Genomic DNA, 347,606 nt, shown 5'->3' with positions numbered 1-347,606 from the left:
CGCCGCCATCCTGCCATGATACAGCTCCTCGTTTCGCCGACCGCAAACGAGGAATCCGCCAACAACCCGTCCGTTCCATCAATCCAGCCTGCTGCAGCACGCGGGTTTCATGGAATCGGTCGTCTAGTTCGGTCCAAGCACAGCGTCAGCCTGACGACTGTCCTTCTTGACGATGATGATCGTGCTGTTTTTGATCGCAAATCTCGCCCCGAGCAATCTGGGCACCTTCTCCGTGACAGGAGATGGGATGGGGATAGTCGGCCCGGTGACAGGATCACCGACACTGATGGGGGCTGTGGAAGAGCCTACGACGGGCGCCGGCTTGATATAGTCGCGAATGAGCTGAATCTCTTCGCGAGAGAGAAGAAGCGGTGCTTCTTCAGCACGATTTTCTCGCGGCGACTGATTTTTTTGATCGCTCACCTTGTCCAATGTTTCCCTGCTCTTTTCGATCTGATCTAGCATGGCCACTCTCAGCTTGAGCGGAAGCAGTTCGCGTTGCAGGGCGGTTAGTTCTGATTTCAAGGATTTGACTTGTATGAGGGCAGCGGCCGCGCCAGCGCAGCTCACGATTACGAGCAGGCTTAGCAGTGCGAACAGTCCGCGTTCCATATTTGCGCCTGAACGACGGGTCTCTTTCGGTGGCTGATCCTGCTGGAGATGGCGGCGCCAGATGTCGATCCCCTGCCGCACGCGCCGCGTTAGCTTACTCAAAGGATTGGAGCTTGCAGATGCACCTCGCAGCTCAGAGCCGAATCTGCGAATCAGGAAAGCATCATTGCTTCCAGCAGGCACTCGGGGATAGTCGGGCCGAGAAGTCCCTGATGGAGCTTCCAGGCCGGTTGTCTCATCACGAGGCGGGATGTGATCTGCGCTCAGGTCAATTGACCGAGACTCGCGATCAAAAATCCTCACGCGCGCTTCGGTACCGATTAGATCATCGATCAAATTCAGCGAGTGCGAGGGCGAGACGAAATCGCGATCAGGCCACTCTTGCGCCGAGATCCCCAGCGCATGGAGAAGTGACCAGCCATTCTCGGTGATCCACAAACTGTCGCCCTCGGACGCCACGAGCCCGGACTGAAAAATGTCGACATGATCGAGTGCAGAGAGCTGTTCGCTATTTCCGATCTTTTCATCTGTCGCTGCAATGAGCCGCGCGACTTCATCTGCGAGCTCATCGAGCGTCGCTCGCCCCTCGGGGCGTCTTGCCAAAGTAATCAGAACCGCCAATTTGTTCCGCACGATGGTCCAACCAAATCGCAAATCGCGCCTTGATGGTATGGGCATCCACAGCGAACTGGCAACCGGTCTCTCTGCTTAAACCTGCGAAAGACCAATGGCGCGCAGAGAAGGCAGCACCCTTGGAAACGAACTACTGCGCTTCGAGGACTGGTCACCCGGGTTCGGCTGGTGGCGCGAGAAGCGGATCAGGACCTCCAGGGCTTTGCCACGCCCACCGGTGTCGTTACGCGCCAGCCGTGATTCCCACTTCGGACATAGCAGTGAAAACGCTGAACAAAGCCGTGGTCTTAGCCAGGCCGATGATCGGCAAACGAGAACGGACCGAGGCTTGGCAAGACTTTAAAAAAGTGAATCGACGCAAGGCAGCGGTGTTACGCATCATCCGGTGTCGCTCGTTTTCGTCAGTATTTTCAGTCGCTTGTCGCCGGCTCCATTCCGGTTGCGTGCCCTCCCACCCCAACCAATTGATATTGCTTGTCTATTCGCTGTTTCTGGTGGCTTCATTTTGAATGGCGCGATTCCGCCGCCCGTTGTAGAGAGATGTCGCCATTTCGCTCGCCACCTGTTTGTTGCCGGTGCAAGTGACGCAGTCATCGGTGCATCGACGGGAGGAGTGGATCTCCAATCTCTCATAAGCTACCTCATGCGAAAGACGGGTTGAGACATTGCAGGTTCGGTTGGGGACCGGGGCATCCCTGCGTGACGGTCACGCGGAGGCTCGGACCGATGCGCGACAACGGGTGTTGTCGACCGAGAGGTTTATGCGGGAATGGCCGCTGCTGGCACGTCCAGCACGCGCAATGGCACCTGCAATAATTTGCATTGTCATGGCTGTGGTCACTAGGTTCGAAGCGGAGATTTGGGCGGTGGTTCAATCAAAGGAAAGCGCAGGTGAGTAGAAGCCAGGCTTGGAACATACGCCGAGCTGCTCCTTGCGTTTTGGGTCTCGATAGGTTTTAAGCCCGGTGACTTCATGACCATAGGCATGAACGAGAAGCGAGCTGCGTGGCTTTTGCTGCGCTTTAAACAGTGTGACGCACTCCGCGTAGCTCATGCGCATTGAATTGTTCTGAGCCTCCACAAAGGAATCCATCATGGCCAAGATGACCAAGAATCAGTTGATTGATGCAATTGCAGAAGGAACGCAGGTTTCCAAGGGAGACGTAAAGGCCGTCATCGAGCAGATGGCGATTGTAGGCTATAAGGAGCTGAATGAATCCGGCGAGTTCGTCATTCCTGGCTTCGTCAAAATGTCGGTCGTGAACAAGCCTGCTACTGAAGCCCGCAGCGGCGTGAATCCTTTCACGAAAGAGCCTATGGAGTTCGCGGCCAAGCCAGCCAGCAAGTCGGTCAAGGCGTCACCCCTGAAGGTTGCTAAAGACGCTGTTTGAAGCGAGTTGGTTGAGGTGTGTTCGTCCGTCTAACCTGTGGGTAATTCCATCACCACCTGGACAGGCGCCTCGACCCGCGCACTCTTCGCCCCGAGGCGGAAACTCTTGGGGGCCTAGGGAACAGTCTCGCAAAGGCCATGCGGTGTAATGCCCGCGTGGCCTTTTGTTTTTTGTTTATTTACTATTGTCTGACCGCAAAAATACGGGCTCTGTTCGTTCTCCGTGAACAGATGCGGACGCTCAGACCTTTGTTTCGGTCAGCAAGCCAATGTTAGCGATTGGCGCCAAGTTGGCGGGCCATGCGCGCGTTCGAGCAAGCGCTCAACCGGGAATGCTCTGCCCGATTTCGTGCCGGCGCGACCCTGCAGGCGCAATCACCCTTGACCTGGATCAAACGATCAATCGCAACAAGGCACAGTTTTGCGCTTTCGAAAGCGCGGCGCGCGGCGCCGGCGCGGGCCGATACAAGCTCACGTGACCGCAAGCACTCCAGGCCAGCGCCATTGACTGTGTCCGAAGGCGATGAGGCGTCCATGAATCCATTGCTCAAGGAAATCCGGCACAATCCTCTGCTATGGCTGCTGGCGTTCGTGCCGGTGCTGTTCGTCGCGCAAAACGTCAAGCCGGACGCGCACACGCTGCTCTTCGTGCTGTCAGTCCTGGCAATCGTGCCGCTCGCCGGCCTGCTAAGTCACGCCACGGAATCTGTGGCAGCCAAGACGGGCGACACTGTTGGAGGCCTGCTCAACGCCACGCTCGGAAACCTGACGGAGCTCGTCATCGCGCTAACCGCGCTGCACGCCGGGCAATATACTTTGGTGAAGGCATCGGTCGCAGGCGCGATCGTCACCAACACATTGTTCATGCTCGGCATGTCATTTCTACTCGGCGGACTGAGGCACCATGTGCAGGAATACGACAGGGGCAGCGCCCGGCTGCAGGCGAGCCTGCTTTTCCTGGCGACGATCGGGATCCTGATCCCCTCGGTCTCTGAAGCCGATTCCGCGGCCGGATCGGAGTTCACCGCGAAGTTGAGCGTGGGCCTGTCCGTGTTGCTTATCGTGGCCTATGGCCTGGGCCTGCTGTTCTCGCTCAAAACCCATCGCGAATTGTTTGGCGGGGCGGGGCACGCGGAGGCCGGCGAAGCACCATGGCCAATGGCGCTGGCCCTGGCCACGCTGGCTGGCGTCACCATCCTGGTCGCGCTGGTCAGCGAGGTCTTCGTCGAGTCGGTGCAGGAGGCCGCAGTGACCTTCGGGATGACGCCGGCCTTTGTCGGCTTCATTGTCGTTGCACTGGTGGGCGGTGCTGCGGAAATGGCCTCGGCCTTTTCCGGCGCACGCAAGAACCGGCTGGATCTGAGCGTGGGCATCGCGCTGGGGAGTGCATCCCAGATCGCGCTCTTTGTCGCGCCGGTGCTGGTGCTGCTGAGTTACGTCATCGGGCCGGAGCCGATGAGCCTGCAATTCTGGCCGGGCGCGGTGGTCATGATGCTGATCGCGACCATGACCGCGTCGCTGGTGACCAATAGTGGCCGCTCGGCATGGTTTGTCGGCGTGCTCGTGCTGATGGTGTATCTGATTTTTGCCATGACGCTTTACCTGTTGCCGCCGCGGACAAAAGGCGAAAGCAAACATGCGTCGATCACAGCAACGGCTCTGATCGAACATCGGTTGCCGTATCTGCGCGTTTGACGGGTCCGACAGGTGACCAGTTGAACGAAAACAGCGCCGCAAACGCAAATGCGGAAGCGGCGAGGTCACTTGCCTGTTGGGACAATGACCATTGGGGCAATAGTCCGGGCAGGGCGCTTGTCGTAAACCCGTGGCAATAATTTAACCCTCGGCAGGGGGGCCAATGACTGGTCAGCTGGAATTTAACCTACGCGCGACGCTGTGCAGACAGCTCGCCCAGCGTGAACCGGAACACCGGATTTTCTGGATGGCCGAGGCGGAGAGCTGGTCTCGCCTGTCGAGAGAGGTAAGCCGTGGCCCCACAGAAGAAAAAGCCAGCTCCGGCATCACGGCGAGTTTGCGCGAGCAGTCGGCTCGAGCTTTCTTAATCCTGGCGTAGTCGGGAAATCGCGAACAGGGATCCGGACGTTGCCGTCCGGTATCGTACGCCAGTACCATTGCGCAGATCTATCGGCGCACGCTGGACCGAACGCTACCCGACTGAAGCACTCAGCAGCTACGCATCCTCCGAATAACCTCGCTGGCGCGCCGGCATCTCGCGGAATGTCATCAACAATGTCTTTGAGTTCTTCGATGTCGCGATGCGAAGACAGCAGTATTGACTGTGCCGTATTAGGTCAGCGAAGCTTATTGACCTGGATCAACCGCGCTGATCTCGGAGGGCTTTCGATGGCCTCATCAGCAGAGGAGATCGATATGAAGAAAATCAGCATCAGGCGGGCGCTTTTGGCTACCGCGGTTTTCGCGTTCGGGACTCTTGGATCGGTAACGTGGTCACCCAGCAATGGTCTTGCACTGTCGATTGAGAGCGCGGAGGCGAGGGTAGGACGGCCGGCGACCCCTGGGAGCGTTGCGGGCGTTGCACGACGACAAACCCGCCGCGCGGTGGTCGGCGGAGCGGCCGTTGGCGCAGCCGCTGCGGGCACAGCCTGTGTCCGCGTGCTGGTCAACGGGGCGTATGTCTGCCGCTGAATTGTAACGCTGCGCGCGCAGGATAATCTCTGGTACTTGTGTGCGACGTCGCCTGACTCGCGAAGCCGCGCGCGATCGTTTGTCGTGACAATCGGGCGGCGCGGGACGTCTTTTGACGGACTTCCGCGCCCTTCGCCTATGCCGCCGACACCTATGCCGCGACACCTATGCAGCGGACAAAGGCGGTTGTTTTTCGATTGAACTGCTGCGATCATTTCGTTGGTCAAACGCAGGCAGTTTGTCGATGCGAAGGTTCCGGCTCTGGGGTACGGGTGTGATAGCCGCTTCGATCATTGCCTATGGCGTCGCCGGCGCCTTTGCGAATCCGCTCACGCCGTTCCGATATGAAGCACAGGCGCAACGACATTGCCGCGCCGATGTGGTCGTCTGGCTCGATCTCGGCAAGGGAATCTACTACTCGAATCGGCAACGACGGTATGGCCGCGGCTTTACCGGAAGTTTTGTGTGCCGGGAGGAAGCACGTAGCAACGGCTATCGCCGCTCGCTGCTGGGGCTGCGGTAGCGTCGAGCGAGATCCGGCACGAATCTCCGCGCTCAAGGCAGTTGCAGCGTCAGGTGGACCACCTGCGGCGATCCTTTCGAGTCGGGCCGGAAGCCGAACTTCTTGAACAGTTTCAGCATGGCGGTGTTCTCGGGCAACACCTCCGCGACCAGTTCCTCGAGGCCTGCGTCGCGCGCCAGGACCGCGAGATGCCGCATCAGGATCGTCCCGATACCCTGGCCCTGGTAGGCGTCGACCACGACGAAAGCGATCTCCGCCTGGCCCGATTGGACAACGATATAGCGTCCGCCGCCGGTGATGACCGGGTGGCCATCCTCAGCGATTTCCGCGACGATTGCGACGTGTGATTCAAAGTCGATGTTGAGGAAGAAGGCCATTTCGCTCTCGGAAAAACCCTTCTTCGGCACGAAGAAGCGCCGCTGCAGCGATTGCATGCTGGTCCGCCCGATAGCCGCGAGCATCTCAGCCCGGTCATCAGGACGAAGCGCACGGATCGTGATTGGACGATCGTCGCGAAGATACTCGCGGACCGAATATTCGGCGGCTTCAGGCATGACGAGAGGCTCCCCGGCTCCGGCAGTGCACTTGACCAGCCAGAACGACCTTTGCGTGCTGCCGATTGATCTGGATCAAGCGCGCGCCTGGGCAGGCGCCGATAGGCTCCTGATGTTCAGGTGAAGTTCAATCGGGATGCATCCGGTCCGCTGCGGGGTCGTTGCGCGCGTCAACGAGGTCGAAACGATGGCCGAGAGGGTAGTTCGACAGACGATATCCGGAGGAGAAATCCTCCAGCTGGCGCTCCGCCTGGGTCTGCTGGCCTTCCTCGTTTACTGGTCGTTCGTTCTTGTTCGTCCCTTCATCCCGATGCTCGCCTGGAGCATGGTTCTGACCGTGGCCCTGTACCCGCCGTACAACTGGCTATCGGTGCATCTCGGCGATCGGCCGAAGCTGGCAGCCGCGATCATCACGGTCATCAATCTTGCGATCGTCATTGGACCGGTGACATGGCTTGGATACGGCGTGATCGATGGCTTGCAAGAGTTTGCTCGCCAGCTTGGCGGCGGCACCCTGGTCATTCCGTCACCTCCTGAAGGCGTCAAGGAGTGGCCGGTCGTCGGCGCCGAGATTCACGAACTCTGGAACTATGCTTTCACAAATCTCGGGGCCGCGCTTAAAGAAGTCGCCCCGCACCTGAAGCCATTGGCTGGTCCGGTGCTTGCCTTTGCCGGCAGCGCGGGCCTGGGAACGCTCAAGTTCGTCGCGTCGGTGGTGCTGTCGGGCTTCCTGTTCCATTACGGTCCAGGTCTCGTGGCGGCAGTAAAAAGGATTCAGGCGCGCTTGGTTACCCAGCGCAGCCAGGATTTTGTTGCACTTGCCGGTTTGACGATACGCACGATAGCTCAGGGAGTCATCGGTGTAGCCGTCCTTCAATCACTGCTGGTCGGAATCGGATTGAAGCTTGCAGGCGTGCCTCATGCGGGCGTGTTGGCTTTCCTTGTGCTGATTCTTGCCATCCTGCAGATCGGATCTGCAATCGTCCTTGTTCCCGTCATCATATGGATCTGGGCGACCAAGGACTTTGCGCTGGCGCTTCCGTTGACGGTCTATCTCCTGGTCGTGGGGTTGGCCGACAATGTCCTCAAACCGATACTCATGGGACGTGGGCTGAATACGCCGATGCTTGTCATCTTCATCGGTGTTTTGGGCGGAATGCTTGCGCATGGCATCCTCGGGCTGTTTGTCGGGCCCATCATTCTGGCGGTGACCTGGGAATTGATGATGGCCTGGATCCGCGAAGAGCGGGCCGATGCCGCCGCTACTGGTGTCGAACAGAGCACCGAAGAAGTCGCCACGATGCCTGGCGTTTAGGCGCATCTTGAAGTGGCTGCACGCGCCGAACGGGCGTTATTCCCTTGACCTATATCAATGGTCCCTGCCGCCCGGGCGCAATCCTGATGCAGGGCTGCAAGCAGTGAGAGAATCGAGCATGTCTACCAACAAGCCGGCCTTCTCGGGCGAAGCGCTTCGGGGGCTCTTTGCATCCGGCCTCGAATATCTGGTCGATACCGGGCAACGCAGTGTTCTGTTCCTCGATGTCATGCGCCAGCGCGGACTGCAATACCGCGAACACATCGCTGAAACCGCGCCTCATGTCCTCAACTACGAAGTTGAATTGATCGTCGACGGCAGAACCCTTCCGCGCCCCGTCAACTATGCGCTGGTAAGCGTTGCTCCGCCGAGCGGCGTGGCGATTGATAACAAGCGCCGCCCGTTCGTGGTGGTTGATCCTCGTGCGGGTCACGGGCCGGGAATCGGCGGTTTCAAGGCCGACAGCGAGATCGGCGTGGCGATGAAAGCCGGCCATCCCTGCTACTTCATCGGCTTCCTGCCCGAGCCGATGCCCGGTCAGACCATCGAGGACATCGCGAGAGCCGAGGCCGTCTTTATCGAGAAGGTTATCGCCCTGCATCCGGAAGCCGACGGTAAGCCATGCGTGATCGGCAACTGCCAGGCCGGCTGGGCAGTCATGATTCTGGCCTCGCTGCGGCCGGAGTTGTTCGGCCCGCTGATTATCGCCGGCGCGCCATTGTCCTACTGGGCCGGCGTCCGCGGCAAGAACCCGATGCGCTACTCAGGCGGGCTACTGGGCGGAAGCTGGCTGACCGCGCTCACCAGCGACCTTGGCGGCGGCAAGTTCGACGGGGCGTGGCTTGTTCAGAATTTTGAGAACATGAACCCCTCGAACACGCTCTGGACCAAGCAATACAACGTCTATTCGAAGGTCGACAGCGAGGCGGATCGTTACCTCGAGTTCGAGCGCTGGTGGGGCGGGCACGTCAATTTGAATGCGGAGGAGATCCAGTTCATTGTCGACGAGCTGTTCGTCGGCAATAACCTCGCCGCCGGGCGCATCAAAACATCGGACGGCCAGACCGTTGATCTTCGGAATATCAGTTCCCCGATCGTGGTGTTCTGTTCAAAGGGCGACAACATCACGCCGCCGCAGCAGGCGCTGGGCTGGATTCTGGATCTCTACAGCGATGTCGACGAGATCCGGGCGTATGGGCAGACCATCGTCTACACCGTTCACGAGACGGTCGGGCATCTCGGCATCTTCGTCTCCGGCGGCGTCGCCAAGAAGGAGCACAGCGAATTCTCGAGCAATATCGACCTGATCGACGTGCTGCCGCCCGGACTGTACGAGGCAACGTTCGAAGCCAAATCCGCCGACACAATCAATGCGGAGCTTGCCGGTGGAAAGTGGATCATGCGGTGCGAGCGGCGCACGCTGGACGATATCAGGGCGATGGGCGGCAACACGGCCGAAGATGAACGGCGGTTTGCGACCGCCGCCCGCGTATCCGAAATCAACCTTTCGAATTACCGGAAGTTTGTGCAGCCGTGGGTCCGCGCGGCAGTTACGCCCCAAATGGCGGAGTTGACGCGCCAATGGCATCCGCTACGCGTCTCTTACGAGGCCTTTGGAGGCGATACCACCGCCATGAAGGGCGTCGCGAGGGCCGCTGACAAGATTCGCGAGCAGCGCAAGCCGGCGGCAGAGGACAATCCGTTCGTCAAGTTCCAGGAGACCGTCTCGAAGAACATCGTCGACGTCCTCGACAAGTGGCGCGACACGCAGGAAGCATTTAGCGAAGCGCTCTTTCTCGGCATCTATGGATCGCCCGTGGTGCAGGCCGCCGTCGGCATCACGCCGGATGCCGAAGTTTCGCCAAAGCTGCGGATGTCACCCGAACACCGCAAGCGTCTGGAGGCGCGTATCGCCGAGCTCAGATCGCAGATCGGCAGCGGCGGTCTCAGAGAATGCGTCATTCGCGGCCTGCTCTATGTCGGAAGTTCGCGAGGAATGGTCGACGAGCGGAGTTTGGAGGCATTGCGGCGCGCTCGCGCCAACGACGCAGGTTCGCGTCTCACGCTCGCGCAGTTCAAGAAGGTCGTGCGCGAGCAATTCTTCATGCTGCTGCTTGAGCCGGCGGCGAGCCTCGCCGCCATCCCCAAATTGCTTCCGCCCGACGAAGACGAGCGGCGTGCCGGCCTGGAGGCAATTCGGGGCGTGCTGTCCGCGAGCGCGGAAATATCCGGCGAAGCCGCCAAGCGGCTCGATCGCGTGACGGAACTGTTCGGTCTCGCCGGAAAATCGCGGGCGAAGGCGTCATAAGCGTTGGTGGGTTGATCGGAGAGTTGGATATGGGCATTGCATCCATCGAAGCGGGCGAAGCCAGACCCGGCGCGAAATACGATCGTCTCATTGCAGCGGCTAAAGCGATCCCGCCGGCGACAACCATCGTCGTGCATCCATGCGATGAAAGTTCGCTGCGCGGCTCAGCCGATGCCGCCGAGGCGGGCATCATCAAGCCCGTACTTGTCGGACCATCGGCGAAGATCAGGGCGGTTGCATTCAAGCACGGTATCGACATCAGCGCATTTGAGCTGGTCGATGCGCCTCACAGCGAGGCTGCCGCAGCAAAGGCGGTCGAGCTGATTCACGCGGCCAAGGGCGAGATGCTGATGAAAGGCAGCCTGCACACCGACGAACTGATGCGAAGCGTGACCGCGAAGGCGACCGGGCTGCGCACGGAGAGGCGGATCAGTCACGTCTTCATCATGGATGTTCCGACTTATAGCGAGACCGTGTTTATCACCGATGCCGCGATCAATATTTTTCCGGACCTCGATGTCAAGCGTGACATCGTACAGAATGCGATTGACCTCTATATCCAGATTGGAATCGGCACGTCTCCCCGAGTCGCTATTCTCTCGGCGGTCGAGACCATTACATCCAAGATACCGTCGACCATCGAGGCCGCCGCGCTCTGCAAGATGGCGGACCGCGGGCAGATCACGGGCGGGCTGCTGGATGGGCCGCTCGCATTTGACAACGCAGTCGACCCGGAAGCGGCGCGGATCAAGGGCATAAAGTCGGAAGTTGCAGGACGAGGGCAGATCCTGGTGGTGCCGGATCTCGAGGCCGGCAACATGTTGGCCAAGAACCTGGCGTACTTCGCGAAGGCGGATAGTGCCGGGATCGTATTGGGTGCTCGCGTTCCGATCGTGTTGACGTCGCGCGCCGATTCACCGAGAGCGCGCATGGCATCTTGCGCGGTCGCGACGCTCTATGCCGATGCGCGACGGCGCCGCGCCCAGACAATTGCAGCGTGATGGCCATGGATACCATCCTTGTCGTCAATGGAGGCTCCTCAAGCGTCAAGTTCCAGGTGTTTGCCGTGGATGGCAACGGTGGGCTGCATCGGCAGATCAAAGGGCAGATGGACGGGATCGGCAGCCGCCCACGGCTGCGCGCAACCGGCGCGGCAGGAGAGGCGTTGGCGGATCGAGTCTATCCGATCGAGAACGTACCTGATGTCCCGACCGCCTTGATGCTCGCCAGCACCTGGCTACGGGACGAACATCAATTGAGGCCGCTCGCCGTCGGCCATCGCGTTGTCCATGGCGGTCCCGACTACGATCGCCCCGTATTGATCGACCATGGCGTGATAGCGCGTCTTGAGCGGTTGACGGCACTTGCGCCGTTGCATCAGCCTCACAACCTGGCGCCGATCCGAATCCTGCTTGCCAAATTTCCTGCGCTGCCCCAGGTCGCCTGCTTCGACACGGCTTTTCACCGCGACCACGACGAGGTCGCCGACCACTACGCCATACCCATTAGGCTGCACGAGGAGGGAGTCCGCCGTTACGGATTTCATGGTCTTTCCTATGAGTACATCGCAAAGACGCTGCCGGACGTCGCACCCGAAATCGCCAGGGCCCGGGTGATCGTGGCGCATCTCGGAAGCGGCGCCTCCATGTGCGCCATACACGGCGGACGGAGCGTGGAGAGCACGATGGGATTCACCGCGCTCGATGGGCTCCCGATGGGAACGCGCACCGGCCAGATCGATCCCGGAGTCATTCTGTACCTGATGACGGCAAAGGGCATGTCAGCAGCCGAGGTGCAGGATTTTCTCTACCGCGATTGCGGGCTGAAGGGACTTTCCGGCGTCAGCAACGACATGCGGGAGCTTCAGAACAGCAGCGATCCCCATGCGGTGTTTGCCGTCGACTATTTCGTCCACAGGGTCGCGCTGCAGGCCGGAATGCTGGCTGCGGCCCTGCAAGGTCTCGATGGCTTCGTCTTCACCGCAGGGATCGGTGAAAATTCCGTCGGCATTCGGGCACGGATTGCGGAGCGGCTCGAATGGCTCGGGGTGTCTCTCGACCCGGTCGAGAACGCTCGCCACAGCTCTCGGATATCGCGCGGGGACAGCAAAATTCCGGTCTACATCGTGCCGACCGACGAAGAACTCATGATTGCACAGCACACATTGTCGTTGCTGTGGAATCGACACTCATCCTCCAGTCTGAAACGCGAGAGAGCGTCATGACCATTCCGGTATTTCCAGAAACCAAGATTGCGCTGAAGGGACGGAAGGGGCTGATCGTCGGTATCGCCAACGATCAGTCGATCGCATGGGGATGCGCCAAGGCGTTTCGGGCCCTGGGCGCGGAACTCGCGGTCACCTACCTGAACGAGCGGGCCAGGAAGCACGTCGAGCCGCTGGCAAAGGATCTCGAGGCGCAGATCTTCATGCCGCTCGATGTGAATATCGAAGGACAGACCGAACAGGTGTTCGAGCGGATCGGGAAGGAGTGGGGGCAGCTCGATTTCCTGCTGCACTCGATCGCCTTCTCTCCGAAGGAGGCGCTGCATGGGCGCGTCATCGATGTCGAGCGCGACGGCTTCCTCAAGACGATGGACGTTTCCTGCTGGTCGTTCATGCGGATGGCGCATCTGGCCGAGCCGCTGATGAAGAACGGCGGAACGCTGTTCACCATGACCTATTACGGCAGCCAGATGGTCGTCAAAAACTACAACGTCATGGGAGTTGCGAAGGCGGGCCTCGAAGCCGCCGTCCGCTATATCGCAGCCGAACTTGGCCCCAAGGGGATCCGGGTGCACGCGATTTCGCCGGGACCGCTGGCGACGCGCGCAGCTTCGGGAATTCCCGAATTCGACGAGCTGATGGACAAGGCGCAAACTACCGCGCCTGCACGGAGTCTCGTGAGCATCGACGACGTCGGTGCGGCGACGGCATTCCTGGCGCTCGACGGCGCGAAGCTGATTACAGGCGGCGTCATGTATATCGATGGTGGATATCACATCATCGATTAAGACGCAGAGTCATGGCGCAAACATTTCCCGGCGTCGTGATTGCGGTCCCGGCAGGGCGCTCCATCTCCGGAGGGAAGTTGATGTTGCGTCAGTTTCTCGTTGGCGTCGCCGCAAGCGGTTGCAACATTGCCATCCATGCTCTGGTGATGGTGGCCGTCATAAGGGTGGCGCGCCGCGCGGATGAACTGGCAACGGCATATCAGACGCTTCGATTGATCGCGATCATGATTGCCACCGTGACGGTCCTGATGATCGCGCACCTCGCCGAGGTACTGGTCTGGTCATTGATTTACGCGGCAGTCGACGTCGCGCCGGAAGGCGCAGATCTCGTGTATTTCGCCTTTGTGAATTACACGACACTCGGCTACGGCGACGTGACGCCGGTCAAACGTTGGTCTCTGCTTGGACCGATGACCGCGATGAACGGGGTCCTGTTGTTCGGCTGGTCGACGGCGGTGATCTTTGAGGTGTTGCGCACGACGCTGCTGGCGAGCGGCGAGGAGGGAGCTCAAGCGAAGCGAGGATGGCCCAAGTAGCCTCTACGCATGGCACTCGCGCCCTTGATCTGTATCAAGCCGGCAGAGGGGGCCGTGGTCAGCCTTCCAATGGCGCGCCGGATTGGCCTTGAGAGGGCTGCATCGAAGGTGCCGTGCGTTCCTGGATCATCTGGAGCCTCTGACTTAAGGGAGAACAACATGAAACTCTCGATCGCGTTATCGGCACTGCTGATTGCCGGCTTCATGACCGTAACGACGGAACCGGCGAGCGCCGTCGTGTACTGCCAATATGTCGACTATCCCGTGGGCTGCACCGTAAGGGCAGGCGTCGTGCTGCGACCGCGGCCGGTCGCGCGTGCGGTGGCGGCGCCCGGCGTCGGCCGTGTCGGCACGCCCACGAACCGCGGTGGCCCGGTGGATCGCGTCGGTCGGCGCTGACCGGACCTTTCTTGCCGCCATAGCACCTCGTTGATGTCTCGGATTGCTCGACGTCGAGGTGAAGGCGGCTCTCGCCAAGACACGACCGTACCCGGGTTCGACCTCGAAGCGGGTGCGGCACCGCGGCGGAGTAGCGCATGCCCCTGGCGCGATATTTCCTTTATGTCGGCGGAATACTGCTCACTCTGGTGTTCCTTCTGGACGCATGCCTGACCGGACTTCCGGTCATTGAGAGATCGCACGCCAATTCGCCCGTCATCCGCATTCACTCCGATCGAAAATGGCCGGAGCGCATCGTTTTCGATACCACCCTTCCGATGATCGTTCCGGCACCGACCGCGATCGTGGAGGGCCCTGCGACGGCCTCCGGCGTTTCCATAAAGGAGAGGGAACGCGAAGCATTTGCGTTGATGCAACCATCCGACGGGAAGCGGCTGGAGCTGTCCAACCCGGGAAGACGAGAATTGAAGCCGCAACGGCCACGCAAAATCGTGAAGCGGCACGTGACGCCACATCCGGTCCTGGTCGCGCGGCAGCCGCAGTTCGGCTGGTTTGGCAACACCATCTGGTGATGGCATCCTGGCAATCCTGCCGCCAACCAATTGTACAACGGCAATCGCCTTTTTTCACTTCGGGATGCAGAGCGGCCTAAGCGTCTCGTCAGAGCTGCGGGCCTTGTCCATCGGACCGCGGTTTTGCTCCGCGCTGTCTTCAGACCCCACCTCGCGATGACGCCCTTGCGCTTCGCTAACCTTCGCCGTCGTCAGGCTGGATAGAGGACTTCCACCTCCAAGCTGTCGTTCATACTCGGCACACACAAAAAAACCCCGGCACTGTGCCGGGGCCAAGGCTCGACTTGCTGGAGACAAACCCTTGATCAGTAGCGAGCCGCGACAGGCGCCCCGAAACCGCCGAAGCGGTAGTTGATGCGAGCGGTGACGATATCGACGTCCTGAGTGATGCGGTCGTTGCCGACGAAGGCGCCGGTCGGGTCGACGAAGGTGTGGGTGCGGTCCTGCATGAACAGGTGATTGTACTCGACGCCGACCGACCAGTTGGGAGCGAAGCCGAATTCGATGCCCGCGCCGACCACGGCACCCCAACGGGTGTCGTCGCCAGTGGTGGCTACTACGAGGCCCGTGGGAATATCAAAGACGCGGAAACGATCCGCCGTAACGGCCGCACCGCCCTTGACGTAGAACAGAACGTTGTTGGCGGCGTAACCGACCTGGCCCGTGATCAGGCCGAACGCATCGATGCGCGATTCGTTGCGGAGGCCGGGGAAAAACAGGCTCTCATTGCTGCCCTGGAAGTCGGCCCAGTTGCCCTGGCCTTCAATGCCGAACACCCAGGTGCCGGCCTGCCAGCGATAGCCGAGCTGACCGCCGACGGTGCCGCCGTCTGCGTCATGGCAACCCTCGGCCGTGACGAACGTGCCGGCCGGCGTCACGAAGTCCCAGCACTTGCGGCTCGTACCCCAGCCGCCGTTGGCGCCGATGTAGAAGCCGGTCCAGTCGTAGATCGGAGCTACGACCGGCGCGGGTGGCCGTGCCTTGACTGCCATGTCCGCAGCGGATGCGGGGGCGGCGATGCCGACCAATGCTACAAGACCAACGGTAGCCAGCAGAAAACTTTTCATTTTTTCCTCTCCATTTCCGTTGGCTTTAAATTGTCCCCACCAACGGGTGTTGCAGGCGTTGCATTGATTCCAACTTGCAACTGAATCCTACGTACTTTAGACAAAATGCTCGTGCCAAAATGGCAACACCCAAGAGCAATTGGTGAGCACTCATATTGCTTTGTTGATTATCGTGCATATGGCGGGCACGGCTATGCGCCGCAAGAGTTCCGCGCGTACTTTGAGGCTGCGGTTTATTCGATCTTCCTAGACTGCGGGTCAGCGCTTTCCGCCGCGTTGCCGCTGTCTTGTTGCTGTCCTTCGTCAAGCCATGACGGAATGTTTCCCGATGGGATCGCGCGTCTCGGCAAATGAGGAATGATTGTTCCGGCGGTCACGACCAATCCCTCGTCGAATTTCGCACGTGCAAAATTCCTCGCTTCCATTTCGGTTTCAAACGTTTGGGTCGACCGGGAGCGCCGGCTGCGGACCGCTGTGCCTCGCCATGGGAGTTCGAAGGTCACATACCAAGTGTGCTTCTTCATCCGATGATTCCGATGGATCTGCCAGCCGGAGCGTCTCCGGCATCGCGTTCAGCGGTGGTGGAGCGCGATCAACTCGGCGACGCACGCAGGACGCTGGCCGCCTTCGATTTCGATCACCATGTGGTAGTTGACCCTCAAGCCATCGGGCGGGACGTCTTCCACTTCGGCGATGCTGGTGCGGCCTCTGATCCGTGAGCCGGCCGGGACAGGGGAGAGATAGCGGATCCGGTCCGCGCCATAGTTCAACGTGTTGCGCAGTCCTTTGAGCCCCATCACGGAACGAATGAACATCGGGGCAAGGCTGAGCGACAGCAGGCCGTGGGCGATGGTGACGCCGCCCGGAAGCTCCTTACTTGCCCGCTCCCGGTCGACATGGATCCATTGATCGTCGCAGGTCGCCTGCGCAAAGAGATTGATGCGTTCCTGGGTTACGTCAATCCATTCGCTGGCTCCGACCTCGGTGCCGACCGCCGCCTTGAACTCGCTGAAGTCGCTGAAGATGCGCATTGCTGGTCCTCGTGCCTAAGCTTGTCGGATCAGATTTTCATTTGGGGAACGTTGGCAGGGATGAACAAGTCCGCTTCCGTTACCGCCATGACCTCGGCGATGGTGACGCCCGGCGCGGTCTCCTGAAGCGTTATCCGTCCGGCAGTGAAGCCGATCACCGCCATATCGGTGACGACCAGGTCGACCGGCCGGGAAGAAGTCAGCGGCAGTGCGCATTTCTGCACGATCTTCGATTTTCCTTTGGCGGCGTGCTGCATGGCGACGATGACGCGCTTTGCCCCGGTCACCAGATCCATCGCGCCGCCCATCCCCGGCACCATCTTGCCGGGGATCATCCAGTTGGCGAGGTGTCCTTCGGCGTCGACCTGCAGGCCGCCGAGGACCGTTATATCCACGTGACCACCACGGATCAATCCGAACGACATCGCGCTGTCGAAGACGCAGGCGCCGGGCAGGGCGGTGATCGGCCGTCCGCCGGCATCGGTAAGGTGGGGGTGAGCCATGCCTTGCTCCGGCATGGGTCCTGTGCCGATCAATCCGTTTTCCGACTGAAAAAATACCTTGAGTTCGGACGGAACGAAGTTTGCGACCAGTGTCGGAATTCCGATGCCGAGATTGACGAGGTTACCTGCTCGGAGTTCGCGTGCCACCCGTCGCGCGATGATCGATTGAGCATCCATGGGTCACCCGTTGGCGATCAGGTAATCGACGAGCGGCGCGGGCGTTACGACATGGTCGGGCGCGATGACGCCGACGGGAACGATGTTCTCCGCGGTGACGATGACGGTATCGGCCGCCATTGCCATGACAGGATTGAAGTTCCGTGCGGTCAACGCGTAGGCGAGGTTGCCAAGGTAATCCGCCAGAAATGCATGGATCAGCGCAAAGTCCGAGCGGAGCGCCGTCTCGAGCAGGAAGCTCTTGCCGTCGACCTCGATCCTTCGTTTGCCTTCCTCGACCATGGTGCCGACGCCCGTCGGCGTCAGCACGCCTCCCAGGCCGCAGCCGCCGGCCCGAATGCGCTCGACGAAGGTGCCCTGAGGCACCAGGTTGACGGCGACCTGGTTGGCCATCATCTGCTTTTGTACGTTCGGATTGAGCCCAATGTGGCTTGTGGTCAGCGTCGAGACCAGCGCCGCATCGAACAGTTTCCCGACGCCCTTGCCGGGGAACGCGGCGTCATTGCTGATGATGGAGAGTTCGGATTTCCTTTGCCTGACCAGTTCGTCCAGCAGACGCTCCGGCGTTCCGACCCCCATGAACCCACCGACCATCACGGTTGAGCCGTTGGGGATCCTGGCGACCGCTTCTTCCACGGAGACGGCTTTCATCGGAGACTCCGAATCGCTTGCGCTTGCAGGCGCGTGCCCGAAGGTGGAACGAAGCCGGCATGAAGCTTTGATCTGTATCAAGGCTTCCGCTTCTGGAATCGATGCCATTGCCGGGATCGCCGTCTATCGGTCCTTGCGGCGTTCTATGCTAATCGAGGACAGCATATCGTCCCATAGCTTGCGTACCGCTCGTGGCGGCTCTCGATGGCCGTGCTCACTTCGTTGCGAAGCGGCAGCAGGTCGGAGTCAACTCGCCTGTTGCCATCGACCGTCTGGTCAATGGCCCTTCAAGCGAGACCACTGTCGGTGTTGCGCCAACGCCGACCGCCGGCCTGAACAAGTAGGCCGCGCGCATGTTGCTCAAGCAGCCCGAACGCTTTGGCAGGGTGTTCGCGCTGGATCCGGTTACGCCGCTGGGCATGGCCTTCAATGCCGAGTAGACCGATCTGTTTCGCAAGATGATGAGGAGCCGGGAGCTGACGCGTGCGGTCATGGCCACCGCCGCGGCCTCGCTGTTCGTCCCCGAGAGCCTTGCGCCAAATACCGTGCCGCGCTTTCGCGAGGGCCTCGCTGAGATCCAGGCGTTCTACGAACGCATCCTGGAGCAGACATTCGGTGTGTCCGAGGGCGTCTGGCTCGGGACGCCGTTCAACCTCAATCTGGAGCGGGAGAGCGGTGACCTGGAACGGCGCATGGCGGAGATCTGGCATCCGCACCTGGTGCTGTGGGGCGAGAAGGATGGCTGGATAGCTCCTGCCGATCTCAAGACCATGGCAGCAGCCATGCCGGATTGCCGGCTAATCACGGTGCCGGGCATTGGACATTCGATGAATCTCGAATCGCCCGCTCTCTACGCCGGATACTTTGGCGCATGGTTCGGCGGGCTTCCCGGAAGCGAAGTCGCGATCCAGCTCCGCGCTATAGGTCCAGCTCCGCCAGCCGTCCCCGGTCCAGCAGTACGATTTGCCGCTGGGTCTGGCCGAGAAAGCCGAGAATGCCCATGCCGTGAAGATGTGACAGCGCCCGGGACACCGTTTCGAGCGTCAGGCCGAGATAGTCGGCGATATCGCGACGGGACATGGGAAGGGCCATCACGCCGGCGGCCGTCAAGCGGAGGTCCATCTCGCGCAGGAATGCGGCGACGCGTTCCAGCGACGTCTTGCGCCCCAAGAGCAGCATATGGTCCTCTGCATGCCGGAGATTGCTCGTGGTCATATTCAGGAGATCGAGCGCCACCATCGCGTCTGTTTCCGCAACGTGCTCCAGGCTGCATCGTTTCATCAGCCGTACTGTCGTATCGACGATCGCTTCCGCGGTAAATCGATGGGTTAAACCGTTCTCCAGCCCAAAAATGTCGCCGGCGAGGTGGAACGCGCCGATCTGGCGGCGGCCGTCGGAGAGAAGCTTGTGGGTGCGAACCGCACCGTCTGCGACCTGGTAGATATAATCGGCAGGTTCCGCCTCTCCAAAGATTTCTGTGCCCTTGTTGTACTTGAATTCGCTGAGGATTACCCTTGCCCGTGAAAGCTCGCCGAGTTGTCCCAGAGTCCTCGGCCTGCTTCCGGGATGAGCATTGACGTTGACAAACATGGATCTCTCCCTGTTTGAGACAATTTGTTCGCATCCCGGAGGGGCCTGCGTTGCCAAGTGTCTATGCGTGGCTGGCCGCTCCCGGAATTGTGTTAAACCAGAGCGTGCAGGGAAGGCTATTGTATCGAGGGTCATTGGCCTCTGGGACAATGACCGGAAGGCCAATATTACAGTAGAACAGTAAGAAATTTTTATAGGACGTACCAGCTGTCCCGGCCAACGTCTCAATTTTTTGTTTCATTGGCGATGGTGGGGAAAATCTTCATCGCCTAACCTCGGTTCTGATGCCATGGGCGACTGGATCAGTGCGTTGTTGATGAGCGTAGCTGTCGTCCTCACCCCTCTCCCGGTGACGGCGCAGGAGTTGCGTTCGCGATCGATACTTGTTCTGGACCAATCCCAATCTACGGGGCCGTTTTTCCTTCAGGTATTCTCCGGGCTCCGCGCCGGGATCGACGGCGGTGCCAGCGCTCACACCACGCTGTTCTCCGAAAGTCTCGATCTCAGCCGTTTTGATGGCGATGCCTACGACGAAAGTCTGCGCCGTCACTTCAGCGAGAAATATCGAGACAAGGATATCGGCGTTATCGTCACGATGGGCGCCGGGGCCCTGGAGCTTGTGCAGCGCTGGAGGGATGAATTATGGCCGGGAATTCCTGTCGTGTTTGGGATGGTCGATGAGATCGACTACGCCCGGCTGAAATTACCGAACGATATAACGGGCAGCACTCTCAAGACACGACTCGCCGATTCAATCGGGGTCGCGCGAGCGGTGGTGCCTGATCTCGAAACCGTCGTCTTCGTTGGCGATCATTGGGACCGCCAGAACATATTCGGGAGCTGGGGCCTTGAGATACCCAAGGCCACCGCTGGATTGAATGTCATTGATCTCGTGGGCGCGACGATGGCGGAAGTGCGCAGGAGGGTCGAAGCGCTCCCCGCGCGCAGCGCCATCATCTATTCCGCAATGTATTCCGATGGTGAGGGTACCTACTATTCGCCTGCCAAAGCGTTTGAGCTGGTTGCGGAGAAGGCGAATCGGCCAATTATCGTTGCGGCGGAACCGCTTGTTGCACTGGGCAGCATCGGGGGCTCTGTCGTCGTTCCCGGTCTGGTTGGCGCTGACGCCGCAAAGCTGGCGTCGCGGATTTTGCACGGAGAACCGGCGTCGAGTATTCCTGTAACGATGTCGCAAGCGGTGAAGCCGATCTTCAATTGGCTGCAGATGCAGCGATGGGGGGTCAGCGGGTCTGATTTGCCTCCCGGAAGCGAAATTCGTTTTCGCGAGCCAAATGTGTGGGAGAAGTATCGCTGGCAGTCCCTTTCTGTTGCGGCTGCGCTGTTGATACAGGCCGGGCTGATTTCGATTTTGCTGCACGAGCGGCATGGGCGAGCCATTGCTGAACGCGAATCCCGGAATCGCCTGGCCGAGCTGGCCCACGCGAATCGTCAGGCGACAGCCGGGGAGCTGACTTCCACGATCGCGCACGAGCTGAATCAGCCCCTCGGTACAATTTTGACCAATGCCGAGACGGCAGAACTGATATTGAGTTCTCCGGCGCCGAACTTAAGCGAGGTCAAGGAAATCCTTGCCGACATCAGGCGGGATGATATTCGCGCCAGCGAGGTCATTCATCGCATGCGCAGCTTCTTGAGAAGGACGCCGTTCGAGGACAAGGCTGTCGACCTCAACGATACCGTGCGCAAGGTATTCGATTTCCTGTCGGTTCAGGCATCGGTGCGAAAAGTTGCGCTGTATTTCGAGCCCTCGAGAGAGCCGCTTCAGGTGAAGGGCGATCAGGTTCAGCTTCAGCAGGTCATCATGAACCTGGTTGTGAACAGCATGGATGCGATGGCTGCGATACCAAATGGGCGGACCGTGATTGGGCGGACCGAGATGAACGGTGGGTCGTCCGCAGTTGTTTCGATTTCGGATTCCGGTCCCGGGATTCCGACCGAGAAGTTGAACGAGGTCTTTGATCCATTCTTCACCACCAAGCAGCAAGGAATGGGAATTGGCCTGTCGATCTCGCGCACCATCGTACAGGCGCATAACGGGCGGATCTGGGCGGAAAATCAGAAGGAAGGTGGCGCGGTGTTTCGTTTGTCTCTGCCGTTAGCCTTATCATAGGGGGATCCATTGCCGGGGTATGTGCATATTGTTGACGATGACGCGTCCTTCCGGACGGCTATCGAACGTCGTTTGAAGAAGGCCGGTTACGAGGTCGCGACTTATCCGTCGGCCCAGCATTTGCTCGACAGTCTGCCGAGCGAAAATGAATTGGCCTGCATTTTGCTCGACGTGCGAATACCGGGATTGAGCGGTCCGGAGCTGCAGGGGCGTTTGAGCGAAATCGGCTCGATCTTGCCGATCGTGTTTCTCACGGGCTATGCGGATGTCCAGACCACGGTGCGGGCCATCAAGGCGGGCGCAGAAGATGTTCTCACCAAGCCGGTATCGTCGGAGGAACTTCTTGCCGCAGTTGAGCGGGCCCTGGCTCACCACGAGGTAATGCGCGGCCAGAGAACCCAGCTCGACGTCGTGCGCGCTCATATTGCGAAGTTGACACCGCGCGAACGCGAAGTCTTCGAACTCGTCATTCGCGGCAAGACCAACAAGCAGGTCGCCAACGTATTGGGCACGACCGAACGCACGATCAAGGCGCATCGCCACAGAGTGATGGAGAAGCTGCAAGTGCAGTCTCTTGCCGAATTGGTCTCCCTTGCCGAGCGGGCCGGAATTTTGAGAGATCTGTCGGGCAACGGACAGACCAATTGAGAAGTCGTCAACAGGATTTGAGTTCGCATTGTCCCATGGGACAATAGTAAATGCGGGACTCGGGGCTTACCAAAATAGTGTGGTGAGTCGGGGAAACCACGACCTGATCGGCTTCGGCGGACGCTGACAGGTTTCAGATCGTCTCCTGGAAGGACGTTCAAGGCGCGATCAGGGATAGCGATCTTGGGAAATCGGAATGTCGTCTTTGTCGTCGATGATGACCCTGGAATGCTCAAAGGGCTAAAGCGGCTGCTACGCGAACACGGTTACGACAGCGTCGCGTTTTCGTCCGCCGAGGAGTTCCAGAATCACGACGATTTCGAGGCGGCATGTTGCGTGGTTCTCGACATCGATCTGAACAACGAATCTGGAATTGAACTGAGGTACCGTCTCAGAGCGGCGGGGATTTCACTGCCGGTTATTTACATTACCGCCAACGACAGTCCCACGGTCCGCACGGCCGCAATCGACTCCGGCTGCATTGCCTATCTTACAAAGCCATTCCGGGCGAAGTCGCTGATCGAGCCGATCGAAAAATTAGCGGCCAGGGCAGCGTAGATTGTCGCCGTCGCGAACACTACGCCTCATGCCGAGATCCAGCAGCATCAGGACCGACGGTGCTGCCTGACGGAACCCCGTGCCGTTGATCTGGATCAATGGAGCCCGCGGGTCACGGCCTCATCTGGTATGGGCGCGTCTCACGATGACGGAGCCTGAGGGCCGTCAGGAGCACTAGCCAAGTCGCCAATGTCGGGTCCGGGGCACAACCGCCCGGACTTAAATTCCCTCCATGAGTGAATAATGATGATGTTGCATCACAGGCGATCGGTAGTGGTGGCGCTGTTAGGATTGCTGACTTCGGCGGTCGTTGCGACGCCGGCATCGGCGGAAATCGGAACGGTGAGGGTGGTCTTCACCAAAGGCGGGTTCATCATCGGCGTCGGCGGTGGCGAGGGTGTGCTGACATTCCGCGGCAAAAACTATCCATTTACGGTTTCGGGAGCCAGCATCGGCTTCACCGTTGGCGCATCGACCACCAAGCTGGTCGGCAGGGCATTGAACCTGAGGGGTCCCGGTGACATTGCCGGGTCATACGCCGTGGTCGGCGCCGGTGGCGCGCTTGCGGCCGGAGCCGGCGGCGTGCAGTTGCGGAATGCCAACGGCGTCATCCTGCAGCTCAGCGGTCCAAAGGTTGGCGTGGAATTGTCGGCCGCCATGGGCGGGGTGACGATCGCCATGCGATGAGTTTGCGAAAATGAACTCGCGTCGAGGCGCCTGTCGAGCGCCTCGGCTCGCCGGATCGCGATTACTCGCCCCAGGCGATCGTAATGCTGATGTCGCCCGGCACACCTCCGGGAAAATCGACGATCTGATAGCGGATGCGGTAGCCGCGCGGTTTCAGATAGTCGGACCAGAGCTGAAAGATTTCCTGCGCTATTCCCGTTAGCGTCTTTTCCCAGCCCGGCTCCTGTTGATTGATGGCGCGGCCGTTGTCGGTGCAAAGCGTGTGGGGGAACCGATAGACCTGAACCTCGCTCAGCCCATTTCGTACCGCGCGCTGGATGACGGTCGAGGCAAGCTTGACCTTTTCGTCTTCGGTCAGGCCCGACGGCTTGCTCAGTTTTTCGATCAGCTTGTGCTTTTCAGATTCGGCCGCGGCAGTTCGGCGGGCATATTGTTCGGCCCGTTCAGCTTCCTGGAGGGCGGCTTGCTTCTGGATTTCCCTTGCCGTGGGCAGCAGTTCGTCGATTTTCTCGGGCATGGCTGATCCTTCCTCAATGACCGTCGCGCCTGAGCCGATAGCTAGCGTCAGCGCCGAGACCGCCCCTTTGATCCAAATCAAGCGTTTGCGACGCCGCGCGACTTCAATTTTCGGCAGCGCCCGGCCGAGCGAGGAGATGGCATGAAGCGGTTACTTCAGTTCGCGGTCGCCGCCGCAATGGTTGCGGGTCTGAATGGTCCGAGGCAGGCCGGCGCCGTCGATCTCTCCGGGGCATGGGCCAGCAGTGCGGACGAATGCTCCAACGTGTTCGTCAGGAGGGGACGCGCGAAGCAGATCGAGTTTACCGCACTGTCGGATCAGCACGGAGGCGGCTTCATCGTGGAAGCCGATCGTCTCAGGGGCAAATTTGCCCGCTGCAAGATCAAGAGCAGGAAGGAGGATGGCGACACCGTGAACATCATCGCGGGCTGCACGACCGACATCATGCTTTCCAACGTCCAGTTCAGCCTCAAGATGCTCGAGCCGAACAAGATATCGCGGATCTTTCCGGGCATCGAGGACATGGCGATCAGCTACCACCGTTGTCCGATCTGATCATTATTGCCGTCGACGGGCAGGCCGGGCGCCGGGGCGGATTGATTCATATCAAGGGTCGGGCGCGGCTGCCGATCAGTGTTGGTGGAACCTGAGAAGACGTGGAGGAACATTTGAGCGATCAGCTTCATCCACTGGCCCCGCACCATTTGCCCGGTTTCATCACGGCGCCTGGCGAGACGGACGTCTGGATGGTCGTGATGGGTGTCTTCCTGATTGTCGCCGTCCTGTCGGCTGGCAACCTCTATCTGCAACTGCACTCGCTGCCCGAGCGGATGGCGCACAAGTCGCAGAAGTTGCAGTTCGAGATCGTCGCTGTCCTGGGGCTCCTGGCGCTGTTCACCCATGTGCACCTGTTCTGGATCGGAGCCCTGTTGCTTGCGATGATCGACCTGCCGGACTTCAGCACGCCATTGCGCAGCATCGCAGGCTCGGTCGAGAAGATCGCGGGCACTTCGTCGGACGATGTTGTCGCTGGCGAAGCGGGCCACGCTCCGGCGCCCGCGGCGAAGGAAGAGCCGAAACCACGCGCGCCGAAGAAGGAGGTGCACGGCCATGCTTGAGCTGATCATCTGCTCCATGCTCACCATCCTGCCGGACTACCTGTATCGCCGCTATGTCCAGGGCAAGCGTATCGGCAAGGAGATTACCTTCTTTTCCGTCTGGTTCGAACTGAGATACGGCATCGTCGCTTGCCTGATGGTCGTCACCGGCGTTATCGCGGCAGGTCAGTTCCGTGGCGGAGAGCAGCTGATTGAAGCGCAGAATATCGCAAGACCGGGCACGATCCTCGTGTTCCTGGAGCCGCTCCACAAGGGCGGGCTCGAGGGCGTGACGGCGGGAAGCAGTTGCATTGTCAACGCCTACACCAGCAATCACGAGCTGATCTCGTCCGGCAAACTGAGCACGGCTAAGAGTTTCGGCTTGCACGCGGTCGATGCGGTTGGCCTCGTTCACGCGCTGTTACTGCGAATCCAGGCTCTGCTGCTGCCGATCAAGACGCTGGTGCTGAGCGGCCACTGACAGATGCCGTGAACAGTGAGGCCGTATGGATTCGATCAGAATGCCGTCATGGCTTCGGATGGCCCTTGTCGCAGGCGTCGTCGTTCTGGCGGCGGGGGCAGGTCTGTTCGCTTACCGTTGGTATGTTCGCCCGACGACGCTGACCGTAGCTGTCGGATCGCTCGACGGCGAGGCCACGAAGCTGATGTCGGCGCTGGCAAGCCGGCTCACTGCCGCGAATGCGCCGGTACGCCTCAAGCTGGTGGAGACGACCAGCGCGCTTGAGGCGGCCGACATGTTTTCGTCGAACAAAACCGATCTCGCCGTCGTGCGCGGCGATGTCGGCGACCTGTCGCGGGCGCAGGCCATTATTGTCCTTGCACGCGCGGTCGTATTGCTTGTTGCACCCCCGGGATCCCAAATAACAGACATCGCCGGCTTGAAGCGCGTCACCGTCGGTGTGGTCGGGGGTGAAATGAACCGGAAGGTCGTCAGTGCCCTGACGGAGGAGTACGATCTTGGCCGCGCCAATGTATCGTTCCGCAACCTCGCGCCCGCGGAGACGCGACGCGTTCTCGAAGCCAAGGAGGTGCGCGCACTTCTGATTGTCGTTCCCCTGGCTGAGAAATACGTCGCACTGCTGCGAGGCTTCTTTCTGCAAAACCCGAAGACCGCGCCGGTTCTGATCCCTATCGATGCGGCCGGCGCCATTGCCGAGAAACACCGCGCCTATGAAAGCTTCGATGTTCCGAAAGGAACACTGCGGGGCTCGCCTCCGATTCCCAGTGACGATCTGACCACGCTCAGGGTTTCGTTCTATGTGGTTGCCGGCAAGCAGCTCGACAACGATCAGGCCGGCGCATTGGCGGAAGCATTGATGAAGGCGCGCAGGGACCTGCTCGGCGAATTGCCGATGCTGGCGCAGATCACCGCGCCCAGTACCGATCCCGATGCTTATCTGCCGGTCCATCCCGGTGCTGCCGCCTTCTACAACGGCACGCAGGAGAGTTTTCTGGACCAATGGGGAAACGCCATCTTTCTGGCCCCGATGATATTCGGCGCACTGATCTCGGTGGCGGCGGCGGCGTGGAAGTTTCTCCGCGACGGCGAACCCCGAAAGCGCGAACACGCGCTGGATTCACTCTATGCCCTCGGCCGCCGCATCAGATCGGCAGAGGCCGAGCCGGAGCTGTCGGAAATCGAGCGTGAGATTGACAGGGTCCTTCAGATGCAGCGCGTGAAGGCAGCGGAAGGGGACGAAAACGCGCTTGATGTCACGACCCTCAACGTCGCCGCGCACCGCCTTCAGAGCCTCGTCCATGATCGGCGGACGCTGCTGGCCGCGCGGCCCGGCGACAAGGCGATGGCTTGATCAGGCACGGCCGCCCCGAACCCGCTCACGCAATTCGCGTCGAACCCGGACCTTTGATCTTGATCAAAGGTCCGGTGCCGTTTCGGCCGTTCGCTTGCCCCGTTTGGCAATGGAGAAGACCATGCTGCGTTGCAGGAAATTGCTGCTGGTATTAGCCATCATGATCGCTTGGCCCGGCATTGCGACGGCGCAGACGAGCGATAGCAAACCGCCGGAGCCTGAGCAGACCTTGCTGAAACCCGAGCAGCTCGATGCGCTGGTCGCGCCGATCGCGCTTTACCCCGATGAACTGCTCGCCAATGTGCTGGCGGCCTCGACCTATCCCCTGGAGGCCGTGCAGGCCGACCGCTGGGTGAAAGCCAACAAGAACCTGAAAGGCGATGCGCTCAAGGCAGCGGTCGACAAGCAGGCATGGGACGACAGCGTCAAGGCGCTGGCCGCTACACCCGATGTCCTCGCGACGATGAGCGACAAGATCGACTGGACCAAGAATCTCGGCGATGCCGTGTTGGCGCAGCAGGCCGACGTGATGGACGCCGTACAGCGGCTGCGCGCAAAGGCGCAGGCGCGCAACAAGCTCGTCACCAACAAGCAGCAGAAGGTCAGCGTTCAGCAGCAGGAGAACAAGGAGGTGATCGTCATCGAGCAAGCCCAGGCCGATACGGTCTACGTTCCCTACTACGATCCCGCGACGGTTTATGGTGACTGGCCCTATGCAGAATATCCGCCGTATTATTTCGGCTATCCATCCTACATAGGTGCCGGCGTGGTTGCCGCAGGGCTGGCATTTGGTGCCGGCTGGGCGATCGGACGCTGGGGCAATTACTGGGGCGGCGGCTTCAACTGGGGTAACCGCAACCTCTACGTCAATCACTACAACAGGACGACCAACATTGGAAACAACTGGCAGCACAATCCGGCGCACCGCCAGGGAGTCCGATACAACAACGCCGGCGTTGCGCAGAAATTCGGCAACAACAACCTGCGGGCCGGCGCCGCCGATCGGATGGATTTTCGCGGCCGCGACGGCCAGAAAGTGCTCGACGCCGGAAAGGATCGCCCCGGCGCGGGTGATCGTGCCGGCGATCGCGCAGGCGCCGATCGGCCGGGGGCGGTTGATCGCGCCAAAGGAGGTGATCGCGCCAAGGCGGGTGATCGTGCAAAAGGCGGTGATCGCGCCAGGACAGCCGATCGCAGCCGTGCTGCCGGCGCAGGAAACAGAGGCGGGCGCGATACGGCGATCAGGAACGTATCGTCGGGCAGGGCGGCCAATGTTCAGTCGGCACGTGGCCAGGCAAGTTTTGCCAGCGCGGGCATGTCGCGTGCAAGCATGGGCGGTGGTGGCTTCCGCGGTGGCGGCGGCGCGGCGTTTGCCGGCGGTGGACGCGGCGGCGGAGGGTTTGGCGGCGGTGGAGGCCGCGGCGGTGGTGGTGGCCGGCGTTCCGATATCGCGGTCAAACACGACGTCGTGCTGCTCGGGCATCTGGACAACGGCCTCGGCTATTACCGCTTCAGCTATCTCGGCAGCGACAAGGCCTATGTCGGCGTCATGGCGCAGGAGGTGCAGACCGTCATGCCGGGCGCGGTGACGCGCGGCGGCGATGGTTATCTCCGGGTTCACTACGACAGGCTCGGGCTCAAGTTCCTCACCTACAAGGATTGGCTTGCAGCCGGCGGGCAGATCCGCCTACGCGCGAGGATGTGACGATGACGAAGCTTCGTTTGGCACAAAGCTGTCGGAAAGGTGCCGTCATGCTCCTGGCGGCAGCCACTCTGTTGCTTGGTTTTTCTTTCGCCAATGCCCAGCAAGCCTTCAAGACACCGGAGGAGGCCGCCACAGCACTCGCGACCGCCATCAAATCCGGCACGCCGAAAGATATCCTCAAGGTGCTCGGCCGGGATGGCGTGGAGATCGTGTTCTCCGGCGATGAAGTAGCGGACCGCGAAGCCCGGGAACGGTTCGTGGGAGCCTACGACGCCAAGCACAATGTGACCGTCGAAGGTGACAAGGCTTTTCTGGTGGTGGGAGCCGACGACTTCCCGCTCCCGATTCCGCTCATCCGTCAGGAATCCAGCTGGAAGTTCGATACGGCCGCCGGCCGGCTTGAAGTCCTGTACCGGCGCATTGGGCGCAACGAACTCGACGCGATTCAGACCTGCCTCGCTTATGTCGATGCGCAGAACGAATATGCGGCGAAGGACCGCACCGGTGCGGGTCCCGGCGTCTATGCGCGGCGGATCGTCAGTTCCTCCGGCAAGAAGGACGGCCTCTATTGGCCGGCGTCGGATGGTGATGCGAGCCCGCTTGGCGCGCTCGTCGCCCAGGCCTCTGAAGAGGGTTATAGAGCGGGGGCGAGACGTGCGCCGTACCACGGCTACTATTATCGCATTCTGACGCGGCAAGGGCCGAACGCCCCCGGCGGAGTGCTCAATTACGTCGTCAAGGGCAAGATGATCGGGGGATTTGCGCTGCTCGCCTATCCCGCGGAGTACGGCAATTCAGGCGTGATGACCTTCCTCGTGAATCATTCCGGCACCGTCTATCAGAAGGATCTGGGAAACTACACGCCGTCGCTGGCCGGGCTCATGACGTGGTTCGATCCCGATCAGACGTGGAAGAAGGTCGATGCATCTCGTCCTTGATGCATTTTGTTTTCGGCCTGCCGGTTACGGCAAGAGACGGGAGCGCTTCGGTTGGATTATTCCGCGGCGACGTGATCAGCCCGGCTGCGACGGTCCTCGTCTTGTGCGACAAAGAGATGACCGGCGTGCTTGATGACGTTTTTGGTCGTCTCGCGGATGTGGCGCTCGATGAGTTCCTGAGCCTTTGCCGTATTCCGCGCGATCGCCGAATCCATGATCATCTTGTGTTCGACATCCTTGGCGCGCCACTTTGGCCGGAACTGCGACGACATGCGCCGGTAGCGGTGCGCGCGTTCGAACAGCTTCTGGCGGATCTCCAGCAGGTTGGGCGAGCCGCAGGCGACGACGAGCGCAAAATGAAAGTCGCCGTGAAGTTTATCCCACTCGCCGGAAAGATAGTAGTTGGGGCCGAGGCGGTTCTGGAGGCGGTCCATCCGGTGGAAAGCGCCGATGATATCGGCTTCCCAATCGTCGTTACCATGCTTGACGGCAAGCCCGATGCATTCACGCTCGACGAGCACGCGGACGTAGGTGAGGTCATTCAGGTCGTCAATCGAGACCGGCGCGACCACAAAGCCGCGCTGGTCCTCCGCGACCACGAGGCCTTCGGCCACGAGACGCGAGAGTGCCTCCCGCAGCGTAGAGAAGCTGACGGCGTACATCTCGCGCAGCGCTTCGAACCGAAGCTTGGCGCCGGGCTTCAGCGTGCAGCTGATGATGTCAGTGCGCATCCGGTGCAGCACGTCCGCCGCGCGCGTTTCTCCTGCTGGCTTGAGCCTGTCGCGCATCCGCGTCGTCCTGGGTCGCTGTCCGCAACACGTCATGGGTTGCAGTCCGCACACTAGGGCCGATTTTCGAAAAAATCAAACAACGTCCGATGATTGGAGGCCGATCAGGCCGGGTGAGGGAGCCCGAGGAATCCGGGGCCACGCCGGCGGCCTCGGCTCCGAAACCGGCAATTTCTCGGACTGCCGGACCTCGAGGTCAATGGGATGTGGCGTCCGGGCCGAGCGCTTTGGAAAGAAAGTCGCTTGCGAAGTCGACGATTGCCTGCGCCGAGGTGAGCGTGCAGCGCGCTCGCCCGACAGGACCCACCTGAGCCTGCCCGAGTTGCATGAACTGCTCGCCGATGAGCGGAAAATATCTGTTCAAGTCATCGCCCACATCCGGTGCGGAAACCCATGCTCGCTCGCTGCCGGCATCCACCGGTATCTTCCGCATCTTCCTCCGCCCGTGCGGTAGGCGGGATTCGGCAAAGTGAAGCAGTGTGGCCCGATTGAAGCCCACTCCGAGCAGCAGCAATTTGGCATCGAGTTCATACAGACGTGCGAACGGCGACCCCGCACCTTGCCCCCATGACAGTTCATGCGGGCTCACAATGAACCTGGCCAGCGGCCCGCGCGCGGTGACCGAGACTTGCGGATGCTCGCTGCGCATGACACCGGGCCAGGTTCGAAACGTCTCCGCGATGGCGCCCATGCTTGTCGGCGTGATCGCAGGATCAAAGGCAGGCACGTGCCGTCGCACGAATTCGATAACGTCTTCCCCAAAGTGATGATCGTTCCAGGTTGCCGGATCTGACACCTCAGGGCTGAATGCCGGCATCACCAATGTGCCCTGCGGTCCCAGGACGTCCATCAACGCGCGAACCACCGTCGGTGCGCCACCCAGCACATGGCCAATAGCGCTGAGAGACGAATGCACCATAAGTACCTGCCCGGTACTCACTCCCAGCCGCCGAAGGTCCGAGGCAATTCCGGTCTTGGTGTGCGGCGCCTCGCTGATTCCTGTGTTTGAATCAGCGCCCATGCAAATCCATCGTGCGTCTCGGCATTCGACTGCTCGAAATCCACCGCGGCCATTGAACCGCCTGCGCGCATCAAACCCAGCAGGCTTTTTCAATTAGCAGTGCCATTTATGCCGGTAAATGGCCTGTCCCATGATTTTGTCTGAGCCGGGGCTTCAATTGTGCCCGTCAGGGAGTTTCGGCGGACAGCGTGCTGGATCGGCAAGCTGACCTTGCGTCAAGATTTTCGATGCTTCGCGTTCACCGCGATCGCAGCCGCCGCGGTGCGGTTCTCGACGCCGAGTTTCGAGTAGATCTGCTCGAGGTGCTTGTCGACGGTGCGCGGGCTCAAGCCCAGAATTTGCGCGATGTCGCGGTTGGTCTTGCCCTTCGACAGCCACGACAGCACTTCGCCCTCGCGCGTCGTCAGGCCAAGCTCGCTGGAGAATTCCGCCGGTGCGTCGGCGCCGGAATCTTTTGCAAGCCGCAGCAGGAATTCGTTGGTGCCGAGTCTGCCCATATATTGCAGCCGGAGCTGTTCGTCGCCGGGAAGCGCGGTCATGATCGCGGCTTTCGACCCGGCCTTGCCCTTGCGGGCCTGGTCCAGCCATTGCGGGATCGGGTCGGGCAGCACGACATCGTCGTCGCTGTCAGGGCTAAGCGCATCCGACAGCAGTTTCTGCGCCTGGGGCGTCGCCCACATGATCTTGCCGACGCCGTTGACGGCGAGCAGATAGCGGCCGGAGACATCGAGGGCGGCACGCGCGCTCTGGGTCAGCCGCGCATTGGCGAGGTGGACGCGGATGCGCGCCAGCATCTCCTCGACCGCAATCGGTTTTGTCACATAGTCGACGCCGCCGGCTTCCAGCCCGCGAACGATGTGTTCGGTTTCGGCCAGCCCCGTCATGAAGATGATAGGCACATGGTCGAGGCCGGCGTCGCGCTTCAGCCGCCTGCAGGTCTCGAACCCGTCCAACCCGGGCATGACAGCGTCGAGCAGCACGATGTCGGGCGTGATCTGGTCGACGATCCGCATCGCCGCCGCGCCGTCGAGCGCGACCATGACCGTCATGCCGGCGCCGTCGAGCGCGTCGGTCAGCAGCCGCAGGGTCTCCGGCGAATCATCGACGATGAGGGCGACGTCGCGCTTTTTTGATTCAGTGATCATAGCTGTGCAGTGTTTTCAGGGCCGCCATGTACTGATCAAGATCGAAGCGGTCGATCAAGGTACGCATTTGCGATACGAAGTCGGCATGCTCAGGATAGTCGTGGCCGATCTCGTCCAGCTTGACCTGGATCGCGCGGATGTAGCCGAGTTGCCCGAGACCGATCAGTTCCTCGACATATTTCACCGGCGGACGCGATCCCGTCTCCGGTTTCCAGCGCGGCTGGGCTATCTGCTCGGCCTCGTACTGCCATTCGATCTTGAGCAATTGCCGGATCGTCTCCACCAGCTTGGGGATGTCTATCGGCTTCATCAGATAGCCGTCGTGAAACGGCTGCGCCAGCGGCGCGCCATGCGCTTCAAGCGCGCTCGCCGACACCATCAGGATGCGGGCCTGGTGATGGCCGCTGGCGCGCAACGTTTCCGCCACCGTCCAGCCGTCCATGCCCGCCATCGAGATATCAAGCAGAAACAAATCAGGCCGGCAGTGCTGCGCCAGCGCGAGGCAGCCGGGTCCGTCCGGTGCGCTCAAGAGAATAAAGCCGAGCGGCGCCAGCACCTCGCGCAAGAGGTCGCGATGGGTCGGATCGTCATCGGTAATGAGGATCGTCTTGCGCGGTCCGTGATAGCCGAAGATCGGCGCCTCGATCGGCGCAATCCGCGTCGGATTGGTGACTTCCGACAGCAGGATCTTGACGCGGAAAATGCTGCCGGTGCCGACCTCGCTCGTCACCCTGATATCGCCGCCCATTACGCCGGCGAGCAGCCGGCTGATGGTCAGCCCGAGTCCGGTGCCGGTCTGCGGCTGCGATACGCCGAGCGCACCGCGCTCGAAGGGTGCGAAGATGCGTTCGAGATCGCTTGCCTGGATTCCGGGGCCGGTATCGATCACCTCGAACTCCGCGACCGGGCTGCGGTAATGCACGACGAATTGCACGCTGCCGGTCTGCGTGAATTTCAGCGCATTCGACAGCAGGTTGATCAGAACCTGGCGCAGGCGTTTTTCGTCGGCATAGACGACGAGGGGCAGTACCGAAGGCCGCTTGAAAACGAAGTCGATACCCTTGGCGGCGGCCTGAACACGAAACATCCCGACGAGCTGGTCGAGGAATTCGCTGAACCGCACCTCGTCGCGCGACAGATAGAGCCGGCCGGCCTCGATCTTGGAAATGTCCAGAATGCCGTCGATCAGCCCCGACAGATGATCGGCGCTGCGGCGGACCACGCGCACCTGGTCGCGCGGCTTGGTGGCGAGGCTGGAATCCTGCTCCAGCAACTGGGCATAGCCACTGATGGCGTTCAGCGGCGAGCGCAGTTCGTGGCTCAGGCCGACCACATAGCGGCTCTTGGCGAGGTTGGCCGATTCCGCCACTTCCTTGGCGCGCTGCAGCTCGGCATCGGTGCGCTTGTGCGCGTCGATTTCCTGGATCAAAAGCGCGGTCTGCCGCCGCGTTTCAGCTTCGGCCGCGCGGCGACTTTGTTGCGCCAGCACGAACAGCCACGCCACCACGCCGATGATGATGGTGAGCGCGAAGAACACCTTCCACAGCACGTCGGACAGAAGGAAATTGTCCACCGCAACCGTCGCCGACGTCTGCAGGTAAATCAGCCCGAGCGTCAGCCCGACGAGCCCGGCGGATATCGCGAACACGCCGAGATAATGCCCGAACTGGGAATTGATCCGGGCGTAGATCGGCTCCGGCAGCATCTTGCCCAGCGTCTCCGACACCTGCGCGCCGATCCGCGCGTGCGGCTTGCAGAGATCGTGACAGCGCGCGTCGAGCGAACAGCACAGCGAACAGATCGGGCCGGCATAGGCGGGGCAGGAGGCCATGTCCTCCGGCTCGAACGAATGCTCGCAGATACAGCACTGGATCGCCTCGAGATTCTGCCAGCTACGCTTCGGCTTGCGCGCGATGTAGTATTTGCCGTCGGTGGCCCAGGCGATCAAGGGCGCGGTGACGAAGGCGACGGCGAGCGCCACGAAAGCGGACAGCGCCTTGGCCGTCGGCCCGAACAGGCCGTAGAACGCGCTGATCGAGACGATGGTCGCGATCGTCATCGCGCCGACGCCGACCGGATTGATGTCGTAGAGATGCGCGCGCTTGAACTCGATGTGCTGCGGGCGCAAGCCCAGCGGCTTGTTGATGACGAGATCGGCGACCAGCGCGCCGACCCAGGCAATCGCAACGTTGGAGTAGAGCGCCAACGTCTGCTCCAGCGCCTTGTAGACGCCGATTTCCATCAAGAGCAGCGCGACCATGACGTTGAACACCAGCCAGACCACGCGGCCGGGATGGCTGTGGGTCAGGCGCGAGAAGAAGTTCGACCACGCGATCGAGCCGGCATAGGCGTTGGTGACGTTGATCTTGATCTGCGAGAGAATGACGAAGGTGCCGGTCAGCGCCAGCACCAGATCGGGTTGCGACAGCACGTAACGAAACGCTTCGAGATACATATGCGCGGGCTCGGCGGCGTGCTCGCTGGAGACGCCGTGGCTGAGCGCGAAGTAGGCGAGGAACGAGCCCAACAATAATTTGAGTGCGCCAAAGATGATCCAGCCGGGGCCGGCGCTGAGCAATGCGATCCACCATGAGGTGCGAGAGGTTCGGCGGTCGCGCGGCAGAAACCGCAGGAAGTCGACCTGCTCGCCGATCTGCGCCACCAGCGAAAACACCACCGACGCGGCGGTGCCGAACAGCAGCAGATCGAGATGGCCGCTGGCATCGCCATGCTCGCCGGCGAATTTCCGCCACTCCGTAAACGAGTGCGGGTTGGCGTAGGCGATCGCCACGAAGGGGAGGATGTGCAGGACGATCCAGAGCGGCTGTGTCCACAGTTGAAAGCGGCTGATCAGGGTGATGCCGTAGGTCACCAGCGGAATGATGACGACGGCGCTGATGAGATAGCCGATCGGACGCGGGATGCCGAAGCACATCTCCAGCGCGGCGGCCATGATGACCGCTTCGAGCGCGAAGAAGATGAAGGTGAAGGAGGCGTAGATCAGCGACGTGATGGTCGAGCCGATATAGCCGAAGCCGGCGCCGCGGGTCAGCAGGTCGATATCGATGCCGCATTTTGCGGCATGGTAGGCAATCGGCAGGCCGCAAAAGAAGATGATGACACTGACGACCAGGATGGCGGCGGTGGCATTGGCTGCGCCGTAATTCAGCGTAATCGTGCCGCCGATCGCTTCCAGCGCCAGAAAAGAGATCGCGCCAAGGGCGGTGTTGGCGACGCGGGCGGCCGACCATCGCCGGGCGCTCTTGGCGGTGAAGCGCAGCGCATAGTCTTCCAGGGTTTGGTTCGCAACCCACTGATTATATTGGCGTCTGACGCGGTCAATCCGCTGCCGCCCTGCCACTGTGATGCTCCTGACTAGTTCAACCGACCCCTACGTAGCCAGCAAACTCCGTACCAAAATCTACGTCGCTATTTTGCGGTGCAATATACGCAATCCCACGTATCTGTGCAGTGCACAAATCCGAGCCATCCTCGCCTGACCAATCAGCGTTCTCGAACAAAAAATGGGGTGCTCATGTCAGACGAACCAAACAAGGGCCTGCAGTCGCCGCTTCGCCGCAAACTGCTGATGGGCGCGGCGGCACTGCCGTTCATTTCGATGCTTCCCCGGCCGTCATTCGGGGCCGGCCCCGCAACCTCCGTGGTCAACACCACGGGCCTCGCGGTCACCGATACGGAAGTCACCGTCGGCATCCTGCACTCCGCCACCGGAACGATGGCGATTTCGGAAACCGGTTCGATCCAGGCCGAAAAGCTCGCCATCGAGCAGATCAACGCCGCCGGCGGCGTGCTCGGGCGCAAGATCAAGTTCATCCAGGAAGACGGCGCCAGCGACTGGCCGACATTTGCGGAAAAGGCCAAGAAGCTTCTTGTCAACGACAAGGTCGCGGCGATCATGGGCTGCTGGACCTCGGCATCGCGCAAGGCGGTGCTGCCGGTCGTCGAGCAGTACAACGGCATGCTCTATTATCCGACCTTCTATGAAGGTCTCGAGCAGTCCAAGAACGTCATCTACACCGGCCAGGAAGCCACCCAGCAGATTCTCGCAGGCCTGAACTGGATCGCCAAGGAGAAGGGCGCCAAATCGTTCTTCTTCATCGGCTCGGACTACATCTGGCCGCGCACCTCGAACAAGATCGCGCGCAAGCACGTCGAGAATGTGCTGAAGGGCAAAGTCGTCGGCGAGGAATATTACGCGCTCGGCTCTACCCAGTTCAATTCGGTGATCAACAAGATCAAGCTGACCAAGCCCGACGTGATCTTCACCGACGTGGTCGGCGGTTCGAACGTCGCGTTCTACAAGCAGCTCAAGGCGGCCGGCGTCGACCTTTCGAAACAGGCGCTGCTGACGATCTCGGTGACCGAAGACGAAATCGACGGCATCGGCGGCGAAAACATCGCGGGCGCCTATGCCTGCATGAAGTACTTCCAGTCGCTCGACAATGCCAACAACAAGGCGTTCGTTCCCGCCTTCAAGAAGATGTGGGGCGAGAAGACCGTGATTGGCGACGTGACGCAGGCGGGCTATCTCGGCCCGTGGCTGTGGAAACTGACCTGCGAGAAGGCCGGCAGCTTCGACGTCGACAAGATCGCGGCCGCCTCGCCAGGCATCGAATTCAAGGAAGCGCCCGAAGGCTACGTGCGCATCCATGAAAACCATCACCTCTGGTCCAAGACTCGCGTCGGCAAGGCCAAGCTCGATGGTCAGTTCGAGCTGATCTTCGAGACCGCCGATCTGATCGAGCCCGATCCGTTCCCGAAGGGCTACCAGTAAGCGCAGCGGAGCTCTCCGCAAGCCTCTCCCGAGCAACCAGCTCCCTGGCGTGGACCGTCAATCCGCGCTTGACGACCCCGCGTCGCGAATTCTCTCGCGACGCGGGCACCTTTCCTCGACGGAGAAACATCGATGTTCGGCGAATATTCGATTGGCGATCTGGGCTCCATCTTCGTCATGCAGGGCTTCGCGGGCCTGATCCTGTTTTCCGTCTACGTGCTGATGGCGCTCGGCCTTGCGATCATCTTCGGCCAGATGGGCGTCATCAACATGGCGCATGGCGAGTTCATGATCCTGGGGGCCTACGTCACCTGGATGACGTCGAACCTGTTCCAGTCCTATCTGCCATCGCTGTTCTCAGGATATTTTTTCCTGGCGATGGCCTTGGCCTTTATTGCCTCCGGCGCATTGGGGATGCTGGTCGAATGGGCGCTGATCCGCCATCTCTACAAGCGCCCGCTCGATACGCTGCTCGCGACCTGGGGCCTCAGCCTGATCCTCCAGCAGACCTATCGTTCGGTATTCGGCGCCCGCGAAGTCGGCGTCGACCTGCCGCAATGGATGCTGGGCTCGCTCAAGGTCACTGACAGCATCGAGGTCCCGATCAACGGCGTGTTCGTGATGGGCCTGACCGTGCTGATCACCGTCGTGGTCGCCTATGTCTTGTACAAGTCGCGCTGGGGCCGCCAGGTCCGCGCCGTGGTGCAGAACCGTATCATGGCCGGCGCGGTCGGCATCAATACCGAGAAGGTCGACCGCTACACCTTCGGACTTGGCTGCGGCATCGCCGGCGTCGCCGGCAGCGCGTTCACCATGATCGGCTCGACCGGACCGACGTCGGGCCAGCTCTACATCGTCGACACCTTCCTGGTGGTCGTGTTCGGCGGCGCCGCCAGCCTGCTCGGCACCATCGCTTCCGCCTTCTCGATCTCGCAGACCCAGTCGACGCTGGAGTTCTTCATGTCGGGCTCGATGGCCAAGGTGCTCACGCTTCTCGCCGTCGTCGGAATTCTGATGCTGCGGCCGCAGGGGCTGTTCGCCCTCAAGGTCCGAAAATAACGAAAGCAGGCACGGTCATGATCAACTCACGCTTCTTCAATCGATCCGAGCTCATTGGTTTCGTTGCACTGGGCTTGGTCCTGTTCGTGATCCTGCCGCTGTCGCTGGATGTGTTCCGTCTCAACCTGGTCGCGAAATATCTCACTTACGCCTTTGTCGCTATCGGCCTCGTGTTGTGCTGGGGATATGGCGGCATCCTGAGCCTGGGGCAGGGCGTGTTCTTCGGCCTCGGCGGCTACTGCATGGCGATGTTCCTCAAGCTGGAAGCCTCCAGCGTCGCGAACACCAAGATCCAGTCGACGCCCGGCATTCCGGATTTCATGGACTGGAATCAGATCACCGCGCTGCCGCTGTTCTGGCAGCCGTTCCACAGTCTCACCTTCACCGTTCTCGCCATCATCCTGGTCCCCGGCCTGTTCGCCCTGATCATTGGCACTGCGATGTTCAAGCGCCGTGTCGGCGGCACCTATTTTGCGATCATCACCCAGGCCGTCGCCGCCATCCTGACCATTTTGATCGTGGGCCAGCAGGGCTACACCGGCGGCATCAACGGCATGACCGACCTGCGCACGCTGAAGGGATGGGACATCAGGCCGGACCACGCCAAGGTCATCCTCTACTTCTTTGAAGTGTTCCTGCTGTTCGGTTGCATCCTCATCGCGCAGTTTATCCGGCTGACAAAGCTTGGGCGCATCCTGGTGGCGATGCGCGAACAGGAAGATCGCGTCCGCTTCTCCGGCTACAGCGTCGCCAACTTCAAGATTTTTGCCTTCTGCATGGCTGCGATTTTCGCCGCGATAGGGGGCGCCATGTTTGCGCTCAATGTCGGTTTCATGTCGCCGTCCTTTGTCGGGATCGTGCCGTCGATCGAAATGGTGATCTACACTGCGGTCGGCGGACGGATGTCGATCTTCGGCGCGGTGTGGGGTTCGCTGCTGGTCAATTTTGCCAAGACCAGCCTTTCGGAATCCTTCCCGCAGCTCTGGCTGTTCGGCCTCGGCGCGCTGTTTATCGCGGTGGTGCTGGCCTTCCCGAACGGCCTGTCGGGAATTTGGGCTGATTACGTTCAGCCGCGTATCGACCGGCTGCTGGCATCGCGCAAATCGAAGCCGGGCGCGTGGACCGGCAATTCCGTCGCCGACGGCGCACCGGCAGAGTGAGGAGACAGACATGCTCATCGGTCACCTCGGTTGCCGATGCCCCACTAGCGGAATGAGGAGATAGATCATGCTCATCGGTCACCAGCCCAAACCCTTCCTGCTCGCGGTCGAGGCGCTCACGGTGTCATTCGACGGCTTCAAGGCCGTGAACAATCTGTCCTTCTATGTCGAGGAGAACGAAATCCGCGTCATCATCGGCCCCAACGGCGCCGGCAAGACTACCGTACTCGATCTGATCTGCGGAAAGACCAAGGCGACCTCGGGCTCGATCCAGTTTCGCGGCAAGGAGCTGACGAAGCTGAAGGAGAACCAGATCGTGCAGACCGGCGTCGGGCGCAAGTTTCAGACGCCGTCGGTGTTCGAGGACCTGACCGTGTTCGAGAATCTGGAGATTTCCTATCCGCGCGGCCGCACCGTGTTCGGCTCGCTCGCCTTCCGGCGCGACGATGCCGTGAAGCAGCGTGTCGAGGAAGTCGCCGACATGATTTTTCTGAAGGATCGCCTCGATACCTATGCCGATCAGCTCAGCCACGGCCAGAAGCAATGGCTCGAGATCGGCATGCTGCTGATCCAGGACCCGGAGCTCTTGATGCTCGACGAGCCGGTCGCCGGCATGAGCGTCAGCGAACGCGCCAAGACCGCCGAACTCCTGAACCGCATCATCAAGGACCGCTCGGTGCTGGTGATCGAGCACGACATGAAGTTCGTCGAGGACATCGCCCACAAGGTGACGGTGCTGCATCAGGGCCAGATCCTGTCGGAAGGTACGATGGAGAAGGTGAAGAACGATCCGAAGGTCATTGAAGTTTACCTCGGACACTGACACCAGGGAGCGCGTTTCATGCTGGCAATTTCCGATCTTCACGTCGCCTACGGCCAGAGCGAGGTGCTGCACGGCCTCAACGTCTCGGTCGCGCCCAACGAGATAGTCGCGATCATGGGTCGCAACGGCATGGGCAAGACGACGCTGATGAAGTCATTGATGGGCATCCTGCCGACCAAGAGCGGCTCGGTGAGTATGGAGGGCGCCGAGCTCAGCGCGCTGCCGAGCTACGAGCGCGTCGCCAAGGGCCTCGCCTACGTGCCGCAGGGCCGCATGATCTTCTCGACCATGACGGTGAAGGAAAACATCGAGACTGGCCTCGTGGTGTCAGGTGGGTCGGAAGTGCCCGAAGACATCTACGAACTGTTTCCGGTGTTGCTGGAAATGAAGAACCGCCGCGGCGGCAATTTGTCGGGCGGGCAGCAGCAGCAGCTCGCCATCGCCCGCGCGCTCGCGACCAAGCCGAAGGTGCTGCTGCTGGATGAGCCGACCGAAGGTATCCAGCCCTCGATCATCAAGGACATGGCGCGCACGCTGAAACGTATTCGCGACGAGCGCGGCCTGTCGATCGTGGTGTCTGAACAGGTGCTGAGCTTCGCGCTCGACATCGCCGACCGCGTGCTGGTGATCGAGAACGGCGAGATCGTTCGCGACGACCCGCGCGACAGCGTCGATGCCGCGCAAGTTTCGAAATTCCTGTCCGTCTGAAAACCCAACCTGTGCTGTTAAAAAGGGGAGCTATCGATGCCAGAGACACTGATCAAGGTCGATCTTTCGAAGTCGGCCTACGACAACGACATGATCCACAATCGGTGGCATCCCGACATCCCGATGGTTTCGTGGGTCAACCCGGGCGACGATTTCATCATCGAGACCTATGACTGGACCGGCGGTTTCATCAAGAACAACGATTCCGCCGACGACGTGCGCGACATCGATCTGTCGATCGTGCATTTCCTGTCCGGCCCGATCGGCGTCAAGGGCGCTGAACCCGGCGATCTCCTGGTGGTCGACCTGCTCGACGTCGGTCCGCTGAAGGAAAGCCTCTGGGGCTTTAACGGCTTCTTCTCCAAGCAAAATGGCGGCGGCTTCCTGACCGATCATTTTCCGTTGGCGCAGAAGTCGATCTGGGACATCAAGGGCCTCTATACGTCGTCGCGCCACATTCCCGGCGTGAACTTTGCCGGCCTGATCCATCCCGGCCTGATCGGCTGTCTGCCCGATCCGAAATTGCTCGCGACCTGGAACGAGCGCGAAACCGCGCTGATCGCGACCAATCCGACGCGTGTCCCGGGCCTCGCCAATCCACCGTTCGCCGCGACCGCTCATGCCGGCCGCGCCAAGGGCGATGCCAAGGCCAAGGTCGGCGCCGAAGGCGCGCGCACCGTGCCGCCGCGCGAGCATGGCGGCAATTGCGACATCAAGGATCTGTCGCGCGGCTCAAAAATCTTCTTCCCGGTCTATGTGCCGGGCGGTGGCCTCTCGATGGGCGATCTGCATTTCAGCCAGGGCGACGGCGAGATCACCTTCTGCGGCGCCATCGAAATGGCGGGCTGGCTGCATCTCAAGGTCGATATCATCAAGGACGGGGTGGCGAAGTACGGCATCAAGAACCCCGTGTTCAAGCCGTCACCGATCACGCCGAACTACAAGGACTATCTGATCTTCGAGGGCATCTCGGTCGACGAGGCCGGCAAGCAGCATTACCTCGACGTCCACATCGCCTACCGCCAGGCCTGCTTGAACGCGATCGAATATCTGAAGAAGTTCGGCTACTCGGGCGCACAGGCCTATTCGATCCTCGGCACCGCGCCGTGCCAGGGCCACATCTCCGGCGTCGTCGACGTGCCAAACGCCTGCGCGACACTGTGGCTGCCGACGGAGATTTTCGACTTCGACATCATGCCGTCCTCGGCGGGACCAATCAAACACATCACGGGCGACATCCAGATGCCGATCTCGCCGGACAAGTGATCCCCGCGCGAGAAGGATGCGGGACGGCTCAAGCGTGCCGGCCGCCCCGCATCCGCTGTTGTGACCTTCCAAATCATAGCGCGAGGAAACGCAATGCCCGTCTACGAATATCTCTGCAACGATTGCGGCCCGTTCACGGACATGCGGCCGATGGCCGAATGCGACGACCCGCAGGATTGTCCGCGCTGTGAGACTGAATCGCCGCGCGTGATCCTGACCGCGCCGGCGTTCTTCTGCATGCCATCGGACAAGCGGAAAGCGATGGCCACCAACGAGCGCAGCGCCCACGCGCCGAAGACAGTCGCCGAATACAAGGCCGCGCACGGCCCCGGCTGCGGCTGCTGTTCAACCGGAAAGAAGAAACCGGCCCGGCTGATGACCAAGACGCGCAGCGGCGCCAAGGGTTTTCCGACCGCACGCCCATGGATGATCAGCCACTGAAGCGCGATCCTTCAAACCCAAACCAGAACAAGAGGCGATCCAATGCTCCACGGTGACATTTCCTCCAGCAAAGACACGGTCGGCGTCGCAGTCGTCAATTACAAAATGCCGCGCCTGCACACCAAGGCCGAGGTGCTCGACAACGCCCGCAAGATCGCCGACATGATCGTCGGCATGAAACTCGGCCTGCCGGGCATGGATCTCGTGATCTTCCCGGAATATTCCACCCACGGCATCATGTACGACTCGAAGGAGATGTACGAGACCGCCTCGCAGATCCCCGGCGCCGAGACGGAAATCTTTGCCGAAGCCTGCCGCAAGGCAAAAGTCTGGGGCGTATTCTCGCTCACCGGCGAGCGCCACGAGGAGCATCCGCACAAGGCGCCGTACAACACCCTGATCCTGATGAACGACAAGGGCGAGATCGTCCAGAAGTACCGCAAGATCATGCCATGGGTGCCGATCGAAGGCTGGTATCCCGGCAATTGCACCTATGTGTCCGAAGGCCCGAAGGGCCTGAAGGTCAGCCTGATCATCTGCGACGACGGCAACTTTCCGGAGATCTGGCGCGACTGCGCGATGAAGGGCGCCGAGCTGATCGTGCGCTGCCAGGGTTACATGTATCCGGCCAAGGAACAGCAGATCCTGATTTCCAAGGCGATGGCCTGGGCCAACAATGTCTATGTCGCGGTCGCCAATGCCGCCGGCTTCGACGGCGTCTATTCGTACTTCGGTCACTCCGCGATCATCGGCTTCGACGGCCGCACGCTAGGCGAGACCGGCGAGGAAGAATACGGCATCCAGTACGCAGGCTTGTCGAAGAGCCTGATCCGCGATGCTCGCCGCCATGGCCAGTCGCAGAACCATCTCTTCAAGCTGCTGCATCGCGGCTATACCGGCATGATCAATTCCGGCGAAGGCGCTCAAGGCGTCGCGTCCTGCCCCTATGACTTCTACAAGAAGTGGATCGACGATCCCGAAGGCACGCGCGAAATGGTCGAGGCAATGACGCGGCCTACGGTTGGCACTGACGAATGCCCGATCGACGGCATTCCGAACGAGTTGACGGGGAGCAATTACTAGAGCGCTGAGCCAGCGCGTGCCTCCCGGGCGACCGGCCGGGCGGCTGCATTGGGCTGCCCGGGATTGCCGTCATTCGGCCGGCGTCAGGTCGGCAGCGCCGTCGATCGCCGGCTTCGGCTTGCCGAACAGCCAGGTCTGCAGCCTGTCGAGGTAGATGTAGACCACCGGCGTCGTGTACAGCGTGAGGAGCTGCGACACGGCGAGACCTCCGACGATGGCGTAGCCGAGCGGCTGGCGTATCTCGGAGCCGGCGCCGGTGCCGAGCATCATCGGAACGCCGGCAAGCATGGCCGCCATCGTGGTCATGAGGATCGGGCGGAAACGCATGATGCAGGCGCGATAGATCGCTTGCTCCGCCGTCAATCCCTCCTGTTTGCCGACATGCAGGGCGAAATCGACCAGCATGATGCCGTTCTTCTTGACGATGCCGATCAGGAGGATGATGCCGACAATCGCGATCACGCTGAGATCGAGGTGAGCCGCCATCAGCAGCAACAATGCTCCCAGCCCCGCCGACGGCAGCGTCGAGATGATGGTGATGGGATGGATCAGGCTCTCATACAAGATGCCGAGGATGAGGTAGATCACGAACAGCGCGGCGGCGATCAGGATCGGCGTGGTCGACAGCGAATCCCCGAAGGCCTGCGCGTTGCCCTGGAAGCTCGTCTGCAGCGACAGCGGCTTGCCGAGTTGCTGTTCGATATGCTGGATGGCCGTTGTCGCTTCGCCGATCGCCGTGCCCGGCAGCAGGTTGAAGGAGATCGTCACCGACGGGAACTGGCCCTGATGGTTGACCACGAGCGGGGCGACCTTGACCACGCTGTCGACCAGCGTCGATAGCGGCACTTCCTGGCCGGCTGAGGATTTGACATAGATGCCGGTCAATGCCTCCGGCGAGTACTGGAACTTCGGGTTGACCTCCATGACGACGTGGTACTGGTTCAGGGCCGTGTACATGGTCGAGACGATGCGCTGGCCAAAGGCGTCATCGAGCGTGTTGTCGATGGTGAAGGGCAGGATGCCGTAGCTCGACGCCACCTCGCGCTTGATGGCGATGTCGAGCAGGGGACCGGAATTGAGCTGGTCCGTCGCGACGTCGGTGATGCCGGGGACCTTCTTGATCCTGTCGAGGAACAGTGCCGCCCAGTGGTTCAGCTCGCCGGGATCGGCGTCGCCCAGCGTGTACTGATACTGGGTTTTCGAGACCCGGCCGCCGATGGTGATATCCTGCGCGGCCTGCATATAGAGCGTGATGCCCTGGATCTTGGCCAGATTGGTCCGCAAGCGCGCGAGCACCGTTTCCATGCTGTCGCGTTGCTTGTAGGGCTTGAGCGCAATGTAGATGCGGCCGTTGTTGACGGTGGTGTTGCCGCCGCCGGCGCCGATCGCCGAGCCGATGGATGCGACGGCCGGATCCCTCATGATGGCATTGAGCAGGGCCTGCTGGCGCTCGGTCATCGCCTGATAGGAAATATCCTGTGCGGCTTCGGACAGGCCGATGATCAGCCCGGTGTCCTGCTGTGGAAAGAAGCCTTTGGGAATGACCACGTAGAGATAGCCGGTCAGTGCGATGGTCGCAAACATCGTGAGTAGCGTGATGAAGCGGTGACGCAGCACGATTCTGAGCCCCGCCTCGTAGGCGCCGAGCAAGGCATTGAAGCCGCCTTCAGAGAGGCGGAACAGCCGCCCATGCGTCCTGCTTTCTGGCTTGAGCAGCCGCGCGCACATCATGGGCGTCAAGGTCAGCGAGATCACCAGCGACAGCAGCAGCGCCACGCTGACGGTGACGGCAAATTCGCGGAACAGCAGCCCGACATATCCGCCCATCAGGAACAGTGGAATGAACACCGCGATTAGCGACAGCGTGATCGACATGATGGTGAAGCCGATTTCGCCGGCGCCCTTCAGCGCCGCTTCGTAGGGCGTGGCGCCTCCCTCCATGTGCCGCACGATGTTCTCGATCACGACGACGGCGTCATCGACCACGAAGCCCACGGCGATCGACAGTGCCATCAGCGATAAATTGTCGAGGCTGTAGCCGAGTTCGTAGAGGACCGCGAAGGTGCCGATCAGCGACAGCGGAACGGTGACCGCCGGGATAACCGTCGCCCAGAAATTTCTCAGGAAGACGAATATCACCATCACGACAAGCGCAACCGTCAGTATCAGCGTGAACTGAACGTCGTGGATGGATGCGCGGACCGTATCGGTGCGGTCGGAGATGACGTTGACCTTGACGGCGGGTGGGATCGATGCCTGCAGCACCGGCATCATCGCCTTGATCCGCTCGACAGTGTCGATGACGTTGGCGCCGGGCTGGCGCTGGATCGCCATGATGACCGCGCGCTGGTTGTTGTACCAGCCGGCGATCAGGTCGTTTTCCGGCGCGCTGACGGCGCGGCCGACGTCACGGATGCGGACCGGCGAGCCATTTCGGTAAGCGATCACCAGATTGGCGTAATCGTCCGCGTTCAGCAGCTGATCGTTGGTGTTCAGCGTATAGGTCTGGCGCGGGCTGTTGAGCGTGCCTTTCGGCAGGTCGACATTGGCCTGGCCGAGCGCCGTGCGGACGTCCTCCAGATTGATGCCGCGCGCGGCAAGCGCCTGCGGATCGAGCTGCACCCGCACGGCGGGCTTTTGCTGGCCGCCGAGGCCGACGAGGCCGACGCCCGGTATCTGCGAAATCTTCTGCAGCAGGATGTTTTCCGCATAGGCGTCCACCGTGGTCAGCGGCAGGCTGTCCGAGGTCAGGCCGAGTACGAGGATCGGCGTATCGGCCGGATTGACCTTGCGGATCGTCGGCGGGTAGGGAATGCCAGACGGCAGAAACGGACTAGCGGCGTTGATTGCCGACAGCGTATCGCTGACCGTTCCGTCGATCTGGCGGTTCAGATCGAACTGCAGCGTGATCTGGGTGTAGCCAAGTGCGCTCGCCGACGTCATCTGGGTGAGACCCGGAATCTGGCCGAACTGGAGTTCGAGCGGCGTCGCGACCGACGCCGCCATGGTCTGAGGATCGGCACCCGGCAACTGCGCCGTGACCTGAAGCGTCGGATAGTTGACGTTCGGCAGCGCTGCGATCGGCAGCAGCGGATAGGCGACCAGGCCGCCGACCAGAAGGCCGACCATCAGGAGCGCGGTCGCGATCGGCCGCTGGATGAAGGGTGCGGATATGTTCATGGGATGATCGCCTGTTGTGCTTGCTGTGCCGCTGCTTCCTCGGCCGCTTCGCCGTGCAGAATCGTGACATGGGTGCCCGGCAGCAGCCGGTACTGTCCGTCAATCACGACCTGCTCGCCAGCCTTCAGCCCGGAATCGATCAGCGCTTCGCCGTCGGCGATTTGAGCGACCTTGAGCGGACGGATCGCGACCGTGCTGTCGGGTTTGATGACATACGCATAGGCGCCGTTCGGACCTTGCTGCACGACGGAGGCAGGGACGGTCAGGCCGTTGTGCCGGGTCGTAACGAGCAGCCGCGCATTGACCAGTTCACCCGGCCACAGCTCGCGCGACTTGTTGGGAAAGGTTGCCTTGAGCTGGATCGAGCCGGTGGTCTGCAGGATCTCGTTGTTGACCAGCGCGAGTTGGCCCTTACCCAGCTCGAGCGTATCGTCCTGGTTATAGGCGAGGACCGGAAGCGGTGTTTTGGTCGCCTGCTCCTGCCTGAGGATCTGCGGCAGCACCCCTTCCGGCAGGGTGAAGATCAGCGAGATGGGATCGAGCTGCGTCACGACGACGAGGCCGTTGGGCGTCGTCGGGCTGATGATGTTGCCGACGTCGATCTGGCGAATCCCGACCACGCCGTCGATCGGCGAGGTCAGCCGGGTGTAGCTGAGCTGCACCTTGGCGGCTTCGATCAGCGCCTGGTCGGTCTTGATCGCGGCCTCGAGCTGGCCGACCTGCGCGTTCTGGGTCTCGATCAGCTGCGGCGTGGCCCAGCCCTTGTCGCCGAGCTGGGTGTAACGCGTGAGATTGGCACGGGCATTGGTGAGTTGGGCCTGGTCGCGCTCCAGATTTCCCTCGAACTGGTCGATCTGGGCCTGGTAGGGGCGCGGATCGATTTGCGCGAGCAGGTCGCCGGCATGGACGGTCTGTCCTTCGGTGAAGTTGATGCTGATGAGCTGGCCCTGGATCTGGGCCCGCACGACGTCGGTGTTGTAGGCAATCACGGTGCCGACGCCGTTCTGGTAGATCGGCACGTCATGCTGGCTGACCACGCCGGCCACGACCGGGACCGGAGCCGGCGGCGCGGCTGCGACGGCGGCCTTGAATAAATGGGCATGCGTCAGGAAGAGGAGGCCGCCCGCGGCGGCGACGCCGAACACGACGGCAGGTATTGCGACTTTCATTTTCATGGCTGCTTCTCGCACGTGGGTTTTCGCTCAACGCAACATCGTGGCGGCGGCTGACAGGCCCGGTATCGTGTTCGGTGCCCCTGTGATGTTCGGTATCCCCGTGATGGGATCGGTCAGCGCGCCGACAGCTGTCGTGTTCGCGGCCGGCAGCGTGACGGCGGGCACTGTCGGGATCGTTGGCGCGATGGTGCTGATGGTGGGTCCGACGGTGATGGTGGGCACCATCGCGGCGGAGCTGACCCCGAGATTGCCGATCTCGGTCGACCCCATCGGAATGCCGGTGCGCGGCACGCCGCCCGGCGTCATGGGAGACGTCGGCATCGATGACGCGGCAAGATTTCCCGAGCCGGCGCCGCACATGCTTTGGGTACCCGAAGTATCGATCAGGGCCGATGTCGGCGAAATACCCGATGACGACATTGCTGATGTCGACATTCCCGGCATCGTGGACATCGTGCTCTGCGGTGTGACGGTCCCGACGTCCACGCCGCCGCCGTCAAAGGTGGTCGCCGATCCGAACATCGTTGATGGTGCCGTACCGATGGTCGAGCACACGGTGCTGCCAATGGTCGACGAGATCGGCGCCGGACTTACGCCGGGGGAGGCGATTTCCGTTGCGCCAAACGGGATGCCGGTGCCGCCGACCGGCGCGCTTGGCACCATGCCGAGCGGCGACGTGGTCGAAAGCGAAGGCGTCGGCATTACCGCGGCCTGCTGCGCAAAGGCCTGGCCGCACAGCAGGGCCAAGGCTGTCGTGATCATCAGGAAGCGTTTCATGGTGCTCTCCGGTGCCGGTCAGGCGGCGACGAACATGAAGGGAGGCGATCGGTCAGGGGGCATCGAGAAAGTGCTTTCCGGTCCGACAGCCTGCGAGGCGGGATTTGCGCGAGGGTCTCAGCTGCAGCTCAGCGGCAAGGGCTGGTCGGGATGCAACTCGTACCAGTCGTAGCAATCGGGATAACCGTAGTAGCCGTATCCCGGTCCGTATCCGCCGAAGCGATGCAGGGCGTGCTGGTGCAGTCCGAAACCATACGCGCCGATGCGGCCGCCGCCGCCGACACCAACGCCCCCCATGTGTTCGCCGCCGCCTATGCCGCCGAAGTGGCCTCCGCCGCCAAAACCGCCGCCCATATGGCCGCCGCCACCGAAGCCGCCGCCGTGACCGCCACCGCCGCCGCCACCGCGGGCATCGGCCGCGCCCGCCATCAGGCTCGAAGCGAGAAGCGCTGTTGCCAATATCGTGATCATCCGTTTCATCATGACACTCCTTTTCAGTCAGATTGCTCGGCGCCGTGACGTGCGAACTTCAACGAGCCACGCGAACGAAACGTCGGATGACTGACAGGTAGGTGCGATGCACAAAGCCTCCATTAAATTCGCCGTTAGTCGCGTTCACGAACCGGAGCAGCAGCAAACGTGCGTCAAACGGCGAACTGCCCGGGCGCGCGCCAAAAGAAGACGGGCTGGCGGGATATCCCGCCAGCCCGTCTTGTTTCGTCGCTCCCTCGCAGTGCGAGCGGGTCAGTAACCCGTGTTGGGCTCGCAAGGCGGCGCGGTCCACGGTTCGGAGGCGTAGGCGCCGACGCGCGGAGCGCGGATGCAGCTATCGCCTTCGCCGCGATGCATCGTCGACATCACGCGGCCGTCGCTATCGGTGACGACATGCCGCGAGGTGGCAGCCAGCACCGGAGTGGCAAAGGTGGCTGCGGTGAGTAACACAGCCGACAGAAGTTTCACTTTGTGCATTGGTGTTCTCCATAGGTGAGGGGAAGCCAGGCTGGCTTCTCCCTGTGACGTGCGGCCGGCCCGCCATCGTCCAAAGGGCACATCGCTTCACGTGCTTTCAACTCGGCGTGAGAATGATGCGGGGCCCGATCTGTTGCCTGGCCCGGCCCGAAATCGCCCGCAGGACCTGACGATGCCGGCCTGTCGATTCATTAAATCGCTATTTATTGGCGCCGCGCGCCGACGCGCGTTACCTGTTTCGAGCGGGCTCGCTGTGCTCGTACCGAGGCAGCGGAAATGGCGGCCGGGCGGATGGCGTACGCCGGAGCCCAAAGGGATGGCGGCGCTGTCCGGCTCTCCTGAACCCGTGAGAGACTTGCGTCGTCACCATGGCTTTATCGGCCGGCCGGCGTATCATTGCGACCGAGCCGTGCCATGCGGCGGGAGGGGATCTTGATGGCAGTCGGAATGATCTCATGACGAAGGTTCTGCTCATAGAAGATGACGACGAGACGGCTGGAGAAATCGCCGCCGAGCTGGCCGATCGCGGCTTCGATGTGGAATGGTCGTCCAACGGACTGGATGGTCTCGCCAAGGCGCGCGACTTGCGGCCGGATGCCATGATCGTCGACCGCTTGTTGCCGGGAATGGACGGCCTTACCGTCATCGAGTCCCTGCGGAAGGATCAGGTGCGCACGCCGGTCCTGGTGCTGAGCGCGCTTGGGGCGGTCGATGACCGCGTGCGCGGATTGCGGATGGGTGGCGACGACTACCTCACCAAGCCGTTCGCGGTCGTCGAACTCGTCGCGCGAATAGAGGCGCTGCTGCGCCGCCCGCCGGAAACGCGGGAAACCACCCTGCGGGTGGGACAGCTCGAACTCGACCTGATCGAGCGCACGGCGAAACGCGGCGAACGCGAGATCGATCTCTTGCCGCGTGAGTTTCGCCTGCTCGAATACATGATGCGGCGGAGCGACCAGCTGCTCACGCGGGCCATGCTGCTCGAGGAAGTCTGGAACTACAAGTTTGTCCCGGCAACCAACCTGGTCGACGTGCATATGGGCCGCGTGCGGCACAAGGTCGACGGTCCGGGCGACACCCCGATGATTCAAAATGTCCGCGGCGCGGGGTTCATTCTGCGCGCGGTGTCCTAGGTTAATTCCCGGGTTGTTTTTGACGAGCGCGCCCGCGTCGTCGGAGCCGGCGAGGTAATCGGGCGGCAGGATTCGAAGCATCAGATGCAGTTCATACGCTCGAACACGTTTCACTGGGCCGCCGCACTGGCAGCCCTGTTCGCGGCTTTCGTCACGATCCTGTTCGGCTTCATCTACTTCAAGATCGATGGTTACCTGATCGCGCGTTCCGATCGCATGGTTACGACGCAGGTCAATTTCTTTGCCGCGCTGCCGCCCAGTCGCTTGATCAGCGCGCTCGACGATCATCTTGGGCAGGATTCCCGCGGTGTCCAGTTCGCCGGCATCTTCGATGCAAAGGGAAGTCGCCTTGCCGGCAATGTCGCACGCCTGCCGGACGATCTCGGGACCGGCGCGCCGGTGAAGAGTGTGCGGATGGCGCGGGCCGATGACAAGGAGGCCGGCGCTCCATTGGTCAGGGCCGTCGCGCGGAGCCTTGATGATGGCAATGTCCTGGTGATTGGACGCAACGTCGACGAGACCCAGGAAATCTCCAGGGTTGTCGGAGCAGCGCTCGCGCTTGGCCTGTTGCCCGCGTTCTGCTTCTGGCTGCTGGCGGGCGCGTGGCTGAGCGTTCGCGCGCAAAAGCGCGTCGAGGAGGTCAACATGCGGGTTCGGCGCATCATTGCCGGAGATCTGCGCGAGCGGCTGCCGCACCGGAATATCGATGAACCGTTCTCGCGGCTCGCTGCCATCGTCAACGGTATGCTCGATGAACTGGAGACCACCATCAACGCGCTGGCCGGTGTCGGCAACGACATCGCCCACGATCTGCGAACGCCGCTGACGCGCGCACGGCTGACGCTGGAGCGCGGCCGCACCAACGCGACGACCCTGGAGCAGCTCCAGCAGGCCGCCGACAAGGCCATCGCCGGCATCGACCAGTCGCTGTCGATCGTCACGGCGCTGCTGCGCCTGGCCGAGATCGAGAACAGCCGCCGGTCAGCCGCATTCGGCGACGTTGCGCTCGGCGAAATGCTGCGCGAGGTCTGCGACATGTATGAGCCGATCGCCGAAGACAAGCAGATCGCGCTGAGCGCGAGTACGTCAGGCACGCTTCACGTGCGCGGCGATCGAGACCTGCTGCTGGAGGCGGTTGCCAACCTTGTCGACAATGCCATCAAGTTCACGCCCCGGAACGGCAGCGTCAAGCTGGAGCTGCTGCGCGGCGAGGGAGAAGCCATCCTGCGTGTGACGGATACGGGTCCGGGGATCAGCGACAAGGAACATGAGGCCGTGCTGCGCCGGTTCTATCGCTCGGACAAGATCCGCAGCACGCCGGGCATAGGCCTCGGACTCAACCTGGTTTCGGCCATCGTAAAACTGCACGGATTTCGCCTGATCATCCACTCCGGCCCGGGAGGCCGGGTGGAGATCATTTGTCCCGATGAGCCCATCGGCCAGGCATAGAATCGGTGAGCTGCGAAGGCGACGTCATCCATGCGGGTGGCCGTCATGCTCGGCGTGAGAGGCGCGGTGGACTCTGCCATGATACCAGACGGTGGGGCTGACCATGCCGCTTTGCCTTTCGTTATAGGATTGCATCACCGAAGGCGGCATCCCTTCCATCCTGTAGGCCGGCGTCGGGGCGCCGCCGTTCAGGACGTCCAGATTCGGATAAGAGAATGCAAAGGCGCCCGGCTCCTGAATGGCTTCCTGAGCGAAGGCGGGCGCCGCTGCCATCAGCGACAGCAATCCTGCGACAGCGATTGTCTTGATCGATTTCATTGTCTTTCTCCATATCGTCGATGCGGGAGTTCGCCGGACGCGAAAGCGCGATCACAGCACCGTAACGGGCCGTGTATTTCCGAATGCGAACTGCTCGCTTGAAGCTGCATCCGGGACAGCGGATGCATGATGGAGATGTAGGGCGGGGGCGCCGTCGCCCCACTAAATTGCCTTTCACGAAGCTCAACTAATCTTGAGCCGTCTTGAGAAGCGTTTGTGTAGGAAGCGAGATCACGCGAGCGTGCGCGGCGGCTCACCGTTCGATCTTTCACAAATTTGTTCGGAACGAAATCGTGCGATTTTTAAATCAAGACGATAGTTGCGCAAATTCCTAACAGCGAATTTACGTTCCTCAATTCCAATTTAATGGCTGTATCGTGGTGCCTTCTCCTAGGGTCTGCCTGCCGGACCCTATGGATTGGAGCCACCCATGAACGCTCACTGCACAACACTAATGTCGGACAGACGCGAGATATTGACCGAAGGCAGATCGCGCGCGCTCGTCGATGAGTACGCCTCCCTCATCAAGCGATACGTTCTGCTTGAACCGACGCGGGAGCAGCAGCTCGCACGGCGCTGGCAGGAGCATCGCGACCGCAGCGCGACCGATGCGCTCGTCACCAGCCATCTCCGGTTGGCGGCAAAGGTCGCGCGCCGCTACCAGCGATACGACCTTCCGCTTGCCGATCTGATCGGTGAAGCCAATCTCGGCCTCGTGATCGCGGCTTCGCACTTTGAGCCCGGCCGCGGCGCCCGGTTTTCCACCTACGCGCTGTGGTGGATCAAGGCCGCGATTCACGATTACATCCTGCGGTCGCGGTCGCTGGTCAAGATCGGGACGACGGCGGCGCAGCGGAAGCTGTTCTTCGGCTTCAGGCGCGCCATGAACAAGTTCGGCGGCGACAGGGCAGGGCTGACGCAGGAGGTGGCCGAGGCCGTCGCGCGTGAGCTCGTGGTCCCGCTTCGCGAAGTGATCGAGATGAGCAGCCGTCTGACGGGGGACGTCTCCCTGAATGCGCCGGTCAGCGATGACGGACCGACCGAATGGGAGGCTATGCTGGTCGATCATTCGCCGAACGCCGAGGCGATCGTTGCCGAGCAGGACGAAAGCGCGCAAAAGGCGAAAGCGCTGCGTTCGGCCCTTGATGTGCTGACTGCGCGGGAGCGGCGTGTGTTCGAGGCGCGGCGGCTCAGCGAGGATCCGCCGAGCCTGGAGGATCTCGGACGCGAGCTGTCCATTTCCGGCGAGCGCGTGCGGCAAATCGAAACGCTGGCCTTTGAAAAGGTCAGGCGCGCTGCCACCAGGAATTTGAGACCTGCTCTCCTCCCGGCGTGAGAGGCGGCCGGCCGGCAAGAGAGCGGCAAGCGCTACCGTTCGCGCCGGCCGCTTTCTTAATGCCCATTGAAGCCGTTGAATAACCTAGCGGATTTTGATTTCGCCATTCGGAGGTTCGATCCCTCCCGGCCCGGCCAGGCTTTTCGTCGAACCTGGCCTTCAACTATTCGGCACCGGAACAATGCACTGTTGGAAAAACGGTGCTATTCAGATGTCTTCACTGCGTCGTCGAACGGAATGCATCACCATCCAGGCTCCCATGACCCCGTTCTCGTCGCGCTGTCGGTCCTGATCGCCGCGCTTTCTTCCTATACGGCACTGGACCTCGCGACTCGCATGCGGGCCGCTTCAGGTTCCGCCAGCCTGGGCTGGCTCGGGGCTGCGGCAGTCGCGATGGGCGGCGGCATCTGGTCCATGCATTTCGTGGCCATGCTGGCCTTCAGCCTGCCCGGCGTGGATATTTCCTACGATCCGCTCCTCACGCTCCTCTCGCTTGCCATTCCCATCCTGGTCGCGGCAGCCGCGTTTGTCGTCGTAAGTCGGCGGTCGAACGCGCTCGTCGTTTCCGGCATTGCAATGGGGCTCGCGATTTCCGGCATGCACTACACCGGCATGAGCGCGATGGAGATGGCGGCTTCGATCCACTACGATCCCGTCTGGGTCGTGCTTTCCATCGCCATTGCGATCGGAGCGTCCATCATAGCGCTGCGCCTTGCTTTTCACATGACGAGCGTGCTCGAGCGCATATTGGCGGGCGCCGTCATGGGCGTAGCGATTTCCGGGATGCACTACGCAGCCATGCAGGGCTCTTCCTTCGTTCCCGCGGATGCCGTCCTTGGCCGCGCAGCACCCGGCGCGGTGGGACAAGCGCCCCTCGCGTTCCTGATCGCCGGCACGACGATTGTCGTCCTTGTCATGGGGCTTGCTGCGGCCGTGTACGACCGGTTCTCGGCAGAACGAGCTGGTCGCGAAGCCGAGGCGCTCAGGCGAAGCGAGGAGAGATTCCGGCTGCTGGTGGAGGGTGTGGCCGATCACGCCATCTTCATGCTCGACCCCGAGGGACGGGTGGCGAACTGGAATCTCGGCGCGCGCCGGCTGATCGGCTACAGCGACGAGATCGTCGGGACGCACTACGCCATCCTTCACACGGACGAGGAGCGCTATTCCGGAATTCCGGATGCCATGCTTCTGGAGGCAAAACGGGAAGGCAAGTCGACAGGCGAAGGCTGGCGCGTTCGCAAGGACGGCAGCCGCTTCTGGGCCGAGACGACTATACGCGTGGTGCGAAACGAGCGGGGCGAGCCCATAGGCTTCGCCAAGATCGTTCGGGACGTGACGGAACGCCGCCGAGCCCAGGAAGCGCTGGAGCGCACGCGCGACGCGCTCGTGATATCGCAGAAGATGGAGACTGTCGGACAGCTTACCGGCGGCGTGGCCCACGACTTCAACAACCTGCTCGCCGTGATCCTGGGCAGCCTCGAACTCGCGAAGAAGCGCCTCCAGCCCGAAGATCCCAGGATTCACCGGCTCCTCGACAACGCGATCCAGGGTGCCCTCCGGGGGGCCTCGCTGACCCAGCGCATGCTTGCATTCGCGCGCAAGCAGGACCTCAAGCCCGTCGTCGTGGATGTCCCGGAACTGGTGCGCGGAATGGCAGCTCTCTTGAAGTTTGATCCGGGCATCCGGGTCGAGACCCGTTTTCCGATCGAACTCGCAAATGTGAAGGTCGATGCCAACCAGCTGGAGCTCGCGATCCTCAACCTCGCCGTCAATGCGCGGGATTCGATAAGGGCGGGCGGCGGGGTGATCAGCATCTCCGCACGCGAAGAGCATGCCATCGACGGCCTTGCGGAGGGACGATACGTCGCGCTCGCGGTGAGCGACACCGGATGCGGCATGGACGAGAAGACGCTGAAGCATGCGCAGGAGCCGTTCTTTACGACCAAGGGTATTGGCAAGGGAACCGGTCTCGGCCTCTCGATGGTAAAAGGGTTAGCCGAACAGTCCGGAGGCGTGCTGCTGCTGAAGAGCCACATCGGCGAAGGGACCACGGCCGAGATCTGGCTGCCCGCCTGTCAGGACGAAAAGGTGCCGGTGCCACATGCGGCTGAGCCGCCGCGCTCCGCATCCCGCGGCAGTCGACCCATCTCCGTGTTGGTCGTCGATGATGACCTTCTTGTTCTCGACAGCATCGCTGCGATGCTCGATGATCTCGGCCACGCCGTGATCGAAGCGCGCTCTGGCGAGGAGGCAGTCCGGCTGCTGCCCCGAATGCCGAAGATCGACATCGTGGTGACCGATTACGCCATGCCGGGAATGAACGGGCTTCAGCTGGCCGAGGCCGTGGCCGCCGAGCGTCCCGGCACGCCCGTAGTGCTCTGCACGGGATATGCCGAGCTTCCAGGCTCAACGGAGCCTCACCTGCCTCGCATTTCCAAACCGTTCGACCAGACGGCGCTGGTGGCCGCCATCGAGGAGGCAATGCGTGTACAGGCCGAGATGCGCTCGGTTTTGACCTTGCACCCGAAGAGAGCCTAGCACGGAGACGCCGCGGCCATTTTTTCTGTGGCCCTGGCGCCGAGCGACACCGTTCATGCCGCCCGCATGTCGTTCAGTCGCCCGGTCAGCGAACGGCGCGCTCGACCGCGATGGCGGTAGCTTCGCCGCCGCCGATGCACAAAGCGGCGACGCCGCGTCTCAGGTTCCGCGCTTCCAGCGCATGCAGCAGCGTCACGATCAATCGCGCGCCGGTGGCGCCGATCGGATGGCCGAGTGCGCAGGCGCCGCCATTGACGTTGAGTTTTTCTCTGGCGATGCCGAGATCCTTCTGCGCCGCCATCGCCACCACTGCGAACGCTTCGTTGATCTCGAACAGGTCGACGTCGGAGACAGCCCAGCCGACCTTGTCGAGCAGCTTGCGGATGGCCGGGATCGGCGCGGTGGTGAACCACTGCGGCTCCTGGCTGTGGGTGGCGTGGCCCTTGATCTCGGCGAGCACCGGCAGGCCGTCGCGATCGGCGAGCGAACGCCTGGCCAGAATGAGCGCCGCGGCGCCATCGGCATTGGCGACGACGCGCGGGCCGGCCTTCGGTGAGCGTGACTGGCGCGATCTCGGCCCTGAACGCGCCACCCTCGACCGCCTTGCGGGCGAGGGTCAGCGTCTCCATCGCATAGGTATCCTGGTCCTTGCGGGTGAACTGATAGGCCTCGGCGGTGGCCTCGCCGAAATCGCCCATCGAGCGGCCGGTCTCGTAGGCGTCTTCCAGCCCGTCCATCATCATGTGATCGATGATCCGGTCATGGCCGGCGCGATAGCCGCCGCGCGCCGCCCGGCGCATCCTCGCGGGGCCGATCGAGCGCGCCATCGGCCGCGGGAAAGGGCCGCCCGGGGCCCGGCTTTTCCTTCAGAAGCGTGTCCCTGCCGCGAATCCCGGCTGGAGCGGAGGACCGGAGAACGAGGGGGGTGCGAAAGCCTCCGCGGTACTCGTTCTTTCGTGAATCGCTATGTCGGAAGGATTAGTACCAATGAACCCTGTGTCTTCTCCAACGCGCGCATTGTAGAACCGATTGGGTACTGATTCATTTCCGCAAGGATGGCGCAATGGCACTTGGGACGCGGTGCCGAAAATTCATCGCTAGTGAGAGATCGACGGCTTGACCGCCATGGATAAATCCGCGGAAACCAGTTCGACTGCGTTGTTCGAGCAGACATGCGCCGCGGCGATCGCGACCTGGGTCCGGTTGCTTACGCCCAGCTTGCGCATGATTTCGCGGACATGGACTTTCACGGTTGTTTCGGTCATGCCGAGCTTGCGACCGATGACCTTGTTGGGGTCGCCCTGGCAGAGGCAAACCAGAACGGCGTACTGCCGCTCGGTAAACTCGGGCGCGGGCCGTACGCCGTTGAAGCTATGGCGCGGCACGCTAGGTACCCTGTCGTCGAAAAGGGGGACTTGCGGCTCGTAAAGGCCGTCCCCCGGTCCGAGAGGCGGCGCCTGCGTCTGTTGTTCAGGCCCCGGAAGCGATTGCTCCTGGGAAAGTTCAGGCAGCCTGTATTCGATGGGCGTCGGTGTGCTGAAGGTCTGGCTGGCCAGGATGGCGGTCGGCGGAAAATAAGTGCCGCCGTGGAGGACGAACGAAAGGGCCTGCAACGCAAGTTCGGGCGCCATGGAATTGCTGAAGTAACCCTGAGCCCCGCAACGCATCGCAGCGAGGACGGTGGCGGGGTTTTCGTCGTCGGAGACGATCGCGAGCGCCGCGTCACGGCGAAGCGTATGCAATACCTGTATCTCGGTGAAGACCTCGTGGGGAGAGGGCGCGCCGACGCTGTAAATCAGCATGTCGCATACGGCGCGCTCGACGAGTCTCGTGTGGGCTTCGTCAGGATCGAGCGAAATCAGTTCGACGCTTTCGTTCCGTGCCCACGGGTTTAGGAAGCTCTCTGCGCGAGCTCGTCTGAAGGCCATCGCGTCGACAAGGAAAACCGTCTTCTTGAACGGGACCGACATAACGCGCCCCTATATTAATTACGTCCAATGACTATCGATGATTACATCCTATGACTATCGATAGAGTGCTTCCGCCCCTTCTGGACCGCTGTGAAGCAGATCACTTAGCATCTTAATTGTGCATAAAAGTTTACGCTTGTTCCAACGGAATGCCAAGTGGAGCCCGAGTGTGACAAGAAGTCGTCGGAAAAAAGGGAACTGCAGCAAGATCGCAGCGGGAAGGCGACATTTTTGAGTATAATGGTTGTATGAGAATGCAGACCCAACCTCTGCTACTATATCTTTCGATATGTACTGCCTTGGCGACGAAGCCGTTACGATCAAATGAGCGAATATGTCGGCCTGCATCCGCGGACCCATTGCCATGTTTGTCAGCAAACTGCCTCCAAAGCCGGACTTCGACATGCTCGCCGCGGCCGCGCCAGCCTCGGCAGACCGCCGTACATTCGTTCTCGCCCTGATGGGAAACCTGATCTGCAGCTGGTCGAACAACGAAAGCCTTTTCATCTACGTGCTGATGATTTTGCTGCGCACCGACGAGGCTTCCGCCGCGGTGGTGTTCGCGACTTTGAACACGACCCGCGCGAGACTCGATCTGATCCAGCGGCTGGCCAAGATCAGGGTTAGCGACAAGGTCCTGTCGAAAAATCTGACGGCGCTCATCGAACGGTTCTCGGAGTCCACCAAGGTCCGCAATGAATTGAATCACTGCATGTTCATCTTCGATTCCTCGGGCGCCATCACCCATACACAGTCGATGCGATTGATGGAAACAAGGTCGAGCCTGAGGTTCGGAGAGATAAAGGCGCTGGACGAAGGCCGTCTGCAGGAGATGCTGCGGACGACCCACGAGATGACGAAAATCAACCGCGAGATCTGGGATCTGCTGCCACGCCTTGAAGCGCATGTCTGCGGCGCGCGGCCACAAAGCGTGTCCGTTGATGCGGCTTGAAACAGGCCGCGCATGACGAGCAATCCTGCCTCGTCCCGCTTCTGTTCACTCAAAAACTGACTCTGTCGAAGCAACAACGGCGTCGATGGTTGATATCGCAAGATACAGCGCTGCATCTAATGCGTGCATGTTGTTTGCGAAGATGTGTCGGCAAACTGACATTGCTGACACCCGCAATAAGGCGAGGTGCCGGCAGTCGGAAGGACCGACGCAAAGAGCACCGCCGCGCTTCGAAGACCGCAGACTCAGAAGATCAGCGATCTCGTTCCGCCCGCGATGCTCCAACCTCAGGAGCCCGTCATGGGTAGCCCAAAGAAGAAGTACGACCCCAAGAACAACCAGGACCAGGATCAAGACCAGGACCAGAAGCAAGACCAGTTGCAGGCGCAGGCCAATCTCCAGGCTCAGCTCCAGGGTCAAGGTCAGGGCCAAGGTCAGGGTCAGGGCCAGTTGCAGTTCGCCGTTCAGTCGCTGGATTCCAAGAGCGAGAACGAGAACGAGAACGACAACGAGAACGACAATGACAACAAGAATGAGAATGAGAACAAGAACGAAAATACCGTCGACAACAAGCTCGACAACAAGGTAGATAACGATCTCGACAACACGGTCGACAACAAGATCGACAACGACATCGAAAACAAGATCGAAAACACCGTCGAGAGCAAGGTGGACGTTGATGTCGATGTGGATGTCGACGTGGACACGAGCGGGCTGAGCAGCCCGGTCATCGATCTCTACAACTTCACTACGGCCGGGTCTATTGTCATGCCCGACGTGGTCGACCAGAAGATGAACGACGGCAACCAGTTCAATATTGATCAGGTCAACAACCTGGTCGATCAAGACAGCAACAGCTCGTCTGCCACCTACTATGGCGGCAACGGTGGATCGTGGTGTGAGCCGGGTGCCAGCTTCAGCATGGACGCCAAGATCGAGGGCGGGACGTCCAGGATCGACGCCGGCGATATTGGCGATCGTGCAAACGTCGCGTCCAGCGCCGATGCAGTTCTCAACCAGTCTGCCTTCGATCAGAACATCACGCAGGGTGCGAACATCCAGTTCAACAGCATCACCATTCAGGCTGCGGGTGACAATCTGACTGATAACGACATAGGCTAGTTTTAGCGTTCGATCCGCGCGGCGCCAGCCGCGCGGGTCTTTTTTCATTCATTCATTTCGTCGCTGCAGTTGCCGAAGGACTGAGGACCGTACCGCGGCTTCATAGTCTACGGCGACGGGGAGGTTCCCATGGCGTCAGCGAGCTTCGTTGAAATAATTTCGCACTTCGCAGGATATCTGCAGATCTTCCACGATATCGCCCGCGACCGCGTCCAGTATGACGAGAGTCTCGCGCCCCGTCCTCCCGGCGATTACACCACGCTGCGGCCGAATTACGATTATCGCGTCGTGCCTGAAGATATGGAGGCCGCGGCCGGCCCGGTGCCGGAGCTGATGCCGGACGATCCGATCCATTTCGTCCGAGGCCGCCCGCTCAAGCTGCTTCGGAATCCCGAGGACGACGATTCAGATTTCTTTCCGCGTTCGCCGGCGCCGAACGTGCCGCTGCTGAAACCGCCGGGCGGCGGTGGTGGAGGAGGCAGCGTCGAACATCACGTCACAGTAAAATACCAGGATGGTGGCCCGGAGACCCAACTGACGGCTCATCAATACAACTTCATGCATGATGACGACGTCAATCTGCCGGCGGATGCCCTGGCCGTAGTTGCGCCTCTGATCGAACGCCTCAACAGCGATGCGATGACCATTATCGAGGAGTTGGCGGCCGATGCGAACGCCGCAATTCCTGTCAACTGGCAGATGCCGCAGACCGATGGCGGCGCTACGGATTTCCTGAGCACTCACGATGCCGACTGGGCCGACCGTGGGGGCACGCCGGATGCACACTCGGTGACCCCTGGCTACTATGTCAACGGCGAGCTGCAGGAGCGGCCGTCGGAAGAGACGCCGCCGGCCGAGGCGCCGGAACTGCCCGACACCGGGCATGGTATCGGCCAGTGGGCTTCGTTGGGCAATAACTTCAGCATCAACGCGGCACTGATCGTCGATATCGGCGAATCCGCCCGCACCATGGTGGTGATGGGAGATTACTTCAAGACCGATGCCATCTTCCAGACCAACACCATTATGGACGATGATCGGGTCCGCATATCGGGTGGGGACCGCGAGCCATCATCTACCAGCGATCAGGACGTCGCGACCAATATCGCCGATTTTGTCCAGAATCCCAGCATCTACACCGGCTTCTCGGCCCAATTTGCCGGCCCGAACTGGATCGTCGACGTGGTCGACGGCGACTTCTACAGCGTTCATGCAGTCGCGCAGGTCAACCTTCTCTCCGATAACGATGTAGCAACACAGGTCAGCAGCAGCAGCCATTATAACCTCGTCAGTGGTTACAATACCCAGGGTAATCTGGCCCAGATTATCGACGGCAGCGTTGAATACGACCTGATCATCATCAAGGGCAGCTATCACGGCCTGAATGTGATCTTTCAAAACAACATCCTGTTGGACAATGACAAGATCAAGATGGCGGCCGACGGAGCCGATCCGTCTCAATCAGCGAGTTCAGACAACAACAACCTGTTGAACGACGCCACGATTGCGAATTATGGCGGCGATACTTTCGATGGACTGCCCGGGAACCTCGAGCTGATCCAAAGCCTGCTTGACGCCGGCATGACATCGCTCGATCCCGAACTGGCCGGCGCCCTTATCGGTCATGGTGGCCCGCTGAAAGTGCTCTACATCACCGGAGACTATTACGACATCAACGCGGCTTGGCAGACCAACATCACCTCCGACGTCGACGTGATGTATCAGCTCCAGAACCAGCCCGTGGCCGATCTGCTGGCGCTTGATCCGGACGGAGCCGTGACGCAGTCTGTCACCACAGGCGGCAACGAACTGGTCAACGACGCTGCGATCGTGGACGTCAATCCTGATGCAACTTACGTCGGGGGCCAGATCTACACCGATTCCATTTTGGTGCAGGCCGATCTGGTGCCGACAGCTTCGGACAGCGCCGTCAACGGCGATACCCACGCGCTGGTGACTGAACTCATTGCTTTCGTCGATGACCACCCCCAGGACACGGCGAGCCCGCCGCCATCAGCGATTGCCAATTCGGTTCAGTCAGACCCGATGGCAAGCATGCTGCACTAGCGGCAAGGGCGGTTGTTTTGTTTATTGCAATTGCAGGAGAGTTTTCAAATGTGGGGCTGGGATAATCGTCCAGGCAGCGCCGCGAGCGGACGCCTAATTCAGCATGACGAAGCAACGTCGAACACGGCGAAGATAATTCCGCTTCGTCCGTGGTTTGATGCGCTGCCTTCGCGCGCCGAAGATCCGGCTGAAGATCCGCCCGTCAAATTTGCCGATGAGAACGATGCCCGGGCCGGGGCCAAGATCGTCGAGCTGCCGTCGGTCAAGCCATCTCCGCGGGAAGAAGCCAGGACGGAGGCCAAGACTCAAGCCAAAACGGAAGCCAAGACGGAAGCCAAGACGGAAGCCAAGAGCCCGCCGCCGGGATCCACCGTCGTGATCGAGCAAGCGGTTCCAGCCCCGCCGCTGCGCACCGGAGGCGACAAGGACGGCAGCGGCTCTTCAGGCGGCAACGGTGGTGGAGGAGGTGGTGGCGGTAACTCCCCACCGATGCATAAGCGTTCCAGCGACAATGAATTCAGGGACGTGCTCGGCAGCGGTCTGGCGAACGCCCGCCGCAACCTGGTGACCGTGGGATTTTTCTCGGTTGCGGTCAACCTGCTGGTGCTCGCCATCCCGATCTACCTGTTCAACATGTCCGATCGCGTGCTGACCAGCCGCAGCACGGACACGCTGGTGATGCTGACCATCATCGTGATCATCGCGATCGCGGCGCATGTGCTGATGGACATGATGCGGCGCCTCATCCTGATGCGGGTTGCGGTCGAAACCGAAGCCAAATTGGGCGGACCCGTGCTGAGCGCCGCCGCCAAATCCGCGCAGAGCGGATCCAGTCGCGAATTCCAGACGCTGGCCGACCTGCAGCATCTCCGCGCGTTCATTACCGGTCCGGTATTGCTGACGATGTTCGATACGCCGATGGCGCCGGTCTATTTCGCCGTGGTGTTCCTGATCCATCCGCATCTCGGATTCATCGTGCTGGGCTCGGGAGTTGCGCTGGTCATCGTGGCGCTGTTGAACCAGCGCGTCACCGCGGTCCCGTTCAACCAGGCCAACAATTACGGCGCCAGGGCAAACCTGACGGCGGAGTCGATGGCCCGCAATGCCCAGGTCATCAATGCGATGGGCATGATTCCGGAAGGCGTCCAGGTATGGGGCCGCGAGACCGTGGAGTCCTTGAAGGCCCAGGTGATCGGACAGGATCGCAACATCCTGATGACGGGGGTGTCGAAGTTCCTGCGGCTGTGCACCCAAATCGCCATCCTGGGTTGGGGCGCATGGCTGGCGCTGGACGCTCAGATCACCAGCGGCATGGTCATCGCCGCCTCGATCGTGGCGAGCCGCGCGCTGGCGCCGCTGGAGGGCACCATCGAAGGCTGGCGTAGCTTCGTGCAGGCGCGTTCGGCCTATGCCCGCATCAAGTCGCTGTTGCTGAACTCGCCGCTCAACCTGGAGCGGCTCCGCCTGCCGCGTCCGGCCGGCTATCTCAATGTCGAGCGCATTCTCTACGTGCCGCCGCCGAACAAGAAGGTGATCCTGAACGGAATCAGCTTTCAATTGAAGCCCGGGGAATCGCTCGCCATTGTGGGAGATTCCGGCACCGGGAAAACCATGCTGGCCCGCATGCTGGTCGGATCCATCATCCCGACCGCCGGCAGCGTCAGGCTCGACATGATGGACCTGCGCAACTGGGATCCGCGCCAGTTCGGCGAGAGCGTCGGCTACCTGCCGCAGGACGTGCAACTGTTCCCGGCATCCATCAAGGCCAACATCGGCCGCATGCGCGACGACGCACGTGATGAGGACGTGTTCGACGCCGCCGAGACCGCCGACGTGCATGAGATGATTTCGAGTTTTGCCCAGGGCTACGAGACCATCGTCGGCATGGACGGCAGCCCGCTGTCGGGCGGCCAGCGGCAGCGGATCGGGCTGGCGCGCGCATTCTACGGCAACCCGCGCCTGATCGTGCTCGATGAGCCGAATTCGAATCTGGACGCCAACGGCGAGCGGGCACTGGCCAAGGCGTTGGTGCGCGCCAAGGAAAAACAGATCACGGTGGTGACGATCACCCAGCGCGCGGCACTGCTGATGAGCGTCGACAAGATCATGATCCTGCATCAGGGCTCGGTGCAGGCTTTCGGCGGCCGCGACGAGATCATTCCGATGATCACCGGACGCAAGCCGAACAATGTCCCGACAGGGCCGGGCGATCCGCCTTCGTTGAATTGATCGAAGGCGCCGGCCCGGTTTGACAGCAACGAGGTTACGCGATGGCCAACAGGAAAATTGCGGTCCGCACCGCGGAATCGGAAGGCACCTGGTACGATTCGCTGCCGCGATCGACCAAGCTGCCAACCGTTGCCGGTGCGCTGATCATGGCGGTGGTGCTGATGGGCTTCGGCGTCTGGGGCAACATGGCGCCGATCGCCGGCGCCGTGGTCGCCTCGGGCGTGTTCGTCGTTACCGGACAGAACAAGATCGTCCAGCATCTCGAGGGCGGAATGATCCGCGAAATCTACGTTCGCGAAGGCGACACGGTGGAAGCCGGACAAATGCTGCTCGAACTCGACGACACCGCGGCGCGCGCGGAGCTGCAGCGGCTGTTCCTGCGGCGCATCCGCCTGACGGCCATCGATGCGAGGCTGCAGGCCGAGATGAAGGAGGAAAAAGAGATCACCTTGCCGCCCGAGATCGTCCAATGGCTGCCCAGCTCGCCCGAGGCGAGGGAAATCGTCGACAGCCAGCAGATGACATTCACGGCGCGCCGCAACAACCTCAACAGCGACGTCAAGAGCATCCAGGAGAGCATCAACGCGCTGGAGGAGCGAATCCGGGGATCGCGGGTGCAGCTCGATGCGGCCCACCGTCAGATCGTTCTGCTCGACGAGGAAATCGTGACCAAGGACAAGCTGGTGCAAGCCGGGCTGGTGCGCAAGCCGGAACTCATGGTGCTGCAGCGGCAGAAGGCCAATCTGGAAGGCGAGGTCGGCCGCATCATGGGCGACATCGGCGATGCCAAGGAACGCATCGCCCGCGCGGTCGAGCAGATCAATGGCGTGCGCAAGACCGCGATCAAGACCGCGGTCGAACAGATGCACGAGATCCGCGGCGAACTGGCCGACGTCCGCGAGCGGATGCTGAGCGCCAAGGGCATCCTCGATCGGGTCCGCGTCACGGCGCCGGTGAGCGGCGTGGTGGTGAAGCTGCGCTATCATACGCGGGGCGGGGTGGTCGAGGCCGGCAAGAACATCATGGAGTTGCTGCCGCTCAAGGACGAGCTGATCATCGAGGCGCGGTTGCGGCCGCAGGATATCGACAGCGTGAAGCACGGACAGATAGCGATGGTGAGGCTGACGGCGCTGAATCAGCGCATTACGCCGATGGTTTCCGGCGACGTCATCTATCTCTCGGCCGATACGCTGGCGGACGAAAAGAAGTCCCAGCAGGTGGGACCGACCGACATCTATATCGTGCGCGTCAAGCTCAACAGCGAGGAGAGCAGGAATGTGCCGAACTTCAGCCCGACGCCCGGCATGCCGGCCGAGGTCTACATCAAGACGTCGGAGCGGACGTTCTTCCAGTACATCGTCAGGCCGATCCACGACAGCATGATGCGCGCATTCCGAGAGCGCTAGACGATCAATGAGCAGTCAACACGCAGCTTTGGAAAGGCGTCCGCCGTGCATATCGACATCATCGAAACCCTGCCGTCCCTGGCCAAGCTCGAGGACAACTGGAACGGCGTCTACGACGCGGACGACGAAGCGCAGATATTCCTGTCGTGGCAATGGCTCAACGGCTGGCTGTCCCACCTCCAGCGGCCGTGGTTCATCCTGGCGGCAAAAGCCGGAGAGTCCGCCGATCTGCCTTATGTTGCGTTCCTTCCCTTGCGGCTGCAGAACAGGATCGAGAAATCAGACGTCATCAGCGACCTGAGGATGGCCGGCAATTTTGCAGCCGACTACACTGGCATCATTTGCAGACCCGAGGCGGAGAACAAGGTCATTCCAGCCTTTGCCCGCTGCATCAGGCAGATGAATTGGGCGCGCCTCAATCTTGAAAATGTGCGGATGTCGGAGCGGCGCTCGCGGTTGCTTCTGGCCTGCTTTCCGAAAGCCAGTTTCAACTATACGGAGGTCGGCAGGGTCAACAAGGTCGACGGTATCGATAACAGTCTCTGCCCGTATCTCACGCTACCCAAGGACTGGAATAGCTATCTGGAATCGCTGAGCGCCAATACCAGGCAAAAAATCCGGCGCCTCCTCAAGCAGGTCGATACGCCCGGCGAATATCGAATAACCGTTTCGACGCCCGAGACGTTCGCGCAGGACCTCAAGACCTTGCTGGGCTTCTGGGAGACGAAATGGCGCCCTCGCAAGGGTGACAGGATCGAAAGCCTGGTCGCCTCGAACGGCGCCATGCTGACGCGCAGTTTTCAATCCGGCATGCTGTACCTGCCGACTTTCTGGCATCGCGACCGGCCCGTCGCGGCGCTGGCCACGCTGGTGGATCCGCGCAGGCGGGCGTTTTTGTTCTACATGACCGGACGTGACGAGACGTTCGACGGGCCGCCGTCAGGAGTGATCCTGCACGCCTTCAGCATTCGCCACGCGATCGCGAACGGCTTTTCCGAATACGACTTTCTGCGCGGAAACGAGCCATACAAATATTCGTTCGGCTGCGCGGAGCGCAAGATCCGCTGCACCGTTCTGGAGACCAGGAACGGCAGGAATCTAGGCGGCGGGATCGACCCCCGCAGTATTCCCGAGGTCCTGCAACTGGCGACCGAACTGCACCGGAAGGGAAAGTCGACTGACGCGGAAATCGGCTACCGGCGGATCCTGGAGGTTCAGCCGAAGCACGCCGACGCGTTGCACCGGCTCGGCCAATTGCTGGCGGCGAAGGGTGACTTTGCCGCGGCCAAACGGCAGTTCCGGATTCTCACGACGGTTCGGCCCGACGCCGCCAAGGCGTGGCAATGTCTGGGCCAGGTCTGCGAAAGCCTCGGTCAGCACGAGGAAGCATTGCGCCAGCACCTCGAATTCATGCGGCTGCAACCGGATCAGCCGGATGGTTTCGTCGCGGTTGCCAGGTGCATGGCCAAGCTCGGGCGGATGGCCGAAGTCAACGCCGCGGTGCTGGCCGCGATCGAACCGGCGAGCGCCCCGTCGGTCCGGAAGTGGCGCGATTGGCGGCCCACGCCGGACCGGCAGACCGCCAGCGAACACTCGGTCTCGGCGTGACGCGGGTTTGCCGGCACGGCCCTGCCGGCCATGGCGGGGAAGGAGCGGGCACGATGGTCACGATGAACGGAAACGACAGGCATCGGTGTTCTGGAGGTGCGCCCGGCAAGGACGCCGCCGGCGTTCGTCAATCGCATGGTGCGTTGGTGGATTTCCCGCCAAGCCTTCGACGCCGAACGCTTTTCATCGCCGGGTGAATAGATGAGTCCCGCAATGGCTCTCGGTTCGTCGCGATCGCCTGCAGAACCGCCCGGAGAACGGCCCGGGCTGTCTCCACGGACCCGCATCAGGATGACCGCACTCGGCGCGGCGCGATGCCCAAATCTCGCCGGCAGGGAAGGGGTCGTCATCGGCATGGGCCGCTATCGCAGCACGGTCCGCGTGATGTTCGACGGCTTCAGGTCGGCAACCTCGTTGCACAGCACCTACATCGAGCCGGTGGCCGGGGAAGACGGCCCTTCCAGCCAGGACCGCCGCTAGACTGGATTTCCCGAGCAGTTGCGGAGCGCAAAACCGTTCCGGGTGCAGGAACGGTCTTGCCTGCCAAACGTTTGTTCACAGCGGGCCTGCGCGCGTAGTCCCGCGCTCACACGCCATGTTTTGCCGAGGTGCCGCCTGCTGCAAAGCTCATCCATCCTCATCCCGGGCGACACCATCTGGAGAAGGTGCAAGGCAGGGCGGCTGGCAATCCTCAATGACGCAGCCGCATATTTCGCTGCGTTGCGGGAAGCGCTGCTGCTCGCGACGAGCCAAGTCTACATCATCGGCTGGGACATCCACAGCCTGACCCGGCTCGTCGGGCCTTCCGGGCAGGCCGATGACGGTTATCCGGAAGAGCTCGGCGCGTTTCTGAAAGCGCTCCTGAAGGCGAAGCCCGAGCTGCGGATCAACATCCTGAGCTGGAAATTCCCGGCCCTCTACGCGGCGGAGCGGGAGTGGAATTCAGCCGCCAAATTCACCTCGGAAACGGCGGACCGGCTTTGTTTCTGTTTCGACTCCAGCCTTCCTCTGGGGTCGTCGCAGCACCAGAAGATCGTCGTCATTGACGGCGCGCTTGCGTTCGTCGGCGGTCTCGACCTCACGATAAGGCGCTGGGACACCAGCGCGCATGAAGCCCATCATCCGCTGCGGACCGATCCCGACGGCAAGCCCTATCCGCCGTTTCACGACGTGCAATGCATGGTGGATGGGAAAGCCGCGGTCAGCCTGACGGAGTTGGCGGAGAACAGGTGGCGCGCCGCCGGCTGCACGGTCGAAACAACCGTATCCGTCAAGGGCGAGCGCTGGCCGGCCTCGGTGCCGGTGCAATGCCGGGAAATGACGGTGGGCATCGCGCGGACCGAGATCGCCACCGCGAGTGAAGCCGGCGTGAACGAGGTCGCGCTTCTGTTCAAGGCGTCCATCAATGCGGCCGATCGCTTCATCTATATCGAGAACCAGTTCACCAGCGCCACCGACATCGCGCGCCTCTTGGCGCAGCGGATGCTGGATGTGCCACAGCTTCGCGTTCTGATCGTCACGCCGAAGATGCATTCGTCCTGGTTCGAATCGCAGGCCATGCAGAGCGGCCGCGGCGGATTCATCGCCCAGTTCGTAGCAGCAGGCGTCATGGACCGGATTCGCTTTCTCTATCCATCGACAAGGGATGCGGACCAGGCTGCCGTCGTCATGGTGCACAGCAAGGTGATGATCGTCGACGACCGCATCCTGCGCGTGGGTTCGGCCAACCTCAACAATCGCTCGATGGGCGCCGACACCGAATGCGATCTCGCCTTCGAGGCGACGTCCGGCGCGCATCGGGACTATATCGCCCGGCTTCGCCGCGGCCTGATCGGGCATTTCTGCGGCGTCGAAGAGCGGGAGATCGAAAGCAACGAAGCCGATCTGTTTGGATTTCTCGACCGCCTGCCGGACGCGGGCGGCGCGAAATTATTGCGGCCGATCGACCCGGCCGCGACGGCCGGCAGCGTGGCAACTATGGTGCAGCCCGTCGCCGATCCCCGAGAGCCGCTTCACCTCGATCGCGCCGCCAATCGGATGTGGACGGCAAGAACCATTTTGGCCGTGTCGGGGTTGGCCGCGGCGCTCGCCGGCCTGGCGCTAGCCTGGCAGTACACGTCGTTACGCGATTTCGCTGACGTCGGCTTCGTCTCCTCGGCCATTTCGCAATCCGCGCGGACGCAATTCGCGCCGCTGTTCGCGATTGCCGCTTTCGTCGTCGGCGGGCTGGTAGTGTTTCCGGTGCTGGTGTTGATCGCGGCGACGTCGGCGGCGCTGGGGCCGTGGATGGGTTTCTTCAGCGCCGGCGCCGGCGTGCTGCTCAGCGCACTCACGCTGTTTTCGATCGGCCGCGTGCTGGGCCAGGCGCGGCTGCAGCGGCTGCTCGGGCGCCGGGCCGCGCGGGTTCAGAGCCGCATCATCGGCAAGGGGGTCGTCGCGGTCGCGATGATCCGGATGGTGCCGATCGCCCCGTTCTCGATCGTGAACCTGGTGGCGGGCGCCAGCAAGCTCAGCCTGCGCGATTTTCTGCTCGGCACCGTGCTCGGCATGGCGCCGGGGATCGCGGTCATGGCCGCGCTCGGCGCGCAGATCGCGGATCTCGCCAGAAACGCCTCGTGGACGAATGCGGTGCTGCTGGCGCTGGCGATCATAGCCTGGATCGCGCTGTGTCTTGGCGTGCAGTTCCTGGTGACGTGGATGGCGGGACGAAGAACGTGACGCCCGCCATGCGCATCATGACGTGGAACGTGCACGGCATCTTCCACCTCAATCCGGGTTTCCATCTGGACGGCGTCTGCTCGGTCATCCGGCACTGGTCGCCCGACGTTGTCGCGCTGCAGGAGGTCGATTCGCGCGGACGTACCGATGATCCCTTTGCCCGGTTGGCTGAAGCGGTCGGAGACCACAGCATCGATGCCCGTTCGATCATCACACAGGACGGCGATTATGGACAGGTGCTGCTGAGCAAGTGGCCCTTCGCCGAGGCGCCGAAAATCGTCGACGTCTCGTATCAGGAACGAGAGCCGCGCCGGGCTATTTCGGCGCGCATACAATCGAGTGCGGGCGAGATGACGGTCGTTGCCACTCATCTCGGTTTGAGTATCCATGAAAGGCACGCTCAGGCCCATGCCCTGGTTGATCTAGTGCAGCCGAAGCGAACGCTCGTGCTCGGCGATTTCAACGACTGGCTCTGGGTGAGGTCAGTGCGCGGGGTACTGGCCCAAGCCTGCCCGGTTCGGACACGGTTGCGGACATTCCCCTCGCGTTTTCCGCTGCTGCGGCTGGATCGGATTTACGTCACGCGCGACGGGCTGATCCGCTCGGCCTGGACCGACCGCAAGGCCCGGACATGCTCGGACCATCTGCCCGTCATCGCCGATGTCGCCTTCTCGGATTAGGGGTTCTCACCGTCAGGCCGGTTTTGCCGGGTGCTGTGTCCTGGGATGACGCTCATGCAGTAGGCAGGCAAGGTCGTGGCGCAAATCCTCCCGCTCGCGCATCGCGGTTTCGAACAGCGCTTCCTGGATGTCGCGCGGCATATCTCCCCAAACGACCATGGCCGCCTCGCCAAGCAGCAATGCAAAGGTCTGTTGTTCGGTCATGTCGATCCTCCGCAATTTTTATGTTTGACCGAAACGAAGGTTCCGTTTCCGTGCGCTTTTGCATCTAGCCGTGATGAAGACGTTATTACCGCCCCCAGCGCAACACGACGGGATCGAGCTGGCGGGCGATTTCAATGAGACCCGCGCGCGCCGCCGGATGAACCCGTTGCAAGGGATGACGAACCGCGTCCGAGCCGATCACGCCGCCTTCCTGCATCAGGATCTTGGCGGCCTGCAAGCCGCATTGCCGGTTTTCGTAATTGATCAGCGGCAGCCAGCGCCCATAGGCCGCCATCGCTTCTTCCCGGCGCCCCGCAAGATACGGATCGACGATTTGCCTGATGCCGTCAGGGTATCCGCCACCCGTCATGGCGCCGGTCGCGCCGGCATCGAGATCGGCCATCAGCGTGATGGCTTCCTCGCCGTCCCAGGGCCCTTCGATGCTGTCGCCGCCGGCCGCAATGAGATCGCGAAGCTTCGCCGCCGCCATCGGCACCTCGATCTTGAAATAGCGGATGTTCGGAATTTCCCGCGCCATGCGGGCCAGCAGGTCGACCGAAAGCGGCGTCCCGGCAACGGGCGCATCCTGGATCATGATGGGGATGTCGATGGCGTCAGACACGGTGCGATAGAAGTCGAAAATTCCCTTTTCCGGCACGCGGAAAGTGGCGCCGTGATAGGGCGGCATGATCATCACCATGGCAGCCCCCGCGTCCTGGGCCTGGCGGCTGCGCTCGGCGCAGATGCGCGAGCCGAAATGCGTCGTCGTCACGATCACGGGAACGCGGCCGGCGACATGCTCGAGCACCGCGTGCATCACCTGTTCGCGCTCGGCATCGGTCAGGACGAACTGCTCGGAGAAGTTGGCCAGAATGCACAGGCCATTGGAGCCGGCGTCGATCATGAAATCGATACAGCGGCGTTGCCCCGCGAGATCGAGCTCCCCACGGTCGTCGAAGATGGTCGGAGCAACGGGGAAAACACCGCGATAGGGCCGTTGTGCAGTCAAGGTCATTCTGGATGTTCCATTCGAACAGGATCAGTGATTGTATGGTTGTCCTATGCATTCATCAACATGATAGAAGGCTCGGCGCAATCGCGCAGCAAGAACAAGGGAAAGATTGATGGGGGGAGTTCTGGAGGGCGTTCGCGTCCTCGATTTCGGGCGGTATATCGCGGGGCCGTATTGCGCGACCTTGCTGGCCGAATTCGGTGCGGAAGTCATTCGCGTGGAGAAACGCGACGGCAGCGAGGATCGTTTCGTGGCGCCCGTGGGCGAAGGCGGCGAGGGCGCGCTGTTCCTGCAGGTCAATCGCAACAAGAAATGCATCACGCTCGATCCGATGAAACCGGAGGGGCAGGAGGTGATGCGCCGGCTGGTCGCCACCGCTGACGTCGTCGTTGCCAATTTGCCGCCGCAGACGCTGCGCGCGATGAAGCTCGATTATGAATCGCTGAAGGCGATCAAACCGGACATCATCTTGACCACGGCAACCGCGTTCGGCGGGCCCGGGCCGTGGTCCGACCGCGTCGGTTTTGACGGCGTCGGGCAGGTGATGTCGGGCGCAGTGTACATGACGGGCAAGGGCGATCCGCCGTACCGCGCCGCGGTGAACTGGGTCGATTTCGGCACCGCGCTGCATTGCGCGTTCGGCACGCTCGCCGCCTTGATCGAGCGCGGCAAATCCGGGCGCGGGCAGATCGTCGAGGGCGCATTGCTGGCGACTGCGCTCTCCTTCACCAACGCCACACTGATCGAGCAGGCAGTGATATCAGCCAATCGTGTGCCGACCGGCAATCTCGGCCAGACCGCGGCGCCCGCCGACATCTACCGCACCAAAGACGGCTGGGTGCTGTGCCAGGTCACCGGCCATCCGCTGTTCATCCGCTGGGCCAGATTGATGGGCGAGGAGGATCACTGGCTGAACGATCCGCGCTTCGCCGACGACCTCAAGCGCGGCGACAACGGTCCTGTCATCAGCGAGCGGATGGCGCGCTGGTGCGCCGAGCGCACCACGCAGGAAGCGGTCGATACGCTGGGCAAAGCGATGATTCCGGCCGGACCGGTGCTGAGCCCGCAACAGGCGCTCGAGCATCCGCACATCCGCGCCACCGGCTTCATGCAGGATGTCGACTATCCGGGCCTGCCGAAGCCCGCGCCGACGGTACGCGCCGCCGTGCGATTGTCGAAGACGCCGGGCGAGATCACGACGCGCCCGCCGACGCTCGGCGAGCACACCGATCGCGTGCTGGCCGATATCGGCTACGACGCGGATGCGATCGCCGCGCTTCGCAACAACGGGATCATCTAGATGCCGCGGCCGACGACCTGGCGTCTTGTTCGTTGCCGTCAGGTGGTCTTTCGCCAAACCGCAGCCTGGACATCAGCGCCATGACGCTGCTGTCGATACCGGCCAATCCTGTTCCGGAGGGTGCGTTTGCCGGAACGATTGGGACGCCGGATGGCGCCACGTTGCGCTTTGCGCGCTGGGCGGCGCTGGCTGGCGGCAGGGGGACCGTCTGCGTCTTCACCGGGCGCGGCGAGTGCATCGAGAAATATTTCGAAACGGTGCGCGATCTGCGGGAGCGCGGTTATGCGGTGGCAATGATCGACTGGCGGGGACAGGGGCATTCCTCGCGCCGGCTGGATAATCCGTTCAAGGGCCATGTCCAGAATTTTTCAGAGTACGAGATCGACGTGGCGGCCTTCGTCAAGCAGGTGGTGCTGCCGGATTGTCCGCCGCCCTATTTTGCGCTGGCCCATTCGATGGGCGGCGCGATCATGCTGCGCGTCGCGCATGCCGGCTTTGAGATGTTCGAACGCCTCGTGCTCTGCGCGCCGATGATCGACCTGCCGCGTCTGCGCACTTCGCTGCCGATGCGCGGCCTGATGCGCATGCTGCGCGCGGGTGGAATGGGCGAGCGGTTTATTCCAGGCGGCAATGCCGACCTGATCAAGTCAACGCACTTCTCCGGCAATCCCCTGACCTCGGACCCGCGCCGCTATGCCCGCAACGCTTCTATCCTGGGGGCCGATCCGACGCTCGGGATCGCGTCGCCGACGGTAGCGTGGCTCGACGCGGCCTTTGCCGCGATGGTCGAGTTTCGTTCGCGCGAGTTTGCCGGCCGGGTTCACCAGCCGGTCCTGATGCTAGCGGCAGGTGACGACACCATCGTATCGACCCCGGCCATTGCAGCGTTTGCCCGGCATCTGCCGGCGGGATCGCATCGCGTGATTGCGGGTGCGAAGCACGAAATCCTGCAGGAAGACGACCGCCATCGCGAGCAGCTCTGGGCCGCATTCAATGCCTTCATGCCGGGCTAGTGTCGGCAACCGACACACCTGCGGGTCTCCGGAACTTTGGGGCGATTCCGGGAGTTATGGATCAGGCCCTATTGCGCGATTTCGCTTTCGGCTCAACACACATATGCCGTCTGTCGGTCGCAAACGGCGGCATCGCAGGAGGCTCTCATGAGTATCAAGCGAATTCTGGTTCCACTTCCCGGCTCAGCCAGTCACACCGGCCAAATTGAGACGGCCCTGTCTGCCGCGAAGGCATTGGGGGCTCACGTCCAGGCACTGTTCATCAGTCAGCCGCCGCCGGTCACACGTAGCGGTGTCACGCGTAGCGGCCTAACTGCCACGGAAATGGGACGAGCGGTGACCGCCGCATCGGTAAATTGGTACGCCGAGGAACGGGAGCGAACTACGCGGGAAGCGCGTGAGGTTTTCGCGCAGGCCTGCGCGGTAGTTGGCATCCCGATGCTATCGGCGAACGACGAGCCCGGCAGCCCGCTCGCAGCATCCTGGCGCGAAGCCGAGGGATCGTATGTGGAAATCGCGGCGCAACGGGCCGCTGCCTTCGACCTAATGGTCGCCGCAAGCGCCACCGTGATGGAGTCGTTCATGGCCATTACCGAGCAATCGCTGCTGCAGACCCGTCGCCCCGTGCTGTTGGCGCCGGCTCACCTGCAGAGTGATCTGACCGACAGCGTGATGATCGCCTGGGACGAGAGCGCGGAATGCTGGCACGCGGTCTCGGCTGCCATACCGTTCATGCAACTCGCCAAATCAGTGCGGGTCATAAGCGTTGATCGGGACGCCAGCAATCGCCAAGCCTCGCAGGCGGAGGTGCTTGCCTATTTGCGCTGTCATGGCATCGCTGCGACCGCGCAGGTGGTTGCACCGGAATTGCGCTCGGTGGGCGATACGCTGCTCGCGGCGGGGGCAGAGCATGAAGCCGGCCTGCTGATCATGGGCGCCTATTCCCATAGCCGCCTGCGCGAGATGCTTCTGGGCGGGGCTACGCGCCACATCCTTAAGAACGCTTCGGCACGCCCCGTTCTCTTGGCGCATTAGCCTCGTCCGAGCGCAACCCCAGCGCAGGTTGCCGCCGACGCGAACGCTATGGCGGGCTTGCTCCCTCGCCGAAGGCGGGTGGGGGCGGCGCGATTAACGCACCGACGCTGCCAAACGCATCACCCTCCTCCCCTGGGGTAGGACGGCTTGAGCGTCGGGCGGACTGAAGCCAAGTTCCCCCACACCCGAGGAGTAACAACATGACCCCACACATCCCCGAGGAATTTTTGACCAGGTTGATCGACAGGAGTCCCTTCGTGATCATGGGCAACACGATGCCGCCCCGAGATCCTAATGAAGACGACGAGGACGAGGACGAAGAGGACGAAGAGGACAGCGGCGACGAGCCGCCGGTCGTGCGCGAGCCGGACGAAGACTAGACCATATGCTTTTGCTGTCCAGGGCATAGCGGACATCGATCAAGCAGCGCCGATCAAGCTCGATTTAAGAGTACGCACCCTGGTTCGAACGAACGTCGTCGATATCGCGGTTGCGAACATGCCGGCCGATCGCCCGAAATCGGCCGGTCTCGAGGCTCGGAGCGCTTGTCACAATGGAGTTCCAGACCGTATCGTGACGCAGCGGAGCGGCGACGCACGGCGTCGCGGGTGAGGCGGGATCGGGGTTTGCATGGGGTCGCAGGTAAGCTTGCCGCTCTGGGTCGTCGTCCTGATGGCGATCCTCGCGATCCTGGCGGCGCTGGATCGCATCCTGATTCCCAGCGTGCGCTGGGCGCTGCGTCGCCGCGCCAATCGCGCCATCGAGGAGCTCAACACCAAACTCAAGCTTCGCATTCAGCCCTTCAAGCTGACCAAGCGTCAGGTGCTGACCGATCGTCTGGTGTTCGACCCGGAAGTGCTGCGGGCGGCGGAAGAATATTCGACCGAGACCGGCGTGCCGAACGAAGTCGCAATGGAAAAGGTGCGGCGCTACGCCCGCGAGATCGTTCCGGCGTTCAGCGCTTATGCGTATTTTCACGTCGGGACGCGGATCGCACGCGCCGTCTCCCATATGCTGTACCGGGTTCGGATCGGCGTCCGCAACGACGAGGCGCTGGCCGCCGTCGATCCCACCGCGTCGGTGATCTTCGTCATCAACCATCGCTCGAACATGGATTACGTGCTGGTGACCTATGTCGCCGCTACCTCGTCGGCGCTGAGCTACGCCGTTGGCGAATGGGCCAAGGTCTGGGGCCTCAGCAATTTGATCCGCTCGATGGGGGCCTATTTCATCGCGCGCGATTCCGGCGAAGGGCTCTATCGCAAAGTGCTTTCGCGCTATGTTCACATGGCTACCGCAGCGGGTGTCACGCAGGCGATTTTCCCGGAGGGCGGGCTCAGCCGCGACGGAAAGCTGCGTCCGCCGAAATTCGGGCTGTTGAGTTACATGGTGGCGGGCTTCGATCCGCTCGGTCCGCGCGACGTGGTGTTCATCCCGGTCGCCGTCAACTACGACCGCGTGCTGGAGGACCGCATGTTGACTTCGGTAGCCAGTGCCGAGCCGGGAAAGAAGCCGGTGTTCGGCTTCAACGTGGCGACCTTTGCACGCCATTTCTTCCGCCATCTCTGGCTGGCAATGCGCGGCGAGTGGCATCGCTTCGGATATACCTGCGTGAGTTTTGGCGTGCCGGTGTCGCTGCGAAATTATGTCGAGGCAAGGAAGATCGATTTCCGCGTTCTCGCGCCGGAGCCGCGCCGCATCGAGGTTGAAAGGCTCGGCAACGAATTGATGGAGGCCGTTGGCCGCGTGGTGCCGGCGCTGCCGGTCTCGCTGGTCTCGACCGCCATGCTGGAGGCAGGTGACCAGCCGTTGACGTTGTTCGAAATCAAGGGCCGCGTTTCAACCTTGATCGACGACCTCGAACGGCTCGGAAGCTATGTTCACATCCCGCGCGCCGACCGCGACTACGCCATCTCCGTCGGCCTGCGGATGCTGACGCTGCGCCATCTGGTGATCGAGACCGACGACACCTACCGCGCCAACCCGAAAGAGCTCGTGCTGTTGCAATACTACGCGAACGCGATCGTCCATCTGTTCAAGGGCCGGGAAACGCGGACGGAGTGAGCTGCCCGGTGAAATCCCATCGCGGCAGCATCGCGAAATCATATCCGCGTCATCGCGAGCGAAGCGAAGCAATCCACTTCTCCGCAAGCCGCGCTATGGATTGCTTCGCTTCGCTCGCAATGACGATGTGGAGGCAATGGGTGCGACAAAAGCCACTAGTCAGGCAAATCACTTCTGATTTTCCGAAATCGTGTCAACCCCAGTAATCAAAAATATTCCGCTTTCGTTGTCGCCCAAATCAACTGCATAACTCCGCCCGTCTCACCCAATTGAGGGGCGCTCGCGATCGTCACGAACGTGCGGTGAGATGCGATGGACGCAAAGGGCGCGCTAGACGTACGCGCCGGACGCGTACGGCGAAGTCGTGTGGTTCGGGCGCCGCGGTGCTGGCGTTAAGTCCTTAAGAAGCGACGCTTCTGGGGGCGACGGAGGCAAAAGAGCCGTTCTCCGGGAAGAGCACGAAGTAAACCGTAAAGCCATTGCGCAGGGAAGGCCGGAATGCTCCCGCTGCCCTGTATGCTCGTGTGCAGTTTTGTTTGCGCAAATCGCACGCGAGACCGCGGGTGCAGCAAGCACCCGGTCTTCCCTGCGCCCTCTGATTGGAGAGGGCAGGAGTTCTCCAGTAAACCTCGGGCGCAATGCGTCGCGAGATCGCGAAACTATATCCACGTCATTGCGAGCGCAGCGAAGCAATCCATCTCTCCGCTTGCCGCGCTATGGATTGCTTCGCTACGCTCGCAATGACGGGGAGGGGAACGGTGCCCAATCCGAGCTACCGGACCGCCGCAACCATGCTCGCCCGCTTCCTTGCAAAAGCTTGAAGTTTAAAATATATGCTGAACCCTCATCCAGGAGGCTTGACCGATGTCCCCATTGTCGCGTTCCTCCCATGCGCTCGTCACCGGCGGCGGGCGCGGCATTGGGCTGGCGATATCGGCGGCGCTGTCGAAAGCGGGCGTGACGGTAACGGTGCTCGGCCGCAACCGCGCGACGCTGGACGAAGCCGTGGCATCCGGCGCGGCGCAGTTCGCAGCCGTGGCCGACGTCGCCGATCAGGCGTCGGTCAAATCGGCCATAGCGGAGGCCACCGCGCGGCAACCGATCGACATCCTCGTTGCCAATGCGGGCGCGGCGGAATCTTCGCCGTTCGGCCGCTCCGATGCGGCATTGTTCCAGCGGATGATGGACGTCAATTTCATGGGTGTGGTCCACGCCACGCAGGCGGTATTGCCTGGAATGACGGAGCGCCGCCACGGGCGGATCGTTGCCGTTGCTTCCACCGCCGGCCTCAAGGGCTATGCCTATGTCTCGGCCTACAGCGCGGCCAAGCACGCGGTGATTGGCCTCGTCCGTTCGCTGGCGCTGGAGACGGCGAAGAGCGGCATCACCGTCAACGCCGTCTGCCCCGGCTTCACCGAAACCGATCTGCTGGAAGGCTCGATCGACAACATCATCAAGAAGACCGGCCGCAGCCGCGAGCAAGCCATTGCGGAACTGTCGAAACATAATCCGCAAGGGCGCCTTGTTGCCCCATCGGAGGTAGCCGACGCCGTGCTGTGGCTCTGCGGCGAGGGCGCCGGCGCCATCACTGGACAGGCCATTGCGGTGGCGGGCGGCGAAGTCTGATCGGCCGCCACATCGATAACGATTAAATTCAGGGAGAGATCATGAGCAAGCCCGCCAACCCCGTCACGCTGCCGCTGGCCGATTATTCGCCGAAGCATTTTCTGCTGGCCGTCGTCGATCGCGTCGCCACGGTGACGCTCAACCGTCCCGAGCGAAAGAATCCGCTGACCTTCGAAAGCTATCGCGAACTCACCGATTTCTTCCGCGCCTGCGCGATGGATGACGAGGTCAAGACCATCGTCGTGTCAGGCGCGGGCGGCAACTTCTCGTCCGGTGGCGACGTGTTCGAGATCATCGGTCCCTTGATTCAGATGGATACCAAGGGGCTGACCGCCTTTACCCGCATGACCGGCGATCTCGTCAAGGCGATGCGTGCGTGCCCGCAGCCGATCGTGGCTGCCGTCGAGGGCATCTGCGCCGGCGCGGGCGCGATCGTCGCGATGGCCTCGGATCTGCGCCTGGCCGCCACCGGCGCCAAGGTCGCATTCCTGTTCAACAAGGTCGGCCTCGCCGGCTGCGACATGGGCGCCTGCGCGATCCTGCCGCGCATCATCGGGCAGTCGCGGGCCTCCGAACTGCTCTACACCGGCCGCTTCATGACCGCGGAGGAGGGCGAGCGCTGGGGTTTTTTCAGCCGTATTGTCACGCCGGATGCAGTGCTGCCGCAGGCGCAGCTTCTGGCCAAGCAGATTTCGGACGGGCCGACTTTTGCCAACACCATGACCAAGCGCATGCTGGCGATGGAATGGGCGATGTCGGTGGAGGAGGCGATCGAGGCCGAAGCGGTTGCGCAAGCGCTCTGCATGACCACGGAAGATTTCGCCCGCGCCTTCGAGGCGTTTTCGAACAAGCGGACCCCGGTATTCCAGGGGAATTGATGGGACCGTAGCCCGGGTGAAGCGCAGCGAAACCCGGGATTCCGTCCGATGGCGCGAGAATCCCGGATTACGCGGAGCCTGTCATCGGGCGCGCGTTCGCGCGACCCGTTGGCTCCATCCGGGCTACGGACCGACCAAGCCCCCTTGCCCCAAAATTATTTTAGGCTTAAAGTAATTCCGAACTTGCCCGACAGCCTGTTTCGGAGGCGGTAGATGAAGATCGCGATTATCGGCGGCGGACCGGCCGGTCTCTACGCCGCGATCCTCTTGAAGAAACAGCGGCCCCAGGCCGAGATCACGGTCTATGAGCGCAACCGCACCGACGACACGTTCGGCTTCGGGGTGGTGTTCTCGGACGCGACGCTGGACAATTTCGAGAAATACGATCCGCCGAGCTACCGCCGCATCACCCAGGAATTCGCCTATTGGGACGATATCGCCGTGCATTTCCGCGGCACCGTCCACCGCGTCGGCGGCAACGGTTTTTGCGGCTGCTCGCGGCGGACGCTGCTGCTGATCCTGCAGGAACGCGCCCGCGAACTCGGCGTGACGCTGCTGTTCGAAACCGATATCGACGACGAAGCGCGATTTGCCGATGCCGACCTGATCGTGCTGGCCGACGGCATCAACAGCCGCTTCCGCGACAAATACATTGAACACTTCCAGCCCCAGATCGACCTGCGCTCCAACAAGTTCGCCTGGATGGGCTCGACCAAACCGCTCGATGCCTTCACCTTCATCTTCCAGGAGACGGAGTGGGGTCCGTTCATCGCGCACGCATATCAATACGAGACGGGACGCTCGACCTGGATTTTCGAGACCGATGCCGAAACCTTCCAGCGCGCCGGGCTCGAAGGCTTGAGCGAGCAGCAATCCGCCGACCGCATGGCCGAGATTTTCGGCTGGTTCCTCGACGGTCATCCGCTGCTGATCAACCGCTCGATGTGGCGCAATTTCCCGATGATCCGCAGCCAGCGCTGGGTCAAGGACAACATGGTGCTGCTTGGCGACGCCAAGGCCACGGCGCATTTCTCGATCGGCTCCGGCACCAAGCTCGCGATGGAGGACGCGATCGCGCTTGCCGATGCGATGGCGCAGGCGCCGACGGTCGAGGGCGCATTGCAGACCTATGAGCATGGCCGGCGCGAGGAGGTCGAGAAGACCCAGCACGCCGCCGACGTGTCGTTGGTCTGGTTCGAACATGTCGACCGCTTCTGGGATTTCGATCCCGTGCAGTTCGCCTTCGGCGTCATGACCCGCGCCAAGGCGATCACTTACGATAACCTCACGCTGCGCGCGCCGGAATTCGTCCGCGAGGTCGACAAGGCTTTTGCAAAACAGGTGCGCGCCAAGGGCTTCGATGTCGATATCGACAAGCCGGTGGCGCCGATGTTCCAGCCGTTCAAGCTGCGCGAGATGCAAGTTGCGAATCGCGCGGTGGTGTCGCCGATGTGCATGTACTCGGCGAAGGAGGGCGTGCCCGGTGATTTCCATCTGGTGCATTATGGCTCGCGCGCCATCGGCGGCGCCGGGCTGATCTTCACCGAGATGACCTGCGTCGGCCGCGACGCCCGCATCACGCCGGGCTGTACTGGCTTGTGGAACGACGAGCAGCAGGCCGCGTGGACGCGCATCGTTGATTTCGTCCACGCCAATTCCGCCGCCAAAATCTGCCTGCAGCTTGGCCATGCCGGCCGCAAGGGCGCGACCAAGCTGATGTGGGAGGGCATGGACCGGCCGCTGGAGCAGGGCGGCTGGGACACGATCTCGGCGTCGCCATTGCCTTACTTCCCCGACAGCCAGGTGCCGCGCGAAATGGATCGCGCCGCGATGGACCGCGTCAAGCAGGAGTTCGTCGCTGCTAGCCTGCGCGGCGAGGCCTGCGGCTTCGACATGCTGGAGCTGCATTGCGCGCACGGCTATTTGCTGGCGAGTTTCATCTCGCCGCTGACCAATCAGCGCGCCGACGAATATGGCGGCACGCTCGCCAACCGGCTGCGCTATCCGCTGGAGGTGTTCGAGGCGATGCGCGCGGCATGGCCGGCGCACAAGCCGATGTCGGTTCGCATCTCCGCCACCGACTGGGCCGCGGGCGGCATCACCGGCGACGACGCAGTCGCGGTCGCGCGCGCGTTCGCCGAGGCCGGCGTCGATCTGGTCGATGTCTCCACGGGCCAGACCGTGCGCGACGCGCAGCCGATCTACGGCCGGATGTTCCAGACGCCGTTCTCCGATCAGGTCCGAAACGAGGCCCGGGTCGCGACCATGTGCGTCGGGAACATCACGACGGCGGATCAGGTCAACACCATCCTCGCCGCGGGACGAGCCGACCTCGTCGCGCTGGCCCGGCCGCATCTGGTCGATCCGTCGTTCACGATGCGGGCGGCGGCCTGGTATGGCGCCGATATCGCCTGTCCGCCGCAATATCTGCCGGGCAAGGAACAAATCTTCCGCAACAGCGTCCGCGACCGGCAGGATTTCGAAGACCTCAAAATTAAGGGTAAGCCGAAAACCCGCGCCGAACTGAAAGCCGAGGCGACAAAGCCGCTTGCAGCCGAATAGGCCGGATGGCAGGCTCTCTCGATCCCTCCCTCTCCCCGCAAGCGGGGCGAGGTTGAAGAAGAGAGTGGAGTTACGCGCATGAAGGCGATCATCGTCGGAGGCGGCATCGGAGGCCTCACCACCGCGCTGATGTTGCGGGCGCGTGGCATCGACTGCGAATTGTTCGAGCAGTCCGAAAGCATCCGCGAGCTTGGCGTCGGCATCAACACGTTGCCGCATGCGATCAGGGAATTGACCGGCCTCGGGCTGCTGGACCGGCTGGATGCCGCCGCTGTTCGCACCGATCAACTGTATTATCTCAGCCGACACGGCCAGGAAGTCTGGCGCGAGCCGCGCGGGCTCGACGCCGGCCACGACGTGCCGCAATTCTCGGTTCATCGCGGCCGCCTGCAGAGCGTGATCCATCGCGCCGTCGAGGAACGGCTCGGCCCTGAGGCCATCCACACCGGCTGCCGTCTCGGCGCGTTCGCCCAGCACGAGGGCGGCGTGGTTGCGCATTTTTTCGACCGCACCGGCGCCCATGTCAAAACCGCGCGCGGCGATATCCTGATCGGCGCCGACGGCATTCATTCGCGGGTACGCGAGATGCTGTTTCCGGACGAGGGACCGCCGTGCTGGAACGGGTTGATGCTGTGGCGCGGCGCGCGCGACTGGCCGGCCTTCCTGACCGGCCGCTCGATGATCGTGGCCGGCGGGCTGAACGCCAAGGTCGTGATTTATCCGATCGCGGAAGGATCGAGCCCGTCGAGCCGCCTGACCAACTGGGCGGTGATGGTGAAGATCGGCGACGGCAATGTGCCGCCGCCCCGCCGCGAGGACTGGTCGCGGCCGGGCAAGCGCGAGGAACTGATGCCGCATGTCGAGCGCTTCAAGGTGCCGTATGTCGATGTGCGCAGCCTGATCTCGGCGACGTCGGAATTTTACGAGTACCCCTGCTGCGACCGCGACCCGCTGCCGTACTGGACCTGGGGCCGGGTGACGCTGCTCGGCGACGCCGCGCACCCGATGTATCCGGTTGGCTCCAACGGCGCCTCGCAGGCGATCCTCGATGCCCGCGCGCTGGCCGACGAACTGGCGCGCGCCGAGCATCCGCGCCAGGCGCTGGTGGCCTATGAGAAGAAGCGGCTGCCGATGACGGCGGAGATCGTGCGCGCCAACCGCCGCGGCGGCCCCGAGGGCGTGATCGACGCGGTCGAGCAACTGGCGCCCGATGGATTTACTGATATCGAGAAGGTGCTGAGCCACGCCCAGCGCGAGGCGATCGTGCGGGGCTATGCGTCCAAGGCCGGCTTTGCGCCGCCACCGTTGGGATTGGCGGCGGTGCGGTAAAAGTCCCGTAGCCCGGATGGAGCCAACGGGTCGCGCGAAATGCGCGCCCGATGACAGGCTCCGCGCAATCCGGGACGGTGGCGGCCGTATTCCGCAGGCCCCGAATTGCGCTGCGCTCTATCGGGGCTACGAAGATAATCTCACGCCCCCGGAGGTGGCGGCAGGAAGTGGATGTTGTGCTCGGCGGCCAGCGCCACCACCGCGTCCGGCGTCTGCTCCTTCATGTTGTGGATCGCCCAGAACAAATCGTAGAGCCGCCGCGTCGGCGACACCCAGAACAGCGTCTTCGCGGTGCGGCCGGACTTGTTGAAGATGCCGTGCGGCTTGCCCATCGGCAGCCGCACCAGATCGCCGGGCGTCGCCTGCGTCTCGGCGCCGTCGAGGAAAAAGTCGAGCTGGCCCTCCAGGAGGTACAGATATTCGTCCTGGTCCGGATGAATATGCGGCGGCACGAAGGTCTCTGGCGGAAACGTCGCATGCCATGAGAAGGAATGCTCGGAGACGTTTTTCGGCACATAGGTCTGGCCGAGGATGCTCCAGGAGATTCCCTGGATGCCTTCATTGGCGCGCGTGATGCCGGCGATTTCGGTCTTCATTGGCTGTTCCCTTCCAAAATTACTTCGCGGTGCAATCCTTGGCGTAACGGTCGCCATAGTTGGAAAATACCTTCTCGACGATCTCGGTCTGGAATTTTCCGTCCGGACGCTTGGCGACCTTGGTCAGATAAAAATTCTGGATCGGGTAGCCGTTGACGTTGAACTTGAAGTCGCCGCGCAGCGAAGTGAACTCGGCCTTCCGAAGCGCGGCCGATACCGCCTCCTTGTTTTTGAGGTCGCCCTTCACCGCCTTCACCGCGCTGTCGATCAGCATCGCCGTATCATAGCCCTGCATGGCGTAGGTGCCGGGCACGCTGTTGTAGGCGGCCTCGTAGGCGGCGACGAACTTCTTGTTCTGGGGATTATCCATGTTCGGCGCCCAGTTGGCGCCGCCGAACATGCCGACGGCGGCGTCCTGCTGCGCGGGCAGGGTGGATTCATCGACCGTGAAGGCCGACAGCACCGGGATCTTGTCGGCGAGGCCGGCCTGCCGGTATTGCTTGACGAGGCCGACGCCCATGCCGCCCGGCATGAAGGTGAACAGCGCATCGACCTTGGAAGAAGCGATCTTGGTCAGTTCGACCTGGAAATCCAGCGTACCCAGCGGCGTGTAGCTTTCCTCTGATATCTCGCCCTTGTAGTCGAGTTTGAATCCGGCCACCGAATCCTTTCCGGCCTGATAGTTCGGCACCAGCACATACACGCGCTTGTAGCCGCGATCTTGCGCGACCTTGCCGAGGATCTCGTGAACCTGGTCGTTCTGGTAGGAAGTCACGTAGAAGAACGGGCTGCACTCCTTGCCGGCATAGCTCGACGGCCCCGCGTTCGGACTGATCAGGAACGTCTTGTTCTCGGTCACCGGCCGGTGAATGGCCTGCAGGATGTTGGAGAAGATCGGCCCGACCACAAAATCGACCTTCTCGCGTTCGAGCAGGCCCTTGGCCTTGGTCACGGCGCCATCGGGCTTGAGTTCGTCGTCGACGACGACGACCTCGACATCCTTTCCCGCCATCTTGCCGCCGAGGTCCTTGATTCCGAGTTGCAGGCCGTCGCGCGATTGCTGGCCGAGGACGGCCGCCGGGCCGGACAAGGTCGTGATCACGCCGATTTTGATTTTCTCCTGGGCTGCGACTGGCTCCGCGGCAACACCCAGCAAAACGGCAAGTCCGGTCAGCTTCAACGACTGCTTCATGATTATTCCTCCGTTCGGCCTCTGCAGCCGAAACCCACGTCGCACCAAATGCTCGGGATGCAGCTTATTCTGACGGTGACGGCACCTGCAAGCAGAACGCATCTATGCAAGCCATGCGCCAATTACTTGAAACCTAAAGAAATCTGGGCAATGATCCGCAAGCTGCGCGCTGTTCGGATCGCCGAACGCCCAAGCCGGACAAGATTTGCATCATGATCCTCGATTCAGAGACCAAGGCCGTCGAACTCCCGGAACATCATGGCGACGAACTCAGGCTGTGGCTTCGTCTCCTGACCTGCACGACCCTGATCGAGGGCGAGGTGCGCAGCCGCTTGCGCGAACGCTTTGACGTCACGCTGCCGCGGTTCGATCTGATGGCGCAGCTCGACAAGGTGCCGGAGGGCATGACGCTATCAGATGTCTCCAAGCGGATGATGGTCTCGAACGGCAATGTTACGGGATTGGTCGAGCGCCTCGTCGAATCCGGCCATCTCGACCGCCGCACGTCGGACGCCGACCGCCGCGTGCAGGTAATCCGCCTGACCAAGGCGGGGCGGGCCGAATTCCGCAAGATGGCGGCGGAGCACGAATTGTGGATTGCCGATGTCTTCGGGGACCTGACGCCAAAGGACGTCCGCGAACTGATGCGTTTGCTGGCCAAGACCAAGGCGTCGGCGCAGAAGTCAGCGAAGGCGCGAGCGGGCTGAGGCAACGCTGCGGCTGAAGCAGCTGGCCGGACGCTAATTCATCCCGCGCAGGGTCGCCGAGGGAGTTTCGCCGAACTTGGCCCGGTAGGCGCTTGCCATCCGGCTCAGATGCGCAAACCCAAGTTCGAATGCGATATCGGTGATGCTTTCGTCAGGGGAGGCGGCGGCCAATCTGACATTGAGATGCGCGAGCCTGATATCACGCAGCATCTCAGAGATCGACGTTTCGAAATGCCGCTGAAAGCCGAGCTGCAGCGCACGGATACCCGTGCCTGCGGCGGCGGCAAGCTGCGCGAGATCGAGCGGCTCTTCCGCATGCGTATAGAGGAATTCGCGCGCCCGCCGTAGCGACTGCGGCAGCGCTTCGGCCCGGCCGCCAAATCGCTCGATCGCGTCGCTGGCGCTGTGGCGCTGACCGTGAAGCAAGGTACCCAACAGTGTCTCGCGCAGATTGGCCGCCGCCATCGGCGAAAGCGGCCGTTGCGGTCCGAGCCGTTCGGCGAGATCGACGAACTCCAGAATTTGCGACTGAAGCGCCCGGCCGCCTCTCGAGGAGAGATCGACCGCGGGCTCGAACTCGACCGCGACCGCTGGCCGGCCCGACAGCGCCGCAGCCCGTTGCTCCAACAGGCGGCGCTCGACCAGCAGAATGAGCTGGGCGCAATTGCCCTGCCAGGTCATTCGGGTGGGAATCGTCGGCGACAATAGCGACGCGCTGGCGCCGGGAGCGGCTGCGATGTCGCGCGCCGCCGTTTGGATCCGCGCCGAACCGTGCACGGGAATTTGCAGCAGGAAGAAGCGCTCGAGACAGCCGGGATCGATCGACACCGACCCGCCATAGGCGACGTAGTTGACGGAGAATCCGCCAAAGACCGCGCTGTTATGCAGTGCAAAAAAGTCGGGTGATGATCGCGCGGTGGGCTTCAGTTCGTGCGGGCAGAATATCCGCCCGACCGCGTCGGCGGCAGCGTCGACCCTATCGGTCGAAACACGGTTGAACGCCGCCAGCCGGATGGCGGGGTCATGCTGGGGAATGCTGGTAGCTCTCGCCACGGCCCGACCCTTTGCATTTATTTGAAGCCTATAATATCGGCGCAGGTCCCTATTGGAAAGGCGATTTGTTGGCGTTTGCCTGCCCGATCCGGAGGCAAGAGCCGTCTTTCCGCGCCGCAGCAATCAGAAAAATTTCTATCCGCGGACGACGGATTCGTTTTCTGGCTAGACGGTCGGGCCGCTGGGCCGCAGCCTGCGCGAACGAGTTCGACACCAAGAACCAACCGCGACACAGGAGATGGCGACATGGCAACACTCGAAAAGGGCATCACCGCCAATGGCACGGGCTACGGCGGCAAGACCTGGAACATCCTGGGTCAGGTCTACTTCCCCAAAGCCGTGACCGATTCAACCTTTGCCTTCGAAACCAACAGCGAACCCGGCCAGTTCGTGCCGGTGCACGTCCACCCGACGCAGGATGAATTCATCCTGGTGCAGGAGGGCACCCTCGATCTCAAGCTCGACGGCGTCTGGGTGCAGGCAAAAGTCGGTGATCTGGTGCGGCTGCCGCGCGGCATTCCGCATGGCTACTTCAACAAGTCCGACAAGCCGGCGCGCGCGCTGTTCTGGGTGTCGCCGATGCAGAAGCTCGAAGCGCTGTTCAACCAGCTCCACAATCTGACGGATCCCGAAGAGGTGGTTCGGATATCCGCGCAGCATGAAGTGAACTTCCTGCCGCCCGAAGCCAACGAATAGCTCAGCAACCGCCGGGCAACTGCGCCGGAGTCGCAACGCGTTGAGCCCTCAGTTCTGGGGCCGATCACTGCTGGAGAATTGTCATGATCACGCAGAAACATGTTTGTATCGTCGGCGCGGGCGTATCGGGACTGGCTGCCGCAAAAGCCTTCGCCGCGCGCGGACATCAGATCACGATCGTCGAACGCAGCGGCGACCTCGGTGGCGTCTGGGAACCAGCGCGATCCTATCCCGAGGTGCAAACGCAAAGCCCGAAGGATCTCTATCGTTACACCGACAAGGCGATGCCGGATTCCTATCCGGAATGGCCGAAGGGCCCGCAGGTCCACGCCTATCTGACCGAGTACGCCAAGGACAACGATCTTCTCGGTGCCATCAGCTTCAACACGGCCGTGGTGCAGATGGATCGCCGGCCCGATTCCGCGCCCGGCTGGCGGCTCGAGCTGCGGGGTCTGGAGGGCGGTGTCCGCCACGAGGATTTCGATTTTGTCGCTGTCTGCACGGGGCAGTTCAACGAGCCCCAGACGCTCAGCCTGCCCGGCGAAGAATCGTTCAAGGCGCAGGGCGGGCGCATCCTGCACTCCTCGGAGTACAACGATCCTGTCATCGCCAAGGGCCGGAGGATCGTCGTGCTCGGCGGTTCGAAGTCGGCGACAGACATTGCGGTCAACGCCGTCAATTCGGGCGCTGCCGAAGTGACGCTGGTGTACCGCGAGCCGGTATGGCGGATTCCCTATTTCATCGGCGGCCTGGTCAATTTCAAACGCATTCTCTACATCCGCGCGCAGGAGGAGATGTTCAGGAGCTGGGGCATCGGCGCGATGTCGCGGTTCGCGCACGCGATTGCAAAACCGCTCGTCTGGGCCAACTGGCGTGGACTGGAGAGCCTGCTGAAAGTTCAACTCAAGCTCGGCAAATGCGACATGGTGCCGAAGGAGCGGATCGAGGATGGCGTCAATTGCGCGGTGCCGATCGCCACGCCAGGATTCTTTCCGATGGTCGCCGACGGCCGCATCAAGGCCATCCGCGGCAGCTTTGAGCGTTACGACGGCAATTCGATCGTGACGACCGGCGGGCAGCGCGTCCAGGCCGACGTCGCCGTGCTCGCGATCGGCTACAAACTGGGCGTGCCGTTCCTGCCGCAGGCGTACTGCGAGAAGCTGGTCGATGCCGACGGGCAATACCGGCTCTATCGGCTGATCGCCAATCCGGACCTGCCCGAGATGGGATTCGTCGGCTTCAATTCCAGCTTCTGCACGGTGCTGTGCGCGGATCTCGCGGCGAACTGGCTGGTGCGCTACGCCGATGGCCAGCTCGCCCGTCAGCCGACGCCGAAGGAGATGCGGGACAACATCGAGATGATGCTGCATTTCAAGCGCGTCGAGCGGCCGGCGGCCGGCGTCTATGGCGGCCTGTGCGTGGCGCCCTATCACTTCAAGCATTTTGACGAGTTGCTTGCCGATATCGGCGTGTCCGGACGCCGGGCCAATCCGCTGGTGGAGAAATTTACCCCGCCCGATGCCGCGGCCTATGGCCGCTTCCTGGCCGCGGCGCCGGCCTACCGCGCAGCCTGACGGGTTCCCATGGCGCTGCCGCCGTCAGGCCGGTCTCGGCGGCGGGGAGGCGATTCCACCAGTGATTCCACGCTTGCGAAAAATTGTTTTAAGCCTAAAATGATTGCGAGACGGCTTGCCGGGCGTCCTCGATATTGATCTCGAGCCTTTCATTGATGGAAGCGAGGGGAGATGAAAATGTCACCCAGCCGGACCCTTGGTCAGTCTCTTGGCCCATCGGGCCATATCGATGACTTTGCGCGGCGAAATCTGCCGCCGTCCGACCAATGGCCGGACCTGCTGCTCGACCGGCCCGAGTTTCAGTATCCGGAATATCTCAATGCCGCGGTCGAACTGACTGACCGCATTGTCGAGAAAGGCTGGGGCGACCGGATCGCGCTGATCGGCAACGGTCGCCAGCGCACTTACAAGGAACTGGCCGATTGGTCCAACCGCCTCGCGCATGCGCTGGTGGAGAACTACGGCGTCAAGCCCGGCAACCGCGTCCTGATCCGTTCGGGCAACAATCCCGCGCTGGTCGCGGCATGGCTTGCGGCCACCAAGGCCGGCGCGGTCGTCGTCAACACCATGCCGATGCTGCGCGCCGGCGAATTGAGCAAGATCATCGACAAGGCCGAGATTGCGCTGGCGCTGACCGACAGCCGCATTGCCGATGAACTGGTTGCGTGCGCGAAGACCAGCCGTTTTCTCAAGCAGGTGGTGAATTTCGACGGCACGTCCAACCATGACGCCGAACTCGACCGGGTAGCGCTGAACAAGCCGGTGCGGTTCGAAGCCGTGAAAACGGGACGCGACGATGTAGCCCTGCTTGGATTTACGTCGGGCACCACGGGCGAACCCAAAGCGACGATGCATTTCCATCGCGACCTCATGATCGTGGCGGATGGCTATGCCAGGGAAGTCCTTGACGTCACCGAGGACGATGTCTTCGTCGGCTCGCCGCCGCTGGCCTTTACGTTCGGGCTCGGGGGACTGGCGATCTTCCCATTGCGGTTCGGCGCGACCGCAACGCTGTTGGAAAACGCGGCGCCGCCCGAAATGGTCAGGATCATCGAGACCTACAAGGCGACGATCTGCTTCACCTCGCCGACGGCGTATCGTGCGATGATGGCCGCGATGGACAACGGCGCCGATCTGTCGTCGCTGCGGATCGCGGTTTCGGCCGGCGAAACCTTGCCCGCGCCGGTGTTCGAAAACTGGACCCGCAAGACCGGCAAGACCATCCTCGACGGCATCGGCTCGACGGAACTGCTGCACATCTTCATCACCAACCGCGTCGGCGACGCCGTCGCGGGAACGACGGGACTCCCGGTTGCGGGTTACGAGGCAAAAATCGTCGATGACAACATGAACGAATTGCCGGCGGGCACCGTCGGCAAGCTTGCAGTGCGCGGGCCGACCGGATGCCGCTATCTCGCCGACAAGAGGCAGTCGAACTATGTGCGCGACGGCTGGAACCTGACGGGCGACTCCTTTGTCCGCGACGCTAATGGACGGCTGTCGTTTGTCGCCCGTTCGGACGACATGATCGTCTCCTCCGGCTACAACATCGCAGGCCCCGAGGTCGAAGCCGCGTTGCTGTCGCATCCTGCCGTCGCCGAATGCGGCGTGGTCGGCGCGCCCGACGAGGCGCGCGGCATGATCGTCAAGGCCTATGTGGTCCTGGCGGGTGGCGCCATGGGCGACGCCGCGCTGACGCAGGCGTTGCAGGATCATGTCAAGCAGACCATTGCGCCGTACAAATATCCGCGTGCGATCGAATATGTCGCGCAACTGCCGAAGACCGAGACCGGCAAGCTGAGGCGCTTTGCGCTGAGGCAGATGGCTGCGGCCGGAACTGCGTCATCGCCTGATGTCGCCGCGGAGTGAATGCTTTGAATTGCACGAAGGAGAACAGCCGGTGACCGCGCCTAAAGGCCCCACCTTGACGGTGGTGCCTCACCCCAAAACTCCTGACGTGGAGACCGACACCCCGTCGTCCGGCCCGCAAGTGCTGCAGCCGAGCGGCTGGCCGATGCCAAAGGGCTATGCCAACGGCATGGCCGCCGATGGCCGTCTTGTGGTGACCGGCGGCGTGATCGGTTGGGATACGCAAGGGCATCTGGCGCCGGACTTCGTCGCGCAGGTGCGTCAGACGCTCTCCAACATTTCCGAAATTCTTGCCGAGGGCGGCGCCAGGCCCGAACATCTGGTGCGTTTGACCTGGTATGTCGTTGACATCGAGGAATATCTCGTCAGCCTGAAAGAACTCGGCCGCGCCTATCGCGAGATTTTTGGTGCGCATTATCCGGCGATGGCGCTGGTTCAGGTAGTGCGTCTGGTCGAGAAAGCCGCCCGCGTCGAGATCGAAGCTACCGCAGTGGTGCCGCGCTAAAACCCGCTTGTCGGGTGTCGTCTTAGGCTGCTGACGGCGGCGTTGGCGGGCAGGCGAGTCGGCCTCGGACGCGCTCGCTGACATTGGTCACGCTTCGCCCTTTGTCTTCGTATTGCGCTCAGCTGAGTTCCTGGGCTAGTCCGATGAGAAGCCCCTCAGGCCCACGGATGTAGCAAAGCCGATACGCGTCTTTATACTGGACTACTTCGCCTACGAGCTGCGCACCGCGCGTGCGGAGCCTTACAAGCGTCTCGTCGATGTCGTCCACGGCGAACATGACGCGGAGGTAGCCCAGAGCGTTGACCGGGGCGTTCCGGTGATCTGCGACGACAGGCGGCGTGAGGAAGCGGGAGAGCTCGAGCCGGCTGTGGCCGTCCGGCGTGCGCATCATGGCAATCTCGACACGCTGATCGCCCAGTCCAGTGACACGTCCGGCCCATTCTCCTTCGATCGTGGTCCGCCCTTCGAGCTCGAGGCCGAGTTCGCGAAAGAAATCAATCGTCCCTCCGAGGTCTTCGACGACGATTCCTACGTTGTCCATCCGCTTGAGCGCCATGTTTCCAATCTCCAAGGTGTCGCCGTAGTCTAACTACGGACGCTTGAGGTGCCCCCAACACCGGCGGCCATCCGGGCCCGATTCGCTGCTGTCCACATCAGAAAGCTTGAATCATGGGCCGCCTCAAACCTCCACCCCGTTTTCAAACGGTCTCTTAGAGCTCTGTTCTCAGCTTCCAGAGTTCCGGAAAAAGTTCGACCTCGAGCATCTTGCGCAAGTAGGAGACGCCCGACGTGCCACCGGTTCCGCGCTTCAGGCCGATGATGCGCTCGACCGTCGTGACGTGGTTGAAGCGCCAGCGGCGGAAATAGTCCTCGAAATCGACCAGCTTTTCCGCAAGCTCGTAGAGCATCCAGTGTTTCGCCGGCGACGCATAGACGGTCTTCCAGGCCTCCAAAACCTCGTCGTTTGGCGTGCGCTTGACGCGCCAGTCGGTTCGGTGTGCGTCTTCGCCGATGTCAAAACCATTGCGCGCCAGTAACAGCACCGCCTCGTCATAGAGGCCCGGCTCCGCGAGAATTTCCTCGAGCTTTGCCATGATGTCGGCGCGGTGGGCGTGCGGGCCAAGCAGCGCTAAATTGCGATTGCCGGCTAGGAACTCGATCGCGCGGTACTGGTACGACTGGAAACCCGAGGACTGCCCGAGCTGATCGCGAAACTCGGTGTATTCGCTGGGTGTCATCGTCCGCAACACGTCCCAGGCGGTATTGAGCTGCTCGAAGATCCGGGCGACGCGCGACAGCATCTTGAAGGCGGGCTGCAACTGGTCGTGGCGGATCGCCTTGATGGCGGAACGGATTTCGTGGATGGCGAGCTTCATCCAGAGTTCGGAGGTCTGGTGCTGGATGATGAACAGCAGTTCGTCATGCGCCCCCGAGAGCGGCTCTTGCGCGTCCAGCAAGCGTTCCAGATGCAGATAATCGCTGTAGGACATGCGCCCTTCGAATGATATCTGGGCTCCCTCACGCGAGGAGTCGTCGGGCTTGCCAGTCATGTCACGAGCGCCTTTTTGCGGTAATCCGCGGTATCCCAGCGGCGATTGGTCAAGACGTCGGCGATGATTTCGATTGCGGCGCGAACCTCGGCTTCTCCGATGTAGAGCGGCGTAAAGCCGAAGCGCATCATGTCCGGCGCGCGGAAGTCGCCGATCACGTCGCGCGCGATCAGCGCCTGCATGATCGCGTAGCCATCCGGGTGACGAAACGAAACCTGGCTGCCGCGCAGCTTTCCGTCCCGCGGCGAAGCCAGCGTCAGCTCGGGACAACGTGCTTCGATTTCGCGGATGAACAGGTCGGCGAGCGCGATCGATGCATGGCGCACGTCGGTCATGCTGACGCCGTCCCAGACGTCGAGGGCGGCGTCGAGCGCGGCCATCGCAATGATCGGGGGCGTACCAACCCGCATGCGCTCAATGCCCGGCCCGGCCCGATAGTCGAGGTCAAAGGCAAAGGGCGCGTGATGACCCATCCATCCGGAAAGCGCCGGCCGCGCCGTATCGGCGTGCTTCGGCGCTACATAGATGAAGGCTGGCGCGCCAGGGCCAGCATTGAGATATTTGTAGGTGCAGCCGACTGCGAAATCGGCTTCGGCACCTTCCAACTCGACCGGAATAGCGCCGGCGGAATGCGCCAGATCCCAGACTGTCAACGCACCGGCGGCATGCGCCCTGCGCGTCAGTGCGCGCATGTCGTGCAACCGGCCGGTGCGATAGTCGACCTCGGTCAGCATCAGCACCGCGATCGTCTCGTCGATGGCGGCTTCGACGTCTTCGGGGGCCACGACCTTCAACTCGTAGCCACGGTCGAGCGATTCAAGCAGACCGCTGGCGATGTAGAGATCGGAAGGAAAGTTGCCGGTGTCCGACAAGATCACGCGCCGCGACGGATTGAGTTCGAGCGCGGAGGCCAGCGCCTGGTAGACCTTGATGGACAGCGTATCGCCCACCACCACCGTTCCTTCGGCAGCGCCGATCAATCGGCCGATGCGGTCGCCGATACGCCGCGGCTGCGTCATCCACCCGGCGACGTTCCAGCCCTTGATGAGGTGCTTGCCCCATTCCTCCGATATCATGCGGCCGACGCGATCGGCGGCTGCAACGGGCAGGGGACCGAGCGAATTGCCGTCCAGATAGATCACGCCATCCGGGATGGCGAACCGGGATTTTGTTCGCGTGAAATCGGTCATGTCTTTCCCTGGTCGCGCCCCCTGGAATTATTCGCATGGACATCGATTATTTCAAGCTTGAAATTTATGGGCGCAGGGCGCGCTTCTCGGTATAGACTGGCTGCCTGCGGGCATTGACCGGACATCGCCCGGCCCAAAGAATCGAACGGAAGCCGAACCGCGTGATTTTTCATCAGATTTCCGACTGGAGCGACGCCTATGCGAATGCTCCGAACATTCCGAGCGGCGAACGCTGGCCGGCCGCGTGGGTGCAGCCCGCGCAGGCCTATCGCGATGCACTCCAGGGCAGCGGCCGCGCGACGCTCGACGTCTGTTATGGCGAGCGGGCACGAAACCGCTTCGATCTTTTTAGCCCGGAAGGCCGGCCAAAGGGCCTGGTCGTCTTCGTCCATGGCGGATTTTGGAAGGCGCTCGACAAGAGCTTTTGGTCGCATCTCGCGCGCGGATCGGTTGAAAGCGGCTATGCGGTGGCGATGCCCTCCTACACACTGTGCCCGGCCGTGCGCATCGCCGAAATCACGTGCGAAATTGCCGCGGCCGTCGCGCGCGCCGCCGCGATGGTCGAGGGCCCGCTTTTTCTGACCGGGCATTCCGCCGGCGGGCATCTGGTGACACGCATGATTTCGGCGACGTCGCCGCTCCCGGACGATGTCCGGGCGCGCATCAGCCACACCGTCTCCATTTCCGGCGTTCATGACCTTCGTCCGCTGATGAAGGCCGCCATGAATACGGACCTCCGGATCGACGAGGCCGAGGCGCGCGTGGAAAGCCCCGCATTGCTCGAGCCGATGCAGAATGCACGCGTGACGTGCTGGGTCGGCAGCGCCGAGCGCCCGGAATTCGTCCGCCAGAACGCGCTCCTCGCCAACATCTGGACCGGGCTCGGCGCGAAAACCTGCGTGATCGAAGAACCCGGCCGGCATCATTTCGATGTCATCGACGGGCTCGCCGATCCCGATCACCAACTCACCAGGACGTTGTTGTCTCCGTAGCCTGCTGAATTTCCGAAATGAACGGCGGTCGCGGGGCCTTGCCACCAGGTGGTTCTGACCTACCAGTCATGCTGGCTGAAACGTCTGCACCGTCTGTCGTGCACCCAGGGCATAGAGTTTTGAGAGCGCCTCGGTGACGGCGTTGCGCATGCGAGGATCGCTGCCGAGGTTGCCGAAAATAGAGTTCACCTCAAGCAGCGCGGGCGCAAGGCGCTCCGCGAACGGGCCGGCGCGCTCGGCGATATCAGCCAGTTCCCTGGCGAGCGGATCGCGCACGTCGATGGCGCGTCCCTGTTCGTCCTTTGCGGTGACGTAACGCATCCAGCCCGCTACCGCGAGCGCATGCGTGTCGATCGAAAGGCCCAGCCGCAACCGGTCCTGCATGGTGGCGAGCAGCCGCTGCGGCAGTTTCTGCGAGCCGTCCATCGCGATCTGCCAGGTACGGTGATGCAGGGCGGCATTGGAAAAGCGCTTCAGCAGCGACGCACTATAGGCGGCGAGGTCTGTGCCTTCAGGCATCGTAAGCGTCGGCGCAGCGTCCTGCATTACTTGTCGAGCAAGCGCCGCAAAGCGAAGATCGGTCACGGCCGCGGCGATGGTCTCATAGCCGGCGAGATAGCCGAGATAGGCCAGCGCCGAGTGACTGGCATTTAGCAGCCGTAGTTTCATGTGCTCGAACGGCGTCACATCCGAGACCATTTGCACGCCTGCGGCCGCGAAATCCGGCCGTCCGGCTGGAAAGCGATCTTCAACGATCCATTGCGTGAATGGCTCCGTCACCACCGGCCACGCGTCGGTCATGCCGAGCGCGGAGGAAACCTCTGATCGGTCGAGGTCGGTGGTCTCCGGCACGATCCGGTCCACCATTGTCGAAGGGAAGGCGACCTCGGTCTCAATCCATTTGGCGAGGTTGCGCGACCGCAAGGCGGCGAACTGCGTCACGATCCGCCCCACCGTATGGCCGTTGGCGGAGAGATTGTCGCACGACAGAACGGTGAAGGGGGCTGCGCCTGCAATCCGCCGGCGCGCCAGCGCAGCCACCAGGAATCCGATGGCCGAGCGCGGCGTGCCCGGATTCTGCAGGTCATGAACGATGTCGGGATGATTTTCGTCGAGGTCGCCGGTTTGCGGCGTGTGGCAGTAGCCCTTCTCGGTGACCGTCAGCGAGACGATGCGCGTGGCCGGGTGAGCGAGGCGCGCGATCAGAGGGGCGGGTCTCTCCTTGGCGACTTCGCATGCGAGGACCGAGCCGATGATCCGGTGATCGGTGCCCGCGCCGGAGCGAACGGCGAGGGTGTAGAGGCAATCCTGCGGGGCGAGGGCATCGCGCGTTTCCGAACTGCGCAGGCTGGCCCCGACGATTCCCCAGTCCGTCGCGCCACCTGCAAGGAGGTCGTCGATCACCACCGCCTGGTGTGCCCGGTGGAATGCGCCGATTCCGAGATGGACGATGCCCGGCGTGACGCGCGAGCGGTCATAGACCGGCCGCCGGACATGGCCGGGAAGCCGATGAAGGTTGGCATCCGAGAGGCGGAAATCGCCGTCTTTTGGGCCGGAAACCGGGATTTTTGCCGGATCGCTTGACATGAAAGGCTCGATCTATCAATCTTTGGTCAATTGGTAAGGCCAATTTGCCGATTTATCGGCCTTGGCCCGATCAAAGCAAGAAAAATCGATTCGCCCAGGGATCGTCAGGGAGAGCCGAGCGTGCCGCTCGAAGCCGTGGAAGCGCGACGCCTTTATCGCCAGGTTGCCGATCAGCTACGCGCCTTGATCGACAGCGGCGAATACTGCGTGGGCAGCCGGCTTCCCACTGAACGCGATCTTGCCGAGCAGTTGAAGGTGTCGCGGCCGACGGTGCGCGAAGCGCTGATCGCGCTCGAAGTCGAGGGCCGGGTCCGGATCCGCGTCGGCTCCGGAATTTATGTCAGCGAACCGGCGGCGCTTGCGCCGCCCTTGCCGGCGGCGGCCGAGATCGAAGGCCCGTTCGAACTGCTGCGCGCGCGCGAATTCCTCGAAGGCGCCATAGCCGAACAGGCCGCGCGGGTGGCGACGCCTGAGGATATCGCGCGCATCGACGCTTCGCTGGAAGCGATGGCCACCGTGCAGCATCCCGGCGAAGCTTCGATGATCCATGACCGGGCGTTTCATGTAGCGGTGGCCGGATGTCTCGACAACGCCGTGCTGGTCCGTGTGGTCGGCGAGTTGTTCGACCAGCGGCTCAACCCCTACTTCGCCAAGCTCGCGCATTATTTCGAGAATCCGGAATCCTGGAATGCGGCGCTGGCCGAGCACCACGCGATCCGCGATGCCATCGCCGCGCATGATGCCGACGGGGCCCGCGTGACGATGCGCGAACACCTGGCGCGTTCGCAGGCCCGCTTTGCGCAAAATTTCGGGACCGAAGCCTCGTCCGCGTCAAGCGTCCGCGCAAGGAGCGGCTGAGCAAGCAAGAATTCGAACGGTTCGGCGAAATGCCGGGCCGATTGGGTAACAAAAGCAAATTTAGCAAGGGAGGAATTCACGTGTTCAAGAAATTGACGATTGCATTCGCGGCGTCTGCTGCGCTGTTGGCCGCGACCACGTCGGGCATGGCGCAGACCAAGCTCAAATGGGCCCATGTTTACGAAACGTCGGAGCCGTTCCACACTGCTTCAGTCTGGGCCGCGGGCGAAATCAACAAGCGCACCAATGGGCGTTACCAGATCGACGTCTATCCGGCCTCGCAGCTCGGCAAGGAAACCGACATCAACCAGGGCCTCGCGCTGGGCTCGGTTGATATGATCATTTCCGGCTCGAGCTTCGCGGCCAAGAGCTTTCCGCCGATCGGCGTGACCTACTATCCCTACACCTTCCGCGACGCGGATCATCTGCTGGCCTATACCAAGAGCGACGTCTTCAAGGAGCTTACGAAGGGCTACGAGGACAAGAGCGGCCATCGCATCGTGGCGGTGACTTACTACGGTGTGCGTCACACCTCGTCGAACAAGCCGATCAAGACCTGCGCCGACATGAAGGGCCTCAAGATTCGCGTGCCTGACGTGCCGGCCTATCTCGCGATGCCGCGCGCCTGCGGCGCCAATACCGCACCGATCGCGTTTGCCGAGGTCTATCTCGCCCTGCAGAACGGCACCGTGGAAGCCCAGGAAAATCCGCTCACGACCATAGAGGCCAAGAAATTCTACGAAGTGCAGAAGCACATCGTGCTGACCGGCCACATCGTCGATCATCTCAACACCGTGGTCTCCGGCGCGCTCTGGAAAAAGTTGTCTGAGGAAGACCGCAAGATCTTCACCGACGTCGCACAGGAGGCGGCCGCGAAGGCGACCGCCGAGATCAAGACCAACGAAGCCAAGCTGGTCGATTTCTTCAAGCAGAAGGGCCTGACGGTAACCGAGGTCAACAAGTCCGAGTTCCGCGACACCGTCCTCAAGACCACGAGCTTCGAGAGCTTCGACTACCGCAAGGCCGACTGGGAACGCATCCAGGCGGTGAAGTAAACGGCTAGAGCTTTCGTCCGTGCCTGTGGCGATTTTTGCGGCGGGCACGGGCGTAGCTTCTCAGACGCCAGTTCGGGAGGGCGCATGTCGACGGTTGAAGTGCACAAGCAGATCACGGCGGACGAGATCGCCCATACGTTTGAGGACGAAGTCCCCAAGGGCGCTGATCTCCGCGGATACGCGCCCGAGGACTGGCTGGCGCTCGCGATCTTCTGGGTCATGGCGCTGTCGGTGTTCCTGCAGTTCTTCACCCGCTATGTCCTCAATGACAGCTACGCCTGGACCGAGGAAATTGCGACATATTGCCTGATCGGCGTGGTCTTCATCGGCTCGGCGATGTGCGTGCGGCTGTCGCGGCACATCCAGGTCGATCTTCTGTTCCGTTACTTGCCGCATTTGCCGGCGCGCGCGCTGTCGACCGTGATCGACCTGATCCGGATCGCGTTCTTCGGCTATGCGATCAAGCTGGTCTGGCAATTCATCCAGATCATCGGCGACGAGCGGATGACCACGATCAAGTTTCAAAAGGGTTTTGTGTATTACGCCGTGCTGCTCGGCTTCGCGCTGATGTTTGCGCGCTCGGTCCAGATCGCGGTCGAGAACTGGCGGCGCGGCTACTCGATCCTGGAGCGCCCGGGCGCCTTCGACGGAACGGAAGGTTAGGGCGATGCTACTGCTGCTTGGGGGATTTTTGCTGCTGATGCTGATCGGCCTGCCGGTCGCGCTGGCCATGGCGGTGTCGTCGCTGGTCTATATTCTCGTCACCGGCATTACGCCTGACGTGACGCTGGCGCAGCGCATGATCGCCGGCGTCGAGAGCTTTCCGCTGCTGGCCGTGCCGTTTTTCATCCTGGCCGGCAATCTCATGAACATCGCGGGCGTCACGGGGCGCATCTACAAATTCGCGGTCGCACTGGTGGGCTGGATGCGCGGCGGCCTCGGCCACGTCAATATCGTTGGCTCCGTGATCTTCTCGGGCATGTCCGGCACTGCGATCGCGGACGCCGCTGGGCTCGGCACCATCGAGATCAAGGCGATGAAGGATCATGGCTACTCCACCGAGTTCGCCGTCGGCGTCACCGCGGCGTCCGCCACGCTCGGGCCGATCATCCCGCCGTCATTGCCGTTCGTGATCTACGGCATGATGGCGAACGTCTCGATCGGCGCGCTGTTCCTCGGCGGCGTCATTCCCGGCGTCGTCATGACGTTGGCGATGATGGCGACGGTGGCCTATTTCGCCCACAAGAACGGCTGGGGCAGCGATACCCCGTTCTCCTGGCCGCAGATCGGGTCGGCCGCCCTCGAAATCTTCATCGTCCTGGCATTCCCGCTGGTGGTCTGGCTCTTGGTCGTCGGCGGGATGTCGGTGAATATGGCGGTTGGCATCGGTCTCGTGGCGCTGCTGGCGCTCGACTGGTATTTCGACTTCTCCGCCGTGATGGCGCTGATGGCCCCCGTCATCCTGATCGGCGGCATGACGCTCGGCTGGTTCACGCCGACGGAGGCCGCGGTTGCCGCGGTGATCTGGTCGCTGTTCCTCGGTCTCGTGCGTTACCGCTCGATGACGCTGCAAACGGTGGCGAAAGCGACGTTCGACACCATCGAGACCACCGCGTCGGTGCTGTTCATCGTCACCGCCGCTTCGATCTTCGCGTGGCTGCTGACCGTGTCGCAGGCGGCGCAGACGCTGACGGATGCGATACTCGGGATCACCCAGAACAAATGGGTGTTCCTGCTGCTGGCCAACATCCTGATCCTGTTCGTCGGCTGCTTCATCGACACCATTGCCGCGATCACCATTCTGGTTCCGATCCTGCTGCCGATCGTTCTGAAACTGGGCATCGACCCCATTCATTTCGGCCTGATCATGACGCTGAACCTGATGATCGGCCTCTTACACCCGCCGCTCGGCATGGTGCTGTTCGTGCTTGCGCGCGTGGCGAAACTGTCCGTCGAGCGCACGACCATGGCGATCCTGCCGTGGCTGGTGCCGCTGCTATTGGCGCTCGTCGCCATCACCTACATCCCGGAGCTGACGCTCTGGCTACCGAAATATATGGGACTCTCAAAATGACATCGATGGCTTTGGCCGCAACGCTGTTCGGCCCGGAAGATCTGCGCATGGTCGAGCGGCCGCTCGATCCCCTGGCGTCCGGCATGGTGCGGATTCGTTTCGGCGCCGGCGGCATTTGCGGCTCCGACATGCATTACTATCGCCATGCCCGCACTGGTGATTTCGTGGTGACCTCACCGCTGGTGCTCGGCCACGAGATCGCGGGCGAAGTCGTGGAGATCGCGGGCTCCGCTCCCGATGTGAAGGTCGGCGACCGGGTCGCCCTCAATCCGTCGCGCTGGTGCGGCCACTGCAAGCCGTGCCGCGAGAACCGGCCCAATCTCTGTGAGAACATCTTCTTCATGGGATCGGCCTCGAAGACCCCGCATATGCAAGGCGGCTTTGCGTCCTACTTCGACGCCATCCCGGCGCAATGCGTGAAGATTCCCGATCACGTGACGTATCAGGCGGCCGCCTTGGCCGAACCGCTCGCGGTGTGCCTGCATGCGGTCGCCCGCGCTGGCGATGTTACCGGTAAGCGCGCGGTACTGTTCGGCGCTGGCCCCATCGGTCTCTTGACCATGCTGGCGGCGCAGCGCGCAGGGATCGCGGAGGCCACCGTCGTCGACATCGCGGCGGCGCCGCTGGCCTTCGCGACAAGGCTTGGCGCCAACCATGTCGTCGATATCTCCGGCGGCGAGGAGGCGCTGAAGGCGGAAGCCGCGACGCGTCCGTTCGATGTCGCGTTTGAAGTTTCGGGAACGGCCGCGGGCCTTGCCAGCGCCATCGGCGCCGTTAGGCGCGGCGGCGTCGTGGTCCAGATCGGCAATCTGCCGGGCGGGCAGATCCCGGTGCCGGCGAATGCGGTGATGGCCAAGGAGATCGACCTCCGCGGCTCGTTCCGCTTCGGGATGGAATTCTTCACCGCGGTCGAGCTGATCGCCGATGGCAGCGTCGACGTGCTTTCGCTGGTGACGGCGGAGCGCCCGCTTTCAGTGGCACCCGACGCGGTTCGGCTAGCGCTCGACCGTTCGCAAAGCGTCAAGGTCGTGCTGACGGCGTGATTGCAATTTTCGTTTCAGGAGATCGCCCATGATGCTGCAGGGATGGCGGTGGTACGGGCCCAACGATCCAGTGTCGCTCGACGATATCCGCCAGGCCGGCGCGACCGACGTGGTGACGGCGCTGCATCAGGTGCCGATCGGCGAGGCCTGGACGCGCGCAGCGGTCGAAGAGCGCAAAAACCTGATCGAGAACTCGCAGCCCGGGCGTTCGCCGCTGGCCTGGTCGGTAGTGGAGTCGATCCCGATCCCCGATGACGTCAAGCGGCTCGGGGGTAGCGCGACCCGATCCATCGAGGCCTGGATCGCGAGCCTCGAGGCGGTGGCTTCCGCCGGCATCAAGATCATCTGCTACAACTTCATGCCGGTCGTCGACTGGTGCCGCACCGATCTTGAATGGGAACTGCCGAACGGCGCCAAGGCCATGCGCTTCGACCAGGAACGGTTCGCGGCGTTCGATCTGCATATCCTGGAGCGGCCGGAAGCGCCGGCGGAATATTCCGAGGCTGCGCGGCGTCGTGCCAAAGAGGTCTATTCGCGGATGACGCAGGCCGATATCGATATCCTCGTCACCAACATTGCGAGTGCGCTGCCGGGCTCCACCACTGATCCGCTGACGATCCCGCAATTCCGCGACCGCTTGCAGCAGTATCGCGGCATCGATTCCACGGTGCTGCGCCGGCACCTCAGCGAATTCCTCGCGCGCGTGACGCCGGTCGCCGAGCAGCTTGGGGTGATGCTGACGCTGCATCCGGATGATCCGCCGCGGCCGCTGTTCGGCCTGCCGCGCATCGCCTCGTCGGCGGAAGATTACCAGGCGCTGTTCGATGCCGTGCCCTCGAAGGCCAACGGCATCTGCTTCTGCACCGGCTCGCTCGGCGTGCGCGCGGAAAACGATCTTCCGGCGATGGCCAAACGCTTTGCGCCGCGGATCGGCTTTGCGCATCTGCGCGCGACCAGGCGGGAAGGCGACGGCCTGTCGTTTTTCGAGTCCGATCATCTCGACGGCGACGTCGATATGATCGCGGTGCTCAAGGCGTTGCTGGCGGAGAACCGAAAGCGTTCGGCGGAAAATCAGATCGTGTTCCGGCCCGATCATGGCCACCGCATGCTCGACGATCTCGCGGCAACCAAGCGCACCAATCCCGGCTACACCGCGATCGGCCGGCTGCGCGGCCTAGCTGAGCTGCGTGGTGCTATCCGCGCTATCGAGCACGCCGGCTGACTGAAGCGAGCGTTTCTCGGCGCGGCTGGTTACCTGTCAGCGGTGGAATACATCGCGCCGAGGCCGCGACCGCGCAACCTGCATCGCCGGATCGACCAGCGCTCGAGGCTGTTTTGCATCACCTCGGCAAGCGCCGGGCGCGCGTTCAACTGCTTCTCCGGCACGCATGCAATGATTGCATTTCGATCCTGGACGCCCTGCTCGTCGATAATCCACGTTGCCAACCGGTCGCCGGCGAGCCGCGCGGCGATGCGATCGGGCACCGGGTCGATGTCGTTCGCGACCAATACGTTCATGACGATGCGGCCGCCGGGCGTCAGCCGCGCGCGGATGGCGTCGCAGGTCTCGACGTCGAATTCATTGTCAAAGTGAAAATCCGGACCTCCGACATCAATGGCGATCCCGTCGTAGAGGAGATCGTCGTCGAGAATGAATTTCCGGAAATCGGACACGATCAGCGGCAAGCCATCCGGCAGCCCAAAATATCTCTGAGCGATCACGAAGCTGATCGGATTGTTGTCGACGATCGTCAGCTCTTTTCCGAGACGCGCCAGCCTGGTGGCAAGATTCCCGCCGCCGCATCCCAGGACGAGAACGTTCGTCGCGCGATGCAGGAGCTCGTCCATGAGCCTGACATAGCTGAAGACGCTCTCGCCGTCGGGCGTGGCCTGGCTCTGCCTAACGCCTTCCTCGAAATAGATCCGCGTTCCATCCGCGGAGCATTCGACGATTTCGATTGCGCCGTTCCTGCCCCGATAGCGCCCCAGCAACCGCACCTGACGTCACCATGCATTAAATGGGATGTTTGATACATCGTTTATCATGTCATGAATCGGATGCCAATCTGGCAAAGACATTTGCGGCCGTCCTCTTTGATATACTGAACCTCTAAATTGATGCTTGAGACGGTAATTTAGATGGGATAGATATATCCGCTTCCGAACCGGAGAACTGCCCCCATGATTACCGCCAATCAACTCAGGGCCGCGCGCGCGCTTCTGAGCATCGATCAGCGGCAAATGGCCGAGCTGGCCGATCTTTCGGTGCCGACCATCCAGCGCATGGAAGCTAGCGACGGCGTGATCCGCGCCAACGTCGATTCCCTGATGAAACTGGTTTCCGCGCTCGAGGGCGCCGGGATCGAGCTGATCAATCCGGGCGCCGCGAGCGCGACCGGCGGACGAGGGGTGCGCCTTCGCGAACATCTCACAAATCCCAAAACAAAGAGCAAGACCGCCCGCCAACCGAAGAGGGTGCTGGAGCGGGTTCGATAGCGTTCCTCACGACGTAACGGCGTCCGCGTCCGTGCGTTCGAGCAGCGCCAGCAATCCTTGCAGCATGACTGTGGGGGTTGGCGGGCAGCCGGGAATGTGCAGGTCGACCGGGACGACCTCGGAGACGCCGCCGACGACCGCGTAGCTGCCGGCAAAACATCCTCCGTTCCGCGCGCAATCTCCGACCGCGACGACCCATTTCGGGTTCGGCGTCGCGTGATAGGTGCGTTCGAGCGCCTCGCGCATGTTTTTCGTCACCGGTCCCGTCACCATCAGGACGTCGGCATGGCGCGGCGAGGCGACGAACCGCAGGCCGAACCGTTCGACGTCGTAATAGGCGTTGTTGAGCGCGTGAATTTCCAGCTCGCATCCGTTGCAGGATCCGGCATCGACTTCGCGGATCGACAGGCTCCGGCCGAGCCGTCGCCGCGCGGCTTTCCCGAGCGCGGTGGCGAGTTCCGCCACGGCGGCGTCATCGGGCAAAGGCGCCCGCTCGGTGAGCGGCCGGCGGAACACGCTTTCGAACAGCAGCTTGCGCATTGCGCGACTTCCTTACAGATCGTGGCCCGAATAGGAACAGTTGAACGACTTGTTGCAGAGCGGAAAGTCCGCGACGATGTTGTTCTCGATCACAGCCTCGAGCAGCGGCCATTGAAACCAGGACGGGTCGCGCATGTGACATCGTTCGATCAGGCCATTGCGCAAGCGTAGCCAGACCAGGACGTCACCGCGGAATCCCTCCACCACCGCCATGCCCTCGCGCACTGCCCCTCCAAGCGGCACTTCCGTGCGCGCCGGGCCTTTGGGAAGCCGGCTCAGGATCTGGTCGATCAGCGAAAGGCTTTGCTCGACCTCGCGTACCCTGATCCAGACCCGCGCATTGACGTCGCCCTCATGGAGCGTGGGAACGTCGAAGCGCAGACGATCATAAGGCGGATAGGCCAGCGCCCGGCGCGCGTCGAACGAGCGGCCTGAGGCGCGGCCGATATAGCCGCCCGCGGCATACTGCCTGGCCAGCGGCGGTTTGAGCACGCCGGTATCGACGGTGCGATCCTGCAGCGAAGCGGTGTTGTCATAGAGTTCGATCAGAGCCGGAAAGCGCAGCCGGATATTGTCCAGCGCGGCCCGGATGGCTTGCACGCCGTCGGCGCCGATGTCGCGGCTGACGCCGCCGGGCACGATGACGTCGCGCATCAGGCGATGGCCGAAGGCGGCGCCGGCGGCGCGCAGCACGCTCTCGCGCAGCACGCCGCAATGCGCGTGCATCAATGCAAAGGAGGCATCGTTGCAGATCGCACCGATGTCGCCGAGATGGTTGGCGAGCCGCTCCAGCTCGGCGAGCAATGCCCGCAGCAACACGGCTCGGTCAGGCACGGCGAGGTCCAGCGCTGCTTCGGCCGCGCGCGAAAACGCGTAGGCGTAAGCGACGGTGCTGTCGCCCGACGTGCGCCCGGCGAGATGGACTCCGCGTTCCAGGCTGGCGCCGCTCATCAGGCCGTCGATACCCTTGTGGACATATCCAAGCCGCTGTTCCAACCTGACCACGGTCTCGCCGCTGGCGGTAAAGCGGAAATGTCCGGGCTCGATGATGCCTGCATGTACCGGGCCGACCGGGATCTGGTGCAGGCCGTCGCCTTCGGCCGCCAGGAAACCGTAGGGCGCCGCCTTCGGCAACGCGTCGATGCGGTCTCCCAACGGGAATCGCACACCCCAGCGATTGTGATCGAGCCAGGGCCGCGCATCGGGCGAGCCTTCGGCGGACAATCCGAACAGGTCGTTGATGGTGCGCTCCAGCCGCCGTGCCGGCGGATGATGCCTGCCGACGGAAGGAAAGGTCCGGTTGGGACAATCCAGGCTGATGACCGCGATCTCCGTGGTCTGTCCATCCATGATCGCCATATGCGCTGCTGCGGGTTCGCCCCACAGGCCGAGCAGGCTCCAGCGACCATGCGCCAGTTCGGCCGCGGCGAATGTCCAGACCGAAGCATCGACTACAATGCGCGGCCACGGGCGGTGTTGCCCGACTTTGCGGCCTTCCAGCGTCAAATCGATCAGCGATGGCATGTCACGTCGTTCCTATCCAAGCAATTGGGCCACATGCTGAAACCAGACCACCAGCGGAGCGGGAAGATAGACTCCCGCGCCCAAGACCAGTGCGAGATGAGTGAACATCGGAATGTAGGAAGCCTCGGCCGACGCCGTGCTGCCGCGCGGCTCGCCGAAGGCGACGCTGGTCAGGCGCAACATCAAGGCGCCGAAGGCCAGCAGTAACCCGAACACCAGCACGATCGCGAGCAGCGGCTGCCTGGCAAAGGTCGAACTCACGACGAGAAATTCGCTCATGAAGATGCCGAGCGGCGGCAGGCCTGCGATCGCGACGACGCCCACCACCAGCCCCCAGCCGAGCGCCGGATGGGTCACCGTCAAGCCGCGGATCCGCGAGATCCGTTGGGTACCCTTGATTTGCGAAATATGTCCGACGGCGTAGAAGATCGCCGACTTGGTCAGGCTATGCATCACCATGTGCAGCAGCCCGGCAAAATTGGCGAGCGGACCGCCCATGCCAAACGCAAACACGATGATGCCCATGTGTTCGATCGAGGAATAGGCGAACAGGCGTTTGATGTCGCGCCGCCGGTACAACATGAAGGCCGCGAAGATCAGCGAGACCAGGCCCATCGTCACCATCAGGGGACCGGGGGCGATCGAAGCGGGGTTGGCCGCGAGCAATATCTTGAAGCGCAGCAACGCATAGAGCGCGACGTTCAGCAAGAGGCCCGACAACACCGCCGATATCGGCGTCGGACCTTCGGCATGCGCATCCGGCAACCAGGCATGCAGCGGCGCGAGGCCGACCTTGGTGCCGTAGCCGAGAAACAGGAATACGAATGCGACGTTGAGCAGGGCCGCGTCGAAGTTCGCGGCGCGCTCGACCAGCAGCGTCCAGACCATGCCGTCCTGGCCTTCGCCCATCACCGGGCGCGCCGCCATGTAGACCAGAATCGTGCCGAACAAGGCGAGCGCAATTCCGACGCTTCCCAGGATGAAATACTTCCAGGCGGCTTCGAGCGCCGCATGGGTGCGATAGATGCCGACCATCAGCACCGTCGTCAGCGTCGCGAGCTCGACCGCCACCCACATCAGGCCGATATTGTTCGACACGAACGCGAGATTCATGCCGAACATCATGGTCTGATACATGGCGTGATAGAAGCGCAGGTAAGCCGGCGTCAGCCGGCCGGAATCGAGCTCATGCGCGATATAGCTGGCGCTGAAGATGCTGGTGGTGAATCCCACGAAGGTATTGAGCACGATGAAGACGATGTTCAGGTCGTCGATCAGCACGTAAGGCCCGGGGGAGGGACGTTCGACGACGAACAGGGAGAGCGCGGACAGCAATGTCGCCAGACTGGCAACGACGTTCAGCCGTGCCGTCAGCCGGTAGCCGGGCAGAGCGGCCAGCAGCGCCGCCGAGCAGATCGGGATCAGCAGGACCGCTGTGACGGGATCGAAGAAAGACAGCGTCATCGGCGTTCGCCCCTGAAATCGTCGAGGGCGGAGACGTCCACCGAATCGAAACGCTCGCGGATTCGGAACAGGAAGATGCCGATGACGATGAACGCGATCAGGATCGAGAAGGCGACGCTGATCTCGACCACCAGCGGCATGCCCTTGGCGCCGGTTGCGGCCAGCACCAGTCCGTTTTCGAGCGACATGAAGCCGACAACCTGGCTGACCGCATTGCGGCGCGTCACCATGACCAGAAGTCCGAGCAGCACCACCGATAGCGCAAAGGCGAGATCCTCGCGCGCCAGCGGGTCGGCGTCGCTCGTCACCCGCAGCATGAGAACCAGCGAGAGGGCGACGAGCCCCATTCCGGCCAGCATGGTCGGACCGATTCCGACCGCGGATTCGATGTCGCGGTGAATTCCGAGCTGCTTGACGATGCGGTGCAGCGCCACCGGAATGACGATCGCCTTGAACACCAGGGCGATGATCGCGGTGACGTAGAGATGGGGCGCATCCTGGATGAAAGCCTGCCAGGCAACCGATAGCGACAGCACCAGGGCGTGGAGCGCGAATACGTTGAGCAGCGAATAGAGACGGTCCTGATACAGCATCATCAGGCTGATCAGCACCAGTCCGCCGGCCAGCGTGTGCGAAACATCGAAGGCAAGGCTGTGCATCTGCATCAGAAGCTCCTAGAGACGAACAGCAGGAGGGTGCCGAGCAAGCCCAGCATGAGCGCCGCGCCGAGGAACTGCGGAACGCGAAACACCCGCATCTTCGCCGTGGCGGTCTCGAACAGCGCGAGCAGGAAGCCGGCAAGCGCGAGTTTGGCGATGTAGGCGCCGGCGCCGATCGTGTAGGATAACGCGCCGCTGCCGTAGAGCGCGATCTGCCACGGGAGAAACACGCAGGCGATCAGCGAGACGTAGAGCAGCAGCTTCAGGAAAGCGCCGAGTTCGATCATTGCGAGGTGTCGTCCCGAATATTCCAGGATCATCGCCTCATGCACCATGGTGAGTTCGAGGTGCGTCGCCGGATTGTCGACCGGGATGCGCGCGTTCTCTGCGATCGCCACCATGAACAGCGCGACCAACGCCATTCCGAGCGACACCCGCAAGCCCACATAGGACGACGCCAGGAAGTGCGAGACGGTCGAGAGTTGCGTCGAGCCGGCGACCAGCGCCAGACAGAATACGATCAGCAGCATCGCGGGCTCGGCAAGCGCTGCGATCATGACCTCGCGGCTGGAGCCGATGCCGCCGAAACTGGTGCCGACGTCCATCCCCGCGAGTGCGAGGAAGAAGCGCGCGCTTCCGAGCAGCGCGACGATGGCAATGAGATCGGCGGTCCAGTTGAACAGCAGCCCGGTCGCGAAAGTCGGCACCAGGGCGGCCGCGACCCAGATCGCGGCGAAGGTGATGTAAGGTGTCACGCGGAACAGCCATGAGGCGTTGTCGGCCAGCACCACTTCCTTGCGCATCAGGCGCAGCAGGTCGCGATAGGGCTGAAAGATGGAAGGCCCCTGTCGGCGTAGCAGCCGGGCCTTGATCTTGCGCACGTAGCCGGTCAGCAGCGGGGCGAGCAGCAGCACGAGCAGCATCTGCACGCCTTGCACGATGATATCAGAGATCACGACCATATCGCGAGCACCAGCAGCAGCGTGACGAGGGTGGCAAAGACCAGGCTGAGATATCGCCGTATGGTCAGGAACTGCAGGCGATTGAGTCGCATCGACAAGAAGCCGACGGCATCCGCGATCGGCGCATATATTCCGCTCCAGACCAGGTCGTGCAATTCGATCCGGAGCCGTGCTGGCCGGAGGTCTCCCGGCGGCGGCATCGTGACGTGATCGCGGGCGTGAAATACTAGCGTGCCGAATACGCGGCGGATCGGTTGCGCAAAGCTGATGGCAGAATATTGCGCTGCGGGCGTCGCGTCGGAGAAACCACATCCCCAGGCCGGCCCCCGTCGCAGCGCGTGAGAGGCGAAGCGATGGATAAAATAAACCGCCAACGACGCGGCTGCCGTGATGAACACCATCACCAGCAATCCATTGTAGGAGCTGCGGCTCTCCGCAATCGGCACGATCGAAAGCCAGGGTTGACCGGTCTGGGCCGGCATGCGGCTGCCGAGAATCTGGGTCGCGACCGGCGCTAGCGCGTCGATCGCCAGTCCCGGCAGGATTCCGGCCAGCAGGCAGAGCGCTGCGAGAATGAACATGGCCGCGAGCGAGAAGCGATCGACTTCACCAGCGGTTTCTGCCGCCGTCCCGCGCGGCCGCCCGAGAAACGTCACGCCGTAGGTCTTGACGAAGCAGGCCGCCGCCAGCGCAGCGGCCAAAGCGAGCATAGCGCCGACCGCGGGTACCATGATCTTCAGCGCCCATTGCGGCAGTTCCGGACTCTGCAGCACGGCCTGGAAGATCAGCCACTCCGAAACGAAGCCGTTGAATGGCGGCAGCGCCGAGATCGCGACGCAGCCGACGAGGACGACGAAGCTCGTGAACGGCATGCGGTGGATGAGGCCGCCGAGCTTGTCCATGTCGCGCTCGCCCGTCGCCGTGAGAACGGCGCCGGCTCCGAAGAACAGCAGGCTCTTGAAGAAGGAGTGGTTAAGCGCATGAAACAAGGCGGCGGTGAAGGCGAGCGCCGCCGCCGCCTTCAGTCCATTGGCCTGGAACGCCATGGCGAGGCCGAGGCTGACGAACACGATGCCGATATTTTCGATGGTAGAGTAGGCCAGCAGGCGCTTCAGATCCTTTTCCATCATGGCGTAAAGAATCCCCATGACGGCGGTGATGCTGCCGAGGAACAACACGACCACGCTTGCCGGCCAGCTCGGCTGTCCCAGCAGATCGAACATGACGCGAATGAAGCCGTAGATCGCGACCTTGGTCATGACGCCGCTCATCAGCGCGGACACGTGGCTCGGCGCGGCCGGATGGGCGAGCGGCAGCCACACATGCAGCGGCACCAGGCCGGCCTTCGAGCCGGCGCCGAGCAGCATCAGGATCAGCACCAGCGTCGCCGCGTATGGCGTGTGCTGCGCGGCGCGAATGGCGGCAAAGCCGTAATCTCCCGCCGGTCCCGCCAGCAGGCCGAACGCGAGCAGCAAGGCGAGCGTGCCGAAGCTTGCCATCACCAGATAGACATAGCCGGCCTTGGCGTTGCCCCGTTCGCGATGATGGGCCATGACCAGCGCCCACGATGCCAGCGACATGAATTCCCAGCACAGCAGATAGGAGAAGGCGTCGTCCGCCAGCACCACGAGGTTCATGCCGGCGAGAAAGGCGGGGAAGAAGGGCAGCACGCGATGCGGCGCGGGGTCATGATGGCCGTAGCCGAGGCCATAGAGACTTGCCGACGCCCCACCCAGATTGATCACAACGAGGAAGAACGAGGCCAATGCGTCGAGGCGAAAGTGCGCGCCGAGCCACGGCAATCCGACCGGCAGGGTGAGCGCGGTGGCATCGGCGCCGCCGAGCAGGCTGCGCAACGCGCCGGCCAATGCAATCGCCGATACGGCAAGCGTCGCCCCGTAGATGACGGCTGTGGAGATCTTCGACCGGCCCAGAACGATCGCCAGCACAGCCAATCCGAGCAATCCGGCGACACAGACCATTTGCAGGGCGACGGCCGACATTATTTGCGCGTCCTCGCCCCGCTCGATGTCTTGCCTTCGCGATCTCCGGAAGCGGCCTTGAGCCGCACGCCGCGCCCGCCACTGTCGCTGTTCGCCCCATCGTCGATCAATTCGATGCCGGCATCGTCGAGCGCGGTGATCAGTTTCACCAGCGAATCGACATTGCCCCGAACCATGGTCTCACTCGCTTCCATGCGTTGAATGGTCGGCACCGAAAGCCCCGATAGTTCCGCGAGCCGCCGCTGATCGATGCCGAGAAGCACCCTGGCAGCCCGCAATTGAGCTGCTGTGATCATCAGTCTGTCTCGCCGGCGAGGCCCGGGCCGATTTTGGACATCATTTCTGCATCCTAAGTATTGATGTTAATGTGTCAATAAGTGATATCTCAGATATCTATTCTGAGGGGTGCTTTCCAGGGTTTCCGGGCGTCGCATGGGCGCCAAAGGGCGCCGCGCCGTGGCGCTCGACAGCATCGACGTTACCGTTCGAATTTGCGCGCTGCAGGCCACGTCCAATTTTTTGACGGTAGCCACATGATGAGCAGCGCCGAGATCATTGCGGGACTACGCGGCGGGCTGGCAAAACGAGTGCAGCGATGCAGCCGATTTGATCGGGCACTTGCATCTTGCGAATTAGCTGTTGCCTTGAGGTTTGGCCGGGTTTTGTCGTCCTTGCCCGTCGTGGCCTGAACAAGGCGGCGAGCACAATACCGACACCGTCAAGACGACTGCGCTTGGCGGCGTCGGCACATTGCAGCCGGTCCGAGACGGCTGCGGCCGAAGCGGTTCGCTCCAGAACCTCAATATTCGAAAGCGACGCCCGCAGCTTCGAGCTTCAGAGATCGATGCTGACCGCGATGTTACGGCCTCTCAATTCGGCAAAGGTGGTCGTGTGCGCCAACAGCTTCGCGAATGCTTCGTCCTTTGCCAGTGCTTCCTGTACCTTTCCGTACACTTCCCAGCTGGAATAGCGCGTAGAGATGAGAAACTCCCCGGCCCACATACCGGTGTGAAACCGGGAAAGCCGAAGAAATTCAGCGCCGTGCTTTTCGAAGATTGCCTTGGCCTGCTTGGCGGTCTTGACCATTTCCTCAGGCTTGTCGCTCTTGAAGCGCGTAAATTGTACAATAGCCATGACCTAATCCCTCCGCTGAGGCCCCTTAGGTTAAGTCTAGGGGTGGCCGCCGAGGTTCACAGGGATCCGATCAGCGATAGCCTCGTGAAGGCGAACACACGCGATAGCTGATCGCGCCAAGCCGCTCTTTGGTGCTCCTAATCCTTTTCCGCCGGCCTGGTCGCGAACTGCGGGAACATCGCGGCGACGACCGGGCCGTCGGTGCGCCAGGAATGGCAGCCGCCGATGAAGAATGGGCGCTCGCCGGAGTTCTGCTGGTTCTCCAGCGTATCGCGGCCTTGCGGCTTCTTGCCGTAGGATATGGTCTGGTACAGCGTGGTCACGGCGGGGCCGAGCAATTCCATCAGATGCGTGCAGGTCTCGAGCCGGCCGATCTTGCGCCGCACCGTTTCGCGCCAGCCCGGACCGATGCGCTCGCCGATCAGTCGCTCAAGGATCGGCTCGACCTCTATACAGGTCGGGTAGGGCGTCGCGCGCATCATCGCTTGCGCCTCGCGGATGGTCATGCCGTCGTCGATCGCGAGCCGCAGGCCGATATCGTGCACGGGATCGCCCGGCTTCAGTTCGCCGCGAAAGCGGTCGGCTCGCTGGATGAAGGGTTTTGTGTCGCGTAGCCACGCCTCGACTTCCCAGAGCCCGTCGTCGCGCAGAAAGCCTTCGCATTCGACCGACCGCGTGTGCATGAGACGGCGGCGGGTTTCATGACCGTCATTTGCTGAAGGCATCAGCTTGTCCTGTTTCGACGCCGGCGCTTCAGCCGAATTTGACGATCATCTTCCCGAGCGCCGATCGCGATTGCATGGTCTTGAACGCCTCGCGGAAATTCTCGAACGGCACGACCTTGCCGACCACGGGCTGCAATTTGCCCGAGGCCAGCCAGTCGAACAATTGCGCCATCAGGCGGGCGTGGGTTTCCGGCTCGCGCTTCTGGATCTGGGCGAGATCGACGCCGAGCAGTGCGCCGCCCTTGAGCAGCGGCAGGTTGAAGGCCAGCGCCGGAATCGTGCCCGAGGCGAAGCCTACGACCAGATGTCGCCCGCGCCAGGCGATCGAGCGAAACGCCTGCAGCGCCACTTCGCCGCCGACGGGGTCGAAGATCACGTCCGGCCCATGCCCGCCTGTCAATTCCTTGAGCGTATCCCGCCAATCCGGCCGGGTGTAGTCGATGGTCTGATCGGCGCCGAACTGCACCGCGAAGGCGCGCTTCTCCGCCGTCGAGGCGGCGGCGATCACCCGCGCGCCCATCAGCTTGCCGATCTGGACGGCGGCGATGCCGACGCCGCCCGCCGCGCCCAGCACCAGCAATATCTCGCCGTCGCGCAGCGATGCACGGGCATCCAGCGCGTAAAGCCCGGTCAGATAGTTGGCCTGAAACGATGCCCCGGCCTCGAAGGGAACCTGCGGCGGCAGGTGCTTGAGCGCCGCAGATGGCACCGAGATATATTCCGCTAGCGCGCCGGAATGGGTCATGCCGATCACCGGCATGCCCGGATTGAACGCCGTGACATCGTCGGCCACGGCGTCGACGATGCCGGCAAATTCCGTTCCCGGCACGAACGGCAGCGGGTCCTTGGTCTGGTAAAGTCCCTGCACCTTCAGTCCGTCGACGAAGCCGATCGCCGCGGCGCCGACCTTGACGCGGACGCAGCCTTTGGAAACGCCGGGCGTATCGATCTGCTTGATCGAGATGCCGTCGATCGAATCATAGTTCTCGACAACCACGGCCTTCATGCGATTTCTTTCATGCGTTTTCTTCTTGGGCTCCAATGTATTACGCCGGCATCTTGAGATCCCTGCAAATTCTTCGGGTGAGGTCTACTCGGCCGCTTCGGCCTGCTGATCGATCTCCAGCGCGCCCACCTTGATGAGTGGAATGAGGTCGCGGCCGATTGCCACCGTGTCGTGCGGGTTCTCGAAACCACGCAACAGGAAGGAATGAATGCCGAGCCGGTAATACTCCAACACCGCCGCCGCGATCTGTTCGGGCGTTCCGACCAGGCACGACGTATTGCCCGGCGCGCCGGTGGCGCGCGCGATACCCATCCACAGCCGCTCGTCATGCACGTCGCCGCGCGCGGCGTAGCCGAGCAGGCGTTCGGCGGAAGTGTTGGTCGGCTGCGGCGCGGCGCCGGTCTTGCGCTCGACGTCCGCCAGCAGGGCGTTGGCCTTGTCCCACGCCGCGCCCTCGGTTGCCGCCATGATCGGCCGCAGCGACATGTTGAAGCCGACGCTGCGTCCAAAGGCTGCGGCGCGGCGGCGGAAATCCTGCACCCGCTCCCGCGTCTCCTTGAGCGGCTCGCCGAAGATCGCGAACACGTCGCAATGCCGCGCGCCCATCTCCAGCGCGCCTTCCGATGAACCGCCGAAGAACAACTGGGGGCAGGGCTGCTGAAACGGCTTGATGTCGGAATAGCCGCCCTCGACCCGGTAGAACTCGCCGTGGTGGTTGATCGGGCTGTCGCTGCTCCAGAGCTTCCGCATCACGTCAAGATACTCGCCGGCGCGGCGGTAGCGGTCGTTCTTGGGCAGGAAGTCGCCCTCGCTGGCCTGGTCCGCGTCGCTGGTGCCGGCGATGATATGCAGCGCCATCCGCCCTTGCGTGAGCTGGTCGAAGGTCGCGACCTGCCGTGCGGCAAGCGCCGGCGCCACCGAGCCCGGGCGGTGCGCGATCAGGAACTTGATCCGCTCGGTGTGGTCGGCGGCATAAAGCGCAATCGCAAAACCTTCGGCGGCGGACGCGTAATATCCAACGAGAACAGAATCATAGTTCCACTGCTCGTGCAGCCGGGTGAAGTCGATCACCCACTCCCGCGATATCTGTCCCTTGATCAGGTGAACCGCGACGCCTTCCTGCTGGGTGCCGATCATTCCGATGATTCTTGCGGGCATGGGTGTTTCCTGAGGTCGCTTCTATTGGAAACGATGAAACGCGGAACAAGGCGGGAAAGCAAGCAAACCCATCGAGTTGCGGAATGCGCTCAGGTATTGCTGCGCTGCATCAGACACGGGACCCATCCGCCGCAGCCCGCGTTAGCGGCGGATCGTGTGCTACGCAGCGGGAATTTGCATGGACGATATTCTGTCATGGTTCGAACAGATGTTTGGCTTTGTGCCGCAATGGCTGGTGGGGCTCTGCCTCGTCGTCGGTGCCATCGTCGTGGCGCTTTTCGTGCATGGTATCGCAGCGCGCATCATCAAGCGGGCGGTCGGGACGCGCTGGCCGGCCGTGACGTTGCTGCTGCAAAGGGTCGCCGGCCCGGCCCGGCTGGCGCTCTGTCTCGTGGCCGTGGCGCTGGTGCTGCCGCTGGCGCCGTTGAACGACGTGCTTCGCGAGCAGCTCAGGCACTTTTTCATTGTCGCCGTCATCGCGCTGATCGGATGGATCACGGTGCGCGCCGTGGACATGGGGGCTGCGCGCTATCTGCAGCGCTTTCGCCTTGATACCGACGAGAACTTTCTCGCCCGCAAGCACGTCACCCAGGTGCGTGTCTTCAAGCGCGTGATCGATACGTTGATCATCATCATTGCGGTCTCGACGGCGCTGATGACCTTCGAATCCGTCAAGCAATATGGCGTCAGCCTGTTTGCCTCCGCCGGCGCAGCCGGCCTGATCCTCGGCCTTGCCGCCCGGCCGCTGCTCTCAAACCTGATCGCCGGCGTTCAGATCGCGATCACCCAGCCGATCCGGATCGAGGACGCCGTCATCATCGAGAATGAATGGGGCTGGGTCGAGGACATCGCCTCGACCTATGTCGTGATCCGGTTGTGGGACTGGCGCAGGATGGTGGTCCCGCTGTCCTATTTCATCGAGCGTCCGTTCCAGAACTGGACCCGCGACACCCAGTCGCTGATCGGCGCCATCGCCTTTCATGTCGATTACTGCACCGATGTCTCGCGGATCAGGCAGCGGTTAGAGGAGGCCGTGCGCGAGTCCAGATTATGGGATGGGGCGGTGGTCAATCTCCAGGTGATCGAGGCCAGCCCGCGGGCGATCGAGATTCGGGCGCTGGTCAGCGCCAGATCTGCGCCGCAATCCTGGGATCTCCGCTGCGAGATCAGGGAAAAGCTGCTCGCGTTCATTCGCGAAGAGATGCCCGAAGCGTTCCCGCGCGAACGCGCGATGGTATCGCCCCCGATCGCCGGCTTTGGCAGCGCGTTCGAGCATGGCGATGGGCCGCCCCGTCCGGGCGGCGATGCGCCGTCCCGGCCGGTCCCGGCGCGGGCCCATAGCTGAGGCCCGCGGGGACAGATTCCTGTTCCAAACGCTCCGCGTCGAAACCTTCCGCGAGACTGGAATCGTCCTTGCTTCCATCAATCCCGGCTGTAATGGATACCGCTGAACCACTTCCTCAAATACATCCAGAAGAAGAGATCGATGAGCCAACTGATTGTGCGTGCCGGTGAATTCACCTTCGAGGCCCGTTTCGAGGAGCAACTGGCGCCCAAGACGGTGGCCGCCTTCCGCAAGGCGATGCCGTTCGAGAGCCAGGCGATCCACGTCCGCTGGAGCGGTGAGGGTGTCTGGATGCCGCTCGGCAATCTCGATTTCGGGGTCTCCTACGAGAACCACACCAGCTATCCCGCGCCCGGCCAGATCATCCTTTATCCCGGCGGCATCAGCGAGACCGAGATCCTGCTGGCCTATGGCGGCGTGCATTTTGCGAGCAAGATGGGCCAGCTCGCCGGCAACCATTTCATCACCCTGACCTCGGGGCTGGAGAACCTGACCGCGTTCGGCAAGGCCGTGCTGTGGAAGGGCGCGCAAAAGATCCGCTTCGAGGAAGTGTGAGCATGGCTGCGCCCGCCTATCCGCGCGACTTCCGCGGCTACGGGCGCAACCCGCCCGATCCCCGATGGCCCGGCAATGCGCGGGTCGCGGTGCAGTTCGTGGTGAATTTCGAGGAAGGCGGCGAGAACAATGTTCTCGACGGCGATCGCGCCTCGGAAGCCTTCCTGTCCGACGTGCTGGGCGCGCAGCCCTGGCCCGACCAGCGCCACGCCAATATCGAATCGATGTTCGAATATGGCTCGCGCGCCGGCTTCTGGCGGCTGTGGCGGATGTTCACCGAACGCAATTTGCCGGTGACCGTGTTCGGCGTCGCGATGGCGTTGAAGCGAAACCCTGATGTGGTCGCCGCCATGAAGGAGGCTGGCTGGGACATCGCCAGCCACAGCCTGAAATGGATCGAGCACAAGGACATGTCGGAGTCCGAGGAGCGCGTCGAGATCGCGGCGGCGATCCGTATCCACACCGAGGCGACCGGCGCACCCCCGCTCGGCTGGTACACCGGGCGATCCTCGATCAATACGCTCAGGCTTCTGATGGAAACCGGCGGATTACTTTATCTCTGCGACTCCTATGCCGACGACCTGCCATACTGGATCAGGGCGCGCGGGTCGAAGCCGCATCTGGTCATTCCCTACACGCTCGACGCCAACGACATGCGTTTTGTGAACGCGCAGGGCTTTGGCGGCGGCGACGAATTCTTCAATTATCTCAAGGACAGTTTTGACGTCCTTTACAGGGAAGGCGAAACCGCGCCGAAGATGATGTCGGTCGGCCTGCATTGCCGGGTCGTCGGCCGTCCCGGCCGCGCGGCGGCGCTGATGCGGTTTCTCGACTACATCGGACGGCACGAGCGGGTCTGGGTGCCGACGCGGCTTGAGATCGCGCAGCACTGGCACGCCAATCTGGCGCATCTTGCCGACGATGCTTTCGATATCGGATGAGGTCGAAAGCGATGTTGAACAAGCTTTCCGATCTCAACATTTGCAGCCAGGACCACTTTGTAACCGCGCTGGCAAATGTCTTTGAGTATTCGCCATGGATCGCCGAACAGGCAGTCGCGCTGCGGCCGTTCGCAGGTGTCAACGAGCTGTTTGCCGCGATGAAGTCGGCGGTCGATCGCGCGCCTGAGGAATTGCGTCTGGCGCTGATCAGGGCGCATCCCGATCTCGCCAGCAAGACCCAGCGCGCCGCGGGCCTCACCGCGGAATCGGACGCCGAACAGAACAGCGCCGGTCTGGACCGGCTTTCGGATGCTGAATTTGTTGCGTTCGAGCGCGTCAACGACGCCTACCGCGCCAAATTCGGCTTTCCCTATGTCGTCTGCGTTCGGCGCCACACCCGCGATTCCATCCTGCGCGATTTCGAGCGCCGGCTGCCGAACGATGCAAAGGCCGAGGCGCAAACCTCGATCGGGGAAATCTGCCGGATCGCGGCGCTGCGTCTCGACCAGCTCGTCGCGTCCGAGGACAAGCTTCCGGTGCACGGCCGCCTGTCGACCCATGTGCTGGATACCCACAGCGGCAGGCCTGCGGCGGGGATAGCGGTGGAACTGACCGAGCTGTCCGAACTTGGCGAGGCCCGCGTGGTGGCGCGCGCGGTCACCAACAGCGACGGCCGCACCGATCAGCCGCTGATCGGCGGCCGGCCGGTGCCGATCGGTCGCTACGAACTGGCATTTCACGTCGGCGCCTATTTTACCGATCGCGGCGTGCCGATGTCCGATCCTCCGTTTCTGGATCGCATTCCGCTGCACTTCTCGGTGAGCGACCCGGAAGCCCATCTCCACGTGCCGTTGTTGGTCACGCCCTGGAGCTATGCGACCTACCGCGGAAGCTGATCGCCGAATCGTAGGTGGAGTGGGCAAAGCGCAGCGTGCCCACCATTCCAGGCGATGCCGTTGATCGATGGTGGGCACGGCGCAAGTGCGCCTTTGCCCATCCTACGGCTCGAAATATGAGGCTCTGAACCTAGTGCGTCGCCGCTGCCGTAGCCGCTGCGGCATCGGCTTCCGCTGTCTTGCCGCTGACGCCATTGAGGAAGGCGTTCAGCGCCACCGCAACCAGCGCGCTGAGCAGAATGCCGGACTCCAGCAACGGATGCAGGCCGTGCGGCAAGTTCTTGAAGAAGTTGGGCGAAACCAGCGGGATCATGCCGAAGCCGACCGATATCGCGACCACGAACAAATTGTAACGGTTGTTCTTGAAGTCGACCGCGGTGAGGATGCGCGCGCCGGTGGCCGCCACCATGCCGAACATCACGAGGCCGGCGCCGCCGAGCACCACCAACGGCACGGCCTCGACCAGCGCCGCCATCTTTGGCAGCAGCCCGAGTAGCAGCAGGATGCCGCCGCCGGCGATCGTGACCCAGCGCGAGCGCACGCCGGTGACGCCGACCAGGCCGACATTCTGCGAGAACGACGTGTAGGGAAAGGTATTGAACAGCCCGCCCAGAAATGTGCCGACGCCGTCGGCCCGCAAGCCACGGGTCAGCGCATCGCGGCTGACCGCCTTGCCGGTGATCTCGCCAAGCGCCAGGAACATGCCGAGCGATTCGATCATGACCACGATCATCACGATGCACATGGTGATGATGGGGACGAGCTGAAACTTCGGTGGCCCGAAATGCAGCGGCAGCACGATCGCGGCCCACGGCGCCGCGGCGACTTTCTCGAAATGCATCATGCCGAGCACGGCGGCAAGAACGGCGCCCGCGACGATGCCGAGCAGCACGGCGACATTGGCGACGAAGCCGGAGCCCCATTTGATCAGGCCGAGGATCACCAGCAGCACGAACAGCGCAATGCCAAGGCCCTGCAACTGGCCGTAGGCGGGATTTGGGAAAGCGTGCGGCACGCCATCGATCATTTTGGTCAGGGTCGGCAAGCCGCCGCCGGCCCAGTTGATGCCGACCCGCATCAGGGAAATGCCGATCACCAGGATGATGGTGCCGGTGACGACGGGCGGAAATAGCGGCAGCAACCGGCTGATGAAGGGTGCGGCAACAATGGCAAATAGCCCGGCCGCTATCACCGAGCCGTAGATGCCGAGCAGGCCGATATCAGGCGCGGTCGCCATCGACAGCATCGGCCCGACGGAGGCAAACGTCACACCCATCATCACTGGCAACCGGATACCGACGCCGGGGAAGCCGATACATTGCACCAGCGTGGCGATGCCGCAGGCGAACAAGTCGGCGCTGATCAGGAAGGCCACGTCTTCCGGCGGCAATTTCAGTGCGCGGCCGATGATCAACGGCACGGCAACTGCGCCGGCATACATCACCAAGACATGCTGCAGGCCGAGCGCCAGCAATCGCGGCGTCGGCAGGATCTGGTCGACTGGATGGACTTCGCCGCTCATGTTCGGACTCCCCCCTGGATGCAGGCCATCGGGCCTGTTTGAACTGATACAAGGCTCGTGCCAGAAGCTTGTCCCCCAAGGACCTTGTGCCCCCAAGATCTTGCCCTGTGGCACGAAGGTTGCTCAATATTGAACCATAGCGGGTGGATCCCCGCAAATTGCAGGTTGAACGGGAGGCGTTCGGATGCCGCTGATCAGGAACAGATATGGTAAGGGCCGCGTCCGGGTTATGCGGATTCACCGGAACGGCGACCAGCACGAAGTCAGCCAGCTCAGCGTCAAGGCAATGATCGAGGGCGACTTTGCCCGCGCCTATACCCACGCCGACAATTCCACCTCGGTTGCGACAGATACGATCAAGAACATCGTCAATGTCGTCGCCCGCGAGAACACAGGCCTGAGCACCGAAGATTTCTGCCAGGTGCTGGCGAAGCGATATCTCGACACCTATCCGCAGATTGCCTCGGTTGCGATCACCGCGCACGAGACCAAATGGAGCCGCCTGAGTTTCGGCGGCAAGCCGCATCCCCACAGCTTCGTGCTCGACAGCAACGGCAAGCCGTTCGTCGAAGCCTCAATGGCGCGCGGCGGGCAAATAGCATTGACGTCCGGTATCGACGGCTTTGCCTTCATGAAGTCGACGCAGTCCGGCTGGGAGAATTATCCCCGGGATCGCTACACCACGCTGCCGGAGACCGCCGACCGGATGTGCGCCACCAGCATGCTGGCGTCCTGGAAGTGGTCGGGGGGACCTGCGAATTATCCGGCGGCCAATGCGCGGATTCTCGGCACCTTGCTCGAAGTGTTCAGCACGACCTACAGCATGAGCGTGCAGGACAGCCTGTACCGGATGGGAGAGGCGGCGCTGGCAGCCGTGCCGGAAATCTCGGAAATCAGCATGGCCTGCCCGAACATGCACTTCATTCCGATGAACCTGTCGGCATTCGGGCTGGATAACAATAATGACGTTTTCCTGCCGACCGACGAGCCCCACGGCCAGATTGAGTGCACGGTGGGAAGGGGTTAAAAGGCACGCCCACCCATCGAGCAGCGCCGATCGAAGCGCGCTACCTGGAACGGCATGAGCGAGACGAAGGCGGTCACCAGCGCGACCACAGGATTACGGCTCGGCGACGAAATCGTCAGCCGGATCAATCAGCTCGGGGCGATTTCCGAGACAGCTGAGCATCTGGCTCGGATCTTCCTTTCGCCTGAACATCGCACAGCGGCCGATCTCCTCATGTCGTGGATGAAAGATGCCGGAATGGCCGCGCATCTTGACGCCATCGGCAATGTCTGCGGCCGCTACGAGGGCGAACGTCCCGGCTTGCCCTGCCTAATGCTGGGTTCGCATTACGACACCGTGCGCGACGCCGGCAAATGGGACGGCCCGCTCGGCGTGATTACGGCGGTCGCCTGCATCGCCGACCTGAACCGGCGCGGCGTGCAATTGCCGTTTGCGATCGAAGTCGTCGGTTTCGCCGACGAGGAAGGCGTGCGGTTTGCCTCCACGCTGCTCGGCAGCCGGGCGGTCGCCGGCACCTTCGACGAAAGCGTGCTCAATGCGCGCGATGCGAACGGCCTCACCATGCGCGAGGCGATGGCGCAGTTCGGGCTCGATCCCGATCACATCGGCGCGGCGGCGCGCACCCGCCGCGAGCTGCATGCCTATGTCGAGCTGCACATCGAGCAGGGGCCGGTGCTGGAGCAACAGAACCTGCCCGTCGGCGTGGTGACGGCAATAGCAGGCGCCACACGGCTGGCGGCGAACCTGACCGGCATGGCCGGGCACGCCGGAACCGTGCCGATGGCGATGCGGCGTGACGCGCTGGCCGGCGCCGCCGAATGCATCGTGGCGGTCGAGGAGTTCTGCAAGGCCGATAGTGCCGGACTGGTCGGCACCGTCGGCGCCATCACCGCGCTTCCGGGCGCCACCAACGTGATCCCGGGCAAGGTGTCGTTCACGCTGGACATTCGTGCGCCGACGGATGCGCACCGCAAGCTTGCGGTGGCCGATATCGTCCGCCGCATCGAAGCGATCGCGAAGCGGCGTGAACTCTTACTGCAGATCGACGTCACCCACGAAAACCGCACCGTGCCCTGTGCACCGTGGCTGAAAGCGCAGGTAGCGGAAGCGGTTGCGGCGGAAGGCTATGGCATGTTCGAACTGCCGAGCGGGGCGGGGCATGACGGCATGGCGATGATCGATATCGCCGATGTCGCCATGCTGTTCGTGCGCTGCCGCGGCGGCATCAGCCATAACCCGGCCGAGCACGTCGAACCCGCCGACGCCGATGCCGGCGCGCGTGTGCTGCTGCGGCTGATCGAGAATTTCCGGCCAAGGGAAGCGGGCGGCACCACCTGATCGCAGGACCTCCCAGCTTTGGTCAAGGGGGCTGAGCGTCCTTGGATGGACGAGCATAGCGCTGTGCTCGCCGCCGTCCAGGACGCTTCGCGCCGGCTACGCCGGTGCCGATGGCATCCTGGATATCGCCTGCGCGCGGCGCTGTCGGGTTCGGTAGGTCGGAACGAAGGAATGGTCGCAAGCGGCCGAACAAAGGAATGAGGCTTACGGTTTCGCGGGCTGTGTACTCCTGAGGTTTGCGTCATACAGCGTCTGGCTGTTGAGCGTCGAGCACAAGGCGGAGAGCAAGCGATCGCCGACGCCGCGCAAGGCGCGCGCATGGCCTTGGCCATGTCGTGAAGCTGGCCGGTGTCGTTGCCGTCATTGACAACATCACTCGTCACGATCAGCTTGTGTTTGTCATCGACGGCGATCTGGACGTTGTAGCCCGCCACGACCTGACCGTTCTTCGACAACAGCCGGGCATCCGGATCGGTTCGCGACAACTGTGTCTCGCCGCTCTCCTCCAGCTGCGTCAGATCGGCCTGTAGCTTCGCGCGCCTTGCCATCAACGCCGCGACTTCTTCCGCGATATCGCCGCCGTCGCGCCCATCGCCATCCCGTCCCGCTGGCGGGGATGCCGCCTCCGCACAGTCGTTGGCCTTGATCGCGGCACCATGCGCTTGCAGGATCGGTCTTTTTCATCCGAAGCCCAATTTCTGCGATTCATTCGTGGTTAATGGAAGCTTTCTCTCAAAATTGCGGCTCTGTGGCTGATGCGAGTCTGACATTGGTATCCTTGCTAATGAAACGACAATAAACTAAAAAGGGTCAAGTGGACTCTTTGGTGACAATTCCTCATGTCGATCTTGCCCCAACAATCGCGCGGCGCTCGCGGCCTGTTAGACTGGACTCAGGCCGATCTGGCCGAAGCCGCTACACTCGGCCTATCAACGATCAAAAATTTTGAGAGCAACCGACGGGAAACGACGGCAGCCAATCTCAATGCCATCCGCAGCGCGCTCGAGGGGGCTGGAGCCGAGTTTATCCCAGCAAGGAATGGTAAGGGCGTCGGGGTGCGGCTACGAGAAGGCTAGAAGGCCCTGGCACTCTTGAGAAAGCGCCTTAGAATTTTCATTTTGGTCAGCGCATTTCGGGGATGGCCAGCCATGAGTTTTCCCAACTGAAGGATGAACGCCTTGGCATTTTGCGAAAACGTCGGACGACTTTGCAGGCGATGGCGTCCGCCTACGCAAACAAGCTTCGCGAGGAAATGGACCGGCGACAGCTTAGGCTTACGCCGATCAACTGGCCCGAGAGTCCCTAATTCGCGAACGATTCTTCTCGCCAAACTCATTCAGAATTAACGCCGCGTCGGTACCAATAGCGGATGCCCGATAACATTCACAGATTTCGCCAAACGAAGTGGACTGTTCCGAAGCGGTTCAAGGTTGCCGACTTCAAACCGAAGCGCCATGGTTCGCGTTACTTTTCTGGCTTCGTGGTGCTGTGCGTACTTATTGGCGTGGTGGCCGTTCAGGCATGGCCAAAGTTATCTTCTCAACTTAAACCTGAACTGGCCAAGTCGTCTCCAGCGTCTATTTCGGTACGCGTGCTCGATGGCGACACAATAAGCCTAGAGGACGGAAAGCCGAACGTTCGTCTGGTCGGGTTCAACGCGCCAGAAACAGGAAGTCGAGCCCGATGCGACGCAGAGCGCCAGAAGGGCGAAGCTGCCAAACAGCGTCTTCGCGAACTCGTTAGCAACGGCCAATCAGACTTTCATCAAGTCGCCTGTTCCTGTCCGCGGGGTGCGGAGGGCACGGATGCTTGCAACTTCGGTCGTCGCTGCGGCACTCTCCGAGTCAAGGGCGTGGATGTAGGGTCAACTTTGATCAATGAAGGCTTGGCCGTTCGTTTTGTCTGCGGCGCAACAAGCTGTCCGACGCTCCCACGCCCGTGGTGTTGAGGCGATTCAACTCAAAGTGCTGTCAATAGGCGCGAGCGGACTCGCTTGGAGATTCCTCAAGAGTCCGTCGCCGCCCCCCTGACTTAATTTCGGAAAATCAGAAATTTCGCTTGCGCTGTCGGGCAAATCAGTGGCTTATGAGACACCTGGTTGTTTCCCAGGAGGTTCCTCTCAATGTCCGACCAATCTTCGGAGCTTGTCGAGATATCCAAGCTCAACGGCGACTTCAGAAAAAATTACGGTAAGCTAGTCGGCGCCTATCTTTATCTGCGATCCATCAGCGCGGCGCGGGGCCGTTCAATCCTTTGGCAGATGTTTGCGGTTGCCATAGCTTTCCTGGTCTATTGGCTGCGAACACGTGGTTGGCATCTGCCGACATAGATCTTCCACCCAATCTGCTGCTCTAAATACGGCTGCTTCGAGCGATCTGCTTTGTCGCGGTTCTTGTCCTCCGATGGAGACTCTGGGTCAGTGCCTCGGCAGTCTCAAAGCAATCGAATGCAAGGCGTTCACGTGCCTGAATGGTGAATGTGAAGTGGCTCGCGTGATACCTTTCAGTCAACGTGTGGGTTGGTATCGTGAGATAATCGAGGACAGACTGGTTGTCATCGGCGAGCCTGATCACAACGATCCAGCGATCAGGCCTCTTTGGCCGGTAAACTCGCCATTGTGTTAGGCATCCCTCCTTTGCTTTTTGAGCACGGGCAATGCGGAACGAAACGCCAACCTTTGCGTCAATACGAAGCTGATCATCGGAGGGGCCTATTACGATTCGGCGGCCCAATTCGTCGAGTCTCGCTGCTACCTCACGCACAAGGCTGGCCCTCACGTCAGCCCAAGCCTGCTTGGTATCAAGGAAGGAATAATCTCTCTCTGTAGAAATATAACCGATCAAACTGTAGGCATTTCGAAGAGAGCCGAAGTGGTGGTAGAACGTTTCTACGTGGGGGAGGCCACTTGTGTTATTGATAATGGCCATGCTTAGGCGACCTCTCTTGAAAAGTGTCCGGCGCAATCGCGATAGCATTTCACCTTCAGAGATTTCAATTCGCCTGTCCTGGAGGATGCGTTGGACGCGCTGGAAAACGTTGGGATCGACTATTGGTTCGATACATCGCTCGGCACGAACCCACTTGTCGGGCGAATTCGATACCTTGCGAGTCCCCAATTTGTGTGACTGGCGATTATACACAACGTTGCCGATGTAGTTCTCATTTCGAAGTATCCGGCAGACAAGACCTCGATTCCACGGGCGGCCAATCCAGGTTGGTATCGCTTGCCGATTGAGTTCCCGAGCAATCTCCTCGTCGGACTTTTTCTTCAAGCATTGTTGAAATATCCACCTCACGACGGCGACTTCGTCTGCCGCACCTTGCCGAATCCTCACTCGGTCAGTTTGCAGAGATTTGGCCTCGCCCTTTTTGAGCAGGCCTTTTGAGTTCCGATTTTCGTCAACCAATTCCCGACGGAGTCCATAGCTAAGTGGGCCGCCATGACGAAATCCAAGGCGGACAATGCGGGATTGGCCGGCATGAACTTTTGTCGACAGCTCACGACTGTACTCAGCGGCCATCACTCTTTTGAGGTTCTTCACGATGCTGGAAAGCATGCTTCCGTCGTTTTCGAACTGCTCGGCGCAATATTCGACCTTGATGCCCGCTTGTTTGCAGATGAATTCGTAATGCGCGCTTTCGTCGGTGTCCTGAAAGCGCCCCCATCGGCTGACGTCGTAGACCAGAATGTGATCGAAGTCGGCACGGTCGGATTGAACGTCGTCTAGCAATTGAAGCAGGCCAGCCCGGTTCCGAAGCTTTAACCCGCTTTCGCCCTCGTCGCGATACGTACGGACGATGGCGAGATCGTGGGCCTGAGCGTATGCCCCGATCGCTACGGCTTGATTCTCGATGGAGTACCGCTGATGGTCAGTTGACATGCGGACATACTGTGCCGCGCGAAGCGCCCTCTGAGCTTTTGCCAGTTGCGTATTGGGGCGGATGACGAGCGCATTGACCATGGATCAACGCTCCGGAATGCCGCAGCGAAGACCAGCAGCTTCGCTGCTTGGCGACTGGTATATATCCAAATCCCGGAGTATGGAGAATGCAAGATCTGAATTAGCTGCTTGCTCCGCAATGGAGGGATGATGGACGTAAGACCTCTTCATAATGAACAGGATTACGACTGGGCGATCCGGGAGGTAGCGTGTTATTTCGAGAAGATGCTGCGCGACAGCTTTGCCGAGACGAACGGAAGAGCAGGAAGCGGTCGGCGATGACGGCTATCGCCGCATCCGCACCGACATCGTGTTCGGCCGGCTCCGCCCGGGACAGAAGCTCCGGCTGGAAGGCCTCAAGGAGGATTACGGCGTCAGCGTCTCGACGCTGCGCGAAATCCTCAGCCGGCTGGCCGCGGAGGGCTTTGTGCTGGCCGAGGGCAGGCGCGGCTTCGAGGTGGCGCCGATCTCGGCCGGAAACTTGCGGGAGCTTGCGGAGCTTCGGCTGCTGCTGGAGCAGCATGCAATGGGCGTGTCGTTCGCCAATGCCGATGTCGAGTGGGAAGGGCGCGTGGTCTCCGCCCATCACAAGCTGGCGTCAACCGAGCGGCTGATGGAAACCGGCCTCGGCGAGCTGGAACAGTGGAAGCGCTATGACGGCGAATTCCATCAGGCGCTGATCTCCAATTGCGGCTCGCGCATGCTGATGGAGACGCATGCCTTGGTGTTCGACAAATATTTCCGCTACCAGATCATCGCGTTCAGCTATCGCGGCAGCGAGCCCGCCGCCCAGCACAAGGCGCTGCTCGAGGCCGCGTTGAAGCGAGATGCGGCCGCTGCCGCTGAAACGCTGCGCGCCCATGTGAACAATTGCGTCGAGCACGCGCTCGCGACGGCGGCGCTGAAGTGAGCTCGTAGGTGGGGTAACGCGCCGACCTAGCCGCGGTCGCCGCTCGCTCGCTACGGCGCTATGTGGTGGCGCGCTCGCTCGCGGCTTGCTATCCTAGGCAGATGGGCGGTCGTCGCTCAGATTGATGGTGTTGAACGGAGTCGGGCAAGCCCGCTCCAAGCATCATTGAGGAACGACCATGAACCAGTATGCCGGAATCGACGTGTCATTGGAATACTCAAGCGTGTGTTGTTGACGCCAACGGCAAGATTTTGCGCGAGGTCAAGCTGGCCAGCGAAGCGGAGGCGTTGATCGCCTGGTTCCGTTCGCCCGGCCTTCACATCTGGGAAATCAAGTCGAGCGGGCCTTCATGGCGCGCTCTCTGTCGATCGATACCGAATCCAACGCATGCGGCTCAGTCGGTTTCTGAAATCTCTTTGGCTGGGCTTTCCCAGCCCTTACCGCTTCTTTGGCGATGTTCTCAGCGAGCAGATCACCATACTCGATGACCGCGAGCCTGAAGGCATGGCGGATCGACCGCAGCCGCCGCTTTACTATGTCAATCATATCCCCAGCCCCTGAAATCGGAGTGTTTGGCATGGCATGGCGCGGAGCCCTATGGCGTCGGCCAGGGCAACGAGTCCCGAAACGCGCGCCAGTCGGGGCTGGTCGTTTCAAAATTTCTGATGCAAAACTGACAGCTACTCCGATGGCAAGACCTGTCCAGAACATGCGTGGATTCTGGCGCCCCTACGGGGCGGTTTCGCGTCAGGCAGCTGGCGGTTTCAAGTCAGGCTGGCGGCGGTTTTCTAAACAGGAAACCACGAGGCGAAAACCCCGCCCTTGGAGGGCGTGCTTTCAGAGCATTCGTCTTATCCGACTCCCAAAAGGTTCAAGGAAAACTTCGGCGACCGCATTTCGGCATGCCGCTAGATTACACCGCATGCGACACAGTGACGGGCTGCCAAATCATATCATCAAGGTCGGGCACGATTGATGGGGCTAGTTCTCGGTCCTGATCAGCAAGTCGGTCGGTAAATTGGCCGCATAGTCGCCTACAGCTTCACCCGGAGGATCTGCTTTACCCGCCAGGAGATAAGCGCCATGATTGCGACGATGAGTACAATCGTCGCGAGCGTGAAGCTGAGTGGTTGATTGTCAAGCAATGAAGCCCGCCCGGTGGCGCCGAGAAATGTGAACAAAAATATCTGGGGGCTTGTGAATATAAACGTCGAGATTGCAAACGTCGGTAGGTCTATCCTTGTAAGGCCGAAAAGGTAATTTTGTAGCGAGCCAGGCACTGAAACGCCTAAGCGCATCAATGCGATAATGCGCCAGCCGTCATCATCGACAGCTCGAGCAATAGCAATCAGCTCCGGCTTTCGTTCCAGCTTCCGCCTTACCCAGTTGGAAGCGACATAGCGCGACAGTAAGAACGCCAGAACGCATCCCGCCGTCCCTCCCACGAGAATGATGGGCGCCGCCCAAAGTCCGAACGTGGCGCCGGCGGTGACAATGAACACGGTCCGCGGAAAAACGATGAACGCGGCCATAGCAAAAAACAGCCCAAGCGCTAAGGCCGAGCTGGGCGACAGGTGCCCCCACGTTTGGAACAGTTCAACGAAATAGTTCGTCATGAAAAGTGCCCGATCCCGGGAAGATGTAACTTCAGGCCCGCCATAATGCATCAAGTTTCGACGTCCCGTGTCACGCTTCCCCCGGCGCTGCCACGAGAAAGCAACAGTTAGTGGTTTGGCTTCTCATGTCGGAACCTCGGCTGGCGACTATGGCTCGGACCAAACCAGCCGGGATTCCATCGGGCAATAGGCAGCCTCAGCGCAGCAGCCCCGCGCTGAGGCTGTTGGCTTTACTGGCCTACTTCCGACCTCCCGAACACCTTGAGATGGTCAGGGTCGCCAACCTACTTGCCCGTATCGACGTAGATCCAAACTGTCACGTCAGTTCGGAGAAACGATTAGGATCATTCCCATCAGAATGGCGCCTGCAGTCGCACACAGGATCAAGCCGGGGATAGCCATGAGCCAGTAGGACTTCATAGGTCCCTCTTGAGCTTTCTCCGCCCCGGTGATGTTCTTCCCGCGAGGGATTAAACTCCCGAACCTGCCCGCGGTTCAATGCTCGCATCACGCCGATTCGAGCGGACATCTTTGGTCCACGCTGTTCGACCACCAGCATTAGCGCCTCGATCGCGGCTTGCCATTCCGGCAAAGCGGCTTCCTTCTTTAGCAGGCCGGTTATGTGGTTCGTCGCGTCGCGCAAGGTCGCAAGCTTTCTGCCGGCCGCCAGCACGATCGGCTCGTCAAACTCACGGCTCCAGCCTGATTTGCGCTCTGACGTCTCCCCGCCCGGGGAACTCCAACTGGAGGCAAGCGCGAGACGCAAAGATGGAAAACGGCCCCAGCGCTGTCGTGCTGGGGCCGCCTATTGCCCGATGGAATCCCGGCTGGTTTGGCCCGACTCATAGTCGCACCCGAGATTCCAGCGCGCGCGGAGGTAAGATCCTAATTGTCGCGTTCTTGTGGCGCTGCAAAGGACTGGCCTATCTCGACTTGATTGTTGCGGCCTCTTCGGAGCGCTTCTTTTGCCACGCGTCATATTCCGGAGTCCCCGGTCGGGGCGGCACCCCCTTCGGCATTCCCCCTAACCACGTCGGCACGCTGTCCGCGACCGCCCCGCTAACCGCTGGTCGCGGATCGGATGCGCACGCTGGCAGCACCATGAAAGCCATCGTCGCTAATGCGGGCTTGGTTATCATGATTATCACTAGCCGCTTCACTCAGCGTTCTGTCCGCATGAATTCGCTATGCTCAGATATTAATCGCAAGTCAGGATCGGCACTCAAGGATTGGGACGCTTCCCTCCAGACCGGGCTCTGAGGGTGCTCCGCTACGAGAATCCAGGCGATCATGCCAAAAGCGAATAGAGCTGCAGCTACCATCCAAGGATCCCGCACCATGGCGTCCTCCTCTGGTCGTCCAATGGCGAGGGTAGCACCGGCGCGCGGCGCCCCAATTCACGATTGCGAGTGTCTGAGAACTACCGGATTGACCGAGAAGTTGGTTCGCGGCACAACAAGCCCTACGGCGTCGGCCAGGGCAACGAGTCCCGAAACGCGCGCCAGTCGGGGATGGCTGTTTCAAAATCTCTGAAGGCTTCGCACTGCATAAGCGAAAGGTTGGCTATAATTCCAACCGCTGGCGCCACTCAGCAACTCCGTACCGATTGCCCGACTCAAGCTGGCGCGGTTTCGAAATGGTCCCGACAAGTGTTGTGCGAGGTCGTCAAAACGACCCGCTCGATTTCCTCGGGGGATGCGATGAACGCGCGCCGTCCGATCAGAAGAAGTAAGACCGCCAGGCCCTCCGAAACAGTGAAATACTTTTAGCCTTTTGGATCCGCGCAGGCTGTTCTCCACGTCGCGAAGCTTCGATTGCACCAACTTGCGGGCCGTCAGTGTCGCCCGCGTCTCTTCGCTCAACGACTTGCAATGCACCGGTCGGAACCAGCCCAGCCGCATCAGCTGCGCAATCCCGCGCGCATCGTTGCGATCGGACCATCTACGAAACTTCGAATCACACCACCTTGCGCTGGCGTAACTCGGCAATCTCATCCTTGCCGAAACCGAACTCGGCCAGCACTTCCTCAGTCTGCTCGCCGAACTCCGGCGGACGCGCGGCCATGCTGCTAGGCGTGCGCGACAGCGTCACCGGCTGGCCGACGAGCTGGATGTGTCGGTTCTCGTCGTTCGGCACGTGCTGGGCGATGCCGAGGTGCTTGACCTGGGCGTCGTCGAACATCTGGTCGATCGAATAGATCGGGCCGCAGGGCACGCCAGCCTCATTCAATTCCCTGACCCAGGTTTCCGTCGATTTCCTTTCGGTGAGCCTGCCGATCGCTTCGTTCAGCGCGTCGCGGTTCTTCGAGCGCGCGGGCGCGGTGGCGTAATCGGGGTTGGTGACGAGTTCGGGCGCGCCGATCGCCTGCGCGCAGCGTTCCCAGATCCGCCCGCCTGTCGTGGCGATGTTGATGTAGCCGTCGGAGGTCTTGAACACGCCGGTCGGAATCGAGGTCGGATGATTGTTGCCGGCCTGCTTGGCCACGTCCTGTTCCATCAGCCAGCGCGAGGCCTGGAAATCCAGCATGAAGATCTGCGCCTGCAACAGCGAGGTCTGCACCCACTGGCCCTCGCCGGAAACGTCGCGCTCCAGCAGCGCGGTGAGGATGCCAAGCGCGCAGAACAGCCCGGCAGTGAGATCTGCGACGGGGATGCCGACTCGCATCGGACCCTCACCGGGCGCGCCGGTGATCGACATCAGCCCGCCCATGCCCTGCGCGATCTGATCGAAGCCCGGCCGCTTGTGATAGGGGCCATCCTGGCCGAAGCCGGAGATGCTGCCATAGACGATGCGCGGGTTGATCTGGCGCAGGCTCTCATAGTCGATGCCGAGTTTGGCCTTCACGTCGGGGCGAAAATTTTCGACCACGACGTCGGCCTGTTCCGCGAGGCGCTTGAACACTTCGAGGCCCTTGGGGTCCTTCAGGTTCAGCGTCATGGCCCGCTTGTTGCGGTGCAAATTCTGGAAATCCGAGCCCCGGCGCGGGCCGCCCGGCTGCTCGCCGCCGCCGTCTTCCAGCAGCGCATCGATCTTGATGACGTTGGCGCCCCAGTCCGCCAGTTGCCGCACACAGGTGGGCCCGGAGCGAACGCGGGTCAGATCGAGCACGGTGAAGCGGGAAAGGGCCTGCGAAGCGCGGGGGAAAGGCATTGAGAAACCTTGTTTTTCTGGATTTTCGCATGGGAGGGCAGACCGGTCTGACTAAAACAATAACGATCTGGCGCCGATTTCCAACTCCTTGTTCAATGCCCACAGGGCCGCGGACCTATGAAGCGGGGCTGATAAGGCTACCACCAAGCCACCTACACCGTTTCCGCGCGGGAACCGAATGCGCCGCGCCTGCAGTTAATTTCTGTAATTTCAAGTTCGCCGCGCGTGGAGGGCTTTACCTCTTGTAAAATTTGATGACGCGTTGTCCGCTTTAAAGCTGACGAGCCGCATATTTCTGAGCATGGTTCAAGGTCTGCACAGCAGGAACCCGCGAGGATTTCAATTGCACTCATTGCGGCGCGGTTTACGCGATCTGCGCGCGCGTGATAGCGGTGGGGCAACTTGCGCCGAATACGGGAAGGTTATAGCCAGTTGGAGCAGTACCGCTATCCCCAGTTTCACCTTGATGCTGACGGGTCGTCCGCATGACGCACCTAACGCCCTAAGGACCCCACCAGCTGACCGCGATCCTACGCCAGAGGAAGAGGGCAAAGACCCGGCTGCGGTGGCTTTAACTAAGAGAGGGCGTAGCCGGAGATCGAAAGCCAGCTCGCGCGATCAGTGATCGGCAAGTCTGCTGACCTTGATCCATCCTCCCGTTAACCTCAATATTTCAACGATTTACGCCAATCGCATTGCGGCATTCCGGCAGCTCCTGTAGTTAGGCTGGGGAGGGGCAAATCAATGATTTCGCAACTGCCTCGGTCCGTTCGGCGGGCTGCCTTACACCTGTGCTTCTCGTCCTCGGCCGTATGACATGTTCCCCGGGAGCTCATTGGCTCTCGGACGGTTGCGCCGATGGGCTGATCCGTGTCGCGCTGCCTCGGGAGGTTCTGCGCGCAGGCTCGGTCTGATGAGATGCGCGATCCAAGCAAGAGTGCGATGGCCTGATGGCTGATACGGCGTCAAGAAAAGGTTCGGCCGATGTGCTGGGTAATTCCGCCTGGAACGCGGTCGCCTTTGCGGTCGCCGTGGCGCTCAACCTCCTGGTCCTGCCGTTCGTGGTCTTTCGCCTCGGTGTCGCGGCATTCGGCGTCGCAGGTCTCGTTACCGCATGCGTTGCGCCCGCTCTGGCGTTCAGCAACACGCTGGCATTGTCGACGACGCGGGAACTCGCCCTGCGGCTGGAGCCATCCAAGCGCGACGATGCGCGCCGCCTGTTCGCCACCGCGGCGATGCTGGCATTGGCAGCGGGGGGCTTGATCGTGATCCTTTTCGCGTTGGCCGGGGCACCGCTTGCGCGGCTTGGATTTCATTTGAGCGGGCCGTCCGCGGATGATCTGGGACTTGCATTTGTGCTGGCCAGCGCCGGATGGCTGTGCCAGTGCCTGTCCGCCATCTTCCTGGCCTTGTTTACGGCGCGCCAGGACTATCGAAGGGTTGCTTCGATCAGCATCATCAGTACCGTGGTTGCAACAGGTTCGATGCTGCTGCTCATTCCGCGCTGGCCGCACGCCTCGACGTTTCTCGGCTGTCAGGCGCTAGGTTTTGCGACGACCCTGCTTCTGGCCTTCGGATGGTCCCGGCACGTCATAGGCGATTGGATGGCGCGCCCGGCGATCGATCGCGGCGCGCTCGGTAATCTGGTCAAGCTGGGTAGCTGGCAACTGGCCGCACAGGGCGGTGCGCTCATAGCGGTACAAGCGGATCGTTATTTGCTCGGAGCTTTACTGCCGCCGCAGTTCGTGGGTTTTTACACGATTGCGCAGCGGCTGGAAGAAGCCGTGTATATCGGCGTGCTGAAGGTCAGCGAAATCCTCTTCCCGTTCTTTAGCGCGCTACAAAAAGAGACTGACGATCGCAAGGCCGATCTCCTGTTCCGCTCTTCCTGGATCCTCAACGTGCTCGCCGCGAGTGCACTTGGCGGCCTGATCCCCGTAGCCGGCCCGTTGCTTCATATGTGGACCGGCGCCGAAGTGGCTGCCGAGGCCCAGCGTGTGCTGGTGATATTGTCGATCGCCGGCATCCTTGGATCGAGTTCGAACGTCTTTGCTTTCTATCTTCTGGCGCAAGGGCGATCGAGTTCGAATGCCTTGATCGCGCTGCTCACGGGAGTGTTCACGCTGGCGACGAGCGCGATCGCCTTGCCTTATTTCGGATGGCAGGCGGCGGGATGGAGCGGCTGCATCGGCATGCTCGCCCAAATGGTCACCGTCGTGATCCTGCTGCGCCGGCATTTCAGCCTCACTGGCATGTGGTTGCGTCTGATCCACTTCGTACTGATGCCGATCGGGATCGGCATCGCAACCGCACTGGCGTTGCGATATGGCTTCCGCAGCGCGCAAATCGACCAGGCGCTTGGCTGGTGGTACGTGGGGGGCCTCTATGTGCTGGTGGCCGGTATCATCTTCGTCGTCGCGGTCGCGGCTTCGCAGACCGGCCCCTACGGCGCGGCCTGCTGGCGGGATCTCCGCGTCATCGCCGGTCGCTTCCTGCCCATCAAGGCGATCTGACGAATGTGCGGAATTGCAGGCATCGTGAACCTCCGCGGCAACGCGGTCGAACCGGCGGAAATCTCGCGACTGACGAACCTGGTCGCGCATCGCGGGCCGTTTGGCGAGGGAAGCTGGTTCAGCGCGAACCGTAATCTGGCATTCGGCCACCGTCGGCTGGCAATCATCGACCCCGGCGAAGGGGGCTATCAGCCGATGATTTCCGGCGACGGCCGCCATGTGATCGTGTTCAACGGCGAGATCTACAATTTCCTCGAACTGCGGCGCGAGCTCGAGGCGCAGGGGACAATTTTCCGCAGCCAGTCCGACACGGAGGTCATCCTGGCCGCTTGGCAGGCGTGGCAGGAAGGCATGCTGACGCGCTTCAACGGAATGTGGGCGCTGGCGATCTTCGACACCAAGACCGAAGAATTGTTTCTGGCGCGCGACCGCTTCGGCATCAAGCCGCTATTATATGCGCTAACATCGGAGCGCTTTGTCTTTGCATCAGAACAGCGCGCATTGGTGCGAAGCGGCCTGATCAATGCTTCGCTGGACATCGACGTGGCGCGACGGCTCATGCTCGATGCCTTTGGCGTCGAGGGCAGCGAACGGACGCTTTGCCAGGAGGTGCGCCGGCTGCAGGGCGGTCACTGCATGTGGTTGCGCCGAGGGAGGTTGGAAATCCGGCGCTGGTGGCGGACGGTGGATCATCTGCCGGCGATACCAGCCACCGAAGCCGAACGCGTGGAACGCTTTCGCGAGATTTTCCAGGATGCCGTTGCGCTGCGAATGCGCAGCGACGTTCCGATCGGGACCTGCCTGTCGGGAGGGTTCGATTCGTCGGCCGTGATCTGCACCATGGCGGCGCACGAAAAAGCCGGTATGGGCCCGCGGGACAGCACCTTGTGGCGCCATGCCTTCGTTGCGACATTTCCCGGCGCCTCGAACGACGAGCGGCCGATGGCCGAGGAGGCCGCGGCCTGGGCGGATGTCGTGCCTGCATTCCTCGAGATCGGGAAGGCCGACGCGCGGAACGAACTCGATCGAATTCTCGACGACAATGATGACGTCTATATCGGACTTCCAAGCGCGGCCTGGTTGATCTATCGGGAACTCAGGCGTCACGACGTAACGGTGTCGCTGGACGGCCATGGCGCGGACGAACTGATGGGGGCTTATCTTCAGGAGGGACAATCGGGCATGTTCCGGATGCGAAACCTGCTCGCAGGACTTAGCGCAGGTTCGACGCTGGCTGGACGAGGCGCCGATCTGCTGCGGACGCTGATGATCAAGCGCCGGGGACACTATTTCCTGCGCGGCGGTCTGCGCGACGTTCCGGCCCAGCTTCCGCTGGTCGCCGCCGACGATGTGCTGCCGCGCGACTGGGGTTCATTGAACCGGCGGCTCTACGGGATGTTTCACAGCACTGTGCTGCCTACCATCCTGCGAAACTTCGACCGCCTGTCGATGGCGCACGGCATCGAGGTCCGGATGCCGTTCATGGATTGGCGCCTGGTGACGTACACCATGGCGTTGCCGGAGACGTGCAAATTCTCCGACGGCTATTCCAAAGCGATTGCGCGGCAGGCGATGGCCAACCTGATGCCGGAATCCATTCGCATGGGACGCCGGAAGGTGGGCTTCAATTCGCCGATGCCGGAATGGTTGAATGGGCCGCTAGCCGGATGGACCGCCAGCCTGCTCGATCGGAAGGTGCCGGCGTTCGCCGAGCTGGTCGACGAGGAAGGCTTGCGACGGACGGTCAGCCGCCTGACCTCCTCGAAGCAATGGGACTGGGAGACGGCCAGCCGAATATGGCCGTATCTGAATATGAAATGGATGCTGGCAAGGTCCTGACATGCGACTCATCCTGATAGGCGTGATCGACGCCATCCTAGGCTGGAAGAGCCGGCTTTCCGGGGCGGTGAAGATCGGACGTGGATCCACGATCGCGTGGCGTCGCATCAGGCGAGCGGCCGGCAACGCACTGTCAGTTGGAGAAAATTCAATCGTCCACGCTGATATCAGCTTCGAGGAATCCGGAGGCAAAATTCAGATCGGAAATCGCACATTTATCGGACGAAGCCATCTGGTCTGCTATCGAAGCCTCGCCATCGGCGACGATGTCATCATGTCGTGGGGCGTTACGATCGTGGACCACGATTCCCACAGCATCGATTGGACGGATCGCCGGAACGATGTTCTCGAATGGCGCGCGGGCCGGAAAGATTGGAAGAAGATCACGCATGCGCCGGTCGTGGTGGGCGATAGGGCCTGGATCGGATTCAATGTGAGTGTGCTGAAGGGGGTCACGATTGGAGAGGGTGCCGTGATCGGAGCGTGTTCGGTTGTAACCCGCGACATTCCGCCGTACACGTTGGCAGTTGGGAATCCGGCCCGAGTAATCCGCTCGTTAAGCCCCCCGCCAGATGCAAATCCCGCGGGTTGATTGCATGCGCATTTTCCAGAACAACGGCTTGTCACGCGGATACCGTGTCCATCGCCGCCAGTCGCCCTATCAAAGCTTTGCCGCCGGACGAGCGCAATTTCTGGAGACGAGATTCACTGCGTCCCATATCCTTCTACCCGTGTTCGCCAACAGTCCGGACGCGTTCTACACCAATGGAGACGATGAACGCCTGCAGATGCAGTGGGCAAAAGAGAATGGGTTGCGAACAAAAAACCTGGAACAAATTCTGCTCGCGCAGATCGAGCAGCATCGCACCGAAGTATTCTATAATCTTGACCCGATCCGTTACGGTAGCGAGTTTGTTGCGAAGTTGCCGGGTTGCGTGAGGAAGTCGATTGGCTGGCGAGCGGCACCATCCGGAAGCGCAGACCTGACGAAATACGACCTGATCGTATGCAATTTTCCGTCAATCCTCGATAGCTGGCGCCAGAAAGGCTGTCGGGTGGCGTATTTTTTTCCGGCGCACGATCCTGTGATGGATGCCTATGCCGCAGCCCGAACCGATGAACTTGACCTCATCTTCATCGGAGGATTCTCGCGGCACCACGTCAAACGCAGCCAAGCTCTCCGCGCTGCCGCTTCGACGCCCGGTATCCGGGCGCGCCTTTACCTCGAAGATTCACGCCTCACCCGATTGGCAAATTTTCTTCCTCCTGTGCCGGCGCTTCGCTCATACCGTCATCCGGACGAAATTCGCGAGATTCGCGCCGATCCGCTGTATGGCCTGGATGCGTATGCCGCGATCGCCAAAAGCCGGATCGTATTCAACGGTGCGGTGGACATGGCCGGAGAGGATCGCGGCAATATGAGATGCTTTGAGGCAACGGGCTGCGGAGCGGTCCTTTTGACGGATGCAGGGCGCTATCCGGAGGGTTTCGTTGATGGGGAAACCATGCTGGAATACTCCTCGCCCGAGCAAATACCCGAGTTGATCAACAGGCTCATGAGAGACGAAACTTTGGCCAGATCCGTCGCTCAGGCGGGTTGCGCCATGGTAAGAGAGCGCTATAGCAAACAACTGCAATGGACGAAATTTCAGGATCTGATCTGACCGGCGCGCCGGGCCAGCAAGTGCGGGTTTGCATGTTGGACGAAAAGCCTCTCACGACATGGGAAGATGCCGTGGTCTGGCTGCGCAACCAGCCGGACAAGCGTCAACTCGTGCTCGACGCATTCTATGACGACCCTCTGATCGCTGCCGCCGAGCGCTATTTTGCCAGTGCCGAATGGCAGGCGGTTTCGAAGTTTTTGGCACACCGGACCGGCAAGGCGCTCGACGTCGGCGCCGGGCGCGGAATTGCGAGCTATGCGCTGGCGCGGAGCGGATTTACGGTCACCGCGCTCGAGCCTGATCCCAGTGCCGTGGTTGGGACGGCCGCGATCCGCCGCCTCGCGGCCGAGGCCCGGCTGGCGATCGAGGTGGTCGAAGAATTCTCCGAGCGCCTTCCGTTCGCTGATGGCACGTTCGATGTCGTGTTCGCGCGGGCCGTGCTGCACCATATGCGCGATCTAGACGGTGCCTGCCGGGAAATGTCCCGGGTGCTTCGCCCCGGCGGGATACTCATCGCCGCGCGCGAACACGTGATCAGCAAGGAAGCCGACCTGGGCGCATTCCTCGATCGGCATCCCCTGCATCACCTCTATGGCGGCGAGCACGCGTATCTTCTCGATCGGTATGTCGGCGCACTAGGGGCTGCGGGATTTGCCGCGATCGAGGTACTTGCGCCGCTGAAGAGCCCGATCAATCTGTTTCCCTATACAATCGAGACGCTGCGGGTGGCCGTCGTGGAAAGGCTGGCCCGGACGGTTCCGATCAAGCCGGTTTGGCGCACCGCGCTCGCTTCCAGGAGCGTTTTCATGTCCCTGCTTTCGATGGCAGAGCGCTTTGACCACCGGCCCGGCCGGCTCTACTCATTCATCTGTTACAAGGCACCGGCATGAACATGTGGGTTACCGGCGCGAGTGGCTTCATCGGTCGGCATCTCGTCCGGGTGCTGGCTGATCGGGGCCATCGGGTTCATGGCATCGGCCATGGCGCGATCGGGGAGACCGAGAGACATCGCCTCGGCCTTGAGCATTGGTTGAACGGCGAGATCGATGCAGCCAATCTCAATGCGCTGGCGGAGCACTCCGGATTGCCGTCGACGATTTTCCATCTGGCCGGCGGCTCGTCAGTTGGGCTGTCGATCGCGCAGCCGTTTGAGGACTTTTCGCGCACTGTTGCAAGCACGGCCAGATTGCTGGAGTGGCTGCGCAGCGCCGCAAGGGATTGTCGCTTGATTGTCGTATCGAGCGCGGCGGTCTATGGCGCCGATCACGAGGGGCCGATTGGAGTGGATGCAGCAACGCTTCCGATGTCGCCCTACGGGCAGCACAAGCTGATGATGGAGCAGCTTTGCCGAAGCTACGCTGTCACCTTTGGCTTGCACAGCACGGTGGCGCGGCTGTTCTCGGTCTACGGGCCGAATTTGCGCAAGCAATTGCCCTGGGACATCTGCTCTCGCCTGCAGGCCGGTGAGCGAAAACTGGTGCTGGGAGGCACAGGCACGGAGGTGCGGGACTGGACCGATGTCCGTGACGTCGCCCGGCTGTTGGCCGAGATTAACGCAAGGCTGCAGCCAGAGAGCTTTCAGGTGATCAACGCTGGATCCGGTCTTGGAACGACAGTTGCGAAAGTCGCCGCAATGATCACCGAAAGTTGGGGCGCGGGCATCTCGACAAGCTATTCCGGAGTCGTTCGGGCCGGTGACCCGCCGAGCCTGCTGGCAGACGACGTAGCTGTGCGTGAGCTACACTTTGACTGGAAAATTCCGGTTGAACAAGGCCTCGCTGACTATGTCTCGTGGTTCAAGGGTCAAGCCAGGTGACCGGGCGTACGCCGCTCCGTATCGCATTCGCGCATATTCCCCGTCAGGTCTGGGCTGGTGGTTATAATTATCTGAGCAATTTGTTCTCTGCGCTGGCTCGATTCCGCGAGGGCGAGTTTGCTCCCGTCGTGTTTGCCGGCGACCGTGACGACGAGAGTGATCTTGCCGCGCTCATCGCGATACCGGGCGTGGAAATCGTGCGATCGGCAGCGTTCGAAGGCCGTGCTGGTCTGGCGTCTGCTATTGCGTTGGGGGTTGATGGCGGGGCGGCGAGAGAGTTCCGGGCGCAGCGGGTCGACCTTGTCTTCGAAAACGCCCGTTTCTTTGGCTGGCGTCTGGCCTTTCCGGCGGTGGCTTGGTTCCCCGATTTTCAGCATCGCAAGCTGCCTCAACTCTTCCCGTTTGCCACTCGTTGGAGGCGCGAGGTCGGCTTCCGCTTTCAAATCGCATCGGGGCGGACCATCATGGTCAGTAGCGAAAGCTCGCTCCGTGACTTCAGGAAATACTATCCAGGAGCGACGAACGAGGTCCGCGTGGTTCGCTTCGCGACTCGGCCATCGCCGGCGCTCCTAACCGCCAATCCAGTCGAGATCGTTGCGCAATACCAGTTACCCGCAAAATACTTTTACCTGCCAAATCAGTTTTACACGCACAAGAACCATCAGGTGGTCGTCGATGCGCTGACAATCCTGGCGCAGCGCAGCTTCGATGTGGTCGTGTGCGCGTCGGGCAGCACCGAAGATCCGCGTGAGCGCGGCTATTTCGCCCAAGTCATGGGGCAGGTGAAAAATCGCGGACTTGAAAAGCGCTTCATTCATCTGGGAATGATTCCGCTTTCGCATGTGTATGCGTTGCTGCGTGCCTGCACCGCGCTGATAAATCCGTCCCGATCCGAGGGATGGAGCACGACTGTTGAGGAGTCGAAGTCGTTCGGGGTTCCGATGATATTGTCCGACCTCGATGTCCACCGCGAGCAGGCCGCTGGTTCGGCGAGCTATTTCGGAACGGATGACCCCGCAACTCTGGCGGATCACATTATGCGGCTCTCGCAGGATGCTGGTGCACCATCAGTTCGAAGTTTTGTTCCTGCTCACGATGACCGCGTCGCTACCTTTGCCGACGGCTTTGTTGGACTTATTCAAAATGCACTGAAATCGTCGCAACATCGGGAATGAATTTCGGTTAAGTCGTGCTTGCTGCGGTTTGAGAAGCCGCTTGGCTTTTCCCGTCGAAGATCGTGCGTGGCGTAACGAACCAAAGGAAGAACAGGATCGCGGCGCCGTTGCTCAACAAATTAGTCGAAAGTGGCACGTTTAGAAGAACCTGCGGAAGCATCCCGCCTGACAACAAGACAAATCTCCAGGGCAATCCGGAAGACAGGCGGTTGGCAATTGCGATCACAAGGCCGCAACCGAATGCAGAAAGCGGCGCCAGCTTAAGGCCGACAGAAGCGATGCCTTCTGTCGCGAAGAGCGACGCGTTGTATGCGCCTTGTGCATAGACCTTCATGAGAATCGATAGCTCTTCGTTGTACGGACAGTCGATGACAAACTTCACGACGTTGATCTGGCAGAAGTGCGTCAACGGATGTGTCGAAAAGAAATTGTTGTACACTTCGAGCGCGACCGATGGCACGGCGACCATCCTGGTATTGACTATGCCGAAATACGGCGCTGCCCATTTAAAGGGAACTACCTCCGCGTTGTGGAGAAATAGCATTGCTACGCCGACCGATATCGGTAACAACAACGACAAAATGACTGCGCTCTTCGCTTCAACTATTCTGCACAAGAAGGTTAGAAACAGTAGCCAGAGCGGCGCAAAGAGCGTTAATTTGGTTAACGTCACGGGATAGAGCAGCAGCATCAGGATAAGTGCGATTCCTGCCCGCAAAATACTTCCACGCAGGATGAGGCCGGCAAATGCAAACGGCAACAGCGCGTTCGACGTGGTTCCGATGGCATATCTCACTGCCGCGGGAAACGCGAGTTCTTCGCGAAATCGGTAGATTTCCGAAAGGCCGGCAATTCTGAAATTGTAAAATGCGGCGGCCGCGACAAGAATCGCAGCGAAAATCAAAATAGCAGAGAGCAGCAGGTCAAATCCTCTTGCCGACAAGTCCAACCGCGCCCTAACCGGTGAAGTGATAAATAGCGCGGGCGCAAGGAATGCCAGTGCGGACGTGAGGATGGAGACTGTCGCCAACGAGTGATTGTAAGGAAGGAGTGAAAACTCGATCAACCAAAGATAGCCGAGGATCATCGTGTAGAAGTAAAATCCGACGAAATAACCAAAACTGAATCGGCTGACTATGAAAACGGCGGATAGGGCGGCGAAGGGTAGCGTTCGCAGCATGGCCATCATGACGTTTGCTTTGTCAAACTCCACGATGCCAGGAAAGGCGGCCGCGGCGTAGGAGAACGAGACGCAGGATGCTGCGATATGCAAGCAAAGGAGCAAGCCCAGCCTGCGCCGGGATTGCGGGCATGCGGATATCGTGGTGAGATGGGTTGTCGCCGGGTCGGTCATGATGCCTTATCTGACGCCCGTGTGACGATGAGAACTGTCGGGCAGAGCTTCTGATGGGAATTGTTGGCGCGCCGGGCCCCGAATAGACAGGTTGAAATACCCATACAAATCCCGCTGAAGCTTAAGCTACTCGTTGTCACAACGCTAGGGTGTCTTAACGAGATTGTACTAGGATAGCCTCCGCCAGTTCGACCGAAACAATGATGCGGTCGAAAATAGCATTGCGCGGCGGCAAGATTACTTGGAAGGCCGCTCATAAGATGGTTGCAGGTGGCCTCGCTCAGGTCGGCTGCCAGCCGAGCGCGAGCAGCTTTGTGGGCCTCGCAATGAGCGGTTTGCCGATTCGGTGCCAGATTTCGTTCGATCCGAGGGCCGCAAGGAACAGCTTGATCCAGCTCTCCGGGATTGGCACAAGCCAGGGCGAATGGCCCATTGCGGCGCGGCGTCGGGAAATGAGATCAGAAACAGTGAGTGGCATGGGATCGGACACGATGAACATCTCTCCGCGCGCGCGGGGCTCGGTCAACACCATCACGACGGCCGAGCTAAAATTATCGACCGACAGCACGGATCGTCGGGCCGTTAATGCTCCGAATGGCAGCGGTATAGGCAGCCTTGATATCTTGTGTATGATTGAAAAGTTGCCCTTTTCGCCTTGAAAGTTGCCCTTTTCGCCTTGTCCGTACATCACGACAGGACGCAGGATTGTAAAACTAACTCCTGACGCGCGGACGGATTGCTCAGCTGCCAATTTGGACCGTCCATAGGAATTGGTCGGTTTGGGGGGGGCTTCCTCCGTTAATTCCTGCTCCGAGAATGATCCGCTCTGTGCGGCAATCGACGAAACGAAAACCAGATGTTTCTGCTGGCGACAAGCAGCTTTCGCCAACGCGTCGGTGGCGCGGTGATTGACCAGATCGTATTGCTCTTCGTCGGCAAATCGGTGCGCGATTCCGGCCAAATGGACTACAATGTCGCATCTTTCCAGCAAAGGTTGCCAATCGAATGGCATAGCCAGGTCGGGAAGAGAAGCCGTGACTACGCTGGGATGACCAAAAGCGGAAACTGTTCTGGACGCTGCGATGACCTTGAAGTTTCGTGATGCGAGAAAAACGACGAGGTTACGCCCGATGAAACCATCGGCGCCGGTCACGAGCACAGTAGTAGTAGTAGTAGTAGTAGTAGTAGTAGCCATGGAGCTCACTGAAGCGAGATTGCCGAACCACGCCGCCTCAGCATACAGCAATTTCCGGCACAGGGAAAATGGCTATCCCAAGCTGGACTGGTTTGCCGGTCAGCGAGCGTTATCGAAACAGGTGGTCAGCCTGCCGATGCAGCCTTGATCAAACTACTCAGGACTATATCATAGAAGTCGTGCGTCGATCTGTTTTGCAGCGAAGCAAGTGAGATGCTCCTAACGCTTCAGCAGCCCATCTTGTTTGGTGGGCAAAATTGATCTCAGCAGTTGTGCGAGGTCGCCACCTGAGAACAGAAGCCCTCGAACGCCAGCGGCCTGCGCTGCGTCCAAATCAGTTAGCTTATCTCCTATGAGAATGCTGCGACTGAGATCTACGGGGAAACGTTCCAAAAGGTCGGTAATCATTCCAGGGGCTGGCTTTCGTCGATAGCTTGTTTTGCGATAGCGCTCTATCACCGCATCGGGATGATAGGGGCAATATTCGAATGCATCTATGCGAGCTCCGATTCTGGCCAGATCATCTGCCATCCACCGATGTAGAGCTTCCACGTGGTGCTCTTGATAAAGGCCCCTCGCTACGCCTGACTGGTTCGTAATAACGAATGCAAAATATCCGGCATCGTTTGCAGCCTTTACGGCTTCACGTGCGCCAGCTATCCATTTCAGCTTGCTAATCTCGAAAACGTAACCGTCGTCCTCGTTCAGCACTCCATCCCGATCAAAGAAAACTGCTGGCTTTTTCATCCCGTCGCCTAGAAAAAGATGGCGGTTTTCGCCTGTACTTAGCAGTTCCTCCCGAGTTTTGGAAGGCAGCCCAGGTGACGGGTTGGCTATGGTCGACGGGGCGGGTAACGTGCATAGGAAAGATAGTAAACAGGTCTCCCCATGATCAGATTCGGCCTGCTCGGATGCGGGCGTATTGCCAAGCGGCATTCCGACCTTCTGGGCGGCAACCACGTCGACGGAGCCAAGCTCGTTGCCGTTTGTGACCCGGTTCGCAACCGCGCCGACGCGATTGCGTCGAAGTTCGGCGTGCCCGCGATCTACGACATCGATGACTTCCTCGCTAGGCAGGACATCGACGCGGTGGCGGTGCTGACGCCGAGCGGGATGCATCCCGCCCATGTCATCGCCTGTGCGAAGGCCGGTAAGCACGCCGTCGTCGAGAAGCCGATGGCGTTGCGGCTGCAGGACGCGGACGACATGATCCGCGCCTGTGACGAAGCCGGCGTCAAGCTTTTCGTCGTCAAGCAGAACCGCTTCAACGTTCCTGTCGTGAAGGCGCGCGAGGCGCTGGAGGCTGGCCGCTTCGGCCGCCTCATTCTCGGCACCGTCCGCGTTCGCTGGTGCCGCGATCAACACTATTACGATCAGGACGCCTGGCGCGGCACCTGGGCCTATGACGGCGGCGTGCTTTCCAACCAGGCCAGTCACCACGTCGACATGCTGGAATGGTTTTTCGGCGATGTCGTCAGCGTTCACGCTCGCGCCGTCACGGCGCTCGCAAAGATCGAGGCCGAGGACACGGCGGTCGCAACGCTGAAATTCCGCAACGGCGCGCTCGGGATTATCGAGGCGACAACGGCAGTGCGCCCGACGGACCTCGAGGGCTCATTGTCGATTCTGGGAGAGAAGGGCACGGTCGAGATCGCAGGATTCGCTGTCAACCAGATCCGGCACTGGCGCTTTGTCGATGAGCTCCCCTCGGACAAGGACGTGGTCGAGAAGTTTTCCGTCAATCCGCCGAATGTCTACGGCTTCGGGCATCAGGCCTATTATCAGCATGTGATCGACTGCCTGGTGAACCAGCGCTCGGCGCTCGTCGACGGCCTCGGGGGACGCAAGAGCCTGGAACTGATCTCCGCGCTCTACGAATCGATCGAGACCGGCGCGGAGGTGCCGTTGCGTTTCGCGCCCCGGCTGGGCCGACTCGGTGTCGTCTCGTGAATCGGCCCGAGATACATCAGGCCAGCGTGCGAGACGTCGATTTCGGCACAGGCGTCAAGATCGTTGAGCCGTGCAATCTCTACGGCTGCAAGATCGGCCACGATTGCTTTGTCGGACCGTTCACCGAAATCCAGAAAGGCGTCGTGATTGGGGCCCGCACGCGGGTGCAGTCTCACGCCTTCATCTGCGAACTGGTTACCATCGGCGAAGACTGTTTTGTCGGCCATGGTGTGATGTTCGTGAATGATACGTTTTCAACCGGAGGGCCGGCCCGGGGCGACCGGGCATTGTGGCGCGAGACCGTGGTCGGTAATCGTGTCTCGATCGGCTCCAATGCGACGATCATGCCGGTCAGGATCGCCGATGATGTCGTCATCGGCGCAGGCTCGGTGGTGACCAGGGACATCACGACGTCGGGGACTTATGCCGGCAATCCGGCGCGCCGGCTGCTGGCGGACAAGTAGGGAAGACGATTAATGCCGGTGCCATTTGCGGACCTGCAACTGCAGTATCAGACCATCAAGAGCGAGATTGACGGCGCAATTGCTTCCGTTATCCGCGACAACGCCTTCATTCGCGGGTCTTACGTTGACGCGTTCGAACGGGAATTCGCCGCAGCCGTTGACGTCAAGCATTGTATCTCCTGCGCCAACGGCACCGACGCGCTGTATCTGGCCATGGCCGCGCTCAAGGTTAAGCCGGGTGACGAGGTCATCACCACGGCGCATTCGTGGATCAGCACCTCGGCGATGATTACGCACGCCGGCGCCACCGTGTTGTTTTGCGATACCGATGGGGCGACCTTCACGATCGATCCGGCGGCGATCGAGGCCGCGATCACGCCGCGCACCGTCGGGATCATTCCCGTCCATCTGTACGGACAGCCAGCGGATATGGATGCGATCATGGCGATCGCGCGGAAGCACAAGCTCTGGGTGGTGGAGGACTGCGCGCAGGCGCATCTGGCCCGCTACAAGGGTCAGCAGGTCGGCACCTTCGGCGCGGCCGCGACCTATTCATTCTACCCCGGCAAGAATCTTGGCGCGATGGGCGATGCCGGTGCCGTCGTGACCAATGACGACGCATTGGCGGAACACATGACCATGCTGGCGCGTCATGGTGGACTGGTGAAGCACCAGCATCATATCGAGGGCATCAACAGCCGGCTCGACGGTGTGCAGGCGGCGATCCTCTCGGCGAAGCTGCCGCATCTGACCCAGTGGACAGCAGCGCGTCAGGATGCCGCCAAAATTTACGATGCAGGCCTGAACCAGATCGAGGACGTCGCTGTGCCGCAGGTCGCGCCAGACCGCACCCATGTCTATCATCTCTACACGATCAAGCATCCGCGCCGCGATGCGCTGGCCGCGCACCTGAACGCCAACGGCGTGCAGACCGCGATCAATTATCCGACCGCGCTGCCGTTCCTTGCCGCCTATGCCCGCTTTGGCCACCGTCCCGAGCAGTTTCCGAACGCATTTGACGATCAGGGGCGCATCTTGTCGCTGCCGATGTTTGCGGAGATCACTCCGGACCAGCAACGCATGGTAATCGACCTTGTTTGTCAGTTCGACTGAGCGGGTAAGTACGTCGCCTCGAGAGCCGCCAGACTCAGACGACTAAGACCGTCAGCGGTTGAGTGTCAGCAGCACTTGCGCCGCGCTGACAACTTAGTCGGAAGCTGGACGGGCGACATCGAGGAAACAGTTGAGCGCGATGGTTTTCTTAACATAGATCAAACCAAATGCTGGAAGCTGTTGCGTAACCTTCGCCCATAGAAAGGCGCTGAGATCGTTGTTTATAGCCGAGAGTCCAAAACGGAGCATGTGCTCGTTGAAGGAGCAAATGGCTTTGTCGGCCGTCATCTCACATCGATCTTCTCACCCGAGGCCAAGGAGTTCGGCGCGCCGTTCGAACTTCTTCGCCCACAAGTAATCAAGTCGCCTCAGGTCAATCAGTCCCTCCACTGACTGGTCTGACGAGGTTATTGGTTCCATGCTGTCGTTCATTTGGAGGCCGTGCATCATGTGAATGAGGAAGGCGCGATCGATCTCCATCGCGCAATCAATACGGAAGTACACTCTAGCTCGCTCGCTCCGCCGCAAGCTGGCCGGACCCGGAAACCACAACACCACCGCATCGTCGATCGGCCGCTGGCCGACATCCCCAAGCAGCGCACGGGTGGCCATTCGCGGCGACGGCAATTTGCCGGCAAGCGCCGTCACGATCTTTCCGGCCTGCGAACCCGAGACGCGCACCAACGCGATCGCGCTCGGTGGCCGGCCCGACGACAAGAGCAGCGTTAGAGGCATATTTGTGAGCACGATGCTTGTTAATGGTAGTTGCACCGACGGCCGATTGGCGACCGTGTCGGGATTGGGATCAGTTCGGGCCCGCCGATCGCTTGCGCGCAGTGTTCCCAGATCCGCCCGCTTGTCGTGACGATGCCGGCTCTGCCTGGCGACGTCCTTTTCCATCAGCCAGCGCGAGGCCTGGAAATCCAGCATGAAGATCTGCGCCTGCAAGAGCGAGGTCTGCACCCACCGGCCTTGCAAATTCTGAAAATCCGAGCCCTGACGCGGGCCGCCCGGCTGCTCGCCGCCACTGTCTTCCAATAACGCGTCGATCTTTGATGACATTGGCGCCCCAGTCCGCCAGTTGCCGCACGCAGGTGGACCGGAGCGAACGCCGGTAAGGTCGAGCACGGGTAAAGCAGGACAGGCTCAGCGAAGCGCGTGGGAAAGGCGTTGAGAAACCTTGGTTTTTTGGATTTTCGCGGTGGAAAAAAAGCAGCCCGATCCGACTTAAACAAATCTGGCGCCGATTTCCAACTGCTTGTTCGGCGCCCGCCGGGCCTATCCTAGGGGCGGCGCGGCGGCGCCCCTAGGCCAAACGCGCACCTGCCTGGCGGAACCAAAAATCCGGTCCCCCGCAAGACTACGGACACCGGCCCGGGATTCTGCTTTTCGCAGTAATGTGCCACAAAGGAAGCGCGAGAAAGCCCGGCTGGTAAATAAGCGTTAATAGGGGCGATTCTAGTTTCCCGTGTGCTCTTACGATTTTCTCGCAACCGAACGACCTGCTGACGGGCCTGATCGATGAGGAAGAACCATTCGCCGTCCGATGACGTCTGGACCTTTGCCGCGCCGGACGCCGGCAGCGGCGCGCCCCTGCCGGCGCACGAGCAGGTGAACGAAACGCTCTTCATCGATGAAGGCGAGCCTTACGCCCTAGCGGCCGATACCGTGACCACGGTGGTTACGAGCGCTGCGAAGCCGGTCGCGTCGATCGCCACGCTGGCCGACTACCTCGTCAACGGCTTTTGGCAATACAACAACACCACCGCCCATCACTGGGCTTCCAATACCATCACCTACAATATCAACGCGCTGAACACGGCCGAGAAGTTCCTTGCACAGTCGGCGATGCAGGCGTGGTCCGACGTCGCCAACATCACTTTCGTCCAGACGTCCGGCGCGGCGAATATCACGTTCAGCAATTCCGGTTCGATGCAGGCCTATGCGAGCGGGAGCTGGTACGGCTCGGGCGCAATCGTGTCCATGAACATCGTCATCAGCTCCGACTGGGTCACCACCGACGGCGGCGCGTACGACGGCAAGACCGGCATCGACAGCTACGCCTATCAGACCTACATCCACGAAATCGGACATGCGCTCGGCCTCGGCCACCAAGGGCCGTACAATGGCAGCGCGTCGTATTCCACGAATGCGACCTATGCCAACGACACTTGGCAATATTCCATCATGTCGTATTTCTCGGAGCCCAATTATTCCGGGAGCTCGTACCGCTACGTGGTCATGCCGCAGATGGCGGATATCTATGCGGTGGGTTCGATCTACGGGGCGGCGACCTCGACCAGGACCGGCGATTCCGTCTATGGCTTCAACAGCAATGCCGGCGCGGTCTTCAATTTCGGCAACTACAGCTCGGCGCCGGCGCTGACGATCTATGACAGCGGCGGGACCGACACGCTCGATTGCTCCGGCTATTCGGCGGCGCAGACCATCGACCTGCGGCCCGGCGCCTTTTCGTCGGTCGGCAGCCTCGTCAATAATATCGGGATCGCGCTCAACGCGGTCATCGAGAAAGCCATCGGCGGCAGCGGCAATGACAGGCTGATCGCGAACGATTCAGGTTGCACGCTGTCCGGCGGCGACGGCAGCGATACGCTGACTGGCGGCGCCGGAAGCGACAACCTCATCGGCGGCTCCGGAATCGACAATCTGACCGGCGGCGGCAGCGGCGACACGTTCGTATTTTTGCTGGCCAACAGCTCGGCCACGAGCGGCCAGCACGACCGCATTACCGATTTCATCTCCGGAACCGACCGCATCGACCTCAGCGGGTGGGACGCGATTAGCAGCACCGGCAGCTACGATCAGTTCAAGTTCCTCGCGACCGGCGCCTTCGACGGCGCGGCCGGCGAACTCAACTATTTTTATAACAGCTCCACCGGTGTCACGACCCTGCAGGGCGATACCAACGGTGACATGGTTGCTGATTTTGCGATTGATATTGCGGGCAACGTCACGATCAGTACGGCCGATCTGCTCGGCATTGTTGTTGGCCCGCTCGTGATCGAAGCAGCCGGCTCGGCCAGGCTGACCCAGGTCGGAAGCAATTATTATCTCTACAATGGCGGCGTAGGTCCGGAATTGAAATATGCCGGCGCGGCCGTCGTGGCGGGTCAGTTTGCCCCGTGGGCGCCTATCGGAGCGGAGCAGACGGCAACCGGATATCAGGTGGCCTGGAAGGTCACCGGCGCCGATCGATACGTAGTCTGGTATACCGACAGCAATGGCAACTACCTGTCAGATGGCGGCGCAGTGTCGGGTACGAGCCTGATGTTGGAGTCGGCCGAAGGCAGTTTCCATCAGGACTTGAACGGCGACGGGGTGATCGGCGTTCCCACCGCGGTGATCGAAGCAGCCGGCTCGACCAGCCTGACCCAGGTCGGAAGCAACTATTATCTCTACAATGGCGGCGTAGGTCCGGAGTTGAAATATGCCGGCGCAGCCGTCGTGGCAGGTCAGTTTGCCCCCTGGGCGCTGCTTGGAGCGGAGCAGACGGCAACCGGATATGAGGTGGCCTGGAAGGTCACCGGCGCCGATCGATACGTAGTCTGGTATACCGACAGCAATGGCAACTACCTGTCAGATGGCGGCGCAGTGTCGGGTACGAGCCTGATGTTGGAGTCAGCCGAGAGCAGTTTCCACCAGGATTTGAACGGCGACGGGGTGATCGGTGTTCCAACCGCGGTGATCGAAGCAGCCGGATCGACCAGCCTGACCCAAGTCGGAAGCAACTATTATCTCTACAATGGCGGCGTAGGTCCGGAGTTGAAATATGCCGGTGCAGCCGTCGTGGCGGGTCAGTTTGCCCCGTGGGCGCTGATTGGAGCGGAGCAGACGGCAACCGGATATCAGGTGGCCTGGAAGGTCACCGGCGCCGATCGATACATAGTCTGGTATAGCGACAGCAATGGCAACTACCTATCAGATGGCGGCGCTTTGTCGGGTACGAGCCTGACGTTGGTGTCGGCCGAAGGCAGTTTCCATCAGGACTTGAACGGCGACGGGGTGATCGGCGTTCCCACCGCGGTGATCGAAGCAGCCGGCTCGACTAGCCTGACCCAGGTCGGAAGTAACTATTATCTCTACAATGGCGGCACAGGTCCGGAGTTGAAATATGCCGGCGCCGCCGTCGCGGCGGGCCAGTTTGCCCCCTGGGCGCTGATTGGAGCGGAGCAGACGGCAACCGGATATGAGGTGGCCTGGAAGGTCACCGGCGCCGATCAATACATAATCTGGTATACCGACAGCAATGGCAACTACCTGTCAGATGGCGGCGCTTTGTCGGGTACGAGCCTGATGTTGGAGTCAGCCGAGAGCAGTTTCCACCAGGACTTGAACGGCGACGGGATCGTTGGCGTCTCCAACGTCCGGGTTGCAGCTACACTTTCGAGTCCGGCTTTTGGCCAAGCGTGCAACGAACCATTCGTCTTCGATCCAGCTCTCGGAATTCAGTCACTTTCATCAAGCGGAAACACGGGCCAGGTTGGGTTTCATGAATTTTCACAAGTGGCCTTCAACAACGAGGTAGCCGCGCTTGCGAACGATCCTCACTCCGATCAGTTGAGGCTGTTCGGCTCCGGTTACGATCCAGTCGTCGATCTCGGCCATGAGGGTTCGAAAGCTGTTTTTGCTGACCCCGTGGTGCATGGTTTCATCGTTCATTGACGCGGTGCGGGTTAGCCCGGCTGCGGTTTGAGCGGATTACACCCATCGCGGGCTCGTGCTGCGCAATTTAAAGCGAGCTTGTCGCCGTCCGCTTGTTCATGATTCTGACGTCGATCAATGGGCTCTGGCAATTCCGTTGGCAGCCAGCTGCACTAACCAACGGAGCAGTTAGCGAGTACCAGGCTCAAAAATTGCACGCGGAGTTACATACCATAGCAAGAACAGCAGTCCGACGCCGTGCGTGACCAGAGCTGTCGTCAACGGGACATTGAGAAGGATCTGGGGAATGATCGCTCCCGAAAGCAGGATAAAGCCAGGCGGCAGGCCGGCAGACAAGCGGTTGCCGACGGCGATCACCAGCCCGCACATGAACACGGCAACGGGCGCGTATAATGGCCCGACAGACGCGATGCCTTCCGTCGCGAACAGCGAAGCATTGAAATAGCCGAGTGGATAAGCACCATTCATCAAGGCAGATAGTTGATCCTGATACGGGCAATCCATGAATCGCTTCAAGGTCGATATCTGACAAAAATATGTGAGGTCGTGATTGACGAAAAAGTCATTATAGACTTCCATCGCAAGTGATGGGATCGCAACCATCCGAAAATTGACGATGGCGAAATATGCCGCTGTATGTTCGCCGAACACGCTGAATAATAAAACTCCCGCGAGAACGGGAGCGAGCAATGACAGGATAACGACAGCCCTGGCTTCGGCCATCTTCGAAAGCATCAGCATCGCGATAAGCCAGCATGGGGTGAAAAGCGCGAGCTTGCTGAAGGTGATTGGATAGTAGAAAACCAGGAGAATGACAATTGCGCCCGCTCGCCAATAGGCTTTACGCGCCGCGAAGCCGGCAAAAGCAAACGGCAACAAAGTGCTGGAAGTTATTCCGATCAGATATTGCAATAGCCTCGGAGACTCTACTTTGCCACGAAATTTGTAAATTTCCTCGATGCCAACAAACTGGAAACTGTAGGTGGAACTGATAACGACCGTCACGACTCCCAGCAAGAAAATGAACGCCAGCAGCCGTTCAAACGCCATCGGCGACAACTCGTACGTCTGCCGGACCGGCGACACGATAAATAGGGCAGGGAGAAGAAATGCGATAGCCGATGCAGCTGCGGAAAATTGCGCCAGCAGGTGATTGTAATTCGAGCCTGAAAAGCAGGCTATCCAGAGATAGCCGAGAACCATCGTATAGAAGTAGAATCCGACGAAGTAGCCGACGCTGAATCTGGCGATTGCAAAGAGGTACGCAAAGGGGACGAAAGCGACGGCCACGAGAATGGCGATGTATAGTCGCGACGGGTCATATAGAATGTGAAGCTTGGCCAGATCGGGAATGCCAGGCAATCTGCAACTTAAGAGATATACCAGCGAGACGCAGCAGACAACGATATGAACGCCAATCAGGATTCCCAACCGGAGGCGTTCTCGCGTGCGCGGATCATCGTTGACCATGTCCTTCGTCATCCAGTGCCGGGTCATGCAGGCGAGATAGCTTAACCCCGAAAAGTGCACAACACTTGTGGCCAACCATCGGTTCTCGCCGGAGCGGGAATCGCCTAGGCCTCTTCCTTTGGCTGCCGCCTCGGCCATTTTCTGGTATTTTTACGCGGAACGGTGACGTGTTGCTATAGCGGTGTGAAAGCGGCTTTGCGTCACAGGCAGAGCAATAGTAGTAAGGCTTTCGTCCAAAATCTCTCGATCGGAAAAACACCCCACCCCCCTAAACCAAAAGGCCTTTGGATCTTGTTCCCTGCACAACCCAAAATCATCATACTGCTTGCGACCAAAGATGGTGGTGAATATTTGCAGGAGCAGCTCGATTCCTTACGCGCTCAGACCTATTCCAATTGGGAGTTGCAGGTCTCCGATGATGGCTCGACGGATGACACGATCCGGATTGTCAGATCATTTGCTGAGAGCGTCTCTCAACGCGTGACCGTGCGCAATGGCCCGCGGCGGGGATTTTGGCAGAATTTTATGTCACTGGTTCGAAATGACGAGATCGATGGTGATCTGTTTGCCTATTGCGATCAGGATGACATTTGGTTTCCGGAGAAGCTTGCGAGAGCTGTGACCTGGCTCGGAATGCACGATGCGAGGCAGCCTGCCTTGTATTTCACGCGTACCGAACTCATCGGGCCAGACGGTACCTCCAGCGGACATTCACCGCTCTTCACTCGGCCGCCGGTATTCAGGAATGCGTTGGTGCAGAATATCGGCGGCGGCAACACGATGGTTTTCAATCGCGAGGCGCGGCTGAAGCTGCGCGCAACGCCGGTGGACGCGGTGTTGATCGCGCATGATTGGTGGACTTATCAGCTCGTGACCGGAGTAGGCGGAGTAGCGCATTATGATCCCTGGCCGAGCCTTAAATACAGGCAGCACGATCAGAATATCATCGGCTCGAATATCGGTGTTCGCGCTCGGACTGAGCGTTTGCTTGCGTTCCTCAACGGCCGCGTCGTGACATGGAATGACATAAATCTCGAGCGTCTCGGCCGGATGCGGGATCTGCTGACACCGGGCAATGCGGCCGTTCTCCGGAATTTTGCCGCAGCGCGGCACTCGCGGCGCGTAAAGCGTCTGATCCTACTCTGGAAATCGGGTGTGTATCGGCAAAACCTCATCGACAATATCGGACTTTTCATCGCGGCTTTGCTGGGCCGGCTTTAGGAAAGCCAGCACCTACACGTTCTGGCGCGTTGGGGAAATGGATTGTCCGGCTTCCAGTTCGATGGCAGGTGGCGCAACCTTTTTGACGTTTACGAGCGAGCGGTTCGGTGGTCGGTTTAGAGGTAGTGAAATTTCCGACCGATCATGAGCTGCGCTAATGTTTACCCTACCGACCGTCCAGTCACCGGTTACCTTGCTCGAAAATGCACTGATCGCCATTCCAAGGATAGCTAAAACGCGTTCGCTTCAACATTCTGAATTCATGCTTCTGAATGCGAGTCACAACTTCATCGACGTGGTCCCACCAAACGCTTTCGTACGCGCCTGGCTCGCGCCCGTCTTCGTCTTTAGAGCCGCGCACGATCTCAGCAACAAACAAACCAGTTGGTTTTAGAACGCGCCGAATCTCGCCCATGACTTTCTTGAAATCGAATGCATGATCAAGCGCATTACTGAAAACTACGTCGACCGTCCCGTCTGCGAATTGCAGATGATGAAAGTCGCCCGTAAGCACAGTTTGATTGTTGGGTCCTGGATTTAGGTCGATCCCAACGGCAAAGAAGCCATTTTCAATGAAAACCTCGCATTCAGCGCCGTTGCGAGCTCCAAGGCAAAGAACCGTCGACCCTCGCGGGAGAGCAGACAAAGCATCGATACGCTTTGCCAAAGCACTTCGAAACTGGGCGCTATACCTGCTGAGGTCAAGGGTTGCGAGCTTCGAAACCTGATGCTCGCAATACTCTTGATAACTTCGGTATTGACGCTGTCTAATACCGTCGGTTTGGTCCCAAGTCTCACTCATAAACTGCTTTTAGCCAACCAGCGGTTCAGTTTCAATACGGGACGCTGCCGAGACCCGCTCTATTTCCGGCTTGGCTGCCTCATGGGGTGTCTGCTCGATGGCGATGCGGGGTATGCGCATCAATTGGCGGTACGGATCCTTATCCGTCGTGAGCGCCAGAGGAACTCGCCTAGCCCGAAAATTAGTTTGGTAAGATAAAGGCGGAGGCGGCGTCCCGGAACTGATGCCGTCTTGACAATCTTGACATGTGCAGCTTTACAGCCCAAACCATTGATGATGGAGCACATTTTGTCGCGGCGGGTCTTGAACTCGCGCTCCGAATTTTTGGGGTTCCTGGAGTTGATTGATGGTCTTTCGTTTCAGTAATAGCGTCTAGGGGCTAATACGAGCGAAAACATTCGAGGGTTCTCGGCGGGCGCCACGTCTGAGGAAAGGCTCAACAATAAGTATCCAAGGTCAATAATGTTTGTTTTGCCTCACTTCTTGCTCGGACCTATCCCGCGGTTGTACGACATCTAGACCTGAGCGTTCATCGAGCAGTTGGAGCATCCATCTTGATACCCGGAAAGAGCAAAACAGCAACAACCAGGGCTGAGGAACAGCCTTCCGGGTCGTCGACCGGTCCTACGACTTACAATACCGCGCTCGCGCTGCCCCATCCGTTGCCGCGCACGTCGTTTTACCAGGAAAAGATTCCGTTGCTGGTCGCGTTTGAGCAGTGTCTCTACAAACATCTTGCCGAGCAGGCAGGGCCTGGGGCTCACCACGCCCGCCCTTTCGTAGCGGCCGAGTGCGGTGTTTATAAGGGACATTCGTTGATTGCGTGCGCCCGCATCGCGCGGGACCTCGGCGTGCCGATCAGGTTTTTTGGCCTAGACACTTTCAGCGGCCTGCCGACGTTATCCGAGATCGATGCCGACCTTTCACCGCCCAAGGCAGCCTACAAGGCGCGAACGCTGTTCGCAGATGCGTCCCTCGAAGATGTCAGGGAGCGATGTGAAGCGGCCGGACTCCTGGCGTCGATTGAACTAGTCAAAGGGCTCTTCAGTGACACGTTGACCACGTTGCCCGAGCTTCAATATGATTTCGTCAATATCGATTGTGATCTCTATGAAGGGCATATGCAGTGCCTTGAGTACTTTTACGGTCGAATGAAGGAGGGCGGTACGATTTTTTTTGACGACTATCATTCCAAGGTGTTCCCGATGGCGCATCAGGCGATCGACGACTTTCTGAAGGATCGGCCCGAAATCCTCTTTCATGTCCGTTGGGGCGAGGATGGAGAAAACCAGACAAAGGCTTTCATCTTGAAAGAGTAATTGGAGTTCCTGTAATAGGGGCTCATTACGAGAATCGCTGAGGCAGATAGGCGCAAACTGCGTTGGCGCGGCTGGGGCTCTCAAACGGTTGCTGCCAGGGGAACCGACGTGTTCATTCAAACCGGCCTTATTCGTAATGCCCGGGAAGCCATTGTGCTTTCCCTTCAGATTTTCTCGCGGACTATCGGGGCCAAATACCGGAAATCGTTCCTCGGCTATTTCTGGATGATCGTTCCGGTGGTCGTGATCGCCGGAGGTGTCTCCGTGGCCAAACTGGCCGGTACGATCAACCCTGGCGTTACCGGCCTTCCTTACACCCTGTTCGTCTTCATCGGTGTCGTCATCTGGATGATCTTCGTTGAGCTTCTCGATGTCCCCTATCAGGCATTCGACAACGCCCGGTCGTATCTGACCCGGGTCAATTTCCCTCGGGAAGCCATTGTGCTGGTACAAGTCTACGAAGCGCTTGTTGGTGCTACCGCCCGATATGTCTTTCTGTGCGCAGTCATCGCGGCGTATGGGATATTGTCATTTGGCGGTGCGCTGATTTTGCTAATTTCGATTGTGACGTCGGTGTTGATGGGACTCGGCGTCGGAATGTTGTTGGCCCCTTTCATGATCCTGTTCGAGGATCTCCGGAATACGGTCAGGCTATTCATTGCCTATGGTATCTTCGTCTCTGCGGCCTTCTATGCACCGCATAGCGGCGTATTTGGCCGAGTGATCCAGATCAATCCGCTCTCGATCGTAATGGCGGCGGCGCGTGAAGGCGTCGAGACCGGCGACTTGACGTCGGTGGCGCCGGCATTCCTCGCCGTCGTACTTGTGTCCGTTCTTTTGGTTGTTGTGGGCACGATCCTGATCCGCATCGCATTGCCAATTGTGGTCGAGCGAATGCTGATTGGAGGACGGTGATGGCCTCGGAAAACGACATCTGCATTTCCGTTCGTGGCATCTCGAAAAAATTCGCACGATCGCTCAAGCGATCGTTTGTGTATGGCGCGGAGGATATCGCGCGGGCTGTGACCGGGCGCTCGCCTAATCCCGTGTTGCGGCCCAGTGAATTCTGGGCCTTGCAGGATATTTCTTTCGATCTTGAGCGTGGTTCTGCAATCGGAATAATTGGTCTGAACGGTAGCGGGAAAACAACTCTCTTGCGGATCATCGCGGGAATTCTGCGGCCGACGAAGGGGGAAGTCTGTTTGCAGGGCCGGGTCGCACCGATGTTGGCGCTCGGAGCCGGCTTTAAGCCGTCTCTGTCGGGGCGCGAGAATATCTATCTGAACATGTCAATTCTCGGCATAACTGCTGGTGAGATCAACCGGCGTTACGACTCCGTCGTCGACTTCGCCGAATTGCATAACGCGATCGAGGCGCCATTGGGTACTTACAGCACGGGCATGCAGATGCGGCTCGGCTTTGCATGTGCAGTACACACGTCGCCCGAAATTTTGATCGTCGATGAGGTGCTGGCCGTAGGCGATGCTCCGTTCCGGATGAAATGCCGCAACCGAATCAATGAGCTTCGCAGGGCCGGGACGTCGATGCTGCTGGTTTCTCACAGCGCTGTCACGATCGAGATGCTGACCGATCGATGCCTGTATCTCAAGGAAGGCAAGGAAGCGGCGCTCGGACCATCCGACGAGGTCGTTAAAGCATATGAGGCCGACTCGATCAGCGTTGCCAAAGCCGCCAATTCGAAGATTGCGGCTAAGCCCGACTCAGGAAATATCTCGATAGCGAAGGCTGCCAAGAAGACGGCCATCACGGGCGCCAAATTGGAAATGCCGGGGATGAGCGATGCCGGTCATTGGCGAAGTGGTGAGGTTGGTTCACTCTCTATCTCCGTCAGGACGACCGCTGCTGAAGATGAACTCAGTATTCTTCTGGTGATTGCCGATCTAAGCCACGGCACGCCCCAAAACGTTCAAGTCATAACCTCGTCCGCTGACGTCGGCACGATGCGGGCGGATGGAACCGAGGCGACGATCGAGGTTGCATTTGCTCCGGTAACCCTTCCCCCTGGGATATATAATCTCAAGATCGCGATCACGCGCGGGAACCTTCAAGATCTCGTCGATATGGTCGAAAAGATGCGGTTAGTCGTTGTCGACAGCGGCAAAACCAAGCATTGCGCGTTCTATCAGCCGAGGGAATGGACATTTTCTGGCGTTTCAATTGAAAACAACAGAAAAATCGATGATTTCGACGAAGCGGAAGGTCTTGAGGCCTTTTAGATCGGGCCGCGCTGGACTATGGATGGTTTCGGACAGCGGAAGATTGAAGATTCACGATGCTAATCGGTTGGATTGTACAGGGTGGCCATGTCCGGATCGCAAGCACGCGGTACCGCGTCCTTTATCCGGCACTCGCAATCGACGAACTGGGGCACAAGAGCAGAGTATATTTGAGCTCGCTCGACGCTCTGCGTGACGTGCAGGAACTCGATGCAATTGTTTTGGTAAAACGGCTTGATGCGCATTCCCTACGTCTCATCGACGCTGCTGCGCTGCTCAATAAGCGTATTTTCATTGACCTATGCGACAATACGATCGTCATCGAATACGAAAAGCAGCCGTCGCAGCTTCAGCGCATGTGGCTCAGTGCAGCTAGTGCGCTCGTCGACGCGGTGGTGGTTACGACTGAGGCCATGGCGAGTGCCATCCGCCCAACCATGCTTCCAGGAACGCGCTTCGAGATCATTCCGGACCAAATCGAAACAGCGGAGTCGTATAGGGCGGCCGCTGCTTATCTTGATGCCAATATGGTCAAGCCGTCGAAGTCTTCCATGGTGAAGCGCGGCTTGGTGTTTGCGAATCATTTTCGGAAATCTCCGGAGCAAGCGTCCAGACTCGCTTGGGACCGACTGAGGCTGGCCGCTTCGCGCAAGGAACGGACTTTGCCTCGCACCAACGATCGTACTGCTCCCGGTCCAGCGCCTTCGGATTGTCCGGTGTTTCTTTGGTTCGGCAATCACGGCTCGCCCCACAGCAATTTCGGGATGCTTTCACTGTTCCAGGTTGCTCCGGCCCTGGAGCGGCTTGCGCAAGAATACGACTTCGAAGTGTGGGTTATCAGTAACCATCAGAAGAAATACGAATCAGCGATCGCGCCGCTAAAGTTTCGGTCGCGTTACTTCAACTGGTCGCCTTCTGTGATCTTTACAAGTCTGGAGAGGGCTACGGCTTGTCTGTTTCCCTCAACGGGAGATGACTTCTCTGGGACCAAATCGGCGAATCGCGTAGTCATGGCACTTCAACATGGCGTGCCGGCGATCGTTTCACCGCTGAAGGCGATCGAACCACTGGGCGAGGCTGTTCTTTTCGAAAATTGGGAGCAGCATCTTCGACAACTTTTAACAGATCCCAAAACAGCAAAGCGATGTCTCGACAAGGCTGCGCCTATTCTCGATACGCTGTATTCGCCCAAAGTCATCGGCCAGCAATGGGACCATCTCTTGCGGTGCGCTCCCCATTCGAAGGTTACGCGCGGCAGCGCGGACGGGCGCATCAAGGCAGGCATTCTGCTCGATTTGACGCAAGATCTCGACGTCCTGCGCCCTCTGATCGACGCTTGGCGGAAAGATCCGCGTTTCGAGCTTAGGGTTCTCTTATCCGATACCTCGCTATCGAGATCGCCACGAATTGGGAGGGCACTGGTAGAGCTTGCCGTGGTTCCATCCGTCATCGAACGCGAGCAGGTTCTGCTGGGCAACGACCAAAGTGTCCGCGGTCTGGACGTCTTGGTTTCCGCATCGGAATCGACCGCGCGCGCGCACCTGTTCAACCATAAGTTGACAAACGCGGCGAATGCCGATGGCGTTCGAACCTACACATTCCAGCACGGACTGGAGAATATAGGTCTCACCTACTTCGACGAAACGCACGGCCCCGCAATCAGGTTTGCTTCCGATCGCGTGCTGATTTGGGCGGCGCCGGAGAACCTGCCGGAAGCCACCGCGGAGGAGACGCGCCGCAAGGCATTCGCTGTCGGCCGGTCGGCTGAGGTCGCACGAGTTAATGTTGACTTTCCCGAATTGTCCGGCCGTAACGTGGTCGGCGTGTTCGAGAATTTGCACTGGGAGCGGTATCCGCAGTCCTACCGCGACAACTTTGTTCGGGATCTTCTGGCGGCGGCCGCCACACGGCCGGAGTTTGTATTTCTCCTCAAGCCTCATCACGCCGGAAAATACCTTGCGAGGCCTGGCAGGCTTGAGGGATATACGAGTAACGTGATCATTGCCGATCCCGACGATCCGAAGTGGGAGCCGTATACGGCAGCAGCGGTCATTCCCCACTGCAAATGTGTAATAACGACACCATCGACGGTCGCGCTGGATGCGACCGAGCTCGGCGTGCCAGTTGCGGTGGCGGCGTACGGCCTAAACCTTGATGTTTACCGCCCATTGCAGCAAATTCGGAATGTGGCGGATTGGCTCGCGTTTGCCGATTCAGCCTTGACCGAACCAGCCGCTCTGATTGACCAAAATGCCATTTTCCGGGAGCGTACCCGCCTCGATGGCGACTGCATTTCGCGCGTAACGGATTTGGTTGTTGCGGATATGGCGGGCGCTGGGGTAACGAAAGGTCCAAACGTCGACAGTCTCGACAAAGCGCGCCGGCTCTCTTCCGGGAGGAGTTTTGCATGATTAGAGGTCTGTTGAAGAGTGTGCGTGACGCAGTCAAACCTGCTGCTAGTCCGGGTAATCCGGCCCGTGCAGTGGTCGCTGGTCCAAAGGCGGCTGGCGGTGATGCGGCAGCCGCGACCAAGCAGATGATCGGCCATCCTATGCCGATACAGAAGTTTAAACCTGTCTTGAGCAGTGCCGAGATTCGAGCGGGCCTTGCACAGCTTTCGCCGGAGCAGCCCTGGGCGCATTATTATGATCTCGGCGAAGCCGGAGAAACAATTACATCTAGCAATGAGCGTTATTTCGGCAAAGCAAAAGGCCTGAAGATCATTGGAACGCAGGTTGTCGATTCGGTTCCCTTTGTTACGCGCCGCGGCCGGGTCGAGGGCCTTTCAGTACTCGATTTGACCAGCGCGGAAGGGCAGCATTCGATTGAGTTGGCCATGGCTGGCGCCGGCAGGGTCCTCGGCATCGAAGGTAGAAAGCTCTATGTCGACCGCTCGCAGTTTATCGCCAGATGTTTCGGTGCAAGCAATGTGAATTTTCGGCAGGGCGATGTCAGAAAGATCTCTCCAGCGGAGTTGGGCAAATTCGAACTCGTGTTGTTTTTCGGTATCTTGCATCATCTGGGGGCCGATGACTTTCTGCCGATGCTCAAGCTTCTGCGCGAAGTCACCTCGGACACGTTGATGCTCTACACGCACACGGCCGAAAACGGCGCCGACGTGCGGTTCGGAAAGCGCCTTTCCGAGCCGATGACGAACAAAGACGGCTATGTCGGACGATTGTATCGCGAGCATCCAGATGGGCTCACTCCAGAAGAACTCGAGCGCAGGGTCCGTAGCTCGCTCGACAACACTTTCTCATTTTGGGCCCAGGAAGCGGAGCTTCTTCGCGCGTTGAAGGCCGTCGGCTTCCCCTATATTGCTCGGCAACTACATCCTAATCCGTTTGGCGACGCGGCCGGAGATTTCCGCGTCATGTATGTTTGCCGCGCTGATCGCGATCTCTGATCTCGCCGTATCAGTCTAGCGCGATGAAGAGGCCTCTTGGCGTGCCCAATCCGCCAGTGCCTCAAGGCCTTTCTTCAGGGAAAAGCGCGGCTGCCAATTGAGACGCTCGCACGCGCGCGCGATATCGGCCACGGAGTGGCGGATATCGCCGATGCGGAAGTCGCCGGAGATCAAAAATCTATCCTCCGGCGCTCCGAGTATTTTTAGCAAGAATTGCGCCGTGCCAAGGATACTTGCTGGCGTGCCGCTGCCAATATTTATCGGTGTGCTGCCGGGGGCTGCGGCGGCGCCAGCCTTCACTAACGCCTCAACCACATCGTCGACAAAGACAAAATCGCGCACGATTTCGCCGTCTTCAAAAATGTTGAGCGTTCTTCCTGCGAGGATCTGCGAGCAGAAGATCGACAGCACGCCCGTGTAGGGGTTACGCAGGCTCTGGCCTGGTCCGTACACGTTCTGAAATCTCAACAGCACCAGCTCAGTGGCCATGCCGGCAAGGCCTTGTTCCAGCAGGTATTCCTGCATCAGTTTCGTGGAGCCATAGATCGAGGCGGGCGCTGGGGGCAGGCTTTCCGGCGTTGGGACCGGCCTCAAGGCTCTACCGGCGAGATCGCGTGGCACGAAATCTCCGGCCTTTAACTGTTCCTCGCGACGTGAAGCGGGGATGATCAGCGACCCGTCGTCGGCCTGGAACGCACCCTCGCCATATACTGCACGGGAACTGGCGAGCACGACCCGGCGTGGCGGGGACCTGCTTTGCCGCAATGCCTCGATAAGGCGGGCCGTGCCGCCGACATTGACATCACAGTAGCGCGAAATGAGATCGTAGGATTGTCCCGTGCCGGTTTCCGCGGCGAGATGATATACTAGTGTCGGAGTGTGATCGCTGATGGCGCTTCTCAGGGCATCGCCATCGCGAATATCCGCTTTCATACAGATCACGTTTGCCCCTTCGTCCGGAAAGGTCGCCCCTTCGCCATGGACTTGCGGGTGCAGGCTGTCGAACACCACAGTCTTTTCGGCACTCGCGCGAAGTTGGCGTACGAGCCGCGAACCGATGAAGCCGGCGCCGCCGGTCACAAGAATACGATCACCAGTCAGGGGAAACTCCTCAGCGGGCAAGTCGCGCACGCAAGCGGTCTAAGAAACGCGGCCGAGGGGACGTCGGTCCGGACGAAACCTGTCCATTCCTGACCTGCCTCTCATACTCCTTTATCTCTTGCTTTCGTCGCTCGCGCGCCTCGGTCAACGTCGCATGCTTCACGAAATGGGCAACCTTGTCTTCTGCGGCTAGAGCCCTTGTCTGCTCCTTGGTCAGCTTCGCAGAGTCATCGACCATCTTGAGCTCGGTCAGAAACGAGGGGCGCAAAAAGCCAAGCGCTTTCTCCTGTTCGAGCTCGGCCAAGGTGAGTGCGCCGTCGGCAAGCATGCGGCGGACCTCGTTCGACCAAAGGTATCCGTTTGGATTGTCCGTAGAAACCCACGGTTGGGTGGGCATGTCCGTATAGTGGATCAGGCATGTGGTGTCGTCGTAATGTTCAAGGCTATTCCAGCGGAAGGGCACCCGGTATGAAACTTCGTCCTCACGGAGGATGCACAGGTTCTGCATCAAATCTTCATAGCTGTAGGAGTCGTCGAGCCCGCGCACGATCTCCTCCGGATCCCATCTCGCCGCTTCGCAATCGACCAGCATTACCGAGCATTGCTTGACCCGTTTGCCCGGCGCAAATGCCTTCCGGTGTTTGGCGTGTTGGCCTGGAAGCTCTTCCTGAACGACGACTTTTGCTCCTTCGAAATCCACCGACCATAATTCGCGAATGTCCTTGAACACTAGCATGTCGGCATCGGTGTACAGTGCTCTGCCGCGGTAATTGGCGAGCCTCGGGATGGCGAATCGGGCAAAGCTGAACCCGGTTCGCTGGCGCTGCCGCGGGTCGCGAGGTTCTGGCAGCTTGACATCGATGAGGGGTGTGACTTCGATTGGAAGATCGGTATGGCGTTTTACCGAGTATTCCAGCACCTTGACGCCGACCATTTGCGAGCGGTCGGTGCCAACGAATATCCGAACCGGCGTTTCAAGCGTCACACGTCGTCTCCATCAGATTGGGTAGGGTACACTAGGCATTTGGGCGTTGGTCGCGCGCATTGACCTAGCGCAAGACGAGCAGGTATTTTACCTGAGCGTGGCACTCAATACAAGGATGCCTGCCCAGGGCCTTGGCGGCTTGGAATTGCTCTACGCGGCTGGTCCAAAGCCCGCGCTCCGGAACTGAAGTCTTTGTTTGGATAGTTTCGGTCCGCTGTTAATGGCAATCAGTCGCTTCCCTGCGAAGCTCCCAACTCATAGCCATTTGGATTCATTATGACGCTTTGGTCGAGTATCTGGAAAAGAATTTCTTCGGCCGCGGCCGTCGGCGTTGCCGGCAACAAGATCGAATTTGGCGGCTTTGATCGGCATCGCGTGCCGACGCGTCACGTCGATGCAATGTCCGACGACGATCTCAGGCATTTGAACGCATTGCTTCCATGGAGATGCTTCACGGTTGATAGTCATGGCCGCCGCTTCGGCAACATTGCGTGGAAGGGAAAGCGCGACGCGCCACAGGTCATTCCTGATAGGCGCATTCAAACGATGGATCAGATATTCAAACTGAGCGGCAAAACAGTCCTCGAGGCGGGTTGTTTCGAGGGTGTACATACCGTGGGCCTGCTTGGCTTCGGAGCGAAAGTGGTCGCCGTGGATTCTCGCATCGAAAATGTGGTGAAGACCATCGTCCGCTGCGCGATGTTCGGCTACTGCCCGAATGTCTTTGTGTGCAACTTGGATCTATCTTCTGATCTCGCCACACTACCTGAAACAGACCTGATACATCATGTTGGGGTGCTCTACCATCTCAAGGATCCCGTTCGACATTTGCTTGCTCTGGGTAAGGTCGCGAAGGAGGGGATCATGCTTGACACACACGTCGCGATTCCCGATATGGCACGCAGCGTGTACGAGGTCGACGGGAAGCAGTACCGCTACCAACATTACAAGGAAGGTGGTACTGCCGAAGTGTTTTCAGGTATGTATGATCACGCCAAATGGTTGCTTCTGTCGGATATCGAGGCCTTGCTCCGACAAGCGGGCTTTGCCTCGGTCAGGGTTGCCGAGGAGCGGCAAGAGCGCAATGGTCGTCGTATCCTGCTTTTTGCCAGTCATTGAAGGCAAATGGCCGTGTATGTGCTGACGTGCTGTGCGGCTGATTGATGGCATGGGCTCTAACTTCTGTTTACAATCAGTTGTCGAGTACCCGCTAAGCACTGGCTGGTGCAGACCACCAGGATGCGCGCCGCTACTAACTGTTTCTTTAGGAACTGGCTATGGCACATACCGAACTAAAAGCCCATGAAGCGGCGATTGCATCCGCATTGAAGACGCTTGAGGCAGAAGCTGAGGGCGTTCGCGCGCTGGCGGCGGCATTAGCCGCGGATCTGGGTAGTGCCTTTGGGGAAGCGGTTAAACTTATTCTCAATACAAGTGGACGTCTGATCGTAACGGGTCTCGGCAAGTCGGGCCATATCGGACGCAAGATTTCCGCTACTTTTGCTTCCACCGGGACGCCTGCCTTCTTTGTGCACGCTGCGGAAGCGAGCCATGGCGATCTCGGTATGATCACCGACAGTGACGTTATTCTGGCGCTGTCGTGGTCCGGCGAACAACAGGAAATGAAGAACCTTATCAACTACGCCAGTCGCTTCGAGATTCCGCTGATTGTGATGACCGCGAATGAACATTCGACCTTGGGGAAGGCAGCCGATATAGTCTTGGCTTTGCCTAAAGCGCGCGAAGCTTGCCCGCATAATCTGGCGCCTACCACTTCGTCGTTGATGTTATTGTCGCTAGGCGATGCGTTGGCGATCGCGCTCTTGCAAAGTCGTGGCTTCACCTCAGTCGATTTTAGCGTGCTGCATCCAGGCGGTAAGCTCGGCGCCATGCTAAAACATGCGCGAGATCTGATGCATGTCGGTGATACTATGCCATTGAAGCCGCTCGGCACGAGCATGGCTGAGGCATTGATCGAGATGTCATCAAAGGGATTCGGTTGCGTTGGCATCGTCGACAGTTGCGGCGACATCGTCGGCATTATAACTGATGGCGATCTGCGCCGGCACATGCGCGCAGATCTGACGAATGCGGGGGTAGAGGACGTGATGACGAAAAACCCGAAAACCATCACCGCCGATTTTCTTGCCGGCGAGATACTCCAAATGCTCAATGCCTCAAAGATCACCGCGGTTTATGTGGCTGATGCGGCAAAACCAGTTGGCATTGTGCACATACACGACTTGTTGCGAATAGGCGTTGCCTAGGATGGGTGCACTGCAAATCGCTACATGCTCTGAGCATTTGATGACAAGCAAGTCATCGTCCAGTGCGAAGGGGCAGGCAATGACAGTCATTGCGGTACGAAGAATTACGCGTGATTTTCGGCCGAAAGGGCCTCGGGCCGACGGCCGATGGCAGACCACGACATTTCGTTTACCCAGGCGAGTCGAATGTCGGCGAGGCCGACTTGCCGGAGCAGTTCCTCGACCGTCTCTTTCGACCAGTAATTCGCAATCTTCGGAAGCATTTGATCGAAGACGATTGAGCGCAAATGGCGAAATGTGAAGCCCCGAAGTAAGCGATAATAGGCAAGTCGACCAAAACCCAATTTTAGCGCCAGCCACAACGCGGCAGCTGGGTAGATCGATAGGTGATGGACGATTCCGATCGGCAGCCGACTGAGCAGCAGATTGCGAATAGGGGAAAGAACGAAGACGATCCAGCGGTTATTTTCTAATCCGTATACCCAGATCAGGACACGTCCACCCGGCGCTACTGCATCAGTCATGGCTCGCAGCGCACGTTCGGGGTGCTCCAGATGGTGGATGACGCCGATGGAAAAGGCGATATCAAAGCCGCCGTTTGCCGGGATTTCGTAAGCGCTCCGCTCTTCGACTCGAAGCGTCGGGAATGACGCCAGGTTTCGGCGGGCGACTGCGAGTGAACGTGCGTCGACATCGATGGCGACACCTCCGGCTGCGCCATAGACCATCGGCCAATAGCTGTTTCTCCCCATGCCGCAACCTACATCGAGAAAAGTCTTGCCGCGCCAATCTTCAGGTGTCAGGTGGACTGTCCAACGCCGAAATTGTTCCTCGTATTCCGGACGCATTTCGGCATATTCGTTCCACTCATATCCAAATCGTTCGGGCGATCCCGCAACGATCGAGTTTGTCTCGGTACCAGACCCGCTCATTGGCTATTCCAATTTCATCAGATTCTTCGAGCTTGGCCCTTGGCAAGTGTGTCGAACGCCATCAGGGTCCGCACCAGACTTTCGAACTCACGCAACGGCACCATATTCGGGCCGTCGGACGGTGCATGGTCGGGATCTGGATGGGTTTCAATGAACACGCCGGCGACGCCGACCGCCACCGCAGCGCGCGCCAGTATCGGTACGAACTCGCGCTCGCCGCCCGACGATGTGCCTTTGCCTCCGGGTTGCTGCACTGAATGCGTCGCATCAAAAACCACGGGCGCTCCGGTGGTCCGCGCAAGGATCGGCAACGCCCGCATGTCCGACACTAGCGTGTTATAGCCGAAGGACGCGCCGCGCTCGGTAACGAGCACGTTGCGATTACCGGCGCTCGTGATCTTCGCGACGACGTTGGCCATATCCCACGGTGCGAGGAACTGCCCCTTCTTGACGTTGACGACATTTCCGGTTGCGGCCGCCGCCAACAGCAGATCGGTCTGTCTGCACAGGAAGGCCGGGATCTGCAGCACATCCACGGCTTGCGCAACCTCGGCGCATTGCGCGACCTCGTGGATGTCGGTGAGCACTGGCAATCCAAGCGAGGCGCGGATTTCGGCGAAGATTGGCAGCGCCTGTTTCAGTCCGATGCCGCGCGCAGCCGATGCGCTGGTGCGGTTGGCCTTGTCGAAAGAGGTCTTGTAGACGAGGCCGATTTTCAGCCGCGTCGCAATCTCCTTCAGTGCGCCGGCGACTTCGAGCGCATGCGCGCGGCTCTCGAGCTGGCAGGGGCCCGCGATGACCGAAATCGGCAAGTCATTGCCGAATTTGACCGTGCCTGCGGCGACGACCGGTGCAGTTGACATATTGGCGTCCTAGATGACTTCCCTTGTTGCGCGCGGACCATGCCTGACAAGGTTGCGGCCATCAACCCCGAATCCCGCGGTGGCTCAAGACAAGTCAGCGGTTCTCGCTGGACCTTGGTCGCTCCGCGGCCTGTTTCAGTATCTCTGGCGTAACCTGAAATAATTCCATTTCGAGGAACTGACGTACCACGATATCTGGATGAACCCTGTCGATATAGGCGGTATCGAAGTCGCGCCACAGGACAACCGTTTCACGAAAATGCTCTGAGAAAAATGGCATTAGCGCCGTGAAAAAGCTGTTGCGAAACACCAGCGCCCTGGGCAACCGGTCGTCGTCAATCTTATACACAAAGGTCGGATGAAACGAATCCAGAGTAGGCAGCTGCATGTAGGGACTTGCCGGATCCCTCCGACTGCGGAAGCCGCCGCGTTTTGTTACGGCGTAAGTTGTTTCCCTCATGTTTGATCTCAAATTGGTTAGCGCACTGAGGTCGCCGCCGACGTCCTGCTGGGAGATGACCGCATACTCGGACCAGGGAGATGGGTCAGGGATATTGGCATTTGCCTTCTGCAACGCGGGAATGATTTCTGCGTTGGCGAAATAGCCCGCCGGACTGGTCCAATGGATATCGGTTGGAACAAACAACGGGGCGAGATGCTTCGCCTTGCGAACGCCATGACGGGTATCGATGACGGTGATTTCGGGATATCGCTGCTTTACGTATCGCAGGATTTGATCCGTCGCACCGGACCCCAGCGACCGCTGCGCCCAGTCCGGAAGATTTTCCGGACATATCGATTGCTTGTTCGGGGCAATAACGGCGACGTAAGTCATTCCCCGCGATGTGACGACGTCGTACTGGTGCTTGAGACCATCGGAAAATTGCTTGAGTTGGCTCTCGGGTACGATATAGCGTCCGCGGTATGCGTCGATCTGCTCAAATTGCGTGTAGTACATCCAGCGGTTCTTGCTGAGGAGCACATGGCCAGATCCGGTGTCGTAGTTACCGAATACGCGATATTTGACTACGTTGTATGAAGTAAGCAGCCAGTTTCGCAGCCCATAGTTATCTCTCAGGTATGCATCGAGCTCGCGCACGAAGATTCGAATGGGACGGTCTTTCGCCGGTAAAGACGGAAATGCCGCAGCGTTTCGCTTTTCGTCGCGCAGGATGGCCGCGGAACCTTGCCAGCAATGCATCACAAGCGGCGTTGCGATCATGATCACGAACGCGGCGGCTAACAATTCGCTAAAATGAAAGGCGCGCCCGCTCGGTCGGTCATGAGGCTTCATAGTCAGAACCGGAAATAAAGAAATGGATTATGGGTTTGGGCAGTTATCGCCATGCTCGACAGCACGAAGCAGGATATAGACAAAGCCACCTGCGCCGCACGAGCGACACCCCAGGATAGCCGCGAAACTTGCCGCAAGCGCTCGATCGCCGCGCTGATATAAGGCACGAGGGGCGCGCTGAACACAATGGCCACCAGCATCAAAACCAGGACTTCGGTGGTGAAATAGGCCTCCAGCGGATACAGATTTCCTTGGAATTCTGCGAAGTTGAACATATGGGAAATAAAACTGAAGGCCTGCGGTAGATCGTCAGCCCGGAAGAAAACCCATCCAATCAAAACGACGAGCATCGCGTAGCCGTGACGCAGCACAAACCAAGTGCGCTGCAAAACGGCCGACAAAAATGCTCTTTCCAGAATGAGAAAAAGTCCGTGCCAAAGACCCCAGACGACGAAGTTCCAGGAGGCCCCGTGCCAAAGTCCGCACAGAAAGAAAACGATCAGCAGGTTCAGGTAAGTACGCCCAGGCGACACCCTGCTGCCCCCCAAAGGAACGTAGAGATAATCCCGAAACCAGTTTGAGAGCGAAATGTGCCAGCGTCTCCAGAATTCTTGGATCGATTGCGAGACGTAGGGATAGTTGAAGTTCTCCGGGAAGCGAAACCCGAACATTCGCGCCAGGCCGATCGCCATGTCGCTATATCCGGAAAAGTCGAAGTAGAGCTGAAGCGCATAGAGTATCGCACCGAGCCACGCCAATTCGAAACTGAGCTGCGATTGCTGCAATCCGAAAATCTGGTCGACCGGGACCGCGAGCGGGTTGGCGATAAGCGTCTTCTTGCCCAAGCCGATCACAAACCGTGAAGCGCCGATGCTGAAATCCTGCCAACTCATGCGCCGAGTCAGAAATTGTTCCGCAATTTCATGGTAACGAACGATCGGCCCCGCAATAAGTTGAGGGAAGAAAATAATATACAGCGTAAAAACATGGAATCGGCGCTGCGCGGGCGCCACCTTCCGGTGGATATCGACGACGTAAGAAATCGCATGAAAGACGAAGAACGAAATGCCTAAGGGAAGTTCGACGTGACTCACGATGAACGGAAGTGAAACAATTTCCGACAGGTTGGTCAGCACGAAGCCAGAATATTTGTAATAGCCGAGGATTGTAAGGTTGATCGCTATGCCTGCGACCAGCGCCGCGCGTCTGCGAAACTTGCTTGCTTCCTGCATCGCGACGCCCGACAGGAAGCTAACAACTACGACGACTAGTACGATGTATACCTTGTCGGACTCGCCGTAAACGTAGAAGGCGATGCTGAAAACGAGAAGTACAATATTGTTCGCGGAGGCCGAGCGCGTGAATGCCACGGTGATCAGCACGAGCGGCAGGAAATAAAACAGAAACGTGACGGAGCTGAATACCACGTGTTAAATCCGAGCGCCGATCGTACGAGCCAAGCGGCTCAATTGCCGTGTCTTCTGAACGAGTTTCATCCAGGCATTCGCTTTGGCGCTCTCAAAACGCGGGAGAGCCCCATACTTGATCAGATCGGGATCCGTACCGGCGTATTGGACGGCATCCGGATGACGTTCCATCAGTCGACTCAGCAAATCCTGTATATGCTGCTTAGTGCGCGCTTCCGAGCGGCCGGGTTCATGATGGCACGAGACCGTGCCAACGTAGACATGCTTTAGTCCCATCCGCAGCGCGCGAATGAATACATCGGCATCGTTGTACTGCGAGCGGAACGTTTCAGTATCGAGAGGACCGACAGTGGTCCAGGCTGCTTTGGAAACCGCGGCGCATCCGAAACTACTTCCGGCGGAGTAATGAACGGTCGACGCAAACGTGGCGAGTTCATTTTCTCGAATGATGGTATGGCCGCTTTTCGACGGCGGTCGTATGAATACACCCGAAGAAACCAGGCGTCCGCCTGCGCCGGTAAACAATGGGCCGGCTGAGGCTACGCCGGGAGTTGCGGCCCAATCGCAGATCGTTTGGAGTGTATCGGGATGAGTGAGCGCGGCATCGTTATTCATCATCACCGTCACGTCGCCCGAGGCGGTCTCGACGCCTAGATTATCCTGCGCCGATTTGTTGAACGGTTTGTCGTAGCGGATGTGGCGAACCTCCGCTTTGGCTGACAGCAGCCGCGCGGCTGAAGATGCGATGCGCTCAAGACTTTCGGGGCTCGATTGGTTGTCAATCAGCAGCACTTCGAGCCGGCTGCGGCATCTTTGGCTCGCAAGACTCTCCAAGCACGCTTCCATCAGTTCGGGCTGATCGCGATAATTTACGATAACCGATATCTTATCGGCGCGCGCGGACGGTGCGGGGGGCGACGCGATTGGGTTGTAGACTGACGATTTGACCGAGCGGGTGAAGCGAAGAATGCCGGAGCTGAAGTCGATAGGCTGTCCTTGATCGATGATCTTTAATAGCGCCCGTGACGTGGCGCCCGGCTTTTCATCGTCGACAAAGTCCGCGCGAACCGCACAACGCCCGGCGTGATCAACCTGCGGATAGAAAAGCTTGTCTGGCGTCGGCCACACGAGCCGAAACGCTTCAGGACGAAAACCGCGCCGTTTTCTAACAAGAAGGTCGTCCCAAACCACCGCGGCGGGATGAGCGCGACAGGCGTTTTGCAGACTGGATTGCCATCCTTCCGTCAACGGATACGCGTGGTTGATCTCGATGGCGTAAGCGACGTTGCCGACCATGACCCGACGGAGTTGGCTTTTCATTGGACTCTGTTGATTTGGATAGCGGAATGGGTTAGTTCGTCGGTCGGAAGCTAGCGCCCGGCACGCCGCCGCCATCTGGGTTTCTCGAATACCCGGAAGCTAGGCCGAGTTGATCGCATTCAAGGGTTTGGTGATAAACGATAATTATGCTTCCCGTCAATCGGGGTGTTGCAATCGATGGGGCTCTATTCGTCATGGAAATTACGGCGCTTGACATTCCTGACGTAAAACTTTTTAGCCTTCGTCGGCATGCCGACAAACGGGGATTTTTTTCGGAGATTTATAACAGCGCGGCGTTGCGTGAAGCCGGTGTCGTGACGAGCTTCGTTCAGGATAATTATTCCTTTTCTTTCGCCGTGGGAACTGTTCGCGGTCTGCATTTCCAGGTTCCGCCAGCCGCTCAGGCCAAGCTGGTGATGGTTTTTTCAGGCCGAATTCTGGATGTGGTTGTGGATTGCCGAAAGGGTTCGCCGACCTATGGTCGCCATGTCGCGGTGGAATTGAGCCGTGATTCATGGAGTCAACTCTATGTTCCCGAAGGGTTCGCTCACGGCTTTTGCACGCTCGAGGCCGATACGTCGGTGCTCTACAAGGTCTCCACGCCGTATGCGCCGAAGTTCGACAGCGGCGTGTTATGGAGCGATCCGGATCTTGGCATAGAGTGGCCGGTGGGAGCTGACGCCGCTGTGATAACCGACAAAGATCTGGCGTTGCCGCGCTTTCGTGATCTAGCTGACCCCTTCCACTATCGCAGTTAAGCCTCATGAAGACACTGATCACAGGGGGCGCAGGATTCATAGGGTCCGCCGTATGCAGACTCCTGATCGAGGATACTGACGCTGAGGTCGTCAATATCGATAAGCTGACATATGCCTCTTCGGTCGAAGCGCTTGCGTCCCTTGCGACGAGCAACCGTTACCGCTTCGAGCATGCCGACATCTGTGACTCCGAGACCATCGACCGTATCTTTCGTGAACAGCAACCGGATGCCGTGATGCATCTCGCCGCGGAATCGCACGTCGATCGATCGATTGACGGCCCCGACGCTTTCGTCGAGACCAATATCGTCGGTACGTTCAAGTTACTTCAGGCGACGCGGCGATACTTCGAGGGTTTGCCGCCGGCGCGCCGGGAGCAGTTCCGTTTCCATCATGTCTCGACCGACGAGGTCTACGGAACCCTCGGGGTGGAAGGGGCGTTTGGCGAGGACTCACCTTACGCTCCGAACTCGCCTTACTCAGCAAGCAAGGCGTCGGCCGATCATCTGGTCCGCGCCTGGCATCACACGTTCGGTCTGCCGATGGTGATGTCGAACTGTTCCAACAATTATGGGCCTTATCAGCATCCCGAAAAGCTGATTCCACTGATGGTCACCAATGCCATGCGTGGTCGGCCGTTGCCGGTCTACGGCACCGGAATGAATGTACGGGACTGGCTGTTCGTCGACGATCACGCCCGGGCACTTTGGCTTGTGCTCAACCGCGCACGCCCCGGAGAAAAATACAACATAGGCGGCAACGCAGAGAGCACGAACATCGAGCTGGTTCAGTCGTTATGCTCAATACTCGACGATCTGATTCCCAATCGACCGCACCGCAAACATGCGGACCTCATCTCCTACGTTGCCGATCGTCCGGGGCACGATATGCGCTACGCCATCGATTGTAGCAAAATCCGCCGTGAATTGGGATGGAAACCCCTCGAAACGCTCTCGTCTGGATTACGTCGCACGGTGAAATGGTATCTGGCAAACCATGACTGGTGCGAGAGTGTTCGTGCGCGCGGATACGACAACGCGCGGCTGGGCGTAATCAAGTCCGACGCTAGATCATGAGCCACTTTGTCGGACCTGTGGTCGTTTTTGGCGCCGCCGGACAGGTTGGGCGCGAACTACTGAAGAAGCCGTCGATCGGCTTGCCTGTCGTCGGCTTCACGCACGGGGATGTCGATATCAGCGATGCAGCCGCTGTTCGCGTTGTCATCAGCCGAATTGGACCTTCGGTCATTGTCAACGCCGCGGCCTATACGGCTGTGGACAAAGCGGAATCGGATGCGGAGCGCGCGTTTGCCGTTAACGAGCAGGGAGCGCGTAATCTTGCGCAGGCTGCTCAGTCGCACGGATCGGCCTTGATTCACATCTCCACAGATTACGTGTTCGACGGCCGCAAACGCGAGCCCTACCTCGAGGATGATCCGGTCAACCCACTTAGCGTGTACGGGCGCAGCAAGCAGGCCGGCGAACGGTTGGTGGCAGCGGAGTGTGAACGCCACATTATCCTGCGGACCGCATGGGTCTGCGGGATGTATGGATCGAACTTTGTCAAGACGATGCTGCGACTCGCAGATGAACGGGACGTTGTTCGTGTCGTTGCCGATCAGCGGGGAACGCCTACCTCCGCCGGTGACCTGGCGGCAGCCATCTTCGCGATCATCACCATGCTGTCCGAAGGTCATGACGTGTTCGGGACGTTTCATCTGACGAACTCAGGAGCCACCACCTGGCATGGTGTCGCGGCCCATATCTTTGCGTGGCTTGCCGCGAACGGCGGCGTCGCACCGCGTCTCGATGCCATAACGACAGCGGAGTATCCGACGCCCGCGGCGCGGCCGAGCTATTCGATACTTGACTGCGGCCGAATTCTTCAGGCTTACGGCGTCGCTTTACGGCCGTGGGAGCGCGCGCTGGACGATATCCTGAGCAGTCTTCATAATGACCCAGCAGAACAGCAATGGAGCGGGACGTGAAGGGCATCATTCTTGCGGGCGGCGCCGGCACACGACTTTATCCGGTAACGGTCGGGGTCTCGAAGCAGTTGCTTCCGGTTTATAACAAGCCGATGATTTACTACCCGCTGACCGTGCTGATGATGGCCGGCATCCGCGACATTCTGTTGATCAGCACGCCGCACGACCTGCCGCGTTTTAAGGAGGTGTTTCGCGGCTGCGAGAAATGGGGCATTCGGATGTCATTCGCTGAGCAGGACCGTCCGCGCGGCCTCGCTGACGCCTTCATCGTCGGCCGCGATTTCATCGGGGAAGATCCCGTTGCACTAGTGCTGGGTGACAATCTGTTCTTTGGCCACGGCTTGCCCGACAACCTCGGACGAGCCACGGCTCGCAAGAACGGGGCGACGATTTTTGTGCATCCTGTTGCCAGCCCGGAGCGGTATGGAATTGCTACGTTCGATGCCAGCGGGCGCATCGTGGCGCTAGTTGAAAAGCCGAAAATCCCGCCCAGCAACATGGCGGTGACCGGGCTCTATTTTTATGACAACCGAGTGGTCGATATCGCGGCTAAGCTGAAGCCGTCAGCGCGTGGTGAAATTGAAATCACTGACGTGAACATCGAATATCTGGAAGCAGGCGCTCTTCACGCCGAGGTTTTGGGACGAGGTTTCGCCTGGTTCGATACCGGCACGCATGATTCATTGCTTGAAGCGTCGGAATTCATCCGCACGATCGAGCATCGACAGGGATTGAAGATCGGCAGTCCTGAAGAGACCGCGTGGCGATTTGGGTTAATTAACGATAGCCAGCTAAAGGCCCTTGTGCAACCGATTTCGGCCAGCGAATACGGTACCTATCTCAATAGCCTGCTAAAACGAAACTGAACGTAACCCCTGCTCGACCCGCGACTAATCCCCTTCGTCAGTCCGGTTTGGACTGGTTCTTGTCATCGTGACGAGAGGGGCCTGTATGAACTACGAACAACGGTGTCATTCCTTCCAGGGAGCGGCGTCCAATGAAAAATATATCAAGAAACTTGAGTGGGAAGGTGATTGCGCAAAACAAAGGATACAGCGCCGCCTTGATGCGGGAATTACCAAAACTAGCGACGACGGAGAGAAACTCGACAAGTCCGAGAAGGAAGAATGACAGCGGACCGCTATTGGTTTCCACTCTCACTTTTCCAAAATCGGCGAACAGCCGCTGCAGACCCGATACAGTCCATCGGGTGTAATCGTGTGGCGATGCGTGATACGGAAACATGAACGGTACGAGGTGAAGGCCGCGTCCGCCTGGTTTCGTTGCACTCACCATGCTGCTCACGACGTCCTCGGCTCCGGCGACGTGTTCAAGCACACCAGTCGAAACGAAACCATCGATCGTTCCCGGCTTAAAAGGTAGCGAGCGAATATCACAAACGAAGTCGACCTCAGGATAATCGTTGAAATCGACGCAATAAATCGCGTCGTCCAAGCGAAGGCGACCTGAACCGAGATCAATCACCAATTCCTTGGATGTATCGAACGCACGCGCGACCTGCATACTGTAAGGCGGGAAAAAGCATGGCGAGATAATCCAGACCAAGGTGTAGTACAAGCGGCCAATTTTATGTCGAATGTTTTCCTTCAGATTGTCGAGATCGTCGCTGGTTTCGCTTGGCTGGATGAAATATATCCTGCCGTCCTTGATCGCGTACACTGTAGAGCAGGACAAGCAGCGCATCTGCGTCGTGTCGAACGACAGGTCGCCCTTGCAAGTCGGGCAAGCCAAGGCGTGGCGAATACGATTGAGCCGGATAAGGGCCGGTGTAGATGTCATGGCGCTCATGGCTTGAGATACTCTGCTGGATACGTGTCTTTCAGTCTGACGGGAGCAGTTTGACTCAGTGAACTAAATGCCTCGAGGACCCACTGGCCTCTTAGCTGCCATCATCTGCATTGGCCAACAAAATGCCTTCGCGGACAAGAAATGAGGTTTGTTCATTGACATTCCAATTCCAACGTTTGGCCACTTTTGCTAGTCCGGCTACTGTCACGATGGCTGTTAGGCGGAAGCCCTGCAGGAATCATACCCGGCAGGCCCCGGGCATGTCGAGTGCGATCGAGCAGGATGGCATGGGTGCGGAGGTCGAAACGCTAGTTTAGTACTCCGGGTACTCTATTGGGGCGGCGCCCTTCAGTCTGACAAGTGCGCGATCAGCTCTTGTCCAACTGTATACCTCGTAAGGCGCGGTGGCTTCATAGGTATCCTTCAAGGGACAACTGAAGTTAAAAACCGCGTCGGCGCGTCGATCCAGCAGCCGCATGGATTCTGGTGGTATATCGCTCATCATTCGACTTCCAGGTCGAGAAACGCACAGTACGTTTCCATCTTTGTCTGCGATGAAAACGAAATCGACCGGTTTGCGGCATCCCGGTCCTAATGCGTAGCCGTAAGTCCATACAAGATTGAGCCAAGATTCTCTCGGCAGATTCCAGCCTGACCGGTTGTCGGCGCCGATAAACGTCCGTTGGCTCGCCCTGAAAGGTTCACGCCCCTGACAAATTTCGTCACCATCGTTCGCTTCCATCGGTACGAGGCCTTCTCCGGCAACAAAGGAGGCCGCATCGGCAATGAAATCGGATGACAATTCCCGATATTTTCCCAGCTTTTCTAAATCGGGGATGAGGTGCATCGCATACAGTTGGTAAAATCTTTGATGGCCACTCAACCGGGCCATGTGTATAGCGTGATAATTCTGCGCGCCAAATCGGGCCGCAAGGTGCCACTCATTGTAGCTTCTGACCTGACGATCACCGTTCGCCACCGCAGGCACAAATAGGCCGAGCGCACCTAAAGCGACTAAAAATGCGAGTATGTGGATCTTATTCTTCGGATGTGGAATGCTCCAGCCAAAGAAGGCCAGTTGCCGTGTTGGCTGGCCCGCCTGAACCGAAAGCACGAGCGCGACCAAGCCGACCAGAAAAGGTAGCGCGAATACGCCATAATGACTGGGCATTAAGTCGCCATTACGTTCAGCCGTCAATTGCCACCGGCCGAGCGTATTAAGCGCGGCACCGATCAGACCGTAAGCAGAAAAACTGACCCAAAAGCAAAGTTCGCGCGTTCGGCCGCTTCGAACTAAATCGACGATTGTCAAACACCATAGTAGAAACAGGGTCAGGCCAAACCACATGGCGATGTCTGTTGGCCAGGTTGCGACGAGTGCAATCAAGACGGAAAAGAAGTGGCGCGCTACCTCAAACATGTGATCGGGAGCTTGAGAGAGGGAGAGATACACGTCGTCCAGATAAAGGAAATGATCGTCCGCCTTGGCGAAACGAGTAATGGCGAACAGTCCAATGGCAGAAGCGGCTACAATCCCGATTGCGATGGCCGCCGCCGTCAGCAACATACGACGCGAGGCGAAGATGTTATCGAGGTGGCCGCGGCCTGTCAGCCAGGCCGCTATCAGAGTTGGAACGATTCCCCAGCCCGCTCCATTGCTGATGATTATTGCAATGGATATTCCCGTGATGAGTAGCCATGCCTTTAAAGGCGGACGTTTCGGTGCCGACATCAAGCGGCAGATGGTGGGCAAACCCAAGCAGACCGTTATCCAGTTGGTGAAGTAAGCGACCGTACTTTCAGGCCACCCAATAACCAGCGATGGGATCGGATTGCACAGCAACACCGTGCCGACAATGAGGACAACGCCGGCGGCCGCACCGCGACCGGTCGTCCGGATAATCGCGTATAGGAATGCCCCCCAACAACATACAAATGTGGCGATCGCGCCGACTTTGATGACCGTGCCGTTGTAGTCAAATGCGATCCAGTTAATGAGCCCGAAGATTCTCGAGTAGGCGATGATATGACCGGCTATGATTCGAAATATGAATGCGATTACCTCTCCGATCCGACTAGCTTGGATAGCAGGCGAGATGCCCCAAAGCTCCCATAGATAGTCTGCGCGACTTATTGCCGGAACCGAAAGAACTAGGTAAAAAACCCAGCATGCGAGGATCAGCGCCGAAATAATTAAGCATAGCGCAAACGGAGTGGCCCATTCGAACTTCAGAAGACGGTGAGGAAGGGGAGCCCGCACTTCAAGCCTTTCGCAAGATTACCCACGAGAACATACAAAAAGATGAAGGGGGCCTAGGATGGGATGTCCCTTCTTATCCAGCGCGCCATGAATACCGGGAACGGAAGGCGACCAGGCAGCTTCATATAGAGCTGTTCCATTGCCATCAGCGGTCGCGCAATGCGTTTCTTAATACCGGGACTGATGCGTAAGACCAGGCTATTGAGCACGAGAAAGAAAGCAGGTCCGCCAAAATAAGTAACTTTTTCAGGCTCGAACCATTGATGGGCAGTGGCGGCAATAGCATCGTGTCGGAGAGCTTCTTCAGTGTCAGCGTCGAATAGGGGGTCGTTACGATACCAAAACTTTCGCACAAATTGGAGAATGAAATCGCGATTCGGTTCGAGCAGGATGAAAAGAGTTCCGCCGGGCCTAATCATTTCGCCGAGATTGGCGAACGTCTGCTGCAGATCGACGACGCAATGATGCAGTCCGCCTACAACGATTGCAGCGTCAAATGTTTCTCCGGTGGAGGTCGGTTTGGTGAGATCCAGTTCGAATGCTGGCCGTCTGACGATCTGTTCGTAGGCAGCGCGGGCACGGGGCGAAATATCGAAACCCGTCATTTCGGCTTGGGGAAATCGCTCAAGGAGGAGCAAAGAATTGTGCCCGCTTCCCGATGCCACGTCAGCGACGCGTTTGCCGTTGAGATTCAAACCATCGAACGCTGCCGCGAAGAGGAAACGTCGCCTATATTCCATCGATTCGGCGTCATAATAGTGCGCTTCATACGAATCGTGAATGACGTCGTAATGCTCGCGTTGACGGGCGCTTCCTTCCAAGCTCAACGATCAGACCCCATCTCGTTTGAATTCGGTCCGCTAAAGGGTACCATGGGTCAACGCCCCCGTTTAGATCCAATAGTCGTAATGAACCGAGATTTTCGATCATATTCGCCATGTCTGGGACGTTTCAGCGATAGGGATATGAAAAATAGCTCGCTTTCGCCTTGTCGCTCGGGGGTGTCGATGCTACGACGCCTACATTTGGGCCGAGGAAGCGTACAGACTGGTGTTCGGCAACGATCGTTTTAATCAGCCTGGCATGAGGACTGAAAGTGGGAACCGAAAGCAGGTTTGCTGGGCGCTTGGTCACCACGGGAACTCTGTCTGTTGCGCGCCCCTATCTCTCCGTCATCGTGCCAGTCTACAACGAGATCGGAAATCTTCCCGAATTCGAAAAGCAACTTTTTCAGGTTCTGGAACGCCTAGGCAGGAGCTACGAGGTCGTCATGATTGACGACGGTAGTCAGGACGGCTCCGTTGCGTGGCTGAAGGCGGCTACTGCGGTCAGGCCTCAAATGAAGCTGGTGCTGTTCCGGCGGAATTTCGGTCAGACGGCCGCGATGATGGCCGGTATTGATCACTCATCAGGCGATGTCATCGTGTCGATTGATGCTGACCTGCAAAACGACCCGGCGGACATACCGGCACTGCTTGCTAAGCTTGAAGAGGGATATGACGTCGTGTCGGGCTGGCGCCGAGACCGTAAGGATGCCGCAATCCGGCGAAACCTGGTGAGCCGCTGGGCCAACCGGCTGATCTCCTGGATATCGAAGGTTCATCTGCACGACTATGGCTGCACCTTGAAAGTCTATCGCCGCGAAGTGATCGATGGAACGCGCCTGTACGGCGAGATGCACCGGTTCATTCCGATCTATGCGAGCTGGATGGGAGCAAAGCTCGTGGAAATGCCGGTTGCGCATCGCCCGCGCCTTAGCGGAAAGTCTAAATACGGACTCAACCGAATTGGAAAAGTGCTTCTCGACCTTGTCGTCGTGACGTTCCTTGATCGTTTTTTTGTCAAACCGATTTATCTTTTCGGCGGATTCGGTTTGATATCGCTGGTCGTGTCAGCCTTAAGCGGTTTCTCCATTGTTTATCTGAAGATTTTTCATGATGTGTACATGATACAGACGCCGTTGCCGTTGTTGGCGGCAATGACGTTTCTCGTTGGGATCCTCAGTATTCTGTTGGGGCTCGTGGCCGAAATTCTCGTTCGGACCTATTTTGAGTCGCAAGGCAGGACTGCCTATCGCGTTCGCGCGCTGGTCAATTTTCCCGAGGAAGCGCCATAATGTGTGGCATTGCCGGATTTGCTGGCGTTGGCGATCGTTCCGTCCTGGAGGCAATGACGCGCTCGCTCGCACATCGCGGTCCGGACGACGAAGGTTACTACATCGATTCCGACACTGCCGTTCACTTCGGCCATCGGCGGCTCGCGGTCATCGACGTCGCTTCTGGACATCAGCCGATGTGGAACGAGGACGGCAGGGTTGGCGTGATCTTCAACGGCGAGATCTATAACCACGTTGCCCTTCGCACCGAGCTGGAGGCCCTTGGGCATCGATTCGCGACCGACCATTCCGATACCGAAGTGCTCGTTCACGGCTATGAGGAGTGGGGTGAGAAGCTTGTTTCGCGGTTGAATGGCATGTTTGCCTTCGCAATCTATGACCGGAATCGCCGACAGTTGATGTTGGCGCGTGACAGGTTCGGCGAAAAACCTCTCTTCTATGCGATCAAGTCCGGCTTTATTGCTTTTGCCAGTGAACTGAATGCGCTCACGCTGCATCCGCACGTCGGCAATTCCATCGATCCGCGCTCGGTGCAAAAACTCTTTGCATACGGCTATCTGCCAGCGCCTAACGCGCTGTCTGTCGGATGTCGAAAGTTGCCGGGTGGAAATACACTGACATTCGACGTGGCATCAGGGGCCGTCAGCGTCAAGCAATACTGGCAATTCCGCATCGACCCCGACGAGAGCTTGAATGACGATCGCGAAAGCGAACTTGTAGAGGAATTGCGATCTCTAATGAGTAACGCCGTGTCTCGACGGCTGATCAGTGATGTCCCGTTAGGGGTCTTTCTATCCGGCGGAATTGACTCGAGTGCTTGCCTGGCGTTTGCGAGCAGGAAACGGCCGGCGGCGTCGATCGAGACGTTTACGATTGGGTTCGATGATCCGAGTTTCGACGAGTCCGGGTATGCTCGCGATGTCGCGACGGCGTTCGGCTCCCACCACCGCGAGCGGCAACTTGGCGTTCAAAGTGCTGCGATGTCCGTTAACGAGATCTTGGCGCGAATGGACGAACCTCTTGGTGATCCCTCGCTGTTACCCACCTTCATGCTGAGCAAATTCGCCCGGGAACATGTAACCGTCGCGTTGACAGGCGATGGGGGCGACGAGTTGTTTGCCGGATACGATCCTTTCAAGGCGCTTGGACCAGCGCAAGCCTATGATCGTTGGATGCCGCCGTTCCTACATTCCGGCGTTCGCAGACTGGTCGACTGCCTGCCGATCAGCGGGCGTAACATGAGCCTCGATTTTAAGCTTCGTCGTGCCTTGGCAGGCGTCTCGTATCCGCCGTCGGCCTGGGTTCCGGTCTGGATGTCCGCCCTCGAACCACGTGACCTAAAGGGTATCGTCGAGGAACCGCTTAGGGTTGAAGACCTCTACGAGGAAGCGATCACAGTCTGGGAAGGAAGCCGGACCGGAAACATCGTCGATCGCACGCTGGAGTTCTTCACCACCCTCTATCTTCAGGACGATATTCTGACCAAAACGGACCGGGCTGGCATGATGGTCTCGCTTGAGGCCCGATCGATTTTCCTCGACAATGATCTCGTGGATTTTTGCCAGCGGGTGCCGCATCGATTTAAATACAGGAAAGGACAGGGGAAATATCTTCTTAGAAAGGCTCTTGAGGGAGTGGTGCCGGAAAGCGTACTCAAAAGGCCGAAGAAGGGGTTTGGTATCCCCTTGATACAGTGGCTGGGCGATATTGCGCCGTTCCCTCCGCTTGCGGAAGTGCCGGGCGTCGATTTACCGGCAGTGGCAGAGCTTTGGCGACAGCACACCTCGGGAGTCGCGGACCGTCGCTTGTTGCTATGGACTTGGTTAAGTCTTCAACGGGTGATTGGAACCGATGGTGCGAAACCACTGGTGTTTCAGGAGGCCTAGATGGAAATTGCAAGTTATGCGATTGAAGCCGCTGTTCAGGAGACCCATTGGTGGTTCGTTGGCCGGCGTCGGCTGTTCGAAAAGGAATTGCGGCGGATGGGATTTGACAATTCCCATGCCGTCCTCGATGTCGGCACCAGCACGGGAACCAATCTGGCGCTTTTGCGGGACATGGGATTTCGCCGTGTGACCGGCCTCGACATGAGCGAAGAAGCAATCGTCTTCTGCGCCAGCAAGGGATTGGGGCCAGTCGATCTTGGCGATGCCTGCGCGATGCCTTTCAATGACGAAAGCTTCGATTTAGTTTTGGCCACGGATGTCATTGAGCACCTGGACGACGACCGCGCTGGACTGCGTGAGATATCCCGGGTGTTAACCCCGGATGGCAAGGTTCTGATCACGGTTCCTGCGTTTCCGTCGCTATGGGGTCTGCAAGACCGCGTATCGAACCACAAACGACGCTACAGAGTAGCATCGTTGCTGGATGCAGTTTCCTGCAGCGGGTTGAAACCGATCACACATTATCATTTCAACTATCTGTTGTTCGTGCCGATCTGGCTGGCGCGCCGCCTGATCGATGTCTTCAAGCCATCGGTTCAGCATGAGGGCCAAGTGAACAACCCGGCCATTAATTGGATTCTATCAAAAATATTTGATATCGACACGTCGCTCGCGCCGCATCTTGGAATGCCTTTTGGAGTCTCAATTCTTTTAATCTGCGAGCGAAAGTAATCTATTCCAACGCCTCTTAGTTTCAGCACGTGGAGTTTCAAGTCGTTAAGCCCCGAAGCATACAAGATTGTGAGAAGGGCTTAGAAGCACAAGAAGTGTGCTGATAACCAACACGGCAATGCGCCAACCCCATCTCCGATGGTGTGATCTTGAGCTTCTGATTTCGACCGCATTCCTTGCGAAGCTTATCCATCTCCGCATCATGAGATTTAACTGCCTCAGCCAACGCTTCAGTTCGCGCGCCAGCGTGTCGACCGCATTTTTTCTGAGAAGTCTTGCTTATGCTTAATCTTCTCAACGCCGCGCACTATGTAGCGTCTAGATACCAATGAAAATGGTGCGTGAGAACCAGCGCGGCCCGCAGCCGATGTGGAGAATGCGATCCTTGTAGCTGAGGCTCCATAGCAAAAGGTCCGCAGCCACTGGTGTTCGAACTCGGCAAGGTGGTCGGCTCCTCTGTCTCGGGAGAGATGTTCCGGCGGAAACAGTTATTCCAGCTTCCAGTCGGGGCGGTAGCTCTCAACACGCTCTGGAAGACATCCGCGAAGCGTGATGCCGTTGGCAGAGTATCTGACCAATGCGCCAAAGTTATGAGAATGGGGAACGGTGCGAGCCAAATGATTATGGCGCGACCCAGGTGGACAACGATTGCGATGCGATCACTGCTGGATCACTGCACTCTTCCAAAGCGGAGCGCCAAACTCTGCCGCTGAGGCAAGGTAAACGGCGACGCCCAAGATTTGCTGTGCGCCCATTTAATGGCCGAACCGCAGTGAGGATAGTGATGGTTCGAGCGGAGATTTCGGTTGAGCAAACTTCACTTGGCGCGGATCTGACAGTGTTTGTTTGCAGACAAGCGGGGACGTCGTCGTGTGAAGGAGAGGTATGTCTTGCATCCCTTCGGGGATTAGGATTTTCCCAGTATCTGGCGGGCGGCTTCAAGATCGGCCTGGGTATCGACGCCTCGCGGCACGGTGTCGACGAGGGTGACGTCAATCCGCATGCCGGCCTCGAGCGCCCGTAGCTGTTCGAGTTTTTCCTGCCGCTCCAGCGGAGAGGGCGACAGCCGCACAAAGCGCTCCAGCGCCGCACGGCGATAGGCATAAAGACCGATGTGATGGTAGCGCGGCCCGTCCCCCCAGGGCGCCATGGCCCGGGTGAAATAGAGCGCGCGCAACCGCCGAGCGCCGATCGGCGAGCCGACCGCCTTCACCACGTTCGGATTGGCGCTCTCTTCCTCGGTGTGGATTTCGGCGGCCAGCGTCGCGATATCAACCGCGGGGTCGGCCAGCGGCGGCAGCACGGCGCGGATATTGTCCGGCGAAATGGTCGGAAAATCGCCCTGCAGATTGACCACGAGCTCGCATCTGCCCTCGGGATCGAGGGTTGCCAGCGCCTCGTAAATCCGATCCGAACCGGAGGGGTGCTCGGGTCGCGTCATGACGGCTTCGCCGCCGTGGGATCTCACTGCCGTGGCGATCTCCGGCGTGTCGGTGGCAACCGCCACGCAGCCTATTTGTGCGGCTTTCGCCCGCCGCAGCACGTGGACGATCATCGGCACGCCTGCAATGTCGAGCAGCGGCTTGCCGGGTAGGCGCGTGGCCGCCATGCGGGCGGGGATCAGCACCAAGGTACGGGTTTCGGTCATCGGATTCGGCTCCGGCCACAGGCCACGGAAAGGATAGGGATTGGGCAAGAGTCAGCGCGCTTATACGGGTCTGGCAGGCGCAGGCAAACCGATATCTCAATCCGCGGGCTAACGTTCGTTATCTGGGGCATGGACCGTGGCGTCACTGACGCAACCGCTGATATCGTTCGAGGCAACCGCGTGGGCAATCGGACTCGTCGAGACCTAGATTATGCGGGATGAAGCAAGAATGAAAGCATTTGCCGAAGGTGGAGTCGGTCACGATCGCATGTCAACATTCTTTCGAATGTAGGAGCGGCCTCAAGAACCGTTCAAGGTTTTCACCCGAAAATAGATAGCCTTCAGAAGACCGTTGATCATGCCGGCCCCAGGTTTGCGTCGGTCACTAGCGCGGCGGTACCGCTCGACAATCGCCTCAGGATGGAATGGGCAGTACTCGAATGCATCTATATGAGCGCCAATCTTTGCCAGATCGTCGGCCATCCGCTTATGAAGGATCTGTACATGCGTCTCGTCGTAAAATCCCCTCGCCACACCAGGTTGGTTGGTAACTACAAAGGCGAAATAGCCTGCTTTGTTTACGGCCTTCACCGCCTCTCGTGCGCCGTCGATCCATGTCAATCTGGTTGGCTCGAAGACATAGCCAGTGTCCTTTAACACGCCGTCGCGATCAAAGAAAACTGCGGGTCTCTTGTCGACCAAGACGCGCTCCAAAGTGGTCCTACACTTATCGGCCGCTGTGACATGGGCCCGACGCCCAACTAAACGAACGATAGAAGGATGGCACGCAGACTAGGGAGGCCTCTTACGGAAGAGATATGTTCGATCTGGTAGTCGCTACCAGATACATTTAAACCTTCTGGCGAATGCAAAAGCCAGAATTCTTAGAGACAAATTATCCGGTTAAACCCTGAGTGAATTCAAGGCGATTGTGTCTGCGACATCGCTCGCTGGCTAACTGGGGCGATCTCGACCTTGCTCTAGGCGTGATTTGGGCGTCTATTGGCTACCATGAAATCACGCGCTACTCAGAATGCGCTGGCCTTCATTGCTTGCACAATGCTGCCAGCCAGCGCCACCGACCCGCGACCAGCCGTTAGCGCGGTTGTGGCTGATAGCGTGCCAACCTGGCTGGGCGGAATGCCCAAGGACGTACCGCCCCGAGCTGGGACACCGGAGTACGATGCGTGGCAAAGGAAGCGTGTTGAAGACTCCGCAGCAATCAAATCGCGTAGTTCCCCGTAAGCTGCCGCGGCCCGGCCTGCACGTCAGTCAAGCGAATATCTTATCCGCCGCCGATTGTTCATCTGGCGGAGCAGCGACAAGCGCCGGTTTTGCGCGCTATTTTGCAGGACCTCAAAGCCAAGAAGATGTCGCGAGCCTGCAGATGGTTGCGCGAGCTTCAGGTGATGCCGGTCTGAGGACACTTGTTTGCAAATGAGGCACGGCTGACCTCGCACGAACGAGAGGTGCGCCTTGCTTCGCTTGCGGACAGGCTCTTTGGGAAAAGCAAGACCCGCGGTTGAATCTTCCTCGGGGCTACGGACAGATACTCTCACCTGTGTACTGCTGTCCGTAAATGCTGTTGAGGGAGAAGCAATTTCTAGGAGCCTTTGCTGGTAGGCGACCTCGATCAAGCGGGCGTCTTCCTCCAGCAGAGCGTTTTTTCGCGAGAGCCCATCTCTGGCCCAAACGAGGGTCATTCTCTGTGGTCGAGCAGCCGATCTCTCCCATGCTTGCGCTTGGCTCGGTGTCAGTGCGGGGCTCGGCGGGCCGCGGGGTGGGTAAGATGTCTGGCGCATCGAGATCGTCCTCTCCAGCGATACCAACCAGAGCAAACAGGGCGTAACGCTGGGCGTATGTCAGAGCCGCCCCTATCCGGTGGAGGGCTTCTGTATCTTTGCTAGCACAGACCGGCCAGACAGAGGAAATCCACTCGCCGGACGAATGGGCAAGGAGCATGGTCAAATGAACTTGCCACGAACTCGGCTCGAAACGTCGCGCAGCCTGTCGTGCGACCGTGTCTGGCTCCAGCGATAGGTCCGATCGCATACCGAGCTCCGGCTGACGCCCGTATTGACGAACCGGCGCCGATGCTTTGCTCGTGAGGTTGGAATGTAATCGAGCCGCGCAAAATGAAACCAGCTAAAGGTAATGAGAAAAAAATGGAGGCCCGCAGGTTGCGCGCGCAATCCACAGTGGGATCACTCTCTCTCTCTCCTGAAGACCACACGGCGCCGCGCCAAAAAGTGATGGAAAATGATTCAGATCAGGAAAAGAAAATCAATGCAGCGGGCAATAGCTTTCCCAGTCAAGCAAGAAACAGCCCGGCTAGAACGATGAGTAGGATTCCCGCCTCACTTTTCGGCAGGTTCGGCCCGGCGTTAGCAGCGCCGGAACGGGCGCTGGAATCTGCCAGTGTCTGATCGCAGCGTTAGATGCGCATCGGGCGCAATTCCCCAGAGGCTGCCCACATTTTTCAGACCAATTCTGCGTGAAATTGACAACTCAGGAATCGGACGCACAAGTAATACCCCCAATAAGAAACTTGATTTCCGCCATAAAGAAATGCGGAAAGCTTCAGCCCTGTCAAAAAGCGTTTGGTGGAATGATCTACACGGAATAATTGCAGATCCCGCAAATCGGGATTGGCCGAAGTGGGCCAACCACAGCAAGGTGTGCCACTGAGAGGCGGCCGTGCCAACTCTCATCACAGTCCGAACAGGTGGCGAAGCGCTGTATGACACGCCCCTTCGGCACACCGAATTCCCTCTTGGCACACTTGCACCGTTAGGTACGCTTGTCCGCGATCACCTTGCCGTCATTCGGCAACGCGCCGGGGCCTACCAGTTCGACATTGCCGCCGAGTTTCGTCACCGCGCGCAGGCTCGCGGCGAGTTCGCTGTGAAGGATTTCGCTGGGTGAGGCCGTTTCCGCTTTCAGCGTCATCAGATCGCTCTCGCCGGACCGCGTCACCACGAGGCGCAAGCGTCCGAGTTCGGGATGGCGCTTGCCGATCTCGGCGATCTGCTCGGGGCGGACGAACATGCCCTTGACCTTGGTGGTCTGGTCGGCGCGTCCCATCCAGCCCTTGATGCGCATGTTGGTGCGTCCGCACGGGCTTGCGCCCGGCAGAGCCGCCGTGAGGTCCCCGAGCGCGAGACGGATCCAGGGATGCTGCGGGTCGAGCGAAGTAACGACGATCTCGCCGACATCGCCGGGCGCAACGGGGTCACCGGTGCCGGGACGCACGATTTCCATGATCAGGTCCTCGTTGACGATCATGCCTTCGCGCGCCGGCGTCTCGAACGCGACCAGGCCGAGGTCGGCGGTGCCGAACGCCTGATAGGCGTCGATGCCGCGCGACTTCACCTCGTCCTGCAGTGATTTCGGAAACGCCGCGCCGGATACCAGCGCGCGCTTGATCGAGGAAACGTCGCGCCCGACGCTGGCCGCGGCGTCGAGCAGGATCTTGAGGAAATCCGGCGTGCCGCTATAGCCGACCGGCCGATAGGCCTCGATCAGCTCGAACTGCTGCTCGGTATTGCCGGGGCCGGCCGGAATCACCGCGCAGCCCAGCGCCCGCGCCGAGGCGTCGAAGATGAAGCCGCCGGGCGTCAGATGATAGCTGAAGGTGTTGAGCACGACGTCGCCGGGCCGGAAGCCGGCCGCAAACAACGCCCGCGCGCCGCGCCAGGGGTCGGCGTGAACGGGCTCGGGCTCGAAGATCGGCCCGGGCGAGGTGAACAGGCGTCCGAACGATCCCAGCGGCCCGGCCACGAAACCGCCGAAGGGGGGCGCGGCCTTGTGCAGGGCAGGGAGTTCCGACTTGCGCAACACTGGTAACTCAGCAAGCGCCGCGCGGCTGGTTACCCCGGCCGGATGGATGCCCTTCAGCCGCCCGGCATAGGCCGGCGCCGCCAGCGCCTTGCGCAGGATGTCCGGAAGCCGGGAAAACAGCTCCGCCTCGCGTTTGGCCGGCTCGCGCGTTTCAAGGGCGTCGTAATGGTCGGTCATAGCTGATCTCGCAGGCTATAGCGTTTTAGAGCGAAGTGGCTTCCGGTTCGCGTGAAGAAAACGCGTTAAAACAATATGCTGGGCCCTCGGTTCTGATTGAATCAGAACCGAGGGCCCAGCGCCGATTGCGCGCCGCCTCTGACGTGCTATCAGACGGCTTCTACCGGTGTTGATGTTCCAGGGAACGCAATGGCTGAAAGAGATACCGCTGCGGCGGCAGATATGCTGGATTCGGCCGATATCGTTGCGAGGCTGAAGCTTCGCATGATCGACCATTGCCTGCCGCTGTGGTCGACCGAAGGCTGGGACGACGTAGCGGGCGGCTTTATCGATCGGCTCGATGTGGAAGGCCGCGCCGATGCCTCGGCGCCGCGCCGGGTGTTCGTGCAGGCGCGCCAGATCTATTGCTACGCCAAGGCGGCGCAAGTGGGCTGGTATCCCGACGGGCGCGCGATCGCGCTGAAGGGGCTGGAGCACCTGCTGGCGAAGGCGAAAGCTCCCGATGGCAGACCGGGCTTTGTCCACACGCTGACGCCGGATGGTGCTGTGCTGGACCCGCTGCGCGATTCCTACGATCACGCCTTTGTCCTGCTCGCCCTTGCAACCGTCCATGGACTCGATCGCGATGCGCAGGTCCGCGCCGAGATCGACGCGCTGTGCCATTTCGTCGAGACGCAGTTGCGCTCGCCGCACGGCGGGGTTCACGAAGGATTGCCGGTGTCGCTGCCGCGACGGCAGAACCCTCACATGCATCTGTTCGAAGCGATGATCGCGGCGTTCGACGCGACGCACGACATCGTGTTCCAGAACAGGGCCGGGAGTTTCTTCAGCCTGTTTCTGGCCAACCTCTACGACAAGCAGCGGCAGGTGCTTGGCGAGTACTTTGAGGAAGACTTCTCGAAGATCGAGCCCGTCAGCGTCGAGCCCGGACACCAGGCGGAGTGGGCGTGGCTCTTGAAGGGCTTTGAACGCATCACCGGCTGCCCGACCGGCCGCTACCGCGGCGAACTGCTGGCGTCGGCGCTGCGCTATCGCGACGAGGCCACCGGCTGCCTGATCGACGAGGGCGACGCTGCCGGCAACATCAGGCGGCATACGCGCCGGCTGTGGCCGCAGACCGAAATCGCCAAGGCGTGGATCGCGCAGGCCGAGGCGGGCGAGGCGGGAGCCGCCGACGAAGCGCGCGCGGCATTGGCGCGGCTCGAACGGCATTATCTGAGCCATCGCGTCGCGGGCGGCTGGTACGACCAGTTCGATCGCGACGGCAACTCGCTGGTCGCCACCATTCCTGCGTCTTCGTTCTATCATGTGCTTTGCGCGGTCGCGGAAGCCGAGCAGGTGATCGGCTAAATGATGAGTGGTGGCGGTCACAGCCACCGCTTTCGCCGCTTGAAGCTTTTCAGGTTCTTGAAGCTCTTGCGCTGGTCGCCGGCGCCGCCGAGGTAGAATTCCTTGACGTCCTCATTGTCGCGCAATTCGTCGGCCGTGCCGTCGAGCACCACCTTGCCCTGTTCCATGATGTAGCCGTGGCTCGCGACCGACAGCGCCGCGCGCGCGTTTTGCTCTACCAGCAGGATGGTGACGCCGAGGTCGCGGTTGATTGCCTTGATGATCCCAAACACCTCCTTGACCAGGAGCGGCGACAGGCCCATCGACGGCTCGTCCATCAGGATCATCTTGGGCCGCGCCATCAGCGCGCGGCCGATCGCCAGCATTTGCTGCTCGCCGCCGGAGAGATAGCCGGCAAGCCCGGTGCGCTCCTTCAGGCGCGGGAAATATCTGAACACCATGTCGATGTCGCTGGCGACCTCGTTGTCGCTGCGGGTAAAGGCGCCGAGCTTCAAATTCTCGATCGAGGTCATGTCGGATATGATACGGCGGCCCTCCATCACCTGAAAGATGCCGCGACGGACGATCTTGTCGGGATCGATGCCGTCGATGCGCACGCCGTCGAAGACGATCTCGCCGCGGATGACTTCGCCGTCCTCGGTCTTGAGAAGCCCTGAGATCGCCTTCAGCGTCGTCGACTTGCCGGCGCCGTTGGCGCCGAGCAGCGCCACGATCGCGCCCTTCGGCACATCGAGGCTGAGGCCGCGCAGAACGAGGATGACCTTGTCGTAGACCACCTCGATGTTGCGGACGCTGAGGAGCGGCGCGGCGGCCTGTGCAGCCGGTGCGGGACGGTTGATTTCGGTTGCTTCAATCATGTCTGATCACCTCTTGCCGTCATCACCCGCCTTGTGCGCAATTGCGCACTGGAGCGGGTGATCCAGTATTCCAGAGGCGTCTTCGATCGATCGAGAAGCCGCGGCGTACTGGATCCCCGCCTTCGCGGGGATGACGACGGAGTGTTGGGATCGCCCGAAGGCGACCCGGGAAATCACCAACCCAGCCACTCGGGCTTGCGCGGCAGGTCGATCGTCTTCACCTTCTCCATCTTGATGCCGCCGTTCTTGACGAGATCGTTGAGCGGGGCGTCGGTCGCGCCTGCGACCTTCATGCGATAGAGATCAACCTTGAGCGTGCCGCGGTGATCCGTCTCGGTGAAGGTCGAGGGATTGCAGATGCCTTCGCCGCCCGCGGGCACCCAATCCTTCTTCTGATAAAAACCCTTCTTGACGTTCTCGCCGGTGGCGCCGCCGTTCTTGGCAGCCCATTCGACGGCTTCCTTCATGTAGAGCGCGGTGCAGACGCCGGCGATGTAATGTACCGGACGGTAGGCGGTACCGGCCGCATCCGACATCTTGGAGATTTCCATGAAGGTCTTCATGCCGGGAGCGCTGCCGCCCCACGCCACCGCGGTGCGCAGCGGGAACACCACGCCGTCGGCGGCGGCACCAGCAGCCTTGGCGGCGTTCTCGTCCATGCCCCAGACGTTGCCGAGGAACTGCACGTCGACGCCGGCGGCCTTGCAGGCGTTGAGCACGGAGATGTTGGAGCCGGCGGTGTTGCCGAGATAGGCGTAGTTGGCGCCCGAGCTCTTCAGGGTCAGGCACTGCGCGCTGTAATCGCCGGGCGTCAACGCAAACACGATCGGCGGCAGCAGCTCGAAGCCGAGTTCGGCGGCAATCGCTTCACCGGCGGCCTTCGGCGCGTTCGGATAGGGGTGGTTGGCGCCCATATGGACGAATTTCGGCTTGCCGGACTTGCCCTTGGACTTCCAGTCCTCGGCGGCCCAGGTCAGCATGCCGCGAACCGCGTCCGAGTAGCTCGGACCGTAGAAGAAGTTGTAGGGGGCAGGCTTGGCCTTGCCGCCGGCGCCGGTCGGGTCGGAGAGCGCCGCGGCATAGGATGCCGAAATATCCGGGATCTTGTCCTGGGCCAGGAATCCCGTCAGCGCTTCGGTGTCGGCGGTGCCCCAGCCGAGAATGGCGGCAACCTTGTCGGAGCCGGACCACTTCTTGTACTGGGCGATCGCACGCGGCACCTGGTAGCCGTAGTCGACGGTATCGAGGTTGACCTTGGCGCCGTTGATGCCGCCGCTCTTGTTGATCCACGCATAGGTGTCCGCGACACCCTGTCCGAACGGCGTTCCGACGTCCGAGGTGGGGCCCGAATAGTCGGTGAGATGTCCCAGCGCGACCTGGGCCTGCGACGTCGTTGCGGCGCTCGCCAGCAGGAGCGCCAGCGAGGCGGTGCTCAGTAGAGTCTTCATCGTCATGGACTAATCCTCCGGTTATTTCTCGAGGTCTTCTTGTTGTCCGTCCCGTTCCGACCTCAATGCGAGAACGGGTAGAGTTTCCAATATGCCTTGATCTGCCGCCAGCGATGCGCGAGTCCGTCCGGTTCGAACACCAGAAAGACGATGATGATGATTCCGATCGCCATCTCGCGCAGGAAAGCGATGTTGTTCTTCAATCCCAGGAACTGGTCGATCGGACTGCCGCGCAGTGCGACGCTGAGCCACTCCATCGATTCCGGCAGCAGCACCATGAAGGCGGTGCCCATCAGCGTGCCCATGATCGAGCCGAGCCCGCCGATGATGATCATCGCCAGGAAGATGATCGAGCGGTCGATACCAAAACCTTCGTTGGAGACCACCTGATTGTAATGCGCATAGAGCGCGCCGCCGACGCCGGCAAAGAAGGCCGCAAGGCCGAACGACAGCGTCCGGTATTTGGTCAGGTTGATGCCCATGATCTCGGCGGACAGATAGTGGTCGCGCACCGCCACCAGCGCGCGTCCGTCGCGCGAACGGATCAGGTTGGTGACCAGGAGATAGCAGACGATGACGTATGCCAGCACGACGTAGAAATACTGTTTATCGCCGCGCAGCATGTAGCCGAAGATCGAGAACGGTTCGGCGCTGGCGGGAACGCTGCCACCGGTGAACCATTCGGCGCGGGCAAAGAAGTCGAGCAGGATGTACTGCGCCGCCAGCGTCGCGATCGCGAGATAAAGGCCTTTCAGCCGCGCCGCGGGCAGGCCGAAGATCAGGCCGACTGCCGCCGTCACGACACCCGCGAGCGGAATGCAAAAGAAGACGGGAATGCCGAACCGGTTCGAGAGATAGGCTGACGTGAACGCGCCGAAACCGAAGAAGGCAGCATGGCCGATCGAAATCTGGCCGGTGAATCCGACAACGATGTTCAGCCCAAGGGCTGCGATGCCAAAGATGCCGATCTGGATCAGCAGGCTGAGGATGTATTCGTTGACGACGTGTGGCGCAAAGCAGACCAGAACGATGCCCGCGATCATGGCGTTGCGGCTGGTGGTGGTCGGAAACACGGTGGTATCCGCCGCATAGCTGGTACGGAAATCGCCGGCTGGGATGAGGGTCTGGCCTGCCATGATTGATTACACCCGCTCGATGTCTTTGGTGCCGAACAGGCCGTACGGCTTGATCATCAGGATAATGATGAGCGCATAGAACGGCGCGATCTCGTAGAGATTGCCCCAGTGCAGATATTCGCTGTCGAGAAAATGCGCGAAGTTTTCCAAGAGCCCGATGATGATGCCGCCCAGCACTGCGCCGCCGACGCTGTCGAGACCACCGAGGATCGCCGCCGGAAACACCTTCACGCCGTAGGCGGACAGCCCGGCCGAGACGCCGTTGACGACGGCCACCACCACGCCCGCGACGGCGGAGACGGTGGCCGAAATCGCCCAGGCCATCGCGAATACGCTTTTCACGGAAATGCCGAGCGACTGCGCCACCTGCTGGTTGAACGCGGTGGCGCGCATGGCGAGACCGTATTTGGAAAGGCGGAAGAACCACGCCATACCGATCATCATCGCCACCGAGACCGCAAGACTCATCAGATAGACGGTCTGCACCTGCAGTCCGAGGATGTTGACGTTCTGGGTCTGGAAGATGCGCGGGAACGGCTGCAAATTGACGCCGAACATCCACTTCATCAGCGCGGAGAACACCGTCGACAGCGCGATCGTCACCATGATCACGGAAATGATCGGCTCGCCGATCATCGGACGCAGGATGACGATCTGGATGGCGATGCCGAACAGGAACATGAAGACCAGCGTGATTGGCATGCCCAGATAGAACGGCACCTGATATTTGGTGAGCAGCCACCAGCACACCCAGGCGCCGACCAGCAGCAATTCGCCCTGCGCGAAGTTCACCACCTGGGTTGCCTTGTAGATCAGCACGAACGACATCGCGACCACGCCGTAGAGCGTGCCGACCACGAGGCCGTTGACCAGGAGTTGGATCAAAAGCTGGGTGTTCATGTTTTCCGATACGCGAGAGTTGCGCTGCCTTCTCCCTCTCCCCTTGTGGGAGAGGGTGGCTTCGCGGAGCGAAGACGGGTGAGGGGTTCTCTCCGCGTGCACATATGTGGAAAGAGACCCCTCACCGAAGCGTGTTCGTATCGACCGGCGGTGCTGACCTCTCCCACAAGGGGAGAGGGCGCATCAATTGGCACCGCGCGAATTCGTCGCTGCGCCATCATCATTCCGCGGCCTCCGCCAACGGCGCATCATGGCCGAGGTCGACCACCCGCAGCGTGGTACGGATGCGCTGGGTGGTGCCGTCCTGGAAACGGATCACGGTGTCGACCGGAATCTCGCTCCTGCCGCCATAGATCGCGTCGATGATGTCGGCGTATTTCTCGTTGATGACGCTGCGGCGGACCTTTCGGGTGCGGGTCAGCTCGCCGTCATCGGCGTCGAGTTCCTTGTAGAGCAGCAGGAAGCGGGAAATGCGTTGCGCCGGCGGCAGCGTGGCGTTGACGCCCTCGACCTCCTTGCGCAGCAGCGCGTAGACCTCGGGACGCGAGGAGAGGTCGGTATAGGTCGTGAACGAGATGCGGTTCTTCTCCGCCCATTTCGAGATGATCGAGTAGCGGATGCAGATCATTGCCGCCAGCGTATCGCGGCCGGCGCCGAGCACGACCGTCTCGGCGATGTAGGGCGAGAACTTCAGCTTGTTCTCCAGATATTGCGGCGAGAAGCGCTCGCCGCGCGAGGTCTCAGCGAGATCCTTGATGCGGTCGATGACGACGAGCTGCTTGTCGTTGTTGAAATAGCCGGCGTCGCCGGAATGCATCCAGCCGTCTTTCATGTCGGCGGCCGAGGCTTCCGGATTCTTGTAGTAGCCGAGGAACATGTTGGGGTGGCGCACGACGATTTCGCCGACGCCGTTGATGTCGGGGTTGTCGACGCGGAGCTCGATGTCGTCGGCCATCGGCACGCCCGTCGTATCCGGATCGACCTTGCCAAAGGGATGAAGTGTGTAGGCCCCCAACATTTCGGTCTGGCCGTAGAGCGTGCGCAACGGCACGCCCATTGCCTGGAAGAATTTGAAAGTATCCGGCCCGAGCGCGGCGCCCCCGGTCGCGGCCGAGCGCAGCCGTGTGAAGCCGAGGCGGTCGCGCAGCGCGCGGAACAGCAACTGGTCGGCCAACATCGATCGCTTGCCTTGGGCGAGCGCCGAAAGCCCCGTCTTCATGCCGACGTCGAATAGCTTCTGTTTCAGCGGCGACGAATCCATCACGCCGGCGCGCACATCGGCGGCGATCGATTCCCAGAGCCGCGGCGCGAACAGCACGAAGGTCGGCGCGATCTCGCGGAAATCGTGCATCATGGTCTCGGGCTCTTCGACGAAGTTGACCTTCATCCGGCAGAGCAGCCCTTTGCCGAGCGCGTAGACCTGTTCCATGATCCAGGGCAGCGGCAGCACCGAGACATATTCGTCGTCCGGCCCCTTCGGATCGAATGCCAGATAGGTCGCGCAATGTTTCAGCACGCGCCCGGCTGCGAGCATCGCCAGCTTGGGGTTGGCGGTGGTGCCCGAGGTGGTGCAGAGGATCGCGACGTCCTCGCCCTGGGTGGCGTCGACCAGCCGGTCGTAGATATCATGCTCGCGCGAAGCGCGGTCGCGCCCCATGGTGGCGAGCCTTTCGGCTTCCATCAGGCGCGGATCGTCGTATTTCCGCATGCCGCGCGGATCGGAATAGACGATGTGCTTGAGATTGGGGGCGCGATCGGCCAGCGCCAGCAGCTTGTCGACCTGCTCTTCGTCTTCGGCGAACACCAGCTTGGCGTCGCCGTAGCTGAGAAGGTAGGCCGCTTCCTCGTCCAGCACGTCGCGATAAAGGCCGAGGCTCATGGCGCCGATGGCATGCGTTGCGATTTCAGCCGCCACCCAATCCGGCCGGTTGTCGCCGATGATACCGATGACGTCGCCGCCGCCGAGACCCAGTTCGAGCATGCCGAGCGCGAAATCATGCACGCGCCTCTGGTAGTCGTTCCAGGTGAAGACGCGCCACAGCCCGAGGTCCTTTTCGCGCAACGCGATCTCGCCGCCGTGCTCCCTGGCATTGAGGCGCAACAATTTTGGAAAGGTATCTGCCTGGGCGGCGCGTCCGGCGTAGTCCATCATGCCACGCTCTCCCGTGGCGCCGGCGTATCGTCGGGATCGACCAGGACCTCATCCTCTTCGCCGAGATAGGCGCGCTTGACATGGGGATCGGCGAGCACGGACGCCGGATCGCCCTCGGCGATCTTGCGGCCGAAATCCAGCACCATGACGCGGTGGGAAATGTCCATCACCACGCCCATGTCGTGCTCGATCATCATGACGGTCATGCCGAACTCTTCGTTGAGATCAACGATGTAGCGCGCCATGTCCTCCTTTTCCTCGAAGTTCATGCCGGCCATCGGCTCGTCAAGCAGAATCAGCTGCGGCTCCAACGCCATCGCGCGGGCGAGTTCGACGCGCTTGCGCAGGCCGTAGGGCAGGGTGCCGGCGGTGGCTTTGCGCACGGACTGGAGGTCGAGGAAGTCGATGATCTCCTCCACCTTGCGGCGGTGCTCGAGTTCCTCACGCCGGGCGCCGGTCAGCCAGTACAGCGAGCCCGTGATGAAGTTGTTCTTCAGGAGGTGGTGCCGCCCGACCATGATGTTGTCGAGCACGCTCATGTGATGGAACAGCGCCAGGTTCTGGAAGGTGCGGCCGACGCCCAGCCGGGGCCGCGCGTTTGGATTGAGGCCGGTGATGTCCTTGCCGCGGTAGAACAGCTGGCCTTCGGTCGGTTTGTAACGGCCGGAAATGCAATTGACGATGGAGGTCTTGCCGGCCCCGTTCGGGCCGATGATCGAGAACAATTCGCCCTCGTTCACGCCGAAGGAGACTTCGGTCAGCGCACGGACGCCACCGAAGCGCAGAGATACCCCGCGCACTTCCAACGTGTAAGCCACTCATTCCCTCCGGATATGGCGCTTGAGCAGCGCTCTTTATTTATATCTATCGTTCGCAATCGCATGCGCGATCCTACATCGGCGGTGACGGACAGGCCATCCGACTATCGATGCCGGATGATGTCACGCGTGGTAGCGTCGCACCCCGCCACCGCGCCATGGACGGCGCGTACCGAGGTGGCCCTCCTTAGGGCAATGCGATAGTTTGAAATGTCTTTTGCCTGACAATTGGTCGGGAAATTTCGTCTGAGAGCACTTCTGCTGCAGTGCAGCAAGAGAATCGATGGGGACGCGACGGTCGATGCGATCATGATTGCTGCGGAATACCTTAAGCGCATCGCGGCGTGGTCGCGCGAACTCAACGATCGGGAAATCGAGGTCGCCCGTGGCGGCATCGTGGAGAAATCCTATCGCGCCAACGAACATATTTTCATGCGCGGCGATGCCTTCGACTATTGGACCGGCATCGTCACCGGCCTTGCCCGGATGGGCACCGTGTCGAGCGGCGGCAAGGCCGCGACCTTCGCCGGCCTCACGGCAGGCGCCTGGTTTGGCGAGGGCTCGATGCTGAAGAGCGAGCCGCGCCGTTACGACGTGGTCGCGTTGCGCGATACCAGGCTGGCGCTGATGGATCGCAATACCTTCTTCTGGCTGTTCGAGAACAGCGTCGCATTCAACCGCTTTCTGGTCCGGCAGCTCAACGAGCGGCTTGGCCAGTTCATCGGCGCGGTGGAACACGGCCGCACGCTCGACGCCACCAGCCGCGTCGCGCGCTCGATCGCCTCGCTGTTCAACCCGATTCTCTATCCGGACATGACGCGCCATCTCGAGATCACGCAGGAAGAAATCGGAGCGTTGTCCGGTATTTCGCGGCAGAATGCCAACCAGTGCCTGAAGCGGCTGGAGAAGGAAGGCCTGCTGCGGCTCGAATATGGTGGCGTCACCATCATCGAACTCGAACGCTTGCGCCACCACGGAGATTAAGCCCCTAAGAGGCTGATTTTAAAAGACTTTGGCGATAGACTTGGCGGGGGTCGAAATGCTATGGCCTGCGCGAGAACGCGTTTGGAGAAGATATGACGGCTCAGGATTCACAGCGGCGCGTGGCGCTGATCACCGGCGTCACCGGCCAGGACGGCGCCTATCTGGCCGAATATCTGCTCGGCCTTGGCTACACCGTCCATGGCGTCAAGCGGCGGTCGTCCTCGTTCAACACCGCCCGCATCGATCACCTCTACCAGGATCCGCATTCCCGCAACGTGCCGTTCCTGCTGCATTACGGTGACATGACTGACTCGACCAACCTGATCCGGCTGATGCAGCAGATCAGGCCGACCGAGATCTACAACCTCGCCGCCCAGAGCCATGTCGGCGTCAGTTTTGAGAGCCCGGAATATACCGCCAATGCCGACGCCATCGGCGTGCTGCGGCTACTCGAAGCGATCCGGATCCTCGGCATGGAGAAGGAGACGCGGTTTTATCAGGCCTCGACCTCGGAACTCTACGGTCTCGTGCAAGAGGTGCCGCAGAAGGAGAGCACGCCGTTCTATCCGCGCTCGCCCTATGGCGTCGCAAAGCTGTACGGCTACTGGATCACGGTCAATTACCGCGAGGCCTACGGCATATTTGCCAGTAACGGCATCCTGTTCAACCATGAGAGCCCGATCCGCGGCGAGACGTTTGTGACGCGCAAGATCACGCGCAGCGTTGCCCGGATCGAGACTGGTCTGGAAGAGGCGCTCTATCTCGGCAATCTCGAAGCCAAGCGCGACTGGGGGCATGCGCGGGATTATGTCGAAGGCATGCACAGGATATTGCAGGCGGATGCCCCCGACGATTTCGTGCTGGCGACCGGCGAGACCCGTTCGGTGCGCGAATTCGTCGAGCTGGCGTTTGCCGAAGTCGGCCGCACCATCGAATGGCGCGGCAAGGGCGCCGATGAAACCGGCGTGGACGGCAAGTCCGGCAAGACCCTGGTCAGGATCGATCCGGTCTACTTCCGGCCGACCGAAGTCGATCTTCTGGTCGGCGACGCCAGCAAGGCGCGCGAGAAACTTGGCTGGAAGCCCAAGACCTCGTTTGCCCAGTTGGTCAAGGAAATGGTCGCAAGCGATCTCGCAGAGGCGCGGCGGGAGGTGGCCAATGGCGAGGCTGCCGTTTGAGCTGGAGGGCAAGACGGTCTACGTCGCCGGCCACCGCGGCATGGTCGGCTCGGCGCTGGTACGCCGGCTGGCGGCGGAAAATGTCGAACTGCTGACGGCGAGCCGCGGCGAAGCCGATCTGCGCGATCAGGCCGCGGTCAACCGCTGGTTCGCCGCCAAGCGCCCGCAGGTGGTGTTTCTCGCGGCCGCCAAGGTCGGCGGCATCGTCGCCAACAACACGCTGCGCGCCGAATTCCTCTACGACAATCTGGTGATTGCGGCGAATGTGATCCATGCGGCGCATGTCAACGGCGCCGAGAAGCTGATGTTCCTCGGTTCGTCCTGCATCTATCCGAAGCTGGCGCCGCAGCCGTTGCGCGAGGACGCCATGCTGACGGGGCCGCTGGAGCCGACCAACGAGCCCTATGCGATTGCCAAGATCGCCGGGATCAAGATGGTGGAGGCCTATCGCAGCCAATATGGCGCCGACTTCATCAACGTGATGCCGACCAATCTCTACGGCAGCGGCGACAATTATCATCCCGAATACAGCCACGTCGTCGCCGCCCTGATCCGCCGCTTCCACGAGGCGAAGATGTCCGGCGCCAGTGAGGTCGTGGTCTGGGGCACCGGCACGCCGCGGCGTGAGTTCCTCTATGTCGACGACCTCGCCGATGCCTGCATCCATTTGATGAAGACCTATTCCGGCGATGAGCTGGTCAATATCGGCACCGGAGAGGACATCACGATCGCCGAATTTGCCCGGGTGGTCGCAGCGACCGTCGGCTATGCCGGCGATATCTCCTTCGACACGTCGCGCCCGGACGGCACCCCGCGCAAGCTGCTCGACGTCAGCCGGCTGGCCAAGCTTGGCTGGCGAGCCTCTACCTCGCTGGAGGACGGCATCAGGCTCGCCTATCAGGCTTTCCTGAGCGAGACGAAGTGACGCGGTAAACCTTCCGCCTCCGGACTGAGAATATTTGTCGGCTTGGCGACGCTCCACGGATAGTATGCGCACCCAGGCGGCCGCAAGAGCCGCCAGTGCGTCGGAGGAAACATGAAAAAATTTCAGCGTCGTCAATTTTTGCAATTCGCAGCCGGTGCGGCTGCGCTTCCGCTCGCATCCGGAAGTGCAAGCGCGCAGGCCTACCCCGCGCGGCCGGTTCGCATCGTGATCGGTTACACGCCAGGCGGCTCGGCAGACCTCACGTCGCGCCTGATGGGGCAATGGCTGTCGGAAAAGCTCGGGCAATCATTCGTTATCGAAAACCGGCCGGGCGGCGGCACCAATATCGCCACCGAGTCCGTGCTGCGCGCTACGCCGGACGGCTACACGCTGCTGCTGGTCGCGCCGGCGAATGCGATCAACGCCACGCTTTACGACAAGCTGCCGTTCGATTTCATGAAGGAGATGGAGCCGATCGCCGGCATCATCCGCTTTCCCAATGTCGTGGTGGTGCACCCATCGCTGCCGATCAAATCGATTCCTGAATTGATTGCCTATGCCAAGGCCAACCCGGGCAAGCTCAACATGGCGTCATCCGGCAACGGCTCGACGATCCACATGTCGGGTGAGCTGTTCAAGATGCTGACCGGCATCAACATGCAGCATGTGCCCTACCGCGGCGGCGCGCCGGCACTTACCGACATGCTCTCCGGCGTGATGCAGGTGATGTTCGACAATCTTCCGACTTGCGCCGAGCACGTCAAATCCGGCAAGCTTCGCGGCCTTGCGGTCACCAGCACGACCCGCTCGGACGTGCTGCCGGACCTGCCGCTGGTCGCCGATTATCTGCCGGGCTACGAGGCAAGCGCATGGTATGGCCTCGCGGCGCCGAAAGGCACGCCGCCCGAAATCGTCGACAGGCTCAACAAGGCAGTCAACGAAATCCTCGCCGATCCCAAGGCCAAGGCGCGGTTCACCGAGATCGGCGCCATTCTGCTGCCGGGCTCGGCCGCCGACTTCGGCAAGCTGGTGGCGGACGAAACCGAGAAATGGGGCAAAGTGGTCAAGTTCGCCGGCGCCAAGGTGGATTAGGCTGTGAGTCGATAAATTCAGTGGTCGGCGGAGGTCTGCTCTTGGTGCATATGCCGGACCAGGGTCGGACATTGCGCCGCTCGCATTTGGGCAAACGACAGACCTGAACGTCCATCGACGCCGCGCGGCTGTAGGATCGGCACTCATGCCTAGATATCGTTCCGAGCCAGAATGAATCCACCGCGTTGCCGGATTTGAGCCGCAATGCGACCTAGGTCGCGGCCAAAGGTGGTGCAGGGGGCGCAACACCGGGGTGTTTCCATGTCCGGTCATTTGCGATTTTGCTTCGCTGCTTTTGTCCTTCTCGCAGGTCTCTCGGCATCGCCTGCGTCTTCGAATCCTTTTGCAGACTTGTTCAATGTCGCTCCCCGGCAAGCCCCCGCTCCCGCGGAAGAGGAGTGCGTGCCACGGCCCGGCAAGTCGACAACGGCCGGCCAGCGCTGGGTCTATCGTGTGGAAGGCCACCGCAAATGCTGGTTCCAGACCGCTGAGGGGACCGCGGTGAAGAAGCAGGTTCGTTATCGCGCCACGAAGCCTAGTGTCGCCGCTCCCGAGGAGAACGAGGCCGAGCGGCACAAGCGGAAGGCGGTCGTGGATGCGCGTGCGGAGCTGCTGCGCTCCGCACCGGCGGAAACGGCTCAGCCAATGCGGCCCGCGCCCGAGCTCAAGGTGGCTGATGCCGCTTCCGTCCTAACTACGGGGGCCGCGGCCTTCGCGCCGCCGGCACCCATCGAAAACCGCGCGACCGATCGGCTCACGCCCGACCACCGCACGCCACATCAGGTCGACGTGGAGACGCTTCTGGCGGCCGCACCGGCCACCAGCGACTCCGTTGCCGCTGCGCCGGTCGCCTTTTCCTTTACCGAGGCGGCCGATGACGGGCAGGACTGGATGGCAACTTGGCTTGGCGTGCTGCTGATGGCGCTGGGGCTCGTCTCCGTCTTAGGCTCAAGCAGGACCCTTCGGGAGGTCGCGCTTTTGCGCGATTGATGCGAAGACGGGTCGGCGGCTAGTTGCGCTCAGAGTCCACACACCCTGGTCTTACATTGCCTTGCGCGGCGGATTTTTGCCGAGCGCCGCCGCCATCGCCGAAATCAGCGGCCGCATGAAGAAGGCGTCCTCGGCCGGGTAGATGTCGGTGCGCAGGCCATGCGACTTGAGTTCGTCCGAAACTGCCGGTCCGACGGAAGCGATTGGCGTGCGATCGAGCCCGTCGCGGAGTCGGTCCTCGCAGCCGCGCGCGCGGGCGACCTCGACCAGGCGGCGGATCTGGCCGAGATTGGTCAGCGCGATCGCGTCGATGCGGCCTGCCGCCATCTCGTCGATCGCGGCGATGATGTTGGCGTCGGCGGCCTGCGCGTCATAGGCATAGGGCAGCACGGTATCGACCTCGGCGCCTTGCGCCTTGATCGCGCCGATCAGGACGCTGTGATCCTTGTCCGGGTAAAGCTGCAGGCCGAGGCGATGGCCGTTGAGATCGAGGCGCGACAGCATCTCGACGATGCCTTCGGAGGTCGGCTTTTCCGTCGTCATCTGCGGTTCCAGCCCGATTTCGCGCAGCGCCTTGCCCGGTTTGGGCCCGCGCGCAAATGTACGCGCCTTGCCGAGTGAGGCGACGAATGCCTGTTCAGTACCGATGCGCCGGACCACCTTCATCAGCCGGCGCAGGCCTTCGCCCGTCATCAGCACGACATCGTCGAAGGGCCTTTCAATGCATCGTCCGATCCAGGCCTCGACCGGCGCGGGGTCCGGCGCGTCGTGGATGGTGAACATCGGACATTGCAGCACGTCGGCGCCCTGCTCGGTGAGCAGGCGGGAAAACTGCGCTTCCTCGCGCGTTTCCAGGATCAGGATGCGGTAGCCGTTCAATCTGTCTGCCATGGTCTCGCTCCAACGCTTTTGCTTCGCGCTTTGTTCATCCTGACCCCGGTTTCGGGATTGGCGCAAGCGTATGCGCGGTGATAGAGCAGGGCCGCAATCGCCGCTTCACCCTTTTGCCCGAATTATTGTCAGTTTCGCCATGCCCGATCACCAGTTCGTCCTGACCCTGTCCTGCCCGGATCGCCCCGGCATCGTTTCCGCGGTGTCGACCTTTCTCGCCCATAACGGGCAGAACATTCTGGACGCCCAGCAGTTCGACGACATCGAAACCGGAAAATTCTTCATGCGGGTGGTGTTCACCGCGGCCGATCTCGCGGTCGAATTGCAGGCCCTGCAGACCGGCTTCACCGCGATCGCCGACCGCTTCGGCATGGAATGGCAGATGCGCGACCGCGCCAGCCGCCGCCGGGTGATGCTGCTGGTCTCCAAGTCGGATCATTGCCTGGTCGATATCCTCTATCGCTGGCGCACCGGCGAACTCGAGATGATCCCAACCGCTGTTGTCTCCAACCATCCGCGCGAGACCTACGGCAATCTCGATTTCGGCGAGATCCCGTTCCACTACATGCCGGTGACGAAGGAAACCAGGCGCGAGCAGGAAGAGGCGGTCCTGAAACTGGTTCAGGACACCAAGACCGATCTCGTGGTGCTGGCGCGTTACATGCAGATCCTGTCGGACGAGATGTCGGCAAGGCTGTCGGGGCGCTGCATCAATATCCACCACTCGTTCCTGCCGGGCTTCAAGGGCGCGCGTCCCTACCACCAGGCCCACGAGCGTGGCGTCAAACTGATCGGCGCCACCGCGCATTACGTCACCCGCGATCTCGACGAGGGTCCGATCATCGACCAGGACGTCGAGCGCATCAGCCACCGCGACACGCCGGAAGATCTCTCGCGCAAGGGCCGCGACATCGAGCGCCGCGTGCTGGCGCGCGCCATGCGCTATCACCTCGAGGATCGCGTGATCCTCAATGGCCGCAAGACGGTCGTGTTCATGGACTAGCGAGCCGCATCCTGCGATGAGGGCGCGGGCTTGGTTTCCTCGCCCCGTTCGGATGCCGGCAACAGCCGCTTTCGCTCGCGCTCCCGCATATACTCGTCGTATTTCGCGGTCCCGGGACGTGGCGGCACATCCGCGGGCATGCCGCCGATCGCTGCCGGAATGGCGTCGCTGACACCGGCTGCGATCGTGCCGCAACCGGCCAAGCCGCAGCCCGCGAGGGCAACGGTGACGATCGTGACAATATGGCGCGCGCTGGTTGGCATCGGCAGCAGGTTACGACCTGACCCTTTAAGGATGATGGATTTAGGGCGCCGGGAACCGACGAACGCTCCTAGTTGACAGGACCATTTCATTTGTACAATCGTACAAATAGGCGGCCAATCTTGGGAGGCGTCGGGCGGCGAGATTGGATCATATTATAATACCGTCGCCTATTTCACGACATTTCCGGCAGCCCGGCCTTTTCGCCGCGGCGCGCCAATGGTCCGATTGACAAAAGGGCGGCCAAGGACGCCATGTTGCCGCGCTACCCGGCCGAAAAATCTGGGTTATGGTGGAGATCAAGGGCCGGGGACTCGGTTCAGGACACAAGGCCGATCAGGGGGAATGTTCATGTCTATTCGCAGTCACATGTTGCTGGCCACAGGCGCCGTCGCGGCAATGCTGGCGTTCGCGCCGGCTCACGCCCAGGAGACCGTCAAGATCGGCCTGATCCTGCCGATGACCGGCGGCCAGGCATCGACCGGCAAGCAGATCGACAACGCGGTCAAGCTCTACATGCAGCAGAACGGCGATACCGTCGCCGGCAAGAAGATCGAAGTCATCCTGAAGGACGACGCGGCGGTTCCCGACAACACCAAGCGCCTCGCGCAGGAACTGATCGTCAACGACAAGGTCAGTTTCATCGCGGGTTTTGGCGTGACGCCCGCTGCACTCGCGGCGGCGCCGCTGGCGACGCAGGCCAAGGTTCCGGAAATCGTGATGGCGGCGGGCACCTCGATCATCACCGAGCGTTCGCCCTATATCGTGCGCACCTCCTTCACGCTGGCGCAGTCGTCGACCATCATCGGTGACTGGGCCGCCAAGAACGGCATCAAGAAGGTGGCGACGCTGACCTCCGACTATGCGCCCGGCAACGACGCCCTCAACTTCTTCAAGCAGAACTTCACCGCCGGCGGCGGCGAGATCGTGGAAGAGGTGAAGGTGCCGCTGCAAAACCCTGATTTTGCTCCGTTCCTGCAGCGCATGAAGGATTCCAAACCCGACGCCGTGTTCGTGTTTGTGCCGGCAGGACAGGGCGGCAACTTCATGAAGCAATATGCCGAGCGCGGGCTCGACAAGTCGGGCATCAAGGTGATCGGTCCCGGCGACGTGATGGACGACGATCTGCTCAACGGCATGGGCGATGCGGCGCTCGGCACCGTCACCGCGCATCTCTATTCTGCGGCGCATCCCTCGGCGGCAAATAAGGAATTCGTCGCCGCCTACAAGAAGGCCTTCGGCTCGCGCCCGGGCTTCATGGCGGTCGGCGGCTATGACGGCATCCGCCTGATCTACGAGGCGCTAAAGAAGACCGGCGGCAAGACCGATGGCGATGCGCTGATCGCGGCGATGAAGGGCATGAAGTGGGAAAGCCCGCGCGGCCCGATCTCGATCGATCCGGAAACCCGCGACATCGTGCAGAACATCTACATCCGCAAGGTCGAGAAGGTCGACGGCGAACTCTACAACGTCGAATTCGCGACCTTCGAGGCGGTGAAGGATTCCGGCAAGACGAAGAAGTGAGGTTCGTGCCTGTGGCTTGCCCCTCACCCCAACCCTCTCCCCGCAAGGGCGGGGCGAGGGAGCAGGGTGGCGCTCGTGGCATGCACCTTCGTTTTGTCGAGAAGACACAAGCGTTCCTGTCGCGCTAACCTCGCCCCGCTCTTGCGGGGAGAGGTCGGATCGCGCAGCGATCCGGGTGAGGGGCTCGCGCCACAATCGTTCTGTCTGAGATAGCTGATAATGACTACGCTGTTCACCATCCTGTTCGACGGTGTCGCCTACGGCATGCTGCTGTTCGTACTCGCCTGCGGGCTGGCGGTGACGCTGGGGTTGATGAATTTCGTCAATCTTGCCCACGGCGCCTTCGCCATGACCGGCGGCTACATCTGCGCGGTGCTGGTCAACAATTCCGGCTGGCCGTTCTTTACGGCGCTGCCGCTCGCCTTTGTCTCGGCCGCCGCGATAGGCGTCGCGCTGGAGCGAACGCTCTACCGCCACCTCTACACCCGCAGCCATCTCGATCAGGTGCTGTTCACGATCGGCCTGACCTTTATGTCGGTGGCGGCGGTCGACTACATCATGGGATCGTCGCGGATCTTCATCAAGCTGCCGGCGGCGCTCGAGGGCCAGTTTGATTTCTTCGGCGTCGGCATCGGCCGCTACCGGCTGATGATCATCGTGATTTGTGGCCTGCTCACGGTGGCGCTGCAATTGATCCTGGCGAAGACCCGCTTCGGCAGCCGCCTGCGCGCGGCCGTCGACGATCCCCGCGCGGCAAGCGGCCTCGGCATCAACGTGCCGCAGGTCTTTGCCTTTACCTTCGCTTTCGGCTGCGGCCTTGCCGGCCTCGGCGGGGCGCTGAGCGCCGAGATCCTCGGGCTCGATCCGTATTTTCCGCTAAAATTCATGATCTACTTTTTGATCGTGGTCACCGTCGGCGGCTCCTCCAGCATCACCGGGCCGTTCCTCGCGTCGCTATTGCTCGGCATCGGCGACGTCGCCGGCAAATATTACGTGCCGAAGATGGGGCCGTTCGTCATCTACACCATCATGATCGTGATCCTGATCTGGCGTCCGAACGGCCTGTTCGGCCGCACCGCCACGCGATGAGCCCGCGATGACCGCAGTAACCGACGTCTCATCCCATGCCATCGCCCGCGCCCGCTGGCGCCCCGCCGAAATCGCATTCTGGATTCTGGCCGCATCCTGCGCGTTCCTGTTTCCCTCCCGCTATTTGATCATGACCGACATCATTCGGCTGGCGTTGTTCACGCTGTCGCTCGATCTGATCCTGGGTTACGCCGGCATCGTCTCGCTGGGGCACGCCGCCTTCTTCGGCGTCGGTGCGTATTCGGCGGGCTTGCTGGCGTTGCATGGCATCATCAACGAGCCGGTGATCGCGCTGGTCGCGGCCGGCCTGATCGCGACCGTGCTCGGCTTTCTCACGAGTTTCCTCGTCATCCGCGGCGTCGACCTGACCCGGCTGATGGTGACGCTCGGCATCGCGCTGCTGCTGGAGGCGCTGGCGGAACGGTTCTCCAACATCACCGGCGGCACCGATGGGCTGCAGGGCATCGAGATGCAGCCGATCCTCGGCCTGTTTGCGTTCGATATGTTCGGCAAGACCGGATTCTTCTACTCGCTGATCGTGCTGTTCCTGCTGTTTCTGCTGGCGCGGCGGATCGTGAACTCGCCGTTCGGCCTGTCGCTGCGGGCGATCAAGAACAATCCGCTGCGGGCGTCCGCGATCGGTGTGCCCGTCAACCGCCGCCTGATCGCAATCTATACAGTGGCGGCGTTCTATGCCGGCATTGCCGGGGCGCTTTTCACCCAGACCACGGCATTGGCCTCACTCGACGTGTTCGCGTTCGAGCGCTCGGCCGACCTGATGCTGGTGCTCGTCATCGGCGGCACCGGCTATCTCTACGGCGGGCTGATTGGCGCGGTCGTGTTCAAGATGCTGCAGGAGCTGTTCCAGACCATTACGCCGCAATACTGGATGTTCTGGATCGGGCTCGTTCTGGTCGTGATCGTGCTGGTGGGCCGCGAGCGCATCCATCGCTGGGTGCTTTGGGGACCGAACCTGTTGATCCGCCAGGTCTTCGGCCGCAAGGCCGTCGTGGCCGTTCCCGAAAGCGATGCGCCATGACGATCGCGCTGGAAACCAAGGGACTGGAGAAATCCTTCGGCGGCTTGAAGGTTACGCGCGATCTGTCGCTGCAGGTGGAGCAGGGCGCCCGCCACGCCCTGATCGGGCCGAACGGCGCCGGCAAGACCACCGTCATCAATCTCCTGACCGGCGTGCTCAGGCCCAATGGAGGGCGGATCCTGCTCGAAGGCAACGACATCACCGATCTGCCGGTCCACACCCGGGTGCTGCGCGGGCTGTCGCGCACCTTCCAGATCAATCAGCTCTATGCCGACCTGACCCCACTCGAGACGATCGGGCTTGCGGTTTCAGAACGGCTCGGCCGTGGCGGCGACTGGTGGCGGCGGATGGGCACGCGCGCCGACGTCAACGAGGAGATAGCAGAAACGCTCGGGCGCTTTCATCTGCTCGACGTGATGAACGAACTGACCGCGACGCTTCCTTACGGCAAACAGCGTCTGCTCGAAATCGCGGTCGCGATCGCGACCAAGCCCCGCGTGCTGCTGCTCGACGAGCCCGCCGCTGGCGTGCCCGAGAGCGAACGCCACGATATCCTGGCGGCGGTCGCCGCGCTGCCGCGCGACGTCACCGTACTGCTGATCGAACACGACATGGATCTGGTGTTCTCGTTCGCCGACCGCATTTCCGTCCTAGTCAACGGCGCCATGCTGGTGGAGGGACCGCCCGACGAGGTGGCCAGGGATCCGCAGGTCAAGGCGGTCTATCTCGGTGAGGCCGCCGATGTCTGATCTTCTCGCCATCGATGCCTTGCGCGCCGGCTACGGCGAAGCGGTGGTGCTGCCTTCGATGTCGCTGACGCTGGGCGAGGGCCAGGTGCTGGCGCTGCTCGGCCGCAACGGCACCGGCAAGACCACGCTGATCAATTCGATCGTCGGCATCACCCGCCGCTTCGGCGGAAACCTTGCACTTGGCGGGCTGGACATCACGGCGATGCGGCCGGACCAGCGGGCGCGGGCGGGGATCGGCTGGGTGCCGCAGGAGCGCAATATTTTCCGCTCGCTGACGGTCGAGGAAAACATGACCGCGGTGGCCCAGCCGGGTCCCTGGACCGTGGATAAGGTTTACGAAATGTTTCCGCGGCTGAAGGAACGCCGCAATAATTTCGGCAACCAGCTTTCCGGTGGCGAGCAGCAGATGCTGGCGATCGGCCGCGCGCTGACCCTCAATCCCAAGGTTTTGCTGCTCGACGAGCCGACCGAGGGCCTGGCGCCGATCATCGTCGAGGAACTGCTCCGGGCGCTCGGCACCATCACCCGCTCGGGGGGCATCTGTTCGATCATCGTCGAGCAGAATGCGCAAAAGATTCTGGGGCTGGCCGATCGGGTTGTGATATTGGAACGCGGCGCAATCGTGCATGATGCGCCAAGCCGCGCGTTGAAGGCTGATCCTGCGGTGCTCGAACGCTATCTCGGCGTCGCCGGCGCCGCTGCGCATTAGATTTGATGGGAGTTGAGACCATGCAGAGAACCAAAGCCCCGTTCCGCGCCGACGAGGTCGGCAGCCTGTTGCGGCCACCGCGCATCAAGGAAGCGCGCGCCAAGCTCGAGAAGGGCGAAATCACGGCGGAGGATTTGCGCAAGGCCGAGGACCTCGAGATCGAAAAGGTCGTGCACAAGCAGGCTTCCATCGGCCTGAAGCTCGCGACCGACGGCGAGTTCCGCCGCTCCTGGTGGCATTTCGATTTTCTCGCCAAGCTCGGCGGCTGCGAGCTGTTCCACCCCGAGACCGGTATTCAGTTCGCGGGCGTCGAGACCCGCCATGACGCCGTCCGCGTGATCGGCAAGCTCGATTTCCCGGACAACCATCCGATGCTGGATCATTTCCGCTTCCTGAAGAAGCATGCCGACACCGCGCACGTGACGCCGAAGATGACGATCCCGTCGCCCGCGGTGCTGCATTTCCGCGGCGGCCGCAAGTCGATCTCGAAGGAGGTCTATCCTGATCTGGAGGAGTTCTTCCTCGACCTCGGCAAGACCTATCGCAAGGCGGTGAAGGCATTCTACGACGCCGGCTGCCGCTACCTGCAGTTCGACGACACCGTGTGGGCCTATCTCTGCTCGCAGGAAGAGTTGCAGAAGGCGCGCGAGCGCGGCGACAATCCCGATGGCCTGCAGGAAATCTACGCGCGCGTCATCAACTACGCGCTGGCCGAGCGTCCGGCCGACATGGTGGCCACCACGCATGTCTGCCGCGGCAATTTCCGCTCGACCTGGATCTCGTCCGGCGGCTACGAGCCGGTGGCCGAGACCATGCTGGCCGGCACCAATTACGACGGCTACTTCCTCGAATATGATTCCGACCGCGCCGGTGGCTTCGAGCCGCTGCGCTATTTGCCGAAGGGCAACAAGGTGGTCGTGGTCGGCGTCATTACGTCGAAATTCGGCGAGCTGGAGAAGAAGGACGACATCAAGCGCCGCCTCGAAGAGGCCGCCAAATTCGCGCCCCTCGACCAACTCGCGGTCTCGCCGCAATGCGGATTTGCCTCGACTGAGGAAGGCAACATCCTGTCCGAGGAAGAGCAATGGGCCAAGCTGAGCCTCGCGGTCGAAGTAGCGAACGAGGTGTGGGGGAAGTAAGCGCTTCTCCATCGTTGCGCGACGGCGGTCGGGATTTCGTGACGCCAACCCGTGACGCCATCATCGTCGGTGCGGGCCCCGCGGGGCTCGCTTGCGCCGTGACGATGCGCGCGGCGGGGCTTGACGTCATGCTGCTGGAGAAAGCCGGTCTGGTCGGCGCGGTGTGGCGGCGGCATTACGACTGGCTTCACCTCCACACGGACCGCAACCATTCCGGCCTGCCAGAAATGCCGATGCCGCCGGACTATCCGGCCTATCCGTCACGGGCGCAGATGGTCTCCTACCTCGAAAGCTACGCAGCCCGCTTTCAGATCAAGCCGGTCTTCAACACCAAGGTTTCACGCCTGCGGCGCGACGGTGCGCGATGGCTTGCCGACACGCCACTTGATGCGATTTCGGCGCCGGTCGTGGTGGTGGCGACGGGTATTGCGGACGCACCCTACCGTCCGTCCTGGCCGGGATTTGATATTTATTCCGGCGCGGTCATCCACAGCAGCCGCTATCGAAATCCCGAGCCGTATTCCGGCCAGCGCGTGCTCGTCATCGGCTTCGGCAATTCCGGCGGCGAGATCGCGCTTGATCTCGCCAATGCCGGCGTCGATGTCGCATTGGCCGTTCGCAGTCCGGTGCAGATCATACCGCGCGATCTGCTCGGCTTTCCGATTCTGTCGTGGGCGATCCTGTACCGGCGGCTGCCCGCGCGTTTCGTCGATTTCATCAACGCGCCGGTGCTGCGGCTGGCGGTGGGCAATTTCGAGAAGCTCGGCCTCAGGCGTGCCGCGAAGGGACCGCGTCAGATGATTGAAGAGGATGGACGCGTACCGCTGATCGACATCGGCACGCTCGCCAAAATCAGGGATGGCGCGATCAAGGTGCGCGGCGGTGTCGATCGCTTCACGGCCGACGGTGTGGTATTCACCGATGCAAGCACCGAAAAATTCGACGCCGTCATTCTCGCAACCGGCTTCCGCCCCAATCTGCGCCGGCTGGTGCCTGATGTCGAGGGCGTGTTCGATGACCACGGCATGCCGCTGGTCACGGGCGGGACGACCAATGTGCCGGGGCTATATTTCTGCGGCCAGATCACGGCGCCGACCGGGCAGTTGCGCGAAATCGGCATCGAGGCACAGCGGATCGCGAAGGCCGCGAAGGCATATTTGGCGCGAGAGGCCTGATTACTTCTCCGCCAGATAAACCTCACCCAGCAGCGACGAATTCGACCACGGCACCTGCTTGCCTTTGGTTGCGGCGACGACCTCCGCGCGGACCCGCGTCAGCATCTGCTGCACTTCTAACCCCGGCGTGCCGATGTGGCGCGTCAGCGCGGCCGAGAACGGGCTGTTGGCGCCTTCGCCGTCGAGCGCGACCTGTCCGGGCGCCGTTGCGAATGCGATCAGCGTGCCCGCACCTAACGTCGCGCCGGCGCCGAGTGTGGCCGGCACGGCCAGTCCCGATCCGGCCTCGATGTCACGGGCCGGGCCGGCAGAAGCCAGCTTCGGCGCCATCGGGTTGTTGCGGCAGGCATCGAGGATCAGGATGTTGGTCCGGACCTGGTCGTCGAGGCCGGCCATGATCGTATCCATGTCCATCATCGCTTCCGTCATGCCGCTGCCGGCCTGAAACTGGATATCGATCGGCGCCAGGTAATTGCGGCCATCGATCTGTACGCCGTGACCGGCATAGTAGACCACCGCCACCTGCGACCGCGCGGCATCGCGCAGGAAGTCGCGGATGGTCGCCTGCATCGCCGTGCGGTCGAGGTCGGTGCCTTCGGTCACCACGAATCCGATGTCGCGCAGGCTTTTTGCCATCGCGCGCGCATCGTTGGTCGGATTGGGCAGCGCCCTGACACGCGCATAGGCGCCGTTGCCGATCACCAGCGCGACGCGCCTGCTGGTTTCCCTGCCGGTCTCTGCGCGCTGGCGCTGCTCGGCTGCGGGGTGCGGGCTCGCTGCGCCCACCGGCGAAGCCGGCGCGGCTTTGCTGGCGGACGGCGCCGGTGCTGCAGGTGTATTTCGCGGCGCCGGCGGCACCGTCTCTGACAATAGCGACAGGCGAACTTTTGCGGTGGCCTGGTTTGCCTTGCTGCCGGCGTCGGAGGCCTTGCCTTCGAGCGCCGCGGCGTAATCCTGCCTGGCGCGGTCGAAATCGCCCTTTGCCTCATAGGCGAGCGCGCGATGGCTATAGGCCGAGATCAGCACGCTGCCCGGCGGCGTCATGATGTTGACCGGCGCTTTTGCTTTTGCGAGCCGGATCGCTTCGGTCGTATCAGCGATGGCGCGATCGAGATCGCCCTTGGCGCGCCAGATCACCGCGCGGCTGGTCAACGGCTGCGGCAATTCCGGGTCGAGCCGGATCGCCTCGTTGATGTCGGCCAGCGCGCCATCGAGATCGCCGAGCGCGCGTTTCGAAATGCCGCGGTTCTGCCAGGAAAACGCCGACGGCGGGCCGAGCTTGATCGCTTGATCGTAGTCGGCGATCGCCTTGGCGTATTCGCCCTTGGAGCGCCAGGCGTTGCCGCGGTTGTGAAAGATGATACCGCTCGGCGGCCCGATCCGCAGCGCGTCGTTGAAGTCCGCGATCGCGATGTCGTCCTCGCCCTTGTCGTAATAGGCCGAGCCACGCAGATTATAGGTGGCGGTGCTGGGGTGCAGGCGGATGGATTCGCCGGCGTCCGCGATCACCTGATTGTAGTTGCCTTTCTTGTTCCAGCCGACCGCGCGCCAGAAATAGATCGTCGCGAGCTTCTCGCCGGCAAACACCTTCAGCGCGATGATCTTGTTGCAGGCGTTGATCTGCTGATCGGCCGGTGTGGTGTCGGTGGTGCAGAGCGGCCCAAGTTGAGCGCGCGATTGGGCGAGGGAGGGCGCCGGCCAAAGCGCGGCGGCGAGCAGGGTAAGCGTCAGGATGGCGCGGCGCATCAGGTCCCCGTGAATGGCGGTCGCGAGTAGCGGATACCGCTTTGTTGCCCCCCGCGGAGCGGGGGTTCAAGGCCGGCCGCGCTACATGTCGGCCGCCAGCAGTAGGGGGTTTCTTTGGTGGGCAGGGCGTGGTAGATTGCTGCCGTCACTTGGTGTTGCCCACCGATATTTCCCAATACTCCCGCTTGATGAAGAACGATCAAATTCTCAGCCAGATCACCGACTTCTGCCGCCACTCCGACATGGCGGAGACGACGTTTGGCCGCCGGTCGGTCAACGACGGCAAGCTGGTGCATCGGCTGCGCGAGGGCAAACGCATCACCATCGATACGCTGGACCGCATCCAGGCCTATATCGCGACGTCCACCGGCACCCTCCCGCCGCCGCGCGGGCTCGAGGTGCCGCCCGAAAGGCGCGATCCGCGCGGTAATTTCCGGTTTTTCGAGAACCGCCAGAAGTACCTGCTGTTCGTCCATACCTGCAGCGAGAAGCGGGTGATCGCCGAGCGGGTGGCGTTGGAGCTTTCCAGCCTGCATCCGCGTCCGCCAGCGCTTAGGGTATTCGACGCCGGCATTGGCGACGGCACGGTGCTGGCGCGGGTGATGCGCTCGATGCACGGCCGCTTTCCCCACATGCCGTTCTACATCGCCGGCAAGGAGTTGAGCCTCGAGGATGTCCGGCTGACGCTCGACAAGGTGCCGGACCGGCTGTTCGAGCACCCGGCGACCGTCGTCGTCCTGACCAACATGCATTACGCCGAGGCGCCCTGGCTGACGCCGGCCTCGCCAGCCGCGGCGGCCGGCATGATCTGGCACGAGGTCGGCCTGCGGGGGGCCTCCTCGGGCGAATTCGAGACACAGATCGCCGAATTGGGGCCGTTTCTGGAACAAAACTGGCGGGCCAACATCAGCCCCAAATCGGGCATGCCGATCTATGAACGCCCGGTGGCGCTGGTCGTATACCGGGAAGACCACCGGTTCCTGCTTGATTCGATCATCCCCCGGGCGGGTCGGACCGAGGCCAATTTCGACCTTGTGATCGCGTCCCAGCCCTATCGGGCGAAATCCTCTGTGAATTTCCGCGCCAAGCGGATCATCGCGCCGCTGGCCCGGGCTCTGCGGGCAGGGGGGCGTTTGATCGGAATTCACTCCCATGGGCAGGATCCGGGCCTGGAAATCATCCAATCGGTCTGGCCGGGAGAAAATCCTTTCGCCGTGAGCCGTCATGAGCTATTGCGCGCGGTGAAATACGAGCTGGGATCGGCCGGGCGCGACCTTAATTTTAATGCCTACGCCGATAACCGTTCCATCTTCCGTTATGATATGGAAGCGCTGCCCAACGAGGTCACCGGCCAGATCGGAACCTCGACGGCCTTTGCAGCGTGGAATGCGGCGGTGTATGTCGCCCAGATCGAAGACGACCGGTTGGCGGAAATGACAGAAAACAGCCGAACCCTCGATGCCACCAGAGAGGTTCTGCGCAAGCATAATGGGCTTTGGTTTTACGACGAATCCTACGTCATTTCGCGCCGTCGCGACTGACATTCCAGGAACACAAACAAACGTCGGAGTTCGACGAAAAGAGGGGTCTGCTTGATGCGCGCGTCTTACCTGTTCACCAGCGAGTCGGTCTCGGAGGGTCATCCCGATAAGGTCTGCGACCGAATTTCCGACGAGATCGTCGACCTGTTCTACCGGGAAGGGCCGAAGGCGGGCATCGATCCGTGGGCGATCCGCGCGGCCTGCGAAACGCTCGCTACCACCAACAAGGTGGTGATCGCCGGCGAAACCCGCGGCCCGGAATCGGTCACCAATGAGCAGATCGAAAACACCGTGCGTGAGGCGATCAAGGATATCGGCTACGAGCAGGAAGGTTTTCACTGGAAGACCGCCGACATCGAAATCCTGCTGCATCCGCAGTCCGCTGATATCGCGCAGGGCGTCGACGCCAAGCAGCCCAGCAACCAGGAAGAGGGCGCGGGCGACCAGGGCATCATGTTCGGCTACGCCACCAACGAGACGCCCGACTTGATGCCGGCGCCGATCTTCTACGCCCACAAGATCCTGCGGCTGATTTCCGAAGCCCGCCACTCCGGCCGCGAAAAGGTGCTGGGTCCGGACTCCAAGAGCCAGGTCACCGTGCAGTACGAGAATGGCAAGCCGGTCGGCGTCCGCGAGATCGTGGTCTCGCACCAGCATCTGGTCGAGGACCTGACCTCCAATCAGGTTCGCGACATTATCGAGCCCTATGTGCGCGAGGCGCTGCCGAAGGAATGGATCAACGGCAAGACCATCTGGCACATCAATCCCACCGGAAAGTTCTACATCGGCGGCCCCGATGGCGACTCCGGCCTCACCGGCCGCAAGATCATTGTCGATACCTATGGCGGCGCGGCCCCGCATGGCGGCGGCGCGTTCTCCGGCAAGGACCCGACCAAGGTCGACCGTTCGGCGGCCTATGCGGCGCGCTACGTCGCCAAGAACATTGTCGCGGCCGGTCTTGCCGATCGTTGCACGCTGCAGCTCGCCTACGCGATCGGCGTGGCGCGGCCGCTGTCGATCTATATCGATACCCATGGCACCGGAAAGGTGCCGGAGGACAAGCTCGAGAAGGCGGCTGCGCAGGCGATGGATTTGACGCCGCGCGGCATCCGCACCCATCTCGATCTCAACCGGCCGATCTACGCGCGTACCTCGGCCTACGGCCATTTCGGCCGAACGCCGGACAATGAAGGCGGCTTCTCCTGGGAGAAGACCGACCTGGTCGAACCGCTCAAGCGCGCGCTTTAGCTTTAACACCGTCATTTCGGGGCACCGCCATAGCGGTGAACCCGGAATCTTTTCCATGATCTCGAGATTCCGGGTTCGTGGCTCACGCGCGCCCCGGAATGACGAACTCCACAAAGGGAAACTCCCCATGACCACCGCCGCCGCCAAGAAGCCCGCCTTCACCGACTATATCGTCAAGGACATCTCGCTCGCCGAATTCGGCCGCAAGGAAATCTCGCTGGCCGAGACCGAAATGCCCGGCCTGATGGCGACCCGCGAGGAATACGGCCCGAAGCAGCCGTTGAAGGGCGCCCGCATCGCCGGCTCCCTGCACATGACGATCCAGACCGCGGTCTTGATCGAGACGCTGGCGGCCCTCGGCGCCGATATCCGCTGGGTGTCGTGCAACATCTACTCGACGCAGGACCATGCGGCAGCCGCCATCGCGGCCGCCGGCATTCCGGTGTTTGCGGTGAAGGGCGAAACGCTCGCCGAATACTGGGACTACACCGCAAAGCTGTTCGACTGGCACGGCGGCGGCACGCCCAACATGATCCTCGATGACGGCGGCGACGCCACCATGCTGGTGCATCACGGCCTGCGCGCCGAGAACGGCGACGTCAAGTTCCTCGACAAGCCGGAGTCGGAAGAAGAGGAAGTGTTCTTCGCGCTGATCAAGAAGATCCTGAAGGAAAAGCCGAAGGGCTACTTCTCCGAGATCGCCAAGAACATCAAAGGCGTTTCCGAAGAGACCACCACGGGCGTGCACCGGCTCTACAATATGGAGAAGGAAGGCAAGCTGCTGTTCCCCGCCATCAACGTCAACGACAGCGTCACCAAGTCGAAATTCGACAACCTCTATGGTTGCCGTGAATCGCTGGTCGACGGCATCCGCCGCGGCACCGACGTGATGATGTCCGGCAAGACCGCGATGGTTGCGGGCTTCGGCGACGTCGGCAAGGGCTCGGCCGCCTCGCTGCGCCAGGCCGGCTGCCGTGTCATGGTTTCCGAAGTCGATCCGATCTGCGCGCTGCAGGCTGCGATGGAAGGCTATGAAGTCGTGACCATGGAAGACGCCGCCCCGCGCGCCGACATCTTCGTCACCGCGACCGGCAACAAGGACATCATCACCATCGACCACATGCGCGCGATGAAGGATCGCGCCATCGTCTGCAACATCGGCCACTTCGACAACGAGATCCAGATCGCAGGGCTTCGTAATTTGAAGTGGACCAACATCAAGCCGCAGGTCGACGAGATCGAATTCCCCGACAAGCATCGCATCATCCTGCTGTCGGAAGGCCGCCTCGTGAACCTCGGCAACGCCATGGGCCATCCCTCCTTCGTGATGTCGGCGTCGTTCACCAACCAGACGCTGGCGCAGATCGAGCTCTGGGCCAACAACAAGGACGGCAAGTACGAGAAGAAGGTCTACGTGCTGCCGAAGACGCTGGACGAGAAGGTGGCCCGGCTGCATCTCGCCAAGATCGGCGTCAAGCTGACCGAACTGCGCAAGGACCAGGCCGAATATATCGGCGTCAAGCCGGAAGGCCCGTTCAAGTCGGATCATTACCGGTATTGATTTCAGGCAGGGTGCGCCGCTGCAGGTGTCGTCCTGACGTAAATGCCAGAGCCTCAGCAAGCCCCGGAGCGATCCGGGGCTTTTTGCTGGTTGGCCGCACAACCCGTGATCGTTGAGATTCAATCGTAAATTCCGATACAGCCTGTATCGCCGCGGCAACCTGACAATGCGAGTTGCAATTCCTCCCTGCTGCCCATTAGATCGGGCAGCAGGGAGAGCGCCATGACCGAGGCAACTGAACATTTCGACGTGCTGATCGTCGGAGCCGGCCTGTCCGGCATCGGCGCGGGCTATCACCTGCAGGAGAAATGCCCGGACAAGAGCTACGTCATCCTCGAGGGACGCGACTGCATCGGCGGCACCTGGGATCTGTTTCGCTATCCCGGCATCCGCTCCGACAGCGACATGTACACGCTCGGCTATTCGTTCAAACCGTGGACCGAGCCGAAGGCGATCGCGGACGGGCCGCGGATACTGAATTATGTCTGCGAGACCGCTGTCGACAACGGCATCGACAGGAAGATTCGCTTCCACCACCGCGTCAAACGCGCGTCGTGGTCGTCGCCGGATGCTCGCTGGACCGTTGAGGCCGAACGCACGGTGGACGAGGGCGCATCCGAAATCGTCCGCTTCACCTGCAATTTCCTTTTCATGTGCTCGGGCTATTACAAATACGAGGAAGGCTACACGCCGGAATTTTCCGGCACGGCTGACTTCGCCGGCCAGATCGTGCATCCGCAGAAATGGCCTAGGGATATCGACTACGCCGGCAAGCGTGTGGTGGTGATCGGCTCGGGCGCCACAGCGGTGACGCTGGTGCCCGAAATGGCCAAGACCGCGGCGCATGTCACCATGCTGCAGCGCTCGCCGACTTACGTGGTGGCGCGGCCGGCGGAAGATGCGCTCGCCAACAAGCTGCGCCGGAATTTCTCCGCGAAACTCGCCTATCACATGATCCGCTGGCGCAACGTGCTGTTCGGCATGTATTTCTTCCAGCTCTGTCGCCGCAAGCCCGACCGTGCCAAGCAGTTGATCCTCGGCGGCGTCAAGATGGCGCTGGGGCCGGAATACGACGTCGCCAAGCATTTCACGCCGCGCTACAATCCGTGGGAGCAGCGGCTGTGCCTGGTGCCTGATGGTGACCTGTTCAAGTCGATCCGGGACAAGCGCGCCTCCGTCGTCACCCATGAGATCGACAGCTTCACCAAGGGCGGCATCAAGCTGAAGGACGGCAGCGAGCTCGAGGCCGACATCATTATCACCGCGACCGGGCTGAACCTGCAGGTGCTCGGCGGCCTCGAAGTCAGCGTCGACGGCCGCACGGTCGATTTCGCGCGAACGCTGAACTACAAGGGCATGATGTATTCGGACATCCCGAACATGGCCTCCGCGTTCGGCTACACCAACGCGTCGTGGACGCTGAAATGCGATCTCACCTGCGAATATGTCTGCCGGCTGATCAATTACATGGACCGCAACGGCTACAAGCAGTGCATGCCGCATAATGTCGATCCTGACGTCAGGGAACTGCCGTCGCTGGATTTCTCCTCCGGCTATGTGCAGCGCTCGATCGCGAAATTGCCCAAGCAGGGCTCGAAACGGCCGTGGCGGCTGTATCAGAACTACGCGCTCGACATCGTCACCCTGCGCTACGGCAAGGTCGACGACGGGGTGATGCAGTATTCGTGAGCGGTTCCACCGCGAGGTGCGTCCCGACGCCCCATGCGTTATTTCGCGTATACGTAGGCGAGCGCGAATCGTTCAAGGTTCCCTCACGGTTAACGCCGGATTAACCGGCGTCCCTATACGCTGCGTGGCTTGTGGCCCCTGACAGCACGAGGAAGCCCATGGACGCCCAGCGAATAGCCGTCGATGCCATCGTGGCGCTGACCGATTGCGACCGCGAAGCGGCCGTAGCCTTCATCCGCAAGTTCTATCTGGCCGGCGTGAGGGATCCCAAGCGGCTGACCTTCAAGGGCCTACAGGCGTTGCGGAGCTGAGGCTTTTGTTTCTCGATTGTCGGCTGCCAGGGCCGTCATGCGAGGTATCCAGTACGCTGCGGCCTCTCCGCGTCATTGCGAGCGAAGCGAAGCAATCCATTTCGCAGCTTGCGGAGGCGTGGATTGCTTCGCTTCGCTCGCAATGACGGTGGATACAGTTTCGCCTTCTCGCGGCATGCTTCTCGAAGAACTTGACGCCAGCACCGCGGCGTCAGGACCACACGACTTCGCCGTACGCTCAAGCTGCACACGTCAGTCGCAGCTCTCGCGTCCATCGCATCTCACCGCACGTTCGTGACGATGGCCAACGCCCCTCATCTGCCGTGAGACGGGCGGAGTTATGCCGCTGATTTGGCCTGCGGGTTAAGCGGAATATTTTTGCAAAGGGGGCTGGACAGACTTTTGGTGATTTGCGCGACAAGCGGTTCTGTCGCAGCCAGCGGGCGGTGGGTAGTGAAGCAAGCGGGCAGGAGGCTACCGAAACCTTCGTGCGACTGAGGTCTCGATCACAACGAGACCCCCTCCAGGGAACGTGCATAGTCGGACCACAGGGAGGCGTACTCCGGCGCGGTTTTGACGAGCTGCTCGTGCGGGCCGTCGCCGACGAGACGGCCAGCCTCAAGCACCAGGATGCGATCGGCGCTGCGCTTCGCGGCGAGATGGTGCGAGACGAGGATCAGCAGACGATCTCGCCCCCAGACGGCCAGCCGTTTCTCCAGCGCCACTGCGGCTTCGGCATCAAGAAACGCCGTCGGCTCATCGAACAGTGCAAGCTTCGGATTGCGCACGACGGCCCTGGCGATGGACAGGCGCTGACGCTGCCCGCCGGACAGCGAGCGACCGCCCTCGCTCAGCTCGGCGTCAGTGCCACCCGGCAGGGCCTCGACAAAACCCAGCGCATCGGAGAAACCCAGGGCCTCACGCAACGCGGCATCGTCAGCATCTCGGCCGGGCGCAAGATTCTCCCGCACCGTTCCCGAAAACAGCGCCGTGTCCTGATCGACCACGCCGATCCTCCCGCGCAGCCAGCGCGGGTCATAATGCCTGAGATCGTGACCGAACAGCTCAACCCGGCCGGAGTAGTCGCCGAGCAATCCGAGCAGGATCCGGATCAGGGTCGACTTGCCCGAACCGTTGCGGCCGACAAGAGCGATGACGCCGTGCGACGGCAACGCAACGCTGACGTCGTGCAGCGCCGGCCGGTTCGCTCCGGGATAGGTCAGCGACACGTTCGACAGCACGATGCCTCCGGCCGTAAATTCGCGGACGGGTGGAGTGATGGTCGCCTGCTCCCGCGGCTCGGAGACGAACTTGGCGATCCGGCGGACAGCCACGTCCGCCTCCTGATAGGTCCTGTAGACGTCTCCGGCGGCCAGGATCGGTCCGGTGATCCGGCCGGCGAGCAACTGCAACGCCAGCAGTTCGCCGACGGTGAGATGCCCCTGAAACATGCGCCAGCAGCCGAGCCCGACCACAAGCAATGTGAGTCCACGTGAGACGATCTGCGACCTGAGGATGAAAGCGCGGCTGAGATCCATCAGATGACAGAGCTTGTCGAGCATCGCGCCGGTGATGCGGTCCCATCGGCGCATACGGCCGCCTTCGAGTGCCAGCGCCTTGATGGTCGAAATGCCGTTGACGCTCTCGGACAGAACATTCTGCCGCGCACCGATGCTGGCGTAATAGTCATCCGCGACGAGCCGGAACGCGCCCAGATGCTCGCGTGTGAGGATGGCCAGCAGCGGAGCGATCACCAGCAAGGTTAGCCCGACGACGAGGTCGTAATAGAGCATCAGGCCCAGCGCGACGATGGCGCCGCCGGTATCGAAGACGACATGCGGCAGATGATAAAGTACGAAGTCGCGGACCTTTGTCGCCTGCTGAAAATGATTGAGCACGTCGCCGGAGCGGAAATCCGCACCGTCGATGCGCGCTCGCATGAGATGCGCGAAGACCTTGCGCGACACGCGCCGGTCGATGAAGGCGACAAGCCGGATCACCAGCTTCTGACGCCAGGACGCAACCGCCGCCTCAAGCCCGACGGCGGCGACCGCGGTCAGCGCGAGGCCAGCGAGCGCCCAGTCCGCCCGTCCTGCCACGATCGTATCGACCGCTTTCTGCGTACTGATGGGAAAGACGAGACCCGCGGCATACACCGCGCCCGTCATCGCAAGGATCGACGCGACCTGCTCGCGGCGCAGCAGCAGCATACGTCCGATCCAGCGCCAGCCAAAAGACGACGGCTGACCTGCCGGTTGACGCCGATCGTGCATGGATGAAGCCCCCGCGGAAAAGCGGAGCCAGAAACAGCTTCGCTCCGGCAACATTATGGCCGAAGCCGGCACTAGGGCGAATCACACCTGAGCCACAGCAAGTAGCCCGCATGAGCGGAGCGATATGCGGGAACGCCGCCCCGGATGTCGCTTTCCGCCTACGCTCGTTGAGCTACGGCGGACAAGTCGCTCATCCGGGGCACGGTTGCCGGGTCGTCAGCCTACGACGACTTCGCTGATTTGAATGACCGGAGACTGGTCGGTATAGTTCGGGATGTCGGCCATGATCTCCTTGGCATGCGGTCCAAAGCCGGCCTGGAAGGCCTCGACCGAGTCGCAGAAGATATGACACATCCCGACATAGGTGGCGGGAGCGCCGGGTGCGCCGCCGGCCATGCCTTTGTCGACCGTATAGGACTTGCACGCATCGCCCATGCGGGCTTTCACCAGCGGCATATGCTTGTCGCGGTAGTAATCGTGATCGAAGCGCCCGCCGGGTGTATTGGGATACATTACGCTTACCTTGATCATGGACGTGTCCTCCGATCCGACATTCGCCGTTATTCTCCGGCAATAGTTGAAATCTGTGTCAGTTTTGCGGATCTTGCAACCGAAAGTGCCGGGGCGCGGTATCAGGCGCGCGCGGCTGCGGCGTAATCCGAGCAATGCGTAGGATGGATGGGTGGAGCGAAGCGATACCCATCATTTGCATCCGATGATCGCGATGGGTTTCGCAAGGGCTCAACCCATCCTACCGGCTCAACGAAAAAGCCCCGGATCAGGTCCGGGGCTTTGCATTTCGCGATGGCTTTCAGTTCTATTCCGGCTTGCCGATCGCAACCTTCAGCGTGCCGACGCCGTCGACGCCGCACTCGATCTGGTCGCCGGGGTTGAGCTGGGAGACGCCGGCGGGCGTGCCCGTCATGATGATGTCGCCGGCGGCGAGTTTTACCTGTTGTGAGAGCTGCCAGATGATCTCCGGCACGTTCCAGATCAGTTCGGTCAGATCACCTTTTTGGGTTTCCGTGCCGTTCACCGTCAGCCAGATCTTGCCCTTGGTGGGATGGCCGATCTTGGCGGCCGGCTGGATCGCGGAGCAGGGCGCGGAATAGTCGAACGACTTGCCGACTTCCCACGGCCGCTCCTTCTTGCGCGAGGCGATCTGCAGGTCGCGGCGGGTGAGGTCGATGCCGACGGCATAGCCGTAGACATGGTCGAGCGCCTTCTCGGCCGAGATGTTGAGGCCGCCGCTCTTCATCGCGACGATCAGTTCGACCTCGTGATGCAGATCCTTGGTCAGCGGCGGATAGGGGATCGTGGCGCCGTCGGGCACCAGCATGTCGGCGTGCTTGGCGAAGAAGAACGGCGGCGCGCGCTCGTCATTGCCCATCTCGCGGATGTGCTCGAGATAGTTGCGCCCGACGCACCAGATGCGGCGGACCGGATAGGTCCCTGTTTCGCCGACGACGGGAAGGGTGGGCTGCGGGGCTGCTGATATGACGTAGGAGGCTGCGTTCATGAAGAAGGTCTCGGGAGGTTACGGTTGGAAATTCAGGAATAGCCTTACGCGGTTGCGCTGACCGGCGCCAGACTGGGATGGCCGGCGTCGCGCTGTTGCAGGCGGAAGAACGAGGCGTAGCGGCCGGCGCGCCGCAGCAAATCGTCATGCTGGCCGCGCTCGACGATCTCCCCGCCCTCGACCACTAGAATGGCGTCGGCGTGCATGATGGTGTGCAGGCGGTGGGCGATCACGATGGTGGTGCGGTTCTGGCAGAGATGCTCGATCGCCTCCTGCACGGCTTTTTCGGACTCGGAGTCCAGCGCGGCAGTTGCTTCGTCGAGCAGGATGATCGGCGCGTTCTTGAGCAACGCCCGGGCGACTGCGATGCGCTGGCGCTGGCCGCCGGATAGCTGCGTGCCATGCTCGCCGACGGGCGTGTCGTAGCCGAGCGGAAAGCCCATGATGAAGTCATGCGCGCAGGCCGCCTTCGCCGCCGCCACGATCTCGTCCTGGGTGGCGCCTTCCTTGCCGAACGCGATGTTGGCGCCGACCGTGTCGCGGAACAGATAGACGTCCTGTCCGACATAGCCGGTCTGGGCGCGCAGCGAATGGCGCGATACGCCCGAGATCGCCTGGCCGTCGATCAGGATGGCGCCGTCGTTCACTTCATAGAGCCGCAGCAGCAGCGCCAGCACCGTTGACTTGCCGCCACCGGACGGGCCGACCAGCGCGGTGGTCTTGCCGGGTTCGGCGACAAAACTCATGCGGCGCAGCACCGGCTCGTTTGGCCGGTAGCCGAAAGTGACGTCGCGGAATTCGACGCGGGCATCGCTGAGCTTCAGCGCCGGCTTGTCACTGTCGTCGGGCTCGCTCGGCGGGCTGTCGACGATCTCCAAGAGCTTGCGCGCGCCGATCAGGTTGCTGTTGAGCTCGATGTTGAGCCGCGCCAGCCGCTTGGCCGGCTCATAGGCCAGCAGGAACGCGGTCAGGAACGAGAAGAACTGGCCGGGCGAAGCGCCCATCGCGACTACCCGGTAACCGCCGTACATCAGGCCGCCCGCGATCGCGAAACCGCCGAGCGTCTCCATCAGCGGGCTGGAGCGGTTGGAAACCCGCGCCATCTTGTTGGCGTTACGCTCGACCGCGGTGATGCTGGCGTCGATGCGCTCGCGCATCGCCTGCTCGAGCGCGAAGGCTTTCACCGTGCGGATGCCCTGCAGGGATTCCTGCATCGTCTCCATGATGTCGGCGGTGCCGGAGAACTGGTTGTGCGCGAGGCCCTTGATGCGCTTCACCAGCTTGCGCAGCACAATCATCGCCGGCGGCGCCACCGCAAAACCCAGCAGCGCCATCAAAGGATCGGTCAATACCATGACGACGACGAGCGCGATCAGTGACAGCAGATCGCGCCCGATGGCGTTGATCAGGAGATTGAGCACCTGCGTCACCGCGGTGGCGCCGGCGGTCAGCCGCGCTAGAAATTCCGAGGAATGCCGCTCGGAGAAGAACGCGATGTTTTCGCTCATCAGCTTGGCGAACAGACGGCGCTGGTTGTTGGCGAGGATCGCGTTGCCGATCTGCGACAGGATCACGGTGTGCCCATAGGTCGCCGCGCCCTTGATGGTGAAGATGGCGATGGTGACCAGCGACAGGACCGCAATGCCGCGCACATCCTTGTCGACATAGGCCTTGTTGATGACCTCGCCGAGCAAATAGGCGGAACCGGCGGTGGTCGCCGCCGCAAGCCCCATCAGCGCGAAGGCGAGCAGATAGCGCCGCCAGTAGGCGAGCCCCTGTTCGGCGACCAGACGCCTGATCAGGATCGCCGCGCCATAGGGGTCGTCGGTGATTTTTCTCGGATTTTCTCTTGGAAGTTCGGTCATCCGCGTTCCATTGACGGCGCTTCGTAGCCGGCGCGTCAGGGCTGCTGCGGGTTAGTCCTTGCCTGCTTGGCGGGGCTTTTTCAAGCCAAATAAGCGCTTGATTTCAGGCTGATTCCGCATGCTGCGGAAGGCCGCCGCGGTCGTGGAACAGCTTCTGTTCCCAGGCCAGCGCGTGGGAGGCGATGGTCTCGAGATTGTCGAATTGCGGTGTCCAGTCCAGCGTCGCATGAATGCGGCTGACGTCAGCGACCATCGTCATGATGTCGCCGGGGCGGCGCGGCGCATATGAAACCGCGAAATTGCGCCCGGAGACGCGGCGGACGGCTTCGATGGTTTCGAGCACGGAGTAGCCGCGGCCGTAACCGCAGTTCAGCGTGATCGAGCTTTTGCCGTCGCGCAAATAGGCCAGCGCGGCGCGATGGGCCTGCGCGAGATCGCTGACATGGATGAAATCGCGGATGCAGCTTCCGTCCGGCGTCGGGTAGTCAGTGCCGTACACGTCGATCTTGGCGCGCTGGCCGGTGGCGGCTTCGACCGCGATCTTGAGCAGATGTGTGGCGCCGACGGTGGCGAGGCCGCAGCGGCCCAAAGGATCGGCGCCGGCGACGTTGAAGTAGCGCAGCACGACATAGTTCATGCCATGCGCGGAAGCGACATCGTGCAGCATGATTTCCGTCATCAGCTTGGAAGAGCCGTAGGGCGACGCCGGCCGCGTCGGCGCATGTTCCGGCACCGGCACTTGGTCCGGATTGCCGTAGACGGCAGCCGTCGACGAAAAGATGAATTTGTTGACGCCGCCCTTGACCGCGGCATTCAAGAGGCTGCGGGTCGTCATGGTGTTGTTGCGATAATAGCCGAGCGGATCGCGCACCGAATCCGGCACCACGATGGAGCCGGCGAAATGAATGATGCTCTCGATGCCGTGCTGGGCGATCACGCCTGCGACGAGGTTTTCATCGCCGGCGTCGCCGATGAACAGCGGCACGCCTTCCGGCAGGAAGGCGGAGAATCCGGTGGACAGATTATCGATCACGACGACGCTTTCGCCGGCATCCGCCAGCGCATGAACCGTGTGACTTCCGATATAGCCGGCGCCACCTGTGACGAGCACGGTCATGGGCCACCTCTCGCTCTTGAATTTGGCGCGCGCCCGGACGCAAAACCGGTTTCCACGTTATGCTGGTCGCGCTCTATGGGAGGCAATGCTAGCGGGGCTGCGGTGAAGAGTGGGTTTCGGCACGGGCGAACTGGCCACTATGCTTAATGTTGCGTATAGGAACTGGCTGAAATGGAGCCGGACGTGCCGATCGAGAACAATTTGGCCAGTGATCTGCAACTGATCGTGCCGAATCTGCACAGGCGCTATTCAGGCGTCACCGCGACCAACCGGATGGTGGCGCCGAAGCTTGCCACAATGTACTGCGCGGCGTGGCTCGGGCCGCATGCGCCCGACGGCATCGCGCGGATGGGTTTTGCGGATCTCCTGAAACTCTGGCGGCACCGCAACTCCCTGATCTGGCACGCGCGCCGTAACGACGAGATGATCGCGGGGCTGTTGCTGCGCGCGCTCGGCTGGCCGTTGAAACTCGTCTTCACTTCAGCCGCACAGCGGCATCACAAGCGGCTGACGCGCTGGCTGATCCGGCAGATGGATGCGGTGATCGCCACTTCCGAGCTCTCGGCGTCGTTTCTCAAGCGCAAGGCTGTTGTGGTGATGCATGGCGTCGATACCGACAGCTACGCACCGCCGGCCGATCGCGCGGCGGCGTTTGCGGAGGCCAAACTGCCGGGGCGTTACGCGATCGGCTGCTTCGGCCGGGTGCGCGCGCAAAAGGGCACGGACGTGTTTGTCGAGGCGATGTGCCGGCTGCTGCCGCGTTACCCCGATTTCACCGCTGTCATCGTCGGCGCGGTGGTGCCGGAGCAGCAGGGTTTTGCCAACGGTCTGAAGCAGCAGATCGAGGCGGCCGGGCTGCAGTCGCGCATCGTCATCACGGGCGAGCTCGCGATCGAGGAGGTGCAGCGCTGGTATCAGCGGCTGACGATCTACGCCTTCACCTCGCGCAATGAAGGCTTTGGTCTGACGCTGATCGAGGCGATGTCCTCAGGGGCGGCGCTGGTGGCGTCGCGCGCGGGCGCCGCGGAGTTCGTGGTCGAAGAGGGCGTGACCGGCCTATTGACGCCGCCGGGCGATGCCGACGCGCTGGTGGCGGCACTGGAGCCGTTGATGCGCGATCCGGCCGCGGCAATCGCGATGGGCGAGCGTGCGCGCGCGCGCGTGCTGCAAAAGTTCAGCCTCGAGGCGGAGGCGAATGCGATCGCCGCGGTCTATCGTGCGCTCGGCTGAGTGACCAGCAGGCGGTGCGCGACCTCGGCCACGTAGGCGGGATCGATGTCGCGCATGCAGCGGTGGTCGTTCATGGTGCAGACGGTGCGTTGGCAGGGCTGGCAGGGCAGCACCGCCTTGGTCTGAACAACCGTCGCGGCAAGACCGTTCAGCGGCGCCCACAGATAGGGACTGGTGGGGCCGAAAATGCCCATGGTCGGCGTGCCGATCGCGGCCGCGATATGCATCAGGCCCGAATCGTTAGAGATGGCGACGCCGGCCGCCGCCATTGCCAGAATGCCGTTGCGCAGGTCTGACCCGGTGAGGTCGCGGACCTTGCCGCGGCCGGCGGCAACGATTTCCTGCGCCAGCGCCTTCTCACCGGGGCCGCCGACCACCCAGACGTCGAGCCCGCGCTCGATCAGGAGCCGCGCGGCGCCGGGGTAATAGGTCCAGCGCTTGGAGGCGCCGACGGATCCCGGGGCCAGCGCCACCGCGGGGCCTGAGCCCAATTCGTTGGCCTGCCGCCAGCGCGCGATTTCCTCCGGCGGCACGACGAGTTGCGGCACCGGCCATTCGCCCGGCAGCGGCGCGCCGGCAGGCAGCGCCAGCGCGGCATTCTTGTCGATGAAGCGGGGCAGGGCTTTTTCGCCCCAGCGCATCCGGTTGATCAGCCCAAATCTGGCCTCGCCGAAAAAGCCGACGCGCTCGGGGATCCCGGCCAGCGTCGGCGCAATCGCGGCTTTCCAGGTGCGGGGCAGGACGAGGGCGGTTCCATAACCCCGGGCACGCAGCTCGGAGGCCAGCCCCCACTGTTTCGCCACCGCCAAACGGCCGCGGGGCAGATCCCAGACGATTCCGGCGCGGACACCCGGCATGTAATCGACCAGCGGCGCGCACAGCGAGGTCACCAGCAAATCGACCGGCCGGTTCGGCCAGCGCTGCTTGAGGACACGCACGACGGTATGGCCGCGGATGTAATCGCCGATCCACATATAGGGCACGATCAGGATCGGCCGCGTGTCGGCGGCGTCCTCCATCTCGATCCCGTCTATTGAATCCGAATTCATTTTTTGTTTAACTGACTTCAGGCCTCATTCCGGCCCCGTCGGTAACTGCTCTGCTCCGCTAGGTAAAGCCGGGTGATCCGCCTTCACCCAGCCATATCAGCCAAGTTGCTTGCCGCGCGGGAGTGGGGCAAAGCTTTGCCGAACAATCACGGCAGGGGATGGCATGTTGCTGGTGACCGGGGGTGCCGGTTTTATCGGGTCGAACGTCGTGGCTGCGTTGAATGACACCGGCCGGGACGTGGCCGTGTGCGACGTGCTCGGCCATGACGGCAAATGGCGCAATCTGGCCAAGCGCCGGCTCGCCGATGTCGTGCCGCCCTCGGAACTGATGGACTGGCTGAAGGGCCGCCGGCTGGAGGCCGTCATTCATCTCGGCGCCATCTCCGAGACCACGGCGACCGACGGCGATCTGGTGATCGAGACCAATTTCCGGCTGTCGATGCGACTCTTGGACTGGTGCACGGCGAACGCCACGCCGCTGATCTACGCGTCCTCGGCGGCGACCTATGGCGACGGCAGCGAAGGCTTCAGCGACGACCAATCCATGGACACCCTGAAGAAGCTGCGGCCGATGAATCTCTACGGCTGGAGCAAGCATCTGTTCGACATGGCGGTGGCCGAACGCGCCGCGCGCGGCGAACGGCTGCCGCCGCAATGGGCCGGGTTGAAGTTTTTCAACGTGTTCGGCCCTAACGAATATCACAAGGGCACGATGATGAGCGTGCTGGCGCGGCGCTTCGACGACGTCAAGGCCGGGCGCCCCGTGCAATTGTTCAAGTCGCACCGCGAAGGCATCGCCGACGGCGACCAGCGGCGCGACTTCATCTATGTCGACGATGTCGTACGCGTGACGATGTGGCTGCTCTCGACATCAGGCGTCAGCGGCATCTTCAATGTCGGCACCGGCACCGCGCGCAGCTTTCGTGACCTGATGCTGTCGGCCTATGCGGCGCTCGGCGCCACGCCGAACATCCAGTATATCGACATGCCCGAAGCGATCCGCGGCAGCTATCAATACTTCACCCAGAGCGAAGTCGATCGGTTGCTGCGCGCCGGCTATAATGGCGGCTTCACCGCGCTGGAAGACGCGGTCGAGCGTTACGTGAAGGGTTTCCTCGATCGCACCGATCGCTTTCGCTGATGGGCACCAGGTAGACAGATGTTCGATTTTGAAGCCCTGAGCCAGGCGATCCCGCGTCAGACCGTGCTCTGCGTCGGCGACCTCATGCTCGACGAATTCGTCTATGGCGAGGTGTCGCGCGTTTCGCCGGAGGCACCGGCGCCCGTAATTGCGGTCCAGCGCAGCGAGACCAATATCGGCGGCGCCGGCAATGTCGCGCGCAACATCGCCGCTCTCGGCGCGCGCTGCATCTTTGCAGGCCTGGTCGGCGAGGACGAGGCGGGCGCGAAGCTGAAGGCCGATCTGGCGCGGGAGAAGTTGATCGAGGCCGTGCTGGTCTCCGATTCCTCCCGCCCGACGACGCGCAAGGTGCGCTTTGTCTCCGAACATTTTTCCACCCACATGCTGCGCGCGGATTGGGAGCAGGCCGTTCCGGCTTCGGCCGAGATCGAGCAAAAGCTGATCGACGCGATCCTGCCGCAGATCGCGCGCGCCGATATCGTGCTGCTGTCCGACTACGCCAAGGGCGTGCTGACGGCGCGCGTCATCCGCAACATCATCGACGCCGCGAAGAAGCTCGGCAAGCGCGTGATCGTCGACCCCAAGAGCGCCAATTTCGCGATCTATCGCGGCGCCACGCTCTTGACGCCCAACCGCAAGGAATTTGCGGAAGCCACCCGCAGCCGAGCCGATACCGACCTGAATATTGCCGGCGCGGCGCAGGATGCGATGGTTCTCGCCGATTGCGAGGCGATGCTGGTGACGCAGAGCGAACACGGCATGACGCTGGTGGCGCGCGGCGGCGAGGCGATCCACGTGCCGGCGTTGCCGGTCAAGGTGCGCGACGTCTCGGGCGCGGGCGACACGGTTGCCGCCGTGCTGGCGCTTTCGCTTGCGGCCGGGGCCGACTGGGAGACGGCGCTGCGGATGGCGAATGCGGCAGCCGCAGTTGCGGTCGGCAAGAAGGGCACCGCGACCGTGACGCCGGCGGAGTTGCGGCGGAAGATCCTGCCGCATGCGTCGCTGGCGGCCGAAGAGAAGATCGTGCCTGCTGGCGGCGATCTCGATGCACATCTGGCGGACTGGCGCCGGCAGGGGCTGCGCATCGGCTTCACCAATGGCTGCTTCGACATCCTGCATCCCGGCCACGTCAAGGTGCTGACGGCCGCGCGCCGCGCCTGCGACCGGCTGATCGTCGGACTCAACAGCGATGCCTCGACGAAACGGCTGAAGGGCGAGGGGCGTCCGGTTCAGGACGAGCAGGCGCGCGCCGAAGTGCTGGCGGCGCTGGAGGCGGTCGATCTCGTCGCGATCTTCGAAGAAGACACGCCGATCGACCTGATCGCGAAAGTGAGGCCGAGCGTGCTGGTCAAGGGCGGCGACTATACGCGCGAGCAGGTCGTCGGCCACGAGATCGTCGAGGCTGCCGGCGGCGAGGTCGTGCTCATCGACATTCTGGCGGGCCACAGTACGACGTCGCTGGTCGACCGCGCGCGCGGAGGCAAGGCGTGAGCGGCAACGCAGCTTCCTCGTCGATCGCCAAGGCGCTGCCGGTCTGGCGCGATCCGGCCGCATGGATGAAGGTGAGCGACATCGTTGCAGTGCTGCTTGCGCTGTCGCTGCCATGGTCGACCTCGCTGGTCGGTATTTTCGGTGCTGTCCTTCTGATCACGGTTGCGCCGACCGTTGAGCTGAAGGGCTTTCTGGCCTCGTTGATGCGCCCGATATCCGCGCTGCCGATCGCCCTGTTTGTTCTGACGCTTGTCGGAACTCTGTGGTCGGACGCTGCCTGGGGCGGGAGGCTCTATGCCGTGGGCCCGGCCGCGAAATTCTTGGTGCTTCCGGTTCTGCTCTATCACTTCGAGCGGTCGGAGCGCGGGTCGTGGGTTTTCGCGGCGTTCCTCGTCTCGTGCACATTGTTGATGCTGATGTCCTGGATGGTGTTTCTCCGTCCGGAACTTTCGTTGCGGACTCCCGAACTCGCGGCGCGCGGCATCTTCGTCAAGAACTATATCGCTCAGAGCCAGGAATTCACGCTGTGCGCAGTCGCGCTGGCCTACCCGATCATCATGCTGCTGCGGGCAAAGCGGATCGCGTTGGCCTTGCTGCTTACCGCCATCGCCCTCGGCTTCTTCGTCAACATGGCGTTTCTGGTGGTGTCGCGCACGGCGCTGGTCACGGTGCCGGTCATGTTCGCGGTATTTGCACTGCTGCATCTGAGGTGGCGCAGCATTGTCATCATCCTGTGCGTGGGAGCCGCATTCTCCGCCGTGGCCTGGCAGACCTCGCCGGCATTGCGCCTGACCGCGGAGACGTTTGCCCGGGACTACCGGCTCTACAAGGAAGAAAATGCTCCGACATCGATCGGGCTGCGGCTTGAATTCTGGCGGAAATCTCTCGGCTTCTTTGCCGAGGCGCCGTTGATCGGCCACGGCACCGGTGCCACGCGAGGCCTGTTCGAGCGCGTCGCCACGCATGGCTCCTACCAGGCCAGCAGCGAGGTGATCGGAAATCCGCACAACCAGACGCTCAACGTCGCGGTTCAATGGGGCATTGTCGGCGTCGTTATACTGTACGCGATGTGGTTCTCTCACCTGTTCCTGTTTCGCGGCGACGGGCTCGCCACCTGGATCGGGCTGCTGGTCGTCGTGCAGAATATCTTCACGTCGCTGTTCAACTCGCATCTGTTCGATTTTCACGAGGGCTGGATGTATGTGCTCGGCGTCGGAGTCGCCGGCGGCATGGTGCTGCGAGCCGGATCCCTCAGCGGGGGGCGGGGAACCTGTCGGAATTGGTCGGCCATGACTGCTGGCATGCACGCCGGAGATAAGATATCAGCGGGCGAGGGATGCTCTGCGAATCCCCATCGTTTTCGCCGCCGGCCAACGGAATGACGCTTCTTTCGCAACTGACCCGTCGCAATTACCTGATCGCAGCGCATGATGCGCTGGCGACCGCGTTTGCGCTGCTCGCAAGCTTCTATTTGCGCTTCGAGGGAGGCGAGGCCTTCTATGCCCGGCTGCCGCTATTGCTGCGCATTCTGCCCCTCTTCATCCTCTTCAGCATCGTGATCTGCTACGTCTTCAACCTGACGACGACGAAATGGCGTTTCATTTCGCTCCCCGATGCGCTGAACATCATGCGCGTGGCTAGTATTCTGACGGTAGCGCTCATCGTGCTCGACTATGCCTTCATTTTCACGGCATCGAACGGCAAGGCGCCGGTGCTGTTCGGCCGCATCACCATCGTGCTCTACTGGTTTCTCCAGGTGTTCGCGCTGAGCGCGCTCCGTTTCGGCTATCGCTATTTCCGCTACTCGCGCGTTCGCCGCCATGCCCGGACCGAAGGAGCGTCGTCGACGCTGTTGATCGGCCGCGCCGCCGACGCGGAGGTGCTGTTGCGCGCGATCGAGAGCGGCGCAGTCAAGCAGCTTTGGCCGGTCGGCGTGCTGTCGCCGTCGGCCGCGGACCGCGGCCAGTCGATCCGCAACGTGCCGGTGCTCGGCGGGCTCGACGATGTCGAGGACGTGGTGCGCGATTATGCCGGACGCGGAAAGCCGATTTCGCGGGTCGTCATGACCCCGTCGGCATTCGAACCCGAGGCGCACCCCGAAGCGGTCCTGATGCGGGCCAAGCGGCTCGGCCTGTTCATCAGCCGCCTGCCGTCGCTCGAAAGCGGCGACGTGCCGAGGCTGACCAATGTCGCCGTCGAAGACCTGCTGCTGCGGCCGAGCGAGAAGATCGACTACGCGCGGCTCGAAGCGCTGGTGAAGGGCAAGGCGGTGATCGTCACCGGCGGCGGCGGCTCGATCGGTTCGGAGATTTGCGACCGCGTCGCGACCTTCGGCGCCGCGCGGCTGTTGGTGATCGAGCATTCCGAAACGGCGCTTTACGCGGTGACGGAGGCGCTGACGGCGCGCGCAGCCAATGCGGCGATCGAGGGCCGAATCGCCGATATCCGCGATCGTGACCGGATGATGAACCTGATGCGGGAATTCAAGCCCGACATCGTGTTCCATGCCGCAGCCCTGAAGCACGTGCCGATCCTCGAACGCGACTGGAGCGAGGGCGTCAAGACCAACATCTTCGGTTCCGTCAACGTCGCCGACGCCGCGCTGGCGGCGGGTGCAACCGCAATGGTGATGATCTCGACCGACAAGGCGATCGAGCCGGTCTCGATGCTGGGCCTGACCAAGCGCTTCGCCGAAATGTATTGCCAGGCGCTCGACCATGACCTGATGACGCAATCGGAGGGCAAGCCGCATATGCGGTTGATCTCGGTGCGGTTCGGGAACGTGCTGGCCTCCAACGGATCGGTGGTGCCGAAATTCAAGGCGCAGATCGAGGCCGGTGGCCCGGTCACGGTGACGCATCCGGACATGGTCCGGTACTTCATGACCATCCGCGAAGCCTGCGATCTCGTGCTGACGGCGGCCACCCACGCGCTGACGCCGGCGCGGCCCGATGTTTCCGTCTACGTCCTCAACATGGGACAGCCGGTCAAGATCGTGGAGTTGGCCGAGCGGATGATCCGCCTGTCCGGCCTCGAACCCGGCATCGATATCGAGGTGGTGTTCACCGGCATGCGGCCGGGCGAGCGGCTGAACGAGATCCTGTTCGCCAGCGAGGAGCCTCCGGTAGAGATCGGGGTCGCTGGCATCATGGCGGCCAAGCCGAACGAGCCGCCGATGCAGACGTTGCGCAAATGGCTCGCGGCGCTGGAGGAGGCGAATGCGCGGGACGACCGTTCCACCATCCGCGCGGTGCTCAAGGATGCCGTGCCCGAGTTCGGCTCGAACGCCGCCTGATCTTTTTTCGGTGTCCGCCGGCCGTGCGGGCCGTTTCGAAAGCCATGATGCAGAAGTCCGGAAAAGTCGTCGTCGTCAGCCAGCATTATCCGCCGGATCCGAGCACGACGGCCGCGATCATGGCGGCGATTTCGGAACGCGCGGCGCGGGAAGCCGAAGTCTTGGTGCTGTCGGGAACGGCAGGGTCCGCCGCCAAAGCGGCCGCCGGAAAGCCTGCAGTCGTTGAAGTTAGGAATTGGATGCCCGGCAAGGCCGCATTGCTCAAGCGCGCTCTGGCCGAACTGCTGTTCACGATCCGGATGTTCGCAGCGTTATTGGTGAAATTGCGCCGCGGCGACGTCGCGCTCACGGTGCCCGCACCCTTCATGCTGCCTTATGCGTTTGCCGCTGCCGCGAAACTGAGGGGAGCGAGGTCGGTGCTGATCATGCACGATCTCTATCCCGACGTCCTCATCATGGCAGGCATGCTGAAGCCGCATTCGTTGCCGGCGAAGGCGATGCGCGGCCTCAACGCGCTGATGTTTCGCGCGCTCGACGCCGTCGTCATCATCGGCCGCGACACCGAAAAGCTGCTGCTGCGCTATGGCGGAATGACGAGCGACAAGATCCATTTCATTCCGAACTGGGCGACGCTCGCGCGCGGCGTTCGCGCGGTCGATCCTGATAATCCGTATCGCCGTCCGCTTTCCGCCCGCTTCGTCGTCGGTCTGTCAGGCAATCTCGGCTTTACCCACGATCCCGTCATCGTCTTCGAGGCCGCGCGCCTGCTGCGCGACGACAAGGATATTCACTTTCTGCTGTCGGGCTGGGGAATCGGATTCGATCAGCTGCGCGAGATGCAGTCCGAGGCAAAGCTTCCGAATGTCACGCTGGTCGATCGCGTCGAGGACGACCAACTGGAGACGTTTCTTTCCGCCGCTGATGTCTGGATCATTCCCTACCGCAGGAACGTCGCCGGTGTATCGGTGCCCAGCCGGTTCTACAATCTGCTGGCGATCGGCCGCCCGGTGATCCTGGTTTCCGAGCCCGGTGCCGAGGCGGCGTTGACGGTGACCGAACACGATGTCGGCTGGGTCGTCGAACCCGGCAGAGCCGATGAGCTCGCGAAAACGATCAGTCGTGCCGCCGGCGCCAAGGACCCGCAGCGGGCCGAGCGCGCGGCCGAAATCGCAGGGCGATTCGATTTTGAGATCGCCATGACCGACTATTGCAGCCTGATCCGCGAGCTTTTGCGAAAGAAGCCGGATTAGCCGGGTTGCCGGCGCGAGAAGCGGTACATCAGCAGCGCCGTGGCGATGCCGCCGATGGCGAGAAGCAGGCCGGCAATGGCTGAAGAAGAGGTCATGACCGAGCCGATCGCCAGTGCAGCGAGCAGGATGTTGAGGGCGAACACCTCGCTCACCACGCGCCGAACCGGAAAGCCGTTGTCGGTGGCGCGCTGATAGAAGTGGGTGCGATGCGCCGCCCAGAACGGTTCGCGCCTGGCGATGCGCCGCAAGAGCGTAACGGTGGCGTCAGTGAGATAATAGAGCGGCAACAGCAGCGCCGCCGCCACGTGCTGATGCCAGGCGAGCTGCAGCAGGCACCAGCCGGCCAGCAGACCGATCGGCAGGCTGCCGACGTCGCCGAGAAAGATTTTCGCCACCGGCCGGTTGAAAGGTGCAAATCCGAGCATCGCCCCGAACAGCGCGGCGGCGGCGACCGTGGTTGACGTTGGAAGTTCGGCGAGCCAGCCGAGCAGAACGAGCGCGCCGGTGATCGGCACGATCTCGGCTGCCGTCATCAGGTCCAGCCCGTCCATGAAGTTGACGAGGTTCACGAACCACAGGCCTGCGAGCAACAACAGGCCGCGCTCGAGCCAGAGCGGGCAGGCCGGAACGATCCGCAAGTTTTCGGGCGCGGCAAGGATCACTGCCGCGACGGCTAATCCTTGCAGCAGCAGCCGCGGCACCACCGGGATGGAATGGACGTCATCGGCAAAGCCCACGCCCGCGATGAACAGCGTCGCGCCGAATACCGCGACGGGAATTTTGATCTCCGCCGTGCCGGCAAAGGCGATGACCGTAACGGCCGCGACCAGCGTGGCCGCGATCACCGCGATGCCTCCGCCCTGCGGCGTCGGAATCCGATGGGAAGAGCGCGCATTCGGTTTCGCCAGCGCTATTCGCACCAGCAGCGGCCGGATCGCCCATGTCAGGACGCCCGACAACAGCATAGCCGGCACTGCGGCGGCAAACGACAGCAGTAGTTGCGAACTGGCCATTCTATCCGCGTGGAAAGTTGCTCGAAAGATTATTTGGGAACTTCGATGGGCACCGTGCCCTGCGCGGCCTTCTCGGCGCTCAATATCCAGACCAGCCCGCCGATCGCGCCGACGATGAAGGATACCGCGCCATAGAGCAGGGAGATATTGACGCCCTCGTTGGCCATCAGGCCGGCATAACCGAACGCCAGCCCCATGGTGGCCTCGCGGACGCCCCAGCCGGCAATCGAGATCGGCAGCATGGTGATCAGCATGACGGGCGGAACGAGCTGGAAAATCTGGCTGAACAGAACGGGGGCTGCGATCGATTGCACCACGCACCAGGCGATGACGACGGCAAGCACATGCACCAGCAAGGAAAGCACCGCGACTTTCGGGCCGTGAGCGCGGCTGAACAGCACGCGATTGGCGATGACAGAACAGGCATGGATGTGGTGAGTGCCCCACCAGTGCTTCAGCCACGGCCATGGCAGCCGGCCGAGCAGCAGAAATCCGAGGCCGCCGCCAAGGGCTGCGAAATCGACGAAAAGCAAGGCCGACCTGCCGTGCGGATCGGTGATCAGGCGGTAGCTCCAGGGCAGACTCGCGACGATGATCACCGCGAGCGCGATCAGGCCGATAGCGCGGTCGACGAAGATGGAATAAGTCGCGGCCCGCCAGCCGGCGCCGCTGCGGGCCACCAACCACAGCCGTACCGCGTCACCGCCGATCGAGGAGGGCAGCGTCTGGTTGAAGAAGGTTCCAATCACATTGAAGCGCATCGCCTGCCTGATCGGCAGCGGCGCGCCGCACTCCGCGCTGATCTCGCGCCATCGCAGGACGCCGATGAATATCTGCAGGAACGTCACGGCAATCGCCACGCCGATCCAGCCCAGGCTGGAAACGTCGATGCGGGCGCCGAGGTCGGCAAGGTCGACCTTGCGCAGCGAGAAATACAACAGCGCCGCCGAGACCAGAATCTTCAACGTCGAAAGCAGGATACGGCGCATCTCGCCCGTGCCGGGTTTGAGAAGGGGGTGCAAAAAGCGATGCAATTCGGCGCCTTGGTATGGTTTTCGGGCCGATCTGGCAATAGCGGGGCTGCTAGGTGTTGCAGCCCCCTCGACAACGCGGGTAAAGAGGCGCGGACCGGAGAGGACGAGCCGGTGTCAGGTTCAGGGATATGATGTCGGATCAATCCATATTGGTCACCGGCGCGGCGGGCTTCATCGGCTTCCACGTCGCTCGCCGGCTGCTCGCCGAAGGCCGCGCCGTGGTCGGCCTCGATAGTCTCAACGATTATTACGATCCGGCGCTGAAACGCGCGCGGCTGGACATACTGCGCGGGGAGCAGGGCTTTGCGTTCGAGCAGATCGATCTCGCCGACCGCGCATCGACGGAGCGCCTGTTCGCCGGGCACCGCTTTGCCAAGGTGGTGCATCTCGCGGCGCAGGCCGGCGTGCGTCATTCGATCGACCATCCGCATGCCTATGTCGACGCCAATCTCGAAGGCTTCGTCAATGTGCTGGAGGGGTGCCGGCATCATGGCTGCGGCCACCTGGTCTATGCATCTTCGTCGTCGGTATACGGCGCCAATACGAAACTACCGTTTTCGGTGGACGACAAAACCGACCATCCGGTCAGCCTCTACGCCGCCACAAAGAAGGCCAATGAGCTGATTGCACATTCCTACAGCCATCTGTACCGGCTTCCGGTGACGGGCTTGCGGTTCTTTACCATCTACGGGCCGTGGGGGCGGCCCGATATGGCGATTTTCCTGTTTACCAAAGCGATCGTGGAAGGGACCCCGATCCGGCTCTTTAACCACGGCCGGATGCGGCGCGACTTTACCCATATCGACGATGTGACGCGCGTCGTATTGCAACTGGTCGACCAGGCCCCGCGTGACGGCGGTGAGGGCGCCGGGGCGCCGGCACGGGTTTACAATGTCGGCAATAATCATCCGGAAGAACTGACCCATGTGGTATCAGTTCTGGAGCGGGAATTGGGCCGTGCGGCGGTCAAGGAGATGCTACCGATGCAGCCCGGCGACGTGACCGAGACCTTCGCCGATGTCGCGGAACTGATGCGCGACACCGGCTTCAGGCCGCAGACCTCAATCGAGGACGGGCTTGCCGATTTTGTCGCCTGGTATCGTGGCCACTACAGGATTTGAGACGCCGATGAACCGACGAATTATCCCCCTGATCATGTGCGGCGGCGCGGGAACGCGGCTGTGGCCGGCCTCGCGCGAGGTTCACCCCAAGCAGTTCCTGTCCCTGTTCGGGGCGCGCTCGACGTTCCAGGACACGCTGTTGCGGGTTTCTGATGCTGATCTGTTCGAACGGCCCGTCATCATCACCAACAACGCCTATCGCTTCATGGTGCTCGAGCAACTGGCGGAGATCGCGCTGGAGGCCGACGTGCTGCTCGAGCCGATGCGGCGCGATTCCGGGCCCGCGATCGCGGCCGGCGCCGCCTTTGCAGAGGCGCGCGACAAGGATGCGATCGTGCTGGCGCTGGCCGCCGATCACGTGGTTTCCGACACGCCCGCTTTCCGCGCCGCCTGCCGCGAGGGACTGGCTGCGGCGGAAGCCGGGCACATCGTAACGTTCGGCGTGAAGCCCGAACGCGCCGCCACCGAATATGGCTACATCAATCCCGGCGAGGCTATTTCCGGCAAGGTCCATGCGGTCGCGAAGTTTGTCGAGAAGCCGGACCCGGCAACAGCTGCGGGTTATGTCGAGGCCGGCTATCTCTGGAACAGCGGCAACTTCATGTTCCGCGCCGTGGTCCTGACGGATGAATATCGCAAGGTCGATGCGGAAAGCGTCCAGGCCGTCACCGATGCGGTGACGAAGGCGGGCACCGACCTCGGATTCGTCAAGCTCGACGAGGCCGCGTTCGGATCGGCCAAGTCGATCTCGATCGATTACGCGGTGATGGAAAAGACCGCGCGCGCCGCGGTCGTGCCGGTCGCGTGCGGCTGGTCCGATGTCGGCTCCTGGCATGCGGTGTGGGAATTGTCCGGCAAGGACGGCGAGGGCAACGCGGCGCGGGGGGTGGCGGTGTTCGAGGATTCCCGCAATTGCAACGTATCGACCGACCGCGCGCTGGTCGCGCTCGAAGGCGTCGACGACCTCGTGGTGGTCGCGACCCAGGACGCCGTGCTGGTCTCCAGGCAACAGGACGCCAACGGGCTGAAGCGGCTGGTCGCGAAGCTGAAGACGGTGGCGCCGCAGGTGACCGAGGATCACATCAGGGTGCACAGGCCCTGGGGATCCTATCAGTCGGTCGACAATGGCGACCGTCATCAGGTCAAGCGCATCATCGTCAAGCCGGGCGGGCGGCTTTCGCTGCAGAAGCACCACCACCGCGCCGAGCACTGGATCGTGGTACGCGGAACGGCGCAGGTCACCGTCAACGAACTGGTCAAAACCGTGCACGAGAACGAATCGATCTACATCCCGATCGGCGCGGTGCACCGGCTGGAGAATCCCGGCAAGATCCAGTTAGAATTGATCGAGGTCCAGACCGGCAGCTATTTCGGCGAGGACGACATCATCCGCATCGAGGACGACTACAAGCGCAGTTGAGCGAATAGTCGTTTTACCGTCCCCGGCGACTGTAATTGTTTGAATCAAAACGTGTCTAGAAACGGTCGATGGCGTTCGCCACATCTGTGACGGCGTGCTAGAGAACCGCCGGGGGCGTTACCGGTGCAAAGCCTGCTTTAAAGTCTGCTTGGGGTCGACAAATCATGAGTTCCAAAGGGTCCGCATCTGATGCGAAGACCGATGCAAAACGCGGCCTGCGCGTCGGCGTGGTCGGCGCGGGCGTGATGGGCAGCAACCATGCCCGCGTGCTGGCAGGTCTGCCTGATGTGACGCTGGTCGGCATCGTCGATCCGTTGCCGGAACACCGCGCGCGGGCCATTGCGCTGGTCGGTTGCCGGGCGTTCGCCGATCTTGAGGAGCTGTTCGACGAAGGCGTCGACGCCATCACGATCGCGGCGCCGACCCATCTCCATCACGAGATTGCGCTGGCCTGCATCACACGCAACATCCACATCCTGGTCGAGAAGCCGGTCGCCTCGACGGTGGAGGAGGGGCAAGACATCGTCAATGCGGCGCGCAGCGCCGGCGTGACGCTGATGGTCGGCCATGTCGAGCGCTTCAATCCGGCGGTCGCCGCGATCAAGCAGGCGATCGCGGGCGAGGATATTCTCTCCATCGGCATCACCCGCGTCGGGCCGTTCCCGCCGCGGATGTCCAATGTCGGCGTCGTGATCGATCTGGCCGTGCACGATATCGACCTGATCCGCTGGTTCACCGAATCCGATATCGTCGAGGTGCAGCCGCAGCTTTCCAGCGCGGTCGCCGAGCGCGAGGATATCGCGCTATTACAGTTCCGCACCGCCTCGGGCGTGCTCGCCCACATCAACACCAACTGGCTGACGCCGTTCAAGGCGCGCAGCGTCACGGTTGCGACCCGCGGCAAATATGTGATGGGCGATCTGTTGACGCGTCAGGTGACCGAGTGCTTCGGCTTCAAGCCCGACGGCAGCTATTCGATGCGCCATCTGCCGGTCGGCCATGACGAACCGCTGCGCGCCGAGCTGATCGCATTCCTCGATGCCGTCCGCACCGGCAATGTGCCGGCGGTTTCCGGCGACGAGGGCGTCGCCAGTCTCGAAATCGCGATCCGCTGCCTCGAGCAGCCCGCCAAGCCCGCGGCCTCTGCGGTGCGCAAGGGCCCGCGCCGCATCGCCGGCTGAACCTCCATTCCGATTCCAGCAAGGTCACATGAACCAGCACATGCGTCCAGAACCCGTTCCCTTCTATGACCTCGGCTCGCAGCGCCGGCGGCTCGGCACATCGATTGATGAGGCGCTCTCGCGTGTGACCAGCCATTGCCTCTTCATCAATGGTCCGGAAGTGGCCGTGCTGGAGAAGGCCTTGGCGGATTTCTGCGGCGCCAGGCATGTCGTGAGCTGCGCGAGCGGCACCGACGCGCTTCTGATGGTTTTGATGGCCAGGGAAGTCGGCCCGGGGGACGCCGTCCTGTGTCCATCGTTCACGTTCTGCGCGACCGGCGAAGCCGTGGCGCTGACCGGCGCGACGCCGGTATTCGTCGATGTCGACGAAGCGACCTACAACATGGATGCAGGTTCGCTCCGGCGTGGCATCGCGACGGCGAAGCAGCGCGGCCTGAAGCCCCGGGCCGTGATCCCCGTCGACCTGTTCGGCCAAAGCGCCGACCATGATGCGATCGCCGAGGTAGCACAGGCCGAGGGCCTGTTCGTGCTCGATGACGCAGCCCAGGGTTTTGGCGCAAGCTACAAGGGTCGCCGGATCGGCTCTCTGGGACTTGCGACCGCGACCAGCTTCTTCCCGACAAAACCGCTCGGCTGCTTCGGCGATGGTGGCGCCATCTTTACCGATGATGACAAGCTTGCCGAGACGCTGCGCAGCATCCGCGTTCACGGCCAGGGCTCCGACAAATACGACAACGTGCGCCTTGGCTTGACCGGACGGCTCGATACCATGCAGGCGGCGGTGCTGATCGAGAAGTTGAAGATTTTCGAGGACGAGATCGCGGCGCGCAACCGCGTGGCGGAACGCTATTCGCGCGGTCTCGGCAACTTCGTGACCGTGCCGCGGCTGGCTCCCGGATGCACTTCGATCTGGGCGCAGTACACCATCCGCCTGCCCAAGGGGACCGATCGCGACGGTTTTGCGGCAGCGCTGAGGGCGCAGGGCGTTCCGACGATGATCTACTACACGAAATCGATGCATCAGCAGACCGCGTACAAGAGTTTCCCGGTGGCGGATGGCGGGCTGCCGGTGAGCGAAAAGCTCTCGGACGATGTCATCAGCCTGCCGATTCACGCCTATCTCGACGAGGCGACGCAGGATCGCGTGATCGAGGCGGTGCGCGGCGCGCTTTCTTCCTGATTTCACGGTTTGGCGAATATGCGCTAGAAGCGGCGCATGCTCGGACGCATCTTCACCGTCGGCGGTTACACGCTGCTCTCGCGGCTGACCGGCTTCGCGCGCGATATCATGCTCGCCGCCATTCTCGGCGCCGGTCCCGTCGCGGATGCGTTCTTCGTGGCGCTGCGGCTGCCCAATCATTTTCGCGCGATCTTCGCCGAGGGCGCCTTCAACGCCGCCTTCGTGCCGGCCTATGCGCATCTGCATGGCAAGAGCGAAGCGTCGGCAAAGCTGTTCGCCGATCGCGTCTTCACGCTGCTGTTTGCCGTCCAGGTGATTCTGCTCGTCGTGGCCTGGTGGTTCATGCCGGAGGTGATCGCCGTCCTCGCGCCGGGGTTCAAGGATGACCCGGCGCGCGGCGAACTCGCGATCTCACTGACGCGGATCACGTTTCCGTATCTGCTGCTGATCACGCTGGTGACGTTGTACGGCGGCATGCTCAACGTGATGCACCGCTTCGCAAGTGCTGCCGCCGCGCCGATCTTTCTCAATCTGTCGATGATGGCGACGCTGGCGCTGGCCGCGTTCTTTCCGGGCGCGGGCTACGCCGCCGCGTGGGGCGTATTGATCGCCGGCATCCTCGAATTCATGTTGCTGGCCGGTGACGCGGCAAAGACCGGCATCCTGCCCAAATTCGCGGTGTTCAAGCTCGACGAGGATGTCCGCGCGTTCTTTCGCGCGCTGGGCCCCGCGACCATCGGCTCGATGGGAACGCAGATCGCGTTGTTCGCCGACACTATCATCGCGACCTTTCTGCCGGCGGGCGCGCTGTCGGCGCTGTACTACGCCGACCGTCTCAACCAGTTGCCGATCGGCGTGATCGGGATCGCGATTGGCACCGTGCTGTTGCCGGAAATGTCGCGGCGCCTCACCGCGAACGATGTCAGCGGTGCGTCGGCCGCGCAGCGGCGGGCGTTCGAATTCTCGCTGTTGTTTTCGGTGCCGTTTGTCGCTGCCTTCCTGACCGTGCCTGACGTCATCATGCGCGCGATGTTTGCGCGCGGCGCGTTCTCGAAAGCGGATGCCGTGGCCGCGGGTGCCACGCTGGCCGCTTACGCGATCGGACTCATTCCGTTCGTGACCATCCGCAGCGCGGTCGCGACCTTCTACGCCCGCCACGACACGGCCACGCCGGTCAAGGCGGCGCTGACCGGCGTGGCAGTCAACGTGGCGCTGAAGGTCGCGTTGATGGGCGCGCTGGCGCAAATCGGCCTGGCGCTCGCCACCGCCATCGGGGCATGGGTCAATCTGTTGCTGGTGCTCTTCTTCGCGGTGCGGGCAGGTTACCTCGAACTCGATCGCGCCTGGATGATTTCACTCGCCAAGTTCGCGGCGGCCGGTGTCCTGCTCGCCGCCGCGCTTTGGGCCATCGCGCGATTCGCCAGCTTCTATTTCGCGCAGATGCACACCTTCCGGGATGAGACCGCGTTGCTGCTGCTGATTGTGGCGGGTGCCTTTGTGTACGGCGTCTTGATCCTGCTGCTGTTTGGCAGGGGGTGGCTATTCTCGCTGCTGCGCGACCGGACATCCGCCCGTAGCTGATTGTAAATAAAAGAAAATTTTTGATTGAGGCGTGTTGTGGCCGTATTCGGGCATTTTTGCAACAAGTTCCCGAAAAGCGCCATTTACGGCCGATCCGTACATGATTGGGGGGCGACTCCGCGTTAGGTTGATCCCAGATTTAATTAACGGTTTTTCAGAGAGGGGCTTCCATGGGCGTTTCAGCCTTCAAGGCAATCGCAGCTTCGGCACTGGCTATTGTGGCTGCAACTTCGATAGCATCCGCAGCGGACATGGCTCCGCGCTACACCAAGGCACCGCCGGCCATGGTCGAGGTCTGGAACTGGACCGGCTTCTATATTGGCGGCAACGCCGGCTATAGCTGGGGCCGCGGCAATTCCGACGTTTCCTATTTCAACTCCGCCACTGGCTTGCCGATCGCTCCGCCGGCCGGCTCCATCACCAACGCCGGCTACAACATGGACGGCGCGATCGCGGGCGGTCAGATCGGTTACAACTGGCAGAGCAACAACTGGGTGTTCGGTATCGAAGCCGACGCGCAGTGGTCGGATGAGAAGGGCAGGGGCGTGTTTCGCTGCGCCGCAACGGGCGTCGGCGGACCGTGCCTTCCCGGCTTGACGTTCCTGCCGCCGGGCGTGACCGGGACCAGCCTTGCCGTGGATTCGCACCTCGAATGGTTCGGCACCCTGCGCGGCCGCGTTGGTGTGCTCGCAACTCCCCGGGTTCTGTTCTACGGCACCGGTGGTTTGGCCTATGGCTCGTTCAAGACCACCGGCACGATGGCTGGCGTGACTCCGGCCGGCGTTGCCGTCGCCTCGGTTACCTCGAACGACGATATCCGCTTCGGCTGGACAGTGGGTGCCGGCGTCGAAGGCAAGATCACCAACAACTGGAGCGCCAAGCTCGAATACCTCTACATGGATTTCGACAGCTTCCGCGCCGGTAGCTTCACGCTCGCGCCGGCGAGCGCGATCAGGGCTGATGTGGACACGCGCTTCCACGATCACGTCCTGCGCGTCGGCCTGAACTACACCTTCGGCGGCCCGGTGATCGCGAAGTATTGATTTCGACGTAGTCTCCTCCCTGAACTCGAAGCCCCGGCATCGTCCGGGGCTTTTTGTTGTGCAGTCGCGAAAAATTCCACTGAGTGGGCGCCGGGTCGGTTGCGCCAGGCCAAGACCGGGTCCTGACCGGTGTGCCGAAAGCGGTTTGCGCTGACGCGCGAACCGCTGCAATATGGAACGCTTCTAGAGCATGGCCCGGAAAAGTGGGTACCGGTTTTCCGAAAGGGCCATGCTCAAACAAAAAGATGGGGCGGATGACGGTTCGAAGAGGCGTCATCGTGCTCCAGGACAATTGGAGATACGATGGCAGCTCCCATCAAATTCGGCGTCGGTCAAAGCGTTCTCCGCAAGGAAGATGACGCGCTGATTCGCGGCAAGGGCCGCTATACCGACGACCATTCGCCACAGCCCGCGATGCATGCGCTGATGCTGCGCTCGCCGCATGCGCATGCGAAATTCACCATCAACGTCACCAAGGCCCGCGGGATGCCGGGCGTGTCGTTGATTCTGACCGCGGCCGAGGTCGGCGATCTCGGCGACCTGCCGTGTCTGTTCAACCTGGAAACCGATCCCTTCACCGGCCCGCCATACCCGATCCTCGCCAAGGACGAGGTGCGCCATGTCGGCGACGCCGTGGCCTTCGTGGTCGCCGATAGCATCGACCAGGCCCGCGATGCGATCGAGGCGATCGACGTCAAGTGGACGCCGCTTCCTTCGGTGGTGGGCGTCGTCAACGCCGTCAAGCAGGGCGCGCCGCAGGTCTGGCCCGACAAGCCCGGCAACGTGCTGTTCGACGTGTCGATCGGCGACAAGAAGGCGGCTGAGGCCGCCTTTGCCAAGGCGCATGCGGTCGCCGAGGTATCGATCGTCAACCCGCGCGTCATCACCAACTTCATGGAGACGCGCGCAGCCGTCGCCGAATACGACGCCAAGCGCGATCATCTGACGCTGACGATCGGCAGCCAGGGCAGCCATCGCCTGCGCGAAATCCTGTGCGGCATGGTGCTGAAGATGCCAATGGAGAAGATGCGGGTGATATGCCCCGACGTCGGCGGCGGCTTCGGCACGAAACTATTCCCTTACCGCGAATACGCCCTGATTTCAGTCGCCGCGAAAAAGCTGCGCAAGACCATCAAGTGGACCGCCGACCGCTCCGATCACTTCATCGGCGACGCGCAGGGCCGCGACAACGTCACCACCGCAAAGATGGCGCTGGCCGAGGACGGCAAGTTCTTAGGGATGGACGTCGACCTGATGGGCGACATGGGCGCCTATCTCTCGACCTTCGGGCCTTACATCCCGCATGGCGGCGCCGGCATGCTGCCCGGCCTCTACGACATCCAGGCCTTCCATTGCCGCGTCCGCACCGTGTTCACCAACACCGTGCCGGTCGATGCCTATCGCGGCGCCGGACGGCCTGAAGCTGCGTATGTGGTCGAACGGCTGGTCGATGCGGCGGCGCGTAAGCTCGGCATGACGCCGGATGCGATCCGGCGCAAGAATTTCATTCCGCCGAAGGCGATGCCCTACAAGACCGCAACCGGAAAGGTCTACGATTCCGGCGACTTCACTGCGCATATGAAGCGCGCGATGGAAGTCGCCAACTGGAAGGAGTTTCCCAAGCGCGCCAAGGCGGCGAAGAAGGCCGGCCTGGTGCGCGGCATCGGCATGGCCTGCTATGTCGAGGTCTGCGGCACCATGGGCGAGGAGACCGCCAATGTCGCGCTCGATCCCAATGGCGACATCTCTATCCTGATCGGCACCCAGTCGAGCGGGCAGGGCCACCAGACCGCTTACGCGCAACTTGTCGCCGAGCAGTTCGGAGTGCCGCCGGAGCGCGTCCACGTCCTGCAGGGCGACACCGACAAGATCGCCACCGGTCTCGGCACCGGCGGCTCGGCGTCGATTCCGACCGGCGGCGTCAGCGTCGAGCGTGCCACCCGCGACCTCGGTGGCAAGCTGAAGGAGATCGCCGCCGAAGCGCTGGAGACCAGCGCGGGCGACCTCGAGATCAGCAATGGCCTCGTGCGCATCGCCGGCACCGACCGCTCAATCAGCTTCGCGGATATTGCAAAACGTCCGGGCGTCGATCCCTCGAAACTGAATGCGAGTGCGACCTTCGCGCAGGCCGACGGCACCTATCCGAATGGCACGCATCTCGCCGAAGTCGAGATCGACCCCGCCACCGGCATCATCAAGATCATCAACTATGTCATCGTCGACGATTTCGGCGTCACGCTCAATCCGCTGCTACTCGCCGGCCAGGTGCATGGCGGCGCGATGCAGGGGATCGGCCAGGCCTTGATGGAGCAGGCGGTCTACAGCGCAACCGACGGCCAGCTCGTCACCGGCACCTTCATGGATTATGCGGTGCCGCGCGCATCCGACGGCCCGTCATTCCATTTCGAAACCCACAACGTGCCGTGCACGACCAATCCGCTCGGCGTCAAGGGCGCGGGCGAGGCGGGTGCGATCGGGTCCTGTCCCGCGGTGGTCAATGCGATCATCGAGGGCCTGTGGCGCGAGTACAAGATCGATCACATCGACATGCCGGCCACGGCCGAGCGGGTCTGGATCGCAATCCGTGAAGCACAGAAGCTGCATAATCTCTGATATTTTGTCGCATGCGGAATGATGCGCCGCATGTGGTGTTTACAAACAACCAGTCCGCACCACCTTTGGGACCGGTACAAACCCGAATTGAAGGGGATTTAGCCAATGAAGCGGATCATCGTCGTCGCAGCTGTGCTTGCATTCAGTGCCGGTGCGGTCGTTGCACAGCAGGATCAGGTCAAGCGGACCCAAGCCATGATGAAGGACAATGGCAAGAACGCTGGCGCGTTGTCGGCGATGGTCAAGGGCGAAAAGCCCTACGATCAGGCGACTGTCAATGCCGCGCTGGCCCAGTTCGAAGACACCGCCAAGAACCTTCCGACGCTGTTCCCCGAAAGCATGAAAGGTCTTAAGCTGGAGGGTGATTACGATCCGTCGCCGAAAATCTGGAGTGACAAGGCCGGCTTCGAGTCTCAAATTAATAGCTTCGCCAAGGTCGTCGCCGATGCCAAAAGCAAGATCAAGAATCTCGACACGCTAAAGGCGGAACTGCCCGTCATCGGCAAGCAGTGCGGTGCCTGCCACGAGACATTCCGGATCAAGAAGGGCTGATCGCATTCTAACTTTGAGCATGATCTCCGCGCAAACGCGTTCCGCGTTTGTCGCGAGGGAAAACCGCCACGCATTTTTCTGGATCATGCTCTGGCCTAAAAAGGGGCGGACGCCGCGAAGCGTCCGCCCCTTTTGTGTTATAGCGTTTTCGAGCGAAGTGGACACCGGTTCGAATGCTCTAGCCTTTTCTTGTTGTTGTTGACTCGTGTTCGAACTTACCTGCTTCGTCACCAAATCTACTCGGTGACTTGATTTATTTGGTTACCTGACCGCGGATTTCGCCGCCCGGATTAGCTGCGGTGTGAATGTTGATGTAGTACTTGCCGGCCGCGAGGTCCGCAGCCTGCGCATCGGTCAATGTCGCGCTGCCCTCAACCGGGCTCGATGTTGCATTGGGGATGGCGACCGCGACGCCGGCATTCTTGCCGGCTTCCGCGGGCCCGTGGAAATGGGCGGCGGTGGCGGGGCCGGACAGGCCGGAATAGCTCAGCTTCCAGCTCAGCTTCTTGCTGGCGGGATCGTAGTCGATGTCGGCGGTACCGGTGGCCGCGCTGGTGTTGGGCGGCACCTGGGCCTTGCCGTCAAGCGTCGCCTTCATCTTGTCGGCGGACGCGGGTCCGGCAAAAGCAATCGCTGCCCCCAGCGCAAGCGTGACAAGCATGGTCTTGTTCGACATGGTGTTTCTCCCTGTTGACATCAAACGGCCGTGTCAGCCTCAAAACAACGACTTCACGAATTTATTCCCGAAACGCCGACAACGTCTGAAAATTTCGTGGAAGCTTGTGGCGCAAAGTGCGTTCATATTGGTCAACAAATTTGGACACGTGACGACGGATCGGTGAATGCTGCGACGAATTCTCCTCGGCTTGATTTTGGCTGGCGCTGCCGGCGCCGGCACCTTCTGGTGGCTAACGATCCCGGCGGTCGTTGCCCCGGCCTCGCTTGCTCCCCGCGCGCCGAACCTTGCCAATGGTCTCATGGCGTTCAATGCCGGGGGCTGTTCCTCCTGCCACGCCGTTCCCAACCAGCCCGATCGGCTGAAGCTCGGCGGCGGGCTTGCAATGCCTTCACCGTTCGGGACGTTTTACGTTCCCAACATCTCGTCCGATCCCACATACGGTATTGGCCGGTGGAGCGAAGCGGATTTCGTGACGGCTGTGCTCAAGGGGACGTCGCCGGACGGCCAGCATTATTTTCCGGCCTTTCCATATGCGTCCTACCAGCATGCGACGGTCGACGACGTTCGCGATCTCTTTGCCTATCTGAAGACGCTGGCGCCGGTGACCGGCAAGCCGCGCGACCACGACGTGCCGTTTCCGTTCAACATCCGTCGCAATGTCGGCATCTGGAAATGGCTGTTCATGGACGGCAAGCCTTACACGGCGGACGCTTCGCATTCGGCGTCATGGAATCGCGGCGCTTATCTCGTCAACGGTCTGGGCCATTGCGCCGAGTGCCACAGCCCGCGCAACTTCCTCGGCGGTATCGTCGAGGCGCAACGCTTCGCAGGCGGGCCCAATCCGGAGGGCGAGGGCTGGGTGCCCAACATCACCCAGAAGCGATTGGACGAGTGGAGCGCGAAGGACATCGCCTACTTCCTCGAAACCGGGCAGACGCCTGACGGCGACACCGCCGGCGGATCGATGGCGCGCGTGATCAGGAACATTTCGCAATTGCCGCCGGAGGATCGCGCCGCCGTCGCAGAATACCTGAAGTCGCTGCCGCCGGTCGAGGGACCGCCGCGGCCCAAGAAGGCAAAGGACGCCGAGAAGTCATGACCGGCGCGTTGCGCCTGCGCTCAGGGCGTCAAGGCCGCGGTGATCGGCATTCGCCTCTCTGGCGGCGCAGGGGACGCAATAGGAGGCACGATCATCAGCGGCTTGCGCGGCGCAGGTGTGGCGGTCGCAGGCGTGGCGATCTTTGCCCGCCTCAAGTCCGTGGCCGGCTTGGGTGGAGCGATAGCGGCGAACGGGTCGAAATCGCCGACGCGATACAGAACGATGCCGCGGTCGAAATTGGCAGTTGCGAAGCGCGGATAATATTGAATCGCCAGATTGTATGAGACGAATCCTGGGACCTGTTCGAAACGGCCGATGGCCGTGGCGTTTGCCTCTTTCGCCGCGGGCGCAACCGCCGATGTCCCGATGGCGCCGACGGTCGATACGTCCCCCTCGCGCTGGACGGGCGGTTCATCCGAAGCGGTGACGTCAGGATGCAGCGCTGCGACGACTTGCGCTTCGCCGATGGTCGTGATTTCCGCTGCGCCGGGTGGCTTTGAAAACAGCCCGAACAGGACGTAGCCTCCGACCAGCACTGCCGAAATGACCGTTGCCGCCATCGTGTTGGAGGCAACCTTGCGCACGGTCTCGTAGGTCTGCACGGCATTCGTGGCCGGCGGCTGGAGCGCAATGGCGAGCAGTTCATCGTAGGTCTCGCGCTGCTCGGCATCGGTCAGGATGTCATAGGCGCGCACCAGCTCCCTGAACCTCAGGGCAGCATCGGGATTGTCGGGATTGATATCGGGATGAGTCGCCTTCGCAGCCTTGCGGAACGCGGTCCGCAAGCCTTCGGCATCATCACTCGGAAGCGCCCCGAGCAAATCGTATAGCGTCCTCATGGTGGTACTCGCGACTATCTCCCCCTCGGAACGTCCCCCGCCGCGGAGCCCTCCGATTGACGACGCCTTAGGTAATCAAAAATATCAAGGCGGTAGGATGATGCTCTTATGGCAAAAGCATGCAAATCCGCTGGGATGGTTAACGGGTACCGCCCGCGAGCGGCTTCATTGGCGGCAGGAGGCGGACGCGGCGGCCTCCAGCCCCCCGGCCGCCATCACAGCCGCAGGACGCGGCCTAGAGCCGCGCAATCCCAAGATCGTCGGCGACCTGGTCCAGCCCGCGCAGCAGCGCAGGCGCTATTGGAATGCCAAGGCTGGTCCGCCTGAGGCGCGTTTCATGGCTGCGTTCGCCGGGCACCCAGATGCGATCCACGCCCGGCATGCGCCGGCTGTTGCGGAAGTCGCGCACCAGCGCATCGACGCTTCGCTTGAAGACGGCAATGTCGCCGAAGGCTGCGATGTTGATCGCGGCGATCGCCTGTCCGGTGTTGGTGACGTTGTCGTCGTCGTGATTGAAGTCGATCACGTCGCGGCCCATCGCGGCGCCGCCGAGCGTGCCTGCGAGCAGGCCGATGATCATCGCAAGGCCGTAGCCCTTGTATCCGGCCTCCATGCCGCCGAGCGGCAGCAGCATGCCTTCGTCGGCGCGCTTCGGGTCGGTCAGCGGCCTGCCTTCGCGATCGATCATCCAGCCCTCCGGCATGGTCTCGCCGCGCAACGCCTTGGTTTTCACCTTCCCGTAGGCGGCGACCGTGGTCGCCATGTCGAGCACGATCGGGTTTTCGTCGCCGGCCGGAATGGCGGCTGCGATCGGATTGGTCGACAGCAGCATGTCGAGGCCGCCCCAGGGCGGAAGGTGGTTGGCGTTGCCGACCGCGAAGTAGAGCCCGATCATGTCATGGGCGAGCGGCATCGTGGCGTAGAGCGAGGCGGGGCCGGCATGGTTGCTGAACTGCGAGTTGACCCAGCCTATTCCGGTGCTGCGCGCCTTTTCGATCGCAATCCCGGCCGCGCGTTTCATCACGAGGTGGCCCATGCCATTGTCGCCGTTCAGGACGGCGGTGCCAGCGTGCTCGTGCACGACATGGATGTTGGGCCGGACGTTGAAGCCGCCGGCCTTGATCCGCCTGACATATTGCGGCAACCGGCTGACGCCGTGCCCGTCCGATCCCTGCAGGTCGGCCTCCGCCATCAGGGCCGCGATCGTTGCAGCATCGGCGTCCGGCAAGCCCACCGCGGTGAGCGCTTGCTCGATGAAGGCCTTCAACCGGTCAAAAGTAACTGATGTATCGGACAGGACGGGCACTCCCAGAGGCCCGCGGGCGTGGCCGCGCCGGGCGAAGTCGACGGCAATGGCGGGCAGGGCCGCCGTTGCTAGCCGGTGCCGAACGCCTTGAAGGTGATGATGGTGTGGGTGTCCTGGATGCCCGGAATCACCTGCACCTTCTCGTTGACGAAATGCCCGATGTCGGTGTCGTTATCGACGTAGAATTTGACCAGCAGATCGTAATCGCCGGCGGTGGAATAGATCTCCGAGGCGATCTCGGCCTCCGCGAGCGCATTGGCGACGGCATAGGACTGGCCGAGCTTGCATTTGAACTGGACGAAGAAGGGAACCATCGCTGTCGTCTCCAAAAATGTTGGCCCCAATAGGCCAAAAACCGCCGGGGATGGCAAGCCAGCTTGCCGCCCGTGCCCTGCCGCGGTAGGACAATTCATGGCCCTCACCACACGATTTGCGCGAGGTTTGCGATGACGACGCCGATCGCGCTCACCATCGCAGGCTCGGATTCCTCTGGAGGAGCGGGCATCCAGGCCGACCTCAAGACGTTTGCCGCATTCGGCGTCTACGGCGCCTCCGTGATCACGGCGCTGACCGCGCAGAACACCACGGGCGTCAGCGGCATCCACCAGGTGCCGGCGGAGTTCGTGACCGCGCAGATCGACGCGGTGTTTTCAGATCTCGACGTCGGCGCGGTCAAGATCGGCATGGTGGCGCACCCGCCGGTCATCGACGCCATCGTCGCGGGGCTTAAGCGCTGGTCGCCGAAGCACGTCGTGCTCGATCCCGTCATGGTCGCAACTTCGGGCGACCGGCTGCTCGCGACTGAAGCCGTCGACGCGTTGCGGACCAGGCTCATTCCATTGGCGTCGGTGATCACGCCCAATCTGCCGGAAGCCGCAGCGCTGCTCGACGAAGGCGTGGCGGCGGACGAAGCCGCCGTCGAGAAACAAGGCAGGCGATTGCTGGCGCTCGGTTGCAAGGCGGTGCTGATCAAGGGCGGCCACGGGGAGGGCGCCGAGAGCATCGATTACCTGGTCGATTCCTCCGGTGTCACCGCACTCGCCGCGCCGCGCATCGCCACAAAAAATACCCACGGCACCGGCTGCTCGCTCTCCTCGGCGATTGCCGCGGGACTGGCGAAGGGCGAGGGCATGGAAACCGCCGTGCGCAACGCCAAGGCCTGGGTCAGCGCTGCGATTGCGGAGGCGGACCGTTTCAGCGTTGGCCGCGGTCACGGGCCGATCCACCATTTTCATAAATTTTATTGACCTATCTTTCGTCGTCCCTGCGAACGCAGGGACCCATACCGCGCTGTCCTATCGATAGAAGCGAGATGGCTGACGTCTTCCAAAACAATTGGTGCCGCGGCGTATGGGTCCCTGCTTTCGCAGGGACGACAGCGAAATCTTGCCTCTCCACTGTCGCCTGCCTGTCGCATCGCGCTGCTATCCGCAAGTTGTGGGGCGCGGCAGTGATTCTCGCGGAAATATCGCGGCGTGAACAGTCATCGCCCTGTCACAGAAATCTGTCAGGGGACAGGTATGGGTAGTGACTCCTTGAGTGAAGAAAGCCCGGAACGGCGTTTTCGCACCTTGTTTATCTCCGATGTCCATCTTGGAGCCCGCGGCTCGCAAGCCGATCGATTGCTGGATTTCCTCAAGAGCCATGACGCCGACACCATCTATCTCGTCGGCGATATCGTCGATGGCTGGGCGCTGAAGTCGAGCTGGTACTGGCCGCAATCGCACAACGACTTCGTGCAGAAGATGCTGCGCAAGGCGCGCAAGGGCGCCAAAGTCATCTACGTGCCCGGCAATCACGACGAGTTCCTGCGCAATTATTACGGCACGCATTTCGGCGGCATCGATGTGGTGGAAAACACCATTCATGAGGGCGCCGATGGCAAGCGCTACCTCATCATCCACGGCGACATCTTCGATCTCGTGGTGCAGAACGCGCGCTGGCTCGCCCATCTCGGCGACAAGGCTTATGACTTCGCCATTCAGATGAACCGGCTGGTCAATTTCTTCCGGCGCATGTTCGGCGTGCCTTATTGGTCGCTGTCGCAATGGGCGAAGCTGAAGGTCAAGAACGCCGTGAACTATATCGGCGCGTTCGAAAAGACCTTGGCCGGCGAGGCGCGGCGGCACGGCGCCGACGGCGTGATCTGCGGCCACATCCACTACGCCACCATCCGCGACGAGCATGGCATCCGCTACATGAATTGCGGTGACTGGGTGGAAAGCTGCACTGCGCTTGCCGAGCACGAGGACGGCCGGTTCGAGATCATTATCTGGACCGATCCGCAGCGAAGGGCAGCACCCGTTCCCCGCGTCGCGGCGCGCGCCGCATGACGCATATCCTGGTCGCGACCGATGCGTGGCATCCCCAGGTCAACGGGGTGGTTCGCACGCTGACCATGATGGCAGAGGCGGCCAAGGGATTTGGCGTCGAGGTGAGCTTCCTGACGCCGCAATCGTTTCGCACTTTTGCGATGCCGAGCTATCCCGATCTCCGGCTGGCGCTGCCGTACCCGGCAAAAATCGCAAAGCTGATCGAGGCGGCAAAGCCCGACAGCATTCATATCGCGACCGAGGGCCCGATCGGACTATTGGTGCGGCGCTATTGCCGCAAGCGCGGCCTGCCGTTCACCACGAGCTTTCACACCCGCTTTCCCGAATATGTTTCGGCGCGTTCGCCGATACCGGAAGCTTGGGTTTGGCGAGTGCTGCGCGCCTTCCATCGGCCGAGCCAGGCGGTGATGGCGGCTACGCCGGCGCTGGCGGCCGAATTGCGCATGCGCGGCTTTCGCAACGTGGTGCTGTGGTCGCGTGGCGTCGATACCTCGCTGTTTCATCCGCGCAGCGTCGATCTCTGCCTGCCGATGCCGGTATATCTCAGCGTCGGGCGCCTCGCGGTCGAAAAGAATCTCGAAGCCTTCCTCGACCTCGATCTGCCCGGCACCAAGCTCGTCGTCGGCGATGGACCGGCCCGAATCGCGTTGGAGCGGAAATATCCGGACGCCGTGTTCCTGGGCGCCAGGCACGGCGAGGAATTGGCTGAAATCTACGCGGCGTCGGACATTTTCGTATTTCCCAGCAAGACCGACACGTTTGGCCTGGTGCTGCTGGAGGCGCTGGCCAGCGGCCTGCCGGTTGCCGCCTTTCCGGTCACCGGTCCACGCGACGTGATCGGCTCGGCGCCGGTCGGCGTCCTGGACGACGACCTGCGCGCGGCCTGCCTCGAGGCGCTGCAGGTTTCGCGGCAGGATTGCGTCGAATTCGCCACCGGCTACAGCTGGCAGGCCTCCGCGCGGGTCTTTGTCGAGCATGCCCTGAATGTCCGCTCCGAGCCGCCGGAAGGCGAGGTGGCCGAATTTGGCGCGGAAGATCCGCATTTCGCCGCCTGAGTTCACGGGTAACGCCTAAATTCACGGTAAATCGTCTTGCTCGCCCGTCGGCGACCGCGATACAAATGACGGATGCCAGAACCTATCCAAAATCCACCCATTGGCGCGGCCGATATCGAGGCCGCCGCCAAGGTGGTCGCGCCCTTTGCGGTGCGGACGCCGCTGTTGTCGTTCCCCGTTCTCAATGAACGCGTCGGGACCAAGGTGTTTCTGAAGCCCGAAATGCTGCAGCGGACCGGATCGTTCAAGTTCCGCGGCGCCTTCAACAAGCTGGCCTCGATCCCGCAGGACAAGCGCAGCGGCGGCGTGGTCGCGTTCTCCTCCGGCAACCACGCCCAGGGCGTGGCGGCGGCGGCGCAGATCCTCAGCATGCAGGCCACCATCGTGATGCCCGCGGACTCTCCCGTCACCAAGCGCGAGCGCACCAAGGGCTATGGCGCCGAGGTGGTGCTCTACGACCGCGACAAGGAAGACCGCGAAGCGATCGCCAACGGCATTGCTGCGAAGCGCGGCGCGACGCTGGTGCGCCCCTATGACGATCCCTTCGTGATCGCCGGACAAGGCACCGCGGGCCGTGAGATCGCCGAAGACATGACGGCGCTCGGGCTCGTCCCCGATATCGTGGTGGCACCGGCCTCGGGCGGCGGGCTGATCGCCGGCGTTGCGACGGCGGTGAAGGCAAAATTTCCGCAAGCGCAGGTGATCGTCGCCGAGCCCAAGGACTATGACGATCATGGCTTGTCGTTGCGTGCCGGGCATCGCGAGGCCCATCATGCCGCCGGCCGCACCATCTGCGATGCGCTGATGGCGGCGATGCCGGGCGAGCTCACCTTCTCGATCAACAGCAAGCTGCTGGCGAATGGCGTGATCGCCTCCGATGAGGAAGTCGGCGCGGCGGTCGCCTATGCCTATCGGGAATTGAAGCTTGTGGTCGAGCCGGGCGGCGCCGTCGGCCTCGCCGCGCTGTTGGCCGGTCGCATCGATGCGAGGGGCAAGAACGTCGTCATCGTGCTCTCCGGCGGCAATGTCGACGCGGACCTGTTCGCCAAGCTGGTCGCCTGATCATCCCGTCTCAAACGGAACCGGGCAGAGCGTGTGCTCTGCCCGGTTTCGCGCTTGTACGAAGCTCTCCCGTCAGCGCCGTCCGAAGCCGCCGCCAAACGAACGGCCACCGAACGAACTGCCACCGAACGAACTGCGGGCGAATGAATTGCGCGACGGGCTTGCGGCGACGCGCTGGCTGAAGCCTCCGCCCATACCGCTGTTGAAACGACGCGGCGCGGTGTTGACCATCGGCCTGTTGGTGAGCCTTGCCGAGTTGTTGTTGAACCTGCCGGGCAATTTCGCGACCTTGCCGGTGTTGACGGGATTGGTGTTGATCTTGCCAGGCAAGGTCGTGACCTTACCCACTTTGCCGTTGTTACCAATGTTGGCCGGGTTGATCCCGCCCTTGGCGGGCAGCGTAACGATCTTCGATGGCGAGGGTATATGAGCCTGGGCGCCAAGATTGCCCTTGGAGATGCCCAGCGTCGGCGCGTGGCCGAAGTTCCCCGACTTGAACGACGGCGACTGCTTCGCCAGATGCGTGAACTGCATCAGATGCACCGGCTTCGGCGCACCCTGCAGCTTCAATGCAGACTTGGCGTACTGGCTGTTGGAATAATTGTCATGAAACGTCTTGTAGGCGACGGGCGAGTTCGCGAGCACCGCCTTGTGCCACGCCTTTGCCACCTGCAGGTTGCCGAGCAGCACGCGGATGTGGTCGCACAGCGGGTCATGCGGGTAGAGCCGGATGAACTCCTCATAGTACTCGGGCGAGCCTTCGGACAGCACGTAGTCGTAGGCCTGGCGCACCGAACGCGACGGCAGATTAGCCGCAGCCTGCATGATCGGGCGGCGATCCGGCGAGCGGGCTGCCGCAACCGCCGTATCGCCGAAGAAATAGAAATCGGAGGTCAGCGACGAGCTTTCCCACGGCGTCTGACGGCCCTTGGTCGCGCTGTTCACTTCGAGCCGGACGCGCTTGAACAATTGCTCGATCGGCAGGTTCGGTTCGCGTGCGACATTCAGGAAGGCCGACGTATACGGGCTGTGGTTGCCGTCGCCGTCCTGCGCCTCCATGCCCGGCGCGGTCGAGTAGCCGACGATCGAGCCGTTCGGCGCGTCGACGATGGCAAGGCCCCGCCCGGTGTCATTGACCTCCGGGAACGGATTGTTGCGGCAGGCGTCGAGTACGACGATACGCATCCGGCTCTGGATTGATTCCAGCGTGCCCATCAGGTCGACCAGCCGCAGCGAATTGCCGTCGAGATCGGACGGCGAAGAGATTTTTGCATCGACCGGGAGCAGATAGTTCTCGCCCGCCACCTGCACGCCGTGACCGGCATAGTAGATCATGGCGACGGCGCCGGGGCCGCGCTCGGCGACCCTGGCGGAGAAGTCCTGCACGACCTTGACCATGTCGCTGCGCGTCAGGTCGGTCGCCTGCGTCACCTCGAAGCCCGCCGAGTTCAAAAGCTGCGCCATCGATTGCGCGTCGTTGCCGGGATTGGCGAGCTTTGGCGCGGTCTGGTAATTCGAATTGCCGATCACCAGCGCGATGCGCTGGTCCGCCGCCGGCGGTGTTTGCATGCCGTTGCGGATGTCGGCGTTGGGGGCTTCGGCGAAAGAGGCGCCGGCGAAGCCCAGCAGGCCTGCCAGCAAGCTGGCAGATAACAGCAATGACTTGAAACGGGACATGGCGGCTTCCTCACGTGAATCTCGTGGCGAGATTTGCTGTGGGGACGCTAAGCCGCTTTACCCTTGCGGTACGTGACGGCGGTCACGCTTGCTGCCGGAGGCGGCCGGCTCTTGCCGCGGTTCAAGACAGCTGACAATCTCGGGTTGCTGGAAGGTCGAAGGAACCCAACATGGGGTAAGCTTCGGGCTAACGATCACAACCGGAATCATCGCGGCGGTGCTGGTCATCGCGGCTGCGGCTCAGGCGAGCAACGTGTTCGCGCCGCTGGCGGCGGCCATTTTCATTATCGCCATCGTGTGGCCGGTCCAGAAGCGGTTGCAGTCGTGGATGCCGAAGCTTGTCGCGCTGGCGATCACCGTCGTCGCCACGGTGGCGATCTGTCTCGGCTTTGCCTCTCTCGCGGCCTGGGGATTTGGTCGCGTCGGACGATCGCTGGTCGCGGATCTGCCGCGCTACCAGGCCCTTTATTCGGCGATGGTGACTTGGCTGGACGGCCACGGCGTTTCGGTCGCAGGGCTTTGGGCCGAACATTTCAACGTAGGCTGGCTCTTGCGCGCGACGCAGTATGTCACCGGGCGCCTCAACACCACGCTCACCTTCTGGGTGATTGCGCTCGTTTACGTCATGCTCGGACTTCTCGAAGTCGACAATGTCAGGCAGAAGATCGAGCGGCTGGATAACCGCACCGCGGCACGCGTGCTGCTCGACGGCAGCGCGGCGACTGCGGCGAAATTTCGAAGATACCTGCTGGTGCGGACGAAAATGAGCGCGGTGACCGGCGTGCTGGTCGGCGCTTTCGCAGGCGTTACCGGACTGCCATTCGCATTCGAGTGGGGCGTGATCGCCTTCGTGCTCAACTATATCCCGTTCATCGGGCCGTTCATCGCGACGCTGTTTCCGACCTTGCTGGCGATGACGCAATTCGAAAGCTGGCCGGCGGTGCTCGGCGTCTTCATTTGCCTGAATATCATCCAGTTCGCGGTCGGCAGCTACATCGAGCCACGCGTCGCCGGCACCATGCTGTCGATTTCACCTGTCGTCGTGCTGTTTTCGATCTTCTTCTGGACGTTCCTGTGGGGCCTGTTCGGGACCTTCATTGGCGTGCCGATCGCGCTCGCAATACTTACTTTTTGCGCCGCGCATCCATCAAGCCGCTGGATCGCCGATCTGCTTGGCGGGCCCGACCCGGCGAAGCCCGGTAAAATCTAGCCCGCTGTCGCACCCGCAATCTCCACGCGCTCCGGTGACAGCAGATCCAGCCGCCCATCCGGGCCAGCCGCCAGCGTGTGAATATAGAAATACGTCGTCGCATCATCAGTCGCATTCATTACCGGCGACGGAGCAGAGATGATTTTCAAGCGGCCGCACGCGCCGATCCAGTCGAGATGACGGTGGCCGTGCATCACGATGGCGCGATCGGCCAATGCTTCCAGCCTGCGCACGAACCAGTTGCCGTTGATCAATGCGGTTCCGATGCGTTCGGAAAACGCCTTTACCGGCATGGGATACTCGACCACATGATGATGCATCGCGACGATCCACCGTGCCCTCGGATAGTGTCGGGCCGCCGCCTCGAAGCGGCGTGTCTGTTCGACGGACACCAGTCCGAGTGCGTTGGTGTATGAAAAGTGGGTTTCTGCATTGGAGTTCAGGATAGCGATTCCGAGGCCGTCTTCGGCATCGGGCGGCACGATCATCGGAAACTGGTCATCGAACAGCCCGCGCAGCGCCACAACGCGGCGCAGGCCGCCGCGCTTGGCAACGGCTACGATCGCATCGCGGTGCGGCGCCAGCGTCGCCTGCAGCGTAGCGATCGGCTTTCCCTCGGCGTCGACGACGTGCACGCGATCGCCTTGCACGGCGGCGAGCGCCGACAGCGTCCGAATTTGCCGCAACAGCTTGCCGGTGCTGAACGGCAGGTCGAGCCGGGCCGGATTCGCGCGGTCGACGATGTTGACGTCGTGATTGCCGGGCAACAGGATCATCCGCGCCGCGAGCTCCGGATGATGCGCCAGTGCGTCGAGGAATGCGGCCCATTCGCCGGCGCGACCGGCGTCGGTCATATCGCCGCTGACCAGCACATGATCGAGCGGATCGATCGCGTGAATGGCGGCGAGATGCGCCAGGATCCGATCGAGCCGGTCATTGCCGCGCGGGCCGGCGCGTCCGCTTTCGATGCGAAAGCCATATTGTTCGCCGATCACGTGAAGGTCCGATAGATGCGCGATGCGCCAGCGCCGGCCTTCGGCCGAGGCGGCATCGAACGCGGCAAGGTCGAGCGGTTGAGGCATGCTGGCGTCGGCAAAGCCCCAGACCAGCGATGCGATCGCCAGATATCCCGACACCAGCACGACGGCATTCGCAAGCATCGGTACGACGAGGCGATGCAGCAGGGCGATGTCGCTCCAGTTGCCGGTCCAGCGCGAGGCAGGCCAGGCCAGCATCGCGATCGCCACGGCGCATGCGGATAGCATGATGCCGGATCCAACCGAGTTGGCGCTACGCAGGCGGGCCCGGCCGGCGGGGGTCAGGTTTTTGCCTCCGACCAGTTCCGTCAGATGCCGCAACGCTTCGCGTCCGAACGCGTAGCCGGGCTGGACCAGGAGGGCGTTAAGCGACCAGAAACTGGTCTCGGCAATTCGAAACAGCGGCCGCCATCCGATCCACCCCAGCGCAAGAACCGCGATCAGCGCGACGGCCGCACCGATTTCAGTCAATGCGGCAAGACGTTCCGACAATTTCGAAAACCAGGCGGACGCCAGCAGCGGCGCAAGGCCCAGCAGCACGGCCGGCAGCAGCAGCAATACCGTCCAGGCGAACAGCAATTTCGGCAGGCTGATTTCGACGAGCAGGGTTCCGGCGATCGCGAGCAGCGACCGCTGTCCGGGGCTTGCTGCATCGTCTTCGATGTCGCCATCGCGCGGATCGATCAGCATGCGACCTTCCATGCTGATCAGGCCGCGCGCGGCAGTTGGCTTCGTCATCACCAGGCCCCCATCTCGCGTTCCGCGCCGCGCTTCCGGTTACACTCTCCAGGGAAGACCCAACAGGTACCACGCGATGAAAAGAAGGATCCAAAGTGCGAACATCCAAACCACGTAAGGCGGCATCAGCGCGACGCCGCCATAGTCGCAACCGGCTGATCCTTCAGTTGGCTGCCGCGGGCTAAGCGGCATTCGTTTTTGGCGCCGGCTGCCCGGTGCTCGCTTTCGCGAGCGCGTCGCGAAGCTTCTGCTCCTTGCTGTCATCCAGCGAGGTCTTGAGCACGGTGCCGCCGGCGTCCTGAATTTCCCGCAATACCTTCTCCGGCGTCATGTTCTTGACGAGTACGAACAGCGCGGCGTTGCCGGGTTGCATGCTTGTGGAGAGCTCCTTCATGAAGGCGTCATCGATGCCGTAGTCCGACAGGGCACCGCCGAGCGCGCCCGAAGCCGCGCCGAGCGCAACACCAAGGATGGGATTGAGGAAGATCACGCCGATCAGAAGTCCCCAGAAACTGCCCGATACGGCTCCTATGGCCGTCGTGTTGACGAGCTGGTTCAGCTTGACGGGGCCGGCCTCCGTCTTCACGGCAATCACGGCATCGCTGATCGAGATCAGATATTCCTTCTGCAGTTTGAACAGGCGTTGCCGCACTTCCTCGGCCTTTGCCTCGGATGGGTAGATGATGGCGATCATATCTGACATCTCCGTGTCCTCCAGCTTGATGTGATGGACCTGCTGCAGGCCGAACGGGGCGTTGACGGATCAACGCTCCTTCCGCCGCGCAGCGCCGCTGCCGGCAAGTCCGCCGGCGGCGAGGATGATCCCGCAGAGCCGTTTATCAGCGGCGCGTTGCGGGTCGCTCGGTAGCCGTGCGGCACAAGCCCCACGCTATCACAACCTGCGGGCGAACGGATCACGGTTCGCTGATCGCGCTCATCAAACCATGACAGCGCTCGGTCAAATTGGTTGCTAATTCGCTGAGGTTTGTCGATGACATCACCGTCAGTGTCGCGCGATTTGTCACAAAATTTTGTAGCGGAACACACTCGCCGCAAACCTACTTTAAGGTTGTGCGATTGACTCGATGCACCCCTGAACACTACGCTCATTGCAGGTCACAAAAAGCTGAAGCGGTCGATGGAGGCCGCTTTTCAGCGCGCAATCCGTGTTGCTGAACGGCTCGGCGATCTTCAGGTAGATCGCTTCAGCCGCCGGGAGGGGTCCAATGGACTTTCCTTCGACCGCGGTACAAGCAGAGCGGCCATACGTCTCGACGGGACATCTGCCCGAGCCCGAGATAGTACAGAGGCTGGTGTCCGATGCCCACCGGCGTTTCAAGTCGAATGCCGAAGGGCGCAATTCACAAGTCTATCCGGCGCTTGCCAGGGTTCCGAGGGAACTGTTCGGGATCTGTGTGGCCGGCACCAGCGGCCGCATCTATGAGGCCGGAGACACCGAGTTCAAATTCTCGATCATGAGCGTGTCGAAACCGTTCGTGTTCGCGCTGGTTTGCGAGACGGTCGGCCCCGAGGAGGCGCGCGCAAGACTGGGCGCGAACGCCACAGGATTGCCGTTCAACTCGCTCGCCGCCGTCGAGCAGGGCGCTGGCCGGACCAATCCGATGGTGAATGCGGGTGCGATCGCGACCACGAGTCTTGTGCCGGGCCTGACAGCGGAAGGTCAATGGCAATTCATTCACGACGGGCTGTCGCGCTTTGCTGGTCGCAAGCTCGCGCTCAATGAGGAGGTTTACGCCTCGGCGTCGCAAACGAACTACCGCAACCGCAGTATCGCCCGGCTGCTGCAGAGCTACGACCGCATCTATTGTGACCCCAAGCAGGCGACCGATCTCTACACCAGGCAGTGCTCGCTGAATGTAAGCGCCAGAGATCTGGCGGTGATGGGGGCGACACTGGCGGACGGTGGCGTCAATCCCGTTACCCGGCAGCGCGTGGTTGAAGCTTCGGTTTGCCACTATGCGCTCACCGCAATGATTACCGCGGGATTGTACGAGACCTCGGGCGACTGGCTTTACGACATCGGCCTGCCCGGCAAGAGCGGGATCGGCGGCGGCATCGTCGCGGTTTCTCCGGGCAAGGGCGGCTTCGGCACTTTCGCGCCGCCGCTCGATGCGGCCGGCAACAGCGTGAAGGGACAACTGGCGGCGAAATTCCTGTCGCAGCGGCTGGGAATGGATTTGTTCGTGTCGCAACCGGAAAACTGATGCAGATGCAAAGAGCGGCTTGATCGAGCCTGTGGCTCGGTCGATCCAAAAGCCGAGCAACTCGGGAGGACGCCATGGCGACGCACTCGATACCGATCGGAGCAATCCGGGAACGAGCGAGGGAGTCGTGGGTGCCGATGATTGCGATCGCGCTCGGCCAGATGATCATGTCCTTTAACGTCGCCTCGCTGCCGGTCGCGCTCGGCGGGATGGTCAAGAGTTTCGGGGTGGCGCCGACCACGGTCGCCACCGGCATCGTGGCCTATTCGATGCTGGTGGCCGGCTTCGTCATGCTCGGCGCCAAGCTAGCGCAACGGTTCGGCGCGCTGCAGGTTTTTCGTTTTGCCGTCGTCCTGTTCTGCGCATCGCAGATATTGATGACCTTCAGTCCTACGGCAACGCTGATGATCGTTGCGCAGGCGCTTTGCGGCGCGGCGGGGGCGGTCATCGTGCCATCGCTGGTGGCGCTGATCGCCGAGAACTATACGGGGCGGCAGCAGGCGACGGCCGTCGGCGCGCTCGGCTCCGCACGTGCGGCGGCCGGCGTGCTGGCGTTCATCATCGGCGGCGTGCTCGGCACCTATATCGGCTGGCGCCCGGCGTTCGGAATCCTGATCGCGGTTTCCGCCATTGTCTTCCTGTTGAGTTTCCGTCTCAAGCGCGATTACGGCCGCCCCGACGTGCAGATCGATATCTTCGGTGTCGTGCTGGCCGCCTCTGCCATCATCCTCATCAGTTTCGGTTTCAACAACCTGAACGGCTGGGGTCTTGCGCTGGCGACCGCCAATGCGCCGTTTGATCTGCTCGGCCTTTCGCCGGCGCCGGTCATGATCATTCTCGGTGTCGTGCTTGGGCAGGCGTTCCTGACGTGGACGCACCGGCGGCAAGCGGCGGGGAAGACGCCGCTGCTGGCGCTTCAGGTGATCGACTCGCCGGAAGAGCGCAGTGCGGTCTACGCGCTGTTTGCCGTGGTCGCGCTGGAGGCGGCGCTGAATTTCTCGGTGCCGCTGTATATCCAGATCGTCCAGGGCCGTTCGCCGCTGGCGACCGCGATTGCGATGATGCCGTTCAATCTGACGGTGTTCTTCACGGCGATGCTGATCGTCAACATCTATGACCGGCTGACGCCGCGGCAGATCGGCCGCTATGGCTTCATGCTGTGCACCATCGGCCTGGTGTGGCTCGCCTTTGTCGTGCGTAACGACTGGAGCGAGGTCCCCGTGATTCTCGGCCTGGTTCTGTTCGGCATCGGCCAGGGTTCGCTGGTGACGCTGCTGTTCAACATCCTGGTCACGGCCTCGCCCAAGGAACTGGCGGGCGACGTCGGTTCACTGCGCGGTACCACGCAAAATCTTGCCGCGGCGGTCGGAACGGCGCTGGCAGGTGCGCTTCTCGTCGGCCTGCTGAGCTCGATCGCGCTGACCAGCATCGCGGCGAACCCGGTGCTGCCAAAGGAAATCCAGAGCCAGGTCGATCTCAACAACATCACGTTCGTCAGCAACGACCGGTTGCGCAGCGTGATGGAAGGCACGACCGCCGCGCCGCAGCAGGTCGAGGAAGCCGTGCGCGTGAACACCGAGGCGCGGCTGCGCGCGCTGAAGATCGGGCTTCTGATCATGGCCGGCCTTGCGCTGCTGGCAATTATTCCGGCAGGCCGGCTACCGAACTACCTGCCGGGTGAGATTCCGAGCGATGCGCCGGGTAGCCGATTGAGGTCGGGCTGATCTGTGAGCATGCGGGGAAGGGGGCGTCCCAAGAAGGAGAACAACAATGGATGCAATCGACCGTCGCACTGCGCTCCGGACCCTGATGTGTGGTGCCGTGACCGTCGGCCTGGGCGCAAGCCTGCTACCTGATGTAGCCGAGGCGATACCGCTCGCGATGCAGAAAGATCCCGGAAAGCACGCTGGAGAATTCAAGCTGGAGACTCAAGGCCCTGGCACGCGGCCGCCTGGACGGCCGCCCACGCGGCCATCGCGGCCTCCCCCTCATAGGCATCGCCGCCATCGTCGTCGTCGCCGTTGGGTCTGCTGGTGGCATCGCGGCCGTCGCCAGTGTGGCTGGCGATGGAAATAGCGGAACTAGAGGTCGGTGAGGCCTGAGGTGAGGAGAATGACATGACGACATATGACAGCAGTTCGCGCATGGGCGCCGGTAGTCTGCCGGCGCCGCCGTTCTGGATTTGTGTGCTGCTTGGGCTCGTGATGATCGGAGCCGGAATCCTGGTTCTCGGCGACATCATGCTCGTCACCCTTATCAGCACCGTCTTCATCGGCTGGGTCGCCATCATCGCGGGCGCCTTCGAGATCATCCACGCCTTCTGGACCAAGGGATGGGGAGGGTTCGTCTGGCAGGTGCTTCTCGGAATCCTGTACATGGCATTCGGCATCGTACTGGTGGGCCAGCCGGTCGCCAGCGCGCTGATCCTCACCTACATCCTCGGCATGGTGCTGCTGATTTCGGGTTTCGTTCGCATCCTGCTCGGCATCAGCCACTGGCGACAGGCGGGCTGGATCATGCTACTTTCGGGAATATTCGGCGTCTTGGCCGGTCTCGTGATCGTGACGGGATTCCCGATGACGGGATTGTGGGTCCTTGGATTCGTGCTCGGCGTCGACCTGATATCCCACGGGATCGGGTGGCTTTCTTACGCGTGGCTGCCGACGACGAGGACAGCGAGCAGCGCCTAGCGGTGGATGTAGTTGCTTCGTGCCCAGCCGTGCGTACTTGGAGGGAGGTGTTACGTGCCCTTAAGCGAATGGTCCGGAGTCGTCAAAATCCTGGCAGTCGCCGCGGCCTTAAATCTCACCGCGGCACTGCTCCCTGCGCAAGCCCAGCAAGGCGCGGCGGTCCTGTTTCAAAACGTACGCATCTTCGACGGCAGGAGCGGCACGCTTTCAGCCTCGTCCAATGTCCTGGTCAGGGACAACAAGATCGCGAAAATCTCGCCCGCAGCGATCACGGCGGACGCCGCGCAAACGGTCGTCATCGAGGGCGGAGGACGCGTGCTGATGCCCGGCCTGATCGACGCGCATTGGCACGCGATGTTGATCCGCCCAACGCCGGCTGCCGCCATAGCGGGCGACGTCGGCTACAACAATCTTCTTGCGGCTGCGGAAGCGACGGACACGCTCATGCGGGGCTTCACCACTGTTCGCGACGTGGGCGGGCCGAGCTTTGGGCTCAAGCAAGCCATTGATGATGGCCTCGTCCCCGGTCCTCGCATCTACCCGTCCGGCGCCATGATCACGGTCACCAGCGGCCATGGCGACTTCCGGCAGCGTTCCGAGCTGCCAAGAACGATCGGCGGCATGCTCGCCCGCATGGAGCAGGTCGGCGGCGCCATGGTCGCGGATAGTCCCGACGAGGTGCGCGTGCGCGTGCGCGAGCAGCTCATGCAGGGGGCGTCCCAGATCAAGTTGACGGCGGGCGGCGGGGTGTCATCGCCCTTCAGTCCGATCGACGCCGTCACCTTCACCGAGCCCGAATTGCGAGCCGCGGTCGAAGCGGCCGAGAATTGGGGCACATACGTCGTTGCGCATGCCTTTACGCCGGCTGCAACCCAGCGGGCTATTGCCGCCGGCGTGAAGTGTATCGAGCACGGCTTTCTGATGGACGACGCGACTGCCAAGCTGATCGCCGAGAAGGGCGTTTGGCTGAGCTTGCAGCCGCTCCCCGAGGAGATGAGGCAAAACCTTCGCGAGGGTTCAGTCGAACGAGCCAAGGCGGATGAGGTCTGGCCGGGCATAGGCAAGGCATACGAGTTTGCGAAGAAGTACAAGCTCAAGACGGCGTGGGGCACCGATGTTCTGTTCGCCCCCGCGCTGGCCCAGCGCCAGGGGGCAATTCTGGCCTCGCTTGTCCGTTGGTACACGCCCGGGGAAGCACTCGCCATGGCGACCGGAACGAACGGCGAATTGCTGGCACTATCCGGTAAGCGCAATCCCTATCCGGGAAAGCTTGGCGTGGTGGAGGAAGGGGCACTGGCTGACCTGCTGCTGGTGGACGGCAATCCACTCGACAACATTAAACTGATAGAGGATCCAGCAAGGAATTTCCTCGTCATCATGAAAGACGGGAAGATTCACAAGAACCTCGTCGGGGGTGACAAGGCCAAACCAGATCGGGCGTCGCGGTGAGCGCTACTTCGAGGACGAAGCGAGTTCGGGCCAGGTTCGATTGTGGACCGCTACCTTGAGGTGGAACGGCAGCACCGTGACCGACATCGGCAATTGTCCGATGCTTTCGCCGTCGACGTCGGCACGGACCATGCGATCGCTGTCGATGGTGACCCGCGTCGCGTGGCTCCGCGACACCTTCGGGTGCGCGAGATAACTGCCATCGCCGAGGTTGGGGACGATCCTGGTCAGGGTTTCCCAATGTCCGATGTCGCCGACCAGGATCAGGTCGAGCTTGCGGTCGCCGGGGTCGGCACCGGGCGCGAGCATCAGGCCTTCGCCCGCGCCGTCGAAGCTGCACAGCATCAGCGACCACATCGGCAGGCTCTGCTCGGCTTCGTCGTCGATCCTGATGCGATAGTTGCGGGGGTTGTAAGTCAGCGATGTGAACGCCGTCATCAGCACGTAGCTGATCGGGCCGAGCCGCTTCAGGAGCGGCACGCGTTGCGCCCGCCAGGAAATCGTGGCGGCGGCGCCGACGATAGCGAGCACGAAGCCGTAGCGCGTCACCTGGCCGCCCGCATAGCCCTTGGCGTCGGCGCGGAATACATCGATGTCGCGCGTGTGGCCCATGGCTATGGCCTTGCTGGCCTCGTCGAGCGAGAGCTGGCCGAAGGAACGGGAGAGTTCGTTCGAAGTGCCGCCCGGCAGTTGCGCCAGCACGAGGTCGGGCGCGATCGGCCGGTCGTCCGAGATCACGCCATTCATCACCTCGCTGAAGGTGCCGTCGCCGCCGACGGAGATCAGGCGCCGGCAACCGGCATCGACCGCTTCTCGCGCCAGCTTCGTCGCGTGATTGGGCGCGCGGGTCATCGTGATGTCGTCGTCATCGATCGGGCCGAGGTGCTTTTCGAGTCCGGCGCGAATCTGCGGCCAGCGCTTGCCGCAACCGCCCTTGTTCGCCATCGGATTGACGATGATCCTGGTTTTCACGGCGATCTCCGCTTGCGAAGACAATCGCGCCAGCTTGACGTCGGCGAAGGTGTGAAGCAACCGGAAAGCGAACTATTCGCAGATGCAACAAAATGCTGCGAACGCGTCGTGGAGCCCGGAGCGCTTCGAGCGGCGACGCACAGGGTCTTTTACAAGCAGAGGGTCTTTTACAAGCAGGGGGCCTTTTACGAAAAGAACGCGATCTTCTCGGCCTGGCTCATGCGCCGGATCGGTGCCAACGGGTCGTTGGCCGCGGTGACGGGCTTTCGCAGCATGCCGCTCGCGATGATGGTCGAGCCGAGTGACACTTCCACAGGCGCAGGTGGCACAGGTACGGCGGCGGGCGGCGGGGGTGGCTGAACCACCTGAACCACCCGTTGAACCGGCGGCGGCGCCGGCACGGCGACCGGCTCGGGCGCTTTCGCGATGATCGCGGGAGCTATTGGCGCAGGCTCCGCCAGGCGGACTTGCTCGGCTACCGCTTCGGCGATCTCGTCGTCGCTGATCGGATCCGGCGCGCCCATCTCCATCGCGATCATGTCGAGGACCGCCTCGTCCTGGGCATCGGCGTCTTGGAGGCCAGCGTCTTGGAGGTCGGTGTCTTGAAGGTCGGCGTCTTGGGGGTCGGCGTTCTGGACCGCGGCTTGTTGGAGCGCGGCTTCCTTGGCTGCTGCGGCCGGCGGCGTTTCCGTTTGCGTCAGCACGGCTTCCACCGCCGCTAGCATGGCCTCGGCGGGCTTGGCCCGCGAAGCGGACGGTGCCTCGGCAGCTTGCTGTGCCAAAGCTGCTGCGGCTGTCTCGGCCGCCGGGGGCATTTCCGGCGCGGCCGGGGAGGGCGCCGCCGCTTCGGTCTCGGCAGCTGGCGCTAACGAGCGGTCGTCGTCGCCGAATTCCACAAGCCGGCCCTGCAGGGCGGCAAAGGCCGCACGCAGCGCCGCTCGCGCCTCCTCGGAGGAGAACTGGTCGGTGCCCTTTTCGATGACGGTGACCTGCGAATCGATCAGGTCGCAGATCCGCCCGTCATTGCCGATTTCGCGCAACCGCCAGGCGATTTCCCGCAGCACCCGTGCGCCCTTGCGGACCGGCGCTAGCCGCTGTTCCAGCGCGAGGCTGTCGAGCGCTTCCACCGCCGATTCCTCGGCGGCCTCGACCGAACTGCGGATGGCGGCGAGCGCCTCGGTCAGGCGCTCTTGCGCCGCGGCCGCCGCGGCGACCGCCTCCGCGGCCTGCTGCGCCGAAAGGCCTTCCTCCCGCTGGAGGCTTGCCTCCCGCTCAAGGTTCTCTTCCCGCTGGGCGGTGAGGCTTTGCTCGATCCGCGCCACCGCGTCCAGCACCATGCGGGTGTCGGCGTTGCGGTTGCGCTTGGCGTATTCGGTCAGGAACCAGCGGCCCCGCGAAGTCTCCATGAAGGCTTCGGCGATCGCGGCATAATCCTCCTCTCTCGGCAGCGTAGCGCGTGCTGAGATCGGCGAAAGGGCGAATGCTTCGTCGGCCATGTCAAACTCTTCGCGCAAATCAGCGCGCATTGCGATAACGAGACAACACGATATTGCCCGAATCGCAATTGAATTGATGCAGAGCGAATCACAAATCCCCATCGCATCTCAAGGTGCATCCAGGCGTTTCGCGACGCGGGTGGCTCTCTTTTACGGCACGCTGTTCGGCATGACCGGCACCCACCTGCCGTTTTTCACGGTCTGGTTGAAGGCGGTCGGCATTGATGCGTTTTGGATAGGGCTGATCACAGCCGTCCCCCCGGTGACCAGGTTTACGGTGCTACCGCTGGTGACCGGCCTTGCGGAACGGCGTCAGGCCTTGCGCGGAGCGATAATCGTGACCGCCTTTGCCACCGCCCTGGGCTTTTTCATCCTGGGCACCCAGCATCTGCCGGTGCTGGTGTTCCTGATCTACGCCCTGACCTGCTGCCTGTGGACGCCGATGGTGCCGCTGACGGATGCCTATGCGTTGCGGGGGGTGAAGCGCTATGGCCTCAACTACGGACCGTTGCGGCTGTGGGGCTCGGCCGCCTTCGTCCTCGGCGCGCTGGTCTGCGGGGTGCTGCTCGACCTCATCGCCGCCCGAAACCTGATCTGGATCATTGCAGGCTCGGCCGCGCTCGGGGCGCTGGCCAGCCTCGCACTGCAGCCGCTGGACGACACCCGGACGGCCCGCCCGGGCACCGGCAGCGCGGGCGCGTTGCTGCGCGACGGCGGTTTTATCGCGATCATTGTGGCGTCGGCGCTGATCCAGGGCAGCCATGCCGCCTATTACATTTTCGCGTCGATTGCCTGGCAACAGGCGGGATATGACGGACTGACGATTGCGGTTCTGTGGGTCCTGGGCGTGATTGCCGAGATCGTGCTGTTCGCGCTGTCGCCGCGCTTCAGCCTGCAACCGTCGATGCTGGTGATGATCGCGGCCCTGAGCGCGGCCGCACGCTGGGCGATAACGGCGCAGGACCCGCCGCTGGCTGTTCTCGCCATCGTCCAGCTCGCGCATGCGCTGAGCTTCGGGCTGACGCAGGTCGGCATCATGGGATTGATGCTGCATCACGTGCCCGGCCACGTCATGGCGCGCGCGCAAGGCTATCTGACCGCCTGCGGCGGCATCGTCGCCGGCCTCGCGTCGATCGCGTCAGGCACGATCTATGGGACCTGGGGGCAGGGCATCTATTACGTGATGGCGGTCATGGCCGCCTTGGGCGGGCTGGTGGTCTGGCTGGCGCGGGACCGGCTCTCGCGTCAGCCCCACAAGGCGGCTTCCGGCGGATAGACCAGGCTGCCGTCGTAGCGCAGCCCGCCATCGCGGTCGCGCGCCAGCAGCAGGGGACCGTCGAGATCGACGAATCTGGCCTGTTGCGCCAGCAGCATGGCCGGCGCCATCGCCAGCGAGGTCGCGACCATGCAGCCGATCATGATTTCAAAGCCGAGCGCTTGCGCGGCATCGGCCATGGCGAGCGCCTCCGTCAGCCCGCCGGTCTTGTCGAGCTTGATATTGACGGCGTCGTAGCGCGTGCGAAGGCCTTCAAGCGAGGCGCGGTCATGCACGCTTTCGTCGGCGCAGACCGCGACCCTTCGCTTGATGCGCGCCAGCGCCTCATCTCGCCCGGCCGGCAGCGGCTGCTCGACCAGCGTCACGCCGGCGTTGGCGCAGGCGGCCAAATTGTATTCGAGATTGTCCGGCGTCCAGGCTTCGTTGGCATCCACGATCAGTTCGGATTCCGGGGCCGCCTTGCGTACCGCTGATATCCGTGCGTCATCGCCGTCCCCGCCGAGCTTGATCTTCAAGAGCGGCCGATGCGCGGCCTTTGCGGTGGCTGACGCCATGGCTTCCGGCGTGCCGAGCGAGATCGTGAAAGCGGTGGTGCAGGAGCGCGGCGCGGGCCGGCCGAGCAGGGTCCAGACCCGCTGGCCGCTGCGCTTGGCCTCGAGGTCCAATAGTGCGCAATCCAACGCGTTGCGGGCGGCGCCGGCGGGCATCGCCGCCTGCAGGGCCGTTCGGTCCAGCCCCTTGGCAAGCGGTTCCTGCATCGCGTTAAGCGCTTCAAGTGTTGCTTCCGGGGTCTCGCCATAACGAGGGTAGGGCACGCATTCGCCGCGGCCGCCCTTGCCGTCATGGCTGACGGTGGCGACGACCGTGATGGCCTCGGTCTTGGCGCCCCGGCTGATGGTGAAGGCGCCTGCGATCGGCCAGCGTTCGATGCTGGCGGCAAGCTTTCGGGAAAGGCTGGAAGTCATTTTAAAATCTGGCAATTTTCTGAACCGCAAGCTTGCTCGCTGCAACCAACTATGGCTGGTTAGGGACAGATTCTACAAGGCAAGCGGCGTGCGGAACCTGACGTTTTTCAGGGGGCGCATATCGGCCGAAGGGTGGGCATCGTGAGCGGCAACCCGACATTGGAGCGGATAGCCAGGGGCAACGCGCTGGCGCTGTGCGCGGCCGGCTCGTGGACGGCCCGCTTTGCGCCGGTGCTGGAACGAATGGTCGCCGACGCAGAGAAGCTCCGCGGCACCCGGCCCGACATCTTTATCGACGTCTCCCAGGTGTCGAAGCTCGACACGTTCGGGGCCTGGCTGATCGAGCGGCTGCGGCGAAGCCTGACCAAGGGCGGTGTCGAGACCCAGATCGCCGGGCTCTCGGCCAATTATGCGAGCCTGGTCGACGAGGTACGCCGCGTGAAGGCCGAGCCGATCGTCGAAACCGACCGCGTGACGATCACGGGCATGCTGGAGCAGATCGGCCGCAGCGTGGCCGGCGTCGGCGGCACCCTGATCGGGCTGATCGACATGCTGGGCGCGGTGCTCGCCGCGGCCGCCCACGTCCTCATTCGCCCGCGCGGCTTCCGCCTGACCTCGACCATCCATCATCTGGAGCAGGTGTGCTGGCGCGCGGTGCCGATCGTGGTGCTGATCACGTTCCTGATCGGCTGCATCATCTCGCAGCAGGGCATCTTCCATTTCCGCAAGTTCGGCGCCGACATCTTTGTGGTCGACATGCTGGGCGTGCTGGTGCTGCGCGAGATCGGCGTGCTCTTGGTGGCGATCATGGTGGCGGGCCGCTCGGGCTCGGCCTACACCGCCGAACTCGGCTCGATGAAGATGCGCGAGGAGATCGACGCGCTGCGCACCATGGGTTTTGACCCGATCGAGGTTCTGATCCTGCCGCGGATGCTCGCGCTGGTGCTGGCGCTGCCGATCCTGGCGTTTCTGGGTGCGATGGCCGCACTTTACGGCGGCGGGCTGGTGGCGTGGCTCTATGGCGGCGTCGAGCCCGAAGCCTTCCTGCTGCGGCTGCGCGACGCCATATCGATCGACCACTTCATCGTCGGCATCATCAAGGCGCCGGTCATGGCCGCGGTGATCGGCATCGTCGCCTGCGTCGAGGGGCTGGCCGTGCAGGGCAGCGCCGAGTCGCTCGGCCAGCACACGACATCCTCGGTCGTGAAGGGGATCTTCTTCGTGATCGTGATGGACGGCGTGTTTGCGATCTTCTTCGCATCGATCGGAATGTGACCATGGCGGGTGAGATTTCCGACGCCATCATCCGGGTTCGCGACATCACCGTGCAGTTCGGCAAGACGCGCGTGCTCGACGGGCTCAACCTTGACGTCAAGCGCGGCGAGATTTTGGGCTTCGTCGGCCCCTCGGGCGCTGGAAAATCGGTGCTGACGCGGACCATCATCGGCCTCGTGCCGAAAATCGCCGGACGTATCGAGGTGTTCGGCGTCGACCTGGACGCGGCGAGTGCCGCGGAGCGCCGCAGCGTCGAGCGCCGCTGGGGCATCCTGTTTCAGCAGGGCGCGCTGTTTTCCTCGCTCACGGTGCGCCAGAACATCCAGTTTCCGGTGCGCGAATATCTCAAGGTCTCGCAGCGACTGCTCGACGAGATCATGGTGGCCAAGCTCGGCATGGTGGGCCTGCGGCCCGAGGTCGCCGACCGCTATCCGTCCGAACTCTCCGGCGGCATGATCAAACGCGTCGCGCTGGCGCGCGCGCTCGCGCTCGATCCCGAACTGGTGTTCCTGGACGAGCCGACCTCGGGGCTCGATCCGATCGGCGCCGGGGATTTCGACGAGCTGGTGCGCACCCTGCAGCGTACTTTGGGCCTGACCGTTTTCATGGTAACCCATGACCTCGACAGCCTTTATACGGCCTGCGACCGCATCGCGGTTTTAGGGAACGGTAAGATCATTGCAGCAGGATCGATTGCCGACATGCAGGCCTCGCAGCATCCCTGGCTGAGGCAATATTTCCACGGCAAGCGCGCCCGTGCGGTCATTGGCTAGAAGGTCATGGGCTAGAGAGCATGATCACGAAGTGCGCACCGGTTTTTGATGAGATCATGCTCAAACAAGCGATAAACGACGGGTCTGATCGGCGAGGCTGAACAGACCCAGGTTCCGGAGTACCTTGAGTTATGGAAACGCGGGCGAATTACGTCCTGATCGGGGCCTTCACGCTGGCGGTGATCGCCGCCGCATTCGGCTTCGTGCTGTGGTTTCAGAGCCTGCACACCACCAAGCAGCGCAGCCCGATCCGCATCGTGTTCGAAGGTCCGGCGTCCGGCCTGCGCAACGGCGGCAGCGTCAACTTTAACGGTATCCGGATAGGGGAGGTTGTATCCGTTAAGCTCGACAACCCGCGGCGCGTGGTCGCACTCGCGATGGTCGAGAACAACGCCCCGATCCGCAAGGACACGCTCGTCGGCCTCGAATTCCAGGGACTAACCGGCGTCGCGGCGATCTCGCTGAAGGGCGGCGAGGAAAATGCGGCTGCCGTGCCGCTCGACGAGGACGGCGTGCCGATGCTGACCGCCGATCCCGGCGCGCTGCAGGACGTGACCGAGTCCATCCGCGCCACGCTGCAGAACGTCAACCGGCTTGTCGCCGACAACCAGGAGTCGGTGAAGAACTCGCTGCGGAATCTCGAGACCTTCACCGCCGCGCTCGCGCGCAACTCCGAGAAGATCGACAATGTCATGCTCCGGGTCGATGGCGTGATCGGCAAAGCCGACAGTCTGATGCTCGGGCTGAACACGATCGCGGGCGGCGCCGCCGGCGGCGAATTGAATCTGATGGTGAAGTCGATCCGCGAACTGGCCGAGGATTTCGACAAGCGGTCGGGCGCGCTGATGGCCGATGGCCGCCGCACCCTTTCCGACATCAGCCGCGCCGTGAACAATTTCGATCGTAATCCGAGCCGGGTGATCTTCGGCGGAAGCAACAACGCCGCGCCGGCGGAATCAAGCGCGGCCGCCCCGAGGCCGGCGCCAACCGCGGCAGTTCCGCCGAGAGCGGCGAGCGGGCAGAAGCGGCAGTAAGGGGGCGAATGGCGAATAGCGAATAGCGAATGGTTCGCCATGCTCTGTCATCGTCCACGAAGCTGCGCTTTCACCGCGTCATTGCGAGCGAAGCGAAGCAATCCATAGCTTCCGCGCGGACAGCATGGATTGCTTCGTCGCTTTGCTCCCTTGCGCAAACGCTTCGCGTTTGTCGCAGGCAATGACGGCGGTCAGCGAGCGGAAGCTGCTCGACCTCATCTTGTAGCATCTTATAGGAGATCGATTTTTCTCATCTGTGCGTTCGAGAAGTACTCGACCTTTGCTTCCGGTAGCTGTAGTTGGGCCTGCCGCGCGATTTCGATGCCTTCCTGATCTATTCGTTGGTTTTCGGCTTCATCATTGAACTGATGGTAGTGGGCGGTTTCGTAGTCGATCACCCACCTTTCGATCCTTCGGACGAGTTCAGGAGAAAATCCGGCATGCTTGGGATCGAGATATCCTCCAATGAAGGGATTCCGGACCCCTGTTCCTGAGAGCATTCCATCAATTGTTAGATAGCGCATTCTGGCCTCCAAATATTCGAAGCAAAAACGGAGGCGGCGAGGCCTCCGTTTTCCATTCGCTATTCGGCACTCGCCGTTCGCCCTTACCCCAGCCGCCCCGCCGCGTGCGCGAGCAGCGTGTAGACCAGCCCGGTCTCCGAGGTGAGGTGGCCGCGCAGCGCCTGCGGTCCGCGATCCTCGCGCGCGACCTCGTCGAGCAGCCGTTCGAACTCGGCGATATAGCGGTCGACCGTCTGCTTGAAACCACGGTCGGCGCGGTATTTGCGGGCGACTTCGTCGAACGCCTTCTGGCCTGCCGGCGTGTAGAGCCGCTTGCTGAACGCCTTGCTCTCGCCGCGCTGATAGCGGTCCCACATTTCGGAGGCGAGGTTGCGATCCATCAGCCGGCCGATGTCGAGCGACAGCGACTCCAGCGGATTGGCGGGGGTCTGCGGCGCGCGGCCACGGGGTGCCTGTCCCGCGCCGGCGTCGGTGCGGTGGAGCAGGTCGGACAGCCATCCGTCCTGACCGCCTGCCGGCGAGACCGGCGGGGCTTCGGCGCGGCGCGGGGCCGGCACGCCGAGATCCGGCGGGGGCAGCGTCGATGCGCTGCCGGCGTCGCGCATGCGCACCTCGTTGCGGCCGCCGGCGGCGGCCATCGCTACGGGTTCTTCCTGGCGCTGCACGCTGGCACGGCCGGAGGTCACGACGTCGAGGCCGCGGCCATGATGGGCCACGATCCGGTTGAGTTCGGCGAGCGCCTCGATCTGGTCGACGATCACCTTGCGCATCTGCGCGGTGTTGTCGGCCGCCTCCTGCGGCATCTCGAGCACGCCGCGGCGCAGCTCGTTGCGGGTCGCCTCGAGCTCGTTATGCATCTCGGCGGCCATCTGCTTCATGGACTGCACCATCGCACCGAACTTCTCGGTCGATTCCTTGAACATCGCATCCGTCTCATGGTTGCTCTGCTGGTACAGGTCGTTCATCGCATGGAGGGTCTGCTGACGCTCGTTTTCGGCGGCCGCGCGCACCGCTTCGAACTGGCGGCTGATCGCGGCAGAGCCTGCACCCGCGGTTTCCGCGACCACGCGCGCGATATCGCGGGCGCGCTCTTCGGCCGCGGCGAGCGATTCGTCGAGCAGGCCGGTGAAGCGCGACAGCCGCTGGTCGAGGTCGGTGGTGCGCAGGTCGATGGTGGTCACCAGCGATTCAAGCTGCGACTTGCGGTCGGCGACCGAGGTCGAGGTGGTACGGTTGGCCTGTTCGACCACGCCGGCGGCCTCGACCAGCTCCTTGCCGTGCTTCTCGAACTCGCTCGACAGTGAGCCGAGATCCTCCAGCGCCTTCGTGGTCTTGCTGTTGAAGACGGTGAGCTGGTCTTCCAGGGTCTGCGTGGCGATCCCGTTGCGGGCGGTGACGTCGTTCATGGCGGACACGAAGTCGGCCACGCGGGTCACCAGCGCGCGCTCCAGCGAGTTGAGATTGTCGTGGGCGCCGGTCAGCACTTCCTGCAGCAGGATGTTGCCTTCACGCAGCCGTTCGAACAGCGCCACCGTATCGGTGCGCAGGATCTTGCTGGTCTCCTGCATTTCGGTGACGGCGGCGATCGAGACCTGACGCGACTGGTCGATGGCAGAACGCGACGACTGCTCGAGATCCTTCAGCGACTTTGCCACCGCGCCGGTGGCCATGTCGCCCGCGGACGTGATCGTGCGCGCGACTTCCGAGCCGTGGGTCGACATCGATTGCGAGAAGGCCTGGCCGCGGGTCTCGATCGATTTCAGGGCGTCGGCGGTGACGCGGTCGATGTCGGTCGTCAGCTGCGTGGTCCTGGTGCTGAGCGCCTCGACCAGCGAACCGCGGCGGCTGTCGACGATCTGCGCCAGACGGTCGGTCTGCTGCTGAACGTAGGTAACGATTTCGTCGGTCTTGCCGGTCATCGTCGAGCCGAAATTGCTGCTCGCGGCGAGCACCGAGCGCTCGATATCGGCCGAGGTCGATTTGACCTTGGTACTGACCTCGTTGGTGGCGGCGATCAGGGCGCTCTGCGCGTTCTGCGCGGTGGTCTGGATGGTGTCGGTCGTGCTGGCGGTGACGACGCCGAGCGAACGCTCCATGTCGGCGGCGATCGCCTTGATCTGGTTCGCGGCGTCGGCGGAGGTCGCGGAAAGCGAGCTCTGGGCTTCGCGCGCGGTGCCGAGAATGGAGGAGGCGGTTTCGGCACCAACCGCGGTCAGCGTGCGTTCGACATCGATCGCCAGCGACTTGACGTGGTTGGCGGCCTCGGTCGACGCCGTGATCAGCGTGTTCTGCGCTTCGCGCGCGCCCATCGTGATCGACTCGGCGGTAGCGTTGCCGGCCATCGAGAGCGAGCGTTCCACGTCGGCGGCGAGCGACTTGACCTGGCTCGATGCGTCGGCGGACGTGTTCATGAGGGTGCTCTGGGCCTCGCGGGCGCCTGCCGTGATCGCCTCGGCGGTCGCCGTTCCGGCGATCGAGAGCGAACGCTGCACGTCGGCTGCGAGCGACTTGACCTGAGTGGCGGCCTCGGTAGAGGCGGCGACCAGCGTGCTCTGTGCTTCGCGGGCGCCTGCGGTGACGGCCTCGGCGGTCGCAGTTCCTGCGATCGACAGCGAACGCTCGACGTCGGCGGCGAGCGACTTGACGTGGTTTGCCGCGTCTGCGGATGCGGTCACCAGCGTGGTCTGCGCCTCGCGCGCGCCAGCGAGAACCGACGCGGCCGTGGCGTCGCCGGCGGCGGAGAGGGTGCGCTCGACGTCGGCGGCGAGAGATTTGATCTGCGAGGCAGCCTCGGAGGAGGCCGACACCAGCGTGGTCTGGGCTTCCTGGGCGCTGGCGAGGATCGAGGTGGCCGCGCCGGTGCCGACGGCGGCAAGGGAAGCTTCGACCTCGGCCGACGTCAGTTTGAGTTGTGCGCCGACATCGGAGGAAACCGTCAGCAGCGCCTGCTGGGCGGTGCGCGCGCCGGTCTGGATGGTCTCGGCGGTATTGACCACGAGGTTGGTCAGCGAACGCTCGGCGTCCTCGACATGCGACTTGATGCCGGAGGACAACATTTCGGCGCGCGACATCAGATCTTCGCTGGCCTGACGGCCGCTGCTTTCGATCCGGCCGGCCACGGCCTCGATGCGCGAGCCGAGCAGGTCCTCGAATTGCGCAACGCGGGTGTCGATGTCGCCGGCAATGGCGCCGACCCGGGTCTCGATGCCGCTGGCGATGCCGCCGACCCGCGTCTCGAGTCCACTGGCGATGTCGCCAACCCGCGTCTCAATGCCCTGATGAATTTCCTGGAACCGCGCCTGGATGGTGTCGGTCAGATAGGCGCTGCGACCATCGAGGGTTTCGGTGACATTGGCAATACGATGGTCGACCGCTGCAATCGCCTGCGCGGTGCCCTCGGTCAGCGAGGAGGTGAGCAGGCTGAGCCGCTGGTCAATCGACTGGATCGCCTGCGCCGCGCCGTCGGTCAGCGCGCCCGTCAGGGTGCTGAGGCGGTTGTCGATGGTCTCGGTGACGGACTTGGCGCGGCTGTCGAACGTCGTCTCCAGTGATTGCAGACGGCCGTCGACGGTCTCATCGAACCATTTGAGCTTGTTTTCGAGGGAAGTATCGAGGTTGCTGACGCGGGTGCCGAGCGTGGTTTCGAACTGCAGCAGGCGCTGATCGAGCGAAGCGGTGATCTCGCCGCTGTTCGAGACCATGCGGGTGTCGAAAGTGTCGACGTAATTCTTCAGGCTGTCGCTGATCTCCTGGGTGCGCGCGCCCATGCGCTCGACGATCTCGCCGCCGAAGGTTTTGACGGTGCGATCGAACTCGGAGATATGACGGGTGATCAGCGCGCCGAGCGTACCGCTGTCGCGGGCGAACTTTTCCGCAAGCTCGCCGCCCTGGTTCTTCACCAGTTCGTCGAAGGCACTCATCTGCAGCGCGAGGCTGTCGTGGGCGTTTTCGGTCTGGCTGATCACCTTGGCGACCAGCGTGTTCACGGTCACGTCGAGCGCGTCGCTGGCCTTGTCACCGGAGGTGAGGATGCGGCTCGCGAGGCGGTTGCCGGCATCGTCGATCTTGCTGACGAGATCGCCCGAGCGCAGTTCGAGTTCGAGCAGCAGCGAGTCGGAGGAGTTCTTCAGGGAGTCGTGGACCTGCTCGGTGCGGTCGGAGATGCCGTCGACGATGGTCGAGGAGCGCTGCTCGAATTCGCCGGTGATGCGGTCGATGCGTTCGTTCAGCATCTCATGGACGCGATCGGCGAGATCGACGAACTCGTCATGGACGTGGCCGGTCTTGAAGTTGAGGCTGGTGGTCAGCCGCTCGGAGGCGTCGAGCACGGCGCGCGTGGTCTCGGCGCTGGCTTCCTCGAGGCGGTCGAGCAGGTCGCCGCCGCGCTCGCCGAGCGCGAGGATCATGTTGTCGCCGGCATGGCTCAGCGCGCTCGTGATGTGCTGGCCGCGCTCTTCCAGCGCGCCGGTGATGCTTTTCGCGACCTCGTCGACGCGCGAGGCGATGGCGTCCGAGATCAGCGCGATATCGTGGCGCAGGTCGATCTGGACGCCGGAAATGGCGCTGCGAACCTGCTCGGCCTGGCCGACCAGATTGTCGCGCTGATGGGCGATATCCTGCAGCAGTGCGCGAATCCGCACCTCGTTGTCACTATAGGCGCGCTCGAGGGCCGCGACTTCATTGGCGACGAGCGTTTCCAGTTCGCCGGCGCGCGCGATCGCGCGCTCGACGCCATCGCCCATCGCGGCGACTTCGCGGCGAATCGCTTGCCCTACGGTCACCATCGAATCGGCGGCGGCTCCCTCGGGCTCGGAGAAGCGGATCGCGACCTGCGCCATCGACTGCGCAATCATCCGCATTTCCTGGCCGCGCCACGCGAGGCTGGCGAGGAAATAGAACAACAGCACCGGCGCAAAGAACAACGCGGCAAGGCCGGCCAGCACCAGCACGCCGCCGCTCTGCCCGATCGCCGCCTGCAGCGCGGGCAGGAAGCTGACGGTCAGCAGGCCGCAACCGATCACCCAGACTCCGCCAAACACGGAGGCGAGCGTGTAGACGCTGCGGGCGGGGCTGCCCTTCTGGATCGCCTGCAGAATCTGTCCGATGGTTTCGCGATCGTCATTGGCGGCGCGACGGGGGCTGCGCGGCTCCTCGATCGGATCGAACCCCGGACGCTCGGCGCTTCCGCGCGTGTCAAAAGACATATCGGAATAGGGCGGCGGGGCCGACGGACCGGTCTGAGGGGCGAGCTCGTTGCCGAGCGAATTTCGGCTGGTGTCGACGGTCGTATCGCTGATGTTGAGCGCTTCCTGAATGGCGGAGAGCGCGACTTCAGTGGGATCTTTGACCTTCTTGGGATTGTTCGCCATGTTCAGTCTGAGCCCTCTAACTTTTATGCACCCAGCCGTTCTTGCAAAAAGCCCCCGCAAGCTCGAAGCCGGATTCATAACCCCCGCGGACCGCAAGCCCGCCCGCCGGCAGCTTGTCCGCATACATCCGCAAACATCCTATTGGTTGAGCGATACGAATGAAATGGCCGCGATTAAGACATTGTTAATCATCGTTAACAGCTTTGTTCCTTAAGGCCTTAAGGATGCACAAATTTCTGGAACCGGATCGTCGATCGAGGCGGATTGTCGGCTAAAACAAGGCTAAGTTGGGGCGAATTCCGGGAACGTTCCGTTAACCGTTGCTGTGGTTGGCTGACCGGGATGCCCCTCCCGAGAATCAGTGCGGCGGGGCGATCCGGACTTTAGGCCATGCCGCTTCATCTCGAACGGATAGAATGGATGCCATCGCCACCGCTGGCTCCTGGCGACGGGCCGATTGATTTCGACCATCTGCGACGCATGACGCTCGGCGACGCTGCCATCGAGCAGGAGGTGTTGACGATGTTCTCGGCCCAATCGGCAACCCTTATGCACACGCTCGCTGCCATACCTGCGGATGCCAGCGCGCTGGCGCACACGCTCAAAGGGTCGGCCCGCGCGATCGGCGCCTTTGCGGTTGCCGATGCCGCAGCCCGGCTGGAGGCGGCCATCGCCAGAGGCTTCGATGCGTCCGCTGCGCTCGCCGAGCTCGGCGAGGCGGTTGCAGAGGCGAGGGCAGCGATCGAGGCGGTTCTGCGCCGTTCCTGAGCGGAAAGCGGTCCGTATCGGCCAAAATCCCGGTAAAATGCTGCCTTAAGGTTTTCGTCCCGACCGCTGGCGCTGTGCGGATCGACCCGTTATACGACTGCCGGGACCTTCCTTACATATTCCGGCAGCACGAGCGATCATGGCCAAAATCCACTTTGTCGACCATACCGGCGAAAAACGAACCATTGAAGTCGAGAACGGCGCGACCGTGATGGAAGCCGCGATCCGCAACGCCATTCCTGGCATCGAAGCCGAATGCGGCGGCGCCTGTGCCTGCGCGACCTGCCACGTCTATGTCGACGAAGCCTGGCGCGAGAAGGTCGGCGCTCCGACCCCGATGGAAGAAGACATGCTGGATTTTGGTTTCGACGTGCGGCCGAACTCGCGCCTGTCGTGCCAGATCAAGGTGAGCGACGACCTCGACGGCCTCGTGGTGTCGACGCCGGAACGGCAGGCCTGAAGTCCGCAAAACATTCAGCGCGATCCGGCGTTGGCCGTGTCGGCGAGATGGTCGTCGACCGCATAGACTCATTGCATCGATCGCCGCACGCAAATCGCTCACCGACTCGCGCGCCGATCGCAGATAGTCGCGTCGGTTACAATGGCGCGGCCGCGGCAGGCTGCATCGCGATGCAGACGATCAGTGTCGCCAACATCGCCGCGCGCGTCATGCAGGTTCTGCTCCGCGGCGAATCCAGCGCTGAAAATTCGCCAGGATATCCGGCGTCAATGGCTTAGGCTTGCGCGTGGCTTCGTCGAGCAGCACCGATACCGACTGCGCTGACGCTACGCATTTGCCTTCGGAGAACACCACCTGATCGAAGGTGACGGAAGTCCGGCCGAACTTCACGACGCCAAGTCCCATTTCGATCGTACCGGGCCAGCGCAATTCGGCGCGGAAATGCATGTCGAGGCGGACCATGATCCAGGTGACGCCCTCCGGCATCAGCCCGTAGCTGCGGTCCTTCATCAGCGTGACGCGGCCGGTTTCGAAATAGGTGGCGTAAACCGCGTTGTTGACGTGCTGGTTGGGATCGAGGTCGGCAAATCTCACGTTGTCCGACAGGCGATAGGGAAAATCCTCCAGGCGCGGGGTCGCGTCGGGACGCAAGGGGGCGTTCACGGGGCCATCTCCGAAAATCTCGTTCCCTTACAGCCCACTTGTCGAATGACGGCAAGGGGTTGCCGCCATCACGAACGCCATATTATGGCTTTCCTGTCAGCCCCGGGTTGGCTAGACAGGTGCGGCCTTCCCGCCAGGTTCGAACGAAAAGAAGCTGATATGAGCGAAGCGATCAAAACCGATGTGCTGATTATTGGTGCGGGTCCGTGCGGCCTGTTCGCCGTCTTCGAACTGGGCCTGTTGGACATGAAGGCGCATGTGGTCGACATCCTCGACAAGATCGGCGGCCAGTGCGCCGAGCTCTATCCGGAAAAACCGATCTACGACATTCCCGGCATTCCCTTTGTCACCGGCCAGGGCCTGACGGAGGCGCTGCTCGAACAGATCAAGCCGTTTCATCCGACCTTCCATCTCAACGAGATGGTGGAGACGATCGAGAAGATCGGCGATCCCGGATTCCGCGTGACGACCGATGCCGGCAAGGTGTTCGAGTGCAAGGTGGTGGTGATATCAGCGGGCGGCGGCTCGTTCCAGCCGAAGCGTCCGCCGGTGCCGGGCATCGAGGCCTATGAAGGCAGCTCGGTGTTCTATGCCGTGCGCAAGATGGAGCAGTTCCGCGACAAGAGCATCCTGATCGTCGGCGGCGGCGATTCCGCGCTCGACTGGACGCTCAACCTGCATCCGATCGCCAAGCGCGTGACGCTTCTGCACCGGCGCGACGATTTCCGCGCCGCGCCCCACAGCGTCGAGCAGATGCGCGCGCTGGTGGCTGGCGGAAAGATGGATCTGAAGATCGGTCAGGTGACGTCGCTGGAAGGCGAGGGCGGCAAGCTGTCCGCCGCGATGATGAAGGGCAACGACAACGCGATCTCGAAGATCGACTGCGATACGATGCTGCCGTTCTTCGGGCTGACCATGAAGCTCGGCCCGGTGGCGAACTGGGGCGTCGCGCTCGAGAACAATCTGGTGCCGGTCGACACCGCGGCGTTCGAGACCAATGTTCCCGGTATCTTCGCGATCGGCGACATCAACACCTATCCCGGCAAGCTCAAGTTGATCCTGTCCGGCTTCCACGAAGGTGCGCTGATGGCGCAGAAGGCGCACCGCTACGTCTATCCAGACAAGCGGCTGGTGTTCCAGTACACCACCTCGTCGTCGAGCCTGCAGAAGAAGCTCGGGGTCAACTGATTCCCAAAAAATGACAGTTGGGCCCGCGGTGCTTTGCCGGGGCGCGCGGCGATCGTTACTGGTACCGTCCGCGAAATGGCCTTAGTCTGCGGCCATTCGTTTAGGGGATTGATCAGGTGATGACGATGCGCAAGCTGGCCGGATTTCAACTGATACTTCCGATCGTGTTCGGGCTCGCGTTTGCCGGTGAACTCGCCGCGCAGCCGGCGGAACTTTCGGCTGCCGGGCTGTGGGAGAAGGTCGAGAAGGGCAAGCCGGTCGGATGGTTCCTCGTCGTAGACCGCAATGGCGCCTTCGAGGGCGTGTTCGCCAAGCTCTTTTCCGAACCCGGCGATGCTCCCAATCCCACTTGCTCGAAATGCACTGACGATCGCAAGGATGCGCCGTGGCTCGGACTCTCGTTCATCCGGGACATGAAGCGTGACGGATTGAAATACGAGAACGGCAACGTGCTCGATCCGCGCGATGGCAAGATCTACAAAGCCAAGATGACGCTCAGTCCCGATGGGCAGACGTTGACGATGCGCGGCTATCTCGGCATTTCGCTGCTAGGCAGGGATGAGGTATGGACCCGCCTGCCTGATACGGCGCTGGCGCAGGTCGATCCCGCGATCATCGCAAAATATCTGCCGGCGCAGGCCGCGGCGATGAAGCCGCCTGCCGGTGCCGCAAAGGCCCCCGCAGCGCCCAAGAAGACCACTGCGCCGGCACCAGTTCCTGCACCTGCGCGTTAGTTCAATCCGCCGGTTCTGCCTGGTGGTCGCGGCGCGCCCGGCGCAACCGGTATCGATGGCGCCGGCTGCGACGTGACTTCAGGCACCCCAGTGTCGAGCTGCAGCACGGCGGCAGCGGCCGGCACGGCGGCATCGGCCATCGCGGCGTGGCCTTCGGCGCTCGGATGCACCGCGCCGCCATAGACCGCCGACAGCACGCCCCAGGTTGCGTCATGGATATCGGAGGGCTGCTGCGATGTCGGCAGGCCTTGCGGGTAGGTCATCGCTGCGAAGTAGCTGTCATTGGCATCGCGGATCCAGCGCGCGCGCGGCAGATAGGCGCGGTACTCGCCGGCGCTGCGGCCGCACAGCATCGGCTGGCTGGCGGCCGAGACGATATCGGGATCGAAGCTGTCGCCGGTCGCCGAGAAGCACTGGCGGTCGAATTCGGGATCGCTTTCGGCGCGTGCGCAGAAGCCGTGGTTGGCAAAGCTGGTCTGATGGTTGTCGACGAAGGTCATGCGGTCGGTGCGCGGATTGCGGCACAGGATGCCGCCCTCGCACAGCGCCAGCCCTCTCAACTGCGGCAGGAATTCGCTTTCGACGAAGTTCGATACGGCGGCCAGCCGCTGCGGCTGGGCGTTGAAGGAGGGATGAATGTCGAAGCCGGCGCGTCCGCCGGGGCAGGGCGTGCCGCCATTCGTCAGCGTCGGATTGGCGTAGGAGGTGTAGACCACGCGCGACAGGTCGCCGCCGACCAGCGGCTTCAGCGCCTCGCGCAGTTTTGCAAATCCCTGCGGCAGGTCGCGCGTCATCGCACTGCGTGCGTCGTCCACCGAGGCCATCACGCCGCTGCGCCGAAACAGCACGCGTTCGGTCGCCGTATCCACAATCACGTCGGCGACGAGGCCGGAGAAATAGATGTCGTTGGCCCCGACCGACAGCAGCACCAGGTCGAGGTTGCGATCCGGTTGCCGGCGTTTCGCGGCGCTGAGGGCTTCGCGCAGTTCGGCCAGTTGCCCGTTGACGGTGCCTTGGCACGCACCGCCCGATTTCGACGGCAGGCAGTCGCGGGCGCGTTGCGAACCGAACAGCCCGTCGGAAATGGTGGCGCCGGTGCAGGCCAGCGGCAGATAGGTCACCGCGATGTGCGGATATCGCACGGCGAGCGCCAGTGCGGTCCGGGTCTGATAGCTGTAGAGCGAACGGTGGCAGGCGGGATTGAACCAGAGCGCGCTCTGGCGCTGCCAGACCGGCAGCGTGTCGGGCGCCTCGCAGGCGCGTCCGCCTTTATAGCCCGCGCGGCTCGGCCGGTAATATTGCGCGGCTGCCGTTCCGAGATAAGAGCGGAAGCAAAAGCCTTCATCGGCCAGCGCAACCGGCCGGTCCGGATTGCCCTCGCCGGAGGCGACGCTGTCGCCGAGGCCGGCGATAAAGATGTCGCGCACCGCGATCTCGGTGAACACGCGCTGACTGCCATCCGAGCTGGACACGTCGGCGGTCACCACCGTGGTGCGGCCGTAGCGGACCCGGAGATTGACCGGTTCGGCGCAGTCGAAGGTGGAGGTTTGCGGGCCGTCGCCATCGTCGACCGTCCAGGCGCAGGTGGCGCCGACCGGCACCGGGCCGGTCAGCCGGATCACGACCGGATGATCGATCGGGGTCAGATAGCTTTCCTTGACGTTGTCGCGCGTGCAGGGCTCGTTGACGCGGCCGGCGAGATCGATGCAGAGCCTGTTCACCGTGTTGCGCGCCCAGCCGCGGCCGTCGCTCTGGATCTCCAGCACCTGCTCCGAAGCCAGCACGCTGCGGCCGCGGCCGCTTTCGGCGTGCAGCAGGAAATCCCGCTCCTCGCGGAACAGGCGGAAGCGGTTGCGCACCTCCCAGGAAATCTGCAGCGGCCCATGGCCGCCCGCGGTCTGGGCGTCCGCAGCCGACGTGAAGATGCCGGCCAGCGCGCCGGCAACCAGCGCGACCGACAGCATTGAACGTAGGAGGATTCCAGCCATGGCGTCGTTTGACGTTAGCGGTAAGGCAGAAATAAGAGAATGAGGCGGCTCTGCGTCAAAAGACCAGACGGCGCAGATAACGACGCCGTTACCGGCCTCAGGATTGCCGGCCCTTGATCGGTGGTCGCACCCGGGCCTTGGCCGTGCAGGCTTCGCCGAGCCGGCGCCGTTCAAGCCAGGGTTGCAGCACACTGAGCCAGAGTTCGCGTGTGCCCATGATCCAGATCGAGATGCCGAAGGGGATCAGGAAGTACAAGATTCGGAACACCACCAGCGTCGCCAGCAACTGTTCCTTGCCGAACTGCGGCAGCGCCACCAGCATTGCGGCGTCGAACACGCCGATGCTGCCCGGGGCATGGCTGGCAAAGCCGAGCAGTGTTGCCAGGATGAACACCACCGCCAGCGAAACGAAGTCGATATGCGGCTCGGTCGGCATCAACAGATACATTGCCAGCGCGCAGAAGCCGAGATCGACGACGCCGATCAGCACTTGCAGCAGCGTCAGCCGTGCCGAGGGCAACACCACCTTCCAGCCGTTCTGCCCGAGTTCGCGGCGGGTCTCGCCCGTCAGCAGCCAGACGAAATAGGCGGCGATGCCGGCGAGGCAGCCGAGCGCGATCAGCCGGTTCATCGCCGGCGGCAGCAGGTCCATTGCCGTTGCCGCCTCAGGATGCCATGCCATGCCCACACCGAGCACGAACAGATTGCCGAGCCAGAAGGTGAGGCCCGAGAGAAAGCAGATTTTTGCGACATCGATCGCGGTCAGGCCATAGTCGGAATAGATCCGGAACCGGATCGCGCCGCCCGTGAAGACGGTGGCGCCGATGTTGTGGCCGATGGTGTAGCTGGTGAAGCTCGACATTGCAGCGATGCGATAGGGGACATGCGTCTTGCCAATGGTTCGCAACGCGAAGAAATCATAGAAGGTCAGCGTGCAAAACGCGCCGACCACGCACAGCGCGGCCAGCGCGATCCGATGCGGGGCAATGTCGGTGAGCGCAGTCAGGATAACCCCGGTGTCGACCCCCTTCAGGGTTTGAACCAGATGGGTGATCGCAAGACCGATGATGAGGAGACTCGCAGCGATCCCCAGCCGTTTCCAGCCGATCTTCTCCTTGAAGCCACGCCCGAGCGCGGTCAGCAGCCGATGCATTCATCCTCCCGGCGGGGGCAATACGTAAAGATGGACCTGTCACGACGCGTGACAGTCGACGGTCAGAGGCACCGTTCGCGCAACCCATAAGCCAAAACCGGGCCGTTGTGCAGCCCTTGACAAGCATGCCTTTTGGCTTCGTTCGCCGTCCTTGTCATACGCCCTACATATGTCGCCGCATTAACGATTTTGAGTCGCATCGAGGTCCGTTCCGCGTGCTCTTTTTGCCGTTCCGTCCGTTCCATCACGGCGTTTTCGAGGCCTTCAGGAACGTCCTTTTCGCGAGCCGGTTAGCTCCCCGTCAGCATCGAACATGAATAGCGCGCGTCCGGCCGGGAAAAGGCCTGCGCCTGCATGTTCCCCAAACGAAGGATAACCACAATGGGACTCTTCACCAGAGACATCCAGACCATGAACGACCTGTTCGTGCATCAATTGCAGGACATCTATTACGCCGAGAAACAACTCGTGAAGGCGCTGCCGAAGATGGCGGAAAAAGCGACCGACAAGCAGCTTAAACAGGGCTTTTTGACCCATCTCGACGAAACCAAGACGCATGTGCAGCGCCTCGAGGAGGTATTCCGCATGCACGGCGCCGAGGTGAAGGCGGTCGATTGCCCGGCGATCGACGGTATCATCGAGGAAGCCGACGACGTCGCGAGCGAGATCGCTGACAAGGCTGTGCTGGACGCAGCCCTGATCAACGCCGCGCAGGCCGCCGAGCACTATGAGATCACCCGCTACGGCAGCCTCATCGCCTGGGCGCGGCAGCTTGGACGCACCGATTGCGCCAGCATTCTGCAGAAGACGCTCGATGAGGAAAAGACGGTCGACAAGAAGCTGACCTCGCTGGCGGAAGGCAAGGTCAACCTGCGGGCCGCAAGCTGATTTCCTCGCGCAGTTGAGGCAAAACGCCGCGCCGGGAGCAATTCTCGCGCGGCGTTTTCGCGAGCGGAGACCGGCATCGCAGCCATACTTCGATTATTGGCGAAACGTTTGGTTGAAACGGACGCATTTGCAGACCGGATTCGTGAAATGAACTCGCCGTTACTAAAGGTGCTCCGGAGCCGTCCAGGTATGGTTGGCTAACCTGAACTTAACCATCGGCGGCGGGTACTTCCGGTGAATTTTCAAAACGTTGTTCACCATCCGCGCAACTGAGCTGCGGCGGGTTACCTCAAATATACGAATGGAACCGCAATTACAGGCCACTGGGGAGTCTGTAAATGTACCGCGTTCTAACCTGTCTCACTACCGAGCATGACTGGCGTCTGGTCGTATTGGCAGGCAGCATTTGCTGGCTCGCCAGCGCCGTCGCCATCAGCCTGTTTCATCGGGCCAGGGCGTCAAGCGGCCGAACGCGCGCGGTTTGGATCGGCCTCGATGCGGCTGTCGGCGGCTGCGGAATCTGGGCCACCCATTTCGTCGCGATGCTGGCGTACGATCCAGGTGCGAACGCCGGATACAGCATACCCATCACCTCGTTGTCGCTGGTCTTCGCGATAACCATCGTCGCCATCGGCCTTTGCATTGCATTGTCCAGTGCGCGCCGATCGGTGATTGCGCTTGGCGGCGCCGTCATTGGCGGCGGTGTCGCAGCGATGCACTATACCGGCATGGCGGCGCTCGAGCTTCCGGCGTTCATCGTGTGGTCGCCCGGCATCGTTGCGGCCTCGATTGTGTTTGGCAGCCTGTTTGCGGCCATGGCGCTTCTTGTCGCCGTGCGTCGCGACAATCCCGTTCACACCGTGGCCGCCACCGGGCTGCTGACGGTTGCGATCGTTTCGCATCATTTCACGGCGATGGGCGCCGTCACGCTTGTTCCCGACCCGACGCTTGGTAGCGACGGGCTGTCGATTTCTCCGACCGCGCTTTCGTTCCTGACGGCGGTCGCGGCTTTCGCCATCCTCGGTCTATCGCTGCTGGCGTCCATGATCGACCGCCGCGCGAAGAGCGAACTCCATCAGCAGAAAGTCCTGCTCGACACCGCGCTCGACAACATGTCGCAGGGACTTTCCATGTTCGATGCGGACGGCCGCATCCTCCTGTACAACGATCGCTATGCCGAAATGATGGGACGGACCGGTATAGACCTTCAGGGTCGTTTGCTGCTCGATGTGCTTCGGCAGCAGAAGGCGCTCGGCCGCTGGGATGGCGATCCGGATCAGTTCGTCGCCAGCGTAATCGCCGAGGCCAGGGCCGGCAACAGCGTGACCAGGACGGTGAGCCGCAACGGACGTTCGATCCGCGTCGTCGATCAGCCGATGAAGGGCGGCGGATGGGTCGCCACCTTCGAGGACATCACCGAATGGCAGGCAGTCCAGGAACAGATCTCGCATATGGCGCGGCATGACGCGCTGACCAATCTGCCGAACCGGACGCTGTTCCGCGAACAGCTCGAAAAGGCCTTGCGGCTCGTCAGGCGCAGCGATCAGCTTGCGGTGCTGTGTCTCGATCTCGATCACTTCAAGGACATCAATGATTCGCTTGGCCATCCGGTCGGCGACGCGCTGCTGAGAGAGGTTGCACGGCGTCTCGGCGAATGCGTGACGGAGCACGACACGGTGGCGCGGCTCGGCGGCGACGAATTCGCGATCGTGCAGTTCTGCAGCGATTGCGAGCCGTCCGCCGTCGCCATGCTCGCCAGCCACGTGGTCGAGAAGGTTTCCGCGCCCTACGAGATCGCCGGTCACCAGCTCGTCATCGGCGTCAGCATCGGCATTTCGCTGGCGCCGGAGGACGGCAAGAATCCCGACGAGCTCCTCAAGAAGGCCGATCTTGCGCTCTACCGCGCCAAGGAGGACGGCCGCGGCACTTACCGCTTCTTTGAGACCGGAATGGACGCGCGCGCGCAGGCGCGGCGGCTGCTGGAACTCGACTTGCGCGCGGCGCTGAAGCGCGGAGAGTTCGAGGTCTATTACCAGCCGATCCGCGACGTTGCCAAAGACGTGGTGGTTGCCTTCGAAGCCCTGGTGCGATGGAATCATTCGCTGCGCGGCATGATCTCTCCGGTCAATTTCATTCCGCTGGCGGAGGAAACCGGCCTGATCGTTCCGCTCGGCGATTGGGTGTTGCGCCAGGCTTGCATGGACGCGGCCGGCTGGTCGCAGGATGTCGGCGTCGCCGTCAATCTCTCGCCGGTGCAATTCAAGAATCTCAACCTGGTGGCGTCGGTGAAGGATGCATTGAGTGCTTCTGGCCTTCCGGCGCATCGGCTCGAACTGGAAATTACCGAATCGGTGCTACTGCAGAACACCGAGGCAACGCTTTCGGTTCTGCATGAGCTTCGCGGCTTCGGCGTCAAGATTTCGCTGGACGATTTCGGAACCGGATATTCGTCGCTAAGCTATTTGCGCAGCTTTCCGTTTGACAAGATCAAGATCGACCGCTCGTTTGTCAGCGAACTGGCAACGCGCGAAGATTCCATGGCGATCGTCCGTGCGGTGACCGGCCTCGGCAAGAGCCTCGGCATCGTCACCACGGCCGAAGGCGTCGAGACCGATGCGCAATTCGATCTCCTTCGCCAGGAGGGGTGCACGCAGGCGCAAGGCTATCTGTTCAGCCGCCCGCGTCCCGCCGCTGACGTGGAGAACATGCTGATACAGCCGCGGCAGCGCTTGATCGCCTAGAGCTTCGGTTCAGAACCGAAGCTCTAGATTTTTGTTTTGACGCGATTTCTACCGCAGATAAGTCTACGCAATCTGCGCAAGCTTGATTGCTATGCGAACCGGTATCCACTTCGCTCGAAAACGCTATGGCCTAGGGCACCCGATCTTGGCGTCTGGATTCTCCTTCAATATGTACTTCGCGAAATCCGCCCCTGAGGGCTCTCAGCCCATGGTCCACGGAAAATGCTGCGGGTCATTCTATTTTGAGGTGCCGGAGGAGACCGAGGTCTGCGGGACTTTCTTGCTGTCATATTTCTGAATGGCGGCATTTGATGGCATGTCCAGCGGCTGACATCAAACCACACGCGCGTCATGGTGTTGTTCAACAGCCCCTGTTCAGGCAACGCCGTCATAAGAAATGACACAGCGCTGTCCAGCAACCGCACGTACATGAGCAAGGTGAAGAGGGGCGATACCTGGGTCGGGCTGGAAATTATGGTCAAGCTGGGGGCGAGCCTGATGCTGCTAAGCATCGGGCCAGGGCGAGATGGCAACGTCGATCATGCGATCGATCGCTTTTGCATCCATACCTGCTTGTGGGAAGTTTCGCACGGCTTGGAGGAGCGTCAGATAATGCAAAGGCGAGTCCTTGCAACGCCGGTGCTGGCTGGCAGTTCGCCCGCCGTGATGGTGCACTCGCGTTCCAAAAGGAATGTTTCCGGGCGGATACGCGCGATTCCTGTGCGGCCCTTGCGTGCCTTGATCGTATACGGCACGCGAAGCCTGTTGTCTTACCCGACGAGCGTACTAATTCGATTCACAAACACGTGTGATTACTTCCGCACTACTGGTCGCACCCGCTCTACTGGGACATGGTCGCCGTTCTTACTGACGACCTTCAGAAACACTTCTTCCTGAGTCGCTTTGTCGATCATGCGGGAAGATCCTTTGCCGAGATGCTCATCTCCCCATTGGCTCAATGCCATCAGCACAGTGAATAATTTGATGCCGGCTTTGGTGAGCTCGTATTGGTAGCGCTTTCTCGCCCCCGCCTCCTTGTAAGGTGTTTTTTTAAAGATGCCGCACTCAACAAGCTTTTCTAGGCGCTCAGACAGTACCGCTCTTGGTACGCCCAGAAACCTTTGAAAGTCCTGGAATCGGCGAACGCCCCATGAGGCTTCGCGCAAGATCAACAAGGTCCAGGTTTCACCAACAATGTCGAGCGTTCGCTTGATGGAGCAGTTGTTTTTTAGCTCCAAGATTAAGCGAAGGTCCAGCTCGGGCGAATGCGCTTTTTCTGAGTTCATTTTTCATACACAGGTTGACGTTAATCACAGTTCGTTATATGAACTTAGCATGGTTTGGCGTCGAGCGGTCAGGGAACCGTAAGATTACTTGGCGGAATGAGCCATACAGCTCTCGCGGAGGGGACAATGAAGTTTTTGCAAATGTCTAAGTTTGGCAAACCCACAGAGGTGGTTGAAGTTGTCGAAAGCGATCCACCCCCACCGCCGGCAGCAAATGAAGCCACGGTCGCGGTCGAATACTCAGCGATCGGTCTCGCTGAACTTCTGATGATCCGTGGCATGTATGCGATCAGGCCACAGCCGCCGGCGCCGCTCGGGAACGAAGCTATTGGACGCGTTGTCGCCGTAGGAGCCTCGGTTAAAAATGTAAAGACTGGCGATCGTGTCGCCATTCCGATCGGGCTTCCCGTGTGGAGACAGGCCATCACGGTCGCGGCCGCCGATCTCATCGTCTTGTCCGAGCAAGCCGATCCCCAACAGATGTCAATGCTTCGGATCAATCCGCTGACAGCGGCATTGCTCCTAACCGAGTATGTGGAACTCGGCAAGGACGACTGGGTCATCCAGAACGCCGGCAATTCCGGTGTGGGACGCAGCGTCATTGCGTTTGCACAAGAGTTCGGACTGCGCTCGGTAAGCCTCGTGCGCAGACCCGAGCTGGTGGATGAGCTGAAGTCAGCCGGAGCTGACGTCGTCCTTGTCGATGGACCCGACGTTGTGAAGCAAGTCGCAGCGGCGACCGGCAAGGCTAAAATCAAGCTGGGCATTGACGGCGTGGGTGGCGACTCCTCGCACTCGGTAGCGTCTTGCCTAACGTCGAACGCCAAGATGGTCGTCTATGGCGGCGTCAGCGGAAAGCCCGCGGCCATGAGTCCTCTGAACATCATTTTCAAGCAGCTGACCCTGGAAGGGTTTTGGCTGGGATTTCCGCGCTTTCGAGATGCACACGAAAAGCTTGCGGCTCATACGCGGACAGCCGAGCGACTGATCGCCGAAGGCAAACTGCACGTTCCGGTCGCCGGCGTTTATTCGCTCGAGCAGGCAACTGAGGCCATGGCGCATGCGCAAAAAGGCGGGAAGGTCCTTCTGAAACCCAACTAATGGATAATCAACGGTCAGGCGCCCTGAACTCTAGGCCTTGCGCAGCGCGAAATGCGCGCCGCAGAACGCCATTGCCGCACCGAGGCATAAGGCCGCAAGGCCCGCCAGCACGCCTGATATGGTCGGGACGGGGCTCGGCGCCGAGGCGGCCTGTCCAGCGCCGGCGAGGATCAACACGCCGACCACGATCAGGAACTGGCGCATCCGCTGTGGAATTTGGCCCGAGGCCGCGCTGTGCATCAGGTTGGCGGTGAAATAGCCGCCGGAAAAGCCGACGGTCGCGATCAGCCACCAGGCGATCGCCGCACCCGCGGGCATGAATTCGCTGGTATCGGACCGCCACAAGCCGCCGAGATCGAGCCCGTAACGCGCGCCCAGCATGTGGACGGCCAGCGCCAGCAGCACTCCGGAAACAATCGCACCGGCCAGGATCAGGCGGCGCGGAAAATAAGTCGTCTCGGCCATGGCCCGCTTGTAAGGTAAAGCCGGCTCGCCGCGCAAGCAGGCGGCTTCAAACGACACGGGATATTTTGGATTGCCGACATCACTGCCGAACCAGGCCGGGGAAGGCGAGGGCGCGCGCACGATCAGCTACGTCTACAAGGCGTCGCTGATCTCGTCGGCGTATCAATTCGAACTGACGGATGCCGGATTGTCGTGGCGGATCGGCCGCCGGTCCGGCGTGTGGCCCTATGCCGATATTGCCTCCATCCGTCTGTCGTACCGGCCGATGTCGATGCAGTCCCGCCGCTTTCGCGCCGATATCGAAAAAGCCGGCGGTGGACGGATCGCCATCCTTTCGACGACCTGGCAGACCGTCTCGTTGATGACGCCGCAGGACCAGGGCTACCGCGTCTTCATCACCGAGCTGCACCGAAGGATGAAGGCGGCAGGCAGCAACGCTTCCCTGACCGGCGGTATCGGGACGATGACCTATGCCACGGCGGTTGTGATGCTGGCGCTGCTGGCCATCGCCATGGTCGGGCTTCTCGTCCGGGCGCTTGCGACTTCCGAATTCACCGGCGCGTTGTTTCTTGTCGGCATGGCGATCTGGTTTGCCTGGACCATCGGCGGCTTTATCAAGCGCAACCGGCCGCGCAGGTATTCGTTCGACGCGTTGCCTGAGACACTGCTGCCGTAACAGGCTTGGCAATCAAACGACACGAAATGTGATTTCGCGAAGCACCGCAGGGCACGGCACTCTGTGCGGCGTTGCTGATAGCAGCTGATGACCGTGCAACGACGATGCGATCGCCGACGGAAGCCGAGATTGCCGCGATCAATGCACAGCATCTGATCGAGACGCCGCTACGGCCGGCCGACCTGCTGTTCGTGTTCGGCACCCGCGAAGATGTCGACGCGCGCGTCGATGAAGCCTGCCGGCTGTGGCGCGAAGGGTTTTTTCGCTGGGCGATCGTGAGCGGCGGCGTGACGCCGGGATCTGAGCGTTCGGAATGCGAGATCATTGCCGGTGCAATGATCGCGCGCGGTGTTCCGGCCGATATCATCCTGAGAGAGGATTGCGCGATGAACACCGGCGAGAACGTGATCTTCTCGCTGCCGATCATCGACCGCGCGCTCGGGCTCGCCAGCATCCGCAGCGTGATCTGTCTCGGCAACACCTGGACGGCGCGCCGCTATCCGATGACGCTGCACCGGCACTGGCCGGAAGTGGAGAAGATGCTGGTCATGGTCGACAGTTTCAAAACGCCGCGGGCGCTGTGGCACACCGACGCCGAATTCTCGCGCCGCATGCTCCATGAGTGGGACAAGATCGAGCCGTACAAGGCGAGGGGCTTTATCGCGGAGTGGCCGGCGCGTGAAACGCGCGACCGGTAACTCTACTCGGTCGTATCGACGTCTTCTTTCGCCGTCAGCATTCCCGAGAGCGTGCGTAGCGCCAGATCGAGTTGTTCGGTGCTGGGGGCGCCAAGCGCCAGGCGGACGGCGTTGGGGGCATGGCCGGGGCTCACGGCGAAGGTGGTCGAAGGGGTCAATGCGATGTCGCGCCGGGCCGCGGCCGCGACGAATGTCTGCGAGCGCCAATGCTGGGGCAATGTCAGCCAGAGATGGTAGGATTTGGCGTTGGCCTGGATTTCGAAGCCGGCGAGGTATTTCGCGGCCATCTGCTGGCGCCGTGCGGCATCGATCCGTTTCAGGCGTGACAGTTCGGCGACCGTGCCATCAGCCATCAGCCGTTGTCCGGCGGCAAAGGCAAATCCGGAAGCCGTCCATCCGCCCGAGCGAACCGCGGCCATGATGCGCTCGCGCAGGCGCGGCGGCGAAACGATGAAGCCGAGCGCAAGGCCGGGCGCCACCTTCTTCGACAGGCTGTCGAGCGTGATGCAGCTATCCGGCGCGAGCGCGGCCATCGGCGTTTCTTCATCGAGGAAGCCATAGACCGTGTCCTCGATGATTGTGAGGCCGAGCTTCTCGACGACGCGCAGCAAATCGGCCCGGCGCGCCGGCGGCATGGTCATGCCGAGCGGATTTTGTATCGTCGGCTGAACGTACAGCGCCGACAAATGCGCTTCCCGGTGCGCCTTCGCCACCGCGTCCGGGCGAATGCCGTGCTCGTCCATCGCAAGCGGCACCAGCGTGACGCCTAACCTCGCCGCGATGTCCTTGATGAAGGGATAGGTCAGCGCTTCGACGCCGCAACGGCCGCCGCTCGGCACCATCGCCGCCAGCGCGGCGGCGATGCATTGCCTTCCGTTTGCGGTGAAGACGAGTTGATCGGCGGCCGGCGTCCAGTCCTCGTGGGAGAGAAACTCGGCGGAAATGGTTCGTGCCGCCTGCGTGCCTGTCGTGGTCGAGTGGCGCAACGCGAGATCGAGCACTTCGGGACGTTCCAGCCCCGCAAGGCTCCTTGCGATCATCACCGACTGCGTCGGCAGGATCGGATAGTTCACTTCGAGATCGATGCGCGCGCCGCGCGGCTCGGTCGGCATGGCGATGCCGCGGCGCGTCTCGCCCGAAACAAACGTGCCGCGCCCGACTTCGCCGACCACGAGGCCGCGGCGCAGCAGCTCGGTGTAGACGCGGCTCGCGGTCGAGACCGCGATCTTCCGCTCATAGGCGAAGCTGCGCTGCGGCGGCAGGCGGTCGCCGGGCTTGAGCCCGCCATTGGCGATCTCGGCGGCGACGGTATCGGCAAGCTTCAGGTACTCGAATTTTGACATAATTGCACCGAGAGCAATGTTTTCCTTGCACCGAGTAGTGTATCGGATCATTTTGGAACCATCAAGCCAGAGATTGCACTGAGAGGGGTGCAAACAATCGGTCCATTAAGGTGCAAGCGCTCTCGCAAGCGTTTGCGCCGGCGGCAGCGGCTTGCCGCGTGAAAGCAAGGAGAAGTGCGATGACCACGATCTATTCGACGGCAGCCCAGCCTGCGCCCCGGAGCTCGGCGGGCGGATTCTTCCATCTGCTCGGAAGCTGGGTAAACGGCATCGTCACCTATTTTGCGCGCCGCCAGGCCATCCAGACGCTGAGCGAACTGGACGATCGCGCCCTCCGCGACATCGGCATCGAACGCAGCCGGATTGAATCGGCCGTGCGCGGCACCGTCGATCCGGATTACGGGCGCATCATGTGAAGCGTCTGAATTGATCGCTACGTAAATCAAACGGCCCGGTCGATCGACCGGGCCGAAATTTTTTGTCGGGTCACATACCGCGCACGCGCGATCGCGCAGCGTGGCCAAAATAGCTCACTACCCGGAATAGAAAGTAAGCGGTTGTCATCTCCTAGGTTCGTAGGACGCGGATTCGGGCGCGATCGGTACGTGAACGATCAGCGCATAAGCGAACGAATCTGGAGATGAAGATGAGATTGTTGGCCCAACGCCACTGTAAGCTGCGACACGCCATCGGGCTGGCGGCATCCTCCGATCGGAGGATGCGCCATTTCGTCTGACCGATTATGGCGTGACGAGGGGCCGTCTGGATTGCATGGTCCTGAAATATGCTTCGCAGTGCGAACCGGACGCGCGGTGTCCTTCGCGCGCAGTTGGCGGCACCGTCACATTTTATTCCTTCTTCCTTGCACGAATTTAATCAACCTAAGTTGATCCGAAGGTACCGCGACTAGACCGAAGAACCGTGCAATGTCCGGTTTTTGCAATCTCCGGGGGAGGCCTGTTTAATGAATGCTGCGTCACATCGGCGACCCGTCTTTGAGCCCAGCGCGTCTGCAGTCAGTCGCAATGATCCGCAACATTTGAGCGATTTGATCAGCGTCATCTACGACGCCGCCATCGATCGAAGCTTTTGGGAGACCGCTATCGAAAGGGTCACACATTTCGTGGGCGGCACCGGGGCCGGGCTTTACTGCAAGGATGTCGACGCGCAGTACGGCGTGACGGCGCACAGCTTCGGCATTGTTCGGCCCATACCGGTCGAATTGTTTCGACAAATGTACCCAGTCGCGGTGAGGCACTTTCTTGCAGAGATTGATCAACCGGTCGCGACCGCCGATCTGATACCCTACAATGAATTCACCCAAACTGGACTTTATCGGGAATGGGCGCGGCCACAGGGCCTGATCGACTTCGTCAGCACAGTCCTGGACAAATCGACGACAAGCGTGGCGGTGTTCGGAGTCTTCCGCCATGAGCGCAACGGCTTCGTTGACAAGGAAACGCGCGATCGTATGCGGTTGATCGTACCGCATATTCGCCGCGCGGTCATGATTGCCAAAATGTTCGATCTGAAGCTTGCGGAGACCGGGACTATCGCGGATACCCTCGATGGGCTCAGCGCCGGCCTCTATCTGGTCGATCCGACGGGGCGCATCGTTCACGCCAACCTGGCCGGGAATGCCATTCTGGAGGCGGGTGACATTTTCCATGCCGCCGGTGGGCGGCTCGTAGCCCGCGGTACCGAGGCTAACCAGACTCTGCGAGAAGTGTTTGCGGCCGCTGGCGAAGGCGACACGGCCCTTGGCACAAAGGGGATCGCGGTGCCGCTGATCGGGGAGAGCGGCGAGCATTATGTCGCCCATGTCTTGCCGTTGACCTCAGGAGCGCGGCGACGTGCCGGCCTGGCCTACACAGCCGCGGCGGCACTGTTCGTTCGCAAGACAACCCTGGCGCCGTCTCGCTCCGACGTCATCGGCATTGCATTCAAGTTGACGCCGACCGAGCTGCGTGTGCTGCTCGCCATCGTCGAAATAGGCGGCGTTCCCGAAGTCGCCGCGGCGCTCGGCGTCGCAGATACGACGGTCAAGACGCATCTCGGCCACGTGTTCGAAAAGACCGGCGCCAGGCGTCAAGCCGACCTCGTCAAGCTCGTCGCGGGATACGCGACGCCGCTGACCGATTATTCCTGATGACAACAGGCGAGCATCGAAAAAGGCTCGGTGCTCGCCTGGGGAATAACCAGAGACTCTAGGCCCGGACAGTAACCCGCAGGAAGGTCGCCGGAATCGAGGTGGCATCCTTGCTTGGGCTCTTGTTGTGGCTGTTGAACAGAACTTCCAGTTCGCCCTGGAGATCGCCGGCGCGGTCGTTCTTTTCTGCGGCTTCGAATGCATTCATGGTCGGCCCGTAATATTTTCTGAAGATATTGACGAGCTCTGACGGCGGGCCGGCAAGGTTGAAAATGTAGGTGTCTCTGACGAGCGATATCCTCTCTTTTGGAATCCCCGCGCCTTCAAATCGCTCGATCACGTTGCTGTCGACGCCCCACATCATTGGACTAATGAAGCCTTCCGGCGGCGGCGGCGAGTACGATGAGCTGATTTTCAGGATTTGTGCGACCAATGTTGGATCGCCCGGAATCCAGTTTCCCATGACGATCCGGCCGCCGGGCCGGGTCACGCGCACCATCTCCTTGGCGACGTCAAACGGCTTCGGCGCAAACATGGCGCCAAACATGCTCACGACGAGGTCGAAAGCATGATCTTCAAGCTCATGCAAATTGGACGCATCGCCTTCCTGAAACCTGCAATTGATGAGGCGCTGGTCCTTCGCCCGCTTGTTGCCGGCCTCAACCAGGTTCCTCGCGATATCGACGCCCAACACGTCCGCTCCGCGCTTCGCCAGCGGTAATGCCGTCGTTCCATCGCCGCATCCAAGATCCAGGACCTTGAGCCCCTTCGTGATTCCGAGTGTCTCGACGAGCGTCTCTCCGCTCTCGCGCATACCCTCCGCAATGCGGGTAAAGTCGCCTTTTTCCCAAAGTGCTTGGTTTGGATTCATTTGGAGTGCTTCCTTTGATGCTAATGGCCGCTGCATGCGCCCTGTCCGGTTCATGAGCCATTTTCCTTGATCGGCAATCATCTGAACGGGTGAGGACGGCGTACCGGCCATGTACGAGCGCGTGCTCCACCGCAGCCTGTTTTGAAGAAACTCGCTTTGCGTCGGCAGATCACGTGTCGCCGAATTGCACACCAGTCGCCGACAATGGATGACCAGTTCATCGTAGTCCGCATCGCCGTCGTCCCCGTCCAAGTTTTCACGTCATCGCCGCCCTTAGGGTATGCGCACAACGAATCCGAACGCCGCGTGTGCGTTGTCGCCTCCTGCGTTCGGAGGAAGCAAGCCGTGTTGCGGGTGGGTACGGTGGATGAGTCGAAGCGCCGATCTGGCGATTTGGCGGGATCGAGCGAGGAATAAAAATGAATACCGGAATCGAGCGGATGCTTCAGCGTGTGGCCGCGCGACTGCAGTTTACCCGCCGCCACTTTTCGCGAGGTCATGCGCTTGCATTGCTGATCGTGCCACTTGCAATGCTCGATCGAGCCCAGGCCGCATGCACGCCGGCATCGCCGGTCGACAATACGATTGTCGAATGTACCGGCGCGACGACCGATCAAAACGGCGCCAACGGCTACGGCTCAGGCGGCGACGCCACCCCGAGCGATAGTGGCAACACCTACAATATCGTCTCCGGAGCCTCGCTAACAGGAACGAGAATTGGGTTGCTGTTCGACAAGGCACTCATCATCAACAATTTTGGAGCCATAACGGGCGGATCCGTTGACGGCGTTCGAGGCACAGCAGGCGTCGTGAACAACTTTGGGGCTATTTCCGGGGGGAATTCCGGCATCGATATATTTGGGACCGGGATTGTGAACAACTTTGGAAGCATCACCGGCGTGAACGACGGGGTTAGCGTTCAGAATGGCGAGGTTGTCAACATGAGCACCGGCACCATTACCGGCGGACAATTCGGAGTGGTACTTCGTGACGTTACCAAACTGTCCAATGCGGGCACGATTTCGGGAGAGCGCGGCATCGATATTCGTAATCTTAACGGCAACAGTAGCGTCAGCATCTCCAACACCGGTGCTGGCAGCATTGTCGGAGCCATAAGCGGCATCGAAAGCCTCAGACAATTGGATCTGTTCAACTCCGGCTCCATTTCGGCCACGGATGTCGGCGGAGTTGCAGTCAAATCCACCACGGCCAACGTGACCAACGTCATTATCGGCACCATCGCGGGTGGATTTGCTGCCATCGACGTCACCACCGTTGCGAATGTGGCGAATGCCGGCACTATCTCGGGCGGGAGTTTTGGCATCGTCAGCTTCGGTCCTCCCTTTGGCGGCAACATCAACGTGACGAGCAACACCGGTACCATCACAGGTTCACTCCTGGCGGTTGGTACCGCCGGTTCGGTGACCGTGAACAATGCTGGCGGGATTCTAGCGGGCGTGAACGGCATCGGCATCGAGGGCGATACCGTCACTGTGAGCAATGCGCGCCTCGGTACCATCTCCGGTGGACGGTTCGGTGTCGTCGCTGACACCGCCAAGATAGACAACGCCGGCACCATCTCCGGCAATGTCGGCATCCTCGCCGGGAACCCGGCCAGTGGCAGCACGATCGACAATTCCGGCACCATTGTGGGCACCGGCGGCACAGCGATCAAGCTGACCTCCGCCGCCGACACGCTGACGTTGCGGAACGGCTCGCGCATCACAGGCGTGGTCGACATGGGTTTTGGCAACGACGTCGTCAACGTTGCAGTCATCGCGCCCAACACCAGAGTGTCGACGCTGACGTCAGTGGCGCTGCCGACCTTCATCAATTTCACCGGCGTCCTCAACGCCAGCTTCTCGGGAGGCAATAACAGCAATCCGGCGGTTACGTCCGGGGCCACGCTCGCCACGCTCGATCCGACCGCGCTGGCACTCGCCGATCGTGCGCTGATGGATTTCACCGGCGGTGTGTCGTCGCTGGTGCAGGGCCGTCTCAATGGCCTGCCGCCCTCGGCGAACGGATCGATGATGGCGATGGCTTACGCGCCCGTCAGCGGCAATGCCGGCGGTTTCCTCAAGGCTCCCAGCGCTTCGGGCTGGAGCAATGCTGCACCGATCACGGTGTGGGCCAATAGCTTCGGCGGTCAGCGCACCCAGGACGAGACCGCCGCTACCTTGCGCGCCACCAACACCGCCTGGAGCAGCGCCCTCGGCATCGACCGCAAGATACGGCCGGACTGGCTGGTCGGCGCCTTCATCGGCGGCGGCTCGGGACGGCTGTCGGTCGATCTCGGCTCGCAGCGTGTCGATACCGATTACCTGTTCGGTGGCGCCTACAGCCGCTTTGAATGGGCAGCGCAGTTCTTCGATTTCACGGTGCAGGGCGGCAGGTCTTCCAACAAGTCGAACCGGCTGGTGCTGAGCAACGGTGCTGCTGAGACGGCGAGTGCGAAACATGACGGCTGGTTCATCAGTCCGGAACTCGCTTACGGTCTGCGCTATCAGATCGGCAACGGCTATGTGCTGACGCCGACGGCACGCGTGCGCTACATCGCGGGCTTCTTCGATAGCTATTCCGAGGCAGGTTCGGCCCAGGGACTGACGGTCGGCAGCCGCACGCTGCAGAATTTCGAGGAGCGCGGCCAGCTCGAAGTGTCGAAGACGACGAGCTTCTTCGGCGGCGACCACTCCCTGAAGACCAGCGTCCATGGCGGCGTGATCGCGCAGCAGCGCGTCGGCGATACCACCGTCAACACGGTGGTGATCGGGCAGGGGCTTTCCTTCGCGGCTCCGGGCAAAGGCAGCACGGTGGGCGCGGTGTTCGGCGCCGGCTTTGACTATTACACGGCCAGGAATGTCGCGTTGTTCGGTGCGGTCGAAGGCATTGCAATGTCCGACCAGAGCCGCGTCGGGACCGCCAGAGGCGGCATTCGTGTGGCCTTCTAATAGGCGCAGGGCACTTCGCATCGGCAAGGCGCGATCCTGATGATGCGCCGCGGCACCGCGATTGCCCGAACAGCCATCCTCCAATCGGAGGATGGCCGCTATTCCCGGCGACCGGATCAACATAATTTGAGGGCGACGATATGCCCGGATCATCGCAAGAACGCGAAGGCGCATCATGGAGCGCATGCGCCGGGAACCGTTTCGGGATGAATACAGTGTCAGATCTGCGATCGCTCTCCGAAGGCGCTTTCGGCAATCAGCAACTGCTCAGCGACCTGATTGGCATCCTATACGATACCGCCATCGATCCATCGCTTTGGCAGCGCACCCTCGAAAGGGTCGCCCTTTTTGTCGGCGGCTCCGGCGCCGGACTTTTCTGCAAGGACGTCGGAGTGCCGCACGCCGCGATACCGCACAGCATTGGCTTCCAGCGGCCGTTGCCCGTTGCCCTCTTTCGACAGATCTATTCGGCCGCAGAAGGGCACTTTCTCGGCGACCTCGAAGTGCCGATTGCCACCACCGACCTGATGTCTTTCGCAGACTATGCTCAGACCGACTTTTATCGACAATGGGCCGCGCCTCAGGGCCTGGTTGATTTCCTGAGCGCGGTCCTCGACAGGACGGTGATCAGCTCAGCCATCTTCGGAGTGTTCCGCCACAAGCGAAACGGCATGGTCGATGACCAGGCACGTCGGCAAATGAGGCTGATCGCTCCGCATATCAGGCGCGCCGTGCTGATCGGCAGAATGTTCGAGTTCAAGGCCGCGGAAGTCGCGACTTTCGTCGATACGTTCGACGGGCTTGGTGCGGGCATGTATCTCGTCGATGCGGCCGGACGTTTGATTCACGCCAATGCCGCCGGCAATGCGATTCTTGGCACGAGCGATATTTTGAGTTCGGCGGGCGGTCGGCTGGTCGCCAGCGACGCGCAAGTCGACCGGGCGTTGCGAGAGGTCTTTGCGGCCGCAGGGCAGGGCGACGCGGCTCTCGGCATCAAGGGGATAGCTGTCCCTCTGATCGGAAAGGACGGCGAGCGCTACGTCGCTCACGCGCTGCCGCTGACGTCGGGAGCGCGCCGCCGCGCCGGTGTTGTCTATACGGCCGCGGCGGCCTTGTTCGTTCGCAGGGCGGCCTTGGCAGTGTCTTCCGCGCCTGAAGCCATCGGCAGTACCTTTAGGCTGACGCCGACCGAGCTTCGCGTGTTGCTCGCGATCGTCGAGGTTGGCGGCATTCCGGAAGTCGCCACTGCATTCGGTGTTGCCGACACGACGATCAGAACCCACGTCAGCCGCCTGTTCGAAAAGACAGGTACCGCGCGTCAGGCCGATCTCGTCAAGCTCGTGGCAGGGTATGCGACACCGCTAGCTGACTGAGCGCGATCGGGCTCGTCACGCTACGCAGCCTCTTGAGCCAACGCCGCACGCTGACGAGCCAACGCCTCCTCCACTGTTCGTAGGACGACACCCAAAAGACAATTGTTCAGGATGACAGGCGTCCGGCCGGAAGAGCCGTGGCAGTGCAGGCGATCGACATCCGATGTTCCTGCGTTTTGGCCAGCAAGCACGGGACACGCAAGCCATGAGCATTGAAGTCGTTCTGAGCAGGGCGCCCGCCACAAAACCCAGGCAGCGAACGGCCATAGCCTGCAGAGTGGTAATTTGCGCGTTCGCCGCCACAGGAATCCTGGCAACGAATATCTTTCTACCCTCGCTGCCGGCGATCGCGGCCGACCTGCGCGTATCCAGCGCGGCGGTCACGTCGACCATCACGGTTTTTCTGGCGATTTTTGCAGTGGGACAATTGATTGTCGGCCCGGTGTCGGACCGGTTGGGGCGGCAAATGCCCATCCTGATCGGGCTCTGTATCTTCGTGCTCGGAACGATATGGTGCACATTCGCGGGCGATCTGTTGGGCTTGCTGATTGGCCGGTCGATACAAGCTTCCGGCGCATGTACCATGGCCGTTCTCTCGCGCGCCATCGCCCGGGACCTGTTCGACGGCCAGGCGCTGGCAAAGGTAATGGCGTCGATCACGATCGCAACCGCAGCCGCTCCGGGGTTCTCGCCGCTCGTCGGCAGTGCGCTTGATCATCTTTTCGGTTGGCGCTCAGAGTTTGTCTTTGTCGCCGTTTTCGCCATCTGCGCCGGGGCGGCGTATGTGACATTCGTCGGCGAAACCAAGGTTGCTTCTGACAGTTCCCCGCATCAGCGCAGTGTTACCAGTTCCTATCTGGGTCTGATTCGAGACGCGCGGTTCGTTGCACCTGCCAGGACCGCAAGTTTCCTGATGGCCGGCTTGTTCGCGGTTTTCTCAGGCGCGCCACGTGTCCTTCTCGAAGGCTTCGGCTTGTCGCCCGTCACGCTCGGTTTGCTGTTTGCAGGCGTTGTTTTCGTGGTGTTTGGAGCAGCGATGCTGGCGCCAAGACTGTCGGCGCGGTTCGGTCTCCATCATGCGACCCTGATTGGCCTGGGATCGGCCGTTGTCGGAGGTGTCGCGCTGCTTCTCGCGGTCATGGTCGCGAGGAACTCGCTACTGCCATTTCTCGTCACCGCTTCAATCTTCCTGTTCGGTTTGGGAATCGTGAGCCCGCTGTCGAGTGCGGCCGCGCTATCGCCATTCGGCGACAAGGCGGGCGCCGCCGCAGCCTTGTTTGGCTTCTCGCAAATGGCCGGGGCGGCGTGCGGCGCATCGCTCGCGGCGGTCCTGGCCAGTGACCCCGCCATCGGACTTGGAACGGTGCTGGCGCTGACGTCGCTCCTTGCGCTGGTCCTGCATGGGAAGGGGCGGTCAGGGTAATTGCCCGTCAATTTTTTCGCGGTCACCGCACCCTTGCATGACTTCGTTCATCCTCTTTCTCACCATCAGGCGCCGGACATCCTGTCGATGGACCCCAAAAACCATGCATGACCGGCTCATCGGGCTGCGTGGCACGATGGCGCGCGTCTTCATCGTAACCCTGATAGCCGCCTTCGCCCTGGCATTCGGGTTTGCCCTGGTCGCGTTCGACGCCGCAGTGAGAGACGTCGGTTCGGGTCTGGCCAGGATCGCCACGATCGGAAATTAGAGCAGGCCCGTTCTACTTTGCATGGGGTTGTTTTGCGATTTTTTGTCCGGGCCCCTGCGCTGGCAGCCTAGTGCCGCACCACCAGCACCGAGCACCTCGCATAGCGCACGACGTGACCGGCGTTGGAGCCCAGGAAATAGGTCCGCATCGCCGGCCGGTGCGAGGTCATCACGATCAGGTCGGCCTTGATCGCCGCGGCCTCTTCGAGGATCTCGTGATAGATGCCGCCCTGCCGCACTGCGGTAGAAATGCGCGACGCCGGGATGCCGGATTCCTTCGCCACGATGGCGAGCGCTTCTTCCGAGGTGGCGCGCTGCTGGGCATCGAAATCGGCCGGCACATATTCCGCCAGCATCACCGGCGTCATCGGCAATACGTTGAGCAGGCGCACCGTGCCGTTCCAGGTCTGCGACAGCGTCGCGGCGGTCGCGATTGCGGGCTTGGCCAGATCAGTATCGGCCAGGTCGATCGGCACGAGAATCGACTTGAACATCTGCGCCTCCTGCCTTGCGCCCGTTCGGTCCTGACTTATCAGGATCAGGCTCCAGCCATTTGTTTTGACGTGTTTTCTTTTACGCGAACTTGTTCTTAATTCGCTCGAAAACCGTGTCGTGAACAGCTTAGCATGGCGGCGCAGGGATGTCCGCCTGCCTCAATCGTCCAGCGCCTGCTTCAGCAATTTCGGGCTGGTGAAGCGCACGAGTTTGCCGCGGCGGAACGCCACTTCGCTCCAGTCGCCGACCGCAAAATCCAGGATGGCAAGGCCAGCGGTTGGCAGATTATGTTCGAGTGATTTCTTCGCCTCCGCGTCGCCGCTGCCGGCGAGCATCAGCGCCAGCTCATGCATGCCGGGATTGTGGCCGATCAGCATCAAGCACGCGGGATCGGTGACCTCGGCCATGCGGATGATCCGCAGCAGCTGCGCCGGCTCGGCGCCGTAGAGTTCGTCGAGCAGTTCGACCTGTGGCTGCGGAAGCCGTTCCCGCACTGCATCCTTCATCGCATCGCGCGCGATCTCCCAAGTCTGCCGCGCCCGCACCGCGGTCGAAACCAGGACGGCGTCGGGGAGCGGCGGATGCCGGCCGATCCAGGTTCCGATGGCGGCGGCATCCAGCCGGCCGCGCTCGTCGAGACGGCGGTCCTGGTCATGGCCCGAAGGCGCGTCGTGTTCGGTCTTGGCGTGACGCAGCAGCATCAAACGGCGCATGATCGCGATCTCGATTCGGTCTTAGTCTGGACTAATCTACAAGCTCATGTCCGCGACAAGGTGACAAGCGCAGCAGCGGTCCGTAAGAAACGCCATGCCCGAGACTTTCACAAGTGCGACCAACGGCCCCGAGGACGACGCGCGTTTTCGCTCGCGTCTGTCATTCGACCTGGATGTTGACATTTGCGTGGTCGGAGCCGGACTTGCCGGCCTCACGGCGGCGCTGGAGGCCGCGCGCCTCGGGGCCAGCGTGGCCGTGCTCGAAGGCCGGCATGTCGGCTGGAACGCGTCCGGCCATCAGCTCGGCACGGTCATGCCGGGCTACAGCCTTCCGATCGGCGACCTGATCGAGCGCGTCGGCCTCGATGACGCGCGCGAGCTGTGGGCGATGTCGAAGGAGGGTGCCGAGTACGTTCGTGCCGCCGCCACCGAGGAGGCGATGCCGGGAATTGCACTGACCGAGGGCGCGCTGGAGGTCTCCACCGTCGACGCCGGCGAAACGCTGATCAGCCGGCTCCAGACGCTGAGCGAGGATTTCGAGACCGAGGTCGAGGGATGGCAGGTCGATCGCGTCCGCGATCAGCTCGGGACCGCACGCTATTTCCACGGCGTCTACTATCCGCGCGCATTCCAGGTCGACGGCCGCAAATACATCCACGGCCTTGCCGCGCAGGCGAGGCGGGCGGGCGCGCGCATCTTCGAGGACACGCCGGTCGTCAGCATCGATTCGTCAGGGATTCGCAAACGCATCGTGACGCCGTCGGCGCGGCTGCGCGCATCGCACATCGTGCTGGCCGGCAACGTTCATCTCGGCGCCCCATTGCGCCGCCTGTCGGAGACGCTGCTGCCGGTCTGGCGCTATGCCGCGGTCACGGAGCCGCTCGGCGAGCGGTTGGGCGAGGTGATCGCCTTCAAGGGGTCGGTGGCCGACAGTGACGGCATCGATCATTTCCGCATCGTCGACGGCGACCGGCTGATGTGGGCGAGCCCGGAAACCACCTGGGAGGCGCGGCCGCGCCGCTTTGGACCCGTTATTCAGCGCCGCATTGCCACTATCTTTCCAGGGCTCGGCAAGGTCGCAATATCAGACGTGTTCGGCGGCGCGGTCGGGGTGACCGTGCACGGCATGCCGCAGATCGGCCAGCTGCGCAAAGGGCTGTGGGTCGCCAGCGGCTTCGGCCGCCATGGGCTGAATACCTCGGCGATGGCGGGGCAGGTCATCGCGCGCAGCATCCTGTGGGGCGAGGAACGCTGGAAACTGTTCTCGCCGTTCGAGCTGGTCTGGGCGGGCGGCGCCACCGGCCGCGCCGCCGGCCATCTGATCGGCCTGTGGGGGCGGGGCCATTCCGCCGCGGCGGGCGCGCTGGCCCGTTACCGCGAAGGCGCCCGCGCCCGGGAACGCGCGCGCGAGGCGCGATTGGCGGAGGCCAACCGGCAGGCCGGAACCAGGCCGCCGCGCGGTCCGCCGGCTGCGCCGCGCCCGGTGCGTCCCCAGCCTCCGCGACCGCTAGCAGCGCAGGACGGCGGGATATCAGCGGCTTCCTCGCAGGAAAGTGAGAAAATCCGGGACGGTTCCGTGTAACGTCGGCGCCTGTGCGCCGTACTTGATGGCGAACCGTTACGCCCGCCTCGCACGGAGATTTCCATGATCGAACGCCGTATCCTGCTCGCATCCCTGGCCGGCCTGTTTGGCTTCGCCGCTTTCCGCTGGCTGCGCACCACGCCGGCGCAAGCCGCCGAGAAATTCGAGGTGGAAAAGACCGACGCCGAATGGCGCGCACAGCTCACGCCGCAGCAGTATGAAATCCTGCGCAAGCACGGCACCGAGCGGCCGGGTTCGAGCCCGCTCCTGAAGGAAAAACGCAAGGGCATCTTTGCCTGCGCCGGTTGTGATCTGCCGCTGTTCTCCTCGGACACCAAATACGATAGCGGCACCGGCTGGCCAAGCTTCTGGAAGCCGCTCGACAATGCCCTTGGCGAAACCAAGGACACGACGTTCGGGATGACGCGCACGGAAGTCCACTGCCGCCGCTGCGGCGGACACATGGGTCACGTCTTCGACGACGGACCGAAACCGACCGGTTTGCGCTATTGCATCGACGGGTTTGGGCTGGTGTTTCACCCGGCCGGCCCTTCGGCTTCGTAACGAGCGCTGCCCGGCAATTGTTGCCCGCCCGGCAAATGTGCCCCGGTCTTTGGACCGGGGCTTTTTTGTTAAGGCATTGGTTTGTAATGATTTTGTAGTTTGGCACAACGCTTGCGACATCTTCTCCCGACGCGGCCTGGGTTCTTTTGACACCGGCGAGCCGCCCGGATCGAATTAGGAGAAAATGTCATGGGTATCTTCGGCGCTCTTACGACCTCGGTTGCGGGCCTGCGCGCGCAGTCCTATGCGCTGGAAAACATCTCCGGCAACATCGCCAACTCGCAGACCACCGCCTTCAAGCGGATCGACACCAGCTTCCTCGATCTGATCCCGGACACCGGCGTCAACAATCAGCTCGCCGGCAGCGTCACCACCGCATCGCGTGAGACCAACACCGTGCAGGGCGACGTGCAGGCCGCGTCGGTCTCCACCTACATGGCGATCAACGGCAACGGCTTCTTCGTGGTGCAGAAGCCCGGCAGCTTCAGCGACAACCAGCCGATATTTTCGGGCGTCGACAATTACACCCGCCGCGGCGACTTTGCGCTCGACAAGAACGGCTACCTGGTCAACGGCGCGGGCTATTATGTCGAAGGCGTTCCGATCGATCCGGCGACCGGCAACATGACCGGCAGCGTGCCGCAGGTGCTGAAATTCGCCAACGACTTCCTGCCGGCGGTGCCGACATCGGTGGTGAGCTATCGCGCCAACCTGGCGAGCTATCCGCTGACCACCAGGCACGACAATTCGATTCCGGGGTCGGAACTGCTGCAGCCGGCGGATTTCGCGTCCGGCAATCCGCGCACGCTCGGCACGCCTGCCACGCCTTATGGCGACGCAACGATCGCGGGCGCCGCCAGGAACAACAAGCTGACGACGCCGACACCCATCACGACATCAACGCTGTTGGCCGGAGGCACCAATACGAATTCGCTCACCACGAACTTCGCCGCCGGCAATACCATCACCGTGAACGGAACAACCATCCAGTTCTACGACTCGGCTGCCGGCGGCAGCGCAGGCGCGCCGCCGAATCTTTATCTCGATCTCGCGACAGCCACCGTCGGCAACCTGCTCTCGACCATCGACGGCATCACCGGTGCGTCATCGACGGTTCCGCCAACGCCGTCCACGATCAACGGCAGCGGTGCGATCACGCTGCATAGCGGCATTGCCGCCAACCTCGCGATCACTACCACCAATAACACGGCATTTGGGGCCCTCGGCCTGACCGCGCCCGTGAACGTGCCGCGCACCGGCGGCGGCACTGCCGGCACCGGACGGGTGCTCGGCAGCGATCTCCAGGCCTTCATCAACGAATCCGTCAGCGGCGGAGCGGTGACGGCCTACGACATCTCCGGCTCGCCGGTCAGCCTGCAACTGCGCTGGGCCAAGGTCGACAGTTCGTCGCTCGGCGCCGGCCACACCGATACCTGGAACATGTTCTACCAGGTCAACTCCAGCGCCACCGGCACCGACCTCGCCTGGCAGAACGTCAATACCGACTTCACCTTCTCGCCGAACGGCCAGATGACGCCGGCGATCGCCGGCATCACCCTGACGGCGCCGACCATCGGCGGCGTGCCGCTCGGCAATATCTCGATCAACTTCGGCGCCGGCGGCGTGACCCAGTTCGCCGATGCCAACGGCAACGTGAAGGTCAACCAGATCCAGCAGGACGGCTTTCCGGCCGGATCGCTGCAGACCGTGTCGATCGGCCAGAACGGCCGGGTGGTCGGCAACTATTCCAACGGCCGCAACATCGACCTTGCGCAGATCTCGGTCGCAACCTTCAACGGCACCAATTTCCTCAAACGCATCGACGGCGGCGCGTTCGAGGCGACGGACCAGTCCGGCCAGGCGCTGTACGGCAGCGGCGGGACGATCGTCGGCTCGTCGCTGGAAAACTCCAACACCGACATCGCCGACGAGTTCACCAAGCTGATCGTCACCCAGCAGGCCTATTCGGCCAACACGAAGGTGATCACCACATCCAACTCGATGGTTCAGGATCTGCTGAACGTGCTGCGATAGGTCGCGCACATGGACGGTATGATCCGGCAGGGAATTGAAACGAGCAGTTTGTCATGAGTCTCAGTCAAGCCCTCTCAATTGCCATGTCGGGATTGCGCGCCAACCAGCTCGCACTGTCGCTGACGTCGTCGAACGTCGCCAATTCCGACACGCCGGGCTACATCCGCAAGACCGTCAACCAGATCCAGACGTCCTCCGGTTCGATCGGCGCCGGCGTCAGCGTCACCGGCGTCAATCGCGAACTCGACCTGTATCTGCAGCAGCAGATCCGCACCGAGCAGTCCGGCGCGTCGTACGCCGACCTGCGCTCCTCGATTCTGAGTAGCCTGCAGTCGATCTATGGCACTCCCGGCGGCACCGGAACGCTGGAAACCGCGTTCAACAAACTGGTCACCGCGGTGCAGGGGCTATCGACCAGCTCGGACAGCCAGTCGGCACGGATCGGCGTGCTCAATGCCGCGCAGTCGCTGTCGCAGCAGCTCAACAGCATGTCGGGCGGCATCCAGTCGCTGCGCAGCCAGGCGGAATCCGGGCTCAATTCGGCGGTCAACACCGCCAATACGGCGATGCAGCAGATCGTCAATCTCAACGCCCAGCTTGCCAGCGGCGACACCACCGATGCTGCGGCCGCAGCCCTGAGGGACCAGCGCGACCAGTATGTCGATCAGTTGTCGCAACTGATGGACATTCGCGTCATCGACAACGGCAACAATCAGATCCAGGTCTTTACCAATTCCGGCGTGCAACTGGTCGGTGCCGAGGCCTCGACGCTGTCGTTCAATCCGCAAGGCACGGTGACACCGAACACCCAGTGGGACGCCGATCCGACCAAGAGCAACCTCGGCACCCTCACGCTCCACTTCCCGAACGGTGGTTCGCTCAACCTGATTCAGACCAATTCGATCCGCTCCGGCACCATCGCCGGCTATCTCGAGCTGCGCGACAAAACGCTGGTGCAGGCGCAAACCCAGCTTGACCAGTTTGCCGCCAACATGTCGAGCCTGCTGTCCGACAAGACCACGGCGGGAACTGCGGTGAGTTCGGGGGCGTTGAACGGCTTCGATCTCGATCTGTCCGGCCTGCAGAACGGCAATGTAATCCATCTCACCTATACGGATACCAGCAACGTCCAGCATCAGCTGTCGCTGGTGCGGGTCAACGATCCGTCGGTGCTGCCCTTGTCCAACAACGCCACCACCGATCCCAACGATCAGGTGATCGGTATCGATTTCTCCGCCGGCATGGCTTCGGTGACAAGCCAGCTCAACGCGGCGCTCGGCTCAGCCGGCCTGCAGTTCTCCAACACCGGCTCGACGCTGCGGGTGCTCGACAACGGCTTCGGAACCGCGACCGTGAATGCCGCCTCCGTGACGTCGACCACATCGTCGCTGCTGGGCGGCAGCGGCGAGGTGCCGTTGTTTACCGACGGCAACAGCCTTTATACCGGCGCGATCACCGCGGCAGGCCAGCAGTCGGTGGGGCTCGCGGCGCGCATCCGGGTGAACAGCCAGATCGTCGGTGATCCGGCGAAGCTGGTGCAGTACAACGCGACGACGCCGTCCGGCGACACCACGCGACCGGATTTCCTTTACCAGCAGCTCACCGCCGGCAAGTCGCTGTATTCGCCGTCGACCGGCTTCGGTACTTCGACGTTACCGTTCCAGGCGACGCTGTCGAATTTTTCGCAGCAGATCGCCAGCGCCCAGGGCCAGGCGGCGGACACCGCCAAGCAGATCGCTGACGGTCAGGACGTGGTGCTGAGCACGCTGCAGGAGAAGTTCAACAGCGAGTCCGGCGTCAACATCGACGAAGAGATGGCGCATTTGCTGTCGCTGCAGAATGCATATGCGGCGAACGCGCGGGTGATGTCGACCGTCAAGCAGATGTTCGACGCGTTGATGCAGGTCTAGCGTTATGCGTTTGGCGCGACGGTTTTGGAGTAGGTCATCATGACGGTTAGCGGTGTAGGCACCAAGACATCGATTCTGGCATCGCGAATCCTGGACTTGCAAAGCCAGTTCGACAGTCTGCAGACCCAGCTTGCCACCGGCAAGAAATCGAACACCTATGCCGGCATGGGCGTCAACCGCGGCTTTGCCGTCGCGCTGCGCGCGCAGATCAGCAGCATCGACGCGTTCGCAGATACGATGACCAACGTCACCACGCGCATCAACGTCGCCAACGCGGCACTGACGCGGATTATCGCGATCGGAACCACGGTGCAGGGCGCGGCGGTGACGTCCTCGACGCAGATCACCAGCAACGGCCAGACCATTGCCCAGGGCACGGCGCGCAGTTCGCTCGACGAGATGCTGAGCCTGCTGAACAGCCAGTCGGGCGATCGCTATCTGTTTTCCGGACGCGCCACCGACACGCCGGCGACGGCGGCGACCGACGACGTTCTCAACGGCGTCGGCGCGCAGGCGGGGCTGAAGCAGCTGATCGCGGAACGCAAGCAGGCCGATGTCGGCTCCGGCACCGGCCGGCTGACACAGGCAACGCCGACGGCGACGTCGATTTCATTGACCGAGGATACAGGTCCGTTTGGCCTGAAGCTCGCCTCGATCACCTCGTCGGCCGCAAGCGTCGCGATCACCGGGCCGACCGGCTCGCCGGCCACCGGGTCGTTCGATGTCGGCGCGACCAACCTGAACACCGGCGACACCATCACGCTGGCGTTCAATCTACCGGACGGCACCTCGGAAAACGTGCAGTTGACCGCGACCACCACGACGCCGCCGCAGGCCGGGCAGTTCCTGATCGGCGCCAACTCGACCGCGACCGCCGCCAACATCAACGCCGCGTTGACCACCGCCGTCGGCAGCCTCGCCAACGGCGCCCTGGTCGCAGCGTCCGCGCTGAAGGCGTCCAGCGAATTCTTCAGCGGCAGCCCGGTGCCGCGCGTCGGCGGTCCGCCGTTCGCCACCGCGACGACGCAGGTGCCCGGCACGGCTGCGAATACGCTCTCCTGGTATACTGGTGAAACCGGCACCGACCCCGCGCGCGGCACCGCGGTGGCACGCGTCGACGGCGGCATCACCGTGCAATATGGCGCCCGCGCCAACGAGCAGGCGCTGACGGCGCAATTGCAGACCATTGCCGCCATGGCCGCCATGACCACCACGACCGGCGACCCGAACGCCAGCGCACAGATCGGCGCGCTCTACCAGCGGGTGGCGACAAAACTTCTGACGCAGACCGGCCAGCAGAGCGTGCAGGATATCGCGGCGGATTTCGCCGGCGCGCAGGCGGCGATGAAGTCGGCAGGCGATCGCCAGACCCAGACCAGGAACACCGCGGAGACCATGCTGCAATCGATCGAAGGCGTTACCGACGCGGAGGTCACGGCGAAACTCCTCGCCGTGCAGAACAGCCTCAACGCGTCGTACCAGACGACGGCGATGCTGTATCAGACCACGCTGCTGAAATACATCTAGGGCGCGCTGCGCGGTTTAAATTCGTACAAACTCTCAGCGTCGTCCCTGCGAACGCAGGGACCCATAGCCACCGGCAGCAATTGTTTTGCGCGCTGGTCATTAACTTGTCTTTTCCGACAATGATGGCTGCGGCGTATGGGTTCCTGCGTTCGCAGGAACGACGGGTGAGAGACCGCTCGCCCGTCATCACCGGGCGGTGACCGGCAATCCAGCAAACTCTCAGCGTCGTCCCTGCGAACGCAGGGACCCATAGCCACCGGCAGCAATTGTTTTGCGCGCTGGTCATTAACTTGTCTTTTCCGACAATGATGGCTGCGGCGTATGGGTTCCTGCGTTCGCAGGAACGACGGGTGAGAGACCGCTCGCCCGTCATCACCGGGCGGTGACCGGCAATCCAGCAAACTCTCAGCGTCGTCCCTGCGAACGCAGGGACCCATAGCCACCGGCAGCAATTGTTTTGCGCGCTGGTCGTCAACTTGTCTTTTCCGACGACGATGGCTGCGGCGTATGGGATCCTGCGTTCGCAGGAACGACGGTGAAAGAGCGTTCGCCCGTCATCACCGGGCGGTGACCGGCAATCCAGCAAACTCTCAGCGTCGTCCCTGCGAACGGAGGGACCCATAGCCACCGGCAGCAATTGTTTTGCGCGCTGGTCGTTGACTTGTCTTTTCCGACGACGATGGCTGCGGCGTATGGGTTCCTGCGTTCGCAGGAACGACGGGCAGGATTCACGTTCGCTTAATACCTGGCCGGCAGCTCGCCCGCCAAGTCGATTTGATCTCTCCCACCATCTTCAGCCTTTTTTACCCATGATTTTGAGACCGGCGCGGTAGCACCGTTTCTGCCGGTCCCAATTTATTTCTCGTTGATCATTTGCTTTCTAGGGTGACCCCCGGGTTCGGCCAAGAAGGCCGGACTGTTGCGTACACCAGAAAGGTTGTGTTCATGTCTCTCTCCAACATCACGCTCTCGTCGTCGGTTCGCCAGAACCTGCTCTCGCTGCAGGACACCGCGAACCTGCTCTCGACCACGCAGACCCGCCTCGCCACCGGCAAGAAGGTCAACAGCGCGCTCGACAACCCGACCAACTTCTTCACCGCCTCCGGCCTCGACGCCCGCGCCAGCGACATCGGCAACCTGCTCGATAGCATCGGCAACGGCGTGCAGGTGCTGCAGGCCGCCAACACCGGCATCACCTCGCTGTCAAAGCTGGTCGATACCGCAAAGTCGATCGCCAACCAGGCGCTGCAGACCACCACGGGCTACAGCACCAAGGCCAGCGCGGCTTTCGTCGGCGCGGGTGCCGGCGCGGGCACAACCACAGCCGCGGACATCAACGCCGGCACGCTCGGTGGTGCGGTCTTCACGTTCGCGACAAAATCGGGTGTCGCCGCGACGATCACCGTCGGTGCCACGGCTGTCGCCTACAATTCCACCGCCAAGACGGCGACGGTCAAATCGCTGGATGACCTCAACCAGGCTTTGTCGGCGGCTGGCGCCAATGTGACGGCTTCGATCACCGCGACCCATGAGATCACGTTCACGTCGACCAACGACGGAGCGAGCCAGAAGATCACCCAAACCGCGACCCCCACGGCACCGGCATCGATTGCGGCCGGTACGCTCGAAATCTCTGTTGCGGTTGGTCAGGCGACCACTGGCACTCTCGTTGGCAGCCCCATCGCCGACTCGGTGTCGCAGACCGCCCGCTCCAGTCTCGTTGCCCAGTACAACCAGATCATCCAGCAGATCACCACCACTGCGCAGGACGCGTCCTTCAACGGCGTCAACCTGCTCAACGGCGACACGCTGAAGCTGGTGTTCAACGAAACCGGCAAGTCGACCTCGACGATCGCAGGCGTGACCTTCAATCCCAACGGTCTCGGACTGAAGTCGCTCACCAACGGCACCGATTTCATCGATAACGCCGCGACCAACTCTGTTCTGACGGCGCTCAACACCGCCAGCACCACGCTGCGCTCGCAGGCCTCGGCCTTCGGTGCCAACCTCTCGATCGTGCAGATCCGTCAGGACTTCTCGAAGAACCTGATCAACGTGCTGCAGACCGGGTCGTCCAACCTGACCCTGGCCGATTCCAACGAGGAAGCGGCCAACAGCCAGGCGCTGTCGACCCGCCAGTCGATCGCGGTCTCCGCGCTCGCGCTCGCCAACCAGTCGAACCAGAGCGTTCTCCAGCTCCTGCGCTGATTTCGGCGAACTACTCGATCCATCACGGCGGCGGGGCTTCGGCCCCGCCGTTTTTTTTAATGATGTGCGACGAGCAGGACCTCGGAAGCTGGTTTGCGCGGTGTTTATGCTTTCTTAGCACCGGCCGCGGCGAAACCGCCGAACCGCGTTGAGCTCTCTCCCATTCCGTACATCCTTTTTTAACCATGATTTTGGAACTGGCGCGGGTGGCACGATATCTGCTGGTTTGGTTCATTTTTCATTGATCATTTGCTTTCAGGGTGCCCCCCGGGTTCGGCCAAGAAGGCTGAGCTGTTGCGTACACCAGAAAGGTTGTGTTCATGTCTCTCTCCAACATCACGCTCTCGTCGTCGGTTCGCCAGAACCTGCTCTCGCTGCAGGACACCGCGAGCCTGCTCTCGACCACGCAGACCCGCCTCGCCACCGGCAAGAAGGTCAACAGCGCGCTCGACAACCCGACCAACTTCTTCACCGCCTCCGGCCTCGACGCCCGCGCCAGCGACATCGGCAACCTGCTCGATAGCATCGGCAACGGCGTGCAGGTGCTGCAGGCCGCCAACACCGGCATCACCTCGCTGTCAAAGCTGGTCGATACCGCAAAGTCGATCGCCAACCAGGCGCTGCAGCAGCCCTCGGGCTACAGCACCAAGGCCAGCGCGGCTTTCGTCGGCGCGGGTGCCGGCGCGGGCACAACCACGGCCGCGGACATCAACGCCGGCACGCTCGGTGGTGCGGTCTTCACGTTCGCGACAAAATCGGGTGTCGCCGCGACGATCACCGTCGGTGCCACGGCTGTCGCCTACAATTCCACCGCCAAGACGGCGACGGTCAAATCGCTGGATGACCTCAACCAGGCTTTGTCGGCGGCTGGCGCCAATGTGACGGCTTCGCTCACCGCGGCCCATGAGATCACGTTCACGTCGACCAACGACGGAGCGAGCCAGAAGATCACCCAGACCGCGACCCCCACGGCACCGGCATCGATTGCGGCCGGTACGCTCGAAATCTCTGTTGCGGTTGGTCAGGCGACCACTGGCACTCTCGTTGGCAGCCCCATCGTCGACGCGGTGTCGCAGACCGCCCGTTCCAGTCTCGTTGCCCAGTACAACCAGATCATCCAGCAGATCACCACCACTGCGCAGGACGCGTCCTTCAACGGCGTCAACCTGCTCAACGGCGACACGCTGAAGCTGGTGTTCAACGAAACCGGCAAGTCGACCTCGACGATCGCAGGCGTGACCTTCAATCCCAACGGTCTCGGACTGAAGTCGCTCGTCAACGGCACTGATTTCATCGATAACGCCGCGACCAACTCTGTTCTGACGGCGCTCAACACCGCCAGCGTCACGCTGCGCTCGCAGGCCTCGGCCTTCGGTGCCAACCTCTCGATCGTGCAGATCCGTCAGGACTTCTCGAAGAACCTGATCAACGTGCTGCAGACCGGGTCGTCCAACCTGACCCTGGCCGATTCCAACGAGGAAGCGGCCAACAGCCAGGCGCTGTCGACCCGCCAGTCGATCGCGGTCTCCGCGCTCGCGCTCGCCAACCAGTCGAACCAGAGCGTTCTCCAGCTCCTGCGCTGATTTCAGCGACGCATTCGATCCATCACGGCGGCGGGGCTTCGGCCCCGCCGTTTTTTTTGCGTCCGGGGTCCGGCAGCCGCCGTCGCGGCAAGAGGAGCAGATCGCTCGAAAACAGCGCCTGAAACGGGCGCGAACGGCCTATCAGAGTATTTTAACCATGCTTGCTAAGGTGGGGTTAACCACATTTTAAAGGCTTTTGTTCATAACGTTCTCAGGTGAAGTCATGTAGCCCGTCGGCGCGGGAGAAGGCGCTGGCGACGCACACTTGAGGAAGGCGTTGAATATGTCCGATATCGTCCTGACGGCGGCAGTCCGCCAGAACCTGCTCTCGCTGCAAGGCACCGCCGATCTGCTCGCGACCACGCAGACCCGCCTCGCCACCGGCAAGAAGGTCAACAGCGCGCTGGACAACCCGACCAATTACTTCACCGCGGCCGGCCTCGATGCCCGCGCCGGCGATATCAGCAACCTGCTCGACAGCATCGGCAACGGCGTGCAGGTGCTGCAGGCCGCCAACACCGGCATCACCTCGCTGCAGAAGCTGGTCGATACCGCCAAGTCGATCGCCAACCAGGCGCTGCAACAGCCCACGGGCTACAGCACCAAATCCAACATTCAGTACATCGGTACGGGCACCGGGGCCGCTCCGGCAGGTCCGGCGACTGCCGCCGACCTCACGACCAGCGCGCTCAACGGTGGTGTTTACACGTTCACCAATTCCGCGGGCCTCGCTGCGACAATCACGATCGGCACGGCTGCCTCAGCCTTCAATCCCACGACCAAGGCGGCGACCGTCAAAACCCTCGACCAGCTCAACACGGCGCTGGCAGTGGCAGGCGTCAACCTGTCGGCCTCGATCACAGGCGCCGATAACCTGACATTCACGTCCACCAACGACGGTGCTGGCCAGGTGATCACCAGCACCGCGGGTCCGACTGCGCCGACGGCGCTGGACGCAATCAACATCAGCGCCAACGCGTTCGGTGGCGGCGTCGGCGGTGCGATCGTTGCGGCGGTTCCAGACGCGGTGTCGCAAACCGCGCGTGCCACGCTGGTCAGCCAGTACAACCAGGTCATCCAGCAGCTCAAGACCACGGCGCAGGACGCGTCGTTCAACGGCATCAACCTCCTGGACGGCAACTCGCTGAAGCTGATCTTCAACGAAACAGGCAAGTCGACGTTGACGATTGCAGGCGTCAACTTCGACCCGAATGGCCTCGGCCTTGCACCGCTCGCCGCCGGCACCGATTTCATCGACAACGTGTTGACCGGCAAGGTGCTGACGGCGCTCAACAACGCCAGCAGCACGCTGCGCTCGCAGGCCTCGGCGTTCGGCGCCAACCTGTCGATCGTGCAGATTCGCCAGGACTTCGCGAAGAACATCATCAATGTGCTGCAGACGGGTTCGTCCAACCTGACCCTGGCCGACTCCAACGAGGAGGCGGCCAACAGCCAGGCGCTGTCGACCCGCCAGTCGATCGCGGTCTCCGCGCTCGCGCTCGCCAACCAGTCGCAGCAGAGCGTGCTCAAGCTCCTGCAGTAAGCGGAGAAGCGTTTCGAGCCATCAAAACGGCGGGGCAGGGCCCCGCCGCTTTTCCTTGAAGCCGCGATGGAGCCGACGGACGACGCCCGAAACTTGCTCCGTTGATGAAGCAAAAGCCTTTTTTTTGATGCAGTTTTGCATTCGAATGTTCGGGTATTGTTCATGGTGATTCGTGTAACTGTTTCCGGACACGCGCGCCGCGCTGCGGCGGTTTGCAAGGGATAAGGCGATGGCGCTGAAGGTTGAACTGAAGCCGTTCGAGCGGATCATCATCGGTGAAAGCGTCATCACCAATTCGGAGACGCGAGCCCACTTTTTGATCGATGGCGAAGCGCCGATCCTGCGCGAGAAGGACATCCTGACGGCGGAGACAGCCAATTCCCCGGTGAAACGGGTCTATCTCTGCGTGCAGCAGATGTACCTGGAGAAGGACCTCCCGAAGTACCAGGAGCTTTATATGGGCTTCGTCAAGGATTTGCTGGAGGCGGTGCCGAGCTTCAGGCCGCAGATCGAGGACGCAAGTAAGCTAATTTTAAGCGGCCAACTCTACAATTCGTTAAAGGAAATCCGCAAGCTTATCAAACTGGAAGAGGAGTTGCTGAGGTGACGAATGTCTAGTGCTGCCGCCAATGCCTACGCACGTATTGCAAACACCACCTCTTCCCCCCGTGATATCGAAGCCCAGGCCCTACTGAAGGCGGCGAACAAGTTGCAGGCTATCGTCACCAATGAAAACGCGACGAGCGAGCAGATCTCCGAAGCGCTGATGTTTAACCGCAAGCTATGGGCCATCTTTCTCAGCGACGTCTTGCGCGACGAAAACCAGCAACCGTTGGCAGTGCGGCAGAACATCGCCAACCTCGGTATCTTCGTTCTGAGCCAGACCATGGCGCTGCAGGTCAGTCCGCAGGTCGAGCACATCAAGCCACTGATCGAGATCAACCGTAATCTCGCGGCCGGCCTCGGCGGCCGCGCCTGAACAGCAACGGGCATCAAGCAGGAAGGTTCAGCTATGGGTGATATCTTCAGCACTCTTGCAGCCGGCTACACGTCCAAACCCCCGACGCCTCCGTCGCATACGAAGTATGTCCCTGTCGATGCCACGCAGTGGGAAGGGACCTGGAAGGGGACCTATTCGACGGGCGAGAAGTTTTCCTTCTCGGTGTCCAACGTGCAGGGATTTCGCGGGAAGGTGAGATATCAGAGCGGCAACGGTCCGATCAAATACCAGGACATCCTGATCAAGGACAACGCCTTCAAGATGGGCGACTCTAAATTCTTGCTGTCGAAGGAGGGCCACGGCACGATCAAGACCGTGGTCACCAATCCCGCCACCGGGCAGTCCGCCCTGAACTCGGCGCCGGTCGATCGGGTTTGATTGTTGCGGCCTTCGCTTCGGCGCGATCAACATCACTGGGGCGGCGGGGGAAACCCCGCCGTTTTTTGCTGCCGCGCAGGGCGAGCAAGGGTTCCGACATGCCGATACTCCGTCACATTTGGTAACCGTTGCTAACCACATTTAAAGGCACGAACTGTATGAAAGTTGGGCAGTTTTGAAGTCCCCCAGCGGTCCTGCGAGCCGCTCCCATCGAGGTCGTGAATGTCCAATGCAGCCCAGGCCTACGCGCGCACGTCACATGCAACGGCATCTCCCCGTGAAATCGAAGCGCAGGCGCTGCTGAAGGCTGCGAGACAGCTTCTGGATGTCCAGGCCAACTGGGCGGGCCCCGACAAGAACATGCACAACGCGCTGCTCTTCAATCGCCGGCTGTGGTCGATCTTCATGAGCGCGGTCGAGGCCAACGACAACCCGCAACCGCTGGAGATCCGTCAGAACATCGCCAATCTCGGCGTGTTCGTGATGAAGCAGACAGTCGACATGCAGCTGAATCCGGATCCGGCGAAACTGAAGTCGCTGATCGACATTAATTGCAACCTCGCCGCGGGCCTGTCAGGCAAGGCTTGACGGTTCGTGGCTTGACGGTTCGCGCGTCAAGCCTTGCGATCGGTGGCAAGAGCGCGCGTCGGCGCGCCCTTGGTCAGGTCGAGGGCGTGGAAATAGGCGCGACGGCGCAGCACCGCTTCATCGGGAAACTGCTGCACCACCGCGCTGGTCCTGGTATCGACGACCTGGTAGACGATCGAGGCAGCTGCGCGATCGAAAACCACCTGACGCGACCTGGAAGCATTGACCGCATCGGAGTCCGCGCGCGCACGTGCGCTCGCATCTGCCGCCGTGACGCTTTGCGCCGCCGGCAGTTCTGTCGCCACCGCCTTATGCACCGCTTCGCTCACGGGCTGCACAATCGGCGCGGCAACCGGTGCCCCCACCGGCTTGATGCTGAAATCTGTACTCACGGCAGCCTCCTGGCTTGCTTCGAGTCAAATCCCAACCCCTCTCGAATCGCAACTATGCCCCAACACCCCTCAATACAATGTTAGAGAATGCGCTGAATTTCGCGCTCAAATCCGCGGAAGTTTTTAATTAAAATTGCTGCTATTTTTTAGAAGCACCGGAACGATCACAGCGAGCGGCTGACCGTGAGCGGCGTAATGTTGCGTGGTCCGGGCGTCGCGCGCTGTCCCGAGGCCGTATAGGTATTCGGGATGTTCTTGCGTTGCATCTCGGTGTTGACGCCGCGCACGATGCCTTCGGACACCGCGTGCGCCGTCGCAAGGACCGTGAGGTTGACCTGCAGCATGGCGCGGAAGGTGTCGTGATGGCGCCGCAGCGTGGTCAGCAATTCCGGCGAGACCTGAGTGAGATATTTTTGCGCGTTCTTCAGGCTTTCGACCGCCACCATATAGCGGCCCGACAACTCGCCTTTCTGCTCTTCCAGCCGCATCGCTTCGGGGATTTTGCCGGCGCGAACCAGTTCGGTTTCTTTCTCGATGATGCCGAGCAGGCCGGTCATCACGTCCATCAGATCTTCCGCGAGCTTGCGCGCTTCCGGCGGCGTGGAGATCGCTCTTGCTGGTGCGGATGCCGGTGAGCGTGCGGGGCTGGCCTGAGGACGCTGATTCATGTCGGGTTTTCCTTTTGGATCAGCCGGCGCGGTTGGCTTGCTGCAGGATCAAGGAGCGGAAGACATCGTTGGAAATGCCGATGCCGCCGGACTTGGCAAAGGATTTCGAATATTCGTCCGTCAGCATCGAGCGCCAGACGCCGGTGCCGGTCGTGTCGCCGAACGGCCCTTCGCCTTTGACCCCGGTGGTCATCTGCGAAAACATCGAGTTGAGGAACATCGCCTCGAACTCCTGGGCCTTGGCGCGCGTCTTCTTCTGCGCCTCAGGGGAAATCTTCTTCAGCGCGTCGGCAAGTTGCGGATCGTTGCGGCCGTTGATCAGCGAAGCCTTTTTCTTCGTGTAGGCGCCGATCCCATTGATAAGGCTCGTGTCCATCACATCACCTCGATGTCGGCCTGGATCGCGCCGGCGGCCTTGATCGCCTGCAGGATGCCGATCAGGTCGCGCGGGCCGATGCCAAGCCCGTTGAGGCCGTCGACGAGCTGCTGCAGCGAGACACCGTCTTTCACGACCGCAAATTTCTTGCCGTCTTCGCTGACGCTGACCCCCGTGCGCGGCGTCACCACAGTGCGGCCGCGCGATAGCGGATTGGGCTGGCTGACTTGCGGGCTTTCGGAAATCGTCACGGTGAGATTGCCTTGCGCCACCGCCACCGTGGCGACGCGGACGTCGCGGCCCATCACGATGATGCCGGAACGTTCGTCGATGACGATCTTGGCGGCGAGATCCGGTTCGACCTGCAATTGCTCGATCTCGGTCAGGAAGGCGACGACGTTGCCCTTGAATTCGGCGGGGATCGCGAGCTGCACCGTGGAGGGATCGATCGGCTCGGCGGTCTTGACGCCGAGGAAATCGTTGACGGCTGCCGCTATACGCTTGGCGGTGGTGAAATCGGCGTTGCGCAGCGCCAGCCGGACATTGGGCAGGCGATTGAGCGCGAATTCGATCTCGCGCTCGATGATGGCGCCGTTGGCGATGCGGCCGACGGTCGGCACGCCGCGGGTGATCTTGGCGGCTTCGCCTTCGGCCTGGAAGCCGGAGATCGCGAGCGAGCCCTGGGCGACCGCATAGACGTTGCCGTCGGCGCCGAGCAGGGGGGTGACGAGCAGGGTGCCGCCCTGCAGGTTCTTGGCGTCGCCGAGCGCGGATACCGTGACGTCCATCCGCGTGCCCTGGGTGCCGAAGGCCGGCAGATTGCCGGTGACCATGACGGCGGCGACGTTGCCGGTGCGGATGGTGGCGCCGCGGATGTTGACGCCCATGCGCTCCAGCATCGCCTGCAGCGATTGCTTGGTGAAGGGGATGTTGTTCAGCGTGTCGCCGGTGCCGTTGAGGCCGACCACGAGGCCATAGCCGATCAGCTGGTTCTGCCGCACGCCTTCGATGTTGGCGAGATCCTTGATCCGCGACGTCGCACCCGCGGGCGAGGGCGATAACGCCAGCGCCAGCAGCGCGGCGCAGGCCATCCAAATCAGTCTTGCCGAACGGATGCCGGGCATCCTGTGCTCCCCTCGAGGTCTTCACCGGACCGCTTGCGCCACTCCCATGACGGCGATCCAGCATTAACTATGCGAACGCCGTGCCACGTCGCGTTTCTGATGCAATACCTTGATATTTCTGGATGTTCGCTGGAGGCATGGTGCTGCGGCGACTTCACCATGAAGGGCGAAACTGCCGCACGTCGGCAGATTTTGCCGGGCCATTTACGCATCATTAACCATAAGAAGGCGAAGGTCTCTCTACTCTCACGGCGAGATCACCACGATGCGCATCTACGGACCGAACGGCACCACGCTTGGATCGCCCGCGACCCACACGCGGCGAACCAGTTCGACCGGCTTCTCGCTGCCGGAGACGTCGGCTGCTCCCGAAGAGTTGCGCTCGGCCGCAGCACCCAAGGCCGCCGGCAACATCGATGCGCTGCTCGCGCTGCAGGGCGTCGAGGACCCGACCGAGCGCCGCAAGCGTTCGGTGGCGCGGGGCAGGGGCGCGCTCGACGTGCTCGACGAACTCAAGATCGGGCTTCTCTCCGGCAATCTCGATGCTTCCACCGTGAACCGGCTGCGCGATGCCGCGGCCAATCTGAAATCCTCCTCCGGCGATCCCGGCCTCGACGCGGTATTGTCCGAGATCGAGCTGCGGGTTGAAGTCGAACTGGCAAAGGCCGGGCAGTTCTAAGATTTACGCCGCGATATCCTTGCGCGCCGCGTCGTAACGGCGCTGCGCGTTCAACACCTCCTTCAGGTTATTCTCCGCCCACTCCCGCAACGGATCGACGGCGCCGGCGAGCGTCGCGCCGAGCGGCGTGATCGAATACTCCACCGTGACCGGCACAGTCGCGATCGCGCGCCGCCGGATCAGTCCGTCGCGTTCGAGCGATTTGAGAACCTGGCTCAGCATCTTCTGCGAGATGCCTTCAATCGTCCGCCGTAACGCGTTGAAACGCATCGGCTCGTCGCGCACGAGAAGCAGGATTAACACCGCCCATTTGTCGCCGACGCGGTCGAGAATCTGGCGCGTCGGGCAATCGGCCGAATAGGCGTTCGGGATCTTCGAATTGGCGGCTTTCATGGCGGTTACTCCGGCGTAATCAGGTGACCCAAAAGTGCTCTCTTCACACTTACATCCCCTTCGCTATCTAGTCACCATTGGATACCACATTCGCGTATCGCAAGGGAGACTTCCATGAAAATCGCCGTCATCGGCGCGTCCGGCAATGCCGGTTCGCGCATCACTGCCGAACTCGCCCGCCGCGGCCACGGCGTGACCGCCATCGCCCGCCATCCCGACAAGATCGCAAGCGGGCCCAGCGTCACGCGGACCAAAGGCGACGTGATGGACCAGGCCGGCCTTGCCCGGCTGCTGGCCGGCCACGATGCCGCGATCAGCTCGGTTCATTTTCTTGACAGCGATCCGGTCAAGCTGATCGGGGCCGCCAAGGATTCGAAGGTCGCCCGCTACCTCGTCGTCGGCGGCGCCGGCAGCCTCGAAGTGGCCCCCGGTGTCCGGCTGGTCACCACCCCTGGCTTTCCCGTGGTATACAAGGCGGAAGCCGAGAAGGGGGCGGCCTTCCTCGACCTGCTCCGGGCCGAGAAGGAACTCAGCTGGACCTTCCTGTCGCCCTCGGCCCTGTTTGTGGCCGGTGAGCGAACCGGCAAGTTCCGTATCGGGACCGACCAGCTTTTGACCGCTGCCGACGGCAAAAGCTCGATTTCCTTCGAGGATTTCGCAGTTGCACTCGCCGATGAGATCGAACGCCCGGCTCATATCCGCCAGCGCTTTACGGTCGGATATTAAGGCAGTGGGCCGCCCCGATAGTTTTGCCTGTGCAAGGCCTTGGGGGCGGTACTCCCACGGGGACGGACGATATTGTCTGTCACAACCCGCCGCTATATAAGGCCGGCGCGGACGGACAATTTTCCGCCCCGCCTTGCACGTGAAGATGGGCTGGCCTTGGAAAAGTTGAAGAATTATCGACCCTCCGAAAAAGAGCCTTTCATGAACGACCGCCAGCGCGATTATTTTCGCGCCAAGCTGCTGGCGTGGAAGGACGAGATACTGAGGGAATCAAAGATTACCCTGCAGACCCTCCAGGAAGAGAACGTCAATCATCCCGATCTGGCTGATCGCGCCTCTTCCGAAACCGATCGCGCCATCGAACTGCGCGCCCGCGACCGCCAGCGCAAATTGATCTCCAAGATCGACGCCGCGCTGCAACGCATTGAGGACAACACCTACGGCTATTGCGAGGAGACCGGCGAGCCGATCTCGCTCAAGCGGCTGGAGGCCCGTCCGATTGCAACGCTGTCGGTGGAAGCGCAGGAACGCCACGAGAAGCGCGAGAAGGTTTACCGGGACGAGTAGGTCACATTGACGGGCGCTGACCGCCATGTGCGGCCAGCGCTGCGCCTTGCAACAGAAAGCTGCCGCTGATGGACAACATTCTTGCGGCCGCACAGATCATCGCTACTGCCCGCCGCAATCGCACGCCGCTGGCCTCGCTTACCGCTGAGCTCGTGCCAGGCGATGAGGCGGAAGGCTATCGCATTCAACGCGCGGTCCACGACCTGCTGCTGCCGCAGACCGGCAGTCTGGTCGGTTACAAGATCGGCTGCACCAGCGCGGTGATGCAGCAATATCTCGACATCCCCCATCCCTGCGCCGGTGGCGTGTTTGCCAAGGGCGTTCACGTCAGCGGCGCCAAGCTGCGCTATGGCGACTATGTCCGTGTCGGCGTCGAATGCGAGATCGCGGTGCGGCTCGCACGCAATCTTGCGCCGTCGGAGGCCCCGTTCACCGCGGAGTGGATGATGGAGGCGATCGAGGCCTACCATCCCGCGATCGAGATCGTCGACGACCGCTACGTCAAATGGGAGGCGATGGGCGCGCCGACGCTGGTCGCCGATGATTTCTTCGCCGCCGGCTGCGTGCTCGGCAAGGCGGTGGTGCGCACCAGGGCGCCGGACCTGCTCACGGTCAAGGGCCGCGCCATCGTCAACGGCAAGGAAGCCGGGCGCGGCACCGGCGCCGACGTGCTCGGCCATCCCCACAACGCACTGGCCTGGCTCGCCAATCATCTCGCCGAAGAGGGCAAGGGACTGCATGCCGGGCAGATCGTGCTCACAGGCAGTCTCGTGAAAACCGTCTGGCTCGATGCGGGCGACAGCGTGAAGATGGAGCTCGACGGGTTGGGCACGGTGGAAGCGAAGTTCGGGTGACGCCTCCTAGATTTGTAGGGTGGGCAAAGCCAACGGGTCGCGCGAATGCGCGCCCGATGAAAGGCTCCGCGTGCCTACCATTCAGCATAAATGATTTTGAGAGATGGTGGGCACGGCGCGAAGCGCGCCGGGACGGGTGGGTGTGATGGCTGAGAGCGTTCCGTCGGTTCTCGAATCCGAAGCGAGAGGTGAAATCGCCGACATCTATGCCGACATTCGAAAGGTTCTCGGCACCAGCGTGGTCAACCTGATCTGGCGCAACCTTGCGACCATGCCCGGTGCGCTGGAATGGACGTGGTCCACCGTCCGTCCGCTTTATCTCGGCGACGCCCCATTGCATGCCGAAGCCGTCAGGCAGACGATCGCGCTGCCTGACTGGCCCGGCTTCTCCACAGATACCTTAGCTGCCGCCGGCGTGGACGAGGCCGAACGCGCGCTCATTCGTGACGTGCTCGACAGCTATCAATATACCAACGCGCTCGCACTCGTCGTGCTCTCGGCGCTGCTGGCACATTACGAGCCGCGCCCGGCCGATAGCGTGACGGCTGCCGATACCGCGCCAAAACCGTCCGGCGCCAAAATCCCGGAATTGCCGCCGATGGATGCGCTCGATCCCGAAGTGGCGGCGCTGGTTGGTGAATTGAATTGCTTCGGCGAAGACACCGAGCCGCAACTGATCGCGAGCATGTACCGGCACCTCGCTTACTGGCCGGCCTACCTGGCGCTGGTGCGAACCATGCTGGCGCCGCTGCAGCGTCAAGGTCGGCTGAATGCGCTGACGGTTTCGACTCGCGCGCTTGGGTATGCGCATGGCGCGGTTCTCGCGTCGCAACTGAAACCTGCCACGCCGCCGGATACGCTGAAGGGGGCGCTCGCTTCCTGCCGACTGTTCGTCGAACATCCGATCGCGCGCATGACCGGGCTCTGCGCCCTGATCCGGCGGGCGACGCCGGAGTGAACGCTCGTCCGGCTACGACAGCAATTCGACCCTGCCGTCACCGAGCCGATAGATGCCGCCGACTATTTTCAACTTGCCTTGCCCGACCGCCTCACTGAGAATCGGCGCCGCGGCCTTGAGCTTGGCGACGTTATCACTGACGTTTCGCCGAGTGGCGTTCACGAGCTTGTCGCCCAGCTGATCTGCAACGGCCTTCACCGCTGGTGCCAGCGCCGCTACCAGCGATGGCAGGTGACCGGGCAAGGTAGTGTTGTCCTTCAGCGACTTGATCGTCGCATCCACCGCGCCGCAGCTTTCGTGGCCGAGCACCACGAACAACGGGGTGTTGAGGACGGCGACCGAATACTCCAGGCTCGCCACGGAGTCGTCATTGGCGAAATTGCCGGCGACGCGGCAGACGAACAGATCGCCGCGACCGCTGTCGAACGCGTATTCGGGAGCAATACGGGAATCCGCGCAGCTCAAGATGGCGGCGTAGGGATTTTGCCCGCCCGCCAGCGCCTCGCGCTCGTGCTTGAAATCGTGCCGGCGTGAGATGCCTTCGACATAACGGGCGTTGCCCTTCATCAGCCGGTCGAGTGCCTCATCCGGCGAGACCACGTTTTGCGGCTTGGGCGGCGGCTTTTTATCCTTGGCCCACGCGGCGGACGAAAAAGCGAGCCCGGCGGCGATACCGCCCGTCAGGCCGAGAAAGCGGCGACGTGATGTGGCCTGTGCAGTAACGGCTTCTCGGGCATCGCAGAGGTGGCACATGTGGCTTTTCTCCCAGGCAGGAGATGGCGGGAAGCGGTCACCACTTTATCTCATTGCAAGACAAGAAAGGTTTTAACTGTCCGAGCACTTTAAGTCGGACTTGTCCCAAAATGCCTTGATCGCGGTGAAGGGCACCGAGAGGCGTTCCCTCGCCCCCATGAGTCGCAGCAAGACCTCGAAGCGATCTTCCTTGATGTTCAACTGCTCGAAGTCATGCTGCAGAATGATGGTCATATCGTCGGGATATTTCGACTTCAGGCCGAGCGACAGTTTCACACCGTCGGCGTGGGTGCGGAATGTGATATTGACCGGCCGCTGCTCCGAGGCGAGCGGGAGCGTCTCGACGATCTTGGAGCGTGCTGCCGGCCTGCTGCACGGCTCGGCGAACGCAGGCGAGGCCGGGATGAGGATCGCGAGGAGGAGAAGCGCTGCCCCACAAGAGATGGTCATACGCCGCACTTGCGGGGTATCCAGTACGCCGCGCCCTGTCGTGTCCATCACTGTTGTCTCTGGAGTACTCGATCGCCTGCCCGGCGCGGACGAATGACAACGGGTGTGTGTTCGCGTTGCCGCAGCTCATTTCACCCGGGTCATGCTAACCGGTTCCATCAAAAAAGAAAGAGGGCGCAGGGAATGCCGGGCCGCCGAGTACCCTCGGCCCCGTGCATTGGTGGCAGGCCACACGCTGGTTACACGGGTACTCGGGATCAGCCAGCGCTCCGTGCAGTGGTTTTAACGGCTTAAGACGATGACGAATTCGTCTTGCCGCTGTCGTCGGGGAATTAATGGTTAACTGAAAACTTGCTCGGACTCGAAGGAGATTCGGCGCGTGGCGCCAATAATGGATGCCAGGACCACCGATCCCCGTCGCCGCCGGCAGCTTCGTTAACCAATCGTATTGGGTGGACATGGCTGCCGACCGAAGTTCTGGCGGAGGCGTTTGAGCGCCGCTTGTTTGAGCGCCATTGTGCGCACTCAGGCAATACCGTCATGCGACAAACTTGCACACCCGACACTGCCGCGCCCGTTGCATCGTCCGTGACGATTCGCAACATGTCATCTAGCAGGGACTGCGCTTGCGTGCGTTCGTGGCGCACCCGCCTTACGAGGGATGCAGGAGCGTATGCAGTTCGCAGGCCGGCGGACCGGCTTCGAAGGCGACCGCCGGCGACGATATGAACAACAGCACGACGACCGGCGGAGCCGCGACGAAGAACGCCAGCACGCAAGGCGCGGGAACTGCGGGCGCCGTGGACCGCCGCCACTTCTCCTGTCGGAACCATGAGGAAGTGACGTCAAGGCAGGAACGATTCTAGATCGGGAAAATTATGCAATGGTGTCGCTAGACACACGGTAACCTTGTCAGGCTTCGGCGCTATCTTCCCCCCGAGAGGCGCTGGAGCCTGCCTTTTTTGAGCGACCTTGGTGAGGAGACGCGACCGCGCCATTTTGATCTCGCGGGGCGCATCGCCGTCACAGGCTGATGACATACGCGCTCATCGCCAGCAAAACGGCGACGCTGATGGCGATAATGATCAAGAAGAATTTTCCCATTGCTCTGGCTCCCGCAGACCCCAACGCAATGCAGCCGGAATAGTTCTCTGCTGGCAGGCACACGCATCTGTGTTCGCAGAAGGCCGCTATCGAGGCGGCCCTTCGCAAGTCCAAGTCAAGGTGTGACCGCGATCAGATCGCGATGCCGTAATAGTCGTTGACGGCGCGGGCCCTGGTCGGGTCGCTCCAGTTCCAGGTGTTGTCGTTGCGGTAATGCGGTGCGTCCTTCAGCTGCGCTTCCGTCACGCCGGTGACGTAGCCGCCGAGCGAGGTATCGTATTTCAGCGATTGCCAGGGCAGCGGATAATGGTTGTCGCCGATGCCGAGAAAGCCGCCGAAAGAGAGCACGGCGTAGGACACCCTGCCGCTCTTCTTGTCGATCATGACGCGCTCGATCGAACCGATCTTGTTGCGATCGGCGCCATAGACCGCAGTTCCCTCGACCTTGTCGCTGCCGATCAGGTTGCCGGTTTCGTTTGCTTCCAGGGTCATGGTTCCCTCCGTCGAGGTTGATGGATGAAAAACGGGGAGGGGCGGGGAAACGTTCCGAGGCGAAGGGTTGCGCATCGACGCACGCCCGCGAAACCCGAGTAGCGCAGCATCCTGCCAACGATTTTAAAATCGACCACGGCTTCCGCCACAAGTGCTGGCGCCAACAGTGACCTTGGCAATGTGAAATACCTCACGCAGCCAAACTGAGCCCGGACCTACGAATGCCCTGTTAGCGCAGGAGAGAAACATGCGTAACGGCGTATAGTACTTATTGTCCTCGTCACATCGGCAGTTGTCTTCTTCACCGGCCTTAGCGCGACCGGCCTTAGCGCGGCTTCTGCGAAGAATTACCCTTATTGCATTCAGGGCGGCGACTTCCGCGGCGGGTCGGGCGAGTGAATCTTCACGACCAACGCGCTGTGCCAGGCTGCGGCTTCGGGCCGGACGGCTTATTGCACGGACAATCGCAACTTCAGCGCCAACGCCCAGCTCATCGACAAGAGCCATGTGCGTCGTCGTTCGAGCTGACATCGGACCGCGCGAATAGCATTTTCGCGATGCACCATTCAAAAACGACCACGGTCCTCGCCATGGGAGCTGGCGAGGGCCCGCGTTGATACATGTCATCGTGCCTAGGTTTGCGATGGAGTGTGGGAGCTCTGGACAAAGACTCAGAACGGCACAGCATGTCCATCACCAGCTGGCCGTAGCGAGCATGCGAGCCGCCGCAGGGCTTTCCCCTGCGGGGATCGGCTGTTATTGTCCCGACAGAGAGCCTGAATGGCCCACGAAACGACCAGGGAGAGGACGGATGGCAAGGACATTCGTGACGATGGTCGGCGCAGCCGCGCTGGTCGGCGTGCTGGCCGCCTTATCGGCGCCGGCGATGGCGCAATATCCCGACCGCCCGATCAAGATGATCGTGCCATGGGCCGCGGGCGGTGACACCGACAATATCTTCCGGCCGTTCGCCGCCGAACTCCAGAAGCACATCGGCCAACCGGTGGTTGTCGCCAATGTCGGCGGTGCGTCCGGCACTACCGGCGCGCGCGAGGCCAAGGCTGCGGCGCCCGACGGCTATACGGTCTACGCGGTGCACGACTACATTCACCTGACGTTCTACGCGGGCATCAGTGACGTCAAATACACCGACTTCGAGCCGATTTGCCTGGTCTCGGCGACGCCCTCGGTGCTGACCGCAAGTGCCAAAACGCCTTGGAAGAACTGGCAGGAGCTCGCCGACGACGCCAAGAAGCGGCCGGGCGAGATCACGGTGGGCGCCACGCTCGGCTCGACCAGCCACATCTTCCCGGCGATGATCGAGAAGGCGGCCGGCGTGAAATTCAAGTTCGTGTCCTACGACGGCCTGGCCCCGCGGATGAACGCGCTGCTTGGCGGCCACATCAACCTCACCGACTCCAATCTGACGCAGAAAGGCAAGGTCGAAGCCGGCCTGCTGCGCTACATCGCGATCGCCAGCGAGAAGCGCGATCCGGAAGCACCCGACGTGCCGACGCTCAAGGATCTCGGCATGAACATCGTGTACGAAGTGGCGCGCGGCATCTTCGTCCCCAAAGGGACACCCGCGCCGGTACGCGCCAAGCTCGAGGAGAGCTGCGCCAAGGCGACCAAGGAGCCGAGTTTTGCCCAGGCGATGAAGCTGCAAGGAACCCGCGTGGCATTCCTCAATGCCAATGACTATGCGCAATTCCTCGCCAAGATCGACAACGAGAACAAGGTCGTCATGACCGATCTCGGCCTGATCAAGAAATGAGTATCGGCCGCGACGGAATTGCCGGGCTGATCCTGCTCGCGATCAGCCTGGTCCTCCTGGTCAAGTCGTTCCAGCTTCCGTCCCTGCCGATCGTTCCGGTCGGGCCGGGTTTTTACCCGGCCATCGTGCTGTCGTTCATGGCGGCCGCGAGCGCGCTATTAGTTCTGCAGGACCTCCTGAAGCGCCGCCCGGCGGCCGCAGCCGGCGCGGGTGACGCGCCGCGACGAAATTATCGCCTGGTCGTGATCGCGTTCGCAATCGTCGGCGCCTATGTGGTGCTGCTGCCGCTTGTGGGATTTCGCGTCGCCACGGTCTTGTTCGTCGGCGCGCTGCAGGCCGCATTGGGCAGGCCGCAAACGACGCGGCAATGGGGTGTACTCGCCGCGATTGCGCTCGGCACCGCCATGGTGAGCTACTTCGTCTTCGAACGATACTTGCTGGTGCTGCTGCCACGCGGCGCCTGGACGGGCTTCTGATGCTCGATTTACTCTGGAACGGCCTCGTCAACGTCGCCCAGTGGAAATATCTGTTGCCGCTGTTTGCCGGCACATTCATCGGCGTTATCGGTGGTTCGCTGCCGGGCGTCACCATCACCATGACGGTCATCGTGGTGCTGCCGTTCACCTATGGGCTCGATCCGCTGGCGGGCCTTGCGGCGATGACCGGCGTCTATGTCGGCGGATCGACCGGCGGCCTCATCGCCTGCTGTCTGCTTGGTATCCCCGGCTCGCCTTCTTCGATCGCCACCACGTTCGACGGCTTTCCAATGGCGCGCAATGGCGAGCCGGGCCGTGCCATTTGGCTCGGCGTCTGGGCTTCGGTCTGGGGCGGCCTGCTCGGCGCCTTATTCCTGGTGTTCCTCACCGGGCCGCTTGCGGCGATCGCGCTGGAATTCGGGCCATGGGAATACTTCTCGCTGTTCGTGCTCGCCATGGCGATGGTAGCGGGTCTCACCGAATCCTCGCTCCTCAAGGGACTGATCTCGACTGCCATCGGGTTGTTGATCACGGTGGTCGGCCACGATCCGATCGGCAGCGTGCCGCGCTTTACCTTCGGCTCGGCGTTCATCGGCGGCGGCTTTCCGTTCCTCCCCGTGCTGATCGGCATTTTCGCTTTCGCGCAGATCATGACCGATCTGGAGAAGCTGAATTCGCCGCGCGGCCAGGCGGTGGAATCGCTGGTCGGGGTCAGGCTCGAGCGCTTCTCGCACCTCAAGGTGAACCTGGAAATCTTCAAGCAGCCGTTCCTGCTTGCGTGGGCAACGATCGTCGGGCTGATCATCGGAATCCTGCCTGCCATCGGCGGCAGCGCATCGAGCGTCATGGCCTATGACCAGGCCAAGAAATTCTCGAAAACGCCGGAGCGTTTCGGCAAGGGCCACCCCGAGGGCATCATCGCTTCGGAAGCCTCGAACAACGCCAATGTCAGCGGCTCGCTGATGACCATCATGGCATTCGGCATTCCCGGCGACGCTGTCACCGCCGTGATGCTTGGCGCGATGACGATCCACGGCATTCAGTCGGGACCGCTGTTCATCTCGCAAAACCCTGATATCGCCTACGGCATCTATGCGGCTTACATCCTTGCGCACCCCTGCATGCTGCTGATCTGCCTCGCGCTGATGCCGCTGATGCTGCGCGTGACCTCGGTGCGGATGGCGGTGCTGGCGCCAGTCGTGCTCGTGCTCTGCGTCGTCGGCGCCTACGCGCTCAACAATACCATGCAGAGCGTCTACGTGCTGCTGATGTTTGGCGTCGTCGGCTACGTGCTGGTCAAGCTCGGCTTTCCGCTCGCGCCGCTGATCTTAGGTTTAATTCTCGGCGACCAGATCGAGATCAACCTTGTGCGCGCGATCATGACCGACGCGAATCCCTGGCTTTTCCTGACGCGGCCGATTTCCGGCTTGCTGCTGCTGGCGGCGGCGGCCTCGGTCGGGCTGGCCATATGGCAGCATTGGCGTCACCAGAACCGGGTGGCTGAGGAAGAGCCGGATTTTTGAGCCGAGGTCATGATGCCCTTTGGAGATTTGCGACGGCGATGTCTCCATTCCTGACATTCAGCCGATCCACCTTCTCCCACAAGGGGAGAAGGGAAGAGGCGTTCCATCGGCGTTTCCTCTGGTCTACACTCTCTCGAGCCGGGGGGCCGACATGACCGCTACAGACGCAAAGTCCGATACCGCCACCAGCGCCAACAGCACCGGCGTCTATCTCGCCGTGCTGCAGCTCGTCTTCACGCTGGGCTGGACCACTTACGTTATCTATCTGCCAAAGCTGTGCGCCGAAGTCGGGATCGCGCCATCAGCCGTGATCCTGATCCTGATGCTGGATCAGGCGATCTTCACCATCACCGATACCGCCATGGGAATTGCCGCCGACAGGATCGCGCCGTTCGTCGGCAAGCTCGGCGTGTTCGTCGGCGTCCTGACCGCAATCTCCTGCGCGGCCTTTGTCGCGCTGCCGTTCGTGGCGGGCACCGGGCCGGGGGCGCAGGTCTGGTTCATCGGACTGATCCTGATCTGGGTCGTGACGTCATCGGCCCTGCGCGCACCGCCGCTGACGCTACTAGGCAAATACGCCGCACGGCCGGCGATCCCGTTTTTGTCGGCGCTGGCAATGCTCGGCTACGGACTGGCGGGCGCGGTATCGCCCTATCTCGGTGTGGTCCTGCGCAATCACGATCCGCGGCTCCCCTTCGTGATCTCGGGCGTGGTGCTGCTGATTACGACGCTCGCTTTGTCGAAGGTCGAACGCGATCTGGCGCAGGCACCGCCGGTCGCGAAACAACCGGCTGCGCCGGCAAAATCGCTCGGCCAGGTGCCGATGTTCTTCATCGCCTCGATGGTCATCCTGTCGCTCGGCTACCAACTGCATTTCTCCATCAACAGCACGCCGTTCTTCCTGCGCTTCGCCAAGCCGGATGAGCTGCCATGGCTGATGCCGGTGTTCTGGATCGGCTTCAACATCGCGATGTTTCCGGCGAGCGTCGTGGTCAAGCACCGCGGCGGGCTGATCGTGATGGGCGCCGCCGGTCTCCTGGGCGCGCTGGCGGTGCTGGGCGCGGAAATGGCCGGCAATCTCAATGTGCTGATCGCCGCGCAGTTCATCGCTGGTGCTGCATGGGGCTGCATGCTGATGGCCGCGGTCTCGGCCGCGCTGGCGATCGGGGAGACCGGCGCCGAGGGCAAGGTCGTCGGACTGGTGTTTTCCGCGCTGGCGCTCGCGACCTTTGCACGCATGGCGGCGGTTGCCGGCGGCTTACAAAAACTGCCGGAATATGCACCGCTGCTGCAATGGGCGCCGTTGGCGTGCTGGTCGGTGGCAGGCGCTGGCCTGCTGGTGATTGCGGCTTCGCGGATGCAGCGAAGCATGGCGGCGAAGCAGGTTTAACCTCTGTCGTCATTCCGGGATGGTCCGAAGGACCAGACCTCAGATGAGCAATTGCGCATCGGGGAATCTCGAGGTTCCCCGATGTGCAATCGCACATCTGTGGTTCGATGCTTCGCATCGCCCCGGAACGACGGCGACTACGGCTTCGCCGGATGAATGAACGCCCAGGGCGAGACTTCCGAATCCGTCGGCACTTCCACCGAAATCACGTAGGGCCCGCCGTCGGCCAGCGCCTTTTCCAGCGCGGGGCGGAAATGATCCGGCGAGGTCACGCGTGCCGCGCCGACGCCGAAGGATTCCGCAAGCTTTACGAAATCCGGATTGACCAGGTCCGACGCCACCACGCGTCCGTCAAAGTGCTCGCGCTGGTCGCGACGCACATTGCCATAGGCGTTGTTGTTGAAGACCAGCGTCACCACGCCGATCCTGAACTGCGCGGCGGTCGATAGTTCCTGCACGCCGAACATGAAGCCGCCGTCGCCCGTGATCGCGACCACCGGCCGGTCCGGATTGGCGACCTTGGCGCCAAGCGCAGTGGGGAAGCCAGAGCCGAGCGTGCCCTGATAGCCCGAGGTAATGAAGGTGCGCGGCTCGTAGATCGGAAAACCGTACCAGGAGGCGAAGCCGACCTGTGACAGCTCGTCGGTGACGATCGCATTTGCCGGCAGCACCTCGCGCAGGATGTTCAGATACGCCATTTGCGGCTGAACCTTCTGGATCTCCTGCTGCGCGGCCGCGGTCGCCTCGCGGATCTCGGCGCGCCGGCCGCTGCTCTTGCTATAGCCGGCCTTTTTCACCGCCGCCGCCAGATCGGCGGTGCCGGCCTTGGCATCCGCGATCACGGCCGCGTCGGGCACGTAGCGCCGCATCTCCACGGGATCGATATCGATGCGAACCGATTTCAGGCCGTCGGGGCGATAGGGCCAGCGCGACATCGTCGGCAATTCCAGCCGGGTGCCGATCCCGATCATCAGATCGGTGGCCGGCCACAGCCTGTAGGCCGCCGCCATGGTCAGCCCGAGCTCGTGCGCATTGGAGACGATGCCGCGGCCGCTGCGGAACGCCACCACGGGTGCGTCGATCATTTCAGCCAGTTCGAGAATTTCCTCGCGCGCATGGATCGCGCCGCTGCCGACAAAGATCATCGGCCGCCTGCTGTCCTTGATCAGTGCCGCCGCGGCCCTGATGCGATCAGGGTCGGGCTGCGGTGCGGGCAGGGTATCGAACACTTTGGCGGGTCCGACTTCGGCGCGCTGCGTAAACACGTCCCACGGCATTTCCAGCGAAACCGGACCACGGCGTCCCGACATCATCTCCTGAAACGCACGCGAGACCATCGCGGGCGCGACATCGGGATATTCGATGCGGTCGGCCCATTTTACAAACGTGCGCAGCGTCGCGAGCTGATCCGGCATTTCGTGCAGATGGCCGCGGCCCTTGCCGAGAAACGGCGTCGGCACCTGGCCGGTGAGGCACAGCACCGGCTCGTTCGATCCGAACGCGGTGAGCAGCGCCGCACCGGCATTGAGCACGCCGGGGCCAGGCACCACGCTGAACACGCCGGGGCGGCCAGTGGAGCGCGCATAGCCATAGGCCATGTAGCCGCAGGCCTGCTCATGCCGCGCGCCGATCACCTTCAATTGCGCCTGATGGAAGGCGTCGAACAGCCCGTAGATCTGCGCGCCGGGCAGGCCGAATACGGTATCGACGCCATGCGCGACGAGGCCATTGACGATCGCTTCGCCGCCGGAGGTTGAGGTCATTGCACTATCCACTCGCTTCTCAGGATTGATCAGGCTTCGTCGACGACGCCGTTTTTCAGCACGCCGACACCTTCGGCTTCGACCTCGATGATGTCGCCGGGCTTCAGATAGCGCGGCGGGTCGAAGCGCGCGCCGGCGCCGGTTGGCGTTCCCGTCACGATGACGTCACCGGGCACCAGCGTTGTAAAGGTCGAGAGGTAGTTGATCAAATAGCGGAAGCCGAAGATCAGTCGCCCCGTGCGGTCGTCCTGCCGCGTCTCGCCATTGACCCGCGTGGTGAGACGGATGTCGGCGATCTGGCTTTCGTTGGTGTAGGGCACGATCCACGGCCCAAGGCTGCCGGTGGAATCGAAATTCTTACCCTGCGTGACGTTGAACTTGGCGTGCCGCACCCAGTCGCGGATGGTGCCCTCGTTGCAGAGTGTGACGGCGGCGATGTGGTCCAGCGCGTCGCTCTCCTTGATGTGCCGGCCGGCCTTGCCGATGACCAGCACCAGCTCACCCTCGTAATCGAGCTGGGCTGAGGCACGCGGGCGGACCAGCGGCGTGTTGTGGCCGACAAAGGAGCGCGGCGTCCGCATGAACATGCTCGGATATTTCGGCGCGTCCTGGCCGTCCTTGTATTCGGCGTTGCGGTCCGGGTAGTTGACGCCGATGCAGATGATCTTTTCCGGCGAGGGGATCGGCGGCTGCCAGGTGATCGCATCGAGCGCATGGTCCGGTGAGCGCTTCGCGGCGTCTTCGGCGAGTTTCATCAGTGCGCCATCGGCAATGGCTTCGCGCAGCGTCGGAAATTGCGTTCCGAAACGCGCGGAGAGATCGACGATGCCGGAATCGGTCACGGCGCCGTATTTCTGCGAGCCGTTAACAGTGAAAGTCGCGAGGCGGGGAGAGGCCATTTTCTGTTCCGTCAATCCGCAATCGTGACGTCGGCGACGAAGGCGGGTTCGCGCACCGCCTGGCCGGCAAAGGGCGTGCCTTCCTCGAACCAGGAGCGTGGCGCGGGCGCGCCCCACAGGGTCTGCCGGCGCGGGTCCTTCAGCGACCAGCGGAGCGGCTCGTGGTCGTGGTCGCCGGTGAAATAATCGCTGGTGTAGAGCTCGAGGCGATGGCCGTCGGGATCCCGGACATACAGGAAGAACGCATTCGAGATGCCGTGACGGCCGGGGCCGCGTTCGATGTTCTTCAGATAACCGCTGGAAGCCATCACGTCGCAGAGATGCAGGATGTTCATCGCGGTCGGCGTCCAATAGGCCATGTGATGCAGGCGAGGGCCCTTGCCATTGGTGATGGCGAGGTCATGGACATTGCCCTTGCGGTGCATCCAGGCCGCCGCGATGCGCCCGTTCGGCCCGTCTTCCTCGCCATATTCGGTCAGCCGGAAGCCGAGCCGGGCGTAGAAATCGACGGTGTTTTGCACTTCAGGCGCGAAGACGTTGAAATGGTCGAGCCGCTGCGGATGGCAGCCTTTGTAGAGGTCGTAGCGCCGCAAGAGATGCGGGCGCTTTTCCATCGACGCGTAAAGTTCGAGCTGAAAGCCGGCGGGGTCGGTGAATTGCAGGGTGCGGCCCTGGAACGGCTGCTCGACGAAGCCGTAAGTAATGCCGTTCTCGGAAAAGAAGCTGGCCGCCTTGTCGAGGTCGCCGTCATTGCCAACCTTGAAGCCGAGCCGGCTGCAGGCCGCGACCGGCGCCTTTCTTAAGACCAGTGAGTGATGCTGATGCTCCTCGCTGCCGCGCAGGTACACCGCCATGGCGTCGCTGTCCTCGACATGGAGGCCGACGGTGTTCTCATAGAAGGCGCGGCTCTTGTTGAGGTCGACGACATCGAGCACCGCGTGGCTGCAGCGGATGATGTTGAACGGCGGGTCGAAGGTGTGTGTTGGAACGGGCATGTGGTTTCCTCGGATTTGTCATTCCGGGGCGGTCCGCAGGACCGAACCCGGAATCTCGAGGTTCCGGGTTCGCTTCGCGCCCCGGAACGACGGTGGCCTTCAAATTCCCAGCTTCTGAATCTTGTGCGTCCCGCGGGCGAGCGAGACGTGCTTGGTCTCCATGTAGAAGTCGAACGAATAGTCGCCGCCGTCGCGGCCGATGCCTGATGATTTCATGCCGCCGAACGGCGTCGGCAGATGGCGGACGTTTTCGGAGTTGAGCCAGATCATGCCGGCTTCCAGCGCGTCCGCCACCCGCAGCGCCCGGCCCATGTCGCCGGTCCAGACGTAGCCGGTAAGGCCGTATTGGACGCCGTTGGCGATCTCGATCGCGTCCTTCTCGTCCTTGAACGGGATCACGGTCAGGAACGGGCCGAACACTTCCTCCTGCGCCACCCGCATCTTCGAATGCGCGCCAGTGACCAGCGTCGGCTGCACGTAATGCCCGCCGCCGGGCCCGTCATGCGGCTTGCCGCCGACCGCAATGGTGGCGCCGTCTTTCTTGGCGACGTCGAAATAGCTGCAGACCTTTGCCAGATGCCGCTCATGGATCAGCGGCCCGATTTCGGTGGCGGGATCGAGGGGGTGGCCGACCTTCAAGGCTTTCACCCGCGCCGTGAGATTCTCGATGAACTTGTCGGCAATGCCTTGCTGGACCAATAGCCGGCTCGACGAGGTGCAGCGCTCGCCGTTCAGCGAGTAGATCATGAAGACCACCGCATCGAGGGCGCGGTCCAGATCGGCGTCGTCGAATACGATCACCGGGTTCTTGCCGCCGAGTTCGAAATGAACGCGCTTCAGCGTAGGGGCTCCCTGCGCCATGATCGCCGAGCCTGTCGAACTCTCGCCGACGAAGCCGATCGCCTTGATGGCGGGATGCTCGGTCAGCGCCTTGCCGGCTTCCTCGCCCATGCCGTGGACGGTGTTGAGCACGCCGTCGGGGAGGCCGGCCTGTTTCGCCAGCTTTGACAGGAGGTCAGCGGTCACCGGCGACCATTCCGCCGGCTTGTGCACCACCGTGCAGCCCGCGGCCAGGGCGGGGGCGATCTTCCAGGTCGACAGCATGAACGGCGTGTTCCACGGCGTGATCACGCCGACCGGGCCGATCGGCACCCGGGTCGAGATGTTCCAGTGCTCCTCGGCGGGCATGTTGCGCCCGTCCCGGGCCTCCGCGCACTTGTCGGCAAAGAAGCGAAAATTTTCCGCCGCACGGATCGCGGCCTTGGCCATGAAGCGGTGCGCCTGGCCGGTGTCGATGCATTCGAGCACCGCGATGTCGTCGGCATGGTCCTCGATCGCGTCGGCTACGCGATGCAGCAATTTCTTCCGTGCCGCCGCAGACATCTCGCGCCAGGATTTGAAGGCAGCCGCGGCTGCGCTTGCGGCACGGTCGATATCTTCGGCATGGCCGCGCGCCACCGACGCCAGCACCGCGCCGTCGACCGGGGATTTCGTCTCGAACGTCTGGCCTGAAGTCGACGGCACGCTCTTGCCGTCGATCATATGCCCGATGCCCTCACTCCTTAATTTGGCGAGCAGGGGGACTGCGCGGTCGCGATTGGCCTGAAACAGGTCCTTCGGGGTCGCCTTATCCATGGAGAGCCTCCACTTTCAGAGCTTCGTGGATGTTGTTGCGTTTCCAGCTTGTTTCCTTGTCGTTGATCTGCATGTCGAACGACAGCGCGAATTTTTGGTTCGCGAACACCGGCTCAAGGTAGGCCGACAAGGCCCTGAATATATGTTCGCCGGCCTTCTTGCGGGTGGCGAGGTCGCGGCCTTCGCCGAGCCGCAGCACCATGTCGAGAAAGCTGTAATCCTGGCGGCCGTCGGCGATCGCATAGTGCTCGCACCTGACGGCGCGGACGCGAATACCTCCAAGCGGGAAGATGCCGGTCTCGACCGCGGCCTTCCGGACCAGGTCCACGACCGCGCCCATGTCGACGTGGCGATCGAGATTGCCTGAATATTCAATCGTGAAGTGCGGCATGTTGCGATGACTCCCGGCTTCCCTAACGCATCAGGCGAAGTAGCAGCTCACGGAACCGTAAGGTCCATAGTCCGCCTGGATCGTGTCGCCCTTGCGGGTCTCGATCGGGCGGATGAACGATCCCGCCAGCACCACTTGTCCGGCTTCCAGTGCCAGCCCGTTCGGCGCGATCTTGTTTGCAAGCCAGGCTACCGATGTCGCGGGATGGTTGAGAACGCCGGCCGCTAGCCCGGTTTCCTCGAGCTGGCCATTACGGAAGCAGAGCGCACCGATCCAGCGCAGGTCGGCGTCCATCGGCCGGATCGGGCGGCCGCCGAGCACGATGCCGGCATTCGCCGCGTTGTCGGCGATGGTGTCGAAGATCTTGCGGGTGGATTTGGTCTGCGGATCGACACGTTCAACCCGCGTATCCAGAATCTCAAGTGCGGGCACCACAAAATCGGTCGCGTTGAGCACGTCGAACATCGTGCAGTGTGGCCCCGCAAGCCGCGACTTCATCACGAAGGCGAGTTCGGCCTCGATGCGGGTGGCGATGAAGCGGTCTGACGGCACCAGCCCGCCATCGGCAAAGAACATGTCATCGAGCAGGACGCCGGAATCAGGCTCGTCGATGTTGAGCGCGCTCTGCATCGCCTTCGAGGTCAGGCCGATCTTGTGACCCTTCACGACGCGGCCCTGGGCGACTTTCA

309 protein-coding genes and 5 pseudogenes (1 of these 314 cut by a window edge) are annotated in these 347,606 nt (G+C 61.8%); 190 read left to right on the top strand and 124 right to left on the bottom strand.

Annotated elements, in window-relative coordinates; genetic code table 11:
- Positions 1 to 123: 123 nt before the first annotated feature.
- The gene (locus C7G61_RS45890; RefSeq protein WP_244608170.1) at positions 124 to 1,233 is read right to left on the bottom strand and encodes a hypothetical protein; all 1,110 of its coding nucleotides are present in this window, start codon (positions 1,231 to 1,233) and stop codon (positions 124 to 126) included.
- 272 nt (positions 1,234 to 1,505) lie between these two features.
- On the opposite strand from C7G61_RS45890, the gene C7G61_RS43815 reads away from it, so the two are divergent.
- Complete coding sequence (locus tag C7G61_RS43815) at positions 1,506 to 1,754, top strand: hypothetical protein (RefSeq protein WP_145963574.1); 249 nt, start codon at positions 1,506 to 1,508, stop codon at positions 1,752 to 1,754.
- Positions 1,755 to 2,116: 362 nt separating this feature from the next.
- On the opposite strand, the gene C7G61_RS43810 is transcribed toward C7G61_RS43815, so the two are convergent.
- Positions 2,117 to 2,341, bottom strand: a complete 225-nt coding sequence (locus tag C7G61_RS43810) for a hypothetical protein (RefSeq protein ID WP_145963573.1) — start codon at positions 2,339 to 2,341, stop codon at positions 2,117 to 2,119.
- Between C7G61_RS43810 and C7G61_RS07550 the strand changes: the two genes are divergently transcribed.
- The 4 genes from C7G61_RS07550 (at position 2,340) to C7G61_RS07530 (ending at position 5,825) form a co-directional block, all read left to right on the top strand.
- A complete protein-coding gene (locus tag C7G61_RS07550; RefSeq protein ID WP_108513426.1) occupies positions 2,340 to 2,636 on the top strand; it encodes an HU family DNA-binding protein in 297 nt (98 codons plus the stop codon). The two genes, C7G61_RS43810 and C7G61_RS07550, sit on opposite strands and share 2 nt — an antisense overlap.
- A gap of 533 nt (positions 2,637 to 3,169) precedes the next feature.
- Positions 3,170 to 4,330 (top strand): calcium/proton exchanger, encoded by a 1,161-nt coding sequence (gene cax / locus C7G61_RS07545; protein ID WP_108513425.1) that lies wholly within the window; start codon positions 3,170 to 3,172, stop codon positions 4,328 to 4,330.
- A gap of 163 nt (positions 4,331 to 4,493) precedes the next feature.
- Positions 4,494 to 4,709, top strand: coding sequence for a hypothetical protein (locus C7G61_RS07540; protein WP_108513424.1), 216 nt, complete (start codon positions 4,494 to 4,496; stop codon positions 4,707 to 4,709).
- Positions 4,710 to 5,546: 837 nt separating this feature from the next.
- Positions 5,547 to 5,825: a hypothetical protein gene (locus C7G61_RS07530; protein WP_108513423.1), complete on the top strand. Its 279-nt coding sequence runs from the start codon at positions 5,547 to 5,549 to the stop codon at positions 5,823 to 5,825.
- A gap of 32 nt (positions 5,826 to 5,857) precedes the next feature.
- On the opposite strand, the gene C7G61_RS07525 is transcribed toward C7G61_RS07530, so the two are convergent.
- Positions 5,858 to 6,379 (bottom strand): GNAT family N-acetyltransferase, encoded by a 522-nt coding sequence (locus C7G61_RS07525; RefSeq protein WP_108513422.1) that lies wholly within the window; start codon positions 6,377 to 6,379, stop codon positions 5,858 to 5,860.
- A 136-nt stretch (positions 6,380 to 6,515) separates the two neighbouring features.
- On the opposite strand from C7G61_RS07525, the gene C7G61_RS07520 reads away from it, so the two are divergent.
- The 8 genes from C7G61_RS07520 (at position 6,516) to C7G61_RS07485 (ending at position 14,521) form a co-directional block, all read left to right on the top strand.
- Positions 6,516 to 7,694 (top strand): AI-2E family transporter, encoded by a 1,179-nt coding sequence (locus tag C7G61_RS07520; RefSeq protein ID WP_244608169.1) that lies wholly within the window; start codon positions 6,516 to 6,518, stop codon positions 7,692 to 7,694.
- Between the two features lie 118 nt (positions 7,695 to 7,812).
- Positions 7,813 to 10,002, top strand: coding sequence for a DUF3141 domain-containing protein (locus C7G61_RS07515; RefSeq protein WP_108513421.1), 2,190 nt, complete (start codon positions 7,813 to 7,815; stop codon positions 10,000 to 10,002).
- A gap of 29 nt (positions 10,003 to 10,031) precedes the next feature.
- The gene (locus C7G61_RS07510) at positions 10,032 to 11,003 is read left to right on the top strand and encodes a phosphate acetyltransferase (protein ID WP_108513420.1); all 972 of its coding nucleotides are present in this window, start codon (positions 10,032 to 10,034) and stop codon (positions 11,001 to 11,003) included.
- Between the two features lie 5 nt (positions 11,004 to 11,008).
- Entirely contained in the window at positions 11,009 to 12,226 is a 1,218-nt protein-coding gene (locus tag C7G61_RS07505) for an acetate/propionate family kinase (RefSeq protein WP_108513499.1), read from the top strand.
- On the top strand, positions 12,223 to 13,014 hold the full coding sequence (fabI, locus tag C7G61_RS07500; protein ID WP_108513419.1) for an enoyl-ACP reductase FabI: 792 nt from the start codon (positions 12,223 to 12,225) through the stop codon (positions 13,012 to 13,014). The genes C7G61_RS07505 and fabI overlap by 4 nt, the downstream gene beginning before the upstream one ends.
- Before the next feature lie 35 nt (positions 13,015 to 13,049).
- Positions 13,050 to 13,550 (top strand): potassium channel family protein, encoded by a 501-nt coding sequence (locus C7G61_RS07495; RefSeq protein WP_338026056.1) that lies wholly within the window; start codon positions 13,050 to 13,052, stop codon positions 13,548 to 13,550.
- 159 nt (positions 13,551 to 13,709) lie between these two features.
- Positions 13,710 to 13,949 carry a hypothetical protein gene (locus tag C7G61_RS07490; protein WP_108513418.1) on the top strand — a complete coding sequence of 80 codons (240 nt, stop codon included), beginning with the start codon at positions 13,710 to 13,712 and terminating at the stop codon, positions 13,947 to 13,949.
- 137 nt (positions 13,950 to 14,086) lie between these two features.
- A complete protein-coding gene (locus tag C7G61_RS07485) occupies positions 14,087 to 14,521 on the top strand; it encodes a hypothetical protein (protein WP_108513417.1) in 435 nt (144 codons plus the stop codon).
- Between the two features lie 305 nt (positions 14,522 to 14,826).
- Here C7G61_RS07485 and C7G61_RS07480 read toward each other — a convergent pair whose 3' ends face one another.
- The 7 genes from C7G61_RS07480 to C7G61_RS07450 all read right to left on the bottom strand — a co-directional run bounded on the left by C7G61_RS07480 (position 14,827) and on the right by C7G61_RS07450 (position 19,540).
- Entirely contained in the window at positions 14,827 to 15,588 is a 762-nt protein-coding gene (locus C7G61_RS07480) for an outer membrane protein (RefSeq protein WP_108513416.1), read from the bottom strand.
- Positions 15,589 to 15,821: 233 nt separating this feature from the next.
- The gene (locus C7G61_RS07475) at positions 15,822 to 16,112 is read right to left on the bottom strand and encodes a hypothetical protein (RefSeq protein WP_108513415.1); all 291 of its coding nucleotides are present in this window, start codon (positions 16,110 to 16,112) and stop codon (positions 15,822 to 15,824) included.
- A 48-nt stretch (positions 16,113 to 16,160) separates the two neighbouring features.
- Entirely contained in the window at positions 16,161 to 16,619 is a 459-nt protein-coding gene (locus C7G61_RS07470) for a MaoC family dehydratase (protein ID WP_108513414.1), read from the bottom strand.
- Positions 16,620 to 16,648: 29 nt separating this feature from the next.
- A complete protein-coding gene (locus C7G61_RS07465) occupies positions 16,649 to 17,299 on the bottom strand; it encodes a 3-oxoacid CoA-transferase subunit B (RefSeq protein ID WP_108513413.1) in 651 nt (216 codons plus the stop codon).
- A 3-nt stretch (positions 17,300 to 17,302) separates the two neighbouring features.
- Positions 17,303 to 17,950 (bottom strand): CoA transferase subunit A, encoded by a 648-nt coding sequence (locus C7G61_RS07460; protein ID WP_108513497.1) that lies wholly within the window; start codon positions 17,948 to 17,950, stop codon positions 17,303 to 17,305.
- A gap of 287 nt (positions 17,951 to 18,237) precedes the next feature.
- Positions 18,238 to 18,660, bottom strand: coding sequence for a hypothetical protein (locus C7G61_RS44520; RefSeq protein WP_190241702.1), 423 nt, complete (start codon positions 18,658 to 18,660; stop codon positions 18,238 to 18,240).
- A gap of 208 nt (positions 18,661 to 18,868) precedes the next feature.
- Positions 18,869 to 19,540, bottom strand: coding sequence for a helix-turn-helix domain-containing protein (locus tag C7G61_RS07450; RefSeq protein WP_108513412.1), 672 nt, complete (start codon positions 19,538 to 19,540; stop codon positions 18,869 to 18,871).
- 289 nt (positions 19,541 to 19,829) lie between these two features.
- On the opposite strand from C7G61_RS07450, the gene C7G61_RS07445 reads away from it, so the two are divergent.
- From C7G61_RS07445 to C7G61_RS07430, 4 genes are all read left to right on the top strand, one after another.
- The gene (locus C7G61_RS07445) at positions 19,830 to 21,671 is read left to right on the top strand and encodes a sensor histidine kinase (RefSeq protein WP_108513411.1); all 1,842 of its coding nucleotides are present in this window, start codon (positions 19,830 to 19,832) and stop codon (positions 21,669 to 21,671) included.
- A gap of 9 nt (positions 21,672 to 21,680) precedes the next feature.
- On the top strand, positions 21,681 to 22,319 hold the full coding sequence (locus tag C7G61_RS07440; protein WP_108513410.1) for a response regulator transcription factor: 639 nt from the start codon (positions 21,681 to 21,683) through the stop codon (positions 22,317 to 22,319).
- A gap of 183 nt (positions 22,320 to 22,502) precedes the next feature.
- The gene (locus tag C7G61_RS07435) at positions 22,503 to 22,877 is read left to right on the top strand and encodes a response regulator transcription factor (protein ID WP_108513409.1); all 375 of its coding nucleotides are present in this window, start codon (positions 22,503 to 22,505) and stop codon (positions 22,875 to 22,877) included.
- A 249-nt stretch (positions 22,878 to 23,126) separates the two neighbouring features.
- Complete coding sequence (locus C7G61_RS07430; RefSeq protein ID WP_108513496.1) at positions 23,127 to 23,564, top strand: hypothetical protein; 438 nt, start codon at positions 23,127 to 23,129, stop codon at positions 23,562 to 23,564.
- Positions 23,565 to 23,625: 61 nt separating this feature from the next.
- Here the strand turns inward: C7G61_RS07430 and C7G61_RS07425 are convergent, their stop codons facing one another.
- Positions 23,626 to 24,081 carry a hypothetical protein gene (locus tag C7G61_RS07425; RefSeq protein ID WP_108513495.1) on the bottom strand — a complete coding sequence of 152 codons (456 nt, stop codon included), beginning with the start codon at positions 24,079 to 24,081 and terminating at the stop codon, positions 23,626 to 23,628.
- A gap of 141 nt (positions 24,082 to 24,222) precedes the next feature.
- Between C7G61_RS07425 and C7G61_RS07420 the strand changes: the two genes are divergently transcribed.
- From C7G61_RS07420 to C7G61_RS07395, 6 genes and pseudogenes are all read left to right on the top strand, one after another.
- Positions 24,223 to 24,636: a hypothetical protein gene (locus C7G61_RS07420; protein WP_244608168.1), complete on the top strand. Its 414-nt coding sequence runs from the start codon at positions 24,223 to 24,225 to the stop codon at positions 24,634 to 24,636.
- A gap of 113 nt (positions 24,637 to 24,749) precedes the next feature.
- Positions 24,750 to 25,199: a hypothetical protein gene (locus C7G61_RS07415; protein WP_108513493.1), complete on the top strand. Its 450-nt coding sequence runs from the start codon at positions 24,750 to 24,752 to the stop codon at positions 25,197 to 25,199.
- 136 nt (positions 25,200 to 25,335) lie between these two features.
- Positions 25,336 to 25,659, top strand: a pseudogene (locus C7G61_RS07410) (HlyD family secretion protein); the annotation flags it as partial.
- A 25-nt stretch (positions 25,660 to 25,684) separates the two neighbouring features.
- A complete protein-coding gene (locus tag C7G61_RS07405; RefSeq protein WP_108513407.1) occupies positions 25,685 to 27,010 on the top strand; it encodes a TAXI family TRAP transporter solute-binding subunit in 1,326 nt (441 codons plus the stop codon).
- Between the two features lie 121 nt (positions 27,011 to 27,131).
- Positions 27,132 to 28,715: a DUF3300 domain-containing protein gene (locus C7G61_RS07400; protein WP_108513406.1), complete on the top strand. Its 1,584-nt coding sequence runs from the start codon at positions 27,132 to 27,134 to the stop codon at positions 28,713 to 28,715.
- Positions 28,716 to 28,762: 47 nt separating this feature from the next.
- Positions 28,763 to 29,653 carry a DUF2950 domain-containing protein gene (locus C7G61_RS07395; RefSeq protein WP_244608167.1) on the top strand — a complete coding sequence of 297 codons (891 nt, stop codon included), beginning with the start codon at positions 28,763 to 28,765 and terminating at the stop codon, positions 29,651 to 29,653.
- Between the two features lie 56 nt (positions 29,654 to 29,709).
- Here the strand turns inward: C7G61_RS07395 and C7G61_RS07390 are convergent, their stop codons facing one another.
- The 4 genes from C7G61_RS07390 to C7G61_RS07375 form a co-directional block, all read right to left on the bottom strand.
- Positions 29,710 to 30,441: a GntR family transcriptional regulator gene (locus C7G61_RS07390; protein ID WP_190241701.1), complete on the bottom strand. Its 732-nt coding sequence runs from the start codon at positions 30,439 to 30,441 to the stop codon at positions 29,710 to 29,712.
- 196 nt (positions 30,442 to 30,637) lie between these two features.
- Positions 30,638 to 31,462 (bottom strand): AAC(3) family N-acetyltransferase, encoded by an 825-nt coding sequence (locus tag C7G61_RS07385; RefSeq protein ID WP_108513403.1) that lies wholly within the window; start codon positions 31,460 to 31,462, stop codon positions 30,638 to 30,640.
- Between the two features lie 215 nt (positions 31,463 to 31,677).
- Positions 31,678 to 32,607, bottom strand: coding sequence for a response regulator transcription factor (locus tag C7G61_RS07380; RefSeq protein ID WP_108513402.1), 930 nt, complete (start codon positions 32,605 to 32,607; stop codon positions 31,678 to 31,680).
- On the bottom strand, positions 32,597 to 35,968 hold the full coding sequence (locus C7G61_RS07375; protein WP_108513401.1) for a hybrid sensor histidine kinase/response regulator: 3,372 nt from the start codon (positions 35,966 to 35,968) through the stop codon (positions 32,597 to 32,599). The genes C7G61_RS07380 and C7G61_RS07375 overlap by 11 nt, the downstream gene beginning before the upstream one ends.
- A gap of 174 nt (positions 35,969 to 36,142) precedes the next feature.
- Between C7G61_RS07375 and urtA the strand changes: the two genes are divergently transcribed.
- The 8 genes from urtA to C7G61_RS07335 all read left to right on the top strand — a co-directional run bounded on the left by urtA (position 36,143) and on the right by C7G61_RS07335 (position 43,942).
- On the top strand, positions 36,143 to 37,402 hold the full coding sequence (urtA, locus tag C7G61_RS07370; RefSeq protein ID WP_108513400.1) for an urea ABC transporter substrate-binding protein: 1,260 nt from the start codon (positions 36,143 to 36,145) through the stop codon (positions 37,400 to 37,402).
- Positions 37,403 to 37,534: 132 nt separating this feature from the next.
- Complete coding sequence (gene urtB, locus C7G61_RS07365) at positions 37,535 to 38,461, top strand: urea ABC transporter permease subunit UrtB (RefSeq protein WP_108513399.1); 927 nt, start codon at positions 37,535 to 37,537, stop codon at positions 38,459 to 38,461.
- 17 nt (positions 38,462 to 38,478) lie between these two features.
- The gene (gene urtC / locus C7G61_RS07360; protein WP_108513398.1) at positions 38,479 to 39,621 is read left to right on the top strand and encodes an urea ABC transporter permease subunit UrtC; all 1,143 of its coding nucleotides are present in this window, start codon (positions 38,479 to 38,481) and stop codon (positions 39,619 to 39,621) included.
- Between the two features lie 67 nt (positions 39,622 to 39,688).
- Positions 39,689 to 40,444 (top strand): urea ABC transporter ATP-binding protein UrtD, encoded by a 756-nt coding sequence (gene urtD, locus C7G61_RS07355; RefSeq protein WP_108513397.1) that lies wholly within the window; start codon positions 39,689 to 39,691, stop codon positions 40,442 to 40,444.
- Positions 40,445 to 40,462: 18 nt separating this feature from the next.
- Positions 40,463 to 41,152: an urea ABC transporter ATP-binding subunit UrtE gene (gene urtE, locus C7G61_RS07350; RefSeq protein WP_108513396.1), complete on the top strand. Its 690-nt coding sequence runs from the start codon at positions 40,463 to 40,465 to the stop codon at positions 41,150 to 41,152.
- 36 nt (positions 41,153 to 41,188) lie between these two features.
- Complete coding sequence (gene fmdA / locus C7G61_RS07345; protein ID WP_108513395.1) at positions 41,189 to 42,418, top strand: formamidase; 1,230 nt, start codon at positions 41,189 to 41,191, stop codon at positions 42,416 to 42,418.
- Between the two features lie 93 nt (positions 42,419 to 42,511).
- Complete coding sequence (locus C7G61_RS07340; RefSeq protein ID WP_108513394.1) at positions 42,512 to 42,859, top strand: FmdB family zinc ribbon protein; 348 nt, start codon at positions 42,512 to 42,514, stop codon at positions 42,857 to 42,859.
- 42 nt (positions 42,860 to 42,901) lie between these two features.
- Positions 42,902 to 43,942, top strand: a complete 1,041-nt coding sequence (locus C7G61_RS07335; protein ID WP_108513393.1) for an aliphatic amidase — start codon at positions 42,902 to 42,904, stop codon at positions 43,940 to 43,942.
- Positions 43,943 to 44,011: 69 nt separating this feature from the next.
- Here C7G61_RS07335 and C7G61_RS07330 read toward each other — a convergent pair whose 3' ends face one another.
- Both C7G61_RS07330 and C7G61_RS07325 read right to left on the bottom strand, forming a co-directional pair.
- Complete coding sequence (locus C7G61_RS07330) at positions 44,012 to 47,122, bottom strand: efflux RND transporter permease subunit (protein ID WP_108513392.1); 3,111 nt, start codon at positions 47,120 to 47,122, stop codon at positions 44,012 to 44,014.
- On the bottom strand, positions 47,119 to 48,297 hold the full coding sequence (locus C7G61_RS07325) for an efflux RND transporter periplasmic adaptor subunit (protein WP_244608166.1): 1,179 nt from the start codon (positions 48,295 to 48,297) through the stop codon (positions 47,119 to 47,121). The genes C7G61_RS07330 and C7G61_RS07325 overlap by 4 nt, the downstream gene beginning before the upstream one ends.
- Between C7G61_RS07325 and C7G61_RS07315 the strand changes: the two genes are divergently transcribed.
- Positions 48,296 to 49,246 (top strand): hypothetical protein, encoded by a 951-nt coding sequence (locus C7G61_RS07315; protein WP_145963572.1) that lies wholly within the window; start codon positions 48,296 to 48,298, stop codon positions 49,244 to 49,246. The genes C7G61_RS07325 and C7G61_RS07315 overlap by 2 nt on opposite strands.
- Here C7G61_RS07315 and C7G61_RS44515 read toward each other — a convergent pair.
- Both C7G61_RS44515 and C7G61_RS07305 read right to left on the bottom strand, forming a co-directional pair.
- Positions 49,192 to 49,554: a hypothetical protein gene (locus tag C7G61_RS44515; RefSeq protein WP_108513491.1), complete on the bottom strand. Its 363-nt coding sequence runs from the start codon at positions 49,552 to 49,554 to the stop codon at positions 49,192 to 49,194. The two genes, C7G61_RS07315 and C7G61_RS44515, sit on opposite strands and share 55 nt — an antisense overlap.
- Positions 49,555 to 49,818: 264 nt before the next feature.
- Positions 49,819 to 50,043 (bottom strand): hypothetical protein, encoded by a 225-nt coding sequence (locus C7G61_RS07305; protein ID WP_108513389.1) that lies wholly within the window; start codon positions 50,041 to 50,043, stop codon positions 49,819 to 49,821.
- Between the two features lie 455 nt (positions 50,044 to 50,498).
- On the opposite strand from C7G61_RS07305, the gene C7G61_RS07300 reads away from it, so the two are divergent.
- Together C7G61_RS07300 and C7G61_RS07295 are read left to right on the top strand one after the other, a co-directional pair.
- Complete coding sequence (locus tag C7G61_RS07300; RefSeq protein ID WP_108513388.1) at positions 50,499 to 51,176, top strand: response regulator transcription factor; 678 nt, start codon at positions 50,499 to 50,501, stop codon at positions 51,174 to 51,176.
- Between the two features lie 84 nt (positions 51,177 to 51,260).
- On the top strand, positions 51,261 to 52,625 hold the full coding sequence (locus C7G61_RS07295) for a sensor histidine kinase (protein ID WP_108513387.1): 1,365 nt from the start codon (positions 51,261 to 51,263) through the stop codon (positions 52,623 to 52,625).
- Positions 52,626 to 52,649: 24 nt separating this feature from the next.
- On the opposite strand, the gene C7G61_RS07290 is transcribed toward C7G61_RS07295, so the two are convergent.
- Positions 52,650 to 52,943, bottom strand: coding sequence for a hypothetical protein (locus C7G61_RS07290; RefSeq protein WP_108513386.1), 294 nt, complete (start codon positions 52,941 to 52,943; stop codon positions 52,650 to 52,652).
- Between the two features lie 430 nt (positions 52,944 to 53,373).
- Between C7G61_RS07290 and C7G61_RS07285 the strand changes: the two genes are divergently transcribed.
- Both C7G61_RS07285 and C7G61_RS07280 read left to right on the top strand, forming a co-directional pair.
- On the top strand, positions 53,374 to 54,279 hold the full coding sequence (locus C7G61_RS07285; protein ID WP_108513385.1) for an RNA polymerase factor sigma-32: 906 nt from the start codon (positions 53,374 to 53,376) through the stop codon (positions 54,277 to 54,279).
- 66 nt (positions 54,280 to 54,345) lie between these two features.
- Positions 54,346 to 56,817, top strand: a complete 2,472-nt coding sequence (locus C7G61_RS07280) for an MHYT domain-containing protein (protein WP_244608165.1) — start codon at positions 54,346 to 54,348, stop codon at positions 56,815 to 56,817.
- Between the two features lie 85 nt (positions 56,818 to 56,902).
- Here C7G61_RS07280 and C7G61_RS07275 read toward each other — a convergent pair.
- Together C7G61_RS07275 and C7G61_RS07270 are read right to left on the bottom strand one after the other, a co-directional pair.
- Positions 56,903 to 57,605, bottom strand: a pseudogene (locus tag C7G61_RS07275) (thiolase family protein); the annotation flags it as partial.
- Positions 57,606 to 57,914: 309 nt separating this feature from the next.
- On the bottom strand, positions 57,915 to 58,787 hold the full coding sequence (locus C7G61_RS07270; RefSeq protein WP_244608164.1) for a LuxR C-terminal-related transcriptional regulator: 873 nt from the start codon (positions 58,785 to 58,787) through the stop codon (positions 57,915 to 57,917).
- A 364-nt stretch (positions 58,788 to 59,151) separates the two neighbouring features.
- Here C7G61_RS07270 and C7G61_RS07265 point away from each other — a divergent pair, with 364 nt between their 5' ends.
- The 9 genes from C7G61_RS07265 (at position 59,152) to C7G61_RS07225 (ending at position 71,569) form a co-directional block, all read left to right on the top strand.
- Entirely contained in the window at positions 59,152 to 59,739 is a 588-nt protein-coding gene (locus tag C7G61_RS07265) for a hypothetical protein (protein ID WP_108513489.1), read from the top strand.
- 186 nt (positions 59,740 to 59,925) lie between these two features.
- On the top strand, positions 59,926 to 60,861 hold the full coding sequence (locus C7G61_RS07260; protein WP_244608163.1) for a hypothetical protein: 936 nt from the start codon (positions 59,926 to 59,928) through the stop codon (positions 60,859 to 60,861).
- 288 nt (positions 60,862 to 61,149) lie between these two features.
- Positions 61,150 to 62,928, top strand: a complete 1,779-nt coding sequence (locus C7G61_RS07255) for a hypothetical protein (protein ID WP_244608162.1) — start codon at positions 61,150 to 61,152, stop codon at positions 62,926 to 62,928.
- Positions 62,929 to 62,976: 48 nt separating this feature from the next.
- Positions 62,977 to 65,157, top strand: coding sequence for a type I secretion system permease/ATPase (locus tag C7G61_RS07250; RefSeq protein ID WP_108513382.1), 2,181 nt, complete (start codon positions 62,977 to 62,979; stop codon positions 65,155 to 65,157).
- 41 nt (positions 65,158 to 65,198) lie between these two features.
- Complete coding sequence (locus C7G61_RS07245; RefSeq protein WP_108513381.1) at positions 65,199 to 66,563, top strand: HlyD family type I secretion periplasmic adaptor subunit; 1,365 nt, start codon at positions 65,199 to 65,201, stop codon at positions 66,561 to 66,563.
- A 45-nt stretch (positions 66,564 to 66,608) separates the two neighbouring features.
- A complete protein-coding gene (locus C7G61_RS07240) occupies positions 66,609 to 68,171 on the top strand; it encodes a GNAT family N-acetyltransferase (protein ID WP_108513380.1) in 1,563 nt (520 codons plus the stop codon).
- Between the two features lie 291 nt (positions 68,172 to 68,462).
- On the top strand, positions 68,463 to 68,651 hold the full coding sequence (locus C7G61_RS07235; RefSeq protein ID WP_108513379.1) for a hypothetical protein: 189 nt from the start codon (positions 68,463 to 68,465) through the stop codon (positions 68,649 to 68,651).
- Between the two features lie 240 nt (positions 68,652 to 68,891).
- Positions 68,892 to 70,889: a VTT domain-containing protein gene (locus C7G61_RS07230; RefSeq protein ID WP_244608161.1), complete on the top strand. Its 1,998-nt coding sequence runs from the start codon at positions 68,892 to 68,894 to the stop codon at positions 70,887 to 70,889.
- Positions 70,886 to 71,569 (top strand): endonuclease/exonuclease/phosphatase family protein, encoded by a 684-nt coding sequence (locus tag C7G61_RS07225; protein ID WP_244608160.1) that lies wholly within the window; start codon positions 70,886 to 70,888, stop codon positions 71,567 to 71,569. The genes C7G61_RS07230 and C7G61_RS07225 overlap by 4 nt, the downstream gene beginning before the upstream one ends.
- Positions 71,570 to 71,581: 12 nt before the next feature.
- Here C7G61_RS07225 and C7G61_RS07220 read toward each other — a convergent pair whose 3' ends face one another.
- Together C7G61_RS07220 and C7G61_RS07215 are read right to left on the bottom strand one after the other, a co-directional pair.
- Positions 71,582 to 71,773, bottom strand: a complete 192-nt coding sequence (locus tag C7G61_RS07220) for a hypothetical protein (RefSeq protein WP_108513378.1) — start codon at positions 71,771 to 71,773, stop codon at positions 71,582 to 71,584.
- A gap of 85 nt (positions 71,774 to 71,858) precedes the next feature.
- Positions 71,859 to 72,788: a dihydrodipicolinate synthase family protein gene (locus tag C7G61_RS07215; RefSeq protein WP_108513377.1), complete on the bottom strand. Its 930-nt coding sequence runs from the start codon at positions 72,786 to 72,788 to the stop codon at positions 71,859 to 71,861.
- A 109-nt stretch (positions 72,789 to 72,897) separates the two neighbouring features.
- Here C7G61_RS07215 and C7G61_RS07210 point away from each other — a divergent pair, with 109 nt between their 5' ends.
- The 9 genes from C7G61_RS07210 (at position 72,898) to C7G61_RS07170 (ending at position 84,592) form a co-directional block, all read left to right on the top strand.
- Positions 72,898 to 74,085 (top strand): CaiB/BaiF CoA transferase family protein, encoded by a 1,188-nt coding sequence (locus C7G61_RS07210; RefSeq protein ID WP_108513376.1) that lies wholly within the window; start codon positions 72,898 to 72,900, stop codon positions 74,083 to 74,085.
- An 80-nt stretch (positions 74,086 to 74,165) separates the two neighbouring features.
- Positions 74,166 to 75,098 carry an alpha/beta fold hydrolase gene (locus C7G61_RS07205; protein WP_108513375.1) on the top strand — a complete coding sequence of 311 codons (933 nt, stop codon included), beginning with the start codon at positions 74,166 to 74,168 and terminating at the stop codon, positions 75,096 to 75,098.
- A 147-nt stretch (positions 75,099 to 75,245) separates the two neighbouring features.
- Positions 75,246 to 76,133 carry a universal stress protein gene (locus tag C7G61_RS07200; RefSeq protein ID WP_108513374.1) on the top strand — a complete coding sequence of 296 codons (888 nt, stop codon included), beginning with the start codon at positions 75,246 to 75,248 and terminating at the stop codon, positions 76,131 to 76,133.
- A gap of 200 nt (positions 76,134 to 76,333) precedes the next feature.
- Positions 76,334 to 76,513: a hypothetical protein gene (locus tag C7G61_RS07195; protein ID WP_108513373.1), complete on the top strand. Its 180-nt coding sequence runs from the start codon at positions 76,334 to 76,336 to the stop codon at positions 76,511 to 76,513.
- A 250-nt stretch (positions 76,514 to 76,763) separates the two neighbouring features.
- Complete coding sequence (locus tag C7G61_RS07190; protein WP_108513372.1) at positions 76,764 to 78,197, top strand: 1-acyl-sn-glycerol-3-phosphate acyltransferase; 1,434 nt, start codon at positions 76,764 to 76,766, stop codon at positions 78,195 to 78,197.
- Positions 78,198 to 79,061: 864 nt separating this feature from the next.
- Positions 79,062 to 79,823, top strand: coding sequence for an SDR family NAD(P)-dependent oxidoreductase (locus C7G61_RS07185; protein ID WP_108513371.1), 762 nt, complete (start codon positions 79,062 to 79,064; stop codon positions 79,821 to 79,823).
- A gap of 41 nt (positions 79,824 to 79,864) precedes the next feature.
- Entirely contained in the window at positions 79,865 to 80,701 is an 837-nt protein-coding gene (locus C7G61_RS07180; RefSeq protein ID WP_108513370.1) for an enoyl-CoA hydratase family protein, read from the top strand.
- 213 nt (positions 80,702 to 80,914) lie between these two features.
- Positions 80,915 to 83,263 (top strand): bifunctional salicylyl-CoA 5-hydroxylase/oxidoreductase, encoded by a 2,349-nt coding sequence (locus tag C7G61_RS07175; protein ID WP_108513369.1) that lies wholly within the window; start codon positions 80,915 to 80,917, stop codon positions 83,261 to 83,263.
- 78 nt (positions 83,264 to 83,341) lie between these two features.
- Positions 83,342 to 84,592: a flavin-dependent oxidoreductase gene (locus C7G61_RS07170; protein ID WP_108513368.1), complete on the top strand. Its 1,251-nt coding sequence runs from the start codon at positions 83,342 to 83,344 to the stop codon at positions 84,590 to 84,592.
- Between the two features lie 140 nt (positions 84,593 to 84,732).
- Here C7G61_RS07170 and C7G61_RS07165 read toward each other — a convergent pair whose 3' ends face one another.
- Positions 84,733 to 85,188, bottom strand: coding sequence for a cupin domain-containing protein (locus C7G61_RS07165; RefSeq protein ID WP_108513367.1), 456 nt, complete (start codon positions 85,186 to 85,188; stop codon positions 84,733 to 84,735).
- A gap of 19 nt (positions 85,189 to 85,207) precedes the next feature.
- On the bottom strand, positions 85,208 to 86,380 hold the full coding sequence (locus C7G61_RS07160; RefSeq protein ID WP_190241699.1) for an ABC transporter substrate-binding protein: 1,173 nt from the start codon (positions 86,378 to 86,380) through the stop codon (positions 85,208 to 85,210).
- A gap of 212 nt (positions 86,381 to 86,592) precedes the next feature.
- On the opposite strand from C7G61_RS07160, the gene C7G61_RS07155 reads away from it, so the two are divergent.
- Positions 86,593 to 87,087, top strand: coding sequence for a MarR family winged helix-turn-helix transcriptional regulator (locus C7G61_RS07155; protein WP_057833485.1), 495 nt, complete (start codon positions 86,593 to 86,595; stop codon positions 87,085 to 87,087).
- A gap of 33 nt (positions 87,088 to 87,120) precedes the next feature.
- On the opposite strand, the gene C7G61_RS07150 is transcribed toward C7G61_RS07155, so the two are convergent.
- Positions 87,121 to 88,140, bottom strand: a complete 1,020-nt coding sequence (locus tag C7G61_RS07150) for an AraC family transcriptional regulator (protein ID WP_244608159.1) — start codon at positions 88,138 to 88,140, stop codon at positions 87,121 to 87,123.
- A 246-nt stretch (positions 88,141 to 88,386) separates the two neighbouring features.
- On the opposite strand from C7G61_RS07150, the gene C7G61_RS07145 reads away from it, so the two are divergent.
- The 4 genes from C7G61_RS07145 to C7G61_RS07130 all read left to right on the top strand — a co-directional run bounded on the left by C7G61_RS07145 (position 88,387) and on the right by C7G61_RS07130 (position 92,784).
- Positions 88,387 to 88,836, top strand: coding sequence for a cupin domain-containing protein (locus C7G61_RS07145; protein ID WP_108513365.1), 450 nt, complete (start codon positions 88,387 to 88,389; stop codon positions 88,834 to 88,836).
- Positions 88,837 to 88,919: 83 nt separating this feature from the next.
- The gene (locus C7G61_RS07140) at positions 88,920 to 90,410 is read left to right on the top strand and encodes a flavin-containing monooxygenase (RefSeq protein WP_108513364.1); all 1,491 of its coding nucleotides are present in this window, start codon (positions 88,920 to 88,922) and stop codon (positions 90,408 to 90,410) included.
- Positions 90,411 to 90,587: 177 nt separating this feature from the next.
- Entirely contained in the window at positions 90,588 to 92,279 is a 1,692-nt protein-coding gene (locus C7G61_RS07135; protein WP_108513363.1) for a benzoate-CoA ligase family protein, read from the top strand.
- 31 nt (positions 92,280 to 92,310) lie between these two features.
- Positions 92,311 to 92,784, top strand: a complete 474-nt coding sequence (locus tag C7G61_RS07130; protein ID WP_108513483.1) for a RidA family protein — start codon at positions 92,311 to 92,313, stop codon at positions 92,782 to 92,784.
- 118 nt (positions 92,785 to 92,902) lie between these two features.
- On the opposite strand, the gene C7G61_RS07125 is transcribed toward C7G61_RS07130, so the two are convergent.
- The 3 genes from C7G61_RS07125 to kynU form a co-directional block, all read right to left on the bottom strand.
- The gene (locus tag C7G61_RS07125; RefSeq protein ID WP_108513362.1) at positions 92,903 to 93,340 is read right to left on the bottom strand and encodes a VOC family protein; all 438 of its coding nucleotides are present in this window, start codon (positions 93,338 to 93,340) and stop codon (positions 92,903 to 92,905) included.
- A gap of 154 nt (positions 93,341 to 93,494) precedes the next feature.
- Positions 93,495 to 94,334 (bottom strand): tryptophan 2,3-dioxygenase, encoded by an 840-nt coding sequence (gene kynA / locus C7G61_RS07120; RefSeq protein WP_108513361.1) that lies wholly within the window; start codon positions 94,332 to 94,334, stop codon positions 93,495 to 93,497.
- Entirely contained in the window at positions 94,331 to 95,524 is a 1,194-nt protein-coding gene (gene kynU, locus C7G61_RS07115; RefSeq protein ID WP_108513360.1) for a kynureninase, read from the bottom strand. Before kynU ends, kynA begins: the two co-directional genes overlap by 4 nt.
- Before the next feature lie 161 nt (positions 95,525 to 95,685).
- On the opposite strand from kynU, the gene C7G61_RS07110 reads away from it, so the two are divergent.
- Positions 95,686 to 96,516, top strand: a complete 831-nt coding sequence (locus C7G61_RS07110; protein ID WP_108513359.1) for an alpha/beta hydrolase — start codon at positions 95,686 to 95,688, stop codon at positions 96,514 to 96,516.
- A gap of 66 nt (positions 96,517 to 96,582) precedes the next feature.
- Here C7G61_RS07110 and C7G61_RS07105 read toward each other — a convergent pair whose 3' ends face one another.
- Positions 96,583 to 98,103, bottom strand: coding sequence for a mannitol dehydrogenase family protein (locus C7G61_RS07105; RefSeq protein ID WP_108513358.1), 1,521 nt, complete (start codon positions 98,101 to 98,103; stop codon positions 96,583 to 96,585).
- Between the two features lie 120 nt (positions 98,104 to 98,223).
- Here C7G61_RS07105 and C7G61_RS07100 point away from each other — a divergent pair, with 120 nt between their 5' ends.
- The 6 genes from C7G61_RS07100 (at position 98,224) to uxuA (ending at position 104,355) form a co-directional block, all read left to right on the top strand.
- On the top strand, positions 98,224 to 98,961 hold the full coding sequence (locus C7G61_RS07100) for a FadR/GntR family transcriptional regulator (protein ID WP_108513357.1): 738 nt from the start codon (positions 98,224 to 98,226) through the stop codon (positions 98,959 to 98,961).
- Positions 98,962 to 99,107: 146 nt separating this feature from the next.
- Complete coding sequence (locus C7G61_RS07095) at positions 99,108 to 100,016, top strand: sialic acid TRAP transporter substrate-binding protein SiaP (RefSeq protein ID WP_420836741.1); 909 nt, start codon at positions 99,108 to 99,110, stop codon at positions 100,014 to 100,016.
- An 84-nt stretch (positions 100,017 to 100,100) separates the two neighbouring features.
- Complete coding sequence (locus tag C7G61_RS07090; protein ID WP_108513355.1) at positions 100,101 to 100,679, top strand: TRAP transporter small permease; 579 nt, start codon at positions 100,101 to 100,103, stop codon at positions 100,677 to 100,679.
- A 4-nt stretch (positions 100,680 to 100,683) separates the two neighbouring features.
- A complete protein-coding gene (locus C7G61_RS07085) occupies positions 100,684 to 102,090 on the top strand; it encodes a TRAP transporter large permease (RefSeq protein ID WP_108513354.1) in 1,407 nt (468 codons plus the stop codon).
- Complete coding sequence (locus C7G61_RS07080) at positions 102,087 to 103,133, top strand: L-idonate 5-dehydrogenase (RefSeq protein WP_108513353.1); 1,047 nt, start codon at positions 102,087 to 102,089, stop codon at positions 103,131 to 103,133. Before C7G61_RS07085 ends, C7G61_RS07080 begins: the two co-directional genes overlap by 4 nt.
- A 31-nt stretch (positions 103,134 to 103,164) precedes the next feature.
- Positions 103,165 to 104,355, top strand: coding sequence for a mannonate dehydratase (gene uxuA, locus C7G61_RS07075; RefSeq protein WP_190241717.1), 1,191 nt, complete (start codon positions 103,165 to 103,167; stop codon positions 104,353 to 104,355).
- 29 nt (positions 104,356 to 104,384) lie between these two features.
- On the opposite strand, the gene C7G61_RS07070 is transcribed toward uxuA, so the two are convergent.
- Complete coding sequence (locus C7G61_RS07070; protein WP_108513351.1) at positions 104,385 to 105,131, bottom strand: polyamine aminopropyltransferase; 747 nt, start codon at positions 105,129 to 105,131, stop codon at positions 104,385 to 104,387.
- 183 nt (positions 105,132 to 105,314) lie between these two features.
- Here C7G61_RS07070 and C7G61_RS07065 point away from each other — a divergent pair, with 183 nt between their 5' ends.
- A complete protein-coding gene (locus C7G61_RS07065) occupies positions 105,315 to 105,629 on the top strand; it encodes a helix-turn-helix domain-containing protein (RefSeq protein WP_108513350.1) in 315 nt (104 codons plus the stop codon).
- A 6-nt stretch (positions 105,630 to 105,635) separates the two neighbouring features.
- Here the strand turns inward: C7G61_RS07065 and C7G61_RS07060 are convergent, their stop codons facing one another.
- The 11 genes from C7G61_RS07060 to C7G61_RS07010 all read right to left on the bottom strand — a co-directional run bounded on the left by C7G61_RS07060 (position 105,636) and on the right by C7G61_RS07010 (position 116,804).
- Positions 105,636 to 106,169 (bottom strand): NADH-quinone oxidoreductase subunit B family protein, encoded by a 534-nt coding sequence (locus tag C7G61_RS07060; RefSeq protein ID WP_108513349.1) that lies wholly within the window; start codon positions 106,167 to 106,169, stop codon positions 105,636 to 105,638.
- Positions 106,170 to 106,181: 12 nt separating this feature from the next.
- Complete coding sequence (locus tag C7G61_RS07055; protein ID WP_108513348.1) at positions 106,182 to 107,693, bottom strand: hydrogenase large subunit; 1,512 nt, start codon at positions 107,691 to 107,693, stop codon at positions 106,182 to 106,184.
- Between the two features lie 12 nt (positions 107,694 to 107,705).
- Positions 107,706 to 109,157 carry a hydrogenase 4 subunit F gene (locus C7G61_RS07050; RefSeq protein ID WP_108513347.1) on the bottom strand — a complete coding sequence of 484 codons (1,452 nt, stop codon included), beginning with the start codon at positions 109,155 to 109,157 and terminating at the stop codon, positions 107,706 to 107,708.
- A complete protein-coding gene (locus C7G61_RS07045; RefSeq protein WP_190241716.1) occupies positions 109,154 to 109,816 on the bottom strand; it encodes a hydrogenase-4 component E in 663 nt (220 codons plus the stop codon). Before C7G61_RS07045 ends, C7G61_RS07050 begins: the two co-directional genes overlap by 4 nt.
- Before the next feature lie 5 nt (positions 109,817 to 109,821).
- On the bottom strand, positions 109,822 to 110,778 hold the full coding sequence (locus C7G61_RS07040; protein WP_108513345.1) for a respiratory chain complex I subunit 1 family protein: 957 nt from the start codon (positions 110,776 to 110,778) through the stop codon (positions 109,822 to 109,824).
- Complete coding sequence (gene hyfB / locus C7G61_RS07035; RefSeq protein WP_108513344.1) at positions 110,769 to 112,781, bottom strand: hydrogenase 4 subunit B; 2,013 nt, start codon at positions 112,779 to 112,781, stop codon at positions 110,769 to 110,771. The genes C7G61_RS07040 and hyfB overlap by 10 nt, the downstream gene beginning before the upstream one ends.
- The gene (locus tag C7G61_RS07030) at positions 112,781 to 113,077 is read right to left on the bottom strand and encodes a helix-turn-helix domain-containing protein (RefSeq protein ID WP_108513343.1); all 297 of its coding nucleotides are present in this window, start codon (positions 113,075 to 113,077) and stop codon (positions 112,781 to 112,783) included. The genes hyfB and C7G61_RS07030 overlap by 1 nt, the downstream gene beginning before the upstream one ends.
- Positions 113,078 to 113,615: 538 nt before the next feature.
- Positions 113,616 to 113,915: a hypothetical protein gene (locus tag C7G61_RS07025; protein WP_108513342.1), complete on the bottom strand. Its 300-nt coding sequence runs from the start codon at positions 113,913 to 113,915 to the stop codon at positions 113,616 to 113,618.
- Positions 113,916 to 114,052: 137 nt separating this feature from the next.
- The gene (locus C7G61_RS07020; protein WP_108513341.1) at positions 114,053 to 114,640 is read right to left on the bottom strand and encodes a DUF2889 domain-containing protein; all 588 of its coding nucleotides are present in this window, start codon (positions 114,638 to 114,640) and stop codon (positions 114,053 to 114,055) included.
- 28 nt (positions 114,641 to 114,668) lie between these two features.
- Positions 114,669 to 115,646, bottom strand: a complete 978-nt coding sequence (locus C7G61_RS07015; protein WP_108513340.1) for an NADPH:quinone oxidoreductase family protein — start codon at positions 115,644 to 115,646, stop codon at positions 114,669 to 114,671.
- Positions 115,647 to 115,730: 84 nt separating this feature from the next.
- Entirely contained in the window at positions 115,731 to 116,804 is a 1,074-nt protein-coding gene (locus C7G61_RS07010; RefSeq protein ID WP_108513339.1) for an LLM class flavin-dependent oxidoreductase, read from the bottom strand.
- 178 nt (positions 116,805 to 116,982) lie between these two features.
- On the opposite strand from C7G61_RS07010, the gene C7G61_RS07005 reads away from it, so the two are divergent.
- From C7G61_RS07005 to uraD, 4 genes are all read left to right on the top strand, one after another.
- On the top strand, positions 116,983 to 118,149 hold the full coding sequence (locus C7G61_RS07005) for a mechanosensitive ion channel family protein (protein ID WP_108513338.1): 1,167 nt from the start codon (positions 116,983 to 116,985) through the stop codon (positions 118,147 to 118,149).
- Positions 118,150 to 118,290: 141 nt separating this feature from the next.
- On the top strand, positions 118,291 to 118,704 hold the full coding sequence (locus tag C7G61_RS07000) for a DUF3830 family protein (RefSeq protein ID WP_108513337.1): 414 nt from the start codon (positions 118,291 to 118,293) through the stop codon (positions 118,702 to 118,704).
- A gap of 2 nt (positions 118,705 to 118,706) precedes the next feature.
- Complete coding sequence (gene puuE, locus C7G61_RS06995; RefSeq protein WP_108513336.1) at positions 118,707 to 119,645, top strand: allantoinase PuuE; 939 nt, start codon at positions 118,707 to 118,709, stop codon at positions 119,643 to 119,645.
- Positions 119,646 to 119,656: 11 nt separating this feature from the next.
- Positions 119,657 to 120,541 carry a 2-oxo-4-hydroxy-4-carboxy-5-ureidoimidazoline decarboxylase gene (gene uraD / locus C7G61_RS06990; protein WP_108513482.1) on the top strand — a complete coding sequence of 295 codons (885 nt, stop codon included), beginning with the start codon at positions 119,657 to 119,659 and terminating at the stop codon, positions 120,539 to 120,541.
- Between the two features lie 130 nt (positions 120,542 to 120,671).
- Here the strand turns inward: uraD and C7G61_RS06985 are convergent, their stop codons facing one another.
- Complete coding sequence (locus tag C7G61_RS06985; RefSeq protein WP_108513335.1) at positions 120,672 to 122,063, bottom strand: nucleobase:cation symporter-2 family protein; 1,392 nt, start codon at positions 122,061 to 122,063, stop codon at positions 120,672 to 120,674.
- 184 nt (positions 122,064 to 122,247) lie between these two features.
- Between C7G61_RS06985 and pucL the strand changes: the two genes are divergently transcribed.
- The 6 genes from pucL to C7G61_RS06960 all read left to right on the top strand — a co-directional run bounded on the left by pucL (position 122,248) and on the right by C7G61_RS06960 (position 126,757).
- On the top strand, positions 122,248 to 123,090 hold the full coding sequence (gene pucL, locus C7G61_RS06980; protein ID WP_108513334.1) for a factor-independent urate hydroxylase: 843 nt from the start codon (positions 122,248 to 122,250) through the stop codon (positions 123,088 to 123,090).
- Positions 123,091 to 123,144: 54 nt separating this feature from the next.
- Complete coding sequence (locus C7G61_RS06975) at positions 123,145 to 124,428, top strand: allantoate amidohydrolase (RefSeq protein WP_108513333.1); 1,284 nt, start codon at positions 123,145 to 123,147, stop codon at positions 124,426 to 124,428.
- A 335-nt stretch (positions 124,429 to 124,763) separates the two neighbouring features.
- Positions 124,764 to 124,958 (top strand): hypothetical protein, encoded by a 195-nt coding sequence (locus C7G61_RS06970; protein ID WP_108513332.1) that lies wholly within the window; start codon positions 124,764 to 124,766, stop codon positions 124,956 to 124,958.
- Positions 124,959 to 125,267: 309 nt separating this feature from the next.
- On the top strand, positions 125,268 to 125,504 hold the full coding sequence (locus C7G61_RS06965; RefSeq protein WP_108513331.1) for a helix-turn-helix domain-containing protein: 237 nt from the start codon (positions 125,268 to 125,270) through the stop codon (positions 125,502 to 125,504).
- 293 nt (positions 125,505 to 125,797) lie between these two features.
- Positions 125,798 to 126,376, top strand: coding sequence for a thermonuclease family protein (locus tag C7G61_RS43805; RefSeq protein ID WP_145963571.1), 579 nt, complete (start codon positions 125,798 to 125,800; stop codon positions 126,374 to 126,376).
- 174 nt (positions 126,377 to 126,550) lie between these two features.
- Complete coding sequence (locus C7G61_RS06960; protein WP_108513330.1) at positions 126,551 to 126,757, top strand: hypothetical protein; 207 nt, start codon at positions 126,551 to 126,553, stop codon at positions 126,755 to 126,757.
- Between the two features lie 22 nt (positions 126,758 to 126,779).
- On the opposite strand, the gene C7G61_RS06955 is transcribed toward C7G61_RS06960, so the two are convergent.
- On the bottom strand, positions 126,780 to 128,390 hold the full coding sequence (locus C7G61_RS06955; protein WP_108513329.1) for a recombinase family protein: 1,611 nt from the start codon (positions 128,388 to 128,390) through the stop codon (positions 126,780 to 126,782).
- A 220-nt stretch (positions 128,391 to 128,610) separates the two neighbouring features.
- On the opposite strand from C7G61_RS06955, the gene C7G61_RS06950 reads away from it, so the two are divergent.
- A complete protein-coding gene (locus tag C7G61_RS06950) occupies positions 128,611 to 129,279 on the top strand; it encodes a GntR family transcriptional regulator (protein ID WP_108513328.1) in 669 nt (222 codons plus the stop codon).
- Positions 129,280 to 129,666: 387 nt separating this feature from the next.
- A complete protein-coding gene (locus tag C7G61_RS44510) occupies positions 129,667 to 129,840 on the top strand; it encodes a hypothetical protein (RefSeq protein WP_190241697.1) in 174 nt (57 codons plus the stop codon).
- A gap of 473 nt (positions 129,841 to 130,313) precedes the next feature.
- On the opposite strand, the gene C7G61_RS06940 is transcribed toward C7G61_RS44510, so the two are convergent.
- A complete protein-coding gene (locus C7G61_RS06940) occupies positions 130,314 to 130,895 on the bottom strand; it encodes a TVP38/TMEM64 family protein (protein WP_190241696.1) in 582 nt (193 codons plus the stop codon).
- A gap of 316 nt (positions 130,896 to 131,211) precedes the next feature.
- On the bottom strand, positions 131,212 to 131,568 hold the full coding sequence (locus C7G61_RS06935) for a hypothetical protein (protein WP_338026053.1): 357 nt from the start codon (positions 131,566 to 131,568) through the stop codon (positions 131,212 to 131,214).
- 95 nt (positions 131,569 to 131,663) lie between these two features.
- On the opposite strand from C7G61_RS06935, the gene C7G61_RS06930 reads away from it, so the two are divergent.
- Complete coding sequence (locus tag C7G61_RS06930; RefSeq protein ID WP_108513326.1) at positions 131,664 to 132,155, top strand: hypothetical protein; 492 nt, start codon at positions 131,664 to 131,666, stop codon at positions 132,153 to 132,155.
- A 509-nt stretch (positions 132,156 to 132,664) separates the two neighbouring features.
- Here the strand turns inward: C7G61_RS06930 and C7G61_RS47810 are convergent.
- Together C7G61_RS47810 and C7G61_RS06920 are read right to left on the bottom strand one after the other, a co-directional pair.
- A pseudogene (locus tag C7G61_RS47810) lies at positions 132,665 to 132,832 on the bottom strand (IS110 family transposase); the annotation flags it as partial.
- Between the two features lie 19 nt (positions 132,833 to 132,851).
- Positions 132,852 to 134,045 carry a CaiB/BaiF CoA transferase family protein gene (locus C7G61_RS06920; RefSeq protein WP_108513325.1) on the bottom strand — a complete coding sequence of 398 codons (1,194 nt, stop codon included), beginning with the start codon at positions 134,043 to 134,045 and terminating at the stop codon, positions 132,852 to 132,854.
- Positions 134,046 to 134,995: 950 nt separating this feature from the next.
- Here C7G61_RS06920 and C7G61_RS06915 point away from each other — a divergent pair.
- The 7 genes from C7G61_RS06915 to C7G61_RS06885 are packed head-to-tail and all read left to right on the top strand — an operon-like array spanning position 134,996 to position 143,052.
- Positions 134,996 to 136,558, top strand: coding sequence for a lipopolysaccharide biosynthesis protein (locus tag C7G61_RS06915; RefSeq protein ID WP_108513324.1), 1,563 nt, complete (start codon positions 134,996 to 134,998; stop codon positions 136,556 to 136,558).
- A 3-nt stretch (positions 136,559 to 136,561) separates the two neighbouring features.
- Positions 136,562 to 138,397, top strand: a complete 1,836-nt coding sequence (asnB, locus tag C7G61_RS06910; protein WP_108513323.1) for an asparagine synthase (glutamine-hydrolyzing) — start codon at positions 136,562 to 136,564, stop codon at positions 138,395 to 138,397.
- 1 nt (position 138,398) lies between these two features.
- Positions 138,399 to 138,989 carry an acyltransferase gene (locus tag C7G61_RS46970; protein WP_108513322.1) on the top strand — a complete coding sequence of 197 codons (591 nt, stop codon included), beginning with the start codon at positions 138,399 to 138,401 and terminating at the stop codon, positions 138,987 to 138,989.
- Between the two features lie 4 nt (positions 138,990 to 138,993).
- On the top strand, positions 138,994 to 140,061 hold the full coding sequence (locus tag C7G61_RS06900; protein ID WP_108513321.1) for a glycosyltransferase family protein: 1,068 nt from the start codon (positions 138,994 to 138,996) through the stop codon (positions 140,059 to 140,061).
- A 32-nt stretch (positions 140,062 to 140,093) separates the two neighbouring features.
- On the top strand, positions 140,094 to 140,951 hold the full coding sequence (locus C7G61_RS06895) for a class I SAM-dependent methyltransferase (protein ID WP_108513320.1): 858 nt from the start codon (positions 140,094 to 140,096) through the stop codon (positions 140,949 to 140,951).
- Complete coding sequence (locus C7G61_RS06890) at positions 140,948 to 141,877, top strand: NAD-dependent epimerase/dehydratase family protein (protein ID WP_108513319.1); 930 nt, start codon at positions 140,948 to 140,950, stop codon at positions 141,875 to 141,877. The genes C7G61_RS06895 and C7G61_RS06890 overlap by 4 nt, the downstream gene beginning before the upstream one ends.
- Positions 141,874 to 143,052, top strand: coding sequence for a glycosyltransferase family 4 protein (locus tag C7G61_RS06885; protein ID WP_108513481.1), 1,179 nt, complete (start codon positions 141,874 to 141,876; stop codon positions 143,050 to 143,052). Before C7G61_RS06890 ends, C7G61_RS06885 begins: the two co-directional genes overlap by 4 nt.
- A 7-nt stretch (positions 143,053 to 143,059) precedes the next feature.
- Here the strand turns inward: C7G61_RS06885 and C7G61_RS06880 are convergent, their stop codons facing one another.
- The 3 genes from C7G61_RS06880 to C7G61_RS06870 all read right to left on the bottom strand — a co-directional run bounded on the left by C7G61_RS06880 (position 143,060) and on the right by C7G61_RS06870 (position 146,348).
- A complete protein-coding gene (locus C7G61_RS06880; protein ID WP_145963569.1) occupies positions 143,060 to 144,406 on the bottom strand; it encodes a hypothetical protein in 1,347 nt (448 codons plus the stop codon).
- 280 nt (positions 144,407 to 144,686) lie between these two features.
- On the bottom strand, positions 144,687 to 145,601 hold the full coding sequence (locus tag C7G61_RS06875; protein WP_145963568.1) for an NAD-dependent epimerase/dehydratase family protein: 915 nt from the start codon (positions 145,599 to 145,601) through the stop codon (positions 144,687 to 144,689).
- Between the two features lie 219 nt (positions 145,602 to 145,820).
- Entirely contained in the window at positions 145,821 to 146,348 is a 528-nt protein-coding gene (locus C7G61_RS06870; RefSeq protein ID WP_108513316.1) for a D-glycero-alpha-D-manno-heptose-1,7-bisphosphate 7-phosphatase, read from the bottom strand.
- Between the two features lie 141 nt (positions 146,349 to 146,489).
- Between C7G61_RS06870 and C7G61_RS06865 the strand changes: the two genes are divergently transcribed.
- From C7G61_RS06865 to C7G61_RS06855, 3 genes are read left to right on the top strand one after another with little or no spacing between them, the layout of a single operon-like run.
- Positions 146,490 to 147,551, top strand: a complete 1,062-nt coding sequence (locus C7G61_RS06865) for a Gfo/Idh/MocA family protein (RefSeq protein WP_108513315.1) — start codon at positions 146,490 to 146,492, stop codon at positions 147,549 to 147,551.
- A complete protein-coding gene (locus C7G61_RS06860) occupies positions 147,548 to 148,015 on the top strand; it encodes an acyltransferase (RefSeq protein ID WP_108513314.1) in 468 nt (155 codons plus the stop codon). The genes C7G61_RS06865 and C7G61_RS06860 overlap by 4 nt, the downstream gene beginning before the upstream one ends.
- 12 nt (positions 148,016 to 148,027) lie before the next feature.
- Positions 148,028 to 149,128, top strand: coding sequence for a DegT/DnrJ/EryC1/StrS family aminotransferase (locus C7G61_RS06855; protein ID WP_108513313.1), 1,101 nt, complete (start codon positions 148,028 to 148,030; stop codon positions 149,126 to 149,128).
- A gap of 93 nt (positions 149,129 to 149,221) precedes the next feature.
- Here C7G61_RS06855 and C7G61_RS06850 read toward each other — a convergent pair whose 3' ends face one another.
- The 3 genes and pseudogenes from C7G61_RS06850 to C7G61_RS06840 all read right to left on the bottom strand — a co-directional run.
- A complete protein-coding gene (locus C7G61_RS06850) occupies positions 149,222 to 149,416 on the bottom strand; it encodes a hypothetical protein (RefSeq protein WP_108513312.1) in 195 nt (64 codons plus the stop codon).
- Between the two features lie 210 nt (positions 149,417 to 149,626).
- Positions 149,627 to 149,863 (bottom strand): annotated as a pseudogene (locus C7G61_RS45865) (tRNA uridine-5-carboxymethylaminomethyl(34) synthesis GTPase MnmE); the annotation flags it as partial.
- Between the two features lie 59 nt (positions 149,864 to 149,922).
- Positions 149,923 to 150,344, bottom strand: a pseudogene (locus C7G61_RS06840) (CoA transferase); the annotation flags it as partial.
- A 767-nt stretch (positions 150,345 to 151,111) separates the two neighbouring features.
- Between C7G61_RS06840 and C7G61_RS06835 the strand changes: the two are divergent.
- Positions 151,112 to 153,811 (top strand): M10 family metallopeptidase C-terminal domain-containing protein, encoded by a 2,700-nt coding sequence (locus C7G61_RS06835; protein WP_190241695.1) that lies wholly within the window; start codon positions 151,112 to 151,114, stop codon positions 153,809 to 153,811.
- A 168-nt stretch (positions 153,812 to 153,979) separates the two neighbouring features.
- On the opposite strand, the gene C7G61_RS06830 is transcribed toward C7G61_RS06835, so the two are convergent.
- On the bottom strand, positions 153,980 to 155,419 hold the full coding sequence (locus tag C7G61_RS06830; RefSeq protein WP_244608157.1) for a hypothetical protein: 1,440 nt from the start codon (positions 155,417 to 155,419) through the stop codon (positions 153,980 to 153,982).
- 153 nt (positions 155,420 to 155,572) lie between these two features.
- Between C7G61_RS06830 and C7G61_RS06825 the strand changes: the two genes are divergently transcribed.
- Positions 155,573 to 156,502, top strand: coding sequence for a glycosyltransferase family 2 protein (locus C7G61_RS06825; protein WP_108513308.1), 930 nt, complete (start codon positions 155,573 to 155,575; stop codon positions 156,500 to 156,502).
- A gap of 181 nt (positions 156,503 to 156,683) precedes the next feature.
- Here C7G61_RS06825 and C7G61_RS06820 read toward each other — a convergent pair whose 3' ends face one another.
- Positions 156,684 to 157,304 carry a class I SAM-dependent methyltransferase gene (locus C7G61_RS06820; RefSeq protein ID WP_108513307.1) on the bottom strand — a complete coding sequence of 207 codons (621 nt, stop codon included), beginning with the start codon at positions 157,302 to 157,304 and terminating at the stop codon, positions 156,684 to 156,686.
- A 554-nt stretch (positions 157,305 to 157,858) separates the two neighbouring features.
- On the opposite strand from C7G61_RS06820, the gene C7G61_RS06815 reads away from it, so the two are divergent.
- From C7G61_RS06815 to C7G61_RS06795, 5 genes are all read left to right on the top strand, one after another.
- On the top strand, positions 157,859 to 158,623 hold the full coding sequence (locus C7G61_RS06815) for a TylF/MycF/NovP-related O-methyltransferase (RefSeq protein ID WP_244608156.1): 765 nt from the start codon (positions 157,859 to 157,861) through the stop codon (positions 158,621 to 158,623).
- Positions 158,624 to 158,731: 108 nt separating this feature from the next.
- Entirely contained in the window at positions 158,732 to 159,538 is an 807-nt protein-coding gene (locus C7G61_RS06810; RefSeq protein WP_145963567.1) for an ABC transporter permease, read from the top strand.
- Entirely contained in the window at positions 159,538 to 160,860 is a 1,323-nt protein-coding gene (locus C7G61_RS06805) for an ABC transporter ATP-binding protein (RefSeq protein ID WP_108513305.1), read from the top strand. Before C7G61_RS06810 ends, C7G61_RS06805 begins: the two co-directional genes overlap by 1 nt.
- A 170-nt stretch (positions 160,861 to 161,030) precedes the next feature.
- Positions 161,031 to 163,271 (top strand): hypothetical protein, encoded by a 2,241-nt coding sequence (locus C7G61_RS06800; protein ID WP_145963566.1) that lies wholly within the window; start codon positions 161,031 to 161,033, stop codon positions 163,269 to 163,271.
- Entirely contained in the window at positions 163,268 to 164,266 is a 999-nt protein-coding gene (locus C7G61_RS06795) for a class I SAM-dependent methyltransferase (protein ID WP_202975757.1), read from the top strand. Before C7G61_RS06800 ends, C7G61_RS06795 begins: the two co-directional genes overlap by 4 nt.
- Positions 164,267 to 164,281: 15 nt before the next feature.
- Here the strand turns inward: C7G61_RS06795 and C7G61_RS06790 are convergent, their stop codons facing one another.
- Positions 164,282 to 165,397, bottom strand: a complete 1,116-nt coding sequence (locus C7G61_RS06790; RefSeq protein ID WP_202975756.1) for an NAD-dependent epimerase/dehydratase family protein — start codon at positions 165,395 to 165,397, stop codon at positions 164,282 to 164,284.
- Positions 165,378 to 166,352, bottom strand: coding sequence for a glycosyltransferase (locus tag C7G61_RS06785; protein ID WP_202975755.1), 975 nt, complete (start codon positions 166,350 to 166,352; stop codon positions 165,378 to 165,380). The genes C7G61_RS06790 and C7G61_RS06785 overlap by 20 nt, the downstream gene beginning before the upstream one ends.
- Before the next feature lie 276 nt (positions 166,353 to 166,628).
- Here C7G61_RS06785 and C7G61_RS06780 point away from each other — a divergent pair, with 276 nt between their 5' ends.
- Both C7G61_RS06780 and C7G61_RS06775 read left to right on the top strand, forming a co-directional pair.
- The gene (locus C7G61_RS06780) at positions 166,629 to 167,471 is read left to right on the top strand and encodes a class I SAM-dependent methyltransferase (protein WP_108513303.1); all 843 of its coding nucleotides are present in this window, start codon (positions 166,629 to 166,631) and stop codon (positions 167,469 to 167,471) included.
- A 158-nt stretch (positions 167,472 to 167,629) separates the two neighbouring features.
- On the top strand, positions 167,630 to 168,619 hold the full coding sequence (locus C7G61_RS06775) for a KpsF/GutQ family sugar-phosphate isomerase (protein WP_108513302.1): 990 nt from the start codon (positions 167,630 to 167,632) through the stop codon (positions 168,617 to 168,619).
- A 104-nt stretch (positions 168,620 to 168,723) separates the two neighbouring features.
- Here C7G61_RS06775 and C7G61_RS06770 read toward each other — a convergent pair whose 3' ends face one another.
- The 5 genes from C7G61_RS06770 to C7G61_RS06750 all read right to left on the bottom strand — a co-directional run bounded on the left by C7G61_RS06770 (position 168,724) and on the right by C7G61_RS06750 (position 174,455).
- Positions 168,724 to 169,551 (bottom strand): class I SAM-dependent methyltransferase, encoded by an 828-nt coding sequence (locus C7G61_RS06770; protein ID WP_108513301.1) that lies wholly within the window; start codon positions 169,549 to 169,551, stop codon positions 168,724 to 168,726.
- Positions 169,552 to 169,568: 17 nt separating this feature from the next.
- Positions 169,569 to 170,414, bottom strand: coding sequence for a 3-deoxy-8-phosphooctulonate synthase (gene kdsA, locus C7G61_RS06765; protein ID WP_108513300.1), 846 nt, complete (start codon positions 170,412 to 170,414; stop codon positions 169,569 to 169,571).
- A 94-nt stretch (positions 170,415 to 170,508) separates the two neighbouring features.
- Positions 170,509 to 171,708 carry an alginate O-acetyltransferase AlgX-related protein gene (locus C7G61_RS06760; protein WP_108513299.1) on the bottom strand — a complete coding sequence of 400 codons (1,200 nt, stop codon included), beginning with the start codon at positions 171,706 to 171,708 and terminating at the stop codon, positions 170,509 to 170,511.
- A gap of 2 nt (positions 171,709 to 171,710) precedes the next feature.
- Positions 171,711 to 173,135, bottom strand: a complete 1,425-nt coding sequence (locus C7G61_RS06755; RefSeq protein ID WP_108513298.1) for an MBOAT family O-acyltransferase — start codon at positions 173,133 to 173,135, stop codon at positions 171,711 to 171,713.
- Between the two features lie 3 nt (positions 173,136 to 173,138).
- On the bottom strand, positions 173,139 to 174,455 hold the full coding sequence (locus C7G61_RS06750) for a glycosyltransferase family 2 protein (RefSeq protein ID WP_190241694.1): 1,317 nt from the start codon (positions 174,453 to 174,455) through the stop codon (positions 173,139 to 173,141).
- 194 nt (positions 174,456 to 174,649) lie between these two features.
- On the opposite strand from C7G61_RS06750, the gene rfbC reads away from it, so the two are divergent.
- The 4 genes from rfbC to rfbA are packed head-to-tail and all read left to right on the top strand — an operon-like array spanning position 174,650 to position 178,066.
- Positions 174,650 to 175,213 (top strand): dTDP-4-dehydrorhamnose 3,5-epimerase, encoded by a 564-nt coding sequence (gene rfbC / locus C7G61_RS06745; protein WP_108513476.1) that lies wholly within the window; start codon positions 174,650 to 174,652, stop codon positions 175,211 to 175,213.
- A 5-nt stretch (positions 175,214 to 175,218) separates the two neighbouring features.
- Positions 175,219 to 176,289: a dTDP-glucose 4,6-dehydratase gene (rfbB, locus tag C7G61_RS06740; RefSeq protein WP_108513296.1), complete on the top strand. Its 1,071-nt coding sequence runs from the start codon at positions 175,219 to 175,221 to the stop codon at positions 176,287 to 176,289.
- Entirely contained in the window at positions 176,286 to 177,200 is a 915-nt protein-coding gene (rfbD, locus tag C7G61_RS06735; RefSeq protein WP_108513295.1) for a dTDP-4-dehydrorhamnose reductase, read from the top strand. Before rfbB ends, rfbD begins: the two co-directional genes overlap by 4 nt.
- A complete protein-coding gene (gene rfbA / locus C7G61_RS06730) occupies positions 177,197 to 178,066 on the top strand; it encodes a glucose-1-phosphate thymidylyltransferase RfbA (RefSeq protein ID WP_108513475.1) in 870 nt (289 codons plus the stop codon). The genes rfbD and rfbA overlap by 4 nt, the downstream gene beginning before the upstream one ends.
- Positions 178,067 to 178,103: 37 nt before the next feature.
- Here the strand turns inward: rfbA and C7G61_RS06725 are convergent, their stop codons facing one another.
- The 3 genes from C7G61_RS06725 to C7G61_RS06715 form a co-directional block, all read right to left on the bottom strand.
- Entirely contained in the window at positions 178,104 to 179,009 is a 906-nt protein-coding gene (locus C7G61_RS06725; protein ID WP_108513294.1) for a methyltransferase domain-containing protein, read from the bottom strand.
- A gap of 313 nt (positions 179,010 to 179,322) precedes the next feature.
- Positions 179,323 to 181,269 carry a hypothetical protein gene (locus tag C7G61_RS06720; RefSeq protein WP_108513293.1) on the bottom strand — a complete coding sequence of 649 codons (1,947 nt, stop codon included), beginning with the start codon at positions 181,267 to 181,269 and terminating at the stop codon, positions 179,323 to 179,325.
- Positions 181,270 to 181,322: 53 nt separating this feature from the next.
- Positions 181,323 to 182,096: a class I SAM-dependent methyltransferase gene (locus tag C7G61_RS06715; protein ID WP_145963565.1), complete on the bottom strand. Its 774-nt coding sequence runs from the start codon at positions 182,094 to 182,096 to the stop codon at positions 181,323 to 181,325.
- 269 nt (positions 182,097 to 182,365) lie between these two features.
- Between C7G61_RS06715 and C7G61_RS06710 the strand changes: the two genes are divergently transcribed.
- From C7G61_RS06710 to C7G61_RS06700, 3 genes are read left to right on the top strand one after another with little or no spacing between them, the layout of a single operon-like run.
- Complete coding sequence (locus C7G61_RS06710; protein ID WP_244608155.1) at positions 182,366 to 183,385, top strand: glycosyltransferase family 2 protein; 1,020 nt, start codon at positions 182,366 to 182,368, stop codon at positions 183,383 to 183,385.
- Positions 183,385 to 185,271: an asparagine synthase (glutamine-hydrolyzing) gene (gene asnB, locus C7G61_RS06705; protein ID WP_108513291.1), complete on the top strand. Its 1,887-nt coding sequence runs from the start codon at positions 183,385 to 183,387 to the stop codon at positions 185,269 to 185,271. The genes C7G61_RS06710 and asnB (C7G61_RS06705) overlap by 1 nt, the downstream gene beginning before the upstream one ends.
- On the top strand, positions 185,272 to 186,003 hold the full coding sequence (locus tag C7G61_RS06700; protein WP_108513290.1) for a class I SAM-dependent methyltransferase: 732 nt from the start codon (positions 185,272 to 185,274) through the stop codon (positions 186,001 to 186,003).
- 907 nt (positions 186,004 to 186,910) lie between these two features.
- On the opposite strand, the gene C7G61_RS06695 is transcribed toward C7G61_RS06700, so the two are convergent.
- The 3 genes from C7G61_RS06695 to C7G61_RS06685 form a co-directional block, all read right to left on the bottom strand.
- Positions 186,911 to 187,651, bottom strand: coding sequence for a 3-deoxy-manno-octulosonate cytidylyltransferase (locus C7G61_RS06695; protein WP_108513289.1), 741 nt, complete (start codon positions 187,649 to 187,651; stop codon positions 186,911 to 186,913).
- Between the two features lie 300 nt (positions 187,652 to 187,951).
- Entirely contained in the window at positions 187,952 to 188,353 is a 402-nt protein-coding gene (locus C7G61_RS06690; protein ID WP_244608154.1) for an HAD-IIIA family hydrolase, read from the bottom strand.
- An 837-nt stretch (positions 188,354 to 189,190) separates the two neighbouring features.
- Positions 189,191 to 189,613 carry an ERF family protein gene (locus tag C7G61_RS06685; protein WP_244608181.1) on the bottom strand — a complete coding sequence of 141 codons (423 nt, stop codon included), beginning with the start codon at positions 189,611 to 189,613 and terminating at the stop codon, positions 189,191 to 189,193.
- 173 nt (positions 189,614 to 189,786) lie between these two features.
- Between C7G61_RS06685 and C7G61_RS43800 the strand changes: the two genes are divergently transcribed.
- Positions 189,787 to 190,077 carry a hypothetical protein gene (locus tag C7G61_RS43800; protein ID WP_145963564.1) on the top strand — a complete coding sequence of 97 codons (291 nt, stop codon included), beginning with the start codon at positions 189,787 to 189,789 and terminating at the stop codon, positions 190,075 to 190,077.
- A 364-nt stretch (positions 190,078 to 190,441) separates the two neighbouring features.
- On the opposite strand, the gene C7G61_RS06680 is transcribed toward C7G61_RS43800, so the two are convergent.
- Complete coding sequence (locus C7G61_RS06680) at positions 190,442 to 191,668, bottom strand: phenylacetate--CoA ligase family protein (protein WP_108513286.1); 1,227 nt, start codon at positions 191,666 to 191,668, stop codon at positions 190,442 to 190,444.
- 189 nt (positions 191,669 to 191,857) lie between these two features.
- On the opposite strand from C7G61_RS06680, the gene C7G61_RS06675 reads away from it, so the two are divergent.
- Positions 191,858 to 193,018: an AGE family epimerase/isomerase gene (locus C7G61_RS06675; protein ID WP_108513285.1), complete on the top strand. Its 1,161-nt coding sequence runs from the start codon at positions 191,858 to 191,860 to the stop codon at positions 193,016 to 193,018.
- Positions 193,019 to 193,035: 17 nt separating this feature from the next.
- Here the strand turns inward: C7G61_RS06675 and C7G61_RS06670 are convergent, their stop codons facing one another.
- The 6 genes from C7G61_RS06670 to C7G61_RS06640 all read right to left on the bottom strand — a co-directional run bounded on the left by C7G61_RS06670 (position 193,036) and on the right by C7G61_RS06640 (position 200,329).
- The gene (locus C7G61_RS06670) at positions 193,036 to 193,875 is read right to left on the bottom strand and encodes an ABC transporter ATP-binding protein (protein ID WP_108513284.1); all 840 of its coding nucleotides are present in this window, start codon (positions 193,873 to 193,875) and stop codon (positions 193,036 to 193,038) included.
- Between the two features lie 173 nt (positions 193,876 to 194,048).
- Positions 194,049 to 195,329, bottom strand: coding sequence for an ABC transporter substrate-binding protein (locus C7G61_RS06660; RefSeq protein WP_108513282.1), 1,281 nt, complete (start codon positions 195,327 to 195,329; stop codon positions 194,049 to 194,051).
- 56 nt (positions 195,330 to 195,385) lie between these two features.
- Entirely contained in the window at positions 195,386 to 196,459 is a 1,074-nt protein-coding gene (locus tag C7G61_RS06655) for a branched-chain amino acid ABC transporter permease (RefSeq protein WP_108513281.1), read from the bottom strand.
- A 6-nt stretch (positions 196,460 to 196,465) separates the two neighbouring features.
- Positions 196,466 to 197,359, bottom strand: coding sequence for a branched-chain amino acid ABC transporter permease (locus tag C7G61_RS06650; RefSeq protein WP_108513280.1), 894 nt, complete (start codon positions 197,357 to 197,359; stop codon positions 196,466 to 196,468).
- A 220-nt stretch (positions 197,360 to 197,579) separates the two neighbouring features.
- Positions 197,580 to 199,511, bottom strand: coding sequence for a long-chain fatty acid--CoA ligase (locus tag C7G61_RS06645; RefSeq protein ID WP_108513279.1), 1,932 nt, complete (start codon positions 199,509 to 199,511; stop codon positions 197,580 to 197,582).
- Entirely contained in the window at positions 199,508 to 200,329 is an 822-nt protein-coding gene (locus tag C7G61_RS06640; RefSeq protein ID WP_108513278.1) for an ABC transporter ATP-binding protein, read from the bottom strand. The genes C7G61_RS06645 and C7G61_RS06640 overlap by 4 nt, the downstream gene beginning before the upstream one ends.
- A gap of 309 nt (positions 200,330 to 200,638) precedes the next feature.
- Between C7G61_RS06640 and C7G61_RS06635 the strand changes: the two genes are divergently transcribed.
- From C7G61_RS06635 to C7G61_RS06615, 5 genes are all read left to right on the top strand, one after another.
- On the top strand, positions 200,639 to 201,313 hold the full coding sequence (locus tag C7G61_RS06635) for a Crp/Fnr family transcriptional regulator (RefSeq protein WP_108513473.1): 675 nt from the start codon (positions 200,639 to 200,641) through the stop codon (positions 201,311 to 201,313).
- A 92-nt stretch (positions 201,314 to 201,405) separates the two neighbouring features.
- Positions 201,406 to 202,491, top strand: a complete 1,086-nt coding sequence (gmd, locus tag C7G61_RS06630; RefSeq protein ID WP_108513277.1) for a GDP-mannose 4,6-dehydratase — start codon at positions 201,406 to 201,408, stop codon at positions 202,489 to 202,491.
- Positions 202,472 to 203,416: a GDP-L-fucose synthase gene (gene fcl / locus C7G61_RS06625; protein WP_108513276.1), complete on the top strand. Its 945-nt coding sequence runs from the start codon at positions 202,472 to 202,474 to the stop codon at positions 203,414 to 203,416. Before gmd ends, fcl begins: the two co-directional genes overlap by 20 nt.
- A 111-nt stretch (positions 203,417 to 203,527) precedes the next feature.
- Positions 203,528 to 204,508, top strand: a complete 981-nt coding sequence (locus C7G61_RS06620; RefSeq protein WP_108513275.1) for a Bug family tripartite tricarboxylate transporter substrate binding protein — start codon at positions 203,528 to 203,530, stop codon at positions 204,506 to 204,508.
- Positions 204,509 to 204,910: 402 nt separating this feature from the next.
- Complete coding sequence (locus C7G61_RS06615) at positions 204,911 to 205,498, top strand: hypothetical protein (protein WP_244608153.1); 588 nt, start codon at positions 204,911 to 204,913, stop codon at positions 205,496 to 205,498.
- Positions 205,499 to 205,549: 51 nt separating this feature from the next.
- Here C7G61_RS06615 and C7G61_RS06610 read toward each other — a convergent pair whose 3' ends face one another.
- On the bottom strand, positions 205,550 to 206,389 hold the full coding sequence (locus tag C7G61_RS06610) for a uroporphyrinogen-III synthase (RefSeq protein WP_108513273.1): 840 nt from the start codon (positions 206,387 to 206,389) through the stop codon (positions 205,550 to 205,552).
- A 139-nt stretch (positions 206,390 to 206,528) separates the two neighbouring features.
- On the opposite strand from C7G61_RS06610, the gene purU reads away from it, so the two are divergent.
- Complete coding sequence (purU, locus tag C7G61_RS06605; RefSeq protein ID WP_108513272.1) at positions 206,529 to 207,392, top strand: formyltetrahydrofolate deformylase; 864 nt, start codon at positions 206,529 to 206,531, stop codon at positions 207,390 to 207,392.
- Here the strand turns inward: purU and C7G61_RS06600 are convergent.
- On the bottom strand, positions 207,389 to 207,655 hold the full coding sequence (locus C7G61_RS06600; protein ID WP_108513271.1) for a hypothetical protein: 267 nt from the start codon (positions 207,653 to 207,655) through the stop codon (positions 207,389 to 207,391). The genes purU and C7G61_RS06600 overlap by 4 nt on opposite strands.
- 343 nt (positions 207,656 to 207,998) lie before the next feature.
- On the opposite strand from C7G61_RS06600, the gene C7G61_RS06595 reads away from it, so the two are divergent.
- The 7 genes from C7G61_RS06595 to C7G61_RS06565 all read left to right on the top strand — a co-directional run bounded on the left by C7G61_RS06595 (position 207,999) and on the right by C7G61_RS06565 (position 215,077).
- Positions 207,999 to 209,177 carry an ABC transporter substrate-binding protein gene (locus C7G61_RS06595; RefSeq protein WP_108513270.1) on the top strand — a complete coding sequence of 393 codons (1,179 nt, stop codon included), beginning with the start codon at positions 207,999 to 208,001 and terminating at the stop codon, positions 209,175 to 209,177.
- A 219-nt stretch (positions 209,178 to 209,396) separates the two neighbouring features.
- Positions 209,397 to 210,266: a branched-chain amino acid ABC transporter permease gene (locus C7G61_RS06590; RefSeq protein WP_108513269.1), complete on the top strand. Its 870-nt coding sequence runs from the start codon at positions 209,397 to 209,399 to the stop codon at positions 210,264 to 210,266.
- 7 nt (positions 210,267 to 210,273) lie between these two features.
- On the top strand, positions 210,274 to 211,305 hold the full coding sequence (locus C7G61_RS06585; protein ID WP_108513268.1) for a branched-chain amino acid ABC transporter permease: 1,032 nt from the start codon (positions 210,274 to 210,276) through the stop codon (positions 211,303 to 211,305).
- Complete coding sequence (locus C7G61_RS06580; RefSeq protein ID WP_108513267.1) at positions 211,302 to 212,054, top strand: ABC transporter ATP-binding protein; 753 nt, start codon at positions 211,302 to 211,304, stop codon at positions 212,052 to 212,054. Before C7G61_RS06585 ends, C7G61_RS06580 begins: the two co-directional genes overlap by 4 nt.
- A complete protein-coding gene (locus tag C7G61_RS06575) occupies positions 212,047 to 212,763 on the top strand; it encodes an ABC transporter ATP-binding protein (RefSeq protein WP_108513266.1) in 717 nt (238 codons plus the stop codon). Before C7G61_RS06580 ends, C7G61_RS06575 begins: the two co-directional genes overlap by 8 nt.
- 20 nt (positions 212,764 to 212,783) lie before the next feature.
- Complete coding sequence (locus C7G61_RS06570; protein ID WP_108513265.1) at positions 212,784 to 213,902, top strand: cobalamin-independent methionine synthase II family protein; 1,119 nt, start codon at positions 212,784 to 212,786, stop codon at positions 213,900 to 213,902.
- A 38-nt stretch (positions 213,903 to 213,940) separates the two neighbouring features.
- Positions 213,941 to 215,077, top strand: a complete 1,137-nt coding sequence (locus tag C7G61_RS06565; protein WP_190241691.1) for a flavin-containing monooxygenase — start codon at positions 213,941 to 213,943, stop codon at positions 215,075 to 215,077.
- Here C7G61_RS06565 and C7G61_RS06560 read toward each other — a convergent pair whose 3' ends face one another.
- Positions 215,078 to 216,823, bottom strand: coding sequence for a caspase family protein (locus C7G61_RS06560; protein ID WP_108513263.1), 1,746 nt, complete (start codon positions 216,821 to 216,823; stop codon positions 215,078 to 215,080).
- Between the two features lie 188 nt (positions 216,824 to 217,011).
- Here C7G61_RS06560 and C7G61_RS06555 point away from each other — a divergent pair, with 188 nt between their 5' ends.
- The 5 genes from C7G61_RS06555 to C7G61_RS44505 all read left to right on the top strand — a co-directional run bounded on the left by C7G61_RS06555 (position 217,012) and on the right by C7G61_RS44505 (position 223,173).
- A complete protein-coding gene (locus C7G61_RS06555) occupies positions 217,012 to 218,364 on the top strand; it encodes a hypothetical protein (protein ID WP_108513262.1) in 1,353 nt (450 codons plus the stop codon).
- A gap of 54 nt (positions 218,365 to 218,418) precedes the next feature.
- A complete protein-coding gene (gene metK, locus C7G61_RS06550; protein ID WP_108513261.1) occupies positions 218,419 to 219,612 on the top strand; it encodes a methionine adenosyltransferase in 1,194 nt (397 codons plus the stop codon).
- A gap of 127 nt (positions 219,613 to 219,739) precedes the next feature.
- Positions 219,740 to 221,173: an adenosylhomocysteinase gene (ahcY, locus tag C7G61_RS06545; RefSeq protein ID WP_108513260.1), complete on the top strand. Its 1,434-nt coding sequence runs from the start codon at positions 219,740 to 219,742 to the stop codon at positions 221,171 to 221,173.
- Positions 221,174 to 221,395: 222 nt separating this feature from the next.
- Complete coding sequence (locus C7G61_RS06540; RefSeq protein WP_108513259.1) at positions 221,396 to 222,862, top strand: flavin-containing monooxygenase; 1,467 nt, start codon at positions 221,396 to 221,398, stop codon at positions 222,860 to 222,862.
- A 158-nt stretch (positions 222,863 to 223,020) separates the two neighbouring features.
- A complete protein-coding gene (locus C7G61_RS44505; protein WP_190241690.1) occupies positions 223,021 to 223,173 on the top strand; it encodes a hypothetical protein in 153 nt (50 codons plus the stop codon).
- A gap of 506 nt (positions 223,174 to 223,679) precedes the next feature.
- Here the strand turns inward: C7G61_RS44505 and C7G61_RS06535 are convergent.
- The 5 genes from C7G61_RS06535 to galE form a co-directional block, all read right to left on the bottom strand.
- On the bottom strand, positions 223,680 to 225,383 hold the full coding sequence (locus C7G61_RS06535) for a peptidase domain-containing ABC transporter (RefSeq protein WP_190241689.1): 1,704 nt from the start codon (positions 225,381 to 225,383) through the stop codon (positions 223,680 to 223,682).
- Between the two features lie 279 nt (positions 225,384 to 225,662).
- Entirely contained in the window at positions 225,663 to 225,977 is a 315-nt protein-coding gene (locus tag C7G61_RS06530; protein WP_108513257.1) for an EthD family reductase, read from the bottom strand.
- A 286-nt stretch (positions 225,978 to 226,263) separates the two neighbouring features.
- The gene (locus tag C7G61_RS06525) at positions 226,264 to 226,965 is read right to left on the bottom strand and encodes a fumarylacetoacetate hydrolase family protein (RefSeq protein ID WP_108513256.1); all 702 of its coding nucleotides are present in this window, start codon (positions 226,963 to 226,965) and stop codon (positions 226,264 to 226,266) included.
- A 44-nt stretch (positions 226,966 to 227,009) separates the two neighbouring features.
- Entirely contained in the window at positions 227,010 to 228,830 is a 1,821-nt protein-coding gene (locus tag C7G61_RS06520) for an ABC transporter ATP-binding protein (RefSeq protein WP_108513255.1), read from the bottom strand.
- A 103-nt stretch (positions 228,831 to 228,933) separates the two neighbouring features.
- Entirely contained in the window at positions 228,934 to 229,947 is a 1,014-nt protein-coding gene (gene galE / locus C7G61_RS06515) for a UDP-glucose 4-epimerase GalE (protein WP_108513254.1), read from the bottom strand.
- A 171-nt stretch (positions 229,948 to 230,118) separates the two neighbouring features.
- Here galE and C7G61_RS06510 point away from each other — a divergent pair, with 171 nt between their 5' ends.
- Positions 230,119 to 231,177 carry a glycosyltransferase family 4 protein gene (locus C7G61_RS06510; RefSeq protein WP_108513253.1) on the top strand — a complete coding sequence of 353 codons (1,059 nt, stop codon included), beginning with the start codon at positions 230,119 to 230,121 and terminating at the stop codon, positions 231,175 to 231,177.
- Here C7G61_RS06510 and waaF read toward each other — a convergent pair.
- Positions 231,159 to 232,226: a lipopolysaccharide heptosyltransferase II gene (gene waaF / locus C7G61_RS06505; protein ID WP_108513252.1), complete on the bottom strand. Its 1,068-nt coding sequence runs from the start codon at positions 232,224 to 232,226 to the stop codon at positions 231,159 to 231,161. The genes C7G61_RS06510 and waaF overlap by 19 nt on opposite strands.
- Before the next feature lie 163 nt (positions 232,227 to 232,389).
- Between waaF and rfaD the strand changes: the two genes are divergently transcribed.
- The 5 genes from rfaD (at position 232,390) to C7G61_RS06480 (ending at position 239,403) form a co-directional block, all read left to right on the top strand.
- On the top strand, positions 232,390 to 233,367 hold the full coding sequence (gene rfaD / locus C7G61_RS06500; protein WP_108513251.1) for an ADP-glyceromanno-heptose 6-epimerase: 978 nt from the start codon (positions 232,390 to 232,392) through the stop codon (positions 233,365 to 233,367).
- Between the two features lie 18 nt (positions 233,368 to 233,385).
- Positions 233,386 to 234,858 carry a D-glycero-beta-D-manno-heptose-7-phosphate kinase gene (gene rfaE1 / locus C7G61_RS06495; protein WP_108513250.1) on the top strand — a complete coding sequence of 491 codons (1,473 nt, stop codon included), beginning with the start codon at positions 233,386 to 233,388 and terminating at the stop codon, positions 234,856 to 234,858.
- A 65-nt stretch (positions 234,859 to 234,923) separates the two neighbouring features.
- Complete coding sequence (locus C7G61_RS06490; RefSeq protein ID WP_108513472.1) at positions 234,924 to 236,240, top strand: O-antigen ligase family protein; 1,317 nt, start codon at positions 234,924 to 234,926, stop codon at positions 236,238 to 236,240.
- Entirely contained in the window at positions 236,237 to 238,153 is a 1,917-nt protein-coding gene (locus tag C7G61_RS06485) for an SDR family NAD(P)-dependent oxidoreductase (protein ID WP_108513471.1), read from the top strand. The genes C7G61_RS06490 and C7G61_RS06485 overlap by 4 nt, the downstream gene beginning before the upstream one ends.
- 47 nt (positions 238,154 to 238,200) lie before the next feature.
- Complete coding sequence (locus C7G61_RS06480; protein WP_244608152.1) at positions 238,201 to 239,403, top strand: glycosyltransferase family 4 protein; 1,203 nt, start codon at positions 238,201 to 238,203, stop codon at positions 239,401 to 239,403.
- On the opposite strand, the gene C7G61_RS06475 is transcribed toward C7G61_RS06480, so the two are convergent.
- Positions 239,400 to 240,416, bottom strand: a complete 1,017-nt coding sequence (locus C7G61_RS06475; protein WP_108513248.1) for an MraY family glycosyltransferase — start codon at positions 240,414 to 240,416, stop codon at positions 239,400 to 239,402. The genes C7G61_RS06480 and C7G61_RS06475 overlap by 4 nt on opposite strands.
- 29 nt (positions 240,417 to 240,445) lie before the next feature.
- Positions 240,446 to 241,405: a lysylphosphatidylglycerol synthase transmembrane domain-containing protein gene (locus tag C7G61_RS06470; protein WP_108513247.1), complete on the bottom strand. Its 960-nt coding sequence runs from the start codon at positions 241,403 to 241,405 to the stop codon at positions 240,446 to 240,448.
- A 176-nt stretch (positions 241,406 to 241,581) separates the two neighbouring features.
- On the opposite strand from C7G61_RS06470, the gene C7G61_RS06465 reads away from it, so the two are divergent.
- From C7G61_RS06465 to C7G61_RS06430, 8 genes are all read left to right on the top strand, one after another.
- The gene (locus C7G61_RS06465; RefSeq protein ID WP_108513470.1) at positions 241,582 to 242,571 is read left to right on the top strand and encodes an SDR family NAD(P)-dependent oxidoreductase; all 990 of its coding nucleotides are present in this window, start codon (positions 241,582 to 241,584) and stop codon (positions 242,569 to 242,571) included.
- A gap of 7 nt (positions 242,572 to 242,578) precedes the next feature.
- Positions 242,579 to 243,991, top strand: a complete 1,413-nt coding sequence (locus C7G61_RS06460) for a mannose-1-phosphate guanylyltransferase/mannose-6-phosphate isomerase (RefSeq protein ID WP_108513246.1) — start codon at positions 242,579 to 242,581, stop codon at positions 243,989 to 243,991.
- 164 nt (positions 243,992 to 244,155) lie between these two features.
- A complete protein-coding gene (locus tag C7G61_RS06455; RefSeq protein ID WP_108513245.1) occupies positions 244,156 to 245,172 on the top strand; it encodes a Gfo/Idh/MocA family protein in 1,017 nt (338 codons plus the stop codon).
- 28 nt (positions 245,173 to 245,200) lie between these two features.
- On the top strand, positions 245,201 to 246,352 hold the full coding sequence (locus tag C7G61_RS06450) for a DegT/DnrJ/EryC1/StrS family aminotransferase (RefSeq protein ID WP_108513244.1): 1,152 nt from the start codon (positions 245,201 to 245,203) through the stop codon (positions 246,350 to 246,352).
- A 36-nt stretch (positions 246,353 to 246,388) separates the two neighbouring features.
- Entirely contained in the window at positions 246,389 to 247,933 is a 1,545-nt protein-coding gene (gene murJ / locus C7G61_RS06445; RefSeq protein WP_108513243.1) for a murein biosynthesis integral membrane protein MurJ, read from the top strand.
- A gap of 170 nt (positions 247,934 to 248,103) precedes the next feature.
- On the top strand, positions 248,104 to 248,976 hold the full coding sequence (locus C7G61_RS06440) for an outer membrane protein (RefSeq protein ID WP_108513242.1): 873 nt from the start codon (positions 248,104 to 248,106) through the stop codon (positions 248,974 to 248,976).
- 303 nt (positions 248,977 to 249,279) lie between these two features.
- Positions 249,280 to 251,589, top strand: a complete 2,310-nt coding sequence (locus C7G61_RS06435; RefSeq protein ID WP_108513241.1) for a xanthine dehydrogenase family protein molybdopterin-binding subunit — start codon at positions 249,280 to 249,282, stop codon at positions 251,587 to 251,589.
- A 105-nt stretch (positions 251,590 to 251,694) separates the two neighbouring features.
- Positions 251,695 to 252,141: a c-type cytochrome gene (locus C7G61_RS06430; RefSeq protein ID WP_108513240.1), complete on the top strand. Its 447-nt coding sequence runs from the start codon at positions 251,695 to 251,697 to the stop codon at positions 252,139 to 252,141.
- Positions 252,142 to 252,394: 253 nt separating this feature from the next.
- Here C7G61_RS06430 and C7G61_RS06425 read toward each other — a convergent pair whose 3' ends face one another.
- Entirely contained in the window at positions 252,395 to 252,817 is a 423-nt protein-coding gene (locus C7G61_RS06425) for a CHRD domain-containing protein (RefSeq protein WP_190241688.1), read from the bottom strand.
- Positions 252,818 to 252,983: 166 nt separating this feature from the next.
- Between C7G61_RS06425 and C7G61_RS06420 the strand changes: the two genes are divergently transcribed.
- Positions 252,984 to 253,919, top strand: a complete 936-nt coding sequence (locus C7G61_RS06420; protein WP_108513239.1) for a c-type cytochrome — start codon at positions 252,984 to 252,986, stop codon at positions 253,917 to 253,919.
- A 20-nt stretch (positions 253,920 to 253,939) separates the two neighbouring features.
- Here C7G61_RS06420 and C7G61_RS06415 read toward each other — a convergent pair whose 3' ends face one another.
- From C7G61_RS06415 to C7G61_RS06405, 3 genes are all read right to left on the bottom strand, one after another.
- The gene (locus tag C7G61_RS06415; protein ID WP_108513238.1) at positions 253,940 to 254,758 is read right to left on the bottom strand and encodes a J domain-containing protein; all 819 of its coding nucleotides are present in this window, start codon (positions 254,756 to 254,758) and stop codon (positions 253,940 to 253,942) included.
- 235 nt (positions 254,759 to 254,993) lie between these two features.
- On the bottom strand, positions 254,994 to 256,064 hold the full coding sequence (locus tag C7G61_RS06410; protein ID WP_244608150.1) for an Ldh family oxidoreductase: 1,071 nt from the start codon (positions 256,062 to 256,064) through the stop codon (positions 254,994 to 254,996).
- Positions 256,065 to 256,132: 68 nt separating this feature from the next.
- Positions 256,133 to 256,378 (bottom strand): Lrp/AsnC ligand binding domain-containing protein, encoded by a 246-nt coding sequence (locus C7G61_RS06405; protein ID WP_029583462.1) that lies wholly within the window; start codon positions 256,376 to 256,378, stop codon positions 256,133 to 256,135.
- 132 nt (positions 256,379 to 256,510) lie between these two features.
- On the opposite strand from C7G61_RS06405, the gene thiD reads away from it, so the two are divergent.
- The 4 genes from thiD (at position 256,511) to C7G61_RS06385 (ending at position 260,514) form a co-directional block, all read left to right on the top strand.
- Positions 256,511 to 257,311 (top strand): bifunctional hydroxymethylpyrimidine kinase/phosphomethylpyrimidine kinase, encoded by an 801-nt coding sequence (gene thiD / locus C7G61_RS06400; protein ID WP_108513236.1) that lies wholly within the window; start codon positions 256,511 to 256,513, stop codon positions 257,309 to 257,311.
- 273 nt (positions 257,312 to 257,584) lie between these two features.
- Positions 257,585 to 258,397 carry a UDP-2,3-diacylglucosamine diphosphatase gene (locus C7G61_RS06395; protein ID WP_108513235.1) on the top strand — a complete coding sequence of 271 codons (813 nt, stop codon included), beginning with the start codon at positions 257,585 to 257,587 and terminating at the stop codon, positions 258,395 to 258,397.
- Positions 258,394 to 259,452, top strand: coding sequence for a glycosyltransferase family 4 protein (locus tag C7G61_RS06390; protein WP_108513234.1), 1,059 nt, complete (start codon positions 258,394 to 258,396; stop codon positions 259,450 to 259,452). Before C7G61_RS06395 ends, C7G61_RS06390 begins: the two co-directional genes overlap by 4 nt.
- 72 nt (positions 259,453 to 259,524) lie before the next feature.
- Positions 259,525 to 260,514, top strand: coding sequence for a threonine ammonia-lyase (locus C7G61_RS06385; protein WP_108513233.1), 990 nt, complete (start codon positions 259,525 to 259,527; stop codon positions 260,512 to 260,514).
- A gap of 72 nt (positions 260,515 to 260,586) precedes the next feature.
- On the opposite strand, the gene C7G61_RS06380 is transcribed toward C7G61_RS06385, so the two are convergent.
- The gene (locus tag C7G61_RS06380) at positions 260,587 to 262,191 is read right to left on the bottom strand and encodes a caspase family protein (protein ID WP_108513232.1); all 1,605 of its coding nucleotides are present in this window, start codon (positions 262,189 to 262,191) and stop codon (positions 260,587 to 260,589) included.
- Positions 262,192 to 262,408: 217 nt separating this feature from the next.
- Between C7G61_RS06380 and C7G61_RS06375 the strand changes: the two genes are divergently transcribed.
- A complete protein-coding gene (locus C7G61_RS06375) occupies positions 262,409 to 263,401 on the top strand; it encodes an AI-2E family transporter (RefSeq protein WP_244608149.1) in 993 nt (330 codons plus the stop codon).
- Here C7G61_RS06375 and C7G61_RS06370 read toward each other — a convergent pair.
- Positions 263,398 to 265,176 (bottom strand): metallophosphoesterase family protein, encoded by a 1,779-nt coding sequence (locus C7G61_RS06370; RefSeq protein ID WP_108513231.1) that lies wholly within the window; start codon positions 265,174 to 265,176, stop codon positions 263,398 to 263,400. The two genes, C7G61_RS06375 and C7G61_RS06370, sit on opposite strands and share 4 nt — an antisense overlap.
- A gap of 181 nt (positions 265,177 to 265,357) precedes the next feature.
- Complete coding sequence (locus tag C7G61_RS06365; protein WP_108513230.1) at positions 265,358 to 265,879, bottom strand: DUF1269 domain-containing protein; 522 nt, start codon at positions 265,877 to 265,879, stop codon at positions 265,358 to 265,360.
- A gap of 523 nt (positions 265,880 to 266,402) precedes the next feature.
- On the opposite strand from C7G61_RS06365, the gene glsA reads away from it, so the two are divergent.
- The 4 genes from glsA (at position 266,403) to C7G61_RS06340 (ending at position 271,540) form a co-directional block, all read left to right on the top strand.
- On the top strand, positions 266,403 to 267,401 hold the full coding sequence (gene glsA / locus C7G61_RS06360; protein WP_108513229.1) for a glutaminase A: 999 nt from the start codon (positions 266,403 to 266,405) through the stop codon (positions 267,399 to 267,401).
- 74 nt (positions 267,402 to 267,475) lie between these two features.
- A complete protein-coding gene (locus C7G61_RS06355) occupies positions 267,476 to 269,125 on the top strand; it encodes an MFS transporter (RefSeq protein WP_244608148.1) in 1,650 nt (549 codons plus the stop codon).
- Positions 269,126 to 269,518: 393 nt separating this feature from the next.
- Positions 269,519 to 270,091 (top strand): HdeD family acid-resistance protein, encoded by a 573-nt coding sequence (locus C7G61_RS06345; RefSeq protein ID WP_108513226.1) that lies wholly within the window; start codon positions 269,519 to 269,521, stop codon positions 270,089 to 270,091.
- Between the two features lie 126 nt (positions 270,092 to 270,217).
- Complete coding sequence (locus C7G61_RS06340; protein ID WP_244608179.1) at positions 270,218 to 271,540, top strand: metal-dependent hydrolase family protein; 1,323 nt, start codon at positions 270,218 to 270,220, stop codon at positions 271,538 to 271,540.
- Between the two features lie 3 nt (positions 271,541 to 271,543).
- Here C7G61_RS06340 and C7G61_RS06335 read toward each other — a convergent pair whose 3' ends face one another.
- Both C7G61_RS06335 and C7G61_RS06330 read right to left on the bottom strand, forming a co-directional pair.
- Positions 271,544 to 272,512 carry a diacylglycerol/lipid kinase family protein gene (locus tag C7G61_RS06335; protein WP_145963562.1) on the bottom strand — a complete coding sequence of 323 codons (969 nt, stop codon included), beginning with the start codon at positions 272,510 to 272,512 and terminating at the stop codon, positions 271,544 to 271,546.
- 185 nt (positions 272,513 to 272,697) lie between these two features.
- The gene (locus C7G61_RS06330) at positions 272,698 to 274,008 is read right to left on the bottom strand and encodes a hypothetical protein (protein ID WP_108513467.1); all 1,311 of its coding nucleotides are present in this window, start codon (positions 274,006 to 274,008) and stop codon (positions 272,698 to 272,700) included.
- 76 nt (positions 274,009 to 274,084) lie between these two features.
- Here C7G61_RS06330 and C7G61_RS06325 point away from each other — a divergent pair, with 76 nt between their 5' ends.
- Positions 274,085 to 275,284, top strand: a complete 1,200-nt coding sequence (locus C7G61_RS06325; RefSeq protein ID WP_108513223.1) for an MFS transporter — start codon at positions 274,085 to 274,087, stop codon at positions 275,282 to 275,284.
- Here the strand turns inward: C7G61_RS06325 and dgcA are convergent.
- Entirely contained in the window at positions 275,254 to 276,249 is a 996-nt protein-coding gene (gene dgcA / locus C7G61_RS06320; protein WP_108513222.1) for an N-acetyl-D-Glu racemase DgcA, read from the bottom strand. The two genes, C7G61_RS06325 and dgcA, sit on opposite strands and share 31 nt — an antisense overlap.
- A 141-nt stretch (positions 276,250 to 276,390) precedes the next feature.
- Between dgcA and C7G61_RS06315 the strand changes: the two genes are divergently transcribed.
- The 3 genes from C7G61_RS06315 to C7G61_RS06305 all read left to right on the top strand — a co-directional run bounded on the left by C7G61_RS06315 (position 276,391) and on the right by C7G61_RS06305 (position 279,331).
- On the top strand, positions 276,391 to 277,524 hold the full coding sequence (locus C7G61_RS06315; RefSeq protein ID WP_108513466.1) for an ABC transporter permease: 1,134 nt from the start codon (positions 276,391 to 276,393) through the stop codon (positions 277,522 to 277,524).
- Between the two features lie 2 nt (positions 277,525 to 277,526).
- Positions 277,527 to 278,297: an ABC transporter ATP-binding protein gene (locus tag C7G61_RS06310; protein WP_108513221.1), complete on the top strand. Its 771-nt coding sequence runs from the start codon at positions 277,527 to 277,529 to the stop codon at positions 278,295 to 278,297.
- A 131-nt stretch (positions 278,298 to 278,428) separates the two neighbouring features.
- Positions 278,429 to 279,331: an MlaD family protein gene (locus tag C7G61_RS06305; RefSeq protein WP_108513220.1), complete on the top strand. Its 903-nt coding sequence runs from the start codon at positions 278,429 to 278,431 to the stop codon at positions 279,329 to 279,331.
- A gap of 230 nt (positions 279,332 to 279,561) precedes the next feature.
- Here the strand turns inward: C7G61_RS06305 and C7G61_RS06300 are convergent, their stop codons facing one another.
- Together C7G61_RS06300 and C7G61_RS06295 are read right to left on the bottom strand one after the other, a co-directional pair.
- Positions 279,562 to 279,855, bottom strand: a complete 294-nt coding sequence (locus C7G61_RS06300; RefSeq protein WP_108513219.1) for a hypothetical protein — start codon at positions 279,853 to 279,855, stop codon at positions 279,562 to 279,564.
- 83 nt (positions 279,856 to 279,938) lie between these two features.
- Positions 279,939 to 285,224: an apolipoprotein A-IV repeat region-like domain-containing protein gene (locus C7G61_RS06295; RefSeq protein ID WP_108513218.1), complete on the bottom strand. Its 5,286-nt coding sequence runs from the start codon at positions 285,222 to 285,224 to the stop codon at positions 279,939 to 279,941.
- A gap of 390 nt (positions 285,225 to 285,614) precedes the next feature.
- Here C7G61_RS06295 and C7G61_RS06290 point away from each other — a divergent pair, with 390 nt between their 5' ends.
- Both C7G61_RS06290 and C7G61_RS06285 read left to right on the top strand, forming a co-directional pair.
- Positions 285,615 to 285,992, top strand: a complete 378-nt coding sequence (locus tag C7G61_RS06290; RefSeq protein ID WP_108513217.1) for an Hpt domain-containing protein — start codon at positions 285,615 to 285,617, stop codon at positions 285,990 to 285,992.
- Positions 285,993 to 286,131: 139 nt separating this feature from the next.
- Positions 286,132 to 286,452 (top strand): 2Fe-2S iron-sulfur cluster-binding protein, encoded by a 321-nt coding sequence (locus C7G61_RS06285; RefSeq protein ID WP_025588945.1) that lies wholly within the window; start codon positions 286,132 to 286,134, stop codon positions 286,450 to 286,452.
- Between the two features lie 207 nt (positions 286,453 to 286,659).
- On the opposite strand, the gene C7G61_RS06280 is transcribed toward C7G61_RS06285, so the two are convergent.
- Complete coding sequence (locus C7G61_RS06280) at positions 286,660 to 287,115, bottom strand: acyl-CoA thioesterase (RefSeq protein ID WP_108513216.1); 456 nt, start codon at positions 287,113 to 287,115, stop codon at positions 286,660 to 286,662.
- A gap of 159 nt (positions 287,116 to 287,274) precedes the next feature.
- Here C7G61_RS06280 and C7G61_RS06275 point away from each other — a divergent pair, with 159 nt between their 5' ends.
- The gene (locus tag C7G61_RS06275; RefSeq protein WP_108513215.1) at positions 287,275 to 288,303 is read left to right on the top strand and encodes an NAD(P)/FAD-dependent oxidoreductase; all 1,029 of its coding nucleotides are present in this window, start codon (positions 287,275 to 287,277) and stop codon (positions 288,301 to 288,303) included.
- 125 nt (positions 288,304 to 288,428) lie between these two features.
- Positions 288,429 to 289,037, top strand: coding sequence for a DUF2147 domain-containing protein (locus C7G61_RS06270; RefSeq protein ID WP_108513465.1), 609 nt, complete (start codon positions 288,429 to 288,431; stop codon positions 289,035 to 289,037).
- Here the strand turns inward: C7G61_RS06270 and C7G61_RS06265 are convergent.
- Positions 289,034 to 291,025: an SGNH/GDSL hydrolase family protein gene (locus C7G61_RS06265; RefSeq protein ID WP_108513214.1), complete on the bottom strand. Its 1,992-nt coding sequence runs from the start codon at positions 291,023 to 291,025 to the stop codon at positions 289,034 to 289,036. The two genes, C7G61_RS06270 and C7G61_RS06265, sit on opposite strands and share 4 nt — an antisense overlap.
- Before the next feature lie 97 nt (positions 291,026 to 291,122).
- Entirely contained in the window at positions 291,123 to 292,178 is a 1,056-nt protein-coding gene (locus C7G61_RS06260; protein ID WP_108513213.1) for a lysylphosphatidylglycerol synthase transmembrane domain-containing protein, read from the bottom strand.
- A 381-nt stretch (positions 292,179 to 292,559) separates the two neighbouring features.
- Here C7G61_RS06260 and C7G61_RS06255 point away from each other — a divergent pair, with 381 nt between their 5' ends.
- Positions 292,560 to 293,066: a YciE/YciF ferroxidase family protein gene (locus C7G61_RS06255; RefSeq protein ID WP_108513212.1), complete on the top strand. Its 507-nt coding sequence runs from the start codon at positions 292,560 to 292,562 to the stop codon at positions 293,064 to 293,066.
- 338 nt (positions 293,067 to 293,404) lie between these two features.
- Positions 293,405 to 295,807: an EAL domain-containing protein gene (locus C7G61_RS06250; RefSeq protein WP_108513211.1), complete on the top strand. Its 2,403-nt coding sequence runs from the start codon at positions 293,405 to 293,407 to the stop codon at positions 295,805 to 295,807.
- 812 nt (positions 295,808 to 296,619) lie between these two features.
- Here C7G61_RS06250 and C7G61_RS06240 read toward each other — a convergent pair.
- Entirely contained in the window at positions 296,620 to 297,093 is a 474-nt protein-coding gene (locus C7G61_RS06240) for a winged helix-turn-helix transcriptional regulator (RefSeq protein WP_108513209.1), read from the bottom strand.
- A 126-nt stretch (positions 297,094 to 297,219) separates the two neighbouring features.
- On the opposite strand from C7G61_RS06240, the gene C7G61_RS06235 reads away from it, so the two are divergent.
- Positions 297,220 to 298,194, top strand: a complete 975-nt coding sequence (locus tag C7G61_RS06235) for a zinc-dependent alcohol dehydrogenase family protein (protein WP_190241686.1) — start codon at positions 297,220 to 297,222, stop codon at positions 298,192 to 298,194.
- Positions 298,195 to 298,224: 30 nt separating this feature from the next.
- Here C7G61_RS06235 and C7G61_RS06230 read toward each other — a convergent pair whose 3' ends face one another.
- On the bottom strand, positions 298,225 to 298,659 hold the full coding sequence (locus tag C7G61_RS06230) for a hypothetical protein (protein ID WP_108513464.1): 435 nt from the start codon (positions 298,657 to 298,659) through the stop codon (positions 298,225 to 298,227).
- A 70-nt stretch (positions 298,660 to 298,729) separates the two neighbouring features.
- On the opposite strand from C7G61_RS06230, the gene C7G61_RS06225 reads away from it, so the two are divergent.
- Both C7G61_RS06225 and C7G61_RS06220 read left to right on the top strand, forming a co-directional pair.
- Entirely contained in the window at positions 298,730 to 299,335 is a 606-nt protein-coding gene (locus tag C7G61_RS06225; protein ID WP_244608147.1) for a hypothetical protein, read from the top strand.
- Between the two features lie 104 nt (positions 299,336 to 299,439).
- Positions 299,440 to 300,033 (top strand): YdcF family protein, encoded by a 594-nt coding sequence (locus C7G61_RS06220; RefSeq protein ID WP_108513207.1) that lies wholly within the window; start codon positions 299,440 to 299,442, stop codon positions 300,031 to 300,033.
- Positions 300,034 to 300,035: 2 nt separating this feature from the next.
- Here C7G61_RS06220 and C7G61_RS06215 read toward each other — a convergent pair whose 3' ends face one another.
- Complete coding sequence (locus C7G61_RS06215) at positions 300,036 to 301,376, bottom strand: aminotransferase-like domain-containing protein (RefSeq protein WP_108513206.1); 1,341 nt, start codon at positions 301,374 to 301,376, stop codon at positions 300,036 to 300,038.
- Between the two features lie 179 nt (positions 301,377 to 301,555).
- On the opposite strand from C7G61_RS06215, the gene C7G61_RS06210 reads away from it, so the two are divergent.
- Both C7G61_RS06210 and C7G61_RS06205 read left to right on the top strand, forming a co-directional pair.
- Positions 301,556 to 301,792, top strand: coding sequence for a DUF1127 domain-containing protein (locus C7G61_RS06210; RefSeq protein ID WP_108513205.1), 237 nt, complete (start codon positions 301,556 to 301,558; stop codon positions 301,790 to 301,792).
- A 623-nt stretch (positions 301,793 to 302,415) separates the two neighbouring features.
- Positions 302,416 to 303,525: a helix-turn-helix transcriptional regulator gene (locus tag C7G61_RS06205; protein ID WP_244608146.1), complete on the top strand. Its 1,110-nt coding sequence runs from the start codon at positions 302,416 to 302,418 to the stop codon at positions 303,523 to 303,525.
- A 58-nt stretch (positions 303,526 to 303,583) separates the two neighbouring features.
- Here C7G61_RS06205 and C7G61_RS06200 read toward each other — a convergent pair whose 3' ends face one another.
- Positions 303,584 to 304,648, bottom strand: a complete 1,065-nt coding sequence (locus C7G61_RS06200; protein WP_244608145.1) for a class I SAM-dependent methyltransferase — start codon at positions 304,646 to 304,648, stop codon at positions 303,584 to 303,586.
- Positions 304,649 to 304,815: 167 nt separating this feature from the next.
- On the opposite strand from C7G61_RS06200, the gene C7G61_RS43795 reads away from it, so the two are divergent.
- From C7G61_RS43795 to C7G61_RS44500, 4 genes are all read left to right on the top strand, one after another.
- A complete protein-coding gene (locus C7G61_RS43795) occupies positions 304,816 to 307,347 on the top strand; it encodes an autotransporter outer membrane beta-barrel domain-containing protein (RefSeq protein WP_145963561.1) in 2,532 nt (843 codons plus the stop codon).
- 206 nt (positions 307,348 to 307,553) lie between these two features.
- Entirely contained in the window at positions 307,554 to 308,720 is a 1,167-nt protein-coding gene (locus C7G61_RS45855; RefSeq protein ID WP_244608144.1) for a helix-turn-helix transcriptional regulator, read from the top strand.
- A gap of 163 nt (positions 308,721 to 308,883) precedes the next feature.
- Positions 308,884 to 310,143, top strand: coding sequence for a multidrug effflux MFS transporter (locus C7G61_RS06180; RefSeq protein WP_244608143.1), 1,260 nt, complete (start codon positions 308,884 to 308,886; stop codon positions 310,141 to 310,143).
- 103 nt (positions 310,144 to 310,246) lie between these two features.
- Complete coding sequence (locus tag C7G61_RS44500; RefSeq protein WP_190241685.1) at positions 310,247 to 310,411, top strand: hypothetical protein; 165 nt, start codon at positions 310,247 to 310,249, stop codon at positions 310,409 to 310,411.
- Between the two features lie 67 nt (positions 310,412 to 310,478).
- On the opposite strand, the gene C7G61_RS06175 is transcribed toward C7G61_RS44500, so the two are convergent.
- Together C7G61_RS06175 and C7G61_RS06170 are read right to left on the bottom strand one after the other, a co-directional pair.
- Complete coding sequence (locus C7G61_RS06175) at positions 310,479 to 310,904, bottom strand: universal stress protein (RefSeq protein WP_108513201.1); 426 nt, start codon at positions 310,902 to 310,904, stop codon at positions 310,479 to 310,481.
- Between the two features lie 159 nt (positions 310,905 to 311,063).
- A complete protein-coding gene (locus C7G61_RS06170) occupies positions 311,064 to 311,618 on the bottom strand; it encodes a SixA phosphatase family protein (protein ID WP_108513200.1) in 555 nt (184 codons plus the stop codon).
- A 94-nt stretch (positions 311,619 to 311,712) separates the two neighbouring features.
- Here C7G61_RS06170 and C7G61_RS06165 point away from each other — a divergent pair, with 94 nt between their 5' ends.
- From C7G61_RS06165 to flaF (C7G61_RS06110), 12 genes are all read left to right on the top strand, one after another.
- Positions 311,713 to 313,200, top strand: a complete 1,488-nt coding sequence (locus C7G61_RS06165; RefSeq protein WP_108513199.1) for an NAD(P)/FAD-dependent oxidoreductase — start codon at positions 311,713 to 311,715, stop codon at positions 313,198 to 313,200.
- Between the two features lie 63 nt (positions 313,201 to 313,263).
- On the top strand, positions 313,264 to 313,764 hold the full coding sequence (gene msrB, locus C7G61_RS06160) for a peptide-methionine (R)-S-oxide reductase MsrB (RefSeq protein ID WP_108513198.1): 501 nt from the start codon (positions 313,264 to 313,266) through the stop codon (positions 313,762 to 313,764).
- A gap of 189 nt (positions 313,765 to 313,953) precedes the next feature.
- Positions 313,954 to 315,798, top strand: a complete 1,845-nt coding sequence (locus C7G61_RS06155; protein ID WP_108513197.1) for a flagellar hook-basal body complex protein — start codon at positions 313,954 to 313,956, stop codon at positions 315,796 to 315,798.
- A 53-nt stretch (positions 315,799 to 315,851) separates the two neighbouring features.
- Positions 315,852 to 317,708: a flagellar hook-associated protein FlgK gene (gene flgK / locus C7G61_RS06150; protein ID WP_108513196.1), complete on the top strand. Its 1,857-nt coding sequence runs from the start codon at positions 315,852 to 315,854 to the stop codon at positions 317,706 to 317,708.
- A gap of 39 nt (positions 317,709 to 317,747) precedes the next feature.
- Entirely contained in the window at positions 317,748 to 319,235 is a 1,488-nt protein-coding gene (locus C7G61_RS06145) for a flagellin N-terminal helical domain-containing protein (RefSeq protein WP_108513195.1), read from the top strand.
- 945 nt (positions 319,236 to 320,180) lie between these two features.
- Entirely contained in the window at positions 320,181 to 321,443 is a 1,263-nt protein-coding gene (locus C7G61_RS06140; protein WP_108513194.1) for a flagellin N-terminal helical domain-containing protein, read from the top strand.
- Positions 321,444 to 321,763: 320 nt separating this feature from the next.
- Entirely contained in the window at positions 321,764 to 323,026 is a 1,263-nt protein-coding gene (locus tag C7G61_RS06135; protein ID WP_108513193.1) for a flagellin N-terminal helical domain-containing protein, read from the top strand.
- Between the two features lie 283 nt (positions 323,027 to 323,309).
- A complete protein-coding gene (locus tag C7G61_RS06130; protein ID WP_108513192.1) occupies positions 323,310 to 324,569 on the top strand; it encodes a flagellin N-terminal helical domain-containing protein in 1,260 nt (419 codons plus the stop codon).
- A gap of 229 nt (positions 324,570 to 324,798) precedes the next feature.
- The gene (gene flbT, locus C7G61_RS06125; RefSeq protein WP_108513191.1) at positions 324,799 to 325,176 is read left to right on the top strand and encodes a flagellar biosynthesis repressor FlbT; all 378 of its coding nucleotides are present in this window, start codon (positions 324,799 to 324,801) and stop codon (positions 325,174 to 325,176) included.
- A 3-nt stretch (positions 325,177 to 325,179) separates the two neighbouring features.
- Complete coding sequence (gene flaF, locus C7G61_RS06120; protein WP_108513190.1) at positions 325,180 to 325,548, top strand: flagellar biosynthesis regulator FlaF; 369 nt, start codon at positions 325,180 to 325,182, stop codon at positions 325,546 to 325,548.
- Between the two features lie 33 nt (positions 325,549 to 325,581).
- On the top strand, positions 325,582 to 325,947 hold the full coding sequence (locus tag C7G61_RS06115) for a hypothetical protein (RefSeq protein WP_108513189.1): 366 nt from the start codon (positions 325,582 to 325,584) through the stop codon (positions 325,945 to 325,947).
- Positions 325,948 to 326,169: 222 nt separating this feature from the next.
- Positions 326,170 to 326,535: a flagellar biosynthesis regulator FlaF gene (flaF, locus tag C7G61_RS06110; protein ID WP_108513188.1), complete on the top strand. Its 366-nt coding sequence runs from the start codon at positions 326,170 to 326,172 to the stop codon at positions 326,533 to 326,535.
- A gap of 26 nt (positions 326,536 to 326,561) precedes the next feature.
- Here flaF (C7G61_RS06110) and C7G61_RS06105 read toward each other — a convergent pair whose 3' ends face one another.
- The 4 genes from C7G61_RS06105 to C7G61_RS06090 all read right to left on the bottom strand — a co-directional run bounded on the left by C7G61_RS06105 (position 326,562) and on the right by C7G61_RS06090 (position 329,095).
- Positions 326,562 to 326,927, bottom strand: a complete 366-nt coding sequence (locus C7G61_RS06105) for a hypothetical protein (protein WP_108513187.1) — start codon at positions 326,925 to 326,927, stop codon at positions 326,562 to 326,564.
- Positions 326,928 to 327,091: 164 nt separating this feature from the next.
- Positions 327,092 to 327,595, bottom strand: coding sequence for a hypothetical protein (locus C7G61_RS06100; protein WP_108513186.1), 504 nt, complete (start codon positions 327,593 to 327,595; stop codon positions 327,092 to 327,094).
- A gap of 19 nt (positions 327,596 to 327,614) precedes the next feature.
- Positions 327,615 to 327,971 carry a flagellar assembly peptidoglycan hydrolase FlgJ gene (gene flgJ / locus C7G61_RS06095; RefSeq protein ID WP_108513185.1) on the bottom strand — a complete coding sequence of 119 codons (357 nt, stop codon included), beginning with the start codon at positions 327,969 to 327,971 and terminating at the stop codon, positions 327,615 to 327,617.
- A complete protein-coding gene (locus C7G61_RS06090) occupies positions 327,971 to 329,095 on the bottom strand; it encodes a flagellar basal body P-ring protein FlgI (RefSeq protein ID WP_108513184.1) in 1,125 nt (374 codons plus the stop codon). The genes flgJ and C7G61_RS06090 overlap by 1 nt, the downstream gene beginning before the upstream one ends.
- 265 nt (positions 329,096 to 329,360) lie before the next feature.
- Here C7G61_RS06090 and C7G61_RS06085 point away from each other — a divergent pair, with 265 nt between their 5' ends.
- Positions 329,361 to 329,774 carry a flagellar assembly protein FliX gene (locus C7G61_RS06085; RefSeq protein WP_108513183.1) on the top strand — a complete coding sequence of 138 codons (414 nt, stop codon included), beginning with the start codon at positions 329,361 to 329,363 and terminating at the stop codon, positions 329,772 to 329,774.
- Positions 329,775 to 329,777: 3 nt separating this feature from the next.
- Here the strand turns inward: C7G61_RS06085 and C7G61_RS06080 are convergent, their stop codons facing one another.
- Positions 329,778 to 330,167, bottom strand: a complete 390-nt coding sequence (locus C7G61_RS06080) for a winged helix-turn-helix transcriptional regulator (protein WP_108513182.1) — start codon at positions 330,165 to 330,167, stop codon at positions 329,778 to 329,780.
- Between the two features lie 114 nt (positions 330,168 to 330,281).
- Between C7G61_RS06080 and C7G61_RS06075 the strand changes: the two genes are divergently transcribed.
- The 4 genes from C7G61_RS06075 (at position 330,282) to C7G61_RS06060 (ending at position 333,272) form a co-directional block, all read left to right on the top strand.
- Positions 330,282 to 330,893 (top strand): NAD(P)-dependent oxidoreductase, encoded by a 612-nt coding sequence (locus tag C7G61_RS06075; RefSeq protein ID WP_108513181.1) that lies wholly within the window; start codon positions 330,282 to 330,284, stop codon positions 330,891 to 330,893.
- 201 nt (positions 330,894 to 331,094) lie between these two features.
- Positions 331,095 to 331,460 carry an RNA polymerase-binding protein DksA gene (dksA, locus tag C7G61_RS06070; RefSeq protein ID WP_092509290.1) on the top strand — a complete coding sequence of 122 codons (366 nt, stop codon included), beginning with the start codon at positions 331,095 to 331,097 and terminating at the stop codon, positions 331,458 to 331,460.
- A 68-nt stretch (positions 331,461 to 331,528) separates the two neighbouring features.
- Complete coding sequence (locus C7G61_RS06065; protein ID WP_108513180.1) at positions 331,529 to 332,314, top strand: 2-keto-4-pentenoate hydratase; 786 nt, start codon at positions 331,529 to 331,531, stop codon at positions 332,312 to 332,314.
- A gap of 145 nt (positions 332,315 to 332,459) precedes the next feature.
- Complete coding sequence (locus tag C7G61_RS06060; RefSeq protein ID WP_145963560.1) at positions 332,460 to 333,272, top strand: hypothetical protein; 813 nt, start codon at positions 332,460 to 332,462, stop codon at positions 333,270 to 333,272.
- A 12-nt stretch (positions 333,273 to 333,284) separates the two neighbouring features.
- On the opposite strand, the gene C7G61_RS06055 is transcribed toward C7G61_RS06060, so the two are convergent.
- The 4 genes from C7G61_RS06055 to C7G61_RS06045 form a co-directional block, all read right to left on the bottom strand.
- Complete coding sequence (locus C7G61_RS06055) at positions 333,285 to 334,025, bottom strand: carbonic anhydrase (RefSeq protein ID WP_108513178.1); 741 nt, start codon at positions 334,023 to 334,025, stop codon at positions 333,285 to 333,287.
- A 72-nt stretch (positions 334,026 to 334,097) separates the two neighbouring features.
- Positions 334,098 to 334,523, bottom strand: coding sequence for a ClpXP protease specificity-enhancing factor SspB (locus tag C7G61_RS06050; protein ID WP_244608178.1), 426 nt, complete (start codon positions 334,521 to 334,523; stop codon positions 334,098 to 334,100).
- Between the two features lie 604 nt (positions 334,524 to 335,127).
- The gene (locus C7G61_RS46965) at positions 335,128 to 335,250 is read right to left on the bottom strand and encodes a hypothetical protein (protein WP_274542260.1); all 123 of its coding nucleotides are present in this window, start codon (positions 335,248 to 335,250) and stop codon (positions 335,128 to 335,130) included.
- A gap of 461 nt (positions 335,251 to 335,711) precedes the next feature.
- On the bottom strand, positions 335,712 to 336,071 hold the full coding sequence (locus C7G61_RS06045; RefSeq protein WP_108513176.1) for a PRC-barrel domain-containing protein: 360 nt from the start codon (positions 336,069 to 336,071) through the stop codon (positions 335,712 to 335,714).
- Positions 336,072 to 336,882: 811 nt separating this feature from the next.
- Between C7G61_RS06045 and C7G61_RS06040 the strand changes: the two genes are divergently transcribed.
- The 4 genes from C7G61_RS06040 (at position 336,883) to C7G61_RS06025 (ending at position 341,234) form a co-directional block, all read left to right on the top strand.
- Positions 336,883 to 337,845, top strand: a complete 963-nt coding sequence (locus C7G61_RS06040) for a Bug family tripartite tricarboxylate transporter substrate binding protein (RefSeq protein WP_190241684.1) — start codon at positions 336,883 to 336,885, stop codon at positions 337,843 to 337,845.
- The gene (locus tag C7G61_RS06035) at positions 337,842 to 338,321 is read left to right on the top strand and encodes a tripartite tricarboxylate transporter TctB family protein (protein WP_108513174.1); all 480 of its coding nucleotides are present in this window, start codon (positions 337,842 to 337,844) and stop codon (positions 338,319 to 338,321) included. The genes C7G61_RS06040 and C7G61_RS06035 overlap by 4 nt, the downstream gene beginning before the upstream one ends.
- Complete coding sequence (locus tag C7G61_RS06030) at positions 338,321 to 339,844, top strand: tripartite tricarboxylate transporter permease (protein ID WP_190241683.1); 1,524 nt, start codon at positions 338,321 to 338,323, stop codon at positions 339,842 to 339,844. Before C7G61_RS06035 ends, C7G61_RS06030 begins: the two co-directional genes overlap by 1 nt.
- A gap of 151 nt (positions 339,845 to 339,995) precedes the next feature.
- On the top strand, positions 339,996 to 341,234 hold the full coding sequence (locus C7G61_RS06025) for an MFS transporter (protein WP_108513172.1): 1,239 nt from the start codon (positions 339,996 to 339,998) through the stop codon (positions 341,232 to 341,234).
- 137 nt (positions 341,235 to 341,371) lie between these two features.
- Here C7G61_RS06025 and C7G61_RS06015 read toward each other — a convergent pair whose 3' ends face one another.
- From C7G61_RS06015 to hpaH, 6 genes are all read right to left on the bottom strand, one after another.
- The gene (locus C7G61_RS06015; RefSeq protein ID WP_108513171.1) at positions 341,372 to 342,997 is read right to left on the bottom strand and encodes a thiamine pyrophosphate-dependent enzyme; all 1,626 of its coding nucleotides are present in this window, start codon (positions 342,995 to 342,997) and stop codon (positions 341,372 to 341,374) included.
- Between the two features lie 29 nt (positions 342,998 to 343,026).
- Entirely contained in the window at positions 343,027 to 343,896 is an 870-nt protein-coding gene (locus C7G61_RS06010) for a fumarylacetoacetate hydrolase family protein (protein ID WP_108513170.1), read from the bottom strand.
- Between the two features lie 11 nt (positions 343,897 to 343,907).
- Positions 343,908 to 344,891, bottom strand: a complete 984-nt coding sequence (gene hpaD, locus C7G61_RS06005) for a 3,4-dihydroxyphenylacetate 2,3-dioxygenase (RefSeq protein ID WP_108513169.1) — start codon at positions 344,889 to 344,891, stop codon at positions 343,908 to 343,910.
- Positions 344,892 to 344,990: 99 nt separating this feature from the next.
- Positions 344,991 to 346,526: a 5-carboxymethyl-2-hydroxymuconate semialdehyde dehydrogenase gene (hpaE, locus tag C7G61_RS06000; RefSeq protein WP_108513168.1), complete on the bottom strand. Its 1,536-nt coding sequence runs from the start codon at positions 346,524 to 346,526 to the stop codon at positions 344,991 to 344,993.
- Positions 346,519 to 346,917, bottom strand: coding sequence for a 5-carboxymethyl-2-hydroxymuconate Delta-isomerase (locus tag C7G61_RS05995; protein ID WP_108513167.1), 399 nt, complete (start codon positions 346,915 to 346,917; stop codon positions 346,519 to 346,521). Before C7G61_RS05995 ends, hpaE begins: the two co-directional genes overlap by 8 nt.
- Before the next feature lie 30 nt (positions 346,918 to 346,947).
- Positions 346,948 to 347,606 carry the 3' portion of a 2-oxo-hept-4-ene-1,7-dioate hydratase gene (hpaH, locus tag C7G61_RS05990; protein WP_108513166.1) on the bottom strand. The gene runs 148 nt beyond the window's last position, so only the last 659 of its 807 coding nucleotides appear in the window; its start codon lies beyond the right edge, outside the window; its stop codon occupies positions 346,948 to 346,950.

The organism is Bradyrhizobium algeriense (genome assembly GCF_003062295.1).
GTDB lineage: Bacteria > Pseudomonadota > Alphaproteobacteria > Rhizobiales > Xanthobacteraceae > Bradyrhizobium > Bradyrhizobium algeriense.
Note: the sequence above shows the minus strand (reverse complement) of the source record. Positions and strands in the feature narration are given on the sequence as shown.

Excerpts from the sequence above, each read along its gene's own strand:
- C7G61_RS06255 (WP_108513212.1), top strand. The coding sequence starts at position 292,560 with ATGGGACTCTTCACCAGAGACATCCAGACCATGAACGACCTGTTCGTG.
- C7G61_RS07390 (WP_190241701.1), bottom strand. The coding sequence starts at position 30,441 with ATGCGCGACAGGCTCAAGCCAGCAGGAGAAACGCGCGCGGCGGACGTG.
- uraD (WP_108513482.1), top strand. The coding sequence starts at position 119,657 with ATGTTGAACAAGCTTTCCGATCTCAACATTTGCAGCCAGGACCACTTT.
- C7G61_RS07285 (WP_108513385.1), top strand. The coding sequence starts at position 53,374 with ATGAACGCTCACTGCACAACACTAATGTCGGACAGACGCGAGATATTG.
- C7G61_RS06890 (WP_108513319.1), top strand. The coding sequence starts at position 140,948 with ATGAACATGTGGGTTACCGGCGCGAGTGGCTTCATCGGTCGGCATCTC.
- C7G61_RS06140 (WP_108513194.1), top strand. The coding sequence starts at position 320,181 with ATGTCTCTCTCCAACATCACGCTCTCGTCGTCGGTTCGCCAGAACCTG.
- C7G61_RS44520 (WP_190241702.1), bottom strand. The coding sequence starts at position 18,660 with ATGCCAGATCTCCGCCATGCGCCGTTCCAGGTCACCGCTCTCCCGCTC.
- C7G61_RS07145 (WP_108513365.1), top strand. The coding sequence starts at position 88,387 with ATGGCAACACTCGAAAAGGGCATCACCGCCAATGGCACGGGCTACGGC.
- msrB (WP_108513198.1), top strand. The coding sequence starts at position 313,264 with ATGATCGAACGCCGTATCCTGCTCGCATCCCTGGCCGGCCTGTTTGGC.
- C7G61_RS06130 (WP_108513192.1), top strand. The coding sequence starts at position 323,310 with ATGTCCGATATCGTCCTGACGGCGGCAGTCCGCCAGAACCTGCTCTCG.
- C7G61_RS07045 (WP_190241716.1), bottom strand. The coding sequence starts at position 109,816 with ATGCACAGCCTTGCCTTCGATGTTTCGCACACGCTGGCCGGCGGACTG.
- C7G61_RS06775 (WP_108513302.1), top strand. The coding sequence starts at position 167,630 with ATGGCACATACCGAACTAAAAGCCCATGAAGCGGCGATTGCATCCGCA.
- C7G61_RS07055 (WP_108513348.1), bottom strand. The coding sequence starts at position 107,693 with ATGCCATCGCTGATCGATTTGACGCTGGAAGGCCGCAAAGTCGGGCAA.
- pucL (WP_108513334.1), top strand. The coding sequence starts at position 122,248 with ATGCCGCTGATCAGGAACAGATATGGTAAGGGCCGCGTCCGGGTTATG.
- dksA (WP_092509290.1), top strand. The coding sequence starts at position 331,095 with ATGAACGACCGCCAGCGCGATTATTTTCGCGCCAAGCTGCTGGCGTGG.
- C7G61_RS06405 (WP_029583462.1), bottom strand. The coding sequence starts at position 256,378 with ATGGTTCCCTTCTTCGTCCAGTTCAAATGCAAGCTCGGCCAGTCCTAT.
- C7G61_RS06060 (WP_145963560.1), top strand. The coding sequence starts at position 332,460 with ATGGCTGAGAGCGTTCCGTCGGTTCTCGAATCCGAAGCGAGAGGTGAA.
- C7G61_RS07085 (WP_108513354.1), top strand. The coding sequence starts at position 100,684 with ATGCTACTGCTGCTTGGGGGATTTTTGCTGCTGATGCTGATCGGCCTG.
- flgJ (WP_108513185.1), bottom strand. The coding sequence starts at position 327,971 with ATGGACACGAGCCTTATCAATGGGATCGGCGCCTACACGAAGAAAAAG.
- C7G61_RS06325 (WP_108513223.1), top strand. The coding sequence starts at position 274,085 with ATGCAGAGCGAATCACAAATCCCCATCGCATCTCAAGGTGCATCCAGG.
- C7G61_RS06065 (WP_108513180.1), top strand. The coding sequence starts at position 331,529 with ATGGACAACATTCTTGCGGCCGCACAGATCATCGCTACTGCCCGCCGC.
- uxuA (WP_190241717.1), top strand. The coding sequence starts at position 103,165 with ATGCTGCAGGGATGGCGGTGGTACGGGCCCAACGATCCAGTGTCGCTC.
- C7G61_RS07405 (WP_108513407.1), top strand. The coding sequence starts at position 25,685 with ATGGATTCGATCAGAATGCCGTCATGGCTTCGGATGGCCCTTGTCGCA.
- C7G61_RS06535 (WP_190241689.1), bottom strand. The coding sequence starts at position 225,383 with ATGCTGCTGCTGCGCCGCGAGCAGGTCGCGTCGATCCTTGCGATGACG.
- C7G61_RS06435 (WP_108513241.1), top strand. The coding sequence starts at position 249,280 with ATGGCAGCTCCCATCAAATTCGGCGTCGGTCAAAGCGTTCTCCGCAAG.
- asnB (WP_108513323.1), top strand. The coding sequence starts at position 136,562 with ATGTGCGGAATTGCAGGCATCGTGAACCTCCGCGGCAACGCGGTCGAA.
- C7G61_RS06230 (WP_108513464.1), bottom strand. The coding sequence starts at position 298,659 with ATGGCCGAGACGACTTATTTTCCGCGCCGCCTGATCCTGGCCGGTGCG.
- C7G61_RS07265 (WP_108513489.1), top strand. The coding sequence starts at position 59,152 with ATGTTTGTCAGCAAACTGCCTCCAAAGCCGGACTTCGACATGCTCGCC.
- C7G61_RS07400 (WP_108513406.1), top strand. The coding sequence starts at position 27,132 with ATGCTGCGTTGCAGGAAATTGCTGCTGGTATTAGCCATCATGATCGCT.
- C7G61_RS06135 (WP_108513193.1), top strand. The coding sequence starts at position 321,764 with ATGTCTCTCTCCAACATCACGCTCTCGTCGTCGGTTCGCCAGAACCTG.
- C7G61_RS07470 (WP_108513414.1), bottom strand. The coding sequence starts at position 16,619 with ATGCGCATCTTCAGCGACTTCAGCGAGTTCAAGGCGGCGGTCGGCACC.
- C7G61_RS06725 (WP_108513294.1), bottom strand. The coding sequence starts at position 179,009 with ATGAGCGCCATGACATCTACACCGGCCCTTATCCGGCTCAATCGTATT.
- C7G61_RS44505 (WP_190241690.1), top strand. The coding sequence starts at position 223,021 with ATGGACGCCCAGCGAATAGCCGTCGATGCCATCGTGGCGCTGACCGAT.
- C7G61_RS07305 (WP_108513389.1), bottom strand. The coding sequence starts at position 50,043 with ATGCACAAAGTGAAACTTCTGTCGGCTGTGTTACTCACCGCAGCCACC.
- C7G61_RS07460 (WP_108513497.1), bottom strand. The coding sequence starts at position 17,950 with ATGAAAGCCGTCTCCGTGGAAGAAGCGGTCGCCAGGATCCCCAACGGC.
- flaF (WP_108513188.1), top strand. The coding sequence starts at position 326,170 with ATGTCCAATGCAGCCCAGGCCTACGCGCGCACGTCACATGCAACGGCA.
- C7G61_RS07215 (WP_108513377.1), bottom strand. The coding sequence starts at position 72,788 with ATGACCTTGACTGCACAACGGCCCTATCGCGGTGTTTTCCCCGTTGCT.
- C7G61_RS07220 (WP_108513378.1), bottom strand. The coding sequence starts at position 71,773 with ATGACCGAACAACAGACCTTTGCATTGCTGCTTGGCGAGGCGGCCATG.
- C7G61_RS06040 (WP_190241684.1), top strand. The coding sequence starts at position 336,883 with ATGGCAAGGACATTCGTGACGATGGTCGGCGCAGCCGCGCTGGTCGGC.
- C7G61_RS07480 (WP_108513416.1), bottom strand. The coding sequence starts at position 15,588 with ATGAAAAGTTTTCTGCTGGCTACCGTTGGTCTTGTAGCATTGGTCGGC.
- C7G61_RS07395 (WP_244608167.1), top strand. The coding sequence starts at position 28,763 with ATGCTCCTGGCGGCAGCCACTCTGTTGCTTGGTTTTTCTTTCGCCAAT.
- C7G61_RS07430 (WP_108513496.1), top strand. The coding sequence starts at position 23,127 with ATGTTGCATCACAGGCGATCGGTAGTGGTGGCGCTGTTAGGATTGCTG.
- C7G61_RS06450 (WP_108513244.1), top strand. The coding sequence starts at position 245,201 with ATGAACCAGCACATGCGTCCAGAACCCGTTCCCTTCTATGACCTCGGC.
- C7G61_RS05995 (WP_108513167.1), bottom strand. The coding sequence starts at position 346,917 with ATGCCGCACTTCACGATTGAATATTCAGGCAATCTCGATCGCCACGTC.
- urtC (WP_108513398.1), top strand. The coding sequence starts at position 38,479 with ATGATCAACTCACGCTTCTTCAATCGATCCGAGCTCATTGGTTTCGTT.
- C7G61_RS06270 (WP_108513465.1), top strand. The coding sequence starts at position 288,429 with ATGCGCAAGCTGGCCGGATTTCAACTGATACTTCCGATCGTGTTCGGG.
- rfaE1 (WP_108513250.1), top strand. The coding sequence starts at position 233,386 with ATGTTCGATTTTGAAGCCCTGAGCCAGGCGATCCCGCGTCAGACCGTG.
- rfaD (WP_108513251.1), top strand. The coding sequence starts at position 232,390 with ATGTTGCTGGTGACCGGGGGTGCCGGTTTTATCGGGTCGAACGTCGTG.
- C7G61_RS06940 (WP_190241696.1), bottom strand. The coding sequence starts at position 130,895 with ATGACGAACTATTTCGTTGAACTGTTCCAAACGTGGGGGCACCTGTCG.
- C7G61_RS06210 (WP_108513205.1), top strand. The coding sequence starts at position 301,556 with ATGACCACGATCTATTCGACGGCAGCCCAGCCTGCGCCCCGGAGCTCG.
- hpaD (WP_108513169.1), bottom strand. The coding sequence starts at position 344,891 with ATGCCCGTTCCAACACACACCTTCGACCCGCCGTTCAACATCATCCGC.
- C7G61_RS07065 (WP_108513350.1), top strand. The coding sequence starts at position 105,315 with ATGATTACCGCCAATCAACTCAGGGCCGCGCGCGCGCTTCTGAGCATC.
- C7G61_RS07010 (WP_108513339.1), bottom strand. The coding sequence starts at position 116,804 with ATGCCCGCAAGAATCATCGGAATGATCGGCACCCAGCAGGAAGGCGTC.
- C7G61_RS07125 (WP_108513362.1), bottom strand. The coding sequence starts at position 93,340 with ATGGCGCTCAAGCGGATGGACAACGTAGGAATCGTCGTCGAAGACCTC.
- C7G61_RS07530 (WP_108513423.1), top strand. The coding sequence starts at position 5,547 with ATGCGAAGGTTCCGGCTCTGGGGTACGGGTGTGATAGCCGCTTCGATC.
- C7G61_RS07385 (WP_108513403.1), bottom strand. The coding sequence starts at position 31,462 with ATGGGCGCTGATTCAAACACAGGAATCAGCGAGGCGCCGCACACCAAG.
- thiD (WP_108513236.1), top strand. The coding sequence starts at position 256,511 with ATGACGACGCCGATCGCGCTCACCATCGCAGGCTCGGATTCCTCTGGA.
- C7G61_RS06025 (WP_108513172.1), top strand. The coding sequence starts at position 339,996 with ATGACCGCTACAGACGCAAAGTCCGATACCGCCACCAGCGCCAACAGC.
- C7G61_RS06085 (WP_108513183.1), top strand. The coding sequence starts at position 329,361 with ATGCGCATCTACGGACCGAACGGCACCACGCTTGGATCGCCCGCGACC.
- C7G61_RS07160 (WP_190241699.1), bottom strand. The coding sequence starts at position 86,380 with ATGAAGCAGTCGTTGAAGCTGACCGGACTTGCCGTTTTGCTGGGTGTT.
- C7G61_RS07425 (WP_108513495.1), bottom strand. The coding sequence starts at position 24,081 with ATGCCCGAGAAAATCGACGAACTGCTGCCCACGGCAAGGGAAATCCAG.
- C7G61_RS07335 (WP_108513393.1), top strand. The coding sequence starts at position 42,902 with ATGCTCCACGGTGACATTTCCTCCAGCAAAGACACGGTCGGCGTCGCA.
- C7G61_RS06485 (WP_108513471.1), top strand. The coding sequence starts at position 236,237 with ATGACGCTTCTTTCGCAACTGACCCGTCGCAATTACCTGATCGCAGCG.
- C7G61_RS06100 (WP_108513186.1), bottom strand. The coding sequence starts at position 327,595 with ATGAATCAGCGTCCTCAGGCCAGCCCCGCACGCTCACCGGCATCCGCA.
- C7G61_RS06900 (WP_108513321.1), top strand. The coding sequence starts at position 138,994 with ATGCGCATTTTCCAGAACAACGGCTTGTCACGCGGATACCGTGTCCAT.
- C7G61_RS06865 (WP_108513315.1), top strand. The coding sequence starts at position 146,490 with ATGATCAGATTCGGCCTGCTCGGATGCGGGCGTATTGCCAAGCGGCAT.
- C7G61_RS06425 (WP_190241688.1), bottom strand. The coding sequence starts at position 252,817 with ATGTCGAACAAGACCATGCTTGTCACGCTTGCGCTGGGGGCAGCGATT.
- C7G61_RS07485 (WP_108513417.1), top strand. The coding sequence starts at position 14,087 with ATGCCCCTGGCGCGATATTTCCTTTATGTCGGCGGAATACTGCTCACT.
- C7G61_RS06490 (WP_108513472.1), top strand. The coding sequence starts at position 234,924 with ATGAAGGTGAGCGACATCGTTGCAGTGCTGCTTGCGCTGTCGCTGCCA.
- C7G61_RS06895 (WP_108513320.1), top strand. The coding sequence starts at position 140,094 with ATGTTGGACGAAAAGCCTCTCACGACATGGGAAGATGCCGTGGTCTGG.
- C7G61_RS07420 (WP_244608168.1), top strand. The coding sequence starts at position 24,223 with ATGAAGCGGTTACTTCAGTTCGCGGTCGCCGCCGCAATGGTTGCGGGT.
- asnB (WP_108513291.1), top strand. The coding sequence starts at position 183,385 with ATGTGTGGCATTGCCGGATTTGCTGGCGTTGGCGATCGTTCCGTCCTG.
- C7G61_RS06275 (WP_108513215.1), top strand. The coding sequence starts at position 287,275 with ATGAGCGAAGCGATCAAAACCGATGTGCTGATTATTGGTGCGGGTCCG.
- fcl (WP_108513276.1), top strand. The coding sequence starts at position 202,472 with ATGGCGAGGCTGCCGTTTGAGCTGGAGGGCAAGACGGTCTACGTCGCC.
- C7G61_RS06600 (WP_108513271.1), bottom strand. The coding sequence starts at position 207,655 with ATGCCAACCAGCGCGCGCCATATTGTCACGATCGTCACCGTTGCCCTC.
- C7G61_RS06300 (WP_108513219.1), bottom strand. The coding sequence starts at position 279,855 with ATGCGCTATCTAACAATTGATGGAATGCTCTCAGGAACAGGGGTCCGG.
- C7G61_RS07205 (WP_108513375.1), top strand. The coding sequence starts at position 74,166 with ATGACGCTGCTGTCGATACCGGCCAATCCTGTTCCGGAGGGTGCGTTT.
- C7G61_RS06050 (WP_244608178.1), bottom strand. The coding sequence starts at position 334,523 with ATGGACACGACAGGGCGCGGCGTACTGGATACCCCGCAAGTGCGGCGT.
- C7G61_RS06660 (WP_108513282.1), bottom strand. The coding sequence starts at position 195,329 with ATGACGATGAAGACTCTACTGAGCACCGCCTCGCTGGCGCTCCTGCTG.
- C7G61_RS06915 (WP_108513324.1), top strand. The coding sequence starts at position 134,996 with ATGGCTGATACGGCGTCAAGAAAAGGTTCGGCCGATGTGCTGGGTAAT.
- C7G61_RS06165 (WP_108513199.1), top strand. The coding sequence starts at position 311,713 with ATGCCCGAGACTTTCACAAGTGCGACCAACGGCCCCGAGGACGACGCG.
- metK (WP_108513261.1), top strand. The coding sequence starts at position 218,419 with ATGCGCGCGTCTTACCTGTTCACCAGCGAGTCGGTCTCGGAGGGTCAT.
- C7G61_RS07140 (WP_108513364.1), top strand. The coding sequence starts at position 88,920 with ATGATCACGCAGAAACATGTTTGTATCGTCGGCGCGGGCGTATCGGGA.
- kdsA (WP_108513300.1), bottom strand. The coding sequence starts at position 170,414 with ATGTCAACTGCACCGGTCGTCGCCGCAGGCACGGTCAAATTCGGCAAT.
- C7G61_RS06555 (WP_108513262.1), top strand. The coding sequence starts at position 217,012 with ATGAAGAACGATCAAATTCTCAGCCAGATCACCGACTTCTGCCGCCAC.
- fmdA (WP_108513395.1), top strand. The coding sequence starts at position 41,189 with ATGCCAGAGACACTGATCAAGGTCGATCTTTCGAAGTCGGCCTACGAC.
- C7G61_RS07515 (WP_108513421.1), top strand. The coding sequence starts at position 7,813 with ATGTCTACCAACAAGCCGGCCTTCTCGGGCGAAGCGCTTCGGGGGCTC.
- C7G61_RS06220 (WP_108513207.1), top strand. The coding sequence starts at position 299,440 with ATGCGATCGCCGACGGAAGCCGAGATTGCCGCGATCAATGCACAGCAT.
- C7G61_RS06680 (WP_108513286.1), bottom strand. The coding sequence starts at position 191,668 with ATGACCGACCATTACGACGCCCTTGAAACGCGCGAGCCGGCCAAACGC.
- C7G61_RS07005 (WP_108513338.1), top strand. The coding sequence starts at position 116,983 with ATGGACGATATTCTGTCATGGTTCGAACAGATGTTTGGCTTTGTGCCG.
- C7G61_RS07050 (WP_108513347.1), bottom strand. The coding sequence starts at position 109,157 with ATGACGCTGTCTTTCTTCGATCCCGTCACAGCGGTCCTGCTGATCCCG.
- C7G61_RS07525 (WP_108513422.1), bottom strand. The coding sequence starts at position 6,379 with ATGCCTGAAGCCGCCGAATATTCGGTCCGCGAGTATCTTCGCGACGAT.
- C7G61_RS07195 (WP_108513373.1), top strand. The coding sequence starts at position 76,334 with ATGACCCCACACATCCCCGAGGAATTTTTGACCAGGTTGATCGACAGG.
- C7G61_RS06235 (WP_190241686.1), top strand. The coding sequence starts at position 297,220 with ATGAAGTTTTTGCAAATGTCTAAGTTTGGCAAACCCACAGAGGTGGTT.
- C7G61_RS06075 (WP_108513181.1), top strand. The coding sequence starts at position 330,282 with ATGAAAATCGCCGTCATCGGCGCGTCCGGCAATGCCGGTTCGCGCATC.
- C7G61_RS06090 (WP_108513184.1), bottom strand. The coding sequence starts at position 329,095 with ATGCCCGGCATCCGTTCGGCAAGACTGATTTGGATGGCCTGCGCCGCG.
- C7G61_RS06620 (WP_108513275.1), top strand. The coding sequence starts at position 203,528 with ATGAAAAAATTTCAGCGTCGTCAATTTTTGCAATTCGCAGCCGGTGCG.
- C7G61_RS06155 (WP_108513197.1), top strand. The coding sequence starts at position 313,954 with ATGGGTATCTTCGGCGCTCTTACGACCTCGGTTGCGGGCCTGCGCGCG.
- rfbB (WP_108513296.1), top strand. The coding sequence starts at position 175,219 with ATGAAGACACTGATCACAGGGGGCGCAGGATTCATAGGGTCCGCCGTA.
- C7G61_RS06675 (WP_108513285.1), top strand. The coding sequence starts at position 191,858 with ATGGCTGAAAGAGATACCGCTGCGGCGGCAGATATGCTGGATTCGGCC.
- kynU (WP_108513360.1), bottom strand. The coding sequence starts at position 95,524 with ATGACCGATTTCACGCGAACAAAATCCCGGTTCGCCATCCCGGATGGC.
- C7G61_RS06430 (WP_108513240.1), top strand. The coding sequence starts at position 251,695 with ATGAAGCGGATCATCGTCGTCGCAGCTGTGCTTGCATTCAGTGCCGGT.
- C7G61_RS07245 (WP_108513381.1), top strand. The coding sequence starts at position 65,199 with ATGGCCAACAGGAAAATTGCGGTCCGCACCGCGGAATCGGAAGGCACC.
- C7G61_RS06465 (WP_108513470.1), top strand. The coding sequence starts at position 241,582 with ATGTCGGATCAATCCATATTGGTCACCGGCGCGGCGGGCTTCATCGGC.
- C7G61_RS06420 (WP_108513239.1), top strand. The coding sequence starts at position 252,984 with ATGCTGCGACGAATTCTCCTCGGCTTGATTTTGGCTGGCGCTGCCGGC.
- C7G61_RS44510 (WP_190241697.1), top strand. The coding sequence starts at position 129,667 with ATGCGGCTCAGTCGGTTTCTGAAATCTCTTTGGCTGGGCTTTCCCAGC.
- C7G61_RS06965 (WP_108513331.1), top strand. The coding sequence starts at position 125,268 with ATGTCGATCTTGCCCCAACAATCGCGCGGCGCTCGCGGCCTGTTAGAC.
- C7G61_RS06855 (WP_108513313.1), top strand. The coding sequence starts at position 148,028 with ATGCCGGTGCCATTTGCGGACCTGCAACTGCAGTATCAGACCATCAAG.
- C7G61_RS06560 (WP_108513263.1), bottom strand. The coding sequence starts at position 216,823 with ATGCGCCGCGCCATCCTGACGCTTACCCTGCTCGCCGCCGCGCTTTGG.
- C7G61_RS07325 (WP_244608166.1), bottom strand. The coding sequence starts at position 48,297 with ATGAAAATGAAAGTCGCAATACCTGCCGTCGTGTTCGGCGTCGCCGCC.
- C7G61_RS06180 (WP_244608143.1), top strand. The coding sequence starts at position 308,884 with ATGTTCCTGCGTTTTGGCCAGCAAGCACGGGACACGCAAGCCATGAGC.
- C7G61_RS06645 (WP_108513279.1), bottom strand. The coding sequence starts at position 199,511 with ATGATGGACTACGCCGGACGCGCCGCCCAGGCAGATACCTTTCCAAAA.
- purU (WP_108513272.1), top strand. The coding sequence starts at position 206,529 with ATGCCCGATCACCAGTTCGTCCTGACCCTGTCCTGCCCGGATCGCCCC.
- C7G61_RS06760 (WP_108513299.1), bottom strand. The coding sequence starts at position 171,708 with ATGAAGCCTCATGACCGACCGAGCGGGCGCGCCTTTCATTTTAGCGAA.
- C7G61_RS06930 (WP_108513326.1), top strand. The coding sequence starts at position 131,664 with ATGGAAAACGGCCCCAGCGCTGTCGTGCTGGGGCCGCCTATTGCCCGA.
- C7G61_RS06240 (WP_108513209.1), bottom strand. The coding sequence starts at position 297,093 with ATGAACTCAGAAAAAGCGCATTCGCCCGAGCTGGACCTTCGCTTAATC.
- C7G61_RS06355 (WP_244608148.1), top strand. The coding sequence starts at position 267,476 with ATGGCGACGCACTCGATACCGATCGGAGCAATCCGGGAACGAGCGAGG.
- C7G61_RS06610 (WP_108513273.1), bottom strand. The coding sequence starts at position 206,389 with ATGGCAGACAGATTGAACGGCTACCGCATCCTGATCCTGGAAACGCGC.
- hyfB (WP_108513344.1), bottom strand. The coding sequence starts at position 112,781 with ATGTCGGCCGTCGCCCTGCAAATGGTCTGTGTCGCCGGATTGCTCGGA.
- C7G61_RS07090 (WP_108513355.1), top strand. The coding sequence starts at position 100,101 with ATGTCGACGGTTGAAGTGCACAAGCAGATCACGGCGGACGAGATCGCC.
- C7G61_RS06215 (WP_108513206.1), bottom strand. The coding sequence starts at position 301,376 with ATGTCAAAATTCGAGTACCTGAAGCTTGCCGATACCGTCGCCGCCGAG.
- C7G61_RS07315 (WP_145963572.1), top strand. The coding sequence starts at position 48,296 with ATGGCTGCTTCTCGCACGTGGGTTTTCGCTCAACGCAACATCGTGGCG.
- kynA (WP_108513361.1), bottom strand. The coding sequence starts at position 94,334 with ATGACTGGCAAGCCCGACGACTCCTCGCGTGAGGGAGCCCAGATATCA.
- C7G61_RS06460 (WP_108513246.1), top strand. The coding sequence starts at position 242,579 with ATGAACCGACGAATTATCCCCCTGATCATGTGCGGCGGCGCGGGAACG.
- C7G61_RS07540 (WP_108513424.1), top strand. The coding sequence starts at position 4,494 with ATGACTGGTCAGCTGGAATTTAACCTACGCGCGACGCTGTGCAGACAG.
- C7G61_RS06595 (WP_108513270.1), top strand. The coding sequence starts at position 207,999 with ATGTTCATGTCTATTCGCAGTCACATGTTGCTGGCCACAGGCGCCGTC.
- C7G61_RS07445 (WP_108513411.1), top strand. The coding sequence starts at position 19,830 with ATGGGCGACTGGATCAGTGCGTTGTTGATGAGCGTAGCTGTCGTCCTC.
- C7G61_RS07490 (WP_108513418.1), top strand. The coding sequence starts at position 13,710 with ATGAAACTCTCGATCGCGTTATCGGCACTGCTGATTGCCGGCTTCATG.
- C7G61_RS07190 (WP_108513372.1), top strand. The coding sequence starts at position 76,764 with ATGGGGTCGCAGGTAAGCTTGCCGCTCTGGGTCGTCGTCCTGATGGCG.
- C7G61_RS07025 (WP_108513342.1), bottom strand. The coding sequence starts at position 113,915 with ATGGCTATTGTACAATTTACGCGCTTCAAGAGCGACAAGCCTGAGGAA.
- C7G61_RS07135 (WP_108513363.1), top strand. The coding sequence starts at position 90,588 with ATGTCACCCAGCCGGACCCTTGGTCAGTCTCTTGGCCCATCGGGCCAT.
- cax (WP_108513425.1), top strand. The coding sequence starts at position 3,170 with ATGAATCCATTGCTCAAGGAAATCCGGCACAATCCTCTGCTATGGCTG.
- C7G61_RS07475 (WP_108513415.1), bottom strand. The coding sequence starts at position 16,112 with ATGAAGAAGCACACTTGGTATGTGACCTTCGAACTCCCATGGCGAGGC.
- C7G61_RS06530 (WP_108513257.1), bottom strand. The coding sequence starts at position 225,977 with ATGATCAAGGTAAGCGTAATGTATCCCAATACACCCGGCGGGCGCTTC.
- C7G61_RS43800 (WP_145963564.1), top strand. The coding sequence starts at position 189,787 with ATGAAACCAGCTAAAGGTAATGAGAAAAAAATGGAGGCCCGCAGGTTG.
- C7G61_RS06035 (WP_108513174.1), top strand. The coding sequence starts at position 337,842 with ATGAGTATCGGCCGCGACGGAATTGCCGGGCTGATCCTGCTCGCGATC.
- C7G61_RS06510 (WP_108513253.1), top strand. The coding sequence starts at position 230,119 with ATGGAGCCGGACGTGCCGATCGAGAACAATTTGGCCAGTGATCTGCAA.
- C7G61_RS07270 (WP_244608164.1), bottom strand. The coding sequence starts at position 58,787 with ATGTCGGTCCCGTTCAAGAAGACGGTTTTCCTTGTCGACGCGATGGCC.
- C7G61_RS07185 (WP_108513371.1), top strand. The coding sequence starts at position 79,062 with ATGTCCCCATTGTCGCGTTCCTCCCATGCGCTCGTCACCGGCGGCGGG.
- C7G61_RS06470 (WP_108513247.1), bottom strand. The coding sequence starts at position 241,405 with ATGCGCCGTATCCTGCTTTCGACGTTGAAGATTCTGGTCTCGGCGGCG.
- C7G61_RS07015 (WP_108513340.1), bottom strand. The coding sequence starts at position 115,646 with ATGAAGGCCGTGGTTGTCGAGAACTATGATTCGATCGACGGCATCTCG.
- C7G61_RS06345 (WP_108513226.1), top strand. The coding sequence starts at position 269,519 with ATGACGACATATGACAGCAGTTCGCGCATGGGCGCCGGTAGTCTGCCG.
- urtA (WP_108513400.1), top strand. The coding sequence starts at position 36,143 with ATGTCAGACGAACCAAACAAGGGCCTGCAGTCGCCGCTTCGCCGCAAA.
- C7G61_RS07235 (WP_108513379.1), top strand. The coding sequence starts at position 68,463 with ATGACCGCACTCGGCGCGGCGCGATGCCCAAATCTCGCCGGCAGGGAA.
- C7G61_RS06770 (WP_108513301.1), bottom strand. The coding sequence starts at position 169,551 with ATGAGCGGGTCTGGTACCGAGACAAACTCGATCGTTGCGGGATCGCCC.
- C7G61_RS06580 (WP_108513267.1), top strand. The coding sequence starts at position 211,302 with ATGACGATCGCGCTGGAAACCAAGGGACTGGAGAAATCCTTCGGCGGC.
- C7G61_RS43805 (WP_145963571.1), top strand. The coding sequence starts at position 125,798 with ATGCCCGATAACATTCACAGATTTCGCCAAACGAAGTGGACTGTTCCG.
- urtB (WP_108513399.1), top strand. The coding sequence starts at position 37,535 with ATGTTCGGCGAATATTCGATTGGCGATCTGGGCTCCATCTTCGTCATG.
- C7G61_RS06960 (WP_108513330.1), top strand. The coding sequence starts at position 126,551 with ATGTCCGACCAATCTTCGGAGCTTGTCGAGATATCCAAGCTCAACGGC.
- murJ (WP_108513243.1), top strand. The coding sequence starts at position 246,389 with ATGCTCGGACGCATCTTCACCGTCGGCGGTTACACGCTGCTCTCGCGG.
- C7G61_RS06380 (WP_108513232.1), bottom strand. The coding sequence starts at position 262,191 with ATGTCCCGTTTCAAGTCATTGCTGTTATCTGCCAGCTTGCTGGCAGGC.
- C7G61_RS44515 (WP_108513491.1), bottom strand. The coding sequence starts at position 49,554 with ATGAAACGGATGATCACGATATTGGCAACAGCGCTTCTCGCTTCGAGC.
- C7G61_RS07080 (WP_108513353.1), top strand. The coding sequence starts at position 102,087 with ATGACATCGATGGCTTTGGCCGCAACGCTGTTCGGCCCGGAAGATCTG.
- C7G61_RS07180 (WP_108513370.1), top strand. The coding sequence starts at position 79,865 with ATGAGCAAGCCCGCCAACCCCGTCACGCTGCCGCTGGCCGATTATTCG.
- C7G61_RS06880 (WP_145963569.1), bottom strand. The coding sequence starts at position 144,406 with ATGACCGACCCGGCGACAACCCATCTCACCACGATATCCGCATGCCCG.
- C7G61_RS06570 (WP_108513265.1), top strand. The coding sequence starts at position 212,784 with ATGCAGAGAACCAAAGCCCCGTTCCGCGCCGACGAGGTCGGCAGCCTG.
- C7G61_RS07465 (WP_108513413.1), bottom strand. The coding sequence starts at position 17,299 with ATGGATGCTCAATCGATCATCGCGCGACGGGTGGCACGCGAACTCCGA.
- C7G61_RS07340 (WP_108513394.1), top strand. The coding sequence starts at position 42,512 with ATGCCCGTCTACGAATATCTCTGCAACGATTGCGGCCCGTTCACGGAC.
- puuE (WP_108513336.1), top strand. The coding sequence starts at position 118,707 with ATGGCTGCGCCCGCCTATCCGCGCGACTTCCGCGGCTACGGGCGCAAC.
- C7G61_RS07505 (WP_108513499.1), top strand. The coding sequence starts at position 11,009 with ATGGATACCATCCTTGTCGTCAATGGAGGCTCCTCAAGCGTCAAGTTC.
- C7G61_RS06540 (WP_108513259.1), top strand. The coding sequence starts at position 221,396 with ATGACCGAGGCAACTGAACATTTCGACGTGCTGATCGTCGGAGCCGGC.
- urtE (WP_108513396.1), top strand. The coding sequence starts at position 40,463 with ATGCTGGCAATTTCCGATCTTCACGTCGCCTACGGCCAGAGCGAGGTG.
- C7G61_RS06265 (WP_108513214.1), bottom strand. The coding sequence starts at position 291,025 with ATGGCTGGAATCCTCCTACGTTCAATGCTGTCGGTCGCGCTGGTTGCC.
- C7G61_RS07510 (WP_108513420.1), top strand. The coding sequence starts at position 10,032 with ATGGGCATTGCATCCATCGAAGCGGGCGAAGCCAGACCCGGCGCGAAA.
- C7G61_RS43795 (WP_145963561.1), top strand. The coding sequence starts at position 304,816 with ATGAATACCGGAATCGAGCGGATGCTTCAGCGTGTGGCCGCGCGACTG.
- C7G61_RS07290 (WP_108513386.1), bottom strand. The coding sequence starts at position 52,943 with ATGAAATCGATCAAGACAATCGCTGTCGCAGGATTGCTGTCGCTGATG.
- C7G61_RS07105 (WP_108513358.1), bottom strand. The coding sequence starts at position 98,103 with ATGTCAAGCGATCCGGCAAAAATCCCGGTTTCCGGCCCAAAAGACGGC.
- C7G61_RS06305 (WP_108513220.1), top strand. The coding sequence starts at position 278,429 with ATGGAAACGCGGGCGAATTACGTCCTGATCGGGGCCTTCACGCTGGCG.
- urtD (WP_108513397.1), top strand. The coding sequence starts at position 39,689 with ATGCTCATCGGTCACCAGCCCAAACCCTTCCTGCTCGCGGTCGAGGCG.
- C7G61_RS06455 (WP_108513245.1), top strand. The coding sequence starts at position 244,156 with ATGAGTTCCAAAGGGTCCGCATCTGATGCGAAGACCGATGCAAAACGC.
- C7G61_RS06585 (WP_108513268.1), top strand. The coding sequence starts at position 210,274 with ATGACCGCAGTAACCGACGTCTCATCCCATGCCATCGCCCGCGCCCGC.
- C7G61_RS06635 (WP_108513473.1), top strand. The coding sequence starts at position 200,639 with ATGATTGCTGCGGAATACCTTAAGCGCATCGCGGCGTGGTCGCGCGAA.
- C7G61_RS07030 (WP_108513343.1), bottom strand. The coding sequence starts at position 113,077 with ATGATCACAGCAGCTCAATTGCGGGCTGCCAGGGTGCTTCTCGGCATC.
- rfbD (WP_108513295.1), top strand. The coding sequence starts at position 176,286 with ATGAGCCACTTTGTCGGACCTGTGGTCGTTTTTGGCGCCGCCGGACAG.
- C7G61_RS07380 (WP_108513402.1), bottom strand. The coding sequence starts at position 32,607 with ATGATCACTGAATCAAAAAAGCGCGACGTCGCCCTCATCGTCGATGAT.
- C7G61_RS07040 (WP_108513345.1), bottom strand. The coding sequence starts at position 110,778 with ATGGTCGTGATCTCTGATATCATCGTGCAAGGCGTGCAGATGCTGCTC.
- gmd (WP_108513277.1), top strand. The coding sequence starts at position 201,406 with ATGACGGCTCAGGATTCACAGCGGCGCGTGGCGCTGATCACCGGCGTC.
- C7G61_RS06440 (WP_108513242.1), top strand. The coding sequence starts at position 248,104 with ATGGGCGTTTCAGCCTTCAAGGCAATCGCAGCTTCGGCACTGGCTATT.
- C7G61_RS06985 (WP_108513335.1), bottom strand. The coding sequence starts at position 122,063 with ATGAGCGGCGAAGTCCATCCAGTCGACCAGATCCTGCCGACGCCGCGA.
- C7G61_RS06295 (WP_108513218.1), bottom strand. The coding sequence starts at position 285,224 with ATGGCGAACAATCCCAAGAAGGTCAAAGATCCCACTGAAGTCGCGCTC.
- C7G61_RS06650 (WP_108513280.1), bottom strand. The coding sequence starts at position 197,359 with ATGAACACCCAGCTTTTGATCCAACTCCTGGTCAACGGCCTCGTGGTC.
- C7G61_RS07155 (WP_057833485.1), top strand. The coding sequence starts at position 86,593 with ATGATCCTCGATTCAGAGACCAAGGCCGTCGAACTCCCGGAACATCAT.
- C7G61_RS06415 (WP_108513238.1), bottom strand. The coding sequence starts at position 254,758 with ATGAGGACGCTATACGATTTGCTCGGGGCGCTTCCGAGTGATGATGCC.
- C7G61_RS06480 (WP_244608152.1), top strand. The coding sequence starts at position 238,201 with ATGCAGAAGTCCGGAAAAGTCGTCGTCGTCAGCCAGCATTATCCGCCG.
- C7G61_RS06115 (WP_108513189.1), top strand. The coding sequence starts at position 325,582 with ATGGGTGATATCTTCAGCACTCTTGCAGCCGGCTACACGTCCAAACCC.
- ahcY (WP_108513260.1), top strand. The coding sequence starts at position 219,740 with ATGACCACCGCCGCCGCCAAGAAGCCCGCCTTCACCGACTATATCGTC.
- C7G61_RS06385 (WP_108513233.1), top strand. The coding sequence starts at position 259,525 with ATGCCAGAACCTATCCAAAATCCACCCATTGGCGCGGCCGATATCGAG.
- C7G61_RS06260 (WP_108513213.1), bottom strand. The coding sequence starts at position 292,178 with ATGCATCGGCTGCTGACCGCGCTCGGGCGTGGCTTCAAGGAGAAGATC.
- C7G61_RS07520 (WP_244608169.1), top strand. The coding sequence starts at position 6,516 with ATGCATCCGGTCCGCTGCGGGGTCGTTGCGCGCGTCAACGAGGTCGAA.
- dgcA (WP_108513222.1), bottom strand. The coding sequence starts at position 276,249 with ATGACTTCCAGCCTTTCCCGAAAGCTTGCCGCCAGCATCGAACGCTGG.
- C7G61_RS07450 (WP_108513412.1), bottom strand. The coding sequence starts at position 19,540 with ATGTTTGTCAACGTCAATGCTCATCCCGGAAGCAGGCCGAGGACTCTG.
- C7G61_RS06820 (WP_108513307.1), bottom strand. The coding sequence starts at position 157,304 with ATGAGTGAGACTTGGGACCAAACCGACGGTATTAGACAGCGTCAATAC.
- C7G61_RS06700 (WP_108513290.1), top strand. The coding sequence starts at position 185,272 with ATGGAAATTGCAAGTTATGCGATTGAAGCCGCTGTTCAGGAGACCCAT.
- C7G61_RS45855 (WP_244608144.1), top strand. The coding sequence starts at position 307,554 with ATGAATACAGTGTCAGATCTGCGATCGCTCTCCGAAGGCGCTTTCGGC.
- rfbC (WP_108513476.1), top strand. The coding sequence starts at position 174,650 with ATGGAAATTACGGCGCTTGACATTCCTGACGTAAAACTTTTTAGCCTT.
- glsA (WP_108513229.1), top strand. The coding sequence starts at position 266,403 with ATGGACTTTCCTTCGACCGCGGTACAAGCAGAGCGGCCATACGTCTCG.
- C7G61_RS06520 (WP_108513255.1), bottom strand. The coding sequence starts at position 228,830 with ATGACCGAACTTCCAAGAGAAAATCCGAGAAAAATCACCGACGACCCC.
- C7G61_RS07000 (WP_108513337.1), top strand. The coding sequence starts at position 118,291 with ATGAGCCAACTGATTGTGCGTGCCGGTGAATTCACCTTCGAGGCCCGT.
- C7G61_RS06365 (WP_108513230.1), bottom strand. The coding sequence starts at position 265,879 with ATGTCAGATATGATCGCCATCATCTACCCATCCGAGGCAAAGGCCGAG.
- C7G61_RS06010 (WP_108513170.1), bottom strand. The coding sequence starts at position 343,896 with ATGGCCTCTCCCCGCCTCGCGACTTTCACTGTTAACGGCTCGCAGAAA.
- C7G61_RS07020 (WP_108513341.1), bottom strand. The coding sequence starts at position 114,640 with ATGCCTTCAGCAAATGACGGTCATGAAACCCGCCGCCGTCTCATGCAC.
- C7G61_RS06170 (WP_108513200.1), bottom strand. The coding sequence starts at position 311,618 with ATGCGCCGTTTGATGCTGCTGCGTCACGCCAAGACCGAACACGACGCG.
- C7G61_RS43810 (WP_145963573.1), bottom strand. The coding sequence starts at position 2,341 with ATGATGGATTCCTTTGTGGAGGCTCAGAACAATTCAATGCGCATGAGC.
- C7G61_RS06655 (WP_108513281.1), bottom strand. The coding sequence starts at position 196,459 with ATGGCAGGCCAGACCCTCATCCCAGCCGGCGATTTCCGTACCAGCTAT.
- C7G61_RS06830 (WP_244608157.1), bottom strand. The coding sequence starts at position 155,419 with ATGGCCGAGGCGGCAGCCAAAGGAAGAGGCCTAGGCGATTCCCGCTCC.
- C7G61_RS06250 (WP_108513211.1), top strand. The coding sequence starts at position 293,405 with ATGTACCGCGTTCTAACCTGTCTCACTACCGAGCATGACTGGCGTCTG.
- C7G61_RS06475 (WP_108513248.1), bottom strand. The coding sequence starts at position 240,416 with ATGGCCAGTTCGCAACTACTGCTGTCGTTTGCCGCCGCAGTGCCGGCT.
- C7G61_RS07295 (WP_108513387.1), top strand. The coding sequence starts at position 51,261 with ATGCAGTTCATACGCTCGAACACGTTTCACTGGGCCGCCGCACTGGCA.
- C7G61_RS07095 (WP_420836741.1), top strand. The coding sequence starts at position 99,108 with ATGGCGCAGACCAAGCTCAAATGGGCCCATGTTTACGAAACGTCGGAG.
- C7G61_RS06390 (WP_108513234.1), top strand. The coding sequence starts at position 258,394 with ATGACGCATATCCTGGTCGCGACCGATGCGTGGCATCCCCAGGTCAAC.
- C7G61_RS07330 (WP_108513392.1), bottom strand. The coding sequence starts at position 47,122 with ATGAACATATCCGCACCCTTCATCCAGCGGCCGATCGCGACCGCGCTC.
- C7G61_RS44500 (WP_190241685.1), top strand. The coding sequence starts at position 310,247 with ATGCATGACCGGCTCATCGGGCTGCGTGGCACGATGGCGCGCGTCTTC.
- C7G61_RS06870 (WP_108513316.1), bottom strand. The coding sequence starts at position 146,348 with ATGAAAAAGCCAGCAGTTTTCTTTGATCGGGATGGAGTGCTGAACGAG.
- C7G61_RS06145 (WP_108513195.1), top strand. The coding sequence starts at position 317,748 with ATGACGGTTAGCGGTGTAGGCACCAAGACATCGATTCTGGCATCGCGA.
- C7G61_RS06175 (WP_108513201.1), bottom strand. The coding sequence starts at position 310,904 with ATGTTCAAGTCGATTCTCGTGCCGATCGACCTGGCCGATACTGATCTG.
- C7G61_RS07060 (WP_108513349.1), bottom strand. The coding sequence starts at position 106,169 with ATGCGCAAGCTGCTGTTCGAAAGCGTGTTCCGCCGGCCGCTCACCGAG.
- galE (WP_108513254.1), bottom strand. The coding sequence starts at position 229,947 with ATGACCGTGCTCGTCACAGGTGGCGCCGGCTATATCGGAAGTCACACG.
- C7G61_RS06395 (WP_108513235.1), top strand. The coding sequence starts at position 257,585 with ATGGGTAGTGACTCCTTGAGTGAAGAAAGCCCGGAACGGCGTTTTCGC.
- C7G61_RS07170 (WP_108513368.1), top strand. The coding sequence starts at position 83,342 with ATGAAGGCGATCATCGTCGGAGGCGGCATCGGAGGCCTCACCACCGCG.
- C7G61_RS06030 (WP_190241683.1), top strand. The coding sequence starts at position 338,321 with ATGCTCGATTTACTCTGGAACGGCCTCGTCAACGTCGCCCAGTGGAAA.
- C7G61_RS07175 (WP_108513369.1), top strand. The coding sequence starts at position 80,915 with ATGAAGATCGCGATTATCGGCGGCGGACCGGCCGGTCTCTACGCCGCG.
- C7G61_RS06015 (WP_108513171.1), bottom strand. The coding sequence starts at position 342,997 with ATGACCTCAACCTCCGGCGGCGAAGCGATCGTCAATGGCCTCGTCGCG.
- hpaE (WP_108513168.1), bottom strand. The coding sequence starts at position 346,526 with ATGGATAAGGCGACCCCGAAGGACCTGTTTCAGGCCAATCGCGACCGC.
- C7G61_RS06285 (WP_025588945.1), top strand. The coding sequence starts at position 286,132 with ATGGCCAAAATCCACTTTGTCGACCATACCGGCGAAAAACGAACCATT.
- C7G61_RS06670 (WP_108513284.1), bottom strand. The coding sequence starts at position 193,875 with ATGATTGAAGCAACCGAAATCAACCGTCCCGCACCGGCTGCACAGGCC.
- C7G61_RS07550 (WP_108513426.1), top strand. The coding sequence starts at position 2,340 with ATGGCCAAGATGACCAAGAATCAGTTGATTGATGCAATTGCAGAAGGA.
- C7G61_RS07250 (WP_108513382.1), top strand. The coding sequence starts at position 62,977 with ATGTGGGGCTGGGATAATCGTCCAGGCAGCGCCGCGAGCGGACGCCTA.
- C7G61_RS06590 (WP_108513269.1), top strand. The coding sequence starts at position 209,397 with ATGACTACGCTGTTCACCATCCTGTTCGACGGTGTCGCCTACGGCATG.
- C7G61_RS06310 (WP_108513221.1), top strand. The coding sequence starts at position 277,527 with ATGGCGGGTGAGATTTCCGACGCCATCATCCGGGTTCGCGACATCACC.
- waaF (WP_108513252.1), bottom strand. The coding sequence starts at position 232,226 with ATGAATTCGGATTCAATAGACGGGATCGAGATGGAGGACGCCGCCGAC.
- flgK (WP_108513196.1), top strand. The coding sequence starts at position 315,852 with ATGAGTCTCAGTCAAGCCCTCTCAATTGCCATGTCGGGATTGCGCGCC.
- C7G61_RS07200 (WP_108513374.1), top strand. The coding sequence starts at position 75,246 with ATGAGTATCAAGCGAATTCTGGTTCCACTTCCCGGCTCAGCCAGTCAC.
- C7G61_RS06920 (WP_108513325.1), bottom strand. The coding sequence starts at position 134,045 with ATGCCTTTCCCCCGCGCTTCGCAGGCCCTTTCCCGCTTCACCGTGCTC.
- C7G61_RS07300 (WP_108513388.1), top strand. The coding sequence starts at position 50,499 with ATGACGAAGGTTCTGCTCATAGAAGATGACGACGAGACGGCTGGAGAA.
- C7G61_RS06685 (WP_244608181.1), bottom strand. The coding sequence starts at position 189,613 with ATGCTCCTTGCCCATTCGTCCGGCGAGTGGATTTCCTCTGTCTGGCCG.
- C7G61_RS06835 (WP_190241695.1), top strand. The coding sequence starts at position 151,112 with ATGAACATCGTCATCAGCTCCGACTGGGTCACCACCGACGGCGGCGCG.
- C7G61_RS46970 (WP_108513322.1), top strand. The coding sequence starts at position 138,399 with ATGCGACTCATCCTGATAGGCGTGATCGACGCCATCCTAGGCTGGAAG.
- C7G61_RS07165 (WP_108513367.1), bottom strand. The coding sequence starts at position 85,188 with ATGAAGACCGAAATCGCCGGCATCACGCGCGCCAATGAAGGCATCCAG.
- C7G61_RS06290 (WP_108513217.1), top strand. The coding sequence starts at position 285,615 with ATGCCGCTTCATCTCGAACGGATAGAATGGATGCCATCGCCACCGCTG.
- C7G61_RS06330 (WP_108513467.1), bottom strand. The coding sequence starts at position 274,008 with ATGGCCGACGAAGCATTCGCCCTTTCGCCGATCTCAGCACGCGCTACG.
- C7G61_RS06805 (WP_108513305.1), top strand. The coding sequence starts at position 159,538 with ATGGCCTCGGAAAACGACATCTGCATTTCCGTTCGTGGCATCTCGAAA.
- C7G61_RS06850 (WP_108513312.1), bottom strand. The coding sequence starts at position 149,416 with ATGACGGCCGACAAAGCCATTTGCTCCTTCAACGAGCACATGCTCCGT.
- C7G61_RS06780 (WP_108513303.1), top strand. The coding sequence starts at position 166,629 with ATGACGCTTTGGTCGAGTATCTGGAAAAGAATTTCTTCGGCCGCGGCC.
- C7G61_RS07210 (WP_108513376.1), top strand. The coding sequence starts at position 72,898 with ATGGGGGGAGTTCTGGAGGGCGTTCGCGTCCTCGATTTCGGGCGGTAT.
- C7G61_RS06525 (WP_108513256.1), bottom strand. The coding sequence starts at position 226,965 with ATGAACGCAGCCTCCTACGTCATATCAGCAGCCCCGCAGCCCACCCTT.
- C7G61_RS06795 (WP_202975757.1), top strand. The coding sequence starts at position 163,268 with ATGATTAGAGGTCTGTTGAAGAGTGTGCGTGACGCAGTCAAACCTGCT.
- fabI (WP_108513419.1), top strand. The coding sequence starts at position 12,223 with ATGACCATTCCGGTATTTCCAGAAACCAAGATTGCGCTGAAGGGACGG.
- C7G61_RS06370 (WP_108513231.1), bottom strand. The coding sequence starts at position 265,176 with ATGACGAAGCCAACTGCCGCGCGCGGCCTGATCAGCATGGAAGGTCGC.
- C7G61_RS06055 (WP_108513178.1), bottom strand. The coding sequence starts at position 334,025 with ATGTGCCACCTCTGCGATGCCCGAGAAGCCGTTACTGCACAGGCCACA.
- flbT (WP_108513191.1), top strand. The coding sequence starts at position 324,799 with ATGGCGCTGAAGGTTGAACTGAAGCCGTTCGAGCGGATCATCATCGGT.
- C7G61_RS06045 (WP_108513176.1), bottom strand. The coding sequence starts at position 336,071 with ATGACCCTGGAAGCAAACGAAACCGGCAACCTGATCGGCAGCGACAAG.
- C7G61_RS06955 (WP_108513329.1), bottom strand. The coding sequence starts at position 128,390 with ATGGTCAATGCGCTCGTCATCCGCCCCAATACGCAACTGGCAAAAGCT.
- C7G61_RS06750 (WP_190241694.1), bottom strand. The coding sequence starts at position 174,455 with ATGAAAAGCCAACTCCGTCGGGTCATGGTCGGCAACGTCGCTTACGCC.
- C7G61_RS06695 (WP_108513289.1), bottom strand. The coding sequence starts at position 187,651 with ATGACCGAAACCCGTACCTTGGTGCTGATCCCCGCCCGCATGGCGGCC.
- C7G61_RS06975 (WP_108513333.1), top strand. The coding sequence starts at position 123,145 with ATGAGCGAGACGAAGGCGGTCACCAGCGCGACCACAGGATTACGGCTC.
- C7G61_RS06080 (WP_108513182.1), bottom strand. The coding sequence starts at position 330,167 with ATGAAAGCCGCCAATTCGAAGATCCCGAACGCCTATTCGGCCGATTGC.
- C7G61_RS06875 (WP_145963568.1), bottom strand. The coding sequence starts at position 145,601 with ATGGCTACTACTACTACTACTACTACTACTACTACTGTGCTCGTGACC.
- flaF (WP_108513190.1), top strand. The coding sequence starts at position 325,180 with ATGTCTAGTGCTGCCGCCAATGCCTACGCACGTATTGCAAACACCACC.
- C7G61_RS06575 (WP_108513266.1), top strand. The coding sequence starts at position 212,047 with ATGTCTGATCTTCTCGCCATCGATGCCTTGCGCGCCGGCTACGGCGAA.